This window comes from Sessilibacter corallicola, from assembly GCF_021290925.1.
In the GTDB taxonomy this organism is placed as follows: domain Bacteria; phylum Pseudomonadota; class Gammaproteobacteria; order Pseudomonadales; family Cellvibrionaceae; genus Sessilibacter; species Sessilibacter corallicola.
Genome location: NZ_JAJSLX010000001.1, coordinates 1 through 461,373 on the forward strand (window position 1 = coordinate 1; position 461,373 = coordinate 461,373).

A 461,373-nucleotide genomic window follows, 5' to 3' on the forward strand; every position below is an offset into this window, starting at 1 on the left:
TAAATCGACACTGTCATTTGCACCACCGCCTGCTACCGAATTAACATCAGCGAATTCAATGCTGGCAACCGTGACTTCATTCGCGTCTGTTTGAACAAAGCTGTCATCACCCGCCGTGCCAGTCAGCACATCGGTGTTGGTGGCGTTATTAACGTTGGCGTATTGAATACCGTTACTGGTGAAATCTGACGCAGCATTAATCGCTGCATCATCATTATTTAAATCGACGCTGTCATTCCCGCCATTACCTTCCACTGAACTCACATCGGCGAATTCAATGCTTGCAACCGTTACTTCATTCGCGTCTGTTTGAACAAAGCTGTCATCACCCGCCGTGCCAGTCAGCACATCGGTGTTGGTGGCGTTATTAACGTTGGCGTATTGAATACCGTTACTGGTGAAATCTGACGCAGCATTAATCGCTGCATCATCATTATTTAAATCGACGCTGTCATTCCCGCCATTACCTTCCACTGAACTCACATCGGCGAATTCAATGCTTGCAACCGTTACTTCATTCGCGTCTGTTTGAACAAAGCTGTCATCACCAGCCGTGCCAGTCAGCACATCGGTGTTGGTGGCGTTATTAACGTTGATGTATTGAATGCTGTTACTGGTGAAATCTGACGCAGCATTAATCGTTGCGTCGTCATTATTTAAATCGACGCTGTCATTCCCACCATTACCTTCCACCGAATTGACGCCGGAGAATAACGTTCCATTAAAGGTTACTTGGTTTGTGCCAGACTGGGAGAAACTGTCACTCGATGAAGAAGCAGTAAGAGTATCAGTGTTAGTTACTGTTTCCACATTAACAAAGGTTATATTTTCTAAATTAATACCTTCGCCATTGGCATCAAGAGAATCAGAGCTATCAGAGAGATCTACATTCAATAAAGTATTGCTTAAGCTTAGAATGTCCCCACTTAGACTTACCGAATCAGCCGAATCTCCGGTCGTGATATTAACAACATCGTTCATCTGGCTAGTAAATGAAGAAGCTACGGTAACATCCGCCGAAACATCGTCTGAACCACCGACATTTCCATCAATACCTACACCAGCGTTAATATCTATTAAATCCGCGTCAAAAACAGCATCAGCTTGAAAATCGATAACAGCCGTTGAGTCTCCTTCCAGGGTAAAGCGAATAGTATCGTTGGTATCAGCAACGCCCGAATTATCAACGCCAGTGGAACCTGTTCGAGATTGAATTCTAGAATTCCTAACCGTAATACTGGTTCGGGAATTGATGGCAATTAATCCCCCAAACCCGGCATCATCTCCGCCGCCAAAGCCACTGCCGCCGAGAGACGAAATATTATTCATGGCAACCAACATTGAATCGCCACCAATGGTTACAGAAGAGTTTTCGGAAGTGATGGTGATATCACCGCCATTACTTCCTACCTCTCCCATTGCGGCAGCGTCTAGGCCATCTGCAATAATATTCCCTTGAATATCAACCGCTCCTGACGCTACCAACGAAACACTTCCACCACGGGAGTTTATTGTCACGCCATCAGCTATAGAAATACTTCCTCCGGATGCAGATAGAGCTCGAAGAAAAATAGATAGGGATCCTATATCTGAGCCATTCGCAGAAATATTTGCGTTGATATTTATATCTCTATCGGCAGTTAGTGTGAGACTAGCATCTGACTCTGGATCAACTGTAATTGCCGCAGCCACGGTAATATCACCATTGCCAGCCGCAGTACTGTTTGTCGTAATCGAGACATTCGTTCCGCCGTCTACCGTATCCTGAATATCACTTACGCTGATAGTAGCACTGTCATTCGAGCCATTATCGCCCGAATCCCAATTACCATCACCCGGAGACAAATTTCCAGAACCAGATGTAGGATCATTTGAAATCGTAATATCAGTCGGATCAATCAACCACTCACCAGCGTTACCATTTTCAGCACTTGCCGAAACACTTCCTTGAAGCTCAACAAATTCTTTACCTGAAGTTTCTACAAAGCCACCGTCACCCGACTCTGAACCTCCTTCGGCCTTAATGTCACCATAAAATCTCGTTGTATCATCTGACCAAACAATAACTCGGCCGCCATCTCCATTTTCAATGGCACTGGCGTCAATACTTACATCACCTCCAATGTAAGTTACATCAGCATTGCGGATTTCTGGATTTTGCCCCTGAAAATCACCACCTATGAGAATTTCACCACCACCAGAGCTTCCAGACGCATCAATTTGAGCATCTCCAAACAAGCCAACAGCGTCACCTAAAATGCGAATTTCACCACCAGAGGCTTCGACTGAGCTCACATCAATGACGCCTTCAATAATGGCTCTATCACCTTCAACATGAATGGAACCGCCATCACCTGAGACCGATGCTGCATTTAATTGGCCGGAATTAATGACATCACTACCGATTCCAGTAAGCCGAATCGTTCCGCCATTGTTTTCGATAGATCCTGCCTTAATAACACCAGAATTATTAACTGCACTGGAAAATAAATCAGAAGAAACACGACCATCTAATACGACCGAACCAGCTTCAATCTGACCACTATTTAAAACGGCAGCATCAACGCCAAGTTCGTTCGTCAATACTTCTTCATTAATTTTAAGCCCGATAACACCACCTTCATCGAAGGTTAAAATAGCGTCGTTAGCTGCCGACAAATTTACTAAACCCGCACTAACTAAAGTCCCGGTGTTTTGTACACTTTCACCAAGCAGAACAATACCGTTAGAAGCATTAATAACACCGCTAGTGATTACATAACCGTCTCCGTTTGAATCCGCTTCAAATTGTAAGTCACCATTTAAAAAAGCATCTGTATTGACTGCGAGTCCACTTACAACCAAGCCACCAACATTTACCGTAGAAGAGCCAGTAAATACCACGCCTGAAGAGTTAACCAAAACAACGTAGCCATTGGCCTCAATATTTCCAGATATTGTGCTAACTTGGTTATTTAAAACATTATTAACGGCTACTGACTGAGAATTTGGCTGTACGAATACAACACTCTCATTGGAATTAACATCAAAACTTGCCCAGTCGATAACAAGTGAATTTGTATTTTGATTAATTTGAGTCGTATTAATACTTTGATCAATACTACCTTGACCACTGACAATATTCCCACCGGTTGGTCCGGCCATAGCAACAGGAACAATAGCATTCGCCAAAAAAACCCCAGCCGCAATTTTCGAGGGAAAACGTTTTCGCCAAAACCAATTATTGATACGAAAAGTAAACAAACCTTTCGTGGAATTATTGGTATTCACTTGAGTAGAAGTGTTATTTAACGAATCCATGTGAGCCATCAATATTTTCTCTGATTTTCCAATGATAAGAGTTTGTTATAAATTGAGTAACGAAACGCTCATCAACGTATAATTTTAAATAGAAACTGCGTTATAAAAACAAGCAAACAATTATTTGCGCTATTTTTAAAAGAAATAAGTAAAGTCAGCGAACACCTTAAGATTACGAGGTGAATCCAATAGCGACTCATCAGATTCACGTTGACCGATAGGCTTAGCAATACTAAGTTGTGTGCTAAACTGGTCAGCGTAATTAAACTTAATTAAGAACCCAGCCGAGGATAGGCCAACAAAGTTATTTTTATCACCATCTTCAAAAGTATTTTGAATGCCTGCCGCGGCGTCATAAAAAATTGCGGTTTGAAGGAAGTCAGTTAACCTACCGCCGCCAGGAAAGTCGAAATCAATCGAACTAGGGAGATTCCAATACCACTCAGCACCTAAATAAAAGGCAGAATCTGCAGAGAAGTCTCTAACGGTGTAACCTCTGACCCCTTGAGCGCCACCTAAAACTTGTTGTTCATAAGACGGCAAACTGAAATCAGAATATTGCCAACTGGTTTTAAGTAATAACCGGCTGGATATTTCTGTGTAGGGAATAGGCACAAATATAAATGATGTTGAATTACCTTCTAGTTTAAAATACTCACTGCCTCTACCTGATTCAATATCACTAATTAACTTACCGTACTGAAAGTTAATATCAAACGCATTCAACGCACGTATTTTTGAACTCAACCGATCACCAACTAAACCGAAGTTAAATCCCACAGCATGGTCATCTTGCAAAAATGAATCGTCCACTGCATCCAGCTCAGTTAATTTGTCGGTGATAGTGAATCGACCAAGCAAATTCTTTGAACGACTTCGAATAAACTTATGATCTAAACCTGCAGAGATAATCCTATTTGACCCCTCAATATTGAGAAATGAAAGCGCAGGATCATCTTCATCAACAACATTAAACTCAGTTTGATCAATCGCAAGCCTAGCTCTTGTCCGAACGTCAATTACAGGGAAATCATAGGACAATTGGAATAATTCGGATTCTTCAGGCTCGAAAGATTTCATGAGAGCGACATTTAAATGATCTCCGAAACCCAAAGGATTGTATAAGTCGGTAATCGCAAAAAGGCGGTTTTCACCGGTAAATGTTGAACCGTAATTGTCACTTCTCAATGCATATCGTGAACTCGCTTCTCGACGCACATCGATATGCAACGTTGTTTCTCCTACTTCTTCCCCACTAGAAAAAGAACCATAAACTTCTAAACCAGGGTAATCATTTAATAAATAAATACCCTCTTCTATTCGAGCTTGATTTACGATCTTGCCATTATCTTTAACAAAAGGACTGGCAAGCAATGCATGAGAATATCGTTTGCCCCCTTCTGTTTGAACATCCCCTTGAACACCCTCAAGAACAGCTAACTTAACAATACCGTCGTTAACATCTTGGGCTGGCACATAAACTTGAGCCAGAAATAATCCATGAGATCGATAATAACGCTGTAAGCGACGGGCAATTTCATTCAATCCAGTAATACTGATGCCTCGTCTGGATCGTTGCTGGAACAGCAAATCCACTAAACCTTCGAGATTCTTTCCTCTTAAATTACCAGGTTTAGACAGTGCTTCTATTGATGCCAGATAGCTACCTAATCCGTCCAGTTCTTCAGCAGTAAAACCGTGCTCGCCACGCTCTTCTTCCTTCATTAACTCCGTACGCCACTGCTCAACTTGTTCGCGCACATCTTCTTCCGTAATTCCCAATTCCGGAAAAACTGGCAAGGACTCGAAATCAATCGATTTAACATTAATTCGAAGTTCTTCATCCCGTTCACGAACACTGGATATATTAGTGTCGTTTTTCGGAGCGGAACTTTCTGCAGTGCGATTACGGTATTCAGCCTCTAAATCTCGGTCGTTAATTATATGTAATCGACCATCGTTAGAAGAACCAAAACTTGGGCCGAAATCAGTTTGGGCCAATGAATACTGAGGAAGGCAAACTGTAGCTGCACTCAGCAATACCGAAGAAATTTTTTTTAATTGCATGAAAAATCCTTTTCTTACACTTTTCATGATTAATTTACTAAACGTACGACTCGGAAACCGGTCAGCGAATCCACAGTCCCTTTATAATCTTTAACTGTGTCAACCGTGCACCGAGACATAGGATCCTTGATGCTTCCGCCCACAATTTTATAATCTGATCCCGATTTAACGATCTCTTGGGCATTTCCGGAATAATTCACAAGGCCGTAGTCGTTTCCGGTTCCCGTATCTACAGTAACTAAACTTTCACCTTTAACGATTCCGTTAAATCGCAAATAACAATTACGGTTAGGATCTTCAACCTCATCTCTACCACGAGCAGCGGCTTGCCACTCTTCAATAGATGGAAGTCGGTATTGAAATCCGGTAATTTGTGACAACCAGTTAATGTAGGAGGCAATTAGATCTAGGTTCAGACCAGTGACTGGCAACGCATTTTCATCAACATTACACTTACCCGTAGAATTACAGAAATAAGAAAAATCCTTATTGCTGACTTCATAACGAGAAACAGCAAGCTTCACATCGATGTCATTTGCAGAAGGAACAACCACCATTAATGGAGGACGACCGTTGGCAGAACTTGGATCTCGGCAAGGTCGGCCAGACCCAGTTCTCACATGTCCACAGTAGTCGATGACAATCTTATTTAAATCATTTGCGTAAGCAGGAAAAACAATACTTGAAGCAGTTAATATTCTATTAGCTTTAATTGGGTTTCTCTTTGCTACTTGCTGGACACAAAAAGAAGAACGGTTAACCAAAGTTTCTTCAACGGACGAAACTTCCTTTGGGTATTTGCTACGAAAAGCATTTAACGTTGACGCGGGCACACCAGCTACATCTAAGTCTTGATGGCACTCAAATTCCTTAAACAAATTTGTTCTATCGACCGTTAACTGACGCTGATATTCCCTTGCAGCAGCTTCACGCTGAATCCTCTCCTCTCGCCGTTTTATCGCGAGCAAACGCTGCTCCTCGGCTTGTTGACGAGAGAAACCTTCATTTGATATACGTTGCTCAACAATTGCTTTTTGACCAACGACCGAATCTATATTCGTGTTGGAAATCGACCAATATCGAGATTCTGCAATGTAGACCCCGGCTAGGTCGACACTTTCAGATGCTATAATTAGATCAGCATCCGATAAATCTCCAACCTTAAGTTTTTCCTCGGCTAAAGATAAAAATTTATCAGAAGCAGCGCTACGGTAACTTTCAATTAATAAAGGGTCATGATTATTAAATGCTGCGTATTCTGCAAACAGAAGCTCCGATTCTTCTTTCCAATCATCACGCAAAATACTTCTATCAAGTTCTTGCTGTGTAAATCGCCGTTCTAATTGCTGTTGAATACTTTCAAACTTTTGTTTCTCAACAGCAGCTTGTTCTCTAATTCTGGCAGATTCAACTAATTCAGCTTCTCTTTTTTGAACTTGATAATAAACTCCACCGCCAAGCAAACCAATGACTGTAGCAGCAGCAAAATAAACCAGAGGATTAGTGCGTTTTTTAAAAAACTGAGCAACAAACTCATCGACTGTTGCGGTTCTTTCTGCACGACGAATTTTTAATGCTTTTTCCAGCGCTTGCCACTGATCTCGTGTTAAGAATTTAATGCGCTGAGGTACAGGAAGATTTTTCTTGTTTGCAGGCTTTCTATCGTAGGGGTGGCGGCCTGTGAGCATCTCATAAGCGACACACGCTAGCGCGTATACATCGTCACTCGGGTCTGGAGCTTGGCGCTCAAACATCTCGTAGCTAGCGTATGCCGGGGTTAAAGCTGACAGGGTTCCAGCGTCGTAAGTATCTTGAGTTCTATTTGTCGTAGTTACTTTTGAAGTATCATCGCCATCGAACTTGTCAGAAATTGGCTTAGTCGGTTCTGACGTTGAGCCAGCGCTTTCTGCCGCTACCCTAGCAATACCAAAATCAAGTACTTTCGCAAGGCCAGAATCAGAGACAAATATATTCCCAGGTTTAAAGTCCGAGTGAATAATTCCATGAGAATGTGCGTAAATCAAAGCACTGGAAATATCTTTGATAATCCCAATTGCTTGTTCATGCTCAAGACCAGTTCCCGATGTATCTCTTAGCAACTTATCCAATGGCGCACCTTGTAAGTACTCCATAGTCATAAATACTGTTTCACCGTCACGATCGAAATCGTATACCGTAACAATATTGGGGTGAGCCAGTGTTTGAGACTTTTGGGTTTCTCGTTGTAACGAGATAAATGCATCAGGGTGCTTTTTAAAATCGTCATTTAATAATTTAACGGCTACGTAAGGATTTAAATCATTAGCTTCAATTTTACGTCGATCAACTGCTCGCCAGACGGAACCCATACCGCCTTCGCCAAGCAAGTTTTTTAATTCAAAACGATTTCTAATGACACGCGAAGATTTTCCGCCAGATGTAGAATCTTTAGGCGTTGAACCTAACGGTTTACGCTCATACGTTTTTGGTGGCTGAGCCGATTCGGAAATAATGGTTTTATTTGAATCCGGCAATACATTACTGTTTTTATTAACGACAACAGTAGCGTCTGAATTCACAAGAGACGACTGATTTTTGGCAACAAAATTAGAATTCGATCTTGAAGGAGACCGTGAGCTAACTGCTTGATTTTCGATTTTCCTAGAAGGGGCAGTTTTATTTTTTTTTATCGGAGACGATGATTTTGAACTGGTAGAATGTACAACTTCAGAAGTTAAAACAACAGTATTATCATCGTCCTCATTAGCACTAACCCTTTTTTCCAAAACTGTAGTCTGGCTTTCAGACAAACTGATTTCCTCACCCACTTTTTTATCGTTTGAGGCAGTACTATCATTTTTGAGATTGTTTTTGGTGCCTTTTAACATCCCATTTCCCAGCTATAAAAATTAATTTAAATTATGCTTCCGTTCACATCAGAACAACCGATCAACAAACAATCTGTATCAATAAATGTTGGTACAATCCAAAATTTGTTTTAACTCTAAAATAGAAAACCCTGTAGACTTCTAATTTATTATTTCTTATAGAATTATCAGTGTCCGTTTTTTATAAAAATCCCACAAAGACTAAAGATAAGTAAAGAACCACTAATAGCTGCACTTAAATCCAATAACAGTTCAGCCCATAAAACCAAAAACACCTAAAAGTGCTCTAGCATCAGGTGCTTTGAGCCAGAAGAACAGATTCAATAAGCGACAACTAAAAACAACACAGACTACTAATCCTACCACGCTAAAGTCGATATGGAAAAGTTATTACTGATGGAAACAGTGAGGATCAAAAATCAAAGAAGGGAGTAATCTAAAAACAGTCGAAAGTGGTCTGAAAGAAGCTTGGCAAGCGGAATTTTATATCAAATGGATTGTTAGAAAAGTTTTGATATCAAATAAAGCAATATAAGAGTCTTTTAGCGTAAGCTTAATTACAGTAACCATCAGTGAAACAAAACACTAAACTTAGCACTTAACAATCAATTCAAAAGCACAACCAATACAAAAGTTTACTTCTAACCCAACTAAAGCACCCCATCTCCACCTGCAGCGAGATCAGCTCCTTGACGAAGTGCAAATGCCATTTGCTCACTGGGTGCATCCGGATTGATAAATGCCGCTGCAAGTGAAACTGAGCCAGCCACAGCATGAGCGTATAGATACTTGGGAGGCAAAATCTCAGGCTCACCTTCTTTCGCCATACTACCGGTGCACCAACTGGCAGCCATTGCGGCCCAACTTGACGGGGTTTTGGATTTAGTCACCTCAGCGAGCTTTTTACACCACAAACGATTTTCTTCAGTGGGCTTTAAAGCCCAAGCTTCAGCGGCAATAAGTGCATCTATGTTAGGTTGATCAGCATCAGGCTTTTGAGCTTGGCGCGAGGCCAGGCACGACCACCACACAGCTTCACGTTTTGGCAAGGCGTGAGCAAGCAGCTTAATAGCATCATAATAAAGACCAGCTTTCTCTAGAGCTTCGACATTAGCTTTAGTAGTTGCATCGGGGACAACGATCTCCGAGGCTTCATCACTAACCTCAAATTCCGCAAGCAACGGCGCCGCTGAAATTTCGTTAACTCTAGTCCATTCTGTCATATTAAAACAACTCTAAATCAATTGAGATCGTACAAATAAATTGGATAACATGCGCTAAAAAGATGCCAAATCAAGCGCCTGCACATTTTCATAAATCAAATATCAATCTATGTAAAGCACAACTTCGAACAACACAGCTTTTTCACTAGACCGTGTTAGTAATAGTTAATTGATAAGTGTGACCCCACCTTTCAAGGTTAGGGTTCCACCACCTTTTACTGTGGTCGAAGCACTGCCGTTAGCCTCGATTTGTATTCCTTTAATCGTAATCCCCGAAGGAGTCATCTCAATACTACTCCCGCCACAAACTAATTTTATAGATGTGTTCGAGGTTATTTTGATAGCACCCTTTACTGTCGTTGTTTGGGTGCCTTTTGATACTTTGAGTTCATGATTACCCGAATCAACTTTATAGGTTTGATTACCCTTGCTAACCGTGGTGGCTTCATTACCCTCAAGTATGGTGATAGTACGATTATTTTTTACTTCCAACGATTGATCATTTTCAATCTTAGTAGATTCATCATTGTGAATAAGGATATTTCGATCTTTACCGGCTTCTAAATAAATTTCTTCTTCACCGGGCTTATCATCAAACCGCAACTCATTGAAAGCACTATCTTCATAAATAGATTTCCAACCGCTTTGTGTTGCTGTGTAATTGGGACCAACATTTGTACCATTATACAAAGCGCCCGTAACGATAGGCCTATCAACATCACCGTCAATATAAGTCACAATGACTTCTTGACCGATACGAGGGACAAAATTAGCTCCCCAATTTTTGCCTGCATAAGACTGAGCAACTCGTACCCAACACGAATTTTGAGCAGAATTCCACGGAAAAATGACTTTAACCTGAGTGTATTCATCTTTTGAGGAAGCGGCAGCCGTAGCCCTTACTTCTTTGATAGTGGCTGTCTGCGGGTGATAAATCTTAACTTTGTGAGCCGGAGCCATCGGGCGTGGCATGACCTTTTCGGGAACACAAATAAATTCATTGGTGTAACTTGAGTCTGTTTTATTGGAATCTGTAACGGTGAGATTTACAGAAACGAGGAGATATTTACCATTTTCAGATTTTAGAGCACTGTGCTCAAAACCAAACTTTCCACCCGCAGAAAAGACAGAGCAATCACTGATCCCATTTGCTGTATCGAATACCTGCTCATTTGCTTCCAGTAGCTTAGCAAGCAGATCTTTATTGTAGGACTCGTCAAATTTATGCGTAGTTTCCTTGTCCTTTTGAAACTTGTACATTCCATGATGACGCATAACAAACTTATTTACGTCGTTTAGTTGAGAATCTGTTTTATCCGTTTGCTTGTTGTCGACCGCTGGGGCGTATTCGTTATAATCCGTAAATTCAACACCGCCAATATGATATTCTGTGTTTCTACGCCAAGTAACAACGCTATTTTGCATTGGATCTGAACCACCACCACTGTAGGGAATGGTTGCTGTCTCACAGTCGTAGAACCCACTAACTTCATCCACCAAAACCAGTTCATGGCCTGACTCTGAGTGTTTAAAATAAAACGCTATACCCTCTTCAGCCAACAATCGCATAATGAAGGCATAATCGGTTTCTTCATACTGGACACAATATTCTTTTGTTAAATACTTTCCAGACAGTTTTTTACTTAATTTAACAAAAGAAGAATATTCACCGAGAACTTCTTCTATGATTTTTACGGAATCTTTCTCGTGAAACACTCGATTGTTTGACGATAATGAAGTGAACCACAAACCAGGGACTAAGGTTAAACTGTAAGCACGTAAACCTGCAGGATCGACATCTGCCTTACTAAAACCATTTACATAAGCGTGAATAATCCGGTCTTTAGAGGCACCTTCGTAGTGTATTTTGAGAGATAGAGCCTTTCCGACTAAATCTTTTTGCTCAATCTCATGATTGTCAGAAAGGATGGAAACTGAGAACTGGAATAAATCAGAGATTCGCTCATTACCAGATAAATGGGTGACGATAAAAGCATCTGCACCTAGCGGGCTTTGCGCCTGTATTAAACGGCGATCCTGATTAAGCATATTATATCCCTACACAACGAATTGTACCTTTGCAGCTTACAAACACTAATCTTAAGTTTGAACTGCACAAGGAAGACCCTAAATACTATGACAATCAAAGAATTGAAGTGAACAGTTTTTTAGGAATTTCTCCAAAATATTGAGCTTTAAAAGTAAAAGCCACCAGATACTTGACGAAATTCACAAAAATTTGGGCACTATAAATTTAAATCTTAGAAGTTAAAACAATACAGCGACAATAACCAAATAAAAGTAAAACTATATCATCCAGATTAATTATCGAACTTGTTTAACGCAAAAGCGGCAGTTTTAACTGCCGCTTTTTCTCCAACTTTACCAAAAAACTTAAAGTGGAGTTGCAGTGGTAAGGTCGTAACCAACACGCATATTGGTAGTATTTTTGTGTGTTTTATCAGCGTGAGTCAAGTCAGCTTCGATACGAGAGAAAGCAAGAGAAACGCTCTCTTGTGGAGCACCGCCAGCTGCTGCAGTGATGGAGTAAGATGAGATAATAACATCTTGCATAGTGTAGGTAGCGTATTTCTCTACAGAGCTAGCGCCAGTTTGAACCACGTGAATCTCAACAACAACACCTTCATCACCGGTTACAGACTGCTTGAATAGACCGCCAGAAGCAGCGTCTAGGTTTTTGCTTACAGTAACCTCACTGATGCTTGGGCGAGTTGCTTCACGGTTAGCCATTGCACCAGGCTCCATGTTAATGCCACGACCTACACCGAAAGAAAAATGATCAACTTCAATCCAATCTTCGTAACCTTGAGCAGTTACATTACCTTTAGGAGAGTTAGAGTTAAAGTTCATGTAAATAGCCATGATAATTCCCTTACATTACGTTAGTTAGGTCTAACAACAGTGTTAGACGATAATAATAGAAACTGGTATTTCACTTTGAGTACTGACTCACAGTGAATATCAAAGCGATCAATATCGCGTTGTCGAGTTAAATTAAAACACCAGATTACGTAAAAAAAAACCGTGATTTTTAATTTTTAAATCCACTCTGACACTATTAAATTCAGCACCCACTCAATACAAACACCAACAAACGAAAGCATGTGATCGAGCCTAAGAGAATCAAAAATAGAGATTAAGAAGAGGATTAATAGAAAGGCAAAGCTCGAGCAGACTTTTTCCAATAAATTTTAATACGAAAGTTTAAAAAGACTATTTTTTAAGCAGCGCATATAAAAGTAAGCGTATTTACAAGAATCCAAACCACGTAATTAGTTAGATTTGAAAATACTTCTAATACCAAAAGGGATAAATTGACTCTGACCCCTTTTAACCGCCCCGAAAATTAGAAAGATGACACTATTCACACTTTTTAGGCCGACCTCGGCGTAAAGGCCGCACTCTCTGATTGGTAATTCGCTCGATTTGATCTTTGAACTGGTCACCACCTAATACTTGCCCAAGCTTTATGGTTTCTGCAATAAAGTCAAATAACCGCTTATCAAAACGATACTTAAACAATGCTCGGTAATTTTCCGCTCTCTCCGGACGAGATTCACCAAGCTCAATATACAACTTATGATCCACCACCAAGTGGCTCTCCATTTCATTGATATGATAATTAAAGCTTGACCATGGGTACTCTTCAGGAGAGTGCACCAAACCTGAAAACATCGGTTTAAGTTCCACGTATTGATAGCAACTTAATAGATAAGCATGAGAATCTATAAGGCTTGACTTGTATCTACCTCCCCAGATAGTTCCAGATCTCTTGTATCTGTGATTGACATACTGAACATATCGACGCCCCAATGATTGCATCATCGATGAAATACTCGACCCCAGATTAGGCGTAGCAATGATCTGGATCATACCGGGCAGAAGGCAGTACGCGTGAACCTGAACTTCATATTGATCCGCAGCAATTTTCAAACTTTGGAGATAAAACTCATAATCCTCCTCGTCGTAAAAACACGGGAGATTATTGTGCCCAATCTGAACGATGTGTTGAGGAATTCCGGGTACGTTAAGGCGCAATGGGCGAGGCATGATACTTTTTAATAATCCATTAATTTATTCTATTTTTGACTAGAGTTAGATAAAAATTCAACCCTACCCTCAAATCAAGCAAAGAAGCATGCTGATCAAAATTCAAACACAGCTCACACAAACAATTTTATAGTTAAAACAAATAAAAAAAAATTTTTAATAGGCATTGGTACTAACTACCAAACTTATACTGTCCAGGTGAACCAGTTACAATCTAAACAAATAATGACAAGTCGATTTTAATTTTCAGATCAAGCAACAGCATGATATTAATAAATCATGATCGGTAACGTTGCAATGAGTGGTTTTCACGAACACAAAAACTTAAACGATCATTCAAAAATTAATGTTTCAAGTGCGACTAATTTGTCATTACTCTCACTACCGATAACAAACATAAGAACAGTCGGATGAAAAAACCAAATGGAATTACAAGCACTATTTCAGCAATAGTTGACGTTAAACTTAATAAAATAAAATTCACAATCGAAGTATGCTATCAACCTCTCTGATTAAAGGTACTCACAAAGCTTTACGATAATTTATAATTATCAAACTCATGTTAACAGACAGATGATTTGCCAACAGGAAGGATTACCAAACAACTTCGTTAAATGAAATCATGTTAGATTTTAATTTATTAAGAAAGTAAGTAAACCAGTCTTCTATGGATAAGATTCGATCATTATGCCAATGCCGCACCTAAAATCAGCAAAGCACAGCTGCAAATATCCCAGATTTAATTTATTCCGATCAAGAAACCGTTTTGTAAGATCATCTATTTACCTCTGTTGTTTCATTCATGTTAGTCTAGGTTCTTGATTTACTTTGGAATTCTACAACTTATGTATTGAAATTCTCTACATTTCAATAAATATTTGAAACATCTACGAAAACCGATTCCAACTTTTTCGCCGAGATGTTAAAACATTGTACTTAACATATACGCATGCTGTTTCACTGGTAAACTATAGGTCACACCGATGAAGTTAACGCTAATTGTGGTTGAAGCCCCGGAACAGTCAAACATGGCTAACCACACAAAAGTTTTCGAAAAAAATGGCACAATCGGGCGCTCAGAAAAAAGTACGTGGGTATTACCAGATACCAAAAGGGTTTTGTCCTCAAATCATTTACACATTTCCGTTGATGGCGATCAATGCACCGTCACAGACACGAGCACCAATGGCACCTCTCTCAATGAAGCCAATAATCTATTAAGCAAACAAACACCACACCCCCTTAATAATGGCGACGTTATTATTGTCGGAGAGTACAAGTTAAAAGCCGTCATTGATCAGCCTCAACAATCTGCCGCTGCACCGTCGAACGGGTCCGTGCTCGACAACTACGACAAAACAACGTTCGCAACGAGTGAATCTGCAAGCCGGTCTCAATTGGAAAAAAATGCGGAAGGGTTAGATAAGTATTTAGATTCATCTCAACCCTCTCAACCATTAAAAGACGAACAAGGCGGATGGGCGCAAGACTTTGGAGCGTCCAACTTTGGCTCTCCAGATTTAGGGGATCAAGCCAATCTTGATCCACTCGCATCGCCTTCATCGCCGCAACAAACGCCTAATTTTGGATTCGAATCTTCAAATTCTGACTCTTTGGGACTTAATGATCAAAGAAGTGGTTTCAGTCAAGATCCATCACCACAATGGAATCAAAATGACGATTGGTGGAAAGACGGATCCTCATCGGATCAATCCCCATTAATCAACGAAAGAGTCAACAAATTTAAAGTTGAAGAGGATCCATTTGCTCGCAATCAAAGCGATCAGCAAAACCAGTTATTCGCCCCAAACACAGATAATCACGCTTTTACCGCAAATACACCTCAAGACAGTCGGAGCAACCAGCAACCGGCAGACTACTGGGGCAATAACTCAAATCAAAATCCGGCACTTGCTCCGGCAGAATCAGGTTTGGGAATCGATGACGACCAACCAGGTTTTGTTCCCAAAGCAGAATCAAGCACTACTGCTAATCCAAATGAATCGTTTGGCTTTAATTCGCCGCCCAATATTAATCAAGCGCCTGAAGCAGCACCACAATTCGATATTCCCCAACAGACCGCCTCCATAGATTCAGCACCGTCTAACGCCGAACAACAATGGTATGGCTCCGAAACAAATCAAGCCTCTTCGCCACCATTCGGACAAAATAATGCGCAGGCTCCATTTGGCGCAAACGCACAACCGGAAGCACCTCAGAATTTTTACGGCAACGACAACCCTCACGTAAATTCGCATCCGCCTCAAACATCCAGTGCGCCCTATGAAAGTTACGGCCAAAATCCGCACCCTGGAAGCGGTTATGGCAACACACCTCATCCAAACGCCAGACAGCAACACCCAGGTGCACAGTTTTCACAACAAGGAATGCCAACCCATTCAACGCACTCCCAGCAGCAAGCCCCTCAAGACAGTGCCAAAGAATTGGCCAAGTTGCTAACACTAGAATGGTCAAACGTTACCCGACCTGAAGATTTACTCTCTGACAGCGCCGCAATGATCACTGAAACCATTAGACGTTTAATGGATTTATTGCGAGCCAGAAGTGCGGTAAAAAATGAGCTTCGGGTAGAACGAACCATGATTGAGACCGTCAATAACAATCCGCTCAAATTTACCACCGACACCTCAGACGCCCTCAATATTATTTTTGAGAAGCAAGGCCGGTCTTACATGTCTCCCAAAGAAACTATTGAAGACAGTTTTGACGATCTTTCTGATCATCAAATCGCGGTGTTAGCGGGAATGCAATCGGCTTACGATGCAATGTTCCGATACTTCCACCCCAGCAATTTGGAGAGAATATTTAAGAACAAAAACAACTTGTTCTCGAATAAGAACGCTATGAACTGGGAATCATTTGTTACTCACTATGAAGAACTCGCCAATGAAAAAGAGCAGACATACGCGCGTATCTTCGGAGAACATTTTGCAGTCGCCTACGAAAAACAGCTTTCTGAACTTAAAAGCGCCCGCTCATTTACCAACCAAAATAGAAATACCTGAGGTTAACTCATGCTTTTATCGCGCACATTTTTTATTGCAGTTTTAGTACTTTTCCTCTCTGGTTGCCAAACAACACGAGAAGTACTCAATTTTGATACAGAGGCAAAGCTTAAATTCAGTGTCTCGCCTGATGTTAATCCCGATCGCGACAAAAGAGCATCACCAATTGTTTTGCGGTTATTTTTACTGACAGATCGCCGTCAATTCGATCGAGAAGACTTTTTAAATCTATTTGAAAATGCCAGCAGTCGACTCGGCAGTGATTTAGTCCGAGAAATCACCTTGAAAGAATTTGCACCTAGCGAAGAACGAATCGAAAGAATCGAGCTCACCGAAGACATCAAATACATCGGTATTATCGCAGAATTCGTCAATTACGAAGATTCAGACCCAATTGATATTGTGGAAATAAAAGAGCACAACACAAACACTTACGATATTCAAATCAATCGCTTATCAATCACTCATCGATAGATATTGATTTAAATAAACAAGGGCTTAAGGATTACCCCGTCTATGTCAGTTTCCAATAAAGTAATTTGGACTGAGGGCATGTTTTTGCGTCCTCAGCATTTTCAACAACAGGATCGTTATTTTGAAAAGTTCATCCAAGGCAAAACAGGTTCAATAGAGAACTTTCCTTGGGGGTTCACCGAACTCACTTTTGAAAATGACGCACTTGCTCAAGGGAAACTCGCGATTAGCAGCATGAGCGGGCTCTTCCCGGATGGCACGCCATTTTCCGCCCCGGAAAACGACCCACTCCCACCACCAATAGAAATTCCGGATCAAATATCCGATGCTACGGTTTTTCTTTGTATTCCCCTGAAAAGAGATGGATTTCTTGAATCGGAGTGGAATGATCAAGAATCCAGTTTAGCGAGATACAAATCGCATAATTTTGATGCTCGCAACAATACGACGGAAGCTGGCGAAACTGCTCGAATTCAAGTGGGCCGATTAAAAGCCCAAGTAAAACTCAGTACCGAAGATTTAAGTGGTTATAGCGTCCTGCCTATCGCATATATTGTTGAATCCTCGCCAGAAAAACCCGTCTTATTGGAGCGGTCTTTTATTCCGCCCGTTTTATCAACGTCCGTTTCATCAAAATTAACGTCTTTCATAGAAGAAGTTAAAGGTTTGCTAAGCAAACGTGCAGAAGCGTTAAGTCACCGCTTAGCCGATAGCGGTCGATCTGGTTCAGCGGAAATTGCCGATTATTTGCTATTACAAATAATTAACCGAGTTGAACCTTTAATAGATTGCCTCAGCCATTTACCAAGACTTCATCCGTACGAGCTTTATAAAACATTAGTGCAACTTTCTGGCGAATTAGCCACGTTTACAACCTCCAGTAAACGCCCAGAAACTTTACCACAATACAAACATAATGATTTGAAAAGCTCTTTCGACAACGTCATGGCCCCGTTAAGACAGTCTCTGAGCACCGTATTGGAACAATCTGCGATTGCATTAGAACTAGTCGAAAGAAAATTTGGTATTCATGTGGCACCGTTAACAGATCGGTCCTTAATCAGCTCGGCATTTTTTGTCATTGCAGTGAAAGCCGATATGCCAGCGGAAATTTTACGGGCTCGTTTCCCCACTCAGGCCAAAATCGCCCCAGTGGAAGTCATACGAGATTTAATAGCAACTCAGCTACCTGGTATTGCTATGCGCCCATTACCTGTTGCTCCTAGACAAATCCCTTTCCACACCGGGTACACATACTTCGAGTTACAGCGCGGCACAGAAATTTGGGAATCAATGTCTAAATCCGGTGGTTTCGCAGTCCATATCGGTGCTGATTTCCCAGGCTTAACAATGGAACTTTGGGCAGTAAGGAATTAATTTATGTCTGATCAAACGGTTATCGTTCCTACACCTGGTGGTGTTCCCAATTCGCCGGGTCCAAACCCAGGCAATGCCGGGATGCATTCTGCGGAGGTGCCTTCATTTAATACAAACATTAAGGTACAAACTGCAATTAACCCTATCGTTCTTGCGGCCAGTAATCTGCTTAATGTAGTCGTAAAATTAAAAACTGAAATAAACCTTCAAGATGTGCAAGACCTGCACAGAAAACTGGGCCAAGAACTTCAGACATTCGACCAAACACTGCGCCAGAAAAATATCGACGAAGAACAAATCATTCGCGCCAGATACCTTCTGTGTACCGTTATTGATGAAACCGTTCTTAACACACCTTGGGGAAGGAACAGCCCTTGGAGCAGCCATTCTCTGCTGAGTATTTTTCACAAAGAAACCTTCGGTGGCGAACGGTGTTTTATGGTGCTTCAAAAGTTACTAGAAAACCCCGGTAGAAACCTAGACCTACTCGAATTGAATTACCTTTGTTTAAGTTTAGGGTTCGAAGGTAAATTTCGTGTTGAGCAACGCGGATTGGAACAGCTCGAGTTAATCAGAGACAACCTCTATCACACCATCGAAAAACACAAACCCGGCTTTAATGCGGATTTATCCGATAAATGGCAAGGTCTCAAAACCAAAGAAAAAAGCTTAACTCAATACATTCCTTTGTGGGTGATTTTAAGTTTTGCGTTAATGATATTGGTGTTTATTTATATCGGATTTAGAGTCTGGATATACAACGATACACAACCCATTACAGAGTTATTAAATAACGAACTCACTGTAAATGCGGTTGAAGTACAAAACAATACAAACAATTAAACCTCACACTACTTTTTAAAGAGATTGCCAAGGAAGCGCTTTATATGAATCGTTTGCGTTCTCTCGTTGTTAACCGTTGGTTCATCGGACTCATCGGAATTACAGCCCTATCACTACTCATATGGTTTGGGCTGGGCTATATCAAATTTGGTAGCGAAAATACGGTTGTCAGCCCAACCGCTAGGCTGATTATCATTGCCTTAATTGTCGTACTTTGGATAGTAATCAACCTTACAATTACCATCGTCAATTTAAAACGCAATCAAGGTCTGGTTGAAGATATGGCTGAGGAAGAAGAACCTCCAGCCAATCCCGACGAAGAGCGAGCTTCCGAAGAAATCGCTGCAATCTCTTCCCGTTTTAACTCTGCTCTAAGCACGTTAAAAAAAGCAAAGTTCAAGGGAAAGAATGGTACAAAATCGCTCTACCAGTTGCCTTGGTACATCATTATTGGTCCTCCCGGTTCCGGTAAAACAACTGCGCTCATCAATTCAGGGCTTCACTTTCCTCTAGAACAAGAATACGGAAAAGAATCCATTGGTGGGGTCGGCGGAACACGAAATTGCGACTGGTGGTTTACCAATGAAGCCGTTCTCATAGACACTGCCGGACGTTACACAACCCAAGACAGTCACCGTGTTATTGATAACACCGCGTGGAATAAATTCTTGGGTATGCTCAAACGTTACCGAAAACGCCGTCCTATCAACGGAGTTATGCTTGTTGTCAGTATGCTGGAGCTAATGTCTACCACACCAGAACAACAACGTCACCAAGCTAAAACCATCCGAACTCGAATTGAAGAACTGCAACAGAATTTAGGCATTCGTTTTCCTATTTACATGACGTTCACTAAAACGGACTTAGTTGCCGGTTTTAACGAATTTTTCAGCACACTTTCTCAAGCAGAACGCGAACAAGTGTGGGGAATGAGTTTCGATTCAGAACAAGCGCAATTTGCAAGCAAGAATTTAAGTGAATTCTCTTCTGAATACGCAAAACTTATCGAGCGCCTGAACGAAAGAGTACTTCTTAAAGTTCATCAAGAACGCAACGTGGATCGACGCAACTTAATACTTAACTTTCCACAACAAATGGAAAGTATGTCTTACGTATTAAACGACTTTTTAACTCAAGTCTTCGAACCCAACAATTACGCCACAACGCCAATGTTGCGCGGCGTTTACTTTACTAGTGCGACACAAGAAGGCTCGCCCATCGACCGAATGATGTCGTCCGTTTCGGCATCATTTAATCTTGAGCGAAAACAATCAGTTGTCCAACAAAATACCGGTAAAAGCTACTTCTTAACACGCCTACTCAATGATGTTGTTTTCCCAGAGTCTGAATTAGTTGGCGTAAACAAAAAAGTTGAAAAAGCTACTCAGTGGTTCCGTCGTGGCACCTTTGCCACAATGGCTATTGCGTTGGTGGGTTCAACGGTAACCTGGGTGGGTACAGCAACATCGAGCCGATCGGCCATGTCGGAAGTTAGAGATAACTTAGGCACCTACCGATCAGCAGCCGTTGAAAATCCTGAGCCGAAAACACCTCAACAAGCGTTAAAAGTTATCGACCCGCTTTACCAAGCGTCTCTTATTTACGACAGCGACGAACACGGTTGGCTTAATAACTTAGGTATGTACGATACCAACGTAGATAACGCAGCAGACAATCTATTCGAAGACAAACTCGCTTCAGTTTATATGCCTGCCATCGCTCGCGATCTAGAAGTCAAACTTGAGAACACCAATGCACAAGATGGAAACTTGGCAAAATACCTTGAGGTGTACCTCATGTTGTTTGATACCGAACGCCAAGATCGTGACTATATCAACGAATTCATGACCCGAATGTGGGATCAAGAATTTAAAAATGACGAAGAAACACGCGTAAATCTTGCGAGAAATCTAACACTTGCTCTCGAACAAGACACGATTATTACCGACAAATCGCTCAACGAAAGAGTTGTTTCTCGAAGCCAAAATAAATTGAGAAACATACCTCTAGCAGAACGGTTGTACTCGGTTCTTAAAGTACGCCCAGACATGAACCAATCATTTGATATCTACCGAGATATTGGCAGTGATTCCGCCAAAACATTTGGTTTGTCCGATCAAGATTCGGTGTTTTTCGTACCTAAGCTATTTACGGCCCAAGGTTACAAAGATGTTGATGTAAGCCCAAATTCCAAACTTATTAAAGAATTAAAAGAGGACCTTTGGGTATACGGAACAGAAGAAGATGACAGTAATTCTTCTGTAGATTTAGAGCGAGTTAGCCAAGATTTAGAAAGGCTTTACACCTCTGAATACACTCTTTATTGGCAGGATTATTTAAACAAATTTAAAATACAGAAGTTTTCATCCATCCGTGACGGCGTCGCAACATTGGGTAAACTCTCGGATCCGGTTTATTCACCACTATCAGCAATTGCCGATATTGCCGCTGAAAATACCGATATCGTGAAAAATGAACGCCGCAGAATTCCTTCTACTGGCAGTATTCGAATTCCCGTAAGCAATCAAGCTCGCGCGGTTGGCAATGCCGCGGCAGGTGCAATCAATGATGCCATTGAGAAACACAACCCGCCGACACCGATGGACATTCGCTTTGCTGAACTGCACAAAGTGTCATTCCCGCTCAACGACGCACCGCCTGTGGCTAAAGAGTACTTAACCTCAATTGCGGCCGTGCATCAGTTTTTTGTGGAACTCGACAGCTCGCCAAGCCCTACACAATCTTCCTTCGATTACGCCAAAGCAAGATTCCAAGGCTCGTCAAACGACGCTATTCAAACACTTTACTACCAGTCAGAACGAGCGCCAGAGCCCTACAAAACTTGGTTGAAAGACATTGCAGATAACAGCTGGAGCGTCGTCGTTGCAAACGCACATCAACACTTAAACAATGTCTGGCAGGCGCAGGTTTATAACACCTACGACCGAACCTTGAGAAACAAATACCCATTGGTTTCAAACAGTTCTCGAGAATCCTCAATGCAGGATTTCAACGAGTACTTCGGCCCCGGTGGTCATTTACAGAACTTCATCAACGATTCCGTAAAACCCTTTGTTAATACTAACAATTGGCGTCAGCGTAGCGTTAACGGCCGCTCGATTGGTTTAAGCAATGAAGCTATTCGACAATTCAGACAAGCAGAAACAATAAGAAAGGCATTTTTTGCAAGTGGCAACAATGCGTCGTTCAGTTTTAAAGTAAAAGCCGATCAGCTAGACCGTGGTGTTCGTTTATTTACTTTCGAAACCGGCAGTTTCTCTTACGAATATTCTCATGGACCGCGGGTTACCAAATCCATTGACTGGGTAGGCGGTGAAAGCTCCAGAGCTCGAATTATATTCGAAGATTTAAATCAAGAGTCCCACCAAGAAGCCTTTGAAGGCGACTGGGCTCTGTTTAAATTATTAGATGATTCTGAAATCAGTAATCGAGGCAACTCGTCAGAAAAAGTTGTCCGCTTCCTAACCTCAGGCAGAACTGCAGAATTTGTATTTACACCTGACGACAGCGTATCACCGTTGGATATTTCAATTATAAGAAAATATCGAGCGCCGTCGTCACTCTAGAAATAAAGACTGAGCCTACCGCCATCTGTTTTTAGTTGGCGGTAGGCTCATAGATAAAAACACATCAAGAACTATCAAATATAAAAGTCTGAGTATATTGCATGCAACAATCGGTCGGAATTTTTGGAAAACTGCCAGCACACGGTGATTTTATTGACCGAGGTTTGCCATCGTCTTTTATCTCCATTTGGGATGAGTGGCTACAACGATGCATTTCCTCTAGCCAATCGAGGCTTGGCAATCAGTGGTTAGATTACTACCTTGTCGCCCCTATCTGGCGATTCGTATTGACGAATGGTGTCATCGACAACAATCAATATATCGGCATTGTTATGCCCAGCGTGGACAGCGTTGGTCGTTATTTTCCCCTTACCATTGCTCACAAAATACAAGCATCGGAAAATCCGTTTATCGCTTTATCCGAACCTTCATGGTTTCAGCATGCAGAAAATACAGCCATTAATGCACTCAATCATCGAGAAAACATTGACGACATGTTTCGTCAACTCCAAGGTGTAAAGCCCAACGCTCAAAACAACACTCAGGCAAACTTTCAGAATCAACGCGGGCAGTATGCTTTTCTTTCCATCAATGCATATACCTTTACAGATTTATACTCCGAGCTTTTATTCAAATCACGACTAAATGATATGCCGGCCTTCTCCCTTTGGCATCAGAATAACCAAAATGAAAGTCATAAATATTTTGAAAGTGCCGGTTTACCAAGCCCCGACGTATATACGATGATGATTTCTGGGTCTTGGTGAGATGATTAATATTAAAAATTGCACTAAAACAATTAGTACGAAAGAGATTTAAGCAACGAAATGTTAAATCAGTGTATTTGTTATGTTCTAGGACTGATTTTTTTCTTAAACTGCATACTATCGCTACGTTGAGAGAACCAATAAATAACGCACAAGGATTGCTTTTAGATGTCACAATACAGTTTTAATTTGGAAGAACTTCTGACGCCCATTGAAGGTGAAAAGCCAGAAGGTAACGACATCCGCTTGGACTCCTCTGTCCAATCAAGCTATTACACCATCAAAGATGCTCGTAATGGCGCACGTGCATTAGAAAGAGAGCATCAATTCGATGCCGACGTCGACCTCCTATCGCCTTGGTACACGGTCGCTGAACTTGCCGAACAGATACTTAAGAACGAATCGAAAGATTTAGAAATCAGCGCATGGTTTGCAGAAGCATTGGTTCGAATTGACGGTATTCATGGCTTAAAAAACTCCATCGAACTGATCAATGGCGTCGTGGAAAACTTTTGGGAAGGACTCTACCCAGAACCCGATGAAGATGGACTGGAAACCAAGGTTGCACCTATTTCTGGATTAGGGGATGGCCCGAGAGGGACTCTATTAGCGCCCATGCGCTCCATGCCCGTAACCCAAGATTTAACCGGCGAGGAATTCACCTTTTGGCAGTACCAACAAGCTCGTGATGCCTCAAAAATTACTGACGAAAAAGAACGCCAATCCCGTTTTGAAACAATGGGATATTCCTTTGAAGACGTTGAAAATGCGATTAAAGCTTCGGGAGCCGAGTATTATATTTCTCTAGTAGACGCTTTAGAGACAACCGCAGAAACCTATAAAACGCTCAACAATACCTTAAGAACACACTGCGGTGCCGACGCTCCACCCAGCAGCCAAATCAGTAAATTACTAGAAGAGTTGGTTCGCACCACGCGCTTCTTAAGCCAAGATTTAATAGACGCCTACAATGCGCAACAAGCTGCCACAGCCGCTGTTGAAGATTCCCCAATCGAATCCAGCTCAGATGTTGCCGCTGTAAATTCTAACGCAACAGCTACGGTACAAATCAGCCAAGCACAAGTACCGGTAGGTGCAATTACAAACAGAGAAGATGCCCTAAAACAGCTTTCTCTTATTGCCGATTATTTTCGTATGTACGAACCCCACACGCCCTTGGCCGCAACGCTCGATCGCGCAGTCCAGTGGGGACGTATGACACTACCAGAATTGATTATGGAATTAATTCCAGATCAAACAGCAAAAGCTCTCTACTCACAACTAACCGGAGTAATTACCGATGGTTCTTCAACAGAAAAATATATACCTCCACCCCAGGTGACCCCTACAAGCTCAAGTAATCAAACCACTGAACCCGTTGCGGAAGCACCTGCGGCGCCGGAAACAAGCGCACCGCAAAGTCCTGAACCACAATCCTCAAACACTAATTTAGGTTGGTAGTAGAGAGCCAATTTTTTAACGAATTTTAATGGAAGGATAAAACTATGTCTGAAAGTATCCATAACAAACTCAAAAGAGTTCGTAAACCACGTGTACACATCACTTACGATGTCGAAACTAACGGTGCAGAAGTTAAAAAGGAATTGCCTTTTGTTGTCGGTGTAATGGGTGACTATTCAGGTGACAATACCGAAGCAAAGCGCCCTTTAAAAGAACGTAAATTTGTACAGATCGACCGCGACAACTTTAACGAAGCAATGGGCAAAGTTAATCCTAAGCTTGGACTTAAAGTTGAAAACACGCTCGCTGGCGACGGTTCTACTATGGGAATCGACCTAGAGTTCAATAAAATGGACGATTTCACACCTGAAGCTCTCGTTGATCAAGTAGAGCCACTGAAAAAACTTTTAGAAGCACGCAATAAACTGAAAGACCTCTTAAGCAAAGCAGACCGTTCGGAAGAATTGGAAACTGTGCTTGAAAAAATTCTACAAAATACAGACGAAATTGCTCAAATTTCCGGTCAGCTAACCCCTTCAGAAGATAAAGGAGAATAACGTGACTACAGAAACTAGTGAAAATAGTGCTCTAGAGACGGAAGAACAGTCCGTTAGTCTGTTGGATCAAGCTATTGGCGCGACCAAACAAACAGAATCCAATGAAGTTAAAGACCTAATTGCCAACCTAACGGATAAAGCGTTAGACGGCACATTAACGTGGGATAAAAATTTAACTCACACCATCAATAAAGCCGTAAGCGCAATTGACGAAGCAATGTCACGTCAATTGTCTGCAATTATGCACGATGAAAAGTTCCAAAAGTTAGAAGGTTCCTGGCGCGGACTGAACCATCTGATCATGAACAGCGAAACCGGCACCACGCTTAAAATCAGAATGTTGAACTTGTCTAAACGCGAACTTTTCCGCGACTTAGATAAAGCGGTTGAGTTTGACCAAAGCCAAACCTTTAAAAAGATCTACGAAGAAGAATTTGGTACTGCTGGTGGTGAACCTTACGGTGCAATGATTGGTGATTTTGAATTTACCAGTCACCCAGAAGACATCGAATTACTCTCAAAAATGTCTAACGTTGCAGCAGCGGGTTTCTGCCCATTCATCTCCGCTGCCGGCGCTGGCATGTTCGGTTTTGACTCGTACACTGAGCTGTCTAAGCCTCGCGATCTAGGCGGTATTTTTGATACCCAAGAATACATCAAATGGCGCAGCTTCCGTGATTCAGACGATTCACGTTTCGTAACCTTGGTAATGCCTCGTACACTTTCGCGCTTACCGTACGGCGCAAATACCAAGCCTGTCGAATCATTCAATTTTGAAGAATTTGAAACCGATGAATCAGGTTACTCAAAAGACACGGACCACGATAAGTACTGCTGGATGAATGCCGCTTATGTTATGGGTACAACCTTAACAAAAGCATTCTCAGAATATTCATGGTGTACCGCCATTCGCGGTGCTGAAGGTGGCGGTAAAGTTGAGGGCTTACCTACTCATCTATTCAAAAGCGATGACGGTGACGTTGACCAAAAATGTCCAACCGAAATCGGTATTACCGACCGTCGTGAAGCTGAGTTAAGCGCTCAGGGTTTCTTGCCATTATGTCACTATAAAAATACCGATTACTCTGTATTCTTTGGTGCGCAAACTTCTCAGAAACCAAAGCATTACGACAATCCAGATGCAACCTCCAACTCCGAAATTTCGGCTCGACTACCCTACTTGATGGCAACTTCTCGTATCGCTCATTACTTAAAAGTAATGGCGCGCGACAAAGTAGGTTCGTTTATGGAAGCGAATGACTGTGAGCGTTGGTTAAACCAATGGATTAAGCAATACACTAACTCCAACCCTGAAGCGAGTGCTGAAATGAAAGCCAAATATCCTTTGGCTGAAGCGCGAGTGGAAGTTAAGGAAATTCCTGGTCAACCAGGTTCTTACAGTGCCGTTGCTTACTTGAAGCCTTGGTTACAAATGGAAGAATTAACCACTTCTATGCGTATGGTTGCTAATATTCCAAGCCCAGGTTAATCCATACTCCCCCAATTACCACCTCTTCTGAGGTGGTAATTCCTTCCCTCCAAGCGTTCTTTATTGTCTCTCAAGCTGTTTAATTACACGCACAATTTTCCAAACAACTGATTAAAAGATAAAAACAACTTAATGGCTAATATAAGAACGGCTAAATCTCACAGCGTTAACTGCACAAGAACTACAAATTAACAAAGGGAAAGAGAGCAAAAACAGGTAAGAGTGAAAAAGGACTCAGGAACAATAAAAATAGAAGGGAATCAGCGGTATTAACCGCCGATCAATACTGTTGGAAAACCGACAACAATCTTACCGCCATGCGCCGTACTGTCGGTCATACGAGCCGCTGGCTTTCCGCAAATCATCACCGTACCACTTCCTGAGGCAACAGAATCTGGCGGTCCAACACAGACACAAGTGCTACCCACAGTTGCGGAAGGTAAGCCACCAATAATAACGGTAGGCCCCCCTGGTGTAACAATAGGACCGCCAACATGTGGAACTGGCCCAGGGTTGGTTGCGGGACATACGTGCATATCAGTAATTCGTGCAGCTGGCTTGCCCATTCTAATCTCCGTTATCTGAATGATTCACAGCGCCTAAAATTGTATTGTTACAAGACTTACTAATATAGTGCAATCATTTAATCGGGAATCGCACGATATCCGTCAACTTAGCCGCATATTAGACTGAAATTAATTACCGTCTTGGGGAAAGACTTTTCAACCAAAGCCAAACACCAGAAATCACCAAAACAGATAATAAAATAGCCGATAAATCCATAATCAGCACACCGAAACTTCCCAATATACGCCCAGAGTGAATATCCAAAATAAAACGCTCAAGGCTGATTGCTTGGCCAATATAATTTTGCTGCCAAGACGTTAGCAGTTCATTGGGGGCCGAAGCTTGCTGAATAGGCTCATACAAGTCGGGTTTTGTTTGTTGCCAAGACAATTCATTAATATCAATTAAAAAGTGGCTATTTTCCGACACTAAACACGGAAGCTTGTCACAAGCTCCCGCGCCAGAAATAGGTGTAGGAAGCTGGTATAAATCACCGATTCTCTCCACTAACTCACCTTCACTGGAAACTAACAGCATCTCATTCTGGCAAACCAGTGCGAACAAATTCTCAGCAGTCAGTGTTACTACTCCCACCAGGGCCCCGTTACATCCGGGTAATGTACTTTCATTGAAATAAATTTGTTGATCGAGCTGACCAAACCAATGATTAGAAGTGCTAAAACTGGTAATTACGGGCTTTTCGATACCGTATAAAGACAATATTGCGGAGTTTTGGATATTGATGCCATCAAGATCCAGGGAATCAGTATGATTTAATAAGATACCGGTAATAGAGAGAAGAACAACAAAAACAGCAATAGCGACCCCGAATCGTCTGTGCCATTGCCACACAAAACGACGAAGTCTAAATTGTTTTTTATTGCGAGAAGGAAGTTGAATCCGATTATTCACTAGCAAGTTGCGCAAATTCAGTGTGTTGATGACAATACAGAGCTAGTGTCGTGACCTTCTTTAAGGCTCGCACAGATAAGGTGGCGCCTGTGATTCCATCAATGTGTTTATCAAGCTGCCATTTAGATTTCTTTTGCTCCAAGCGAACATCACTGAACTGAGAGGTAAAAAACGGGTATCTCACTTCCCCACCCCGTGACTCGCGATACTCCATTATCTGTACTTGTTCGATTGCACCGGCATTAACAACCACACCAACGGTAATCGGTAGCTCTTTACCAATTTCTTCGAACATCCACGCAGTTTTTGCACCCTCTCCCCAATACCTAATTCTAAGATTAGGAAACTTACGGTGCATTATTTTTTCAATTTCCGCGCGCAGCTCTTTTCCTACCCACAGGGTTTGCCATTTTAATTCCTGGCCAGGAAAAGCCTTTTGATGGAATTCTTCCACACTCATGTAACTTCCCTTCTGTGCGGAAGCCGATGAGGAGAAAAATAATATCGTAGCAAAAATAAATACAAACGTTCTCATAGTAAATCAGGCAACTCTTTTAACGAGAAAAAGGCGCAGAGCGCCTTTTTCGATATTACCGCGTCTTCAACTTAGAAAGACCAACCTACACCGAGGTTAAATGCGTCGGCTTCATCGCCTTCACCCACGGAGTCGGTGTAATCCGCTTTAAGAACAACAGTTGGGTATAACCAATAGTTTAAACCATAATCATAGGCTTCGAAATCACGGTCAGTTCGATTACCACGATCCCACTCACTGTAGCGTACGAAGAAACCAAGCTTGCTATTGATTTTGTAAGATGGCTCGATGTACCAACCTTCGAGTGAATCTGCATCAGCATCTTCGAAATCGTCACCGTCGATGTCCCAGCCAGCCCAAAGTGCACGGAAACCGAAGCCTTCAGATTGGTAAGCAACGTGTGCGGTGGTCAAGAATGCGCCCGCGTCATCCGCTGCTGCACCTTGAGTGATTTCTTGCTGGTATTGGAATGAAGTAGCCACTTCAAGACCTGGAACACCGGTGTATTTTAGGCGACCAGTGAATGCCAAATCTTCTGCGTTTGCCTCAGCACTCTTCTGACGACCGCTGCGGATACGGAATGCGCTACCACCATCGACTGGCACTTCAAGACCACTGTGAATAGCAGCGTTATAGGTCAAGCCAGGAGCAACTTCACCAATCAACTGAATACCAGTTTCCCACCAAGTTGCAGGAAGAACTTCAGATTCAACACGGTTACGCTCAGTACCGTAGAAGGTATCTGGCTCGTGAGTTTCATTGATGATACCAACAGGAATCAAGAATTGACCAAACTGAACACTGTGGTTTTTGTGGAAATCCCACTGAATATAAGCTTGCTCTAGTTCTACTTCACCCGGCTCACCTTCACCGGTAACACCGTGTTCTAGTTCAAACTCAGAGAAGAAACGAATGTCGTCTGAGAATTGATGCGCGATGTACAACACGTAACGGTGTGCATCGATTTGATCATCACCATCTTCAAAATGGTTGAAGTGGTGCTCAGCGTAGCCACCTAATGAAGTCTTTTGAGCCCACGCGGCCAAAGAATTGTCTGCGAATGCAGCGCCACTATCTACTGCTTCTGCGGTTGCCTCAACTTTTACATCGAGTGATTCAACTTTAACAGAGGTAGTATTAAGTTGTTGTTTTAGCTTGGAAATTTCAGCTTGCTGAGCTTGAATTAGCTGCCACATTTCTTCAACGGAGGGTGCTTTATCCTGAGCGTTCGCTACAAAAGGCATTGCACCTATAACAGCGCTAAGAACAATTTTCTTCATTATGAGAGCTTCTCTAAGGTGGTTTAAACATAATTTTTAATAAGATTGATTATTATTATCCATATTTTTCTTAATTGATAAAGCTTATTGTTATATTTTTTGTTCTAAAACAAACCCGCTGAATAAAATTAATACTCATCGAGCCAAAATCATCAAATTTTGATCAAATAAGGCTCAAAAAAGAATTAATATTCCAAAATTTACGGCAATAAACGGAGTATCGAGTAGAAAGCGGAGGCAAAAATAAAACGGGCCGATTGGTTAAATCAGCCCGTCAAATTTAAGAAGAGAGATGTGTCAGAATAATTAAACAATAAGAATAAAATTTAGGATAATTTATAAATAAATTCGCCCTCTTCATCCACCTCTATTCTCACATGATCAATTGGTTCTTCCGCTGCCATTTTATCCAAACAGTTAGAAGCCAATTCTGGTAACAATGTTTTATTGAGTATGTTTTCAATATTGCGAGCACCAATATCCGATTCTTGGCAGCGCGCAACAATGTGCAGTAAAACATCTTCGTGGTAGCTGAATTGCGCACCGTAATGATTGGACACACGCTTCTTGATTTTATTGAGATTAATCTCGGCGATTTTCATGAGATTCTCATCGTCCAGAGGATAATAAGCAATCACATTGGCGCGGCCCAAGAAAGCAGGTTTGAATGACTGAAGTAAATGCGGACGAATATTATCCAGCAAAACATCAGGCTCAGGTTTTTCTTCAACCTGCTGCATGATTGCACGAATAGCGTCTTCACCCGCGTTAGAAGTCATAATAATTACGGTGTTTTTAAAGTCGATATCTCGGCCTTCACCGTCTTTTATCGTGCCTTTATCGAACAAATTATAGAAAACGTCTTGCACACCTGGGTGCGCCTTTTCCATTTCATCCAACAAAATTACCGAGTAAGGTTTTCGTCGAGCTGCTTCGGTTAGCACACCGCCTTCACCATAACCAACGTATCCTGGAGGCGAGCCAAGCAGCATGGAAACTTTATGCTCTTCTTTAAATTCCGACATATTGATGGTTGTGATATTTTGCTCACCACCAAACAATTCATCAGCCAGTGCTAATGCCGTTTCCGTTTTACCAACACCACTGGTACCGCATAACAAAAACACACCAACCGGTTTTCTAGGATCGGTCAAACCAGCTCTAGACGTGCGAACTGCCTGTGCGATTGCGTCTAAGGCGTGTGGTTGACCAATCACGCGTTGTTGTAATTTTTCTGATAACGTCTGAATGGCCTGAATTTCATCAGAAACCATTTTTCCTACTGGAATACCGGTCCAATTTGCGATCACTTCCGCAATCGCTTGTTCATCCACGCATGGGTGAACCAGCGGAGAAGCACCTTGAATCGCTTTTAACTCTATTTGTAGATCGTTGAGTGAAGCAATTAACTCGTCTACGGATTTTTCTGGGGATTTTTCTGAATCTGAGTTATCCAACTCAGCTTCCGCATTTTCGTTATTTCTCAGCGCGTCGATCTCAGCGCGAATCTCATTGGTTTTATTAATGACTTCGTTTTCTTTCGCCCGCTGTGATTCCAACTGAGACAGAGTTGCTTGATCTTGTTCTATTTCAAGACGCAACTCTTGGAGAGAATCTGTGTGTTGCTGAGTCTCAAACTGTTCTTTTTCAAGCGATGCAATTGCACGTTCAGCAGATTCAATTCGTCGTGTTGCCTGCTCGATTAACGCCGGAGTGGAAGACTGGCTCAAAGCCACGCGTGCGCACGCGGTATCGAGTAAGCTGACAGATTTATCCGGCAGTTGTCGGCCAGTAATGTAACGTTGCGACAACTTCACCGACGCGACAATCGCCTCGTTGAGAATTCTCACTTTGTGGTGATTGGCCAAAGACGTGCTGATGCCACGCATCATATCGATAGCGGTATCGATATCCGGCTCTTCGACCTTAACCACCTGGAATCGACGCGTCAGCGCAGGATCGCGCTCGAAGTATTTTTTGTATTCCGCCCAAGTTGTCGCGGCAATCGTTCTTAATTCACCACGAGCCAGTGCAGGTTTAAGCAGATTGGCTGCGTCGCCCTGCCCTTCTTTACCACCGGCACCGATCATTGTGTGGGCTTCATCAATGAATAAAATAATGGGCACAACCGATGCTTTTACTTCTTCAATGACAGACTTAAGGCGATTTTCAAACTCACCTTTCACACTCGCGCCAGCTTGCAATAAACCCAAATCCAACGTTCGAACCACCACGCCTTGCAAGGCACTAGGAACATCTTTATTGGCAATACGTAACGCAAAACCCTCAACCACCGCTGTTTTACCAACGCCAGCTTCACCGGTCAAAATCGGGTTGTTTTGACGACGACGGGTTAAGATATCGATGCACTGACGAATTTCTTCATCGCGACCTAAGACGGCATCAATTTCACCGTTTTGAGCTTTTTCAGTGAGGTTTACTGTGTATTTATCAAGCGCCGGTGCTTTTGACGCTTTCACTGCATCCAGAGCGCCAGGATCCGATACAGCTTCCGTGATGTTGGATGATTCCGTAGTCATGCCCACAACCACTCGCGCAGTTTCACGCAGTGATTCTGGAGCAATATCTTTTAGAGATGGACAACTTTGTAGGATTTGCTGACGAGAAATTTCTTCGAGGAACAGCGCCGCAAATACATGAGCCGAGGTTAGAATCGGCTGGCCAAATTCAACCGAAGCCAACATCCAGGCATTTTTACAGCAATCCACAATCGTTGGAGAAAGCGCTGCTGGACGAGAACTTCCTGATTTAAACTTACCAATCGAATTAGCCAGCTGTTTCGCAAATTGAGATTTATCGATGTCGTATTTTTCTAACAAAAGACCGACATCATTATCGCCATCATCCAACAGTTTTAGCAGCCAGTGTTCCAGCTCAACGTTGTAATGAGTTAAATTAATGCAAAGACCTGCAGCACCTTCCAATGCGTCTCGCAATGCGGGCGACATTTTGTCGACCAAAGACTTTAAGTTTACGTTTATCATTTTCACATCCTGCTTGTGCGGAATTTTACGTTAATTGTTATTGCACGAGCGGCAAACTCTCGCTCGGCGAATGGATATCTTGAGAAAGCACAACGCTTTCTCTTTCGTTGCTTGAGTAATCACTGGCTCGCAAGCGCGTATTCCAACCCAACAACGGTTCGGTACTTTCACTCAATTGTGTTTCGTAATAGGTATCTGTCGGCAAGATAATCTCAATGGCAAATTCAAACTCTGAACCACACACGAACTTCAGCATAGACTGCAATTCCATCAGGGTTTTAGAACCGGGCGCAAGGCGCTCGTAGTTTTTATTCTGATCGCCATCGATAACAACACTGAACTTGCCCTGAGTATTATAGCAACGTCGTCCCAACAAGGTATTTTGCCCGAGAATATTGTTCTGCCCTTTTGGCACTTCAGCACCGGGTAATCGCGTTAACAAATCCTCGGGTAACTCTTGCCACTGACAAACAAACTGTTTTATTTCACTGTCAAAACCAAATTGATGCTTAATAATTTTAGCAATGCCTTCGGCGGTAACCGTAGGCCGCGAAATAAATCCAGCGCAACTAATTAATGTCTCGTCAGAAAAAATCTGGCGGTACATTAATTCTTCAGTTCCTAAACCCAGTAACGACAACAAACTGTGAGTGACTACGTCTCGCTTATGTTGATGCGTGCGTTTTGAACGCTCGTAATTTACCGGTAATTGATACTTTGCCCACGATTGATAAAACAGAGAAACCGCTCGGTGCTCAATAAAATTGATAAAATCAACCAAGTCGGTATTTTTTCGTCTCAATTCCAGTAACACAGACTCAGAAAAGTACTGTGGCATTACGCCTTGGCTACCGACCAACCCCAAAATCGAGACCGTCATCTTCCAGGCTGCGCGATCGTCTTCGGTTAACTGAGGATCAATAAATTCAAGCTTTTGTATGTCGCTGGCATTAAACGATAATTTAGGATTATTTTTAAAATACACCAGCTCATCGTTATAGCGAGCCTTTAAACCCGGCGCAAGCTTGCCTTCTCCCAGGTTTTTTTCTGGACTGGTGGAAGACAATTCCAACAATCGTACCGCCTGAAAAAACTCAAATAAGTACGGTTTTTCTCGAAGCAAATCCGAAATCATAACAGCACTTTGTCTCCCGCTCTGGGCGGCCATTTTTTCAATATACCGTCTCGACCACTCATACGAACCACAACACGGGTAAAGGAGTTAATGGATACGTACAAACCACAAAAACGCTCTAACACGCTCGAAAATATAACCGGGCTGGTACCTGACAGCAGTACAGGGTCCAGCAAAAATTCAACTTCAACACCGCGCGACATCACCGTTAAACCTTGCACCTGAATAGGCGCGGTTATCGCTTTGGTGTGCACTTGCAGTACAGAATCAATCAGCTTTCTTGTGCTCGCCGAATCTTTAAAATCGTACAAACGCAGAATTTCTTTTAAAGCAGACTCAGAGTCATCGATTCCACCCAACGATAAATGATTTAAATTTAGGTGCGAAATCAAGCGCCAATAAGCGCGTTCTTTTTTGGCCGGGCGAATAGCTTGCGTTGGTGGCACCACACAAGAAATTCTTTCCACCGGAATTTCTCCGTCCACGTCCGAAAGATACGGCTGATTATTCCCTGTCGGAAGCTTACGTGGCATGTTACGGTTTGTACACGTTAACGAAATGTTAAGGGTTTGATCCTGTTGTTGTATTGGACTGAAATCCAAATCCACCAATGACAACTCAACGTCTGAGGCAATTTCATTTAAGTGATCGCCTTCGAGATTATCCGTTCGACTGGCAAACCAAAACGCATTGCCTTGCCCGCGCGTATGATTGGGCCCGTAAAAAGGCAGGTATTGAGTTTTGATGTTGTCCGAGGTGAGCCCAATAACATCATCCACGCTATAAACTTCAAAACCTTTTTTGTAGCGCGCATCCGGCACTAACGGGTATTTATATTTCTTTTGCGTCAACGCAATGGGATCGGCGGTGTGTTTAAACAAATTAACCGCCGGAGAACAATGTAAGGAAAATGAATTGGCATCGGTTTGATGCTCAAGCTCAGAATTAGTGTCGGATAAATAAATGTATATATCGAGATTATCGGAATAGCGATCGCCCAAATACTGACCGATGTCTTTTAAATCCAAAAAGCCAAACTTTTCAGGGAAACAGAAAAATTCCGTCAACAATCGATAAGCAGAGGATGAATTCGACGGAAAATCCAGTAATCGATGTTCTTCGTCAAAACCCACTTGTTGGATTAAATCGGGACCGATAAACAGTGGATTAGTATCGTCATCGCCAGTAGCAAGGACAATTTTCAGGGATTTTTGGAGAATAAGATCGTACAACGGGTACGAAAACTGCGGCAAACCTTTCAAATAAAACCGTAAATTCTGAATACCCAACTCAGAAATATTGAGTTTTTCGCTCAACGGTTTGATTTGTAATTTAAGAATGGCCGCCGCACCTGGCACCGAGTTTGAACCAGGAGCAATAAAAGGCCGGGCCATTAATTCGGCTTCAGAAATCTTGATGGGGTACAATTCTGTGTCGTAACACGTCGTGAATCGGCAGGTATTGCCGTCAAATTTTTCACTTTCTAAAATTCTACCACGCGGCACAAACGCGGCTTTATCGAGTGCTAACGACGGCTCGAAATTAACCATACACAGCGATGGAATCGGCCGTAAATAATGCGGATACAGGGTTTCTAAAACGGCGTCGGTAAGCTCTGGAAAATCATCACTGAGTTTTTGTTGCACTCGCGCATTTAAGAACGCAACGCCACTCAATAATCGCTCAACCAGCGGGTCTTCAACGGTATCTTCGTTTAGCTGCAATCGAGAAGCAGCAGCTGGGTGCTTTTTGGCAAAATCCGCAGCGGCTTGGTGCAGAAACGCTAATTCGGATTCATAATGGGTGAGTAAACTGTCAGTCATTAACCAACCTCAGCGACGTTAACGGTTTGCGTAATGGGGTTGAGCGAAGAATCAAAAACAATAATTTCAGGCGCTGGGCTTGAATGGATTTCGGCCTCAATTTGGAAACGAATATTGGGTTCTTCTGGATCGAGCTTGCCAACCGTTGATACTTTCACGGATTTAATTCGCTTTTCATACGTAAGAATGCATTGCCGAATTTGTGCGCAAAAACGTTTGCGGTTTTCAATTGACATTAAATTTACCGAAGAAATATCCGGCAACCCCAAATTCAGCAACGAGCTTTGCAAATGCTCAAATTCTTCCGGCGGCGCAAGACAGCAAAATCGAGTATTAAGTAAATTCTCCAAATCGCGGCGAACACTCTCGCGCATCTGTGTATTCATTAAATAGTGTTGATCACTGTCGTCATCGGCAATGAGGCGATCAAACAACGGAGTGAGTAATTTTTTGTCAGCCATCTTACAAAGCCTCTCGCGATCCGCCGATATTCAAGGTCGTGGTGAGTTTGAGTTCTGAAACCAAATGGTCCACCGTGTAGTGGGTTTTTAAATGGATGATACTTTGGTAATTTCCCGGCGATCTGGGATCATCCATGACCGAAACCCGCGCTTCTCGCAATGGGTATCTGGCCAACGACTCCCACGGTAAATCCTCGCGGCCGGTGGAATAACCATTGAGCCATTGCTGTAAATGTCGCTCACAGTCTTTGGCGCTTTTATAAGAACCAATTTTGTCTCTGATAATGATTTTGATGTACTGAGCAAAACGCGAGGCACACAACATTTGTTGCAATAACGAACTGATGCGAGCGTTAGCGGTGGCGGACTTTTTGGTGTAAATCTTCGGCTTTTGAATTGAAGGAATGCTGTGAAAGGAGCTGAAACCGGTATGCATGCAGTGGCACAAAGGAATTAAACCCAGCTCACTTAATTCGTGCTCTAAGGTATCGGTGATCAAGGTTGACGTTGTCATCAACGGCATATGATCACCCGAGTCGGTACGTTGGTATTGCTTTGGAAAATCAATCACCAAACCACCCGATAAACTGTCTCTCGGTGCACCGCGAATGTGCGCAAACCAACCAACGTCAATAAATTCTCGAATTAAAACAACCCCAAGCGCAAATACCGCATTGCCCCACAGGTATTTACTGCTGTCTGGGCCATCGACACATTCGTTGTAGTGAAGTTTAGCTTTGGGAAATTGATAATCTTCGTGGGGCGTGCGCATTAAAATACGCGGCAGAGCCAAGCCAATAAAGCGAGAATCTTCCATATCGCGAAGGCTTTGCCAGCGAGTGTATTCTTTCTCTAAAAACAATTCTGAAAGGCGAATATGAGCGCCAAGTTCGTCGTAGCTGTCTAAGCCAAACAGCTCAGGTTTAACACTGCAAATAAACGGACAGAACGCAGCCGCAGCCACTTGGGCAATGCCTTTTAAAGTGTTGATGTCGTCGTGGGGGTGATCTGCGGTGGGGCGGTGAGTAACGTCGTAATTGCCGAGCAAAATACCAATAGGTTCGCCACCTGCGATACCAAATTCTCGGTTATACACCAACTCGAACAGCGCCGATTGATCGAAATCTGGTGAGCGCTCAATGTCGCGGGTAACTTCACGCCAGCTGATATCCAAAAAGCGAACTTTAACTTTTTTGCTGTTCGCACTGGCTTCGGTCAAACGCTGCAAACCGTACCACGCAGCTTCTAACTTTTGGAATTTATCGCTGTGCAATACTTCATCAAGCTGTTCTGAAATTAAACGGTCTATCTGGGCAATCCACCGAGATATGCGTGTCACAACGTCGCTTTTGCACTTAGCTTCAGTAATTCGAACAATATCTGAAAAGTCGAAATAACCGTCGTAATCAGGGCTATTAAATATAGCACTGAGAAAATCGTCGTAGTCATTCGAACTGACGTGTGAATCTTGATTGAGTGAACTCAAATTTAGTAATCCTTACCGAAGAATCTATTTTGAATACTTATAAAAAGACTCGTTTCCACATTATTTTGGCATTTATAAGCTTAGACCCTAAATCAATCCAACCACTTACTAGTGCACTGAAATAACAAAAATACACACTCGAGCGTAAAATAATATTTCAAATAGCTATCTAAAAGCTGTGATCCAGAGCCTATTGACGCTAATTTAATTCCTTGAAACTTCTATATTTTTATTGATTTAATAGGCAACAAGCGCTGTTATATAAATCAAGGCAAAATTTTTGACAAACGTAAATAACGGCGACGCCTAATACCTAATATGGTAAGTTTCACAGTGTAACAATGATGTAAGCTTAACTTCTACAAAGAAACGTTAGGCTTTGAGTTTTCACACTTAATAATGATACGAATCCAAGTAGAAAGCTCTCGCTATAGGTGATAACAAAAAATGGATGGACACACAATAAGTATCAATATCAATGGCAAAACCGATGTTGGTAGAGTTCGGCAAGCTAATGAAGATGATATACGTTGGTATCGATCAACTCGCCAACCCTTTGCGTACCTTGTTATCGCCGACGGCATGGGCGGCTATCGTGGAGGCGCCATGGCAAGCCGACTCGCGGTTGCAGCCATTGGCGGAAAATTAGAGCAACTTGAAAACCCTACTTTTCTTGCCTGCACCCCACTTCAGCAAGATTTAATGCTCAAATCAACCATCATTGAAGCGCTTAACGACGCCAACCGAGATATTCTTTTAGAGAAAAAAGCCAACCCTGAACTCGACAACATGGGCACAACCGTTGTTATGGCAGTTTTCTGGAGAAACCAGTGCTTTATTGCGCATTTGGGCGATTCACGCGCCTACCTTTGGGACGACCAACATTTCATCCAGCTCACCAAGGATCACTCCCTGGTGCAAGAAATGATTGATAATGGTCAAATCACAGAAGAAGAAGCCAGAACCAGTAATATTCGCAACCAAATTACTCGCGCCCTCGGTGTTGGTCAGCACATTACTCCAACTCTCAACAGCTACTATTTAAATCAAAGCGCGTTGATTGTATTGTGCTCAGACGGTTTGACCGAATACATCGATAACAGCCAACTGGATTACGTTTTATCGACTCACCGCCCTGCTCTGGATTGTTGCTACCGCCTTGTGGCCGACGCCAATAACATGGGTGGTAAAGACAATATCAGTGTTGGCATTGTCGAATTCGCCATTAGCCTTCACCACACGCATCACCCCGACAATAAAACCGAAGAATACGGTCACGATGAAAGAGACGAAGACGACATCACCCAAAAAATAAATTAGTTCTTTTAATTCGCTGATTCTCGCTCAATTAAAATTACCGATAGATCGTCATTTAATTTTCCGCCAAATCGCTCTACGCATTTGGCGACTGATTCTGCCTTTACTTTTTTATTCGCTAAAACCGCACGCAATGTTTTTTGTTGGCAATAATTAAAAAGTCCATCCGAACCAATCAACAAATAACGTTGTAATTCTAAAGGACCAAAACCCACAGCCACACAACGGCCACTACCCAGCAATGGTCTTCTGTATTGTAACGATGTCAATTGGTAAGTGTAATTTGATGCGTAAAACCAAGCTTGAGAATCGCCAACACTTGCACCCATAACAACATTATTTTCTATCTTTCCGACTATTACGGTTGCCTCAGAAGCTAAATTACTTTGAAATAATGCTTTATCTATTTTTCTAAGAAAGGTTTCGAAATTATCAGGGCTTTTAAATTCATCAGAACTCATTACTGCTTTAAACGAATCAACAATAAATCGACTGGCAACAGAACCGTTACCCGTTCCGCCAGCGCCGTCGGACAAGCAAAACCAGATCACTTGATTTTTCTCGACAACCAATAATTCGTCATCACCTTTGCGATCTGCGGACTCCAAATAATCACTGAAAAATATCATACAATCATCAATACCTAGTTCAGTATAAATTCCTTTTTTTCATTCATTTTTTAAACGGTGTTTATATCAAGTTTAATTCTCCGATTTATTTGAGAATTATTAAGCTTCTATTTACTTACTGCTTGGCGACAGAGAATAGTTCGACCATGAATTCGAAGAAAACTCTCCATCCTTTTGAATCATAAATCAAGTTGGCGACCTAAAAACAGCGTATTTCCCCCTCACTTTTACACCCTGCTTTTACACTCTACTTTTGCACCCCTGCTTTCGCCTGATGGTTATCGATTAAAGCCAATTCACATTTACAAATGATAAGTGTTATTATTAGCAATAGCGTAAACACCTAATATAACTTGGAATCATAATGACTAACTACCTCCCCTTTGAGCGCACCTTGCTCTGTTCGATCTTGGCTCTTTCAGCCTCAAGCCAGGCCATTGCCCAAGGTCAGGAAATTGAAGAAATCGTCGTCAAAGGGGAGAAAGTTTCACGATCTTTGCAAAAAACCATCTCCAGTGTGGGTGTGTTAACGTCGGAGCAAATTCAAGAATCGTCTATTTACGATATACAAGAAGCCTTCGATCGCATTGCCAACGTCAACGGCGCACAAGGCAACGAAGGCTTTACCATTCGCGGTATCAACAGCCGTGCAGTCGGCGCTGCGGGAACCAGTGGTCTAGCAAGCTTAAACATTGATGGTGCGTTTATTTCTGCTCGCGGTATTCGCGTTGGCCAAAAAGATCTTTGGGATTTTGATCAAGTAGAAGTCTTCCGAGGGCCACAATCCACCAACCAAGGCCGAAATTCCCTTGCCGGCGCCATCATCTTAAGAAGTAGCGATCCAACCTATACACCTGAAAGCACCTACCGCCTATCTTATGGCACAGACAATACTCAAATTGTTTCTTTTGCTCACAGCAACGCGTTAATCGAAGACGAGCTTGCCTACCGAATTTCTATTGATGATCAAGAAACTGACGGTTTTATTAACAACAGAACCCTCAACGACGACGAATACGGTGGCAGCAGCAACACCACGATTCGCACAAAACTGTTATACGAGCCAAGTGCTGTTGAAGGTCTCTCCGTTTTAGCAACACTGAGTTACTCCGAGAACGAATCAGGCGATGCGTTTTCTTCATTAATTGACGAAAACGGAGCTTCGATTAGCCCATTTGACGGGGATGTCTTTGCCAACATTGAAGGCTTCGAAAATTTCGACCAAACCATCGCCGTGATTGAAATCAATTACGACATTAACGATTTTTGGTCAGTCACTTCAATCACCTCCTGGAACGAAGGTGAATACCGTCGCCAAGACGATTCCGATCGCCAAGCCGGAGCGGGCCCGGCGTTTCGATCACGTAGCGACGATATCACCACCTTCACGCAAGAAATTCGCTTTAGTTACAACACCGATTCATTGCAAGGTAACATCGGCTTTTATTATTTCGATCAAGAAGATGATCGCGATATTAATGACCTAATTGACCAAGATGTGCGTCAACAAATCCTGCAAATTATCCCTGTGAACTTCCCGCAACTTAGTCCTTTTGCCACAACCATCGCAGGGCTGTACCCAGAGCTTGTATTTGTTGATCGCGACGGAGAGGTAGAGCGTGATATTGAAAACTACGCGGTTTTCGCAAATATTAATTACGACGTAAATAATTTTGTAACCTTATTTGCAGGTTTACGATACGACACCGAAGAAGTACGTAACGCTTCCAATGAAGTTCGTACTATTGTCACGGAATTGCCAAATCCAGCATTACTGACCGCACCTTTGGATCAAGCAGTTCTTGGTGTTAATGGCTTAATCGCAAGCCTGGCCGACTTCGAAGAATTGGAAAACGAATCCGACTATTCGGCATTCCTGCCAAAAGTTGGCATTACCCTCAACTGGAGTGACGATTTAAGCACCAGCTTTACCGTACAACGTGCGTATCGCGCAGGTGGTGCCGGCACAACGATCAACAGAAATTTCGAATTTGATCCAGAATTTACCACCAACTACGATCTCGCATTGCGATCGCAATGGTTTGACCGGCGCCTAACCGTGAATGCCAATGCGTTTTACGTTGACTGGACCGATCAACAAGTTCAAATTTCCGAACCCATTTCTCAACTGGAATTTATTACCGTAAACGCGGGTGAGTCTGAACTGAAAGGTGCCGAAATTGAAATTTCTGCCATCGCCAACGATCAGTTAGATTTCTACGCTAACGTCGGTTATGTAGAAACAGAATTCACTGAATTCCCAATAGACGAGAATTTAAATAATCAGGATTTCACCAGTAATGAATTTCCAAATGCACCAACACTCACTGCATCGTCCGGTTTTGTGTACCGATTTAACGACGCTTTAAGAGTGCAAATGGACATCAACTATCAAGAAGCGAGTTTTGATAACGCCAATAATGATCTTAAAAACGATTCACGCACCATTACCAACGCCAAAGTTACCTATCACGTTACGCCTAATATCGAATTAGCAGTCGTGGCAAGAAATTTGTTTGATAAAGAATACATTATTCAAAATGACGTGCCACGTGACGACGTCGTTAATATCGGCCAACCTAGAAACCTGCTGTTCCAAATTCAAGGCAGTTTCTAAATTAAACTCTCGAAAAGGCAGAAACCGTGTTAACCGCAACCGCTTTCTCGATACTGTATTTATCGATGGTGCTTTTTTATCATTCCAATAAAAAACGCACCTCAATTCATAAGATAAAGCAAACTCAAGGCGCCGATAAATTTCTGCGCCTGCTGGCGTGGTTAACACTGATTTGCTCTACGTGCTTGTTGGTTATTGCCAATGGTGCCGAAATAGGCATCACGCTGTGGCTGGCATTGATTACACTCGCAGCAATCGTCAATATGATGGTTGCTACGTTTACCCAAAAAAACCACCTAGGTTCCGTTATTTTAATTGCACTAACGAGTTATGCCACTGCGTTGGTGATGAGTTAATTCGTGAAGAGTTAATTGGCATTGAATTAAAATGAAGATCACACTTGTCGCCATCGCCGTATTCTTAGCATTATTTATTGCCTATGGAACCTATAAAGCACCACGGCTTACTGGAATTATTTGGTGGGCACTAGTTGCCTCAGTAACCTCTACTGCTGCATTAATCATAATAACACCCGGCCCAGTGAGAGATCGTCTGTTGTGGTTTGGTTTTTTCATGCCCATTTTATGGGTACTGCTGCAAATGTGGTGCTATTGGGAAACCAAACATTGGCGAATTAATACCGTATTAATTTCATTAAGTCTTTTTAGTGGAGCCATCATAACCTTAGCCGACCCCGTGATTTAGCAAAAAACAGTTGTAACTATGAATAGAGATAGACGCGTCAGAATTTATGACCTACACGCTTGGGCCGGTATCTCTCTCGGCTTGTTCGTTTTTGTAGTTTCATTCACCGGGTGCCTTGCCCTGTTTGATCATGAACTGAAAACCTGGGAAGACCCCGCAAAACGCTTACCACTGCCAGAATCCATAGCCCCCATTCATGATCAATTCACTGACTGGGTAAACAACAAATCCAATCAGCAAGAAATTCGATTCGTTTCACTGCAATACCCGAGTCATTACGAGCCCTATTACCTCGGCAGGCTTTTTGTTAAAAATGAATCTGGTAAATCAGAAAACTATCACCAACGCTGGCGCGCAGACAACGCAGAAACCATTCCCGAACGAGGCGAAGGCTTAACAACCTGGCTGTTGGATTTTCACCGAGATTTAATGTGGCCGACCACTTTAGGTGGGCGCACAGCAGGACGCACCATTGTCGGCGTGGCGGGAATTATTTTATTACTGTCGATTATTTCCGGTGTAATCACACACCGAAAAATGCTGCAAGAGCTGTTCACGTTACGAGTAAATCGCTCAGTACGTTTAAAATGGAAAGACGCCCACAATATTTTGGGATTGTGGGGCATTCCCTTCTACACCATGATTGCGTTCACCGGAGCCTTTTTAGGGGTTGTTGCGATTTTAGTTCCGCTGACCGGCGCACTGATCGCCAAAGGCGATACAGAAAAGCTCAGAGCCGTTATCGTGCCACCGAGTATTGAAGCAGCACACGTTAAAGCACCTTCATTTTCGTTGGATGAGCTCTACCAACTTAAAGTAACCGATACAGATGCGCGACCTAAACGAGTTTCAATCGTTAATTGGAATGACCAAAACGCCATCTATTCTGTAAATTACCCCGCCGACAACAAACTGCAACGCACCCATGTGGTAGAAATAAACGGCGTCACCGGAGACATTCTGCCTACTCCAGAGCATTTACAAGCCACGGCGGTCAATAGAACACTGGGAGCCATTACTCCCCTGCATTACGGCACCTTTGGCGGAATCGCGGTCAAATTCTTGTATTTAATGCTAGGGCTCTCGCTGTGTGTGATGATCGTTTTGGGCATCATGGTATGGGTAGAAAGACGACTGAACAGCCCTGTAGGTACGAAAGAGAAAAAACATTACCTTCGCATTGGCCAACTCACCACAGGCATTGTGTTTGGCAATGTTCTCGCCAGTATTGCTATATTTTATTTTGATAAACTGTACTTTGGCAGCGAAGAAAATAGATTATTCTATACAGGAATCACCTATTTTTTAACTTGGTTGCTCACAATTGTGTACGCCTTTAGCCAGTTTAATAGCTATAAAACCACAAGAATTCTCACAATAAACCTAAGCCTTGGTTTATTTTTATTACCGGTAATAAATTATTTTTCTACCGGAAATTTATTTATCAACCAGTTATTTGATAAGCCGATCTCGGCCGATTGGGTAGATCTAACCTTTATCGTTAGTGCAATTATACTGTTCTTGCTTTACAAGAAATTACCCAACCAACGAGCAGAAGAAAAACGCAAAAGCAACAAAGAAGTCGGTACAAAACTGCAAACACAATAGCAAACTGTAACAACCGCCATTCATTAAACGCTAGAGCTATACTGCACTATCAATAATTTAATTTTAATGATTGAAGATAATCGACTGAACCAAAAAATTAATCAATTAACTAAAAGCTCTATTATTCAATAACCAAATTTTATAAGCACGCATTTGCGTAATGCATATATCGTTTGTACCGGCAAGTGTTTTACCTTTATTAACCTGAAATAAAGCAATATAGTAATTACTTAAAATCTCAGTTTTCTAAAGGATACGTTTATGTACGTCGTACTGTTAAAGTTTGCAGAGAACAAATCAAAGGCGCCAGAATTTATGGCCGAGCACAAAGAGTGGATTAAAAAAGGTATTGACGACAACCTAATTTTCTTAGTCGGTAGTTTAACCCCCAATTTGGGAGGCACTGTCTTTTTTGGCAACCTACCCCGTGAAAACGTTGAAGAATACGTTTCTAAAGATCCCTTTGTTCAGCAAAATATCGTTAAAACTGAAATCATCGAAATTGCTGTTAATAAAACAATCAAAGAACTCGAATTTCTACAATCTTAAGTTTTCGGCGCGGTTTATAATGCCATAAATTATAAACCGCAACTTTGGTGAACACATGCCAAATGCATACATTCCGTTGTTTTCCACACCACCTCCCCCGTCCGATTTTATCTACCCATACGGAGACCAACAAAGCCAGTTTGGTCAGTTGCGAATTCCAAAGGGCCCTCAAAAGCACCCTGTCATTATTAACTTTCACGGCGGCTGGTGGCGGGCAAAGCACGACTTAAATACACAATCGTACTTCTGCCAAGCATTAACCCAACAAGGCTTTGCAACCTGGAATGTAGAGTACACACGAATTGGCGAAAACCAAGCATGCTGGCCAAACACATTTCAAGACGTAGCCAACGCAGTTGATTTCCTTCGAAGCATCGAAGAAAAACACAACCTTGACCTCAACAGAGTCATAACTTTAGGTTTTTCAGCCGGAGCCTCTTTGGCGTTGTGGGCAGCGTCACGCCCGGTCATAAAACCGACTTCGCCACTCTATACAAAAAACCCTTTAGCCGTTGCGGGAGCGGTCTCGTTGGCAGGTGCTATCGATTTACAGGAATGCTCTACACGTCAGCTGAGTGATTCTGTAGTTGATCAGTTTATGGGAGGGAATTATTTTGAAAAACAGGAACGGTATCAGTTGGTCAGTCCGGCAGAATTTACGTTAGCAGCTATTCCACACCTAATAATCCACGGCAAAGAAGATACCTCTGTTCCCTATTCAATCAGTGAGTCTTTTCACCAAAAAGCCCGCGAGAACACTTCGGCGACCATAGACTTATGCCTTTTTGATAACTGCGAACATTTCGACTTAATAGATCCCGGCTCTGTATTTTGGCCACAGATCTTAAAAAAGATAACCACGTTATATCAAAAAATCGCGTAGTTATTAGTTAGCGTTTTGTAGCCTATTGCCCTGAGACACCAAACGTATTGTTTCGAAAAATACAGCAACAATAAATACCGTGCATAACGTCGCTAAAACGCCTCCGAAACCCAGATAACTAAACTCGTTTGAACATGTCCAAAACAATTGAAAAACACACAATATAGAGACAAAACTTAACGTTTTCTTCCTACCTAAAATATTCACCAAAAATGCGCCCAACGGAGCCCCAACAACAACAATCGGAGCGGCCGCCAACCAGTTCTCGAATACATCTTCATGAAAACCCACAGTAACCGATTTGATCAAAACCGAATACAACGAGGTCAATGCCATGGCAATAACCGACGTTGGTATCGCAACCCTGAGATCAGATTTAAAGACCAGTACCAAAATACAGTACAGCACCATATCAACACCAACACCGGTTATTGATACAATACCACTGCTGGCAATAAAGCCTATCAAGCCACCAATAATCAGCTCTATGCGCATTGAAAATTTCAAAATACCAGAATAGGTTGAAAACTCGTCCAGTCTAACCATGTGTAAAATGCCGAAACTTGCGCACAACACAGCAAAAATTAATTTTACCAAAAGCTCAGAAATATTAGGCTCCACCCAAAACAGACCCAATGGAATTCCTAAGCCAACACCGAGCATAACGCCGATTAACACGTTAACCGCAATTTTTTGCCGCGACACTAAAATAAAAATAGAAGCGCTGGTCATTCCCAAAGACTGAATCAACAGACTAAAATCACGGCCCAGAGATACCGGCATGTCTAGGCCAAGCACCAATACCGGAAACCCAACCGCCCCACCGCCCATCGGCGTTGAACCAGCAACATAACTGCCAAACGCCATGGTTAACGATATTTGCCAGTAATTTCCTAGCTCTTGATAATACCCGCTGTAGAGGACATAAAAAATCCAGATAACATAAAAACACAATACAAAGCCGATCCATACAGAATAATGACTACTGAGTAATCGAGACAACATTGTCGTTATGTCCAGAAATTTTAAAAGAAATTAGAAGTGATAAGCAATTGTGGCTCGAATTAAGCTATCTTCCGACAATGACATTAATGTGTCTTGCGTATCGGAAAATACCGTACCTTTAAGTTCGATATTCCATGAATTTTTAATTCTGGTATTAAATTCAAATTGAACAATTTTCTCTCGCGTGGGCTGATCAACGATTACGCCTATTAAAATATCGGAATCACCAACATCATTAAAACCAATTCGTACCGCGGTAAAAAAATCGTCTTCGAACAAATCTGCAGAAACATCCCTACGATCGCTGTACAAATATTCAGCCAACAAACCAACATCTAAATTAGAGTCAAACACCTGATAAAAGGTGTACTCTAGTCCCAATACCGAAGAAAAATAATTATCGATGTTATTTCTACTGAAACTTACTTCCGATTTAACCAATAGATTGTCACCGGTATACTGAGACTCTAGGTTAAAACGATTGGTAAGAAGATACACCGCTTGCAAACTGTCATCCGTTGAACGGGATAATAACCAAGGTTCTCGATCTAACCCTCGAAAATACGATGCGCCTATGTCCCAAAGGCCAAACGAACTGGAGTACTTAACGGCAATATCTTTCACGCCGGAAGAAGACGTGCCTTCAAATGAACTGTTACCTTTTGCAACCGGCGGCGAAAGTAAAAATCGTTGCGTTTGATCGGGAAAATCTCGCTTTCTAAAATACGGAAGCCAATAAACCGAAAACTCACCTGAAGTACCAATATAGGAGTAATTAACCGTAAATTGCCCTAATTTGTCTTTTTGGTCGAAGTCTTCAATAAGATTGACTTGGTTAAATAAATTAACAACATTACGAGATTCAGTAACACCCCAAAATTCTTTGACAAACCCGAACCTAAAAGCGGAATTTCTCCCGCTTTTAGACCAGTACAACTCTCCTACATCAAAGTAATCGCGGTACCCAGATTGTCGCCCCTTTCTTAACACTGGCTCAAAAACAAACGAAGTATCGCCTTGTTTAATTCGCAACCTGGGCTTTAAGTAATACTCAAAGCCCGATAAATCAAGTTGCTCTGAGAACTGAGCGTCGTCTGGGAAATACCGGTAATCAACGCCCAATTCACCGCCAAGTTCATACGCCTGGGACTCCGACAACACACCACACATGACTAAGACAGAGGCAAATATCGGCAATCTAAACACTAATTCAAATACCTCAATCGAGCTTTGACAAAGTCAGAATCGTTCAGACCAATATTGAACTGGTAAGGGCCGTAGATTAAATCGGTTATTTTTTTGGTTTGATGATTCGTCATACTCCACAGATGCGATCGCCAAACACCGTCGGTATTCTGATAATCTTTAAGCTCCAAAGTTTTTAATAAATCCGATTTGCGATCGTAGAAGTCAATCTTTCTAATTTGAAGAATATCTTGATCAATCCAAACGTGAAGATACGAATAACCAGAATACTTATACTTTGGTGTCCGTTTGATCAAATCACACTGAAGCTCGCCACACGCCTCCACAGACAACCATTCATGATCGTATTTATTCAGCTCCTGAGACGTAAAGTCTTCGAAAGCAAATTCAGACCCCATGAACGGACCAGATTTATTGCGTGACGAAATTCGCTTGATTCTTTCAATGGAATTAAGAAACAACCATTGGTTGTCAGGAGATAAGATTTGCGCGTGAGAAAGTAAAGCCGTGCCTAAAATATCAGAAGGTTCTCTGAACACGACCAAACTTTTATCACCGTAATCTTCATCAGCCACCTCAAACGTTTTAACATTGAGAACACGTTTAGACTCGGCACCGCTGGCGTTTTTGAGAATCATAGTGACTTCAACTTCACTGTCGTGAAAACCACGATCCGTTCGATCTGAGGCCGCAGAAATTTCATAGCCTTTAGCAAAACTGTCTTGGGCCTCAACGTCGGTTGACATCATTGCCCCAGCACCAATACCAAGCGCTGAAATCCAAATCACCGATACTTTCGAAGCAGAAGAAACTGCCGCCGACAAGGATGGAGCCGCAGCCGGTGAATCCGAACCCACACTGCTGGTTCTGTGGAACAGCTTGTGCGACAAGAACAAGATTGCCGGTAACAACAATAAATCATAAACCAAGGCAAATACGATGATTAGAATAGTCAGTAGCCCCAAATCTTCGCTCATCTTAAACGTTGATCCGGCCATGACGATTAATCCCGAAACCAAAACAACGGTACTGCCAATAATAGCTGGAGCTACATTTTCATAGGTGTAGCTTATTGCATCAACTGGATTCAATTTTAATACCCGGTTTGCGTAATTGTATTTCGATAGGAAATGCACCGTATCATCAACAACAATACCAAGAGAAATCGCAGCAACAGAAGCAATTGAGAATCCAACTTGACCAATCAATAATGCCCAAACTCCAAACCCAGCTAATATCGGTAAGAAATTCGAAACTAAACTGACCGCACCCAAATAAGTGCTTCTTAAACACACAGCTAAAATAACGCCAATAATTAGGATAGCAACCACAGTACCCTGAATCATACTGGCCACGTTTCTATCGGTAATATAAGTAAACATCACGTGGGCACTGGTCGGTTGCGAATCGCGCATGTACTCAGGAAAATTTTCGTTAATCCAGTTTTGCGTACTGTCTAAGAAAAACTTGGTTTCTTGAGTCGAGACTTTATTAAGCAGTACTGTAATACGGCTGGCCGATTTATCAATGTTTATTCGGTCATTGAGATCAAGACCATAAGGTAACGACAATTCATAGATAAGCAGGTAATCAGAGACAACGTCTTTTTCTGCTGGAACTTCATAAAAATCTTGTTGATCTTCATTAATGTTGTAATTCAGGCGCTTAATAATATCGGTGATTGAGTAAACATGATGCACTGCGTCTTGCGTCAATAAGAACTGCTTGAATTCATCCAAGTACTCTAAATATTCTGGATCTGAAACGCCCTGCGGCCCCAACGCTGGCACAGAATATTCGATAGGATACAAACCGAAATACTCGGTTGCAGAATCAGTATCTCGTCGAAATTGAATAGATTCATCAAAATATTCAACCCATTGATCATCAAATTTTATCGTCGGGATCATGTATATCAAAAAGCCACTGCCTATAATCGAGATCAAAACCACCGCTGGTGCATATCGAGTCACTATTTTTGCTGTAGACTCACTCGCTCTGGATAGAAACGAAAACTCTGGAAAAATCTTGAATCGTTTTTGAGGAATAATCGCCAAAAACGCTGGAAACAGGATTAGCGATAACACCCACGCAGAAGCAATACCCACCGCGGCCATATTGCCTAAATGCCAGTACGGAGGCGAATCTGAAAAATTTAACGACAAGAAGCCAACCACGGTTGTTAAAGAGGTTACCGTAATAGGCAATATATTCTGTCGCATTGCCAAGCGAATAGAGGCAAATCGGTCACCAGAATTTTTAAACTCTTTTTTATAAGTCAGGAAAAAGTGAATAGAATCGGCAATAGCGAGCGTAATAATCAAAATAGGAGCACTATTGGATACTGGCGTTAAATAAATACCAGAATAACCACCAACGCCCATACCGACGCCCATCGACAAATAGGCAACTACCACCGTAATAAACGTACCAATAAATGACCTGAGCACCAAAAATGATACGATAATTAAGGTCAAATACATCATGGGAACTAAATTAACAGAATCCAAATACCCAGATTCGCCAAAGGCATTATTGAGCATACCGAACCCGGTCAGATGAACCTTTAAACCCGGATAGGAAGCCTCAATATTCGCCTTAATCTCACGGGCTTTGGCCGCGGCAGTAGGAACTTCAAACACGGTTTTTCGCGGTAACTGCAACACCACATTAACCGCAGCGGCATTACCTGTTTCAGTGACAAACAAACCAGAGAGCAAAGGCTCGTTCAGAGCCACCTCTTTTATTTCGCTTATTTTACTCTCAGTTAAATTTTCCTCGTCCAGTAATAGATCTTTAACAACCAAACCATCTTCATCAGAAAATGTATGCTGAAAGTTAACAACAGAATCAACACGATTGGTATAAGGAATTGACCATGCAGATTCGGTGAGTTCTCTCAAAGCGGAGATTGTACTTTGGTTAAACACCGTACCTTCACTAGGGACCACCACAAAATAGAAATTATCATTTTTGGTGTAGGTGTTCTGAAAGTTAACAAACGTTTGTAATTCAGGATTCTCGCCGGAGAAAAAGATTCTATAATCTGGGGAAAATGTCAGGTTTTTTGCTCCTTGTGAGACCATAAACGCAACACCCACAAACAACAAAACCACAATATATTTGTACTTAATTATAAAACTCGACAGCGATTCGGAAATTTTATCGGTAAAACTTTTGATATTGGTCACGAATATCTCCTAACAATGTAATAGGGAATTACGTCGAAACAAAAAACACATTATTTACTTAAAAAATTACTGATGATCTTATCTGAAAAATCGGTTGCAAAAGATTCAGGATGAAATTGAAGCCCTTCCAAAAGGCCATTTTCATGACGTAACGCCATTATCACCTCTTGGCCCTCGTCATGGCAGACCGCAGTGACTTCAAAACAATTCGGCAATGTATTTCTGTCAACCACCAACGAGTGATACCGCATGGTCTCAAATCGATGCGGCAAACCTTTTAAAATGCCTGAGTTTGTGTGTTGAACAATGGATGTTTTGCCGTGACAGGGGTTTTCAGACTCAACAATCTTAGCTCCGTAAACATTGGCCAAACCCTGCATACCCAGACAAATACCCAACATAGGAATTAAATCGGAAAACTGCTCAATGATTTCTGAGCACGCCCCAAAGTATTCAATATTGTCAGGTGAACCTGGTCCCGGAGAAATAACAATGTGCGTTGGCTTAAACGATTCTATAAAAGAGACATCTACCTCGTTATTGCGTTTAACGACAACCTCACTCTGAGAATCCACCTCCAACACACATCGCGAAATAAGCTGAAATAAATTATAAGTAAAGGAATCAAAATTATCGATTATAAGAATTTTCATCTAATTAACCATGTATCGACGTAGAGTGGTTTTAGTAGCTTCTAACTTTCTTTGTATTTCCTCGTACTCCAATTCCAGAACAGAATCGCATACTATTCCGCCACTGGTTTGCACAAACGCTTTTTTGTCACTGATAAAAACAGATCGAATTGGAATTGCGAACTTACAATCACCACTGAAAGAAAAATATCCAACGGCTCCTCCGTAAGGGCCTCTACCGCTAACTTCCAGCGAATTCGATATTTTAATGGCTTCAATTTTAGGGGCACCAGAAAGCGTACCCGCAGGAAAACAAGCCGCCAACCCAGAAAATGCATCTTCGTGATTGGCGATCAAACCAACAATTTGAGAAGAAATATGCTGAACGTGAGAGAACTTTTTAATATCTTTTAAGTTTTTAATAAACACGCTGCCAACTCTCGCCACCTTACCCAAATCATTGCGATGCAGGTCAATCAGCATATTGTGTTCGGCATTCTCTTTGGGATTATTGATAAGTTCTCTGGCGTATTTAGTGTCTTCAAACTCTGAATTACCGCGTGTTGTGGTACCGGCAAGAGGATAGGTTTCTACCTCAACCCCACTTAATTTAAACAGTAACTCAGGAGAAGCGCCGGTAATTACATTTACGCCAAACTTAAAATAGTACATATGTGGAGAAGGATTTATTTTGCGCAGCTGTTCATAAATCAAAATGGAATCGCCATCGATTTCATAGTTTGACCGAATCCCCACTTCGCACTGAAAAATAAACCCTTTTTTGATCAGCGACTTCACGTACTCAACTTGATAAAAATACTCTTCTTTGCTTACAGAGTCTCCAACGTATTCAACCTTTAATGAGTTTTTAAAGATAATATCACCAAAGATTAGATTTTTTATTTGCTGGAATCGACTTTCGTCATAGAAAAAATAAAAAACTTCGCCAGTCACCTGATCATACACAAGCCCATCAAAATACACGCCAAACTTAAAAGCGTAGAAATTTTCATCCTGCTTGATATTAAGACTTGGTTCTAGATAATTGATAGCGTCGTAACCAACGTAACCAACCAAACCACCAACATAACGCGTATCCGATACCTTTTGTGGAATAAATTCTCTGAGCGCGTAGTAGGCGTTGTCGCATTTCAGCTCACTGGTAACGAATTCTTTGCAGTCTTCAATATGCAACGTATTAACGTCTTTAGACTTTAAAATATAACGAGGATCAAAACCAATAACACCATACCGAGATGTCAAGCTTTTATCGCCCAAAGATTCCAGTAAAAAACAGACATCAAACCGCTTTTCTATCTTTTTAAACGCTTTATAAAAATCGATATCTTCAGCAATTTTAACAAACTTAGGGCCCTTGCTCAGGGTATATGCTATGCGCTTTCTAACCGCATTAACATCGGCGTGGTACGCTTTATTTTCAACAGAACCATTGATATCTACATTCTCCATCAAGCTAAACCCCTCAAATTCAAGTTAATGACAATAGGTGCTTTTAAGCTTCGCTAAGAACTTTACCTAGATTGTTCACTATATCGGAATCGGAATAATCGGTTCGAAACCCGTTACTTTCACAAAATTCTCTGACAACTTTGTTCTGAAAATTAATTTTGGTTTTAACGTCGGAATAGGGCATACACGAAAAGGCTATCATTCTGTACGCTTCTTGAAATTCGTTAGGAAAAAGCGTAGAGCATCTTTTTTCGATGTTTTTCATTGCGATGTATTCTGGAGAACTTAAATCACAGGTTAACTCTGTAAACATGTCTCTAGACATCATGGTAACAGCATCCAGATCACGCTTTCTTGCTTTCGTAAATTGCTCAACCGCACCTTTAATACCAAATCTGTTCACCTTATCGATAAAAACAGAACAGTCTTCCAGGCCAGAATTCATACCCTGGCCCAAAAACGGCAGCATGCTGTGCCCAGCATCGCCCATTAACAGAACCTTTCCGTCATAATCGTATCGGCTACAAATAATGGAGCGCAGCGTGCTGACCTTCGACGACAAAACTTTGGTGAAGAAGCTTTCATTAAATTCCTTGAGAAATTCAAGCTTATCGAAATAGGTCACTTGAGATTGCAAATTTTTTCTCAGACTTTCAAAATCACGAGTAGATGAAATGAGCGTTCCGGTGTGGCTTCCATCCATATTAGGAAAGGAAAAAAACGAATTTCCGCCGTAGGGCCACGCGTGCATGGATTCAGAATCAAGCCCCTGTGCTTCCATACGACTGATAGGAATTTCTTTGTATGAAAAAGGCTCTACAATTTCTTCGGTTTGTACCTTACCAAATTCAACCAACAGATTTCTGACAACAGAATTAGAACCATCGGCACCAATAATAAGATCAAACTTTTTTTGATCTCCGGTATCAAAATAAACCACGTTATCGTAAAAGTCGATGTCGTGTACGCCCTTACCGAAATAAACAGAGATGTTAGCTTGGCGCTTGATTAAATTTAATAAAATCTCATTCAGCTTAGTTCTGTGTATGGCCGAAAGACACTCACCCGTACTGGAATAATCTTGCAGAAAACTCGAACCGTCTTTTTTATGAATGTAGCGGCCTTTAAGTTTTATTGCGTTACTTTCTACTACTGACTCTATACCAAGAGATTTAAACACTTTCCAGCCACGTTCCGATACCACAAGGTGGGTCGACCTTCCGTTAGACATGCCTGAGTTTGTGCTATAGCCTCTTTTTTCATACACCGAGACCCGATAACCCAAATCAGACAACAGCCTAGCAATCACACAACCCACCAAACCCGCACCGGCAACGCATATTTCAAGGTTCTTCATAACTGAATCCTAGAATGATTTGGGGGTTTAGTTATTGCCTAAACCCCCAAACGAAAATACCTAAGAAGCAACCGCTTTACGACGAGACAAACGTAATTTTTCCATTTCTGGTAAAATGACGGCCGTGGTATTGGTTTCGCTTACATAGCGAGTCAACAACACCGCGCACGGTTCAGTATCACTGGGATTATCGATAAAGTGCGGAACGTTTGGCGGTACAAAAACAAAACTTCCCGCCTCGGCCACTTCATAATTTTCAAGAGCATCGCCCCACAACAAAGCCAATCTACCCGATAAAACGTAGCCGCTGGTTTCATGTTCGTGGATATGAACCGGACCGTCTTCATCTTTGGGCGCAATCTCGTACAGCGCAAAGTGAATTTCTCTTGCGCCAACCGTATCAGGGGTAATGCCATCAATAATTTTTCCACCCGTTCCCATCACGTGAGGAACCTGGGTTTTTGTGACACCCATTTCATAGACACCGGCGTGAATAATACCGCAGTCAAGGCGCGGTAGTTGGTACATGGTTTTACCAGACGTTGGATGAGTCAAGGTAATTTCTGGCGACAACTGAGTTTCGTTTTCCATATCTTCCTCTTTATTTCATCAGACAAACTATCTACGATAAAAATGATTAACTGTTATGAAGCAGTATTTATGAAGCTACAATGCTTTCTGCATCGTTGTTTTCTACCACCTTGTGGTCGAATTTTTGATTAAGGTATTGCACTAACGGATTGAAATGAACATCGTCTTCTGTCCATTCAGGAATAATATCTTCAAGCACATGATGCTCAGACACTAAATTGCCGCGTAAAAATGTTCGAATAATTGGGTGAATACCGGTGCTGAGATGTGCACCATCGACGTCATCTTTGTGTATTCGATCTACGGCTAACGGATCAGGGCTGGCGTAGATAATATCTAGCCCAAATTCCAACGTAACAATGTGATAAAATTCAAATTCAGAAAACTCCTCTTCGACTAAATTTGTCGGTACATCAACAAAGTATTCAAACGATTCGGAGTCATTTTTTTTTGCAATTACATCGCACAAAAAACCCGTCTGCTGCCATAAGCCTGGGCTCATGTTCGAACGCTCTAAAACGAGCTTAGCGATATCTTCGGCAGATTTTTTAACAGCAAGAGAAGGCCAAGAAACACCGTGGTATTTCTTCTCTAAAAAATTCGAGAGCGACTCAATATTGTGCCTAAACCCGTGAATAAAACCCGATTGTTTTTTACGATAATCACGCTCTTGCATTAGGGTTCCAGCAAAATACATGTCGTCAACATTCTTTGATTCAAAATTATTTTTGAGCGCTGGGAAGCGATTATTCAATCTTAAATCAGGGCGCGCAGATTGCTGGAAAATACTTTTATCCAACTGAAACCCGGTACAAAGCAGAACTTTATCGAACTCCATTTCTTCAATTTCATCGTCGGCATGAACGTAGTGAAACGTCGTTTTCAGAGCATCGCCACTTTTCTCGATCTTGGTCAAATTCGCATCGAGCATCACGTTTTGCAACTTCAATTGATAGGTATCGATAAAGTTATTATTAATGGCCCTCAAATGGCCAACGAACTTGCTTTTCCACGACAGTGTAATCGGCGTTGGACTGCACACGTAAATTCGCGAAGCCGTTGAAATCAAGTTATCTGCGGTCTCAAACGCCGAATTGCCTTTACCAACAATCAGTACTTTTTTGTCGACAAAATCATTAGGATCAACCGACATTTCGGTGTAAAGCTCAGCCAATTCAATACCGGGAATATTGGGCACATAAGGCTTGCTCACACCTGTAGCCACCACCAAAACCTTACACGTAACTTCTTTTGCTCCATCCAATTCAACAGTAAATAAGCCATCTTTAGAGACAGAGGTAACCTTGCAATTAAATTCAATATTAAGCTTGTTGACCTTGGCAAAATCGGACAGATAATCAGTCATTACATCGGCTGGAGGAAAGTACTCTTTGCTGTATTCCTTGAATAATACATCGTGATCGTAATCTATGAGAGAGTTCCAATCCCAACGGAGGTTTCTTATTTTATCATCGTAGCCTGTATAGACTTTATTGGCAGATATTAAGGTTCTATGACGAGGAAAGCGCTTAAAAAACGTTCCCACACTCGGACCAGATTCAACGATACAATAGTCTCTTTTGTTTCTCTCTAGAAAATAACCAAGCTGAAGTCCGGCCGGCCCCGCACCAATAACAAGATACTCATAATATTTTTTCACGATATATTTACCTTGAAATTTTTGTTTAAGTAATTAAATGATTTAACGTCTCTTCTCGATGTTTTTTTAAGTACTTCATAAATGGTGAACCGCCTGTACCTATTTCCCCCCTCTCTCTAGATTGACTGTATTTGGATGCTGGTTTATGAATGTAATCAACGGTAATTTTTAAATGTTCACTTCTAAACTCAGCCAGCTCATAGATACAATTATTATAAGAATCGGTAATTGCCTTATCGTCAGAAGTTAATACAAGCGATCTCAGCTTGTTTTTCGATAGAAGAACACTCAGAAAATTTTGATGTTCAATAGGCATGTACGCACGTAGATGAATCAAATACGATAACAACTCATCTTCTGCGTGCTGAATACCGAGCAGTGCATCGATTAAAGGAAGAATTAAACTCTGTGCTCCACTGCCACCTGGATGAGAAATTGGCTGGTTGTTAAATTTAGCAACGCCTTCAAACCGTACTCGGTTCATACCTCGCATAAACGGCTGAATTCTATTAAAAAAGATATCTGGATCACAATTAGAGCGTACGTTGGCTAATACATTCTTGATGTCATGTAAGGTACGACTGACAACATTTAACTCCCTGACAACTTCGCTGGAATCTAAGTAGTACCCGTCTAGATTCATCAAGGTATTTGCCGCTTTTACCAGCACTTCGGCTTTCTTTTCAATATCAATATGAGTCCGAATAAACCAACTTTCGTCCAAACCACCGTAAAAACGGCAAATAATCGCTAAATTATTAATTTCGACGTCGCCATCAGAATCTAATTTTTTCCAATTATTTAAACCGTGGGAATAGTAACTTAAAACTGGTTTTCTATTTAACGTATCGGCAATTTCTGACAACGGGACAGCAATTGCCGGACAAATAGAACCTCTTGTTTCTTTCTTCCAGTTTTCATGTATGGAAGCGTGGGCAAAGACTGACAACATTAACAGCGCAAGCTCCTGCTCGCCTTTACTTATCAAGGACGACACATCTTTTACGTCTTGCTTCTTTATTACTGAATTAAATTTTTTAGCTGCCAACAAGTCAGGAAGTTCTGTAACCAGATGATTCCATTCTTTAAATTCATCAGGCAATTTCTGTATAGGTTGGACTTCTGGCAAAAAACTGTTGATTGTGAATTGAGAGACACTACTACGTAAATAGTCATTCGCAACGGTGCTTGACATGCAAAACCCTCAGTGCTGTTACGGACCGCAAGATCCTCAACTACATCGGTTTAAATTAGTCTTTATAAAATGGTACTTATGAAAGAAGGTAGTATGTTCTGAAGAGAGCGCTAATTAGAGCATATTCGATTACATTAATGCTACTAAATTAGATCAAACTGATATATTTTTTTTTCAAATATCAACCTAATATCCATATATCTCATCAATATTTAATCTGCTCTTTAAAATCAATAGAATAACGTCTCCCCAATTAAATCAATAAAATGAGACCGATTACCATGTCTGTTCACAACATCTTTCTACCTTCTTCGGAACAAAAAGTAGGCATGTTAAATAAAAGAGTGGTTAAAAATTTGGACTTTCTTACAGACTCTACCGCATCTTTTGACAACGATATTCGGCATTTCTTTTCGCACACAAACTTTTTTATTTCAGAAACAGCGCACAAAAATATTGTAGAAGCCATCGATTTAATCGAATCAGTCGTGCGAAACAAACGCTACATTCAATCGATCACCGCTTCATATCCATACCCGCCAACCAAATCAGAACTAAAAGGCATCTTAAATTGCTACGATTTTCACCTTCAAGACGATACTCCAAAACTGATAGAAATTAATACCAATGCAGGCGGCGCTCTATTAAATGTCGATTTTATTCAAAAATACGAATCCAAATATCCAAGTTACTTGAATAATTCACACACAAGCTCTTCTGAGCAAATCAAAGCAAAAATCATCGACATGTTTTTGACTGAGTGGAAGCTAACGAATAATACTAGACCGTTAAAAACGGTCGCCATTGTCGATAAAGATCCCAAAGCGCAATTTTTATATCCAGAATTTTTCCGTTTTAAGAACCTGTTATCACGTCAGGGGATTGTTTCCTATATAGTTGCGCCAGAAGAATTAACCTGTATTGGCGACAATCTGTATTACCAGTCCACAAGAATTGATATGATATATAATCGCATGACAGATTTTTTACTGGAGGAAAAATACAACGAACACATTAAGCAATCTTACGCGTCGGGCGCAGTGGCGCTATCACCAAACCCATACCTCTATACCATTTACGCTGACAAAAGAAATTTAGTGACGCTATCGGATAAATCCCGCTTATCGCAATTGGGTATTTGCGATAAATCAATCGCACGGTTAAGCCAATACATACCAAACGCAGTTCTTGTCACTCATGAGAACGAACAAAATTTGTGGAAAAATAAATCTCGTTATTTCTTCAAACCAATTCACGGATTTGGAAGTAAAGCCGCCTATAAAGGAAGCAAACTTACAAAAAAAACCTGGCAAGCCATCATTCACTCTAATTACATCGCTCAAAACTATGTAGAGCCATCCGTTAGAATTGTCCAACTGGACGACAAATTTATAAATTTAAAAGCCGACTTACGCGCCTACGTTTACGATGGCAAACTTCTGTTTTTGGCAGCACGATTATTTCGCGGCCAGACAACTAATTTTCGTACCTTTGGCGGTGGGTTTTCGGTCGTTCACCCAATATTAGATAAGAATTCCTACATATCTAACTCACTGCACAAAGGTTATATTAACTTTAATAATTCTAAGACGTAGATAATTATTTAATTTATTTTTAGGTGTTAACTATGAGTTCGTCAGCCGTGTGTCCAGACGGAAAGCCAAGATGCAAATGGAGCCTTTCTGCTCCTGATTTTATTGACTATCACGACAAGGAATGGGGATTCCCAGTTTCTGATGATCGAATTTTATTTGAGAAAATTTGTTTGGAAGGATTTCAATCTGGCTTAAGCTGGAGAACAATTTTGGCTAAAAGAGAAGATTTCAGAATAGCGTTTAAAAATTTTGAAATTGAAAAAGTAGCGCGATACAACACTCGCAGTGTTGAAAAACTTCTTACCAACGAAGGAATCGTACGTCACCGAGGAAAAATTGAAGCTACTATTAATAACGCCAAAAAAGCCATTGATTTAATCGAAGAAAAAGGCTCACTTGCCGCGTTTTTTTGGCATTACGAGCCCGACCCATCCGACGTCGACCCACCGCAAACGGTATCGGTTTCAAAAGAATCAACCGCCATTTCTAAAGAGTTAAAAAAACGCGGCTGGAAATTTGTAGGCCCAACCACCGTTTTTGCGTTTATGCAGGCCATGGGACTCATCAACGATCACGTCCACGGCTGCTGCGTTCGCGAAAAAGTGGAAGAAGCGAGAAATAAATTTAAACGACCTTAGTTTTTACTGGCAGGCAAGAGAGCTAATTTGGAGTTAGTGATTTTTTGAAAGTTAGCTCTCTTGTTTTTTATTGAAAGAAAATCCACAAACAGCGAGTAAAAATAAATTGGCATTGTAATTCGGTGAAAATCATTATTAATGGGATCTTTTTATTAACTCAAATAACGTCGTAAATTTTCAAGAAATATATTTTTATTTATCTGCAACAAGGTTTACCCTCTACTCTGAAACACATCAATAACTGCTATCGCATCAACTCGGGTTTTTAAGTTGACATACCACAATCCAAAATGAAAATTTCTTAGCCAAATTGTCGTAATACGAGTCAAACCCGCTAAATCCAACAGGGTCCACAGAGAGAATTAACATTCCGTTTTATTTATGATCCAAGTATCGCCAATGTCAAAAAAGGAAAAGATATGTTTTCAAAATTAAAAATTATTTTAGCAATCGCATTATTGTTTACCTCAAGCTTCGCCTTCTCTCAAGCAATTACTGCGACCGATAACGCAAAAGTACTTCATGTAGGAGCCTTTGGAAATCAAACTGTTCAGGGATTTCCTCCAGGTCAAATTGCAATGACTTTAGACCGAGCAGTATCCAACTCAGGGTGTTCAAGAGCTTCAGCAGCGCAAGTTAGATGGGATGGCTCAACTGTCTCAGGACAAAATGCGTTAAAAGTAGCACTAGAAGCCCAACGCAGTGGCAGGCTTATATACGTTCAAACACTGGGATGTGTGAACACATACCCGCATTTATGGTATTTGGTTATTTATTGATTTATTACAACTAAAACTTAGACCGCCAATAATTATGGCGTTAATTAAATATCATTAAGCACAAAAAAGCCCGCTATTTAAGCGGGCTTTTTAAGTCGTTGTTTTACAACGTAATTTGGTGGAGCCTAGCGGGATCGAACCGCTGACCTCAACACTGCCAGTGTTGCGCTCTCCCAGCTGAGCTAAGGCCCCAAATAAGGATGAATCGGTTGATTCAAGCGCTTCAGAGTAGAATCTCTCAAAGCGGGGCGCATTCTAACATGAGGGCTGATCTTGTCAATATTTTTTTTATGAGTAACTTATTGATTTTATTGGCTTTCTTCAATGCATCAGCAATTGTTGATGTATTGATCAGTTAACAAGGCTCAACCGAGCTGTGGTTGGTTAAATTTTGTACACACCGATTAAATCAAGGGTCTTAAAATCAAAGCTCTTAAATCAGTATTCTACTAGTTAATCGCCAAATCTATTAGTGATGAGATTTCTTTTCGCAACGCGCTTTCAATGCTTCAATTTCCGGTCCGTCGTATTCTTCGCTCAATTGAATAATAAGTCGACGTGCCATTTCAACTTGCTGCATGTCTAAATAAAATTCGATTTCTTTGATTAGCACATCGGTGGTTTGGGTTTCATCACCTATGTCTGGATTTTGGTTGATTAAATCCAGTTCGTAAATCGGCAAGTCTTCGTATTGTGCGGTTTCTTCGGGCTGTTCGTTTTCGGCTTCGCTTTCCAAAAATTCCATTAAATCCTTGTCGTCGAATTCTTTTAATGCTTCTTCATCCAACGTAATACCAAACACCTTGTTATCCTCTGTTTCTGTCTCTATTTTTGTATCGTCTAAACTTGAGTCGTACTGATAGGGTTCCAACTCTTCGGGAAGCTCTATGTCTAATTCAAAACTGGGCTCGTCATTTAACGAGGAATTGTCTTGTTCAAAAAACTTTTCGAACTCGGCGTCTTCTTCGCTGGTGCCACTGAGGGGCGTTAGCAATGAGGTATCGAGGTCGATGTCTTGCTCGTTTTCTTGCTCAGCAGTATTGAGTGAATCAGAACTTTCGAATGGAATGAGTTTATCTTCAGCCGTTGCTACCACGGCGACGGATTCTATCTTCTTACTTTTTGTATTTTTGGGACTTTGATCAACTGCTCGGTCTGATTTTGAATCTTTTGTTGGCTGATTTGATTTAGGTTCTTCATCGAGCTGGGATTTATATGTTTGAGTCTTATCATCAAGGTCATCTAATGGCTCTAAGCCAAGATCATCGATCACAGAATTTGAATTAGGCGTATCGGAATTATGATCAACCGCTGGCGCTTCTTGCTGATTGCGCCGGAACATCAAAAAAACCAAGCCAAATAAAAGAATGGCTCCGGCGGCAGTTGAGAGTATATAAACGCCTTTTAACGGCAGTGCTTGCGGACCGGTTGCCTCACCTGAAGTGACGCTATCGGCACGTTGTAATTCAGGAAAATCGGCGCCTTCCCCACCCACTACCGAAGCTTCTATGATGCTGATATTTTCCGAAGGCGCGGTTTGATTGGCGACAAAATCGATTGGCTGTCGGTCGTTTGAACGCAACCGGCTGATTTGTTGTTCTTGCAGACTCAATATTTGTTCTAATAATTGCGCAACTTTGCCATTTTCGATGGCTTCTATGCGTTGTCGATAATAATCATTTTCTCGGTTGAGGCGATCAATTTCTTCTCTCGCCATATCAATGGCCAGAGTTAACGACTGAACCTGTGTGTATAAATCAGAGTCGTCATTGGCACCGGTATTTGTTGGATCAAACTCTGAATCGATATTGGTTGTAAGCATTAATTGCCCGGATGCGGGCAAACTGGAAGCTTGATATGTCGTTCCTTCATTAATTCTGTTGCTACCGGTATTGTTAACATTAGCGCTATTAGTAATACCATTATTAGCAATACTGGCACCGTCTAGATTTAAACGTCCTTGGGAATTTAATAATGTTGGCGACGGTAATTTTATTTGCGAACCCACAATTAAAGAACCAACGTCGTTATTTTCAAATGCGTGTGGATTGTGTTTAAAAATCCATTGGCTAGCGTCGTGGGTTAAGGCACGGCTCGATTGCCCGGTTGAGCGCCCCCAATTACGGGCAATAAAACTGACGAGGTCACCGGAGCGAACAGTATAAACACGATCACCTTGATTAATTTGCGGACCGGATTGCGATGCGTTTTGTGATGATGTTCGGCTCGTAATCTGAGTTGGGTTCTCGGAATAAACTGGCAAGGCTGATGCGGATTGTTCAGGCCCAGCAGAATTAGAAACATCAGCGTCGAAATTACCCACGTATCGTACAGGCTCATCCCAATGTAAATTGGGGTTATCGGGTAGTACGGTGTAGTGTCTGACCACACTGCCGGTTGGCCACTGCAATTCTAAAGCGAATTCTAAGTATGGATCTCTGAGCGGTTTATTAGAAATCAGTTGTATGCGAACTTGGGAGTCTTTTTCAATAAAGCCAATTTGCAGAGGATAATTGGTCGCGAGTACAGAAATTCCCATTTTTTGAGCATCTTTGGCGGAGAGCCGTTTTACCGCCAATTCATCCATTTGGTATTCATTGCCCAGCAATGAAATTTCGCCCGAATACGACTCCCCTATTTTTACTGAGCTTGTCAGTGGACCCAAACCAATACTGCTGCTGGTCCCGCAATAAAATCCAAGCAATAAGGCGCAGCTGGTTTTTTTTACAAAACCCGGTTTAATGAAGCAATGTTGTGGTTTTTTAATGACCATCAATCTGCATGACTCTCTGCTAAATTAGTAAGCCCTAAAAACAGTAGCAACTGCTTTTATTAGTCAATTCATGGCAAATAAAATTAGTGGTACTCAATAGAAGATAGCAAAAACCGTACGTTTCGCTTTAAAAAAGGCTTTTTAAAATAAATTTAACGCAGATAAACAGATTAATGCATGAGAGAAATTACATTCAGAATAGAAAAAGGCGCATTAAAGAAAGAAGCGTCATTATTTTGACGATAGTACTACTAAAACACTTTCGTACAGGCAATAAAAAAGCCCTAATTAAAGGGCTTTTTTAAAACGTAACGGCAGTTTAAAAACAGATTAATTCAGAGCAGCGTATTCTTTCTCTAACTTTTTAATTTGTTTTTTACCTAATTCTCCCGCAACCACAGTCAATGCTTGTCGCAAGCGCGCACGTGACATATCTGGACCTAATAACGTCATGGAATCAAACACAGAGAAAGACGAGGTGGTTCCAGCTATCGCGATAAACAATGGTGCCAAGAAATCTTTCATTTTGATTTCCATGGCATCTGCCAACGCTTTTACTTCGTTGAAGATGTCGTCACGTTCCCAATTTCTTAGGGCTTCCAGTCGCCACAGGGCAAATTGCAGAATGCGTTTTTGCTCTTCGGCCTCGGATTTTAGCGGTTCAAAATCTGCGGTGGTCAGCGGTAATTGGCCCGAAGCTAAAAATGCTACCAGCGGCATAAAATCGCTGAGCGTGTTCATACGAGTTTGCGCGTGTGGAAGCACCTTCATTAGGTTTTCTTCGTTCAGCGCCCAATTGTGTAAACGGCCAGCTAACTGTTTTGGCGTGAAATTCTCGCGAATCCACAAACCGTTCAACCAATTTAATTTTTCGACATCAAAAATAGGGCCGCCCAATGAAACGCGGTTAATGTCGAATTCAGCCATCATTTCATGCAGGGCAAATTTTTCTCGCTCATCGGGCATAGACCAGCCCATACGTCCCAAGTAATTCAGTAGTGCTTCGGGTAAATAACCCATGCGCTGGTAATACCAAATACTGGTTGGGTTTTTACGTTTACTTAATTTTGATTTGTCAGGGTTACGCAACAGCGGCAAGTGGCAAAGCACCGGCATATCCCAACCGAAATATTCGTACAACAATTTGTGTTTTGGCGCGGAGTTAATCCACTCTTCACCACGAATCACGTGGGTGATGTTCATCAAATGGTCATCCACCACATTCGCCAAATGGTAAGTTGGCAGGCCATCGGATTTAAGAAGCACTTGTGCGTCAACTTGTCCCCAATCTAACTCAATAGTGCCTCTGAGCATGTCGTCAACCGGGCAAGGACCGGTGCCCTCAGGAACTACCATACGCACAACATAAGGCATGCCTTCGGCTTCGCGCTTGGCTGCTTCTTCGTCGGATAATTTCAGCTCGCTTGGTTTCAGAGCCGCAAAGCCACCGGCTGCACGGCGCGCTTCACGCAATGTATCTAGCTCTTCTGGCGTGCGATAACAACGGAAAGCGTGGCCTTTTTCAATCAGCTCGTCTGCGTACTTTTTGTAGATGTCTTTGCGTTCACTTTGACGGTACGGGCCGTGCGGGCCGCCGACATCTGGGCCTTCGTCCCATTCCAGTCCCAACCAACGCAAGCTGTCGAAAATCGCTTGTTCAGATTCTTTCGTTGATCGCGCCTGATCAGTGTCTTCGATTCTCAACAAAAACTGGCCATTGTGTTGGCGAGCGAAACACAGGTTAAACAAAGCGATAAACGCCGTTCCGACGTGTGGATCGCCCGTTGGCGATGGAGCAATGCGTGTACGAACAGTCATTGAGACGAAGCTTCCTTAATTGTGGAGAGAAAAAAGGGTTGGATTATAAAGCCGGATAGCGTTTGTGTTGAAGTGCTTTAAGCTGAGATCGCGACAATCTTTGCAAACAGGGGTCATTGAGGTAACTGGGGTAACTGTTGACGCAACGTACATACCACTCTTAGACAAAACCACCCTCGGCCAAAACCGTTCTCAAGTCAGCCTACTCTATGCTTTATCAATACACGATCAACGCCCTATCCATGCGCTGAACAAAACGGGCATGTTTCAAAGATGTTACAGAGTTAAAACCGAAACAAGAATAAACCATTGAACGTAAATGCGACTATAAATGCAGCAATGAGGCAACGTTCAAAATTTTTATCCGCTTTCTGTTCGGTCAATAGGTCACAAATTACCCATCAACTGTAATATTTGCACAAAATAAAACCTCTAAATGGCCAAATTGCGCGTAAAACCCAAAGGAAATAGTCTGTATTCGTTGCCTGATTTTGGTATTATGCGCGCAAATTCTAGGCCCCATAGGCTTACCCATCTTTCACTTCAGATAATCGATTCTAATGTTAAATTCCGACGCTCTCAGCCAACTTACCCAACTCAAGCAAAATATTCGCGAATCCAAAGATATTGCTGAAGGTACCGTTCGCGGCACCAAAGGCCGTTACGGTTTTGTTGTTCTCGATGACGACCGCGAAGCGTTTTTAGACCCAGACCAAATGAACCGAGTTTTTCCGGGCGACCGTGTAGAAGTTTCGGTCACTAAAAACGAAAAAGACCAATTTGAGGCCACATTAGAAAAGTTATTGTCGTCGGATTTAAAAGAATTTGTCGGTTCTTATCTTGAAAGAGGCAAAGGCCACTTTGTGGTTCCCGATGTGCCTATGCTAAGCCGCTGGATTTTCTTACCGCCTAAAGCGCGCGCTAAGGCCGGCAGTGGCGATTACATCCGCTGTAGAATCACTCGCCACCCGTTCGAAGACGGCAAATCACAGGCAAAAGTGATTGAGCTGATCGGTAAGCGCACCGACGAAAGCATTGAACGCAGCTACATCATCAATAAGTTTCAGTTGCGTGACACTTGGTCCGACAAACACAACGAACAACTCGAATCTCTGCAAGCCAATCCACAGCCACTCGACCTGCCAGAAAAAGAACGAAAAGATTTCACCGATATTCCTTTCGTGACCATCGATTCCGAATCCACAAAAGATATGGACGACGCCGTTTTCGCAAAGGCGCAAGATAACGGCTGGCAGGTATTTGTCGCGATTGCCGATCCAAGTTCAGGCGTTGGCCTAGACAGCCCGCTCGGCCGAGAGTCTCTGGCTCGCGGACAAACCATTTACTTCCCAGGCAACAGCGCGCCAATGATTCCAGATTCGTTGTCGCAAAACACCTATTCGTTGGTGGAAGGCGAAAAACGCCCTGCTCTGGTAATTGAATTAAATGTTGCCGCCGATGGCACCATTGAAAACTACGAATTCAGCGCCGCGACCATTTGTTCAAAAGCAAAACTGTCTTACGATTTTGTCAGTGAATTTTTGGACGACGCAAAACACGAACTGTCGGAAGAGATTAAGCAATCACTAACGGCGCTTAAAGGCTTTGCGGATGCACGCTTTGCTTACCGCCAAGCAAATGCCTTAGTTATGGAAGAGCGCCCAGATTACGAATACCAATTGAACGAACAAGGCAAAATTGCCAACATTCTTCGCGTTGATCGCAACAGTGCTCAGAAGGTAGTGGAAGAATCCATGTTGGCCACCAACGTTGTTGCAGGCCAATTCTTTGCCAACGAAAAACTCACCGCACTCTATTCAACCCACGCAGGTTTCCGTGAAGATCGACTGCCGCAAGTTACCAAATTATTAGCGGAAGAAATCGGCGAAGACTTAGGCGATTTGAAAGACGTTAAGGTTTATCAAAAACTGATCTCTGATCTGCAAGCCGATGCCGAAAAATCTAACTTGTTGTCTGTACTGAAACGCCAACTTCGCCCGAGCGAATTGAGCTTTGAATCCAACCCGCACTTAGGTTTGGGATTCCAGTATTACGCCAACATTACTTCCCCTATTCGTCGCTTCAACGACCTGTACAACCATTTGGTCATTAAGCAATACTTGGGCTTTGGCGATATGAAGCCAATTACAGATCAACAATTAGAAACTCTGAAAGAGCAAAACAGCGACGGCCGCTACGCCTGTCGTCAATTAGAGCAATGGTTGATTTGCCAATACATGGAACAATTTATTGGTTCTGAATACGCCGGCCAAATCTCAATGGTCACCAGCCAAGGTGTTGGTATTCGTCTAGACGACAACGGTGTGGAAGTTTTTGTTCAGTTGCGTGATCGCAAAAATAAAGAGCAAAAAGTAGAATTCAATCCTGAGCGATTAACCCTAGTTGTTGACGGTACGCCCTACGTATTTGATCAACCGGTGAAAGTAAAAATCACAGAAGTTGACCAAGACAAGCGTAACATTGCCGGTACGCTGGTAGATTAAGAGCATTAAAGTAAAACTTAAGCAGCTTGAGCAAAAAGCTGCTTAAAGGAAAACAGTTACTTGAGAAGAGTTACCTGAGAATAGTTGCTTGAGAAAAGCTACTTGAAAAAAGTTACTTAAATCGGCTTACTGACTAAAGTAAATATCGATTTAAGTAACTTTCTGTTTATCGATTCCAATAGCTCCTATACCTAAATAGTTTCTATACCTAAATAGCTCCCATATTTAAGCAGTTTCTGTACTCAAACGGCTTTCCGCTTAAGCCTCTGAAAAACATCACAAATAACGCCAGCCTTAAAAATTATTCTTTTAAAGTTCGACAAACTTCACGTTTTCGCCCAAAATGTCTTTTAAGACAAAACGCAATTTTATTTCTTTTCTAGAGACTTTTTTTAGATACTTTCTTAGCCTTAGCTTTCTTAGCCATAGTTAGCCATAGTTAGTCATAGAAAGAAGCGATAATTTAACGGTTAACGTTTTAATCATTCGTTAACCAATACAACGTTATTGTTTATTTCTCACTACTTGCCTAATCATACTGAGTTATTGCTCGATACTGCAAAATTAGTATTTTCACAATTCAAACTGTTGAAACCTCCTTAGCCTCCTCTTAATCTAACTCAATGCAATGGCACTGTTAGCATATTTTATGGCATGTTTTGCCAGTGACGAATGACAAATGACCACTTAATCTTGTGTGCGTATTAAATCATTGGAAAAAATATGACCCAGATTAATCGCTCTGCCCCCGTCATGGTTACGGGTGCGACCGGATACGTTGCTGGACATTTGGTAAAAAAACTATTGGACGCCGGATTAACCGTACATGCACCTGTACGCGATCCGGAAAATGTTCAAAAACTGAAGTACCTGAATGCTATCGCAGAGAATTCTCCTGGAGCCATTCGGTATTTCGAAGCTGATTTATTAAAACCGCACTCCTACGCGCAAGCTATGGAAGGTTGTGAATTGGTTTACCACACAGCATCGCCGTTTAAATTGAATATTCGTGATCCCCAAAAAGAGCTTATTGACCCGGCACTTTTAGGCACGCGAAATGTTTTGCAACAAGCTAATCAGATAGAGTCTGTTAAACGAATTATTGTGACAAGCAGTTGCGCTGCTATTTACGGCGACAACTGTGATTTGGCAAAAACCGCCAATGGCGTATTTACCGAAGACGATTGGAATCAATCATCGTCTATCGATCACAATCCGTATTCTTATTCGAAAACGGTTGCTGAGCGTGAAGCGTGGAAAATTGCTGATCAACAATCGCAGTGGGATTTAATCACAATAAATCCTTCACTGGTGATTGGCCCCGGCATTAATCCACACGCCACGTCGGAAAGTTACAATATTTTAAAACAGATGGGTAACGGCACCATGAAGTTTGGTGCACCAAAATTGGGCTTAGGCGCTATTGATGTTAGAGATTTAGCCGACGCACATTTTGCTGCGGGCTTTTATCCAAAAGCCAAAGGTCGTTACATTGTATCGGCCCATAACACGGATTTGTTTGCATTAACCCAAACCCTGATTGACCGCTTTGGCGATGATTATCCATTGCCGAAAAAGCCCATTCCCAAATGGCTGGCGTGGTTATTCGGGCCAATTTTCGACAAGTCCGTAACACGAAAACTGGTTGCGAGAAATGTGAATTATTCTTGGCGGGCCGACAATAAAAAAGCCCTAAAAGAACTCAATATCAGTTATCGGCCGTTAAAAGAAACCATGCGGGATTTTTTCCAACATGGAATCGACAACAACTTATTTAACGCTTAAGAAATCTTTGCAGTTATTCATACCCCTAATGCTCTGCTTGCGTTCAAGCTGAGATTTTATCGTATGTTTAAAAAGATTCTTAAATTCACGTATTCCAATTGTAGAAATTGAAAACAGAATTATAGATTTAACTATGACAAATCCAACGAGATTCCCAGTAATTAATGGCTGGAGAGTGGTGCTTACCGATTTAAATATCGATACTAACGAAGTATTAAAACACGCCAATCTTCCAACCGATGTTTTTTCACGTAAAGGCACCACCTTTAATGTCGACGAATGTTTTCGCTTTTGGGAGGCCATAGAGCGCTTATCCGGCGACCCTGAGATTTCACTCAAAATAGTAAAAAGTTTGAGCACGGAATCTTTTGATCCCGCTATTTTTTCAGCATTGTGCAGCCCCAATTTAACCACCGCGCTTAAACGCTTACAAAAATTTAAGCCGTTGATTGGGCCAATGAACATTGACCTTGAAGAAAACGAAGACGCCATAAAGTTGACGATTAATTTCGCCGACGAAAGGCTGACCGCTCCAAATTGGTTAATTGCGATTGAATTCGGCTTTTTTGTACAACTTGCGCGAATTGCCACGCGCAAAGAAATCGTTCCTGCGGAAATTAACACGCCGCATGAGCTGCCAGTACAAGAAAAATTTGTCGAGTACTTTGGCATTCAACCCAATATTGCGCCCGGCCCCATTTCAATGACATTTTCAAAGGAAGACTGCCAACGACCTTTTGTCACTGAAAACCAAGCAATGTGGGAATTCTTTGAACCTAATTTAAACAAACACTTGTCTGAGGTTACAACAGAAGACGGATTTTCTAACCGCGCACGTTCAGCCATGTTAGAAATGCTGCCCAGTGGCGAGGCAACACTGCCAATTTTGGCTAAGCGATTAAATTTAAGCCGCAGAACTCTGCAACGCAGACTTCAAAACGAAGGCACGAATTTTCAGGGTTTGCTTACAGAAGTGAGAAAAGATTTGGCAAAACATTACGTGGTGAAATCGGCACTGCCTTACAACCACATTTCGTTTTTGCTGGGCTACGAAGATCCAAACTCGTTTTTCCGAGCGTTCCATCAATGGATGGGCGTAACACCGGATTCGATGAGAATTAAAGAAAGAGTGACCAGTTAATATAGGAGCCTCTGATTTACCTCAAGATTACTCAGGCCAACGAGTTTTTTCTGATCAAGGCGTGCTTTTGAAGGTCTAACGGGTTAAATCAAAAAAGCACAACGCGGAGCAGGAAAAAACTGGCAGGCCCTGAAAGGCGCGGTCTCAAGCACACATTTGCAGCGTTGCCGTTTTTATTAAGGACTACGGCCATTAATTGCAAACGCCGCCTTGCAACTGCGCGCTTGAGATCACGCTGAGTAATATTGAGGTTAATTAGAGGCTCCTATATCACTCTTTCTTTAATATCGAGCTTTAACAACGAACGTAAATAACAAACGTTAAAACAGACAGTCGTTTTACTGCGGTCTGGCTTCACTCACTTTATCGAGCAAATACAACAGCGATTGATATTGTATTTTCGAGTAGTGAGACAAACCAATTTCGCAGGTTCGGCTGTTACTGAACCCTTGCGTGCAATTGTCTGGTAATTGTTTCGCGAGGGTTTTTAATGCGCTTTCGTTCAGCTCTGGATAAAACATGCCCTTGTCACCGGCAAAACCACAACATTCAATATCGTGTGGCTCAATCACCTCAGTAGAACAAGTTTTAGCAACCCGTCGCAGGGTTTCTGCCAATCCCATTTTTCGGCTACTGCACGTAATGTGCAAGGCAATCGGCTCTTCTACCGGAGTGATCGATAATTCACTCAAGACGAATTTATCGATAAATTCGAACAGCTCAAACACCGGCAGCTCGGTTTCGCTTTTTTCGATTTGCATTCGACAAGGACTGGTATCAAACAAGATGGGAATTTCTCCGCCTTGGCTGATCACCTTCAACGCACTTTGAAGCTCTTCGGATTTATCATTGGCAAAATCCGCAAGCCCTTTACTCGAAAACGGCATTCCACAACAGAGGTTGTCGAGATTTTCGGGAACAATCAATTGATAACCGGCTTTTTGAAGCAGCGACTGAGCAACCTCAAATTGGCTGCGCTGATCGTCGGACTTACTTTCCGGCCCCATAGTTCGGCTGGAACAGCTGGGGAAATAAACCAACGGTTTTAACCCATCGCTGCCATTACTTTGAACGGGTTTAACTTTATGCGCTTTTGTCGGCCATTCTTTGTACCACAAAGGCGCGGTCTTACCGGTGGTATTATGAATTTTTACGCCGAGTTTATCGGTTTTTTCTTCGCCTAAGAATTTGCTCGCCACTTTTGATGCAGACAAACCCAAGCCTGTAACTTTGGTAACCTGAGCAAAGTTATCAGCAGCAACTTTGGCCAGCAATTTACTGCTTTTGGAAGCATTCTCAGCGCGTATTTCACGAACGAGATCACCGGTATTGATGCCAACTGGGCATTTCTGTGCACACATACCGGTTGCCGCACAGGTATCAACACCTTGATACTGATAGGCTTCTTTGAGTGTTTTAAGTTCTGTTTCTTCGGCTTCTGTCAGGGATTGCTGGGCGGTTAATTGTTGTATGCGTCGCCACAAGCTGATGCGTTGCCGCGGTGTTAGGGTTAAATCCTTTGACGGACACACCGGCTCACAAAAACCACACTCAATGCATTTATCGACAATTTCGTTGGCCGCTGGCAGCACTTTTAAATCGCGAATATGCGCATCTGGGTCTTCGTTTAAAATAACCCCAGGGTTCAAAATATTTTTTGGATCGATAATGCGTTTTAAACGCTGCATCACCTGGAAGGCTTTTTCACCCCATTCAAGCTCAACAAACGGCGCCATATTTCGGCCGGTTCCGTGCTCGGCTTTCAACGACCCTTTCAGATCAACAGCCACTAAATTGGCCACCGCCTGCATAAATTCATCGTAACGCTGAACTTCTTCGTCGGTTTCAAACGATTGGGTAAAGACAAAATGCAAATTACCGGCTAGGGCATGACCGAAAATAATCGCCTCAGAATAGCCGTATTTATCCAACAACTGGTGCAAGGATTTAATACCTTGGCCCAATTTATCAATCGGAAAAGCAACGTCTTCAATAATTACCGATGTGCCGGTTTTTCTGACCGCACCTACAGCTGGGAAGGTTGCTTTACGAATCGCCCACAGTTTTTCATTTCGGGCGTGATCGTTGGCCAAAGGAATTTCTTGAATAGGTGAAAACTCGGCAATTAAATTCGATAACGATTCAACATTTGCAGCGAGTTTTGTGGCACACGACGCGCGCGTTTCAATCAGCAATGCTGTAGAAGCATCGGGATTATCGCAGAATGCGTCGGGTAATCCGGGCTTGCCTTTAACGGAATTCAACGCGCGTTGATCGAGTAATTCCACCGCATCAACGGGTTCTCGGCTGAGCTTTTCAACCAACTGACAAGCAACTTCGGGGGATTCAAACAAAAATAAACCGCTGGCTTTATTCGAATGTTCTACCACCGTGCGGTAGGTAACATCGGCGATAAATCCCAGGGTTCCTTCTGAGCCAACCATTAAGTGCATTAAGATGTCGATGGGATCATCAAAATCGATTAACGCATTTAACGCATAGCCCGTGGTATTTTTTAATCGGTATTTATGACGAATTAATTCAGAGAGTTCTGAATCCGATTTTACGTCATCACTCAACGCCCACAGTTCATTTAACAAACCGGCGTTTTTAGATTTAAAATCGCGCACACTTTCTGGGTTGCCGGTATCGACAATACTGCCATCGGCTAACACCATCGTCATTGCGCTGACGGTGTAATAAGTATTTTGGCTCACACCACAACACATGCCAGAGGCATTGTTAGCAACAATGCCTCCGATTTTACAGGTGTTAATGGATGCGGGATCGGGACCGATTTTTCTCTGATAATCTTTTAAGTAATGATTGGCATGAGCGCCAATCACTCCTGGCTGAAGACGAATAAATTCGCCGTCGTCGATTACTTCGTAATCTCGCCATTTATCACTCAGAATAATCAGTACCGAATCGCTGATCGCTTGGCCGGATAAGCTTGTACCAGCAGCGCGGAACGTGACGGCAACATCATACTCATGACATAAACGCACAACATCTCGAACTTGAGCGATAAAATCTAATTTTAAAACCAGTTGTGGAATTAACTGATAAAAACTAGCGTCTGTCGCAAACGCGCGTCGGCGCGTTATATCATCAATAATTTGTTCGTTTCGAAGAATACGTTTAATCTCAGAAACAAATTGCCTGCTTACCTCAGCCATCGTTTATGCACCTGCTAGGGGATCGCTCACACCAACAACATACACAGCAATCAATGCTAGTATCCCAGCACCAAGCACGTAATAACCTGTTGGAATCACAGTTTTTCTCAGTACCGCACCTTCTTGACCAATCAAACCTACTGTTGCAGAAGCCGCAACAACGTTATGAATAGCAATCATGTTACCGGCGGCAGCACCCACAGCTTGGGTAGCCACTAATAACGCAGTGGAAATACTGAGTGTTTGCGCAGCTTCGAATTGAAACTGACTGAACATCATGTTCGAAACAGTATTAGATCCGGCGATAAACGCACCGAGCGCACCAATGGTTGGGCTGATTAATGGGAACATGTCACCAAAAATACTGGCAAACAATTGCGCACTGGCAACAGGCATACTGGCGATGTCGGCAGTATTAACGCCTGAGTTAATGAAGATACGAACCATTGGAATGGTGAACAAAAGCACGAAGCCTGCACCAATCAAGGTTTTTCCAGATTCTGATGCAGCACTGGAAATAGACTTCATTGAACCTTTGAAATCGCAATGCAAGAAAGCCGCAGCTAACGCAGCAATAACCAATAAGCCGCCTGGCAAATACAATGGGCTAATACCAGAGTTAATGCCTGCCTCACCTAGAATAGAGGTCGCAGTCCAACCAAAACCAACAAGCGCCGCTTTAACTTCACTGAATACGCGAGTACATACCAATAGCACAGCAACCAGTACGTATGGAATCCAAGCAATTACAGGCGACATATTTGGGTTGTGACCTGTTCTTTCACCGGTAATGGTGATTGAACCCAACCAAGACTTAGGCCATTCGCTTTTCTCAGGAAATTCCCAGGTATTTTTTGGAATGAGGAAACCGTGCTTAGCAGCAGTTACCACGATTACCATACTGACCATACCACCAATAAGTGATGGGAATTCAGGGCCTAAGAAAATACCCGTCAACGCGTAAGGAATGGTGAACGCACAACCGGCGAAAATGGCAAAAGGAACCACTTCCAAACCTTCTTTCCAACTTTTGGCTTTACCAAAAAAGCGCGTCAACATTAATACCATTAGAACTGGCATTAAGGTGCCCACCAAGGCGTGAATCAATGCAACTTCACTGGTAATTAATTGTAGGAATTGTTCCCAAGAAGAACCTTGAGTCAAAAGTGTTGCTTCAATGGCAGCGGTGTCGAGTCCGTTAGTCACGCCAATAATAACTGGCGTGCCCACAGCACCAAATGAAACAGGTGTACTTTGAATCATCATTCCCATTAATACAGCGCCCATTGCTGGGAAACCGATAGCAACCATTAATGGTGCCGCGATCGCAGCGGGAGTACCGAAACCTGATGCACCTTCAATGAAAGTACCAAAACACCAAGCAATAATAATTGCCTGAATTCTTCGGTCAGGTGAAACAGTGGTAAAGCCCTCGCGAATAACGCTGATAGCACCGGTATGCTTAAGGGTGTTGAGTAGGAAAATAGCGCCAAAAATGATCCAGAGCACGGCAACGGTAACAATGATGCCTTGCAACGCGGATGCGAAGATTCGGTTTAATGTCATTTCCCAGATGAAGAAAGCAATTGCAGCCGTAGCAGCGAGTGCCACAGGCATTGCCTTACGTGCAGGCCATTGTAGGCCGAGGAGTAAAACTGCTGAAAGAGCTATGGGTAGTAGTGCAACTATGCCGTAGTGCCAATCCATCATTATAATTCTCCGGTTGTATCTTATTATTTATGTGTTGGATTTATCACTACACTTAACTTCACCCTGTAATCCGGGTGTTTTATCTATAGTTAAATGAGCATCAGGACAGTATCAATATGCGGATTAGTGATATATGATTAAAAAGCATTAATATTTTTTCCATTTCTTACATAATAACGCTATGAAAAACCATAAGTACGGCGCAAAAGCCGACGATATACTGCTGTTCACCCACGTTGTAGAAGCGGGTTCGTTCTCAAAAGTCGCGGAAGAAATGGAGTTGAGCAACTCCGTGGTCAGTAAGCGAATCGCACGTTTAGAACAAGCATTAAATGCACAACTACTCTACCGAAGCACCCGTAAACTTAGCCTCACCGACGCCGGCATTGTTTTGTACCAAAAATCAAGACAAGCAAAACTCGCAATTCAAGAAGCGGAAGATGCCGTTACCGGCTACGGCGATAAAATTCGCGGCAACATTAAAATAACCATGCCAGTGGTGTCTGCGCGATTTATTTTGAACGACACCATTTCAAAATTTTGCGCCAGTTATCCTGACGTTAGCGTTGAGCTATCTGCAGAAAACCGCTGTGTGGACATTATTAAAGAAGGCTTTGACCTCGCCATTCGCACTGCTCACTTGGAAGACTCAAGCTTAATCGCCCGCCGCTTAATCGATTCTCAATGGATTATTTGCGCAAGTCCTAAATACATCACCGAACACGGAACCCCTGAACACCCAGAGGATTTATCCGATCACGATTGCTTGGTGTACAAATACGAAGGCGCAGGTTTGGATCACTGGGCACTTAAACGTGGCCAAGAAGATTTACAAATTCATGTAAAAGGAACCATTACGGGCAATGAATTAGAAGCGCTTAAACAGGCGGCTTTAAATGGCTTGGGCGTGGCGTATTTACCGCGAGTATTAATTCACGAAGATTTGTTGTCGGGCAGGTTAATTTCTGTGATGGACGAACACGTTGGTAAACGTTTAGGTATTTACGCCGTTTACCCGCGAACGCGGCTTCCAGATTTAAGAATTAAATTACTGGTGGAATTTATACGTGAAGCGTTTGTATCAAAAAAGGAGTATTTCTATTGAAATACTCCAAGGCACATATCCAACCGGAAATAATTCCCAGCTAGAAATTGAACTTCGCGCTAAATTGTAGGTAGTCTGAATCAATTCCATCGATACCTTCGTCATCGATGGAGTAGTTTCCTAATTCAACACCCACACTTAATTTAGAGGTAACGTCTGTAATGTAGTTAATACCCCAGTGAGCACGTTCACGCTCTAAGATGTCAGTTTCAGCTTGACCGTAGAACACAGTGGTTCTTGCAATGTCAGTCCAGAAGTGACGGTAAGAAACCGCAAACGCATCGGTTGATTCAACATCGGTGTTACCATCGGCAGGATCAACAACAATATCGGTTGTTAAACCAGCACCAACGTAACGCCCTGGATCACCGGTAGTAAGTTGGAAACGGAAATCGTCTTTACCGCCGGTTTTAATTTTACCCGCAACATTTACTGCAAGCGCGGTATCGTTTAGTCCACCCTGATCAACGTGACGCAACAACGCACTGACAGAGAAAGTACCCCAACTGTTGCTGTAGTTGTAACGACCAACAACATCTGGATTTGCTTCGTCTGGATCAGCCTGATCACCAGTCAAACCAACGGCACTTGCTGGTGTACCAACATCACCATCACCATTTGTTTCAGGGTTTTCAATTGCAAACTGCCATGGGCCATTGGTGTAACGAACCTGTACTTGGCGAACAAACGCTTCACCAACGTGCGGGCCACCAAAATCTAATGCTTCTGGCAAAGCATGCAATGGCATAAATGTGGTCCAGGTTTGACCTGCTAACCAGTTTTTATAAGTAAGGAAAAAATGTCGTAGACGAGGGTTTGAAGAATTACTTACGACTTCGTTACCGCCGCCGCCGTATAAATCGAATTCTACAAATGCAGAAACGTCACTGTGTTCAACTTTAAAATTAAAACGCGATTCACGCACGTTAAAACCAGTACGAGAAGTTTCTCGCGGAGCACCACCCGGGAAATTCGCTACCCAGTAATCCTGATAAGCAATATCACCATCAACATGGCGAACATCGACTTTAGTATAACCTCCGAAACTTACTTTTGCTGTGCCGGTAGGAGTTTCAAGACTGACCAACTCAATAGCAGCATTAGCGGAGTTAATTGAAGCAATGGAACTTAATACAGCAGCAGGAAGAACCATGTAGGCACGTTTGGAGAAAGACATCTAATTCCCTCTTATTTTTATTTATAGTAAATAGGTGTGAAAGAAATATAGAAATATTAATTTCGCGGATAAACAAAGATTAGTATAAGAGCTTTTTCCAAAAATGACATAATCGGAAATTGAAAAAAATTAATAAAAATGAATAAAAGTACAATAAAATAGGAGGGAAAATTACGTACGTAGTTGGTTGTAGAAGATTGAAATAAAAATAATGAGCTTTATTAAGAAACTTCCAACAAAAACCAAGCTGTTTAATTTGGCTATTAATAAGTCTCTTTAAAAGGTATTTAGTTCAAAAAACTTTTATTATTATTTGTACTGTGCGCCACCCCTGCATATCACTAAAAAAATAAATCGCCTTTATCTTTTCAAACACCCGCCATTAAAACACCAAACCTTTTGCTCACAGCCAAGTCTTCTCTAGCGTTGACAGCAGTCTTGCTCTCATCCAAAAATGACTTTCCGCAAAAAGTTCATCAACGCACGCCGGTTTATTTCCAAATGAAATTTAATAAAAAACCTTTAAAAGCAAAAACCAAGCACAGGCTTGAAAACTGTTATTAACCTTTAATAGAAGCTGGCTTACCGAGTGATTCGGTTCAGTCTTTATTTTTAAAACAGCAATTAAAAATAGAAGAGCGCCGGAAATTTCCAAGGTATCTGAAACAATAACCAGCCCTCAAAAACAGGCCATTAAGTGTTACTACGGTAAAAAACTAAAAATACTTAATAAGTAAGTAATAATACTTAGCTTCGCCAAATACCACGTAAAAAATCTTGATTGGTCATTACTGGAAAGGAATTTTCGCGTTAACACGGTAGAAATGTTATCGATTTGATGCCGCGTTTATCTAACTTTTATAGAACAGGCACCCTACTTTCGATAAAAACCGTAACCTGATTTCGAAAACTAATTGTTTGACAAGACAACATAGAAATGGTTGCAAGAATTTATCAACGTAAACCAACAACCCTATAAAATTTGCTGGTGAATTAATCACCAGACATAAAAGTTTGTACACGGTAACTGGAACACAAGGTAAAACGAAAAAACTGATTCAGAGAGAAAACTAATCTAGAAAGAAAACTGGTCTAGAGAGAAAGCTGGTCTAAAGAGAAAACCAATACAGAAAAAATGGCTTTTTAGAGAGTTAAGTAATCGATAAAAAACACTAAGGAACCCGGGTAAACTGCCGGGCTCCTTAGCGAGCCAAATAGACTCTAATAGTCTCTGATCAAATTCGATCACTCACAAACAACAAGAACAATTACGCTTATGCTTTGAATCCCCACCAATACCCGGATTGAACGTATTAGTAGGATCTAATTTTCGGTAGAACTTTTGAAGCTGAGATTCCGCTTTATACAAATGCCCTACATTGTGCTCCGCTGGGTACTTCGCACCGCGGGCATCCAATATCGATAACAACTCTTTCTTTAATTGTTTTGGATCGACGCCTTTTTTCAGTACGTAATCTTGGTGGAATACGTGACAGAAGAAGTGGCCGTAATAAAGCTGTTTATCAATCTTATCCATAATTTCTGGCGGCAGTTTTTCCACCCAATCAAGATCATTGCGACGCAACGCAATATCCAGGGCGATAATTTCTCCCAACTCTTTTTCATGCATGGTTTGATAACGAACGGCAGCACCGGCCGCGGCAAAGCGATGCAAATAAGCACTGCTGGCTTCATCGGCGTTACACACAAAATAATCGCCTTCGGCAGAACCGTCTTTAAAAAATTCCGCTAAATATTTATCGGCTTCACCAATACCCTCATCACTCATTTTCAATATTAGGTGATGCTCATATTTTTGTCGGTATTGAATGATTCTGTCGGGCAAATGACCGGGGAATAAACGACTGGCAAATTGCATAGCGCGGTCGGTTAGGGAATTAGGAACGAATTTCCAATTGTTAAACACTTGGTCTAACTTACCCTTTAAAGCAAACAACTTCGGTAAACGCTGAGTACCCAAGTGCTTCACGCTCAAAAACGTATCTTTACCGTAGGTTTGGGCAATATCGAAGATATCCCGATGCAAGTATTCACCCACTTCGGGTAAATTATCGAACTGACTTAAAATATGGCGACGAAGCTGGGCCAAAGTATTGGGATCATTAGTACCAACATAATAGGTGCGCTCGCGCTTAGGCACATTGAACGTATCCAATCGCACTGCAAATACAGCGATTTTTCCGGCACAGCCACTGGCTTCGTAAAGTTTTGATTCATCGGCGTTGTAACGACTGGGCGTGTCGGCATCAACATCGCGAATTTTTTCAACGTAATCTTTTGCCGACGCAACCTTATCGGTAGGTTCAATCGTTCGACTGAAATTACCGCTTTCAAGGTTACTGATAATTTCTTCGGGTGATTCACCGAGATCAATCCCTAAATGATTGACCAACTCCAACTCGCCTTTTTCATTAACCCACGCAAACAACGATAGTTCTGTATAAGCCGGACCTCGTTTTACCAAAGCACCGCCCGAGTTATTCGCAACACCACCAACAATCGACGCACCCAAACAAGAAGAACCAATCACCGAATGCGGTGCTCTTGATGCTAATTTAAGTTGCGATTCCAATTGGTGTAACGTAGCGCCCGGAAAACTAATAATTTGTTCCGCATCGCCCATTGGAATAATGGTATCCATTGCCAATGTATTAATCACAACAACATCGCGATCGTAATCCGAACCACTGGGAGTTGAACCTTCGGTTAAACCAGTGTTGGCCGCTTGCATAATAATAATGCAGTTATGACTGACACAAACCTTTAAGGCTTCCCATAATTCACGCAACGTATTGGGAAATAAAACCGCCAACGCGTCACCTTCACCAGAGCGCCAACCTTTTCTGTAGTGGGCTTTGGATTTAGCACTAACCGCAATCTGATCAGCTTGAAGGACATTACCCAATGAAGCTAAAACTGGATGATTATTATTCATAACTTATACACAACGAACTAAGAAAGATTTAGAGCTCAAAACATGAGCTTCTTTTTATATCATGATTAAATATAAAAGAGAAAGAATAAAGATTATTATTTCTATTTATTACAAAATAGGCAGATTTTTCTTCCATATTGGCACTTTCTATTATCTAAAAAGTAGTATAGCGGAAAGACAGACCAACACATGCACCACAAAAGCGCAAAACCACATAGAATTTATTGATAATTTAGATAAGGTTAGACACCTTATTAAAAAGATAAAAAGAACAAACCAACCGGGAGAAAATAAGATAATTCAGGCAGGAATTGAGAAAGTTTGGGAAGATAAAGAGAGTTGATCTATTTAATTAGCAATCACCATTAATAAAAGCCGACAAAATAAAATTTTATCGGCTTTTATAACATTTACCGTTTAATCACGATTACCTTGCACTGTACCATCAAAATCTTCAATATCGTTTTCAAAGGTTCCGGTAAAAGAGCCATCGTCGTTAATGGTAATTTCAAACACGGTGGCTTCACCAATCACACCCCCAGATGCACCTGCTGCCATGGCATTACCGCGACTGTTGATACTTCCGATAAAACTGAACGGGCCGTCATCGCCCATACCATTGCCGAGTAACACACCACCATCATCAATGGTAAAAGTGTAATTTCCGCCAAATGCTCCGTCATCATCGATACCCATAAAAGTACCAGAATAATTGCCGCTGAATTGTTGGATTAAAGTACCCGCCAAATGCTCCTGAGCCGTCATACTTGGAATTAACATTCTGGCACCGGCGGTGGTAAACGTTGTTAATGACGTAATGGCAACTTGAACGTCACCATCTTCTGAAAATTCATTCACCGACAACGAAAAATCAATAACGATATCCGCAGCGGCATCAGTTACATTTTCGGTAATTAAAATTCCATTATCGGGATTGCCATCGTCATCCAGAGTTTGCAGTAATCTGGCAATATTAGTGACTGTAGAATCCATTTCATCTTCCGCACCTGAGACCAAATCAACCGGCGTAATAATAGAAGAACCTTCGGCAATACCAATCACAATACCACCAATAGAAAAAATAACATCGCTGCCAATTTCGTAAGTAAAGGTGCCATCGGCATCGGTCACTCCCATTTGATCACCAGAAATAAACGTTAATCCTTCAACGGCTTCATCGATAAACACACCCGTTGCGGTTTCTGGAGAACTCGAACCACCGCCGCCTCCACCGCCACAACCGGCCAATAAAAAACTTTCTGATATTAATGCAAATAACGCGCGCTTCATTTTCTTCCCCTTTCGAAATGTTGTTATTATTTGAATAAGAAAATGCTTAGTGTCTATTCAAGGTAAGACAGAATTGAAACTTCCTTAAAGGAAGCGAGAATTATAAGCACAGAAGATTTTGTATGGACAATTGTGGTGGATGTTATTAATTTATAGAAATACGAAAATAAGTTAGAAAACAGAGCTAAAAATAGCGGACCTTTTAATTTCTCTTTGCGTACTTAGATTACATATAATCCCAGATTAATGCGTATTGCTTGGCCACTACGTCAACTTCTATTTATGCTTAGTATTTTATTGAGATACTTTCTTTGTATTGCTTTCCTTGCTCAGTATCTTCACGTAACTTTCTAAGAATTCTGGTGTCATTTCTTGCTTGCTGGAAAATTCCACTTCGCGGCCATCGATTTTTAATTTCACTGGGCTTTTTGTGTTACTTGCTTTTACGTAATCACCGAAAATAGACAAGACTTTCTTTAAAGAATCTGGCAGAAGTTTTATCCAAATAGAGCTCTCATCGTCGTCAACTGCTGTGGCCGGCTGTGGCTCTTCCTTCGTAGGTAACGGGGAAGGAGAAGGAGAAGGAGAAGGAGAAGGAGAAGGATCAATCTCTGAACATTTTCTCAAAATTAAACCTTTACGACGGGCCACTCGCTCAACCCCAGGCCAAGCACCAGCATCGCATAAAATTGCACTCATTAACCGAGCATTGGCATCTAAATCATCATTATCGAATTGAATTTCTAACCGAAGCGGTGTTTCCATAGACAAACGTCTCACAAAGCATCAATAAACTATTCGCTTTATTGAACCTCAACTTGAATGATCTTTTCAAGACTGAAATGTGAGGGATAAGATAAGACGGAGGTGTAAGCAGACCGAGGAAGGATTGGACGGAAATGCTGCTGATTGTTATATCTTTATTTGCCTGTCAAACGACTGAACCAGAAAACCCAACGCATCCATCCAGTTCAGTCTTTATAAATATCATTAAAAACAATTATTTATGGTTTTCTCTTTCAAACTCTGCTTTCTTAGCTTTCTCTATTTCAATTTTACGTCGAGCATTTTCTTTGGCTTGGCGTACAATTTCTGGATTGGTTCTTCTATCGAGATCTTCGAGAGGTTTGGCTATTTTCTTAGGCATTTCATTACTCCGTATATTCTTTGAACGGCTTTGCTGACATTCTAATCTATTTTTATTGAAACGCAGAGAAGTCGTTAACAAAATACTGTTGAGAGTTAAACTCGGAAGGTAAGCTTGCCCATTTTATCAATGAGCAAACTTAATACGTTGAAATGTTGGAATACTAAAACTGTAAGAATTTAAATTTAATTAAAAAACTACACCCTAAACTTCGACACCATTCCCTGAAGTTGTCTTGAAATATTACTCACGTGATCGTTTGCACTGGCAGATTGTTTGGCCCCTTCGGAGGTTTCTTCAAAACCTGAACTGATGCTTTCTAGATCTTTGGCAATTTCGTCGGCTACGGTGGATTGTTGTTCAACGGCGCTGGCTACTTGGATATTCATTTTACTGATCATATTAATTGCGTTATGAATAAGCTCTAATGCCTGCGCGGTTTCTTGTGATTGGGCGACGGTTTTTTGCGATTTAGAGTGGCATTCTCCGATGGCTTTTACGGTATCTGCGGTGCCTGATTGTAGGCGCTGAATAATTTCTTGAATTTCGGTGGTGGACGATTGCGTTCTCTGTGCCAGTGTTCTAACTTCGTCGGCAACAACGGCAAAGCCTCTGCCCTGTTCACCTGCACGCGCTGCTTCAATTGCGGCATTTAAGGCCAGCAAGTTGGTTTGTTCAGAAATATTTTGGATGACACCAATCACTACTTCAATATCAGAACTGCTCTGCTCAAGGGTTTTTATAAATTCGACGGTGGTTTCTAGGTTGGTTGCAAGCCCGCCAATCTCCGCCAGGGTTTTACTGGTGGTCTCTTTGCCGCGTTCAACCTCGGATAAACCTTCATTGGATTGCGTTGCGGAATCTGTAGCGTGGCGAACTACGTCTTGAATACTCATGGCCATTTCGCTGACGGCTGCGGCAACGGTGGATGTTTTACTGCGTTGCTGATCAATAATTTTTGCGGTTTGCTCGGAAATTTGGCTGGCGGAGGTTGCGTTTTCTGATAAGTCTTTACTGGTTTTAACGATGTCGCCAATCAGTGATTTTAGCATTTTTGACATCTCACTCACCGACCGATAAATACCGGTAGCACGACTGGATGCATTTAAATCTTGCGATAAATCGCCCTTAGAAATGTTGCGAGTAATTGCAGCAATTTCAGCGGGTTCGCCGCCGATGGGTTTACGAATACTTTTTGCGGTAATCCACGATAAAATAACCGCGACGATCACTGACACGACCGAGAGAATCACGATCATGCTGACGGTATTTTCTGCCAATGCCTGAATTTCTGGCCCCAATGCGTCTTGATCTTTTTTAACCGACAGTTTTACATTTTCTAAATCAGCAGCGATGATTGGCCCCACTCGGTTTAAGGTGCCATTTATAAGGGCATTTCTTTCTTCTATGATTTCAGCAACATTGTCAAAGGCGGTGATGTATTGTTGATGCTGCTCTTTAAATACTCTTAAGGATTCTCGACGCAACGGATTTTGCAAATTGACATCAAGCTCTTCTACAAAAGGAGCTATTTCTGCGTTCAGTTCTTGATTGGCTCGCTCTCTATCGGCAGCGGCATTGGTGATGAGGTATTTCGAAACGTATAAACGCCCCAGTAATAAATGCTCCTGAACTTGGGCGGCGTAAAACGCTGCGCTGGCGTCATCGTCTGCGTAAGCGGAGGTGATAATACTGGTCATGCGCTCGCGCATTGCTAAACCGGAGGGATCGAGTTGATTTTGAACCAGCTCATTGCGCGCCCGAAACAGATCAACCACCTGGGTAAAGCCTTCTTTATAGACGCCTAAGTTTTGGGCGGACTTTTGTATAAGCTGCGCCCGTTCGGGCTTTTGAATCTCGACTTTAGCTTCGTCCATAAATGTTTCGACTTTTGCTAAACGCTCTTCGTACTGCGTAATCGATTCTTCGCTGCGCTCGTTTAGGAATTTCAAAACCCCCAAACGCACCATCAACATATTTGCCTGTAAGCGCCCGGTCAGGTTTGTGTCTCTGGCAAGCTCTCTGTATTCGACTAAGCCGTTGTAAACGTTGTTGACACCAAACCAAGAGGACGTTGAAATCACGATTAGTAAGACAATAATCGAGGCAAAACCAACACTGATTTGAGCGGTTAATTTGAGTTTTTGAAACATAGTGCTGCTCGCTTTGTGAGCCTATTACTTGGTGCTAATAAGCTCTAAGACTAATATTCTAGAAACTGATGATTATCCAAAAGTGTAGTTGATAAAATCCTATAAAATGGAAGTTTTTCGCTAAAGAAGTTTTTGGCAGAAGACAGTGGCAGCGCACGAGTGTTTGATTTAATACCACAAATAGCACTCGTTATTGTTTTATTAGACTGTGCTATTTTGCTCGCCTGTTTTTTATAGGTAGGTATTTTTACAGACAGTTACTTTTATGGAGAGCCACTTTTATAGAGAGATACTTTCCTGGAGAACTGATTTTCTGGACATTTATTTTTATGGAAAATTGCTGTTCTTACATAGAATAACGACAAAGTCGTAATCGCGGAACAAGGTAAGGGCTTGGGTTGTTTTAATAAAATAGTTCGGAATAATAAAAAGCTGCATATGACAGCAGCTTTTTATCGACGGGATAACTTAATTCTTAGCGAATATTCCTACTTCGAGTTTTTTATCAGTGGTTTTAACAGCGCGATACATACCCGGCGTGTTAAATTCCATGGTGAAATTACCTTGGGCATCAATCACGATAACGCCGCCGGTTCCGCCAATGGGTTTTAAAACATCTTGAATCACTTCTTCTGCTGCGGTTTTTACGCTTTTATTTTGGTATTTTACGCGAGCACAAATATCGGCAGCAACGTGATTGCGAATAAAGTATTCACCGTGGCCGGTAGCGGAGACCGCACAACTGGTATTATCGGCCCAAGTACCTGCACCAATCACAGGCGAATCACCAATGCGGTCGAAGCGCTTGGCGGTCATGCCGCCGGTTGAGGTGCCTGCGGCTAAGTTGCCATTTTTATCCAACGCAACCGCCCCCACGGTTCCGTAACGGAAATCGTCTTGTAAGTACACGCTGGCTTGTTGCTCTACGGTTTTGGCTTCGGCCAGTCGTTGGCGGGCTTTTTTCCAGGCTTCGTATCGATGCGGGGTATCAAAATAATCGGCGGGTACTAAATCAAATCCCTGCTGAATAGCAAACTCTTCGGCGCCTGCACCCGACAACATCACATGTACGGATTTATCCATCACCGCTCTGGCTAATTCAATGGGGTTTTTGATGTGAGCAACACCGGCAATGGCACCGGCATTTCGGGTGGCTCCATCCATAATTGAGGCATCAAGCGCGTGCAAGCCATCGTAGGTGTATACCGCACCCAGGCCTGCGTTAAAAATGGGAGAGTCTTCGAGAATATTAATGGCAATCGCGATGGCGTCTAAACTGGATTCACCATTTTCCAGAGCGTTATAACCGGCCTCGGTGGCTTTGGTGAGCGCGGTATTAATGGCTTCTAATTTTTCATCGGTAAGGTTTTCTTTTTTGATGGTTCCGGCACCGCCGTGAATCACAATGCCAAATTTATCTGCGGCAATGCTGTGCGCGTTGATAAAAATAAGACTGAGTAGCAAGACTGCTTTTAATTTCATTGATGATTTTCCTTCTGTACTTTGCTTATGCTCGTTATTAAGGCGCTGTTTAAAGCTAACGAGAGAAACTCAAAAATCAGCAATAATGATGCACAAAAAAACGGGCCTCAAAGAGACCCGTTTTTGTTAATCCTGCTGTTTGATTCAGTGAAGAATCAAACCGTAAAACAGAACCTTAACTTAGATGTCGTCACCGACGGTTGAAGACTCAGCCAATGGACCTTCGAAGCCAAACAACGCAGCAGAGTTGCTGTGCAGTACTGATTCGTTGTCTAGACCGAAGCTTGAGAAATCAACGTTGGTGCTGAAACCTTCGATAACAATCAAGTCATCAGTGTCGTTACCGTCAAACAACACAGAACCGCCAGCGTGTTGAATAGATAGGTAAGCGCGTGTTCCATCGTTAGAGAAGCTGAAACCTGTTGGCTCGGCACCTTGAATCGCGATAGAAAGCATACGAACACAGCCGTCGGTTTTGATGTCGCGGTCGCCGCCGTCAGGCAAACACGCCCAAACGTCACCGTCGCTGTCATCTTCAATGACGTAGGCAATGCCAGTCACGGGTTGGAAAGCGAAGTTATCAGGTGCGTTGAAGTCTTGGTCGCCTTCAACGAAACGATTAACAACAACCGTTAATTCTTCACTCGCAGCAAGCGGCGCAGAATCAACACCACACACAACTTCACCCACTTGACCAGACGAGGTACGGCCGGTGTTAGTCCAGCAGAAACGAACGGCTTCTGGGTTTTCGGCGTCAGAGTACATACGATCTAAATGCATGTCTTCTGGACGGTAGTAACCAGTTGCACCGCCAGCGTTGGCTTCAACACGAGCGTTGTCTGGATCAACTTCGAACCAAGAGGCATTACCCACTTCACAGCCTTGACCTACTTGCACTCGGCTGTCGCGACAGCTAACTTGCATGGCGTAAGTGTTACCGGCAACAAATGGAGAATCTTCTAGGTTGTTGATTTGACCCGCTGTTGTGCGAGGCGCCGATGGGATGAACTTAAAGATTGCACCACCGTCAGTGTCGCCGTTGGTCAACAATGAAGTGCCATCGTCTTCTGCAGCAATGGTTCCGTTTGCTAGGAAGAATTGCTCGTAAGAACCTGGGCGAAGTTCATCACCACCAACAACTACACCACTATCGAGAACGAATAAACCTTCCCAAGCCATGGTTGGCATTTCAGTGCGCTTAACCACTAGATCAGTCGCATCAACACCGGTAGAAACACCGTTGCTGTCGCCTTGCTCAATCGTTGCCGCTTCACCAGCGTCACCACGTTCAACAACAACCACGTTGTTGGTGGTTAATGGATCAAGAATTTCGTAAGCAGCGCCGTCGGCAGTTTCTTCGGTGGCTAAAATGGTGCCCCAAGGCGTGGTACGAATACCATCACAACGGGTCATACCACGAACGATAGTCTCAACTTCACCCGTCGCTAGATCAACGCTTTGTACGCTTGGCTTGTACTTACCAACGGTACCGTCATCAACAATACCGCGGCTTTCTTCGATACAACCAATTAAGTGCGTTGGGTTATTCAGTGGGTAAAGATCGTGTTGATCCCACCACTCTGATGCATTACGAGTTAGGAAAGTTGCGGTTAAACCACCGGCAAGATTCACGTAACCAGAAGCGTCGTCGCCGTTACCGAAACCGTTGCTTGGATCAACATCAACGCCCAATTGCGCTTCGATGTTAGCTTCACGATCAACGGTATTGGTGTTGGATTCAGTAATTGGAGTACCAAAACCAAACAGCGCTTGTGAATTCTGCTCCGCTAAATCAGTGATGCTGGCAGCGTTTGCAGTCGGTGCAGAGAAACCAGTGATATGAACGATATCGTCGGTGCGGAAGTTATCCACCAATGGGAAGGCATCATCGCGAGAGTGCTGGATAGATACCCAAGCTTCGGTGCCGTCTGCACTGAACTCAAAACCAGTAGGTTCAGCAGAGCGATCATTAAGTGACAACACACGAACACAACCGTCAGAGGTTAAACCTTGGTCGTCGCTGTCTGGCAAACACGCCCAAACGTCACCGTGTTGGTTATCTTCGATAACGTACAAAATGCCAGTACCTGGTTGGAACGCTAGGTTATCTGGAGCATTTAATTCTTCGTCACCTTCTAAGAAACGAACCAAACGCACATCGCGTTCTGCAGCCGCTGGATTGGCATCAGTACCACAAATCACTTCACCCCAGTTTTGCGCACCGCGGTTACCGGTGTTAGCGAAACAGAAACGAATTTCATCTGGGTTTTCTTCGTTAACGTAGTCTGGATCTAAATGCAGATCTTCAGGACGGTAGTAACCAGTTGCACCTAAACGGTTTGCGTCTTCGCGTGCGTTGTTGGCATCAACCGATAACCAAAGGGCATCACCAATTTCACAACCCTGGCCGAACTGAACACCACCGGTACATTGAACTTGCAGTGCGTAGTTGTCACCGGCAACCAATGGCGAATCGTCTAGAGAAGTAATTTCGGTACCGTCGTGTAGGTCGGTAGGAATAAACTTAAATAACGCACCGCCGTCGGTGTCTGCACCGAAGTTTACTTCTGTGCCGCCGTTATCTAATACAAATTCGAAGCTGCCTGGACGAAGTTCGTCACCACCAACAACAACACCGTTTTCAAGTACAAACAAACCTTCCCATGCCATGGTCGGTAACGCAGTACGCTTAACAATTAAATCCGTTGCATCGGCACCGCTGGCATCAACAATCGCCGCTGGTTGACCGGCATCACCACGATCGGCAACAGTAAGGTCGGTTGTGGTTAATGGATTTAAGATTTCGTACGCTGCACCATCGGCATTTTCTTCGGTAGCCAGTACAGTGCCCCAAGGCGTAGTACGAATACCGTCACAACGTGTCATGCCGCTTAAGATGGTTTCAACCGTGCCGTCTGCGATATTAACTCGCTGAACCGATGGGTTCATTTGACCGGTTGCTTCGTCAATGATTTCCACACGGCTTTCAATACACCAAATTTGATGCGTTGGATTTTCCAATGGGAAAAAAGAGAATTGGTCGGCGTGGTTAGCAGCGCTGCGCGTTAAAAATTCAGCCGTTAAACCAGACGCTAATTCCATGTGCTGAGCAGCAGAATGAATTGGGCTGCGCGTTGCGGTTGCTTCAGAAACTGGAGTTTCAACGTTATCAGCAACTAACTCAATTGCAGGAATATCAGCAACCAATTCCGCCAATTCAACAGAACCTGACAAAGATGGAAGCACGGTAATAGTAGAAGGGATAACACCATCAACAACACCGTCTGCCGCATCGAATGCAAAAGACGTTAATACGTCTTCACGATTAACAGAAGCGAAAGTTTCGCCCGCGCGAACCAACTCACCAATTTCAGTTGATGCGTCTGCTAATAATTCAGAATCCAAACCGGTAATTGGGTTTGCGCCTTCTGGTAAATCGGTAGCAGCAACAATATTTTGAATCGAAGACTCAATCGCAGCTTCGATATCAGCAATGGTTGCATCAGCGGTGGTTTGAGCAATAACTAATTGCGCCACTGCCGAAGTGAATGGGTTGATGTTCACTTGCTGAGTTTCGCCAGCGCCTGCAACAACTGCTACAGATTCCATATTAACTGGCAAATCATTAAATGCCATGTCCACAGAGCCTTCGTTATCGAAAACTAGGAACACAGCTTCGCCTGCATTAACCGCAGGGATGTTCAAACGGAAATCTTCGCCATCAGCAACATTGCGTTCAATCACAACCAATGGATTGGCTGCTGCTAAAGCATCCGCTCGAGAGGTTGCAGCTGCATCGGCTTCATCAGCTGCGGTAATTGCAGCTTCAATTTGATCGCGTCCGAAAACATAAACGGTACCACCTGCTACAGGGCCGTCTTGTACAAATCCTTCAACGGCAACAGCGGCGCTTACGCCATCTTCACCAACAGTGCCGTTACGGCCGTCATCACCGTCACAAGCGGCAAGTACCAATGCAGGTATTCCTACCAGCATGGTTCTTCGGACTAAGCGTGCAAGCTTGTTCCTCGCAAACATCATGTTCTCTCCTTAGGAAAGGTGTTATTGGCTAAACCGAGATTTAATCATCGACATAAATCGGGCTAATTATTTTTGAAATCTAAACAATAGAGGATAGTTTCACAGAGGAGAGTAATTTGAAGAGATGACCGAGCCGTTAATCGATTATGAAAGTTATATTAAGAAAAAATGAATATTGAAAAATAGTTACAAATGATTTGAGTGAAAAATTAAAAAAATAACTATAGGAGCCTATGATTAACCTCAAGATCACTCAGGCCAAGGAGTTTTTTTCTGATTAAGGCGTGCTTTTGAAGGTCTAACGGGTTAAATCGAAAAAGCACAACGCAGAGCAGGAAAAAACTGGCAGGCCCCGTAGGGCGTGTCTCAAGCGCACACTTGCGGCGTTGCCGTTTTTATTAAGGACTACGGCCATTAATTGCAAACGGCGCCTTGCATTTGCACGCTTGAGATCACGCTGAGTAATGTTGAGGTTAGTCATAGGCTCCTATATTCGTACAAAAATCACCCGATAAAAACACACATAAAATTTTAGGTAAAATTTAATTTTATTTTGCAGTAACAATACTTCAAAAAACAAAAAGTTTTACACTTTAAAAATCTCGCGTTAACAAAAAAATAGCCCTCAGTTGAGGGCTATTTTTCTAACGATAAATTGTTGTACTAATAACTAACACTATTAAGAACAATCCCTGTAAATACCCAGGTTGTTTTCACTTGAAACAGAATAATACCTATTAACAATAAAATTAATAAATCTGTCATTAATAAACGAATAGTCATCAAACAACGTCGATGAGCTTCATAAACCTTGCATCCATGAAGCTTTGGCAATTTAATTCGTCACTAATTTCTAATACCAACACTTTGAAACAATTCCAAATTCCGTGTCACACCGTTTGCACCCAGTCGACAGTTTTGTTCAACTCGTTCGTCACATCCGAACCAAGTATTATCGAGAAACAAACTGTCATCTTCAAAAACAAATCCAAGATCAACAAACAATTCAATGATAGCGTCTGGGGCAGTTGTCAATGAAATTGTACAAATCTCACCATCTCTATCAATTTCTGAAAGGTCGCACAGAAAGAAGACTTCATCATTGACTCTGGCCAACAAATCACCTCCCACCAAAAATTCATCAAACGGTAATTCAACCACAATGGTGGTATCAACGGATTCGGGCGCCGCAAAAGGCTCATTGGTAACGTTTAAATTATCAATGGCGATATCACCTCTAAAACCGCCGATGGCCACCGCACGAATTCGAACTCTAATTTCTCCGTCGAATTGCGATAAATTTACCCGCGCAGTTAACCAAGGATTGGTTTCATCCAATTGTTGTTGACCAGAAATAGACCAAACACTATCAATCCATTGCACACCATCAAATACATCGACATGTAAGCTACCAATATCGGACCCATACATATGGTAATCAAAAACCACGTATCGATTAGCGCCCAAAGTCAACGGCGGGGATTCTAAAATAGCAAAATCACCTGCTTGTGACGCCTCGCCGACGGTCGTTTCTAAATAATAATAAAACCGACCTGAAGACGCTTGGTCGGGACCAGTGTCTTGTGATGATGTTCGATCCCAACGAAAACGCCATTGGTTGGTATCCTCTGTCGATTGAAACCAAACCCCAGTGTCCATCTCGAAGCTGGTATACACTTGTTGAGGTAAGCCTTCTGCGAGAAAAAATCTATTCACAGCACAACCCAAACACCCCAAGAAACCATCGAATTCACCACCTGCAAGATACGCATCACTATCGCCATCAAGGTCGAAATCGATATATTCAGCCGAGGGTATTTCCGGTAAAAAGTCTGCCGGAAATGGATTGGTATTTTCGGTAAATCCAGGTACCTGCTCACCGTTGTTCGCCCAAAGAACTGGATCACCTCCGAAATTATTTAACGTCAAAATATCCACATCACCATCGACATCGTAGTCGGCAAGCTCCAACTCAGAAACGTTACCACGCGATAAATTGGGTAATTCGGCAATTTTTGTAAACGTACCAGGACTCACCACAGAATTTAAATAAACGGATGTAACAGATTCACCGCCTATTACAAAATCAACAAGTCCGTCCGCATTTAAATCAATAGCGTTGCCGGCCGTACCTGCCGGTAAGACAAAACCAATATTGGAAAATCTTGGTGTTGCCGCACCGTCGTTTACATAAAGAAAAGAGTCTCCATTCTCACTGACGATAACAACGTCTTGATGTGTGTCGTGGTTAGCATCCAAAAAGAAAACATCACGGGTCGAAACATTGGGATGTGCGAAAAGAGGAGGAAATAGACGGGTAAACTGACCCGCACCATCGTTTAATAGAATATTTGCCTGTCCCGTATTGGTAGAGCTCTCTGGGCAAGGAAATAACGTCGATCCTGAAAGGGCAAGATCTATAAATCCATCGTTGTTAACATCGGCAACATCAATATTAGTTACACAGGAATCCGTAAATTCAATAAAATCCGGTCTTAAAAAAGAAAACCAAGGTGCTTGTTTTTGATTTAAATAAACTGAAACAGAGTTTTCGAAACCGAAAAAATTTTCTGAACGAATAATGTCAACATAGCCGTCATTGTTAACATCAGCAAAGTGAGAATCAAAACTAACTTCATCACCTGAACGAATAGATTGAACAGTGAAACCCGTGCCATCGCCATTATTTATTCTGAGAAGTGCACCGCTATCGGGCCGAAAATTGAACACGTTATCGTCCAAGATATCGGGAAAGCCATCGCGATTAACATCCGCTACTTCCGTATCAACGGTACGGGAAGCATTATTGCCACCTAAAAAGAGTGACTCATCAAAACCACCAAAATTTATGACATTTTGTTCAGTATAAGAAATTTGAGCGCCAATATTGGACGACACGCCTAATAAAACCGCCAGAGCACTGAAATAAATTTTATTTCTAAAAATCATTCTATTTCCCCCATGAAGATAATAATTGCTAAACACATCAGCACGAATGAAAAAATAAGAAAAGAAAACCTTCGAGAAATAGACGGGCATAAAAAAAACAACCTCAGCGGAGGCTAAGGTTGTTTTGGTCTAAAGAAATGAAAAAACTGTTAGAAAAATAATGCTTGAAAATGTGTTAATGAACGTGTGAATCCATCGGCTTGTACCTGACACGTCAAACTACCTACGGTTTCATCACAGCCTTCCCAAGAAGCGAAAAGTCCAGGTAAAAGTTCAGCTGGTAATTCACTGACATCAATCACTAAATCAATAGTAGAATCTGGCGTCGCGGCGAGAGTGAATTCGCAACGATTATTTTCAAACAGACGACAAATTGAGATACGCTGTCCATCGACAACCGCTACTAATTCACCAATACCATCATTCACCGGAAAATCGACAATAAAATTGGTATCAATGGTTTCAGGTACAATAAGCGGTTCATTGGTCACGTTTAAATTATCAATGGCAATATCGCCTCTAAAACCACCGGCGGCCACAGCGCGAATTCTCGTTTTAATTTCTCCGCTAAATTCAGATAAATTAACGCGCGCGGTTAACCAAGGATTGGTTTCATCTAATTGTTGTTGCCCTTCAATAGACCAAACACTGTCAACCCACTGCACGCCATCAAACACATCAACGTGCAAGCTGCCGATGTCTTCGCCGTGCATGTGATAATCAAACACTAAGAAACGATTATCGCCGAACGGTAAGGTGGGAGACTCAAGTATCGCGGTATTACCGGCATCAAACGCGTTACCGTCGGTAGTTTCTAGATAATAATAATATCTACCTGACGACGCTCTATCGGGTCCGGTATTGAGTGATGAGGTACGATCCCAGCGGAAACGCCAATCGTGCGTGTCTTCAGTAGACTGAAACCAAACACCGGTCTCTAATTCAAAATTGGTGTACAACAATTGCGGGAAAGCGTCAGTTCGATAAAACTGGTTAACACTGCACCCTAAACAGCCCAGCAACATATCAAACTCGCCACCGGCAATATAAATGTCGTTGTCGCCATCAAGATCGTAATCAATAAGCTCAGCTGAGACGCCTTCGGGATAAAAATCTGCAGGGAACGGATCGGAAATTCCGGTAAATGTTGGTACCAGCGCACCGTCATTTGCCCAAACCACAGGTTCGCCAAATAAATTATTGACCGATAAAATATCGACATCGCCATCTATATCAACATCCGCCAATTCAACATCAAACACATTGCCATTGGATAAATTAACCAACTCCGGCAACTGCGTAAATGTACCTGGACTGACCGCATTGTTTAAGAATACAGAAATGCCACTTTCACCACCGATAACAAAATCGACAAAACCATCGGCATTTACATCAACGGCATTACCGGTAATACCGGCGGGCAACACCAAATCCGTAGCGACAAAATTAGGAACTTCACCACCGCCATTTAAATAAAGAACTGAATCGCCATTTTCGTTGACGACAATTAAATCGATATTTTTGTCGTGATCAGCATCCAAGAAAAATACGTCGTGGCTGGAGACACCGTCTTGTGCAATAAATGCTGGAATGGATGAATCAAACCGACCGGTTCCGTCGTTCAATAAAATATTGGCTTGGCCGGTATTAGTCACACTGGATTCGCAAGGAAACAAAGTTGATTGGGCGATACCTATATCTAAAAAGCCGTCGTTGTTTACGTCGGCAACATCAATATCGGAAACGCAACCGTCGGTAAGTTCTGCGTCTCTTGGAACGTTTAACGATAACCAAGGACTTTCGGTAAGATTTAAATATACTGAGACAGAATTTCCTTCTCCTACAAACGACGCCGACCGAATTAAGTCATCGTAGCCATCGTTATTTAAATCCGCCAAATGTACATCAAAACTGGCAACATCATCAGCAAAAATGGTTTGAGCAGTAAAGCCACTGCCGTCGCCATTATTCATCCGAATCAGTAAATTGGTCCCGTTGGTAAGGTTTAGAGAATTACCGTCGAGAATATCTGGAAAACCATCACGATTAATATCACCTACTTCCGCGTCCGAAGTGCGTGCTGCATTCCGGCCACCGAGAAATAGAGAATCGTCAAACCCTCCACTGTTAATTGTATTTAATTTTAAATAGGAAACTTGAGACTCAGTTTCTGCAGACACGCTAACCGATAATGCAAGAACACCAATGATTAATTTATTCTTATATATCACAGTCAATCCCTCGTCTATTTACCATTATTGAAAAACGGAGAAATTATATGTGACGAACAGTATTTCTTTTAAAGTATTCGATGAACGATAAGACAAATTTTACAATCTATGAACGACTATACATTTTAAAACAAATAAGAAATCATTTTGTTGTAAAAGCACCACGCGCTTACTACTTAAATAACATTAAATCCTGTCGAATTAAAAAGCGGCATGGCAACTACCCAAAAAATTGGTAATTATCACAATAAGATCTTGGTCAATTACTTTGATTTCATTAACTGGCGCACAATATTTTAAGCGCCATACACAATACAACTTTAAAGAAAGCAAAAAATAAAATAACAGAACTCAATTCAAATAATTTAACGTTCTAATTAAAAATCCACTATCAAAATAAAAACACAGAGCAATTATAAAAAACCGTTCTATAAAAAGCCGAACAAAGTCATTCGTTAACATCTACAAATGACGCAATCGACCAGTCACAATAAAAATAACCCATAAAATATAACGGATAGACATACAACGGAAAGAAATACAACAGAAAGCAATGCAGAGACGATAAGAAAAGAAACACCTTATCAATTAATAGGTGTTAAATAAAAATCCATACCGGATATAACATCACCGTTATTACCCAATGCGACAGGTATCGATAAACCTTCACCTTTAACATTATGAATGGAATAATTGGCAAGTGCTTCACCTGAAAGCGAAAGTTGATAATTGCCTGGCGGCAGTTTATCGAGCAAATAAAAACCGTCGTAGGTTGACTTTCCTGATTTGACAACCTGCCCTTTACTATCGAGCAATTGAATGTGTACGTTATTCAATGGCTTTTTCTTGCCATCAACGTAGATCCAAATGGTGCCATCCACTTCACCACTTTCGACCACTGGAACTAGAACTTCGTATACTTTTCCGGCTCTTGATAGAATATTTTTAGATTGGAAACGCGCTAGCCAGAAAGGATCTTCTAAACCTCGATCATCAATAGCAACAGACGCAATGCCGCCATCGCCAATACTGACTTGAAAACCAGAGTCGTTTTCAACTCGAACTAAACTGCCATTAATGTTCAAACCCAAAGACGGAACCGTTTTTTCACCTTTATTAAAAAGACCGTCGTTGTTAGCGTCTAAGAAGCCGCGAAATGCAACACCACCATTGTTGGTTTTGCTGTCAGAATAAGTATGCCATTTTCCAGAAAGCGGCGATCGCGCCAAGGAAAAATTAACATTGACCCCCATACTCAGTTCATCATCAGAGCCAATCAATGACAAACCAGCAGTCCAATGTTTGTGGCGATAGTTTAAATTGAATCGGTAATCGTGTTCGTTGCCCCGTTCAGTAAAACGCGTTCTAGACGTTAACGACGATGAGAATCTACTGTTCGGCTTATATCTCACCGTTAGGGAAAGGTTTTCAATAATATCTTCTTCGGCACCATCGTTATAATCAATGCTACCTGAGTAAACCAGTGAGCCCCGATTAATACGGCCCAATACATTGCCCGAATAATGTTGATTACCCAACAAATCAATATTGGCGCGATGGGTGATCGAATAACGAGGCGAAGAAAACGCCAACTGATGAGTCAACGTGCTGGTTTTAGAATCTATTTTACTGGCTTGATAAAACACACCTTGAGACAAAGTTCTTCCGCGCCAACGATTAATGACACCGTTTAATCGCAGATTAATATTCGATTCGGACTGACGATTATTGCTGGTCAATGACGTGATACTGCTATTAATACTATTTTCTGTTTCTGAGCCAATAATTTCTGAATCAATAGTTCCTGAGTTCGTTGATTGCTGTGAGCGCGCGCTTGTACCCACGGGAAGAAAATCAATTGTTCTACGAAATGAACTGTTAATGGTGTAATCGAATAATCGAGATTGCCAACTTCCAGTAAATAGGCGACCACCATCAAAATCAATGATTGAGTTTAATTCGAAATCACCAAAATTTTCACTTCGATCTATCGCCAGAGAGTAATAATCCAGGCCGTCATCCTGCAACCAATGAAACTGCGCCAGTGTTCGTTTATTGAGGGTGTTTTGAATAAAAACTTGGTATCGTTCTCTAGTTATCTCGCCATCTTCATTATCATTAAAAATTGAGATATCCGGCTGTAAATATTGAAATTGATACGACCAATGTCCAGGTTTAACCCAGTTTTCACTGGTTTTCCTGCGTATGACCCGTTCTTCCTCTTGCCCTTGGGGGCCATACAGTTTAATTCGATAATTATTGTTACCGTAATTTATCGATACATCATCAAAACGATAAAACCCATCACTACCGACCTGCTGCACATCAATCAGCTTATTGTTTTGATAAAGTTCTACATCCCAACCTTCGGGAGCGTAATCTTCGATGGTAAACTGAGAGAAAATATCAGAACTGTTTAAAGTCGTATTAGAAACCCGAATACCTCGCCCATTTTCAGAAGCGCCAGCAGAAGCAAAGCTTCCAGAAAAAATATCACCAAATTCGAGTTTTACAGGAGTTTCTGACGTTGCGTTGAACAGACGATTGAATACAACATGCCCATCCAAATCATCACCGTAATTACTGGCACTCAACATAACATTGGAAGAGAACTTTAAAAGATCACCAGCAAAGTTTAGATCAACAGAGTTTTGAGAGCTTGTTTGCCCGTCTCTGGATTTAACTGCCAGAGAGTCTGAATAACGAACATCAATAAAAGGCCAATCAAACCAAGCGTATGGCTGAAGTGTAGGTACAAGCCTAGATTGTTCTTGAGTAACGTTTGAAACACGACCCCACTTTTTTTGCCGTGCAATTGACGACTGTAAAGGTAACTCTTCCTTCGGCGTGAGCGTTACCAACAGTCGTGATTGATTATAACTGTGCTCAATGGGAAACCACTGATCGAGAATATCAAGGCGGATGTAATAATCGTCATAATGTCGTTCTACGCCTTCGGTAATTGGTAGTATTTTGCCTTTTATAACAACACGATTCGCATTACCAGTATCGAGCTTAAACGTGTAGCGTTGTTTTATAAACCAACCTTGCGCATATTGCTCTTCAAAATTAAGCTCAATGGGAAAATCCATTGCATTGAGGTATTCTTGCAATGGAACCCAAAGACCATCTTCGCCCTGATAAGCTAAAATACTGGTGTATAAAGGAATACGATTTAATTGCAGATTAATAATTACGATTTGATCATCAGGCCGCTCTACAGTCTCCAGTGACAAAGCAGAAAAACTGATACAACATAAAAGCCAACAACAAATCAGCAATCTAATCGTAAATAGACCGGCCAACCTCATCACACATTAATTGATCGACGATATTAATTGATCGAAAACAACACTTAAACATCCAACAAAGTGCTGGCTAGAACTTCTTTTTTTCCATTTTCAGATTTATAAAACTGCACCTCGATGGTTCCATCCAACGTTTCCATATCTTCTGGAATTTCTAACGGCAGCTGAGTGGTTCTTATTTTATTGGGAACATAAACCACATAATCTTTCATTTTTCCTAAAAGAAAGCTTGCTTCCGGATTAGCTCGACTTTTGTAGATAACATCAATATCGGCGTATACCGAACGCTCCCCTGTACGAGTTAATGAGAATTCGAGATTAGGTGAACTCTCAGAATTATTGTCTAAACCAGTAACGGAGACGTTCGATAACTCAAAAGTTGAGGATAAATCGCCGTTTCTGACGATTACAGGAATCGCGACGCGAAAAATAGCGTTTAGTTGAATACCAACTTCGCCATCTTTTAACGTTTCTTGTACTTGTAGCGTTTCACTGTTAGCGCTGTCTTGTGGAATACCATACATCAACAAATGCGAACGATATTCGCCAGGCTCAAGATCAGAGGGTTTTCTCAATAATAATCTTACAGTTTGTGATTCACCTGGAGCAATGGTGACTTGTCGAGGAGAATACTTAATTAGACTGCTCGCGGGAAACTGCCCTTGTTCAAATTCGGTAATTTCTTTTACGCCACCAAATTCATCCATGCCCATTTCAGTAAATTCAATACGAAATGTCGTAGTTTCATTACCTCTATTAACTAAGCTTACTGTTTTAGATCTATCACGGTCGTTGAATTCTGCCCGGGTTGGTACAACTGTCAAATCTCCAGCGGCTAAAACTTTACCAGGAACCAAAAGTAAAAATACTGTAATGTAAGAAAATAATCTAAAAAACATTGCCACAACCAGTTTTTATCGAGATGAGGAAAAACCCCAAATATTTTTATATTTGGGGCTAATAATATTTTAGTTATAAATTACCGTTATTTGGTATTGACCACTATAAACGCCTGATGCCTGACCCCCACCAACGTTTAAGGTACCACCAACTGCTAGACGGCGCTCACCTGTGCTAGTAATGGTTGTAGAGGAAATATTATTAAGTGTTGAAGAACTAGAACCTGTAGGTAAACCAACGTTGACGCCAGTAACCTGCATTGTGTCTTGACCATCTTCGGAAGTTAGCGTAAATGAATCCGTAATAGAAACAGCAAACGATGCATTAGCAAATCCAGTAACCACCCACTCGCCTCGTGTACCAGCAGCAGTGCGAATTAAATTACTTGGAGATTGTCTGTTATCAGAAGGACGAATGTTTACTGTACCAACCGTAGAGAATGGAGAAACTCGACCAAAATCCAATGCGGTCTGCTCTTCAATAGAGATGTTTTCAGATTGTACTTCGGCACTAGCACTACCGGTACCTGTAGCGGATTGTTGCGCTTGCGCCAAACCTGAGATAGCCAAAGATAGAACTGCTGCAGAAAATATCGATAGTTTTTTCATAATTAATTTCCTTATATTTAGGAGACAAATTAATAGCGTCATCAAAAATTACTATTTTTAATGTTTGAGCTATTTTTTATAGGCGATAAATATCCGTGCACAGAATATGCAATTATTTGAAACAAAAACTACAAAGAATATTCACCAAAAAGAATTACCAACCAATTAATCGATTACCTGAGAACTCAGATTACTCATCAACGGCGGCAAAAAAAGATTACACAAACTGGTTCACAAAAACCATATTTATTTTATTAAGAAAAACGCCCGCTTCAATCTTGTCATTAAAATCATTTTAAAAAGACTTAAAACCACCCAACAAGATGAAAAAACGCACAAACTTATAATTCTCACGTATTAAATCCATAAACGCTATGCAAAAAAATAATGTGAAAAAATAAAATCACTATTTAATAATTTTTTAGAAAATACGCAAACCAGTCAGAAAAGAATAATAATCAAACAAAATTCTATTTATGTTTTATCAATACATAATTTCATTTCTTTAAAATATGTTTTCCTAGGTAGAATCCAAAGCCCCTGTAATGTTTATCAGTACAATTTTAAATTTTTTAAGGCTTTTCGGTATTTATTAATAAGAAATCATTTTCAAGAATTATTTATATTGTCATGCAAAATACATGTTTTTAAGAGACAATAAATAAAATTTAAAACTAAAGAAGTTCTAGTCAGAATTTCAGAGAATCAATTTCTAACTCGTCAAGAAATTTACACAACTTTAACAAAGCTAAAAATCAATCAAATTCAATATATGATTAAACGCCTAAATCCTTAAAACAAAGATTTAAAAAATAGCAGACTAGACCAGGTAGAATTAGATTAAAGGCAAAATAAAGAGGAAAGAAAAACAACAAGAGAGACGAATAAGGCCGCAAGCACAAAAAACCCAAATAATATAAATAGAAATCCACACATCCTTGTGCGGATTGATGAATTACTCAATACCCGGCATAGATTTATAACCCGGTAATTCTTTAATACGAGACATCCAACTATTGATTGCTTTGTAAGGTGTTAAATCCACACCACCTTCCCAAGCAGTAGCAACGTATGGGAATACGGCACATTCGGCAATGGTCGGTCGATTTAAGGCTAACCACTCATTATTGGTTAAATGTCTTTCTAGCAAAGGCAAAATTCTGTCGCTGACCTCTAAGGTACGTTCTTTATTAAGCTGCATACCAAATTTATCCACTAAACGTGCAGCACAAGGACCGTTTTGAATTTCGTTTGAAGCAACCGAAAGCCACTGCACAATTTCACCTTGATGAGCGGCACTGTCTGGCCACCATTGGTTGCCACCGTATTTACGAGCTAAGTACACCAAGATAGCTTGTGAATCACGAAGTACAATATCTTCATCTTGCAGTACAGGTAATTCGCCCCAAGGGTTTAAGTCAATTACGGGAGATTTTTTGTGCTCACCTGTCATAAAATCGACTGGAATAATATCGATTTCAATTCCAGCAAGCGCACTGAATAAACGAACTTTATAACAGTTACCTGATAACTCCAGATCGTATAATTTCATCTCTATTAACTCTCTTTATTATTGATTTTCTGTGTCTGTCGACACTAGCTGATTAAATTCCAAAACGTTTCCGTCTGGATCTCGAATAAATAAGGTAATTCTTCGTGGACCAATAGGATGGATACCCTCGGTGATGACAATACCTTCAGAATCCAACCACTCTTTTAATTCATAGATATCATCAACAATAAAAGCGGGATGGGTCACACCAGGAAGTTTAACGGGTTCATCCAACAAACAATTGTGTGGATGGCGAGCGCCATTGAAAATTAAATTAATTCTTACGCCATCTCCAGACACCATTTCATTGGCTTCGTATTTATCAAAGACAAGAGTCTCCTTAAAACCTAATCGCTCATAAAACTCAACCGATCGGGCTCGATCGCTAACGCGAATTCCAACATGATCAAAACTTCGGGCAGGCTGTGGTGATTGACTACCAACCGACATAACGAATCCTCAACTTTAGTACTCATTTTTCGATCAGTATATTAATTCACACATTGGTAATAAATTGAATTTTATACATTTAATTATTTCGTTTTATAAAATAAAAGCCTATCCCAATCAGCAGTTATTTTTAGAAACAATTCCCTCACTATTTTACATTTACGCACCAATAATTACCTTTTTGGCGGATTTTGCAATTTTTCGAACTCAATTAGATCACTTAATTCATGTCTATTTGGTTAGAAATAACACCTTAGAAGGCATAAATGCCACTAATTAGTGCCAAATGCAGTTATTTCCACGGCACCACTATTAAGCTGGCCTGATTACTGCTGCTTAATAATTAACGGTTTTCACGTTTTAGTTAGTTTTTACTAAAACCACAATGAGTTTGGGGATAGTTAGCAGAATGAAGATGTTCGTTGCAGTATTAATGATTTTATTCGCTGGGGATTCGATTGCATTATCAATGGGTGACGCAATTAATATTGCTGGCCGCCAAAGAATGCTTTCTCAAAGAATTACTCAATCGTTTATCTTGACCGGGATTCAACCCGAACACGTTCATTACCAAACTCAACTCAAACGATGCATCAGTGAATTTCAAGAAAATTTAGACAAGCTTGAAACCCTAGAAGCCGCAAAATCCATACGCACCGATTTGTCAGAAGTAAAACAACTCTGGATTGAATTTAAACCCATTGCCGAAGGAGCAGTTAGCAAAGATAGCGCAGCGGTTCTTTATAAGAAAAGTGCCCCCCTGCTTTCTGCGGCACACGCTTACGTGGGTAAACTCGAAAAGCTCGCTGGCCACGCCAGTGCAGAATTGGTGAATGTATCGGGCCGTCAGCGCATGTTATCGCAGAGAATCGCGAAAAATTACCTGGCCTATTATTGGAACATCGACGATAAGAGCTTAGAAAATTTATATTCCGATCTCGCGGAATACGAGCTTATGCTGAATTATTTAAAAAGCAGCACCCTCAACACCGAGGAAATTTCTCGAAAAATACTGAAAACCGAAGGCAATTTAAAATTCGCCACCAAAGGCTTTGATGGCAATTTATCACTCGAAGGCAGACGCTTGATCTTTGTCGTAACAGGAACAACCGACATTATGCTAAGAAATATGGATGAAATTACCAAACTGTACGCGAAACTGCTCGACAGCCAACAATTAGCGGCTAATTAATAAACGCAGTGATTATAATTATAAACGTTATAGGCAAACTAATGAGTAACTCATCAGTACAAATATTCATTTACCCCTAACGTACAAGCTCAAGAATCAGTTGATTTCGTGTTTCTACAACGTTGCTTATTTTTGTACCGCGATACTGCTCTACTTCAGATTCAGTAAATTGAATGGCTTCGTTGTATTGAATTAGCTCTCTGGCGATAAAATTAAGTACATCCGCCAATTCTAAATTGGATAACGACGAATTCGACGAGCCAGGAACTTGAATAAAAAAGCGCCTACCTGGCGCAGACTGTAAAAATTCTTTTCCATAAAGCGTCATATCAGGAGCTCCGCCCGCGCTGCCTTTGCCATCGGCAGAATGACAACCTTGGCAATTTAATAGGTAGTTAATACGTGCGGAATTACTTTGCGCCAATACGCCAGTCGCCTGCATTAAAAAGATAGTCGTTGTAACCAATAGCACACCGCGCTTAACCATACGAATTAAAAAATGCCATCCGAAGATGGCGCAAGACTCTTTTGAGCAACACATTGACAAAGGACCTTAATTATTTAACGCAACACCCAAAACAACTGCTGTCGAGCAGTTATAAACATTACTTTCTGTGCCTAAACACCAATTTATGTCATTGTTAGAATGAGGTCGATACGTTGGTTTATCGTTTTCATTGCGGTTGCACAAACACCGTCCGCAACTGGTTTTACCGCAGCAATCGTTGTATGAAATAACGTAGTTTTTACCATCAACAGGATTGCGGCAGGTACCAATCCACGTGATAGGTGACATTTCTGTGCCCGGCGGGCAACTGCTGGCAGAACCACCGCAACAACTGCAAAGAAAGCCGTCGATGGCGCAGTAACGCCAATAGTCACAACTTGCGGGATTTCCCGGATCTTCTGGATTACCGGTCGATTGCACTCCCACCCCAGGGTAACCACCAGTGGCTTCACTGGCCCGAGCAACAGGCAATAACGGCACTGCTGCTGCGCCCACCAATAGTTTCGAAAAATTGGACAATAAATTTCTACGGGACGAATTCTGAGCGACTTTACGAGATGTTTTTTCCATCATTCGATCAAATAAATTCATAACACTTTTTGGCTCCTGATAACTAGGCGTAATTTTTCTGCATATATTCTTGAAGAGAAGCAACGCCAATTTCTTTTGCATTAAACAAGCTTTCGATGTGTTCGCGCGAATTAACGATACCTAAAGAGCGAATAATGCCACTTTCATCAATTAACACTGCGTAAGGTAATTTCGAGACACCGTAACTGGTACCCACTAATTCGGAATTAATAAATGGGTAGTCCGATAATTGTTTCGACTGAATAAATTGCGTTAAGGTTGAGCTGTCGTCATCGGATGCGAAAACCAAATCAACCCAATGACGCTCTGCTTTTGCTACTGACTTAACGATTGGGATTAACAAGCTACAGATTGGACAATCAGGAGCCACAAAAAATAATAACTGGCTTTTGTTGTTGTTCGGCGCGCCAACGGAGAAGGTATTATTGAGGGTGTTATTTAAGCTATTGTCGAGAGTGTTATTGCTGTTAATGTCAGAGACATCAATGACCGGAGCCTTATCACCGACACTCAATTGTTTATTGACAGACAATGCACCGGCCGGAGCAACTCGTTCATACAAAACGCCAATTTGGCGAACCAACGCAAAAACAATTAAACCTAGGATTACCACACACAACCACAACGCAATATTTGATGCGATCAATAAATTAACCATATTACACCCGTAATTTTTTTAACAATGAATAGTTACTAATCAGTAAATCGAATGAGAAATAAGAAACCACTAAAAAGCCAGAAAAAACCACGCCAACGCACCAAACCAGCAGCGGCGCTTGGGTTAATTCCTGCGGGTTAATACACAACAATAAAGCACCCGCCAGCAACAGGGAATTTCTCACCATCAGCAAATTAATAGAAACTTCTGACTTAGATTGCGTGAATGAACAGCCGCAATCGTCGAGCGTTAAATTTCGCACTTTAGCGCTGAATAATATCGCTGTGTACAGTGATAAAACCGCCAGCAGCAAAACACCCGAATATAAGACTGAGAAAAACAATGCCGTAATGATTGAAAGTACAACCACAGCACCTTCTAGCCATGGAATCATTTTACTCAGCGGCAAAGCAAAACTAACCGGTACGACACGAAAAGCTAACAACGCCTCATAAAACGACTGTGACGCTTGTATTTTGTGATAAGCAGACAACAAAAACACACTGACCAGAAAAACAAAAATAGAAACATTAACCAACAAGCTGAATGACGTCACGATGATTACCTCACTGCGTGCAACATAATAGGCATCGCGGCATCACCAACATTAATGTATTTTAAAAATTCGCCGGATGCCGAATAAATATCCATCCCCATTTCAACATTGGTTACAGTCAAGTAAGGCTGTTTGGAATTGGTCATTTCGATCGAAAAGGCGTTTTTATTCAAAGATACTGTTGATATTTTTTTCTGAGTTTTAGTATCAAATACCCAAACTTGTTCACCGCCGAATTTATGACTGCCGTTGTAGCCATTTTCATGCATGATGACGTATAAGTTATTATCGTTATCGGCTGCGGTAATTTGCCAACCGCCTGGACGCCAATTTTGTTCGGCCTCTTCATCAGAGACCAGCGACCAAGTGTCTAATAATTTAGGAACAGAACCCGATAAATCGATTCCCTGAACTCGGCCCAAATAACTGACAAAGTAAGCGGTTTGATCCATATAAACGGCTTTATCAAACAAGGGGTCGTCATCAACGCTAAAAAACGACGCTACGGTATTGCGCTCAATTTCTTTACCCGAGTCATCAATTTGAATGGCTAAGGCGCCGCCATCACTGCATAACGACATAAACCCGCGTTTACCCGCCGGATAAGCCATCGCGCAACCGGCCGTACTGATTTCATTAACAACTTTACGCTGTTCGGTATCGATAACGATCACCGATTGCGCGGGCGTAAATCCGTACACCAAAAGAAATTTATCGCCATCAATTAATTGCATCGCATTTTTATTTAATACGATTTGTGCACGATGGTTATTGGCGATAGGAATCTCACCAACAATCGCCAAGGTGCTTTTATCGTAAATTGTAACAACGTCTGTACGTTTGCCACGGGTAGATCGGTCGTAAAATGATTCAGCCACATAAAGTAACGGTTGATGTTTAGACTCAATGAACGAGGCCATCTGCGCGGCATCAATCATTCCTTTGTATTCATTGGTTTCGGCGGCAACATCCAGAACAATCACTTTACCGGTGACTAAACTCTGAAAATTAGCGTCGTGGGCAAAAATCCAAGTATCGGGGTAATCACTCGGTAATGTTTTGACACTGGGTATTGGTTCCGGCGACAGTTCTGCGCGGGCCAATGCCGTCAGTATCCACAGCCCGAAAATACAAATACAACGTACTCGTAAACTCATAAGTTTTCTCAATGTTTAAAGTGAACAGAAAAGATTTAATTACCAAGTATATTTGGCAGAAAGGCTCCACCAACGCGGGCGTCCAAAGTATTGCTCGGTAATACCAAAGACATCCACGCCCGATAAATCGAAGGCTTGCACGACGTATTCTCGGTTTGTTAGGTTTTCAACACTGGCGACCACTTGCCAACGCGAATCTGGAGATTCATAAGATAAACTGGCGTTGGTAATTGTATAGGCGTCTTGTTGTACGGTTTCGTCGCCGGTTAATGCAAAAATAACATCGTCGCGATAAACAAAATCACCTTGAAACGCAAACGATCCAAACCGGGTTGGCAATTCATAACGAATTAAACCGTTAACGTTTAAATCGGGCGATTGAATGGGTGTTTGTTTGGTGCCATCGAGCAGCTCAGCTTCAGCGTCGTTATAGGCGGCGCCGAGTAAAATATCCCAACGACTGCCTGGTGATAACTGTAATTCAGCTTCGAATCCTTGCGCCTGGGCGTCGGGACTGTTCACCGTGAAGGTATCTAAACCAATGATATTAAAGATTTGATAGTCTTTATAATCGTAATAATAAGCCGCTAAATTTAATCGACCGATGGTTCCAATATCGGTTTTAAATCCAATTTCGTACGCGTCTAATTGTTCGGGATCGTACGACAGGGTTTCATCGTCGTAATCGTTTGGCGGACTTAACGGAAAGATCGGTGCATTGTAACCACCACCTTTTACGCCGCGATTCCAACTGGCGTAGGCGAGTGATGTTGCATTCACAAACCAATCCAACTGCAAACGCCCGGAAACTTCCGTATCTTTGCGATCACTCACGTATTCGCCCAACACCGCTTGTTGAACGCGGTTGGTGTTAGCAGCAAATCCGGGTTGCGATTCCGGATTTAAAAATTCAACCGCATTAACGCTGTAGCTGAAATCTTTTTCATCTTCAATCACTCGAAGCCCGGCTACCAAATTAAATCGATCAGACAGAGGTATTTCTAGCTGTCCAAAAATAGACTGCGACGATAACTCCGAAGAATACGGGTTGAATAATCCCCCTTCGCTGCCGGCTACCGTGGTACCACCGCCACCAATAAACGGATCAGAGATAGCGCCGTTAGAATCATTGATATCTAACTCAAGAAAATACGCACCGGCGGTCCAACGAAATTTTTCTTGCTCGCCTTCAAGCCTTAATTCTTGAGAAAACTGTTCGGCATCGGTGGTCAAAAAGAAATTAAATAACGATACCGGTGAGGCGTCACTGTCTTCAATGTAGGTACGCTCTACAGAAGATGTATCGGTAATAGACACCAGCTTTAAGGAATCATTAATTTGCCAATTGGCGGTTAATGTTGCTCCTTTGGTATCTAACTGATTGAAACCCGGATCGTCGTAGTCACCCGCGTAAACATCGCCGTCATTATCAATGTAATTCAGTACTGGGTTTAACTCATTGGGGGTTAATTCTCCGGTCCGAATGGAACTGACATTTTCAAAAAAACCGGTATCGATATCTTGCTCGGCGACTCGTAAATTCAGAAGAAAATCTAAGTTATCGGAATAATTGTAGAGCAATTGTAAGCGTGCGCTTTGATCGTCACTGTTGTTAAGGTCATCACCGGTAAAGCGATTTTCAATATAACCGTCGCCTTGATTGGCGTTAAACGAAAAACGCGCTGCTAATTTATCGGTAATACCACCACCAATGGCACCTTCTAATTTGGTTTGTTCAAATCGCCCTAATGTGAATTTGCTGTAGGCATCAAATTCAAAGTCTGGCTTTACCGTCAAGAAATGAACCAAGCCGCCCGTTGCGTTGCGACCAAACAAAGTACCTTGCGGCCCGCGAAGAATTTCAACGCGTTCAACATCAAATAAACTGAAACCCGCTCCAGACATTTGGCTGATATAAACTTCGTCCACATAAATAGCCACTGGGCTTTCAACGTTGGTTGTGAAATCCGAATTGGTAACACCGCGAATGCCCACGGAATAATTCGCTTCACCATTGGGTTGAACGGTTTGTACACCCGGAGCCATTGCCGTGACCTGCTGTGCGTTATCAAATCCCAATGCTTCCAGCTGATCGCCGGTCATGGCAGTTACTGCAATCCCAACGTCTTGCACACTCTGTTCGCGCTTTTGAGCAACAACGGTAACTTCTTCCAATACTGCCGCAAAACTCAATCCAGCCTGCGTGCTACAGGCAAGACTCAGAAATAATTTCGCCTTAAGGTTCATGCCTTACTCCCAGATTGGTTGCTTTTAGATAGGTTGCGCGATCAATGCCTCGCAAAAAACCGTTGAGCAAGAGTTACGCCAATTAGGTACATATGTACCATTTACCATTTCTTGACTGCATTTAATCGGTGAGTGATTTACACTATCGGTAAAAATAATATGTTCATTTAGGTGATGATTTGAGTAACGAAAGTAACACTGCAACAACCGCTAAACCTGGTAAACGTGGCCCATATAAAAGCGGAATCGAGCGGCAAAAACAGATTTTAGAAGAAGCAACACAATTATTAATTGAAGAGGGATATCACAACTTTTCAATTCGAAAAGTAGCGAAAAGAGTGGGATTATCAGCGGGCAATATTCAGCATTATTTTCCCACCCGAGACAAGCTGGTTTCGGACATGCTGGAGTCAATTATTGCCAATTATTTTGTCGAGTTCGATCGCATAGAGGAAGGCACAAGCTCGCCGAAACAGTATTTATTTAAAATTATTCAGCATGTTGTTAATGATTTGACCAGCGAATTTACCACCGTATTTTTCCCGGAATTATGGTCACTGGCAAATCATGAACCTGAGTTTGATCAGCTCGTTGAAAATATGTATCAGCGTTACCGAGAAGTGTACAAAACCATTGCCTTACAAATAAACCCTGAACTCAGTGAAAAACAAGCTGAAAACTTTGCTTTGTTTTTATCGTCTTCCATTGAAGGCCACACCATGTTTATCGGCCACAATAAAGCTCACACACATTCCTGTGACTCAATCATTCAAATGGCTTACAACATGTCAATTACGATGATTGAAAGTGGCGATATTCCCGAGTGAACGAACACTCATAAATTGGTACAAATGTACCAATTTGGTGATAATGATCATTAATTGCACTGCAAAAGCCCAAAATAAAAACCAGTATTTAAAATAGATAATTTATTGAAAATACGTTTTTACTGAATTAAAAAAATTCGTTAATAATATTAACCGATTAAATTGGCAAAGGACTTTGTAAGCTGATCAATGAGTCAGAAATTATTTATTATTAACTCGCGTTAATTTCTGGGCGTCACGTTAACTTCTGAGTAGAAAGCTCGGATTCAAACGCAGGTTGGGTTTCGTGTTTGACAGGCAAATGAATAATAGAAGCCAGTAAACTCAAAAACATCGCAATCAGCCACACGCTCTCGTAGTTATTCAAAAACCAACCACCGGCATAAGCGCCAAAAAACGCCCCTATTTGATGGAAGAACATCGCCATACCAAACAATAAGGCTAAGTTTTCTTTGCCAAATAACTTATTAATTAGATTTGACGTAATCGGCACTGTAGCCAGCCAAACCAGACCAATAAACAAAGAAAATATCGCGATATTAAGGTTGTTTTTGGGTGACAGAATAAAAATAAGCAGTAACAAAGATCGCATGCCGTACAGAGCAATCAACAGAGATTTTGGATTGATGTGCTTCATTAACCATCCTGTTCCCAGCGTGCCGATGATATTGAAAAAACCAATAATACTGAGCGCCGTAGCTCCAGCAAAATAGGAAATATCGGTACTGTTGAGCGATTGGAAATAATGCGGAAGGTGTATGCTGATAAGAGTTACGTGAAAACCACAGATGGCAAACCCGATGTTGATCAGCATGTAAGAGAAATTATTAAAGGATTTTACCAAAACAAGAGCCGATTGCTTGTAACTGCTTTTCCTCGGTTTTTGCCCAAGCGCTCGTTTGTGATTTTCTTTAGGTTCTCCTTTAAGATCGTTCTCAGGATTTGAGGGTTTACTTTGATTTCCTGAATTTGCGCAGATCCAACCAGCCGGAAATAACAGCAGAGAGCCCAGCGCCATGGCCAAAATAATGTACTGCCAGGAAAAATACAGCAAACCCCACTTTACGGCGGGCAATAATAGGAATTGACCAATAGAGCCACCCGAGCTGACTATTGCGAAGATCATACCGGCATTTTCGGTAGGAATCTGTTTACCAACCGTCGCCAACACAATAGAAAAACTGAGCGCGCCCAGGCCAACACCCATAAATATGCCAGCCCCCATCAGAAACTGGGTTGGGCTTTTCGCGCTGTAAATAATCATCAGCCCGATAATCACCAGCGCGCTGCCGAATAGAATAATGGTTTTCTCGCCAATTTCGGCAACCAAAAATCCGAACAGAAAAGCAAACGTGCCCCACAACAGATTTTGCACGGCAATAACCATGGAAAAATCCAGGCCGGTAATATCGGTGGTACAGGTCACCGGCATCATCAGCAAACCAAACGACTGACGTACCCCCATGCTAAATAAGAGAACGAGAAAGCCAGCAACAACCACTGAATAATTAATTGAAGAATTAACTTGCATGGGAACCTCTGATTAACTCCAAATTACTCAGTGCGAGTCCTTAAAAATACTTTGCGTGCCTTACATATATAAAAGTCAGTGTGAAAAGTACAACATAAGAATCAGATCTAAAAATCAAATCCTAAAATCACTCAGAGACCTCAGCAACATCAGTATGTTTCGCATGATGGGTTCGGCGCGATAGCACGGCTTTAAAAGCATCTATAAGTGCATCGCAATCATCGATGTTGTTGTAAACATGCAAACTGATTCGCATAAAATCTCCGCGCACAGAAGCAATGATTCGAGAGGTTTCTAATTCCGCCACCAACACGTCGGGATCAAATTGACTTATCTCAATACCCAAATAGTGACAACCTCTGTCGCGATTGCCAATCAATGGAATATTGAATGCTTGCAGCTTACCAGAAAGATAATTGGTCAAGTACTGGCAATACTGTTGGATTTTTCTGACGTCCCAATCAATCAATAATTTAAGAGACTCCGCCAACATAGGCGTTAATATAAAATTACTGGACTCTCCCACATCGAAGCGTTCTGCACCTTGGCGATAGTGATCTTGATAGTGAGTCAGCTCCGCAAAGCGGTCACTGAAATTTCGATTGATCCAGTTTTCTTCTAATGGTTCACCCGAACACAGAGGATCCGAGAAATAACCAATGGCCATACTGTATGGACCCAACAAGGTTTTATAACTGCTTGCCAATAACGCATAAGGATTGAGTTGTTTTATATCGATATCAATAGCGCCCACCGATTGAGTCGCATCGATAACCAATAAAGCGTCATAGGCGTGGGCCTTTTCGGCAATGCGTTTAAGATCAAACAGACTACCATCTTGCCAGTGAATATTACCGACGGAAACGACATGGGTGTTTTCATCAATGGCATCGATAATCGCTTGGCTCCACAGCGACCCTCGGTTTTCTACCTCTACAGGACGCTTGATAACGATCAACTCGGCTTGATGACGCCGACAATATTTTTCCCAGGTGTAATAAACCGATGGAAATTCATCTTCAACCAAAATGATGTTTTTCTTGCCATGACACGGTGTGTTAGTGGCAATAATACTCAAGCCGTAAGACACCGATGGCAGAATAGCAATATTCTCAGAAGATTCCGCGTGAATCAATTGCGCAAAACGTTCGCGAATCAGTCTTCGATACGAAAAGAAATGCTCTTTTGTCAGATGCATGGGAATTCTTTTTCGTCGCATTCCCTCGATACCCGCTTGCTCGGTTACCATGGGCAACGGTGACATGTAGGCACCGTTTAAATAATGGTAATCTTCCAAATTGAAATCGGCTTTCTTACAAAAGGTTTTCAGTTGTGTAACCGTAAGCTCAGACATAATTTACGCCAACGCCTCTTCATCACGCAACACAGAAGAATCTTCTGTATCGCCAAGTATCCACTGTTCTTCTTTGGTGTACAAAATGGTATCTGGACACAATATATCGATGTGATATTGGGTATAAGGTGTTAAGCCAAGCCCTAAGTGAACCACACCTTTACGACCGCCATAAACTTCGTTCATAGCGGAATTTCCCGAGACCAATTTGTGATTGGTGTTAACGCCTAAACCAATTTCCAATAGCACGCTGTAACGCGAATCGACATACATCAATGCCTCCAACGCGCGAACAGCAGGCAATGATTTATTAGATGACGCCTTTAACGAGGTAATATGCCCATGCTTTAAACTAACAATGACGGAATCATCGTTTAACGTGGCCAAGTCTTCGTAAAGGCGTTGTTGATCAATGTGTGTGAACGAAGGCGTACCCGAATGCAAAATCGCTGTGCCTTTAAAGGTTAATTCGCCCGTCACATCCAGCGCCGATTCAATATTTTGATCAAATACGTTGACAGGCAAAACACTGATTTCACCCGAGGGAAACAATTGCTGTTGTCCCCAATCCAAAATACCAATTTGCTCATGCCAAGAGAAATGATCGTGTAAGTGCTTAAACACCGCTTTGGTTTTGGTGTTTTTATCGTAGAAAAACAAGCTTTCGGTTTTTTCACCCAAAGAAAATAATCGATCGGCAAAGGCGTCTTGGGAAACCGGATCGGTATTTTCAGCAACTTGAATAAAATGCTGTATGGAGTCAACATTGCTTGGCGTTGACGAGCACGCAAGCACACCTAATTTACGCTTTTTGCCCAACACAGCCGCAGGCGGCGACTTAAAATACACATTGGGCAACACTACAAGTATGTGAGAATTTTCGGGTACGTCTTGCTTCATTAAGTCGAAGAACTGGTCACTGGAATCGATGGCAAATACGCAGCTCGATTTGTATTTCTCACCAACGTCAACTGAGAATTCATTCTTTAAATGACTGTTTGTTATCACACAAAATATTGTGTCGCTGTTTGATTCACCAAAATTAACAATTTTGCTTGCATTAACCTTAATCATTTTAGCACCCAATTAAATTTCAATGCAGGGACAACTGACTGAACGGTGTCGTACCATTTTCTTCGATTCATTAGATTCGGAGGTTTCTATTTTGCCAAACAGTAATTCATCGTTTTCATTTTTAACGATGGTGCCGTCGCAAAAAATATCCAAGTGATATTGTGTGTGCGGCAACATACCGAGCCCTAAGTGAATTCGTCCCGAATCGCCGCCGCAAATTTCGTTCATAGCACTGTTGCCAGGCCAGGAGGTCGCCTCGGTATTAATAGAAAAACCCACTTCGTATATGTTTCTGAATCTGGAATCCACCGTAAACAAGGCACTCAGCATTTTTGCGGCCGGCAGCGATTCTTCGCTCATTGCTTGTATGTGAGTGATTTGACCGTCTTTGATGTCTAAAACCACTTCTGAGTGTTCAATCGTTGAAATCTCTTCAAAAATTCGCTGTTGGTCACTTTCTAAAAAAGAAGGTGGTCCCGACTGAACGATCACGTTGCCCTTCAAGGCAATTTTTCCATTCAGTTTAAACTTAACCGCGCTGTCTAGCTGTTCTATTTTAAGCGGCACAAGAAAACAAGCGATTTCTCCCGAAGGAAAAACCTGCTGATCTCCCCAACTCAGCTCACCCAATTGTTCGTGCCATTCAAGCTGATCATCCAGATGATCAAAGGTGCACTCTAAACCCATTTGAGGGTTTATCAGCTTAAACTCCGATGAGCTTTCGCCTTTTTGGAAAAATGCGTCTGAGAATTCAAGCTGTTGGTTGGGATCGGTTCTTTCGCCTATTCTTAGAAAATGCTCAATCCCTTCAAGAGAAGTTTTTCCAGACTTACACGCCATAATAAGCAACTTTCTTTTATTCAACAGGCGCTTATCAACAGAGTGCAATAAACAATTGGGTAAAATTGTTAAGATATGGCAGGAATCGGGTACGACATTATCTTTCAATAGCTCTTCGAACGGTGTATCGCCATCGAACGCTATAATCAGGCGATTTTTGTAACTGTTGTTCTCGCTGATAATAAAAGATTCAACATACTCTGAATTGGTCAACAAACAGAAGTTATCTGCTGCATCAGCCTTGCCGTAGGGACTTATTTTCTCGGGATATATCGTGACAGTTTTCATAGAATATAACCAAAGTTGATAATCGATGGGACAAAAAAAGGGGGGAATCTTTCATCCCCCCTTTTCTCTGCTAAAATTAACCTAACAGAGAGCCAGTGTATTGGCCGTTACGATTACGCTTTTTCATGGCGTTCTCCTAAAATTAATGGTGAGTTAAGTGAAGGCTTTCGCGCAAAAAGCAATTTCATATAACCACAATAAAAATAAATTCTCACAAATAAAATTAAATTATGTTAACCAGTTAAAAAATATGTCATCAACCATTTTCTTTAGGCGCACTAATCCACAAAAAATACGAAAAATAAAAAACAGTTATTATCGTTTTTTCAAAAGATTTAAATCCAATTAAAATTAATTGCCATTTAAACACTAACCGTATATTAGAAATTCAAATAATACAAAAACACCCACGCAAAAACCCTAAAAAATAAATATTATTAACAAGACCCTGCAAATAATTAAAAATAAATTCAGAAAAAAAGGTAATTTTAAACAACCATCTTTATAGTTAAAAAAACCAAAGAACTAACAACAAATGTCCTTCACCAACAAAAAATAGTAATACGAGAAATTAAAAACAAAAGGTTAGGCAATAAAAATTCTAAGAAGAAAAATACGTTTTTAGCGATATAAAAATAATACGTGCTACATTTATGAACTTATTAACTTGTAAACTTATTAACTTGCAAAATAGAGACTATAAAACGCGCAAAAACTGCTTTCTTGACAAGTTACTCAGCTTTTATCACCATCAAACTGATTGCATTTCAACCAAACTGCATTTAAAACGAGAGAATAAGTACAAATAATAGATACCGATTAAGTACAAATAATAAAAAGCCAATCTTCTTGAAACCCAGTCTTAAAAATTATTCCTACCGAATAAAAATACCAGCTGTAATGACGTACAGGAGCCTCTGATTAACCTCAACATTACTCAGCGTGATCTCAAGCGTGCAGTTGCAAGACGCCGTTTGCAATTAATGGCCGTAGTCCTTAATAAAAACGGCAACGCCGCAAATGTGCGCTTGAGAACACGTCCTTCGGAGCCTTCCAGTTTTTTCCTGCTCTGCGTTGTGCTTTTTCGATTTAACCCGTTAGACCTTCAAAAGCACGCCTTAATCAGAAAAAAACTCCTTGGCCTGAGTGATCTTGAGGTTAATCAGAGGCTCCTATAAATTTATTACCAACAAAAAATCATTACCATTGCTTAGTTATGCCGTAGCACAACAATTGCTCAGTTCGCACAAATACGGAGTCTGCTGTAGGTTTAACGGTTAACTCATGACATGGAAGGTATAACATGGAAGAAAAGATAAATGGAAATTAGCCTGATATTTTATATTTCGAATAAATTCAAGCGAATCAGAGGTTTCTTAAATCGGCAATAAACCTTAGAATGCCATAAATCCACTCATCTACTTGTATCTGCACAACAGGTTCATCGAGAATCGACAATAATAATATCGAATAATAACTTCCAACCGAAATCACACCTGTTTTACCGCGATTAGTTTAAAAGGAGATTAAATTGAATACCGATGTGATGCCTCAATCACGAATCAAACGTGTTGCAAAATCGAAATGGTCTTGGCTGTTTACCCTGGTTATCATTGTTGTCAGCTTATACGTTGTTATGAAAGTCAGCTCTGCCATTACTAAGCTGGAATACAGCCTGACACCACCGAAACTCCCTGCCTACCAACAAACCAGCGCCACTAAATATTTAAACGATTCTGGTTGGGGTGAGAATTCTCGCTGGTTCTATCACGCCTCTCAAGGAACCGCAACCTTGCCGATTCCTTACGATTGGCTTATTGCATTGGAAGCGCCCAAAAGCAATCCGTGGTGGATTTTTTTTGGCGGTGAAGACTTATTTATAGCAAGCGATTTACCCAAGCTCGGATTTATCAAACAAGATGAATCCACCTATAATCCCAACGCTCTCCCCATTGGCCTTGCACAAACACCGAGCATTTATTTTCCCGGTTTAAACCGAAAATCCAATGCGGTCGGTTTTACCTGTGCAGCTTGTCATACCGGACAAATCATTCACGACGATGTGCGCTACATTGTTGACGGTGGCCCAGCAACAACTGATCTGGGTTTATTGACCAAATCCCTCGGTGCCGCACTTGGCCAAACGGCGTTGTCGAGCCAGTTTTCAATATTGGATGGTCGTTTCGAAAGATTTGCCAAACGGGTTTTAGGAAGCAACTACAACGTATTGACCAGAAACCAGTTAAAAGACGATTTAACCAATACGCTTAAGCATTTAGTAACCTCGGTGGATGTTATTAATGTCACCGAAGGCTTCACCCGCTTGGATGCGCTAAATCGAATTGGTAATCAGGTGTTCGATACGGCAATGGATCGCCCTGAAAATTACGCGCCGATTGATGCACCAGTAAATTACCCGCATATTTGGACGACCTCTTGGTTTGATTGGGTGCAATACGATGGCTCCATTATGCAACCACTGGTCAGAAACGCGGGCGAAGCGCTGGGTGTAGAAGCTTTTGTGGATACTACCGGTCCCGATCAACAACGATTTGCGTCTTCTATTAATTACCATAATCTGGTCAGAATGGAAAAATGGCTGGCTGGTGACCAACCCCAAGCCAATCAAGAAATCAACGGCTTACGCGCGCCAAAATGGCCGAGTGATTTTCCAGAAATCAACACCGACGCTGCCAAAAAAGGGCAAGAGCTGTATCAAGACTTGTGTCAGGGTTGTCACTTACCGGCCATGAACACAACGGCGTTTTGGCAAGATGATTATTGGCAAAAAATTCAATACGTTGAAAATGGTGAAATCAAAGAAACCGAAGACGCCTACCTAACACTGAATATCATTCCGTTAACGCACATTGGAACCGATCCAGCCCAAGCCGAAGTATTGCCTAACCGTACCGTTGATACCACAGGATTGAATTTAAACACTGAGGTATGCACGCCTTTACCCGACGAAGACGGAACAGTTGCATTGCGCTACGTAGAAATGAAAGACAGCGCCACGGCCAACTACGGCTTGTCGCTGGGTGCGTTTGTGCAGCGAACCAACTTACAGTGGTTTGCTCAAAATTTTGTGCCGGATTCTCAAATCAGCACAATGGAAGGCGGACGCCCGAACTGTTTGCAGGTAGGATTAGGCTACAAAGCCCGACCACTAAACGGCGTATGGGCAACCGCACCGTTTTTACATAACGGTTCAATTGCGACCATTTACGACTTGCTGTCAACGCAAAGTGAGCGCCCAACATTTATTGAATTGGGCAATCAAGAATTTGACGTGGTTAATTTAGGCATTGTGCAGCCTGCGAAAGTTAACACGTTAAATAGCAAGTACAGCAACACCTATTACAAAGTCACTCCCGATTACGCCGACGGACGTTTCGTGCTCGATACACGTGAGCCAGGCAATCATAATACCGGCCACCTTTTTGACGACATAAAAGTCACCGGAAAAATTGGCCCTAAATTAAATCATGACGATAAAATGGCAATTATCGAATACTTAAAAACCTTATAAGTTGTATTAATTACACCTTGGGCTAACTGCTGGAGGATGTTATTCCTCCGGTAGTTTTCCAAACAAGCTTATTCTTCAATTAGCTTTCCATTCAAATCTAACTGCTAATTTTTTATTCAAACCTCACTGCGAACAAATCGATTTTTATATTCTCTTGGTGTTTGCTCGGTAATTTTGATAAACATTTTTCGAAATGCACTGACATCTTCGTAACCTACATCGGCGGCAACGCGCTCTATAGATTTAGTGGTGCTTTCAATTAACTCACACGCTTTTTGAATGCGTAAACGCTGAATGTACTGCGTGGGTTTTAATCCGGTTGCATTAACAAATCGCCGCAAAAAGGTTCGTTCGGTTAAATTAACGGTTTCGGCAAGTTGGCTCACTTTTATCGCTTGGTGAAAACTTTTTTGTAATTGATGCTGAACCCGAATAATTATTTCATCGCCATGATCCAAACGCGTACAAAAACTTTGATAATAACTCTGCTCACGAGAGCCGGTATCGACTAACAAAAATCGACCCAACTGCCGCATTAATTTTGAATTGGTAAATAACGCAACCAATTCCAAGCCTAAATCGACCCAACTCATTAATCCGCCAGAAGTAATAATATCGGTGTCGTTAATCAGCAATCGACTGCTGTCTACCTGAATATTCGGAAAGTTTCGAGCCAGATCATCAGCGAGCTTCCAATGGCTCGTTACTTTACGCCCGTCGAGCAATCCGGTTTCCGCCAAAATAAACGCTCCGGCACACACCGAACAAATAATCGCACCTTGCTTATGTTGCAGTTGCAGCCAATCGATTAAATCGGATTGCGGTTTAAGATAATACTGTTCGTACAAGCACGGCGGCAAAATAACCACGTGAAAGTTTTCCTGAGAATTTTCAAACGATTGTTCCAAATTTTGGCTGTCGCACGTGTAGGTTTTAAAGGTTTGTTGTAAACCGTGTTCTGAACAAAATTGATTTGCCAAATAAAACTGTTCGGCTAACCCCTGTACCGCCGAGAGCATTGCACCTGGGTAATGGACAATTCCAACGTGGATCTGAGAATTTGTCACTTTGAACCTCATTTATGCCAATTTCGCCTTTAGTATAGAAGACAAATTTTCCGAATAATAGTCGCCATCACCACGGCAACGTAATCCATTCAGAAAACTAATGAGAGAAAAACCATGTCTGAGCCATCAACCACATTAAGAGAACTTGTCGGCTTAAGTAACGAAGCAAGTTCCATCAGCACCTCGGCATTGATTATTATCGACGCACAAAATACCTACCGCGAAGGCGTGATGAAGCTCGACGGCGTGGAAGGCGCATTAAAAGAATGCCGAATATTATTGGAAAAATTTCGCGCAAGCGGCCGCCCGGTTTATCACATTCAACACGATGCAGGCGAAGGTTCACCTTATGACGTTAACGCGCCAATCGGACAAATCGCCGATGTTGTCGCGCCGATAGAAGGCGAACCTGTAATCGTGAAAAACTACCCGAGTTCATTTGTAGGAACAGAATTGGAAGCAATGCTAAAAAAAGCCGACGTTAAAAATTTAATTTTAACGGGCTTTATGTCGCACATGTGCGTGAACTCAACCGCAAGAAATGCATTTTCGCTAGGGTTTAACCCTACCGTGGTTGCTTCGGCAACGGCAACACGTGCCCTACCGTCAAAAACGACCGGTAAAATCATTCCATCGGATTTATTAAATGAAGCAGCACTGGCGGCACTCTCGGATTTACCGTCTGCCGTAGTACCGAGCGCAGCAGACGTGCCAGATTAATTTGCAATCCTAGAAAATATACTTTAAAGCAATATTTTTACGAATTTGCCCTTCCGGTAGATAAGTAGTAGGCCCAATCGTCTCGGCCGCGCTTACTGGCATCTTGCGCGGCCTTTTGATAATCGTAAGCCACGTTGATTGTATTTACACTCCAATCACTATCGTGCTTTTCTAAGATTACGTAGTTCGCGTGTGGACTGTAATTTTCCATCGCGTGAACAATGGGTTCATCATCACAATACGCCGGTAAACCAACACTGCCCGTATTCACAATAAGTTGCCCAGAAGCGAGCGAAACCGCTCTTGGAATATGCGTGTGACCGCACACAACAACTGAAGATTTCTGATTGCCCAACAACGACAAAATGTCTTTTTCAGAACGAACCACGGGCTTGCCGGTTTCAACGTTTTCTAACAAATAAATTAAATCACTGGTGGGTGTACCATGACATAAAAAAACGTCATCGGTTAACTGGTGAGTAGGCGGCAGAGCTTTCATCCACTCAAGCGGTTCGGGCCCTAAATCGTTTAGAATAAACGCTAAGGTTGGGTTTTGCTCAATATCACTCTTGGTAGCTTCGTAAATTTGACGATCTTGATTACCGCGAATTGTCACGATATTGTGCGCCATTAACAGGTCGTAAGTTACCCTCGGAGCAATCGGCCCGTAGAGAATATCACCCAAATTTACCGTTACATTCACACCGCGAGTTTTAATGTCTTTTAACACGGCATTAAGTGCGTAAACATTACTGTGAATATCGGAAATGGCGGCTATTTTCATCGTCTATTCCTAAGACATATAGAATTTGAAGTATTAATAAATAACGTTAAAATTTAATCATAAGAATAAAAATCTAACGACTGGAATTATTCAGCTTTCGAGTGGTAAGCTTTTTTCTAACAATACTGTATAGCTCAGCAAACATGACAATTACGATAATAGGTAGCAGTAAGCTACCAGGCCAGACATTATCGATGCTAATAAAAATAGCGAGTATACAAATTCCAATCAGCCCAGATTGAATCAATAACGCGAAACGATCAACGGTTGAATCAACAAAAAACCGTCGATAAAAACGATCAATAGAATATACGAACGCAAATAGAACCAATACAAGTCCGCCCCAGCGAACAATTTGGACAAATAGATGTTTAATAAAGCCCTTTGTATGCTGAGATACAAATTCACTCTTTATGAAATCAACTTCTGCATCATTGAGATCACCCAAATAATCGTAACCAACCGCACGATGACCTAATTCAGAACTCAGCTTTTCATCTCTCAGTAAAAACTTTATTAACATTGAGTTTTGATCAAGATCGATATCATGTATTAATAAGTATGGCTTATATTCTCTATGAAGCTTCTTTTCTAAAGAATCAACATCAGTAATAGGCGAATAACTCCAACCATGAAAATAAATTTCTAATGAGTAAAGGCCATCTTGGTTAAAAAACTCTTGGGTATTCGCCTTTAAATAGTCACTCACTTCGTCGGGTATAGGCGACACCAACAATCGTCTAGAACATCCCCCTGTTCGTTTGAAGCTGATTTGAAACTCAGGACTGCAAACAGAGTTTTCACACGTAAAATAGAATTCCTCAATCATTCCTTCACACGACAAGGAGTACGATTTAATACTCACGGTAGAAAACACGATCAGCGCGATGAAATAACGAAATGCAACAAAAAACATAATACCATTAACTTTTTGAATTTAGATCACATCAAATGACATATTTAGTGTTTGCAAGCAATAGAAACTCTCGGTTACCTTAATTTTTTTCTAAAACCGAAAATACAAAATCCCGAAATGCTTTAACTTTAGGACTGTTTTTCCCTTCAGAAGTTGTCACAAACCAAATCGGCGCTTGGCTGGGTGCGAGCTGATTGAGTTTAACCTCTACCAAACTGCCGTCATCCAGCTCTTGTTGAATCGCAAGTTTTGATTTTAATGCCAAACCCAAACCTTGCTTTGCGGCTTCGGTGAGTGAATCGGATTGTCTGAATAAGATTGGCCGCTGTATTGCTATCATTTGCGATTCTTTTTTTGGGTTAAGTAACTCGACTTTTATTTGCCAAGGTAACGATACCCAAGGTGCCGATAACAAATCGGGAATTGTCTTTGGCTGACCAATCTTGTTCAGTAAATTGGGCGATGCACAAATGACGCGTTCGTTATTGCAAATTTTTCGGGCAACCAGTGCGCTGTCGGAAAGTTGGCCGATGCGAATGGCGCAATCTTGTCGCTCTTCGACCAGTGGTACGTAACGATCAATGGGCTGAAATTCTAAGGTTAAACCAGAATGCGCTCCCAGAAATTCCGATAATCTTGGCATTAAATAACGATTTAACACCCAAGGCGATACGGTAACCCGCAGATGACCGCGCACCGAACACGATCCCGCGTCGATTTCGGCCTGCTTTAAATCTATCAGTATCTGTTCGATGCGCTCCAAAAACACTTCGCCTTCTGCCGTCAAAGACACGTTGCGGCTGTTTCGGTGAAAGAGCACCAAGCTCAAGGCACCTTCGAGCTTGCTGATACGATGGCTGGTGGTGGCGGTGGAAATTCCTAACTGATTAGCCGCCGACGTCAAACTGCCGGTGTGGGCCACAGCAACAAAGGATTCCAGGTCTTGTAGGTTATACATGGCGATTGTTCGAATTTTTCGAAAGCTGGTTTCAGTATTTAGTCGATTCTAATCGATGTTTTCTAAATATAATACGGTCACGACAGAGGAGATCTAAATGAAAAAGCAGTTCCATTCATTGATTTTATCATTATGTATTGCCGGCATTGCTCAGGCCGATAAGCTAGAAACCGTAGCCACCTTTGATGCATCAACGCCGCCGGGTAACTTAGCAATCGCTCCCGATGGCCGCTTATTTATGAGTGTTCATGAATTTTACGGGCCAGAATTGCGCGTAGTGGAAGTGCTTAAAGACGGCTCGACCAAACCCTACCCAACCGAAGCATGGGCGCGAGCACCCAAAGATAACGGCGTTGGCTTAAATGGCGTGCTGGGTTTGCGCGTGGATCGCCAAGGTATTTTATGGATGCTAGACGGCCAAAACAGCGAACGCGGCGGTCGAGTGGTTGGCTGGGATACGCGCTCAGAATCGCTGCATAAGGTGTTTTATCTTGCCAAACCCACCACCCGCGCGACGTCTTTTTTAAACGATTTAGCCATTGATAACAGCAACAACGCGATATACATCGCCGATACCGGCGACGGCAAAAATTCCGCACTGATTATTGTCGATATGAACACCGGAAAAACCCGTCGCGTGCTCGAAGGCTCGAAATACACCGTGCCTGAAAATATCGATATGGTGATCGATAAAAAAGTGGTGCATTTAGGAGAAAACCCCGCCCGCATCGGTGTCAATCCAATCACCGTTGACCCCACCAATACCTGGGTTTATTTCGCGCCTATGTCTGGGCAATCCATGTATCGCATTGAAACGAAATACCTGCTCGACGAATCGCTCTCCAATCAAGCCTTAGAAGCAAACGTTGAACGTTACGGATCAAAACCAATTTCTGATGGCACCACCGTCGATGCCGATGGTAATGTGTATATTACTTCGGTAACGGATCACTCTATTGGCGTTATTCGCCCCGACGGCAGCTACGATGTATTGCATCAATCGAAGAAAACACTGCCCTGGCCGGATGGCTTTGCTGTAGGCGTCGACGGTTATATTTACACAACCATTAACGAACTTTTTAGAAGCCCACCGTTAAACGGCGGGAAAAATGACGCAAAGGGTAAGTTTAAAATCGTGCGATTTAAAGGCGAAGGCCCATTAATTAACGGACGTTAAATTTTTCGAAAATCATGGTCAATAAAGTTGCTGTTGGTTTTGAACAAGACGCAACCATATGTTATGGGTTTTAGATCGATTCATTATTCGCTGTGAAATACAGAGAATAAACGACATTTTACGGATACGCATTTATGACTGAATACAATCCACCAAAAATTTGGACCTGGGAACAAGAAGACGCTGGTGTTTGGGACAAGGTAAACCGCCCAATTTCTGGCGCAACATACGACAAAGAATTACCCGTCGGCAAGCACCCGCTTCAGCTTTATTCTATGGGTACGCCCAACGGCCAAAAAGTTACTATTATGCTCGAAGAGCTGTTAGAAGCTGGCGTTAAAGAAGCCGAGTACGACGCGTTTTTAATTCGCATTGGCGACGGCGAACAATTCTCTAGCGGCTTTGTTGATATTAACCCAAACTCAAAAATTCCTGCATTGGTAGATCGCTCGTTGGAAAACCCCGTGCGCGTGTTTGAGTCTGGCGCAATTTTGCTTTACCTAGCAGAAAAATTTGGCAAGTTTTTGCCCACCGATCTTGCCGAAAAAACCGAAGTAATGAACTGGTTATTTTGGTTGCAAGGTTCGGCACCGTATTTGGGTGGCGGTTTTGGCCATTTTTATCACTACGCGCCCATTAAAATTGAATACGCGATTAATCGTTTTTCAATGGAAACCAAACGCCAATTGGATTTATTGAATAAAACCTTAGCCGAGCGCAAATACATTGGCGGTGACGAGTACACCATTGCCGATATGGCAATTTGGTCTTGGTACGGTTTGTTGGTGCGCGGTGTTATGTACGAGGCCGAAGAGTTTTTGCAAGTAAAAGACTACGAACACGTTTGCCGCTGGGCCGATGAAATTTACAACCGCCCTGCCGTACGTCGCGGTCGATTGGTCAATCGCTTTTGGGGCGACGAAGACGAGCAATTGCTTGAACGCCACGATGCCAGCGATTTTGATAACGTTAGAACCTCGGGTTAATTTTTAAAAACTACTAGTAATCTGGCCCTTTTATTGATTTTTAACGGTTAATAAAAGGGCCGGTTTATAAAGTGAGTAAAATAAGTTTGAAGTACTTTACTCTTGAAAACCGTATTCGAGAAAATCTTGCCATTTGCGTGGTTGTACTCGATCAGCCACTTCGGTTAATACCTCACCCACGGTATTGGCAAACTTTTTAATGGCTACATACCGGTTCATATCATTCTTACTTAAGCTTTTTATACCGAATTTCTCAATTGCGGCTTCTAACTTTTCATGCTTGGCATTCCAATACGCCGAATATTCTAAACGATTTTCAATTTCCCAAATTTGGGCGTCATCAAGCGTAAATACCCGAATAACTTCACTGAGTCTGTCTCCGTCCTGTTTTGATTGCACCCAAATTTGATGAAGCTCATACATGCAATTGGCAGATTTTAGGTATTTATCACTTAAGAAAATAAACACCCTTTCACCTTTACCAATGCGGTTCATAAATTTAGTGATACTGTCGCCAAATTGAAGGGTATTTTTATCACGAACAATACTAATACCGAACTTTGCCTCGGCATCGGTGCATAACTGATTGACTTTTTCTTCTCTTGTTTTACCGGCGTCAGTTTTATCATCGTTCCAGGCGTAAGAAACAAAGTATTCTTTTTGCTGAGGCTTTTCTTGGGCGTAATCAGGTTCAAATTCCGGTTCTTTCATATCAGAATTATCTGCAAACTCGTGTTGTAATTTTGTATTATCTAAAGCGCTTTCTTTTTGCGTAGCACGAATACCAATTTTCTGCTCAACACGCTCTAGCTGATTAATCAGTGATGTAAGTAATTGTTCCGCGCCTAAGCCTTGGGTTTGTATGCAAATCTCACCTTGCCAATTACCGGTTTTGGTTTGGGTGATTAAGGCACGGCTTAGGGTAGTGCGCTCCGGTACAAAAAAGCCATTATGCCAGTAATCCCCAGCCAAACCTGCGTCACGGCCAACCTCAGCCATAAAGTTTCGCAACAGTACCGAGGGTAATAAATCATAACTGAATACCGCGTTTTCAATGGGTATATCGGGTTGCCATTTTTCGGTTAAATCCTGTGGTGGCTCGTCCGGTAATAAATCCGGAGCAAGATATTCATATTTTTCCTCTAAACTCTCTTCTTGCCAATGTTTATCCAGACAAAAACAAATACTGCAAGACACCATAAAATGGATAAATAAAATCTGCTCCTGTTCAGAAAAACCCAGCTCATTCCACAACAGCATAGCCAACACATCACGATCAAACTTGCCGTGCATTTTTTCTTTTAAAATTTTATAACAGTTATCGCGATTAAATACTGCGTAAATGGCCTCAAACGCCCAGGCTTGGTCTAGAATAATTTGATTATTAAACAAACCTTGTTGATAAAATACATTGCCGCAGTTGTGCAAAAAATCTAAAAATAATTCTGGGCTAGAGATATCACCGGTATTTTCACACAGCATTACAAAATCATTGTATTGAATGGTTCGGTGCTGGCGCTGTTCGACTAGCCTTTTAGAATCGTCATCTATCCAGGTTTGCAATTGGTCAATAACCCGTTGCCGTCCCACACCAATAAACGGTTGATCAATTTGTTGATAAGCTTCGGTGAGCGCTTCATCCAATGCGGCTCTACCACGGTTATTTAAGGCGCTGTAATCGAGTGCTTTCCAGTATCTAAACTCTCCAAGCATTGCATAAACATCACTTGGCAAGGTTTGCACTTGGCCGGGTTCATCACAGTGAGTTTGCACAATAATCACTGAGCAATCGGTACCGCCAAACTGCTTAATGTAATTTAACCAATACAACAACGGATAATTACGAAAACTCATACCGCCATAAGTATGGGTCTCTGAGTCTTCCATTTCAGGCGTCCAAGCCAATAAAAAGACTGACCGGCTGCGCATAAATAACGCGTGGGTGCCGTGGTAAATATCTTGGCCGCCAAAATCCCACAAGTGAAAACGCGCGGATTCGTTATTAGGTACTGAGGTGGAAGAAATAGTAATACCGTGGGTAGAATCCGAATTTTGCTCAAATTCTAAATTGGATAATTGCCTGCAAATTTGTGTTTTACCGACACGACCATTGCCAATAATCATTAGCTTGGCTTCTTGCTGTTGGTTTTGGCTTTCGGCTAAGTCGGTTAGGTGTGCTCTTAATTTTGGAAGGCAATCCCTACCTGGCTCAGCAGACAAGGCCTCGGCAGGTATTCCTACAATTTTGCTACCGCCTAAGCACAGTGATTCCAGGTTCTCACCAAAGACTAATTCATAATCTATGGTATTAATTGGGCAATAATATGCATCGAGTTCACTAAGAAAGTACAAATTATTTAAAGGGCTCAAATCACTTACGCCAGAACCGTCGCAAAATAAAGAAGTTAAAAAATATAATCCACTTATGGGATTTAAATCAGTAACACTGGAATCTGAGCAATCAAGCCATATCAAATTGGTTAGCTTGCACAATGGACTTAGGTCACTTACTTTAGTAAAAAAACAACTAAAACTTCGCAGATGACTTAATCCACTCAACGGACTTAGATCAACTACTTGAGTCTGGCTACAATCTAATACTTCCAGTTTGTTTAAGCCTCTCAACGGACTTAAATCACTTACTTCAGTCTGACTGCAATTAAGGTCTTGCAAGTTACTTAAGCTGCTTAAAGGACTTAAATCACTTACTACAGTGCCACAACAATCAAAACTTTGCAGGTGACTTAAGCCACTCAAAGGGCTTAAATCACTTACTTGAGTATAACCGCAATCTAATACCTGTAGGTTGGTTAACTCGCTCAAAGGGCTTAGGTCACAGACATGAGTACACCTGCAGTTAAGGTGCTGCAAGTTGGCTAACTCGCGTAGAGGATTTAGTTCACTCACCTTTGTAGGCAAATAATAAGATCTACTTTCATCCAAATTCGATAAATAGAGCACTTCCAGTTCTTTAAGCTCGGCAATACTCTCCGGTATTTCCTCCAACTCGCTCAAACCCGACAAATCCAACGCTTCACCCGGCTGCCAATTTTCAATTCGTCGTTCAGCCTCGGCATAATTTTCTGCTGGAGTTTTGTTGCGCCAATCCATTCTCGTCCCTTGCACTCAGTCGATAGTGTTTGGATAACTATCGCATGTTGCTTAGGGTGTGTGAACAAACCTTCATGCAAGTTGGTGTTTTGGCGTGTGATTCATCTCTTGAGGGCGTATTTCGAGTTAAGAGGTTCAATAAGTTTATAGGTTAGCGGGCTCGAAATGATCATTTTTTAAACGGATAAAACGTAAACTGTGGCTGTGTATTTGAGTGAGTATTGCTGGGCGTTTTTCGCTAATTTAAGAAAGTTGCTTATTTTGGTTCATTGATAATTTGTGAATTTCGCACCGAATGCACAAAAATATTACAGAAAAATTCTTATTGGATTCAAAAATCAAACAGCCATTTAGAAAACAGATTTTTTATGCATTCATATTGTGCACTTTAACTTTTTATAAGCACCAACTTAAAACAATCATCAAATATCAATCATTTATTTTTGCACCATTAATTACCACAAAGGTAATAAAATCTTTTTGAATCAATAAGTTAATATAACACGCATGCATTTTGCTTTATTGAGCGCAAATTAAATACGACAAGCTTCGAGGTCCACATGGCTCAATCAAGTAGTTTCAACCTGTTCTCGTTTCAGGGGAAAATGAAGGTCCTGCATTTTAGTTGGATAGCCTTCTTCATTACCTTTGTGGTGTGGTTTAACCTGGCGCCTTTGCTGCAAGCGGTAAAAGAGTCTTTGGGTTTAAGCACTGAAGAAATTAAAACCTTGTTAATTTTGAACGTGGCCATCACCATTCCGGCGCGTGTGCTTATTGGCATGCTGACCGATAAATACGGACCGAAAATTACCTATTCAGCGTTATTAGCCGTGTGTTCCATTCCGTGTTTTATGTTCGCCTTGGCCGATAACTTTACCCAAGCGGCAATTGCCCGCTTTGCCCTGGGCTGTATTGGTGCCGGTTTTGTCATTGGTATTCGCTTGGTGTCTGAGTGGTTCCCTCACAACGAATTAGGTACGGCCGAAGGTATTTATGGTGGCTGGGGTAATTTTGGTTCTGCGGCCGCAGCGTTTACCTTACCTACACTTGCCGTTGTTTTTGGCGGTGATGACGGCTGGCGTTATGCTATGGGCATTACCGGTGTTATGAGCTTGTTGTTCTCGTTTGTGTTTTGGAAAAACGTATCAGACACACCCAAAGGATCTACCTATTTTCGCCCAAAAAACCTCGGCGCAATGGAAGTAACCTCTAAGGGTGATTTCTTCTTTTTATTAATCATGAAATTACCGATGTATTTGGCGTTAGCACTGCTGGCTTGGAAATTATCGCCAAGCGGTGTGGGCTTGGTGAGCCATTTTGCGGTGAACGCTATTTACGCGGGTTTAACGGCGCTGTATTTGTACGAATTAACCCAAGTTTGGAAAGTAAATAAAAACGTCTTTAAAGAGCCGGTGCCAGAAATTCACCGTTACAGCTTTAAACAAGTGGCGGTATTAAACGTTTTGTACTTTGCCACCTTTGGTTCTGAATTGGCGGTAGTATCTATGTTGCCGTTATTCTTCTCCGATACCTTTGAGCTTTCGCCAGTGGTTGCCGGTATGGTGGCGTCGGCGTACGCGTTTATGAATTTAATGTCGCGCCCAGGCGGTGGTTGGTTGTCGGATCGCTTTGGCCGTAAACCCACGTTATTAATTTTAACCGCAGGCTTGGCGTTGGGTTATTTATTAATGGGTAACGTTAACAGCAGTTGGCCTGTGTGGTTGGCGGTCGTTGCAGCCATGACCTGTTCTTTCTTTGTGCAGTCAGGCGAAGGTGCGGTATTTGCGGTGGTACCCTTAATTAAACGCCGCTTGACTGGACAAATCGCCGGTATGACCGGTGCTTACGGTAACGTCGGTGCGGTGGTGTACTTAACCGTTTTAACCTTTGTTGATTACAGCCAATTCTTCTACGTGATTGCAGGCACGGCGGCGTTAGGTTTTGTTGCGTTACTGTTCTTAGACGAACCGAAAGGTCAAATTGTTGAAGTCGGTGAAGACGGCAATATCACCATGATTGACGTTGCTAAATCTTAATTATTATTTGCTCTAAAAATTTCCAGCTTTTTCATGCCAAGGCACAAGGATGTGCCACTCTTAAACGCCCGAGCAATAATGGGTGTAAAACAATAATAAGCCTTCTATAATTTCAATTATTATTGAATTTAAACTAACATTCCAAAATTACTCTAGAACCAGCGCTTGCAATCCAGCCCATGCAACCAATAACCGACACCAACGATAAGCTTCAATTAAACCTCAGTTTTGCGGGTTATACGTCTCAGGGAATTAAAGACATTAATCAGGATGCGTTTTCGGCATTCACACCTTCTGAGCGAGACGTAAAACTCAAAGGCATTACCTTGTGTGTCGCCGACGGTATCAGCAGCAGCGATCGCTCCCACGAGGCCAGTAATACGGCGGTAACCAGTTTTATCAATGATTATTACAGCACGCCGCAAACCTGGTCGGTAAAGAAAAGCGCGGCGCAGGTGTTACAAGCATTAAACTCTTGGTTGTACCATCAAGGCCGTGGCGATTTTAGCCAGCAAAACAGTTTGGTTACTACGTTCAGCGCTGTGGTTTTTAAATCCACCACCGCGCATATTTTCCATATTGGCGATACCCGTATTTATCGCTGGCGCAATGATTCGTTGGAATTGTTAACCCGAGACCACACCCATAATTACCAAGGTCAAAAAAATATTTTGTACCGCGCCTTGGGTATTGATCCATTGTTAGAAGTGGATCACTCGGTAACGGATATCGAACCCGGTGATATGTTTTTACTCACCAGTGATGGCGTGCACGATTATATCGACGAAAAAAATCTGCACAGCTTTTTATCGGTAAAGCATTTATCCCTGGCTACCTGCGCAAAAAGTTTGGTGGATTACGCGCTTAATCAAGGCAGCTCGGATAATCTCACCTGCTTGATTACCAAGGTAGAAAACACGCCTAATGCCAATCTTGATGAAATTCATCGCAGCCTGACTAAACGGGTGATTCCGCCGGCCATGCGCCAAGGCAATAAAATTGATCACTATTACGTCGAAAAGGTAATTCATGCGGGCAGCCGCAGCCACGTGTATTTGGTCCGCGATTTAGAGACAAAAAAACTGTGTGTGTTAAAAGCACCGTCACAAAATTTTGCTGAAAACCTGCATTATTTGGACGGTTTTATTAACGAACAATGGATCGGTCAAACCATTGATCATAAATCTATCATGAAGATTTATCCGCACGATAAAAACAGCAATTTTCTGTACCACGTGTGCGAGTACATTCAAGGCATTTCGTTACGGGATTGGATGCGTGAAAACCCGAATCCCAGCATTGTTAAAATCAGGCCCATTATAGAATCACTGATTAAAGCGCTGCGTGTGTTGCAACGGCTTAATATCGTCCATCGTGATCTTAAGCCCGAAAACGTGTTAATTGACCACGAAAACAACGTTAAATTAATTGATTTTGGCACGGTTAAGGTCGACAGCCTAACGGAAATTGCCAATCAATTGCAGGACGAATGTCCAGCCGGTACCGCGGGTTACACGGCGCCGGAATATTTCTTTGGTGAAACCGGTTGCCATCAATCGGATATTTTTTCGCTCGGGGTGATTATTTACGAAATGCTGAGCGCAAAGCTGCCGTTCACCGATTTAAATCATCAGGGAAAAGTCACGCGTTACTATTCGGATTGGTCGTACATTTCATTAAAGACGTTTTCTCCCGACATTCCAACGTGGTTGGATTTAACGGTGCAAAAAGCCTGTCATCCAGACCCCAAGCATCGCTACTCGGCAATGTCTGAGTTATCGCGAGATTTGAATCGCCCTAACCCAACGTTTCTTGAAGATCACCGAAAAAAACCGCTGATTGAGCGCAACCCAGTATTGGTTTGGCGAAGTATCAGCATTATTTTGATGGTTATAGTGTTGGTGCAATTTTTTTGGATGTCACAAAATACGTAAGCTCTCAACTCATTACATTCGTCTTTTTAAGGCTTTGGTTCTTAAGACATGGGTTTTTAAGATATAAGCGCATTGCGAAACAGTTCTTTTAATTTTTCAATGTCTCTGACTCTAACGTAATTGGGCCGAGCAACCATTGTGATGGTTCGATGAGGGCCGGGTTCGTTAAGGTGTATGGCTTTAATTTCAGCATTGTTTTTTACCAGTTGTTCCAATGCCATTTCGGGCACCAAAGTACTGCCAATTTTACAGGCAACCATTTGGGTTAAGGTGTTTAAACTGGTGGCCGAAAATTCTTGTTCGTCTTCAACGTGCTTTAACTGACACGCCGCCAAGGCGTGATCTTTAAGACAGTGGCCATCTTTCAGCAGCATTAGTTTATCAAGCTCAAGCTCGTTACTGGTGATTTCATTAACGCCATGTGGCGATTCATCTTGATGGCTAATCCAAAAGAAATCTTCTTGCCAAAACTCAAACGAAATTAAGCCATCGATCGGAAACGGCAACGCCAATATGGCGGTATCGAGCTTGCCCATTTTCACCATATCGACAATTACGTGCGACTGCTCTTCGACGATATGCAATTTAAAGTTGGGGTATTGACGCCGAACCGCGGGTAACACTTTCGGTAATAGGTACGGGCTCACTGTGGGTATAACACCGACTTTCATGGGCGCGGACAATTCCGGCTTATAGAGCTGACCCAGTTGATACAACTCTTCAAGATCAAGCTTTATGGCTTGCGCTTTGTCGATAAAGTGTTGGCCCCGATCGGTAAGCAGCACTTGTTTGCTGTTTCTTTCGAATACCTGAAACCCCAATTGTTTTTCCATCTCATGAATGGCAATGCTCATTGCTGACTGAGAAACATGACAAATTTCTGCGGCTTTTTTAAAGTGCAGAAATTTGGCCACAGCCAAGGAATAATTAATTTGTTTTATTGAGATCATTTTTATTCTTATTGTTAAAATTAACGGGATTTAATGTAATTAAGGCAAACTGGATTTTCGTGCAGTTTATCTTAATCAAAATCTGTTGTCACAAGCACACGGACAACCAAAAATATCGCCACAGCGCCTAAAATAAGGCTGTAACGGAAGATATAAACCGCACCTATTAAACAATTAATTAAATGCAATACAAAAATCACGACAAAAAAACTAGATTTTTTGAACGATAATTTTATGCAAATAACCCATTTAATTCATTCAATACCTGCACAAATTTCGATTTTGAATAATTAAAAATTAAAAAGATTAAATTCAAATTAATTAAATGGTGTCGGTAAAAATATTCATTAGCCTAATGAGATCACAACCATAACAAGATCAATTCTAGGTGGCAAAAATGCGTATTAAAAAATCAATAACATGGTCTGCAATGGCAAGTGTTGTGGCATTGGCTTTATACGGCCAGGCTTCGGCAAATGAGGGAACCATCAGTAAACCCCAAGGCGCCATTGGCGTTGGCAAAGTGGCACACGGTCAAGCAAAACCGAATTCTTTTTGGTGGCCGGATCAAATTAATCTCTCCAGTTTGCGAGATCACGACTTACGTTCGAACCCATTCGGCGATAATTTTGATTATAAAAAAGCGTTCGCAAATTTGGATATGGATGCGCTCAAAAAAGACATCGACTCGGTTCTTACCGATTCTCAAGATTGGTGGCCCGCCGATTGGGGTAATTATGGCCCTTTATTTATTCGCATGACCTGGCACGCAGCGGGCACCTATCGAACACTGGATGGCCGAGGTGGCGCCGGTGGTGGCCAGCAACGATTCGATCCATTAAACAGCTGGCCCGATAACGGAAATTTAGACAAAGCTCGGCGCTTGTTGTGGCCGGTGAAACAAAAATACGGCGAGTCTATATCGTGGGGAGATTTAATTGTTTTGGCCGGTAACGTTGCCCTTGAAAATATGGGTTTTAAAACCTACGGATTTGCCGCCGGGCGCGCTGACGATTGGGAACCCGATACCGTCTATTGGGGGCCGGAAGTCGCTATGCTTGCCAGTGATCGTCGCGACAGTAACGGTACATTAAAAAAACCATTGGCGGCGGTTCACATGGGTTTGATTTACGTGAACCCCGAAGGCCCTGGAGGTGTTCCAGACCCGCTGGCGTCGGCGAAAAATGTACGCGAAGCTTTTGCGCGCATGGCAATGAATGACGAAGAAACCCTTGCGTTAATTGCCGGAGGTCACACATTTGGCAAAATGCATGGCGCTCATAAAGCCAAGCAATGCCTAGGCGCCGAACCCGGTGCAGCCGGAATTGAAGAACAAGGGCTCGGGTGGAAAAACCAATGCGGCAAAGGCCACTCAGAAGATACCGTCACCAGTGGTTTAGAAGGCGCATGGACACAAGCACCCACGCAATGGACATCGCTTTATTTACAAAATTTACTGAATTTTGAATGGAAACAAGCTCGCAGTCCGGCTGGTGCCATTATTTGGGTGCCAACCGATGAGTCTTTGCATTCCGTTGTTCCAGATGCGCACATAGAAGGCAAATTTAATCCGCCAGTTATGAACACGGCAGATTTGGCCCTTAAATTTGATCCTGAGTACCGAAAAATTGCCGAGCGATTTTTGGCGGATCCCGAAGAATATCGTCTCGCGTTTGCGAAAGCGTGGTTTAAGCTTACGCACCGGGATATGGGGCCGCGAGATAATTACTTGGGTAACGACTTTCCAACGGAGTCGTTAATTTGGCAGGACCCCATCCCTAAACCAAATTACGAGCTAATTAGCAAAAAAGACATTGCCAATTTAAAACAAAAAATTATGGATTCGGATTTGAATGTTTCTGAATTGGTAAAAGTTGCTTGGGCGTCGGCAGCGTCGTATCGAGATTCAGACATGCGCGGTGGCGCCAACGGTGCCCGAATTGCTTTGGCCCCCCAAAAAGATTGGCCGGTAAACAGTCCTGCTGAAACTAAAAAAGTCATTACGCAACTAAAAGCGATTCAGCGCGGGTTTAATAATTCGGTATTTCGCTCCAGCAAAATTTCTTTGGCAGACACCATTGTTTTAGCAGGTGCAGCGGCCATTGAAAAAGCTGCTAAAGAAGCGGGAGTTGAAGTGAGTGTGCCCTTTGTTCCCGGGCGAGGCGATGCAAAGCAAGAGCAAACCGACGTTAACTCATTTAACTTGTTAAAACCCCAAGCCGACGGATTTAGAAACTACTACGAAAAAGGTCACTATAAATCCCCAACGGATGCCTTAATTGATAAAGCCGATCAATTGGCGCTTACTGTACCAGAAATGACGGTATTACTGGGTGGCATGCGGGTTCTCAACACCAACGCCGATGGCAGCGCTCACGGTGTGTTAACCGACAACCCCGGACGTTTAACCAACGACTTTTTCGTGAATCTTTTGGATATGTCGACCCGATGGCACAAAGCTGGTGATGTATACAAAGGCGTAGATCGTAAAACAGGCGTCATGAAATACACGGCAACGCCGGTTGATCTGATTTTTGGTTCGTCTTCGGAATTACGCGCGGTGGCTGAAACCTACGCTTATAACAACGCTCAAGAGCGCTTTGTGAATGATTTTGTTAAGGCTTGGGTTAAAGTTATGCAATCGGATCGATTCGATTTGAAATAATCATAGGGCCTAGCGGTGGTTGTGCCACCGCTAGGCGCTTTAAGGTGTTAATTCTTGATTTAACACAGCAAGAAAAAAGTCATTTAATTCAGAGAATCCTAATTCAGTACTTTTTTCGGCACTTTTTTCTTCCTCCCCCAACAACTCGTTATGCAAACGCTTATTGTCTTCTGCCAAGGCGTTAAGCTCTGCTAACTGTTCTTCAATATACTGACTGATTTCCGGTATTTTCTCTCGATAATCGGATTCAAATCCGGCTTTTTTCTCTTCGATTAATCGGTAAATAACTGTTTTAAGCGATTGATCCGTAATGATGTTTTCAACCAATTCCTGGAACACAATAGGTGCACTGGTTTTATGAGTTAAAATCCAACGCATAGACAAAATGGGACGCAATACATAAAAGTATTTTTTAACACGAACCTGTTCGCCTTTTAAATGTTCTCTAAAATTGCCATTAGCCATACTGCGATAGTGGTGAAACAGAGCCAACGGATTAAACAGTTGTTTAGACAATTTGTTTATTTGAGCTAAAAACAGTTCATCGGATTGATAAACAATGGGGGAATTTAACCATTCAATTAACGACGGGTTCGATTTTTTAAGCAGTAATAATGCTTTCTTTAAATCCCAGCCATTGATGTCTAATAAATCATTAATGGGTAATTCGATGACATCTCGACAGGCTTCAAGATCAACGCGCAGATACCATTCTTTCGGGCGAACATAAATAAAACGCGCATCATAATCGCTGTCTGCAGAGGGAAATCCCCAGGCACGGCTGCCGGATTCACACGCGTGCAGAATTTTTACATTGTGTTCAGACTCTATGGCAGCCAACTGCCGAATAATTTCATCTCTCATAGGTATTTATCGTCCTTGTTGTGAGAAATAAATAAAATAAAAAGAATTGTGTTAACTGACCAAATACATAACAGCCCAATAACGGGCAAATTTTCCGATCCCCACCAATACTAAAAAGATAAAGAAGTTAACTCGTAGAAGCCCTGCAATTACAGTGAGTGGATCACCAATCACGGGAACCCAGGCAAACAGCAGTGAGACGTAACCCCAATTTTGAAATCTAGCCTCGGCTTTATTGAGCGTATCATCAGAGACTTTTAGGAATTTTTTGATGGCGTAAACCCCACCCCAAATTCCCAACGCATAATTGGTACAAGAACCCAGTACATTGCCCGCCGTGGCGCTGGCAAGCAGTAAGTTCTCATTCAATCCTTGAAGCATTAAAGCCGATAGGAGTACCTCGGAGCTAAACGGTAGTATCGTGGCGGCAAGAAAGGCAGCGCAAAAAAGCCCAAAATAAGAATATTCAACAAGATCAATCAAAACTCAGCCCATTAACACATCGGGTATTTATAGATCGGAATACATCAAATGCTTTAAGAATCAGTTTGATCTATCACACACTGCCGATAAAGCGTGTATGAAGTTCCAGATTTAAAACTCTTATAGACGAACTTGTCTTCGGATAAAGACTCTATTTCATAGGCATCGTATAAAGATGCTTGGGTTGTATCAAATTCCACAATTTTTCCGTTTGATTTTTTTCTTGCCCTGGCCGCTGTAAAATAAACGGGCAGTCGAACACCCCACAATCCATATTCTTCCCACACAGTCTGTTGCCCAAGATCGCGAGTTTAAATAAATTTAATCTCATAAAACCCATCTTCAAAGCGATTGACTAGCCATCGAAGATGGTTCCCGTCATCATCAAATCGCTCGCCACACCACTGCCCTAAGAGCAAATTTCTGGCTGTCTCAGTGTCTTGTTTTAGAACATTACTGTCTGTTTTTTGATCGACTTTAACAATGCTTGTACAAGCAGCCAGTGAAAAGATTATGAGAACAGCAGCACTTAATTTAATTTTCATGAGAAAGCTCACACTAAATCCATTTATCGTTAATTTATAGAATTTAAGCGCAATAAAAAACCCGCACTAGGCGGGTTTTTTAGAACAGAAACGCAATGCTTATTTGCTGTTTTCAGCAAGGAACATCCAGGTTTCTTGTACGGTATCTGGTGTTAGAGAAACAGACGTAATTTGCTGCTCCATCAACCATTTCGCAAGATCTGGGTGATCCGATGGTCCTTGACCACAAATACCCACGTACTTGCCTTGTGCGCGACAAGCGTCGATGGCCATTTTCAGCATTTTCTTAACGGCTTCGTTACGCTCATCGAACAAGTGTGCGATCAAACCAGAGTCACGATCAAGACCAAGGGTTAACTGAGTCATGTCGTTAGAACCAATGGAGAAACCGTCGAAGTATTCTAGGAATTCTTCGGCCAACAAGGCATTGGATGGCAATTCACACATCATGATCAATTTCAGACCGTCTTGACCACGAACCAAACCGTTGTCCGCAAGGATTTTCTCAACTGCTTGGGCTTCGCTTAAGGTGCGAACGAATGGAATCATTAACCATACGTTTTCTAGGCCAAGCTCGTTGCGAACTTTCTTCATTGCGCGACATTCAAGCTCGAAACAATCGCGGAAGCTTTCAGCGATGTAGCGAGAAGCGCCGCGGAAACCGATCATTGGGTTTTCTTCTTCCGGCTCGTACTGGCTGCCGCCGACCAAGTTTGCGTATTCGTTCGACTTAAAGTCAGACATACGCACAATAACTTTGTTCGGGTAGAAAGAACCGGCGATGGTGGCAACACCTTCAACGATTTTCTCAACGTAGAAGTCAACCGGAGACGCATAACCGGAGGTCATGTCAGTGATGGTTGCTTTCAAATCGTCGTCTTGTTGATCAAAGTTCAACAAGGCTTTCGGGTGAATACCGATTTGGCGGTTAATGATGAACTCTAAACGAGCGAGGCCAACGCCTTTGTTCGGCAACATGGCGAAGCTCATGGCGCGATCTGGGTTAGCGACGTTCATCATGACGTCCATTTCTAACGGTGGCATTTCGGTGGTGTCAGATTTGATCACATCAAATTCCAACAAACCTTCCCAAATGTTGCCGGTGTCACCTTCGGCACAGCTTACGGTAACGTCGGTGGCGGTGGCCAAACGCTCGGTGGCGTCTTCACAACCAACAACCGCAGGAATGCCAAGTTCACGGGCAATAATCGCCGCGTGACAGGTACGACCACCACGGTTAGTAACAATAGCTGCACAACGCTTCATGACTGGTTCCCAATCCGGGTCGGTCATGTCAGTAACCAATACGTCGCCGTCTTTGACTTGATCCATTTCATCAAGGCTTGCAACAACGTGTACTTTACCTGCGCCTATTTTATCGCCAATGGCGCGACCAGAAGCCAACAAGGTGCTGGTTTCTTTGATGCGGTAGCGCTCCATAACTTGGGTAGACATTTGGCTGCGAACGGTTTCAGGGCGCGCTTGTAAGATGTAGATCTTTTGGTCGTCGCCGTCTTTGCCCCACTCGATGTCCATCGGGCGGCCATAATGCTTTTCAATAATCATGGCTTGTTTAGCAAGCTCTAGAATATCGTCGTCATTAATGGAGAATTCTTTGCGAAGTTCTTCCGGAACCGGAATCACTTCTACAGATTTACCGGCTTCGGCTTTTTCGCCGTAAATCATTTTTGCGGCTTTCGAACCTAGGTTGCGGCGAATAACACTGCGGAAACCTTTTTCTAGGGTTGGCTTGTGAACGTAAAACTCATCTGGGTTCACTGCACCTTGAACCACCATTTCACCCAAACCGTAAGATGAGGTAATGAATACCATATCGCGGTGGCCAGATTCGGTATCGAGGGTAAACATAACGCCAGAAGCGCCAGTTTCACTGCGACACATACGCTGGATACCTGCCGATAGAGCCACTTCTTTGTGATCAAAACCTTGGTGGACACGATAAGAAATCGCGCGATCATTAAACAATGACGCAAACACTTCTTTAACAGAGTGTAAAACGTTGTCGACGCCTCGAATATTTAAGAAAGTTTCTTGCTGGCCAGCAAATGAAGCATCGGGAAGGTCTTCTGCTGTTGCTGAAGAGCGAACAGCGACTGCAACATTCTCTAGATCACCGCAAAGTTCGGTGTAGCCATCGCGAATGGCTTGCTCTAGCTCAGGTGTAAACGGAGTTTCGACAACCCACTGACGGATTTGCTTGCCAGCAGCTGCCAAGGCGTTAACATCTTCAATATCGAGTTCATCCAGAACCTTGTGAATGCGATCATCGATACCGCTTTGGCTTAAGAACGTGCGGAAAGCCGCAGCAGTGGTCGCAAAGCCGGTAGGAACTGAAACGCCTAAATCCGTGAGATTACTAATCATCTCACCGAGTGAGGCATTTTTGCCTCCGACTTTTTCAACATCGTTCATACCCAACTTTTCGAAGGGAATAATCTGATCGATCACGTTATCTCCTCGTGTATTTTTAACCTATAAGTGGTAATGATAACAATTAAATTGCTATTAACGAACTTTTTAAGACATAAGCAAGAGAATTAATCCATCATGAGCACCCGTTACGCCTTTTACATTTCAGATAGCACAGGCATTACATCCCAAACTTTAGGCAACGCACTATTGCCATTATTTAAAGAAACTAAATTTCATAAAATCCATTTACCCTACACCGACAGTGTCGCCAAGGCCGATGAAGCTGTGCGCCAAATCAACGAAGCCGCTATCAAATCTGGTGAAAAACCCCTGATATTCGATACCATTATGAATCCAGAAATCCGCGATCGCATTGCTGCATCGAACGGATTTTTAATGGACATTATCGGTACTTTTTTACCGGCTCTAGAAAAAGAGTTAGGTGCCGTATCGTCGTATCAAGTGGGCCAGAGCCATGATAACCCAACTGACGAGCGAGCGCTGATAAGAATGGACGCCGTTAATTTTGCGTTAGAAAACGACGACGGCGCCAAAACAAAGTACTATCCAGGGGCAGACGTTATTCTTATTGGTGTTTCACGAAGCGCAAAAACACCGACGTGTTTGTACATCGCTATGCAACACGGTATCTTCGCGGCTAACTATCCGTTAACAGAAGAAGATTTGGAAAAAGGCGAGCTGCCAAAATCACTGCGTGAATTCAAGGGAAAACTGTTTGGTTTGAGCATTGATCCCCCAAGACTTGCCAGCATTCGCGAACAACGACGCGCCGATTCTCGCTACGCCTCAATGAAACAATGCGAGTGGGAAGTGAAAGAAGCGCTCTTTATGTATCGCAAATTGGGTATTCCCTGGGTAGATACCACGGCGATTTCAGTCGAAGAAATTGCAACCCGCATCATCATGACCAAAAATCTGCAACGCAGAGTTTAACCGATTGATTTAAAGACCAAGAAACTCGAAATAATACGGAATTCCCTACGCCACATGGATGCGCAATTTGATTCAATCGCTTATCGTTATTGAAATTGTCAGGAGATTGGAAGCCGCCTTTCCAATTTCTGTTTTTTTGTTACTTCATGAATGGATTAATCGGCGCATTGTAAAAGCGACGACACGCAGATGCATTGACACATTTATCTTGGTTAATTAACACACGTGCTACACCTAACGAATCTCAAAAACAGTACACTTTAATAAAAAGAAAACGCGACCCGTTTAGGAAAACAAATGACTAAACATATCAATACTCCCCTGCCGTCTATCGGAATCAGTGAATCAGGAACGCCACTGATCATTATTCAGAAAAGCCAATTTGAAAGCTGGAAAAAAAATCAGAATGAAAATATTCAAAATTGGTTAACAACCAGTGGTTATGAAGGCGAAGGATTATCATTAATTCCCGGAGAAAATTTAGAGCTTTCTCAAGCCATCTTTACCACCGACACTTCCGATTATTTTTGCTGCGGCGAACTCTATAACGTATTACCTGAAGGCGAATTCAAACTTCAGGCATCTGAACACTCAGCTGAAGATGAAATAGAAACCAAGGTTGCATTTGGGTATTTAATCGGCGGTTACCAGTTCACGCAATTTAAGTCGAAACGCAAAGACTCTAAAAATATACACCTTAATATCAGCGACAACGCAGTTTACGAGCGAGTTAAAAAACTGACTCAATCGATATTTTTAACTCGCGATTTGATCAACACACCCGCTGATAGCATGATGCCGGAAAATCTAGCTGCCGTTGCCAATGGACTCGCTACCGTTTACGGCGGCGCGTGCCGTCAGGTTTGTGGCGAGGAGCTGTTGAAAGAGAATTACCCCACCATATACACCGTTGGACAGGCCAGTGTTCACGCCCCGCAATTGATCGATTTGTACTGGGGAGACATCAACAACCCGAAAATAATTATCATTGGCAAAGGCGTGTGTTTTGACAGTGGCGGCCTTGATCTAAAACCGTCCTCAGCCATGCGACTGATGAAAAAAGACATGGGTGGCGCAGCGCAAGTTCTCGGTTTAGCCAACATGATCATGGCATTCGAGTTGCCAATTCACCTACGAGTTATGATTCCGGCGGTTGAAAATGCGGTTTCCGGCAACGCTTTCAGACCGGGCGATGTGATCAAAACCCGCAAAGGCATGACCGTTGAGGTCGACAACACCGACGCAGAAGGCCGTCTTGTGCTGTGTGACGCGCTGGCAGAAGCAAACAACGACAAACCCGATCTCATCATTGATTTCGCCACCTTAACCGGTGCAGCTCGTGTAGCACTGGGAACAGAACTGCCTGCAATGTTCAGTACTTCATCTGAGGTTGCCGATGGAATTCGTCAAGCTGGTGAAGAAATTGATGACCCCGTTTGGCAGCTTCCGTTACATAAGGCGTATCGAAGCACGATAAAAAGCGACGTAGCCGATATTCTCAACTGCGCGCCGACGCCCTTTGGTGGAGCCATCACTGCGGCATTATTCCTACAAGAGTTTGTCGACGAAGACACCGATTGGGTGCATTTTGATGTAATGGCGTGGAACAATCGGAAACTTCCGGGACGACCTGTGGGTGGAGAAGCGATGGGAATTAGGGCCGTGTTAAACTACTTGGTTCGCAGATACGACACATAGTTATAATTTTTTTATCACAGCGTTGAACTTATTTATATCCGTAAATAAGTTCAACGGTATAAATAGATTCAATAACACAAATAGATTTAAGCCCATTTCTATTATTAAATTAAACCTCTCTAAACGTAATATTCTTATTCTATGAATACTACGCATAACAACTTCTGATCAATTACAAAATCTTACCCGTAATATTTCACTCGTTAAATATCGATAAATTCTTCTTAAATTACCCTCTATTTTATCTGAATCAGATCATCCAACGTGTTTATTTTTAAAGACTGCAAAAAAATTTTAAGACGAGTAGAATTTTATTTTTGTGAACAACATCTAACATCGACAACACTTCAAACAGAGATTCAGTCATTTCTGCACGTTGTTTTTAAATAAATAGTGTGAATCGAATAAACTAAACAATTAATAATTTGATGTGTTTCGGGTAGCTCAGCCAATATTTAACGTTATACCATCGCGTTATGATGTCACAGGTGACAATTGACCAACAAACCGCCAAGACAAAACCGCGATTAAATCTCTAATTGAATTTTTTTGCAGCTTATTTTAAGTGTTATAGAAATTAACTGAGATAACAGGCAATTTTTTTAACCATTAAATTGACTAAAAATTAATTTTTATTCCTTACCGGCACAATTGATTAGTGATTTTATTACAGGATCAAACATACAACAGACTTGCAAAATGAATATTACTTAGACAGTTTTAATCAACATACAAGGTAAATGTTAGAACAAAAAGGTGTTAAATCGATATTGAGAGTAAAATAATATAGAAGGGATTAAAATTAGAAAATAACGATTAACCAATCATTGAAAGGCTTATCAATTAGAGACAATAGTGACGTGACGCCTGGAAGATCAAGCGCTGAGAAAAATTAGAAGAGAAATCTGACGACAAGCTTAGGCAAGCCTATCAGTACATCTAGAATATTTGTACGTCATGTACTGATATAAATAGCCGCCATTTATATCACTGTAAAATCACAAAACCGAGTTACTTGAAGGCTGTAGGATTAGCCTAGCGTTACGGTTTGATTCAACGACATTACGCCGCTGAATCTAGGTGATAAGCAATTTTACGAGCTTGATCTTTAATTTCGAATTCATCTGCAAGGCCCGCACTGGCATCAAAATAACGTGCACCGCTCATGTGACGAAAACTGTCTTTTTTCTTTTCAAACCAGTCGCTCTCAAATATAACCTCGACTTCATTTAAAGGTTGGTAGTGACTGATTGGATGGTCATCTTCAATTTGGAACCAGTAGAGTTCGCACCCATCAACTGTGTATTCCATTCCACGATTGATTAGTCCTTCAATCAGATTTTTTAAAGCTGGGTCGCGTTTTTCGATCGCAGCATTCACAACCGTCGACTTATTTAAATCAAAAGCCAATTGACCATGATGAAATTTACGCAAGCGTACTGCAATATGTTTTAGCATCGAATTCTCTTCAAATGTTTACAATAACTTGTGCACTGCACAAAAAATAGTTCGCACACAAAAGTGAATATTTTACGTAGTTTCACAGTAGGCAGATGAAATGCTAAGAAAACATAACAGAAAACACACTGCCCTATTGCCAAACTATGCCGGCAAATAGACACCCGTAAAACCTAATAAAAGAGGATAGCGCCGTGTTGAAAGCCCGCCCAAGATTTATGATTAGAAATATGGCGATATAGTATTCAAGCGCACTGTGACTTATTATAACTAAACTAAATCAAGAATAAAGAGGCTCAACACGATTTAGTACTATCTTTACGATAAAATCTAAGTATTTTATAAAAATATATCGCTAAATGATTAAATTGCCAGCGTTTGCGACAAATAATTGTAATAAGTGATTAAATTTTTCAGCTATTTTAGAGGTTAGTTATGACTGATATGACCCATGTCAATAATCAAGGGGAAGCGCACATGGTGGATGTCAGTGCAAAATCCGACACCCAGCGCGTCGCAATTGCAAAAGCCATAGTGACAACAACACCAGAAGTTATAACACTGATCCAAGAAAATAATCATAAAAAAGGTGACGTATTAGCAGTGGCGAGAATTGCTGGCATTCAAGCAGCAAAGAAAACATCAGATTTAATCCCGTTATGTCATCCGATAATGCTTGCCTCAACACAAATAGAATTAAAAATACTTCAACAAAACTCACAAATTGAAGTAAAAGCTACGTGTAAACTAACCGGACAAACCGGTGTAGAAATGGAGGCGCTAACGGCAGCCAGCGTATCGGCATTAACCATTTACGATATGTGCAAAGCTGTTGATAAAGGAATTACTATTTCAGAAGTGAAATTGCTGGAAAAACACGGTGGAAAATCCGGAAGCTGGTATAATTCTCAAACAGATTCACAGAGCCAAGATTTATCATGATAAAAATCATTTTTTTTGCTCGTTTACGCGATGAATTAAATTGCCCAGAGTTAAACTTAGAAATAAAAGACATCAATAACAAGAAAACTATAACTGTTTATGAATTGTTAGATCATTTATTCAAGCTAAACCCACAATGGCAAGATATTTTTAATAAGCGCAAGTTTTTTACCGCGGTAAATCAAGAAATTGTTCAAAATAACCATAATCTGTCTGACGGCGACGAAATTGCTTTTTTCCCACCCGTAACCGGCGGATAACCAAAAAATTTTAAACGAGCCTTATTGTGGAAAAAACAACCAACACACAAAAACCTTCTCAAGAGGTTAATTCGAGTATTGATGTTTCGGTACAGGTGGACAATTTTGATCACGCAAGCCTCTATCAAAATTTAGCAGCGCTAAAACCCACACCTGGCGCTGTAGTCACGTTTACCGGTTTAGTTCGTGATCTTTCCAGTGTCGGCGATGTCTCGGGAATTTTTTTAGAGCATTACCCAGGCATGACCGAAAACAGTTTAATCGCCATTGGTAAGCAAGCGCAGCAACGCTGGCCAATCGATAAAATTATTATCGTGCACCGAGTTGGTAAAATTGCCAGTGACGAACAAATTGTCTTTGTAGGCACCGCAAGCAAACATCGAAAAGAAGCTTTTCTGGCGTGTGAATTTATTATGGATTATTTAAAAAATGACGCCCCTTTTTGGAAAAAAGAATTAACCGACGACGGCAGCTTTTGGGTAGAAGCAAAAGACAGTGATTCACAAGCCAAGCAACGCTGGGAAAATAAAAATTAAATAAAGCGGGCATTAAAGTAGTAGTTAATCGAAACCACATTCTTTTTCTACACAATATTCTTGTTCACACGGCACTCTTTTTAACATTTACACAACAACACCCTTTTTCACACAACGGTATTTTACGCATTAATATTCGTTGTGTTACTTATTTTAATTTTCCTAATTTTATAAACCCATTTAAATATCAAATAATAAGCGACGTTTAATAAGCAACTTTATAAAATCTTTTATCAACAATTATCAAAAATTTTATGCATTAATTGGAAACCAATTTAAAATGGTCAACATGTGACACGTTTTGAAACATTGACACATTTCGGTAACATTAAATTATCTTAATAAATACGGATTTTTAAACCGGCATTTAAGAATCTTAATTAATTCCATCAAAGCCATTCATAAAATTTTATTAAAACCCGCTTAATTACCCAGTATTTTTAGGTATATACGACAGTCGCATTGGCGGATTAACTTCCGTTATACTAGTTCTAATTTCGGAGACAAATTCTAAAATTTTCATCCTAAAGTATCATGTTGTTAACATAATCACTTTCCTATGATGGAAACGTCTCCGGACTTATTATTAATAACAAAAAATTAAAGGTGGATATTATGTGGACTAAACCTGCTTACCAAGATATGCGCATTGGCTTCGAAGTAACTATGTACTTCGCAAACCGCTAATTGCCTATTGTGACGTTGCAGTGGCATCTCCTGTAGTGTTGCCGCTGCTTCACAAATTTCTTTAGTAACGCTTACTCAAATTATCCATCGATTATACTAATAATCAAACTCTAATTCTTACGTGAACCATTAGCTATCGCTCACCAGGAGGCACGACTCCAGAAATTTCAAATTTGGTGGGTAATTTAAGATTCCAGTCTCTATCCTGCCTACCAATTTTCAATACTTCAGTGTATAAAAAGCAATTAAATTATTTTGGCGTTTACTTGAATTAGCATACAGCAATGCATAAATTGTTTTATTCTAATTTAGAAAGTATTTTCAACAATAAAAACTATAAACGGTCTGTAGTTCATGAAGATTCATGTTTTAGGCTCTGCCGCAGGCGGCGGGTTTCCACAATGGAATTGTAACTGTTCAAATTGCAAAGGTTTTCGAAACGGCACACTTAACGCGAAAGCTAGGACGCAATCTTCAATCGCCATCAGTGAAGATGGTATCGATTGGATACTGTTTAATACCTCTCCCGATATCCTAACGCAACTTGCCAACTTTAAAGCCATGCAACCAGCACGGTCGATCCGCGATACAGGCATTGGTGCCATCGTATTTATGGATTCGCAAATTGACCACACCACGGGTTTGTTAATGTTGCGCGAAGGTTGTCCACACGATTTGTGGTGCACCGATATGGTCTACCAAGACCTTACCACCGGCTTTCCAGTGTTCAACATGCTGAAACACTGGAACGGTGGTATTAACCGACACACCATTGAAATCGAAGACGGTAAAAACAGTTTCGAAATTCCTAAATTTCCTAAAATTAAGCTAACCGCAATTCCTTTATTAAGCAGTGCACCGCCCTATTCACCTCATCGTGGCAATCCGCACCCAGGCGATAATATCGGCATGTTAGTTGAGAATTTAGAAAACGGGAAAACCCTGTTTTACGCTCCGGGTTTGGGCAAAATTGAAGATCATTTAAAACCCATTATGGCCAATGCCGACTTATTATTGGTGGACGGCACCTTGTGGCAAGAAGACGAAATGATTGTTGCAGGCGTCGGTGACAAACTCGGCGTTACCATGGGCCATCTGCCACAATCTGGCGAACACGGCATGCTCGCTTATTTGGATACCCTAGAAAAACCCCGAAAAGTGTTAATTCACATCAACAACACCAATCCAATTCTCGACGAAGATTCGCCTCAAAGAAAAATCCTGACTGATCACGGCGTTGAAGTCGCCTACGACGGTATGGATATAGAACTATAAATACAGGGAATTTTATTGTGACTGAGCAAACTCCACTAACGCGAGAAGAATTCGAAAAAGCACTGAAAGCGAAAGGTCAGTTTTACCACACGCAACACCCGTATCACGTTGCCATGTACGACGGATCTTGCACCCCGGAACAAATTCGAGGATGGGTTGCCAATCGCTTTTATTACCAAGTCAGAATACCCATTAAAGACGCGAATATATTAGCCAATTGCACCGACCGAGACGTCAGACGCGAATGGATACAACGTATTTTGGATCACGATGGCCACGGTGGCGCCATCGGCGGTATTGAAGCTTGGTTGCGCTTGGGCGAAGCCGTAGGTCTTACCCGAGAAGAAGTGTTGTCCCACGAACACGTGTTACCCGGCGTTCGTTTTGCCGTCGATGCCTATGTTAATTTTGCTCGTCGCGCCAATTGGCAAGAAGCAGCGGCGTCTTCACTGACCGAACTGTTCGCGCCAACCATTCACCAGAACCGACTCGATACTTGGCCGCAACATTACCCTTGGGTAAAACCTGAAGGGTATCAGTATTTTCGCCAACGCTTGAGCGAAGCCAGACGAGACGTGGAACACGGTTTACGAATCACCTTAGACACCTTCAAGACCCGAGAGCAGCAAGACAGAATATTAGAAATCCTGCAGTTTAAACTCGATGTTCTGTGGACGATGCTCGATGCGATGACTATGGCGTACGAATTAAAAAGACCGCCCTATCACACCGTAACCGACAATCGCGTGTATCACCGAGGAATTGAATTGTGATTGATAAAGTACCTGCTCTAGAAAGCATGTTCCGCTTCCAGTGGGAAGAAGCACAGCAAGCCTATGTGCTTCTCTACCCAGAAGGTATGGTTAAACTAAATGGTCCTGCCGGTGAAATTTTATCGTTGGTAGACGGCCAAAAAAGCACAAAACAAATTATCGAAGCCTTGAACGGTAAATACCCCGATGCCGGCGGTGTCGACAACGATGTGCTTGCGTTTATGGAAGACGCCATTAACCAACATTGGATTCAATGGGTGACTCCATGAGCGGTGCGTGCCAGGGAAAACCCAACAATCCTCCCACACACGGTCAGCCATTTTGGTTGTTGGCAGAGGTAACTTACCGCTGTCCGCTGCAATGTCCTTACTGTTCAAACCCGAAAGACTTTGCAAGTTACAATAATCAGGAACTGACCACACAACAGTGGATTGATGTCTTTGAACAAGGCCGTAAATTAGGCGCCGTTCAATTAGGTTTCTCTGGTGGCGAACCGATTGTGCGCCAAGATTTAAACGAGCTTATCGGCGCTGGCAGAGAATTGGGTTATTACACCAATTTAATTACCTCTGGTGTTGGCTTAACCGAAGAAAAGATTAAGTCGTTTAAAAAATCGGGGCTCGATCATATTCAGGTCAGTTTCCAAGCCAGCGACGAAAGCGTCAACAGTCTTATTTCTGGCTCGAAAAAAGCCTTCCAACAAAAGCTCGCCATGGCAAAAGAAGTTAAAGCCAATGGCTATCCAATGGTGCTTAACTTCGTTACTCATCGCCACAACATCGATCGCATCGATAAAATCATTGAATTGTGTGTGGAGTTAAAAGCAGATTACGTTGAACTCGCCACCTGCCAATACTATGGATGGGCGGTAGACAACCTGCACCAATTATTGCCAACGCAAGAACAACTGGCGCGAGCAGAAAGAATCACCAACGAATATCGGGAAAAACTGGCGACTGAAGGCAACCCCATCAAGCTTATTTTTGTCACACCCGATTACTATGAAGAGCGCCCTAAAGCGTGCATGAACGGTTGGGGACAAATATTTTTAACCGTTACTCCAGACGGCACTGCACTGCCCTGCCACAGTGCAAGAATGCTTCCCATCGAATTTCCAAACGTGACTGAGCATTCGTTGGAATCCATTTGGAATCAATCGCAAAGCTTCAACCATTTTCGCGGCTACTCGTGGATGAAAGAACCCTGCGCATCGTGCGATGAAAAAGAAAAAGATTTTGGCGGCTGTCGTTGCCAAGCTTTTATGCTCACAGGAGACGCTAACAACACCGACCCTGTTTGCTCAAAATCAGAACATCACGATAAAATTTTAAGCGCTCGTGAACAGGCAAAGACAGATCCACAAACGCCATTTCTTTACAGAAATGAAAAAAATTCACGGCAATACGCCGATAATATTATCGCTACCAGTAACGAATCATCTAACTAATACGTCTAGTTAAAAAAGAGTAGACTGTGCGCAGCCTGCTCTTTTTATACTCTAATTACCAATACGTTATTTTCTTAACTGCCTACCCTTTTCCACTTTTTTTCCTCATTTACCGGATCCAACTTCAAAACTGACTTGGTATTATTGCTATTAGAAAATTCTAATTTCGATTAGCGATGTAACGGTACCAGTGTGTATACAATTTTTTGAAATCCAAATGGTTATTGTTATTTCAAAAGAATTGATTTATTACCACACACCAACGCTTAAAATTAAATTAGTATTTAAAGTGCACTTGTGCTTACAACCATAAAAGCAATTAAAAACCATTCTCAAAAAACAAACTATTTTTGATTTAAAAATTATGAGATGAAAGTATACTTAAGGAGCCTCTGATTAACCTCAAAATTACTCAGCGTGATCTCAAGCGTGCAGTTGCAAGGCGCCGTTTGTAATTAATGGCCTTAGTCCTTAATAAGAACGGCAACGCCGCAAATGTGCGCTTGAGATTTCGCCCTGCGGGGCCTGCCAGTTTTTTCCTGCTCTGCGTTGTGCTTTATCGATTTAACCCGTTAGACCTTCAAAAGCACGCCTTAATCAGAAAAAAACCGATTGGCCTGAGTGATCTTGAGGTTAATCAGAGGCTCCTGATTCACTACTCATTTAACATCGAAAAGTAACGGAAAAATACAAGGCAAAATAACCTGTTAGCGTTGCTGCCAGAGTGTTAATACGCATTAAACAGTTCTAATAAAAATCACATCAATAAAAAGCTTACACAAGGAGAGGTTATGATTGAAAAGTATTTAAAATTAGGTGTTCGCTTCCGATGGAATAAACCCAGAAACGTCGACGGCCCACGAGATGGAAGCATTGTTGATGGTGTCCGCAATACCTCGCCGCTCACTTATATTGGCTTGGGAGAAGTCGTCGACCCTGTTCTTATGTCAACCCACGTGAACACCCTTGGACTGCGTATGAACGTACCGGTGCAACACAAGTGGTTAGACTACACTCCAGGTAAAACTGCCAGAGTACCGATTGGTCCGTACGACGTATTCACCGGATTTATGAGCGGTTGTATCATCGCTCGCTGGTACGATCGCGGTGTTAATTACGTAGGTCATGTGGGTACGGTTGAATCAGATCCCGCCGCCAACCGATTGGTTAAACGTACTTTTGCGTTTGCTATGCCCAGAGGCACAACGGGCTTTAATCCTGCATTGGCTTGGACTTACAATGAATTAAGCCAGATCAGCCAACAATTTCAAACACCGAAAATTCCTAATATTTGTGGACTAGTAACCACGCAAGGGGATTTTTACTCAGTGGTCATGTTCAGTGACGGTGCAAATGAATGGTATTGTGGTGGAGCAAAACGAGTACCACCAATTACTCACGACACCTTAAAATTGCAGATGTTGCGTGTTGATTAATTATTTCAGAAACTCCTGATCAACACTGTTTACTCAAAAGCACTGACTGCGTTATTGATGGTTTTATCGTTCTGATTTTTCCATTATTTCGTTATCAGTGCTTTTATTTTGTTTTTGTTGTACTACCACAGCCATCAATATAATAATTAAGCCAATAATTGTTTCTTGCTGAATAGCTTCTCCGAGAACTTGGTATATTAACAACAGAGAAATAAACGGCGATAAATAAATCAAATTACTGGTTCGGGCGGTATTTTTTGTGAGTTGTAATGCTTTTAACCAAAGCACAAACGTTAACGCCATTTCCATCAAGCCAATATAACCTGCCACCAATAATCCTCGCCAATCTGGCAACTCAACTGTCTCTAACAATACACAGGCAATAATTACGACGGGCAAGCCACACATAAAATTCAGCGTCATTGTTGCTAGCGGGTGACTTTGGGTTTGACGACTTATTATCCAATAAGACGCCCAAACAATGGTACTGGCAACCGCCAACATTACCCCATTTGGGCTTTCAAAATGTAGCGCCGTTAAATCACCGCCAGTGGCAATAAAGATAACGCCGAAATAACCGACTGCACATGCCAGCCAATCCTTAACAGAAACTTTCTCTCTCAGAAAAATCGCCGACATAATCACTAACATTAACGCCCAACTGTAATTAATGCTCTGGGCCTGTTGCGCAGGTAATTTATCGTAGGCCAAAAACAGGACCGGGTAGTAAATTCCCGGATTAAGCGCCCCCATTAACCAATAACGCCACGGCGATTGCCGGTAAATTGACAATAACGGCAATTTTTGAAACCAAGCAACACTCGCTAAAAATCCACATGCAAACACCAGCGACCACAACACCAAACTCAAGGGTGTTAGGTATTGCAACCCCAACTTGAATGCCGTTGCAACCGTCGACCAACACGCAACTGCAATCAACGCGTAAATAGTGGATTTTTCCAAAGTTGTTCTCTCAGTACAGTTTTCTTTCGGCACAGTTTCCACTCGGTTAACGGCCTTGTAAATTATCGGCTCCCTATTAAAGGAAGCAACGATCCGCTATGATTTGAATGAAAGTACAAAGTTTATCACTATTCACGCCATCAACAATCCAGTAACCTGATCTAAATTCAATCAACTTTGCGCACATGTTGATTAGCCGTGATAAAGCAAACAAGGGCTAGCAATAACGAACGATGACTGAAACGATTTAATTCGCTAGTGATAATAATCTAACACCTCATGGAACATGAGGAATATGAACAATGACGGCATTGTAGCCATCACTTAAATAATATAGGAATCATTAATGAGCTTTGTTGTAATCTCTCACGTTAAATACCCAGCAGAATTAGCTGAAAAAATTCAGCAAGCAGGACAAGATTTGGTTCCTGTCATTCGTGCCCAACCTGGAATTATTTCTTTCAATTTTCACAAAGGCAACGACGAAAACTGCACCATGATGTATTGGGAATGCGAATCCGACCAAGCTTACGCCGCTTGCTTTCAAGCGCCAGAATGGTTGAGCATTATGGAAGAGAACAAAGCGTTGTTTGCGTCTGAAGGCGTAGAATTTGCTCAAAGCACTTACACAAAATTAGCGTAGCACCTTTAAATACGTGGTTTATCATTCATAGTTGAGAGGCCCAAAATGGAAAAAGTCAGTGGTATTGGCGGAATGTTTTTTCGCGCAAAAGATCCAGCGGCTCTAGCCAGTTGGTATGAGAAACATCTTGGCGTTAATCAAGTACCAACCAGTTACGATGTTGAGCCTTGGCAACAAGAACAGGGTCACACCGTTTTTGCTCCATTCGATCAATCCACAGAGTATTTTGGGCGGCAAGAACAACAATGGATGATAAACTTTCGAGTCAACGACCTATCGGCCATGATTGCCCAACTCGAAAGTGCCGGAATTAAAGTGACTGTTGATCCTGAAGATTATCCCAACGGTAAATTCGCACGAATACACGATCCCGAGGGTAATCCAATCGAACTTTGGCAACCCAAAGAGATTCCTTCCTAAATAAACCGATTCTGCGGCATTCTTTGAAAAACGTGGGCTTTGATAAGCATGTGCTTTGATAGACTGGCGTGAGTATTAATTAGCTTGATATTTGACCGGTATAAGAAACCGTATTTTCGAGCACACCCACTTCAGCGACTCTGCGAACCGCCGATATATTGATTTAAAGATGCACTTTTATAAATGAACTTTTATAAATGTACCCTTATTTAAAGGTGCTCTTATTTAAAAGTGCCTTTATTTTAAGGTATATGGATTAAGCTAAATCAAAAAATATCGGCAGGTTAACGACTGTGATAAGTCATTGGATCAACAATAAATACGCCTTAGCCATTAAACACCACTACACAACGCCATTAGAAATTGTGTTCAAGCAGTTTCGTTTAGGCGGTGCTATTTTTTTATTGGGTTTCGTTTTGATTTACACCAGTAAACAAATGCCAGAATCTGCGATTCAAGAACTCATGCTGCTGGTAGGACTTAGCGCGGTGATTATTGGATTTATCATTGCAATTATGGCGCATATTAGAATGACAATTATCAGATTAGTCAATGTATTTAAAAACTCATCTGATATCAGCCACGATAAGTAAATACCCATTCAAACAAATAATCACCACTTTAAATACCCTAATATTAGCTCGGCATTTTTTTATTGGCGTAAATATCAAATCGGCTCGACTTGCCAACAATTTGTGTTGATGGAGAAACGCCTCCTAAATATTCGGCAATTTTAGGACGCTTCACTGTCACTCGATATTTGGCTTTTTCACGACAAACTTTTATCAATGAATCAGCGTCTTCATCTTTCCCAATAATATCGTGAAAAAACTGCATCTCTTTTTTCACCGACGCCGATTTTTTTCTTTCGGGAAACATCGGATCTACATAAATAACATCAGGCAAATGTTCTTCGTCGATTTGCTCAATAAATTCTCGACTATTAGCAAAGACTAAATTCATCCTCTCGACCACTTCAATAAGATCGTGATCTCCTGAATGCATAGCGCGTTCTAAACCGTCTTTAACAAGCGAATAGGCAATAGGATTGCGTTCAACTAATGTCACTCGGCAACCCAGGCTTGCCAATACAAAACTATCGCCACCAAGACCCGCTGTGGCATCCAAAACATAAGGAAAGAACTGATTGCTCTTAAGACCAACCGCTTTCGCGATCATTTGACTTTTACCACCACCATAAAGACGACGATGATTGGCACTACCGGAAACAAAATCCACAACCACTGGATTAATTTTTTTCCTAGATAAGTCGCAAAGAGATAAACCTTTTTCGGAGTACGCGAGTAGATAGGTATTTTCTTGAAAGGATTTTTTAATTTCTTCCTGAGAAATTAAATCGCAATTTAAAAAATTAGCGAGAGATTCACTTTTAGATTGATATTCTCTTTCAAGCAACACTTTATATGCGATTGGGTAACTTACGCTCAACTTTTTCCCTTGAATTCTTTTTTTAAATAAAAAACCGTGGCTAGTGTCACACTTTTGTAATAATAGTTAGAAAGAATTTACACATCCTTTTCATTTACACCTTGTAATCTCACCATGCTTAAAAAATTTCTTAATGGCTTCGTTGCCACGGTATGCATTTGTGCGTTCACCACAACCGTTTATGGCCAAGATTCCGACATTAATTCCGGCCATCTATTTTCTATGCACGGTTCAAACACCGTTGGCGCCCGCCTCGGTCCTGCATTAGTAGAAAAGTTTTTACGCTCCAAAGGCTTGGCAGACGTTCAAACCAAAACCACCAACACTGAAAACGAATACACAGTTTCAGGCGTTAATTCTACCACTGGCCAATGGTCTCACGTTAGCATCGCCGCCCACGGTTCCAGCACCGGCTTTCGGGCGCTGCAATCCGGTGATGCCGATATCGCCATGGCTTCGCGCAGCATCAAAGGCAGCGAAGTTGAAAACCTGGTCTCTCTCGGCGACATGTTAAGCTTTAGCGCGGAACATGTCATTGCGATTGACGGCTTAGCGGTTATTGTTCATCCAAGTAATCCGGTTAATGAATTAACAAAGAAACAAATCGCTCAAATTTTTTCCGGTGAAATAAAAAACTGGAGTGAAGTTGGCGGGAATCGTCAGGCAATTAGCGTGCACGCACGCGATGATAAATCAGGCACCTGGGACACATTTAAATCTTTAGTCCTGGGGAAAGAATATTCACTGGTTGAAACAGCTCAACGCTTCGAATCCAACGATCAATTATCGAACATTGTTACGCGTAATTCGGGCGCCATTGGTTTTGTCGGTTTAGCCTCCGTTGCCTCAGCAAAAGCGATTGCGGTATCAGAGCCTGGTACTACGCCACTGCGACCCGAACAAATTGCGGTTTCTACCGAAGACTATCCGTTATCACGACGATTATTTTTGTATACCTCGGCCAAACAAAAGCCTGCGGTTGTCGATGAATTCTTGCATTTCGTTCAAGATCAGTCGGGCCAAAACGTTGTCGACACTATCGGCTTTGTATCTCAAACACCGGTTGCCTTGTCGGTTTCTGAAAGAATCGGTCCACACGAATATCAAGAACTGACTGAAAACGCACAACGTCTTTCAATTAACGTTCGATTCAGTGCGGGCAGCGCCATCTTAGACAATAAAGCCAGACACGATATTCAACGCTTGGTGAATATGATGTCTTTGCCTGAATACAGCAATCGACAAATTCTGTTGGTAGGATTCGGTGATGCAAAACAAACGGAATCGCGCTCGAAAGTTCTTTCTAAACTGCGAGCCGTAGCGGTGAAATCTCGCTTACATGAAAACGGTGTTCAAGTGGCGCCTGTTGCAGGATTTGGCGCATTTAAACCCGTCGCATCCAATAACGGTAATGGCAAACTTAAAAACCAACGCGTAGAAGTTTGGTTAATGTAACGATTTAACTTTTTGGAATATTCGCAAGGACGCGCTTTTTAAAACAACCACTTCCCTTCTTTATTTTTCCTCGTATCTTCTCCAGCCTTATCGCCAGTAAAACCGCACTTATTTTCCTCGTTCAACATTATTGTTCTGCAAAAAAAGCAAACGTAACCACCAGTAGTTTTAATTGATTTTAAACAGGAAAAGAAATCGAAACGTATTTCCGATTTCTTGGGTATTTGATTCAACAAAAAGACGCTGCCGATAACGGCATTGAAAGGAAAAACTCAATGAAAATTCAGACCAATATAGCCTGAATTTGGAGGTTTTATAGAATGGTACTTCTACAACTCTTTGGAATCGGGATTCGACGTGCCACCGTTGGCAACTTGCTGAACATCGTCGGCCATTGGAATTGAGGCAAAGTTATCGCAAGAATCGATTTGAATCTCGCCGAGTTTGTCGGGATTAACTTGCAAAAAGTAGCGGCTTCCTTTGGTAAGAATGCGATGACATGCGCTAAAAGGAATATTTACTGATAAGGTATTTTCAATCGCCTCAGAATTACCTTTGACGACTTCAAGCACAGAAAAGCGATAGGAAATGGAATCGGCAACCATATAGCCATCGGCAGAAAGCGCAGGATTCACTTGGTTGAGTGCGCGATCGACCTGAACATCCAGCACCAGCTGAAAATCATCGACATTGGACTGCTCAGAAATCACCGAGGCATTGTGCTCAACCGCTGGCGTTTCGGCTGCGGGAGCTTCAGCTACAGGCGTGTCAGTGGCTTGTTCCTTTACTGCCTCTGTTTCTTCTTGTGCCCAAGTTGGCGCAGATTGCAATGAAAAAACCAAAGCGCCGCACGCGAAAGCCTTGAAGGTACGAACGGATAAGGGGTTCGAGACACCAGCAAGGGCCGAAAACAAGGAAGTATGAATCATAAAGTCGCCAACTCTGTTCTGTAGTTTGCACGTAAAACGGATCAAATAACAATCACCACAACCACAGACTCAGCTGTGCTGCCTAGCCATCAAGCCTAGACAATAAAGGGCTGCGGTAGCTTGCACAAGAGGTTGACGTCTATATTTTGAATCAGGATCAAAAATTAACAGGGTGTGGCTCGATCTCGATTCGCCGCCAAGGCTCTCAATTCTCAGGGCCTAACCCGCCCCTAAAACATCATAATTGGTTACATAACGAAGATTGTCACAAATTACTCAATGTTTAAGCACAACTTGAAAACCACTGCGTGGATAGGGGCTAAGATTCGCCTGGGATAGATCCAACAATTGTTGATGTAACTCGATAGGAATCAGCGACATAACTGGCTAAACTAGAGTTTGTTCACGAAAGCACGTTAGAAGCCACATCATGAATTCATACCGTTCGATCAAACGCATCAACTCATCTGGCCTGGCCGCGAAAATCTTTGTTTTAGTGGTTGCTGGCGTTTTACTCGCTGGCTGTAAGAACTACCAAGTCAGTTTCAATGAGCGAGAAATTTACGCGCCCCCTCAGGTTATCACCGAATTGAGTATCGATGATTCCGCATTAAAGCAATGCATTGAGCTGTTTATTGAAACCGAGGAAATCGCAAATTACGAGGATTTGGCAACATTGACGTGCAGCTACGCAGGGGTAGCAACGTTAGATGGACTCAATCGTTTTCGCAAGCTAACCCAAATCAACTTAAGCGATAATAAGCTGATAGACCTATCTGCCTTGCAGGGATTAACTGAACTGAAACAGCTGTCGGTAAAGAATAACCAAGTTGCCGATATTCAACCGTTGTTTAACTTACCGAAACTGAATTTTCTGGATATTTCAGGAAATGATTCTGTACGTTGTGAAGATTTGAACCAGCTCAAACGAGTGACTGGGATGGAAATTGTCTTTCCTTCCCAATGTCAAAAATAAAATGGGCAACCATTAAATCTTGTGCGGCGTACCACTGCTAAACATCAAACCAATTAAGTTCCGGTGATGGTGCATCACTTTCATCGGAACAGGCGCTTCGTTAACCGCACCGGATACTTTTCGGAAGACAACATTAACCACAGTGCCGACTGGCGGTTTAACGTCGACATCCAACAAGACCGATGCACCACCGTCAGAAATATCTTTAGCGTATCCAACCATAACACCAAACGTCGGGTGAGTGATTTCAACTCGAATTGATGTGGGGCGCCTCTCAAACCGGCGGCGTTCATCCATTTATGGGCTCCTTTCGAAACTTATTTACTCTTATCAAGGCCTTTAGGGTTATCCCAAAAGGACAGTTATTTTCTTTTGTGATCAACACAAATTATTTGCTTAACCACGCACCTTTAGACAATCAGCGCCTAAAACAGGGCGAATTTAAACTACTTTAGTGTAATTCAGCGCAAAATATTGTTGTTCACTAACAATCATAGCATGAAGATTGAAAGTGTTTGTCCTAACGCGCGAATCATAACGATAAATTTTATCTCTTTAAATTGTATAAAACGAAATTTTTAGAATAAGTTTTTAATAGAAACCAACAACACAAACCACAGCAATCCCACAATTGAGCATAATCTTCATTATTTACGAACAATTGATTTCAAAAGCTAACGACTAATCATCGGCACAGAACCATCAACACACAAGCTTCAACAGACGTGTTTGAAAAGTCTGTTGATTGGCACCGAATGTTAGGATTTTGCACCGAGGGTATTTAGAGGCAGGTCACAGAAAACGGTAATGTACTGAAAGCATCAAAAAAACAGAGATAAGTACCGAGAAAAACGACCCGATATTGAAAACAGCGAGACGCTTTTAAAAAACTAATTCAGCGTGAGCCAACCAAAACCTTCGTCTTGGCAGGCATAAATGACGGTGGCAATTTTCTCTTCCCACTGCTGAAAATAATTTTGCACAATGTTCAAACTGTTATTTTGTTGACTGATATGAGCAATCACCAAATGCTGCATGGAATCAGAGTGAATTTGCTCCAAAAATTGATGCGCCTGATAATTACTTAAATGTCCCCACGGACCGGCTACTCGCTCTTTTAAGCTCGGCGGATAAGGACCTTGAGAAAGCATCACCGGATCGTGATTGGCTTCAAGAATTAAGCCGTCACAATTGCAAAAGTGTTTTTCAACATGCGTAGAAATGCTGCCTAAATCGGTAAGCACCCCCAAACGCTTTTGTTGAAACTCAACCACAAATTGCGCAGGCTCTCGGGCATCGTGCGGAACGGCCACAGGATGAAGATCAAAATTGCCAATCGAAAAGCTTCGATAACCTTCAATAAATCGAAGATCTTCAATTTTACCCAGCTTATCGGTAAGCACCGTGCCCGGCGTGGCGTAGACAGGAATTTTAAATTTGCGCGCAAACGGGCCAACCCCTTTAATGTGATCACCGTGTTCATGAGTCACGATAATCGCATCTAAGGAGTTTGCTTCGATATTGAGGCGTGAGAGACGGCTGACGGTTTCTTTGATGGTAAAACCACAATCAATCAAGATGGTTGTACCGTCTGCTTGTACAACCAAACCATTGCCTTTACTGCCGCTGCCTAGGCTTGCGTATTTCAATCGAAAAACTTAAATCAAATTGTTACGAACAAGACTTAACAACTGTTTCGCGTCTTTCGGATCAATTTTTTCCGCGTAGGCGTTACGTACTCGAACTTCAACGTTGCGATCATCGCCGCTGACTAACACGAGATAACCCGGCACGTCGTCTAATTTTTCGGTTGAAGGCACTACCGATGGCAACAATGTATTTAAATCATCGGATGCTGGTAAATGGGTAACTACCTGATCGATGGTGTATGGCGTTTGCGGTTGATCACTGCTGGATTTACCCGAGATAGCGTTGCTCACAGAGCGGATACCACGGCCAAGCCAGGTGGACTTTTTCTTTTTCGGAGTTTCGTAGTGAGCGTAGTAAATGCCTAAATCGCTCTTTCGATCCCACAGATAAAAACCGTCTTTGCCAAGCGCATGCGCAATACTTGCCCAGGCACGCAAGTAATCAATTTTCATCTTAAGCACTGGCTCGCCGCTGTCGGATTCTTCGAGCACAACTTTGTAATCGCCACCAATGGTTTGCGCCAATAAAGACGACGACGAACGCTGTAAGTTGCTGGCTAATGTCGACGATAACTCGTCAACCATCCACGCTTCGCGAGAATCTACCGAGCTGACTTTCGGCCAAATCGCTTTCGAGTCAGGCTGGCCGTTGGCGTCGGTTTGATGGTGGAGAATATGAATTTCAGCACTGTCTGGCTGAATACCGCTTTCGATGCGAATCTGGTAGCGGTCGTAGTGATCGCGGTCATCGGAAAACTGCAACCAACTGGTTTCAATAATGCCTTCGGTTGGGTCGGTGTAAGACACGCTGAGATCGCGATCGCCCAAGAACTCGCGCACTTGCGGCCAAATCTCTGACGGCGAGCTGGTGATAAACACCCACTGGCGGCCAGAGAGTTTTTGAATTTTTACGGTGTCTTCAAGAAGTGTACTCGACAGCGGAATCGGTCTTGGCGTATCGAAGGATTTACCGTAATCGTAGGTGGAATCTTCGATATCAGGAACGACGTAAATTTCTGCAAATCGCTCCTCGTTGCTATCATCGACATCGATCTGGGGAATCTCTTCCGCTTTTAAATATTCATCGCCACGGTTTTTAAAGTAGCCTTCATCGCCAAATAGAGCGCTACAACCGGTTAAAAACGAAAAGGAACCTGCAAAGAAAACGACGGATAAAGACTTATTCATGTGGGTTTAAATAAACTCGTTGAAGCACTCGTGAATCGTATCGAACTGTTTAAATTGGACAGCAATTATGAAAACAGTTCGATACATGAGTCAGAAAAAAGAGGGTTACAGCGCACCGGCGTTGGCAAGTAGCTCACGCAAAGGTTGTTGCAGGTTCTCAGACAAAGGGGTTAACGGCAGACGAATACCAAATTCGGTCTTGCCCATCGCAGCCATTGCCCATTTCACCGGAATTGGATTCGGCTCAACGAACAAACCTTCATGCAACGGCATAAGCTGGTTGTTTAACGCACGAGCTTCGTCGGCAGACTTCTGCAATGCAAGCGCACACAGCTTAGCCATTTGATCGGGTAAAACATTAGCAGTGACACTGATGTTGCCGTGACCACCCGCAAGAATCAGCTCGACGGCCGTAATGTCGTCACCCGAATAGGTTAAAAAGTCGGACGGACAATTGGCGATGATTTCTTTGGCCCGCTCAATATCACCAGTAGCTTCTTTAACACCGATAATGTTGTTAACCGTAGACAGACGAATAACAGTCTCGGCTGACATATCAACCCCGGTACGGCCCGGTACGTTGTAAAGAATTTGAGGAATATCGACGGATTTTGCGATGTGGCTGTAGTGCTGGAACAAACCTTCTTGTGTCGGCTTGTTGTAGTAAGGCGTTACTGACAAACAGGCATCGGCGCCAATGTCTTTCGCCGCGCGGCTCAGTTCAATGGCCTCAGCGGTTGAGTTAGCGCCAGTACCAGCAATCACGGGAATGCGGCCGTTGACTTGATCAACCACTTTAGCAATCACTTCGGAATGCTCAGAAACCGTAAGGGTGGCAGATTCACCCGTGGTGCCTACAGCAACAATAGAATTGGTGCCCTTCTCTATATGCCACTCAACCAATTCGTGCAGGCTCTTCCAATCAAGTTGGCCGTCTGCGGTCATGGGAGTCACTAGGGCAACTATGCTTCCTTCTATCATTACTGTCTCCAAAGCGGTCTAGAAAACGCGTAATGGTACTTATCAGCTGTCAAGGGTACAAGTTTTAACTCAAGAATTTTTACGTATGCCTTTGCTGTATTTTCCATACAGCGGCTCAGAATTTTCCGGCCGGGTTTTAAATCGTCGGTGCACCCACAAATACTGCTCGGGATACTTGCGCACCTGGGCTTCAATTAGGTCGTTCACCCGCTGAACATCGGCGTTTTCATCGTCGCTGGGAAAATTCTCTAACGGCGGCAGAATCTCCACCTGGCAGCGGCCCTGGTCGTCGCGGCGATGAAAGATCGGTACCACTGGCGCTTTGCCGAGCTTGGCGAGTCGTGGCGTTGCCGTAATCGTCGCCGCAGGAATGCCAAAAAAGGTAGCAAAGATTCCCTGTTTAATGCCGTAATCTTGATCCGGCGCGTACCAGAGGATTCGTCCTGATCGCATTACCTTAATAGCGCCACGCAAATCGTTGCGATCAATCATTTTACACTCGGGATTGTGCCTACCCCGCGCTTTGCGCTGTACGTGATCAAACACCGGATTTTTGTGCGCCCGGTACATCATGTCGATTTTAGTGAAGTAAGGGTTTACCACCGCGCTCATGGTCTCAATGGTGGTGTTGTGCATACTCAGCATCAAGGCACCGGAGTCCAAATTTTGCAAATGCTCAAGCCCGGTAACATCGCCAATGTTCTTCAATCGCCAGTGCGGCTGGAACCAACACATGCCCATTTCTAGGCCATTCATGGAGGTATGAAACAGGTTCTTACGCAGCAAACTCTCACGCTGCTCAGGTGACAGCTCTGGAAAGCACAACTCAATGTTGCGACTCGCAATCGCACAGCGGCGCTTGGCGAATTTTCTCATTAGAGTGGCCATGAGCTGGCCGATAAGACGAAGCACAGATAGCGGCAATTGCGAAAACAATTTCCAAAGACCAATGACGAACCAGGTTCGCCAGTACTTTGGGTGCCACAACGAGGTTTGTTTGGATTCCATAGACACAAAGCAGCGTGTTGATACGATTTAACGCGCGGTTAAATCAGGGTTACAACCAAGAAAAGAAGTAAACGAAAAGGCCCATCGGAATGATAAAAACATTCAAATGGGCCTTAAAACCGACATTACTCAGGTTTTGTAGTACTCAGGCTTCTAGTCCCTCTAATTAGGAGAGAAAATCTGCCTCAACCAAAGTAGAAACGTCCTGTTCGTAATCGACGGATTCAACACCAAAACCAAACAGTTTCAAGAACTCGGCGTTGTATCCTTTGTAATCGGTCAATTCAAACAAGTTGTCTTCAGTCACCTTCGGCCAAATATCTTCCACTTTGGCTTGGGTTTCAGGCGTTAACTCGCGGTCATCCATACGCAAACGATTGACATCGTCTAGGCGTGGCGTTTGAGTGTACAAACCTTCGGTGAACAAACGGTAAGCTTGTTCGATACAACCTTCGTGGGTGCCGTCTTCTTTCATCACCTTGTAAAGAGTAGAAATGTACAAAGGCATTACCGGAATTGCCGAACTCGCCTGAGTTACCAACGCTTTCAATACAGAAACGTAAGCCTTACCGTTTAAGCCAGAGAGTTGCTCAGTGATGCTGGTTGCGGCGCGATCCAAATCTTCCTTCGCACGACCAATGGTTGCTTTACCGTAGATTGGCCAAGTCAATTTTTCACCCAGGTAGGTGTAAGCTGTGGTGTGGCAACCTTCTGCAAGCACACCGGCTTCGGATAAAGCATTCATCCAAAGTTCCCAGTCTTCACCACCCATAACCTTAACGGTACCGGCGATTTCTTCTTCTGAGGCTGGATCAATGGTGATATCAGAAATTTTTAGGGTATCGGTATTTAGGTTTTTCGCCGTGTACGACTCGCCGATTGGCTTCAAAACCGAAGAGTGAACTTCGCCCGTTTCAGGATCGGTTCTGCGCGGTGCCGCAAGACTGTAGACCACCAAATCGATCTTGCCCATGTCGGCCTTGATCACATCAATGGCTTTTTGCTTGGCATCATTTGAAAACGCATCGATATTCATGCTCTTGGCGTACAAACCGGCTTCCTTCGCCTTAGCCTCAAAAGCCGCCGCGTTGTAAAAACCCGCAGAACCAGGCTTGCGCTCAGTAGGTGGTTTTTCGAAGAATAAGCCGAATGTTTTAGCGCCAGAACCAAAAGCCGCAGTGATGCGAGAAGCGAGGCCATAGCCTGTCGAAGAACCAAGCACAAGAACATTTTTAGGGCCGTTTTCAACCGCAGGCTGAGACTTAACGAAATCAATTTGCTCTTGAACGTTGGCGGCACAACCGGCCGGATGTGCATTGATACAAATGAAACCACGTACTTTTGGTTTGATGATCATAAACTAACCTTTGTTATTACCAGAAACAGCTTTCGACTTTCAGAAAACCAGTGTCTTTGTGTACTGCTCATTCTGAAATCTAACGCCTAAACCGGTCCATTATAAAGTGCGAAATCTACTACGCCACAGAAATGCGGTCATTCCCCGAAATTACAATAGCAAGGTGTTTAAAATCTTAAGGCCTCTGGGAGTAATTCTGGTGTTCATCGATGGTTCCTATATAATTCCGCCTCATTCAAAACCCTACAATTTATACAATATTTAAGTAACGCATGAGTTTTCTTCGATTTAAAACAAGCAATGACTGGGTAACAGCGGTATTAGAAGATTTCGATACCTTCCTTCAAGATCACGCCGCCGCCGAGAAAAAAGCCTCTGGCATGGCCGTTTCTATGCTGTCGCACTACCCTGATCGGGTGGAATTAGTTACCGCAATGACCGATCTTGCCATCGAAGAAATGAGCCACTTCAAAGAAGTGGTTAAACTTATTTATGAGCGCGGTTGCATTTTGGGCGATGACCAAAAAGACCCCTACATCAACGATTTCAGAAAATCCTTTCGCAAAGGTACCAACGAGTACTTTTTGGATCGTTTGCTGGTTGGCGGCATTATTGAAGCCCGTGGCTGTGAACGCTTTGCCCTGGTTGGCGAAGCCCTACCCGCTGGTAAACTCAAAGCTTTTTACGAAGCCATTGCCGCCAGCGAAGGCCGCCATCACGAGCTGTTTGTTGAGCTGGCGGAAAAATACTTTGAAAAATCCGTCGTAGACGCGCGCCTTGATCAACTGCTCGACATAGAAGCCGCCATCGTTGAACGACTCCCCATTCGCGCCGCCTTACACTAAGCCGATCTAAAAGCCTGTTACCGCCGAGGTTACAAGCTCGGCGTAACTCGCTACAATTGCGCGCTTTAGCCCCGCACATGCGGGGAACACTGCACCTATAACCTTCTTTTCTGACCTCAAGTTTCAAATAAAACCATGAATATTCGCGACTTTTTGAGTGATAACGTAAAACAAGCCATGACCAAAGCTGGCATTCCGGATAACTTTGAGCCACACCTAGCTCAACCGAAAAAAGCCGGTTTTGGCGACTACCAAGCCAACGGCGCCATGGCTGCGGCCAAGGCCATGAAAACCAACCCTCGCGAAATCGCCGGTAACATTGTTGCAAACCTAGAACTTGAAGGCATCGCTGAAAACGTAGAAATCGCAGGCCCAGGGTTTATTAACATTCACCTCAACCCACAGTGGTTGGCCGAGCAGCTCGCCAACGCCCAAGGTAACGACAAGTTTTGTGTCGAACAAACCGATCAATCGCAAACCATTGTTATCGATTATTCCGCCCCGAACCTCGCCAAAGAAATGCACGTGGGCCATTTACGTTCCACCATTATTGGTGACGCTATTGCACGCACCATGGAATTTTTGGGTCACAAAGTCGTTCGCCAAAATCACGTAGGCGATTGGGGCACTCAATTCGGTATGTTAATCGCCGAACTAGAACACCAAAAAAATGACAACGCCGAAATGGCGCTCAGCGATTTAGAAGTGTTTTATCAACAGGCGAAAAAACATTTCGACGAAGACGAAGACTTCGCCAATACCGCACGTGAATACGTCGTGAAATTGCAATCGGGCGACGAGCGCGTTTTAGGTTTGTGGGAACAATTCAGAGAAATTTCTCTCAGCCACGGCGAAGAAATTTATAAAAAACTGAACGTATCACTCACCCGCGACGACGTTATGGGTGAAAGCGCCTACAACGACGACCTTGCCAACGTTGTGCAAGATTTAATGGACAAAGGTTTTGCCGTTGAAGACCAAGGAGCAATCGTTGTCTTTTTGGATGAATTCGCCGATAAAGACGGCAAACCAAGCCCAGTAATTATTCGCAAACGCGAAGGCGCTTATCTTTACGCAACCACCGATTTAGCGTGCTTGCGTTACCGAGTCGGTAAATTAAGCGCTGATCGTTTAATGTATTTTATTGATGCGCGCCAAAGCTTGCACATGCAACAGGTGTACACCATTGGTAAAAAAGCCGGTTACATCGACGATACCGTCAGTTTTGAGCACCACGGTTTTGGCACCATGAACGGCGAAGACGGCACACCGTTTAAAACCCGAACCGGCGGCACCGTAAAACTCGCGCAATTATTGGATGAAGCCGTTACCCGCGCGCGCGAAATTATCGAAGAAAAAAATCCAGAATTATCCGACGAAGAAAAAGCAGAAATTTCTCGTAAAGTCGGTATTGGTGCCGTTAAATACGCTGACCTTTCTAAAACACGAACCACCGACTACATTTTCAGTTGGAAAAGCATGCTCGCGTTTGAAGGCAACACCGCACCGTATTTGCAATACGCCTATACCCGCATTCAAAGTATTTTCAGAAAAGCAGACATCACGCCAGAAAACTTTACCGGCAACATTGCGTTAACCGAACCACAAGAAAAAGCGCTCGCGTTAAAATTATTGCAATTATCGGAAACCCTAGATCAAGTCGCCAAAGACGCATTCCCACACGTGCTTTGTACGTATCTTTTCGAATTAACCAGCCAATTTATGAGCTTCTACGAGGCCTGCCCAATTTTAAAAGACGGTATTGAACCAGACCAACGCAACAGCCGATTAATGTTGTGTAAATCGGTTGCTCAAGCCTTGGATTTAGGTTTAGGGTTATTGGGTATTGAGGTTATGGAGAAGATGTAATCAGCTAGATTCTACGCACAACTAATCCCTCCACACAATAAAGGCCAATGAATATTCATTGGCCTTTATTTTTTCCCTCAAAAAACCTCAAGAAAACAAAATCCGACTCAAAAAGTATCTAACGCTGCCACATTTTCCAGGTACTAAATAGATATTCAAAACTGTAGATTAATTTAAGCTAATTAATAAAAAATAAATAATCCAAAGCTTTTAACAGAAACTCCTGCACTTATTTTTCTAACAAGTTAGCCAGACCAATCATCGCAGTTTTATTTCCATCAACTCCGATGTAAAAAATTTCAGTCAATCAGAGCCACTTTAATGAAATCTTTAAATACTTTGATAATAACATCATTAATTTCGTCAGCTGCATTTTCAGAATCCGTAATTATCGACAACGAATCATCAGATTTTAATATTATCTCAGGAAACTGGGCAATAAGTTCGTTTTTTCCAGGATTTGTCGGTAATAATTACCGACATGACAATAATTCAAGCGATTTTTTTGAAGCCCAGTGGCAATTGCCCATACAAGATGAAGAAAGTTATGAAGTTTTTGCACGTTGGTCCACATCCGCACAGAGAGCCACTAATGCAACTTATATTGTTAACCACTTTGAAGGAGAGACTGTTCTTCAAATAAATCAGCAGGAAAATAGTGGAGAATTTGTTTCACTAGGAATTTTTACCGCGCCCACATCGGTTACCATAAATAACCAAGATGCCGATAATATTGTTGTCGCCGATTCCATTATGATTTCCTTAGCAACCGATACCACAGATTCTGACGGAGATGGATTAACCGACGAACAAGAAAACGAAATATTTTTCTCCGATCCTAATAATCCATTCAGCCTAGATGTATCTGGCTTTTTAAATGATGGGTTATTTGATTCGGATAGTGACGGCTTCAGTAATATTGATGAATTAAGACGTGGTTTTGATCCTATTGATCCTAACTCGGTACCGCCAATATCAACCGAAAATAATACCTTTGCAGGCAACGTCACCATAGAAGGTGCTGTTTTATTAACACCACAATTAACCGAGCCATTTTTTTGTGAATTTCAAAATCGTGGCGCGATTTATTACGACGACACATTAGAAACGGCTTTAATTTGTAACGGAACAGAATGGTCAGAGTTTAGAGGCCCTATTGGCCCACAAGGTGAGCGCGGCGCAACAGGACCGATAGGTCCGCAAGGCATTCAGGGAGAGCAGGGAATACAAGGTGAAACAGGCCCAGCTGGACCACAAGGTATTCAAGGAGAACAAGGAGAAATTGGACCGGAAGGACCACAAGGCCCTGCGGGAGGATCTTCGGTGGGATTTCAGATTGTGGCTTTTGGTACCAATTCAGGAAATCGCTGTGTGAACGTACTATCATCCACAAGGCACTCTGATGGAACAAGTTTATTTCTTAGAGAAAACTCTGGTTCGTGCAGATGCCGTGAGGGCTCAATTAATCGGACTCTTGGATCTATAGTTTCTGGAACTGGCGCAGAGGGTGACGATATAAGAACTAGCCAATCAGTAATCTGTATTATTCCTCTCGATTAAATTAATTTTTTACTCATTACATGAATTTTAACCCCGTACACAGGGAACACCTTACTATATACTATTAATTGAAACTGACGCCTAACTATAGACATCAGTTTCAATCTTTACTGCATTAAGGCGAAGGACAAATTAATGGAAAGAGAGTAATACCCAAGAATCCGCAGTCTTCTGCCGACACTGTGGCTGAAACACTGGAAGTAAATAACATAACAGCTGCTATTCCGATCAGAGATTTTCTTCTAAGCATAGTTTTTCCTACCAATGACAATAGCCTAAAAATTAGCGATTGCATATTAAGAGTGAATGAAAATTTTAGGTAAAGACAATAAAATTAATAAATATTTATCATCCTATAAAAGAAAACATGCTCCTGGCAAGCGAACGCAATAGTCCCCATCAGTTTTTGGCTTTGGCTCTCTTTCTAAGGCAGATGCATTACCGACACATAAAAGTAAAAAAAGCAATGATGATACAATTAAATAATTTTTCTTCATTTTTCACACCTAAATTAGTTGACGGAAATAAATAAAATTAAATTCTATCCTCTGGCATTTTCAGAATATGTGAAAATACTTTTTCATTTCTAGCTATTAAAATTTACAGCTTAAATAAATCTGACTGAACATATATTTGAGAACAGGCACTAAAAATATCTATAGCAAGTTAAGTTAGCAGTTTAGATGGTTTTTATAACCTCAAAACTATTGAGAAATATTTTTCACACCCAACCTCACCAAGTTCATCTAAATCGAAAAACCGCCCCAAAAAAATCCATAATTCGCGGATACTGACACTTAATAAAACATGACTATCTGGATTTATTACTCTAGAGAAGGTTTTCCTACTAAAAAATAACCTTAAATTAACCCTAGACATCATCAAACCTAAATCACTTTGTCACATTCATTTCACCGCATTCAACATCAATAAAGTACGCCCAAATTAACCAAACACTACTCAGTAAAAATAACCTTAGATCCATAATAAAAAATATTAACAACAGCTCACGAAAAATTCTTTATACAATCCACTGCACACAAAACTTACCAACTTCTTTTAATGCTTGAACTTCAACTCTTCATCACAACGACCACACTCAAACAGAAGAAGCATTTCTTCACGATAAAAAACAAATCAATCAAGTTAACTTTATAATTAATCGATATAAATTTAGTTCACAAGCACAATTTAAAATAAGTAATTTAAATACTACTTTGCATTTATTATCAGTTAGACGTTAATTGATATATTTATTGTTTTTAAATGGATAAGAAAGGCCCCCGCGTGTGCGGGGAACACTCTTACTGTATATCATTGATTCTTAAAGGAAAATATAACCCTGATATTTCTACCAAGCTTTTGGCGTTAAATTCGTCTCTTAATTTAACGCCAAAAACTTGGGTAAGATGGGGAAAATCGGTGGGATTTTGCTGTTACGAGAGATTTATGTGATCAGTGTTTGGATTGAGCGGTTTTTTGTCGGATTTTTTCTCGCCCATATCTGAGCCCGCTGGCGCTACGTCGAAATCGACTTTTGAGACATCAATGACCGCGGTTACTTCTTTGGCCTGTCCCATTTGGGCGCCGGCTTCGGCAACGTCAAAATCGGGCACGGGCAACGGTGGCGTCTCTGCTTGTTGGCTGCCGTCGCCAATATCAGAACCCACATCAGCAACGTCCCAAGTGGGCAATTCCACCTGTTCGGCTTCTTCAGCTGTAACTTCACTGGCATCCATCAAATTGCCGCTCTGAGCCTTCAGGGAGATTCCCGAGGTATCTATGGCCGCAGGTTGATCCGTTTTAGCGTTCCCGGCGCTACGCGGGGCGATATTGACCCCCAACGGAGCAATGGTGAGCTTACGGGTTCTGGGCTTCTCGGATTGCCCTTCGGCGGCTTGGGCGACAACACTGGTCACGGCACCGGCTTTGGTCAATACCGTTTGGTATTTCTTGGCGGTGGCGGCGTCAACGCCCTTTTTTAACACCACGGATTTGCCCGAAAACAGGGCTCCAACCTTCTCAGGTGGAATTTTAAACAGGTGAGCGAGGTTCTTCTTTACCTGAGTCAGGGGTTTCCCGATTACTATGTCGCCGCGAAAGACGATGTCAAACTTTTGATCTGCCATATTATCTACCATTGCACAACTCATCGGGCTTTCTACCCTTGGCTTTAATTCTATTATAGATAGCTGGTCAGTAAAAACGTTGATTCCAAACGCGTATTGAATATTTTTAGACATTTTACGTGAACTGTAGAATATTTAATTACTTAAGGAACTTCTTTTTAGTCACCGGTTTAATACTTAATTGCGTCAAAACGTATAAGAACAACCCGTGCTAATAATCAATGATTCGTATTTGAGAGATTACAAAAATTCAGAGCTCGAAAAAGGCATTTGCGTTTTTCCAGATTTAGGCTTTTTCGAAAGAATTTGATAAAGACCAATAAGTAATTACAAAAATATTTTTAATATTGCAGGCTCGGCATTTTCTGCAAAGAAAGCGTATGCAGAGTTTCTTAATATTCTCTTAGTGTCTAATAAGCCTAATTTGAGTGAAATATTACGAAAATTCGGGAAAAACTGAGGGATTTTATTTATGTAAATTTATTTTAATTTTTTTAGTGAGGTGGGACTTCTAATCATTTATGTACACCTAAATTAGCGATAGCACGCGATTCTCCTAAATCATCATCTCCATTAGGTTCATAAAATGACTAAAACAACAAAAAGCACAACCCTAGCTAGTACGGAAAGCTTAGACAATCGCATACTACTGCAAACCCTTGAGCGCGAAATCTCGAAATTAGAAAAAGTAATTTCGGCCCTCGAATTCGAAGGCGGTGGTCAGTTTCAACACCGTAACAACCTACAAGAAGCACTGAAAGAGCGCTGCCAAATTTATAGTTCGCTACACAAAGACCGAGACATCTCACTGCGTCACCGTATTTAATACGCTGACTACCGGCCGCACTATTTCGATTCTTTTATTTCTAAGTGACTCTAGAAATCAAGTTTCTCTCCGACCGGCCAATTTATTCAAAACGGACTTCGAATAAATTGGCTTTTTATGATTCCTTTCACACTTTATTTATCCAGTGATCTTTATTCAGTGATCAGTTCGCTGATTTCTCTGAGCACCGACGTCGCATACTCTCCAGGACGCAAATTAAACTCTAAAATTAGATCTGCGTCACAAAATTGCCAGGTAAAGTCTTGCGGCAAACACACTAGATTTCTGCGCTCCTGAGACAAACCTTGATGCTCCAACGCATCACACCATAAGCTCAATTCATTTTTGACGGAATCTTCAAAAACCAGCGCTTGTGACGACGCTGAATTTCTACCTCGCCCCCACAAAGGCCCTGTAGGGGTTGCTGCCGCATTTTGATCTGAATAGTCTTGAGTGACATCACCGTCAATCAATTGGTTCCAATTTGCAGCCGTTACTCGTTGAGACAACACCTGATTAAACACATAAGACCGCGCCGCAGACAGAACCATACTTTTTAGGTTTCTGTTTTTTATTTTTTTGCCGTGCTCAAACCAATCATTGGCAAGATTTAAATTAGAGCCTTCACGACCAAAACGCTGTTCGCCAAAATAATTGGGCACACCGTGCGCTTTTATTTTATTGAGCACCGCCTCTAGCTGGTCTTGGTTACCCGTAGTAAATTCTAAGTTGCGAAGTGTGATTTTAAAAAAGTTGCCTGTGTGATCACCGCGCCGCAATTTTTTGGAATGATTCTTCACATCCAATACTTTCCAGGAATCACACGAAAAATCATCCCAGTTTAGCGCTGGAGATTTTGGTAAATACACACTAAACCATTGTCGGGTAATCGCCTGTCGATCTTTTAAACCCGCAACGCCTACGTCTGAACTTTTTACACCGGCAAATTCAGCAATTTTTTTCTGTAACCAGTGCGTGTTCTCGCCTTCTTTTTCAATGTACAAATAAACGTGTTCGCCGGAATTAGAAAATTCCAGATCAAAATTTTCTTGAACAATAAAATCCGCAGGCGACGATTTAAATTCGCCTCGGCAACCAGGCGTGCCGTAAACGTAGGAGAAATTTAAAGGGAAAGAATTTGAGGTATCGATAGTAGTAACCACGTTAAATAATAAATTTTGCAACTATTGATTTTGTAAAAGCACGGTGGCAAAAGCGGCAATGCCTTCTTTACGACCAGTGAAGCCTAAGCGCTCTGTGGTTGTGGCTTTTACATTAATATTGCCGGTAACGGTTTGTAAATCGGCGGCGATATTTTCGACCATACTGTCGATGTGCGGGGCCATTTTTGGCGCTTGGGCAACAATGGTCATATCGGCGTTTACGATCCACAAACCGCGCTCTAATATTTTTTCGTACACACTTCTGAGTAAATCGCGGCTGTCGGCGTTTTTGAATGCGGGATCAGTATCGGGAAAATGTTTGCCGATATCACCCAGAGCCGCGGCACCGAGTAAAGCGTCGCACAATGCGTGTAATAAAACATCGCCGTCGGAGTGCGCAACCAGTCCCTGTGTGTAAGGAATAACGACCCCACCGAGGGTGATTTCACTGCCTGGGCCAAACGCGTGCACGTCGTAACCTTGTCCGATTCTCATGATGGTTTCCTCACAATACGATTAGGTTCGCAGAACAAATTATTCCAACCGCAGAATGGCTTCGGCTAAGGCCAAATCTTCGGGTAAGGTGACTTTAATATTGTTTCTGGAGCCTGGAAATAATTTCACGGTTAAATTTGCCAATTCAATGGCCGAAGCTTCGTCGGTAACGGCTTGACCATTTTTAAGTGCGTCGGTTAATGCCGATTGCAGTGTCGAGACCCGAAACATTTGCGGCGTTTGGGCAAGCCAAACCCGATTGCGATCAATGGTGGATTCAATTGCGGCGACCGAATGCGTGTTTGTGTTTGCGCTGGCAATCTTAATGGTGTCAGACGCAGACTGGGCCATAATACCGCCGACAGCATCCGCTTCCAGCGCAGCCTTCATAGCACTGAGTTGCGCTTTGGTAACGCAGGGACGAGCTGCATCGTGCACCAACGCCCAATCGTCCGGTCCAGCTATATTTTGCAGTGCGTTTAATCCGCTGAGCACGGAATCGGCACGCTCACCGCCGCCTAAAACCGTTAATACACGGTGGTGATTCGCGACCGATAAGCTCGGCCAAAAAGGATCGTCTTGGCGCAGGGCTACAACCACTTTTTCAATCCACTCACACGCCAGAAATTTTTCAATGGTGTGTTCAAGAATGGTTTTATCGAGCAGGGTTAAATATTGTTTGGGAGTTTCTGACCCAAAACGAGAGCCTATACCGGCAGCGGGAATCACTGCCCAAAACTTGGGGGAGGAATGCATTACGGTGCTTTTTGAGTTTGGGAATCGACAACCAAATAAAAGGTTTCGCCTTTTTTGACCATCCCCATGTCTTCACGGGCAAGCTCTTCAACCGCCTGCGGTCCGCTCTGTAAATGGAGGATTTCGATTTCGAGTTGGCGATTACGAAGTCGATCGCGTTCGTTTAAGATTTCTTGTTTTTCTATTTCTCGCTCCAACCGAACCAGTTCCGCCATCGAGCCATCGCCTACCCACAAACGAAATTGCAGGGCCAGCAATAAAACAATCAGAATGGCAAACGTTAGTTTCATGGAATTTGCGTTAACAGACAGGTTGGTGGTTTTCTTTAAAGTGCCAACCCTGAAATGAAAATCTCAACGAAGTTTGATGGCTTTATCTTAGCAGAAGATTGGAGGTGCTCGATGTACGAGCGCTCATTTTTAAGCACTCATACATCGAACGAACAGCAGAATTACGCTTTGAATTCAGCGCGGCCACGGTATGGCGCGTTGTCAGAACCTAATTCAGCTTCGATGCGTAGCAAACGGTTGTACTTAGCAACGCGGTCAGAACGGCACAAAGAACCGGTCTTGATTTGGCCAGCTGCGGTGGCAACGGCTAAATCAGCGATGGTGGTGTCTTCGGTTTCGCCAGAACGGTGAGAAATCACAGCGGTGTAGCCTGCGTCTTTCGCCATTTTGATGGCATCCAACGTTTCAGACAAAGAACCGATTTGGTTGAATTTAATCAAGATAGAGTTACCGATGCTTTTGTCGATACCTTCTTTCAAGATTTTGGTGTTGGTTACGAACAAGTCATCACCGACCAATTGAACTTTGTCGCCCAATTTTTCAGTTTGGTATTTCCAGCCGTCCCAATCGGATTCGTCTTGACCATCTTCAATAGAAATAATTGGGTACTGATCGCAAAGCTCCGCTAGGAAATCAGAGAAACCTTCGGAAGAGTAAACTTTACCTTCGCCAGCTAGATCGTACTTGCCGTCTTTGTAGAATTCAGACGATGCACAATCAAGCGCAAGAGTAACGTCGGTGCCCAATGCGTAACCGGCAGCTTCTGTTGCTTCTTTGATGACTGCAAGCGCGTCTGCGTTTGAGGCAAGGTTAGGTGCAAAACCACCTTCGTCACCCACAGCGGTATTTAAACCTTTTGCAGACAATACTTTTTTCAGTGCATGGAAAATTTCAGCACCAGTTTGCAACGCTTCAGCGAAGGTTTTTGCACCAACAGGCTGAACCATAAACTCTTGGATATCAACGTTGTTGTCGGCGTGCTCACCACCGTTGATGATGTTCATCATTGGCACTGGCATGGTGTATTGACCAGAAGTACCGTTGATGTCGGCAATGTGAGCGTACAAAGGAATGCCTTTTTCAATGGCAACGGCTTTCGCAGCTGCAAGAGAAACCGCCAAAATGGCGTTAGCGCCAAAGTTGGCTTTGTTTTCTGTGCCATCCGCTTCGATCATTGCCGCGTCAATTGCGCGCTGATCAGAGGCGTCTTTACCAACCAATAATTGTTTGATGGTGGTGTTAATGTTTTCTACTGCTTTCAATACACCTTTACCGAGATAACGACTCTTGTCGCCGTCACGCAGTTCTAGGGCTTCGCGAGAACCTGTGGATGCGCCAGATGGTGCGCAAGCAGAACCAACGGCTCCAGATTCAAGTATTACATCAGCGTTAACAGTTGGGTTACCCCGTGAATCAAGCACTTCAAAAGCTTTGATATCAACAATCTTGGTCATTCGTAGACTCCAAGCATCTAATTTGAACAGAGACGTTTGTCTTATTATATTTAAATTATACCGCCGCAAGAAATGCATTCGCATTTCTGCGTACTCATGCGGTTTTTACCGAGCGCGATATTACTCGCGTAGAAATTGTACCACTTTAGTCTTAGAACACTACTCGATAATCAATTCGGGTTGTGATTTTAAGAGGTCGTCAAATGCTTTCATTTGCGCTAAAAACGGCTCCAACATGCTCAATGGCAGCGCACTTGGTCCGTCACACTTAGCGTTGCTCGGATCGGGGTGGGCTTCCAGGAATAAACCGGCAATACCTACCGCAACACCAGCACGCCCAAGTTCCGCTACTTGTTCGCGGCGCCCGCCAGAGGCAGCACCCATTGGATCGCGACACTGCAAAGCGTGGGTCACATCAAACAATAAGGGCGCACCGCCAGTAACTTGTTTCATGGTGCGGAAACCGAGCATATCTACCACGAGATTATCGTAGCCAAAACAAGAGCCGCGTTCGCACACAAGCACTTTGTCGTTGCCGCACTCGTTAAATTTCTCGGCAATGTTTTTCATTTGCGCAGGAGAAATAAACTGCGGCTTTTTAATGTTGATCACTGCATCGGTTTTTGCCATCGCTTCAACCAAATCGGTTTGGCGCGCTAAAAACGCGGGCAATTGGATCACATCGACAACATCGGCAACCGGTTGGCACTGCTCAATTTCATGAACGTCGGTAATCACAGGCACATTAAACGTGGCTTTGATTTCTTCGAAAATCTTTAAGCCTTCGTCCATACCTGGGCCACGAAAGGAGTGAATCGAAGAGCGATTCGCTTTATCGAAAGAAGCTTTAAACACGTAGGGAATACCGAGCTTATCGGTTACGGTTTTGTAGGCTTCGGCAATGGTAAGCGCAAGGTCGCGACTTTCCAGCACGTTCATTCCAGCGAACAAAACCATTGGCAAGTGGTTACCTACCGGAATATCGCTAACGTTAACGATTTTATTTTCTGTCATTGAAGTTTGCTTCTCAGCTGTAGCCTGGCTTAGTTGCCAGACTGAGTTTGATTGTGATCGATTGCCGCTTTAACAAAGCTGGTAAATAACGGATGACCATCGCGCGGAGTCGAGGTGAATTCCGGGTGGAACTGACACGCGACAAACCAAGGGTGATCTGGCAATTCAACCATTTCAACCAAGGTGTCATCGGCCGACCAACCGCCAATTTTTAAGCCCGCTTTCTGGAGCGAATCCAACAAGTTGTTGTTCACTTCGTAGCGGTGACGGTGGCGCTCAACAATCATTTCGCTGCCGTAAATATCGCGCGCTTTTGAGCCTTCTGCCAAACGGCATTCTTGAGCGCCCAAACGCATGGTGCCGCCCAAATCGGAGCTTTCATCGCGAGTTTCGCGGTTGCCGCTGGAATCGATCCATTCGGTGATCAAACCGATCACATTGTGTGCGGATTTTGGATCGAACTCAGAGCTATTGGCGTCTTCCCAACCAACAACATTGCGGGCAAATTCAATGACCGCAGACTGCATACCCAAGCAAATGCCCAAGTATGGAATGTTGTTTTCACGGGCGTACTGAACCGCGGTTAACTTACCTTCAAGACCACGCTCACCAAAACCGCCCGGTACCAAGATCGCATCGGCGCCATCGATTAATTTGATGCCCTGCTCTTCAACGTCTTCGGCGTTGATGTATTCGATATCAACTTTGGTATGGGTGTGAATGCCTGCGTGAGTCAGCGCTTCAATCAATGACTTATAAGCATCCGGCAATTCCATGTACTTACCCACCATGGCGATGGTAACGGAACGCTCCGGATTTAATTTGCCTTCAACCACACGATCCCACTCGGTCAAATCGGCTTCTGGCGCTTCCATGTCGAAGTTTTCCAGAACGATTTGGTCGAGACCGTATTCCATCAAAATGCGCGGAATCGCGTAAATGGTTTTGGCATCGGCCAATGGCACAACCGCACGCTCTTCAACGTTGGTGAACAAGGCGATCTTTTTGCGGGAATCGGCGTCGACTTCCACTTCTGAACGGCACAACAAAATGTTCGGTTGCAAACCAATAGTGCGCAGCTCTTTAACTGAGTGCTGAGTTGGCTTGGTTTTGGTTTCACCGGCAGTGGCGATGTAAGGCACTAAGGTGAGGTGCATCAATTGCGCACGCTTGGCACCCAATTCAATCTTAAGCTGACGAACGGCTTCCAAGAACGGTTGCGATTCGATGTCACCCACGGTGCCGCCGATTTCGACCAAGGCCACGTCGGCGTCTTTACCGCCTTCTAGAATACGGCGTTTGATTTCATCGGTGATGTGAGGAATGACCTGTACCGTACCGCCAAGGTAGTCGCCGCGGCGCTCTTTGCGCAATACGGTTTCATAAACTCGGCCGGTGGTGAAGTTGTTGCGGCGCGTCATTTTGGTCCGCAAGAAACGCTCGTAGTGGCCGAGGTCAAGGTCGGTCTCAGCGCCGTCTTCGGTCACAAATACTTCACCGTGTTGAAACGGGCTCATGGTGCCTGGATCAACGTTAATGTACGGGTCCAATTTTAAGATAGTAACTGTGAGGCCGCGGGCCTCTAGAATTGCCGCAAGAGAAGCTGAAGCAATACCTTTTCCCAACGATGAAACCACACCGCCGGTAACAAAAATGTAGCGAGTCATGTATTGACCTGTGAGCACTGAGTTGAATAAGAAAATGTGCGAATTTTGTGTCTAGCAGAAGGGGTAGATTTGGCCTGTGTTAACGTATCAAAATTTGAGCAAATAGAGGATAAACAGTCATTCAAAGCAACCATTAAATCGCCTATGTGAAAACCACAGTAAATACCACAAATTTTGACAACAGGCAGGAAAAACTACCCATCTCAAGATGGGACGCCAGATTACCAGAATCCCACTTTTGCCTCAAATAATAATAGCTTAGTGGCCGTCTAATAATTCGATTCGAGTCCTTATCGGCGGGTTTTGGCAATCCTCTCGATCGCGCTAGGTTTGACCATCATTATTAGACCAGGCCTGTTCCAACTGCAATTGCCAAGGGTGTTGATTGACTAACCGCAATCGAACCCCCTGATTGAGGTCGTCTGTGTGATAAGGTTTTTCGACCCAATAATCCGCCACGGCAATCAGTGCTTCATCGCTGTAAACCAGTGGAAGAATGGCTCTCAGCCACGGTTGAATGGCCGATTCTTGCAATACCTTTTTTAGCTTTTGAGAATGCCTGCGACTTACCGGTTGAGAACGCTCGCCGCCAACACGAGGCCGAACCATGATTACATCGGAATCTGCGCGCAGGTTGCCTCCGGCGTGAACCTCAAGCAGCCAATCCGGCGCCCACGGCAAAGTACAACGTTGCATTTCTGAAGACGGCTTGAGCGTTAACGCACATTGAGAAGTATTTATGGATGAAACATTTATCGACGAAGAATCTGTAGAAACAGAGCCGCCAGGCGTTGAATCGACAAAAACGTGCATGCGGCCGCGAAATTTCCCAGCGCAAAAGCCATCGCCCCAACGCACCAGGGCCTGGGAATCGTCTCGGGCATCATCGGCAATAACTTGGTTTAGGATTTCATACCACTGGGATTCATTCGGTAAGGTGACATGCAACGCCTGAAAGCCATAACGCAAACAAGCAAGTTTGTGCTCCAACCGATTGAGTGCCGCAAGAGAAACGGAAAAGCCGACTTTTTCGAGCGCGCAGTCGAGGGTTTGCCAATCTTGCTCAGCTAAGATGCGAATGTGAGTTTCTGCCGTACGACAAAACCCTGACGATTTGGCAATCTGCTGACTCGCTCGTGGCCAACGAGTTTGCAACAAAGGCAACACTTGATGACGAATAAAATTTCGGTCGAAATCTTGATTGGCATTGCTGGGATCTTCAATCCACTGCAACTGTTTATCGCGAGCGTAGCGTTCTAAATCAGCTCGCGTAATGGATAACAATGGCCGCAGCAATTCGCCACTGCCCAGCGCTCTTTTTTCCGGCATACCGGCGAGCCCCTGAGTTCCTGAGCCGCGCATTAAGCGATACAAAAACGTCTCCGCCTGATCATCCAAGTGATGCGCCATTAACAGCACCGACGATTCAGTCATCACGCTTTCAAAGGCTCGGTAGCGACCCTCGCGAGCCAATGCTTCAACGTTAGAAGCGTTAGGATCAAGGTGCAAAGCCACCGTTGTTAAAGGAACGCCCAAGTCATCACAGATGGACTGACAATGCGCTTGCCAGTCATCAGCTTGTGATTGCAAACCGTGATTAATATGAATGGCGTTGAGTGACGTGCTTAGATTGCCGTTTGCAGAGCAACTGCGAAAATATTCCCACACCGCATGCAATAACACCCGCGAATCCAAACCGCCGCTGTAGGCCAACCAAAACTGCGTATTGTCGAGACAATAGGGTTTCAGCTTTTCGTGCAGACAGTCGGTTAAATTTTCCATAGGGTGTTTGATTGGGCCATTCCCATTCTAATTCTAAGACAACGCAAGAAAACGTAAAAAACAAAAAGTAACAACAATCAGTCTAACACGAACGTCAAAATTACCACCGACCGTTATTTTAAATTCCGTAACCTCCCGCTACTATGACTGCCTTAATTGTGCGGCCCAAATCGTATCGCACTCACCCATAATTAATGAGAGAAATTATGACCATTCTTCCCTACGGCAGCTGGCCTTCTGACATCGACGCTCAACAATTGGTATCTCAAAGTTTGGGACTGGCCGAGCCGAGGTGGGATGGCGACTGTTTGTACTGGTTAGAATTTCGTCCCAATGAAAACGGCCGCAACTGCTTGGTAAAACGCGATAACAACGGCGACATCACCGATTTATTGCCCAATCCCATGAGTTCACGCACCCGAGCTAACGAATACGGCGGCGGCAGTTATTGTGTGAGTAACGGTACGGTATTTTTTGTCTTGGCCGACGATCAACGAATTTATCAGCTCGACGCCAACAACCCACAATCAGAGCCCAAGCCGGTTACTCAACCTGGCCCCTACCGCTACGCTGACTTAATCTTTAATCGCCAACGCAACGAAATTATTTGCGTGCGAGAAGACCACAGCCAACCCGGCGAAGAAGAAACCGCAGCATTGGTTGCCATTGACTGCGCCACCGGTAACACCAAAATCTTAACCTGTGGCGATGACTTTTACGCTTCTGTGCAATTATCCCAAGACCGTTCACAATTGTGCTGGTTGAGTTGGAATCACCCATCCATGCCTTGGGAAAACACCAGTGTATTTACCGCAACCATCACAGAATCCGGCGAGCTTGAAGCAATAAAAGCCGTAAAAGGCAGCGCTGCCGGTGAAAAACCGCAATCGATTTTTCAGCCGCGCTGGTCAGCAAACGGCGAATTATTGTTAGTCACCGACGAAAGCAACTGGTGGCGTTTTTACAAACTCGACAACAACAATCAGTGGCAATCGTTTGTCGCTCTTGATACCAGCACAGGAAACGCAGAATTTGCCACACCGCAATGGGTGTTCGGATTATCCACTTGGGATTTTTTAAACGAAGACCACATTATTGCCAGTTACACCATTGCCAACGAATGGTACCTAGCAACAATTACGATCAGCACAGGTGAGCTAACCAAAATACCCTGCCAGTATTCCGATATTTCTGGCGTGTCTGCTCATCAAGGTAAAGTGGCCTTTTTAGGCGCAACCTACAATCAATCCAGCGAATTGGTGGTTAGCGATTTATCCTCAACTCATGTTGTGCGCGGTTTGCCGTCAACCTTAAACAAAGATGTATTTTCAAAACCGTCGGCCATTGAATTTGGCCCTGAAAGTGAAAAAGCTCACGCTTTTTATTACCCGCCACACAACCCCAATTACCAAGGCCCCGACAACGAACAACCGCCGTTAATTGTAATGGCCCACGGCGGCCCCACCAGCGCGCGCAGCAACGCCTTTAATATTAAAATTCAATATTGGTGCAGCCGCGGTTTTGCCGTGCTCGATGTCAATTACCGTGGCAGTACCGGTTACGGTCGTGATTATCGCTTGGCCTTAAATGGTCAATGGGGAATATCCGATGTCGACGATGTTTGCCGTGGCGCCGAATATTTAGTAGAAAAAGGATTGGCCGATCCCAATAAATTAGCCATTAAAGGGGGTAGCGCTGGCGGCTACACTGTACTAGCAGCATTAACGTTTAAATCGGTTTTTAAAGCCGGCGCTAGTCACTACGGCATTGGTAATTTAGAAACCCTGGTAACCGATACTCATAAATTTGAATCGCGATATTTAGATTCGTTAATCGGGCAATACCCACAAGACAAAGCGTTGTATGAGCAACGTTCGCCAATTAATTATGTAGAACAATTGGATTGCCCGGTAATTTTCTTCCAAGGCGGCGCCGACAAAGTAGTACCCCCGAATCAAGCTGAAACCATGGTCAAGGCACTTGATGAAAAAGATATTCCCGTCGCCTACGTTTTATTCCCCGAAGAAGGCCACGGATTCCGCAAAGCGGACAATATGATTCGATCCGTTGAAGGCGAACTGTATTTTTACAGCAAAATTTTTAATTTTGATCTGCCCGAAAATATTCCAGCGGTAGAAATAAAAAATATCGGCTAACAAAAACCAACGCTAGCAATAAACAGCGCGTTAGCGAATTCGCTGTTTATTGCAAACAACTTTTCATATATGCAATTTATATATACACTTTATACATGCACTAAAACCTAAAGCAATCTTAAACCGTCTATACTTTCACGTTCACACACCCGCAAACACCTGCACCCTCTAACCTCACTTTAAATGACGTTATAAATTCTTCCGCCCTCAAACCTAAATAAAAATCTGACCATTAGCATCACAAAGTAAATTTTTAATTTTAACCTTTGCTTCTAAACCCATTAACAAAAAAATAATGCACCAAAACCAAGCGCAAGCACCAAAAAAATTAATTGATAAAAACTAATTTTAAAACTCACGAAAAATAATTTAAAAAGCTTAACAAACTTTATTGTTAAGGAGGCTCTGATTAACCCTAAAATTAAATACAAACCGAAAAACACAACAATAAATCATGAATCCCAAAGTACACTTTGAGTCATTAAAAATAACAACATGCCTTTTATCCTAAATTGTAAAAATAGTATTTCCGCAATTAAATTATTCTTTTATGTTTGAAATTTTCTCGCGCTGACTAAAAATACAAATACCTGTCAGTACCATCAGGTATTTTACTGTATTACATCATCACAACTTGACCACCAAGTTATAAATTAATACTTTCAATTTTAAAACTGGCGTTTAAAACCAAATTAATTTATCCAACACTATAAAAAAACGAACCTGAAGAAAAACACTTAGCACCCCTCACCTGTCTGTTCTTTCTTTAGGAGTGCCAACATTGGAATTAATTAATACGGCAAAAGGTATATTGTCTGAAACCAGCAATAATCCATTGCTGCAAGACTATCTTCATTTAAATACGTCAACTACAGCGTTTCTGGAAAACAAAGCCAACACAGTCATCAATGTTCAGGTGTTGGAGCAACGTATTATTGGAGAAAAATTAATACGCCGTTCTATTTTGTATGTGAAGAAAATTACTTTACCGCTGTTGTACGCAGAATGCCTCTTTGATTTAACGTCATTAAAAGACGATAAAAAAGCAGCATTGATTGAACAAAAACGAACGGTTGGTGATATTTTTGGCCGCAGGCATTTACGCAAAGTGGCATCTCACTACCAAAAACTCGAACAACACACTTACCAAAACATTTTACAGGTTTCTGGGGCGTGCTATTTAAGAACGTTTGATTTGTATTGTGAACAACAAAAAATTGCACAGCTATTAGAGGTTGTTAACGAAGAAACTCTGTTTCGTGTTTATAAACCAGACGGATCACAGGGAAGTTATGCCTAAATCAGCCTTACCCATTCCACTACGATTTAATGCCGCATCAACGGCAACAATCAGTGATGACAACCACACGTTATCGTATTCAGAGTTTAATCAGTGTATTAGTGAATATCACAATACGTTGGCTGAAATGACACTGACTGAAAGAAAACTGACTGAAACCGTACTGGTAAGCATTGAACAAAGTGTGCATTACCTAGCTTTAATGTTAGCCTGTTTTGGCCAGAAAAAAGGATTTATATTTTTCGCCAGTACCGGAAAAATTCCAGACCGGTTATCGGCGTGCGATCGAATTTGTCTCGATCAAGACAACAACATTTCTCTCGTTACCCATAAACAAATCGATACACAAGTCGATAACTCTGTGAGTCCATCGGCCGATCAATCACTCGCAATGTCAGGCAAACTGGGCTTTTTAAGCTCTGGCAGTGTGGGCGATCCCAAAGTTATTTTGCACCAGGCGCCGTCGCTGATCGCCAACAGCCAAAACGCGCGTTATTTATTACCCTTGTCTGACGAAGACAAAGTGCTCATTCCCGTGCCGATTTCGCACATGTACGGTTTCGGCGCCGCAGCGTTAACGAGCCTATGTTCTGGAGCATCGCTGCAATTAACACTTGGACTCAATCTGCTCAAATGGCGAAAAATAGAAAATACTTGTCATCCGAGCTGCGTTTTCTTCACACCGTCGTTGCTCGATGCAATCAGCGCAAAAATAAGTTATCAGCACACACTTAAATTTATCGTAACCGCAGGCGATTGCGTTAACACACGTTACCTGCGTACCTGGGCCGATAAAACACAATACTGGTTGAATTTGTACGGCAGTACAGAACTGGGGGTGATTGGTATCGCCTCGCTCTTGCACGACGATTTACTCAACGAAGCAACCGAAAAAATTGAATTTACGCCGTGCAACAACGTTCATGTTTACTGCCAAGACGAACAACTCCATATTGTTCATCCACACGCTTTTGTCGGCTATTTAAATCAATGCGTGTTGCTCAGCCCCTTTAAAACTGGCGATTTGGGTCACGTCGAAAGCAACGGACGTTTTAGTGTTAACGGCCGCGCCGATTTTTCTGTCAATCGCGAAGGACGACTACTGGCGTTTGCACAATTAGAAATGGAATTAAAAAAACACGCCAGCGTTGAAAACGTGGTTTTAGTGCCCGGCCCGAAAGACAGCAAAGGAAAAACATTAATTGCCTGTTGCGAAGGGGTTTCTGAGGAGCAATTAATCACACTCAAACAAACTTGGCGACGCCACCTTCCCGCTTATGCGGTGCCCTCAGAATTAAAAATTGTCGACCCATTACCACGGCTGGCCAATGGTAAATTGAATAGAAAAAAATTAGAGGAAGTGATTACTCATGTTTGAACAGATCAAAACATTGATGGATACCCAGTTAGACATCGATTTAAATCTCGCTGCTTTCGATGAAAATACGCCGTTATTTGAAGGCGGGCTCGCGATGGATTCCATTGTGTTTACCGAATTTATTTTACTGCTGGAAAAAGCCTTTGAATTTGAATACGACGACGATGAATTAACGGTTGAAAACTTTGAAACCCTCGCCGTCATCATTGAGCGTATCCAGAAGAAAACCCTTCAGTAGAGGAATCGGTAATGCAAAGCAAAGCGCAGGAAGAAGAATCTGTTCATCTGCCAGAAGATGAATTACATCGCCGAGGGTTCGTTACGAATTATCCCTCCAGTCGATACTGGAAAAGCAGCTTTACCCCGACGATTTCAGAAAATAATCGCCTGCATCTGTACATTCACATTCCCTACTGCATTCAGCGATGTGCGTATTGCTTTTTTAAAATCACAGAACTGGCCGACAGTGACCGAGAGCAAATGGAGCAATACGTCGACTATTTGTGTCGAGAAATTGCCATGGTCAGCCAAGCCTACAGCTGGCAACACCGTCCGGTAGACACACTGTATTTTGGCGGCGGCACACCTAGCTTGCTCAGGCCCAAGCAACTGGAAAAAATTCTCAACCAACTCAACAAGCACTTTAATTTAGCGCTGACGGAATTTGTGTTTGAAGTTGAGCCCATCACTTACACCAAATCGAAAGCGCAACAGCTGGGCGAGTTCGGAATAACTCGAATGAGTTTTGGCATTCAATCGTTTGTCGATGACATAGTGCGTAAAACCGGTCGCAAAGACACAGAAAAAATGAACATTGAGGCCATTGATCGAGCCTTAGATTCTGGCGTTACCGTCAATATTGATTTATTGAGTGGTCTTGAGGGCGAGACCATGGAAACCTGGCAACACTCCGTCGAGCGCGCTATTTCTCTCGATGTGCACGCCATTACCGTGTACAAAATGGAATTGTATAAGAACTCCAAGTATTTTTCTGCGGTGCGCAAAAACACGATTATTTTACCCAGTGACGACGAAGAAATCGCATTTATGCGCATGGCCATGGGGGCATTAAAACGCGCTAACTATCAACCTTCTACGTATTTTACCTTTACTAAAAATGGCGACTATCCCCAAGGCCATATTATCAAACGTTGGCGTGGCGAAGACACCTACGGTTTCGGTGTATCGGCATTCAGCTCTTTAGAGCAGGCGTACATTCAAAACACCTCAAACACGCAAACCTACATTGATAAAATAGAAAACGCAGAACTGCCGATTGATCGCGGAATGCATTTAAACTCTCGTGAAATTATTGCACGAGACATTGTCCTGGGAATGAAAACTTCGCAAATCGACCTCATTGCATTTCAACAAAAACACGGCATTGAATTGGCAAGCCCAAAAAATGAGATGTTGCATCTGTTGATTAAGAAAGGATTTTTAACCATCGAAAACAATGTTTTAAAACTCACTGAGCAAGGCGTAATGTACGGCGATTTCAGCGGAAAAAGTTTGGCCAGCGCTTGGTTAGAATCGGGGTATTAATATGTTAATCACCGACGACTTTGTGTTTGTACACATGCCCAAAACCGGCGGTACGTTTGTGCAAAATATGCTGCAAAAAATCTACCCAAACGCGACGACTCTTGAAACACACCTCACGTGCAGCGATATTCCCCAACAGGCGCAGGAGCTACCTGTTTTATCGATCATCCGCCATCCGATGGATCGATACGTTTCCCAATTTCATTTTGGCTGGTGGCGCATGCATCCTGAACGCTATTGCTCCCAAGCTCAGTGGAATGCCATGGGAATCGATCCGAAAAATCTGAGTTTCCGCGATTTTATTCGCATTAGCGATGCTTATTTTAAAGGTTATTTCTCTGGAGAAAAAAACGGCTTTGAAAACCATAAAACAGCATCGCCTTTGGGTTGGCACACCGAACAATTTATTCGCTTTTACTACCGCAATCCCAAACAAGTATTTTCTGATCTCGACGAAAGAAAGATTCAAACCGGTGATTACAAAGAATCCGAATTTCCCGTTACCTTTTTGCACACCGAATCACTCAATCAAGACTTGGTTGCTTACCTAACAAAAATAGGCAGAGATGAGGAAGACATTGCCTTTATTTTAGATCAGGGCAAACTGCAACCCAAAGAAGGCACAAAACGTACAGAAGAAGACGATTGGCAATCGTATTTTGATCCCGACATAACGCGATTTGTGTGCGAGCGCGAGCGCCTACTCTTCAACCGATTCCCATCCTATCAAGAAGAGTTACCAAAAAGGGTTATCAAAAATACTTAAGAAATGAGTCATAACCACGAGTAAAAAAATGCAGAAAAAAATCGCCCTAGTGACCGGTGCCAACAAAGGCATTGGCTTGGAAATTTGTCGACAATTAATTGCCAACGATATTCATGTGTTGATGGCGTGTCGCGACTTAACAAAAGGCGAAAAAGCGCAAAATAAACTCGCCTCTCAATTAACCGACGTCAAAAAGCATTCTACGCTGGTGCAATTGGATGTTACCAACGAAAGCGATGTTCAAGCGTTAGCAACCACTTGGTGCCAAGAAGGTATTGATATTTTGGTGAACAATGCAGGTATTTCTCGCGGTGTGACCAAAACGGTTATCACAGAATCGGAAGAAGACGCCCGCCTAACACTGGAGACCAATTTCTGGGGGGCCTGGAGATTGTCTCGCTTATGTTTGGCGCACATGAAAGCCACAGGTTACGGTCGCATCGTTAATATTTCCAGCGGCCACGGCACCTACGCAAAATTAGATCGCCATAATCCGGGCTATCGTTTATCGAAACTCGCACTCAACGGACTCACTAAAATGCTCGACGACGAAGTGAAAACGTTTGATAACATTCTGATCAACGCCATGACACCGGGATGGGTACGAACGCACTTAGGCGGATTAAGAGCAAACCGTAGTGTAGAGGAAGGCGCCGATACCGCTATGTGGTTATGCCTGAATGACGATCAACAAATACGCGGCGGACTCTACAAAGACAGGGAAATTTTTCCATGGTAAAACACTGGCTCAACGCGACTTTCTCCGAGCATTCGCCGTCAAATCATTCGCCATTAAATCATTCACCTTTAAACGATTGGCCGTTAAACCAAAGACCAAACGTATTTATTATTGGCGCACCGCGCAGTGGCACATCGGCATTGTATTTAAGTTTAAAACAACATCCGCAAGTGAGTTTATCCGTTCTCAAAGAACCGCATTTTTTGGCCGACGACCTTCCCGCACAACCTCATACAATCACCGACTGGCAAGATTACCAAAGCTTATTTACCGGCTCTAACACAGCCGTGCGCGGCGAAGGCTCGGTTTGGTATTTAAGCAGCGAACATGCACCGCGCAACATACACGCACTCAATCCCGAAGCCAAAATTATCGTGTTGCTGCGCCGACCCTGGCAACAAGTACAATCGCTACATTCGCTGTATTTGCGCACCGGCAACGAAGACGTTACCGATTTGGAGCAAGCCATTGAACTCGCCCCACAACGACTCAACGGCCAACACTTACCAGACCAACATTATTTTTGCCACGGCTTGCAGTATTTAAACAATACCTATTACGCGCGCATGTTAGCTCGGTATTATCGTTATTTTGCACCAGAACAAATTCGAGTACTGATTTTTGATGACTATAAGCAAGACAACCCAAAAACGATGGCGCAAGTGTGCGAGTTTTTAAATCTCTCGCCGTATTCCGATTGGGCAACAAGCCAACAAGAAGGACAAAAGCGCGTGCGTTCTACAGTTATGAAGCAATTGAAACAATTGAGTCCACAGGTGCGCCAAAAAATTCATCCAAAGTTGGTGCAAATTCATAAAACCACCGCCGTCAGCGATTATCGCCCAGCTTACCTCAACCACCTTAAATCGCTTTTTAAAGCGCAAACCCAAGAATTATCGGATTTACTTGGCCGAGACCTTTATACAACTTGGTACAAAGACTGAATGAACATCGCACATTTAAAAGCCTTTAAAGCACTAAAAAACCGCTACCGCGAATTTAACCACGAACCCATCGATCACGTCTTTCGCCGAATGATGCAAGTGAAGTCGCCAGAGCTGTCACTGGTGCAGCAGCCGTTTCAAGAAAGTTGGAGTATTAACTTTAACGCAGAAAAACAACGGCTATTAACTCAATTGCCGCAACTGTATAACCTGTTTCATATTGGCAGCACTTCGATTCGTGGCATGACCGCCAAAAATGTGATCGACATTTTACTGGTGACTGAACAATCTCCTGAAGATGCCAATTTATTGAAGCAACTGAAAACCTTGGGTTATGACAATTACGGCGTAAGCCCAATTTCTGGTAACGCTATTTGGTGTTGGCGAATCTTAAACGACGTCAGTTATGTTGTGCACTTGTGCAATACCAGCAATCCATGCATTGAGTTGCCCGTAGCGTTTTCACAATATTTAAATGTTAATACCAGCGCCCAACAAGCCTACGTGGCTGAAAAACACAAATTGCTGGCACGAAATTTAGACTTGATGTCTTACTCTGTGGGTAAATTAGGTATCTATTGTGACTTTTTTGAATTAGCAGGAGCATGGAAAAAAGCCCATTGTGGAGAACTCACTTTACCGCATTATGAAACGTGTTAAAAATTAATTCCTCCAGATTTGTTCATTTCAACTTTATGCCCATCACTGTCTTTGTGCAGAAGTTATTATCTGTTAAAAACACAAAGCACTAAAATTCTTTATTCTTTCATAAAAAAACCATCTTTGTGCTTTATATTTGCAAGCAGCTGCAACAACGTTAGCCAATAAATCAAATATGTTTCTCAAATGGGCACAATGAAAAAATTTGCACTCATTTGAGAAATTATTTTTATTACCGCAGTACAAAATCATTTCCCTTAAATTAGCATACCGTATTTTTCAGAAAAAATTGAAAATCACTCGGTGATTATTGCGCATTTATTTTGTAGCGATAGCTTGTTCTATGGGATTTTTTGAATTCAACCGTGAAAATAGTACCGACAACCTAAGAATGTACTTTGTGCAATTTGTAAAAATAGCTCAATAAAACGTTCATACAAGATTCATTATTTTTAAATTAAAACATGCGTTTTCCGCTATGCTTAACCACAATTGTCGACACAATGAAATTATTTTAGTAAATCACTTCGACTAAAGTCGAAATTATGTTAAAAATAATATGACAACACGTGGTGTTATCGGGCTGATCTTGCCTGAGCTTAGCCCCATAACACTATTGAGGATAGAAACATGCAAACCATCGTAATTGTCGGAGGAGGCGCCGGAGGCCTAGAACTCGCCAGCCAATTGGGGCGAAAACTGGGTAAAAGGAAAAAAGCAGATATTGTATTAGTCGATCGCAATTCAGCACACATTTGGAAGCCTTTATTACACGAAGTCGCAACCGGCTCACTCGATACCGGCACAGACGGCGTTGTTTATCGCGCCCACGGTGCAAAACACGGTTATCGTTTTGTATTAGGTAATTTTGAAGGTGTCGACAATACTAAAAAAACCATTCGTTTATCTGCCACCTTTGATGAAGACGGCAACCCGCTAATGCCTGTTCGTGAAATTAATTACGACGTATTAGTTATGGCTATTGGAAGTGTCAGTAACGATTTTGGAACGCCGGGCGTTAAAGATCATTGCTACTTCCTAGATTCACAGGCCCAGGCTGAACGTTTTCATAAAGCGTTGTTAAATCACTTTATGCGTATTGATCAAGACCTTGATGGGGTTTTGAATGTTGCGATTGTTGGCGCAGGTGCTACCGGTGTGGAATTATCCGCAGAGCTGCATCACGTAACCGAATTATTAAAAGATTACGGCATGCCCAACATGACGCCCAAGCAGTTGAAAATTACGTTAATTGAAGCAGGCCCACGTATCCTTCCGGCATTACCGGAGCGAATTTCTAATTCTGCGAAACGTGAATTATCAAGACTCGGCGTTGAGGTGAAAGAAAATACTCGAATTCAAGAAGCCACCACCGAAGGTTTTGTAACCTCTGAAGGCAACGTTATTAAAGCGGATTTAATGTTGTGGTCTGCCGGTGTTAAAGCGCCGAATTTTGTTGCCGATTTGGAGTTGTTTGAATTAAACCGAGCGAACCAAGTGTTGGTTAAGCCCACATTAGAAAGCACGGTTGACGAAAACATTTACGTTATTGGTGACTGCTGTGGTTTCTTGCAAGAAAACGGTAAGTGGGTACCGCCGAGAGCACAATCGGCTCACCAAATGGCGTCAACGGTTCAACGTAATATTTTATTGAAGCGCAACAACAAGGCACCTAAACCGTTTGCTTACAAAGATCACGGTTCATTGGTGACTTTAAGTCGCTACAGTACAGTGGGCAGTTTAATGGGCAATTTGACCAGCAAAAGTATGTTCGTTGAAGGTCACTTAGCACGCTTAATGTATGTGTCTTTGTATCGTATGCATCAAATTGCGATTCACGGTTTTTCCAAAGCCGCGATGGTGTATGTGGCCGAGACCATCAGTAAAGTGGTACGTCCAAAAATGAAACTGCACTGAGTTAAAAAATTCTCCGCGCTAATCATTGCACAGGGACGTGCGATTGATTTCAACCGTTGAACGCTTCGCCTTCACCGAATCTTTTCTAAAATTCTTCTTTATCTTTAACTCAAATAGCGATCAGTGAAATAACAATTAGTGAAATACCAGCCACTGTCGATTGTGGTGGGTCATTAATTCGGCGTGGATATGAAACACTTGTTGAATGTTATTTGAGTTCAACACATCACTGGGTTCACCTTGGGCAAATACAGCGCCTGCATTCATTAGTAATACCTGATCAGAATAATACAATGCCGCGTTTAAATCGTGAGTGACCAAAATAACGGTTAATCCCAACTCAGTTAACTGCTTTAAATAACGTTGAATACGCAGTTGGAATTCTAGGTCTAACGATGAACACGGTTCGTCAAGCAATAAGCACGGAGATTCACACTCACTTGCTGCAAGCAATTGAGTGTCTTTATCGGTAATTGAGCTTGTATCAACCCCCAATGTTTGCGCAAGCTGTTTAACAGCGTTGAAATTCACATTGCACAAGGCTGGAAGAATTTGCATGATCACGCGGGCCAAATGCACACGCTGTTGTTCACCGCCGCTTAATTGCGTAATCGGCAACGATAAAAACGGTTCCACTTTTGTAATAGCACAAGCCAACGCTTGAATAAATTCAAGCAATTCACTCGATAACGCACGGGTTAAAAAGCTGAACGCTAAAATTTCTGATACCGAAAAATTAAACTCAACCGAATTACTTTGCGGCAGCACCGCCATAGATTCAACCAGCGTTGAGGAATTTTGATGCCGAGCTTTTGCGACATCCAGGCCGCAAAACATCACACTGCCGCTGCATTCAATACCACCGGCCAAGCAATGCAGCAGTGTCGATTTGCCCGCACCGTTAGGTCCAACAACCGAAATAAATTCGCCCCCGGTTAAGGTTAGCTCGGGAACATTCAGTCGCACGCCCTGCGCTTGGTCGGAATTTTTTGATTGAGACGACGGTGATTTTTTTTCCGCACGACGACTGCACACGAAAAGATTCTGAACGTGAAACCCATTAATGGCAGACACTGGCTTCTCCCCTATTTCGACCGACTGTGCAGTAACACCCACAAAAACCAGGGTGCACCAATCATTGCGGTAACAATGCCCACGGGAATAATTTCTGCGGTTAATACTTGTCGAGACAGAAAATCGGCCAACACTAACATAATGGCACCCAGCAAGGCCGAACCGGGAATTAACCAGCGGTGATTAGGGCCAATTAACAACCGCACGCAATGCGGTGCCACAAGTCCAACAAAGCCAATTAATCCGGCAACAGCAACACACAAACCCACACCCAAGGCCGACAGAATAACCACTTGATACTGCAATTTTTTAATATTTACACCCAGGTAACGAGCCTGCTCCGCACCCAGCGCTAAAATATTTAAGGCATGATGCAAACGTGAAAAACCCACGACTACCAGTCCAACAATAATTACCACGGCGGTTAATAAGGACGCACTGAGCGGTTGTAGGCTGCCGAGTTGCCACAAGGTTACTTGTCTTAATTCGTTGGGCGTTAAAAAGTATTTACTCAACCCGGCACCGGCGGCGGAAAATGCCGACACCGCAATGCCCACCAATAACATGTATAAGATCATTTGTTTGGCCGAGCTGGATAATTGTTTTGCCAGAAAAAATACCAACCAAGCAATCGTCAACGCACCAATAAAAGCGCCGACAATAATCAGCAGTTGATAAAAATGCCCGACCTTAAAGGCATACACTGATAGCACAACTGTCACCACGCTTGCACCCAATAGAGCGCCTGCGGAAATACCAATTAATGCGGGATCGGCCAAGGGATTGCGAAACAAACCTTGCAAGGCCGCTCCCGAACTTGCCAAACAAGCGCCGACAAAAAGAGCCAATACAATTCGCGGCCAGCGCAGGTTCGATAAAATTAGATTGGCTTGTTCATTGGCAGGAGCAATATCAAATACCGATTGCAACCATGAATCTAAACGAAAAAAGTGCGCAAAAAACTGCACATGCTCGGACCACGAAATGGACACCGAGCCCTGAGTAACCGAAGCGGCAACCGCACACAGCAGCAACGCACCGGCAATGATAAAAAAGCGATGAGGCGTTAATAATCGAGGAGATAATAAGCCAGATGTTAATGATCCGGGTGTTAATGGTTTTTGTTGCACTCAGTCCTCAAACCTTATCTGCGGTTACCCTACAAAAAGCATAGAATACGTTAGAAATCCACGCCCTTGCGTGCGGCCACACCATCATTAAAGGCGTGCTTTACATCTTTCACCTCCGATACCGTATCAGCGAGATTGCGCAATTGAGCACCGCCGCCGCGCCCGGTAATTACCACGCTTTGGTGTTCTGGTCGGGCATTAATAGTTTCGAGCACGGTTTGCTCATCCAAATATTTAAAGCTGAGCATGTAGGTCAGCTCATCCAATACCACCAAATCGTACTCAGGATTCGATAACGCCTGTGCGGCTTTTTCCCAGGTTTTTCGCGCGGCTTGTTCGTCTTTACTTCGGTCTTGAGTGTCCCAGGTAAAACCGGTATTCATTTGATAAAAGAACACTTCAGGCAAATGATTGGCGATGAATAATTCTTCGCCGGATTTTTGCACGCCTTTAATAAATTGAATCACCGCGACTTTTTGTCCGTAACCCAACGCCCGCATCACCATACCAAACGCCGAGCTGGATTTACCCTTGCCGTTACCGGTTAACAGCACAACCACGGATTTTTCCACGTTAGCGCGCTCGATTGATTCGTGCACATTTTCCTGCTGCTTTTTCATGGCCGCTTTGTGCTTTTCGTTTTTATCGGCTTTAGTGTCTTTTGTCATGATTTAAAAATTAACCATCATTTAATAAAAAGCCCCTGATTACTGTTACCGCAATCAGAGGCTCCAAGGCTTTATCTCAACACTGTTCTAATTCGACTTAGAACTGGTAACGTCCACCTACGGTAAACGTTTGTCCGGCATTGTTAAAGCCATTCACTTCTTGGTAATCCTCATCGAAGACATTATACGCGTTCGCGTAAACATCAAAATCCGGGCTGAGCGAATAATTCACGGTTAAATCTACGGTTTCGTAATCGTCGAGATCAACACCGCCAATATCAATGGCATCGCGAACCGATCGCACCACCGCGTTAACACGCAAATTGCTCAATAGATCGTAGGCCAAGGTTAAGTTGGCAATGTTCTCTGGACGACGTAAACGTTGCCCACCGTTGGAATCTTCAGTGTCGTTGTAGGTGTAATTGAAACCGACATTCAGTGCATCAGACACCAACCAATCGAACTCAAATTCCACCCCTTGTGAATTTGAGGTACCAACTTCTTGTACGTAACCGCTGAAGCTAACCAAATCAAAGGTAATGGCATCGTCGATATCTTGGTCGAACCACGTTAACGTCACATGCCAATCGTTGGCAGAAATCCACTCAATACCAACGTCGTAGCCTTCACTGGTTTCTTCCGATAATTGCAAACCAGCAGCAGGGCCAAAGGTAGAATTATTGTTGAAAGACTGCTCGAAAATACTCGGCACACGGAAACCCGTGCCGTAGTTGGCTTTGAACTTTAACTGCCCCTGGGAAGATTGCGGGAACAGGTAACTGGTGGCTACGCGGTAGTTGTCGAAGCTGCCGAAATCGTCAGTGTCATCGTAGCGAGCACTCACATCGGCAAACCAATCGCTCAACAATTCAGTTTGATAATTCACGAACACCGCTTGTTGGTTGCGCTCGTTAGTGCTGTCGCTCTCTTCTCGCCACTCAGCGCCAACAATAATGCGCTGGGCTTCGTCCAACTGATAACTGCCCAAATATTCCACTTGGTCAATTTCGCCTTCACTGCCAAAGCTCAAGGCAGCATCGGAAAAAGAATCACGCACAACGTCGGTTTTGCTGTACGACAAGCGTTGAGTAATCACCTCGGTTTCGTAATTAACGGCAACACTGGCAATTTCGAGATCGTTTTCTGAGCGACAGTTATTGGTTGATGCAAACACGGCATTGAAACAGTTATCGAACTGGTTTTCGCCTTCGTGTTTGCGGTACAAACCGCTAACCGATACTTGCTCGGTCACATTGTATTGACCGTTAATATGGAAAGTTTCGTTTTCGTAACCGTCGTCTTCGCCAGAAAGGTCGTTTTCAGTAACGTTGAAACCATCGACATCAAAATTTGAATAGCTGGCAAAGAAATGACCTTGATCGCTGGAACCACCGACATTACCGGTAACCCGGCGCAATTCATCGCTGCCGACTTTCACATCCAGTGATCCACCCAAGGAGTCTTCGTAACGCTTACTGGTCACGCTGATCACACCACCGGCATCGCCACCGTAAATCACCCCTTGCGGGCCGCGCAAAATTTCGATGCGCTCAATACCGGCGCTGGTCACATCTTCAAATAAGGGTGAAATTTGCGGCGCGGTAGGATCGGCAATTAATACGCCGTCGATTCTCAACTGGGTGCGAAAACCCTCTTCACCACGAATACGTATGGCCGTGGTGCTGCCGTTGCCACCGGTTCGGGAAACGCCCAAACCTGGCTCAGTAATCAAAACATCCGTTAGGCTATCATGGCCGCGCGCTTGAATTTCTTGTTCGGTAATAACAGAAAAGCTTGTGCCTAAACGAAGCGCGTTATCGGGCAGGCGAGAAGAAACAATCACTTCTTCAATTTTTTTACTGCCTTCGGTCTCTGCGCTAGAAAGGTTAGCAAAGCCCAATGCAACCGCTGCCGATAATAATGTGTGAGTAAATTTACTAGTCATTTAAACCTCAATTCGAATGGATCACCGAATGAGGGAGGGGAAATAAGTACGCAAGTGATTGCCGTTGCACCGTTACCTGAATTCGCAAAGCGTTCGGCAACCGGCGACTTAATCGATGGATCATTCAAACCAACGATTAAGATCACTATCACTTATAAAGAAAGGATAGATGTGCTGATTCACTTACCGACGAAGCCCTCCGCTACATCGAATAACTCGCAAAGGCAGGTATCGGACTGTGAAAGCCAATCTACATAACACGGCTCTCAACCGTTGCGGGGGCAGTGATGGACTAAGCAAACGCTTACCATGCTTCCCTTTTAACTCGACCAATTGAATATTTTTTAATCACGAGCACCTTTGACAGTGCGCACTCTACCGAGCATTGGGTATAGGGTCAATAACAAAGCCTATTGATCAATTGATATTACTTAGGCAGAACTTGCACCATAACAAGGGGATTTAACGACAACCTTAGCTAAAAATTGTCGACACTGTCGATCAGGTCATTATTCCCTCACTATTTACTCAATCAGTTACTCAACCGAATTCACATTAATTCAGCATAATAAGAGCGCTGATCATAACCTGTTCGCGATCAATACTTTCGACGACCATCTTTTCAACAGCAGTCCTTTCGACAGTAATCTTTTCAACAACAACCCTTTTAACAACAAGAACACCAGACTAAACGCCTGGTTGGAAAAATCTCAGGATGGATGAATCTCTGGTTAAATGAATCTCTAGATGGATAGAGAATGGGACAGATTTTTTCTCACTTTGCTGAAAGCAACAAAGAACACGTTAAAAAAGGGAGAATTATTTCTCGTAAAAACACCGGTGGTTATTCTCACTCAAACAAACTTCGAAAAATTACCCGTATTGGTTTTGGTACATCCAAAAAAATTAAAACAACATCAATTTAAAATTGCGTAGCACTTCACATAAAAAGAGCAAACTCGCAATCGACATTTAAAAACTCATTAAAAAACCCACTAAAAAAGTTGACGATTTTTCTTACCGAGTAAAAAACATTCTTTGTCATCGATCAGCGTCTCAATTTTTACAGAAATAAAAAACTTTAATGAATTTTTTAATAGCGACCACCACGCAACTAAAATCACGATAAAATAAACAATGGCTATACGATCAGCACAAATTAGATCAAACACTTAAACTAACGTCGATAGCTGTTAGATCCTGTTAAATCAATCAGCAAAAATATTTTGTTTTGTTATTTTTTTTAGGAATTTCTACGTTATTATCAGCGCCAATAAATCGCAGCACACCGCGGTGTATCAATGCAAACTTAATCGACAATAGTTAACAGCACTGGTTAGTTTCTGCGGTACTCCTGTTGTTTAAAACACCCTGTTAAATGTGAATGAATCGGATTTTAAAGAACAGTGCATTTTGTAAAACAAACCACCCGATTAAAAGGTATAACATGTCGCGTATAGGAAAAATACCTAATAACGACATACAAACCTTTTTAACATCCTAAAACTAGCAAAAGAAAATTCTGACCAACAAATTAAACACGTTAATTTTGCTTAGCAAATTGTCTTTTAATCACAGTTTTCTAGATTTTTTTTATTATCAGAAGCTGCATCTTATTAGCATTTTTTATTAGGTAAAACTCAAGTACTGAGTCTAGACTCTAGGGGTCTTTTTAAAAACCAATAAATAAAAAAATTAAAGAGAAAAAACAGAAATCACTAGCAAAAACACTCAAATACGCGAACAAATTCAGTCGCATTAATTTCAACACCTGGCAGCTATCAGCAAAAAGGTATTGAAAAAGTCAATTCATTTATTTTTTAAAACGATGACTCGTTTTTTTTAATTCACACTCGTCGATGCGGGTGTAATACCGTTGTTTCGACAGCGGGTTAGGTTGCTGCACAAATAATCGGCAGCGTCCAATCATTCATTGATACAACAACGTTTAAAGGTGAGAGATGAAAAAAATTCTATGGGGATTCATACTGTGTACCGTCTGTGCACTGGCGAAAGCAAATACCGGTGTGGCGTTTGTTCACGGCACGGGCGAACAATCCGATGCATTTAATGATTACTGGACCGGAGATTTTGTTAATTCCGTACGCCAGGGTTTGCCCAATCAAAGCAATTTTGTCGTAATCAACTGTGACTTTACCCAATTTATGTGGGACGACCGTGCCGCAGGTTGCCTAGCCGGACAACTGACCAACTTCGTTAATTCGCGCAACATTACCGATCTTGTGGTTATCACCCACTCAAACGGCGGTAACGTGATCCGTTGGATCATGTCTAACCCAACCTTCGATTCACGCTACCCAAACATCATCAACCGCATGCGTTGGGCTTACGCCATTGCACCATCAAGCGGTGGTACGCCATTGGCTGAGCAAGTGATTGCCGGTAACGTATTCGAACAATCTTTAGGATTTATCTTAGGTTTTGCCAACGATGCCGTTCGTCAGCAACAACCGGATTGGATGGCGTTCTACAACTCAACGTGGTTACTCGGCACCGCTGGTCGCCCTGCTCTACCACGTCGTTTCTGGAACATTGTCGGCACCGACGTTGAAAGCTCGCCGTTTGACCCAGACAGCTATTGTGGTGGTTATACAGAAACTCTCGCGCTTGAAGTAACCCAAGAATTCTTGGATTCCTGCTCGGACGGTTTCTTAAATTGTTCTAGCCAAGAAGCCGCCGGTACCCTTTGGTTCCGCGACGTTCAAGCCACCAATGGTCGCGAGCCATTAAACCACAACCAAAGCCGTCGCCCTTGTTTTGGTCTTGACGTAATCCTACGCAACAATGTTTAAGGAGCCAGCCAACATGATTAAATTATCTCAAAAGAACTTACTGGGTTTGACGCTGGCCATTGGTTTAGCCACCAGCCACGGCTTTGCCCACGCCGAAAAAATGACATTGTTAACACCGTCGTCAAACGACATGACCAGCCAAGCGTTAACCACACTCGATGGCATTGCACTGCCGGCGATTAATAAATCCAAAGAGCGCGTTACTTTTAGCCAAGTACTCAGCGCCGATGCCACCATCAACACCGCCGTTAACCAACGCTTTGTCAAAGAGAGCCGCAATTTCCAAATGGAAATTTCCGGTGCGCAATTAAACGCGGGCGTGAACATTCCAGTGGCTTCTGAATCGGCGGTTATCCGTGTGATTCCTATGAAAAATTCGCCACAGATCGACAGCAAGCAATTAAAAATTAACACCAACGGTCGCTGGATGAATCACGACGAAGCGTTTGCAACCGCTGTTAATGAAAACCAACTGCGCGCAGCCGGTTTGGAATCACCGAAAAATACCATCGCGGTTAAAATGAAAGCCACACCAAGCGACGCCGGTATGATGATGAAGTCTGAGCAAGGCTTACAATCGAGTGATCGTTTTAACGTGATGGTTTTTGAGCCAAACAGTAACGAAGTGTTGAAAACTCGTTTGAACAAAAGCCGTGTTGTTCAAGGTGAAACCATTCGTGTTCGCACTCGCCTAACCAACGGCTCGAAAAAAATGGCAATGAATAACGTGTCGGCGTATGTCATGGCACCGAATTCAAACGTTAAAATTCCAGTGGAATTAAAAACTCGCAACAATGTTGCCATCGCAAAAATCGACACCTCTAAAATGGTGGCCAGCGCACCAGGTCTTTGGGAAGTGTACATTTCTGCTGAAGCCGAAAAAGGCCAAGCCAAAACTCTACGCTCTGCAAAAGTGGGTTTTGCGGTAGCACCTATGACAGCACGTTTAAGCGGCGATGTTGACGTTGATCTTGCCAGTGCCGATAACATGGCGTTCAGCTTTGATGTTGAAAACATCATGGCCGGTCGTTACGAAGTATCAGCGGTTATTTACGGTACCAACGCCAACGGCGATATGGTACCGGGCATTATGAGTTCTACCGCAAAATGGTTGGACGCAAACGGCACCATCACCTTAGACGTTTCTAAGGCTGACCTAAAGCAAGCCGGTTTAAGTGAGCCGCTAGAAGTTCGTCACTTAAAACTGAAAGACCAAACCCGTCTTTCTGAGTTGTGGTCGCAAGACTCTGCGTTAAAGATGTAATTTTAGCGCACAGTTAGTAAAAGCCTTCCGATCATCGGAAGGCTTTTTTATTTTCTGGTTTGCACTGTCAGTTTTTCGTTAATTTATATTATGAGCTTCTCTAAAACGTCTATCGATAAATACTGAACCATTCATCAAATACCATTCATTAAATACCATTCATTAAATACCATTGATCAAGTACCCGTAACCAAGCACAAATCACTTACCCAATAAATCTACCCGCAATGTCCCTCGCTAAAAAACCACATCCGTGTGCAAGCTAAAGCCCATATGGGGCAGTCGATTCAAATTTGGTCTGTAAAAGCCAAGTCATGGGTTTGCATTAAAATGATCGTGATTAAACGTGTCTGGTATTAAAAAGCATTAAAAAGGTCGATAATCATTAACGCTCATCTCCAGTGCTTCGGCCCAAGGCAGCCAGGGTAAAAACTCCAATACGCAAGTTAATATCGATTGATAATCCGAATTGATGTAAACGTAGGTATGAACCCCGTACCAAGCAAACATAATGTTCGACGCTTTCATGTGCGCTTCGGATTCGTACAAACAACACGTGGTTAAAGCTTCAAAGAAAAGACTTTCTAAGCGTTTTAGATTTTTTGAAGCAATGGTTTTTAATTCTCTGTCGCCGTTAAATTGCAATTCCAATTGACTTTTCAACAGAAAACAGCCGCAAAACCCTGCTTCTTGGGTGTTGCGAATATCGCGCAACAAAAAATTGCAGATACCGATTTCAACACTGGCGTTATGCATTAAATCATCGTTCAAGCGATCGAACACCTTGTTGGCGTAATGATCTAACGCGATTTTAAAAATTCCAGACTTACTCTGAAAGGTATTGTACAAACTGCCAGGATTAATATTGGCAACGTCAAACACTTCTTTAATGGAAGCCGCTTTGTAGCCTTTTCTCCAAAACAACTCCACGGCCGATTCTACTACTTCAAGATAATCAAATTTTTGCAAGGTCATAGTATAAACTTTCGCATTTAATAAAGAATACTCGTGAAAAGAATATGGCACCGCAGGCCAACCGAATTATTTCCCAATAATTTTCTTTTTTATTTTCTTTAATTTTCTACTTTCAACCTTCTATTTTTTAACTTCCCATTCCTTTGCTTTCTTTTTGCCTTCTTTTTTCCTTATTCCTTTCTTTATCTTTTTGTTAGCCAAACTTTTTTATGAACTAGTAAATACCACGAACTAGCAAACACCACGAATAACTAATACATAAAATTATTTTGTTAACGGCCAACACCAAATCAGCGATAAACAAAAAGCATCAATTAATAAGCAAGAAACAACAATCCAACAAACAACAAACTTAAGTCGTTAATTAACGCGTTAATCCTGCATTACGCTTGCGTTAGCCTTTTCAAAAAATAGAAAATAATTGGGATAATAAAAAACACCTGCAAACTACCATTTTAATTCACACAAAACCATCCACACAAAAGTTTACCAATCGCCTCACCTGAGAAAAAAGATGTAAAATCACGTTAATAATTTGATTAATTTCAATAGCCACTGCGTAAAAAATTCTCTATGATTACCACTGTTTTCGAGATCGATACATCACACCGTATTCAATCCAAAACTCATCCAATAATCGCCCAACGATTTGGATATTCTCGCGCACCCACATACGAATAAAATTCAAGATAACAGATAGCCTATCCGTTGTGACTGTTACTTTTTCACAGGCAACCGAACTTTTTTAGGCCACGTTATTAAAATTTTAAAAAAACAACCACCACCCAGTGGCGAACGATAACGATAGGTGCGCATACTTATGAGTGTATTACTGCATTCCTTTATCAACCGAGACGATCAATTTGAGGTGTCCGATCTCGACAAATTAAAGTCTAACGCCTCCCAGTTAATCGATTTAATTGATCAGCATATTTTCTGTAAACACCTCAACGGCGAATACATTTTTTGCAATCGCTCCTTCGCCAAGCTCGCCGGTATCACCGAACCTAAAGCCATCGCCGGATTAACCGACGCTGATTTGGTGTGGTCGGCGCAAACCAACGAAATCGCCCGGTTCGAGCAACAATTACTGCACTCAAAAAAATCCACCCTACGCCAACAAGAACAACAAATTCGAACCTCGGGCATGGTCACCATTCTTATCTCGCGAACCATTTTGTTGTTTAAAGGAAAACCCAAAGCCATCATCGCCAACTTTAGCGATTTGAATAATCACCTAATTCTAAAAACCAGTGGCGTTTACGATTACGATACCGCGCGCTTTCATTTGCAGTTTGTGCCCGAGTCGTTGTCCTATACGGAATTAAAAGTGTGCTACTACATTATTCAAGGATTTACCGTCACAAAAATTGCTGAAAAAACCGGGACTTCTGTACGCACTGTCAGATTTCACATTGACAACATAAAAAATAAAATGAACTGCTCGAAAAAGGAGCAAATCATTCAATTGGCCATGGAAACCGGTATTGCTTGGAAAATTTTTAGTATTTCTCCCAACTTATTTAATGGAGAAAATTCCGATGACCACTAAAAATATTTACTCGTCTTTTTCAGAGTTAATCAAGCATCTGGAATTGGTCCATCACATTGAAGGCGGTTACTATCGACAAAATTATCGTGCCGATAACACTATCAGCACCCACCGCGGTATTCGCCCGACCTCAACCAGTATTTATTATTGTTTGCCCAGTCACGATGTCTCGGTGTGGCATAAATTGGTGGACGTAGAAGAGCGTATTCATTTTCACTACGGCGACAGTGTAACGATTTACACCATCGAAAATCGTCAGGTGAAAACAACCTTGCTGGATGACCCCGACGGTGCGCCATTTATTGTCAACGCCAACACTTGGTTCGCCATGAAACCCAGCGGACAAAAAACGCCAGTGAATTTTTCCTTGATGTCGTGTATTTGCGAACCGGGATTTGATTATTCAGACTTAGTGATTGCCGACAAACAACTCTTGTCTGAGGTCGACAGCGAACACCACACATTGGTCGCCTCATTAATTAAAACCGCTAAGTTTGTTTATATTCGCTACAAAAATTACCAAGGTAAAATTGCCAACCGCCGTATTTTGCCGAAAAAACTTTGGTTCGGCGCTACTCGTTGGCACAGTGAAAAACAGTATTTATTAGACGCCTTAGATATGGACAAAAATCAACAACGCTCTTTTGCCATGAAAGATATTTTAGCCTGGAGTGATAAACCCTTAGAAAACGGCGATCTATAAAAATAGATTACGAGAAAAATCGCATTTTCTGTTTAGCGCCTTGGTGTTTTTGCAAATGATCAATGCGGTACAGCTCTAACGCGTTAGCGTAAAGCACGTCGTTTGCGTGAGCTTCGCCGAGTGCGTCAACGATAAGCGCGCAATCTTGATCGCAATACGCGGTGGGCGCGCGCGTAGACGGAAGATCAGTGCCAAAAATTAAACCCTTGGGATTGATCGAATAAAGATTAATAATGGCTGCTTTCGCGCTAAAGTCTAAGCGGCCAAAACCGGTGGCTTTTACGTAAACGCCTTGTTCGATTAAGTGCGTTATGTATTTAAAACCGGCTTCGCTCAATCCCAAATGATCAATGACGGCACAAGGTAAATCAGCAATGACGGTGGTTAATTCTGGTAGATCTTTGGAATCGATATAGAGTTCGGTGTGCCAGTTAGCGATGTCAAACACGCGATGGGCCAAGGTGGGTAAATATTCCAACACACCAGCGCCGGTGCGTTTAATGTTAAAACGAATGCCTCGCACACCGGCTTGCGCCAACGACACAATTTGCTCGTCACTCATTTGCTGATCAGCTTGAATCACCCCCACAAAACCATCACCCAGTTTTTTGAGTGTGTGTTCCATAAACGCGTAATCCGGCTGAAACGATCCCGACACCAAGGTGCCGCCCATCAAATCGTAATTCGACATGCGTTCCAGGTACTGCTCCACGGTATAGGGCTCTGGGGTGTATCCATGATTAGCCACTAATGGAAACTGGTTATCAATAATGTGAAAGTGCGCATCGTAAACCGTGGATTTCTTTTGCATGCGTGTGTACCAAAATAAACTTTGTCGTTAAATGGTGAATAGGAGCCTATAATTCATCAAACCGTAATATTTAGATTCTCTAAAAAACACATTTTTCCTTCTTAAGAATAGCACTTGAATTAAGGTTAATTGAGGCAACACCATTGAAACGTAATTCAGCTCACAATTTTGAACGTGCATCTTTTCTAATCTATAAAATAGGAAAACTTATTTGATGCAAAACGAAAAATTGGGTTAAGACACGTTAACGGTTTAAAAAATTAACCGTGTAAAAAACACAGTGAGAGAAAAATTCACAGGGATACGTTATAACGAAAAAGAAGGAATAAAGAGTACTGATCTTTTTGAGAACAAAATGGATTGATATATGGACTGATACAAAGGTTCTACGATAAAACGATTTAATACAAAACGATTTAGCACAAATCTATTTTAGACAGCATGGTAGAGGAAAATAAGCGAGAAGCTAAGAAAGGAACTAAGAGAGAAGCTAAAAGAGAAACTAGAGAAAAAGTAAAAAAACAATTAAGGAACGCCACTGTTATTAATGACGCCCCATTGATAAAAACACAGCTAAGAGCGTGGATAAAAGCCAAATATTTTTGAATTATGCTTCAACGGTTTTCGATCTTTTTGGCTTTCGCTGTTGTTTGGTTTGTTGTTTGCTGCTTTGCTCTGCCTGTTGCGGTTCTTCGCTGTGTTCCGATTGCGTCGCTTTCGGTTTTCGAATTAACGCGTAGGGAAGATAAAAAATTGGGAAAATTACCACGGAAAATAAAGTCACCATTCCAAACGCGGGACCAACACGACTGAATCCAATCTCCGGTAAAAACACACCTTCGTACAACATAATTAACCACGCTGGCCCCATAAACGCTGAGCCCGATTCAATATTGAATGGCGTGAGTAAAAACGCGGTTAATAACAGCAATAAAGGCACGCGCACTACCAAGGTTAAACCTCGGGTAATTCGCCAACCCACCAGTATCAACAAGGCCACGCCTACGGCGTAAACCGTCCAACCACTGAAATAATCCGCTTCGGTCATAATGAACCTTTTCTAATCCTTGTGTTATTCCTTTAGGAAGTTCTGATAAAACTCCGCTAAACCCACTTAACCACGCGCGTTTGCCAGTCGTCGAAGGCAACGTCGTTTTCAGACACGCATTTGCCTTTCACAGATCGCTTAAAGCGATGCACGGAGTTTTTATTGCCGCTGATTAAGTGGTGCCATTTTTCCAGTTTTCGGCCTTCGGCCAGTGTTCGATAGGCGCAACTGGTGGGCAGCCAATACATGTCTTTGACCGTTTCTGCCGAGAAGGTTTGGCACTCGGCCACTTTTTCTATGCGATTGGAATAATCGCTACACTGACAGGTTTCTAAATCCAACAGCTGGCAGGCCAAATCGGTGAAATAGAGCTCGTCGGTTTCGTCGTCGATCAGCTTGTGCAGGCAACATTTGCCGCAACCGTCACACAATTGCTCCCACTCGTCTTGGCTCATTTCGGCGAGTGTTTTCTCTTCCCAAAAACGCGGGCTTGGCTGCGGCGTGGCTGAACTCACGGTTGTTACCTATTGGCGATGTTTTTATAGTTTATTGAGCTTGCTGTTGGCTTTGTTCACTTCCTGCATGTATTCCTCTTTTTCTTGAGGCATTTGCAAGTAGTAACCGTTTTCGGTCATCGACGCTAATACCTTGTCGATATCGGCGTTGGCCAGTTCTCGCTCGGGGGTTAACACCAAGGTCATTGCGTGCACAGCTTTGCCGAACTTCTCCATTAAGGGTTCTGGCACACGGGTTAAACCGTCTTGTTTAACCACGTAAAGGTACATGTCGGAGATTTTTGAGCTTTTGTAAATATCGCAAATGGTTTTCATGTTTGTGTGCCTGCTTGCTGGTTCGTTCTTATCTGTCTGTATTTTTTACTTTTTCTATTACTTACTTTTTATTGCTTACTTTTTTATTACCACTAGGGTGGGCGCGTACGCTTAAAGATCAAAACAGTCTTTTGCGTAGGTCACCAACGGCTCAGCGATTACGTTAGCTCGCCAACCGTGTTTGAGTCGATCGCTCAATTCCAGGGTGTTTGAATACAAAATGGAACGTACCAAACGCTGCAATTCCTGTTTTTTCACCAAAATTTCAGGCGGCAAATTCAATTGTTCGGCCAGTTCATGCACGCACGAGCGCAAGGTTTTGGTCATGTCACCGGCTTGAGGTGGCAACGGTTTGGGCAGCCGCTGCGGAAAATCGACTTCGTTATCTTGCGCGTCACGAATCACATCCAACAGCGCTTTGCCGTCTTTTTTCAACACTTTGGCGTTAAGACCGCTAATGGTGGTTAGTTTGGCAAAATGCGGCGGCCGAAAACGCGCCATATCGTAAATGATTTGGTCTTTTAAGATGCGATTTCTCGGCACATTGCGCTCGCGCGCCTGGTGTTCTCGCCAAATGCACAGCGCTTTTAACACCGCCAAGCTGCGGGGGTTGAGCTTCCAGGCGAGTTTGATTTTTTTGTAATACTCTGGATCCACCGTGCCAATGGGCTGGTTTTGATCGAGCATGTCTTTGCAGTCTTCCAACACCCAATCGAGCATTTTACGCTCGGTGAGCCGATCCACCAATTTTTGATACACCACCAACAGGTGTTCAACGTCCAGCGCGGCGTAGCGCTTTTGCACGTCGGCCAGTGGTCGCAGTAACCAGTTAGAGCGCGTTGCGTCTTTGGGCAATTCGATGTCCATAAGCTCGCGCACCAAACTGGCGTAACCCAGGCTAAAGCCAAAACCGGCAAAAGCGGCGGCAATTTGGGTATCAAACACCGGGCGCGGCAAGACCTTGAAGCAACCTTGGAAGATTTCTAAATCTTCAGAGCACGCGTGCATCACCTTAACCACCTGCTCGTTGCACAGAAGCTCCGCCAACGCTTGATGCGCGCCGATGGACTGTGGGTCAATCAGGTAGGTTTTGGTGCCATCGTTGATCTGGATAAGGCCCGGTTCGGGGAAAAAGGTGTCGGTTCGGACAAATTCGGTGTCGATGGCAAGCGCAGGACACGTCGACCAATGGCGGCACAACACAGTCAGTGAGTCGGGGCATTCGACCCAGGTGTAATGAGGATTATCAATCACGAGAATAACTTATATTTTTCGGTTAACTACAAAATACAATCACGATACGGTCATTCTACTCGTGTTCGACTGCTAATAGCGTGAGCTAGTGTGCCTCCGTCAAGATACTCAAGTTCACCACCGAGCGGCACACCTTGAGCAAGCTTAGAGACTAAAATGTTGTGACTTTTGGCGATTTCAGAAATGTAGTGCGCTGTGGCCTCGCCTTCTACCGTAGAGTTTGTGGCCAACACCACTTCTTTGATGTCGCCGCCGGAGAATCGAGATTCGAGCAAATCGAGGCCCAAATCGGACGGGCCAATGCCATCAATAGGGGATAAATGACCGTGAAGGACAAAGTAAAACCCTTGATAAGCACCGGACTGCTCAAAAATAATGATGTCTGAGGGGTTTTCCACCACACACACCACAGAGCTGTCGCGGCGCGGGTTGGCGCAAATGCGACACAGCGACTGCTCGGTGAGGGTTTGGCAACAATCGCACCGACCCACGCCCTCTACTGCATCAGTTAGCGCCTGAGCGAGCTTGGTGGCGCCCTCTTTGTCGCGCTCTAACAGATGAAACGCCATGCGCTGAGCCGATTTTGGGCCAACGCCAGGCAATACTCGAAAAGCCTGCATCAGCTCATCAATCAAAGGACTGTACAATTCTTCTTCCTCTTACCTCGGCTCAGAGTGCGTGGCTCTCTGAAGAGTTATCATCAAAACGGCATTTTAAAGCCAGGCGGCATTTGGAAACCGGAGGTCAAGTTGCCCATTTTTTCTTGGTTGGCCTGCTCAACTTTGCGAACCGCGTCGTTCACTGCCGCCGCCAGTAGATCTTCGAGAATTTCTCGATCCTCAGACATCAACGCCGGATCAATAGAGACCGAGCGCACATCGTGACGGCCAGTCATTACGACTTTGATTAGGCCCGCGCCAGACTCACCTGTTACCTCAGCATTGGCAAGCTCTTCCTGCATTTTTTGCATATTTGCCTGCATTTCTTGAGCTTGTTTCATTAAATCGCCAAGACCGTTCATGAAGTTACCTTTTTGTTGTTCTGTTTTAACGTTGACTAAGAATATTGGGGTTTTCTGGCCTAAGCCAAGGGTTCAATTTTTTCAGGATCAATCACGACCGCAAACTGGTTCACCAACTGTTGCACCAAGGGATCAGACTGCACCAAGTGCACGGCTTCTTGATGACGCTCACGCTTAATGCGCGTGGCGCGAATGGCCGGGGTTTCACTGGTGACATCACCAAGGGTGACATCCACACCCACCGAATGGCCGAAGTATTCGCTCAAAATACCCGCGAATCGCTCGGGGTGGCTGTCGGAATACAGTGTTGCATTCGACTTATCCAACAGGAAGTGCAGCTGCTGCTCATCACGCCCCAGATAAACACAGTTTGAAACAGTACTCTGCAAAATGCCATTGACGTTAAGTTGCAGGTACACATCCAACCAGTTTTCTGGGCTTAGCTGATCCAGGCTTAACGCTGGAACCGAAGGTTCTGCGACTACCGCCGCTTGCGGTACTGAATCAGATACTGGCCCAGAATCAGAGATGGGAGCAGAGGTGGGAGCAGAAATCGGAGGACTCGGAGCTTGCGCCTGATTGACGTGCGAATTGCTGCCTTGGGACTGCCGCGCTTCGGCTTCCTCAGTGATGGATTCAAACAGGGATTTCTTTTTATCCTGTGGCGCTGGTGGAGCCGGTTTGTTCACCTCAGCGCGAGGCTGTGCGGGTGCGCTCTCAACCATACTGCGCCGATTGGCAGCGCCAGCTTCTGGGTAATCCGCCACTTGCGAGGCGTATTCGTCGTACTCCGAAGGAACATCATCAATCGGAGGCGCTGGTGGCCTAGCCGGTTGCTGTTGCTGTGGTGTTAACTGAGACGTTCTCGCTGGAGGCGGCTCAGGTCGATTTGCGTTCTGTGCAGCGCTAGGTTCTTGAGCTACAGGCTCTTGGGTTAAAAGTTCTTGAACGGGAGATTTAACCGTAGATTGTGGCGCGACTGGCGTTTCGGCCATCGATTGTTTAGCTACTGATGGCTGCGAAGACGCTTGTTGGGTTACTTGAGCCTGTTCCGCTTTTGGCGCTTGTTCAACTGCCGGCGCTTGCTCTACAACAGGCTTGATCGGCGAATTGATAGCAGGCTTAGCTGCGGACTCAGCACTGGCAGGTTTGGAAACCACAGGCTCGGCGGCTGTTTTTGCCACTGGTGCGGGTACGGGCGCAGATGCGGCCGATTCTTTATTGGTCTGAGTTGCAGGCGCTACCGGTGCTGCGCTCTGACTCACCGGACCACCGGAGTGGGTATTCACCGTCGTATTTGACGTTGGCAACTGGCCCTTCGGTGGCGATACCACGCCCTGAGGCTTAAAGGCCAACATACGCAAGAGCGTCATTTCAAAGCCGCTTCTTGGGTCGGGGTTTAACGGCAAATCTCGGCGGCCGTGCAAGGCAATTTGGTAAAACAACTGCACATCTTCGGAAGCTATTTTCTCAGCCAACGCAATCACTTGATCGCGATCACCCAAGCTGTTATCCAACGCTTGTGGCGCAACCTGGGCCAATGCCACTCGATGCAGCACTGAAATCACTTCGGCCAGTGCTGCCGCGTAATCGGGGGATTGTTCCGACATTTCAGCCACAGCGTTGAGCACAGCAACACTGTCGAGTTGCGATAGGGATTCGAGAATGTCGTAGACGTGGCTGCGATCAATCGTGCCGAGCATGGCACTGACTTCTTGTTCATTCACCGAGCCGTTGCCAAAGGCGATGGCTTGATCGGTCAGGCTCAAGGCGTCACGCATACTGCCATCAGCGGCGCGCGCTAATTGCCACAACGCGGTTTCTTCGGTGGGAATCGATTCTTCGGCCAGAACATTGGTTAAGTGACCAACAATGCGCTCCTGGCTCATATTCTTTAAATGAAATTGCAGGCAGCGCGACAAAATGGTGACCGGCAGTTTTTGCGGATCGGTCGTCGCCAGCAAAAACTTCACGTGCGGTGGTGGCTCTTCCAAGGTTTTTAACAGCGCGTTAAAACTGTGGCCAGAGAGCATGTGCACTTCATCGATCAAATAGACTTTATAGCGACCACGAGTCGGCGCATATTGCACGTTTTCGAGCAGTTCGCGAGTGTCTTCCACTTTGGTTCGCGACGCCGCATCGACCTCGATCAAATCCACAAATCGACCTTCGGCAATTTCGGTACAAGCCGAACATTGACCGCACGGGTTGGAACTCACCCCCACTTCACAGTTGAGGCATTTTGCCAAAATTCGCGCGATGGTAGTTTTGCCGACACCGCGAGTGCCGGTAAAGAGATACGCGTGATGAAGGCGATTGTGATCGAGTGCATTAATTAAGGCGCGCAGTACGTGCTCTTGCCCAACCATTTCATGGAAGTTACCCGGGCGCCATTTGCGAGCTAAGACTTGATAACTCATGTTTGTATTTAGGAATTCCCTAATTGTGTTTGCCTGGATTTAAAAGCTCAAAAACCGACCAACCAACGAAACTGTCCACTTTGATCAAAACCAGACCAAAGGGCTAAAAAGCCGCTTAGTGTACCACACACCGAGTTTGTAATGAGAGATTCGCGTCGGGGTGAACACCTAGGGCCTGTTCACACTAATTTAACCGCACCTGTCGCCCCTAAAACGCGTCAGTCTAGGCGTGAGGAGTGCGGTTTAGCGCGCTAAATAAGCGACGAACAACAACGAATGGCGTGTTTTAGGGGCGACCCTAGGGGCTCGGCGTATTTTTCCCGTATTTCGTGTTGCAGCTCGTTCATTTGGAACAACCAAATCACACTCACTGCGCCTAAAATACGAAAAAAATACACTCCAGCAGGTGTGATTAAATTAGTGTGAACAGGCCCTAGATATTCGAAGTATGAACGCGGCGGCCTATTACGCATTAGAAATAAAAACCCGTCCGTTAAAGAATCCACACACGGCGTGTTAATTCGTGCAGAAGTACGACCAATAAAAAATATCAAAAAATAAATAACAATCGTTCAATATGATAAGGTTGCTTGCAAAAATACCCATACAAACGATTTATCTCGAAGTTATTTATGGGAAAGGTCACTTATGGAAAAGGTTATTTAAAGGAACAGTCATTTATGGGAACGATGAAAAATTGGAACGTTAACAAGACTGTCGTCAATCAATCGGTAAACGCCGACAACGCTTATGTCATTGAAAACGTAGCCACCGACAGCCCCGCCCATAATATTGGCATTGAGCCGGGCGATTTATTAATCAGCGTTAACGGTAAAAACGACCTTAACCAAGTCGATATAGACACGACTCTGGTTCATCGCAAAGCCATTGTTTATCGCATTTTCTCGCAACGGGAGAATAATTTAGTTGATATCAACATCGACCCGATTCCATTGGGAATCAGTGTTGCTCCTAATTCAACGTTAATTGTGAATCAGTATAAATCGAGAGACTTTCCCGGTTGGGAAGGTATGCGAATCTTGTGGAATCGAGGCGATTGGCAACAACTCAAAATAGCCAGCGAACAAATTTACTCGTCGGGATTTTTCACCCGGTTAGTCCGTAATTTTTCCGCCGATCACAAGAAAAACGCGGGCATGCTATATCTCGGCGCTGCGCTTATCGAAACAAGCTCATCCCAAGAAGGCTGGCAGTTAATTTCAGAATTTTTACAGCACTACAGCCATCAATACGAAACCCTTGAAACCGCCATCGGACAATATTACGCGCTGCAATACTTACCGTCGACAAGCGATAACCAAGAAGCTTTAATCAGCACATTAAGTCAGCTTCGAAAAAATAACGGTAACGAACTGGAGCGTATTAATTCGATATTGGCCAAACACGGCATTGATGCCAGCGATGACCGCTACCCGTGGTTGGGCCAACAGTTTGTTAAAAAATACTACCTTCGCTGTCCAGCGCTTGACCATCACATTTCTTTGGCCGAGCAACTCAATGCTATGGACGACAACGCCCTTCAGCCGGTCTGTGTTATGCCAGGCTATCGAGGCAATTATCCATACAACAGCGCGCTGGGAATTTACGGCAGTATGTACCGATACTTAGGCGATAGACTGTTACCTTTGCACGTGATCGTTGACGACGCAGATACCGAAGGACAAGATTATTGGCGCTACTCTAACGAAGACGTACTCAAAAAAAATAACATTCCATTTTATGTATTAATCGACGAAGAAAGAGATATTGCTTCACGACTAGAACTGAATTTTTCTCCGGTTTTTTATTTACTGAATAAAGACGGAAACATTGTTTACGAAGGCGAACTAAACAGCGCGAGTATTTATTGGAATATTTTTAACGGTTAAAAAACAAAATGAATAAAACAATGCACATAATCTTTTATCGAGCAGTTCCATGTCTGTTGGCTTTGCTTATTTCTGCATGTTCAAGCCAGCCGACCAATAACGACTTTCAATTTCGAACCAGCAAAGAATCATTAAACGAAGCCCGAAAAAACTTTCGCCGTTCTGACAATAATTTTTTAGCGATCTTATTAGTCGATCACAACGGCAAAGTGGTTAAAGTAAAAAAACTCGGCAGCAAGTTAGATGACACGCGCAAAGATTTAAAAGTTGTCAAAGAATTGTACAACGTACAATTTGCTGCGGTACAACCGAGCGCTCAGGAATATCGGGAATTCATTTTGCCGTACACGGTGGGAATATCGAGCAGCCGCAGCGCAACAGAAACCACACTGAATGCGTATGAGCCGCAAGATCTATTGGACGAAGGGCTTCGTTGGTAAATTATCAGTCTTTAAAACCGCTGATCAATTCAGCCAAACTGGAGAGATCGTCAGCAATTATGGTTGGCTGATCTCCCCAGGGGTCCAAGATTTGTTTTTTGGTTCGATTGACCCAAACCGTATTAAAACCACTGTTCAGTGCACCCAGAACATCAAAATTATTGCTTGAGATTAACCATGTGTTTTCTGCCGTCGATTGCGTTTGCGACAAAAAATACTCGTACACTTTTGGATTGGGCTTAAACGTTTTTAAATCGTCAACACTCACCACGCCATCAAAGTATTGATCGATCTTCGCGTGGACTAATAAATTTTCTACCGATTCTTGCAAACCATTCGAAAACGCATAAACCGCAAACTGCTCTTTCGACAATCGACTTAAACCGGTAATAACATCATCAAAGGCGGGCAATACTTTGTATATAGATAAGAGCGCAGTTTTTTGTTGGTCGGTTAGCTGAGTATTAAAAAACGCGTCGCAGTAATCCAACGCCTGTTGGGTACAAATACCAAAATGCTGGTAAGATTCCATCAAGCCTTTGCGAAAACTGTATTCCAACTGTTTTTCTCGCCAAAGATTGGAAAACGCCAACGCCTGATCACCGATTAGATTTTGCAACTCAAGCAAAACCCCTTGAGTGTTAATAAGCGTACCGTAAACATCGAAAGCGAGTGTTGTTTTCATCGTAAACTCAAATAATTTGTGGTTGATGGAATCTGAGTGTATTAAAAGCTTCTGAGTGCATTAGAAACTATAAAATATTACAGGCAATTACTTTTCTGCCGTATCTAACACTAACTCGTAAGTACCATCGCGAAGCCGGGCTCGAAAGCCGCAGTAGCTTCGGCAATCACCAGTAAACTTAGCGTGTAGTGTATCTTCTTGTATTAAAAAATTAACTTCGCAATTGCCCTCTTTGGCAACGTGTTTTTCTCCATCCCAATAAGACTTAGTATTCCACCAACAGGTGTGGTAATTACCCCCAACCGAAGTAATATCAATATTGAAGCTATTATTACCCACAGGACAAAGATCAAACTGAGCCTCATCTCCCAGCCTGAACTTTTGAAAGTTCTCTTTACACTGATATTCAGCAGACGGCTCATCGGCCATAGCAGAAAATGAAACAACAACTAATAATGCAGTAAAGAAGACCTTCATTTTTCCCCCAGGTTACGTGTTATGAACGATTGCAAATTAACAATTATTATAACATGAGCGTTCAAGACAAAGCCTAGCAATGTTAATCTCTTGATTTATGGCTAATGATAGTTTTTCCACAAAAGATGCAAGACCAACAATAGCATCGATCGTAAAAGTATTTCAGCGAAGATTCACTATTCAACACAAAAAACTTAAGCAACACCTGACACATAACCATTAAAACAAATGCGTTGGGTTTTCACATAAATTATTCATTCACTAATCAAATCTACCGCCCTGATATTCAAAGTAACCTGATAATCAATGCTTTGATTTCAAAGGCTGATTTACAAAGTTTAATCACTTATTGAGCCATAAAAATCGGTTAAAAAGATAACACTTGCATCACAATCAACATCAAACTATATTTACGTAAGTACTTACGTAAATATTTAAGGAAACCTTATGTCATTCTTCGCAATCGCAGGCCAAATGGCGCTTGGCAGCCGTTTACGGCAACTTGCCGAGGTTGTTACTAACGATGCACAAAAGATTTACGACCTGTACGGCGTAGACATTGATGCCCGCTGGTTTCCAGTCCTTTTTATGTTGCTGCAAAAAGACAGTGCCAGCATCAGCGAACTGGCAGAAGACATCGGTCAAACTCACGCTTCCATAAGTCAAATCGTGAAAGAGATGACCAAACGCGGCCTGATTAAAAGTGGAAAATCCAAGCACGACGCCCGCGTTACCGTGGTTTCGCTTACACCCAAAGCCCGAAAAATGTCGGACGATTTAACAACCCAATGTAGCGACATCAACAGCGCATTAAACGATGTATTTAAGAGTATTAACTGTAATTTGTGGAATGATTTAAATGCTTTTGGCTACGAACTAAATCGCAAAAGTTTGTACGAGCGCGTAAAAACAATTCATAGCCAAAATAAACAAGCGAATATCTCGATTGTAGATTTTAACGCAGATTACCAAGATGCCTACAAAGCGCTGAATGAGGCGTGGATAACTCAGCATTTTAAATTGGAAGAAGCCGACAGAATTGCTCTAGAAAATCCATTTGAATACATAATCAATAAAGGCGGCTACATTGCTATTGCCCTATTTAACGATCAACCCATAGGAACTTGCGCCTTATTAAAAATGGACGATTCGTGTTTTGAACTCGCCAAAATGACGGTTTCCGATTCATATCGCGGTTACGGGGTTGGGCTTATGTTGGGAAACTGCGTTATTGAAAAAGCAAAAACATTAGGCGCAAAACGTATTTATTTAGAAAGTAATTCTGCATTAACACCCGCGCTTGAATTGTATCGAAAACTCGGTTTTAAACGCGTAAGTGGTTACAGCTCGCCTTATCAGCGTTGCGATGTACAAATGGAATTGTTTTTGGGTTGTGATTAACATTAAAGCAGAATATTTTCATTAACGACTGCATTCATCCACATCAAATTTTAACTGAATCGACTAACATTAGATTTTCCAGGGTAAAATCTCTGTCGGCAAAAAACAAACAATTATCGGCGATCCAATATTTTTCTCCAGGCTAATTCGCCATTCCACATTTCCAGACCAATTTCATTATCAGGCGTACCTATTGGGAAAAATGTAATGCGCTTTTAAATGCATAAAATGCACTTCCATCCTAAAGCAAACGACGCAAATCTGAGATAAACTCACCTGAAAAAACTCTAAACTCTTACTCAATTCAGGAAAAATTATCAGACAGAGGATTATTTGATATTAAAAGTAATTTATTGATGTACCTAGACCAGTATATTTTAATAAATAAACTTAGTTTAAGCTTTTACAGCGCGACCAAACATTAATAAATCCATATATATGATAAATCAGTTTTTTAAATCATTGAAAGCCAATTGTAAAATCAAAGTAGTTAATTTAGAAGCATGAAAATAATATAGTCACTTTCGGTAACGGTTAACAAACAGCATGAACTACAACATATAAAATTGCAAAATTTACACACAATGATAACGAAGTCTCATTAACAAAACCAAATGGCATTGAAATCATCTATATAAATAATTTTTTAATGATAAAATCATCGACCAATCTAGATATACAATGAGAATATTATAGAAAAAACAGCCTGACCAAAACCTTTCTATAACATCACCTAACTCCAATACATTTTAATTTAGGAAGACAATAAAAAATTAAAATTAAAGCAGATAATTAGCATAGCCCTATCAATAATTTTTATATTCAATGCAATCGTAAAACCTGAAAAAACGCGAGCAATTCCATTAAAAATGTAAAACATATAATATAAAAACTACGATCGAATCAATTAATAGTAAAACAATTCTTTAACGCTCTATAGAATTATAAAAATTAATCGTGATTAAAGAAAGTCAACGCAATCAATATTCACTGTGTTTACACATTTTATAGCACGCAACCAAACTAGATTACTGCCACTTAACTTAGGAGATCACTATGCCAAGGAAACCAGCGACACGCCTAGGTGATATGGGTTCAAACCACGGCGCATGGCACCCAAGCCCAGTGATACAAGGCAGCGGCGATGTTATGATTAATGGTATTCCCGCTGCTCGCAAGGGTGATGCACTTGCCCCTCATGTAAAACCCAAAAGTCCACCTCACCCGCGATCAATATCAAAAGGCTCTGCCACCGTATTTATCAACAATCAACCCGCGGTTCGAATGGGCGATGCTATCGGTTGTGGCGGAACTCTTATGGCCGGATCAGCCAATGTTTTTATTGGTGATCAAGGGCCTGCCGTTGAGCTTGAGTCAGAGGAAATTCCTGAAACCAACACGTTCGCCCTGCGATTTGTACTTCAAGACGCACTGGGAAATCCAGTCAAAGGAATGGACTATCGAGTGGTTCCCGAAGGCCAGTCTATCTATGAAGATTGGCACTTACCCGACGATGTATCAGGTACGGATGGTACCACAGCGGTGGTGTCAACTACTGAGGGTGAGAAGCTTGAGTATCAATTAGTGTGGCCGAAAATCAATACCGATAAAGCCGTTGCTTATGTCAATTCCAAAAAAACGTAACCTTCTAGAGCCTGTTAACTGAAAAAGAATCAAGGAACATTTGCATGGCAAGTCCAGAGGCCACTGCGGGCATTAACAACGAAACCGATAAAATCGAGCCCGTAGAAATCACGTGTAAAACCTATTGGTCGAAAGCGCAAGAGTTTTCCATCATACGTATGAGTGAGCGAGTGGGGTTTAATGAATATGACCTCGTTGATTGGTATGAGATTCGCGCAAAGCGTATTGCTGCAACTTATGCACGCTTTTACTTAGAAACCGAAGATGGTGGCGACCCCAGTAAACTCGGCCGCTACTATTGGATGGCGCTGGGAGCCTTTGCCAGTAAAACCGTGGGCTGTATTCTTGGTAGTGTAAGTGTGATACTCAATGACATCCATGGTCGCTTCAGCTCCGAAGAAGTTGCAGACGGACTGGGTAAAGGCAATCTATGGCTGTTTATGGATATCAGTGCTCCACATTGGTTTTATAACCATTACCCTGAGAATTTTTTTAATGGAATGGCCTGCGTTAACAGCAGAGACGCCAAAAACCTGGAACCACCGATTCAAACGGTGGTAGATAGCATGCCTTGGTCCGAGAAATCACTGCCTATCATCAACAATATGGCGATCTCCGGAAGTTTAAAAAAAGGATTTGAGTATGTTGTAGAAATTGAAATAGCGACAGACGATCAAGTCAAGAGGGATTTACAATTGAAGCATTTGTTAGAGATTGCCAATCACGAGCAAGGCGTTATCTTACAGCCGCTTATTTATGAACATCCCGAGTTTGCGAAATGGTCTCGATGGCAAAGAGAGCTCAAATCTAGGTCGATGGAAGCTAAAGCCTACGCAGAAGAAAGATTAAGTAATCCTTGGAACGCCCTCACCCTGAGGCGTGACCTTTACCTGTATATTGGATCCTCTTTATTAACTATGACCATCCCATCTTTCGAATTGGTGTTTTCACACGCCTGCGAAATAGACGATGGCGAATTTAAATCCATCGCCCCTGACGATATGCAGGTTGAAAACTTCCGGAGCAGGATGGATTGGATAGAAAAAGCAGCAAAACAGTTTCATCGTCTCATGGGAGAAAAGCCGGAGTATATGCACAGCGAATTACAACATATGGCAGGCTGGGTGAATGCAAGAGACAAGTGGTTACCAACCCGAGACATTAATGAATGAAATACGCATTGATACTGGCGGCGATAATCGTAGCTGCACTTATATTACTGTTTGTATTTTATAGCCAACCCAAAGCACAAGGTACGCCTTCAATGCCCATTGCCCAAGCCGTTATTGAACTGAATATGTCGCCAGAGAAATTCGCCACGGTCAACCAAGTGGACCTAAAACGCGGAGTTAATCGCCAACCGGCAGGGTTGGATTTTTACAGCGTTGAATGGCCAAGCACCCCTGGTGGACAGGTGTTTTTAGAACACGGCCCTTATAGTTTTGCCTTTCCTAATACACTTAGAGTGACCGGCACCTATGATCGAGCCAGTCCTCGTAAAGGGCTTTTTATTTTTGACATTAGCGGCGGTATGACCTCACAGAGTGATATTTATCACGACGAAGCGCGGCTACGCTTTTTAGAGTTTTTAGCCATGCTAAAGCAAAAGGGTTGGCAACGATTTATTGGTCTCGGAGACCCTCGTTTAACCGCCCATCAAGCCCTTCAATACGCCTTGTTAAAAAAACCGGGCAGAAGCATACCCACCAATGTTTTATACAGCCTACCTATCGATGCCGAGATAGACCTCAACACGTGGATGCAGATAGAAGACAATGATTGGCGGATGTACGCTGGTGACGCCATTATGAAAATAGGCTTTCGCCGAGATACAAGCCGACTGGACCTAGACAAACCTTCCGATTACTTCTTTACGTACGAAATTTATAATCGACAGCAGCTTATTATGAATCAGCTGTCATCTGAGGAGAGAAAACAAGCAGCGCAAATCTGGCCGGAACGAAAACTGGAATTGGAAGAAAAAAGACTGCAAAAAGAAGCCTTGCTCGAATTACAAGGCTACCACATCGATAAATCCTACGTTGATCCAGTATTAGAGCTAGAGTAGTTGTCATTACCAAATTATTAAACGTTATACGTTTAATGATTACCTTCTGATTAAATCAAGGACGAATTAATCAGAAACTCCTAACTAGCCCCAATCGATTATTTATTCATGACTAAAAGGCAACACCTATTAGAGTAAGAATTATTGAATGAAGTTTCCCTTAATTCTAATAACGCTATTAATGGGTTGCGTTACTTTATTATCAGTCATTTTTACCCACCCTAAAGCGCACAGTACGTCTTCAATGCCCACTGCCCAAGCCGTTATTGAACTGAATATGTCGCCGGAGAAATTCACCACAGTCAACCAAGTGGATCTAAAACATGGTATAGATCTTCAGCCAGTAGGTTTGGATTTTTACAGTGTTGATTGGCCCAGCACTGCCCGTGGGCAGGTGTTTTTAGAACACGGCCCTTACAGTTTTGCCTTTCCAAACACACTTGGTGTTACAGGTACCTATGACAGGTCCATTCCCAAAAAAGGTTTATACGTTTTTCACATTAACGGAGGTATGGCCACACAGAGTGATATTTATCACGACGAAGCACGGCTACGCTTTTTAGAGTTTTTAGCCATGTTAAAGCAAAAGGGCTGGCGAACTTTCATTAACCTTGAAGATCCGCGCCTACCAACCCATCAAGCCCTTCATTACGCGCTGCAAGGAGATAACATTTTATACAGCTTACCTATCGATGCTGAGATTGACCTAAATACATGGATGCAAATAAAAGCTAACGATTGGCGAATGTACGCCGGTGACGCCATTTTGAAAATAGGCTTTCGCCGAGATACAAGCCGACTGGACCTAGACAAACCTTCCGCGTATTTGTTTTCGTATGAAATTTATAATCGGCAGCAACTTATTATGAATCAGCTGTCATCTGAGGAGAGAAAAAACGCAGCGCAAATCTGGCCGGAACGAAAACTGGAATTGGAAGAAAAACGATTGCAAAAAGAAGCACTGCTCGAATTACAAGGCTACCACATTGATCGATCCTATATTGGCCCGGAGTTAAATCTAAAACCAAGCTTGGATTGACGGAGAAATATTATAAACCCAAAGTTAACCTGTTAACTTTCCCTCTGCGCAAAGTTCATCTCCAACAGACACTTACGAATTTTACTTTTTAAAAAAATAATTCGACCACACTCGTAAGCGCCAAACATTCTCAACATAAGCTCGCCCCTACTGCAATTGCACTGCCTATAATTAATGGCTTCTTTCGTAAAAAATTCTTAAACCTAACCAAGACAACAATGCAGACAATATGCGTTAAGCAATGTGCGGATTAAGCCATAACCATAACCATCAACATTTATCAGATAACTTACTGAGCATTATTAAACTCAGAATCGATTCAACCCTAGGAAAACTTACCTGTTATTTCTACAAAAATGCATTTCTAAAAACTGAAAAAGTAATCTCAGAGTTTACAATTAAAAAATATTTTACAACACAGATCATTAACACCTCCAAAAAATTATGTAGAATTCCCATTACAAAAACTCAACAATTAAATTCAAATCCAGACAACACACCAAATAAAAGGAAGGGAATTATGCTCGTAAAAATTAAATTAAAATTGGTTATTATTACCAGCATTTTTATTATTTTTGCAGCCGGGCAGGCCAATGCAACCTCCTGCAGAATTATGCAAAAGCATTCAAATTTTTATGAAGAAATAGGAAAAGTCGAAAACGGCACAGTAAAAATAAAATATTCCAACTTTTACGAAGAAGTTGGACGCATTAGAAACGGTTATATTGAAGTTAAACACTCAAACTTTTATGACGACGTTGGCCGAGTGAGCAGAGGCGCAATCGAGAAAAAATACTCAAACTTTTATGAAGAATTTGGCCGTGTCTATGGCGATAAAATTGAGCAAAAGCACTCTAACTTTTATGAAGAGCTCGGCAAAGCTGACGGCAACTGTACTGATGAAGAGGTCGGCGCAGGAGCAGTGTTATTAAAATTGCTTCCTTTTGACAACCTTGAACTTCCTTACTAACGTTACTCATCTATCAACGAAAGATACAGAATTAAAGATTAGATGAAAAATTAAAAGCTTAGATCCAAATATAAGGACCTAAGCTTTTATAACGATGAACAAAACTTATTTTAAACTCCCAAAAACTTAGGCTGAATAAGCTACTCTCAATTCCTCAGCAATAATCTTGCACGCTTTTTCAATAACCTCTTTGGGCTGGCAATAACTTAACCGTATGCATTGGTGTTTATGAGGCCAGCCATCGTCAATGGCGATAAAAAAGTGATGACCAGAAAGCACCAACACACCTTTTTCTTTTAAGCGTAAATACAATTCTTCACTGGGAATTGGCAAATCTTCACACCAAAGCCAAAGGAAAAATGCGCCTTCTGGCACATGCACTTTAATGGGTAAATCAGCGCACGTTTCTTTGACAATATTAAGTGCAGTATCGCAGGCTGAGCGATAAAATGGTTGAATGATATTACTGCTAATTTCAGCAATTTTATCGTTTTGGAACCATTGTTTGGTGACAGCCGGGCCCATACTACCGGCAGCGAGGTTGATTGCCGTGTTGGCTTTTGCAAAAGCGTCGATCACTTCCGGTTTTGCTACAACAATTCCAGTTCTAGCACCCGGCAAACCGAGCTTTGATAAACTCAACACCAAAATGGTGTTATCGTCGAAATTTACCGTTGCATCATTAAAAATAACGCCAGGAAACGGCAACCCGTATGCCCCATCGATAATCAATGGAATGTTTTCAGATTTTGCCAAGGCACTGAGTTTGTCGAGTTCGGCGTCTGAGATAACGTTACTGCTGGGGTTATTCGGTCTTGAAATGCACAACGCGCCAGTAACAGATGATTCATACCCAGATTTCTCATCCAATAAACGTGCGGCCAGCGCGTTAAAATCAATGTGATATTTAAAAGCGTGCTCGTCAATAACCTCTATTTTAGGCTTGCAAGATTTAAAGAAATTATCGCTTAAACCCGCGCCAGAATACCCAATGTATTCAGGCGACAGTGGCAGTGTAATATGACGATTAGGTTCGCCATCGAATTCACCGGCAAACATATTAAATAAAGTAAAAAAGGCAGCTTGACTGCCATTAGTTACGGCAACGTTGTCGGAACTGATTTTCCATCCGCACTGTCGATTTAAATACGCGGCAACAGCATCGAGGAATTCAGGATCCCCCTGCGGTGATTGATAATTGGTGCACAACTCACCCATACCATTCGGTGAAGACAACAAGCTGTCGTAAGCCTCTAGTAACTGCGATTTAATTTCCGGAATTTGAGCTGGATTACCACCGCCTAAAAACAACATATCTGGATTGGTGGTTAACGCTTTACCTAAATCGTCCATCAACGAATAGGTTCCAGATTCAGCACAAAAACGCTTCCCAAAATTTGATAACTTCATTGACCTGCATATACTCTTGCGTTTACGCAGCTGGTAAGCAGCTTGCGTATGTAATTCATATTAAAAATGTTGAAAACGGAATTTTCTGAGTTTAAAAAATCCCGCTCATTGTGTTCACGGTAAAATGCGCTTACTTAATTACACAGACTTATAAATACTCAGACTTATAATTGCACTAACTTAATAGCAGCGCTCAATAATTTTAAAATTTATTTTATACTCACAATATTTTTTGATTCCGCTGACGAAAACAATGTTGCCAATGTAATATCTAATTTGGTACCAACGGTTTGATCGCACTCGCGAATTCGATCAAATAACGTGGTAGTCCAAGCCGGTTGATTACTGGAATTAACCGGTTTTGGCAAAATGCGATAATCGTCCACAGCTCTGAGTAAATCTTCTAACGTGTAAGCATTAAGGTCGCGGATAATAACAAATCCGCCGGTTTGTGTTTCAGTAATCACGCGAGATTTTGCCAACATAATACGCAAGCGAAACCACTGTTCTGGGTATATTCCCAGGGCGATTAAGTCTTTCTCTCGTGTCACTCGACCATTTGCCTGAGCTTGATGCATGGTATTTAAAGCCAGGACCGCCGCGATACTGTCAGGATAGCCTTTGCTTTTTACTTCGGCTCTTAAATGACTGAGTGATCGAACCAATACGGCACCGCTCAACACAAGCACCCAAAGTACGTAGGTCCAAAGTAGAAATAACGGCACAATGGCAAAGGCGCCGTAAATCAATTGATAGCTGGTTTTGGCAACCAACACACCAAAAATGTCTTTTGCCAATTCAAAGCACAGAGCCGTCAGGGCTCCACCAATAAAGGCATCTTTAATGGGTACTCGACAGTTCGGCACGGCCGCATAAAACAAGGTGAAAACACCGGTACTGAGCAACCAGGGTAAATATTGCAATACAAGCGGGAAAACACCGATGGGGTCGTACTCGTCAACCATGAGTTTTTTCGACAGCAAATACGTACTCATCGCCAAACCGCCACCCATGAGTAAAGGTCCTAAACTGAGCACGGCCCAATACAACAAAAAGTTCGCGACACCGGAGCGACCACGGGTAACGCCCCAAATGGCGTTAAAGTTTTTCTCGATGGTTTTTAGAGTCAAGTAGGCAGTGACAATCAACATAGCGACACCAGGCAAGGTTAAGCCACGGGCTTTGTTGGTGAAATCGCTTAGGTATTCTTGCAACGCTTGCCCCGAGGAAGGCACAAGGTTTTCAAAGATAAAATCTTGAATTTGAGTTTCCATTCCCTGCAGAGAAGGAATAATAGAAAGCATCGCATAAACCACCGTTAACATCGGCACCAGTGAAAATAACGACACGTAGGTTAACGCTGCGGCACTGCGCTGGCAGTTTTTGGCCATAAATTGACGATAAACTTCCAGGGAAAGTTTTATAAGATATTTTGCCGCCGATTGCAGTCCCTGTTTTACATCCGCTACTTTATCGTTCACCTGATTCTATTCCTATTATTACCCATACTTAGGGCCTGTAGATTAAATGGGCTCTCGCATTCCATAAACTATGGTTTGATTTAAAACAAGCCGACTGATCGAGCTTAGGGCCTATCAACATTTATTGAAACAATTGGCGCCTCTGGATAGCACTTTTTACGATTGAGATCGATCAGTTCTAAAATTTTAGCAACCCCTACCAAAATGTTTTAAAAAATAAGGATTTCTATCCTCTACCTTAATTGTGAAAAGCAACGGTAATCGGTAAGCTTATTTTTGTACTTGAAGGATAATTTCGTGGATTATTTTTCGATCAGCATACTTATTTAACCCAGCTTTTACGCAACGCACAGACGGTTTTATCGAGTGTAAAAATTAAAAGCCAATTTATGATCACCGCAAATGGTAACCACGTTTGCTGGGGTAATCCCAAAAATTAGTACACACAGGCTCTAGCCAATTAACTGTTTTGACCACAAAATTACGCCTTTGAAAATAAACTGTTTGGGTAAGCCTGCAAATCATGAAGATCTACCATAATCCACGTTGTTCTAAATCTCGCGAAACTCTAAAACTCATTCAAGCTGCTGGTGTAGAGCCTGAAATTGTACTCTATTTGCAGGAGCCACCAAATAAAGCAGAACTTGAGTCTGTGTTGTCAAAACTTGGCATTAGCGCGCGACAACTGCTGCGCAAAGGCGAAGATGCCTATAAAGACAATAACCTTGCTGATGAAAATTTAACAGAGTCCCAACTCGTTGAATTTATGATCAAATATCCCAAGCTCATCGAACGCCCCATTGTGGTTAAAGGTGAGCAAGCGGTGTTAGGCCGCCCTCCTGAAAACGTAACAGCATTGCTGTGATTTAAGGAATGCATCGCACCTTGCTGTTAACCCATATGTGACAAGCCATGGAAAATGTAATGAAACCTTACGTATTGATTCTCTATTACAGCCGTAATGGCGCTACACAGGACATGGCAATGGAAATTGCCCAAGGTGTCGATGAAATTCATGGGGTCAGTTCAAAAATTCGCACGGTGCCGGAGATTTCTGCTAACACCGAAGCCACTGATCCCGATATCCCCAATTCTGGCGCGCTTTATTGCACTCGCGAAGAGCTCGCTAACTGCGCGGGCCTTGCCCTAGGCAGCCCTACCCGCTACGGCAACATGGCGGCGGCAATGAAGTATTTTCTGGACAACACCAGCGATCTATGGATCAATGGCGCCATGATTAACAAGCCAGCGTCTGTTTTTACCTCAACAGGCAGTATGCATGGCGGTCAGGAATCAACGTTATTAACCATGATGGTTCCACTGCTCCATCACGGCATGGTCATCGCCGGTTTACCGTACAGTGAGCAAGCACTGACTCAAACCGTATCAGGAGGAACACCCTACGGTGCCTCTCACCTGTCGAGCAATGACCAATTAACGGACGATGAAATTGTCTTGTGCCGCGCTCAAGGTCGTCGCCTTGGCTCGCTCGCATTGAAATTGATTCAGGAAGAACCGATGCTGGCTGCAAATTCAGGCTAAATAGTGCATGAGTTCTAACCTAGAAACACTGGAACAAAAATCAAACCTTTGGTATCGCGCCACCTTGGTATTTTACATGGGTTTGATTATCACCATTATCATCACCAATGTTACTCAACAATTTTCGCTGTTAAAGCTTGTTGTACAACTGGTTCCTCTTCTTATCTTTGTGCCGGGATTAATCCATAAAATCCACCACCGTACTTACAGTTGGATGTGTTTTGTTTTGCTGGTGTATTTTATGGCTTACGTCGTTGAGATCGGCTCGCCATTGATGCAATGGACCGACATTTTGGGTGTTATCACCACCGTTGGTTTATTTATCAGCGCAATGATGGCAGCCCGGTTTATTCAGCGTTGGCAGTATTATCTAAACAATCCTCACGAGCTGGCCGAACAAGCGCCACAGAAGTAACAATTTCATGTCCATCATGCACTAAGCTTGATGGACAGACTCATTTCATTGAGTATTGCAACACTTTTGATCTTTACGTCGTCAAACGATTGGTAACCCAATAATCTTTGCGCCGCGTAGACATTGACAATGTCGATACAGCAATCGATCGCATTTCTATAGAGCGACATTTCTAAGGAATAAACTATGGCTGACAAGTCACCCGGTTTTTTTAGACGAACCCTAGGTGGACTCTGGAATTTAATTACCTGGATAAGAGTTACCCTACTGAATGTATTTTTTCTCGTCATTTTAATCGCGGTGGTTGCCGCAATTTGGCCGAAAGACCCTCTGGAAGTCCCCAATAAAACCTTATTGAAAGTAGCGCCAACTGGCGTGTTGGTGGATCAATACACACACATTGATCCATTCGCCAAAGTGATTGATAGCCAAGATTCGGAACCGGCTGAAACACTGGTAAAAGACCTTATTGAAGCCATTACCTTTGCCGCTGAAGACGATCGTATTGAAGGCTTGGTGTTAGAGCTGGACTCCCTCGTTGGTGGCGGCATCAGTAAGCTTGAAGAAATCGGTGAAGCTTTAACGGTATTTAAAGAATCCGGCAAGCCGATTTACGCTCAAGGCAGCAATCTAACTCAGCAACAGTACTACTTAGCGAGCTACGCTGACGAAGTTAATTTAAACCCGCTCGGCAGTGTGTTAATCACCGGATTCAGCACCTATCGCAACTATTACAAAGACGCGATCGATAACCTCAAAATTTCCATGCACGTCTTCCGAACCGGAGACTACAAAGATGCCATGGAACCGTTTATTCGCAACAGCATGTCGGATGCCTCTCGCGAGCACAACCAACGTTGGTTGAACCAGCTTTGGTCGGTGTATACCGGGCAAATCGAACAATTGAGAGACCTACCCGAAGGCTCGATCAACGACTACATCGCCACTATGGATGCGAAACTGAAAGAGCTGAACGGCAATGCCGCAAAACTGGCATTGGATGCCGGTTTGGTGGATTCACTTATCGCCCCCAAGCAATGGCGTAGCGAGCTTGCTGACACTTACGGTGCTAACAACGACGGCAGTTATAAGTCGTTTGATTATCTCGATTATTTAAGTATTGAGCGCAGCCTAGAATTCCCAGAACCCGATACCATTGCTCTGATTGTCGCCCGAGGCACGATCAAATCTGGCTATCAACCGGCCGGGCAAATCGGCGATAAGAGCTTCTTAGAGTTACTTGATCAAGTAAAACAAGACCCTACCGTAAAAGCGTTGGTAGTCCGCATTGACAGCGGCGGCGGTGGCGTTTACGCCTCTGAAAATATCCGCCAAGGATTGATGGAAATCCGTGAAAAAGGCATTCCCATTGTGGTATCGATGGGCACCGTGGCGGCATCCGGTGGCTACTGGATTGCCACACCGGCCAATGAAATTTGGGCAACGCCAACCACAATTACAGGATCGATTGGTGTTTTCGGTGCTTTTGTTACTCTAGAAGATTCCCTCAAGCACTTGGGCATTAATACCGACGGCATCGGTACTTCTGAGTTGGCTGGTGCTATTCGTGCCGACCGTGCCCTCTCGCCTATGGCGCAATCGTTATTGCAACAGGGCATCAACCACATGTACCAACAGTTCATTGAATTGGTTGCCCAAGCTCGCGACACCACACCAGAAGCGATTGACCAAATTGCTCAAGGCCGAGTCTGGAGCGGCCAGTCAGCGTTGGAATTGGGCTTGGTGGATGAACTGGGCAATCTAGAGCAAGCAATTGCTTCCGCGGCAGAACTGGCAGAAATAGAGACATACACCGTCGAAACCATCGAGCAAGAGCTGTCTCCGTTTGAGCAGTTTGTCAGCCAGGTGAGTCAATCTCACGTTGCGGGTTTAATTCAATCGAGCTTGGAGTCACAGCAAGTTGGTTTGCCACCGGCACTGATTCAACACTACAAAGCTCTGGCCGAGCCGTTAAACTTCGCACAAAGCCTGACTGATCCGCGTGGCGTGTACGCGCTGTGTTTTGAGTGTGTTCAGCCGCAGTAATGCGGCTGATCGAGCGATATCAAACAGAGAAAATGAGTACCATCAGAGAAGCACTGGGGCCTAGCAATTACAACCTACAGATTAAGTTGTAAAAAAAGAGGCCCTACAGCTCTAAGACTTGTTTAACGAATGGAATGGTCAGCTTGCGCTGCTGGGCAAGCGAGGCGTGATCCAACCGATTGAGCGCAACAAACAAGGCGTTTAAATCGCGACTCACACGATTTACCACAAACCAAGCGGTCTCCTCATTCAGTTGTAACCCCAATTGCTCAGCGTGCAACTGTAAGGCATACACCTTTTCTTCGTCGGTTAGCGGTTTAATGTGGTAGGTCACCCCATACGCTAGGCGACTCTTTAAATCTGGCAGACACAAATCCAACAAACTGGGTGAGGTATGCGCGGCAAGAATCATTTGTTTGCCGCCATCGCGTAAGCGGTTGTAGACGTGGAAAACTACTTGCTCCCACTCGCGCTTACCGGCGATAACATCAAGATCGTCGATACAGCAAATATCGAGTTCGGAACAGAGATCAAAAAGTGATTCCGGCGCTTGTGACTGCATCTCAGCCAAAGGAATGTATCGCGCCTTCAATCCCAAAGCCGTGGCCAATTGGCAACTGGCTTTCAGCAAATGGGTAATACCAACACTGGCACTGCCCCACAAGAACACGACAGGTTCCGACATTCCTCCCTGAATGAAATCCACCAATTGCGAAACTGCTTGCAGATTCGCAGACGATTCAGCGAGGTAATAATTCGCAAAGGTCGGCTCATCCTCAAGCTTCACATCAAGAGCCAGTTGGTGGTTAGAAACGCTTAAAAAATCAGTCATATCACCAAGTCGCACACGCTCTATGCCATAGGATAAAAACTATTTTGTATCATGGTTGTTGCCCAAGCCAACGCAGCGGCAGCGGGCTTGTGCTGCCACCAAATTGATCGCCTGGAGTTCCCAACACTTGCACTCGCTCCATTTTTTTATCGAGCGCCAAAGTGTCTTCAAAAGCAGAAAGCTCGCCATTTAACACCAGGGTTAAATCAATGTCCAAACCATTGATACGAGTTACCTGAGCAGATTCGACCACAGCTAACTGACTTAAGTAATCCACCGCGCGGTAGTAGTCTAAAAATTCTTCAATTCCCGATAGGCGCACGTTAAGGCCAGAAGTCTGTGACGACGAGGTTATCGCGTAAGTTTTCGCTAAGAACTTAGCGGTGGTTGCCAAACCCTGATCTAAGGCGGTATTCAGATCAGCGGAATCGCTCTCAAAAATATCGAATTGAGCATTGTGACGGAACCACCAGCCAATCAACCAACGGCCCGAAGACGTTTGACTGAGCTTACCAATCAAGATTGCGTCCGGTGAATATCGAGCAGCTGCGGCATCAATGGCGTTTTCTTGCAAACCCCAGAGACCGTCGGCGTCCATTGACAGTTGATCTTCTAAATCTAATAACGGGGTTGTGATTGGAATAGCACGGTTATCGGCAGATTCAATAATGGCGGAATACGCTAAGGAATGTACCGAATTATCGGTATCTGACGGGGTGTTCAAGACCAATTGAACACCTTCGGGGAAACTTCGGGAAACCAACGCCACAAAAACCCGAGGACGGTTTTCAGGCCACACCGGAATGACCGCTGAGGCAAACATGCGCTCTATCGCCGATTGAGAAAAGCGCGCACTCAACAAGGTTTCGTCGTTTTCACCGGTAACGTACTGGTATTCTTGCAAATAGACATTACTATTTTTGAGAGCCCGTTGAATTTCTGGTCGCTGCAGATATTCCTCACTGCCGCTGACTCTGACAATAACGTCTTGCAATGCGAGCGCAACACCGGCATCACGAGCTTCGCCGCTGCGATTTTCAACCGCGGCAGTAGCAACAAATAAATCGTCGACGACAACAGCCTGAGCCAAGCCGCTGCACAGCATGATCACGCAGAGGGCAACACATCTAACCGGCTGTAAAAGCATTTTCATAAACTATTGAAGTCTCGCAAGTTTTTATACGATCTGTTTCTTTTTTCAACAACCACTAAAGTGCTGACCAAAAAGAAGCGGCAACACTACACTAGCGCTTCGATAAAATGAAGGTCACACCCAGCGGAATTTGTCAATTTCGTTACTAATGACAGTCATTCAAATCGATTTCTCCAGTTTTTATTGAATTTTGTACAGAAATAAGAATTCTCTCCGTTTTTTGTCACAAACTGGTAGAATGCGCGGCTTTTAGACGTCAATGCTTTTGCATTGGCTCTTTCTTTTATTCATTGAGATTACAGCTAAGCGCCATGACCGACTCTTCTAAACCATCTTTAAGCTACAAAGACGCAGGTGTTGATATCGACGCCGGCAACGCCCTGGTTGAACGAATCAAAACCGTTACTAAAAAAACCCAACGCAAAGAAGTACTGGGTGGTTTAGGCGGTTTCGGCGCTTTGTGTGAAATCCCCGAAGGTTACCAAAAGCCCGTACTTGTCTCGGGTACCGACGGCGTCGGCACCAAGCTCCGCTTGGCAATGGATTTAAACAAGCACAACACCATCGGCATTGATTTGGTGGCTATGTGTGTAAACGATCTCATCGTCGCTGGCGCTGAGCCCCTCTTCTTCTTGGATTATTACGCCACTGGCAAACTCAATGTCGACGTTGCAGCTGATGTAGTAACCGGCATTGGCGCAGGCTGTGAGCTCTCTGGTTGTGCCCTGGTGGGTGGCGAAACCGCAGAAATGCCTGGCATGTATGAAGGCGAAGATTACGATCTGGCCGGTTTCTGTGTCGGCGTGGTCGAAAAGGCCAAAATCATCGATGGCTCCAAGGTCAAAGCAGGCGATGTTTTGATTGGCTTGGAATCAAGCGGGCCGCATTCCAACGGTTATTCGTTAATTCGCAAGGTGATTGAAGTATCCAACGCGGATTTAACCCAGCCTATGGACGACGCAACTCTTGCCGATAAATTGCTCGAACCTACGCGTATTTACGTCAAACCGTTACTGGAGCTGTTCAAATCGGTTGAGGTAAACGCGCTGTCGCACATTACCGGCGGCGGTTTTTGGGAGAACATTCCAAGAATCCTTCCTGAAAACACTCAAGCGGTTATCGACGGTAATTCCTGGCAGATTCCCAGTGTTTTCCAATGGCTGCAAAACGCTGGCAACATTGAACAAACAGAAATGTACCGAACCTTCAACTGCGGTATCGGTATGATTATTGTGGTGGATAAAGCAGTGAGCGACCAAGCTCTAGAAATTCTGACCAACGCCGGCGAATCAGCCCGTGTTATCGGCGAAATTGCAACGCGCGAAGCACACGAAGACGCTGTCGTCATTAACGACTAGCCCATCCACCATTTGTAAGCTAAACATCAATAATGAATTCGACCAATCTTATGTCCGTTGTGGTTTTGATATCCGGCAGCGGCAGTAACTTGCAAGCCATCATTGATGGCATGCAAAGCGGACAACTTCCTATTCAAATCTCAGCCGTTATCAGCAACAAAGCGGATGTGAAAGGATTAGAACGTGCCGCTAATGCGTCCATTCCAACACACGTTATCAACCACAAAGAATTTTCTTCGCGAGAAGCGTTTGATCGCAAGCTGATGGCGACCATCGATCAGCACAAGCCGCAGCTGGTTGTGTTGGCTGGATTCATGAGAATTCTGACGGAAGAATTCACCAATCATTACCTAGGGCGAATGATCAACATTCACCCATCTTTGCTGCCTAAATATCAGGGATTACACACCCACCAACGGGCTATTGATGCCGGCGATAGCCACCACGGCGCCAGTGTTCACTTTGTAACCGCCGAGTTAGATGGTGGGCCAGTTATTGTTCAAGCAAAAGTGGCAATTGATGATCAAGAAACCGCGGACACATTAGCCGCAAAAGTATTGAAGTTTGAACATCAGATTTTCCCACAAACCGTGCAATGGTTTGCTGAACATCGATTAACCATGGAAGGCAATCAAGCCCTATTAGATGGGAAACCCCTAGATAAAACCGGGTTTCAATGGAATTAAGCTTGGCAAACTAGAGTCTGCGCACTTATCGGCAGACTCTAGCATTAATATATAATTCGTCGTAGAAGGTTCAGACTTGTTATAGTCGCTCAACCTTCTCGATGCCACAGCGCTCACAGCGCGATACCGTCACCAAACGCCCCTGCTTCACATCAAACTTACGTTCAGTCACTATTTTCCAGCGGTGAAAACCACTGCGACACAAGGTTTTGCCTTTGTGTTTTTCTGAGGCTTTCGGCCTTTTAAACGCAACAACGTCGCCCACAGCGCCCTCGTACTCTCGTTCACTTAAACTTCTAGCAAGTGTAAGTAATATTTACCTGAGATCCAAATAACATCGCTAAAAATGTTAACCGGTCTGCCCGAGGAATGTCGATAGAGTCCAATTTTGAACAGGTGTGATTGAACCATTCACAAAATCATTCGAAACCATTCCCCGGTTAATCCATCGAATAGACATACCAGAAAACCAACGGCTGGTTTATCATTACGGATAATCCGTCTGTTAAGGCCACCAAGCGATCACAAATCCACCCTATGTATCATCAGCATTTCGGTCTCAAAGAAGCTCCTTTTTCTATTGCGCCTAACCCACGTTATCTTTTTATGAGCCGCCGCCATAAAGAGGCGTTGGCGCATCTTATTTACGGCGTGAGTCACGGCGGTGGTTTCGTTTTGCTTACCGGTGAAGTGGGAACCGGTAAAACCACCATAAGCCGTTGTTTATTGAAACAACTGCCTAAAAGTACCGACATCGCCTACATTCTTAATCCGTACTTGGATTCGACTGAATTGCTCGCCAGTATTTGCGATGAACTGAAAGTTGATAACGTAAAAGATACCACCAGCCTGAAAGAGCTATCCGATCGCTTACACAGTTTTCTGCTGGAAAATCACGCCAAGGGTCGCAACACCGTATTAATCATCGATGAAGCTCAGCATTTAGGCTTTAAAGTGATGGAACAGATTCGGTTACTCACCAATCTAGAAACCGATGAAAAGAAACTGCTGCAAATTATTTTTATCGGCCAGCCAGAATTGAACGACATCTTGGCCAAAGATGAGCTGCGGCAATTAGCGCAACGCATTACGGCTCGCTTTCACATCGAGCCGCTGTCTGCGGCAGAAACCAAAGCGTACATTCGCCACCGCCTGATGATTGCAGGCATGAGCGCCAATCAAACCCTGTTTAATCAAGCTGCCATCAAAGTAATTTACAACCACTGCAAAGGCATTCCCAGACTCATTAACGTTGCCTGTGATCGCGCCTTGCTGGGGGCTTACACCAATAACCTGCTTAGGGTGGATAAAGACGTGGCTTACGCCGCAGTCATGGAATCGTCGGGCAAAAAAGCCATTGCGGCTCCCGGGACCAAAGCGCCACTGATGATTTCAGCTGCATTAGCGGTAATTATTGCGATCATGCTAATTTGGATTGGTGTTGGTAAATTCAAACAAGAACCACCGCCAGCCATTGTTATTGCCAATCCGCAAGAAAATGCCGGTGTTATTCAGCGTAATCATTCGTTGCCGCCACCAACTTTCGAAGTTAAACCGGATGATTTATCGCTAATTAACAGCGTAATTTCGCCAGCAGAATTAACGGCCATGGGCACCACACAAATTGATGATGCCATTAACCGACTGCAACAAGAGTTGGATATTTTTTCAGGCAATTTAAATCCTGCGTGTGATCGATTGGTTTTTTACGGAGTAGATTGCTTAAGTTCTGAATCCAACAGTTGGAGTGATTTCACCAGCTACAATCGCCCTGCTGTATTGGAATTAGAAATTAATAATCAAACACTGTATTTGTCGGTTTCTGGCGTTTCTAACAACGATTTAATCGTGCTGACCAACAATGACACAGTTCAGATTCCAAAATTCGAACTGGGCCAATATTGGACCGGTAAATTTACCGTGCTTTGGCAACCACCGGAGAGTTTTAAATCGTTAGCAAAACGAGGAGATCGTTCGTCGTTTATAACATGGATTGCAGATTCATTTGCAACCATTGATAACCAACCCGAACCGCTCACCGATGCATTATTCAATCAAGCACTCGAACAACGCGTGGCTGTATTTCAGCAAGAAGCCGGACTCGACCCAGACGGTATTGTTGGAATAAAAACTGTGTTAAAAATTAACGATTATTTAAATAACGACTTTTCGTTGAATATAAATAACTTGAACCTCAATAATGAGGTAACCAACTGATGTCTTATATACTCGACGCTCTGCAAAAATCCGAACAAGAGCGACAGCAACAGCAAGCCGTACCAACAATCAGCGCGGCCCACGACGCTCAATTTGCACAAACCAACAATAAACTTCCCACTGCCTGGTGGTTGGTTATTATTTTAAGTATTTTATTGATCGGATTAATTGGTTACTTGGTTTTTGGAAATTCAAATTCAACCAACACTGACGTCACACCTTCTGCTCAAACACATTCTATTCAAACAACATCAAATTTAGCGCCATCATCATCTGTTGGCAATGCTCCAGAACCCGCGCCGCAAAACAATCAATCTACCGATTTAAAACCTTCTATCTCTAACGAATTGCAAACAGTAAAAACTAATGAAAGCAGCGACATTGGCGAAAGCACTGAAGTAACATCATCAAATACTCTTTCACAATCAAAAATTTCAGAGCTTTATCGTACAGCAAAAGAAACCCGTACCGAGCAGACCACCAGTAACACACCGGTAAATTTAGAAACGAATAACGTTACTGAAGTTGATTTAACCAAACCGGCACCACCAGAAAATATTCCAGTAAAAAAAGAACCCCAACAACCGTTATTCCCAAGCATTTACGAGTTGCCCGATGTAATTCAATCGGAAATTCCGCCCATACAATACATCGCCCACGTGTATTCTTCGGATGTTTCAAAGGGTTTTGTGATTTTAAATAACGTCAAACTGACTCCCGGACGACGTTTACAAGGCGACTTGTATTTAGAGCAAGTCGCACAAGATCACGTAGTGATGAGCTTTAAAGGTTATTTATTCCGAGTGCCGTCAATGACCAATTGGGATGGGCGATATTAATCGAGCTTGCCGCGCATTCCCAACTACCTAAGATCTATCTTTTGGTTAGCGCTTGATTATCTTTAGCTTTAATCTAAATTTAGTTTCAATCAATCTTTGTACCAATAAACGGTATTTACTTTAGCAATAAAAGAAAAAGTATTTTAGCTTTTAACCGAGCCGCATGGGCCATTATTCTTGTGTTAGTTAATAATAAGAAGAATAAGGTAAACATTATGCGTTCGTCACATTTGCCCACTATCGAAAAACTCACTGTACGGCCGGTTTGCGTACCGTTGCAACACCCACATAAAACCGCCAGCGGAGTAATCACCGAATCACCATTGGTACTGTGTGATATAACCACGTCTGACAATGTTACCGGCCACAGCTTAATCTTCACCTACACAAAAGCCGCCTTAAAATCTACCGCAATACTCCTCAAAGAACTGGAACCTTTAATTGCTGGTAAACCCTTAGCACCTAAAACGCTGGAGTTGGAACTGAGCGAAAAATTTCGGCTGCTAGGCAAACAAGGATTGGTGGCAATGACAATAGCAGCAATAGATATGGCCTTGTGGGATGCCCTTGCCCGAACTCGACATTGTTCGTTAAGCCAATTATTAGGCGCGAGCGAAAAACCCATTAAAGCGTACGGAGGTATTGGATTTGATGGCGTTAAAGGCTGCGAAAAATCCGCTGCTTATTGGATGGAACAAGGATTTGCAGGCGTGAAAGCCAAAATTGGTTACGCAACCGCAGACGACGACCTTGCAGTAGTTCAAGCCATTCGGAATATTGTTGGTGACAAAACCGCACTGATGATCGACTACAACCAAAGCTTAACCCCAACAGAAGCAATAGAACGCCTGAAATTACTTGAAAACGAACAACTCACTTGGATAGAAGAACCCACCCGAGCGCACGACTACGTAGGCCACGCAGAAATAGCGCAAGCAATAAAAACACCCATTCAGTGCGGAGAAAATTGGTGGGGACTCACCGATTTACAACATGCACTCAACCACCAATGTTCCGATTACATTATGTTAGATGTCATGAAAATTGGCGGTGTTACTGGTTGGGTAGAATCCGCAGCATTGGCACATTCCCACCAAAAACAAGTATCAAGCCACCTGTGGCCTGAAATAAGCGCACAGCTGCTAAGCGCAACACCTACCGCTCATTGGTTAGAATACATTGATTGGTGGAATCCTATTTTATTAAATCCACTAAAAATAGAAAACGGATTTACAGTTCCCAATAATGCTATTGGGTCTGGAATAGAGTGGAATGAAGAAAGGGTTGGGGAATTTTTGGTTTGATGCCTTGGTTTCTACGCTTAAGTAATGACGATACTATTTTTCTCTGTTACTAAAAATTAATTATTGAAGAATCACCGCAAGATTATTTGAACCACCAACAAGAAACTTAAAATCGTTAAAAAATATACCATCTTCTATCTTATCAATAAAAGAATCTGTTAATCTTAAAACCTCCAAAGAATAGTTTTTTGGCAGGAATACTTGAATCATAATCAGAGAAACTTGGAAATAAACAATCTCACCACCTCCTAAGACACCTCGCATTTGTCACCTGACAGAATGAAATCATAACTTACCCCCGCATCAAGCAATTATCTATGCAATTTTTCTTATAAACAGACAATTCATGTAATTTATATTTCTTATTCCTGTTAAAGCTTGACACAAAAAACAACAAACACCCACTCTTCATCAAAACATCGATTTTCTCAAATTTTTACAATGGACATCAAAATTACTGTAAAAAAACGCTATAGACAAAGTGCATTTCCCACTACAATAAAAAATAAATAAACTTAAGTGTTAGCATAAACTTCCACAGCATTTAAATAATCTCGAAATCGCATGTCGCCTTCAACAAAAATTTATAGTAAGTTATGAGATAAATTAATCATAGAAACTGTAAACAAAAACCTTAAAAGAGATTTAACAGTGTACAAATATAAAGTCAAACAAGGTGACACTTTGTGGGGTTTAGCAAACGAATACAGCAAAATCAGCACAAACCACACAAATAGACAAGCGCAAGCAGAAATTCAAAAATTAAACCCAAGACTAACAACCCTCAAAATAGGCGCAATTATCAACCTTCCTTTTAAAAAAGATTCTGACGACATTAGATCAAAAACTCCATATGAAAAATGGAAAGACACTATTAATGGCAGCTCAACCATTTCAGAATGGCACGAATATGACCCAATCATCAAAGTTATTGTTTCCGAATTTAATTCTCGCTTGGGAAAAAAATCAAAAAACATTGAATTAACTTTACCAAGCCTCGATTGGAAATGGATCAAAGCCATAATTTGGGTGGAGAGCGGAGGACCGACAAATTCATCTTGGAAAACTCGCCCTATGCAAATAGGGAATCCAGGTGATAAAGGTCTCGGAGTCCTTCAACGACAAGAAGAAGCCAGCAATATAATTATGGACAATGACCTGCGAAAAAATTTGCACTTAATTAACACTCCTCAAGTTAACATTAAGGCAGGCACTGCATATTTACTAAACCGATTGGCACTCAGTGAATTCAAATCTGTCAAGAGTCAAACTGATAGATTAGAATATACGTATACCGTTACGCCTGGTGACAATCTTGATAAAATAGCAAAGAAAGTTGGAACTACAGTTGAAGAACTTAAAATAAGTAACCCATCGAAAATATCAAGAATCCATCCCAACGATGTATTAAAATACCACAAAGCCAGTGTTGAACGTGTAATTGTAGGATGGCGCCCAGTCTCAGCCAACACAATTGCACAAAGGTACAATGTTGGCGACCCCAACTACAGTAGAAAATTAACCTATATAATTAACGAAATTTTTTCTAAGAAATATTAAAAATGATAACCAAAAAAATTATCGCACTATACCTAGGGATCACAACTCTATGCTTGTCTAGCTACAGCACCTCAAGCATTAAACCGATAAAGCTGAACGATAGACAAGTAATTTATGACAGTTTAGAAAAACAAAATATTCTAAATAAACATCGAAAATTAGTACATATTACGCATATTTGCAACTTAAAAATTGATCATAACGATTATCCTGTCGTCAATATTATCGAGCACATTCCAGGAGCGCAGACCCCTAGAGGAGTAAACCAAATATTGGTTCTAGATTCAGAATTAAAATTGAAAAGCAAAGTAGACTATGACAGCTCAGTTTTTCCACTTTTCTGCAAGAACAATAATCTTTTTCTACATGGTTTTATTACGATTGATGGATTATTACCAGAAGGAAATGTACTCACTTTTAGTGATCAAGGAACTAAAATTTTAGTTACTAATATAGAGGCTAACACCCTTCCTTTACAAACCTATCCACAGTAAAAAAGAAAACTTTTGATTACTCACCGCTACCTTAAATGGCTTCTTGTTATTTTGGCGAGCGTTATTTTTTATCAGTAAAAAGCTCACTTAGATATATTATAGCAAGATGCTAAAAAATTAAGGGAAATGCTTGAGAAGCTCCCTTTACTTATTGACTACCAATCTCATACCTGCAAAATCAGGATTCATTCCAAATATACCAAATAAGATTAAGGGTTCAGCAATTTATAATACCCGCCCCAAAATCGACCTTTGCAGTTGTCCTCTTCGTTTGCCATTCGAGCAATGGTTTCATTAACGCCGCGTATAAACCAACTGATAGACGTTAATCGCTCCCGCCATTGTTCGATAATTTCTTCTGCTTTTTTAGTTCTGTCTTAAACACTCCGCACAGGAAGCAATCCATTTTTTGAATTAATTTATTGCCTTTATACAACTGCAACCAATATTCGATCACCGCTTGCAAACTCCAGCTTTCAGCGGACTTTTATCAATATGAAAATTACGTTGCAATGACTACTCATCACCGCGTATGCGCAAATATCTATAGTATATATAAGATAAAAATCGAGGGCGGTAGACTAATTATTGTTTGCGGTAATCGAAATTATCACCGGCTTCATGGTCATCACCGCAAAGAAATGCATGACGTACACAGCGAACCGTATAGTGGTAAAACGGCGTGTCGTCAATGGAGGCTTGTTCAGAACGATATTTAGTCACGGTTTGGGATTATTTCATACGAGAAAATCAGAGCCTATTTTATGGATGTGCTTTATATTTTCCGTAATGAACGAACACATCAGGGAAAGATGTGTTGTGACAGGACGCCCTATTGGACGGCTAAAAGATTGGGAGAGACGCAAGTTTAAATTGACAGTCACCGATTAATAAACGAATAACTGTCAGATTAGGCTGGGGTTAGTACAACTAAACCAAATTTATAGATACCCTTTAAAACTCTCCAAAGAAATATTTTTTATTTTTCTAAGCATATAATTTTTTAAAAACTCTTTTTTAATATTTAGTAAAAAATATCACTAATTATTTCAATATCGGAAAACTTTATATCATTGTCACTGATAATAAGATCAGCACGAATAGACGCTGCCCCATATTCAAACTCACACTCAATTGAAATATAGGCTGTATCTTTTTTAAAGAAAGAAAGTTCCATCTGATTATCAATTGAATAAGGGCACTTAACGAGCTTTCCTAATTTTGAATACGCGGAGAGTTTACTCTCTATCAGACTATCGGCTTGCAAATCAGTGTCAACATACAAGATAAAAGTATTGTAACTCCAATTATCAGAGATTTCTGGAATAGATTGGGCAATAAATTTTTGTACGTTTTTCCCCCGTTCTTTAATTGATAAGTAACTAGTCAGAGAGATGACTAGCACCGACCCAACTAAGAATAGAACCAGCCAAAATGTTCTCTTTCTCATCTTCCTCTAGATGCCTCATCAATTATTTGCTCACGACGCGAGCCATTTAGGTCAGGCCCCAGAATACCATTATTTGCATCTAAGGGGTCTTTGCCACCAATTTTAAGTTCAAAAATTTTCCACTTAATCCGTACACCCAACCAAATTCCTTCACCTTTAGATCCTAAACATATTACAAACTTACATGTCTCGTTGGTATCACCGACTTTAGAATGATCATCTTTCAGTGATACTTCAGCGTCTGTTGTTACCTCTGCAAAGCCATGATCATACCCTAAATCCAAATCAAGATTATCATCAACTCGAACAAACCCTTTATTTAAAAATTTAACTTTAAGTTGAAAAAACCAACCTCTATCATCGTCATTTTCTGAACGTTCATCATTTGCTTGAGCATTAAATACATTCTGAAAGAACGCTGTAGTCGCTCCATTAGCAAATTTACCTCCCGTAATTTCTGAAACGGTCCCACCAATTGCCGCAGCTGTCACAGCTTCAGCAATGCTCGTTCCGCCAACTTCAATAGCATCAATACCACTCACGTAAGGAGCAGTGAATTTAACGATACCTGCACTTACAAACCCATGTCCAAACTTACCACCTTTAAGCTCTTCAAGCACACCACCAGTTGCTGCATGAGCCGCAATATGACCAGCTCCACCAGTTTTGAAAAAGCCTTGTTTCGCAGTGAATTGCCCTCCAATTGCACGGAATGCAGCTCCACTGATGCCACCAATAAACGCACCTCTCAAGTTTCCAGAAGCAATCCCACCAGTTACAAAACCAAAGGCAAATGCATGACCAATACTTTGTGTAGCCCACGCTGCAATTCCTGGCGCAATTGCGAACAATGCTATGCTCAAGAATGGCGCGGCATCGCCAAACAACTCGTTCAGCTCACCAAATATTTTATCAAAAAAGAATCCTGTAGGATCGGTTGCGTTTAAAGGGTTGTTATGCACGTATGAGTAACGATTATAACCTTGAGTTGTATCTACACCATCAATGTTCGGGTCGGCCTGCAAGAAGCGACTAAGCCTTGGATCATAAATACGACCATTCATATGGATAATACCTACTTGGTCCACTGACTCATGCCCAGTAAAGCCTTTCGTAGTAAATTCGTTATTTATGTCCGTTGACAATAATGTCAGTTCAAGATCATCTAACCTAATGCCATCTAAAATACTTCGACGAGAACCCCATGCGTCAAAGCTTTGTTCTTGAACGATTTGCCCATTACTATCTGTAATTACATCAGTTGAACCCAGGTGATCAGTAAGGATATTTCGTGTTACTGCTCGAGCAAATTGATATTCACCATTGACATCGCGATTGTAATCTTGGGTAACTAAAACTGTACCGTTGATATATCTTCGAACCTCACGATTCCCATCTGGTTTAGTTAGAATTTCTACCGAACCGACGTAGAGAGTTGTTGTTGTCTCTCCATTTGCGTCGTCAATACGTTTATAACGACTTCTACCAGTCCCATATTCAAATTCTGTTGTGTGATCCCCTTTGATAATTCGCGTAGGTTTATCGAAACTTGAATATAAAAATTGTCGGTCAGCGGCACCATTAATAAAATGGGTTACCATATTACCGTTATTATCGTAATTAAATGTTTCTGTAGTAGAGCCATTATTGATTTCGCAGACTGCATGCGGTCCCGCACCGTTTGTGCAAGCGTTACCGTATTTATAATCACCAACACCAGTCTTGAAAGTCATATTCCCAAAGGCATCGTAGCTATAAGATTGAAGGTCTTCTCCCTCCACTTGTGATGATGACAAACGATTTAATGAATCGTAATTGAAGCTTTCAGTTAAATCCTTACTGCCGCTTTGCTCTATTCTGGATTTCAAATTAGAGAGAGCATCCCAAGTAAACTTAAGATCTTGAGTTCCAAAAACTCCTGCAACATGGGAATTAACAGTCACTAAAAACCCTGTTGCTGCATCGTAATTACGTTGAGTAGTTACCGCTCCTTGAACATATTCCGAAATATTACCACGAGAATCCATGCCATTTGCCTGATAGTACAGCTCATCATTTGCGGCGTCTCTAATTGTGTAAATATGACCATTTTTATACTCATATTGCATCGTATTTAGAGTTTCAGCTGCATCAAAACTTTGATATTTTCGACTGTATTCATCGTAAGTTGTGCGCTGAGAAAATTCTTCACCGTCAATGGTGGTAATTGTCTCAATCACGCGACCAAAATTATCATAGACATAATCCATTTGATATTTCAGATTGCCACTACTATCAAATAGCACTTCGTATTCAATTTTCCCTCGGCTATTACCTACATTAGTGTTGTTGTAGACCCATTCTGTAGTTCCATCGGGCTCTAATCGTCGAATTACACGACCTAACTGATCGTACTCCAAATCACGCTTTTGACCATTCCCATTTGTTTGTTGTGTTAATTCGTTGAATGAATTGTAAGAGTACTTCCAAACACCTTTGTCAGGATCAGTTAATTGTGTTTTATGTCCATAGCTATCAAATTCCATAGCTATAGTATGAGTTACCGATCCGGCTGTCGTTTTTGTATAACTTAAATCACCGATTGCACTGTATATGTACTCAACCTGGGTACTATTATGATCTACAACCTTTGCCAACTCACCCAAAGGATTCGTAGTTTCGGTTCTTGATTGATTTAGAGGATTGATTTCTGTTTTATCAAAACCACTGTAACTGGTTCGGATAATTCTTTCATTATTATCATAATTCGGCTGGTCTAGCTTAACGACATTACCTAATACATCATAGGTGTATGTAGTCCAATAGATTGCCGGGCTTTCTGCTTTATACGGTTCGGATTGCTGAACCATTCGTCCTAGTGTGTCGTAACTAGAAGCAACTAAACTCATTTCCCCATTAAGAAGGCGAGTAGCTTTTAATATGCTACGACCAACGATATCAAAACACTCATAACTGTAAGAATTATCTGGTTCTATTGTATTTACTTGATAAGCGGCATTAGGGCATTCAGATTCAGGATCAGAAGATGGGTCACTTCTATAGGTAACAGAATAAATACCCGACTGATTATATTGAAGATACTGCTCACCCATTGGGGAGTACTTAAATTGAGATGAAACACCTAATACATCTTTAACCTCCAGTGGCTGACCATAATCATCCCACGCGGAAACATCCTGATTAATCTGTCCATAATGGTTAACTGCTCGATCCATATAACGTCCGTGTGAACCGTAAGTACTACTTGACGTTCTATTTTCTACGACGCCATTACCATTACTGATTGAATTTATTTTGTTTCCATACTGGTCGTATTCATAAGTAGTTGTTAAAGCAAAATCAGATAATGCATTAACAGTTTCACTACATAACAATCCACTCATACCAGATACATCTGCGCAGCCAAAACCATAATAATCGAACTTTGATGTGCGGCTTACAGGACCACCCACGGAGTCAGAACGCGTGTGTTTAGCGGTAGTTTCTCTCAAACGCCCCCATTCTTTTGATTGAATTTCAGCACCATAATCGTTAAAAGTTTCGAGCGTATATGTTTCTCCATTTGCCGCTGTAGTCACCTTAGAATAGAGCTGATTACCGTAATCGTCATATACATTTATCGTGTCAACTTGTTTTAACAAATCAGTGCTCACAGTGAACAAGCTGTCAGAACTAGTAACCTTAAAACCTTTCTCAATCGACGATTGGATAAAGGGTTGATAGACTTTTCTGCCTGAAAAATCTAGCGTTTTTGTATCCCAGAAATTTTCAGCAGAACTAATCAATCGATCAGCGTATAAAGTTTCTGTTTTTAACGGTGTGCCTATGAAAGGAAAATCTTGTCGATATGTTGTTGCAGACTGAATTCCTGTTTGCAGATCTAATGTCCCAAGCCGTTTAAATCCTAAAAACCCACGACCTGCTGCTTGAATTTTTGCTTCCTCATAATGATAAGAAATTGTAGCTAATGCATTCGGATTGGTTCGGGTCGGCGAGCTACTAGAGACATTAGTAACCAACAATACGCCCATATTCATTTCTAATACAGGATATGTATTAGTGGTACCGAGCACATTAGCAAGACCAACAAAAGGATTATTTAACGCCGAATAGTAATCTTCAGAATCAAAAGTTGTTACGGTTCGGGTGTAACAATATTCTTCATACTCATCATCAAAACCTGTATCAAAACACATTTCCACTTCTCGAGTGGAAGAACCTAGGTCAACTTCTATACTTTGATAGTGATCAGTATTTGCCATACTTGCATATTCAATGGAAGTAATAGCGCCAAGACCATCAGTTATTTTATCAACAACATGGTTTGTTGTACCGCGCTGGCGATTTTTATTTATCTTCACCTCAGAAGCACTTACATCATGCCAAATTAAGTCTACTGTTCCAGATCCATTAACGTCCACAAAAGTATAACTATCATCAATATTACCTGTAGTAGTCAGTACTCCAGAAGGGCTAGTATTCCCTCTGTAACCTTCAATATCGTCAGGAGAATATACATAATCAAGATCAGTAAGGTTTGCGTCATATACAGGGACGAGTGATTCATCTATATCAAACTGATTTTCTGTGGGCTGCCAATATTTAACCTTCAAACGTCTAGCCGTATGATCATGCCAAATAAAATCCAAATAACCGTCATTATTCAAATCTACGAGTTTTGCATCGCGGTCATTTTCTCGCTCGGGATTCCCGGGAAGTGTAGAAAAGTCTACCAACTCAATAGGAGAACCAAATTTAGTACCATCACTTATTAATGCAAACCATTTCCCTCGAAGATCACTCAAAGCATTGAGATAAATTAGATCAGAATTTCCGTCACCATTAATATCAGCTGACCGAAATGAGCGATATTCATTATCATCTGTAACTTGGTCTAGAACTCTAATCTTGAAACCTGGGAATTCATTAAGATTCCCATATTCATCTTGCACAGCTACAACGTAATAGGTTGTATAATCGTGAGTTGTGTACTCGTCATCTTGAGATTGCGACTGAAAATTTCCTTCAATGTCTTGTTCAAGCTTTAGCAGAAAATCGATCCGACCATCACCATTGAAATCTGCAACTCCACCTGGAACCGGTTCCAACCTCTCATTCAGTTCTTCTTCATAGAAGGAACCAGCGCCACCACCATCATCAATTTCTACTTCTGGAAATAGTGAATCCCCATTTAGAGCAGGCAATGGTGTCGAGCTAAAACGATAATATGTAGAGGTCGATTTTTCTGAATCTGGACCTTTCACCAAAGGAAAAATAGATAAACCTACTGCAGCATCCGCTAGACCATCGGAAGTGAAATCTCCAAAAGTTACATATTCTGAACCGAACGGGAACGTTATATTTTTTTTGCGCAACTCCCATCGCCCGTTCCCTATTGGCTCAGAGAGGTATAATGACCAACGCTGACTATATTCAACCCCACTGTTATATATCATTACATCAGTACGGCCATCGGCATTGTAATCAAGTACCTCCATTTTAACAGTGTCACCATTGATTACACTGTTAGGGAAATCCACTACCCGTACAATATCATCAGGCGAAAACCCGTCTCCATTTGATAAAACATAGGAAAAAACATGAGTACTTAACCCACCGGTTAACCTTAGATATGCAAGGTCCAAATACCCATCGCCATTAATATCAATAGGACGGAAATCCAGTAAACGAGTATCCTCTAGCTCAAATAATTTTTCTCGAACAGACGACAACCCAGTCAACGGATACTGCCAGTCAAAGTTTGTAGAACCTCTGCAATTAGATTTTTCTATATCAGAACACTCTTCCAATTTAACAATTCGAGAATAATCTGTATTAATGTGATCGTATGTAAATTGGTAATTTCTCAATAGATTATTATTTGCGGAAACTTCAATATTTGTTAATCGATCAACAGTATCAAGCCTCAAACCTGCAACATAACTGCTCTTGTTATCGGGCCTAGCTTCATATTTAAAAACAATTGAAGAATGATTTACATCACTGGTTCCATAATCTATGCGTGATATTTTCTGAGTAGTCGTAGTTTTTTCGTAACTAAAATCAATTTTGTTACCTACATTATCGCTAATTCTACTTAGAGCCCACGTATAGGTCATATTTTCGATTGTATTATCGAATTTGGAATCAGCGATTTTTCCAAATTCTGAAATTGAGCCGTCTTTAGCATGCATCTCAAAATATTGAGGGTTACCAAGCACTCCGCCAATCGTAACAATTTTTGCAAACTGATCTACCTCAGTTTTATAAGTAGCACCAACAGCGCCGTATTCACTATCTGAAGTCAAGATCAACCTTTGCCCGTCCAAGCAAAACCTATCTTCCTCAGACCAAGAAATAGGCGTCGCACGTCCGTCCGTTGCCATAGTTTGACGACAGCGTGTTACAGAGGATAACCCTCCCATTGCCCAACCTTGCCCTAATAAACCATTACCACTTTGAGAAGAGTAATTTAATGTTATCTGAGGAGTTACACCTGCGCTACCCGGAGGTGCATACACGGGAATCGAATAAGTTGCGGCTCCCCCTTCACTTACGCGAAATTCACCTGCGATAGGTACTAATGCATCCGACTTCCTTAAAATATGTCCGTTAACATGATTTTCAGCAATTCCAATACTCCCCGGATTCGGCGGAGTACTTAACACGTCATATTCATCAACATTGGCAACCAAAATAGGATCTTCGGAAGAATCTGCACCACCCAGTAAGGCAATATTTCCAAGTGATGTACCTTGCTGACCAATCACCAAATCCAGTTGGCCGTCGTTGTTGTAATCGTAAATAACGGTGTTGGTGGCTAGTGAAAAGCCACTCAGGTCAATTTCGGCATCACTAAGAGTTACAGGGTCGTAATAAAACCCAGGGCCTGATTCGATGGCGTAATTTTCAGAAAGCTGAACAGCTAAGGGAACGAGCACTTCCCCATGAATGGGGATAATTGAGTCTTTTGCAACAAGTAAAATATCGTCTCGTCCATCCCCATTTCGATCACCAATATAAACGTCGTATTGTGATTGATCGAAGTCAACGGCCATAAGTGGTGCACTTGTCAAAGCAATACATGCCATTGCCATTGACTTAAACAAACGGGCTACCGAAAAGTGACGCATGAATCAGTCCTATCCTGGATTTTTAATTTGGGTACGCAGGTATGCATGAGTTAATTAAGAAATGTTAAATACATTAACTTACCACGGTCTCATACAATATTTTGCGCCAAGGATATACTGCGTTTGTATATATGCTCAAGGCGAAAATGGTTAAATTTTTTAGAAAGTTCCGCAAAATTATTATTTTTATTTTTTCAAGCAAATTTAGTTGCTTTCGATTAATTAGAATTCATTTATTTGTTAACACTAAAGTATTAACTTGATGACATACCGCTACAACGACGGCCACTCTTCTGCTCTGGAGTAAAAACTGTAAGAATCAAACAGGCGTAAATAAGCTTACTGGAGCACATCGTGGATACACCAAAACAAATAAATACGTAAAGATAAAAAAGCTACGGGAATTTGCTTAGGGAAAGCTAGGAGAGGAAACAACATTTAAGAGAAAATAACGCACAAACACCTCTGTGCGAATTTTTAAAAATTGCCTAACAACAAGAAATAATTAAACTCAGAAAAATTAATAATAAATTCACTTTTAAAATTACTGTTAACTTTTAAAATCAATTAACATCACACATTGTTTACAACCGTGATTGCACCCCCACTTTGATTCACCAAATCTTCCAGCAATTTTTTTTCACTTTCTTCAGACACTAAAATTTCAAAATTTACGCGATTTAAATACTCTACGTTCTCGATGGCTGCTTGGTATTTATCAACAAGCCTTCTCACTAAGGATTCATTCGAAAAGTCGGCGTTAATTTTTATTTTGCTTTGCGCAACAAATTCGGCTTTGGGTAAGTCTTTTAATACGGCACTCACAGAATCGCTGTAGGCGCGCTGCAAGCCGCCAGTGCCGAGTTTGATTCCGCCAAAGTAACGCACTACGGCAACCACAATTTCGCTGAATTCGCTGTGTTCTAAAACGGCAAGCATAGGACGCCCGGCGGTGCCACTGGGTTCGCCGTCGTCGCTCATAGAACGGATGGTGGTGTTCGGCGGCCCGGCAATGTAGGCCCAACATACGTGCCGTGCTTGCGGGTGGCGCGTGCGAATGTCTTTGATGAAGGCTTCTGCGGCTTCGCGGCTGGCGGCGTGATTGGCAAAAGCAATGAATTGGCTGCGTTTTATTTCTATCTCAGCGCAATGCTCGGCAGTTGGTATACAATAGGAGTTCATCTGTACCGTTAAACAAACCAAATACTGAAGATTAATCGATTTTGAGAACAGAATCAGTCACTAATATTAGCGATCGTTCATCGGCGTTGCCAGCAAGACGTTTTTGTCTTGCCCCTATGATGGAATGGTCGGACCGCCATTGCCGTTACCTGTGGCGCATCATCAGCCGTAATGCCTGGGTGTACACCGAGATGGTGGTTACCGGAGCCATCATTCACGGCGATAAAAATCGCTTTTTAGATTTCAACGATGAAGAACACCCTATCGCCTTGCAACTCGGCGGCTGCAATCCCGCCGAATTGGCAGAGTGTTCAAAAATTGCAGAGCAGTGGGGTTACGATGAGGTTAACCTGAATTGTGGCTGCCCGAGCGACCGTGTTCAAAACAACATGATTGGCGCTGTGTTGATGAAACACACCCAAACTGTGGCCGATTGCTTAAAAGCTATGCAAGATGCCACCGGTATTGCGGTCACCATAAAACACCGTATTGGTGTGGATGATCAAGACGGCTTTAACAGTCTGGTGGATTTTGTCGGCACTCTGGCAGAAACCGGCACTAAAACCTTTATTGTTCACGCCCGTAAAGCCTGGCTGCAAGGCTTAAGTCCAAAGGAAAATCGCGAAATCCCGCCGCTGGATTACGACGCGGTGTATCGCCTGAAAGCGCTGTATCCGCACTTAGAAATCATTCTAAACGGCGGATTAACAACAACGGCGCAATGCAGCGACGTTATTAAAGCGGGGGCAGACGGCGTGATGGTTGGCCGTGAAGCCTATTCAAACCCGTATGTTTTGGTTGACGTTGATAACACTTTCTACCCATCAAGCCAGTCCCCCTCAAACCAGAGCCAATCAAACCAGAGCTTACCGTCCAGAAAAGAGATTTTTGAGCAATACGTCAGCTATTGCGAACATCAGTTAACGAAAGGTGTTAAGCTGCACCACCTCAGCAAACACGTACTCGGTCTGTTCTCAGGACAGCCTGGAGGGCGCCTGTTCCGCCGTTATATGAGTGAAAACGTTCATAAGCCCAACGCCTCAATTGATACGCTCTGGCAAGCGTATGAGTGCGTTGAGAACAGTAACCGAGCAGCTACCGGATAACTGCGAGCAACGGCATTCGCGGTATAGTGACCAACCGGTTTCGAGACAAACAATTTTGTAGCAAACAAAAGCCAAGCAATTAGGATCCAATCATTATGGCTAACAAATTAGAACAACTTAAATCTTTCACTGACGTTGTCGCAGATACCGGCGATATCGAGGCCATCGCAAAGTTTAAACCTTTGGATGCCACCACCAACCCGTCATTATTGTTGAAAGCTGCCGGATTGGAGCAATACCAAGGGTTAATTGATACCACCATTGCTTGGGCACACGAAAACGCGCCGTCCGCTGAAGAAGTCGCCAACCTTGCCGCTACCAAACTAGGCGTTGCTATTGGTTGTGAAATTTTAAAAATCGTTCCAGGACGTATTTCTACCGAAGTGGACGCTCGCTTATCGTTTGATACAGCAAAAACCCTGTCAAAAGCCCGCCAGATTATCGCTCTATACGAGGCCGAAGGCATTGCAAAAGATCGCGTGCTGATCAAAATCGCGGCAACCTGGGAAGGCATTCGCGCAGCAGAAATTCTTGAGAAAGAAGGCATCAACTGTAATTTAACGCTGTTGTTCAGTTTCTGTCAGGCGGCCGCTTGCGCCGAAGCCGGTGTCTATTTGATATCGCCATTCGTGGGCCGTATTTTGGATTGGAACAAAGCCAAAAACCCAGACGGCGACTTCTCTGGCGCCAATGATCCAGGCGTGGTTTCTGTTTCTTCGATCTACAATTACTACAAAACTTACGGCTACAACACCATCGTTATGGGTGCGAGCTTCCGCAATATCGGCGAAATCGAAAACTTAGCCGGATGTGATCGCCTGACCATCAGTCCACAGTTGTTGGAAGAATTAAAACAAGACGAAGCAGCACTTGAATGCGTATTAAGCAAAGAAACAGCTTCCAGTGACATCGCTCAAGTTCGATACGACGAAGCGCAATTCCGTCTTGTACTTAACGAAGATGCTATGGCAACGGAAAAATTAGCCGAAGGCATTCGTAACTTTATTGCTGATCAAATCAAACTTGAAACCTTATTAACCGAACGCAGCACACAACCTGCCATGTAACGGTATGATTGAATTTTTAAAATCATTATTTGAAACCGACACCCCAGAACATGCGCCCGAAAACCACGAGCGCCAGTGCCGCCTTGCCAGCGCGGCGCTGCTGGTTGAGGTCGCCTCCATTGACAATCAATTTGCTGAATCCGAACGCAACGCACTCTTAAAAATTCTCACCAAGGAATTTAAATTGGTTGGTGAAGAATTAAAAGAAATTGAGCAACTTGCGATTGAAAAGCAGTCAGAAGCGTCTTCGTTACACGAATTTACGTCGTTAATTAACGATCATTTTTCGGTTGAACAAAAGATTCAATTAATTGTGAATATGTGGCGAATTGCCTACGCGGATGGTGAGCTGGACAAGTACGAAGAATATATTATTCGTCGTGTATCAGAGCTTATTTACGTCGCTCATGGGGATTTTATTCGAGCAAAACAAATTGCAAGAAGCGAATCTGGAAAGAACCATTAATCCAGTCGATTAACGCTTGAATGAATTATTTTTGTTCCAGCGAATTAATTAAATCGTGAAACTCATTGCGATTTTCTTCATTGAGGCTCATTAAAATTTTATGAGCTTCAATCACTTTTGAACGCGCACTGTCTTCATCAAGCCCTTCTTCGGTAAGCTCTTCAATATTTTCAAATTCTTTGTCGATTGACGGCACAATTTCAAAAATATCGTCAAACCCCATGCTGTCTAACAATCGATTAATGCCTTCATCTGGAGAGACAACAATAGGCAACTTGTGGAAACGATCCTGAAAAAGAATCGAAATCTTGGCCATTAAACCGAGCGTAGTACTGTCGATAGAAGAGGCATCGCGAAGATCAAATAATACCGATGAGCACTGTGATTTTCTGTACATATGATCGATAAAGTTATCAAACGAAATGCACAATGTGAGCCGCACATCGCCGACAAACTTAATAACGTTTGCTCCATCGATTTCGGCTACAAAAATTTGCCCCGATTGCATAATTAATGCTTACCTTGAGTGATGGATAACACTGAAATGTCATCCGGAATATCCATTTCTTTATGTAGACCTAACACCGTGGCCACAGATTCCATTGTCCCATTGCTTAAAGATAATAATTCTAAAAGCTTTGCTTCTTTATCAATGAGAGAACTTTCGTTCATTGTTTCAAATATACCGTCAGAAAGTACTATTAAACTGCTATCAGGCGGGAAATGGCAAGAAAAAACTTCCCAATTTGGATTTGGAAAGATTCCCACGGGTTTACCTTTACCATGCAGGAACTCTGCCTTGCCATTATTAACCAGTACTGGCAGCGGTAAATGCCCAGCCACCGAATAACGCAATTGGTGCTCATGAGTATCAATAACACCAATTAAACAGGTTAAATGGGTTTGAAAACGCCCCTGTTTGAGGCCACCGTTAATTTCTTGCAACATCCAATCAGTGCCCTGTTCGAAGGTCTCAGGGTCACTGAAAAAGCCGTTTTCGCGCACCATTCGAGTGACTTGATGCTTCAACCAAATGGTCACAAACGCCGATGACGCACCATGACCGGCAACGTCTGTTAAATAAAACGCTAAATATCGATCACCTAAATAGGCATAATCGATAAAGTCGCCACTGAGGTATAAAGAGGGGAATAAACGGTGGGTTGCGGTGTAGCCGTTTCTTAAAAACGGGCTCAGCGGCAACAAGCGCTGCTGGACGAGACGACCTGAATGTTGGTCTTTCTCGAGTGTTAAAAGGTTCTCTTTGAGTTCCAGATTAGCCTGCTCTAGCCGCTCGCGATAGCGTTTGTTCTCAAGCAGCAAATCCTGGCGCTCTAGCGTGCGATTGATGGCGTGTACCAGGACTTCCATATCGACAATAGGCTTGATAAGAAAGTCGCTGGCGCCGTGGCGCAGGGCCTCGACCGCGTCGTTCATCAGCCCCGCCCCGGATATGACGATAACGCCAATTTCAGAGTTGATCTTGTGGATCTCTTGCAGAACATTGAGACCGTCGATTCCCGGCATTCGCAAATCAGAAAGGACAACATCGGGCTTGATCTCTTGGAATAACTCCAAGCCACGGGCGCCGTCGTCGCTTTCAAAGACCTCAAAGCCGCTGTCTTCAAGGTAGGCTCTGATACTTTGTCTAACGAGCTGGTCATCATCGATGAGCAACAACTTACGTTTGCTAATGACCATGAATTCCTCACTCCAACATGTCCATTTAGAGCAAACTCAAAATAATCTGACCAGATGGGGTCTGCCGATCCGAAATACTGAGATATGCTCTAGTCAGTACTTATATAAGCACCGATTTACCCAGATCTCCAGAATTCTAGAGAGAATGACGTAGAAATTTTGTAAATTCCATCGCTAAATTATCGTCTAAAATTGCGGTTAGTTCATTAAACTGTAGCGCAAGGTCTGGTTTTATACCTTAAACGTAGGAACTGATAAAAAACCCATAAATAATCCGTAGAAAGCAAGTAATCAACTTTGATCTAGACTAGAAATATAACATCGGAATGATCTTTAGGAATAACTTATGAACAGCTCTAACGCCGCAAGAAAAGAAAAACGTAGTTTTATACGAATGGAAGTCAACACTCCTGCAAAAATTACCGTTATTGCAAACAATCAAGAAGAAACAGGCGTTTGCAAAAACTTAAGCGGCAATGGAATGCTATTAGAGTTAAATTCAGACTACCCGATTGGCTCGGAAATTGTTGTCCACGTGACCTCAGAGCTTGAAAACGGGCCGTCTCTGGACGCTTCGTGCACGGTTATGCGTGTGGAAAAAATCGAAGACAACGAGAATTACAGTGTCGGCATCGTGATCGATAAAATTTTGTAACAGCCAAAAGCAGCTCTACTCCTAAAACGCAAAAAGGCAGCCTTAAGAGCTGCCTTTTGTTCGTTCTAGCGCCTGTTAAGACTAGTCTAGCTCGATATCGTCAAAGCCATCAAAATCTTCGAAATCATCGGAACCTGCACCGAAATCGTCTTCAACTTCGCCATCTTTGACTAAAAACTCACGACGCTGCATGTAGGCGTTGCGGAAGAATACGTACTTATCGCCGGAGATAATCTCTTCCACCTCAAGCAGTTGCGCGCGGGTATTGATGGTTCGTGTAGCACTAACGCCCAATTGGGTTTCGCTGTCGTCGATGTAATTAACCGGGTCTGTAAAATAATCGACACCCAAGCCAAAACCGTCGCGAAGGTTTGATGGGCCAAGCAATGGCAACATAAGGTAAGGACCGTTACCCACCCCCCAAGTGGCGAGCGTTTGGCCAAAATCTTCACCGTCTTTTTTCGGCAAACCAATGGATTTTGCTACATCAAAAATACCGACCAAGCCAACGGTGGAGTTGACCAAGAAGCGGCCTGTACTGTTGCCCGCTTTGCCCCATTTCCACTGCAGTACACTGTTAACAATGGTGCCCACTTCGCCTAAATTACCAAAAATATTGGTCACACCGTTTTCAACACGGTTAGGTGTTACGGCTCTGTAACCTTTAGCGACCGGCTTTAAAATGAAGCGATCCAGACCATTGTTAAAACGGAATACGGCTCGATTGAAACCCTCAAATGGGTCGTAAACCTCGGCCGATGGCGAGGTGCTATCAACTGATTCGGTATCCGTTTGTGCCAACGACAGTGGCGCAGCTAAAACCAAAGCCGCAGAAAATACGATGGTTTTAATACCCATAAATAACCTTTAATTCTCAACGATGTTAAACACCCGAGGTGTCAATCAGTAACAGGGTTATAGTAAACGTTTTATCGAGGCAAGCTAAAGTAGTTTTTCTCAACCGTGTTAAATTTATCAACTCTAATCGTTTAAATGCCCTGTTACACCGCAACACATTACAAATTTACTAAAATTTCTTGCCATTGCTTTTCAAGACGCTTAGATGACACGGGTTGGCTGGTCTTTAGAGTTTGGGCAAACAACGACACTCTCAGCTCTTCAATTTGCCAACGATATTGCTGTAACAAATCATTGGCCGCACACCAAACCTTGCCTTTACTCTCTAGCAATTCTTGATAGCGCTGCCAGTGCTCATTGACTTCATTTAAAAATCGGCGATCTCGTTGTACATCCAGTGGTGCTTTCTCAAGCCGCATTTCGATGGCTTTAATGTAGCGCGGATACTGACTAAATTGCTCAAACGGCGTATCAAAGAGAAAATCTGGGTAAATCAATGTGTTTAGCTGTTGATTCACATCACTCGCCGCCCACGTGTACGCCAACGCGTTTTTATTGGATTTTAATGTCTTTCGAATACCGACAATATTTGCCAAAAGCTGATACAAAATGCCTTCTATTGCCATAGCTCTTGGCACAATATCAACGCGAGAATTTTCCAGCACCGACTCAAATTCTTCTTGGGTTCTAACCAATCCGTCTTTGAAAATCACCTGTCTAATGGTCGCAGAGATAATATCTTCCGCCGTAGCTTCCCGCCCGGCCAATGACGTCATGGTTAAACCAATGTCTTTGCCCTTCAGCAGTTCTTTACGTAAATACTTAACGGTCGATGCTTCTTTCAGCATCACCAAACGAACACAACCACGCAGGCTTAATAAATTCGCCTCGTGAGGATTGTCGTGCATTTTCAGGGAAACGGAATCACCGTCATCCACCAACGCCGGAAATGCTTCAATACTGGTGCCTTTACGTTTTAATTTTTTTGATTTCGCCAGCTCACCAAAATCCCACGTTGTTAAGCCTTTTTGTTCAACATCTTGACCGGCAGTTTGTATGGTTTGCTGAATATTTTCTCGGTATTTTTCACGCAAAGCGGTTAAATCCCGACTTTGCTCAATTAACTTACCGCGATCATCCACCACTTTAATGTTCATGCGATAATAATTATCGAGCTGAATATCACCCCACGCATCTTTTGGAATTTCAACTTGCGTCAAACGAAATAATTGCTTCGCCAGTTCTTCCGTTACTGGCTTGTTGGCAGGAATCATATTCAACAATGCGCGATCAACAAACGACGGCACCGGCACAAAGTTTTTACGCCACTGTTTGGGCAACGCTTTTACCAACGCAACGCATTTTTCTTTGAGTAATCCTGGAACAACCCATTCCACCACAAATTCAGGAATTTGATGCAACATTGCCACAGGCACGTGTACACTTACGCCATCGTCAACACTGCCCGGCTGAAAATGATAGCTGAGCTTAAATTCCATGCCCGACCAGTTGATGTGATTGGGAAATTGCGCTTCGGTAATATTGGCTGCTTCGTGAAGCATTAATTGTTCTTGGGTTAAGAACAATAATTTTGGATTCTTTTCTTCGGCTTTTTTTCGCCAGGTTTCAAAACTGGTTAGATTAACCGCGTCTTCACCGATGCGTTCATCGTAAAACTGATACAAAACTTCATCATCTACGAGAATGTCTTTTCTGCGAGACTTTGCTTCTAAATCGATAACATCGCGAATGAGTTGCGTGTTATGGCGATAAAACTCACCGGGTTTTGCTGGGTTTTTCTTGCGGTTACGATTGCCATCAACGTACCGACCTTCAACCAAAGCCGAACGTATAAAAACTTCACGTGCTTCTTTAGGATTAATTTCGGCGTAATTAACACGTTGCTTTTCTACCAGCGTTAAACCAAACAAAGTAATGCGTTCGAACGCCATCACCTGCCCGCGTTTACTGTCGTAATGCGGTTCAAAGTGGTGTTTTTTAATTAAATGCTTGGCCGCTTTTAAGGCCCATTCAGGCTCAATTTTGCCGATATTGTGCGCGTACAAACGTGCGGTTTCTAACAACTCACCCGCCACCAACCACTGAGGCCGTTTTTTGAATTGTGACGAGCCAGGGAAAATATTAAATTTACGGTTTCGGGTGCCTAAATAATCGTTGCTATCGGATTTTTGCCCGATGTAATCCAACAATCCCACCAACAACGATTCATGAACCGACTGAAAACTGGCTTCTTCGGTATTTTCTTTGAAACCCAACTGCTTACACGAAACACGCAACTGATGGTGAATGTCTCGCCATTCACGCATTCTTAAATAAGAAATAAATTCTTTTTGCAGACGTTTTCGCAATTGGTTTTGAGACAATTCCTGGCGCTGCTCTTCAACGTAATTCCACAAGGCCAAATAGGCGAGGAAATCAGAGTCTTCCTGCCAAAAGCGGCGATGTTTTTCATCGGACGCTTGCTGTTTGTCGGCAGGACGTTCACGCGGATCTTGCACTGCCAAAGCACTGGTAATAATTAAAATTTCTTTTAAAGAATTATTTTTTTCCGCCGCATAAATAATCGCGCCCAATCGAGGATCGACCGGTAAGCGTGCTATTTTTCGGCCGAGATCGGTGACACGATTGTTGGCATCTACCGCTTTCAGTTCGCGCAATAAATTGTAACCGTCGCTGATTAAACGGCGATCGGGCGGATCGATAAACGGGAAATGGTTAATATCACCCAACCGCAGTTGTAACATTTGCAAAATAACTGAGGCCAAATTTGTCCGAAGAATTTCTGCATCGGTAAATTCAGAGCGACCGTCAAAATCGGCTTCGTCGTACAGACGCACACAAATACCTTCACTGACACGACCACAACGGCCTTTACGCTGATTAGCGCTGGCTTGAGAAATGGCTTCAATGGGTAAACGTTGAATTTTAGTGCGATAGCTGTAGCGGCTGATTCGGGCAAAACCTGGGTCAATTACGTAACGAATGCCCGGCACGGTAACAGAAGTTTCAGCCACGTTGGTAGACAATACAATCCGCCGACCGCGAGTTTTATTGAATATCTTATTTTGTTCAGCCAAGCTCAGGCGTGCGTAAAGTGGCAAAACTTCTAAGTGCGGAAAATCCGCTTTTCTCAACGCCAATGCAGTTTCGCGAATCTCGCGTTCGCCACTTAAGAACACCAAGAAATCACCGCCACGAGCACTGGCACCGGCAGCGCGTTCTTGCTGTAAAAGCTCATCCACAGCACTGACAATACCCTGGTATTGATCGTCCATATCTTCATGCATGGGACGATACAAAACATCCACCGGATAGGTTCGACCAGAAACCTCAATAATCGGCGCGTCGTGAAAATGCTTAGAGAAGCGCTCTAAATCGATGGTGGCAGAGGTAATAATGACTTTTAGATCGGGGCGCTTAGGAAGAATGGACTTGAGATACCCCAGAAGAAAGTCAATGTTCAGACTGCGCTCGTGGGCTTCATCGATAATAATGGTATCGTAGCGATTTAAGTAACGATCGTTCTGAATTTCAGCAAGCAAGATGCCGTCGGTCATCAATTTGATGTACGTATGCTCATTGCTAATATCATTAAAACGAACCTGATAACCCACGCCTTCACCAAGCTCAACATTCAGCTCATCGGCAATACGAGCGGCTACTGTGCTGGCAGCAAGTCGCCTCGGTTGGGTGTGACCAATCACCCCGCGAACACCGCGCCCTAACTCCAAACAAATTTTAGGCAACTGAGTCGTTTTACCCGAACCAGTTTCACCGGCAAGCACAACAACTTGATGCTCGGAAATAGCTTTCGCGATTTCTTCTCGACGCTCTGATATGGGCAGGTTTTCAGGAAAATTGATCTCAGGCTTGTGGTTTATCTTATGCTCAAGCGCCGCTTGCGATTGACTGGTTAACGCTTCAAGCTTGGCTACCACCTTGTCGAAGGGCTTACCGCTATTGCGGCGCGATTGAATATCACTCCACAAGCGCTTTAATTTGAAGTAATCCTGACTCAGTACATCATCGAATTCAGGTTTTGACACGTCGATATCTGGCTTACTCATCAAGATTATCTTTACTATCCGCTCTAAATCTTAGAAAACCCCTCGTTTTATGGCGTTTCCTACATTAAGTCAATGACACTTCCACGGGCTATTTACGCAAAGCGCTCACCCTGGATTTTGGATGGCATTAAACAGGGTATGCTTAGCAAGGTAAAGGTCTGACAGGAACTGAGTGCGTGTGTTCTAGCGAATTATTCTGAAAATCTGTTGATGACGCCAACTGTTCACAAAACAACCAAAGAATGATTGCTAAGTGTATTAAGGAACCGTGGATTAATCACGATTGTTCAAGCCCGCCGCGCAATTAAAATATTCGGTTGAACTGCGCAGTTGAAAAACCCCTGTATGAGCATCATACAAATAACACTAGGAGGCCACTTAACACCAAGGTAAAATTACGCCTTATAATATACTGAGTCTTTCGAATCGATGCATACCACTGAATGCTAATTAATACCCTCAATCAACAGAATACGCTAGGAATCACTCGCCCATTGAGCACCCGAAAAAATCAACTAGCCCTAACGGTATTAATGATCATGCTTCCTTGGTTTATACCAATGTCATCGGTATTAGCGCTTGAAACAGGCATCAGTATTTTGGACGGTAAGAAAACCAAAAGTGAGATCAAACTTCAAAGCTTAAACGATACTGAAGATTCCCAACTGAAAAAACGTTTACTGGATGAGCTTTCCAGACAACACAAAAATAATGAGATACTTAAGCTCTACAGCAATCAAAATAAAATAGCCAGCTACGAACGTACATTAATTACTGAATTTTTACGATCACAAGGTTATTACGCGGCCAAAGTCAGTTCACAAGTTATTAAAGAAAAAATCAAACACATTATAGAACCTGGTGATGCGTTTAAAATTACCCAGGTAAACATTGAATTACCAACGTCAGTAAGCGCGTTACCCGATAAATATTTGCTGACTAAAAAAGGCGATCCGTTAATTGCTGAAAATGTGTTACTCACTAACGATAACGTCACAACTTGGATTAAAAACAACAGCTGTTTATTTAAAGTCAGTGTCCACTATAAAGCAAAAATATTCCCAGAAACCTCAACCGCAACACTGACCTATTCAAGCACACCCAGTGTAGAAACCGTTTTTGGTAATGTCAGTTTTTCTGGATTAAAAACCATCGATGAAACTTATTTAAAAGACCTTCTGCAATTCAAATCAGGCGAATGTTTTAACCAGGCAAAGCTGGATCAATCACGCTTGTCTTTATTACAAAGTAATCTGTTGTCCAGCGCGCAGATTGAGACAGGTGAACCCAGCGCCAACGGCGTAGATATTCGTATTTCCGTTGTTGAAAGAAACCATCGTACCATCTCTGCGGGCTTGGGCTTTAGAACCGATGAAGGCATTGGCGTAAGCACCGGATGGGAACATCGCAATTTTAGCGGTCACGCAGAAACACTCAATTTAGATGCTTATATTGCCCAAAATCGCCAGACATTATCGGCCAACTATTCCATTCCTCACTTTCGGGCCGACAATCAAACCTTAACGTTTTTTAGTGAAATTGAATCCGAACAAACCGATGCTTTCGATTCAGATTCTGCAAGCTTTGGTGCTGAAGTCACGCGTCAATTCGATGAGTACTTTCGCGGTGCCATTGGTTTGCAAACCGATATATTGCAAGTCACCGAAAGCAACGGTGACGAAGACGAATTCGCATTGGTGTCTCTGCCAGTCAGCGTAGAATACGACAAACGCAACGCGTCGCTTGATCCGAGAAAAGGCTGGGTCGCTGGCGCTAGCGTGCAACCGTTTATCAACGCTCTAGACAGCGACGTGTATTTTTTAAAAACAACCGTTGCTGGCAGTTATTACACAACCTTAAATCACTGGTTTTGGTCACCCACATTTGCCACCCGAGGTGCGATAGGGTCCATTTTTGGCACCACCAGAGACGAAGTTCCAGCCAACGAACGTTTTTATTCCGGCGGTGGTGGATCGGTTAGAGGCTATCCTTTTCAAACTCTCGGCCCATTAGATGGCAACGATCCCGAAGGCGGTTTGTCCTATACAGAGGTATCTTTTGAAACGCGCATCCATTGGGGTGAAACCTGGGGCGGTGTTCTATTCTTAGACGGAGGCAATGCCTACACGGGCGAATTACCAAGCATAGGAGAAGATCTTCGGTGGGGAGCGGGTTTTGGTCTACGGCTTTACACAAGCTTTGCTCCCATTCGATTTGATGTCGCCTTTCCTTTAGATCGTCGAGACAATCTGGATGATAGCTTTCAAATTTACATCAGTTTAGGTCAAGCATTTTAATGAACTGGCAAACTGTTAAAAAAACGACAATAAAAACCGGCTTTTATTTGCTGAGTGCCGTTCTGGCATTTGCCATCATTATTGCTGTAGTGATGTCGGCCTTGGTATTTACCCAAAGCGGTCGCGAATGGACATTAACAACAGGCATTGATTGGCTGAATGATTCAACGGCGCTGACAGACCAGCAAATCGCTATTGAGCTAACACAACCTTACTTTCCAGATTTTAATAATTTTCAGTTCGAAACATTAGAAATCAAAAAACACAACAAAACATGGGTAAAAATCTCTGAGTTCGAATTTCGTTGGTTGGCAAATGATTTATTTGACAAAAAACTGTTGATCGAAAATCTGCACGCATCATCCATTTACTACAACCACGCACTATCAGCAAATAACAATACAACCAAAGAAGATCAGCACACTGAAAAATCCACCACTCAATTTAATATTGAAGATTATCTAACAACAGCCACTGTAAAATCGTTGGCGATCAACGCGTTGCAAATAGATAACGCAATACCTGAGTCAACACGAACAGAACTCGAAATCAACAATTCGATTAACTATCAATTGTCATCAAGTGTAGACTTCACAATTAATCAAGCACTGGCTGTTCATTTACTGGCGGCTCCGCTATCAGACAATTTTCCCAAATTAAAAATTGATGTAAGCTCTGTCTCAATCAATAAGCACAGCATTACCGGCAATATTTTTGAAACTCCTAATGGGGTTTTGTCAAAGTTATTAAAATTACCCAAAGAGCAAGAAATCAATGCAGACCTTGAAATCAACATTGTAAAAGACCATGCAGATTATCAATTGGATATTGCTCACCTTGCCTTTCCCGTCGCTGGGGAACAGCTTGCTCTAAATGCGGATATTGTATTCACACCAACCATCGATATTGATGACAAAAGCACGTGGCGGTTATCGGTACAACAGTGCGAATTAAACCTGAGCGATACACTGCATAACTTTTCTGGAACTGTTACCTACCCGGCTTTGGATATCACAGCAGATATTAATCGCTTTCCGCTCCGGTTAATTTCTCCTTGGCTTCTGGATATACGCGACGGTGCCGTGGATGTCACCACTCATATTACGGGCACTGCAAACAACCCCAATTTCAAGGGTGCGGTTTCAGCGAATACGCACTATAAAAATGTACCCGTAGCGCTTGAATTCGATGGTTTTGGATCAACTCAAAAAATCACGATTAACACATTGGCCATCAATTCTGATGCAAGCCTTCTGGAAGTGTCGGGCGATATAAATCCAAACTCACTATCTGGTGAACTCGACTATAACGCCGAAAACATTAACACACGTTTGGTGGAACATTTTTATTCCGACCTACCAAAAGAGGTGTTCTACGAAATCACTTCGGCGTCTGGCCAGCTGTTTGGTGATTTACGTGATCCCAGCGGAACAGTAACGTTGTTCGGAAATGGCGATTATCAAAATAATATTTTCTCTACAACGGTAGACATCCGTAAAAATAACGACTTGGTGACAATCGATACCTTTTCTATTGAATTGCCAGAGGGTAAGAGTCGAGTCAATGGTGAAATAGACATCAAACAATTGAGCGGTGATATCTCAGGAGAGTTTAACGAGTTACCACTCTATCTAACGAAGCTTGCCGGAATAGAACTACCCGATGAGTTAAGCGCAATTTTCAATGGTACGTTCAACGCAAATGGCGACTTTAAGAAACCGAAAATTCAGGCCGAGGTAACCTCGGTAGGCCGCTATGAAAATATTCCGTTTAAGGTTGAAGTCATCGGAAATTCCGACATTACAGAGCATACCTTAACAAAGCTGAATGTTACCGCCTATGATCAAGTTGTACTTAATGCAAACGGCAACTACAAAGAGGAAAATTTTACCGCCGAAATTTCCGCCGATAAACTGCCAACACAACTGTTAAATGCGTTATCACTACCGGTTGAGCCAGGTAATTTTTCAGCCGAGATTGCGGCATCGGGTAATATCCGCACACCGAACCTTCACGGTCAAATTGAATATTCGACTCAATTTGACCAATACAGCCGCGATGGTGATCTTGAAAATACAGCATTCACCTTTTCAACCGAATTTAAAAATGAGCAAGATCGACTGACCTGGAACAGCAAACTTATTAAAGGCGATAGCTCACCTGGATTTATTGATCTTTCACTGCCCTTTCATGACTACATAGAACAATTATTTGACGGATCTTTTTCAGATAAAACAACGCTAGACGTTACTGTTAATGCAGATGTAGGGCTGGATATCGCATCATTGTTAATCGATGCCGACCTTCACAGATTACACGGACAGCTCACTCTAAAAACCGACATTACTGGTACCATTAAAGCACCTTCTGTTCACGGCGACGTTGCTCTCGTTAATACCCGTTATCAAAATATCTTAACGGGTACGGTAATTGACGCATTAAACTGTGAAATTAACGCACAGAATTACCGTTTTGCAATAAACGATTGTAATGCCACCGACGGCAGCAAAGGGCAATTTCAAGTCACGGGCGATCTAGAATTACCCTTAATAAATAAGAAAAAGTTTGGCCAATTAAACATTGAGTTACACACACAATCGGCCAGTATTCTCAAACGACCTGAGATTGAGAGCGAAACCACTGGCAAAATTTCAGTCACGGGAGACTTTCAAGAATTAACCGCTTCGGGCGTGCTTAATGTATCACCACTGCAAGCGGTACTAAAAAACACCGCCGATTCCAGCATTGCCCAAATTGAAGTTGAAGAAGTTTACGAAAACCAGCCTCAAGACAAACCCGGTTTAATCGACCACAGCCCGATCATTAATTTAGACCTAACAATAACAGCTGATAAGCAAGCCTATTTACGGGGGCTTGGTATAGAAGCGGAATTAGGCGGTCAAATCAAGCTCAGCGGTACCGCCTCAGCCCCCCAGTACAATGGTGAATTTAATACCATTCGCGGCCAATTTGAGGTGTTCGGGAAAGATTTCGAATTAGATAACGGCTCGGTAAGCTTTGTCAATAATGCCGTCGCGTTATCAATTACCGGTATTTATGAACAAAATGACCTGAGAATTCAAGCGGACATGATCGGCCAAAACGAAGATTTTCAGTTAGTCCTGTCGTCGGTGCCCAGCTTGCCGGAAGATGAAATTCTTTCGTACATTATTTTTGGAGAATCGGTTTCGGACATCACCCCCATTAAAGCCATACAACTGGCCTCGGCCGTACAACAACTTCGCGGTGGTAGCTCTTCGTTTGATCCTATTGCCAGTACTCGAGAGTTGCTCGGGGTAGATACGTTATCGGTTGATACAGAAAAAACTGAGAACGGAGAAAATGGTATTAACGTTGGTATTGGAAAATATATTAACGACAAGGTGTATCTCGAATTGGAGCGAACCCCCAATCCTTCGCAACCTTGGAAAGGCACCATTGAAATCGAACTGGTTCCACAAATTAACTTACAAAGCTCAACCGGTGGCACCAGTGGTATTGATAGCGCAGAGATTATTTGGAAAAAAGACTATTAACCCGAATTTACCTAAAAACAACAGACTGTTTATTGATGGTTTATTTATTGATAGTTTACTTATTAATGGTTTACTTATTAAAAGTTTTCATATGATCTAACAAGGCTTGGTCGCTCATTTTATCCGACTTGAGCAATCCATCCAGCACACCGGAATAGTCTTCTGCGTTTTTATTTTGACTTAATTTAAAATTGCCAACCATGCTTTCAACGGTGATTTCGATTCCCATCACTGCTTTTATCATTTTCTCAATGTAATCCATAGGCGCGTCGGTAATCGACCACGGAGTGGTTTGTGACTGCTGCTCGTAAAAGGCCGACATGGCTTCGATTACGTTGTATATCCAATCGTGATCACGATGGAAGGCTATTTTTCCTCGAACATGCACCACCGAATAATTCCAGGTGGGTACGGCCTTGTGAGTTTTGGTCTTTGACGGATAAAAGTTAGGGCTTATGTAGGCGTGGGGGCCGTTGAAAATCAGCAAAATGTCCTGATTATTTTCAACTTGTGTTAAAAAATCATTGTTGTGAGCAATGTGACTTAACAGTCGAATTTCACCCGACTCGTTTTCAGATAAAAGCACGGGCACGGGCAAGTGCACGGCGTTGACGTAATCGGCACTGGATGCAGCAAGCGTAGCTAACGGATAGTCTTGAATAAATTGCGCTAACACAGTCTGATCCGTGACTTTAAATTTTGCAGGAATGAGCATAAATGGCCTTAAAAACCTCTGACTAAGTTTTACGAGTATTCATCATGGTTTTCAGCCACATTACATCTTTCGGGCCGAGCTTAGCAGACTCGTGTTTGTCATCAGAATTTAACACCTCCTCGTACACTCGACAAATGGCTATTTCAGTTAAATTGCGCCAATCGTCGTTTTCTAATTCTACAATAGAACCAGCCGCCAAATTGGGATCTAACAGAGGATCGTGTTCTTCTTCCGACGTTCTTAAAGTGAACTCTAATTCTTGTAGAATTGGATTAATGACTTTAACGGTAGAAGCCTCAGAAAATTCTTTTTCGACTCGCTTCTCGGCTTTTTTTAATTCGGACTCTAACTGAATTTTGGTAATTTTCTCGCCAATGGGCCGAATGCCATGTTTACTCAGAAGACCCACCGCACCAGGAAGCAGCGCCTTTGCGGCAATGCCAGCACCAACCAGAGGATTAAAAATAGCTGCAACCCCACCGATCAACAGCATTCCGTATGTAAGCTTACGATCCAATTGATCGATATTATTGGCCAAATTTTCCAGCGAACTCTTGGACGCTTTTTTGTCTTCGACGACAATTTCTTTGGCACTATTTAGCATATAGTGTTGCAGGGAATATTCAGCTGTCTCGTTAGCAAAATGAAAAATACGACGTTTCGGAAGGTTATTAATTTCGGGCACCGAATCCGGCAGACATCGCATGGTGTGCAAGGCAAACCCGTAAGGCGATAAATGGTATGGAATAACGAAGTAATGTTTTTCGTCGTACAGCAATGGCTGTGAGGTTTCTATTTTTTCGAGGGAGGCAAAAACAGGCAAACCATCAACCTTTGAAGCAACGGTAGAAACGCCTTCGGTAATGGCCTCATACGCTTTGTCGGTGTATTTAAAAACAGCCTCAACACCTTTTTTTAAGTATTTATTCATAACACACCAGCCTAACTCTCAGTCTTGGTTAGTGGATACAAATTACCTTAGGGCCTGTTCACACTAATTTAATCACACCTGCTGGAGCGTATTTTTTTCGTATTTTAGGCGCAGTGAGTGTGATTTGGTTGTTCCAAATGAATGAGCTGCAACACGAAATACGGGAAAAATACGCCGAGCCCCTAGGGTCGCCCCTAAAACACGCCATTCGTTGTTGTTCGTCGCTTATTTAGCACTCTAAACTGCGCTCCTCCCGCCTAGGCTGACGCGTTTAGGGGGCGACAGGTGCGGTTAAATTAGTGTGAACAGGCCCTAACCACAATTCGTAGAGATTATTGTTGTGGCCATACAGGTCAAGCTCGCCCACCTGAGAAAATCCCAGCCGTCGAAGCAAACCGTTGGACGCTTGATTGTCAGGTAAAGTAACACCCATGATTCTATCACTGTGTTGCAGCTCTTTTGCAGCCTCTAAAACACCAACACAGGCTTCGTAGGTATACCCTTGGCGCCAATACTCGGGCAACAGCGCATAACCGAGGTCAGGGAATGACAATTCATCACGTTTGACCAAACCACACATACCAATCGGCTTATTTTCTGCCTTCAATACCACCGCGTTAAGACCAAAACCATGCTTTTGATAACTCAACATAGGGCCGTTAGCTAGATAATCTTCTGTACCCTTAAGGTCGCGTATTTGCCGATCTACGATAAAACGAATGAAGGAATCTTCATTTAGCTGGCGCAACATGTAATCAGCATCACTCAACTGGAAATGCCGTATTATTAATCGCTCTGTTTCAGAAACAATCATATTAAACACTCTTGCACAATGACACGGTCAGACAACGAAGTCTGTGAGACTATTGCAGGTGGAATAGGAAGTCAAAATCGTCCTATACGATAACTTGCCACTCACGTTGTTGCTCTTACACGCTGTATTGATATTTAAACGGAACGCTTACAACAATATAGGAGCCCATTGGTTTACCCGCACGGCGTTTTACTTCGCCGGAATTGAGAATTTGTTTAATAAAAATTTAATCGTATTTACAGAAAAACATACCAACAACGCAGCAGATATCACAACGATAAAATCAAAGTGAAAGAGAAAGTAATAATTAACGTCCTGGTCAAATCGGCAATTTTCTAGCATTGAATACAAACCGATAACAATTAAAACACCGACCGTGGAATGCCATCCTGACCTTTTTAAAAGTACTGCGGTTAATTCAGCAAATAATCCTGAAAACACACCTAAGATGATTAAATGTTTTGTTAACAATAATTCAATTTGCTGCGAATCGGCTTCAGCAGGTAGCGTTGGATAAACGGGAGGTCCAGGCGAAACATAAATTCCCATGACCAATCCAAGTGCAATAAATATAAGCATCAAACTGTTTTTGACCACGAACCACTCTCAAATATTTTTTAGAGAACACTCTATTGGTTGTTCTTTTACTCAACAGCGGTACTTATATTATTTAAGATTGCTCGGACTATCTTTAGCCCACCATTTTTGGATGGCTCTATCGGCGAGATTTTAGAAAAATCTGTAATTTCCTCACAAACAGCTCGAAGGTCAATTAAAGGAATATTTCTGCGTGAGGTTTCTTCAAGAATAACTTCATTGAATACAGATAACGCTGTTAATGCACGCGTACTCATGCCTGGAATTTTATTGTAAACCGTACAAACCGATAGCGTTTTATTCAATGGCAGGACGGTTTCAAGCATGGCAATGTATTTGGCTCGAAAGTCTTCCCGAGTCTGATACAACAAGTCTAAAGCTTCGCCAACAGAAGAAACCGATTTATCGAGTAAACCTATGAATCCCAGCGCGTCGTTACCACCGCAGCTTAAAAAGACGTGTGTCGCACCCATAGGAAATGACTTTAGACGTCTTGCTACATCGGTAGTTTTATCGCCGTCTACTGCTAAAAGAGTAACTTTAGCATTAGGATATAATGACGAAACTTCTACCGACAATAAATCCTTAACAGAATCACCAGATTCTACGTACTCAACGTTATCAAATACAGAATCACCCAATAATACGATATGCACAAAGCCCCCAAAATTCACACAATAATTTTTTAATAGGCGAGCTTATCGGCTGCGACGGAATTCGTAAAGGTAGGAATTACAGTTCAGTGGGCGTTATGATCGAAGGTAATAAATTTTAAATAATAGGTAATCGAATGGGTATTATTAACATGAAATTAAGCCGATTTACTTTCATCTGCTGCGGGGTCAATATCATCTAATGTAAACTCACCGGGATCATCATCAGACCCTGTTGCATCAGCCAATAACGCATCAAGGTCATCCAGAGGCGCTTCGGGTAATTCGTCTTCGATGCTTTCTCCAATACCCTCGTCCGAGGAGATATCCATACCATCGGCGGTATCACTATCGGACTCATCCACTTCCGCGACAAATTCATCGCTACTTTCAAGCTCGACATCGTCGTCGGAACCTGAATCTGCGTCTGAAGCAGAATCGTCACTGGAAACTTCATCATCGCTGCCGGAAATCAAGGCATCTAAATCGTCGCCAATATCGGCCATTGCTAAGGGTTCATCGGGATCGGATATTTCCGCCATAATTGAACTGGCGGTGGCTGCCGGTTCAGCGGTTTCAGCTTCTTTTTCGGGTTTTTTCTTATCGGATTTCTTCTTCGATTTTTCTTTTTTCTCGGGCTTTTTATCAGACTCCTCTTCCAAACCGTCATCCGATTTTGATCCTGACAATAGCTTGTAGGCGATAAAACCTAAAATAATAATGATGACGTTACCGATTCCAATAACTACATAAACCCACCAAGGCGTGCCTTTGGCTTTGGGCTCTTCTTCAGGTTTTTCTTCTTCGGGTTCACTCGGTTTTGCAGCAGGCTCTGCTTGTGTGGATTGCTCTGAAAATTTCCCTTCTGGGTAACTGAATGTTGTCGGTTTAGGTTCATATCTTGAAGATTGACCGTCAAGGTCGACCATATCAATAGAAAAAGACACTTCATAGAGTCCTTCTTCTTTCGCAGAATAATTCAAGTTCCAGGTATCATTTTTAGCAAGTGTCAATGGTGTAATAGAACTTTGGCCACTGGGATTTTTTATTCGGGCAATTACGCTGGTGTCTTTTAAAGACAACGTTTGCAAATAAGGTGTGACTTTTAATAGAAACTCATTACTGTCGCTGTTTTTCGCTTTAATTTCTGTAGCAAACGCATCACGAACCGTTATCGTGTAGCTGGATTTTCTTTGGAAACTTTTACCATCCACAGTAACAACAATTTTATATTCACCTGCGGCAGAAAAATATTCCAACTCAGACTGGTAAATACCGTCTAAAGGCAACTGCGATGATAATCGATCAACCCAGCGCTCTTCCTCATAGAATGTTTCCGTAGACACATCCAACACACGTAAAAAATTTAAATCTGTTATGGCTTTACCATCTTCTTGAAGAGCAGCGGATAATGGAACGATCTCGCTGGTGTACAAGTTGGCGGGTATGGGTTTAACCGACAAATTCAGGTTACTGACAACAGTAATTCGGCTGTCCGGTGCGATATCGGCATCAACAATCCACTCGCCTTCTAACGGACGCTTTACCGTTATCAATTCATAGTCGATGGTCGAATGCCATTTAATATCAGGATCATTGGCGGCAATTGTTGCGTCGTATCGCGATTCATCAGGGCCAATGAGTGCAGCAGGGGCAAGTTTGGTTTGTTTAAAAATTAATGCGGTAAATTCTTCCACACTGGAATCAACAGTAAAACTGTTGTTATCTGCTAAGGGTAACTGCTCACTGGGCACCGCTTGGTCAAACGCACCCAAAAACGCCTTCATCAGTTCGTCAGCGGTCTCGGCAATTGCTGCTTTCCCACCGGTAGAAATGGCTAATTTATTTAATAATGTTGTGTCGGCATTTTCTGACAGAGCAATGGTGTGAACTTTTATATTCTCGTTTTTTAAACGCGGAATCACTTCGTCGGCAATTCGTCGCCATTCATTTTGATTCAGGTCGGGGTTTTTATTGATATCAACCATACCATCGGTTAATAAAATAATGCTGGTTTGGTAGTCATCGGTTGCGTTGTTAACGCTGAATGCGGCTTTTTCGAGCGCTTCGCCAATATTGGTGTATAAACCCACGGAATTAATATCAGATGAACTCGCCTGAGCTTGCGCCGCCCACTGTCCATCAACGGTTTTATGAGGCACTAGCATATTAACGTATTGGCCAAAGGTCCAAACGCCCGCTTTACTCTCTTCCGGTAACAGCTTAACGAGTAAATCCACGGCAGGCTGGCGTAAGTTGGCAGGGTCATTTTTTTTCATGCTGCCAGAGATATCCACCACTAACCGAACATCCGCTGGAGTTTGTGCCAATGCTTTTATCGAAATTGACGCAAATAAAACAACTGCCACTAATATAGCGTAACAACCTTTACCAGTTAACCTTGTTAGCTCAAACCAATAATTTGCCATTATAGAATTCTAATAAAATGTGTTTTACTGTTTATCGGTAATATCGATTTGAACTTAAGTATAGAAAAAATGGAAAATTATTTATTTAGACAGAAGAATTTTTTATGAGTTTATTGTTATCAGTACACTAAAGCGCCAAGAGTTATCTTAAGCTCGTGTTTTTATAGGAATTTTTAGGTACGTTTTTGTGTACCCAGCTATATAATCTAACGGACATTTCTATTTTTTATTGCCTAATATAAACATCGACTGATACAACCTATCATTAATTAATCGAACACTGATTTTATATTTATTTTGAATCACAATTAGGTTGACACATAAAAATCTAACTTTTGTTTTATTTTTTATATTCCATTATTTACGTAATTTTGTGTGAAAAAATGCCTTTACATTCAATAAGAAGGTTCTAATTTTTAAAAACCTAATATAATATATCTCCCACATTTCGAAGCTTTAATAATAATAAATACGGAGATCCACCATGCATAAACCCGCACACAATTTGTATCGTTTTATCTTAACCTCACTGTTGTTTTTAACATGCTCGGGCGTGCATTCTTGGGAGTTAAAAGGCAATCACACCGTTGAGTTAATTAATTCCAGCGGCGCAGTTTTTGAATTAGGTACTCTCAATGTTTCTGATACTAGTAACAGCGATGAATACCAATTTGATTTCCACTTTAACGACTCTACGTTTGAAGTGTATTTTTTATCGATGCGTAATTTTGACTGTGTGACCGGAGAAAAAGAGGTGTTTTGCCATGTGGTTTATCCCTACGATTATCCGGCGCGGGTTTCTGAAAATAACTTAACCTGGCTAGAGCACAGCTTTTTGTTTATGCATAAATCCGCCAGTGAGTTTTCGGCAAAGCTCTGGAATGGGATAATTTATAATATGGAAATTACAGAAGAAGGAATTATCGGGCACCCTCAAGCGGTTGATTTAAACGAAATCAGTTCACCGCCGGAGCCAGGAATAGCTCCCTATGGCGACGGATCAGATACTGAGATTGGCGAACGAGCCGAAATCGATCCTAAATCGCGAGAATTTGTGCAACTGCGCATTCGATAATCTTGAAAAAACATTCATAAAAAAAGCCGCTTTATGAGCGGCTTTTTTTAACAATAGCGAACAAGGCTTAACGAAAACGTTCAAAAAGATTTATACGTTGCCGTAGCTCATCAAACGCTCGTAGCGTTTTTCAAGCAGTGTTTCAATGGGCAACTCGCACAATGAACCCACTTGTTCGATCAATCGCTCTTTAATACTGATTGCCATGCCATCCATATCACGATGCGCACCGCCGAGAGGCTCAGGAATGGTTTCATCAACAATTCCCAATTCTTCCAATACTGTCGAAGTTACACCCATCGCTTCAGCAGCCTGAGGCGCTTTATCAACGGTTTTCCAAATAATGTTGGCACAACCTTCGGGTGAAATTACAAAGTATGTGGAGTACTGCAACATATTGAGCTGATCACCCACACCGATTGCCAAAGCACCACCGGAGGAACCTTCACCAATTACGGTACAAACGATAGGGGTTTTTAAGCGTGACATCACGGCAAGGTTTTGGGCGATGGATTCTGAAATCCCGCGCTCTTCAGAATCGATACCTGGGTAAGCTCCCGGAGTATCAATAAAAGTGAGAATCGGCATTTTAAAGCGTTCAGCCATTTCCATCAGGCGCAATGCTTTGCGATAACCTTCTGGTTTAGGCATACCAAAGTTACGAGATACCTTCTCGTTAACGCTGCGACCTTTTTCTTCACCAATCACCATAACAGGACGACCGTCGAGTCGGCCGACTCCACCAATAATGGCCTGATCGTCGCCAAAATGGCGGTCACCATGAAGCTCATCCCAATCGGTAAAAATTCGCTTGATGTAGTCGCTGGTGTAAGGCCGTTGTGGATGACGGGCAACTTTCACCACTTCCCAAGAAGAGAGATCGGCGTAGATACTTTCGGTCAATTTTTGACTTTTATCGCGTAATTTAGCGATTTCTTCCGTGATATTGAGATCGTTATCTTTACCGACGAGTTGTAATTCTTCGATTTTAGCTTCCAGTTCTGCAATCGGCTGTTCAAAATCGAGATAATTTGGATTCATGTTGACCTTAACTGTTTTTAATCTTTGTATTTTCGATTAGCTAATATTTGGTTTGTTATCGAAATATTCAATCGAGAACTGTCGCTTTTCCAGCCACTTTTTAAAGGGCCGTCGATTGTAGACTTTTCTGTCAGTCTTTCAAATATTTCTGTCACTTAAGTTTGGTAAACCCAGGCTGCATTGGTAATAATTTCATCAATTGTGCACATGAAAATGGATTACTCACACGCAATGTGTGGGCGCAAACGGCATGTTCCAATTTCAGTACACGATAACACCATTGAGTAAAAATTTGTCTGAACCTGAGCCATTAGTCGTAAATTAATTCGACATTTTTCTTACCGAGCACCTGTACCAATGAATTCACCAATTCATCTTCCGGCGCAATTCGCCAATCATTGCCCAAACGTAAATTAGCCTTGGCTCCGGGACGGCGATATTCGATAAACACCGGACACTGGCCGCTGCAATAAGGTCGCAGATTTTCTTTGAGTTGATCGGCGAAATTAGCAGGTAAAGCCTCGCTTTCTAGACGAAGTTTCAATGCACTGGCTCGGTCCATACGCGCCTGTGAAAGGCTGAGCACTTTATCGGCGCGCATTTTTAAATTGCCCGAATAATCGTCGTGACTGACCTGACCTTCAATGACCAGTAATTCGTCCTTACCCAGCAATTCTTGTGATTCTTTAAATACGTCGGCAAAAATGGCGACTTCAATACGACCAGAGCGATCGTCAATGGCAACGAACGCCATATTATCACCGCGCTTGGTTTTCATGGTTCTGGTTGCCACGACAAGACCCGCAACTTTTTGCGGTTTTTTATCCGGTTGTAAATCGTTGATTCTTGCTGAAACCAGCTGTCTAACTTCGGTGGCGTACTCATCAATGGGGTGGCCGGTCAGGTATAAACCGAGTGTGTCCTTCTCGCCTTCTAAGCGTTGTTTGATCGACCAAGGCGGCGTATTTTTGTAATCGTCATACACGTTGCCACCATTGTCTTGGCTCGGCATTAAATCACCGAACAAATCCATCATACCGGAGCTTGCGTTAGCAGCATTTTGCTCAGCGGTTTGCACAGCATCGTTGAGCGCAGCAAACAAAATGGCACGATCGTGATCGATATCGATTCCCGGACCAATGGAATCCAAAGCCCCCGAACGCACCAGTGCTTCTAAGGCACGCTTGTTGACTTTTCTCGGGTCAATGCGCGAGCAAAAATCAAACAGATCCGTAAACGGGCCTTCTTGACGACCTTTGATGATGCTATCGATCGGGCCTTCGCCCAGACCTTTGATCGCCCCCAAACCGTAAATAATTTGATCGTCTTCGTTTACAGTGAATTGGAACTCACCGCTGTTTACATCCGGTGGTAAAGGTGCGCAGCCCATTTCGCGACTGGCTTCAATAAACGTAACAACTTTATCGGTTTTATCCATGTCCGATGACATGGTCGCGGCCATAAATTGGCTTGGGTAGTGCGCTTTCAACCACGCGGTTTGATAAGACACCACCGCGTAGGCGGCGGAGTGGGATTTGTTGAAACCATAACCGGCAAATTTTTCCACCAAGTCAAAGATTTTCATCGCCAACTGAGGATCAACCCCTTGGGATTTGGCGCCGTCTTCAAAGGTAGAACGCTGCTTGGCCATTTCTTCGGGCTTTTTCTTACCCATCGCCCGGCGCAACATGTCCGCACCACCCAGGGTATAACCGGCCAACTCCTGGGCGATTTGCATTACCTGTTCCTGGTAAACAATAACGCCGTAGGTCGGTTTTAAAATGGGTTCTAGCTTTTCGTGCTGATATTTGGCATCGGGATAGGCAACCTCCGCACGACCGTGCTTACGGTTTACGAAGTCATCAACCATGCCCGAATCGAGCGGCCCCGGACGGAACAGCGCCACCAGTGCGATCATGTCTTCGAGGTTATCCGGCTGTAATCGCTTGATGAGGTCTTTCATTCCCCGCGATTCCAACTGGAATACGGCGGTGGTATCGGCCGCTTTCAGCAGTTTAAACGTCTTTGTATCGTCTAATGGAATGTGATTGATATCCAATGAAGGCTCGCCATTTTTTACGCGGCGGCTATCAATCATTTTGACGGCCCAATCGATGATCGTCAGGGTACGCAAGCCTAAGAAGTCAAACTTTACGAGACCGGCAGATTCAACGTCGTTTTTATCGTACTGGGTAACCAAGCCGTTGCCGTCTTCGTCGCAGTACAGCGGCGCAAAGTCGGTCAGTTGCGTGGGAGCAATCACCACACCACCGGCGTGCTTACCGACGTTTCGGGTGATGCCTTCAAGCTTTAATGCCATGTCCCAAATTTCTTGGGCGGCTTCGTCATTTTCTAGGAATTCACGCAGCGGCTCTTCTTGATCGAAGGCTTTTTGGAGCTTCATGCCCGGATCGGGCGGAATCATTTTCGACAGTTTGTCGGCAAGACCGTAGGACTTACCCTGAACACGGGCGACGTCACGCACCACCGCTTTTGCCGCCATGGTACCGAAAGTAATGATCTGAGAAACGGCATCACGGCCGTAGTTATCCGCCACGTAAGAGATAACCTGGTCGCGATTGTCCATGCAAAAGTCGACGTCGAAGTCGGGCATGGAAACACGTTCTGGGTTCAAGAAACGTTCGAACAGTAGATCGTAAGCGAGCGGATCAAGGTCGGTAATTTTTTGCGAGTACGCCACCAGAGAACCCGCACCGGAACCACGCCCTGGCCCCACCGGAATTTCGTGATCTTTCGCCCACTGGATAAAGTCCATCACGATCAGGAAGTAACCCGGAAACCCCATTTGCATGATGATATCAAGCTCAAACTGCAAACGGTCGGTGTACACTTTAAGTTGGTTGGCGTAATCCGGCGCGTGCTTATCGGGCAGAATCTTTTCTAAGCGCTCGTACAAGCCTTCGTAGGAAATCTTTTCGAAGAAGATGTTGGTTTTTACCATCGCGTGATAAGCATCGGTATCTTCTTTGCCCTGCCATTTGATGGTCATCGCCTTTTCAGCACGGCTCTTTAAATCTTGATAAGTAATGTGCTGACTAAAGAAAGGATCTTGCTCGAAGTTGTCGGGAATGGGGTAATCGGGTAGGTAATAATTCCCAAGTTCGATGTCTAGATTACATCGCTTTGCAATTTCAATACTGTTGGCGAGCGCCTCGGGAATATCCGAAAACAGCTCGGCCATTTCTTCTGGGCTTTTGAGATACTGCTCGCTGGAATAACGTCGTTCACGCTTCGGGTCATCTAGGGTTCGGCCCTCACCAATACACACTCGCGCTTCGTGGTACTCAAAATCGTCTCGATCAACAAACCGAACATCGTTGGTGGCAACCACAGGAGCCTGTGCGCTCGACGCCAAATCCATTGCAAGATGCAAGTAGTCTTCGTCGCCTTCGCGGTTGGTTCTCTGTAGCTCCAAATAAAAGCGATCGGGAAAGTCTTTTTGCCAACCATCTAAGAGCGTGCGCGCCTGCTGGGTTTTTCCGCCCAAAAGCGCACGGCCGATGTCGCCAACCTTACCGCCCGACAACGCGATTACGTCGTCGGTAAACTCACTGATCCATTCGCGTTTAATGTAGGCAACACCGTGATACTGACCGTGCTGATAGGCCTTAGAGATCAACTGAATGATGTTTTTGTAACCGCGACGAGTCATTGCCAACAAGGTGATTAATGTTGGCGAATTTTCGCCTTGCTCAATCCAAAAGTCTGCGCCGCCAATGGGTTTTAAGCCTTCAGAGCGAGCCGCACTGTAGAACTTGATTAAGCCATAGAAGTTACAAACGTCGGTTACCGCAACAGCAGGCATACCCAATTTAGCCACGGTGCTGACCAAGGGTTTGATGCGAACGATGCTGTCTACGAGAGAAAATTCAGTGTGTAAACGAAGATGAACAAATGGTTGTGTCATGAATTTTTTTATTTCCAGCGTTTCTGCCAAGCGTCCATCACCTTGGTGGAATAACGATAACTGCCGTAGCTGCCGTTATATCGTGCCAAAGCTTCCGGCCAGCGGCCTTTTTCTCTGTCGAGGTAATGTTTGAGGATGGTTACGCCGTAGGTAATATTAGTTTCTATGTCGGTCAGGTTATCTTCCGGCCGCCCTATCTCGTTTTTCCAAAACGGCATGACTTGCATCACACCTTGAGCGCCAACTCGAGAAACGGCAAATCGGTCAAAATGGCTTTCTACTTCCATCACCGCCAAAACCAACGACGGTTGCAGATCGTGTGCGGTAGCAAGGCGATGCACTTGCCTTAGCATGGTCAAGCGCTCTTTGGGATCTTTCACAAAGCGCGATAACCGCTGGGACATATCGACCAACCAAACTTCGGCGTCGTATTTGTCTTCGAAACTGCTGGCTTGGTTGACGGTTTTCTTGAGCAACGCGGCTAATTCTGGATCGGGGTTCGCGCTAGCAACCGGTGAACACAGGGTGAAAATAACGAGACATAAGACAACAAATCCACGAACGAGTCGTGGATTTGGCATGTTAGTGTGTGCAATACCAAAAGAATTCATCATATCTGAATCTTAAGCGTTAGCACGAAATTGCAGAGTGAATTAATTAGCAATTAATGACTGCAAATGCGCTAACACTTGGTCTTTGGCAATCTCTTGTTTTTCTCCAGTTCGGCGATTTTTGTATTCCACCACACCGGATTCCAAACCTCGATCACCAACAATAATAACGTGAGGTAAACCCATCAATTCAACATCAGCGAGCATAACACCTAAACGCGCTTTTGCCTCATCCATAAACAAGGGTTCAAGACCGGCGTCGGTAAAGTCTTGGTAAAACTGCTCGCACTGCTGGGCAACGGCTTCAGACTTGTGCATGTTAATCGGAACAATCGCGACGTTAAACGGCGCCAAAGCGTCCGGCCAGATAATGCCGTTGTCGTCGTGATTTTGCTCAATAGCAGCGGCGACAACACGAGTTACGCCTAAACCGTAACAACCCATAACCATGGTGGCTTGCTTGCCATTTTCGTCGAGAACGGTGGCGTTCATCGCTTTACTGTATTTATCGCCCAACTGGAAAATATGGCCAACTTCAATGCCGCGTTTGATATCGAGCACACCGTCGCCGGCAGGACTTGGATCACCGGCAACCACATTGCGGAGGTCTTCAACTCGACCAAGTTCAATATCGCGCTCCCAGTTGGCGCCACTGAAATGATAGCCATTTTTGTTGGCACCACAGAGGAAATCTGCACTCAACGCCGCCGCTCGATCGACGATCACAGGCATCGAAAGACCTTTCGGGCCAATGGAGCCTGGGCTTGCACCAACAGCCGCTTTTACTTCTTCATCGCTGGCGAAAGTCAGTGGTTCGCTGACGATATCGAGCTTCTCGGCTTTCACATCGTTCAATTCGTGATCGCCACGCAATACCAGCGCAACCAAGGTTTCTTCTTCCGTCTCGGGATTAACGCCTTTAACGATCAGAGTTTTTAGCACTTGGCTGTTTTCAACTTCGAAAAGCTTAGCAACATCGTCAACGGTTCGAGCACCCGGTGTGGCTACTTCGGTAAACGCTTCTGTCGCGGCAGCACGCTCGCCCACAGAGATTGCTTCGGCCAGTTCGATGTTTGCAACAAATTCACCACCGGAACTAAAGGCGATGTCGTCCTCGCCACTGTCTGCTAATACGTGGAATTCGTGAGACGCGGTGCCGCCAATAGAACCGTTATCGGCAGCAACTGCGCGATAATCCAAACCAAAGCGATCGAAAATAGCGCTGTACGCTTTGTACATATCGTCGTAGCTCTGTTGCAGGCTCTCTTGCGATAAGTGGAACGAATACGCGTCTTTCATGATGAATTCACGAGAGCGCATCACGCCAAAACGCGGGCGAGTTTCATCTCTGAACTTGGTTTGAATTTGGTAGAAATTGGCCGGTAATTGTTTGTAACTTTTAACTTCGACACGAATCAGGTCGGTGATGACTTCTTCGTGGGTTGGGCCTAGGCAAAAATCGTTGGTGTGGCGATCTTTGATTCGCAACAGTTCGCCACCGTATTGTTCCCAACGACCGGATTCTTGCCAAAGCTCCGCTGGCTGCACCACAGGCATCAGCATTTCTTGAGCACCGGCTCGGTCCATTTCCTGACGAACAATCGCCTCAACTTTTCGTAAAACTCTCAAACCCAGCGGCAACCAATTGTAGAGGCCTGCGGCCATTTTACGAATTAGGCCGGCTCGTAACATCAATTTGTGGCTGATAATCACTGCATCTGCAGGAGTTTCTTTTTGTGTAGCAATCAAGAATCGGCTGGCGCGCATACTGTCAGTAAAGCCTTTGTACGTTTATTAAAATTAACAAGACGGTTGAGTCAAACAGCGTTTTTCGTCGACAAAACTTGTGTCGATTCGCTTTCAACTCAACCCGTTCATATTCTGAAGAAGGAGCGTATTCTATGTGCCCGATTCGTCTATGCCTAGGTTTTTATTAGAGCAAATATTCACCAGGTTTCATATTCACTGTGATCAGCGAAAGATTTCCGCTCACACGATTGAAAAGCCGTTCGAATTTAGTCATCACAATTGGGTCAAATGCTCTTTCTTCTCAACTTCTTGGCGCTTATTTTTTGAATGGATACCCAAAGTTAATGCGTTGCGATTGTCTTTGTCAGATCTTAAAAATAAACATTGAGCGTATACCTGTTTTATACGTTCAGTTAGGCTTTAGAAATGAAAACGCACAGAACACTCACAGAAGAACAAAGGCAACATGCGCTGAAAAAACGCTGGTCTAATCGAAGCTTCATTTGATAAGGTTTTTAATGCAACAGCCTATTTGTTGTTAACAATAAAAAGGAAACACTATGTTCACACTAGACCCAATTCTAGAAAGTGATACCGTCTTAATTGGCCACTTTTCACTAAGTTTAGTTCTTCTCAGTAAAGACTCGAACTACCCTTGGTGTATTTTAGTGCCGCAAAAACCCAATATTCGAGAGATATTCCAATTAGACCCGGAAGATCGCAGCAAGCTTTTGGAAGAATCTTGTACGTTATCAGAAACGATGGTTGCGCTTTTTCAGCCGGACAAAATGAACGTAGCGGCATTGGGCAATATGGTGCCTCAACTGCATCTTCATCACATTGCGCGATTCAAAGATGATCCCGCCTGGCCATCGCCTATTTGGGGCGCGAAAGCGGCTACTCCTTATACAGAAGAAGCTTTGGCTGAGATTGTTTCCAAACTGCGCAGCGCGCTTTCAGGTGACGACTTTGTCATCAGCGATGAAGTACCGGAGCCAAGCTCAACCTTTAGCCCAACCATTGAGACCTAATTACAAGTCAGTTTTGTCTTAATGACTGGCGGCCCCTAGTTACTGACAGGTCCGAAACACGGGACTGAAACCTAAGAGGGCCCTGGGCTATAACGCCACCATTAGATACGGACCGAGTATTTTCAGTTATTCCTTAGCAAGGAAGTACTCGGTCACAAACACACTCAGTGTTTGACCTCCGTTGAAACTTCCCCCCAAACGCAGCTGCTTACCACCCAACGGTTGATGAACAGTGAATCTTTACGCTATTTGAATCAAACAAGAGAAGACGAAACGAGGTTAAAGAAGACGTTTCCTAACGCCCTGAGGTTTTAGAGCGCTTAAATTTCAAAACACTGGGATTTCAAACGTGAAGGTTTTAATGCGCAGAAGTTTAACCGCAGCGAGGAAAACCGAACTGTCGTGAAATCTTCAACTCATACTCAACCGCACCGTTGATTCGTATGAGTTGAAAACCCCTTCTCGACAGTATCGAGCCTAGGCACCCACTTTTTGCTTAGCTTTGTTAGCAGAAAAGTTAAGCATACGTGTTAACGGCTTCATGGCTCGTTCACCCAAAGCTTGGTCAACAAAGATTTCATTGCCACCATTTTCCAGTACGTGAACAATGCTTTCGAGGGAATTCATTGCCATCCACGGACAGTTGGCACAGCTGCGACAAGTCGCACCGCTGCCGGCGGTAGGTGCAACAATAAACTCTTTGTCAGGGCACAATTGCTGCATTTTGTAGAAAATGCCTTGATCGGTAGCAACAATAAATTGCTCCTTATCCATTGTTTTCGCAGCATTGATTAACTGAGACGTGGACCCTGCAACATCGGCAAGCTCAACTACTGAGGCGGGAGATTCTGGGTGAACCAAAACGGCTGCTTCGGGATAAAGCAGTTTAAGGTCTTCAATGCCTTTTGCTTTGAATTCCTCGTGGACAATACACGCACCGTCCCACAACAACACATCTGCACCTGTTTGACGAGAGACGTAATCGCCTAGGTGCTTATCGGGCGCCCACAAGATTTTCTCACCATTGGCATCCAAATGATCGATAACATCCACAGCAATACTTGATGTAACCACCCAGTCAGCACGGGCCTTTACAGCCGCCGAGGTGTTGGCATACACCACAACAGTTCGATCTGGATGTTGGTCGCAAAATTCAGAAAACTCATCGATAGGACAACCGATATCCAAAGAACATGTGGCTTCCAAGGTTGGCATGAGTACGCGCTTATGAGGCGTCAGAATTTTAGCGGTTTCACCCATAAACTTAACACCCGCGACGATCAAGGTCTCTGCTGGGTGCTCTTTACCAAAGCGCGCCATTTCTAAAGAATCGGAAACACAACCGCCGGTTTCTTCGGCCAACGCCTGAATCAACGGGTCAGTGTAATAGTGTGCAACGAGAACGGCGTTATTGGCACTGAGTAATTGCTTAATTTGAGCGGTATAGGACGCGATTTGCTCACTGGAAAGCGTCTCATTCATATTCGTTGATAAGAAATCTTGAACGATCTTGCGAGCTGATTGGTTTTGGGTATTTTGGGTGTCTTTAGAATTCAAGCTGCTAACCTCCGGGCGCTGTAATACTCAACGCACTACTCTTTGGCCGCCATTATACGCCGAGTCTCGTCAGGCTCAACTCGCAACCACAATCTAGACGAAGCTTGATTCACAAACGATGACTTCTTTAACAGTATCTGAGCGATCAACATTACCTTGGAGTCAACCCTAGAGCACAAAAGTTCTTGTAGCGCTCCTGCTTTTAGGGACCTTGCTTTTAGGGACCTCGAGTGACACGCGGAGTAATGACTTTATAATAGCAACGTCTCAATAGCATCTTCTCAGTAGCAATTTTAGTAGCAACTGACAACAGTCTTAGAAATGTGAAATCCATACTTGATGCTCAAATCAAATACTGTATATTTATACAGCACCCTACAATACCAGTCATCAGCACGAGCACAAACCTAATTTAAGTAAGGATTACTTAGCAATGACAGACCAATTTACCGCACCTGATGGAAAGGTTCGTTGCAAATGGTGTAACGTTCCAGAATTTTTGGACTACCACGACAAAGAATGGGGCTTTCCTGTCAAAGACGATCGAGTATTGTTTGAAAAATTATGTTTAGAAAGTTTCCAAGCTGGATTGAGCTGGAGAACAATACTTAATAAACGAGAAAATTTCAGAAAAGCCTTTAAAAACTTTGAGATTGATAAAGTAGCACGCTTTAATCGTAAGCATGTCGAAAATTTACTAGAAAACGAAGGCATTATTCGGCATAGAGGAAAAATTGAAGCGGTTATTAATAATGCGAAATGCGCGCAAAAAATTATTAATGAGCATGGTTCCCTTGCTAAATTTTTTTGGAGTTTTGAACCAAGGCCAGAAAATTTACCCGAACCACTCACGGCTTCCACCTCTAAGGAATCTGAACTTCTCTCTAAAACGCTTAAAAAAAGCGGATGGAAATTTGTTGGACCAACAACGGTTTATTCTTTTATGCAAGCCATGGGCATGATTAATGATCACGCACACGACTGCGTTATCCGAGAAAAAGTTTTAAAAGCACGTAAAAAATTTAAAACGCCAAAATAAAATACAACGGGAATTAATGGATTAACTTCCAACATATTAAAATATCTTCACCGCTCGATTAACAGTTTATCCACCATACATTCAACACAGCAAATAACGAAAGAGGTTATTGCAGATTAAGATCAAGCCTCAGCGATAACCTCTTTATCTTGCACACCAACAATTGCCAACGTCACTCACGCTTGCAACTCTTAAATGAAATCGAAAAACTCAATTTAATTATAAAAAAGGGATTATCTTATAATGAGACATTAAGTAAGAGGTTGTTTTTCGAGCCGCCTTGCGGTTAAGAAGCTATAAAACAAGATGAAAGGGTTTTATTGGGTGGAAGCTGGGCCACTAGAGAACTAATGGCCCGAAGAGAAAATGTATTATAAGTTCAATAAGCAGCCCAGCAAAAATTTTATAAACTGACTACGTTTTCGGCTTGCAAGCCTTTTTCACCCTTGAGCAAATCAAACTCTACGGATTGCCCTTCATTGAGAGATTTATACCCACTACCAGAAATATTGCGATAATGAACGAACACATCCTCCCCTTTTTCAGCTCTGGTGATAAAACCATAGCCTCTTGCATTGTTGAACCATTTAACTGTACCGCGATTACGATTGGACATTACGACTACCTCGATTATTTTTATGGACTGAAGTTAAGCGCACCACTGTTGCTAATAGCGCAACTTTGAAATAGGCAATGAGATAAAAAGCCTTTCTCTATTTAAAATAATGATAAATAACTACAACAAAGCTAAACCCTTCTCTCAATATCAAAATATTGACACCTGCTTAACTCTTGTTGCAACCTTTTTTTAAAAATAAAAAAATAATTTAAAAGAACACTTTGAAATTATCAACACACCTGCCGTTTGATTTAAATCTAATAAAAAAATATTTAAATATTAAAAGAACAATAAGCAATCAAACGCGTCATTTTCAACTCAGCTTAATAGATTAATAAAATAGAATTTACTATCTCACTAACGCTATTTATTACCGAACCGGCTCGAACACAACAGAGTCAAAAACTATAAAAAAGAAACAATTTTACATTCACTTAACCGCATAAACTTTTTTTAAAAACGGAATAAAAGTACTCAAAGAACCAATAAAAACCCTTATATGCATATAGGAATCTATCAATACCAGAAGCTAAAAAACGGAAAAGTTATAATGGACACACTGCTTTATAATTTTTATTTAATTTGTGAGTTGACCACCAAAACATTTTTTACTGAGACACAGAAAAACATCTTACACAAATTCAATTTTGCTTTGCCAAACCTGAAAATCTATAACGGTTATAAATATACACAAAACCATCACAAGAAATTCAAAATAAATCACAAAGAAGAAAAATGAAGGAAGAAATACGAAAAAATAGCAGGTAAAAAAGGAAGGAAATTAAGTTACCAACAAGCCAATAATTTATTTCAGGAGAAAATACTGAGACTATTTACAGTTAATATTGGCTTGCCGGTTAAAAATATCTATTCGGAAACTGCGTAAATTCCCGGAAGATTACGGTAGAAGCTCTTGTAATCCATACCACAACCAAACACATAACGATCAGGCACATCCAAGCCTAAGTAATCTGCTTCTAAATTATTAATTCTTCTATCGTGCAATTTTCTTATTAACATTGCAGTCTTAACAGAACGGCACTCGTGACGCTTGCAATAGGAAATCAGTTCCGACAATGTCACACCTTCATCGAGAATATCATCAACAATGATTACATCACGCCCGGCGAGACTCATTTTAGGCTCAGCCAACCACTGAACATTCGCGCCGGTTGTTTTATTCGCGTATCGAGTGGCATGAATGTAATCCACTTGCATAGGAATACCTACTTTTGAAATTAGGCGCGCCGTTGTCATTAAACCGCCATTCATAACACATAAGACCAACGGAATTTTATCGGCGTAATCACGTTCAATCTGTGTTGCCATTTCCGATAAGGCTTGATCGATAGCGTCACTGGAATGAATTAAATCTGCAGTGTTAAACACTGCCTGAGCTTCTTGGGCAATATTTTCGAAATCTGTCACGAGCTTGATTCTTCTTTAAGTAATGTAAATTCAGGTGAGGAAAACTGCGGGAGACTATCGACATGCAAAGTAGAGGTAGGAAAGGCAACTTCAGCTTTGTGATTATCAATAATTTCTAATACTTTAAATAAAACATCTTGTTTAACTTCGTGGAACTTCACCCAGTCGGTGGTTTTCGTCAAGGTGTAAACAAAAAAGTCCAATGAACTGGCAGCAAATTTGTTGAAGTTAACAATAATTACTAAATTTTGGTCGATCTCAGGGTGCTGCTCCAACATGCTACGCACATCTTTGATAATTGCTGGCAGCTTATTCGCGTCTTCGTATCGAACGCCTAAAGTTTCATAGATTCGACGATTGGTCATTCGCGATGGGTTTTCAACGGATATTTGAGTAAAAACGGCATTCGGAATATACAAAGGGCGCTTATCAAAAGTACGAATACGCGTTAAACGCCAACCAACATTCTCAACCACCCCTTCGATTTCTTTATCGGGCGAGCGAATCCAATCACCGACTTGAAATGGTCGATCTAAATAAATCATCATTCCGCCAAAGAAATTTGACAGTAAATCTTTTGCCGCGAAACCAACGGCAATACCACCAATACCACCAAACGCTAAAATGCCGGAAACGCTGTAGCCTAATAATTGAAGAATAATTAACCCAGCGGAAACGATAACGGAAATTCGGAGCAATTTACTGATTGCCGAGGCCGTGGTTTCGTCCATTTTTGTTCGGCCCAAGTCTTTGCTTTTGAGGGCCTGCTCAGCGCCATTGATACCGCGCACCAGAAACCAAGACAAAAATAGAATCAAACCAAAATCTTGGATAGTGTTAATAAAGAGAACAAAATCGGATGAGCGATCAGGATAAGGAACCGTGGCCAGAGTAACGCCGTAAAACAGTATCGCCATGTTTACCGGTTTGGAAAGCGCATGAACGAAAACATCATCCCACAAATTCACCGACTGCTTGGCGTGCTCGGTGATTTTTTTAAACAGATGTCGAGAAATAAATACAGTACAAAAAGTCAGTAAGGTAATTAGAAACGTTTGTAGCATCCAATTGGAAGAAATAGCTTCCATTAGCGGTACTATATTATTTGAGTAAAATTCTCCCATAATCTTTACGCTCTACAACAAACTCTTTAAAACTCGAAAGAGGACAACCAAGAAGAAATCTCTGAACGACGCAGCTTATCTTGATCAGAAGGAACATAAGTCTCGCTTTGCAGCAATTGTAACTTTCGCGAGTGAGCCTCATCAGACGCCAAGCGATGAGGAATACCATCAATAACGTCATTCACCGCGCGTCGATTATTACAAAGAAGCAATAAATCACACCCCGCATCCAGAGCGGCTTGTGCCCGAGCCCGATAACCGCCGGGAATGTCTGCACCGTCCATATTGAGATCGTCACTGAAAATCAGTCCCGAAAATCCGTATTTATCGCGCAACAGAGTTTGCAACCAGTGTCGCGAAAATCCTACCGGATACTTATCAATACTAGTAAACGTAATGTGAGCTGGCATCACCGCCGCCAAAGCTTGTTGTTCGATGAGCGACAAAAACGGGATTAAATCGGTATGCTCAATATCAGAGAGGGATCGAGGATCAAGCGGTTTGGCAACGTGGCTATCCAGTGTGACTTGGCCGTGGCCAGGAAAGTGCTTTCCGGTCGCGCCCATACCGGTGGAGTTCATTCCTTTAATATAGGAATGCGCCAATTCGGTGGCAATCTGTGGGGAAGGCGAAAAAGAACGGTTTGAAATTGCCGGGCATCGAGAATCATCGAGATCCAGAACCGGAGCCAAACTCAGATCGATCCCGACAGAGTGGATTTCACTGGCCATCAACCATCCGAGATCATAAGCTTTAACCAATGCTAATTGAGGGTCTTCGGCATAGAGGCTTCCCAAGACAGCTAACGGTGGCAAGCGAGTAACACCATTAAGCAAACGCTGAACGCGGCCACCCTCTTGGTCTATAACTATTAATAGTTGGCTATCGATAGCTTTTATCGATTCACACAACGCTTTTGTCTGCTCTACATCCGGCGTATTGCGGGCGAACAGAATCACCCCGCCGACGGCAGGATGGCTGAGAAGTGCCTTATCTTCACATTCCAACTCAGGATTGGAGATATCAACAATTAGTGGGCCTCGGTGTGCGGGAACCTCGGTGCTCATCCAACTTAATCTCTTCGAATTACAACGCCGCCTATAGTAATGCGCGGCTGTGCAAGAATCTATCAAAAGACGAAAAAGCGGCGCACATTATAGCCTGCTGACCAAGGTGTCAACATTTTAACCAGCGTTAACAACCCGAGTGCATTGGAACGCTAATACTTCCTATTTAATGTCTGCTTTCACAAACTGGTTGTACATACAGTAATTATACTGTATAAACTAACACTGTATAAACCAACAGCGAAAAATAGACAGCACGCTAAGACTTTTATTAGCCACAAAATTGGCCGCAATTACCAACCTTAGCAACTCAGTAATTTCATTGAAGTTAATGGCTTATTACATTATCTATTAAGCACTATAAATTGGATCCAACATGATTAAGCTTACCGCTCGACAAGAACAAGTCCTTAACTTAATTAAAGAATACGTTGACGATACTGGCTACCCACCTACCCGTGCTGAAATTGCCAAATCTTTAGGATTTCGCTCAGCAAACGCCGCCGAAGAACATCTTAGAGCACTCGAACGAAAAGGCGCTATCGAAATGGTTCCCGGTGCCTCGCGCGGCATTCGACTTCCGGAAGCACAGCAAACTGGCATTCCGATTATTGGTATGGTCGCAGCCGGTTTTCCAATTTTAGCCCAAGAAAATATTGAAAATTACTGCAACATTAACGACAGCTTTTTTTCACCAGCAGCAAACTACTTTCTTCGCGTTCGAGGAATGAGTATGAAAAATGTTGGTATTCTCGATGGCGACCTACTAGCCGTTCACAAAACAACGCAAGTTCGCACCGGCCAAATTGTTGTTGCCCGAATTGAAGAAGAAGTTACGGTAAAACGCTTAAAGCGTGGCAAGAGCAAAAACATCGTTGAGCTGCTCCCTGAAAATGAAGACTTCGATGTCATCAAGGTTGATCTGAGAGAACAGCAGTTTTCTATAGAAGGCCTCAGTGTTGGCGTTATTCGTCAAGGCCAATAATTTTCTTATTTAAAATATTAGGAGATTTAAACATGCAGATATACGATCAGCTTTCTTTACTCTCCTCTAACACGACCAATTCGAGAGTAAGTCCTATACATTCGGCATTTGCTAAAAACATTCAAAAAAAGCAAAACCTAAAAAACAAAACCGCTAGCAAGCCGTCTTCTCATTGTAGAAGTCATATTACTGAATTGGTCATTTCAAAATTCTGTTCCAATCTGGAACAAATGCTCTTACCCATGTTGAGCTTCCAAACCCAGTCAAACAATAACCGCTGGGTTACTTGGGTATCCAACAACACCATCGATAAAAATTTATTGCTCGACTTCGGTGTTGAATTGGATTTTCTAAGAATGATTTATCCGAAAAACCAAACCGATTTATTCTCTTTAACATCTAAAGCGTTATCAACAGGAAACAGTCAATGCGTTGTTTCTATTTTTGACTCTATTACCGAGCAACAACGTATTGAATTAAATAAAGCTGCAGAATTAGGTCAATGTACTGGTATTTTGGTAACACTGAGAAATTAATTCAGCACACACACTTAATTAAACACATTGAACCAATTCAACTTACCAACTTAACTCAACGCACCGACTGTGTACTATACCAGTCCTAGATTTCGCTGAATTTTTAAAAATTATTTTAAAATATAAGGTTGTTTTTAATTTTTAGTTTATCAACGCAATCAACGTTAATTCTGTTTACACCATTACTTTTTTGAGTGGCTGCATTTCAAATACCTAGCCGCACATTTATTTCCTGGAACTTAACTTACAGAAAATAAATAATATCAGTCATGCAAAATAGCCGTACGCCTAACCCAATATCTCTCCTAAATGGCGACAAGCTGTAGCCATCGCTAAAGCCGATTAAATCGGGTAAACACAGCTTAGGTTGATTTGTGACCTTCTTGTGAGGACTTTAATAAGATCAATATCAATAATGAGTTAATACTGTTTTTGTTAAGAGACTCACCATGAAAACTTTGGCTGTTCTATTCGCTACGTTGTTTGCCACATACAGCTTTGCTCAACAGACGTTGAAAGACTTGAATGCAGACTTGGTAAGCCAAGATAAAGCTCCGCTGATGATCGAGCTATTCACCTCCGAAGGCTGTCATAGCTGCCCTCGCGCCGACAAATGGCTTAGGAAACTTAACAACACTGAAGGCCTTTGGACGGAATACGTTCCTATGGCATTCCATGTTGACTACTGGAACTACCTCGGCTGGCCCGATCGCTTCTCGTCAAAGTCTTACTCTCATCGTCAACGAAAGTACCAACGTGACGGCCAGGTCAATTCTGTGTACACCCCTGGCTTTGTCGTTTCTGGACAAGAATGGCGAGGTTGGTTCTCCAATCCTTCACTTCAATTTCTACAACAACGCGTAATTACACCCACTACACCAGAATCGTTAACACTTGAGGTCGAAGATGGTTATTACCGTTTAGCATTTGATGGTGATGGATCCGAAATAGGCGGTGCTAATGTGGTCTTATTAGGAATGGGAGTAAAAACCGATGTTAAACGAGGTGAAAATCGCGGCAAATTGCTAGAGCATGATTTTGTTGTCCTCGATTGGCAAAAACTAGACAACCAAACTACCCAATGGTCCGGCGTATTAAATGATGAATTTGATTCAGAAGTCAGCGCTTACGCAATTGTAGGCTGGGTCGAAAATCCAAACGTGAATGAACCTCAGAAGATTGTGGCTGGATTTTTATCCTCCCCAGGTAATTAACAAACTTTAGTTGTTCATTAGCGTTAAATAAGTTGGAGCATTAGGAAAAGCTGAATCAGTTTTTCCTATTTTTTGAACTCCTTAAACATTTAAGTGCTGTTTACAGCGTGTAAACAGCACTTATAAATGTCACCGTTTTTGCCTTCATAAAAGTTAGCTATCTAATTGCTTAAAAATACAAGCATATGTCGCAAACTGATAAAACACTGGCAATAACAAATTAAAAATATCTTAAAATTCATTTATCTATTCGATTTTGTATTTAAAAAAACATTCCGCCTGTCTAAAACCCATTTAAATTTCTTTGAATTCGAATTTATCTGAGTAATAACTCTTACAGAACGTCTAGTGTCAAATAGCTTGTAAACTACAACGATGTTAGGAAGTCTAATGAGTCGAGGTTATTTTTATGAATCCGGCTTTATAATCTCCATAATTGAACCTTGAAATTTTTCAGTTAAATATCAATTTACAATTTAATTGAATCAAAATATATTTTAAGGTGAACTGCATTTATTAACGCTAAGCTATTGAAATTATTAAAAAAGAGAAAACATTACTTTTACATTCAAATTTTCAACGAATTAATTATTCTGCGTTGTTTTATTGCGAATTCAAAATTGTCATCAAATTCATTAACAATGGATTGGCTGCGTTAAACCACTAAGTTAGCACCTGGTAGAATCTGACAGCTATACTGAAAAAGTGCTTGTTCTAGTTGACCGCAAATAGTTAATCGGTTAAGTTTTGATTTCTGTTTCATCCATCGCATTAGCCAGTCGTAGCTAGGGAGAGGTGAGTTATGAGTATTGATATTAAATCGGGGCACCAAGCCAAATCTGGAATAAACCATATTCGATTAACATCGCACAAAATCGATTTGCCAAGCGTTCCTCAAATTAAATGGGGCGCTCAAGATCCAATGGAGCGAGGCCCAGTGGTGGGTACGGTTTCTGAGCGTGAGAACAGAAACTGTATCGGCAGTCACAGCGGCAGCTACACGATCTATCGCGCACTCTCCATCGCCTCCGGTAAATTTTCACCCAGCCACCGACCTGATTTAAACAATACCGAACCCACCGACAGCATTGAACCGCAACCTTCCTGGTTTGAGCCCGATCGAATCATTTCTCTAGATCCTTGGGGTGCGAACGTAGCACGTGACTTCCACAGCTACCTGGATCAAGGCTATAACATTCAACCCACCATTGCGGTTACACAAGCTCGCTTGCAACTGCCAGAAATCCGCGAAGCGATGGCCGCGGGAAGACTGCAAGCGGATGAGAAATTCGTTACCGCAAACGGCGATGTCAAAGTTACAAAGGTCGCAATTGACCCAGTTTGGCACCTACCCAGTGTTGCCAAACGCTTTGGTTTAGAAGAGTCAGAACTTCGAAAAATTCTTTTCAAAGAAACTGGCGGCATGTTCCCTGAATTAGTGACTCGTTCCGATTTGAAAGTGTTGCTCCCGCCAATTGGAAGTACAACCGCTTACATTTTTGGCAACATAAAAGACCTATCAAACACCGACGTTGAACTGACTTGCCGCGTTCACGATGAATGCAACGGCTCGGATGTGTTTGGCTCCGACATCTGTACCTGTCGACCTTATTTAACATACGGTATAGAAGACGCTGTTCGAACGGCACAACGTGGCGGCGTTGGATTAATCGTTTATTTCCGAAAAGAAGGTAGAGCACTTGGAGAAGTGACCAAATTTTTGGTTTACAACGCACGCAAACGCCAAAAAGGCGGCGACAGTGCTGCAACCTATTTTGAGCGAACCGAATGCGTCGCTGGTGTTCAGGATGCACGATTCCAAGAATTAATGCCGGATGTTTTGCATTTATTTGGCATTAAGAAAATTCACAATCTTCACTCCATGAGTAACATGAAATACGACGCTATCGCCAACAGCGGCATTGAAGTTGTGAATCGTCTAAGCATTCCACCTGAATTAATTCCCGATGACGCACAAGTTGAAATTGAAGCTAAGAAAGCTGCTGGCTACTTTACCGATGGTGAAGTTAAATCTGGCGAAACGTTAGAAAACGTTAAAGGCCGTGACCTGGAAGAATAATTTATGGATCTAGCGCCACAGTCAATCGAAGCATTATTTCTTCCGGCAACGATACGTGAACGTGCACAGAAAATTTACGCGCGTTCGTTGTCTGGAAAAACGCATTTTAACATTCATGAAGAGAAACTCCCGCAAACCGCTGAGTTTGTTCTTGATGTGATTAAACGCAATTATCCCGATCTGAATGTTCCCTATCACTCTCGGTGGCGACATTTTGAGGTTGGCAACCAATATCAGCTAAAGGCATATCAGCAAGAAATTTCCGCCGCCGATTCGGTCACTAAAGCCAAAATCGGGTTGGATTTAATTATTCCTTCGGTTTTAGTTGACGCCGGAGCGGGTAATACCTGGGTTTATCGATCGAAAAATTCAGAGACTATTGGTCGTTCGGAAGGCTTAGCATTAGCAAGCTTGGATATGTTTTTATCGGGCGCGTTATCAGGATCCGCCGCTGGTAATTCACTACAAACAACTGCCGAAGGACTTCAATCGATATCGCTGGAAACTTTCTGCCAACACTTTCAAGTGTCAGAAAGTAATCCAATGAATGGTGTCGAAGGACGGCTCAATCTGCTTCACAATTTATCCACCACATTAACGCAGAAAGAAAAGTTTTTCCCAAATCATCGCCCGGGCGATTTAGTGGATTATCTATTAACGACACACCCTGACGGAATTACGGCAGAAAATGTGTTATCCGCAATTATTGAAAGCCTAGGAGACATCTGGCCAGGTAGACTGTCGGTTGGTGAGAAAAATCTGGGAGATACATGGACTTATGCTCAGTTTCACAATGAAACGTTTGAGTTAATCCCGTTTCATAAACTGTCCCAGTGGATTTCTTATTCAGTGATTGAAACATTAGAAATGTCGGGAATCTCTGTCAGTGGCGTCGAAAAACTTACAGGCTTAGCAGAGTATCGCAACGGCGGTCTCATGTTGGATTCCGGTCTAATTTCTCTTAGAGACAATCAGCACGTCGATCAACAATGGTCTCCGTCGAGTGAACTTATTATTGAGTGGCGAGCATTAACGGTGGTTTTACTCGATAAGCTTTCACTGTTAATCACTGAAAAATTAAATAAAACACCAGAAGAATTTCCGTTGGCGAAAGTTCTGGAGGGTGGAACTTGGGCGGCAGGGCGAGAACTCGCAAAAAAACGCAGCCCAGATATGGCACCACCCATTAACATTAAAAGCGATGGAACGGTTTTCTAGCGGTACTTTGCGATTTTAAATCGCACTGATGCATCAGCAACAGTGAATACACGCAGCAAACTAGCCCCAATCAATCACACACTATTGGGTAACAATTTTTAGTTGAACCTACTTTAGTTAATAGTCGAGAACTTGGTATGCCATTACATTTAGTCGATCATCCATTAATACAGCACAAACTCGGCTCTCTTCGATCTATTGAAACTCCGTCCGAGCAATTTCGCCGTCTAATGGGAGAAGTGAGTCTACTATTATTCATAGAATCGACGAAGAACCTGACAACCCAACAAGAAGTTGTTACCGCGCCGTTTGGCGAAACAGACGCACAAAAAATTTCGCCCAAACTTACTATTATCCCAATTATGAGAGCCGGTTTGGGAATGTTGGATTCAATCCAAAACTTTTGGCCCGATGCTTCTGTTGGCCACATTGGCATTTATCGAGATAAGTTTTTAAGTAACACCGTAGAATACTATTTTAAAATTCCTAAAACGCTGGAAAACAGTGTCGTTTACCTGCTAGACCCGGTAATTGCCACTGGTGATACTGCGATAGCAAGTGTCGATCGTTTAAAAGAAAGTGGCGCTACAGACATTCGTTTTGTGTCGATTTTAGCGTCCAGTGTTGGTACTAAAGCATTACTTGAAGCACACCCGGATGTCTCCATCTTCACAGTAAGCTGTCAAGATAATGTAACTAAAGAAGGTTATTTATCTCCAGGGATTGGCGATATAGGTGCACGTTATTACAATACGCAGTAAATGTTCAGTGCATTGGCATTAACGAGCAATATACGCACGAACTTTATTATTGCCTATTTTATAAACTATCGCTAACTGTAAGTCGAGAAAGTCGTTGATAAACCCCCATATAATTGCTGTTGCCGGAGGAAGCTGTTCCGGCAAAACTACCATGGCCAAATTGGTTCAAGATCACTTTGGCCCGGATGTTTGTTCTATTGTGTATCAAGACTCGTATTATCGCGGCTTGAAAACCATCACTAATTTCGATGTTCCAGAAGCTATTGATTTTCCATTGATGAAATCTCATTTGGCTCAACTCAAAGCTGGGCAAACCATCGAAATGCCAACTTACGACTTCACAACCCATCGAAGAAAGTTGGAAACTCAAACCTTGCCACCCAAGCCAATCATTCTTGTAGATGGCATCTTAATTCTGCACGCGTTAGAACTCAGAGAAAGCTTTGATTTCAAGGTATTTGTTGAATGCAGTGAAGAAGAACGTCGACTTCGAAGACTGAAGCGAGACACATTGGAGCGCGGTCGAACCCATGAAGACACGCTAAGACAGTTCAACGAACAAGTGGTGCCTTTACATGATCAGCTTGTGGAACCGTCAAAACAGTACGCAGACCTAGTTTGCTGTGACAGTAACAACACAACACCAATGGAACTGGCGATTGATCTACTGAGTTATTGCGAAAATTTAGTTGAGCAAAAGACTGTCAATACCAATTATCAATAGTCGATTCTTAACCTAACACCGACATACCAACAGAAAACCCACAGCCTCAATGGCGCGGGTTTTTTAATGGGCTTTTTATAAATACTTTTTAATAGGCTTTTTCAACAGTCTTAGATAAGCCTTAAACACCTAATCGGCACAAATAATTTGTTGCGACGGTGCCCTACCGAAATCGCACAAAATTAATGACATGCCCAATCACACTTGAGTCAAACTGCCTCGTTCCAACACCTCAACGGGCAATTTCACATCTTTCACTGGCTCGTCAGGGTTTTCGATTCTCCATAACAGCGTTTCAAATGCAGATACGCCAATCTGACGAATGGGAAGATTGATGGTTGTTAATGACGGTGTTACCAAATCACTCCAATCGATGGCATCAAATCCAATGACGGATACTTGGTCGGGTACAGATACACCGTGCTGAGAATACATACGCAATAAACCAATGGCGAGCGTATCATTCGCAGCAACAACACAGCTGACCTCACTTGCCAATATTTCTCGGGCATAATCTTCAGGTATATTAATTCCATACTCTAAAGATAAATCCCATGCGATCTCTGCCTGATTGCCTAATGCGTCGTACAAACCCTGTTTGCGCATTCTTGCAGCAGTCGATCGATCAGGACCGGATAAGATGCCGATTTTTTTGTGCCCTGCTTTTAGCGCAAGCTCGGCTTGCAACTGTCCGCCTAAAACAGAATCTGCATAGACGTTATCAAAGCCACTGATGGGTCGCTCGGTCATAACCACAGGACAGATCAAATTTTGCTCTTTAATAGATTCATCATTGATCGGACACCAAATTAAGCCTTCAATGGCGTATTCCAACAAACGCCCAATGCCCAAGCGCTCTTCTTCTGCGGAATTACGAGCGTCCACTAAGAATACTGAATAACCACTTTTACTGGCTGTATCGACAACCGATTGAGCCATTTCAGGAAAGAAAGGGTTACATAAATCTGGTAACACCAAACCAATAGTATGAGTTTTACCGGTACGAGTTGCCTTCGCCAAACGGTTCTCTTGATACCCCATCTCTTTCGCAAGTTTCAGAATTTTCTCTTTCATTTCTGGAGAAACTGAACCAGTACCGTTGAGCACATAGGATACTGTCGCTTTCGAGACTCCTGCACGAGTCGCGATGTCTTGTGTTGTGATCCGTTTTTTACGCATTCTGTTTGCTAACCCAATTTAGTAGGAAGTACTGAGCACGTTATGTGTATCAAATATTGATATTCATTGTACATAGCTGCTGAGTATTTCACCATTAATTGGAATATTTCGCTAGTAAATTAATGTCTAACCATTAGGTTTCGCTCAAATTTATCGAAGTAAATCTCACTATAAATAGCGAGTTTCTATAAATAACATAGGAATTCAAATAAATAATGACTTAAAACAGGATTATGCTCTCGCAAAAATTCAAATTTAAACAACGCTCTGTATAGCCCATACAGTCATTTAAAATAAAACATTTGAATAAACTTAATGAATAAAGCGAAATATATTATCGAGTCGACAATCAAATCGACAATGGATTAACTACGACACTAAAAAGCTGAATAGAAACAAAAGGACTAAAAAACAATTTAGAAGCCTCGAATTACAGAACTTTAAAACAGAAAGAATTGGCTGTAACAATTACTGTACTTTTAAGACCATTGTCACACCATTGAAATAATTTACACTTAGTCCATTAAAATATTTTTATCGAATAAAAAGTCGAATAAATACCAAGCCTAACTTTATTTCAGAGAAAACCGTTTTACTTTCACTTTCAATTCTTTCAATGCTTCAAAGTCTTCTGCGTAAACCCCTCGTTCAAATAACCGAGTGATTTCTTCAATCGCGTCTTTGTGTTGTGGAAATTTAGAGCTGGCTCGCTTGGCAAAGTCTCGACTGCCTTCGCCCGTGTGACGTTCAACACCGGAATTTTTAAATTTCTTACAGAATTTCGAAAACTCCGCCAATCCAGGCGGCAAAGGTTTTGGCCTAGTTTGCCACCAATAATAAGCCGTTATTAATCCGATAATTAATGCAACACCAAACACCATAGTCGCACCGGCATGCCAAGCACTCACTCGGCCAAAAATTTTCTCAAGTAAACCGACTTGATTATCTTTGTTGTAATTTAAAACCCAACGTTGCCAGTTGTAATCCCAAATATCGATTTGCTTACGCAATTCATTTAGCAAGCTAATGTGCGTGTATGCTTCCATTGACAGTGGATTGTTCACTGAACGGGGAAATACCGATCGAATTCCAGATTCAATTCGACTCGGTGCAACCGCAGAAGTCGGATCAACACGCACCCAACCTCGATCCCGAATCCAAACCTCCGCCCAGGCGTGGGCATCAGCCTGGCTCACTTGTAGAAAATCTTCTATTTTTTCACCGCCTTGATAACCCGTAACCACTCTTGCCGGAACGCCAGCCGCGCGCATAAAAATTACAAAGCTACTGGCGAAATGCTCGCAAAAGCCGCGCTGGCTCTGCCAGAGAAATTCGTCAACTGTGTGCTCGCCCAGTAAAGGGGGTTCTAAGGTGTAGGTAAATTCGCGGGTAATAAAGTTTAAAAAACGGCTGATTAAAGCCTCAGTACTCGATTCTTCCTGCGCCCACTGGCGTGCCGTCGCCACCGTTCTAGGATTGAAGTCATCGGGTAGTTGCAATTCAAGTTGGCGCAACCAAGGCGGTAAGTTACGCGCCATTTCGTAGGATAAATCAGATTCAACGCGATAACGGAAGCGTTGGCTGACACCGCCTTTTTTAATCCAGGTATAATTTCGAGTAATACCGGTCTCGTCGTGATTAAGCTCCGCTAAAGGTAAACTGAACAACCAAGGCTGGTGTGTGGGTTCAAGAATGATTTCGTAATCAACTGGATTTCCTACTGGCACAGCCCAAGATCGCCAATCGGCTTTTTTGCTTGTTGCGGAATCTACCCAATCAACTAACTCGCCCCCAGGGTACGAACCCCACCGATTGGGAGACCAAGTTCTGCCATCAAAATGCGACAACACCAAACCGCGCCAGTACAAATCCCTATGTGCGGGTATATCACCATCAAAACTGGCAGTGAAAGCTTTGCCTCCGTTTTTGGATAATTTAGAAAAATCCCCCGGAGACATGGAGTCACTGATGCCCGTGGTAGCGTCACTTTGTGGTAATGGCACCGCCCAAAGAGAACCCACTCTCGGAAACAATAAAAACAAAATGAGCATAACAGGAATGCTTTGAAGGACGATTTTTCCCGCCATCGGAAAAGCTTCTGCCATTTCACTCAGTTGGCGCTCTTGGTAGAGCGAGATCTGAGCGGCAACTAAAAGTGCTAAACACAATAAAGCGTACAAAAAAGCAAATACGGTTTGAGAAAATAAAAACTGTGTGGAAGTCGTAAAGAAGCCAAGAAAAATGACAACGATAACATCTCGTTTTTTGTTCATTTCCAACGCTTTTAACATTATTGATATCATCAACAATGCAACCATCGGATCCAAACCATACAAGGTGCCATATTGAAGAAAAAGGCCAACCGCCGAACCGATGGTTAATACGGTTTTAACTAAGCGATTTGGATAAGTCCAAACACCTCGATACAACTGAACTCGCCAAGTTAGAACTAAAACTAGCGCGATCGATTCCCACACAGGCAAGCGTAAACCGTGGGGAATAATCACAGCAATTAAAGCCAGCAACAGCCAGGCAAAACAATTTCTTGGGATCTGTTCAACTTTAGCCATAATCAGTTTATCAATTCTTTTTTCGTTGTGTGTCTCTTCGAGCGTGCTCTAATTCAAACTCAAATAATGCTAAAGATTTCAGTACTGTATTTAGATGGTTAACACCTTTGTCCGGCGAGATTTCGATACCCGGAATTCTCAATCCGTAATCCGCCCCACACTTTTCTGCATCGACAGCTAAGTACGTTAAGCGAGACAATCGAGCTTCTCGATCTAGCCCAACCAACAAATCCCAATCCAACCACAATCGGGTATCAACATATGCGCTGAAACTTTTGGTGAGTAAACCTTGGCCTCTAGCGTATTGTTTCCAAGCGATGTGTTTTAAAGAATCACCGGGTTGATACTCTTTCAAACTATGAAAATCTTCACCGCCGTGAACACTGTGGAGTTTGCCTTCATTTTTGTTGGTGATTGTTTGCGGCATGGGTCCGCTTACCATCGGCTTCGGGTAGGTAAGAATTTGAATATCCAAATCCACCAAACTCCAACAGCGCCATAACCCGAGAGGATGTTGGGTTTCAACCACCAAACGCGGAGGCTTGTACCAGCCGCGGTATTTTGTCGGCACAAACAGAGTAATTTTTTTTTCTTTTTCAGCTCCAAAATCTTCAACCAGTACACTGCCGTCGGGCCAACTGAACTGAATGCTTTGTCGAGAAAGTCTTCCTGGATTAAAAACCAATTGAATTTCTGAGGATTCACCGCAAAAAACTGGTGAAGCACTCACACAGCGAAGAATACCCTGATGCAGGTTTTTAAAAGTATGCAGTATGCAAACGTGGAATAACGCCAACAGAAAATAAGAAAACGCCAAGGCCAAATTATTTTCATAATTGGTACCAACCAGCCAAACCAGAGCCGTGGCAAAAATAAAACCCAACCCGGTTTTCGTCGGCAAAATAAACAGCTTCCGCTGGGTCAATTGATGTGAATTGTTGGCGGGAATATTCCGTTCTAAAATTCGATCGAACTGACTGCGAAAATACTGCCTTGGACTACGCAATAACATCAACATTGTTAAGTACACGCTCGACTAATGCATAACCGCTTTGGCCAGAATAATCAGCCGCATCTCGCACTCGGTGACCAACAACGGAGGGTAAAAGAATTTGTAAATCTTCGGGAATAATATGCCCACGCCCGTGCATAAACGCCCAGGTTCGAGCACAGCGCATTAGCGATAAAGCACCTCGAGTGGAAATACCGTAAGAAAACTCGGTGGAAGTTCTGGTATAGGTAATTAGGCGCTGAATGTAATCCAACAAGCTGGCCGACGCTTGCACCCGACCGGCTTTTTGATAAATGGCATGCAATTTTTCCGGCGTCATTAAACACCGTAATTCGCTGATTCTGGTGCGCGGATCTTCTCCTGCTAACAACGCTCTCTCGACATCGGCGTCGGGATAACCAAGGCTGATACGCATTAAAAATCGATCCAGTTGCGATTCCGGCAGCGGGAAGGTGCCATCTTGAGATTCTGGGTTTTGAGTTGCAATCACAAAAAACGGTGAAGGCAGTTTTTTAGCGTCGCCATCAATAGTGACCTGCCCTTCTTCCATTGCTTCTAACAACGCGCTCTGTGTTTTCGGCGAGGTTCTATTAATCTCATCAGCCAATAACAGCTGGGTAAAAATAGGGCCGGGATGAAAACTGAATTGAGAGTTTTGCTGATCAAAAATAGAGACACCGACGATATCGGCAGGCAAGAGATCACTGGTAAATTGAACTCGGGAATATTCCAACCCCAGTACTTTCGCTAAAGTTTGTGCCAGGGTTGTTTTGCCCATTCCCGGCTGGTCTTCAATCAACAAATGTCCGCGACTGAAAAGGCACGCCAGTGCCATCTTGATTTGATGCTCTTTACCCAGTACTACCTTACTGATTTCCGCAACCAGTGAATTCACTAACTTTTCCATAATTCCACTTCTCATTCACCAGTATTGCCGAAAAACTTTAGTCTTTATCAGGAATAAAGTTTACGAACACATTCAGGAGCAAATATTAGTCCTTGATTATGAGGAACTCTGTCTCGTTCGCCAAACTGGAACTTTGACAGTTTCCTTAATTTTAGTTGCATCCTCACATTTGCGTTGATAATCAATCTATCCGATCGCTCAATGTTCAAGAGTTGTTATAAACAGCCTGTTTAAATGACTAACACTTGTCAGTGAGTTTATAAAACCCAGATAACTTTATGAAATGTATAAAATAGATTTGAAGAGTAAGTCGCAAAATTCAATTACTAAACGGCGTTAATAATTGAATTTTGGTAAGAATGGGTAACCTAGAGGCACGCTTATGAAGCACAATTGAAAGCTAGCTGTTATCGCGCCTTGAAAAAACAAACAAAGCGCATTGATAAAGACTTACCAGCAAAGACCTACAGCGCGGCCATACCTCTTTCTAGATCAGAGATAAGATCGTTAGCGCTCTCCAAACCAACGGAGATTCTAATTAAGTTTTCGGTAATGCCAGCTTCTTTCTTTTCGTCATCGCTCAATCGACCGTGAGTGGTCGTTGCTGGATGAACAATGGTGGTTTTAGCATCACCTAGATTTGCCGTTAATGACATAATTTTTGTGGCATCGATGAATCGCCACGCCTCTTCTCGACCACCAACCACACGAAACGACAACACGCCGCCAAAGCCGCGTTGCTGTTTTTTCGCCAATTCGTGGCTCTTATGAGACGGCAAACCGGCGTAGAAAACTTGCTCAACTTTCGGAGATGCCGATTGTTTTTGCTCCTCCAACCACGAAGCCAATGCCATGGCATTGGAGCAATGGGCGTCCATACGCAAACGCAGTGTCTCAAGACCTTTAGCAAAAACCCAAGCATTGAATGCACTCATGGTTGGACCACACGTGCGAACAAAGGCTAACGCTTCATCCATATCCTCAGCATTACCGGCAATAGCGCCACCAACACATCGCCCTTGGCCGTCCAAATATTTGGTCGCCGAGTGAACAACAATGTCGGCACCCAGCTTTAACGGCTGTTGCAGTGCTGGCGTACAAAAACAGTTATCGACCACCAGTTTGGCACTAACGCTGTGGGCAATCTCGGAAAGACGGGCAATATCGACAACATCGCACAATGGGTTCGATGGTGTTTCTACAAATAATAGTTTTGTGGAATCGGTGAGGCTGTTTTGCCACAGGTCATAATCGAGTGGATTGACGAAAGTAACGGAGATTCCCATCTTCGCCATGTACTTGGTAAACAACACCGAGGTTGTACCAAAGACACTGCGTGAACAGATAACGTGATCACCTGATTTGAGCAGTGCCATGCATACCGTAAGAATGGCAGACATCCCAGACGCCGTGGCAACGGCTGCCTCAGCGCCTTCAAGTGCGGCTATTCGCTGTTCGAAAACACGCACGGTCGGGTTTGTGTAACGCGAATACACGTTGCCGGCCTCTTCGCCAGAAAAGCGCTTCGCTGCGGCCTCTGCTGACTCAAAAACATAGCTGGAGGTCGTGAAAATAGGCTCACTGTGCTCGCCTTCGTGAGTGCGCAGTTGGCCCGCACGAACGGCGATAGTATCTAGGTCCGTATTGGCAAAAAAGTCATCAAGTTCGCTTGCCATCGATTCTAATCCTTGCTTACACGTCTATCGGGTTGCGTATATGTCTACGCAAAACTGGTTGTATCGTTTTCGTTATGGATACCGACTAGCGCGTCTTCATCACTGGATTTGCGTGTTTTAGACGAAATCGCCGAGTCATTACGCGCCGCATGCAATTGATTCAAATAATCATCGTCAACGTCACCGGTAATATACTCGCCGGTGAAGACGGCGGATTCAAATGCTTTAACTTCGCGGTTACCGTCCATAGAGGCTGCAATTAAATCATCAATGTCTTGATAAATAAGCCAATCAGCACCAATTTCCTGACAAACTTCTTCATCTGTGCGACCGTGGGCGATCAACTCATTGGCACTGGGCATATCGATACCATAGACATTCGGATACTTAACCGCGGGCGATGCCGAAGCGAAATAAACCTTGGCGGCTCCGGCTTCACGTGCCATTTGGATGATTTGCTGACAGGTGGTACCGCGAACAATGGAGTCATCCACCAACAAAACATTCTTGCCTTTGAACTCTAGTTCAATGGTATTGAGTTTTTGTCGAACGGATTTTTTCCGTTGCTGTTGCCCAGGCATGATAAAGGTTCGACCGATGTAACGGTTCTTAACCAGCCCTTCTCGGAATTTCACACCCAAATTTTGGGCAACCATTTGCCCAGCAACGCGGCTGGAATCGGGAATTGGAATTACCACGTGAATATCGTGGTCGGGGCGCTCGCGGGCAATTTTTGCAGCCAAGCGTTCGCCTTGACGCAAACGCGATTTGTAAACTGAGATACCATCGATAATGGAATCTGGACGAGCAAAATAGACGTGCTCAAAAATACACGGTGTTAAACACGGGTTTTCCGCACATTGCTGAGAGAAGAATTCACCTTCTTTGGTAATGAATAGCGCTTCTCCGGGGGCTACATCGCGCAGTAATTCGTAACCATTGCTACTGAATGCACAGCTTTCAGACGCAACCATGTAGGAATCGCCTTTCTTACCTTTGCGAATACCAATCGCTAGTGGGCGAATACCATTCGGGTCACGGAAGGCAACAATGCCGTAGTTGGCAATCAGTGCCACTACCGCGTAACCACCACGAACACGTTCGTGAACGCTGCTAACAGCGGTAAAAATGTCATCAGCAGTAGGCTGAAGCTTGTTCAGCTTTTGAAGTTCGTGTGCAAAGACATTCAACAAAACTTCTGAATCTGAATCGGTATTGACGTGGCGAAGGTCAGTTTTGTAGATATGCTCATTCACTTCATGGGTGTTGGTTAAATTGCCGTTGTGGGCAAGACCAATACCGTAGGGGGAATTAACGTAAAACGGCTGCGCAAGCGCCGGACCGGAATTACCCGCTGTCGGGTAACGAACATGAGCTATGCCGTAGTTACCGACTAGACGCTGCATATGGCGAGAACGAAATACATCGCGAGCAAGACCATTGGCTTTTTGCTGGGAAATACGACCATCGTTACAGGTCATGATCCCGGCGGCGTCTTGTCCTCGATGCTGGAGCATCGTCAGGGCGTCGTAGAGTTCTAAATTAACGTTCTCTTGTCCGACAATACCAACGATTCCGCACATAAACTTACCTCTTCAATTCGCATATCGCCGCACTACTTGAAATAGTACGGCTAGTTTTGCCTCAGCCAAGGACGCTGGCATAGAGGTCTTTTATCAGATTCATTATTTCCACGTAGATTGACTCTAACTTGAGAATCTCGGGAATTAATACCGACTGCTGCCACCAGACATCTTCGCTGACAGGCAAAAATTTTGGAACAAATAACAGTGCTGCAAGTACGACAGCGATGCCCCGCAATGCGCCAAACAGCAAACCTAAAAATCGGTCCGTACCACTGAGTCCTGTGGCCTCAATGAGCTGACTGATCATAAAGTTTAACAAACCACCGACGAGCAAAGTCGATATAAATAGAATGGCAATTGCTGCTACATCACGCAACGAGGGAGTAGTTATATAATCTGTCAGTAATAAAGCCAGTTGTTCTTTAAACACAACGGCAATGATGATAGCAACGATCCAAGTAACCAAAGACAGTGCTTCTTTGACAAACCCTCTTTTCAAGCTAATTAAGCCGGAGACAACAACGACTCCAATGATAGTCCAATCAGCTTCGTTCATGGGCTTACTCTTCACCTACTCTTTGATTATTGGGCATGGCAGATTAAAGGCTGGCGATTCTAACAGAGCATCAGCAAAAATCACTAAATTCAGAAAAAGATTTCTCAGTTATCGTGTATGGCGATTCAATTAAAACCAGCTGAACCGATTAACCGACATTGTTAAATTCTCGATCTTAAATTGCATCAAGGGGTGTATCGCAGAACGAGAGAATTAACCGAGAATTGCAGATCAAGTTCCGATTTTAACTTTTCGGAAGCGTCGCGATTAATGTTGGGGCCAACGTAAACTCGGTAGACGGTTTTTGAATTATTTTTATGTTCGCGATGGAACGCTTTGTAACCATTATTTCTTAAATCGCCAGAAAACTTTTTTGCACGTTCAATCTCACTAAAACTGCCCACTTGAACTACCCACGCCTTGGGCAATCCCCGGTTATCAAACGACTCTGCGTGCGTACTCGAATCTGGCTTTTTCTGAGGAGACTCAGAGCTTGTTACTTGGTCCGCTTTTGAATCACTGACAGCCTGAAACATCTCATCGGGCTCAATCAATGGTGCGGTATTTGTCGGCTCGGTAGGGCTTTCTACGGATTTAAACTCAAAGGCGGGGGCCACAGGAACTTGTGTCTGAGTATCGACAATTTGAGGGGATTCTTTGTGCAGTAGCGTCGGTAAAAAAATGATGCCTACAGACACCAGCACACAGGCGCCAATCAATCTTTGTTTTACACCGTTATCCAATGATCACCCCAACATCTGTTTGAATTTATTCAAATTCGAATTGAGCAATAGGTGCAGTGTTAACTGCAATAAAAAATTGAATTTGATGTTTGTTATTTTAACGCGAAAACAACAATAAAAACTGAACGGATCCTACTGAACGTCTATTTGTAAATAATTTAATGCGGCTTCAACTGTAAAAAAAGAACCGAACACATATACAACAGGCTTATCAGTCAAATGAACGCACTGCTGGCGAACGGAATCCATTGCCTCAACAATCGAATCAAATTCCTGCAGTGCTGCGGTTTCGTCAAGCGATTTTACTTTACTGCTTAAAACCGAAGACGGAAGTGATCGATCGTTATCGGGTAAATTTGGTAAAAACCAATGATCAACTTTGTTAACCAAAGGCTGAATGACAGCATCAATATCTTTATCCGCCATCATTGCGCAAATTGCGTAGCATTCACGCGAATCGTGTTCATCTATGGATTGAGCCAAGGATTCAGCAGCAGCCGGGTTGTGGGCAACATCGAGCACAAACTCAATACCGTCAATCTCAACCGATTGCAGTCGACCCGTCAGTTCAATGTTAGCCAACACTCCCGAAACCTGCTTTTGGGTAGGTAAAACCGACAAAACCTTTAACGCCATCAGCGCAGCGGCAATACTGGGCAAAGGTAACCTAGGCTGTTCGCAAATGACTTCAAACTCACTGTATGACGCTCCAGGTAAGCACGACCAATGAAACCTATTATTGGCAGCGCTGTAGCGGAATTGATCATCGATACACAGTAACTCAGCACCAATGTCGTCGGCATAGGCGCGTACACTCAACGGCATATTAGCGTCAGCGATAATAGCGGGCACACCAGGTCGGAAAATACCTGCTTTTTCGCGACCAATGGATTCACGATCATTACCAAGGTATTCACAGTGATCAATATCTACAGAAGTCACAATTGCGAGATCAGTATCAATGATATTGGTTGAATCCAGCCGACCACCAAGTCCCACTTCCAACAATATAAAATCGACTTTTGCCTGCTTAAAAATCAGTAAAGCCGCCAGTGTTGAAAACTCAAAATAAGTGAGAGAATCGCCCTCCCGGGCTTGATCAATGTCTTCAAAGGCTTGGCACAACTGGTTATCAGATACTTGGTCACCATTGAGCCGAATTCGCTCGTTGTAACGGACGATGTGAGGAGAAGTGAAACTGCCAACCGTCTTACCGGATGTTATTAACAACGCTTCTAAGGTTTTAACACAAGAGCCTTTACCGTTGGTACCGGCAACGGTAATCACAGTAGAGGCAGAATGTTTAAATGCCGAAGAGCCGATTTCTAAGCGATCGGCAACGCGACTGACACGAGTTAATCCCATATCAATCGCGGTGGGATGCAGTTGCAACTGCCAATCGAGCCAGTTCTGCAACTGATCAAAACGCATGACTTAAACCTTGTACCATTGGAATAATTAGCGGATTTACGAGCGTTTATTTAAGCTGACAATGAGCCCGGTAAATTCGCCCGTATTTCTGAATCTGGAAAATTAAAATTACGACGCCTTTTCCAAACCGGTAAATTTAGCCAATAAACCAAACACTTTTTCACGCATATCGCTGCGGTGAATAATCATATCAATCGCGCCGTGCTCCAATAAGAATTCACTCTTTTGGAATCCGGCGGGTAATTTTTGACGAATGGTTTGTTCAATAATTGCAGGACCTGCAAACCCAGCTCTAGCACCTGGTTCAGCGGCATTAATATCACCTAACAGAGCCAAAGACGCCGATACACCACCGTAAACTGGATCGGTCATAATCGATATGTACGGTATGCCCGCTTGCTTTAGGCGTTCGATAACGGCACTGGTTTTCGCCATTTGCATCAAAGAAATCAAGGCTTCTTGCATTCGTGCGCCACCGGTCGCGGAGAAGCACACCAATGGTATTCCTTCAGATAACGCAAGTTGCGCTGCACGAGTAAATCTTTCGCCAACCACATAGCCCATGGAACCGCCGTGGAAAGCAAATTCAAACGCTACGGCAACCACAGGCATTTCGTTCAAAGTACCGCGCATTGCAATTAATGCTTCTTTTTCACCGGTAGACTTTTGTGCGTCAGACAAGCGGTCTTTGTATTTTTTTGTGTCTTTAAACTTCAGGCGATCTACAGGTAAAACATCGGCTGCGATCTCTTCTCGACCTTCTTGATCGAGAAAGATGTCTAAACGACGACGAGCGCCAATACGCATGTGATGATCACATTTCGGGCAAACGTCATTATTACGTTCAAGTTCTGGACGATATAAAACAGAACCACACTTTACACACTTCTTCCACAAACCTTCAGGCACTTTGCTCGCGCCACGTTTGCGGTCATTTTTAATAATGTTTGGTCTAATTTTGTCTAACCAACTCATACAATATCACTCTAGTCGATACCTAAATTTGGCACGTTTATCTTAAATTTGAAGGAAGCTACCGAAGATTCAAAGCAGCAATAGAATTACAACTCATCCAATGCTGCTCGAATCGGAGAAATAAGTTCTGCCGTTTGCTCCGCGATGACATCTGCAGGCTGATCAGCAAGGTCACCCATTTTAGAAACCAAAACGCTACCAACGACAACACCATCGGCTTTTTGACCAACGGATTTTGCTGATTCACCATCTTTAATGCCAAAGCCGACGCAAATCGGAAGACTCGTTTGTTCTCTCAAGCGACTGATGCGAGCGTTTACTTCATCGACATTCAAATGCCCCGCACCTGTAACGCCCTTGAGCGAAACGTAGTACAGAAAGCCAGAAGCCATCGAAATTACTTTTTCAGCTCTTTCATCAGAAGTTGTTGGCGCCAACAAGAAAATATTTTCCAGTTCAGCCGACTTAAGTCTCTCAATCAAATTAGGCGCTTCTTCCGGTGGTAAATCTACGGTTAAAAGACCATCAACGCCAGCATCTTTTGCAAGCGTTGCAAAGGTTTCCGCGCCCATGCGTTCTACAGGGTTGGTATACCCCATCAATACTACTGGGGTTTTTGAATCAGTTTCTCGGAAAGCGCGAACAACCTCTAAGGTATTTCTTAGGCTGGTTTTGTGTTCCAGTGCTCTCTCGTGACCGCGCTGAATCGAAGGTCCCTCTGCCATAGGGTCTGAAAAAGGGACGCCTAATTCGATAATATCTGCGCCTTTTTCAACAAGCGCATGCATGGTTTTCAGTGTTGCTTGCGGTACTGGGTCGCCATTAACAATATAGGTTACCAACGCTTTGCGGTTTGATTCTTTTAAGGTTTGTAAACACTGTGTAATACGATTCATAGGGCTTTATTCTTTCGCAATTCCATTAATGGATGGGTGTCTTTGCATAGTGTTATGGAAGTTCAGAAATTAAACGGTGATTCCATCAATTTCTGCAACCGTATGAATGTCTTTATCGCCGCGACCTGACAGGTTCACTACAATATTTTTCCCTGGGCCTAATTCTTTCGCTAACTTTTCTGCATAGGCGATGGCGTGGCTACTTTCCAGTGCAGGAATAATACCTTCAACTCGGGTTAAGTTTCTAAAAGCGGCCAGTGCTTCTTGGTCATTAATTGCGACATATTGGACTCGACCAAGATCTTTAAGCCAGCTGTGTTCCGGTCCGACACCAGGATAATCGAGGCCTGCAGAAACAGAGTGAGTTTCAATAATTTGGCCATCATCGTCTTCCATAAGGTAAGTGCGATTACCGTGAAGGACACCAGGAATACCTTCGTTTAGCGGCGCAGCATGGCGACCGGTCTCGAGACCATCACCACCGGCTTCTACGCCGTACATAGCGACTGCTTCGTCTTCTAAGAATGGATGAAATAAGCCGATTGCGTTAGAACCGCCACCAACGCACGCGACAAGAGCATCAGGTAACTTGCCGATCATCTCAAAACTTTGCTCACGCGCTTCGCGACCAATAATGCATTGGAAATCTCGGACTAACTTGGGATAAGGGTGCGGACCGGCAACCGTACCGATGATGTAGAAAGTATTATCGACATTGGTAACCCAGTCTCTCATGGCTTCGTTCATTGCGTCTTTGAGAGTTTTTGATCCCGAAGTCACAGGAATCACCTCAGCGCCCAATAATTTCATGCGATACACGTTAATGGCCTGGCGCTTAACATCTTCAGCACCCATATAAACGTAGCATTCCATTCCTAAACGAGCGGCGATTGTGGCTGTTGCAACACCGTGTTGCCCGGCGCCAGTTTCGGCAATAACGCGAGTTTTACCACTGTGTTTGGCAAGCAGTGCCTGACCGATGGTGTTATTAACTTTGTGCGCGCCGGTGTGGTTTAAGTCTTCACGCTTGAGGTAAATATTGGCACCACCGACTTTTTCACTCCAACGCTTGGCGAAGTAAAGAGGCGATGGACGACCTACGAAGTAGGCGAGATCGTGGTCAAATTCACGTTGAAATTCGGGGTCAGATTTTAGTCTCTCGTACATCTCGGTTAGATCATCGAGCGCGGAAATCAACGTTTCTGATACGAAACGACCACCGTACTGACCAAAATGGCCGGATTCATTTGGGAAGTTGTTAAAGTCAACTGACTGCTTTGAGTTATCGTTCGACATAGTTAATTCTCAATTCTTAGTATTCGGAAATTTGGCAACTGCGTGTTTTGAAAATTAACTATCGCCAAGGTGGATGTTTAACGGCATTAATAAACGCCATAACTTTTTCTGGATCTTTGTGGCCAGGAGCCAACTCAACACCGCCACTGACATCAACACCGTAGGGCTTAGTGGCAACTATAGCGCCTTCAACGTTACTTGGGTTTAGGCCACCAGCCAAAATGAGCGGTCGATCAGATTCTCTCGGAAACCGATGCCATTCAAAGCTCTGTCCTGTGCCACCGGGAACACCCGGCTTATAAGCATCAAGAATAAAACCGCTAGCATCAGGGTACTGTTCTAGCGCCGGTTCAACATCAAACCCAGGCGCCATGCGAAATGCTTTAATGAACGGTCTGGAAAACTGCCGACAGAATTCATTAGTTTCATCACCATGAAACTGCAAAACGCTCAAAGGGACTTGATCTAAAGTACTGCTAACGTCTTCATAGGAAGCGTTAACAAATAAACCTATGGTCGTTATTAAAGGCCCAACACTCAGCGCAATTTCGCGCGCTGCAGCGGGCGCAATCGAGCGCGGGCTCGGCTCGTAAAATACAAAACCCAACGCATCAGCACCACTATTTACAGCATGTTGCGCGTCGGCTTGTGTGGTAATACCACAAATTTTTACCCGAGGAATGATTTCAAAGGTCATCGAAAGATTAATTTATAGAAAATAATGATTAGGTAATGGTTAAAACTGGTTGCTTAGCTTCACATGCAGTGACGCCAGAGTAGTGAACTTGTGTAGATTTGAGATCTTATTTTCATTGATAATGATAAATGTAAATCGATGATTAGTTCCTGATCATAACAGATGCAGACACAGTTTTTCTAATGAAATGACGGCTTTAATTCAAGAATTTTCATTCTTATCGTATTTGCCGATCCAGTTATCTGGCCACACCCTAATTCCCTGCAAAACCGCCTAAAGGCACCTGAATAAACCCAGGGCCTGGGTTTCCTTTGGGGATAGCAAATTGGCTAGGGTATTCCACATCAACCAGATACAGCCCATGTGGGGGCGCAGTAACGCCACCGGCCGTTCTGTCTTTAGCATTCAGTACGTCAGTCACCCAAGACAACGGTTTTTCATGAGCACCAATCGCAGTTAGCACACCAACAATATTTCGAACCATATGATGCAAAAACGCATTCGCTTGAATTTCTAACACAATGAAATCACCTATACGTGCGATATCAATGTATTGGATCGTTCGAATGGGACTTCGAGCCTGACACTGAGAAGCTCGGAAAGAACTAAAATCATGCGTTCCAACCAAACAGTTAGCGGCCTGGCTCATTAGGGCGATATCTAGCCTACGCTTATCCCAAGTAACTTTCTTATTAAAGATACCCGGCCGTGCTGGCGTGTTTTGGATGATGTAACGATAACTGCGATTATTGGCGCTGAACCGAGCGTGAAAGTCAGTAGAGACCTCTTGTGCCCATTGAATCGCAATCTGATCAGGTAGTTTGGTGTTAGCACCCAACGTCCAAGCTCGAACCGGTCTGTCGACACAAATATCAAAATGAACCACTTGGCCAGAGGCATGGACACCAGAATCGGTCCTTCCCGCGCAAACTAAGCTGATATCACTGTCGGCGATAGAACTTAGTGCATCATGCAGCGCCTGCTGGACGGTCAAAGAATCGTGAGGCTGAATCTGAAACCCGCGAAAAGTCTGGCCATCGTACTCTAGTCCCAGACAAATTCTTCTCAGCCCTTCTGGCGTCTCCATTTCGGGCAATATTTCGCAGTTTGGGGTGTAAATCAGCTTTTTTTCCATCGATAAAACTAACTGTCGTAAAAAGAAAAAAGCCCTGCGAAAACAGGGCTTTAATAATTATTGGTATCTCAAAACCGTAAACTAGGTAGGCATTTTCGACAGCAATGCTTCTGCTTCTTCGCGCTGCTTGTCGTTTCCTTCGGACATGACTTCATCGAGAATGTCACGTGCACCGTCGGAATCACCCATATCTAGATAGGCTTTAGCCAAATCAAGTTTCGTATCCGATTCATCAGTATTGGCAAGGAAGCTCATGTCGTTATCAAGCTCAACAACATTATCCTGAGAATCATCGGTTTCGATTTCAGAAGTACTGACAGCCTGGTTGAAGAAATCTTCTGATTCAACTTCTTCGTCTTCAGCGTCTATCTCTAGACCGGCCACTTCATCAAGTGTTGGGGTGTCACCAATATTGTCGGTATGACCTACCAACGCGTCCATTTCTTTGTCGAGAGCTTCAAGGTCGAGACCTTCGTCCAACTCCTCAAGATCGAGATCGTCATCAACGCTTTCCATCTCAGAAGCAACATCGTGCTCAGCATTGAGTACAGGCAGATCTAGGTCCGAGTCATCAAGCGACAACTCTGATTCCAAACCATCTAGAGCACCGGAAGTTTCCTCAGATGTAACAGACTCAAGATCATCTAACGAAGCAACAGTTTCTTCATCACCAGAATCAAGATCAACAGAGTTGTTTGATTCTAAACTTTGCTCGTCAAAATCTAAGTCACTGTCGATATCGTCGAACATAGAGTCATTCAACTCATTCGAGGATAGATCAGCTTCATCCAGACTTAAGTCGTCTAGATCCATACTTTCGGGAGTTTGCTCTTCAGTTGCGTCAAATTCTGGTAGATCATCACCAGCACTCAAATCTGCATCTAGATCAACAACAGATTCACTTTCCGCAAGTTGTTCTGGAGATTCCAGCTCATCGCCTAAATCTAAATCCAATTCCGCATCAAGAGAAAGATCAGCTTCTTCGGAATCGACAGACTCAGTTTCCGCAGCGTCTAATGCTTCGTCCAAAGCCAACAAAGATTCATCGAAATCAAGTGAACTGTCGGAACTTAGGTCGATATCATCGAGTTCGTTATCAACAAAATTGTCACTTTCTAGTTCGTCTTCAATTGAATCGGAGGAGAGTTCAGGTTCTTCTGATGATGGTTCTTCACCAATTTCAGGTAATTCTGAATCCAGATCATTCAGTTCGGAATCTAAGCTGCTGAGTTCGTCGTCTAGGTTTAAATCGGTAAGCTCGGAGTCTTCTTCAAGATCAAGACTTAAGTCAGCATCCAAATCGGTCTCGATTTCAGAACTTAAATCCAGACTTTCTAGACCCTCGCCATCTAAACCATTGTCTTCTATGCTACCACCGTCTAATTCTAGATCAGTATCAGCGCTTAATTCGTCTTCTAATTCAGGCGATAAATCGATGTCGTCTAGGCTGGATTCGCTCAAACCGTCAGTATCGAGAAGACCATCATCCAGATCAATAACAGACTCGGTATTGCTGTCTGAGTCAGCGGTAATATCGTCTAAATCGGCAAAGTCGAAGTCGTCACTTAAAGCTGAATCATTTGAATCGGCTTCTTCACCAAGAGGCGCATCAAAACCATCCAAATCCAATGAAATTTCATCGTCCGACGCGCCTGCATCAGCCAGTGAGCCTAAATCGTCAGACAGAGAACCTAAATCATCAGAAGTTTCAGAAAGGTCTGTGTCGAAAGTATCGTCTTCTAAGCTCACTGAACTGTCTTCAGTCGGCTCATCGAAATCAAGATCTAAGTCAAAAGAAAAGTCGTCATCACTTTCGCTGTCTTCTACAACAAGGTCATCAGATGAGGAACTTTGAGCATCTTGCTCATCAAGCTCAGACGCTAATGAATCAAAGTTAAGATCATCACCGAGGTCTAAACTAAATTCTTCTTCACTATCAGTGGAGGTATCTGAGTCTAAAATTGACTGCTCACTACTCTCGCCATCTAGATTCTCGCTATCGAGATCATCGTCCAGAGCAAAACTGTCAAAATCGAGATCATCGATTGAATCCGTTGAATCATCACTAGGGAGTTCGATTTCTGAGGATTCGGTTGAATCAAACGCGTTAAGCTCGCTCAATAAGTCGTCGTTATTGCTGGATTCTTCAGACTCTCCAAGTGCTGAGAAATCAACTTCGTCGAATTGATCCATGCTGGCGCCAACACCAGCTGCCGCGCCAGCAGCAATGCCCGCCGCAACAAAAGGTGCAGCATCAGAAAACTGGCTGCGCAGTTGGTTACCACGAACAATGGCACTGTTGTCACCGGTTTCGTGTACCAGTTGGAATCGCTCATCAAACTTTTCTAGATTTCCTGATTCAGCGTAGACTTCGAGCAATTTAACTTGAGCGTCGGCGTTATCTGGGTCGGCCTGCAAAGCTCTCTTCAGCATTTCTTCCGCTTGGTCATACTTTCCGTAAGCGATGTAAATATCCGCCTCAGCGATAACTTCTTCCGGAACAATATTGGCCAGAGCTTCTTCCGCCAAATCTTCTTGCTCATGTTGCGCCTGATCAGTGTCACTCGCGGCGTCATCGTGATCTAAACGAACAGTTTGATCTTCGATTGGAGCATCCAAATCCATATCGTCGTCTGAGGGTAACGGCTCAACGTCATCTTCAAGATCGGATTGCTCAAAAGGATCAACCAGTTCTTCTTCCTCTTCTTTACGTTTGGCAGCAATTCTACGAACAACCAACAGAACAATAAGAAGAAGCGCTAACAAACCACCGGCAACGTAAGTAATGTTGTCGAAGATTATATCGACAATCCCTTTCTGAGGAGCCGGTTGGTTAACAACCACTGGATTTCGTGCAGGGGCAGGCGTTGGGGTTACTGTGGCAGGTTCGGAAGCTTCGGGCTGAGTCACTGGTGCTTGCGCTACCGGAGATTCAGAAGCTGGCGTTGCTTCTGCTTCTACTGCTGATTGAGACTCTTCACCAGCACCCTCAACATTTGTTTGCTGTTGAGCTGGTTGCTCAGTAGCGGCATCAACAGGTTGCAGCTCTTGCCCTACTTCACCATTTTGTTGAGAGGCAAGTTGAAGTGCACGCAATTCATCACTAGAAACCTCAATCAAACGCTCCATGGTTTGAATTTGCTGTTCTAGGTCGGAAATACGGCTTTTTAACTCGGTATTTTCGCGTTTAGCGGTATCGAGCTCTTCTAAGGTGATCGCTAATTCGTTTTGCAGCGCTGACGCTTGTTGCGAAGCATTGCCTCTTGCCGAGGTATTCTCTGGGCTGTTAGAAGAACCTTCACCCACTCCTAAAGAAACACGGCCCTGATTTGATGGCGCTTGCGTTCGAGTCGATGGAGTAACGCCACTGGCGCTTAAACCCGCACCGGAGGTTTCCTCTGTCCACTGAGTGTTCTGGAAAGCAACTTCGTTAATTGCCTGGGTTTCATTCAGTTGAGCAAGATCATCTTCAGTCGGAACCCTGAGTACTTGCCCACGACGAAGTAGGTTAATGTTGTTATTGATGAATGCTTCAGGGTTGAGACGCTGAATAGCAATCATTGTTTGCTGAATGCTGTAACGATCACTCGGGCGAACTGTCTGGGCAATTTCCCATAGGGTGTCGTTTGATTGAACCGGACCGAAAGTTTGCCCAGTTATTCTTGGCGATGAAGGCTGAGTTCTGGTTACCGGTCTTGCAGGTGTAGAAGGCTGATTTTGAACAGCCGCAGGTTGCGCGGGTTCGCGCACTACCGGTTGAGCAGCAGGAGCAGTTTGAGGGGCTTCTACTCGATCAGGCGATTGAGCACTGTAGACAGGAAGATCAAGCAGTAACGTGTATTCTCTTAATACACGACCACTCGGCCATTGACTTTCAACAAGGAAATTAAGAAACGGCTCACGAACTAACTCTGTAGACGTGATTTTAACGACAGGCCCGTCTGGATCATCGATACGAACATCAAAACGAAGGCTACTGAGGAAAAACCCGCGATCAATGCCAAGATTGCGAAAGTCTTCGCTTGAAGCTAAACCAACGAGGATTTCATCCTCGGTTAAGTCTCGCACTTGTAACAGGGTTATTTCAGCATCTAATGGCTGATTGAGCGTGGAGTTAACTCTTATTTCGCCCAATCCTAATGCGGACGCTTTGAAAGAGAAAATCACACTCAGTGACAGTAAACATATTCCCAGCTTACAAAGACGCATCTGACGCCCCTTTTGTTGTTTCCATAGCTCCTCGACCAACCCAAATCAGCTCTATTATCAATAGTGTCAAACTTTCGGTACTAATTTGTCGAAGCCAAACCTCAAGTGCTGTAGCAAATTCTAAAATAACCTCGAATTTGCATTCACTCACTCGCGTAAGTATTCATTATAAATAGAATTTTCGCAACGATTGGCAATTTCAACCACAGCTAAATGGGCGATTTATTGTGATTATATTGACCTGTTGCACAATTTAATCGGCCCAAGAGTTAACCAAGCACTGTATTTTCAACAGATTATCCCGACTAAACACATCATTAGGCCGACCAAGTCTAACTTGTAAAATTTAGTTAAATATGGATTTTAGCTTTCAACTAAAATGCGCAACATTCTTCTTAGTGGCTCAGCAGCACCCCAAAGTAATTGGTCACCAACTGTAAACGCATTCAAGTATTCATCGCCCAAACTTAATTTGCGCAAACGACCGACTGGCGTACTCAAGGTTCCAGTGACTTTGGTTGGCGTTAGTTCTGCCATGCTCGCTTCGCGAGTATTAGGAATAACTTTTGCCCATTCGTTAGAAGATGCAATTAACCCTTCGATGTCAGCCATAGGCACGTTTTTGTTCAACTTCAACGTCAACGCCTGGCTGTGACAGCGCATGGCTCCGATTCGCACACAGGTACCATCGATAGCGACCGGTGTCTGATTTGCTAAAATCTTGTTCGCCTCTGCCTGTGCTTTCCACTCTTCACGACTTTGGCCACCATCAACTTCTGTATCAATAAATGGCAACAAACTTCCCGCCAACGGATGACCGAATTGATCTGTCGGGAATTCAGAAGAGCGCATAGATTCGGTTATTTTGCGATCAATATCCAATATAGCACTGGAAGGATCATTAAGTAGATCTTCGACAGATGCATTCAAAGCGCCCATTTGAGAAATGAGTTCGCGCATGTTTTTAGCGCCTGCACCACTGGCAGCTTGGTAAGTCATTACACTCGCCCACTCAACCAAACCTTCACGGAACAAACCGCCCAATGCCATTAACATCAAACTGACTGTGCAGTTACCGCCGATGAAGTCTTTTACGCCATTTGCGATGCCGTCTTTGATGACATCAAGGTTAACCGGATCCAAAACAATAACGGAATCTTCCGCCATTCTCAGCGCAGAAGCCGCATCGATCCAATAACCTTTCCAACCACTCGCACGTAAATCGGGATACACACTCTTGGTGTAATCTCCGCCTTGGCACGACACAATCACGTCCATTGCGGCAAGTTCATCAATCGATTTTGCGTCTTTTAACGTAGGAATATCTTTTCCAATCTTAGGGCCAATGCCACCAACATTAGAGGTTGTAAAAAAGATAGGCTCAATATCTTGAAAATCATTTTCAGAAATCATTCGTTCAACTAAAACTGAGCCAACCATTCCTCGCCAGCCAACAAAACCAACTCGCATAACCGTGAATCTCTCATTTGATTAATTTTTGGGGGCAAAATTCTATCACTTGCGTCTAGACTCATCTATGTTTATGTGCAAGTAAACGATTTACCAAGGGTATTTAAAATTTATATCGTGACTTTTTAACCGCGTTAACGGCGCTTTCGATAAAGAATCTATCTATATCCGGTAACTCAAATAAAAGCTAACCTGTTGACTGCTGTAGATGACACTCAACACGAACTCGAAAACTTACTGATCCAGCCAAACACTATCGGCCCACTGCCAAATGCTGCCCCATTCCTCTCCTGAGACCTCACCTTCGTATCGATCCCAAAAACTCACTTCACCGCCTTGAGAAATCACAAAATAGCCGTCTTCATTGGCACAAAAGGGAATGTACTCTCTAGGAACGCCTTGATCCCATGCGCTCGCCGCTACTTCTGGCAAATACGTATGCAAACCTGGGTCACTGATCGTACAGGGTTCGAGCGTGCCGATGACTAAATCGGCTGCGGTAAATAAAAATTCACGATATTCAGCAGGCATCGTAATTAGCATTTCTTCTTGAACCGTCACCAAATCATCCATTGTCGGAACCGGTGGTGACAACAATGTCTGCTGAGCCGCATTTTTTAAGCGCTCAATAATAGAATCACCCATAGATCAACCTTATTAATTTCTTCAGTAAACAACCTAAAACGTTAAAGAGCCTATCGATTGACCAATAGGAGCCTCTTAGAAATATTCATCTCTACATTTTGCTACATACTTGATAAATATACGAATTTTGCTTGTATGATTTATCTGGAGTAAATTGCAAAGTGAAAGTTAAGTTTATGTGAGCTTTTCGCCGAACACTGTCGGAACAATAGAGTCTACAAAAGGCACAAATAGAACAAATCAGCGCTGCAAATGTAATATATTGCGCTTATTTGCCTGTATTCGCTGCAATTATTAACAACAGAACAATATAAATATTCACACTGTTAGAGACCTTAAAGTAATATCAGACCACCAGTGTTCAAAAGTTATCTTTTTAAAAAACAGCAAGATAACAAGAGCCACGAATTGCAATCTTGCAGATCGTTGTGGTAATTCGAATAAAACAGATGCGCTCAAAAAAAGGCTTTGAATTATGGATCCGAAAACTCCTGTTGCAGTAGGCGAAAACATGTCAAACGAAGAAAAACCACAACGCTTCCTAGTTATTGAAGACGAAAAAGACATTGCTGATCTGATTCAACTGCATTTGAGTTCTACAACCACGCACGTTGAAAGCGCCCAAGACGGTTTAGAAGGATTGAAAAAAGCCACCGCAGAACGATGGGATCTTATTATTCTCGACCTGCAACTGCCTTCAATGGACGGTTTAGAAATTTGCCGCCAATTAAGAAGCAACTATAACTACGTGCCGATTTTAATGCTGACCTCAAGATCAACTGAATTAGACCGAGTTTTAGGGCTTGAACTTGGTGCAGACGATTATTTAACAAAACCTTTTAGCATTCTTGAGCTAAACGCACGCATTAAAGCGCTTTTGCGACGAGTCAACATGCTCAGCGACCCCAACCACGATGCAGGCGATGTATTGGTTCGCGGAGATCTGATTCTCGATAAATCCCGACGCACCATTTCTCTTTCCAACAAACCTGTCGATCTCACCGCTAAAGAGTTTGATTTGCTCTGGTTTTTCGCATCCCACCCCGGCAAAGCATTCACACGCTTAGAGCTTCTTCAAGAAGTTTGGGGTTACGGTCACGAAGGCTACGAACACACAGTGAATTCACACATCAATCGTCTGCGTGGCAAGGTAGAAAACGATCCGGCCAACCCGCGTTTTATTCACACCATATGGGGTGTCGGTTATCGATTTGAAGTAAAAGATGCTTAAGGGCTGATGTTAAGGTTCCGCAATAACTTCCACTCGAAGATTGCGGTAAATTCAAACAATACCCGCACAGCTCACTGATTCCACAGGCACGATTGGAGGCTAAATTGATGTTTTCGAAGCTACCGTTGTATGGAAAATTAACAGCAATGCTGATTATTTTCACGCTGTTTACCACAGCAGCGGTCATTACGCTCACCCTGTGGAGTAACAGTCAGTACCACGCCGAAGTCACTCAACTACTGAATCGACAGTTGGCAAATTACATCATCGATCACCAAGAACCTCTGTTTGACGAAGATGGCAATGTGCACACCTATTCTCTTGAAAGCACCGCCATGCACACCATGATGATCAACCCATTGGTTGAGGTGTATCTCTTAAATCCACAAGGAAAAATTCTCGGTCACGCGCTCCACTCCGATGACGTCATTCTCGAAAATGTCGATCTCCAACCGGTTTTTTCTTCACTGAGGGGAAATCAGGGTGGGCCTATTTACGGTGACGACCCAAGAACTCCTGGTGAAAGATCAATATTCTCCACAGCACCGGTAACTATTGACGGAGAGTTAAAAGGCTACCTGTACGTTGTTTTATCCAGCCAATCATTCGATTCGATTGCCGAACAGCTCACCACCAGTTACATACTTAAAGTGAGCCTGGGAGCGATGGCGGCGTTAATCCTAGTCATGTTTATCAGCTTGTACATTGGCTTTAAAAGAATCACGAAACCACTCAAAAAGCTTACCGATCAAACACGAACATTCTTTGTTCAAGAAAAGCAGGCACTTACCAAAACAGGAACCACAATTCTGCCAAGAGACGAACTCTCTGCCCTAGAAGCAAGCTTTGATGTCATGCAAGATCGAATCAAAGACCAATTCCGAGAAATGCAGCAGAGCGAACATTTACGCAGAGAATTAATTTCCAATATTTCCCACGACCTAAGAACGCCTCTGGCCTCGATTCAAGGGTATATCGAAACAGTTATCCTGAAACTCGATCGCCTGAACAACGAACAAAAGAAAGATTACTTAAAAATTGCATTGCGACACAGTGAACGCTTAGGAAAACTCATCGCTGCTTTGTTTGAGCTTTCTAAGCTCGAAAGTCGCAGCATGTCGATCGACAAAACGCCGTTTTCCATCGCTGAGCTAATCCACGATATTGTCCAAGAATTCGAACTGCACGCCAGCAAAAAAGGCATACGCTTTAATTTGAATCAGCAAGTTGCCAACATGATGGTAATGGGAGATTTGAGCTTAATAGAGCGAGTTTTTCAAAACTTGATTGATAATGCTCTGAGACACACCCCAAGCGGCGGCGAGATAAATATTAATTTGTCCGAAAAAGGCCATTCGATCATGGTTTCAATACAGGATTCGGGAATTGGTATCGCCAAAGATGAATTGCCGTATATTTTTGATCGTTACTATAAGAGTTCAAACTCGGCGTCGAAACCTCAAGCAGGAACCGGTTTGGGGCTTGCCATTGTGAAGCGAATACTAGAGCTTCATAACAGCACAATTAATGTTATCTCCGAACCCAACAAAGGCGCATGTTTCACTTTCCCTTTGCCGCTAGTTTCTAATTATTAATTCATCTATGAGCTGATTGCTTCAACTTGGTTAACCAGAGGTAATCAGCTCACAATCCAACACTTGCCCTTATCCCGCCCGACTGGCTTTCAAACTTTGTTTTAAACTGTTTTCATGCAGCAGTTTATAGAACTGATCTGCAGGAATTGGCCTGCTGAAAAAATACCCCTGGTATTCATCACAACCAAAGTCACGAATTAACTCCAACTGTTCCTGCTCTTCAACGCCTTCTGCAACCACCTTCAAACCCAGCAACCGACCCATGCTCGACATCGATTCCACCAGTACTTTGTCGCTTCGATCTTCGCCAAGGTCGCGAATAAAGCTTTGATCGATTTTAAGTGTTGAAACAGGCAAACGTTTTAAGTAACTAATTGAAGAATAACCCGTTCCGAAATCATCCAACGAGAAACTGATGCCTTCTAGCGCCAGCTCTTCCATAGTTGAAATAGTTTCCTCGATATTTCCGATCACAACGCTTTCGGTAATTTCTATATCTAAGGTTCCCCTGTGTACGGGAATGTCCATTAGCGTTTTTTTAACTTCGTCGACAAAATCTGAACGTCTAAACTGGCGTGGGCTGATATTAATGCTCAGGTGCATATCGTCGTTCCACACACCCAATGCCTGCCATTTTTGCAAGCTCCGACACGCCTCTTCCAATATCCATTGGCCAACTTCAATAATCATCCCGGAGCTTTCTAACACCGAAATAAATATACCGGGGCTGACATAGCCTCGTTCAGGATGCTTCCAACGCAACAATGCCTCAGCACCTGTGAGCATTCCGGTTTGAACATCAACTTTCGCTTGATAAAACAATTCGTACTGATCAGCAGATAAAGCTTTGTGCAGCTCAGCTTCCAACACCAACTGATTTTTCGCTTGCTCAGCCATTGCCTCGTTAAAAAAGGCAATGCCATTACGGCCGCCTTCTTTTACTTGATACATCGCCGTATCAGCAAATCTCAATAATTCGTGAACTGTGACATTTCCGTCGGGGAACATGACCGCCCCCACGCTACAGGTCACCCGTAAATCCATATTATCGTGAGCGATGGGCACACCGAGTTCAGTTCGAACTTTATTAATAATTTCACTCGCTTTTTTCACGGATTCACTGAATTTCGTGTCGAGCACTGTAAGTACCAATACAAATTCATCGCCACCTAAACGTGCGACTAAATCTTCCTCCCGCACAGAGTTTTCAAGCCGATGAGCCACCTCTTTCAACACGACATCGCCCACCGGATGACCGAGTGAGTCATTAATGTATTTGAACTGGTCTAAATCAATAAATAAAACAGCGCCAAAATATTTATGTCGCGCCGCTCGATGCAATTCATTTTCCAGACGTTCAACCAATTGCAATCGATTCGGCAAACCCGTAAGTGGATCGTGGTAAGCCATGTAGGCAATGTCGGCTTCATTTTTCTTGCGATCACTGATATCGGTCGAGACAACCAAAACCACAGATTCATCGTGAAATTTCAGCGGTGTATAGTGGCTTTGCCAAAACAACTCTCTTCCTTCTACACTCAACCAAGATTCTTCGGCAACAAATACATCGCGATCTTCTTTAAAAACTACACGGTCGTGACCGAGAACTTCCAGAATATTATCCTGTGCGTCTGAGGCGATATCGACCAATCGATTAAATCGAATTTGATCAGGACTCAAACCAAACACACTCGCCCACGCGTTGTTAGCAAACACCACACGGCCTTCTGAATTTCGCGCAGAAACATACACAGGCAGACGATCAATTAACTGACGCAAATGTTCTTCACTTTTTCTGAGCGCGCCTTCGATAGAACGCTGAGAATCAAGTGCCAGCTCGACCGACTCCAATAATTCATTACCGCTTTCTACTAGCTGGGACAACTCGTCTTTTCGATCCCCTAATCTGGTGAATCGTTGGGATTTCGGCTGATAAAAATTAATGGTCTGCATTTCATTAACTAGGCGTGAAAGCGGCCTGGCCATATAAAAATACAGAAACACAAATAACAGACTGACGAGTATGAGGATTTTTACGATTTCCGCTAACAGATAACCAAATGAATCACGGTACAGTTGATCGTAAACAGAATTGAGATTAACAACAAAATTGACGTGCCCGATTAATACTTTTTGCTCATCACCACTGAACAATTCAGCACTGTATTGTTGGAAGTGTTTATCAATTAATTCGGTTAACCACAGGAATTGCTCTTTTTGTCGGTTGTATCTGCGCTGATCAGCAAGAACATTACCGCTGGCATCAATAATATTGGCAGATTGGATAAATTCGTATTTCATGATTCCCGAAACTGCCTCAGACGCAAGCTCATTGTCTGATGTTTCGATTGCTCGTGTGGCCGTCGGGGCGATTAATTCGAGAACACGCTCATTAAAATCAGTGTGCTCTTGCTGCTGCCGCAAGAAGCCCCAGTAGACATGAGACCCACTGAGCACGAGACCTAAACTTAATCCAATCAACAATCCCGCTCCGGCGAGTCGAGATGATATTCCAGTAAAAATGGCCTTTTTACTCCTATAACCGACCTTTTTTCTTACAACAACACCAAAGCAATGGGTGTTTTTTGCAGTTGCTACAGACGTTCTCCCATGTAGAGTTGAATTACATTAACAATTTTAATAATAGAGTATAGAACACAACCTCTACGCGAAAATAATAAGACTCAACATTCTAGAAACTTTTGCGCCAACAAATTAAATAAAACGCCAAGAAAAAGTTATATACGCTACAAATGCTAATATTAGCGTCAAATATTATTTAATGCGGTAATCGAAAACTCATACTATCTATTATTAAATTTTATAGATAAGACAACCCAACTTTCCTGGGGCGGAACAACTCACTTAGTTCTTTTAATAATAAAAAACAACAAAAATTATGTGTTATCGAATATAAATATTTTAATGAGCAATCGCTCTTTAACCGCCGATTACCATCGTTAAAATTAGACCGCTAAATAAAAAATTATAAGACATGAAAGCGTCAGATCGCAGAAATTATCATTGTAAAAGACAATATTTACGTTTTAACGGCAAGGGAAATAAATGAAAGGCACATCAATTCGTCCTTGAATCGATTTATAGAAAATAACAAAAAGGAAAATATTTACATCTTAAGAGGAAAGGTTGACGGCATCGATAACTTTTACACTCGGATCATTAGGGTGTTGAGGTTGATCAGCACCAAACAACTCAGCTTCGGCTTCACTGTCAGACGCAGGTGCTGCTGCATTACCTTCTGACCGATCCAAGGTGAGATTAACAAAATCAAACAGATTCAAATCCGCTAATTGCGATAAAGACACCTTCTGCAACGCACCGAAAATCGTTTCCGTTCGACCGGGGTATTGCTTATCCCATTGCTGTAACATTGATTTCACGGCTTGGCGTTGTAAGTTTTCCTGCGATCCACATAAATTACAGGGAATAATCGGAAACTGTTGATGCTCTGCCCACGCACTAATATCTTTTTCTCGGCAGTAACTTAGCGGTCGAATAATAATATTGCGTTTATCATCTGATAAAAGCTTCGGTGGCATTGCCTTTAAACGGCCGCTGTAAAACATATTTAAAAACAACGTTTCCACAATGTCGTCTTTATGGTGACCCAAGGCAATCTTGGTTGCGCCTATTTCTTCTGCAAAACCGTATAAAGTTCCGCGCCGCAATCGAGAACACAAGCCGCAGGTTGTTTTCCCTTCCGGTATCACTTCTTTAACAACGCTGTAGGTATCTCTTTCAATAATCTTGTAAGGAACGCCTATCTTGTCCAAATAAGCAGGCAGAACGTCTTCCGGAAATCCGGGCTGCTTTTGATCGAGATTGACGGCAATCAATTCAAAATCAATCGGCGCGCTTCTTTGCAATCCCATCAAAATATCAAGCATGGTATAGGAGTCTTTGCCACCGGATAGGCACACCATGACTTTGTCGCCCGCTTCAATCATATTGAAATCCGTAATCGCTTGGCCGACGAGGCGACGTAGGCGCTTTTGTAGCTTATTGAATTCAAGTCGATCTTTTCGGATATTTGGAGCAGTCATGTACGACCATTACCTATGCTTAGCTAATTTGAACACAGCGCCCAATCACCTCCAATTACACGAGGAAATTTTGATCACTGCCACGGGGCGGCTATTGTAGCGATTCATCAAAAGCTCGCAACTAATGATTGATTCACAAGCCAACAGAACTACAATGGCGGCAATTTCTTTTATTCAAACCTGAACCTTCTCATGTCCGATTCAAGCGCCTCAAACGACTACCAAGCCATCATCGACAAAGACCAATCACTGTTATGGCATCCCTACTCTTCCGCCTTGGAGCCGAGCCCGGTTTACCCCGTCGGTTATGCCAAAGGAGCGAAAATCACGCTAAAAGATGGTCGAGAGCTGATCGATGGCATGTCTTCCTGGTGGTCAGTGATTCACGGATACAATCATCCAGAATTGAACGAAGCAGCAAAGTCACAAATCGACGATTTTGCCCACGTTATGTTTGGCGGGTTCACTCACGAACCTGCGGTTAAGCTGGCAGAGAAGCTGATCAATTTCTCGCCAGAGGGCCTCACGAAAGTCTTTTTATGTGACAGCGGTTCAGTATCGGTAGAAGTAGCCATGAAAATGTCGCTGCAATACTGGCGATCACAAGGTAAACCCCAAAAACACCGCTTGCTCAGCCTTCGCAAGGGCTATCACGGCGACACGTTTGCCGCGATGTCGGTTTGTGACCCGGAAACCGGCATGCATCACATTTTTGCCAACGTCTTGAACAAACAAATATTCTCCGACTCACCTACCGTCGGTTTTGACGAAGCATTCACAGAAGATCACATCCGCGACTTTAAACAACAAATAGAAACCCATGCCCACGAACTCAGCGCGGTAATATTGGAGCCAATCGTTCAAGGCACTGGCGGAATGAACTTTTACTCGCCACAATTTTTACAAGCGGTCAGAACTCTGTGCGATCAACACGATGTATTACTTATCGCCGACGAAATCGCCACCGGTTTTGCACGAACCGGGAAAATGTTTGCCTGTGAACACGCCGATGTCACTCCCGATATTTTATGTCTGGGCAAATCACTAACCGGCGGCTACATGACGCTTGCAGCAACCTTGTGTACCGACAAAGTCGCATTCGGAATATGCTCCGGCGAGGTTCCCGTATTTATGCACGGCCCAACGTTTATGGCAAACCCATTGGCTTGTGCGGTAGCGCTTAAAAACTGTGAAATCCTCGAACGCGGTGAATGGAAGCAACAAATCCAGCACATAAATTCGATTATGAAACAGGAATTAACGCCATTTGAGACGATTGACGGCGTACGAGATGTAAGAACCTTAGGTGCCATTGGTGTTGTAGAACTGGAAGCGCCTGTAACCTTGCACGAGGTTCAAGATTGGTTTGTCAGTGAAGGAATTTGGGTAAGACCGTTTGGGCGTTTGGTTTACATAATGCCGCCTTTTGTAATCTCGCCAGAAGATTTAAGCGTTCTCTGTCAAAAGCTTGGAAAAGTGGTAGAGAAAATTTGCGCGCATCAGGCCACCGCACCTTAACCACTTAAAACACCAACTGGATGCCTACAACTTATTTGCCTCTGTTATTGAATTAATATTTACACTCAGAGGCAATTCAATTGCCGGTAATTTACTGATAATTTTCTGTCAGTAATTCGACCTCGGCTCGAATGCGACAGCCATTGTCGACCGTCAACGATCTGCACAGACTGCTTAAAAACTTAATTTCCTCTAACTCGTCAGAAAACGAGACGGAATCTTGACCCTGCCTATCGGCATCTGCGTTATCGTCACAAGGACAGTTTTGAATTGAAAGATCGAACGAAAATACCGGTACGGGATCAAGACTGACGGATAAATTTAATTCAAATTCATTACTCAGCTCAATAATAGACAGACGTTTTGCATTTTTGATCGATTGGGAATCACTGCCCGAATACACAACGCCCGCTCCAGCAACAGCCAGCACACGCGCCTCTTCACTGCGAAAGTCAACGTCTGTGACATTACTTGTCGAAGCCGGTTTAAGCACCAATAAACGAGTATCGATTAACTCACTGGCAATACGAAACGCGTTGCCTTGTTTTTCTTTCTCTAATCCGCCAGCCAACATATGCCCTAGAACATGATTGATTAACCCTTGACGAGAAAAGTCTGACGGATTCAGTTTAACGGTTAAATTCCAAGGCAGAATGCCAGTTTTGTGATCGCCAAACATCATGGGTTTGGAGCGGGGATTCGGTTTATTGGCATGATTTAACCGAAGCACATCACTGACTCCCGCGGTAAGTTCAATAATAGAAATATCGTCCTCTTGAGCATCAGCCGGGCAAAACTCCTGATAAGCACTCAAAATAGCATCCAAAGGTGAATCTGCACCTTCCACGGCATGACACAAATTATCTTCACCAAAGAATTCATCGTTGTGGCCACGAGCTTCAACAACACCGTCGGTAAAACCAATAACGCGCGTGCCTTTTGCTAAAGGCACCACTTCGGCTGATTTATCAAATTCGCCCGAAGATAAAACACCCAACGGCATATGCTGGGATTCAATTCTGCCTTCAACCGTATTGTCGCTACTGACTAATAAAACGTCGTGCATACCGCCACTCCAGATACGCATGTAATCTTGAGCCGCATTTAGCTCCAAGATCACGGCGCAACAAAACATGTTGTCCGGCAGTATGTTTAATAATTTTCGATTGGCTTCTTCGGCGATTTCGCCCACCGAAGCACACTTAGAAGACATGGCATAAAAAATATCAGTTACTGGCATACAACCGATTGCAGCGGACAAACCATGCCCCGTAAAATCGCCCAAAAATAAGTACGTTGATCCAACAGCATTGGTGGATGCAAGATACAAATCACCACTGAAAGTAGACATGGGCGAAAGATAGGTTTTTACAAAATCCAGCGAGGCCATCGCCGGATTAATCACGTTGGCAAAAACATGCTCAACAACGGAGTGCTCACGCTCGATGAGTTTTTGGTGGTAGGTTAATTCCCGATTTTTTTCGCTCATGCTGGTCGCAAGGGAATAAAATCGTCGATGAGAATTTAATCGACAAATGAGCGTTGTCTTATTTAAAGGTTTTGTCAAAAAGTCATCGCCGCCGGCGCCAAAACATTTCGCTAATGTTTCTTCATCGTCGACGGAAGTCACAAAAATTACCGGTAAATACCGGTTATCTTTTTTTATTCGCCGAGTTGTCTCTAACCCGTCCATACCCGGCATATGCACATCCATTAGTACGGCACATAAGTCGGTATGATACTCGACTAAGTTCAATGCCTCCTCACCACTTTCAGCCTCAATGCAAGTAAAGTCGGAGTCTTTCAATAGCGCTTTCAGAAACCGACGAATTGCACCTGAATCATCAACGATGAGTACCTTCAAAACCTACTCCTAGACAACTTAGGATATGTCGAATTGCTTATCAAAATGAGAAACCTTGAATATTCGTCGAATTTGATCAGAACAATTTATCAATCTAATTTCTACACCTTGACTGGAATAGAAGCGTTTCATATTGATCATCATTCCGAGAGCAGAGCTGTCGATATAACGGGTGTGCGAAAAATTGACAGTTATATTATGAATGTCTTTTTCGCGCACAGACTCATACACAGAGCGAAATTCTCCACAATTGTCAAATTCAAAGCGCTCATCCATTAACATGAGCAATTCACTGTTCGACTGATCAAATTGATATTCTATTGACATAAATATAAACCCTATTTTTATTCTTTGACACTTTCCAGAAATTTAGAACGAAGATTAATCATTCGTCCCGAGCAAATGCCTGAAAAACTAATATAAAAGTTTATTCAAGGCAAAATCGTGCAAAACGGTTTGAAGAAAAACATCAATCAATAAAATGCAAATACGAACAATTCTATACTGATAGTTTCAAACAATTTGCACCGATAAAAATCCAACTGACAAGCCGAAGAATAATTAGGGATCACAACAATATTTAAATTTCAAAAACGCTACACTGTAACAAACTAGAAAACACTAATTTATCTCTAGTTTATAGACTGCCTGCGCAGTGCTTTATCCACTAAATTCTAGCAGGTGTGAGGAGATTCCATAAAACATCGACTTATATTTATTCGATTTTTAATTTCAATTGTGCCAGCTTTGCCAAATACTAATGTAATTAGCTGAAGAGTTATGGACAACAAAAAGTAACAAAATCCTTAGTTTGAATTTTTATAAGGATCTACTCAGATCTATCTTTTGGATTTAATACAATCTGGTTAATTAGCGGGCGCACATTAAAACAACTGAGCCTCTGACTTCAACAAACTTTACACTTACATTTAATACAGCTTTGTTTATAGGCAGTTTTCTACTAGACGATAGTATGGGATTTTAAAAATTTAATTTCCTTTACAAGATTTTTAAATTCTTATAGAGATTATTATCGATTTAACCATTTAAGATTTACAAAAAATAAACCACAACAAACACTCACTGAGTGTTCTCATTAAATTCATCGAAAGGTTTTAGACGATAAACGCTAATAAAACCTCCAACTTTATTTTCATCGATAATTAAAAAAATTGGCATCAAATATCACAAAATGTGATATTCCAAATCAGACAGGGTAATCGCCAAACGAATATATAGAAACCACTCGCAAATGAAGAGCTAATAGCAGCTTTAATAGATACAAAAAGAAATACAACGCGAATAAAAAGTTATAAAAAAATAATCATGCAGCAAGCGGGTTTATATGAAATTTATTCAGTTTCATATCTAAAATTCAAGACAACTTGTAATTCAAAGAAGAAATAAAAGTCAGAAAATGAATCAAATGGAAGAAGTAGAGAAAGCAGAGTGTGGAAAGTAGATCAACAAATTGAGAAATTTTTGACACGTTTAAATTAAACGTTTGTAGAAAGAAGCCAATCCCTTGGCTTCTTTTCATTAAAAACCCTGTAATTTTTACAGTGTATTTAATGCCTCAACGACGGCTTCGCCCATTTCGGAACAAGACACAATCGTACAACCTTCAGACTGAATGTCTCTGGTACGCAAGCCTTTATCCAGCACAATATTTACGGCTTGAGTAATTTTCTGTGCAGATTCTGGTGCGTTCAACGAATACTGTAGCATCATGGCCGCAGACATAATTGTCGCCAGTGGGTTTGCCACATTTTGGCCAGCGATGTCTGGCGCAGAACCGTGGCAAGGCTCATAAAAACCTGCACTTTTTTCGTTCAACGACGCCGATGGCAACATGCCGATAGAACCTGTCACCATGGAAGCTTCGTCAGAAAGAATATCTCCGAATAAATTTCCGGTAACAATGACATCGAATTGTTTAGGGTTAATCACCAATTGCATGGCCGCGTTATCAACGTACATGTGGCTTAATTCGACATCAGGATAATCCTTAGCAACTTCTTCCATGATTTCACGCCATAAAACGGTGACATCAAGTACATTGGCTTTGTCGATAGAACAAACGCGTTTATCACGCTTTTGCGCAGCCTGGAAAGCAACATGGCCAATACGACGAATTTCGGATTCGCTGTAGACATCGGTATTAAAACCTTCTCGCTCGCCTTGATCGTTCGTGCGAATTCCACGCGGTTGACCAAAATAAATTCCGCCGGTCAACTCACGAATAATCAGGATATCAAGCCCAGAAACTAATTCAGGCTTTAATGGCGCAGCGTCAACCAACTGTGGAAACGCAGTTGCAGGTCGAAAGTTGGCAAATAACCCTAAGTCAGAACGGATATCCAAAAGGCCTTGCTCTGGGCGCAAATGGCGCTCAGTTTTACCGTCCCACTGTGGCCCACCTAACGCGCCAAATAAAATACCGTCAGATTGATGTGCTTTTACTTTGGTTTCTTCTGGGTATGGATGACCGTGCTGATCGTAAGCGCGTCCGCCGAGCATGCCGTAATCAAATTCCAAACCTAAATTATCTTTTTCGTTGACGGCTTTTAATACTTTTTCGGCTTGAGCAACGATCTCAATTCCGATGCCGTCACCCTCAATAAGCAATACTTTTTTGGTCATTTTTCTTCTCTCAAAAAATAGATTGTCTCAATTCATTACACGGATTTGATCATGTCAAATACCCACGGCGTACTGACTTTCGCCTTTTCTTCGTAGGTTTTAATCGCTTCGGCTTGTTGCAGAGTTAAGCCGATATCGTCCAAACCATTTAATAAGCAGTGCTTTCTGAATTCGTCGATTTCAAAGCTAAACGCTTCGCCCGATGGAGTTGTAACGGTCTGTTCGGATAAATCTACCGTTATTGAATAACCTTCGGATTCGTACATTTCTTTAAACAACTGATCGACGATTTCATCCGATAAAATCAGCGGAAGCAAACCATTTTTAAACGAGTTGTTATAAAAAATATCCGCAAAACTCGGCGCAATCACGCATCGAAAACCGTAGTCATCCAAGGCCCAAGGTGCGTGCTCACGACTGGAACCACAGCCAAAGTTTTCCCGCGCCAATAAAATCTGTGCGCCTTGATAACGCTCAAAATTTAACGGAAATTCGGTATTAATCGGTCGACCGCTACAGTCTTGATCAGGCAATCCTTCGTCGAGGTAACGCAACTCATCAAACAGATTTTTACCGAATCCGGAACGCTTGATGGACTTTAAAAAGTTTTTCGGGATGATCATGTCAGTATCAACATTGGCACGATCCATTGGCGCTGCAAGGCCATTGACTGTTGTAAAGCTTTTCATTGAATGTGCTCCTTAAAGTTCGCGAACGTCGGTAAAATGACCAGCAATCGCCGCAGCCGCAGCCATAGCTGGGCTTACCAAGTGCGTTCTGCCACCGTAACCCTGACGGCCTTCAAAATTTCGGTTTGAAGTTGATGCGCAGTGTTCACCATTACCGAGTTTGTCGGCATTCATTGCCAAACACATGGAACAGCCCGGCTCACGCCATTCGAATCCAGCTTCGGTCAAAATAGTGTGTAAACCTTCTTTTTCAGCCTGCGCTTTTACCTGACCCGAACCCGGAACAACCATCGCCTGCTTTACGCTAGCCGATACTTTACGGCCTTTAGCAACATTTGCTGCTTCGCGAATGTCTTCGATACGCGAATTTGTGCACGAACCGATAAATACTCGATCAACATGAATATCGGTAATATTTTGTCCGCCTTTAAGGCCCATGTAATCGAGAGCGCGTTCAATACCAGTGCGCTTTACAGGATCGCTTTCATCTTCTGGAGAAGGCACCGCGCTGTTAACTGGCAACACCATTTCTGGAGAGGTGCCCCAGCTCACCTGCGGCTGAATTGCGCCTCCATCGATAACAACAACCTTATCGAATTCCGCGTCATCATCACTGACTAAGGTTCGCCAATAGGTTTCGGCTTGATCCCAATGTTCCTGCTTTGGCGCGAAATCGCGACCGCGCACGTAATCGATGGTTTTATCGTCAACAGCCACCATTCCAGCACGAGCACCCGCTTCGATCGCCATGTTACACACGGTCATTCGACCTTCCATAGACATGTCGCGGAAAACCTGACCGCCAAATTCCATCGCGAAACCGGTTCCACCTGCGGTGCCGATTTCACCGATAATGGCAAGCACAACGTCTTTTGCCGTCACGCCTTGACCCAACTCACCGTCAACGCGTATCAACAAGTTTTTCATTTTCTTGGCAACCAAACACTGTGTTGCCATAACGTGCTCGACTTCACTGGTGCCAATACCGTGAGCTAGTGCCCCTAAAGCGCCGTTGGTGGCGGTATGTGAGTCACCACACACAATGGTCATTCCCGGTAAACAAGCACCGCTTTCAGGCCCAATAACGTGAACAATACCCTGCCGGGAATCATTAATTTTGTACTCAACGACACCAAATTCGTCGCAGTTGTCGTCCAGAGTTTGAACTTGAATACGAGAAACAGAATCTTCAATGCCGCTCACGCCCTGAGCTCGCTCAGACTGAGTGGTAGGCACGTTATGATCTGGGGTCGCGAGAATACTGTCGGCGCGCCACAACTCTCGTCCCGCAAGACGCAGACCTTCGAAGGCCTGGGGTGAAGTCACTTCATGTACGATGTGACGATCGATATAAATGAGGGCTGAGCCGTCATCTCGGTTTTGAACCAAGTGCGCATCCCACAATTTGTCATAGAGGGTTTTTCCGGCCATGAGGATCTCCAAATCAGGCTATATATTTTGTTATGAAAGTATTGTAAAAAGACTGTACACATAAAACAAATTCATATATTTCATATTTTGCATTCCAAATAGGAATGCACGTAACCCACTTATATTATGGATACACAACTTCTCAAAGCGTTTGTCACAGTAGCAAGTACGGGCTCGTTTTCAGACGCAGCGCAAACGCTCCATATTACCCAACCCGCGGTCAGCAAGCGGATTACAGCGTTAGAACAGCAAATCAACTGCCTGTTATTTGATCGAGCCAATCGCACTATCAGCTTAACCGAAGCCGGTAGGGCCTTATTACCCCGAGCCCATTCAATTCTCAAACAACTCGACGAAGCCCAGCGAGTTCTGTCAGACCTAAAAGGCACCGTCGCAGGAGAATTGAAGTTAACAACCAGCCATCACATAGGGCTGCACCATCTTCCCAAGTATTTAAAACGATTCACCGATAAATACCCCGAGGTCAGATTAAGCCTCAACTTTCAAGATTCAGAAATTGCTTTAAATCAGGTATTACAGGGAGAAACCGAACTTGCCGTTATCACTCTGGCACAAAACACTCACCCCAAATTGACCGAAACCTTGGTGTGGGAAGATCCGTTGCAATTTGTGGTGGCGCCTAATCACCCACTAGCGCAAGAAGACTCACTGTCTTTGATTAATCTAAGCCAATACCCAGCGATACTGCCTGAATTAAATACCTACACAACCTCACTGGTCAGTGAATTATTCAATCAGCACCAACTGCCCTTAGAATTGAGAATGGCCACCAATTATCTAGAAACAATAAAAATGATGGTAACCATCGGTTTGGGTTGGAGTTTGTTACCCGAAACACTGCTAACTGATTCAGAACTAAAAACGTTGTCTGTTAATTCAGTGCATGTTCACAGACGCTTAGGTCTTATTCACCACAAAGACAGAAGCTTGAGCAATGCAAGCCAGGCATTTCTGAAACTGTTTTCAGATAAAAATGTGTAGGAATCTATTTTTTGCAACCGAACAAACGAATATTGTTAGTTGCTACCCCAATACTAAAAACTACACTATTCTGAGTATTAATATTTGCTTGTGTTGAAAAGATCAACGACAGTCTGCCACTGATTAATATTCAAATAATAAATAATTAGGCGTTTAAAGAATTAAATCCAAAGATCCGATACCACATTCACTTCAACAAACGTGAATAATTCTAAAAAGTGACAACTGCATCAATTTATAGTTACAAATGCAACTAACATAGATCACAATTTAATTTCGATAAAAGTTTAAATTATTTTAACAACATACTGACAATAGGAATCACGAATGAAAAAGCAATTGCTCATATCCGCATTAGGGCTTGCTGCACTCTCACCAGTACTTCACGCTGATACGCTAGGCATTTACGCGGGCGTCGGCTCGTGGAATCCAGAGTACAGCGGTGATATTGGCCGCAGTGGTTTGGATATCGAAGACCTCGGTTTCGATGATGACGATTACTCATTTGCCTATATCGCACTTGAGCATCCGATTCCAATTTTACCCAACATAAAATTGCAACGTACCGAGATGGACACCGACGAAGTTGCCACACTGACTGAAACGTTCGAATTTGACGACATCACGTTCGACGTAAACGAAACCGTAGCAACTGAGTTAGACCTAACCCACACCGATGCAATTTTTTACTACGAAGTGTTAGACAACGTTGTGTCACTGGATTTGGGCCTGAACATTCGCACATTCGATGGCGAAGCGACCGTTGCCGGCGAAACAACGGGTGTAGAAAGCATTGATATTGATGCCAGTGTGCCAATGGGTTACGCAAAAATACAATTCGATCTCCCGTTTACTGGTTTTTACGTGGGTGCCGATGCGAATTACGTGACTTTTGAGGGAAGCACTTTAAGTGATTTTACTGTGAAAGGCGGCTATGCCTATGAAAGTGTTATCGACTTAGGTGTTGAAGTGGGTTACCGATCTATCAATTTAGAACTCGACGATTTGGATGACTTTGACACAGACATCACTATCGATGGTATATACGCAGCGCTTACGTTCCATTTTTAATAGCGTTTAATTTATAAAGCTCTGGTCTGTACTGCCGGAGCTTTATAAGCGGTTAATTCATCCCTTGCACAGCCTCTGACTTTGAGAATCACGTAAGCATCAAAGTTGGGTGAATTATTGTTTGAAAACACCAAAAAATCTTTTAGTTGTAATTCATCAATATCGTAACAAAACTCATCCAATGTTTGAGAAAGCTTTCTAACCAATGAAGTAGACAACACAGCCTTTTTAAAGCCAGGCTCTAACCCTTGCAGCGCTTTTTTATAAGCTCCGCCGCGAGCGGCTAATACATCTGACAATTCGTCTTTGTGATTAGCGAATAAGTAGCCAAATACCTGAGATTGAAATCGGTGATCACCAGAATGAGCCACACGTCCTAAATCGATTGAATTTAATCCTTTTGATTCAACCGAACTGATAACTTCTTTAAAATTATCCGAACCCGATTTAGACAACTCAACAGTCACAGGGTCATCGCCATTCGCGCTCGATTTAACTTGCCAAAATGGTTGAGCTGAAACCATAAAAGAACAAAGAAGGCACGTTACCGCAATATTACCCGTGATAAATTTTAACATTGATAAATCTCAAACGTTTACGTATCAATTAAAACTCAGAAACCCAGTAGCACGTAATCTGCCTCAAAAACATATATGTCTAACCGGGAAACAAAATACTCAGACAAAGCATTTTATACCATAAATTTATTAGGATCACAGGGTTACTTTCACAGTTTTACACCCAGTAATTTCAACACTAACTGCCATCTAAACAACGTTATTTACGGTTATTTTATTTCGATCCATTAAAACCATTTCTAACGGTTTATCTCAATACATTGAGGTGAAAAATTATTAAAAAATAAGCCTTCGAAATTGAACTTAATAGAGTTAATAGTATTTTTTAAATTACTAAATACATCATAAACACACCCTATTTTATACACTCTTAAAATTCAGCCATGCAATCAACCGAAAGAAATAACGAATTCTGTTTTTGATTTTTCCGCTAATGCTCATTCAACATTAAAAACTGCCGATATACGCCTTAATCATTCCACCAACCACCTCATCAGCTGCTCCGTTAATACGTATAATCGAGGCTATCAGTCACACTTCGTCACAATACTCCACTCACCCTTTACCCCTAAATTGGCTACAATTGTCCGGTATAATTGATCTTCCCTGGATATAATTTAACCAATGAATCCACTTACTAACAACTCTGCAGATTCTGACATTGTCTTAGTCGAAGACGACTTAGAACTCTCACAACTGACTCAAGAATATCTCAGTAAAAATGGTTTCAACGTGATTGTTATTCACGATGGATTAGAGGCCAGTCGAAGAATCCCAGAAATTAACCCGGCACTGGTCATTCTAGACATTATGCTTCCTAATCTTACCGGGATGGAGGTGTGTAAATTGGTCCGAGAGCAATATCGTGGTTTTATCCTGATGCTCACAGCTTTAGACGAAGATATGGACCAAATGCTAGGGCTGGAACTCGGAGCGGATGACTACATCATTAAACCAGTACAACCCAGGTTACTGCTGTCGCGAATTAAAGCGGTACTGCGAAGGTCGAGAAATTCGTCATCCAACGAGGTCAACAACCCTATTCTCCCCAAAGACAGAAACCAAATCATCATTGGTCATCTGAGCGTACAAACCAATTCTCGAAAAGTCTGCTGGAAACAACAAGAAATTACACTAACAACAGGCGAGTACGATTTGTTGACACTGCTGGCCCATCGCCCCGACGAAATCATTCACAGAGACTTGCTCGCACGCGACCTTAGAGGTGTCGAGTACGACGGATTGGATCGAACCATCGATCGAAAAGTATCGCGCTTGCGTAAAAAACTAGAAAACTTTACCGGTAAAAATCCCATTAAAACCGTCAGAGCCAAAGGTTATCTATTGTCATCTTGTGAACTGAAAGACTAAACACTATGTTCAAATCGCTGATTAAATTACTGCTTCTAGTTGTAGTTCCTATTACGTGGTTATTTTTTTTCGAATCGCTTAACCCAATTGTATATGCCGCTAAAAGAGCGTTGACGAATTACCATGTAAGCGTACACAGAGGTACTTTTGAGCTTATCGAAGAAGAATTAAAAGGTAAACCAGAAAAACAATGGCAAGAAACCATTGAAACATTAGCACCAGAGTTTGGTTATGAAGTTTCGCTGGTTGATCATAACGCTCTAGAAGATCAGTGGCAGTTAAACCGAACGCTAAATGCAGACGAAACCATTTTCCGAGACGATGACGATATTGAAACACTGATAAAGCGGGTTGAAAATACAGACCATTACATTGTCTTATTAATTGATGACTCAAATGAAGCGCAAAATGCCAGGCAATCAAAGGGAACCGTTGTCCTACTTAATCGATATTTACAACGTCACTCTCAACAAGAACTCAACGTAACCCTGGCCGAATTGAGTCAGTTTTTCGAATTTCCGGCTCAGTTTACTGAGAAAGAAAATGTCACATTAACACCCTTAAACGAAAAACAATTGGCCGAACACGGTTATTTTTGGTCCGGTGAAAACCAAGTTATTTTTTTCATTCCCCACCACCCCACCGGGGGCTACATTACCATTGGTCCAACACCCAACAATGGTAACGTCCTTATTATTTACTTCAGCACACTTGTTGTTTGTGTATTAATAACTCTCGCATTAGCCTTATCGCTATGGCTCTACCCTCTGTGGCGAGATCTAAAACATTTGGATAAAACCTCAAAAAATTTCGGCCAAGGCCAACTCGATGCTCGATCAACCATAAAAAATTCATCCATAGCATCTCGATTGAGCCACTCTTTTAATCTTATGGCAGACGATATTCAAAATCTAATTCAATCGAACAGAGAATTAACAAACTCCGTCGCTCATGATCTAAGAACACCGTTGGCCAGACTTAGATTTGCTGTAGAAATGTTAAATGATGAAAATAACCAAGAAAACAAGCAAAGATACCAACACATTGTTAACAAAAGCATCGACAATTTAGATTACCTGATCAATCAACTTTTAACTCACTCTCGTTACAGTCGTTCCAGCGATGCAAAGAATTTTAAACTGACCCATTTGTGCCAAATCATCGATGAAGAAGTAGAACTGTTTCAAGACTCGAATACGAAACACAAATTGTCCACCACTGTTGATCCGTACTTTAAAACAAATAAAGTCTGGATAGATTCAAGGGCATTAACTCGGGCACTTCAAAACCTGTTATCAAACGCCAACAAATACGCAGAATCTTCGATCTCTATAACTGCGTGTTTATCTAACGATATGATTGAATTATCCATAGAAGACGACGGCCCCGGCATACCAGAAGAAAGCTGGGAGAGTTTATTAAAACCATTTACTCAAATAAATAATAACGAACGAGATGTTCGTCAAGGTCACGGGTTAGGTTTGGCAATTGTCAACCAAATATCCATTTGGCACATGGGAGAGACAAGAATAAACCGCTCAAGTTTAGGTGGAGCGTCAATAACGATTCGTTGGCCCCTAAAAAATCATTCATCCTAAAGATTTATTCATGTTACATTAAGATATTACTGCTCTACGAAAGAAAACAGCAAGAAAGAATACAGTAAGAAAACAGTATTTTTTATTGTCTCAATTTGTCTCAAAGGCACTCAGTTTGTCTTTAAAAGACCCACTCTGGATACAGACTCAGTCAACTTAAAAAAATATGATTACCTCATTAACCAATTACAGAGGTACATATGAAAAACATTCAAGCAAGCGCATTATTAATCTCTTCATTAATTTTATTACCTGCATTTAATGCAACTGCGTCAGATAAATCTATTGGTGGTCAATTAGGCGGAACCGGTGTTGGTGTTCAGTACACGCAAAAAACAAACTGGAGCTTCATCGATAACGATCAACTGCAATTCAAAGTTTCAATCAACGGTATATCAACCGACGATACCGAATCTTTTGAATTAAACGGAGCCGATTACGATACTGACCTTAATTTAACGGTCATATCCGCTGGAGTAAATTGGTATCCTTTTTCTCAAGGTTTCACCCGCAACTTGTATTTCTCTTCCGGTCTAGCCTATTTAGACTCAGAATTGGATGGCACCAGTGAATCCAATCAGAATTTTAGAGTGGGTAACACTCAAATTTCTGCTGGTGACGACTTCTCCCTAACAGTAGATGCAGAGCAACAAATCATTGCACCTTACTTCGGATTCGGCTGGGGAAACAGACTCAGTGATAGACGCGGATTTTACTTTCAAGCGGAAGCAAACTTTATTGTAAATACAGAAGATCCTGATTTTCGTTTGCAAGCGAGAGACCCAAACAATTTATTGCAAGCGAATGATCTTACTATAGAAACGAGAGAATTTGAGGATGATGTCGATGATATATATTCGACGTTGACGTTAACCGTGGGATATCAATTTTAAGCGTTTTTTCTCAACAAGGCAGTTAGCATTTGTATTCTAACTGCCTTATCGGAGATAGACGAAGCTTTTAAATTACAATTGCTCTATAGAAAATCCACGAGCTTTGAGCTGATTTAAAACACCTTCTTTTCCGTTCAAATGCAACGTACCCACAAGCACAAATTCCTTTTCTGTATTGTTGGTTAGCTCAGCCAATATCGACATCCAGTTGTTATTTCTATTCACGACAATGGTGTCATACAGATCGGGAAATTCTTTTCTTAATTTCACGATAGAAGAATTAGTTGTGAACTTCTCGATATCGCCTTCTCGCCAACTTGTCTTTAGAACATTAACAAATTTAGGCAATTCATCGAGATCGCGAAGCGTATAATTAACCATTAAATTGGGTTCAATGTCCCCCATAGATTCTAAAAACGACAATTGCTGATCGGTTGTTTCTAAACTAAGAATTTGCTTATTATCTTTCGCCGCCAATTTATTGAAATATTCTTCAACGCCAAACGCAGGAGACATTCCCAAACGTTGATACTCTATAACAGTAATAACCAAACTCACGCCCCAAGGCTCAAATTTGGAAAAGTTGTTAATGGGAATCCCTCTGGAAGTTAAATAATCGCTGAGCTTTTTGTAGGTATTATCGTCTAAGACACTGTTTAGCGTTCTGCCATCGCTGTAAGTCATAGCAGCAATGGATTTTTGCTGAAACGCCAGTGAACTGGCTTCGTTGATATCGGTTTCAAACACAAGCACATCAGAATCGGCGTAAGCTTCAGCGTATTCAGAAGGCAACGGATGATCATTTGGGCTCAGCAAATGAACCGTGCCCCCTACATAAAAATACTTGCCATCTTTCGTTACTTTCCAAACTGAAGATTCAGCAATAGAACCATTCGAAATAAATAAACAGGAAAATAATAATACACACCACGACCAAACTCGAATTCTCATCTACGTTTCCTTAATACCGTTAAATACAACACATCTAAACGTGCCAAAAACACGAATTATAGATCATCATTATACTGGCAAATATTATTAACGATACATATGTATTTTCAATGAGGTTGGAGGGTTTTCCGCACTGGTATTAAGAGCCGATTTAATACTAAAGTTTATTTCTTTTCTTTATCTCTCGATTGAAAAGCCAGAATATCTACATCGAGTTCGTTACATAGAAGATATGGAAGCATCTATTCTCAACAGCTTCACCCAAACACATAAAAGAAAGACAAAGCCGATTTACTGTGTGCAACACCGACTATGTAAATATAGGTGATCAATCCACCAACAAATCCGATTAGCTTTTTCGACAAGCTGTTGTCTCGGCGCATAACCAATACACCGAAACCAATGAATATAAACAAAGCAATTATTTTAGCCAGCAACCACAGATGAATGGTGGGCCATAACTTCCAACTGAACATGAGTATCAAGCCAAAGATCAATAAACTGCTATCAATAATGTGTGGAGTAATTTTTAAAATACGGGTCTGTAAAAGCTCACTCTTACGCAATGAAAGTACACCGCGAGACAAGAATAAGATCCCTACTAAATAAGCGCAAAGTACATGAATTATTTTCACCCAATCCATACCTTCTCCAATACAGTTTATTGTCTACCATATTATCGTTAGAGATTTTCAACAATCTTCTGCTCAACCGATAATTTAAATTAGAAAAACCACCCTGTTTTAAAAGATACACCGACCACAACAAATAAAATCGAAAATAAGGTAACCGGTATGATATGCCATGCCATATCAAGCAGAGATTCATCATTCAACGTAGGGATAACCCGAAATCTAGCATCCAAGGCAAAGCCAACGGTCAATAACAACAGAGATAATTTTAATAATATAACTCTGGATATTGGGTTCGATGCATCAAACCATAGACCAAAATTTGGTACGAGATTGTGAGCAAGCCAAAAACCCGTTAACACTTGCACAATCAAGGCTGGCATACCAATTTTTTCGTAGACGGATTCAAATTCTATGAGTTGTTGTGCGGATTTATTAATAAGAACTTTAGGCAAAATAACGACTGAGAGAACAATGTGTCCTCCAGTCCAAATAGTTGCAGCCAAAATATGTAACAATAACGCTGTACCGTACACTGTATTACTCGCCTTTGCTCAGTTAATTCCAGTCTCTGAGAAAAAGCATCAGAGATCTAAATGATAAACTGATACTAATAACTGTAGATTTACTGACGCTGACATACATCAAGCAAATCAGCTCCGTAACACGAATACACCGTTAAATAGGCATAAAAAAACCGAGCCATAAAGCTCGGTTTTTTTATTCGCCATTAATATTGTCAGCTATTTTTCGGAAGGAATAACCGGAATATTATGCTCGACACCACCATTTTGGCCGCGATCTCGTAACAAATGATCAATAATGGTTAAAGCCAGCATCGCCTCTGCGATGGGTGTAGCACGAATACCAACACAAGGATCGTGTCTTCCTTTCGTCACAACTTCTACTTCGTTTCCGTGCACATCCACACTCTTTCCAGGAATGTGTAAGCTCGATGTTGGTTTTAGAGCCAAATGGGCGATGATATCTTGGCCGGTAGATAAACCGCCAAGCACACCACCGGCATTGTTGGATAAAAATCCATCGGGCGTAATTTCATCGCGATGTTCAGTACCAAGTTGTTCGACGCTGTCAAAACCTGCGCCAATTTCAACACCTTTGACAGCATTAATCCCCATCATAGCGTGAGCAATATCGGCATCTAGTCGATCAAAAATAGGTTCACCCAAACCCGGTTTTACCCCTTTGGCCACGACGGTAATTTTCGCGCCCACGGAATTGCCTTTTAACTCCTTCATAAATTGCTCCATTTCAGCAATTTTACTGGCGTCAGGGCAGAAAAAGGGATTGTTGTCGATTTCATTCCAATCGACCGAGTCGATTTTTATCGGTCCTAGTTGACTTAAGTATCCCTGAATTTCAACACCATGAAATACTTTTAAATATTTTTTAGCAATGGCCCCGGCAGCCACTCGCATAGCAGTTTCACGCGCAGAAGAGCGACCACCGCCCCGATAATCACGAACACCGTACTTATGCATGTAGGTGTAATCTGCGTGAGCGGGTCGGAATAAATCCTTAATATTTGAATAATCTTTTGAGCGTTGATCGGTATTTTCAATCAATAGACCGATTGGCGTTCCGGTGGTTTTTCCCTCAAACACGCCAGACAATATCTTTACTTGATCCGCTTCTTTACGTTGGGTAGTAAACTTTGATTGTCCGGGTTTGCGGCGATCCAAGTCAATTTGTAAGTCCGACTCGGATATTTCCAATCCTGGAGGGCAGCCATCAACAATCGCGCCCAACGCTAAACCGTGACTTTCACCAAACGTGGTTACCGTAAACAATTTCCCAAAAGTGTTGCCTGACATAATTTTTCTCGTAATTCTTTTCGGTATTGACTGAGTTATATTTTTAAACGTTGCAATTAAATGTTCGTACGTTGTTGAACGATAATTTATACGTTATTGATACACCTATTTTAAATAAACACTAAAAATGTTGCGCAAGAGTTTTGGCATCAATAACAAAAACACCATGACCACCGTTCTCAAATTCAATCCAAGTTAGGTTTAAATCTGGAAAAGCCTCGTCTAAAGCCCACCAACTATTACCGACTTCGCAAAACAATAACCCATCTTCGGTTAGGTGTTTTTTTGCTTCGGTCAATAAACGTCGCGTAAAGTCTAAACCATCTTCGCCTGAGGCAAGCGCAATTTCAGGTTCATGATGATATTCCTTTGGCATTGAATCCAAATCTTCTTTATCGACGTAAGGAGGGTTAGTAATAATTAAGTCATAGCGCTGATCATCAAGGGCAGAAAATAAATCCGATTCAACCGCTCTCACTCGATCATCCACTTGGTGATAATCGATGTTTTGCCACGCTGTATCAACCGCGTGCGCTGAAATATCACTGAGATCAACGGTTGATTCTGGAAACGCCAATGCCGTAGCAATACCAATGCAACCGCTTCCAGTGCACAAGTCTAAGATGCGCTCGGGATTTTTGGTGAGCCAAGGCGAAAATTGTTTTTCGATTAATTCTGCAAAAGGAGATCGAGGCACCAAGACGTGCTCATTGACCAAAAATGGAAGTTCAGCGAACCAAGCTCTGCCAACAAGATAAGGCGCGGGCTTTCGTTCGTGGATGCGGCGCAAATAAAGATTCAGTACTTGATCTCGCTCACTTTGAGTTAATCGAGCATCAATAATGGAGTCCAACAGAGACCAGGGTAATTGCAGCACTTCCAACAATAAGAAAATAGCTTCGTCCCAAGCATTGTCGGTTCCGTGCCCAAAGTATATGTCTGATTGAGCCATTTGGGTCGCGCCGAAACGAATGACATCGCGCGCGCTAATTAATTGCTCACTGGCCTCTTGCCAGACATCTTCTGATTTGGCGGTCACTCAAACAACCCTCGGATAGAAAAGCGGCTATTTTAACGGTATTTCGATACAAAACCAGCGCTGTAAGCGGACAGAGGCTAACCGAGAGGCTATGAACACGATGATAGTTTCAATTAATCAGTGAGCTGATCGCCCATTTTTTGAGAAGCTGACTTTGAAAAATGGGCTGTCGGCTTTACCAGAGCATAATCATGACGTAGGGTATGCAACCTTTTTAAGCAGCTTGGTAGTGTCATCGCCGAGTGAAACCATAGTAGCCTAGCTTGTAATAGGTTAACTTTTAGTCGGTTAGCTTTTGAATAAGTTAATCCTTCTATAATGAATGCATTAAAAACTTGAATTTTTAGTCAAATCCGCGACTCGTCATTGACTGAGTGTCGACGGACTTATTTACCGAGATTCCGATATGAAAGAGCATTTTGCTGAAATTATTTCCTCCATTGGTGAAGATTTGAACCGCCCTGGACTGCAAGATACCCCCGAGCGCGCAGCAAAAGCGTTCAAGTATCTGACCCGTGGCTACAATCAAACCCTGGAAGAAGTGATCAATGGCGCCCTATTTCCATCGGATTCCAATGAGATGGTTGTCGTACAAAACATTGAATTGTATTCGATGTGCGAACATCACTTACTGCCATTTATTGGTCGCGCACATGTTGCCTACATACCCACAGGCAAGGTGCTTGGCTTGTCTAAGGTCGCTCGCATTGTGGATATGTTTGCCAGACGTCTGCAAATTCAGGAACAATTGACCACTCAAATCGCAAGAACCGTTCAAGAAGTGACTGATGCTCGCGGTGTTGGCGTAATTATCGAAGCCAAACACATGTGCATGATGATGCGAGGTGTCGAAAAACAGAATTCCGTCATGAAGACTTCTTCAATGCTGGGCTCTTTCCGAGAAAGCCAAGCGACAAGATCAGAATTCTTAGCGCTCGTCGCTAATAGCTAAACTTCCAGCTGGCCACAAAAAAAGCCGCTTAATAGCGGCTTTTTTATTGATTCTTTCTTATTCGGTGTTATCGCACCGATATTACCCAAGCGGCGACCGCATTTTTCTTTCCGGGAATCAAATTCCCCACACCGTGTACTTCAATACGATTTGCGGCAATTCCGGCACTTTGTAGCTGTTGATACAGACTTTCAGCAATGCCTGTGGAATTATCGATATTTTGCGATAAGCGATCATTACGATGATCACTCACAACCAACGCAATATTGGTGCTTGGAGAAGATTTCAAAAACTGCGCTAAAACCGCACCAAAGCCCTCCGTTAAAATAAATTCACCCTCAACCAGATTGATCGGCAACGGGAGATAACGCTTGCCTTTTATGATGGATTCAACGGTTTTAACAGTTGGGGTTTGATCGATAACGCGGGAAGAATCGATTTTTACAAGATCAATCAACAAATAGCTGCGCTGATTACCCCGAGTCACACCGTAAATCGTTGCCAGCGTTACCTCTTGCTCCTGAATAACTTGGAACACGGCGAGATCTTGAAATTGATCTAAGCCATAGAGTCGACGCTCTTCAAAATGCTCATTCGCCCAACTCGCGCTACTGCCACAGGTATGTCCCTGACAGACAAACAGTGGCGTTGCATCAAAGCGCTGAAGCTGCGCGTAGTAACTTTGCATAACCTCAGAAAGATCGTGGGCTCTAGGCAATTCGTAGACAATTCTAGAAACTTCACCTTGAACTAACTGTTCATTCTCCGCCCGCCAACGACTGTTGATGTTGCGCATAGGCCCGAGCGCGACTACATAGTCACCATTGTTGTTAGATTCATCAACCAGATTGGACCCTGGAAACGGCACTAGCTCCAAAGCGTTGACTGGCAAGGTGCCACACAAAGCACAAAAAAAGGTTAAGACAGCCGCCCAATTTTTAAAACCGTGACCAAAAAAGACTTTGCTTTTATACATTATTACTTTCTAACTCACTGAAATCCCTTCAAAAATAACTGCCTAGTACAGTGACGTTCTATTTCAACAGCAATCAATAGCACGTGAGTATGATTCATAAAAAGCTCGTTTTCTTATACCTTCAATACCTTCTGTTAACGTCTGTCAGTCATCTACATTAATAACTTATTTGTTAAAGAGGGTAATTTTCAGATGCTTTTTACGTTATCTCCCGGCTTACGTTACGCCCCAGTTGAGTCACTCAGGGAATCTACTGTTAAAGTATTTCCTAGGCAGTTCAGCAAAAGGATGAGAATTGAATTTATCTCGCAAACACGACTTAAGCGAACTTCTGGAATTAGTCTAACAAATTAACATTCGACTCAAACATACTTTTGACAAAAGTTGCCGAGTTTCGGTTGTAAATTATGGTTAACCCTAACGTTTTTCCGTGTTTCTTGCTTTTACGCTAAACGTTCGTGCCGTGCTGCAATTGCGGTTATAAATCGATTTTTCCGAAGTTAAAACCTAAAATTTTTTAACGATATTTTCCACGTCATTGCCATAGATGCATATTCATGCCAATTGGCGCGAATTTACTCATTTATTCCTGAAGTAACGGATTAAGAATTGCAGCTATGTTTTCCGCTTCACCTTCCATATGAAGATGATGGCCGCCTTCTAGTAGACTCACACTGATGTGCGGAAAATGCGCCAACTCCTCGTACATGTCACTGATATGTTTACGCAAACCGTCATCGGCAAGGATCAGATGAGTTTTTGCCTCAACTTTATGGACAAACGCGTGCCATTGATTGCGGGTCAGTTTTACCGCCGAAGGTAACTGCAATTTGGGATCAGCGCGCCAGATATAACCACCGGCATGAGAAATAACACCTCGTTCTGCGAGGGATTCCGATGATTCACGAGTAATAGGAAATACCGAGTTCATCCGTGCTTTCACTGCGTGTTCCCAGTCGGGATAGACAGTCGCTTGCTTACGATTGGGATTGAGCAACTGTGACACACACTGAGCAAGCTGTTTTGGCGCATCTTCTTCAACACTCGGATCTGGCCAAATACCATCAATTAAACCGAGATGATCAATACGTTTTGGCAGGGTTCCCGCCGCCAGAGTTGAAATCATTGCGCCACGAGAATGTCCCAAAAGAGAGAAGGTCTCCCAGTTGAGTAGATCAGCGACAGCGAAAACCTCAGCCACATCTTCCCAAATATTGTAGGGAGCCAAGTGTTGACGGTGGCCGCTTAAACCATGGCCGGCCATATCCAACGCTACGATGTGTACATCCAATAATGGCGCCAATTGGTTAAAACTGGCACAGTTGTCCAGCCATCCGTGTAGGGCGATTATCTTACGACTTTTACCTTGCCCCCATACTCGCGCTTGTAGTTTCAAGTAACCTAAATCAAATTCCTGCTCGGTGTAATGCAACAAAGTTATACCTCACCCCTTCAAAAAGATCATTATCATTCACACAAGCAATAACGACAACGAGAAATATCACTTCAAAGACAATCCGTGAATCACGCCAATATAGACAAATATCCACAGTGAATTGACACTTTCGGTCAAACTCATTACATATCGACGCATAAACTGTCAGTGAATTTAGAAATTGCGATTTCTTTATAATTTCAATCACTTATCACTATTGAAATCTCAATTCCAACGTCTTTATATAGCACCTCGTAAAATTTTATAAGCTCCAAACTAAAGAATGAACCACTGACATCTACCACACCACAATCTATAAATGTGTCGAGTGTAACCTTAGTTAAAAACTTTCAGCGTATGATCACCAACAGTATGCGATTAATAAAAAGAGAAGAATGTCATAGAAATCATCTACAGCAGTTAAAAATCACTTCTGCCATGTGTAAACAAGCATCCTTATAAAATGGGTAAATAACCAATACACAAATAATTAATAATGATTAAAAATTAAATTTGTGATGAAAAACAAATGATCGACTATCTGTGTAACAAATACTTCAAAAGGTGACGTAAATTTCATATTCATTCGAAATCACCTCGTGTAAGATAATCCTGCTATAATCATTAGCCAATCTAACAACATTAATAACACAATAATTTTTTGTTGATATTTAACGCTATATTACAGATAGATATGAACAGCTTTCATATAAGAATTATTATTGCGTATCATTAATTGAATGCCCGTCAATCAAATCCATGAAAAAAACAGCATGTAAAATTTATGCATTTGTCGACCCAAGCATCAACCATTCAGGCAATCCTTGCTACGTAACGCGCGAATCGAGTTTTGCATTTCCTTCTATTACCAGCTGTAGTATCAGCACCGAAAAAATATCTCAATCTTCGCAAGGCTATTCACTAGAGTGCAAACAAAACGATACTGCTATCCAATGTTGCGGACACGGCATGCTGAGCGCGGCCTATTGTATTAAAAATCAAATTTTTACTTCAGAGAACTCAACCGATACAGCAAATGCAACAAACAGTAATCGTAAAAACTTACAGCTTTACTTATCTATGTCTAACTGTGTTAGCAATGTCACACTAGACGAAGAAATTATTTGGTTAGAATTCGGAGAAATTGTTTGTGATTTTCAAGACCCGCCAATTTGGTTAAAGCAATTAGATCTGCCAAACCAACCACTCAGGTACGCTCAAACAGCCGCTGACAATGGCTATTGTGTTGTGCAATTTGACGACAATATTGATCTAAAACGGTTAAACGCTCCAAAAGAAACTATTGGTCAATTTACTCAACGTGCGATTATTTATACATCACAATCCAGTAGCGACAAAAATACAGTTTTTTTCCGATATTTTGCACCTCAGTACGGAAATCCAGAAGACACCGCGACGGGGTCCGCCATTAGAATTCTCGCGAACTTTTGGAAAATTAAACATCAAAGAGTCACTTTAAAACAACTATCCCCCAATGGGGGGCTACTATTTGCAGAAAGAAAAAATAAAACCATTCGTGTGGGTGGAATTTGTCGATGGGACGGCAACTATTATGAAGAATAAACCATCATTACTTTTGGATTTCCAGCGCTGCCGAAAATACAGCGTCAATATTTGCGAGCCATTAGCCATTGAAGATTACAGTTTACAGGCTGAGGTTTTTACCAGCCCAACCAAATGGCATATTGCTCATACGTCTTGGTTTTTTGAAACTTTTTTAATCAAACCTAACGTTAAAAATTACAAATCACCCAACGAGCAATACTCCGTTTTATTTAACTCATATTACAATGCCGTCGGCCCTCAGTTCCCAAGAAACAGGCGCGGACTTATTACTCGACCTACAGTGGCAGAAGTTTTAGAGTACCGAGCCTATGTTGACGAACACATGCTTGAATTACTTTCCAACGAACTGACGGCGGAACAAGAATATTTAATCCGCCTAGGCATTGCACACGAGCAACAACATCAAGAATTATTTTTTACTGACCTAAAATACAGTTTATCTTTCAACCCACTGTTTCCAACATATCAAGAGCTGCCTCAAAAATTACAGCAACAACTTTTTTCAAAACACACCGCTCAACCATTGACGTGGACAAGCTTCGACGGTGGAATCACTGAAATCGGTGCTGACAATGAATCGTTTAACTTCGACAATGAAGGCCCAAGGCACAAACAATGGTTGGAACCATTTTCACTGGCCAACCGTTTGGTTACTAACGGCGAATACATGGAATTTATTGCCGACGGCGGTTATCGACGCCCTGAACTATGGTTATCGGACGGCTGGGCCTTAATACAAAAAGAGCAATGGCAAAAGCCGTTGTATTGGAATGATGTTGACAACGTTCTTCACCACTACACATTACACGGCAACCAACCGATAAACCCAGACGCACCCGTTTGTCATTTAAGTGGTTATGAAGCCGATGCGTTTGCCAGTTGGTGTGGCGCGCGGTTACCAACAGAAGCAGAATGGGAAAATGCCGCGCAAAGCGAATCTGTTATTACTGAAAAATCGCCAGTACTCACACCCAAACCTCTACAAGAAAACAACAGCACAACAATAACTCAGTTGTATCAGGAATGCTGGCAATGGACTTCCAGTTCATACAGTCCCTACCCTGGCTACCAAGCAGCCCAAGGCGCCGTCGGTGAATACAACGGCAAATTTATGGCCAACCAACTTGTTTTAAGAGGCAGCTCCTGCGTTACCAGCGAAAACCACGCCCGCGCCAGTTACCGAAACTTTTTCTACCCTCCCGATCGTTGGCAATTTACGGGTGTTCGGTTAGCAAAATCACAATAATCAATCAGGCTTTATCATCATGAACGCAAGCGTAGAGAATCAAATTCATTTTCATGAGTTACACCCTCAGTCAAAAACACACCCTAAAGAGGTGCTTGAGGGTTTAAAAAGTGTGAGAAAAAACCTAAATCCAAAATTTTTCTACGACACAAAAGGCAGTGAATTATTCGAAGTTATCACTAACTTAGAAGAATACTACCCAACACGTACAGAAAGAAAAATTTTTGAAACCTACTCACAAGACATTGCCGAGGTTTGTGGTATTGACTCCATTATCATCGAGCCCGGCAGCGGCAGTTGTGAAAAAATTCAGCTGTTAATTCCTAATTTAAAACCGAAGGCGTACATCCCAATCGATATCGCCGGTGATTTTTTATTGGATTCTGTCAACAAACTGGCTGAAAATTTTCCTGAACTTCCTATACACGCGGTCCAAGCAGACTTCAATCAATTAGATAACCTGCCCAATGAATTGCCAAATGGATCAAAACTCGTTTTTTATCCGGGATCAACTATCGGCAATATGGAGCCAGAAAAAGCGTTAGAGTTTTTAATCAAATTGTCAGAATGGATCGGAAACGATGGCGGTATTCTGTTAGGCGTAGATTTGCACAAGCCCACGCATCAATTAAATGCGGCTTACAATGACCAACAAGGTGTTACCGAAGCCTTTAATTTGAACGCTCTAGATCATCTCAATGACATTTTCGAAGCTAACTTCGATAAAGAGAATTTCTCTCACAAAGCCTTCTACAATGAACAGCTCTACCGCATCGAGATGCACCTTGTCAGTGATTGTGAGCAATGCGTGGAATTTGAGGGCGAGAAAATTCAGTTTGATGAAGGCGAAAGTATTCACACAGAAAATTCGTATAAATACACGAGAAAACAACTGAGCAGTTTGGCAGCAGATGCAGGTTTAACGCTTAAAGAAACTTGGCTGGACGAGAATGAACTGTTCAGCGTGAATTTATTGGTTAGAGCTTAATCAACAGTTTTCTAACCTTTTTAAATTCGGTACTTTTAAGAAACCCGGCTCCTCAATAACTCAACTCTTAAAAAAAGAAACCTCTGATAATCTCAGAGGTTTCTGCGTTAACAACTGACTGTGTTATGACTAACAATCAATATTCTGATCGTTTAGGTTTAATCGGCGCCAACAACAAGAAGAAGATCCAAGCAAACCAAGACACAAAGAAAGTCAGTAAAATCCAAGCAATTTTTTCCGCCATAGTCACTTTGCCAGAAAATAAAATAAACAAAATTGGAATCCAATAAAAAAAGGCAATCACAAAAAAGATGGGTAAGGCCACGATGGCCGTAATTGTCGCTATTATTGCTTCCATATCTGCTTATTTTCTCTGTAGTAACGTAACGATAAATTTAAAATGGTAGTTTTCAGTAACTGAGTTATTTAATGATCTTTCGAATTCCCACGGCGTCGCGCAACTCTTTCATTAAATCGGTTGCGTAAGATCGAGCCTTCTCTGCACCTTCAAGCAACGCTTGCTCTATCACCACAGGATTTCCCATTAACTCTTCGTATTTTTCGCGCGCAGGTGCAATTTCTGCATCCACTAAGGCGCACAGTTCTTTCTTCGCATCACCCCAACCAATGCCGTCTTGGAATTTAGCACGCATTTCTTCTACTTGCTCAGGTGTTGCAAATGCTTGCCACACTTGAAATACCGTTGAGGTATCGGGATCTTTAGCTTCGCCTGGTTCGAGTAAATTTGTTTTAATCTTATTAATGTGCTTTTGCAGTTTTTTTGTCGGTAAAAATAAAGGAATGGTATTACCGTAACTCTTACTCATTTTGCGACCATCCAACCCCTGCAATACAGCAACATTGTCGTCGACAACCGCTTCGGGTAAGACAAATTTATTGCTGTAATGATGGTTGAATCGACCCGCAATATCTCTTGCCATTTCAATATGTTGAATCTGGTCTCGACCAACAGGCACTTTATTGGCGTTGAATAATAAAATATCTGCCGCCATTAAAATCGGGTAACTGTATAAACCCATATTCACGCCGAAATCAGGATCTTCACCGGCTTCGGTATTTTCATCAACGGCAGCTTTATAAGCGTGAGCACGGTTCATCAAACCTTTTGCAGTTAAGCAGGTTAACAACCAACACAACTCTGGAATTTCTGGAACATCCGATTGACGATAAAACACCACTTTTTCTGGATCTAAGCCACAAGCTAACCAAGTTGCTGCAATTTCTTTCGTAGATTGATGAACCATCTCTGGGTCACCGCACTTAATCAACGCGTGAAAATCCGCAAGGAAATAAAATGATAAATTGCTGTCGTCTTTGCTGGCTTCAATCGCAGGTCGAATAGCACCGACGTAGTTACCCAAATGAGGGGTGCCAGTTGTTGTAATGCCCGTTAATACTCTTTGTTTGCTCATGATAATTTACTAGCTCGTCTGTCAATCGCACGAAACGACCCAATGATCGTTATATTCAAAGCACTATAATAACGGGTTTAGTCCTTAGATGGCATTACCCGTGAAAAGGGTTTACATAAAAAAGCTTTACGCAAAAACGGGGTTACACAAAAAAGGTTTCACGCAATAAGGTTTCAATCATCGGTTATTTCTGAAGGTATTGATTCAACGACGCCTCGTACTTGGGTTTCAAGGCTTGCCAAGTCAGTGAAGAACAGTCCCTCGTCCTGAATTCTTCCGCCCCCTTCAATGAACAACCGGCGCCATCGTGTTTAGGTACAAACCAAGAAACAAGCTTGTTTACCGCGTTTCTGGCGGTTTTTTCAACATCACCGGCGTTTACTGTATAGAGATACTGAGAATCAAACCATTCAGGATAAGCCAAGTCTTGTGGTGCAAGAGGAAGACAGCCTTGAGAGACCGCTTCAATCATTGATAATCCTTGAAAGTCATGGCTGGCGGTCGATAAAACCACATCACAGTGCTGAATAAGCGCTTGGTAATCTTGATAACTGTCGACGAAACCCCAAGTTTCAAGTGCATTGTTCTGTTGAAGAATGGCTTTAATATCGGAGAACGCATCTGGCACACGTCTAAATTGCTGACCAGCAATGTGAAATTTAAAACATCGGCCCAACCATTTTTCTTCGGCTAAAATTCGAACAATCTCTAGGAGTAAGCTAGGGCCTTTGTCCCATTCCCAGCGGTGATTCCACAACACATGCACCGTGTGCGTCGAATTTGATCGAAACTTATTGATCACTCGCTGGCAATGATTCAAATCATCATTAATAACTTCATCGACGGGAACCGGAATAACAGAACTTTTACTAGACAGCTGATCGACTAAACCACGGGGAATTCCGTCGGGAAGTTTTTTAAGTAAAGCCTCGGTACCGGCTAAAAAAGTCTTTTGATTGAACAGCGAATTGAATATCAGTTTATCGGCGGCCAATGCGCTGTACAAACTCGTTAACTGAATCTCTACCTTGCCTTGAAGCTTGTCGTTATCAGGGTAAGCAAATTGATTTTCATGGAAATACAAAATTGTTGGCACCGACGCCAGGTTTGGACGAAAACCTCTTAACGCCGTCAAATCAACCATTGAGGTGGCCAACAACAGGTCATAGTGATTATCCAGGTTCGGAAATTCACCCATTCCCCACGTCAAACTGTTGCCGCGTGTTCGCCAAGAAAAGTAGCGAGCTGGCAGCGCCTCCAGGGTCCAATGATATTCGGTGAGTTGTGCCATTAATTCTCTGCACCAACGTTCATGGCTTTGCCCATGATAGGCAGAGAGCAGCAAAATGCGCTTTTGATTGTTAGCTGGCTGTGTCACTGGAATGCTCAGGTTACTTGTTTAAAGCGCTATAGTAACGAAATCAACGCGACTTGTTCGCATGAAGAGCTGGGTTTGTATGAAGAGCTGGGCCCAAATAAAGAAGTGAGTCTGATTGAAGAACAGGATTGGTATTGAAAATTAGATTTGCTAGAAAAACTCGGGGAAGAAAGGATCAAGACAATAAAGAAAGCAGCGAATGCCTTTCTTTCAAGACTTCGCGCAAAACATGCCGTGAAGTCTTGAAGAGAAACAACGCCAATTATGTATAGCAGTTGCTCGATTGGTTTAAGATAACGGCACTCAAACCCTTCTGTAACAGCAATTGCACAGCAACTTTACTTCTGCATCCTGCGTCATCCGTTACCACGTAGGTGTAACCAGGATCGAGGGAATCCAACGAATCTCTCAATTTAGCCAGTGCGATATTGCGGCTTCCTTGGACTCGATAATGACGATGTTCAATGGGTAAACGAACATCCAATAACTGAACTTGTGGACCGAATTCGTCGATTTGATCTTTTTCGATGTATTTGAATAACGGTTTTTGTAGCAATTCGACGAAATCCTGCTTGGATAAACGCATAACCGCGCCGCTGGTTGTCATGGCAACGGTTGCATTGCGGGTCGTATCACCGACTAGGGACTCTTCACCGAAATAATCACCTATCGTTAAATCGATGGCATCCATACTGTTTTGCGGGAATATTCGAGCACTTCCGCGCGAGACTACGTAAAAATAATCACCTTCGTCGTCTGATTCAAAAATGACATCACCAGCGGTGAGATCAATTTCTTCAAAACGCGAGAAAAGTTGCTGAATATTGCCCGGAGAGACCGACGAAAACAACGGAGAATCGAGCAATTTGCTCATCCAATCACTGGATTCGCTATCGAGCACCGCCGGTTGTGGGTAAGCATAAGCGTCAAGGTAATTGATTTGCGCTGTGACAAAGTCGTCATCATCGCTGCCTTGAGCCTCAACCGGTATATCTTCTTTCGATTGCGATGCCGCCATCACTAAATCCAGCTCTTTTCGATCAACGAGCAAGATTTTGACGTCTTCGATAGCAACGGCAGATTCCTTACTTGGGTTCAGCTCATTCAACGCATAATCGGACTTTTCAGCTCCGGTGTTGATTTCGCGGCTTTCAAAATTAGCATCAACTAACTTTACTCGCCCCTCAAGTAAGAAATAAAGTTTTGGCAACTCCTTGCCGCGTTTAAATACAATTTTTCCCTTTGCGTAGCTTTCAACTTCAGCCTGTTCGCAAATATGGCTCAAGTATTCTGGAGCCAAGGATGAGAAAGGGTGAAATCTAGTCAACTGTTTTGGCACAACCGCCATAAGGGGAACTCCTCCAATCGTAGCTTTCACGTATTACTGCATTGTAGTCAAGCTGTTAGAAATAAAGTTGATACGCTCCAAGATGGTTTCGTGAGGCCAGTCATGTTTTCGCAAATTTCTGACTCAACATTCAAATGAATCCTGGATTTACCAAAACATAATCAGTAACAGCCCACCTAAAATCATGCGATAAATCACAAACGGCAACATGCCAATTCGCTCAATAAAGGCGAGAAAATAATGAATACATAAATAAGCACTAATACCCGACAACACGGTACCAATAGCCAAATCAATCCAGGCGATGCTGCCTGTCTCAATTAATTCGTAAGTTTTAAACAACGCCCCCAAAACAATGATGGGAATTGACATGAAAAAAGAAAATCGCGCCGCGTCAACACGGGTAAAACCCAAAAATAAAGCCGCAGTAATCGTAATGCCCGATCTCGACGTGCCAGGTATAAGTGCCATTGCCTGAGCAATACCAATGATTAACGCAGTAATAATTCCTATCTGATAAATATTTTTAGAAAGTTTTTGTTTTCGATCAGCAAACCAAAGTGCAACCCCAAACACTAACGTGGTTATAGCAATCACAAACCCTGAACGAAAATTTGCTTCTATATAGTCATTAAATAAAAGTCCGGCTAAACCCGCTGGAATCGTGGCGACAATAATCATCCACGCCAAATGGCTGTCTTGATTAGCACCTTGTGCACCAAACTGTGAAAACCAAGCGACAATCATTTTGCCGACATCTTTTCGAAAATAAGCCAGCACAGCGATTAATGAGCCAAAATGAACCGCAACATCAAACGCCAACCCCTGATCGGGCCAGCCCAATACTTCTTTGGGCAAAATTAAGTGCGCTGAACTCGAAATAGGCAAAAATTCAGTAATGCCCTGGATCAGCGCTAGTAAGATAATTTGAATAATATCCATTCGTTAAGTCATCCTTGTGGTAAGCAGACGGCGATAAACTTGAGCATGTGTCAAATTATCTGTATTAAAAATTAACGAGATTGAATAATAAGATTAGAAGCATCTTATCAATAAAATTAGAAGGGAATTTAAAAATACTTGTAAAGTTTGCTAAATCTACACTAGGTTCTCAGTCCGAATTCGGACACGCTTTTCCCACGCGACGTCATCACGTAAATACACCGGTTGGGCATTTTCAACGGACATCACATTACCGTTCAAGAACTCACGTTTAGCCAACCCGAGAATATCTTCCGCAGTGACCGATAAATCAGACATTTCTGGAGAAGAAAATTCAGCGAGCTGTTCAATCTTCCAAGCAGAGCCCACAAAACACGCCGTTTTTAATTGCAACTGGGATGCCGGTTCTTTCGCAGCTTCAATACCAATCACAGATTCTGCGTTGTGAAGTACGGTTGTGCCATTAACAACATTAAAACAGCCCAAATACACTTCCGACATTCTAGCGTCGAATCCAGCAACGACCGTTGAACCTTCCGGTAATAAGAGGTTTCTCTGCGCGCTGTACGCCAAACCTTCCAACGTAGAAATTGGAATCACAGGAATTTCTGCGCCATAGGCCAACCCCTGAACCACACTCATGCAAATTCTTAGGCCCGTAAAAGAACCTGGACCGCGACCAAAGGCAATGGCGTCCAAATCTTTGAGCGTAAAACCCGCCTGATCCAGCACCGTTTGTACTAATGGCAGGAACATTTTGGCGTGTTGACGAGGTTCGTGGCGAATTTGAATGTAGTCTTGATGGCCGTCAGTCAATGCCACACTGCAGGTTTCAGCGGAAGATTCTAGGGCAAGTATTTTCAAAGGAGTGTCTTGTATGAATAGCGATTGGAAATAGATTTTTTACAGTAGAGAAAAGTTTATCAAATTTACCAACAAAAAAACGCCCCAAAGGGGCGTTTTTTAAAAGAGTTGTAAGCGCTGCAAACTTATTTGAATACAGCGAATACGCGCTCTTTGATTTCGTCAACACTGCCAACACCAGGAACTCTGGTGAAAACAGCCGCAGGAGCATCGCCCTGAGATTCTAGGTTGCTGTAGAAGTCAACCAATGGCTCGGTTTGCTCGTGGTATACCGCAAGACGCTTACGAACGGTTTCTTCGGTATCGTCTTCACGTTGAATTAACGGCTCACCAGTTTCGTCGTCCAAGCCTTCTTGCTTAGGCGGATTGTGGATAACGTGATACACACGACCAGAAGATTCGTGAACACGACGACCGCTCAAGCGAGCAACAATTTCTTCGTCTTCAACGTGAATTTCCATGACGTGGTCGATGACAACACCCGCTTCCAAAAGCGCTTCTGCTTGTGGAATAGTGCGAGGGAAACCGTCGAACAAAAAGCCTTTTGCACAATCGTCTTCTGCAATTCGCTCTTTTACCAAACCGATAATAATTTCATCAGAAACCAGACCACCAGATGCCATAATATCTTTAACCTGAAGGCCTAATGGGGTTTCGTTCTTCACTGCTGCACGCAACATGTCACCAGTAGAAATTTGAGGGATGGAATACTCATCCATAATAAGCTTAGCTTGAGTACCTTTACCCGCACCTGGTGCACCGAGAAGAATGATCCGCATACACGTAGCTCCTATAGTTTTTTAACTTTATAAAATTAATAACTGTTCAAATCGATTCGATTGCGAATATTTTCTATTTAGCTATCGCTTTTGGCGGCTACCTTACACGGGCGTAGGGTTTATCTCAAGTTAGCAGTTAGTCTACATTTTGGCAGAAAAGGTAACCTGAAAGTTGGAAGTTTGGAGAAAATAGCCACAGTTTTTGCGCTTTTAGAAGAACTTTCTTCATTCTGTAACCGGATACTTTTAGTCATATTGGCACACTATTCCAACAATTGTCGCCCGTAATTTGTTGCAATGAACACGAATAACGGTGAAACACACGTGACTATGAGTCGTGAAAAACGACCATCTTTATAGAATTTCTTTCGCCTTCACTTCTTCCCAAGCTTGATCAATATCGTCACTTTCAGCGCTGTGGAAACTGCCGCCTAAATCTTCAAGGTGGGACTCTACCCCTTGGATACGCCTTTCAAACTTACGATTGCTGTCGCGCAAACAATTTTCTGCATCGAACTTTAAGAAGCGCGCGCAGTTCACGGTCATAAACATCAAGTCGCCCAACTCTTCGTAGACTTTGCTTTCGTTGTGCTCACTTGGGTTGTTGGTTTGATCGGCCAAAGCCTGTTTGAGTTCGTTCAGCTCTTCATCGAGCTTATCAACCACGCCTTCAAGATCCCGCCAATCCCAACCGGCTTTTGCAACGCGCTTTTGTAATTTCTGCGCGCGACTGAGTGCCGGTAAACCCACGGGAACGTCGGCAATAACACTTTTGTGGCCTTTCTCTTCTCGCTCTTGGCTTTTTATATTTTCCCAACTCGCTTTGATTGCGTCTTCGTCTTTTGCTTGAAGATCAGTTCTGTTTTCTCCGTATAAGTTACCGTCAGGAAACACATGCGGGTGGCGACGCACGAGTTTGGTAACAATATTGTCGACAACCGAATCAAAACTGAACAAATTGCGCTCTTTGCCAAGCTGACTGTAGAAAATCACTTGAAACAACAAATCGCCTAACTCCTCGGCGAGGTGATCTAAATCGCCGCGCTCAATCGCGTCTGCGACTTCGTAGGCTTCCTCAATAGTGGAAGCTGTAATCGTATGAAAATCTTGTTGCAAATCCCAAGGACAGCCGGATTCAGGATCGCGCAATCGCGCCATAAGATTCTGAAGATCTTCAATGGTATGCATAGATAAATTACCTTTCGGTTTGGCAATGATGAGTCTAATTTTGTGTGGAGGATAACGTAAATTCCCGCAAATCAGTGACTTTTTAAACAAAAAAAGGGAGCTTCTGCTCCCTTATCTCAAACGACTATTCTCAAATCGACTATGTTCAAAATGTAATGGCCAAGATGTAACGGCCAAATTGCTCAAACCAGTCGTAATCAATGCGTACTTTCCATTCGCTGCTTTCGCCGTGCTGAGGCTACGTTTGGCAACTGATTCAATTTCGCCAGAATGCGGCTCAGCTCTTCGAAACTGCGGATATCAATGGTGAACAGCATATCAACCGTGTTCAGACTCTTATCAGACAAGGTTTGTAGCGCACTGACGTTGATTTTCTGATTATCAAGTAAGGTAGTGATGTCACGAAGCAAGCCGTGACGATCGAAAGCTTCGACGATAATATCCACGGAATAAACCTGCTGTGGTGCCTCACCCCAATCAACTTTGATGATTCGCTCGGGTTCGTCTTCGGACAGATGCAAGATGTTTTGGCAATCTTGACGGTGAACCGCAACCCCTTTGTTTTTCGTGATGTAACCAACAATGGCATCACCAGGAACTGGATGACAGCAATTAGCGATGTTCGTCAGCAAATTACCAACACCGTCAATGTACAAATCTGCCCCTACATCTGAAGAGGCTCGCGATGTCAGCGAGAACGACGGCTCATCGGGCTCTTGAGTACCGAGCAATTTTTGCGCAGCATTTAATACCTGATGAACGCCCAAATCACTGGCTCCAACCGCTGCGTAAAGATCATCCAGGGAATTAAGCCCCGTAACCTGCGCCAGTCGATCAAAATCGAGCTCTTGAATCGCCATTCTTCGAAACTCACGATCGAGCATAACGCGACCGTCGGCAATATTTTGATCGCGCGCCTGCATTTTGAACCACTGCTGGACTCGTGCTCGGGCTCTGGAGGTACGCAGATACCCTAAATCCGACGACAACCAGTCTCGACTCGGCGCTTCGCGCTTACCTTTGAGGATTTCAACCTGATCGGAGGTTTGCAATTGGTGATTCAAAGGAACAATGCGGCTGTTTACCTTTGCGCCTCGGCAGCAATGGCCGATATCGGTGTGAATCTGGTAAGCGAAATCCAACGGGGTAGCGCCCTGGGGCAAATCGACGATATGACCTTCAGGGGTGAAAACGTAGATACGATCTTGTTCAATGCCATGGCTGAGGTGATCTTCCAGAGGATTGCCACCGCCGACTTCTTCGTGCCACTCAAGGACTTGGCGCAACCAGGAAATTTTGGCTTCGTAGCTGTCGGCCTCATTGTCGTCATCCGTGCCTTTATAGCGCCAGTGAGCACACACGCCAAATTCGGCTTCTTCGTGCATGGCTTGCGTTCGAATTTGAACTTCCAGCACTTTCTGTTTTGGACCAATAACTGCGGTATGAAGTGAGCGATAACCGTTTTCTTTAGGAGAAGCGATGTAATCATCGAACTCATTGGGAATGTTTCGCCACAGAGAATGAACGATGCCTAATGCCGCGTAGCAATCGCGAACCGTTGGCACCAGTATTCTCACCGCACGAATGTCGTACACCTGAGAAAAACCGATGGCTTTGCGCTGCATTTTTCGCCAAATGCTGTAGATATGCTTAGCGCGCCCCATAATGGAGCCATGAATATTCGCTTTATCCAGCTCGGTCTCTAGCGTTTCAATAACATTGTCGATAAAGCCCTGACGATCCAAGCGGCGTTCATCGAGCAATTTCGCAATGCGTTTGTATTCTTCACTGTGGAGGTAGCGAAATGCCAAATCCTCCAGTTCCCATTTAATGTGCCCAATGCCTAAACGGTGGGCTAACGGGGCATAGACTTCGGAGACTTCGCGAGCAACCTTGGTACGCTTTTCTTGTGGCGCAGATTTCAGCGCCCGAATCATGATGGTTCGTTCTGCCAACTTGATTAACGCAACACGAACGTCATCAACGATAGCAATCAGCATTTTTCGGACTTTTTCGGTTTGCTCTTGGGATTCGCGACCAAACACTTCTTCGTTGGTGTCATTACGCATGCTGGTAATGATCGCCATCCCTGTGACTCCGCGAATCAGCTTAGAAACCTCTTCGCCGAAGTTATCTTCTATTTGATCGAGTTGGAGCTTTTTCTCACGAACGGCTCGGTAGCACAAAGCGGCCACCAAAGAGGAGCAATCAAGCTTCAAATCGGCCAAAATTTCGACCATTTCTAAGCCCGACTTAAAACTGCTGTGATGCCATGGGTGGTTCTCAGGACCTTCCATATCGGCGGTCTGTGAAAGCTCAATCGCCTTAACGAGGTTGCCACAACCTTCGTCACTGAGGCCAGCTGTGGCGGCAATTTGTTCAACCCATGTATTAATGTCTACCTCCCCGCCTGCATCGAGAGGTATATCTTCGCGAACTTTAACCATGTGTAGCCTTTATAATATTCTGTCGTCGGACTGCTCGTCCTGCTGAATTTTCCTTTTCTTTATCAAGCCAATTAGGCGCGAACTCATTTCCACAGATCGACAACAGGCCAATCTCAAATTCAGTCGGTACACTGATTAGTTATTTGGCAATGGCCTTTTGAGCAGTCATTGCTGGAATAAAAGTTTGATACTCGTTATGGATAAATTGTTTACAAATCTAGGCCGCGATTAGCCCTTTACTAATAACCTTTACTAATAACCTTTACTGCTAAACTTTTACTACTAAATAGATCGCCCCATTTTTGGGCTTAATTAATAAGCTCATTCAAGGCACGTTGCTGCTATTTTTTGCGCACAAAACTTGCTACTGCCTCACTGTGGTGCGTATAGGCAAACATGTCGATTAGCCCCAAACTGTCTAGCTGATAACCAAACTGTTGAAGTGCCTTGGCATCCCTTATTAAGGTTGCTGGATTACACGACACGTAGACCAAAGATTCAGGTTGGAGTTTCTCTATCAGCGCCATTGTATTTTTCGCGCCAGCACGAGGAGGATCCAATAAAACGCCCTGAAACTGCCCTTTTAGCCAGGTAGGTGACTCCGCAGCGTGCAAATCTGCGGCCACAAAAGACGCATTATCTGTACCAGATCTTTGTGCATTGACCTCGGCTTTAGCCACCATTTCTTCGTGCAGCTCAACCCCAACGACACTGCCCACTTTCTGCGCCAGAGCAATCGAAAAATTACCAATGCCGCAGAATAAATCGAGTACGTTGGCAGTATCTGGATTTTTCATGCCCGCACACAGTAACTCCACGGCCTGCGAAACCATTGCTTCATTCATGCCCTGATTGGCCTGAATAAAATCACTGGGGCTGAACAGCAGTTCTAACCCTAAATTCGGCATTTTCACGGTGTATTCGGGAGAAATTTGCGAGCTTTGATACAACGACATCTGACTTCGGTTTTTTAGCCAAACATCTGTTTCAAACCCCAATGACTCTAGCCCTTCAGTCAAAACCTGAAGGTCCTGATCATTAATGGATTTCGAATACGACAAAATCAGCGCTAAGCGACTGTTGTCATCCGTGATGTCAATTTGATCGATGCGAGACAGGACTGATTGAGACTCAGCCCATTGCTTAATCACCTGGAAAGCGTCATCGATGCGTTGATTCAAAACCGAGCAGGTTTGAATACCGACAATGTTTTTGCTGGATTTCTCACGAAAGCCGATGACGCGTTGCTTGTTTTTATCGAACCAAACAGAAAACTTCGCGCGGTTTCTATAGCGAGAGGACTGATCCGTCAGCGGATCAAGCGTGACCCTAGGTTCAATACCTGCGTGCTTTTTTAAGCTTTGCAGTAGGTTGTCTTGCTTAAATTGAAGCTGATGTTGCCGATCGAGGTGCTGCCAATCGCAACCGCCACACTCTTCGTAGTGACGACAAAATGGTTCGCGACGGTACGAAGCAGGAGAAATAACAGACACGGTTTCACCGGTCAAGTGACCCTTTTCTTTTCCTGTAAAACGCACCAAACAGCGCTCACCCGGTAATGCACCGTCAACAAACACAGTTTGTCGTTGATGATGAGCAATACCTCTCCCCTCACTGGACATACCGTCAATCGTCAATTCTGCCTTCTTTGGAAGCGAAGGCCGAGAGGTACGCGAAGGGGTAAATAGCTTAACCAAAAAAACAACTCCTAACGTTTATGCTCTGATCAAGTAATACGTGCATGAACAAAGTGCTAGCACAGCATTACTCACATTTATAGCAATCTATTTAATACTGAATGTTTAAAACTGAAATAGGTGCATTATAGAGATCGAACGATTAGAAATTTAGAATTGATTAATGAAAATGGCGAGAATCATGACAATATGAATTTAATTTTTATTATTAATAGGAATCCATTGAGGCCAGTGTATGAAGTACGCAAAGGTATTAACATCCGACCTTAGTAACACAGCTAAAATACTGCACTGCTAAGCGGGTTATTGTAACAAATATTCCAGCGACCTTTAGAACTTTTTAGCTTTCAAAAACTATTAATCGCCATAAATTAATATATAAGTGTGTTAAACAATCGTTAAAAAGAAAGGAGAAAATCCGTGGTAGAAGCCCGTACGAGCAAGACTTCTACATCACGACAATCGAAACTAATAACTCAGCACCTTAAAAACCGGAAACTACGTCATTAACTTTTTGAAGAGAATATTGAACAGTTGGTTAATTAAATACACCAGACGATAAGTACCGATCACCGCGATCACAAATAATAGCGACAATTACCGCATTTTCTACTTCTTGACTTAAACGCAATGCTCCCGCAACCGCGCCACCAGAAGACACACCACAAAAAATACCCTCTTGCTCAGCCAAAGCGCGCATCGTATTTTCTGCTTCTTGTTGCCCCATATTGATAATCGAATCAACACGAGTCTCGTCAAAAATAGACGGTAAATATTCTTTGGGCCAACGTCGAATTCCGGGAATGGACGCGCCGTCTTCAGGTTGAAGACCAATAATTTGAATGTCTTTGGATTTCTGTTTTAGAAATCGCGATGTTCCCATGATTGTGCCCGTGGTACCCATTGAACTGACAAAATGAGTAATTTTGCCGTGAGTCTGCTCCCAAATTTCTGGGCCAGTGCCTTCGAAATGGGCTTCCGGGTTATCCAAATTAGCGAACTGATCGAGAACGATACCTTTACCTTGGGCCTGCATTTCCAAGGCGAGATCACGCGCGCCTTCCATACCTTGTTCTTTTGTCACAAGAATAAGCTCGGCACCATAAGCAGTCATTGCGGCTTTACGTTCATCGGTTGCGTTATCCGGCATAATTAAAGTCATGCGAATGCCTTTAATCGCTGCTGCCATCGCCAAGGCAATACCGGTATTGCCGCTGGTTGCCTCAACAAGCGTATCGCCCGGTTTAATATCACCGCGCGCCAGTGCTCGGTTAATCATTGAAAGCGCTGGACGATCTTTTACGGAGCCGGCCGGGTTGTTACCTTCTAATTTCACCAATAGGGTATTGGTTGTGTTGCCCGGCAAACGCTGCAACCTGACTAGTGGTGTATTTCCCACATAAGCTTCTATCGTTGGAAATTCCATATTTTACCTTTACCAATTCTCGCCGTCGGTAGAAAAGACGACACTGTACACGGCTCTCAATGGGAGTTGAAGTAAACGAGCCTCTGATTCAGCGCTATATTACTTGAAACCACGGACAAGAACCGGAATTAATCAAGCGTGTAAATAATAGGTGACTTGTCAATTTTGACAGATAATTTAAAAATCTGCTCACTAAATAGCACACATAAATTTCAACATAGGTTTACAATGAGTGTTATTCCTACTTAACAACTTCTACTGTTTAGAATATGTACTTTAGGCAAGTTCAGCATCTGCTGCGTAAACTCACGCTCATCCCAATATTTATTACGGCTCTCGTCTTAGGCATCGCACTTGCGACGTTCTATTATTTTGAAACCAATAAGACCTCGCGTGAGCAGCTAAAAAATTTAGCGTCCATCGCTGCAGAATTAAGTAGCCCCTATTTAGACAACAACCTTCAACAGTCCTTACAGCGTTCGCTGTCGGCTATTATTCAACACGAACAAGTTCGAAGCGTGCGGCTGCTGAATACCGAACGAAATATTGTGGCGCATCTTGGTCCGCGATATATCAGGAAATACCCTGTCGATAATTGGCTCAACAATACCGTTGAGTTCTCCATGATTGAATCAGACACTCTGAGAATTGCCCACCCTGTGTTTTCTCAAAACCAGGGCGAAATTATTGGTTGGATCGACATTGCTTTCGACACCAATCAAAGCAAGTATCTTTACATTGAAATGATCTTGGCAATTTTGGCCATTTGCTTTATTTCTCCTGCAATTATTGCCTTGTTTTTGCAAGACCGAGTCGGTCGATTAAAACCTGAATTACAAGAAATCGAACAGAGCGTGCATTCGATAATTCAAGGCGATTACAGCCACAGAATCGACGCAAACCCAGACAGTTCATTGGCACCAATGATCGAAGACATCAATGCCATCGCGGATTCTGTCACAAACGCTCAAGCGGATTTAAAACAAAATATTGAGCACTCTTTAGCAGAGCTGCAAGAGACGATGGAAACGATCGAAATTCAAAATATTGAATTAGACATCGCCCGCAAAAAAGCATTGGAAGCCAGCGAAGTTAAATCAGAATTTTTGGCCAATGCCAGCCATGAATTTAGAACACCGTTGAACGGAATTATAGGGTTCACGCAGTTACTGCTCAAAGGCGATACCTCGGAAATACAGCAAGAGTATTTGAGAACCATTGAATCGTCGGCGCAAGGCTTGCTCACCATCATCAATGATATTTTAGACATATCTCACATTGAAGCAGGCACGGTAAAACTCGACTTTATTCCCATGCAGCTGGATTCGGTAATTGAAGAAACCTTGCAAATTCTGGCGCCGACAGCATTCGACAACCTGCGTGAGCTTCATTATCAAATCGACCCTAAATTACCGAAAGATGTGGTCAGCGACCCGCTGCGCATCAAGCAAATTCTCACCAATTTACTCAATGGTGCCATTGAGTTTTCAAGCCAGAAAGATATTTCTGTTTGCATTTCAACAGATCAAGAAACCAATGTTAAAAACCTGGCGACCAACACACAAAATTACTTGTTTGAAATCACTGGTTTCGACAGTGCATTAAATCTGGATACAGAAACCGCACTGCGAGCGTTTGCCAATTTAGACTCAGGCTCAAGCCGAAACACCGCAGAAAATGGTTTAGGGTTAGCTATTTCGAAAGGGCTAATTAAAGCCTTGGGTGGAACCATGGGCTATCGAGAAAATACCAGCAACCCGTCGCTGTGGTTCTCGATTCCATTGACCGAAGGCCAATCCAAAAATACCGACACCAAAAAAGCGCTATCTGGTATTTCTATTTTGGCGTGCAGTGAAAATCCATCAATGCTGGCACAGTTAAAGAGTCATTTGAGTGCCTGGAAAGTCAACGTTACTGAATCTAAGAATTTAGATTCTATTCTCAATCGACTACAAAAGCTAAAAGACCAAAATAGAGTCCAGCAATTATTAATCATTGATGTTCCCGTAGAAGAGAACAATCACACGGCAACCAGCTTTCTCGATCAGATAACTTATCAAGTTAATAATGACTTCCGCTGCAAAACTATTTTAATCACCACTCCAGCAAAACAGCGCGAATTAACCGAAGCTCAAGTCAATCGTGCAGTAACCTATTGTAATAAACCCGTGGTTCACGAACGATTGTACAAAACGATTTGTAATCACTTAAATATCACCAAACATATCACCAGCAAAGCACCGGTATCTGAATTTTTATTATCGGGAAGAAAACTAAAAATTTTAGCTGTGGATGACAACCCAGCTAATTTGATGCTCGTTCGTGAATTTTTGAGTAATTTAGGAATTGACGTTACTACAGCAAATACCGGCCAAGACGCAATCAAAGCGTGCGAAAACAAACGATTCGACATGATATTTATGGATATTCAAATGCCAGATATCGACGGAATTGCAGCCACTAAAGTTATCAGAGAAAACCAACCTGCGGGTCTGCGCACTCCCATTGTTGCGCTTACTGCCCACGCCGTGAATGATCGTAAATCGGAATTATTGCTGGCTGGCCTCGATGATTATCTAAGTAAACCCATTACCCAAGAACAGCTTTCACATGTGATTCAACGCTGGTGCCAAGGAGTACAAAAGTCCACCGCTGCTAACAAGGTCGCGCAACAATCTCAGGAATTACTGAATCCAAAAGCTGACGATGACATTATTCCGGTTGAAGTCACCACCATTGCAAGCTCAACAATCAATCATAATGATCAAGCGCTGGATGAGATCAATCTAGAAAGTCCGACAAAACCAAGCAATGCTGCACCCGCAATTTCAGAGCAGAAAATCGCGAAGCCCGTCGATATTCAACAATGCATTCAGTTAAGTAACAAAAATGTTCGTCTTGCCAAAGAAATGCTGACGCTGTTGTTAACGTCTTTGCCAGACAGCCTAAAAACCATTAAAAAGTCTGTTGATAATAACGATATGGAAAAACTGGAAGACGTGGTCCACAAGCTGCGCGGAGGCTCCAGTTATACCGGTGTTCCCAAACTTGCAAAAGCATCTACCGAGTTAGATAAATTGTTATTTAAAAAGGAATACCATCGTATTTCACCAAGTTTAGCGAGTACCACAGAAGCTATTGAAGAACTCATAAGTTGGCACAACGAGTACGATCTAGACGGCTTATTTTTTGACTAGAGCCCACAAACAGCGTTAGGAATCTCAGATTAAAATCGTATTATTCAGAGATTCCTTTCATTTTGTTCATTTCAGTTTCGCTTGTTTTATCTCCGCCCATTTTAGTCTCAATCATTTTTTTAATCATTTGCGCGTACAGCACTCGACTATTGAGTGGTTTACCATTGAGCAAAAAATCAATCATGCGACGGGTAATAATCTTAGCGGATTTTAAAGCGTCTCTGTTGTCGTAATTTCCTTCTGCGATGGCCAACAAATGCGAGCCCGGAAACAATGGATTTACTTTCGATGAAGTGGGCGCTCTGGCAACATCCATCGTACTATCTATAGTACTATCCATAGCATTCATGTGAGCTTGCTCTTCGATGAAACCAACATTCGTCAAAAAGTAATAGTGATTAGCGCTACTAATTGCTTTCCCGGTACTCGAACAAACACTGAGATTTAACCCGTAGCCAAGCTCTCTCAACAATAAAAACTCAAACTTACGAAGGATTTTTTCTTGTTCTTTCTGATCGGTATTGGTTTTTAAAAATTCCAAGCATTCCATATAAACACTGAAAAGCTCGATATAAGCATCGCCAGAGCCGATTAGCTTTAAGAGCAGCTCATTCAAATAATAACCGCAGTAAACGTTTAAACTTGGAAAATTCTGAAACGATTGCGTGATTTCAATATGGGATAGACTTTTTAAATCCGTCCGCCCGGTCCAAGTGATCTGTACCGGTTGAAAGGGACGAAATAGAGACAATTTATTTTTACTGCCACGAACACGTTTAGCAACAGCAGAAACACGTCCGTGGTTGGCGCAGAAAAAATCAACTAATAAACTGGTTTCTCGGTAATTGCGAGAATGAAGAACATAGGCAGGTTGAAGATTCTGACTGGGATTCACGAAGGCAAACCCAAGCGCTATTCTAAGTCGTTATAGCCCAAACTGCGCAGGGCTCGTTCGTCATCAGACCAACCGGATTTAATTTTAACCCACAGATTCAACATAACTTTGGAATCAAACAAGCTTTCTAAATCCATTCGAGCTTGCTGACCAATTTGTTTTATCTTTTCACCTTTCTCGCCGATCAAGATTCGCTTTTGGCCATTACGTTCAACCAAAATTAAAGCACTGATTGTCAGTAGTGCACCCTCGTAGGAAAACTCTTCAATCTCAACCGTCATTTGGTAAGGTAATTCATCACCAAGTTGACGCGTAATTTTTTCTCTGACAATTTCCGCCGCAATAAATCGGCTGCTGCGATCGGTTATTTGATCTTCGGGAAACAAGAATTGCCCCTCGGGCATGTATTGGGCAACGAGAGATTCTAAACGCTCAAGATTGTTATTGCGTAACGCAGAAATTGGTACAACGTGATCAGGATTTAATTCTTGCGTTAAAAATTCCAAGTGAGGAAGTAGCGCGTCTTTGCTCTCAAGCTGATCAATCTTATTAACCGCAATAATAACTGGGCTAGAAGAGTTTTTCAGTTGTTTAACAACCCACTCGTCTTCCGCAGTCCAAGCAAGGCGATCCACCACAAACACGATCAAATCGACATCTTTAAACGCGGTGGTAGCGGCTTTATTCATGTAGCGATTAATCGCTTTATTTTGACCGAGATGAATTCCTGGCGTATCGACAAAAATCATTTGGGTATTATTTTCAGTTTTAATACCCAAAAAGTTGTGCCGAGTGGTTTGCGGTTTACGCGAGGTAATACTGAGCTTCTGGCCGATTAAATGGTTCAACAACGTTGATTTGCCAACATTGGGGCGCCCGACAATTGCAACGTAACCACATTGAGTTGATTCAACCATTTTTCTCTGCCTTTATTGCATTCAACGCGAGCTGAGCCGCCTTTTTCTCAGCTTGTTTCTTATTTTTTGCCGATGCCGTAAACGGCTGGCTAAACCCTTGGATCTCACAACTGACGGTAATGACCTGATTATGCGCCTCTCCTTCCAGGGTTTCTATGCCGTATTTTGGCAGAGGAGCGCCACACGCCTGCAAGTATTCTTGTAGCTGGGTTTTAGGGTCTTTTCCAGTTTGTGCCAACTCTAAACTGTCGAGCCGGCTGCCGAACCAATTTAGAACCACCTTTCGGCTGGTTTCAAATCCAGACTCTAAATAGATACCGGCAATAATTGACTCTACCGCATCGGCGAGAATCGAATCCCGACGAAAGCCACCGCTTTTCAATTCACCTTCGCCCATAATCAAGCAATCACCCAATTCGAACTCGCGGGCAATTTGGGCCAGCGTTTCACCTTTAACAAGGGAGGAGCGAATTCGGGTCAGTTCGCCTTCTGTGGCGTTGGTGAATTTTTCATACAAGCGCTCACCAATGAACATTCCAAGTAAAGAATCACCTAGAAATTCTAACCGTTCATTGTTGTTGGCACCGAAGCTTCGATGAGTCAGCGCCTGTTGTAAAATAGAGGAATTTTGAAATGTATAACCTAAACGTTTTTGCAAACGTTCGAGAAGAATCGGATTATTTACCAATGGGATCACAGCATTTATCGGGGAATTTGCTATCAAGCTGGTTATTGAACGTCAGTAAAACATCAACGTTAAAAAACATGGGAATTCGTTTTTCGTAATTGATGTTAATAATGACGCGACCATCTTGACGTTTAACTTCTATATTGTCGTTGGGTATGTCACGAATGTTATTAATACGCAGGGTATTACTCAAATTTGAGCGAAGCTCAGAAACACTTTTTGATTCAATGCCTTCTGGCGTTATCGCAAGCTCTTGAAGCTTAGAACGCAAGGTTTGGTTATCGATGTAACTCGGAACAATCTTAAACGCTTGAGAGGCTACCAACCCGACAATAACGATAACAACTAACCAGCTCGACATGCCCATCCCCAACTGAGATTTTAAACTGGGATACTTCGCACGCTTGTGAATATTTAAACTCATTTACCAACACTCCCAAAGTTCAACCTTGGTGAATCTTCAAACCGGATCGTTGTTTGTGTACTGCACATTTACCGACACGCTGTAAGAATAATTTTTCAAACAGCGCAATTCAATGACGGATTACTCAATTGCACCCGTACGGCTAAATGACGGCACACTGAATAGAGAATCCCAATGCATCCAGATCGCCACCGCCTTACCGACAATGTTTTCTTCGGGCACTTGTCCCCACGCACGGCTATCGCTGCTGTTATCTCGGTTGTCACCCATCATAAAATAATGGCCTTCATCGACAACCCAGCTACCGTCGGTAGAACGTATTGGTCTGTTGGCGCGCACTAGCTTACGCATTGGGTGTTCATAACCACTCAAGCTTTCTGTCATTACGGCGTAATCGCCAAACTGGTTAGAAACAGATTCTACAAACTGCTGGGGCTGTTTTTCGCCATTAATGTATAAAACATTATTTCTCAAGACGATTTTATCGCCTGGCAAGCCGATGACACGCTTAATAAAATACTCTTTCTTTCCTGGCGGGAAAAATACCATCACATCGCCGCGCTCAGGCTCATTGATATCGATGATTTTGTTTCTGAAAACAGGAAGGCGAATACCGTAGGTGTATTTATTGACCAAAATAAAATCACCCACTTCTAGGGTAGGCACCATAGATTCCGACGGTATTTGGAAAGGCTCGTACAGAAAAGACCGGAGCACAAAGACTACGGCGAGCACGGGGAAAAACGATTTCGAGTATTCGACTAACAAAGGCTCCCGAGACGCCACACCCATAGCCGACTGGTACGCTGCATTTTTCTCAAGCGCCTGTTCATCTGATGTATCGAACTGCGAATTTACCGTAGCAATGGCCGTTTTTCGTTTTGCTGATAAAAATGCGATATCAAATAGCCAGATCAATCCAGATCCAACGACAAGAATCATCAAGATGAGGGGAAAATTAATAGAATCCATGGTTTTTAATTACTGCCCAGTATTTAGGTCACAACAAACTAAGATCAATCTATCAGGAATCAACTTTCAATACGGCTAAGAAAGCATCCTGCGGTATTTCAACACGTCCTACCTGCTTCATACGCTTTTTACCTGCTTTCTGTTTTTCAAGCAGCTTTTTCTTACGTGTAACGTCACCGCCATAACATTTGGCCGTCACATTCTTTCTCAATGCTTTGACCGTGGTTCGCGCAACAACTTGACCACCAATCGCCGCTTGAATAGCAACATCAAACATCTGCCGAGGAATAAGCTCTTTCATTTTCTCAGCCAGAGCACGACCCTTGTACTGAGCGTTATCACGGTGAACAATAATTGCCAACGCGTCGACACGCTCTGAGTTGATTAGTACGTCCAATCGCACCAAATTGGCGGCTTCAAAACGGCTGAACGAGTAGTCCAAAGACGCAAATCCGCGGCTAACGGATTTCAATCGGTCGAAGAAATCCATCACCACTTCATTCATAGGCAGATCGTATTTCACCGACACCTGGCTACCCATGTATTGAAGATCAGTTTGAATACCGCGTTTTTCAACGCACAAGGTAATTACCGCGCCTAAATGCTCGTTCGGTACCAAAATGCTGGCTTCGCAGATTGGCTCTCGCATTTCTTCAATGTAACTGTTGTCTGGGAGCTTTGACGGGTTATCGACGTAAACGGTTTCTCCGTCATTTTTAACAACTTCGTAAACCACCGTTGGTGCTGTGGTAATGAGATCGAGATCGTATTCACGCTCTAACCGTTCTTGAATGATTTCCATGTGCAACATGCCGAGGAAACCACAACGGAAACCAAAACCCAGGGCATCGGAACTCTCAGGTTCGAAGAACAAGGAGGCGTCATTCAAGGTAAGTTTGGACAGTGCGTCTCGGAAAGACTCGTAATCGTCGGATGAAACCGGGAACATTCCGGCATAAACCTGAGGCTTAATTTTTTGGAAACCAGGCAGAGATTCAACGTCAGCGGACTGGTTGTGGGTTAACGTATCACCCACGGGTGCACCGTGAATATCTTTAATACCTGCTACGACAAAACCTACTTCACCGGCACGGAGGAATTTTTTCTCAACGCGCTTAGGAGTGAATATACCCACGCTGTCTACCACGTGAGCCTTGCCAATAGACTTGGCAATAATCTTATCTTTGACCGACAAAGTCCCTTGGGTTACGCGCACCAAAGACACCACACCAAGATAATTATCGAACCAAGAATCAATGATCAATGCTTGTAAGGGTGCATCGTGCTCACCTTCTGGCGGTGGCACTTTGGCAACTAACAATTCGAGCACATCTTCAATGCCCATGCCCGATTTTGCACTGCAAGGGACCGCTTCGGTTGCATCAATACCGATGATATTTTCAATTTCTTCGGCAACGCGTTCGGGTTCTGCTTGAGGCAAATCCATTTTGTTTAGAACTGGCAGAACTTCAAGGCCTTGCTCTACGGCGGTATAACAGTTGGCAACAGATTGAGCTTCCACACCTTGAGCAGCATCGACAACCAGTAAGGCACCTTCACAGGCGGCTAACGAGCGAGAAACTTCATAGGTAAAATCGACATGCCCTGGCGTATCAATGAAATTTAACTGATACGTTTTGCCATCTTTTGCTGTGTAATCAAGGGTTACGCTTTGAGCCTTAATGGTGATACCGCGCTCACGCTCGATATCCATTGAGTCAAGAACTTGCTGTTCCATCTCACGTTCAGATAAGCCACCGCAGATTTGGATAAAACGGTCTGCAATGGTGGATTTCCCATGATCGATATGAGCAATAATCGAAAAATTACGTATGTGGCTTAGATCTGTCACTATGTTTTTAAATACCGCTTAAACTGGGGAACATGACGTGTTTTTAATCCAACAACCGGTTAAAAACACACCGCTTAGACGCCTACACTATTAGATATAGCGCCTTTAAATTAGCGCGCAAGTCTACAGCATTTAGTACAACGGAGCTACGAGGAATGACAGTTCTCCAGAGCCCGAACACGTCATGGCGTCTGGAGAACGGTACACATTAGGAAAAACGACGAAGGAATTGAATAATTTCTAGGGTGTAGCGATCGTTCTAAAAACTGGCGTCCCATTTCGAACGAATCGAATAGGTAACAAGCTATCTGAAGGTAGATTATCTTCCACATCTTGGAAGTTATTCAGGTTACTGATCGCCTTGAAACCGATTTGAGTAATAACATCGCCTTCTTGGATTCCAGCTTCTGCTGCTGGCCCATTCGGGCTGACTGAGCGAACCACCACGCCTTCGTTAATATCGAACTGATTGGCTAATTCACGGGTCAGGTTATCAACCACCATACCCAACTTACTGTTATCGGAAGAACCGCCAAAGCTGTCATCGCCAGCGAAGGCAACGCCACTGTCTAAAGCGGTAACCGTTACGTCCAGTAATTTCTTACGACCTTCACGGATAACTTGCATTTCTACCGTATCACCCGGCGTGGTAATACCAACCGCGTGAGGCAAATCGCCGGATTCAATGATTTTTTGGCCGTTAAAACGGGTAATAATATCGCCGTTTTGAACACCTGCTGTCTGAGCCGGGCTGCCAGGTTCTACTCGCGCGACAAGTGCACCCTCAGGCTTTTTCAAACCAAAAGAGTCAGCTAACGACTTATCGACTTCTTGAATCATGACACCAAGCCATCCACGATCAACACGACCTTTTGACTTAAGTTGATCAACCACATTCAAAGCAACACTGGCAGGGATAGCGAACGACAAGCCGATTGAACCGCCTGAACGGGTGTAGATTTGGGAGTTAATACCGACAACTTCACCCTTAAGATTAAACAAAGGCCCGCCCGAGTTACCCGGATTAATCGCGACGTCAGTCTGGATGAATGGAACGTAATTACCATTTTCTTCCGATGGAATACTGCGACCAATGGCACTGACAATTCCGGCACTCGCTGAGAAATCGAGACCAAAAGGAGAACCAATCGCCAATACCCAATCGCCCACTCTCAGCTCTTTAGGTTCGGCAAAATTAAGATACGGCAGCTTTTTGGCATCGACTTTTAACAGTGCGAGATCTGATCGCGGATCGGTACCAATCAATTCGGCGATGAATTCACGGCGATCCTGCAAGCGAACCACAATTTCGTCAGCGTCTTCGATAACGTGATTGTTAGTAAGCAGGTAGCCATCGCTAGAAACTAAGAAACCTGAGCCGATAGAGCGATGTTCGCGCTCGGGCACACTGCGAGGATCAAAGAAGTGTCGGAAAATTTCTGGCAACTGCTGCCGGTCTGGAACGATCGATTGAGAAGAACGTTTTGATCGCGACACTGTATTTATTTTTACCACTGCGGGGCTTGTGTCTTCTACGATATCAGCAAAGTTTGGAAGTCTTTGCGAATGACTTGAGGTAGAAAAAACCAACACTATAAAAGCGATAGCAACAATTGGCCAACGCATCCATTTTCCTCCTAAAAATTTTTCAGACAGCTAATGTTCCAGTGATTACATCCCTAAAGATAGACCGCAACCACCCACACTTCTGAAAACACTAAAATAACTCGGTATTTAACATGAATTAGCAAAAGCTTGCCATGATTCCCTCTCAGGTTTTCACTGAAAGGCAGTATCTATTTGGTTAACTATGTTATTGAAAGTTCAACTATTAATGATTTATTCGTAAATAGAAATCGAAAAGTGACAGGATCATTTAAGATAAGAAGATAGAGACAAATTAATGATGGTAGCAACGATGAATGCACCGTGAATATTAGCGATACATCCCAATAAGAGCACGCAAGAGCTTTGCCTTTTAAAGAAGAGAATTCGAACAACTAATCCAAGTACAGTGCGAAACACCACTATTGAATACGCTGTTTTCAGCGTTATTTAGCGCCTTCGGCCCAATAGACTACGTCTTCGTCGGCCTCAACTAATACCGGCTCCAGAGACTGGCTTTTACCGTATACATTCAACACCTTACGGGTAAATAGAGCACCAGCTACCAAACCAACCGCTCCAGTCAACACAGTATAAGCCTCCGCCAAAGCAAGAGAATGACCGACAAATATGCCAACCATTAAAAATACGAGTGGCAATAAATACAACGCGAGCGAGGTTTTCAGCAACACATCTTCGCCAATAGCAATGGTTACTGTATCGTCGATTTGATACTTGGAATGATCGCGCCCGTTCAAATCCACACGAATAAACCCAGGCTCTTGACCCCATTTAGAAAGTAACGACTGGCCACAGCCTTTCTCGGCTGAACACGTCGAACAAGCAGACTTACGAATCGTCTGAACCCACAAATGGTCTTCTTCAACGGAAACAACACGGCCACTTTCTTTAATCACAAATCACCTGACGTAATATTCAACAATAGATTAGGCTAACACTCACACCAAAAAGATTTCCAACCACGACACCTAACAGCAGCTTACAGTTGGATAGTTACTATACGCTATCTGCGAGCAAGAGGAATCACAGCCGAGGCTACTTTCTGAGCCGTGGTTTTAGGAACCTCACCAACAATCGAGACTTGATAAGGCTCGCCGGCAATCACAATCTTATCGAGATAAACTAAAGTGCCGCCGCGGCGCGCTTCACCTTCAAGGGTTTTTCTGCCCAGCACTCGGCTCACAAACACTGAAAAACGACTCATACCATCGCTAAAAGCGAGCATTTCAGCAGAATCCGTCACTTTCGCAGAAATCAACTGGAAACCACTGGGCACCCAACCCAGTCGCCAATGCGCTAAATCCGCAGTCTGCACACAACCGCCGAGCAACAAAACTTCGTCGCGCTTGGGCTCAATAAGCTCATCAACGACTTCAGCTGTGTTAGTAACCGGTTGGAAATCGATAAATTGGAACCGCTCAAGCATACGGTTGCCCGAAATGGTCGCCATCATTAAGGGCATTGCCGTTTCGGTATCGAGAGCAAGACGGTAACCGTAGCGAAACTCATCGCGAGGTAATGCATTGACTATGTATACCGAACGGTCTGCGACACGATCCTCCCCCACTAATTTCAGGAGGTAATGACTGTCGAGAGAATCATCCGTGCGCGGCAACAGGGTTTGCTGTGAAAGGTCCTCGCGAGCGCACAAGCTGGCGTCGGATCGTTGAACAATAGCATTTGCTGAACCAGTCAGATGTTTGAACCGGTTAGCTTCAACGTCGTTAATAACCTGATGAGTTATTCGAATGGGGTCCAAATTACCTGAGTGCTCATGGGTAAAAATTCCGTTGTAGCTCAACTGAGTCAACGCTTGCCCCATTTGTTGAAACAGACTCAAGGCAGCCTCGTCTGATGACGCAGTATTGATCTCCGCTTCAGCAGTAACCGCAACCGACCAACTCAGTAATATTCCCCAACCTATTTTAGGTAAATATTGATTTAACCCTTTCAACCCTTCGCCTCAACCAATCAGGTGATTAATACAATAAAAGTGACTGCATCATTTTGATAACAAATACTTGATTTCGCTAATCAACAAGCACAAAAAAAGGCTTCAATCGAAGCCCTTTAACGTTACAACAGTTGGATACACTTCAACAATAAAACAAAATTCTATTCTTCGATTTGAGCAGGCTTCGATGTTTCAAGCTCAACACGAGGTACACGCTCAAAAGGAATGTTACCTTCAGCAACAACACCGGTATTTGCGTGTTCAGCCATTAATTGCTGTAAAAACTCTTCAACCGCAGGATTAGCTACTTCAGACTCAGTGCGAGGGATAAAAATCACTGGCTGAGCATTGCGACGTTGCGATTCGTACTGCTGGCTATCGGTACTAACGGTGCGAGCATTCAAACCGTTGGTGCCGTAACCAATAGGTAGATTAGCCGTATCTGCCGCAGGCGCTTCAACTGCTGGCGCTACAGTATTGTTCGCAAGGTTCTCTTGAACAAGTTCGTCTTGTTGGTAGTTATCAACCACAAACACAGCAACAACAGCAACTGAGGCCGCGATAGCCGCTTTACCAAAATTACTGATGATGGCACCGAAACGCGACGGCTTAGCGTCATTAGCAGCAGTTTCAATTGCAGGCTCTTCTGCAATCATTTCAGAAATGCCTTTACTCAAGTCAATGCCTTGATAACTGCTGGTTTCAGAGTGCATGATCTGACTCGCTAATTGATAGCGACTCCAGGTGTCTCGCACTTCTTGGCTTTCGCCATTTTGCAACAGGCGGCGCAGTTCAAGCTCGGAAGCTTCGCCATCCATAAGAGCGGATAAAGATTGTTTCAAAGACTCATCAAACTGTGATTTATCGTTGGACTGTGCCATATAAACGAACTCGGATCTTGTAGTTGTCTGACATTTTATTGTCGGAAATTCAGCTCAATCTCGCTCACTCCACATAATAAATGCGGTACTTCCGATAGGCGAACCATTAATCTAAGCTGAACGCTTCTGTTGTTAATGGACTCACACTCTACGAATTGGTTCACAAAGATTGTCAGTTTTTTGCAATTTTCTTCCTTAATTGACCAACGGACGAATTGCTTTATCAATTGCTTCACGAGCGCGGAAGATACGCGAGCGAACAGTACCGACAGGACACTCCATAACTTCGGCAATGTCCTCGTAACTCAGACCTTCCATTTCTCGTAAAGTTAGTGCGGTTCTCAAATCTTCTGGCAATCCAGCAATGGTATCGTTCACCACCTTGTGCAACTGATCTCTCATCATGGCGCCTTCGGGAGATTCAATATCTCGAAGCGGCTCACTGCCATCGTAGAAATCGGCTTCATCTACATCGATATCCGACGCAGGCGGCCTTCTACCGCGAGAAACCAAGTGGTTTTTTGCTGTATTGATCGCTATTCGATACAGCCAGGTATAAAAAGCACTGTCACCGCGAAAGTTTCCCAGCGCGCGATAAGCTTTTATAAAAGCTTCCTGAACAACATCGTACACTTCAGCGTTGTCTTTGATATATCGACCAACAATGGCGATTATTTTGTGTTGGTATTTTAAAACCAACATATCAAAAGCACGCTTATCACCTTTCTGTACTCGCTCAACCAATTGTTGATCGGAATTAGGCGTGGCTTGGCCCGTCATTCATCACTCCAAAATTGCCTGTTTAGGCAAGCTCTTACTTAATAGGGCTCATGCTCCTAATACTACGCCTACAATATAAGGGCAAAATCTCCAACTCAAAGTCAACTCAGTGTATAAATTAGCAAAAATTTGAAGATTCGGCCTATTTGGAATTTTTTAACCGAGTCTCAAGCAGCTAGAATTCGACACATTTAACATAGTACATGACTGTGAGTATAAATATTATTCGATACAAACTGTAGCAATTCGCTGACTAATTCGGCACGTATATCAACAAAAGTATGATAGATAATTATTTTTAGCCACATACGAATTGCACCTTAGGACTAGAAATACTCGATTAAGTTCTTTATCTTGATCTAAGATTTACTGTCTGAAAATACTTCTACCCTTCAATAACCCATTGACCTGTTTAATATCTTTATACTTTTTCCGACTGCAGTAATAAAATCGTCACACACCAAGACCTCCCGAGTTCAAGCTAACTATGACCAAAAATATTTTTCACGATGTGCTGATCATTGGCTCCGGCGCAGCAGGATTAACCACCGCGCTGCATATACCCGAAAACTACTCCGTGGCAGTAATCAGCAAAGGCGAACTCAGTGAAGGCTCAACACAGTGGGCACAAGGTGGAATTGCCGCTGTGCTAGATAATGAAGATACCGTCGACAAACACGTCAGTGACACCCTGATTGCTGGCGGTGGTCTGTGTCACGAATCAGCTGTACGTTTTACCGTTGAAAACAGCAAAGAAGCCATCGAATGGTTGATTGAGCAAGGCGTAGAGTTCACCAAAGATTCCTCCAATGACAACTACCACCTAACAAAAGAAGGTGGTCACACTCACCGAAGAATTATCCACAGCGCCGACGCTACCGGGCGCGCTGTGCACGGTACACTGATCGACGCGGTAAAAAAGAAACCCAATATCGAGTTCTTTACCAATCAAATCGCCATTGATCTGGTCACACAAGCCGACGCAGACTCTCCCAAATATCGCTGCACAGGGGCTTATATCTACAACCGAAACACTGACGCGGTGACTCTGTTCCAAGCAAAGGTCGTCATCTTGGCAACCGGAGGCAGCAGTAAAGTTTACCTGTATACCAGTAACCCCGACGGCAGCAGCGGCGACGGCATTGCAATGGCCTGGCGCGCCGGATGCAGAATTGCCAACATGGAATTCAATCAATTCCATCCAACCTGTTTGTACCACCCCAACGCTAAGACGTTTTTGTTAACGGAAGCTTTGCGTGGCGAAGGTGCGCACTTGATTTTGCCCAATGGCGATCGATTTATGGATCGCTTCCATAAACTCAAAGAGCTGGCACCAAGAGACGTGGTCGCTCGCGCCATCGACCACGAAATGAAGCGCCTGGGTTGTGATTGTGTCTTTTTGGATATTTCCCATAAATCCGAAGATTTTATCGCCAGCCACTTCCCAACCGTGAAAGCCGAGTGCTTAAAATACGGCATTGATATCACCAAGCAGCCAATTCCTGTAGTTCCGGCGGCTCACTATACCTGCGGCGGCGTGGTAGTCGACAAGCATGGGCGGACGGATTTGCTCAATTTGTACGCCATTGGTGAAGCCTCATTCACTGGCTTACACGGCGCCAACCGCATGGCCAGCAACTCATTATTGGAATGCATCGTTTACGGGCGATCAGCGGCTCAAGACATCATTGAACAAATTTCGAACATCAGCAAACCTGAATATCAACCAGAATGGGATGAAAGCCGAGTCACCGATTCTGATGAAGATGTTGTCATCTCGCACAACTGGGACGAGCTTCGTCGCTTTATGTGGGATTACGTAGGCATTGTTCGAACAGGAAAACGCCTAGAAAGAGCGTTGCATCGAATTAAGTTGTTGCAGCGAGAAATCAGCGACTACTATTCAAACTACAAAGTCAGCAACGATTTGATTGAGCTTAGAAATTTATCGTTAGTAGCACAGCTTATTATACGATCGGCCATGGCAAGAAAAGAGAGCCGAGGTTTGCACTACTCATTGGATTACCCAAACCTTAAACCATTTGCCAGAGACACAGTGTTGGTTCCGATTAACTTTGCCGGCCAAGACGTGATTGTAGGCAGAAGTGAAACTTAAAAACCTTGTTTTTATTTGTACCCATAAAAAAAGCCCCTAAAGTTAGGGGCTTTTTCATTAATAAAGTAGATAAACTATTTATTAATTAGAAGGTGATCAAACCGTTTGAAGAACCTGGAAGCTCATCGGTATCAGCAACTTCTTTAAGATCTGCACGACGACCTTTAACGAAGAACGCATCGATAGTACCTTCACCGTTAGTTAGGGTGTAAACAATACGACCGTTTTCAGAAAGAGCGATGTCTACTGGGAAGTTATCTTCAGTAGTAGCAGCAATGTCGTTGATTAGGCTTAAATCACCACGACGGTTAGTGCGATAGATAGAAAGAGTGTTAGTGATGGTGTTAGTTACGTAAGCAACACGACCGCCTTTGTTGAACACAACCCAACATGCAGCACGACCAGAGTTTACAACACCACCAGTAAGAACAGTCAAAGAACCGTCTTCGTTAACGTCGTAGGAAGAAACACCAGCGCCTAGACCGATGTCTGGACCGCCACCAACAGTAGCTTCAGAAACTACCAAGTGACCGAAACGGTCGAAGTCGAAACCGAAAGGAACAGGAAGAGCAGATTCAGTAGCAACCAACTCACCTGGACGACCGTCTTCAAGTACTGGGTAAGTTACGATCAAATCAGTTAGCTTCTCAGTAACAACAAGGAACTTGCCGTCTGGAGTGAAACTGATTTGCGCAGGAGCAGTACCAGTACCACTTAGTGGAGCGCTAGAGTTTGGAAGAGCTAACAACTTACCGTTACGACGAACTTTGTAACCAGCAATGTTATCAGAACCTTGGTTTACAACGTAAAGAAGGTCACCGTATTGAGCCAAGCTGATTGGCTGAGAACCTTGAGCGTCAACAGTTTGGATCAACTTAACAGACTTCTCACCAATTTTGAAAACAGAAAGGCTGTCACTACCAGTGTTAATCGCGTAAATGAAATCGCCGTTTTCGCTAACGATCAAACCGTCTTGGTTAGAAATCATTGGAGCACCGGTACCAGCACCACCAGTAGCAACTGAATCTAATTTAACAATTCCTTTTCCAGGAATGTGGGTGAAAACTAATAGCTCGTTACCTTCCGCAGCGTTAGACAAAGTCGCGATACGTGGTAGGTAATAAGCATTTGCAGCAGATACAGAAAGCACTGAGACCAGCAACATAGCTGCTGATAGCAATACATTAATTGACTTTTTCATAAGAGTTCCATGAAGAATGATTAATGGTTAAGAAAAAATACGTACTTTTGAAAATGATCTAAAAACTTAAATCAATTATTTAATTATTAGGAATTATATGGTCTTACTCACAACCGCACGCACAATATAACACAGCGTTTTTTTCAAAAATTATTTCTACAGCGTGAAAAAAAATGGTTTGTACGTTTTTTTATAATTCTATTTAGTAACCTATAAAAAATTACCTTTACCCAACCGTTTTTCTCCAAACACAATTCAGTTAAAAAAATCAATATGAATAATTCAGGTATTTGAGATTAAACCCTCATAAATCCAACAAAACCGGATAACCTTTGATCTTAATTTTCAATGGTTATTAGAAAAACTGATAGATACCCTCAATATTGACATATAACTGAAAAACTTTTGATCAAAATACACCCAAAAGCTTTACATTAAACAGCCGACTGTAAATGATCGCCAGAAAGCAAAACAATGAATTTCGTTATAACTGCGTTATTATTCTCACGAAATAATAACAACAATAAGCTGGAAACAACGCTATTTTGAGTGCCTCTAAATTATTAAAAATAATTTATCGAATAATAAAGATTAAAAATTGCCAGTCAGAAACGAAAAAAGCCCGCTTATTTCATTTAAAAGTAAGCGAGCAGAGATAAAAAGCGACAATAGTTATAAACTATTTATCTAGCATAAAATTGTTATTAACAAGCTATCGGCGATACAAAGACCTTCCATAAATTGGCCTTAAGTTTTGTGTATTTAACATCACCACCGAACAATTTAATAACATCACCGTTGGTTTTAGCGTGCAAAGTTAACTCGTTAGTTGTGAACTCACCTCCGCCACACAAGGCCAACGGCAGCATTAATTGATCCGCCAAATATTCCGATGCTTGAGCACCACTTTCCATAAGTTCACTACAACGCCGATATAATTTTTCTGCAACTTGTTCGGCAGACAATTTATGTTCGCCCAACTGCATTAGAACATTGGAATATCCTTGATTAGCAATTGTCGCAATTAATACGTTGCCCTGACCAAGAGTGTTAATTCGCTTATCTTCAGTATTAAGGTCAATGTTTTTTGCTAAATGTCGAAATTTTTCAATTTCGCGAAAATTAATCGACTTAGGAATATTACTGGAGACTGCCTGTAACTTAATATTAATGTCTTTGTCATCGTTCTTTTCGAAAACACAGGCTTTGTTTTTTTCCACATCCGAGCGTGGGTACACCGTAGCAGTCCATCGTCCACCCCCAGCCGGAGAAAAGCCGTAGCGATCTAATTCCACATCGGCATTTATTCCCAACTGTTTACAAAACACCAAAAAACTCTCGGTGATAAAATCCAACGCGGGTGCCTTTGGATTGTGAGTGCCGCCTTCAAACACAATTTCAGAAACTTGATTGGTCTTAAGAACCAAAGGCAACAACACCGTTTGAAAAACTAAACACGTACTACCTGCTGTACTGATTTTAAAACAATAGCGACCGGGCTGAACTTTTCCTGGGTAGAAAGAAATCTCATTGCTGCCTAAAAAGTCTCCTTCTACATAAGCGCCACAGATTTCTTTCGCCGCACGAACGCAGGTTAAATGTTGTCGCAGCAACCCGGGTTTCGAACGTTTTTTTCTGATATTGATCAACCGAATAGGTCGCTGCAAACAAACGGCAAGAGTTAATGAGGATCGTAAAATTTGACCACCACCTTCACCAACACTCCCGTCGATAACCAACAATGGATGCGCAACTTCCTGTAAACTATTCATAGCGTTCTATTTCTTCTAATTAAGAGGAGCCTTAAAAATTAATCAGAGACTCCTTATTATTCCTACTTGCTTTTCTTTTACGTACTCAGCCTTTTTCGTACTCAACCTTTCACACACACAACTTGTTTTAATGTGTAAACCACTTCCACCAAATCAGACTGAGCCGCCATGACTTTTTCAATGGGTTTATAAGCCGACGGAGTTTCGTCAATTACATCAGCGTCTTTCCGGCATTCAACGCCATCAGTTGCTTTTAAATGCTCTTCCATCGAAACCAGTTTCTTCGCTTTGGTTCGTGACATCACGCGGCCAGCACCGTGGCTGCAACTGCAAAAACTCTCTTGCGCACCTAATCCACGAACAATGAAAGATTTCGCTCCCATGCTGCCTGGGATAATTCCCATCTCACCTTTACGGGCTCGAACCGCACCTTTGCGCGTAACCAGCACGTCTTTTCCGTAGTGATGTTCGCGCGAAACGTAGTTGTGATGACAATTCACGGCCTCTAATTGCGCGTTAAACTCCATTCCTAGTGAGCTTTTCAATGCCGCAATCGCACGCATCATCATGACTTCACGATTAACACGGGCAAAATTTTGCGCCCAATCAACCGCTTCAATATAGTCATTAAAATGGTCGCTCCCTTCAGGCAAATACGAAAGGTCTGAATCGGGCAACTGAATCTGCCAGCGCTCCATATCTTTTTTAGCAACGTCAATAAAGTGAGTACCGATTCGATTTCCCACACCTCTGGAACCGGAATGCAACATAATCCAAACGTCTTGGTTTTCATCCAGACACACTTCCACAAAATGGTTGCCCGTTCCCAGCGTTCCCAGATGCTTCACATTATTGGTATTTTTCAGCACCTGGTGTTTTTCCTGCAAAACATCAAAGCGTTCGGACAAACCCGACCACGCAGCCGCAACATCATCGGGAATGTCACACCAGGCCCCCTTATCACGTCGGCCGCGTCTCATTGAACGGCCGTGGGGTATTGCCGCTTCCATTGCAAAGCGAACAGCGCTTAAATTATCGGGTAACTGCTTGGCGGTTAGGCTGGTTTTAACCGCCATCATGCCACAGCCGATGTCTACACCAACGGCCGCGGGAATTACCGCACCCAATGTCGGCACGACACTGCCAATAGTGGCTCCTTTCCCCAAATGGACATCTGGCATTGCCGCTACCCATTTGTGAATAAACGGCAAACGAGAAATATTTTTCAGCTGAGCCCGCGCCTTGTCTTCGAACGGAACCCCTTTTGTCCATGTTTTAATTGGCACGCCGCCATCTTGCATCACTTCATAATTAGCCATTTCTAATTCCTTATCGATTCGGCTTTGCTGTCATTCTATGTTTGAGTAACCCCAAGCGGGCCCCCCTATACAGTCACCGGTAAATAGCGATAAACGGACCAACAAAGAAAACAATGCTTAAAAACACCTAACCCACTGTTTTGATTAAATTATTTCAAAGAAGAGGAAATTATCATCATTCTGACAGACATCATTAAATATCTTTTTCGATATAACAATATCCAATAGAATATCAAGCTATTGAGTTCAATCGATACGAGCATTGAAATGAAAAGCGTTGTCTTTAGCCTTTTGGGCACCAATTTAGATTACAAAGGTAAGGGAGCAGACCGCTGGAACCGCTGGCGCCCTAACATAGCAATCTGCCAGCAGGAAACCATGATTGTGGATCGCCTAGAACTGATCTTCGACAATCACTCGCAAAAGCTCGCCGACCAAGCAACTCAAGACATCAACGCTATTTCGCCGGAAACCGACGTTGTTCATCACCGTTTAAACTTTGTTAATCCTTGGGACTTTGAAGGCGTTTTTTCCGGCCTTATGGATTTCGCCCGTAGTTATGAATTTAATACTCAAGATGAAGAATATTTAATTCACATCACCACGGGTACTCACGTTGCGCAAATTTGCTGGTATTTGTTGACAGAAGCCCATTATTTTCCCGCAAAATTACTGCAGTCATCGCCGAGCAAAGAAAGGAACGATACGATCGGCAATTATCAGATTATCGATTTAGATTTATCGAAATACGATCAAATCGCCGCTCGCTTCCAACGCGAACACACCGAAGGCGCAGCGTTCCTAAAAAGTGGCATTCATACGAATAACACTGAATTCAATAACATGATTGAACAACTCGAAAAGGTGTCTCTTCGTTCGAGTGAACCCATTTTACTCACTGGCGCAACGGGTGCGGGTAAATCTCAATTGGCAGAGCGAATTTTTGAACTGAGAAAATTACGCTCGAAATTAAAAGGCGAATTGGTCACCGTTAACTGCGCGACTCTCGCTGGTGAAAACGCTATGTCGACACTGTTCGGCCACAAAAAAGGATCGTTTACCGGTGCGACCAGTGACCGAGCGGGATTATTAAAACAAGCCAACAATGGATTACTATTTCTCGATGAAATTGGCGAACTGGGGTTAGACGAACAAGCCATGCTATTAAGAGCCATCGAAAAAAAGTCTTTTCTTCCCTTCGGCTCCGACAAAGAAATAGAAAGCAATTTTCAGCTCATTGCGGGAACCAACAAAAACCTAATTAACGCCTCAAAAAACGGCGAGTTTAGAGAAGATTTGCTAGCACGTATCGATTTATGGAGTTATCACCTACCGTCATTAAAAGACAGAATTGAAGATTTAGAACCCAACATTGAGTTTGAATTAGAAAAATTCAGCCAAAAATCAGGTTCATTAGTGTCTTTTAACAAAAGCGCAAAATCGACCTACTTAACATTCAGCAAAAGCCCACAAGCAACCTGGAACGCAAACTTTCGCGACCTAAATGCAAGCATTACTCGCATGGCAACTCTGGCAGATGGCGCGCGAATTACCGAAGACATTGTTCAAGAAGAAATAATTCGCCTCAAACATAAATGGCAACCTTACAAAACAACAACACAACAAGGCATTAATCTATTAGACTACATTGATCAAAATCGACTGGCGCAACTCGATCTGTTGGATCAATTGCAATTGCAAAGCGTCATTAAAGTTTGCCAAGAAAGCGACTCTATGGCGGATGCCGGTAGAAAACTGTTTAACGTCAGCAGAACGCAGAAAAGCTCAACCAACGATTCTCACCGAATCCGGCAATTATTATCCAAGTACGAACTGAATTTTCGCGACTTAAAACAATGACGGTTTGATCACAATGAAAAGCATTTTACTAAAAGTGTATTAACTGCATTGTCCAGTAACAATTAATGCTTTCAGTTGTTTGAATACAGGAATTCCCAACTGCTTTTTCGCCAAAATAAAATTTGCACGTCGAGAAAATAAGTTTCGTGACCGGTTATTAAAAACAAGTTTTAAAAATGAATTGCCGACAAATTGCGCCTTATAAAGGACCAAAGTTTCGATCTCATCGCCGCGTTTTATTCGCCACCCGGTTGAAGGTGAGAACAATAACACCCCGTTATAACGTTTACGATCTTGAAAATAACCATAAATACTGACACCAATGCTTAGTATTGCTAACGTCAGAATTACCGGCCAGGTGAAATTTGAAAGAAGTAAAACGCTGAGGAACAACAGTTGCACAATGGCATACTGCCAACTCATAAACGCTGGCAGCGCCAATGACACATTAATCGTCCGGCTGAAGACCGGTGTGTGAACGGATGATCTTAACAATTTTTAGAGTTCCTGGTTCTTGCGGATCTACTTTGTCGATAAACCAAGAAAACATGTCTTGATCTTCGCATTCAAGTAAAGCCCAAAACAACTCTTTGTCGCTTTGCTCAAGGGTGTCGTAGACATTATCGATAAATGGCAATAAAACCAAGTCAAGCTCTAACATACCTCGGCGTGCTGCCCAATAAAGTCGATTTTTCTCCATCACAACGTCTCGTTACTTATCTAAATTTTACTTAAGTCAGAGATTATACTGATTTATCACCGCTAAGGTTCAATTTATTACTTATCCATTGATGATCGATCATAAAAAATGTTGAAATACGCCCCGATCTAGCCAGACAGGCTAGCAGGAGAATTCAAGAAAATGACCACCTACAAACTTTGGCTAGAGTATCTAAAGCGTTGCGGCGCGAACCTTGAGAACAATTTAGTTACTTCCTACCCAAATTCAGACAACAAAGACATCAGCACTCGCTTATATGCACTGACTCATCTATCAGTCATTGCTATTCGAGGAGAGCAAGCGCAAAAGTTTCTCCAGGGGCAAGTCACCTGCGATGTAACGGCGATAACCGAGAACTCCGCTCAATTTGGCGCCCACTGCAATCCGAAAGGACGTGTCATATTTAACTTCCTAGCAGCAGGCAGACAGAACGACTATTTGCTGCGTTGCGACAACAGCATTCAGGCCATTGCCCAGAAATCACTGGGAAAATACATGGTTTTCTCGAAAGCGGATTTTGTTGAAGATGAGTGTGAATACGTTTGTATCGGGCTTAAAGGGCCGAAATCGCAAGAAATCATCGAATCTGTGTTCAAAAACAGCCCGAATATTGATCTGGAGTCAAAGTTTAACGGAGACACCGTGATCATTAAATTGTCGGACGACCAGTTTGAGCTTTGGATTAAATCCGACCAAGCCGACAGCTACTGGGAAACATTGAGCGAAACTTGCCACGTTGAGCCCACCGAGTGCTGGCAGGTGGAAGAAATTCGCCAAGGTAGAGCAACTGTCACCGAGGAAATCAGCGAAGAATTCACACCTCAGGTGATCAATCTAACCAACTTAGGCGCGGTCAGCTTCACCAAAGGCTGTTACACCGGGCAAGAAGTCGTCGCAAGAATGCAGTATCTGGGCAAACAAAAAAAGCACACCTACCGTGCCGTTACTGATATCGAAGCTTTCGCTAAAGTTGGTGACAACCTCTACACCGACGGCACCGAGCAAGCCATCGGTAAAGTGGTAAACGTTGCTTCAACCCGAGACTTCACCAAAGAATTGTTGATCTGCGTCACTGATACTGCTTTTGATACCAATTCGGTCTACTTGGACCCACAAAAAATCACCAAATTGACTTTAGCCTCCCTCCCCTATGCTATAACTAATGAACACAAAGGAGAGCAATAGCGATCTGACCTCTGGCATTGCTCGTTCGCTTTCTTCTGCATTAGCCGATTAATGAGCCGCGCACCGGCGCATTAATCTCTGGGTGGCAGCATATTTTGGGGAGTGGTCGATGAACGATATTTTTGATCAAGTCAAACACGATATTATTAGTGCGATAAAAAACGACGAACTGGTACTCCCCACCCTCCCCGAAGTCGCAATCAAGGTCAGAGACATCGCCATGGATCCAGATGCAACGCTGGATCAACTGATGTCTGTTATTGGTACCGACCCCTCTCTTTCCGCTCGAATCATCAAAGTCGCAAACAGCCCCCTGATTCGAGCAAGCCAGAAAATTGATGATTTAAAAACCGCGCTCATGCGCCTGGGCATGGCTTACACCTGCAACATTGCAACCGGCCTGGCGATGGAGCAAATGTTCCAAGCAACCTCCGATCTCATCGATAAAAGACTGCGCGAAACGTGGAACCGGGCGGCAGAAGTCGCGGGGATTTGCCATGTACTGTGTCGATATCGAACCAAGTTGTTGCCCGATCAAGCCACATTAGCCGGATTAGTCCACCAAATTGGAGTACTGCCAATCCTGACTTACGCGGAAGACCACGGAAAACTGTTGAATAACTCCCTGACTCTCGATTCTGTGATCGAAAAACTGGCTCCCGCCATTGGCAACCGCATCCTTCAAACCTGGGATTTCCCGCCAGAAATCCAGAAAGTACCGTCGCAACATCTGGACTTCTCGCGAGAAGTCGAACAGGCCGACTACGCAGATTTAGTCACCGTCTCTTTGTTACAAAGCTACATGGGCACACAGCACCCATTTGGGAAAATCAATTACCACAAAGTAAAAGCGTTTATTCGTTTAGGCTTAGACCCAGATATGCAGGAAACGGAAATGGAAGACTTGAGCGAGGAAATGGAAGCCGCTAAAGAAATGCTTCTGTAGCGGCACTGAAAACCCAACAGCAATAGAATTACTCTGGTAAGGACCAATCAATCTCAGTTTTCGAATGAGCCTTCAGATAGCGATTCACTTCACTAAAATGGCCGCAGCCTAAAAATCCACGGTGAGCCGATAAGGGCGATGGATGCGGAGAACTCAGCACCAAGTGCCGATCACGGTCGATGATTCGCCCTTTCTTCTGCGCGTACGATCCCCACAGCAAAAACACCAACTGCTCTCGATGCTCATTGAGTGCCGCCACCACTTGGTCGGTGAATTGTTCCCAGCCTTTGTTTTGGTGCGAACCCGCCATCCCCGCCTGAACACTGAGGGTAGCATTTAAGAGCAACACGCCTTGGTTGGCCCAATGCTGTAAGCAGCCGTGTGGCGCTGGAGCGATGCCGAGATCACGAGCGATCTCTTTGTAGATGTTGACCAACGAGGGCGGAACCTTGACTCCGTGCGGTACAGAAAAGCTCAAGCCATGAGCTTGGTCGGGACCGTGATAAGGGTCTTGCCCCAAGATAACCACTTTAACGTTTTCAAAATCGGTGCTGTTAAATGCATTAAACATTAACTTTCCGGGAGGATAGATCGTTTTCCCCGATTGCTTTTCTTGAACAAGAAACTGTTTGAGAGATTTCATGTAATCTTGATCAAACTCACTTTGGAGATAGGTCAACCAAGACTCTGGTAACTGAATGGCTGGAGAGGCTGAATCCACGTTGAAAAGTACCTTCTAACTATGACTTATGTCTCGAAACACTTATATTAACATTTCAAGAATTCTTCCGCTAAACCTTGCAGTCTTCACTGCTGAATATTGAATTTAAATTTCAAATAGGAAGACTAATAAAAGCGAATCAAAAATTACAGTCACAGCAATCAACGACATTAAAAATCAATGAAGCTTAATGAAGACAAACAACAGAAAATACAAAATGGAAAACAGCAACGATTCAATAATACAGGAATGTTAAATCTATCAGGCTAGTATGCTAACAGTCAGTTTATCGATTAATCTTGAAGAGGAAAAACCCTAAGAAATAAAAATAATGTTTTTATTCTAATTATAATTATTTTTCGTTTTTGAGTGTGTATCTAAAAATTAACTAGCGCGAGCTAATGAATCGCGACGACCACGCGCATTCACTTCCATCCAACAATTTGGTAATTCTTCACCGGATACAAAAACTAAGTCGGTTTTTAACAAATGAACCGGTTTAGCATTTCGGTAACCGCGTAATTGTTTTACTCGGATATGCTTGGAACAAGGATCAGTTAACTCAGACAAACTGCATGCTTCTACCAACGAGCCGGACACCTTAATCTTCAACAACATCTTTAAGCCTCCTAAGCCTAAATAGTTCATAGTAAACGTAATAGAAGCTATCAATTGCAGAACGCATAGCGATAGCTCGGGTGTCTAACTACGCACCTCTAATCAACTAGTCCTTGAAGTATTATTTTCCTGGAATATATCTTGAACCTGGTTATGCAAACTAACACTAACCGTTTTTGAGAGTTGGTTCGGTCAAAAACATTCAAATACGACAATAGCACCTAAGTACTAAAAGAACACTACCATGAAACCTGAGGTTGACACATACATACGTTTGACGCTGGTCAAGAAAACTTAGTTGATATTATTAGAATTTTCCAACTGAGCGATCATTATTTTGACTGCTTCATGCATTTTTAACGAATACCAGCGAGACTTACTTTATATACCTTTTTACCAACAAAAAAAAGAGAAAATTACGCCTAAAGTCGTATATTTAAATAATAAGGGATCAAATTGATATTCTATTATTTAAGTTAGCTCTGATATGTCCTAAAAAATCCTACTTCGCTAACACAGGTTTAAAACACAAACAACAGATTCACCTGCAACTTAATAATTTAAAAAATAAATATAAAAATTATTAAGCTTGCTTTAAAGAGATTGGAAAACATATCCCCACGAAATTCATAACAATCTATTTTGCACTGCAAAATAAAATCGTAATTTCCGCAATGCACAATAAAAAATACAACCGATTAAATCAGCAGGTATGCAACACACAGGAGCAACACCTTAAACGGTTATCGCTATCCAAAGTAGTTGGCTGCTAAATTAACAGACACAAAAAAAGCCGGAAATAAAATTCCGGCTTTTTCGAAAGTGGTGATTTTTATGATCAGAACAATTAAAAAAATCAACAACGATTCATCAGTGATAGCACACTTTAATTTTGCGGACGCATCGCAGGGAATAAAATAACGTCACGAATCGAAGGTGAATCGGTAAATAACATCACCAGACGATCGATACCAATACCTTCACCCGCAGTTGGCGGCATACCGTATTCTAATGCGCGAACATAATCACCGTCGTAATGCATTGCTTCATCATCACCGGCGTCTTTTTCTGCAACCTGAGCCATGAAACGTTCCGCCTGATCTTCAGCATCATTTAATTCTGAGAAGCCATTGGCAATTTCGCGACCACCGACAAAGAATTCAAATCGGTCGGTAACAAATGCATCATCGTCATTACGACGAGCAAGCGGAGAAACTTCTGCTGGGTATTGGGTGATAAACGTTGGCTCGTCTAAGCGGTGCTCAACGGTCTTTTCGAAAATTTCAATTTGCAGTTTGCCGAGACCCCAAGAATCTTTGGTTGGAATTGACAACTGTTCACACACAACCAGTGCCGCTTCAACGCTGGAAATATTTTCCGCAGTTAAATCGGGGTTAAAATGCAAAATAGAATCAAAGACACTGATACGGTGGAAAGGCTTTTCTAGATCATAGGTTTTTTCAGAAATAACTTCGCCTTCGCTGTTTTTCTCGGTGCTTTTAAGTTGTGTTGTGCCGAGAACCGCTTGCGCCATTTTACGCAATAAATCTTCGGTTAAATCCATTAAGTCATTGTAATCCGCGTACGCTTGGTAAAACTCAAGCATGGTAAATTCAGGATTGTGACGAGTCGACAAACCTTCGTTGCGGAAGTTACGGTTAATTTCGAATACTCGCTCGAAACCACCCACCACCAAACGCTTCAAATAAAGCTCTGGTGAAATACGCATGAACATTTCCAAATCCAGCGCGTTGTGATGGGTAATAAATGGACGCGCTGATGCACCACCAGGAATGGATTGCAACATTGGCGTTTCAACTTCCAAGTATTCTTTTTCAGTCAGGTAGTTGCGAATAAAATTAATAATTTGCGAACGCTTGGTGAATAGCTCACGCACTTCTGGATTTGAAATTAAATCCACATAGCGTTGACGGTAACGAGTTTCTTGGTCTGCCAAGCCGTGAAATTTATCGGGTAACGGACGCAACGATTTCGTCAGCAATTGGTACTCTTCTAAATTTACGTATAAATCGCCTTTGCCGGATTTATGCAACGCGCCGCGAACACCAATGATGTCGCCCAAATCAATCGATTTAGCAAACGGACGCGCTTCTTTAGTAATGTATAACTGAATCGTCGCCGTGCCATCTTGCAATACCATGAAGGCACCGCGCGAACGAATCACACGACCGGCAACAGAAACAACGTTGTTGTCCGCTTCTAATTGCTCCTTACTCAATTCACCAAACTTGGTTTGAAGATCCAGAGCTTTATTTTCTGGGCGAAAATCGTTGGGAAATGCTACATCAGCGGTTTCGCGAATACTCTTGAGTTTAGCGCGCCGCTCTGCAACCAATTTGTTTTCATCTTGTGCTACGGTGTTGTTTTGGCTATCGCTCATAAAAAATCCAAGTATGCTTTTTGAGTGGAGTTTAGAATTGTGAGATTGTATTTAGGTAAAGCGGGAAACTTACAGTCCCGCTTTTAAGCTTGCTTCAATAAATTGATCAAGATCGCCGTCGAGAACAGCTTGGCAATTACTGCTTTGAACACTGGTACGCAAATCTTTAATGCGCTGATCATCCAAAACATAAGAGCGAATTTGGCTGCCCCAACCGATGTCCGACTTGCTGTCTTCCATCGCTTGTTTTTCCGCGTTGCGTTTCAACATTTCTTGCTCGTACATACGAGCGCGAAGCATTTTCCAAGCTTTGTCGCGGTTTTGATGTTGTGAACGCTCACTCTGACACGACACCACAATACCAGACGGCATGTGAGTTAAGCGAACCGCAGAGTCGGTTTTGTTAACGTGCTGACCACCGGCACCGGAGGCACGGTAAGTATCTTCACGAATATCGGCTTTATTGATTTCGATTTCGATATTATCGTCGATTTCAGGGGAGACAAACACCGAACTGAATGATGTGTGGCGGCGGTTGCCAGAATCGAACGGGCTTTTGCGAACCAAGCGATGAACGCCAGTTTCAGTGCGCAACCAACCAAACGCGTATTCGCCTTCAAAACGAATAGTCGCACTTTTGATACCTGCGACTTCACCGGCAGAGCATTCTTCCAGCGTAGTTTTAAAGCCGTGGGCCTCGCCCCAACGCAGATACATGCGTAGAATCATTTCAGCCCAATCTTGCGCTTCGGTGCCACCGGAGCCTGACTGAATATCTAAAAACGCGTTGTTTTCGTCCATTTCGCCAGAGAACATGCGGCGGAATTCGAGGGTTTCGAGCTGAGAGGTTAAACCGTCGATTTCGGCTTGAACATCGACTAACAGGTCTTCATCGTCTTCTTCGACGGCCATCGCGAGCAATTCGCTGCCATCTTCGACGCCTTGATCGAGTTTATCGATGGTATCTACCACCGCTTCAAGGGAGGAGCGTTCACGCCCTAACGCTTGCGCGCGGTCCTGATCGTTCCAGACATCAGGTTCGGCTAAAAGGAGCTCAACTTCGGTGAGACGATCTTTCTTCTCAGCGTAGTCAAAGATACCCCCGAAGAGTATCCGTACGGCTTTGCAGATCTTTCAATGCGTTTTGGTAAGGTGCAATTTCCATAGTGTTGTTCGTCAATCTACTCGTTTTTAACGCGACGGCGAAAGCTTAGCGACGCGCCCAGATTAGAAAAGGCGCGAATTGTAACCTAGGGCGTGCACTTTGAAAACGCAAAACTCCACCGCTAAACGCTAAGGATTCAATTTTGGCGAGTATCGCTGCCGAGTCATCGTTTTCTGGGTTTAGCTCTCGCTGTAGGCGCCACAGAGTAAGGGTCTTCTGGCCAGTGGTGTTTGGGATAACGACCTTTCATCTCTTTGCGCACCTCCTGATAAGAACCCTTCCAGAACCCGGCCAGATCTTGAGTAATTTGCAGCGGCCTGCGCGCCGGCGACAGCAAATGTATGCTCAAAGGAATTTTACCGTTGGCCAATCTGGGCGATTGATCCAAACCGAACATTTCTTGCAGCTTTACCGCTAACACCGGCGGATTGGCGGTGTAGTCGATCGCAATTTTAGAACCAGAAGGCACCGGTATTTTCTCAGGCAGCCATTCATCGAGCTGCTGCTTTTGTTGCCAATCGATCAAGCTTGATAATTGCGATACCAACGGCAAGTTTTTGAGTTGCGATAAATTCGAAACTTCTGACACATAAGGCTCCAACCATAAATCTAACGAGTTAAGTAATCCTTGGATGGATAGATCGGGCCAAGCGCCATTGTCATCGATGGATTTTATTAACTCAACTCGCGCTCGCCATTGAACAACAGAATCATCCCAGGTAAATCGCCCAAAAGCCGACTCACCTTTGTGTTTAATCCAATCCATTAAGGATTGTGTTTTTTGCTCGTTAGTAACGTTATCAACCGATGTTTGTTTCAGCGTAATGTCACCCACCCTGAAAATATTTACGGCAACAAATCGGCCGTCGGATTCATCCCAACGAATCTGCGTTTCGCGCTTCACAAGATAAGACAAGGCATCATCCAATAAAGCCGCAGACAAAGGCACGGCGGAATAAATTCTGTCTCTGGATTGATTCTTCTGTCCGCCCACATCAGCAACAATTAACCATGGCGAAGTAATTAAAGGATCAGCGTCATTTAACATTGCCCCGCGACCATTCGCCAGTTTATAACTATCACCCCGAACTTGCTTCGCAATTCGGTCTGGAAACGCCTGCGCTAATAAAAAGCTTACAAGAGACAAATCATGTTCAGAATTTACCGACAATGACTCTTTTAAAGAGTTAATATCAAAAGAAAAATCCAAACCATCAACATTAACTGGTTTTATTAATGTTAACAGTTGCTTCGATACCGCCTTAATTTGAGAAAAAGCTCTGCCAATATTTTTCCCGGAGCGATTATTTAACAATTCTACAACAGGCAATAAATTAACATCGGCGTTGTTTTTATTTTTATAATCTTGAAGTATTGCAGCAAGATCACACGCTAATGTTTCAACACTTAACGCTTTCGCAACCAACAACATTTTCGCAATACGCGGCGACACAGGAAGCACCGCCATTTGCTCTCCCAAATTCGTCAGTTGATTATTGCAAAAGCCACCCAAATCATTGAGCAATGTATAACTCGCCCCCAATAAATGTTTTGGGGGTGAGTCCAGCCAGAATAATTCATGAATATCGTCAATACCCCAGGATTTAATTTGTAACAATAAATCCGTTAAGTCAGACGATAATATCTCGGGCGTATCAAAATCCGGTAATTGGTAATCTTTCTCTTCGCTCCACATTCTAAAACACACACCGGGCCCTAAACGCCCAGCTCGGCCCGCGCGTTGTGTTGCTGTCGCTTTAGAAACCGACTGAGTCACTAAACGAGTTGTCGTGGTTCTGGCATCAAATTCTGGAAGTCGTACAAACCCTGAATCAACCACGGCGGTAATTCCTGGAATCGTAACACTGGTTTGTGCAATAGACGTGGCTAAAATCACGCGACGAATGTTGGAATGATCGGAAGTTGACTTCGGCTTAACAATGGCGCTCTGAGCTTCCAATGACAAACCACCGTGTAACGACAGCACTTCTACACTGTTGGGGCCAAAATAATGTTGAATACCATTTTCGTTTAGATGATCTTGTGCTTTGTTAATTTCGCCAACGCCCGGCAAAAACACCAACACATCGCCTTGGGTTTTTGTTAATCCATTAACCGCAAAAGAATACACCGATTTAATTATGTCAGCGCTGTGGTAATTTTTATCGGAATAAATAAGATCCACAGGAAAAGATTTTCCTGGACTTTCAACAACCGGAATTTCTCGCGCTAAGTGTTCTGATAGAGCCCGCGACAAACCGTGAGAATCCAGTGTTGCAGACATAACAATCACTTTTAAAGGCTTGTCTCGCAAATCCGAAAATAATGTTTTCGAATTAATCGTTAATGCCAACGCAAGATCGCTGTTTAAACTGCGCTCATGAAATTCATCGAAAATGACCAAGCTGATCTCTTCCAAACTGGGATCAGCTTGAAGCATACGAAGAAAAACCCCTTCGGTAACCACCTCAATTTTCGTCGCCGCACCTACCTGGGTTTGTAAGCGCACCCGAAAACCCACGGTTTCACCCACTGGCTCTTCAAGAATTTCCGCCATTCGTGATGCCGCCGTGCGCGCTGCAATTCTGCGTGGTTCAATAACGATAATTTTTCCCGACTCGCTAAAACCATCGAGCAATGCCAACGGCACTAACGTGGTTTTACCGGCGCCAGGCGGTGCGATTAGCAGTAATTCATCGTTTTGGTTGATGGATTCTTGAATTGACGGTAAAAGATCAGAGATTGGGAACGTGGGCAGCATGAATAATTACGACAATTAAAAGTAGAGATTCTAACGTATTTATTCAGCAGATAAGAGTGGCAAGGAATAAGAACAAAAAGGGTCAATATTAAGAAGTGAGGGTCTGTTTACTGAACTGGAAAAGAGCAAACAGACCCTAAAAATAAGAATCTACAGATTCATTACTCAGGCTTTTTAAACTTCAAGGTAAAACGGTCACTGTAGCCTTCGAACTTTTTATTGCGAGTATCAATTTCAAGTGCGTCGGTATCGTTGTAGTGAAGATCGCTGTAATCGACAAATTCAAAACCAGCATCTTGGATTTCTTTGATCATTAATACCGGATCAACACGTCGCCATACTGGACGGCTGTAGGGTTGCATGTGACGGCGAGTGTGGTCGAGTACCGCATACACACCGCCTGGCTTTAATGCATCGAATACTTTTTTGTTGAGTTCGGCGCGCGCTTCCGGCGTAAAGTTGTGCATATTTCGGAAGGTGACAACCATGTCGACGCCGGTTTTGTCGAACTCTAGGTTTTCAACATTGAACACACCGCCGATATCGGTTTTTTTGAGTTCGGCGTCTTCAGAAAGAACTTCAATTTCATCTAAGTCCCATTCTTTTTTGTGTCTTTTAACTCGATCCGTGGCGATAGCAACGTAGAGCTGGCCTTCTTCTTTTAGAGTATTACCCAATACTTTGGTGTACCAACCGTGACCTGGGAATAACTCGATAACCGACATGTCTGGCGTTAGGCCAAAGAAGGTTAAGGTTTCAAGCGGTTTACGTTCTTCGTCTCGTTTTTTATCGTCGTCGCTACGAATAGAGCTTTCCAAAGCAGCCTGGATTGCTTTCTCGGCTTTTGTTTCTGCCATCGCACCTTGAGAGAGTGCTAAGGTCATGCATGCGGCCGCTGGAATCAGCGCTAGTTTTTTCCAATGAGCTTTAGTGGATTTCAACATTCTATGCTTCCTTTAATCCAGTTGAACTGTGTTTGTCTTTTACTCTATCGATGTCTGGGGATTTACTTACGCTAAATTACGGGCTCGCGTCAAAAAGACATTATTTATCGATGTTTTGTGTATTGCCTTTATCGTCTAAAAAGACGAAAAAATAAAGCCATGCTTCAGTACTGATTATGCTTAAGCTGAACTAGCACCAGGCCATTAGGAGTTTGTTAGCACTTGCTTACAAAACCTAATCACACAAGAGGTCGATTTGAGCGTAAAGCCATAACGCATTAATCCCCAGTCGAGATCTTAGCTATGGCTTTTATTTCATAGAAAAGTTTCAATTAAATGCGGCAGTATCGATTAATTTGTGAATTTATGACGCGGGTTTATTGATGGTAATTGAGTACACTAATCGAGAGCCAACCAAACAGATCGCCATTACACCAAGTTATTTAAAATTAGGGCAACTACAACCACTTGTGGCACGGTGATTAGTGGTAAGAACAACGCAATTTTCCAAGAGCTCATGGTATCTTTGATGACCATCACTTCGGTGTAATCTGTGGCCACACCGGTCATCAAGAACGCAAAACCGTTGCCGGGCGCCGACGTACGGTTCATGATATCTGCGGCAATGGGCGCAGATCCTTCGGAACACACTTCAATAACCGTGGCGACAACTAAGGTAACCATCAAGCCCAGAGCAGTTGGCCCTAACCATTGCTGGAAAGTTTCTGGGTCGACAAAAGCGCGAATTAAAGACGCGAGCACAACACCAAAGAGCAACCAGCGAAGCACAATACGAGAGCCACTGATGGACTCGCGCCAAACGGTTTCAAGCAGTTTGCGATTCCATTGTATTGACTGAAACGCCTCTTTGGCTTGGGTTTTAATTGGAACATCACTGACCGGAGGCAAAGGGACCGGGTTAGCTGGTAACTTGCCTTTGGCAACAAGCTTTTCAAAAATCCATCCGGTGGTAATCGCCAGCACCATCGACAATACGATAAATGCTAACGTCCACTGCCAACCGATTAATGCAAATAGAATTAATGTAAGAGAGAAAGAATTCCAAGGACTGGCAACCAAAAATGCCATCGTTTGACCCAAGCTGGCGCCTTTTTGATAGAGCTTCATGCCCACCATCAAAATACCGTGACTGCACAAATCCATCAGCACACCAGCTAAGGTTGCGCGAACCAGCCCCTGAGTACTGCCACCTCGCCCCAAAACGGCCATCACCAACGATTGCGGAATTTGGCTTAAAACACCAACAAAAACAAAGGCCAGCACTAAACTGAACCACATGGTATTCAGCAATTCAAAAACGCTGTGTGCCAGGGTATGTACTTGGTCGAGGCCAAAATCCAATTGCAGTAAATGCAGAGCGTAGGCAACCAAACACGCAGTAACACTTCCCCAAAGAAGCCAATCAATGCTCTGTTTGGGTTGGCAACAGCTGGAGTGATTCTCAGTAGAAGATTTAGAGGGCGCAGGTTTGGAACAACACGATGCTACCGCAGGAGCAACAGGCTCTTCGATTGATAGAGATGCATCTTGTTTGGCCTGACAACAACTTTTTGGGGGCTCCATCGATACATCAGTCTCTTTGGAGTCTTCACACCTAGAACTAGCCAACGCACTTACCTCTACTATTTGGTTAAGTCGCAATTTCACAAGATTCAGGAACGGTTCTCAAGTGAATATTCCCCTTTATCACCCGTTAAATCAATTGTTGGCGGAAAAAATTAGACGCAATCGCTCTTTTCGAGGTGAATAATATTGGCAGTCGATGAACGACTATTACGAGAGAAAACCACAGGGTAAATCGGTAAGTATTGCGTTAGAAAGGGATATTAACTGGCAAGAAAAAGCCCCAATTAAGGGGGCTTTTTTGGTTTTCTGAGTTTACGTGAGAACTGATTATCTACAGCATGACTGTTTTCTACAATCAATTCACCGTGAAACAGTGGCCTACTTAATTTCAGAAAGTAGACTTGGAGTCACAACAAGCTTTCTAACACCGTGAGCGTGGTCTTCTTTAAAGACGTTAGATTCACACCATTTTGCCAAGCTATTGATGTCCAATTTTGCACAGTGAGGACGTACGCTCCAAGTTACTTGGTAAGGTGAACATTGTTGCTCAGAGTATTTAGGGCCAGTAGTGGAACCTAAGTATTCAACTGGAGAACCGGTAGTGATTGGCAAAGACGCAGGCTGATGGTAATCACCCTCAGAACCTTTATCGTAGTTGAATTCGCCAAATTGCATAGCCGACTTATCGTTAACCAATGTGAAAACCTGAGCTTCAACACGCAATTCAGGGTTTAAACACTTATCGGAAACACAAGCGCCAAGACCTACGCCTGGAGAAACATCACACGAGCTGTGAACCCAATGAATTTCTACGGTATCACCTGGTTTTAAGCCATTACACACATCGCCTTTAGGGGCTTTCAATTCAGCAGAGGTCAACTGATTGCTGATTGAACATTGGTAACCGCGTTTATCACCAGCACCACTCAAAATTGAAAAGTCTTTTGCTTTATGTTCAGCGTTATTGTGAAAATGGATATTACACAAATTCATTTCTGAGCTTGGACGAGCAATTTGGAAATTAACTGAGTTAGTTCCAGTTAAAACATCAATGTCACGTGGCGATTGTGGGCCGTAGCCTTCGCACACAGGACCGGTGTGTTTAACAGAAGAAGAGTTTTCAGCAGCCATTGCCGCCCCAGTTGCTGCCAATAATGCGCCCACTAAACAGGTTTTAAGAGTCGCTTTATGTATCACACTACCACCTCTATTTATTATTTAATAAAAAAACAATTCTGCTTTAGCGCTAATAATTAGAAACTAAAATTAAATGAATCAATTTGAGCGGTCACAAAAACTTACGATGACTCACTTCAAGCTACACAATGCTTATTCGAATTTTAAGCGCGCAATATTAGCATTTATTTCATTACAAAATATACGCAGAAAATAACGTAAAGAACGTTGTTTTGTTGGAATTCGGTTAACAGAACGCAACCTAAAAGGCGGACGAAAAAATCAATAAAAACTAAATACAAAAATATTATTATAGAAAAAATATATATAACATTTAGACATAGATTATCTTTTTAGAAATATATCATAACGCACTGATATGTTATGATATATCATATCTAAAATTAAACAGGACACCCAATAAATCTATTCCGTTTTTTCCAGCCAGGTGTATTCCATTTTTTCTGCGGTTTTTAGGGCAATTTCTTTTCCACAGAGCTGGGCAACAATTTCTAAAGACATATCAATACCCGCAGAAATGCCAGCCGAAACGAAAACATCACCACGATCAATCCAACGAACATTGGAGTGCACATCTAATGCAGGAAACCTTTTTCGCAAGTCTTCAATGTCTTCATGATGAGTCGTGACGGGACCATCGACAATCACGCCGGAATTGGCCAGCAGAAAAACGCCGGTACAAACAGAAGCAACCGTATTGGCTTGTCGAGCTTTCTCTGCAATCCAGTGATTTAATTTTTCATTCGACATACTCGGTTCGTGCACGCCACCGGGCACGAGCAAAATATCAATCGATCGGGAATCATCGAGAAAATAACGCGGCGAAACCATAAAACCGTTACGTGCAGACACCAACGATTCTTCACCCACTAAGAAGACATCAAACTTTGGATTTTCTTGAACACGATTCGACGTTGAGAACACTTCAAACGGCCCAGCAAAATCCATCACTTCTACGTCTGGATACACCAAAATTCCTACAGACAACATAAAACACCCTACTTTTATTGATCTAATGTGGTTTTAAGCAAACCAAAATTAAAACATGAGAGTTAAAGAACATTGAATACAGGAATTACAATACCGCACAAACTTTGTAATTACAGCTCTTGACTCAGAACTTTACAATAACAATCAATCAAAATTAATGTTAAAAAATACCATAGAAAGAAACACAAAAAAGCTGCGCGTTAGCACAGCTTTCATCGCGCTCATCTTAAATACAATCAGCAGCCTAAATCTATTTGTGCAATCGCATCATTAACCGGTGTGCAATTTCCCGAAGGAACACTCGATGGCACAAAACGCTCTAAATTTGGATCATAAAGTGCGGTTTCTAAAAATGCGGTTAAATCATCGATTTCTTGTTCCGATAACCCCAAAGGAACCACACGTGAATCCAACACACCCTCAGGCAGTAATTTTTGCGATAATCCGGTATTTTTAAATGCTACCAAATCACGCACAGAATCAAACGACGCACCATGACCAAACACATTGGTATCAGCGAGGTTATACAATTGCGGAATTTTAAATTTATAATCGTCTGAAGATTCACCGGTAAAACCACCACGACCTTTGGCAGCATTTTCCGGAACGTTTCCAGTTACAGCAGAATTATTGGGATCAAAATCGGCGAAACCAATAGCAAAGAAAATTTCATCTTCGGTAGCACCAACGTCAGAACTGAAAGCCGCACCACGATGACAATCACTGCAACCAGATTCAAAAAATAAATTAGCGCCACGTAATTCTTCTGCGCTCATAGCATTTTGATCACCGCGCAACCAAAGCTGAAACGGAGATTGGTTTGCAATAATGGTCCGCTCAAACGCGGCTATCGCTTTAGCTGCGTCTTCTAATACATCGTCACTTCCGTCGGGAAATGCGGCATTAAAAAGTGCTTGATAATCGGCATTCGTTTGCAAGATAGAATCATCGGTAACACTCAATCGATGTACGCCCAAACCTGCCACCGCTTGAATTTCTACACCGGCTAATTGACGACTGTTATGTGCTTTAGGTGTTCCGGGTGTTGATAAAACATTGTCATCCAAACCAATGTTAACGAAACCCCCTTCCATGTTGCCAAACTGACCGTTCCACAACATAACTTCTTGGAAAGCAACATTAAGCACCGCTGGAGAAGTCACAGGTTGTACATCAGGCACCAGAGTCGGGTCGGACGATAACGCATCGAACCCACTCACCAAGACCCGAGTCTCACCAGCAATTCCAAAGCCTTCACCACCTTCGGCAATACCTTGAACAACTCCCGCTTTAAAACCTGCCGCGGCGTGATGGCAAGAAGCGCACGACCAAGTACCGGTTCGACCGGAATTAACACCAGCGGTTGCTAACGCGGTTTCGTGATAAAGCATCTGACCTAACTCTACTTTAGCGGCGGTAATGGGATTATTAGGATCTTGAGGTATATTGTCGAAATCATCAGAATCGGGCAGCATGAACGCTTCAATTCCAACACCATTACTGGCTGCCTCTAGATTAACTGTCAGTCGGGCGGATAACTTTTCTTCAGCAGTGGAACCGCCACTACCTCCACAACCAGACAAGACAAACAAAGAAGCAACTAACGCAGAAATCGAAATGCGATTTATCATGGTTTTTTCCTTAAGACGGCAATCAACGTTTTTTAAATTATTAGAGAAAGGTTTGTTTTATTATCGTTTCAATGATTAGCATTCGTTGCACTAAGGGAAGTTAATCAACAAAAACCGAAACACAACCTTTCTTAAATCTAGATTGCAGACACACGCTTTAAAAAGAACGCTTCAGAATATTATCGATAAAATTACATTTTTAAGGTCATTAAAAATGTGAAAAGAATTAAGGAGCCTTTGATTAATAATAGAAGTTGGAAAGAAACTCATTCACGCTAATTTAAAGCAACAAAAATTAGTGCAGCCTAGAAAAGCCAGCCATTACAGATGCAAAAGGAAAAGGAAAAAGAAAAAGAAAAGAAAAGAAAAGAAAAAAGCGATGAAATGTGGGAAAGTGGGAATTGACCAATTGAAACACACTTAATCAGTAGAATCGGGGAAAAAATAGATTCGCTGAAAATCGCTACCTTGTTTAGTTTTAATTTCGGAGTCTTCACGCAAGAGCATCATGGTTCGTTTAATATCAGCGTCGGAGCAGCCTTTGGTCGATAGAAATTCAATTAATTCGCCAGAACTCACCTCTGTTTTAGATTTAACATACAGAACCGCTTCGTCAATTGGCATACCAGAAAACATTGGATTATTAGAAGCAGCGTTACGGGCATTGTTATTATCAGATACAGTTTTTTCGCTCTGATTTTCGCAATCAGAGGCAAACGTACTTTCGTTGTTAATAGCTTCGTTGTTAGTAGTTCCGCTGTGAATAGCTTCGTTGTTAAATACTTGGCCCAACTGGCTAAAAAATTCTGATGAAATACCATCGATTTCTAAATCGACTGGAACAGCACCGATAGTACCTTTGATTCGAATTGCCATAATCAAGCCTCTTAAGTAGGTACAGAGTTCAAACGTTGGATAGCAGTGTCGCTATCATAAAGGCAAATCGAAAATCAGGCCACTGGCCAATACTTAATGGTGATGTGAATGATGGTCATGCGAAGACGAATCAGAATGAGAACCGTGATCATGATCCCCTGAGTACATCAACGTCCAAACACCGAAGACAATAATGGTAAGTGCGAAAAAAACTCTCAGGTGTTTGTTATTCAATAATTTCTGGAATTTATCGGCGAGCATGCCCGTCGCAAACAACGCCGGTAAAGTACCAAGACCAAAGCCGAACATTGCCAAACTGGAATTTACCATGTCGGCTTGAGCAACGCTTAACGCTAAGGCACTGTAGACCAGCCCACAGGGCAACCAACCCCATACAGCGCCATAAATTAGTGACTTGGGAAAACTGGTAACTGGCAGTAAATTTTTTGTGTATGGGACGAAAAATTTCCACAATTTTTGCCCCACACGTTCTAGATACACAAGGCCTCGCCACCAATTGGCGAGATAAAATCCCATGGCAATCAACAATAAACCGGCGATAAATCTTAATCCCGATAAATAATGCTGAGCAAAATTTGGGGAAAGTACCATGGCAAATTGTTGCGTAAAAAAAGTCAGTATCACGGCAAGTAATACGTAACTCAGAATTCGGCCGAGGTTGTAACCCAATAAGATTTTTATTCGTAACCAGGGTTTTGCTGGGGGTAAAGCAAAACTTAATGCACTGCAGATACCACCGCACATTGCGATGCAATGACCGCTGCCAAAAAAACCGAGAGCAACCGTCGTGGAAAGTAACGCTATATCAAGAAAACTCATGAAATGGTGAGAATTTACTTCTGAGGTTTATCGGAGTCTTTACCCGGTGAGGAATCGTTTGTTTTTTTCTGCTCATCGAAAAGAATTCTATGAGCTTCGGTATTGAGGTCGTCATACTGGCCATTGTTGATTGCCCAAAACAACACCTTAATGGCAATAAATACAAAAATAAGAGCAATCGGGACTAATATATACAGTATTTCCACACCTAACCTCACCCAGTCATAAATAATGACAAACGACTACGCCTTATTAATGCCAGCCTTTCAATCTAACTTTCGACGCAATTCTACGTTGTTTTGACCTGCCCAGATATTCGACACAGGTATTGCTTTGTAACTCTGGCTTTAGGCTGCAGTTAATTCAGACCTCGATAAACGCAGTGCGTTTATCACGACGATTAACGAGCTCAAGCTCATTCCAATGGCTGCCGCCCACGGCGGAATGTACCCTAAAGCTGCAAGTGGTAAAGCAAGGCCATTATACGCTAAAGCCCACGTTAGATTCTGCTTAACGGTTTTTCTAAGACGCTTGGCAAAGACAATGGCTTTATACAGTATCGTTAAATCGGCATTTAGCAATATACAATCAGCTCTTGTTTGAGCCAAATCAGTTGCTTGAGACATAGCCACGGAAACATCCGCTCCCGACAATACTGGCACGTCATTGATACCGTCCCCAACCATCATGACAACTTTTTGTTTATCCTGATGTTTTTGGATAATGTCTAGTTTCTCATCGGGCAAACAACCCGCTCGATACTCATTAATTCCCAGCGCTTGGGCCATTTTTTCGACGGTATCCGAGGCATCGCCACTGATGAGTTCAACACCCATTTTACGCTCGCGAAACAGCTCAACAGACTCTTTTGCCGATTCTCGCAGTTTGTCATCAAGTTTAACCCAGGCGACAGGTTCTGACTCACAGCTGAGCAACAACCACTGACCCGAAGAAGGCGCCGGTAGCACTTTGTCTGTTTCAGAGGCAAACTCCGCTTTTCCGAATCGATATTGTCGGGTGTCGATCGTGCCGCTCACCCCACTGCCGATGGTATTCTTAACATCTCTGGCTGTTTTATTCCCTTGCCACTGCTGAAAAGCCGCTGCAATTGGATGGCTCGACCCCATCTCCAAGGCAGCAATAATGGCGAGCCCTTCTTCTTCGGGCAAACTGTTAAGAGATTTGTATTCGACGACTTGAGGTTTGCCAACCGTTAGGGTTCCGGTTTTATCGAAAGCAACCTGATCAACTTTGGCAAGTGCTGCTAAACAATCACTGTTTAACACCAGCAACCCTGCACCTCTCAACCGAGATAACGCCGCTGCGTGCGCCGCTGGAGTGGCAAGTGATAATGCACAAGGGCAAGTTACCACCAGCACGGATAAGACAATCCACAAGGCTTCGCTGGGTTCGTGCCACAGCCAAAAACCGCCGATTAATACAGAAAACAGGAGTACCGCGCCGACAAAATAAGAGGCCAATTTATCAGCCAATGCGATTTGATACGGTTTGTTAAGCGAGGCAGATTCCACTAGACGTTCAATGGCCGATAATCGAGTTTGCTGGCCAATTGCTGTCACTTTGATCTTAACCGTGGACTCCATATTAACGCTGCCAGCAACCACGGAATCGCGAACAGATTTTTTAACCGGTGACGATTCACCCGTTAATAAGGACTCGTCGATTAAGGTTTCACCGTCTTCGATCACGCCGTCACAGGGAACGGATTCTCCGGTGCCAACCGCAACAATATCGCCAATTTTCAGGCTTTTTTGCGCGACTGTGGTTTGCGATTCACCGTTGGTACCTTTACGCACAAGCGTTGCTGTCAACGGTAACAGCTGGGCAAATTTTGAATTTCCAAGGCTGTTGTTATGCCTAGCCCTCATCTCTAAATATCGCCCGAGCAATAAAAAGAATGTGAACATGGAAACGGAATCAAAATACACTTCACCGCTGGCCGACAGCGTGGCCCAAATGCTTGCGGTGTAGGCAAAACCAATGGCGATAGATACAGGTACATCCATCACCAAATGTTTTTGGCGCAACGCTCTAATGGCAGCGTTAAAAAAAGGACGGGCGCTGAACAGTACAACCGGTGTTGCAATGATTAAACTGACCCAACGCCAATAGATCATCCACTGTTCACTGGCACCGGTATAAAGTGCCACTGCAACCATACCGACTTGCATCATGCCAAATCCGGCAACACCCAAACGCATTAACGATAAACGGTCTTCTTTTTGACGTTTTTCCTGGGCTTGATCTTCATTAGCGGGCGTTAATTTATAGCCAATATCAAAAACTGCCGACAATATTTCGCTCATGCGAATCTTGTCTTTATGCCAACGAATACTCAATCGCTCAGTGGCGGCGTTAACACTCACTCGCTCAATGCCATCGAGAGTTTGCAGTCTGTGTTCAATTAACCAAACACAGGCCGCACAGGTAATTCCCTCAACAAGCAATTGGGCTTGAACCAAGTTCTCGGACTCACCATCGGCTGGGAAAACAAACTCTTTTTGTAATTCGGGAAGGTCGTAAGCTTCGAAATTCAATTTTTGAATTTCGGTATCAGGCTTGAGATTCAGCTCCGATCGGAACTGATAGAAACTCGCCAAACCGCTGCCGTGAATTGCTTGAGCAACTGCTTGGCAGCCGGGGCAACAAAAAGATCGCGCTTGCTCGTCTAGCGTGGCGGTATATTCATTAGGATCTGCAACAGGTAAGCCGCAGTGATAACAAGGCTGCGATTGGGCTTGATTCATTAGGGAACAAGTTGAATGTCTGTTTGAGATGTAAAGTTGATTTCACCTTTTAACAACCAGTGCTCAAGGTTTGAAGATTCACTCGACTGATCTTCAATAATATTTCCGTGTTCGTCCAATTCGAATTGTTCACTGGTTGGAAGTAAGCGCATATACCATCTGTGTTGTAAGGGCTTTTCTAAATCGGCACGATAACGATTGAATGCAATTTCTTTCAGCTCGATAACCTGATCCAAATCTTCGCTGACTGGGTGATCCATAAATAGAAACAATGACTCAGGTAAAGACTCGCCCACCTTTTTTTCAACATCAATATAAACTTCGCCCGTTAACATATCGAATCGAACATCGGCACTAATACCCAGCTCTAAAGCAAGCTCAAGTTGTTGAAAGCTTTGATTAATCAAACGACCTTTTTTGTAGTAGTCGTCGGTAATAACATCGTCGCCATATTTAAAAGCTGTTGTTACTAGGATACTTGATAAAACAACCGCAGCGAATAAAGGAAACAAGACAAACCAAGCCCACCCTTCTCGGTACCAGGGTTTAGATACATCGTGCTGATCAGTCACCATTAATTCTCCACAAGTTATTTTTACAGCCTAGAACCCATTGGTTTGCAATACTAATGAAAGTTACATTCAATTGTAAGTGAAAGTAAATTCAGCCATAAATTCGGGTATAAATTGACCCGCAACTATACACATGCTGATATTTTAAACAAGATTTTTCACAAACCCAGAGGATGGCTTTTGGCTACGATTTAAAGCGTTGAATTATAAATTATTTTTATCGCTTAAGCGTATTCTAAAAATGTCTATGCTTAGACAGAAAAGCGCACCAATAAACTTGGTGCGCAAAAATAACGTGGAGACAAAAACTATTGTGAGATTGGACCGATAAACGAGGTTTTTTGCTTGGCCGAAATTGAGTCATTATCGCGAGACGTTACGGTTACGAAGATCTCGCTCTTTTCTTCATGCAAACTCTCTCTTGGCGCTGACACTCGAATAGGCACGGTAAATATTTCGCCTTCTTCAAGGAATACAGGCTTGTGTTTTAGTGTAAAGCCGTCTTCGCCTTCAACAGAAATATCGTAGTAATGATCCGCGCGATCCATATTATTGATTTTCACGGTGTAGACATTCACGATTTCATCGCCAACCACACGGTACATACGCGCGCCTCTGTCGCGAACAATATCAACGGATATTGGATCTCTGTCTGAAATCGCGAAAATAAATACTGAGAACATGGCCACTACGGCAAAGCTGTAACCAAAAAGTCGTGGGCGGAAGAAATTAGTACGTCCTGTTTCAACTTCGTCTTGTGAGGTAAAGCGAATCAATCCGTGAGGGTAATTCATTTTATCCATCACAGAATTACACGCATCGACACACAAACCGCAGTTAATACACTCGTACTGAAGCCCTTCGCGAATATCGATATCAACTGGACAAACCTGAACACACCAAGAACAATCGACACAATCGCCTTTACCAGCAGCTTTGTAATCTTCGTTGGGTTTACGTGGACCACGAGACTCACCGCGCTTGGTATCGTATTGAACGGCTAGCGTGTCTTTGTCGTACATAACCGATTGGAAACGAGCATAGGGGCACATAAATTTACACACCTGTTCTCTCATCCAACCCGCGTTTAAGTAGGTCATACCAGCGAAGAATAACGTCCAAAACGCCGCTGCGGGAGGAATATCCCAAAATACATAACCAGATTCAGCCACCTTAGGAATAAACCCTAAAATCAGTTCTCGCACCGGCATAAAGTAGCCGATAAAAGTAATGCCTGTGATTAAAGAAATAATGATCCAGAGGCTGTGCTTACTGCTCTTACGAAGGACTTTTTCGGTGTTCCAGTCTTGCTTATCTAATTTAATGCGTTTGTTTCTCTCGCCCTCTGTGACCCGCTCGGCCCACATAAACAACAGAGTCCAAACCGTTTGCGGGCAAGTAAAACCACACCAGACACGACCCACTAAAACGGTGACGGTGAAAAGAGTAAACGCGGAAATAATTAACAACCAGGCGAGTAACATTCCGTCTTGAGGCCAAAATGTTGCCCATAGAATGTGGAATTTTCTTTCAGGTAGATCGAATAACATTGCCGGTCGACCGTCAATCGTCAACCACGGCATGATTAAAAAACCCAGTATTAAGGGAATACCTGTATATTTGCGAATATTCTGGTAAAAGCCAGAAATTTTTCGAACATAAATCTTATTCGCGGCCTGATAAAGCTCTGTATATTCTTTATCATCTTCTTTTGGGTCAACTTGCTTGACTGGAATCTTATCTAACACAGTGCACCTGACTAAATACGGTTATATAAATTTTATTTCTTCTCTGAAGCGCTCGTTACAGTGCTTCAAACAACCCCGTCATTCAATCGACTTTTATGTTTTTTATATATCGAAAAATTAAATAAACAACTGAGAATCTCTTAAATTTCGTTTTATTCTAAAGTAAAAATTAAAAACATTTTTGCATTAGCTCAAATACTTTTGATTTTTATCCTAAAAATAACGGACAAAAAAATAGGCTGCCTTTTTTCAAAGTGCAGCCTATTTTATTAATGCGATCTAATTAATAAACAATGATTAATTAAAATCTTGTGACAAGCTATAAACATAGGCTGTTAACAAATGAATCTTATCTTCACGCAACTTATCGCCCTGAGCTGGCATAACACCTTGTCTACCGTCACGAATAGACTGTCGAATGCCCGCAGGAGAACCATCGTATAACCAGATGTCATCAATCAAATTAGGCGCACCTGTTAAGTGTAAACCTTTACCTTCGGCACCATGACAAACAGCACAGTTCTGCAAGAATAACGGTTTTCCTAACTCAGCTTTCGCTGCGTCGTGCTCTTGGCCAGACAAACCAACAACATACTCTGCAACTTGACCAATTTTCTCTTCACCTAAAATTGCTCCCCATGCAGGCATGGCCGCTACACGTCCGTTAGTGATTGTCGCTTTAATGGCATCTGGTGTTCCGCCGTACAACCAATCGTCATCGATCAAGCTTGGGAAGCCGAAGTTACCGCCAGCATCTGCACCGTGACAAACTGCGCAGTTGTTTGCAAACAAACGAGTGCCCATTTTGTTAGCTCTTGGATCTTGAGCTAACTCTTCAATCGACATGTTGTTGTAAACACCATAGCTTTCTTCGTAAGTCTCAAGTGCTTTTTCTTGCTCGGCTTCCAATTGGTTAACTGAAGTCCAACCCAAGGTTCCTTTCCAAGTACCTAGACCTGGGTAAAGAATTAAATAGAAAACAGCAAAAACAAATGTCGCGATAAACATTTGGAACCACCACTTTGGCAGTGGGTTGTCATATTCTTCGATACCATCGTAAACATGACCCGTGGTTCGGTTTTCAGGATCTTGGTCATCTCTTTTTGCAACTTTACGGTTCGCAAGTAATACCCACAAAACTAGGGCTAGGTTGGTCACCGTTAAGATGATGATCCATAAACTCCAGAAAGTACTCATGATTTTTCTTGCCTCTCTTCTCCAGATACAGCCTCAGGCTTGTTCACAGAAATGCTGTTTGCTTTCTGTGTATTGTTTTCATCTTCAAAAACAGAATTGGCTGCGTCTTCGAATTTCTTTTTACGGCTTGGAGAGAATGCCCACCAACAAACACCAGCAAATGCAATCATCACCAATATCGTGGACAAACTTCTGAGCGTATTAATATCCATAGACTTTTAACTCAATGAACGCAAATTAGCGTTTTTGTTTGAGTAGTACACCTAGCTTCTGAAGGTAAGCTACCAGTGCATCGATTTCAGAAACGCCTTCTACCGCTTCTTTTGCACCTGCTATGTCTTCATCAGTATAAGGAACACCAACGGCACGTAATGCTTTCATTTTTGCTGCGGTGTATTTTCCGTCTAGGTAGTTATCAAACAACCAAGGGAATGCTGGCATGTTCGACTCTGGAACTACGTTACGAGGGTTATAAAGATGCGCTTTATGCCAGTCATCAGAGTAACGCTCACCCACTCGTGCTAGGTCAGGACCAGTTCGTTTTGAACCCCACAAAAATGGGTGTTCGTAAACTGATTCACCAGCAACAGAATAGTGACCGTAACGTTCAACTTCTGCACGTAATGGACGAACCATTTGTGTGTGACAAACGTGACAACCTTCACGGATGTATATGTCTCGGCCTTCAAGCTCAACCGCTGACCAAGGCTCTAAACCTTCAACTGGCTCAGTGGTTTCTTTCAAAAAGAATTGAGGAACAATCTCTACTAAGCCACCGAAGCTAATCGCAACGACAGTTAGCACGACCATTAAGAATATATTCTTCTCGACTATATCATGGTTTTTCATCGGTAAATCTCTCCCACTTAAGCCGTTTGAGTTTCGGCTGATAAGCCGTCTTCGTTTTTAGCCGGCTCTTTCTCTTCAGCAGAAAGAGTTCTGAACATGTTATAGGTCATCAATAACATACCCAGTAAGAACATGGCGCCACCGATTACACGGACAAAGTAACCTGGGTAACTGGCTTCAACTGATTCAACAAAGTTGTAAGTTAATGTGCCGTCGGCGTTGAATGCGCGCCACATCAAACCTTGAGTGATACCGTTAACCCACATAGATGCGATGTATAGAACCGTACCGACTGTCGCTAACCAGAAGTGAGAGTTAACTAATTTTACGCTCCACATTTCTTTTTGGTTTGTAAGCACTGGTAACAAGTGGTAAACCGCACCGATTGAAATCATGGCAACCCAACCGAGCGCACCAGAGTGAACGTGACCAATAGTCCAGTCAGTATCATGGGATAACGCATTTACGGTTTTGATCGACATCATCGGACCTTCAAAGGTCGACATGCCGTAGAAAGACAGTGAAACCACCAAGAAACGAAGCGTTGGATCGGTACGCAATTTATGCCATGCGCCAGACAGCGTCATAATACCGTTGATCATCCCACCCCAAGAAGGTGCTAGAAGAATCAAAGACATCACCATACCCAAACTCTGCGCCCAATCTGGCAATGCTGAGTAGTGTAAGTGGTGAGCACCGGCCCAAATGTAGAGAGAAATCAATGCCCAGAAGTGAACAATGGACAATTGATAAGAGTAAACAGGACGACCCGCTTGTTTAGGAACGAAGTAATACATCATTCCAAGGAAACCAGCAGTTAGGAAGAAGCCTACTGCGTTATGGCCGTACCACCATTGAACCATTGCATCCATTGCACCCGCGTAAGCTGAGTAGGATTTGGTTAAGCTGACAGGAACGAACGCACTGTTAACAATATGGAGGATTGCGATGGTGATAATGAAAGCACCATAGAACCAGTTTGCTACATAAATGTGCGAGGTTTTACGTTTTGCAAGAGTACCAAAGAAGACAATTGCGTAAGACACCCATACCAGAGCAATGAGAATGTCGATCGGCCATTCAAGCTCGGCGTATTCTTTTGAGCTTGTTAAACCCATTGGCAAGGTAATTGCTGCTAAAACAATAACTAGCTGCCAACCCCAGAAGGTAAAAGGAACAAGGAAGCCGCCAAACAACGGCGTCTGACAGGTGCGCTGTACCACGTAGTAAGAAGTTGCAAACAGTGCACATCCACCAAATGCAAAAATTACTGCGTTCGTATGCAGTGGTCGTAAACGACCGAAATGGGAATAAGGCTGAACTAAATCGTTCAATTCTGGCCAAACAAGTTGAGAGGCGATCAGTACGCCGACAGCCATACCAACTACACCCCAAATCACGGTCATGACGGCAAACTGACGAACGACTTTCATATCATAGGCCGGTTGTTCACCAGCTATGGCTTGACTACTCATAGTGACGTCCTAGCAATTAATAATAATATTTTGGAATTCTAGATAACCATAAAACCCAAACCCTAAAGTAAAAATGTAATTTTCTATGGGTATAATTTGTATATAAGCTCAAACAAAATCCGACTTATATTAGGCTTGTGACCCACATCTCGCTTGATTATAGTCAAGGCTTCAAAGATTACCTTTTTTAATTAGGGAATCGGACTGTTGGTAAAAATATTGAGTTTTACGTGCAAGAAAATCGCACAAATTTAGCGGTAAATTTCACTGCGGTGAAAAACGTTGTAACAGTCGCTAATCATGCTGACGGCCAACAAACTTCCCAAGAAAATTTCTTCTCTCGTATTATCGGCTCATCAGTTTTTATAATTCTTCGCAAAAATAAACACTGCAAATAATGAGGCTATTAAAGTAACACGTACCTAATAGCCCAATTAAAAACCACCTTATGTTTATAGTTTACGCTTGGTGGGAAAGCCTATTTTTATAGGCTTTTTCTTCCTTTTCCTGCTGCAATACGCATACGTAGCGCATTGAGTTTAATAAAGCCTTCGGCGTCTTTCTGATTGTAAGCACCGGCATCATCTTCAAATGTTGCAATTTTTTCGTCGAATAAACTATTCGACGAACGTCTGCCTACAACTTCAACAGAACCTTTGTAAAGCTTAACGCGAACATCGCCGTTTACGTAAACTTGCGATTCGTCAATGGCGGTTTGTAACATTTTTCTCTCAGGGCTCCACCAGTAGCCGTTATAAATAATCTCGGCGTATTTAGGCATGAGGCTATCTTTGAGATGCGCAACTTCACGATCAAGCGTAATAGATTCAATGGCACGGTGCGCTTTCAGCATAATTGTGCCTCCCGGTGTTTCATAACAACCGCGAGACTTCATTCCTACGTATCGGTTCTCGACAATATCTAATCGACCAATACCGTTTGCACCACCAATCTTATTAAGCTTTTCAAGCACAGTTGCTGGAGACAAACGCTCGCCATCGATAGCAACGATGTCGCCATTTTCATAAGTTAATTCAAGATAAGTAGGAGAGTCTGGTGCTTCTTGAGGAGAAACTGACCAACGCCACATGTCGCTTTCAGCTTCCGCCCACGGATCTTCCAAAATGCCACCTTCATAAGAAATATGAAGTAAGTTGGCGTCCATCGAATACGGAGATTTTTTCTTACTGCTTGAGAAATCCACTGGAATATTGTGGTCTTCGCAATAAGCCATCAATTTTTCGCGGGAATTTAGATCCCACTCTCGCCAAGGGGCGATTACTTTAACACCTGGCTTTAACGCGTAGGCGCCCAATTCAAATCGGACTTGATCGTTACCTTTACCTGTCGCACCGTGAGCTACTGCATCTGCACCCGTCTCATTCGCAATTTCAATCATGCGCTTGGTGATTAAAGGACGAGCAATCGAAGTCCCTAGTAAGTATTCGCCTTCGTAAACGGTGTTTGCACGAAACATAGGGAAAACGAAGTCGCGAACAAACTCTTCGCGCAGATCGTCGATGTAGATCTCTTTGATACCCAATGCCTGAGCTTTGGCACGGGCAGGTTCTACCTCTTCGCCTTGGCCAATGTCCGCTGTGAAAGTAACAACTTCACAGTCATAAGTTTCTTGTAACCACTTAGCAATTACGGAAGTATCTAAACCACCTGAGTATGCTAAAACCACTTTTTTCACGTTAGACATGGGCGCTCCTGAGACGTAACGATTAGAACCCGATATTTTAGGCGGCGCGCATTGTAGCGATTATTCCGATAAATTCCCAGTATTTATGATGATATAAGCTCGATAAAGGCTGAAAAGTTAACTCTTAATTCGCTCTGTGCGAATTTATATTCAACGACTATATTCGATTTATTTAAAATACCGGTGCATTATATCGCCGACGATCTAAAGCAATAGGTTTGAAATCAAATTTCAAGTATCTATTCAATCATGTTTGAACAACAGATTTAAATAAAATATTTTCATCGCAAATCATCCATGCAACAAAAATCTATTCGTCAAAATATTCTCAACAATCGACCACGTAAAGCCAGAGCAAACCCTGAAGGTTTAATCAAATTCATCGAGATCTCTAAAGCGGCGAAAGTACCCAAAACAACAATACGTTGTGCCGCGGTGCTCCGTTACGCCAAACAAAATTAGATTAAATACTGCAATTTTTAAATGCGCATTTAGTTTGAATTTGCCTATCTTAAATGATGATAATTTTACGCAATGATAGTTTTTGCTGAGATTGTTTCGTTATAGATTTGAGACAGTAATGTGATTCGGGTTTTGAACGCTGATATCTTAATTATTTCTGAAACTAACGATATCGAACAAAACGACAAGAGAATTAATCTGCCACGAAAAATTCGCTTTAAAAAACGTATTAATGTTTTAAAAACTAGTTGCCCTCGCCTTCTTGAGAATCATTTTTGTTTTCAACACTCGTTTCTTCGGGTGCAATGATTTCAGGCAACGGATCTTTACTTAAACGAACGGTAACACGTCGATTTTTCGCTCGCCCTTGTGACGTTCTATTGGACGCAATGGGGTATCGTTCCCCGTGCCAACGCACCAATATTTGTTCGTCACTTACACCGCCATCGACCAATATTTTTTTTACAGATTCTGCTCTTTGCTTGGAAATATCTAAATTTTCCGCCCGAGTACCAATACTGTCTGTGTGGCCATCAATATAAAAAGACTGCACACCCGTTGGTGCAGTGACAAAAGTTAAAATATCTTCCAACTTCTGCAATTGCTTTGCTTCTAAACGATCTTCTCCGTCTGGGTATTGAAGTGAAATACGTTCAACTTGAGAGAAGTTAACAGGCAATAATTGCGCGAGACATTCGACGTATTGATCATACGCCCCACGAAAATTCACGTTCGAAACGCCGACGGTGATTCGCTGCTGTCCGGCAAACCATGAGCGCCGCATAAATTCAACTTGACGGCCGTTATATAACTCATGCATCAGTTGATACGTCAGAGAATCATCGAGAGAAATCGGGCTTTTTCCTCCTTTAACATCTACGTAACCCAAGCGCCGAATCTCTCCTCCCGGTTTCCAAAAAGGAGGGACCGTAGTCAACGCTGCCTTGCCCTCTTTCATCCTAGGCGTTTCACTGAGAAGCAAAAATGTAGGGCTTTCACCAGCGTAATGGTAAAAACTGGCTCTACCAAAGTCAGGAATGGCTTGCTCCATTTGGCACTCATAAATTGAGGTGCTTACCAACCATTCGGTGCGCTCAAGCCGACTTTGATAGGTAACGGCGTTCAAAGGAATACTGACCAACAACAGTAAACCGGCAAGTGTCCACGAACACACGCAGGAACAGTAGGAGGCCAATTGAGAACGAAGTAATCCCATGTCGATCAACGTCATACAAGAACATCATTGAAGTATTGACGTTATCGGCCGATTCACAAATGGCTGTAGCAGCCTTGGCCGAACACCAAAGACCAAGCTAAAACGCGCTGTGAGTAGGCATCACTCGAATTTAGAGCTATCCAAATGAGGATTAGCCGTCAAATCACTGGCTTTCGTGTTAAAATAAGCAAGTTTTAACAGGTAAAAGTACAATAAATCCCATGATTGATAAGATAACCATTACCCGTCCTGATGATTGGCACATTCATTTGCGAGATGGAGAAGCCCTCAAGCAAACCACTTCTGATGCGGCAAAAACCTTCGCAAGAGCCATAGTTATGCCCAACTTAGTGCCTCCGGTCACTAACGCTGAACAAGCTATGTCTTACAAGCAAAGAATCGCCGATTGTATTCCTGCGGGGCATAACTTCGAACCCCTCATGGTGTTGTACCTTACCGATCAAACCACCGCACAAGATATTATTGACGCCAAAAAACACGGGGTTGTTGCCTGTAAGCTCTATCCAGCTGGCGCAACAACGAACTCCGCATCCGGTGTTACTAACATCGATAACATTCGCGCTGTACTCGACGAAATGCAAAAACAAGGCGTTCTGTTGCTAGTGCACGGTGAAGTCACCGACGCCGAGATTGATATTTTCGATCGAGAGAAAATATTCATTGATCGCATCTTATCGAAAGTGACAAACGATTTTCCTCAATTGAAAATCGTTCTGGAACACATCACAACAAAAGACGCAGTAGAATTTGTAACACAAGCAGATGACCATGTTGCTGCCACTATTACTGCCCATCACTTGTTATTTAACCGCAACCACCTTTTGGTCGGTGGAATCAAACCTCACTACTACTGCTTGCCAGTATTAAAAAGAAATATCCACCAAACTGCGTTATTAGAAGCTGCCACCAGCGGAAACAAAAAGTTCTTCTTGGGAACAGACTCTGCTCCGCACACACAATCTGCAAAAGAAAACTCGTGCGGTTGCGCCGGCTGTTACACCGCCTATCACGCACTTGAGCTCTACGCAGAAGCGTTTGATTCGGTATCGGCATTGGATAAACTCGAAGCATTCTCAAGCTTTTTTGGCCCAGATTTCTACGGATTGCCACGCAACACTGGAACCATCACACTCAAGAAAGAAAGCTGGACAATTCCAGATAAGCTACCCTTAACACGTGATACATCCGTTATTCCATTAAAGGCTGGTGAAAGCATACAATGGCGAATGAGTGCCGATTGATTCAATCCGCACAGATAACACCAAACCCTCTCAATTGATAATTACTCTGGCTTTACAGTTAAGGACATTCTGTGACTGAGTCACAAGCAGTAGAAAACAGCAACAAACTTACACTTAAAAACCGGTTTCGAGGATTTTTGCCCGTCGTGGTCGATGTTGAAACCGGCGGCTTTAACTCTGCTAAAGATGCACTTCTCGAAATTGCAGCGGTCCCGATTCGAATGGACGAAGAAACCGGACTTTTAGCACCTGGAGAAACTGCACAGTTCTATATTGAGCCATTCGATGGTGCCAATATCGAACAGTCAGCGCTGGATTTTACCGGTATCGATTTAGACGATCCGAATCGATTATCAGAACCAGAATCCATGGCTATTCCAGAGTTGTTTAAAGTGGTGCGCAAAGCCGTTAAGGAAAGTGAATGCACGCGGGCAGTTATTGTCGGTCACAACGCTCATTTTGATTTGGGCTTTGTCAACGCTGCTGCAGACCGAAACGATATAAAACGCAATCCGTTTCATCCGTTTTCATGTTTTGATACCGCAACCTTAGCAGGTCTCGCTTTCGGTCAAACCGTGTTGGCGAAAGCTTGCCAAACAGCGGGTATTGATTTCTGTAATCGCTCTGCACATTCAGCAGCCTACGATGCCGAAAAAACGGCGGAGTTGTTCTGTATAATTGTTAACCGTTGGCAGGAATTGGGTGGCTGGCCACTTGCAGAAACCGATTCTGAGGAAGAAGAATAGAAGAAAAAATACAATAAAGAAGAAAGAGAGAAACACAAAAAACCCGGCGAATGCCGGGTTTTTTATGAGCAATGCAAAAACTAATTTACAGTTTGCTGCTGTGCTCAGATAGGTAAGAAGCAACACCTTCTGGGCTGTCTTTCATACCTGCATCACCTTCTTTCCAACCAGCAGGACATACTTCACCGTGCTCTTGGTGGAACGCAAGTGCGTCAACCATACGTAGCATTTCGTCAACGTTACGGCCTAGTGGCAAATCGTTAACTACTTGGTGACGAACAGTACCTTCTTCGTCGATTAGGAAAGAACCACGGAAAGCAACGCCACCTTCAGATTCAACGTCGTATGCTTTACAGATAGCGTGATCGATGTCAGCAACCAAAGTGTACTCAACTTCGCCGATACCGCCGTTTTCTACTGGGGTGTTACGCCATGCGTTGTGAGTCCAGTGACTGTCGATAGAAACACCAATTACTTCAACGCCACGCTTTTGGAACTCAGCCATGCGGCTGTTGTGAGCAAGAAGCTCAGAAGGACAAACGAAAGTAAAGTCTAGTGGGTAGAAGAAAACAACTGCTTTTTTACCCTTGATAGTTGCAGAAAGGCTGAAATCATCAACAATTTCGCCAGTACCTAATACAGCTGCTGCAGTGAAATCTGGAGCGGGTTTGCCTACTAAGACGCCCATGAGAAATCTCCCTTGGTCAAATTCTTGCGTGAATGAAAATACATAACAGAGCATGCTAAACAGCATCACTCTTTAATTCTGGCTCTCTAAAGTTAAGCCTGAGCCACAGCTGACCAGAAGATTTTAATAACATCTGAGTCAACTAATAGCAGGTGACTATCATACACCTCAGACGCAGTCAGTCCTATAGATTTTTTATATAGTAATTATAGCCTGAAACTTGAAAAAATAGCTTTATAAATCAATGGCTTACAAAATAAAACCGGAAAAAACTGAATATTATCACAAATATAAAAAATTATTTACACGCCACATATGTCAAATAAGTGAATCTACGTTAATAAAAATCATTTTTATTAATTATTGACAATAATTCTCGTTTAACTACAATATTCATTATCAACTTGGGCAAGGCATAAAATTGCTAAATTTCAAGTAAAGCATGCCATTAACACCCAAAAAGCATTAAAGAAATACTGAATTATCAAAAACACTGAATCATCAAGGTTGAAAGAGTACCCGCGAGATAGGTAGAGAATCAGGTAATGTATATTTGTATTTGTAAAGGAATAACAGACTCTCAAATACGTGAAGCAGTATGCTCTGGAGCTTCAAGTTTACGTAGCGTTCGCCAACAGCTTGGCGCAATGACTCAATGTGGTAAGTGTGCCGCTCAAACTCGTCAGCTAGTTAACGAGACCATTTCAGAAATCAGCAACGCTGATGCCGGTGCAAATTACTACAGCGTCGCTTGAATACTTTAAATAAGTCGCCCGAACCCTTTGAATAAAGGGTCATCTAAAATAAGGGGTCATCTGAAAAGTCTCTTAAGTAAAACGTCACCTCGCAACACACTGACTGATCCTACAGATTTCTCCAGCCTCCATAATGTCTTCGCGAGGCTCTAATTCTCTCCAACAATACCCCTCACAATCTGAATAAAAATTGCACAGCCAATCATTTTTCCCAGTCTCCAATTACAAATAATCCACAAGTAATCACGAATGCAAAAGTCACCATTCACCGTAAAAGTTGAACGCCATCAAAACTCATACACAGTTATAAGCAAAAAACTCAAATAACAATCGTCGCCCATAATATTTTGTTTATTAAGAAGATTCGCCATAGAGCTCGACCAAAATACAAAGACTGACTAACGTAAATTAAATCACTGGAAATCTAAATCGTTCTTACTCAAAAAAGAGACAGCTCATTTGTCATTATGAGTTTATGAATCTCTTGCTAGACCATAAATTTTTTAGGCCTATATAAAGTCAGGTAAAATTGTGACTATCACTTCGATAGAGCAACATTTGAAAACGACTTTTTAATAACTTTTATTAACATAAAATATTTTTTATATCCTACAAATTACACTTCGATTAGAAAAAATTCCCTCTGATTCTGCCCCGCACAACCGGCCATTAATCTAAAAACCTGAGCAGAAACAAATAATTAACGGCTAATCACGCTACCAACATTCAATTAAAATAAACACGTAAAAGAGATTGAGAAAAATTATAATTTAGATTTATTTTCCAATAGAAATCAATAACTTAGGTTGACACTCAGATTTTTTGAGACCAAACTACACGACATTAATCAAAAACATCGGAAATAATCACTCCGAATAAAGCCGTGTGAGGAGAGTTAAAATGAAAGGTGATCCCAAGGTAATCGAGTATTTGAACAAAGCGCTCTACAACGAGCTAATTGCGATCAATCAATACTTCTTGCACTCTAGAATGTACAAAGACTGGGGCTTAAAAGCCTTAGCTAAAAAAGAATACGAAGAATCCATCGACGAAATGCAACACGCCGATAAAATCATTGATCGTATTCTTTTCCTGGAAGGCATCCCTAACCTTCAAGATCTAGGCAAGTTGATGATTGGTGAAAATACTCAAGAAATGCTTGAGTGCGATCTGAAATTGGAATTGATTGCTATTCCTGATCTCAGAGAAGCTATTGCTTACTGTGAATCAGTGAAAGACTACGTATCTCGCGATTTATTCAATGAAATTTTAGAAGATGAAGAAGAACACGTTGATTGGTTAGAAACTCAACTTGAGTTGATCAACAAAGTCGGAATTCAAAATTACCTGCAATCAGCAATGGAAGGTGAAAATTCCTAACGTTTGGACCTTTCAATAAAAAAGCCGCTTATGCGGCTTTTTTTATTGTCTACAAAATAATACAGGTTATTTCTAGCAGAGAATTATTCCCCTGACTTAGTCACATGAACATCCATTTGCGGAAATGGAATTTCGATTCCCAGCTCATCAAATCTCACTTTAACCGCTTCGGTTAAATCGAAATACACACCCCAATAATCGGAAGCCTTAACCCAAGGGCGTAACACAAAGTTAACAGAAGAATCAGCCAACTCAGAAACCGCAATCATCGTTTCTTTGTCTGTTAAAATTCTAGAATCGGCAGCGACAAGCTCTGCAAGTACTTCCTTGACTTGCTTAATATCGGAGCCATAACCTACACCCACGACCAAATCCACACGACGTTCATCTTGGGTAGAAAAGTTCGTGATATTGCCACCGGTAATATTGGAGTTAGGAACGATGATGGTTTTATTATCAGGCGTTAATAATATTGTCGCAAAAATTCCAATTTCAGAAATAGTACCCATTGCTCCGCCAGCTTCAACAAAGTCACCGGTTTTGCAAGGCTTAAACAAGATGATCATCACCCCTGCTGCGAAATTTGATAAGGAACCTTGCAGAGCAAGACCAACGGCCAAACCAGCCGCACCGAGCACAGCAATTAAAGATGCGGTTTGAATACCGACTTGACTCAACGCCGCAATAATTACGAATGCGAGAATCAAATAATAAATAATATTGGTAATAAAGTTATTGAGGGTCACATCCACTGACTTTTTAGCCATTGAACCTTCAATAAACTTGGAAATTGTTTTTGCCAACCATTTACCGACAAAAAAGATGACAAGAGCCAGAATGATTTTAATTCCATACGCAGAAATTAAAACAGGAATCTGAGCTATGTATTGTTCAACATTCATAGTGAATATACCCCAATGGAGTTTGAAAAAATCCACGCAATTACGCAGAAAGGTTAACTTGATAGTTATTAATAGATAAATAAGATACTGAAAGTAACGCCTAAGAACATGCTACCTAATAGCGTCGAATCTAATTGGCATTAGGCAATACAAGTAAATCAATAAAAACTGAGAACACAGCGAATTAAGAATACCATCTATCAGACAAAATAGTATGGCTACAGCAATAATTTTTAATTGAACGACCTTTTAAAAGGTCGTTCAATATTACCGGACAATATTATTTTTCAGCGCGAGTTTTAACAGTCGCTTTAACCACCGCAACAACACGTCGGTTAGTTGCACGATTTTCTGCGGTGTTATTAGAAACAACTGGCTTTTCTTCTCCGTAACCAACAGAAGATACGCGATTGCCACTGACTCTGAACTCTTGAATTAATACGTCAGCTACAGCTTTAGCACGGCGCTCAGATAATTGTTGATTGTAAGCAGCTGCACCACGGTCATCGGTATGCCCTTCGATCACTACGTTTGTGCCCGCGTATTCGCGCATAAACTTAGCAACGGATTCAATTTCTGGGTACGCCGATTGTGGCACTTCAGCAGAATTATTTGCGAATCGAACATTCAACTGAACTTCTTTATCTTCGGTTAATTCAATGTAGCAACCGCGAGAATCAACCTTTGCGTTCAACGCTGAGTCTGGGCAAGAATCTTTATAATCCGCGACGCCATCTTTATCGCTATCTAAAGGACAGCCGTTGGAATCTACACGAACACCATTAGGTGTATTTGGGCACTGATCACGACTGTCGATCACACCATCGTTGTCAGCGTCAGCTGGACCTGCGACAACAGCTGGTTCAACAGGCTTAGATTTTTTTACTGGCGCAGAACTCTCGGTAGCACCGAGCAAAAACGAAAGGCCAAGTGTAAACGCAACATCGAAAGTACTTTCTTCAATTCCGTGGATCAAACGAAGATCAGGACGCAAAGACGCGACTTTAGATAGCTGATATTTAGCACCGCCACCAAAATTGAAAATTGTGTCGTTGTCATCAACACTAAAACGCGTTGCCTCGTAATCGATATCACCGATACCACCGGCTAGATAAGGCTGCCATTTACCCGAACGGCTGAAATGATACAAACCGTCTAAGCGGTACTGCTCAACGTCAATGTCACCGATAAGTGAATTGTCAGATTCGCTATCAGCATTTAAGTATACTAATTCAACCGCCCACGGATTATCGAACTGATAACCTAAAGCCAAAGAAAAGAGCGTGTCGTCGTCAATGTTTGAGTCACTGTCAAAAAAGTAGTACCCAACCCCAGGGGTTACTGTAAATCCAGGTTCATAATCGTCTGCAAATGCAGTAACCGCAGCGGCAGACATTGTTGAGGCTAAAGTAGCCGTCATAATATTTTTTACAATATTTTTCATTCTCAAGAATCACTCCTGACCAAGTGTGTAATATTTAAACTTATTATCTGAATATAGTGGTACCGCACCCAATTAATTCATGCCTACTTCGACATTTTTGCGTAACTCAGCGGATCAGATTGAATCTAAATACTAATTTATCAAAGTTAATTTAATAAAACTGACCTTAGATCAAAGATAAAAAGTAATTTAATTCTCTGCTATTTGGCGCTTGATGTCACTGTTGCCAGTCGATAAATGTGTAAAACCGAGTAAAACAGTAAATAATTGAACACAGATTAGAAAACGCAATTTAAGCATTACACTAGAAATTGCAAATTTATTTAGGAATAAAAAAAAGTTTTAATAGTGTAGTAATCTCTGATTAATCGTCCAATAGTGTGTCATCTTGATAAGCAGGTAATACCACAATAAAACAACTGCCTTTACCAAATTCACTTTCAACACGCACGCTACCACCGTGCTTACGGGCAACAATTTCGACAAAGTGCAATCCTAAACCAGCACCACTAACATTTGTTTGTCCAGCTACACGTTTAAAACGCTGGAAAATATTAGGTAGATCTTCAGGTTTAATTCCATGTCCCTGGTCCTTAACCTTGATAACCAAGTTAGAACCCTCGACCTCAGCAAAAACTTGAACAAGAGTATCACTTGAACTGTATTTGATCGCATTAGTCAGCAAATTAATGAGCAGTCGTTCTAATAATTCACCATCACCTTCCACCCACATATCGTCCATCGTTCGAGAAATATCGATTTTAATTTTCTTTTGCGATGCCGGATGGCGAACCATTAATAATGCGTTATCAATCACAGAGTGAATATCGCACAGATCAAATTTCGATTGGCCTGCAATTTCAGCGCGAGCCAACTGCAAGAAACTTTCAGCAAAGGATAAATTTTTTCGAGCATAAGCTTCGATATCAGACAACATCGAATGGACTTCGCTTTTTTCAACGACGTCATCTCGATTAAGTTTGGTATTTCGATACTGCTCAATAAGTGCCAAAATTGAAACAACGGGTGAACGCAAATCGTGAGATAAAAAGTGCAACGCTTCCGTACGAGCACGTTCACTTTCTTTTACCATCGTGATATCGGTAAAACTGAATAACAATGTATCGGTGTATTTTGATTGCCAATTGAGTGCGACTAACTGACAAAGATACTCTTTCTCCGTGTTTGCCAGTTTCGCTTCAACAGATATATCTGTCTGCTCAAGAATGGCTGTTTGAATTAAATGCAGCCAATTACCGTCAATTTGAAAGTCATTGAGGAACTCCAATAAGTGAAGGGGTTTATCTTCTACCAAATCAAAGCTGGAGCGAGCGGTATCGTTTATTAAAATAGCTTCACCAAAAATATTGGTAACAACAATGGCCCCACGAATATTTTCCAAACACTGACGAGTAAACTTACGATTAATTTCTGCTTCTTGGGTGGCTTTACGAAGACTTTGTATCGTCGCTGTTACCAATTCCGCCGGTTTTTTCTCAGGCTTTTCAACGACGTTGGCATTCAAATCAATAGCACTGCGCCAAAGCTGCGAGTACTTAGTATCCATATCGGAAGATTCATCCCAAGAGATGCTGACTCGATTAAAGTTATCCGAGCTAACCACATCGATCGGCTTCATATGATTAAACGACTTACTACCATCAGAACTGCCGTCTGAAATTTGCCATTGACTTAAACCAACAATTTTCGCAACAAAGGTTAATCGCTCCGCTAGTTTGGTATCGATTTGTTGGTTGCTGGATTCTGCTTCCTGCTGGGCTCTGTATAACTCACGGCGCAAAAATCGAATCGCCTGCTCCAACCGTCGCCAACTCCAAATTGGATAGAACAGCAATAACGGAATAATTACCGCTAAGGGAGCAAACCATAACCGCGCGTAGAGTATAAAAATTGCCGATAACAAGGTGATGGATAATACGTATACCGAGGTTAGGATAAAATATTGTCTGGGTGTTGCGTAGGCACCGCTGAGAATTAACACAAAAACAATAATGCAAGAAAAAATCCAGTGTAAGTGCACATCTACTGGAATAATCGTCGTTTTATGTAGTAATGACTTATAAATATTTGCATTGAATTCAACGCCGTCCATGGTTCCAAACGGCGTCGCTATCAAATCCCCCATTCCCTGCGCTGTCGCACCTATAAGCACTACTTTATCTGATAAGGTTCGAAGCGGAATACGGTCATGAATAACATCTGTATAAGACACCGATTCAACTTGCGGTGGCGGCCCCGCTAACGGAATTAAGTTGAAGTAATCGCGACTGATAGCGAATGAAGAATTGGTGATGGATTCATTCGGACGCAACCCTGGAATTTCATAGTCCTCGTCGGGATAAACAAGGTTCAGCAGAGAAAGCATTAAATGCGGCCAATAAGCTTCTCCCAATCCTTCTTTTAAAAATACAGCACGACAGACACCATCAACATCATATTCGACATGAACATGACCAAGGGCGGCGGCGGAACTGGCTAAAATGGGAGTTGGTAATACTTCGAGAATTTGCCCGCCCTGGTAGGTCTGCTCCATGTGAACGGATAAAACAACAGAACCAAAATTCGCAATGGCCTCAGAGAATATCTGATCGCTTTGCGGATCATAACGATCTGGATCAGGGAAAATAATATCAAACGCAACCGCTTGAGCGTCGGCCTCTCTTAATTTATCCAGCAACTGTGCGTGCACTCGGCGCGACCAGGGCCAGCGACCAATTTCCAATAGGCTTCGCTCATCAATGGCAACAATCAATAAATCTTTTGGCGGCTCGGAGGGAAAACGGGTAAGAACGGCATCATAAAAAGCTTGGTCAACCGAATAGCCCCATCTAGAAATGGAGATAGTTATCGCAAGCAATGCCATGACGAGCGCAAGAATAAAGCGCTCGACAAAAACCGAGGAAATGGCATTAAAGGGCAACAAAGAGCACCCAGAAAACCGACCATGTTAATAAGGCTTTTTTCGGTAAGCGATCAACTTTAATTTCTCGAGTCTGAGAGAATTCACTGTCGACGCCTTCCAGAGCAATAGCTTGAACTCGGTAATACAGACCCTTTTCGAACGACGGATCCCAAGGCAACACCAAGCTTGTCTCAGTTGTAGTGAATTCTTGGTAAATCACATCGAAATTATCGGAATTAGATACTTGTACAAAATAGCTGTCTGCCGCTTCGACCATCTGCCAATCAATTTCAACATCCAAATCGGGTTTCGATAATTTCGGCTTGGCAATCACCGCCGGAGAATCGAGCGGTTGCTCAATACAGATTCTTTTATAAGCCACTAAACCCTGAACACCATCGGCATCGACGCCACGCACGGCAAAGCGTACGCAATCGTCGTTAAAGTCGGTTACATCTAAAGAAAATTCAGCGCTCGATAAAAAATAGCTGTTGATTAACTCAGCCTGCTCATTGTCTTTCAACGAATCCAATCGATATTGCTCAGCTCCGTCGACGGGCTGCCACGTTAATTCGATCGGTCCTGGTTGAATCTCCTTCACAGCCGCGGCAAATTCCGGCGCTGACAATAACGGTTTAGGTTGCTCAGGTGGCAAACCTTCAGCGGTTTTTACTGAAAAGCCCTCTTCGACATCAACCGTAGATTGTTGAGCATCAACACCCACGGTGCCTTCTAGCACCTCGGTAATGGAAACTCCGGAGTTTTCATTTTTACCGGCAGTTAGGCGATATTCAGTACCGCGAACCGCTGCAATTGCCGACGGCGTTCGAATTTGGAAACGACTTTTTGGTCTGCGCTCAGGCACTCGGGCGTTAACAGCCCCGGTATTCAAATGAAGCTGGGAGGTAAATGCCTGGTCTTGTTGAGTAGTAGAAATGGAATCGAGAAGTAATTCGGAATTAGGCTCCATTTGAATCAGAGCACCGTCTTCGAAAATAAGCGTAGCGAAGCTTTCTTCACCAGTTACCACAGTTGTTCCGATGGCTAATTTCTGTTGGAAGGTCGGTATCTCGCTGGAAGCGGGGTCTTGGTAAAATACGGTAACATCGCCTTTGTAGTAACTGAGCGTCACCGGGCGCGGGACTTCTTTTAGCCAGCTAATGGGAAATCGGATGATTAACCCCGGCGGCAACTGCCTTGGATACTCTACCGAATTGTACTCACCGAGCTTTAACCAACAATCGCGCCGAACAGTATACTGATTACAGAGATTCCACAAATTATCTCCGGGGCGCACACTGTATAGCCAATCGCTCTCGGAGTGAGCCGGGCGGGCCACTAAATTAAGCAGTAACAAAAAGAAAACCAAATATAAACGCACAAACGCCCCCAGGCAGGTCAGGAATATTTTCTTACGGATACTCTATGATAGAGGCAATAAAATAGTTCTAGAGCCCCAACTAACTGTTGGCACCGTATATAAACAACATATTAAAGAAATTTAGGCTGAATAGATAACAAAACAAGCACGGCAATCTACGACCGTAGAATTGCTCAGCCCCCAATACAAAGTCATAGTGTTTCTAACTGATCAGGAATCGTCCTTTGAATTAATTATAAATTCGGAAATTATTATATCAATTTTGAGTGTTAAATTTGTTCGATCCAATTTTGGCTAAACGAAATTTACATTTTAGTCACACAAATAAAATATTGTCGGAAGTGTCTTAATAGTAAGAAAAATTAAACTTATTAGGAAAAATAACGCTTGGAGAGGATAAATAAGGGGGAAGTTGTTACGCCTAATACCCATCAATAGTGAATAGGCACTAACACAAGGTTAATGACGAAATAATTTTTATTTACAAAAGCTCTAACTCGTTGACTCGTTGTCAGCAATTATTTTGTCTAATCAGTCAAAATAATAAGACAAAATAATTGCCTAACTAACTACTCAATTCTTAGTCTTCAACTTTTTCGAGACGGTAGCCGTGCTGATATACAGTTTTTATACAATAACCACACGTTGGCTCAATTTTGAGATTTCGTCTCATACGGCTGATGTGCATGTCTACGGTACGAGTATTTAATTCAGCGTCTACACCCCATACCTCTTTCAACAAGAATTCGCGGGAAAGTAACTTTCCTTGATTACGAATAACACAAATTGCCAATTGGTAATCTTTTCTCGTCATCTTCACTTCTTCACCATTAACCAGAACATTTTTATTGCTGGTATCAATGGTGACGTGTGCGAGTCGAATAAGTTGATCATCACCGCGGCTTAAACCCGCGCGACGGCCAATTGCTGCTACTCGAGCCAACATCTCTGCTTGGCGAGGAGGTTTAATCACGTAATCATCCGCTCCGGCTTTTAAAGCTTCCACAACATCTTCTTCACTGTCTCTTTGTGTTGAAAAAATCACAGGTAAGCTGTCGTTGTGGTTTTCTCGAATCCAGCGCAGCGCATCCAATCCGGTCGAATCGGGAAGTTGCCAATCTAGAATTGCAATATCAAGAGGTTGCTTTTGCATTAGTTGGATAAAATTGCTAACGCTTTCAGCATGAAAAACGTCGTACCCATCGTCAGTTAGCCATTGCGTCAATAACTGAGCTTGGGCGATATCATCTTCTAACAAGCCGATTTTCAAATCACGCCTCCCAGGTGTACTGGAGATATCTATCATAATAACTACTCAAAATACTTTAAAGAAAATCCGATTCCGTATAAAAACAATTCTTCTTATAGCCAGACGTTACAGGCTGGAAAAATCAGGATAAATTTTCGAGTTCCAACCGTTTTAATACTTCGAACTAAGAGAAACAAGAGAACAACCATCAATTTTTTGCTAATTTCCCAATTAAAATTTTTTAAAATCTCAATTGGTAAAGTAAGAAATTCAGCAATTTTTGCTTTGATTCATAGCAAGATAAAAAATCAAGCAATTTATCTTTATGGTTGTTAAACAAATCAGCCAATAACTAATAAATACTAAATACTAAATAGAATTTAGTCGCCTAATTTCCATTTTTTCACACACAGCGGCTTAACATTAAATTAACGCTTTTTAGTGAATTAATCTCAACAGAATTAAGCCAGATACTAACGAAACCCAGCGCGACTATTCACCTGTGACAATTTCTACGTCTAAGGTCGAATATCGCTATTTTCCATTCACGAGGTTACTTAGCCTACTGAGGACGCTCTATTTACTATCACCCACAATTCATTATTAATTTATAAAAATTTAGAACTAAGTTTGTCACTAATTATCAAACTGCCGCGAGATTAGCTTTTCATATATTTCGAAAGCACTGGATTATTGCTCGACGGAGAACACTAATTATTGTTGCGTATCGTTATTTGTATGAACAGAAACAATAAATAGCGGAAAAATCATATATTAGTCACCACTTATATATCAGTGAACCTTAATTAATCACTGAAGTGGTTAAGACTCGTGGCAACAACCAAGTCGTACCTTTTCACTTATGTATACGACTTAACACTCCAAATAATTCACTGACGAATAATATTGAAATAGATTTTTCTTACATTAACTCCAATGTTTTTGTCTCGCTGGGCCAAACTAGTACTTTAGTGCCAAAAGGATTGTTTATATCCACCTTAACTTTCTTTTTTGGGATAATAATTAATTTAGGGGCATAGGCATGACGAAAACATCGTTTTACTGCCATGAACCTCACACAGTCATTAAATTCTTCTTGGACTTCAGACAAACCATCGCATCGAATACACACAACCACTCACTCATACTTTGAAACAGAACAAACACGCTTTTGGCATTTCCGCTATAAACAGAGACTCTTTCATCATCACTGATTCAATTATGAACACTCTGCCTAAATTTTGAGAGCGTGTTCCTGTTAACCGGTAAAATGAGTATTACAAATGGGATTTATCGGTATTGTGACTATTATTGAGAGTTCACTCCAGTCATCAAAATTTGATTTTACGATCGTTTACTTTTTAAACAAATCAAATTGTTTGATCTAACTTTCAATGTTTTAAAATTATTATTTGATAACAATTCTTATTAACTTTATCATCCAACTGTAATAAACAAACATTCTTAAAGCACCCCGCGTATTTTTATACCTAAATAAAGGAAACGAATGCAGACACGGTGTTGTACTGAGGAAACATATGAAAAATCAGATATTGGGTATTTCACTGGCAATAATGGGCACAACAGCGACCTCGGCCCAGGCCATTACTGAAAGAGATGTTGCTAATTCTTATGCAGACCTCGCACACGTTATCTATACCGACGCACTCTGGGCGGCACAACAGCTAAAATCCTCAATTACCAACCTCTTAGAAAACCCATCTGAAAAAACATTGGCAGATGCAAAAAACGCTTGGGTAATTTCTCGCATTCCTTACCAACAATCTGAAGCCTTTCGATTTTCTCACCCTGTAGTTGACGAAAAAGATTTACAATTAAATTCATGGCCATTAGATGAAGGGTTCATCGATTACGTCGACGATGACTACCAAGGCGAGCTAGGCAATACAGGGGCGACAGCCAATATTATTGCTGCTGACTCCCTAAAACTCGGGGCTAAAAATTACGATTTATCTAAACTCACGCCTTCTCTGCTATCAGAATTAAATGAATTTGGAGGTTCAGAGGCAAACGTGGCCACCGGTTACCATGCCATTGAGTTTTTATTGTGGGGGCAAGATCTTAACGGCACTGAATCGGGTGCTGGCAATCGCCCGTTCACAGATTTCGCAACCGGTGAACAGTGTACTAACGGCAATTGTGATCGCAGAAGAGATTATCTTGTCGCTGCAACAGACCTGTTAATTTCAGACGTCAGCTATATTGTTGACCAGTGGCAACCAGATACAAGCGATAATTACCGAGCCGAACTACTGGCGTTGGACGAAAAAGAAATTCTCACTCGTATGCTATTTGCAATGGGTTCACTGGCATTTGGCGAATTAGCGGGTGAGCGAATGAAAGTTGCGTTAGAGGCCAATTCCCCCGAAGACGAAAACGATTGCTTTAGCGACAACACCCACAACGGTTACTTCGACAACGCCAAAAGCATTGCCAATGTCTATACCGGTGAATACCGCAAGCTCGATGGCACCTTGTTCTCGACCTATTCTCTGGCAGAGCTTATTGATCAAAAGAATCCTCAGCTCGCTCAGCAAATGCAGCATCAATTGTCTGAAACGCAAAAGGCATTTCAAACCATGGTCGATGCAGCAGAAAACTCTGAGTCACCGATGAAGTTTGACCAAATGATTGCTGAGGGTAACGATAAAGGCGCGCAGTTAATCAATACCGCTATTGAATCATTAGCTAAAGAAACCGAGTTAATTGAACAAATCGCGCAATCACTGGATATTAACAACTTAAACCCGTCTCTTGCACAAGAGTAATTAGCGGTTTATCCAGCACAGCCTTACTTTTCTAAATTCACAAACATCGAACGAAAAGTAAGGCTCATTGATTAACTCACGTTTAAAATTCGCTCACCTCTACTCACGCTCTCGAACACTTCAACGCTACCCTAGACTGGCTGCACGTTATTTTTAGCGATTCTCACGCAATAAACGCAATGAACCAACATTCAGTAAACACGCCACCAAGATGTTGTTAACATACGGCCTTAATCACCTTAAATAGACTGTAACCTGTTTTTTTGAGTTACCCTCAAACTCTGAGTATTTTCGCATCGTATAATGCTACTCATAATTCAGTACTGACCAACGCCACTGTGATCAATTTCCCGCAACGTGGTTTTTATTGCGATTTTCTGAAAGTAGATTCAATGCATTTTGGTCAGCCACCTAAAATTAGAGTTTCACTGACTGATGAAACCCAGCCACACAATGATATCGAGCAAGATAAAGATGATTATGCAACGTTACCGATGTATTCCCGTCAAGATAATTACGTTGGCCGCAGCAACCGCGTTACTTTCAAGCTGCCAAAATCCGCAATCGGAAAACTCAAGTCAGAAACAATTCCCTGTTGTGGAAGAACACAACATTATTACTGTGCCCGCGCAGCTCGGGGGTAATAATTCCGTCGAAAACACCACCACCAATGCTTTCTCACTACCTTCATCGGCAATGCCACTGAGTAAGCGCTTGGATTTCAGTGTAGGAAACAGTTTTTTTCGAAATGCCTGGGTGACGGCACCGGCTTCCACCACCGCGAGAGACGGACTCGGTCCATTCTTTAACACCAATGCTTGCCAAAGCTGCCACATTAAAGATGGCCGCGGACATTTGCCTGCCAGTCCAAACGATAACAACGTTTCTATGTTGGTAAGACTGAGCGTTGGCGCCAGTGACGATCCAAGGTTTTCTGTTAAAAATCACCCCACCTACGGCGAACAACTGCAAGACGCAGCGATTCCAGGAATGGAACCTGAGGCGCTTTTGCACTTTGAATACGAAACCCACGTCGAATATTTATCCGACGGCACGGCCATCGAGTTGAGAAAGCCGATTCCGATCATCAAAACCACCGTTTACGAGCCTTTAGATGATCGCTTAGAAACCTCCGTGCGCTTAGCTCCTCCCATGATTGGTTTGGGTTACTTACAAGCGCTAACCAACGAACAAATACTTGCCAATGCCGACCCTGAAGATAAAGACAAAAATGGCATCAGCGGTAAGGCCAACCAAGTTTGGGACAAAGACCAGCAAGCATCTACGTTGGGTCGGTTCGGTTGGAAAGCTGGCCAGCCGAATTTAAAACAACAAAATGCCTCGGCGTTCTCTGGTGATATGGGACTTACTTCTAATCTTGTCACTCACGACGACTGCACCGCTGCACAAACCCATTGCAACAACGCAGTAAATGGCGGTTCACCCGAAGTCAGCGACAATATTCTCAATAAAGTTACCTTTTACACCGCCAACCTTGCCGTGCCTAAACGCAGAAATTCTCAAGCGAGCGACGTTATAAATGGCAACAAGCATTTCCAACAGATCGGCTGTGCCGAATGTCATCAGCCGAAATGGGAAGTCGGTGAAGTCACCGACATGCCTTGGTTATCCAACCAAACCATATTCCCTTTTACAGATTTACTGCTGCACGATATGGGTGAAGGTTTGGCGGATCATCGAACGGAGTTTTTAGCCAATGGTCGAGAATGGCGGACACCGCCGCTTTGGGGAATTGGCTTAACTGAAAACGTAAACTCAGAATTTGGCTTTCTACACGATGGCCGCGCCAGAACATTAACCGAAGCAATTTTATGGCATGGCGGTGAAGCACAATTCAGCAAACAACAATTTACAACAATGAGCGAACAACAGCGGTCTGAATTGATTGCGTTCTTAAAAAGCCTATAAATCGTGATTGGCTTTATACAAATGAATTTTTAGACTGATCTTGGTGGTACAAACTTGATGAAAAAAGTATTTTCAGGTTGTTTAGTGTTATTAACAATGAGTGCCTGTAGTCCAACTGATTCCGTTAACCCTGAACAACAACTGCTTCAAGAGGTGAGCGAAAACTTTGTCGAAAAGTACTACTCCGAACTCAACACTCGCACTCAAACTATGGCGGGCTACGATTTCAATTGCTCCGAAGGTTTAACAAGTATCGATCGTACCGAACTGCAAACACAGTGGCGCAACGCAATGGTCGCCTGGCAAGGTGCTAAAATCACTCGCTTTGGGCCACTGACTGAGCAACGCCTCGATTGGGAATTTCAATTTTGGCCAGATAAGAAAAACCTCGCTGCCTCAAAAATTAAACCCTTGCTAAAAGACAGTACAACCAAAGAGTCACTGCAAAAAGCAAGCGTAGTTACGCACGGTTTAAGTGCTATGGAATATCTTTTATTTGATACAACACACATAAAAGAAGATCGCCGAGTTAATCATTGTCAGCTAATAAAAACTGTGTCTGAAAATATCGCAGACAATGCCGCAAAGTTAGAAAAACAGTGGTTGCTGTTTAAACCTGAATTTACCGGCAACGGTCAAGCGCCGGATACTTGGAATGCGGATGAATATATTGGCAGTGTTATCGATAGCGTCTTAGTCACGCTCGAAGAAATAGCCAACAGAAAGATCAACGCTCCGGCGGGTTTAGAGCAAGGTAAAATCAACCCCTACTTTTTAGAATCTTGGCGAAGTCAGCACTCATTGGAAAACATCCAAGCAAATTTACAGGCGATTCAAAACTTATTGCTCGACAGCGGACTCAAACCGTATTTGGCCGACAAAGGATTGGAGAGCTTAATGGCTCCGGGGATAACGGCATTAGAAAAAGCTCTGGAAGTATCAAACAATTTAAACAAACCTTTGTTTGATTCTCTTGATTCTCAAACGGAGCAGTTAAAGGAGCTATCCCAACAAATTAATCTCGTGAAAGCCGATATCCGCGACAAATGGGTTCCTGCGTTGAAACTTCCCATTGGTTTTAACGACAACGACGGGGATTAATTTCAGCAAACAAAGCGCACGCTGTGAATGCGCTTTGTTTTGATTTTGTTATTTAAATAAATATGAATTAGTTATTTCTAAAATACTTTGTTTATGAAAAGAACGTTCTGCACGTTATGGTTTTTAATCGGCACTATTCTATTAACGCCATTGGCCACAACAAAAGCTAAGGCAGAAACCGCCAGAGTTGCGGTTGCAGCGAATTTCACTACTGCCGCAAAAAACCTAGTGCAAGCGTTCGAAAACACTACCGATCACAAAATTAAATTAAGCTTTGGCTCCACCGGAAAAATCTACGCTCAAATTTCACACGGAGCCCCGTTTGATGCATTTCTTTCCGCAGATTCGGCGCGTCCTGCACAATTAATTCAGCAAGGCTTGGCTGAACCTTCAACTCAATTTACCTACGCCAAAGGCAGGCTTGCCCTGTACAGTCGTGTTCTGCCTATCACTGACGTTGATATCTCTGAGTTACTTCAGGGTTCAGACATAGAAAAAATCGCCATCGCCAATCCTAAAACCGCACCTTACGGTGTAGCTACAATTGAAGTATTAAATGCTTACCAAGTGCACGATGCCTTAAAAAACAAAATCGTCATGGGAGACAGCATTTCACAGACGTTTCAATTTACCTATTCAAAAAATGTGAGTGTGGGCTTTGTATCGGCGTCGCAGCTGATCGGTCGAACACAAGGTTACTCACAATTATTACCGGTAAACACTTACCAACCCATTCACCAAGACGCAGTTTTACTGACGCGAAGTCAGAACAATCCCGCTGCGCTAGCATTCCTAGAATTTTTAAAATCAGACACAGCCAAACACCTTATAAGAAGATTTGGCTACACTATTGATTAATTATTGACTCGACTCACGTGTGGGCAGTAAAAAAACTATCACATTAAGTACATATTTTAGACATTAAACCTTAATAAAAGTGTAATGCTATTCCATCTGTGATTTAATGCGCGGCCATTGAAATCGCAAAAAATTTTAGCTTTTTTTGCTCTACCCACACTTCACTTTCTAGGTTTCTTTGTATGAAATTCAGACGTGGAATTGCCGCTCTAGCAATGATCGGTGCTACCTTTTCCTCCACATACACACACGCTAGCGAACGATTACTCAACGACGTTTTAAATAGCCCAGAATGGTTCAGTATTACTGGCGAATCGCGTATTCGATTCGAACATTTAGACGAGCAATATCGTGCGGGACTCGAAGGCAGCGACCAAGGTTTATACCTTCGCACCAACCTGCTTGCCGAAGCCAAGTTTGATAACTTTTCCCTGGTTGGAGAACTGCTCGATTCACGACAACTGTTTGATATTGCCGATGAAGGCTCACCTCTGAGCACGAGTACCGTCAACCCTCTCGATGTGTTGCAAGCCTACGTCGAGGTTCCAACCGATAACTTCCTTCCAGGTAAAGGCTCAGTGAAAGTTGGCCGCTTTACCATGAATATCGGTAGCCGTCGTTTTGTCTCTCGCAACGGCACAAGAAACACCATCAACAGCTACGCCGGTATCGATTGGCAGTGGAAAGATTCCAGCAACAATACTTGGCGCGCGTTCTACACCTCACCGGTACAACGACGAGTCGATGGCGATCCATTAGACAACGAAGCTAAAACCGACCAAATTCAGGAAGAAGTGGATTTTTGGGGATTGTATTTTTCACCCAACAGCGGCCGCTTAAACTCAGAATGGTACGTTTTCGGTTTGGATGAAGACGACGATGTAAACCAGCCAACCGCAAACCGAGAGCTGTACACCGTCGGCGGTAGAATTTGGAAAAAGCCGGCCCCTAATCAATGGGACTACCAAATAGAATCAGCCTACCAATGGGGCGATTCGAACGCTTCACGCTCTTCCGATGTCGAGTTGGATAATTCCGCGTACTTTATTCACACCGAAATCGGCTACAGCTTTGACCATCCAAAATCGCCGCAATTGATTTTTCAATACGATTACGTGAGCGGTGATAAAGACGCTGACGACAACGACACCGAAAGCTTTGATACGCTCTTTGGCTCACGTCGTTTCGACTTCGGACCTACTGCTACCTTCGGCCCATTTGTGCGAAATAACCTAAGCACTCCGGGCGTACGTTTTAAATGGAAGCCATCAGACAATACCCGCGCGCACATTTTATTGCGCGGCTTTTGGTTAGCCAGTGACGAAGACGGATTGCGAGCGGCAGGAATCAGCAACGCAGAAGGTGAATCTGAAAACTACATCGGTACACAGCTAGCGGTGCGCTGGCGCTGGAATGCGATTCCAAACCGTTTGAAGTTTGACGTTTCCGCCGCCTATCTTGATGCGGGCGACTTATTAGAAAATGCTGGTCAAAACGACGCAACGTTTGTTTACACCGCCGCGACGTTCGTATTCTAGAAAGACAATTTCTTTATTTTCGACAAGAAAATAAAGATCAGGATACACCGCTATGACCTCGGCCCTATGGTCGAGGTTTTTTATGCCCGCCAACCACGGTTTATACCTTTCGCACTTGGTGCATGTGCTTGGTTCATATGATTGTCCCAAAACGTATTTTTTACCAACATTCTTTTTTGCCGTTCTTCCGATAAGGTTTTAACAGCAAAATAACGCATCTCACCGTAATTATTGCTCACCAAAAATTGATTGGTTTCGGCATTAAACACGACACCAGCGCATTCCTTAAAAGGAACCGCCCGAAGAAACGCTCGGTTTTTGTAATTCCAAAACGTCAGTGTATCGCCTTTTGGACAAGTTACAGCAACAGTCCCAGACGTCGAATCCAAAGCAACACTGGCCGTGTAGTGATTCATCGCTAACAATTCCAAATCTGGGGCCAGTATCGATTTCATGTTCAAAGTATCATGAATGTTATGAACAGCAACCAGAGGCACTAAATCGTCAGAACCGCCTTGGTACTGCAATCCGGTAAAAACAGTATCATCCGCAGCAACATCGAGATGGCGAATACTCAACAACGAATTATCCAACCGTTGCTGTTCGATAATCTCGCCAGTTTGGGTATTCATGTAAGACAGGTTCGAATCTAACCTCGATAAATTCAGTATTTTCGAGCCAGATTCCGGGTGAGTTTTTAATCCACCGTTAGCGATAGCAATGGTGTTTTTATCGGACAACCATTGCAGCTGATGAGGGCCAATGCCTCCTGAAGAGTAGCGCGCAACTACCGTGTAGGAATCCGTCTCGCGAACACTGATTATCCCTTTACCATTTTTATAGTCATTTTCTGTTGTGAAAAGATACTTTCCATCTTGAGAAAAAATACCGTGACCGTAAAAGTGATAACCATTGCCCGAGTGAATATCAAAGACTTTTTGTCCTTTTTGATAATCGATGACATAGGCTTCATTACCGGGGCTTCTCGCAAAGGCAATCAATTCCGATCGAATCGGGTGTGTCATTAAATGATGACCACGATTGTTCAGTGGTACTCGAAACCTCAACAACCCTTCTTCATCAACCCCGGCCAAATAGTGTTTGCCACTGGCATCAGACGCAGCGCTGAAATACATCGTTGTAGGAAGGCGATCTTCATTCTTTAAAACAGCAGCACCACCGCCAATAAAACCTGCAACACCTAATGTGCCTGCAGCTTGAAGAAATCGTCGTCGATTTAAGTTCTTTGCATCCATATCTGTGGGTCTAACCATTTATTTTTCGAGAAGCATCGCGCATCGAAGGTGCGACACTGACATTGGTATTTGACGAGGTTTGTGTATCTAATCCAACACTCAGTTTTTTGACGCCAACTCCTGAAAACCAACTGTTTGCCATTCGATCCCAAACAGCCAAAACGGAACCGAAGTTTTTATCAAAATGGCGAGGATCAGTGGAATGGTGAATTTGATGTTGCACCGGACTGATAAACCAGCGCTCAAATCGGCCATACGATAAAGCAACCGGCGAATGTCGTAAGTTTGCACCTAAGACATTAAATAAAAAGACAAACACATTCACCCCAAGCACCGTAAAACCCGATAATTTTCCAGCAAACAAATACAAAAACACACCAACAACACCGCTAAAAACCGTTAAAGATCGAAAATAGTAAAGTGCCATTTCCACCGGGTGCATTCGATACAACGTAATGGGAGTAAGTTGTTCCGCGCTGTGATGCACTTTATGGCATTGCCAAAGCACTGGAATTTTATGCATCAACCAGTGCAGTAAAAATCGGCTAAAGTCGCCAACGATAAAAAACACCAGCGTGAAAACACCGACAACTATCGGCGTCGGTAAATCCATCTGTGGAGCAGTGCCAAACACACCCAATAACCACTGATGAACGAACACCGCGCCGCTGGCATAACTAAATGCGTAAGGAATAATAAAAACAGCGCGAATAACACTGTTTGTGAACAACCAGAAGCCATCTAATGCGCTGGAACGTGTTAACCACAAGTTAGAAGAAATCAGAGGCTTAACAGCAAGGCGGATATTTCGACCGTTGGTAACGTACAAAAATATCAACGCGATAAGAATGCTTGAAAGCGAATACAGCCAATAAATTCGGCTGCTGGGATTAAACAGAAGTTCAAAAGGCTGCGACAAGCCAGAGATTATCGCTTCGAGCATCCACATTTACGTTATCCGATATCTATCACAACACAGGGCACAACCGGATTTATCCGCTGGTTGCTAGATTACAAAACTGGGGAAAAGACGATAACAAAAGAAGAAAGGATTTAAAGTTAATCTCAGCGTGAAACTGAGACTAACTGACAATAAGGCTTCTTATTCAGAACCTTCCGCAGCAGGAGCAGCCGCTTCAACCATTGGTTTTAGCTCGCCATTCTGATGCATTTCAGTGATGATGTCACAACCACCAACTAACTCGCCGTTCACCCACAATTGTGGAAATGTTGGCCAATTTGCATAAGTAGGAAGATTGGTGCGAATCTCTGGGTTGCTCAAAATATCAACGTAGGCAAAACGTTGACCGCATTCCATTAACGCTTGAGAAGCGCGCATTGAAAAACCACACTGTGGCGCGCTTGGGGAACCCTTCATGTACAAAATGATTGGGTTTTCTTCGATCTGAGACTTAATGGTCTCTATAATATCCACGGTCACTACTCCTCTCTAGAGGTAAATATGGCTCGTTACTGTACTGACACAGAACTGAAACAAACATTCTACAATTCGTATAGATAACAGGCCAATGGTGAAATTCAGTTTAGCTTATTATAAATATCAATAAGCCAGAATAAAATCCGACAATTTTACTCAGAATTGCAGTTTATCGGAAACGATTTTGCGAAGCAAAAGAATCACTGGCCTAACCTGTTAACGAATTTCTTACGAATTTGGTTCACCCCAACCACCGCCGCCGGGCGTTTCGATTCGAACACGATCGCCAGCTTTCACTTGCAGGCTTACTTTTGGCGCTAATAATTCACCATTGAGCCGGTTGCAACCGACCTTGCCCGCACTGCCACCATTGAGCCCCCAGGGTTGGTGTTGTCTGCGTTCAGTCAGCAGAGTTACCTGGGTATCCGACAAAAATTCAAACTCCCGAACAATGCCATCACCACCGTAAAACAGCCCTTCTCCGCCAGAATGTTTACGAATCGAATATTCGGTAATCTGAATAGGAAAATGACTCTCTAGGCTCTCGATAGGCGTGTTAAGTGTATTGGTCATGTGAGTTTGCACACAACTCAAACCGCTGCCATTGACGCTCGCCCCCATGCCTCCGCCAATGGTTTCGTAGTAATCCCAAGGGTGTTGCGAATCGTGTGAACCCATGGCGATATTATTCATCGAACCGTGACTGGCACTGGCCGCAAGGGTGACATCGGCCTGGGATAACGCCCCCAAAACCGCATCTACCACACGGGTGGAAGTCTCAACGTTACCGGCAGCCACCGCCGCGGGGTAATTTGCGTTCAACAAGCAGCCATCGGGCGCAATGATATCGATAACACTAAATGCGCCCGCGCAGGCAGGCGTATAATCCGGCAACAAACAGCGAAACGCATAGAACACACCAGCCGCCGTGACCGATAACGGACAATTCACATTGCCGGCAACCTGGGCGCTGGTTCCGGTAAAATCGGCAACGATGCCGTGTTTCGAGACCCGCAATTTACAGCGAATGGTAATTGGATCAGAGGTAATACCATCTCCGTCCATGACATCGGAAAACTCATACTCTCCCGGCGTAATTCGGCTCAATTCTGCTTGCGCCAATCGGCGACCGTAGGCATTTAGATCGTTTAGCTGAGCCAGATAACTTTCAACACCCGTTCTTGTCACCAACTCCGTCAACCGTGTTACGCCAGATTTGTTAGCGCCAACTTGAGCGAGATAATCACCTTTCGCTTCAAAACTGTGAGCCAGCTTTTCTAATAAAGACTCGTCTAGAACCGACTGATCAATAATCTTGGTGGGAGAAATAACGATTCCCTCTTCCTCTAAAGACGAGGAAATCGGCATGGAACCGGGTGAATCTGAACCGATATTCACGTGGTGTGCTCGGTTGGCGACAAAACCAATCAACGCGCCGTCATAAAACACAGGGGCAATGAGAGTAACGTCGGGTAAGTGAGTGCCGCCTAAAAAGGGATCATTGACGATAACCATGTCGCCGTCGTGCCAATCGAAGCGCTCAATAATGCCCGACATGGCATAAGCCATACTGCCTAAATGCACCGGAATATGCGCGGCCTGGGCGCATAGGTTGCCTTTGCTGTCGAAGATTGCGCAGGAGTAATCAAGGCGATCTTTAATGTTGGGTGAAAATGCCGCACGTTTGAGAACCGCCCCCATTTCGTCACATACGGCGGAAATTCGGCTGGAAAAAATCGCTAGGTCGATACTGCTCACACACGTTCCTCAGTGTCATACAACGAAAATAATTCGGCATTAGCCTTGTGCCCCTTTTATAACGGCAGACCTAAAGGCACTCAAGTGCCTGGCTGCAAATTTCACATGAAGTTTATACACGTGACATTTAAGACAACAACGCAGAAGAGCCGCCCCAATCAGAGACAGTTTTCTGGATTCTTCTAGGCGAGAACGGACTAAGACATCTCAAAATCAATGCCATTTGCGTGTTATACCATCGTCATGCTTTGCCATGAACGATGAATGAGATACCATCGCTCCTTTTTCGCGAATTCTCGTGCAAAAAACTGGGTTATTGGTCAACTACTGAGGATCAATACGATTAATTGGAGCCAACCTTACTGAGGTTTAAAACGCCATGGATCAAAGCGCATTAATGAATACCTACGGCCCAAGAGCAGTCAAGCTAGTAAAAGGCGACGGCTGCTACCTTTGGGACGATCAAGGTAAACGCTATTTAGACGCGCTCAGTGGCATAGCCGTTTGTGGATTAGGACATAATCACTCGGACGTCACTGCAGCGATTACTGAACAAGCAAATACTTTGCTTCACACATCAAATTTATTCGGTATTGAATCTCAGGAACGGCTTGGCCAACGTTTGCGCGAAATTTCTGGAATGGACAAAGTGTTCTTTTCCAACTCAGGTGCGGAAGCGAATGAAGCGGCCATCAAAATCGCCCGAAAATACGGCCACTCCAAAGGTATTGATGACCCAACCATCATAACGATGTCGGGAAGCTTTCACGGCCGCACAATGGCGACCTTGACGGCAACGGGCAACACCAAAGTAAAACAAGGCTTTGCGCCCTACTTGTCGGGATTTGTGCACGCCCCGTACAACGATGTTGAAGCGGTCGAAAAGCTGGTGGCGAGCAATGCAAATGTGGTGGCCATCCTGGTCGAACCAATCCAAGGCGAAGGCGGTATTAATATTCCCGCCAACGATTATCTCAGCCGCCTTAGAACATTGTGCGACCAAAATGGCCTATTGTTAATTCTAGACGAAATTCAGACAGGCAACGGCCGAACTGGAAAATACTTTGCGTATCAGTGGGACAATTTTCTACCCGATGTCGTCACTACCGCGAAAGGCTTAGGCAATGGCTTGCCAATTGGCGCTTGCCTAGCACGAGCCGAAGCCGCAGAAGTTCTACAACCGGGCAACCACGGATCAACCTTTGGCGGCAACCCATTCTGTACTCAAGTTGCCGATACCATTGTGAAATCCCTGACCGAAAACGGCCTTCTCGACAACGTCATTGCGTTGGGCAACCACTTTAAAACACGATTGGAAGACGCATTTCGCAACTCTGACAAAGTCAAAGAAATACGCGTAAAAGGACTGCTCGTTGGAATCGAACTTTCAGGTGCTTCTGCCGAAGTCGTTCCAAAGGCCCTTGAAAAAGGCTTAATTGTTAATGCAACCGCAGGAAATGTTGTTCGTTTGCTGCCGCCGTTAGTTATGAGCCAAGAGCAAGCTGATTTCACCATTGATACGTTGATTGAAATCATCAACGCGATGTAAGCACGATCAGTATTTAATAAAGAACAAAAGGATTCACAATACTTAGACACACATTTCTACCTAATTGTCAGGACATTCGACCAGTCTACCTCTTTGGTTGAAACCTCTTTCACCGGGCGAACTGCCCGGTGTCATCCGCTTCAGTCGACACTGCCTACCCGTGCAGTCATTGTGAAGCCTGCGTCAGGTGGAAAAAAGCCTAAGTTACTGTCCTTACTAGGCAACACCTGGGAATTAACTATGAAACACTTCCTAACCCTACTCGATCTGACCAGCGATGAATTAAATGCAATCCTTGATCGAGCGATTGAACTTAAAAACGAGTTAAAGCAACAAGGCCACAACAAAAAATCCATGGACGGCAAAGTTCTGGGCATGATTTTTGAAAAATCATCCACACGTACACGCGTCTCTTTTGAAGCTGGAACCGCTCAACTGGGCGGTCACGCAATTTTTCTATCGCCAAACGACACCCAAATGGGTCGCGGCGAACCCGTAGAAGATACCGCGCGCGTGATCTCCAGCATGGTCGACATTATTATGATTCGAACTTTCAACCATCTAATGTTGGAAGCCTTCGCGAAAAACTCCAGCGTGCCCGTTATCAACGCATTGACCGACGATTTCCACCCGTGTCAGTTGCTAGCCGACATGCAAACCTTTAGAGAGCATCGCGGCGACATTCAAGGCAAAACCGTCACCTGGGTGGGCGATGGCAATAACATGTGTCAGTCTTACATCAATGCCGCCAAACAATGGGACTTCAAGCTCAAGATAGCCTGCCCCGAAGGTTACGAACCCACTCGATCCCTGCTCGTTGACAACAGTGATCGGGTCGAAATCTACACCGATCCGGTAGAAGCCGTGTCTGGCTCATCGCTTGTGGTTACCGACACTTGGGCATCCATGGGCCAAGAGAGCGAAAAACGCGAACGTCAAAAAACCTTCGCCAACTACATGGTGACCGAAGAACTGATGGTTCAAGCCGAACCCGATGCGCTATTCATGCATTGTTTGCCTGCTTATCGCGGTTACGAAATCAGCGAAACCATGCTCGATGCGAAAAGCTCGGTGGTTTGGGACGAAGCAGAAAACCGTCTCCACGCTCAAAAAGCGTTGATGGAATTCTTACTCGCCCAGCAATAGTTTAGGAAAGCACCAGAAACCAAAGGAAAACGTTGTATGAGTTGCTTGAAACTGAATAACTTGGCGTGTGGCTACCCTCAGCACGGCACAAAAAACTCCGAGTTACTGGTTGTTAATCAACTCAATTTAACGTTAAACGACGGCGAAATTGCCTGCCTGCTCGGCCCCAGTGGCTGTGGTAAAACCACCGTGCTCAGAGCGATTGCGGGATTTCACGGACTCAATGCGGGAGAAATCTGGCTCTCAGACCATAAACTTGCTGATGTAAATTCAGCCGTTCCACCCGAGCGCCGCAGAATCGGCATGGTTTTTCAGGACTATGCCCTATTCCCGCATTTATCCGTAAAAGACAATGTCACCTTTGGTTTGCACAAACTGAGCAAATCTGAGCAAAACAGCATTTGCCACGAAATGCTGTCGCTGGTGAAACTTGAACATTTAGGGGATCGATTTCCTCACGAGCTTTCCGGCGGCCAACAACAGCGAGTAGCGCTTGCCAGAGCCCTTGCCGCCAAGCCATCGCTGTTACTGCTCGACGAACCCTTCTCCAATCTCGATGTCGATTTGCGCAGAACTCTCGCCTTAGAAGTTCGCAATATTTTAAAACAGCAAAACATCACCGCGATTATGGTCACCCACGACCAAGAAGAAGCCTTCGCCTTTGCCGATGTCATCGGTGTGATGAACGACGGTAAACTTCACCAGTGGGATACGCCCTACAATTTGTATCATCAACCCAACAGCCGATTTGTCGCCAGCTTTATTGGCCAAGGCGTGTTTCTGTCCGGTCGAATCAACAAGCAACACATTGAGACCGAGCTGGGCCATGTTGCGTGTGATGTATCCAACAGCGTTTCTGAAAATCCAGTTTCTGAAAATACAGAAACACATGTCGATGTTTTGGTACGCCCAGACGACATCATTCACGACCAAAGCAGTACCGTCACCGGAGAAGTGTGCGGAAAAATCTTTGCCGGCACCTCAACGCTGTACACCTTAAAACTGCCTTCCGGCACAGAATTACTCGCCAATTTTCCAAGCCATCTTGATTATTCCCTCGGCCAAGAAATTCCTTTGTCGGCAAACTTTCAGCACCTGATCAGCTACGCAAAAGAAACCGCCTAAATCTCTGCGCGCCATATCACGGTTTCAAAGCGCGCTTCCCCCGACTGAAGTTGCTCTCGCCAAAAACACTGCCGCCACGCTTGTCATTCATTACACATCTTATTTATCCATTTACGTACAATTACACCAATGCGATTGTTAATGATAATCACTATCATTATTATATTGGATAATTCTAAACTGAAACTTGCGACACCTTTCTGGAGGCACCCGAATTGCGCCGTCTTCTGCTCCTGCCCTACACCAGCTGTTTTATTTCCCTCACCGCACTCTTTCCTATATCAGCAACCGCTGATTCTAACGCCTCCACTAAAACACCGATTGAAGAAGTCGAAGTGATTGGCGTAAAACAGCGTTTAGAGCAAGCCGGTGCACTTCTCGATACCATTCAAAAAACCGAAGTGATCGGCGCCGATTCGATAGAAGCAAAACACGCGGCCAACTTAAGTGAGGCAATCGCTGAATCGCCCGGAGTTAGAGTCGCCAACGAGTGCTCCATTTGCGGCGTTAAGCGCATTATGCTCAACGGCCTAAAAGGCGAACACACCACTATTTTGACCGACGGCCTGCCCGTTCATACGCTTATTTCCGGTTACTACGCCGTCGACGCCGTTGCCACAACCGGGGTTGAACGCATCGAAGTGGCCCGTGGCGCCGGTGCCTCACTGACAACACCAGAAGCAATGGGCGGCACCGTCAATATCGTGACCAAAGAAGAATTTGAAAACTCCGGTGCGGTGGATGTTTCCGCCGGTGAAAACGGTTTTCGACAAATTGGTTTGTTGGCAACAGCCATCAGTGACGATCAAAAATCGCGAGTGACCTTAATTGGCCAGTTCGACACACGCGATCAATTCGACGGCGATAACAACGGGGTGAGTGAAAACCCTTTCCAAGAAAACCGCAGCTTTACCGTTAGACTCAGCCACGATCTAAGTTATCGAGACAATATCGTTGTACGCTACAGCAACGTCTACTCAGAATTATTTGGCGGCCCGGTTTTAGGCAAGAACGTGGGCAGTATCGGCCAAGCATTAGCCAGTTTCGCCAATGGCACCTCCCAGCAATTGTTCGTCAATAACGACGTCAACGAGCAGTTTATCGGACAACCCTACGAAACCGCCGAATGGGTTGAGACTCGCCGCGAAGAATTTTCCGTGCAGTGGTTACGAGAACTGAACGACTCATGGAATTTGCGATTGTCCGCCAGTTATTCCGAGCACGAACAAGATTCCTTCTACGAAGGTTTTGATTATTTCGGCGACGACGAACTGCAATTTTACGACGCGCGCCTAAATTACCTTGCCAGCGCGACGCATCAGTTTACGTTCGGTATCGACAGCAAAACAGACACACTGGAATCATCATCCATTGCCGGACAAGCGAGTCCAGATTACGTCGCCGACAGTTTCGACTACCAAACCCAAGGTTTGTATTTTCAAGACACCTGGACGCCAACAGATGCCATCGAATTGGCTTTCGCCATTCGTTTAGACAAAGTTGAGGCTGACTTTACCGATCCCGCACAACCAGGCACTGAAATTGACGAAACCATTGTCAGCCCACGCTTGGACGGCAGAATCTTTCACAATGAAAAATGGACCAGCCGACTTTCTGCCGGTAGAGGTTATCGTGCGCCTTTATCATTTTTCGAAACCGATCACGGTATTCTCGACGGCGACGCGGGTTTTGCCATCGATGTCGACAAACTGGAACGCTCCATTGCCGGCTCTTACGCATTGTCTTACGAGGGCGAAAAATTCGTTTCTACCGTATCACTTGCTTGGACCGAAGTTGAAAACCTGGCAGGTTTGAGTGAAACCGACAACGGCATTCCACTGCTAACGCAAATTGACGACAAGGGCGCCGTCACTTCCGCCGACATTGCGCTCAGTTATCCTCTGGCGGATAACTTCACGATTAATTTCATCATTGAAAGCTACAACTACGATGACAACTTCAAAGAAAGCTACACGATTGCTCCTATTGAAGAGCGCATAAACTTTGGCTTTGATTACGACTTTAGCGGTTGGGACTTGGTTGTTAACGCCAGCTGGGTTGGCAGTAGAGATCTCACCGATTACGGCTACGAAGGCACCGATGTTGCCGGCAGCGGCATCAACAAACCCACCAATGCCCCAAGCTATTGGACAATGGATTTTCGGATCGCAAAAAGTTTGAGTTCGAGCCTTAACTTTTACGCAGGCGCCAATAATTTGTTCGATTACAACCAAGCCGCAGATGAGTCATCACCGTTATTTTTTGATTCCGAAGGCAGTTACGACGTAACGTATATTTACGGGCCACTGCGAGGTCGCGAGCTGTACGCGGGGTTAAAATGGTCGTTTTAACTCAAGCTCAGTGGCGTTTGGCAATTAAACCCGTACTCACGGTTCTGGCGGCACTCTTACTAACTGTGTTCTCAACCATTGCCGCCAGTCAAACGCCTTTATTGGGGTATACGTTGAGAGATTTAAACTCGGCTAAAAACAGCGTTGATCTCAAACAGTTTGAAGGAACACCCGTGATGTTTGTGTTTTTCGAACCCGATTGCCCTTGGTGTTTTAAACAAGTGAAAGCCACCAATCAGGTCTGGCCAGATTGCCCAGAATCATTTCAACCCATTGCCGTCGGTGTTCACGGCAATCGCTCACAGTTGAAAAAAGAAGCCCATCGGCTACGAGCCCAATTCCCTACTCTGCAAGCCAGCCCAGAACTGATCAACGATATCGGCGAAATACCCGGCACACCGTTGATCATTTTCAGCGACAACAGCGGAAATTACACAGCGCATTATCGCGGCTTTCACAATCGAGAACGCTTAGTTCAGTTGCTCTCAGATGAGGGCATCGCCTGCACTGAAGAATAAACACATGGGGCTTTTTTGCGCGCGCTGTGCATTCAAAATGTTTTATAATGCACAGGCGTTTATTTGAATGACAGGGTCTGTAAATGTGAGCTTGATCTTGGAAATTATAATTTTAAGACTCAGAATTCAGCCGCTGTAATAAGATACTTTTAATAGTGTAAAAAAATATAAAATTGCCAAATATCGTCGAAAAAGAATATGCCCAAACCACTCATGGCGAATCTAGTTAGTGTTTACCAACATAACACCTTATCCACAGGTTAATCACATAAAATCACCAACCAACCCAACTTGCAGAAACCCCAAAACCGCATTATCTTGTATAAGAGCGTACGCAAGAACCCAATATATTGGGTTTCCCCATAACCCCAGTAGGGTTACACAACCTGGCGCGAAAATCGCTAGTTCTACGCTAAACATTTAAAACACGTCAAGAAATTTACAGCAATCATTCGCAACCGAGCAAATTCTTGGCGCACTATGAACCAATCGCCAAATTAATGTATGCCTGAGAACAATAGACTTTAATCACCACTGGGTATTAAGAGTTAAAGACATTGGTTCATAACTGACCTGTCTGGTATGAAAACAGGTCGCCAAACAACAAAGCTATTTGCGCGATCATAGAATTGCCGATCGGATGAGATGAGCAGCAGTAACACAACGCACAACCATAAAACTCCAAGCACTCGGTTGCCTCAGTGGCATCGTCCGAGCGCTGTTGATCAGTCGTGTTCACGCTTCTATCAAATAGGTCTAGCCAAGCAGGTCTAGCGCAACTTTACACAGCATTACTAAACGTTCGATTTCACTCTAAACATTGAGTGATTGGTACTTATTGATTAACACATAAACACAGTCCACGGAGACATGCATGCAAACCGAGACGCAAGTCGGCACCGAAAGCTCAGCACCAACTACCGGAGCAGTCACTTCTCGCGAAAGTCATATTTCAGCAACCGCCCCAGGCCAAATGCGCGTTATTAAGCGCAATGGCACTGTCGTTCCATTCGACGACAGCAAAATATCTGTGGCCATGACCAAAGCGTTTCTCGCAGTAGAAGGTGGCACCGCAGCAGCTTCTTCTCGAATTCGCGAGACAGTCAATTCGTTGACGTCACAAATCTCGGCAACCTTTAACCGACGCATGCCCTCCGGTGGCACCATCCACATTGAAGACATTCAAGATCAGGTGGAATTAGTCTTGATGCGCTCCGGTGAACACAAAGTCGCGCGCGACTACGTTCTCTACCGTGAAGAGCACGCCCGCATTCGCGCCGCCAAATCCACCACAACCACCGAGCCGCAACCGGATTCGGAATACGGCACCATTATGGTGTTGATGCCCGATGGCAGCCAACAAGCGTTGAACATGGTGCGCGTACGCACACTAATAGAAGAAGCGTGTGAAGGTCTTGCCGAAGTTGATCCCGAAGAAATTCTTCAAGGTGCCATGCGCAACCTCTACAGCGGCGTATCGTTGGATGACGTAAATACCTCTTTGGTGATTACCGCGCGCACCTTGGTTGAGAACGAACCCAACTACACCTACGTAACGTCTCGACTATTGCTCGACAAACTGCGCGCAGAAGCGCTGTCGTTCTTGAACGTAACCGAGCAAGCCACTCACCACGAAATGGCTGAGCTGTACCCGCAAGCTCTTGCTGCCTACATCAACAAAGGCGTAGAGCTCGAATTACTCGATCCGAAACTACTCGAATTCGACTTGGAAAAGTTGGGTAACGCACTGGATCACAACCGTGACGACCAATTTACTTATCTCGGTTTGCAAACTCTGTACGATCGCTACTTCATTCACTGCGATGGCGTTCGCTTCGAGTTGCCGCAAGTATTCTTTATGCGCGTTGCGATGGGTCTTGCCATCGAAGAAGACGACATTAACGCGCGCGCCATTGAGTTCTATAAGCTAATCAGCTCATTTGATTACATGAGTTCAACACCAACTTTGTTTAACTCAGGCACCTTGCGCCCGCAGTTATCCTCTTGTTACCTAACCACCGTACCGGATGATCTGCACGGTATTTACGGCGCCATTCGCGACAACGCCATGCTTTCTAAATTTGCCGGTGGCCTGGGCAATGACTGGACGCCAGTTCGTTCATTGGGTGCATACATCAAAGGCACCAACGGTAAATCGCAAGGCGTTGTACCGTTCCTAAAAGTGGCCAACGATACCGCCGTTGCTGTCAACCAAGGCGGCAAGCGTAAAGGCGCCGTGTGTGCTTACCTAGAAACCTGGCACCTAGACGTTGAAGAATTCCTAGAGCTGCGCAAAAACACTGGTGACGACCGCCGTCGTACCCACGACATGAACACCGCCAACTGGGTACCAGATTTGTTCATGAAGCGCGTGTTCGAAGACAAAGAATGGACCTTGTTCTCACCGCACGATGTGCCTGATTTGCACGACCTTTACGGCGAAGCGTTCGAAGCTCGATACAATGAGTACGAAGCCAAAGCACAAACCGGTGAAATCAAACTGGCGAAAACCGTTCGCGCATTGGATTTATGGCGCAAAATGCTCGGTATGTTGTTTGAAACAGGCCACCCTTGGATCACCTTTAAAGACCCTTGTAACCTGCGCAGCCCGCAGCAGCACGTTGGCGTCGTTCACTCGTCCAACTTGTGTACTGAAATCACCCTAAACACCACCGCCGATGACGAAATTGCAGTGTGTAACCTGGGCTCAGTTAACCTTGCTCAACACATCGTTGATGGCAAGCTCGATACCGACAAGCTAAAAGCCACCATCAAAACTGCGGTTCGCATGCTCGACAACGTGATCGACATTAACTACTACTCTGTCGATACCGCGAAAAACAGTAACGCCAAACACCGCCCGGTAGGTATGGGTGTGATGGGCTTCCAAGACGCGCTTTACAAAATGCGTTTGTCTTACGCCTCTGACGAAGCGGTTCAGTTTGCCGACAACAGCATGGAAGCCATCAGCTACTACGCCATTGAAGCCTCCAGCAAATTGGCGGAAGAACGCGGCGCTTACTCAACCTTTGACGGATCTTTATGGAGCCAAGGTATTTTACCGATTGATTCCATCCAAAAATTAATCAAAGCGCGTGGCGAAAAATTCATTGAAGTTGACACCAGCTCAACGCTCGATTGGGACAGCTTACGCGAGACCGTTAAAACCAAAGGGATGCGTAACTCCAACGTCATGGCTATTGCACCGACGGCAACCATTGCCAACATCACTGGCGTGTCGCAATCCATTGAGCCGACCTATCAAAACTTGTACGTGAAATCGAACCTTTCCGGTGAATTCACCGTGGTTAACCCTTACCTCGTTCGCGACCTAAAAGAACGCGACCTGTGGGATACCGTGATGGTAAACGACCTGAAATACTACGAAGGTTCCGTACAGGCCATTGACCGCGTACCAGAAGATTTAAAAGCGTTGTATCGCAATGCCTTTGAAGTAGAGCCGCGTTGGTTAGTGGATTCCGCCAGCCGTCGCCAAAAGTGGATTGACCAAGCCCAAAGCTTGAACCTATACATTTCTGGTGCGAGCGGTAAAAAACTCGACATCACTTATCGTATGGCTTGGTTCCGTGGCTTAAAAACCACCTACTACTTGCGCGCACTCGCTGCAACCACCACAGAAAAATCCACCGTTAATACCGGCAACCTAAACGCGGTATCTTCCGGCGGATCAGAAACACCAAGTGCCGCAGCACCAGCACAAGAAGCCGCCGAGCCACAAGCTGCCGAAGTACCCAAAGCGTGCTCATTGGATGATCCAGATTGCGAAGCTTGCCAATAAATAATTATTGAATAGTAGAAAATAAAAAAACCGGCCTAGTGCCGGTTTTTTTAATATTTGTATTAACTTTTTTAAGAATAATTATTAATGTCGTCAAAATTATTTCGAATACTAATCAAATGAACACTAACTAAAAATCTCTATTTTTTCACCATATTGTATATCTCCACAGAAAGAGCAAATTAAAAGCGACCATTAATATCCTACAATACCTATGTAAATACACTAATAGAGCGTAAAATTAACAATTTCTGGCAATTGTGTTTTCGTGAAAATAAACGTCATCGGAATAGAATTCAGAAATAGCATTATCGTCTAATTCTCTGAAACGCTGGCGGAAAAGATTATTCAAAATTGCTAGTATTACCCTGCAAAGATAAGAAACCGTTAGATTTTAAGCCCTAATCAATAAACTAAACAAAAGGTTGTTACAGAGTTTTGTAACCACACTGAAGGACCGTTTCGTAGAAGCCCGACATAACTTGGTTTACTACCTCTTTTCAAACCCTCAACTTCATTTCTCATATCAAACCTATCATACAAAGAAGCTTGTTCAAGAACACGACTTCTTGTTTTACCCTCATAAATGAGGCTAAAATAGGAAATGTCCCTGATAGCAAAGATTAGACTTTCTAACTAATCTAAATTTCCAAGCCAAGGAATCACCGAATGCGCAAAACCCACGAGCTGCCCTCCGTTAGCTATGCTGATGAACAAAATAGTTACCTCACTTCTATGGGACTGTCTCTTGAGGATATAACCCAATCGATTGTTGATGGATTATCTCATTTCAAGAGAACTACAAAACTACATCCAGTTACTCATGCAGGTAGCGTTGCCTGGGGAGAAATAAATGCAACACTTAGAGCTTTACTTATTGGTAAAGACATTGGCTGGGGACATAAGCATCAAGATGGGTTAACGATTACTCATAATAGTGATCTTGGGATTTCAATAATTGCAACTAGCGGGGATAGATATACGGGTAATAAAAATAATATAGATCCCAGTACAAAAAATAAGAAAGGTCCTAAAGCACGAGATATTGTTATAAGTAATAGTAACTTAGATTTATTCGAAGACAATGAATCCAATAATATCTGTGAAACAATCGATAACATTAACGCAATTGATCAGACCGAGACTTGGGTTCTTCTATATCATTTTGATAAAAAACAACAAGAAGTTAGATTTGAACTATCCTTGCCAAAGAATATTTCGCCAATCCACGGAGAAGAAGGAAAACTTAGAATTAATCGCTGGAGAAAAAGAATTATTTTCAATTCTATAAGCTTTGATCGAAGCATAGACAGTCGTATAGGGAAACTAAACGGGTCCACAGAAGAAATTTCGTTCGAAATTTCGAAGAAATAGTAGTATGAGCATGGCAAGACAATTTAATCCTTCTAGATTGCGATTAGCACGTATGCGCAGGCAATTTACCTTAAAACATCTCTCCGAATTAGTTGGATTATCTACAAGAATGGTTTCTGGATATGAAAAAGACAACTGTAAAAATGTACCACCAGAAGATACTGTATTAAAATTTTCAAGCGCACTTAACTATCCGGCTGATTTTTTTCTATCTGACAATGACGTTGAGATAGTTAATTCAGATACCGTATCTTTCCGATCTCTGAAGGCAATGAAAGCTTCTCAGCAACATGCTGCAGTTGGTGCAGGAAGCTTGGGATTGATTTTGGATGGTTATTTTGACAGTAAATTTAATTTGCCTCACGTCAATTTACCGGATTTAAGGGGGTGTGAGCCTGAAGCGGCTGCAGACGAATTAAGAGAGTTATGGGACTTAGGTAGTTTATGCATCAATAATATGATTCATTTACTAGAAAAGCACGGAATCAGAGTATTCTCACTCGCTGAAAATACTCAGGCTGTCGATGCTTTTTCATTTTGGAAAAATGGAAAGCCATATATTTTTCTTAACACACAAAAGTCCGGTGAACGTAGCCGAATGGATGCTGCACACGAATTAGGGCATTTATTATTGCATAAACACGGTTCACCTCAAGGGAAGGCAGTAGAAATGGAAGCTGATTCATTTGCGGCTTTCTTCTTAATGCCAAGACGGACGGTACTTGCCTGCTCGTCTAAATACTTAAATATCGAAGACGTATTAGATTTACGGCCAAATTGGAAAACATCAGCAATGGCCGTAATTATGCAGCTAAGAACAGTAGGAGCTATCACTGAATGGCATCATAGGAACTTAATAATCGAAGCTAGTAAATTAGGTTTGAGAAAAACTGAGATAAATGGAATCGATAGAGAGAAGACATTACTACTGGAGATGTACCTCAAGTCATTAGAAAATGATGGGATTAATATAAAGGATATTGCTAACAAGCTTTCTCTCCCATTAGAGGAAATAACTAATTTAATTTTCAGATTTGGGGTTGTAAGCACTGGAAAGGCAAAACCTCAATCTAGCCCACCTAGAGCACCAAAACTACAGCTAGTGAAATAGCTGTAGCAATTGATCATGGTGTTAAGATTTCGTATTGTGAATACTTGGAATAGCTTTATATAAACACTTCCTGTATAAACAATGCATATTAAATGCAACCATACACTTCTGTATCATGCTAAGAACTTTTGGGGTTAATCAAAAGTTCGTTCACAACAATGAAATCGGCCTAACCTTAAACTGCTCTTTCGGTTCTTTGTAGTCAACCAACCAATCTCTGAATATTTTTATTGCATACTCGTTTTCTCGATCGGAATTGTAAACCAGATAATAAGCGCCCTCTATTTGATGCTCCAGCTCACTCACTAAAACCAATTCACCCGCGGCCAGTTCTTTCATAACCAAATATTTAGGCACAACAGATACACCTAAACCATGTTTCACAGCTTCGAGCAATAAGGTGAAATGTTCAAATTGGCCACCCGAAAGCTGTGAAATTTCTTTTTCTGTTTTACCTGCGGCTTTTAACCAAGAACTGGTGGAAGAAATTGGATGATTGTGATGTAAAAAGGGTAACGCCAAAATCCCTTCCAGTGTTTTAAAGCGCGGTCGATTGCCCATTAATTGCGGCGTCGCAATAGCAACCAGATTATCGTAGCGAATAAATTCGGAGGTACAGCCTTCCCAATGGCCATTGCCAAATAAAATTGCACAGTCGCATTTACGCACATTTTTTTCAACGGATAAAAAATCTGTGTGTAAATCCACTTTAATTTCTGGATGTATCGAATTAAATTCGCCGAGCTTAGGCACCAACCAACGCATAGCCAATGTGGGTTCAGTGACAACTTTAAAATCGACGTTGCCATCAATAGCACCATCAACTGAGGCTTTATCGGTTATTTTTACCAAATGATTCAACAGCGCTTTAATATCTTGGGCGTATTGCCCACCCACCGGAGTTAAACTCAACTGCCCTTCCTGACGATAAAAAAGCTGCCGACCCAGTTGCTGCTCCAAACTCTTAATTTGCTTGCTCACCGCGCTTTGAGTCATATGGAGCGATTGTGCAGCGTAGGTCATATTTAAATGCTGAGCAACGGCATCAAAACATTGTAACGTCATAATTTTAGGAAGGTTTCTGCGCATTCATGCACCTTGAACACTATGCCAAACATTCATGGCAATGAAAATTTAATGCCAAACAGTTTATTAAACCGATTCAATATCAAAGACTGTTTGTATTTACCCAGCTTGCACCAAAGCCCTTTAGGAACAGGATTTACCATCAACGGCTATATTTGCACCAACAAAAAACACAAACAGTCCTTCAGGTAACATCCCGGTGCGCCATTCCTAAATGGAATACCTCATTGACCATTGAGAAGTTCAGATTAATCAAATTACTCAATAGTATTGATTGCGTAAACACAGATTTTCAATTCGCGATCACCTATTACAGTCATAAAACCATTTTAGCGTAGGTCACCAGAAGGGGTTAATCACTAATGTTTAAGCGCAATAAGTTAACAACCGCCGTTTATTTAACAACACTTTCTATTCCGACCATCAGCATTGCTGAAACTGCACTCGAAGAAATTACGGTAACCGCAACTCGACGAGCGACCAGTGTTCAAGATGTTCCCTATAATATATCGGCTTACGGCGGTTCTGAATTATCCGCAGCCGGTATTAACGATTTTTCAAAAATTGCGCGAAATATTCCTGGCCTTACGCTTTCAGACGCAGGCAGAAGTAAAAACGGAATTAATAATGGTATTGTGATTCGCGGCTTAAACATTACCGGTTCACAGCAAGAAGAATTTCCTTCTTTAACTGACCCCGTTGTCTCAGTTTACTTGGGCGAAACGCCGTTATTTGCCAACTTTGAGTTGCGCGACCTCGATCGAGTGGAAGTTTTACGTGGACCGCAAGCAACGCTTTACGGTTCTGGTTCTTTAGGTGGTACCTTAAAATATTTACCGGCGGAGCCCGATTTTGATGAACTGTACGGAAACATCAAATCAAAACTCTCCGTCACTGACGAGTCCGATGATTTTAACACCGATTTTGAAGCAACCATTAATATTCCCTTATCAGACAAACTTGCTTTTCGAGCAACGATCGCTGATTTAAGTAACGCGGGTTATATTGATTCTGATTTTATCGAAGTGCTCGATGACAACGCGCAACCCACAGGTGAATTGAATCCGCAAGAAGACATTAACGACGAAGACGTACAGATGTTTCGGGGCTCACTCAAATACGTGCCAACCGAATCGACTGATATTTTATTAACTTACAATTTTCAAAAAGACGACATTGCAGGTTCATCAGCAACCGCTACCGGCTTAGACGGCTATGAGTCTGGAACCAAAGTACTCGAAGAGTTTGAACGAGACATTTCTTTAGGCTCACTGTCAATTAAACAAGACTTAGGCTTTGCAGAACTGACATCCGCAACGTCTATAACGGACAACAAATCAGAAGGCGTACAAGATCAAAGCTACAACTACGGTTATTCCAGCTTCTGGAGCTTTTACGCTGGGGTTCCAAGAGAAGTTGTCACTGGCTTAAAAAATTATGACAGTAAAAGCACCACACAAGAGTTTCGTTTAGCGTCGACATCGGAAAGCGATCTAACTTGGCTGGTGGGTTTGTACTACAACGATGTTGAATTTGAAGCAGAAGCCTTCGACATTATTGCAGGTATCGATGAGTTTTTCGGTATTACCAATCCACAATCGTTGGATTTAGCCTACAGCAATTTACTGGATACCGAGTTTGAAGACCAAGCCATTTTTGGTGAGTTAACTTATTATATTAATGATTTGTGGCAAGTTACCTTCGGTGCGCGTTATTTTGAGCAGGAATTTTCCGCAAGCCAACAAATTACTTTACCCACCTGCGGCATATTCTGTGGTGAAGGCCCAACGGGATTATCGCAAGCCTCAGGCACTCAAGATTTCTCCGATACACTCTTTAAATTTAATACCTCATACGATGTATCTGATTCAACCAAATTATACGTCACCGTAGCCGAAGGCTTCCGTCACGGTGGTGCCAATGGCGTGCCCGTCGATGATCTAAGCACTGCACAAGTTGAAGGTGGGGTATTCAGCGAACACCCAGATTACCTATTTTTTGATCCCGATAAATCGGTGAATTACGAGTTTGGGGTTAAAGGATATTTAAGCGATTCTATTCGATATTCGACCGCGTTGTTTTACATCGATTGGGAAGACCCCATATTATTGGTTCAAACACCCAACGGTGGCTTCCCAGTAAACTACAACGCCGAGACGGCCGTGAGTACCGGCATCGAGTTAGAAACCAATATACAGCTGTCAAACTCGCTAGAGTTAAATCTAGGGTACACCTACACCAAAGCAGAATTAACCGACGATTTTGCGATTCCAACCGTTGCTGGCGGCGTGCAATCTTTTGACGCTGGAGGCCAAGACGGCGATCGACTTCCGGGCATTCCAAAACAGTCCGTGACCGCTTCTATTAAT

Annotated in this window: 360 protein-coding genes, 1 tRNA gene, 1 pseudogene and 1 riboswitch (1 of these 363 only partly in view); of the genes and pseudogenes, 138 read left to right on the forward strand and 224 right to left on the reverse strand. The window is 42.8% G+C overall.

Translation table 11 applies throughout. The annotated features are described in order from the left end of the window. From LU361_RS00005 to LU361_RS20265, 8 genes and pseudogenes are all read right to left on the reverse strand, one after another. Positions 1-3,300 (reverse strand): beta strand repeat-containing protein (locus LU361_RS00005; RefSeq protein WP_233086259.1); only part of this gene is annotated, 3,300 nt, incomplete at its 3' end. 135 nt (positions 3,301-3,435) lie between these two features. Beyond that, the gene (locus LU361_RS00010; protein ID WP_233086260.1) at positions 3,436-5,367 is read right to left on the reverse strand and encodes a ShlB/FhaC/HecB family hemolysin secretion/activation protein; all 1,932 of its coding nucleotides are present in this window, start codon (positions 5,365-5,367) and stop codon (positions 3,436-3,438) included. Positions 5,368-5,396: 29 nt separating this feature from the next. Then, complete coding sequence (locus tag LU361_RS00015; protein ID WP_233086261.1) at positions 5,397-7,925, reverse strand: protein kinase domain-containing protein; 2,529 nt, start codon at positions 7,923-7,925, stop codon at positions 5,397-5,399. 959 nt (positions 7,926-8,884) lie between these two features. Then, positions 8,885-9,457 (reverse strand): DUF6931 family protein, encoded by a 573-nt coding sequence (locus tag LU361_RS00020; protein ID WP_233086262.1) that lies wholly within the window; start codon positions 9,455-9,457, stop codon positions 8,885-8,887. A gap of 165 nt (positions 9,458-9,622) precedes the next feature. Beyond that, positions 9,623-11,506 (reverse strand): type VI secretion system Vgr family protein, encoded by a 1,884-nt coding sequence (locus tag LU361_RS00025; RefSeq protein ID WP_233086263.1) that lies wholly within the window; start codon positions 11,504-11,506, stop codon positions 9,623-9,625. 345 nt (positions 11,507-11,851) lie between these two features. Continuing rightward, positions 11,852-12,340 (reverse strand): Hcp family type VI secretion system effector, encoded by a 489-nt coding sequence (locus LU361_RS00030; RefSeq protein ID WP_233086264.1) that lies wholly within the window; start codon positions 12,338-12,340, stop codon positions 11,852-11,854. 498 nt (positions 12,341-12,838) lie between these two features. Next, the gene (locus tag LU361_RS20260; protein WP_233088210.1) at positions 12,839-13,168 is read right to left on the reverse strand and encodes a hypothetical protein; all 330 of its coding nucleotides are present in this window, start codon (positions 13,166-13,168) and stop codon (positions 12,839-12,841) included. 6 nt (positions 13,169-13,174) lie between these two features. Continuing rightward, a pseudogene (locus LU361_RS20265) lies at positions 13,175-13,528 on the reverse strand (transposase); the annotation flags it as partial. Between the two features lie 983 nt (positions 13,529-14,511). On the opposite strand from LU361_RS20265, the gene tagH reads away from it, so the two are divergent. The 9 genes from tagH to tssC (LU361_RS00085) all read left to right on the forward strand — a co-directional run bounded on the left by tagH (position 14,512) and on the right by tssC (LU361_RS00085) (position 27,109). After that, the gene (gene tagH, locus LU361_RS00045) at positions 14,512-16,554 is read left to right on the forward strand and encodes a type VI secretion system-associated FHA domain protein TagH (RefSeq protein WP_233086265.1); all 2,043 of its coding nucleotides are present in this window, start codon (positions 14,512-14,514) and stop codon (positions 16,552-16,554) included. A gap of 9 nt (positions 16,555-16,563) precedes the next feature. After that, positions 16,564-17,028 carry a type VI secretion system lipoprotein TssJ gene (gene tssJ / locus LU361_RS00050; protein ID WP_233086266.1) on the forward strand — a complete coding sequence of 155 codons (465 nt, stop codon included), beginning with the start codon at positions 16,564-16,566 and terminating at the stop codon, positions 17,026-17,028. Positions 17,029-17,070: 42 nt separating this feature from the next. After that, a complete protein-coding gene (tssK, locus tag LU361_RS00055) occupies positions 17,071-18,405 on the forward strand; it encodes a type VI secretion system baseplate subunit TssK (RefSeq protein WP_233086267.1) in 1,335 nt (444 codons plus the stop codon). 3 nt (positions 18,406-18,408) lie between these two features. Beyond that, positions 18,409-19,248 (forward strand): type IVB secretion system protein IcmH/DotU, encoded by an 840-nt coding sequence (gene icmH / locus LU361_RS00060; RefSeq protein WP_233086268.1) that lies wholly within the window; start codon positions 18,409-18,411, stop codon positions 19,246-19,248. Positions 19,249-19,292: 44 nt separating this feature from the next. After that, complete coding sequence (gene tssM / locus LU361_RS00065; protein ID WP_233086269.1) at positions 19,293-22,835, forward strand: type VI secretion system membrane subunit TssM; 3,543 nt, start codon at positions 19,293-19,295, stop codon at positions 22,833-22,835. 101 nt (positions 22,836-22,936) lie between these two features. Next, positions 22,937-23,602, forward strand: coding sequence for a type VI secretion system-associated protein TagF (gene tagF, locus LU361_RS00070; RefSeq protein ID WP_233086270.1), 666 nt, complete (start codon positions 22,937-22,939; stop codon positions 23,600-23,602). Positions 23,603-23,770: 168 nt separating this feature from the next. Next, the gene (tssA, locus tag LU361_RS00075; protein WP_233086271.1) at positions 23,771-25,063 is read left to right on the forward strand and encodes a type VI secretion system protein TssA; all 1,293 of its coding nucleotides are present in this window, start codon (positions 23,771-23,773) and stop codon (positions 25,061-25,063) included. A gap of 44 nt (positions 25,064-25,107) precedes the next feature. Continuing rightward, entirely contained in the window at positions 25,108-25,620 is a 513-nt protein-coding gene (tssB, locus tag LU361_RS00080) for a type VI secretion system contractile sheath small subunit (RefSeq protein WP_233086272.1), read from the forward strand. 1 nt (position 25,621) lies between these two features. Continuing rightward, entirely contained in the window at positions 25,622-27,109 is a 1,488-nt protein-coding gene (gene tssC, locus LU361_RS00085) for a type VI secretion system contractile sheath large subunit (protein ID WP_233086273.1), read from the forward strand. 269 nt (positions 27,110-27,378) lie between these two features. Here tssC (LU361_RS00085) and LU361_RS00090 read toward each other — a convergent pair whose 3' ends face one another. From LU361_RS00090 to tssC (LU361_RS00130), 9 genes are all read right to left on the reverse strand, one after another. Next, positions 27,379-27,675, reverse strand: coding sequence for a PAAR domain-containing protein (locus LU361_RS00090; RefSeq protein ID WP_233086274.1), 297 nt, complete (start codon positions 27,673-27,675; stop codon positions 27,379-27,381). A 133-nt stretch (positions 27,676-27,808) separates the two neighbouring features. Next, positions 27,809-28,588, reverse strand: coding sequence for a PepSY domain-containing protein (locus LU361_RS00095; protein WP_233086275.1), 780 nt, complete (start codon positions 28,586-28,588; stop codon positions 27,809-27,811). Then, complete coding sequence (locus LU361_RS00100) at positions 28,581-29,048, reverse strand: FMN-binding protein (protein ID WP_233086276.1); 468 nt, start codon at positions 29,046-29,048, stop codon at positions 28,581-28,583. Before LU361_RS00100 ends, LU361_RS00095 begins: the two co-directional genes overlap by 8 nt. Positions 29,049-29,194: 146 nt before the next feature. After that, positions 29,195-30,403, reverse strand: a complete 1,209-nt coding sequence (locus tag LU361_RS00105; protein ID WP_233086277.1) for a porin — start codon at positions 30,401-30,403, stop codon at positions 29,195-29,197. A 326-nt stretch (positions 30,404-30,729) separates the two neighbouring features. Beyond that, positions 30,730-33,408, reverse strand: a complete 2,679-nt coding sequence (gene tssH, locus LU361_RS00110; protein WP_233086278.1) for a type VI secretion system ATPase TssH — start codon at positions 33,406-33,408, stop codon at positions 30,730-30,732. Between the two features lie 37 nt (positions 33,409-33,445). Beyond that, on the reverse strand, positions 33,446-34,543 hold the full coding sequence (gene tssG, locus LU361_RS00115) for a type VI secretion system baseplate subunit TssG (protein WP_233086279.1): 1,098 nt from the start codon (positions 34,541-34,543) through the stop codon (positions 33,446-33,448). Continuing rightward, complete coding sequence (gene tssF / locus LU361_RS00120; RefSeq protein ID WP_233086280.1) at positions 34,540-36,366, reverse strand: type VI secretion system baseplate subunit TssF; 1,827 nt, start codon at positions 36,364-36,366, stop codon at positions 34,540-34,542. The genes tssG and tssF overlap by 4 nt, the downstream gene beginning before the upstream one ends. Beyond that, positions 36,366-36,827 carry a type VI secretion system baseplate subunit TssE gene (gene tssE, locus LU361_RS00125; RefSeq protein WP_233086281.1) on the reverse strand — a complete coding sequence of 154 codons (462 nt, stop codon included), beginning with the start codon at positions 36,825-36,827 and terminating at the stop codon, positions 36,366-36,368. Before tssE ends, tssF begins: the two co-directional genes overlap by 1 nt. 1 nt (position 36,828) lies before the next feature. After that, on the reverse strand, positions 36,829-38,313 hold the full coding sequence (tssC, locus tag LU361_RS00130; RefSeq protein WP_233086282.1) for a type VI secretion system contractile sheath large subunit: 1,485 nt from the start codon (positions 38,311-38,313) through the stop codon (positions 36,829-36,831). A gap of 447 nt (positions 38,314-38,760) precedes the next feature. Between tssC (LU361_RS00130) and LU361_RS00135 the strand changes: the two genes are divergently transcribed. Then, on the forward strand, positions 38,761-39,633 hold the full coding sequence (locus LU361_RS00135; RefSeq protein ID WP_233086283.1) for a Stp1/IreP family PP2C-type Ser/Thr phosphatase: 873 nt from the start codon (positions 38,761-38,763) through the stop codon (positions 39,631-39,633). Between the two features lie 5 nt (positions 39,634-39,638). On the opposite strand, the gene LU361_RS00140 is transcribed toward LU361_RS00135, so the two are convergent. Further along, the gene (locus LU361_RS00140; protein ID WP_233086284.1) at positions 39,639-40,259 is read right to left on the reverse strand and encodes a PP2C family protein-serine/threonine phosphatase; all 621 of its coding nucleotides are present in this window, start codon (positions 40,257-40,259) and stop codon (positions 39,639-39,641) included. Between the two features lie 364 nt (positions 40,260-40,623). On the opposite strand from LU361_RS00140, the gene LU361_RS00145 reads away from it, so the two are divergent. The 6 genes from LU361_RS00145 (at position 40,624) to LU361_RS00170 (ending at position 46,621) form a co-directional block, all read left to right on the forward strand. Next, the gene (locus LU361_RS00145; protein WP_233086285.1) at positions 40,624-42,876 is read left to right on the forward strand and encodes a TonB-dependent receptor; all 2,253 of its coding nucleotides are present in this window, start codon (positions 40,624-40,626) and stop codon (positions 42,874-42,876) included. Between the two features lie 26 nt (positions 42,877-42,902). Then, on the forward strand, positions 42,903-43,232 hold the full coding sequence (locus LU361_RS00150) for a DUF3325 family protein (protein WP_233086286.1): 330 nt from the start codon (positions 42,903-42,905) through the stop codon (positions 43,230-43,232). Between the two features lie 31 nt (positions 43,233-43,263). Then, a complete protein-coding gene (locus LU361_RS00155; protein WP_233086287.1) occupies positions 43,264-43,581 on the forward strand; it encodes a hypothetical protein in 318 nt (105 codons plus the stop codon). An 18-nt stretch (positions 43,582-43,599) separates the two neighbouring features. Beyond that, entirely contained in the window at positions 43,600-45,189 is a 1,590-nt protein-coding gene (locus LU361_RS00160; protein ID WP_233086288.1) for a PepSY-associated TM helix domain-containing protein, read from the forward strand. Positions 45,190-45,450: 261 nt separating this feature from the next. Next, positions 45,451-45,738, forward strand: coding sequence for a YciI family protein (locus LU361_RS00165; protein WP_233086289.1), 288 nt, complete (start codon positions 45,451-45,453; stop codon positions 45,736-45,738). A gap of 55 nt (positions 45,739-45,793) precedes the next feature. Continuing rightward, the gene (locus tag LU361_RS00170; protein ID WP_233086290.1) at positions 45,794-46,621 is read left to right on the forward strand and encodes an alpha/beta hydrolase family protein; all 828 of its coding nucleotides are present in this window, start codon (positions 45,794-45,796) and stop codon (positions 46,619-46,621) included. Positions 46,622-46,624: 3 nt separating this feature from the next. Here LU361_RS00170 and LU361_RS00175 read toward each other — a convergent pair whose 3' ends face one another. From LU361_RS00175 to LU361_RS00215, 9 genes are all read right to left on the reverse strand, one after another. Further along, positions 46,625-47,626 (reverse strand): sulfite exporter TauE/SafE family protein, encoded by a 1,002-nt coding sequence (locus tag LU361_RS00175; RefSeq protein WP_233086291.1) that lies wholly within the window; start codon positions 47,624-47,626, stop codon positions 46,625-46,627. Positions 47,627-47,656: 30 nt separating this feature from the next. After that, positions 47,657-48,832: a hypothetical protein gene (locus LU361_RS00180; protein WP_233086292.1), complete on the reverse strand. Its 1,176-nt coding sequence runs from the start codon at positions 48,830-48,832 to the stop codon at positions 47,657-47,659. After that, positions 48,832-52,023 carry an outer membrane lipoprotein-sorting protein gene (locus tag LU361_RS00185; protein WP_233086293.1) on the reverse strand — a complete coding sequence of 1,064 codons (3,192 nt, stop codon included), beginning with the start codon at positions 52,021-52,023 and terminating at the stop codon, positions 48,832-48,834. The genes LU361_RS00180 and LU361_RS00185 overlap by 1 nt, the downstream gene beginning before the upstream one ends. Before the next feature lie 50 nt (positions 52,024-52,073). Beyond that, positions 52,074-52,676: an anthranilate synthase component II gene (locus LU361_RS00190; protein WP_233086294.1), complete on the reverse strand. Its 603-nt coding sequence runs from the start codon at positions 52,674-52,676 to the stop codon at positions 52,074-52,076. Next, entirely contained in the window at positions 52,677-54,125 is a 1,449-nt protein-coding gene (locus LU361_RS00195; protein WP_233088175.1) for an anthranilate synthase component I family protein, read from the reverse strand. It lies immediately after the preceding gene. A gap of 43 nt (positions 54,126-54,168) precedes the next feature. Beyond that, complete coding sequence (locus LU361_RS00200) at positions 54,169-55,482, reverse strand: FAD-dependent oxidoreductase (RefSeq protein WP_233086295.1); 1,314 nt, start codon at positions 55,480-55,482, stop codon at positions 54,169-54,171. Positions 55,483-55,542: 60 nt separating this feature from the next. Next, a complete protein-coding gene (locus LU361_RS00205; protein WP_233086296.1) occupies positions 55,543-56,073 on the reverse strand; it encodes a cupin domain-containing protein in 531 nt (176 codons plus the stop codon). Positions 56,074-56,140: 67 nt separating this feature from the next. Then, the gene (locus tag LU361_RS00210; protein WP_233086297.1) at positions 56,141-57,733 is read right to left on the reverse strand and encodes an NAD(P)-binding domain-containing protein; all 1,593 of its coding nucleotides are present in this window, start codon (positions 57,731-57,733) and stop codon (positions 56,141-56,143) included. Between the two features lie 25 nt (positions 57,734-57,758). Next, positions 57,759-58,928, reverse strand: a complete 1,170-nt coding sequence (locus LU361_RS00215) for an indoleamine 2,3-dioxygenase (RefSeq protein ID WP_233086298.1) — start codon at positions 58,926-58,928, stop codon at positions 57,759-57,761. Between the two features lie 281 nt (positions 58,929-59,209). On the opposite strand from LU361_RS00215, the gene LU361_RS00220 reads away from it, so the two are divergent. The 3 genes from LU361_RS00220 to LU361_RS00230 all read left to right on the forward strand — a co-directional run bounded on the left by LU361_RS00220 (position 59,210) and on the right by LU361_RS00230 (position 61,940). After that, the gene (locus tag LU361_RS00220; protein ID WP_233086299.1) at positions 59,210-60,523 is read left to right on the forward strand and encodes a hypothetical protein; all 1,314 of its coding nucleotides are present in this window, start codon (positions 59,210-59,212) and stop codon (positions 60,521-60,523) included. 32 nt (positions 60,524-60,555) lie between these two features. After that, positions 60,556-61,161: a DNA-3-methyladenine glycosylase I gene (locus LU361_RS00225; protein WP_233086300.1), complete on the forward strand. Its 606-nt coding sequence runs from the start codon at positions 60,556-60,558 to the stop codon at positions 61,159-61,161. A gap of 419 nt (positions 61,162-61,580) precedes the next feature. After that, on the forward strand, positions 61,581-61,940 hold the full coding sequence (locus LU361_RS00230) for a hypothetical protein (RefSeq protein WP_233086301.1): 360 nt from the start codon (positions 61,581-61,583) through the stop codon (positions 61,938-61,940). Between the two features lie 116 nt (positions 61,941-62,056). Here LU361_RS00230 and LU361_RS00235 read toward each other — a convergent pair. The 3 genes from LU361_RS00235 to gltX all read right to left on the reverse strand — a co-directional run bounded on the left by LU361_RS00235 (position 62,057) and on the right by gltX (position 66,531). Beyond that, positions 62,057-62,132: transfer RNA gene (locus LU361_RS00235), tRNA-Ala, on the reverse strand. 277 nt (positions 62,133-62,409) lie between these two features. Further along, positions 62,410-64,713, reverse strand: a complete 2,304-nt coding sequence (locus LU361_RS00240) for a FimV/HubP-related protein (protein ID WP_233086302.1) — start codon at positions 64,711-64,713, stop codon at positions 62,410-62,412. A gap of 330 nt (positions 64,714-65,043) precedes the next feature. Further along, a complete protein-coding gene (gene gltX / locus LU361_RS00245) occupies positions 65,044-66,531 on the reverse strand; it encodes a glutamate--tRNA ligase (RefSeq protein WP_233086303.1) in 1,488 nt (495 codons plus the stop codon). A 560-nt stretch (positions 66,532-67,091) separates the two neighbouring features. On the opposite strand from gltX, the gene LU361_RS00250 reads away from it, so the two are divergent. The 3 genes from LU361_RS00250 (at position 67,092) to LU361_RS00260 (ending at position 71,961) form a co-directional block, all read left to right on the forward strand. Then, positions 67,092-69,035 carry a VacB/RNase II family 3'-5' exoribonuclease gene (locus LU361_RS00250; protein ID WP_233086304.1) on the forward strand — a complete coding sequence of 648 codons (1,944 nt, stop codon included), beginning with the start codon at positions 67,092-67,094 and terminating at the stop codon, positions 69,033-69,035. 723 nt (positions 69,036-69,758) lie between these two features. Beyond that, positions 69,759-70,820 carry an NAD-dependent epimerase/dehydratase family protein gene (locus tag LU361_RS00255; RefSeq protein WP_233086305.1) on the forward strand — a complete coding sequence of 354 codons (1,062 nt, stop codon included), beginning with the start codon at positions 69,759-69,761 and terminating at the stop codon, positions 70,818-70,820. Between the two features lie 133 nt (positions 70,821-70,953). Further along, positions 70,954-71,961: an AraC family transcriptional regulator gene (locus tag LU361_RS00260; RefSeq protein WP_233086306.1), complete on the forward strand. Its 1,008-nt coding sequence runs from the start codon at positions 70,954-70,956 to the stop codon at positions 71,959-71,961. Positions 71,962-72,299: 338 nt separating this feature from the next. Here the strand turns inward: LU361_RS00260 and LU361_RS00265 are convergent, their stop codons facing one another. Continuing rightward, positions 72,300-75,140 carry an FAD-binding and (Fe-S)-binding domain-containing protein gene (locus LU361_RS00265; RefSeq protein ID WP_233086307.1) on the reverse strand — a complete coding sequence of 947 codons (2,841 nt, stop codon included), beginning with the start codon at positions 75,138-75,140 and terminating at the stop codon, positions 72,300-72,302. 3 nt (positions 75,141-75,143) lie between these two features. Continuing rightward, positions 75,144-76,850, reverse strand: a complete 1,707-nt coding sequence (locus tag LU361_RS00270; RefSeq protein ID WP_233086308.1) for an L-lactate permease — start codon at positions 76,848-76,850, stop codon at positions 75,144-75,146. 181 nt (positions 76,851-77,031) lie between these two features. Between LU361_RS00270 and LU361_RS00275 the strand changes: the two genes are divergently transcribed. Next, positions 77,032-77,955 (forward strand): LysR family transcriptional regulator, encoded by a 924-nt coding sequence (locus tag LU361_RS00275; RefSeq protein ID WP_233086309.1) that lies wholly within the window; start codon positions 77,032-77,034, stop codon positions 77,953-77,955. 40 nt (positions 77,956-77,995) lie between these two features. Here the strand turns inward: LU361_RS00275 and LU361_RS00280 are convergent, their stop codons facing one another. Together LU361_RS00280 and dld are read right to left on the reverse strand one after the other, a co-directional pair. Beyond that, complete coding sequence (locus LU361_RS00280) at positions 77,996-79,132, reverse strand: DcaP family trimeric outer membrane transporter (protein ID WP_233086310.1); 1,137 nt, start codon at positions 79,130-79,132, stop codon at positions 77,996-77,998. Between the two features lie 1,249 nt (positions 79,133-80,381). Next, entirely contained in the window at positions 80,382-82,088 is a 1,707-nt protein-coding gene (dld, locus tag LU361_RS00285) for a D-lactate dehydrogenase (protein ID WP_233086311.1), read from the reverse strand. A 61-nt stretch (positions 82,089-82,149) separates the two neighbouring features. On the opposite strand from dld, the gene LU361_RS00290 reads away from it, so the two are divergent. Next, positions 82,150-82,431 carry a hypothetical protein gene (locus LU361_RS00290; RefSeq protein ID WP_233086312.1) on the forward strand — a complete coding sequence of 94 codons (282 nt, stop codon included), beginning with the start codon at positions 82,150-82,152 and terminating at the stop codon, positions 82,429-82,431. A gap of 74 nt (positions 82,432-82,505) precedes the next feature. Here the strand turns inward: LU361_RS00290 and LU361_RS00295 are convergent, their stop codons facing one another. From LU361_RS00295 to LU361_RS00360, 14 genes are all read right to left on the reverse strand, one after another. Continuing rightward, the gene (locus LU361_RS00295; RefSeq protein WP_233086313.1) at positions 82,506-83,378 is read right to left on the reverse strand and encodes a hypothetical protein; all 873 of its coding nucleotides are present in this window, start codon (positions 83,376-83,378) and stop codon (positions 82,506-82,508) included. Positions 83,379-83,672: 294 nt separating this feature from the next. Beyond that, positions 83,673-84,143 (reverse strand): hypothetical protein, encoded by a 471-nt coding sequence (locus tag LU361_RS00300; RefSeq protein ID WP_233086314.1) that lies wholly within the window; start codon positions 84,141-84,143, stop codon positions 83,673-83,675. A gap of 235 nt (positions 84,144-84,378) precedes the next feature. Beyond that, entirely contained in the window at positions 84,379-84,525 is a 147-nt protein-coding gene (locus tag LU361_RS00305) for a hypothetical protein (protein ID WP_233086315.1), read from the reverse strand. Positions 84,526-84,722: 197 nt separating this feature from the next. Continuing rightward, a complete protein-coding gene (locus tag LU361_RS00310) occupies positions 84,723-86,678 on the reverse strand; it encodes a methyl-accepting chemotaxis protein (protein ID WP_233086316.1) in 1,956 nt (651 codons plus the stop codon). 468 nt (positions 86,679-87,146) lie between these two features. After that, positions 87,147-88,160, reverse strand: coding sequence for an isoaspartyl peptidase/L-asparaginase family protein (locus tag LU361_RS00315; protein WP_233086317.1), 1,014 nt, complete (start codon positions 88,158-88,160; stop codon positions 87,147-87,149). Between the two features lie 180 nt (positions 88,161-88,340). After that, positions 88,341-92,201 (reverse strand): alkaline phosphatase PhoX, encoded by a 3,861-nt coding sequence (locus LU361_RS00320; RefSeq protein ID WP_233086318.1) that lies wholly within the window; start codon positions 92,199-92,201, stop codon positions 88,341-88,343. 298 nt (positions 92,202-92,499) lie between these two features. Then, positions 92,500-92,682 carry a hypothetical protein gene (locus LU361_RS00325; protein WP_233086319.1) on the reverse strand — a complete coding sequence of 61 codons (183 nt, stop codon included), beginning with the start codon at positions 92,680-92,682 and terminating at the stop codon, positions 92,500-92,502. Between the two features lie 365 nt (positions 92,683-93,047). Beyond that, positions 93,048-95,150 carry an FG-GAP-like repeat-containing protein gene (locus tag LU361_RS00330; protein ID WP_233086320.1) on the reverse strand — a complete coding sequence of 701 codons (2,103 nt, stop codon included), beginning with the start codon at positions 95,148-95,150 and terminating at the stop codon, positions 93,048-93,050. 149 nt (positions 95,151-95,299) lie between these two features. Continuing rightward, on the reverse strand, positions 95,300-97,381 hold the full coding sequence (locus tag LU361_RS00335) for an FG-GAP-like repeat-containing protein (RefSeq protein ID WP_233086321.1): 2,082 nt from the start codon (positions 97,379-97,381) through the stop codon (positions 95,300-95,302). A 584-nt stretch (positions 97,382-97,965) separates the two neighbouring features. Beyond that, positions 97,966-100,617: a carboxypeptidase-like regulatory domain-containing protein gene (locus LU361_RS00340; protein ID WP_233086322.1), complete on the reverse strand. Its 2,652-nt coding sequence runs from the start codon at positions 100,615-100,617 to the stop codon at positions 97,966-97,968. A 119-nt stretch (positions 100,618-100,736) separates the two neighbouring features. After that, on the reverse strand, positions 100,737-101,588 hold the full coding sequence (locus LU361_RS00345; protein ID WP_233086323.1) for a fimbrial biogenesis chaperone: 852 nt from the start codon (positions 101,586-101,588) through the stop codon (positions 100,737-100,739). Positions 101,589-101,657: 69 nt separating this feature from the next. Continuing rightward, a complete protein-coding gene (locus LU361_RS00350) occupies positions 101,658-102,197 on the reverse strand; it encodes a DUF4402 domain-containing protein (RefSeq protein WP_233086324.1) in 540 nt (179 codons plus the stop codon). 955 nt (positions 102,198-103,152) lie between these two features. Beyond that, positions 103,153-103,749 (reverse strand): glutathione S-transferase family protein, encoded by a 597-nt coding sequence (locus LU361_RS00355; protein WP_233086325.1) that lies wholly within the window; start codon positions 103,747-103,749, stop codon positions 103,153-103,155. Positions 103,750-103,767: 18 nt separating this feature from the next. Continuing rightward, positions 103,768-104,199, reverse strand: coding sequence for a VOC family protein (locus LU361_RS00360; protein WP_233086326.1), 432 nt, complete (start codon positions 104,197-104,199; stop codon positions 103,768-103,770). Between the two features lie 409 nt (positions 104,200-104,608). Between LU361_RS00360 and LU361_RS00365 the strand changes: the two genes are divergently transcribed. Then, entirely contained in the window at positions 104,609-105,391 is a 783-nt protein-coding gene (locus tag LU361_RS00365) for a type IV pili methyl-accepting chemotaxis transducer N-terminal domain-containing protein (RefSeq protein WP_233086327.1), read from the forward strand. Between the two features lie 76 nt (positions 105,392-105,467). Here the strand turns inward: LU361_RS00365 and LU361_RS00370 are convergent, their stop codons facing one another. The 6 genes from LU361_RS00370 to LU361_RS00395 are packed head-to-tail and all read right to left on the reverse strand — an operon-like array spanning position 105,468 to position 111,108. After that, positions 105,468-105,932, reverse strand: a complete 465-nt coding sequence (locus LU361_RS00370; RefSeq protein ID WP_233086328.1) for a c-type cytochrome — start codon at positions 105,930-105,932, stop codon at positions 105,468-105,470. Positions 105,933-105,944: 12 nt separating this feature from the next. Continuing rightward, complete coding sequence (locus LU361_RS00375) at positions 105,945-106,490, reverse strand: methylamine dehydrogenase light chain (protein ID WP_233086329.1); 546 nt, start codon at positions 106,488-106,490, stop codon at positions 105,945-105,947. Positions 106,491-106,512: 22 nt separating this feature from the next. Continuing rightward, positions 106,513-107,148, reverse strand: a complete 636-nt coding sequence (locus LU361_RS00380; RefSeq protein ID WP_233086330.1) for a redoxin family protein — start codon at positions 107,146-107,148, stop codon at positions 106,513-106,515. Position 107,149: 1 nt separating this feature from the next. Next, on the reverse strand, positions 107,150-107,704 hold the full coding sequence (locus LU361_RS00385) for a MauE/DoxX family redox-associated membrane protein (RefSeq protein WP_233086331.1): 555 nt from the start codon (positions 107,702-107,704) through the stop codon (positions 107,150-107,152). Between the two features lie 5 nt (positions 107,705-107,709). Next, entirely contained in the window at positions 107,710-108,861 is a 1,152-nt protein-coding gene (locus LU361_RS00390) for an amine dehydrogenase large subunit (protein WP_233086332.1), read from the reverse strand. A 39-nt stretch (positions 108,862-108,900) separates the two neighbouring features. Then, the gene (locus LU361_RS00395; protein ID WP_233086333.1) at positions 108,901-111,108 is read right to left on the reverse strand and encodes a TonB-dependent receptor; all 2,208 of its coding nucleotides are present in this window, start codon (positions 111,106-111,108) and stop codon (positions 108,901-108,903) included. A gap of 179 nt (positions 111,109-111,287) precedes the next feature. On the opposite strand from LU361_RS00395, the gene LU361_RS00400 reads away from it, so the two are divergent. Then, positions 111,288-111,935: a TetR/AcrR family transcriptional regulator gene (locus tag LU361_RS00400; protein ID WP_233086334.1), complete on the forward strand. Its 648-nt coding sequence runs from the start codon at positions 111,288-111,290 to the stop codon at positions 111,933-111,935. A gap of 235 nt (positions 111,936-112,170) precedes the next feature. Here the strand turns inward: LU361_RS00400 and LU361_RS00405 are convergent, their stop codons facing one another. The 4 genes from LU361_RS00405 to LU361_RS00420 all read right to left on the reverse strand — a co-directional run bounded on the left by LU361_RS00405 (position 112,171) and on the right by LU361_RS00420 (position 117,022). Further along, the gene (locus tag LU361_RS00405; protein ID WP_233086335.1) at positions 112,171-113,466 is read right to left on the reverse strand and encodes an MFS transporter; all 1,296 of its coding nucleotides are present in this window, start codon (positions 113,464-113,466) and stop codon (positions 112,171-112,173) included. 127 nt (positions 113,467-113,593) lie between these two features. Further along, positions 113,594-114,820 carry an aminotransferase class V-fold PLP-dependent enzyme gene (locus tag LU361_RS00410; protein ID WP_233086336.1) on the reverse strand — a complete coding sequence of 409 codons (1,227 nt, stop codon included), beginning with the start codon at positions 114,818-114,820 and terminating at the stop codon, positions 113,594-113,596. A 3-nt stretch (positions 114,821-114,823) separates the two neighbouring features. Next, a complete protein-coding gene (locus tag LU361_RS00415) occupies positions 114,824-115,894 on the reverse strand; it encodes a CgnE/CgnB domain-containing protein (protein ID WP_233086337.1) in 1,071 nt (356 codons plus the stop codon). A gap of 12 nt (positions 115,895-115,906) precedes the next feature. Next, positions 115,907-117,022 carry a CgnE/CgnB domain-containing protein gene (locus LU361_RS00420; protein ID WP_233086338.1) on the reverse strand — a complete coding sequence of 372 codons (1,116 nt, stop codon included), beginning with the start codon at positions 117,020-117,022 and terminating at the stop codon, positions 115,907-115,909. A 1,531-nt stretch (positions 117,023-118,553) separates the two neighbouring features. Between LU361_RS00420 and LU361_RS00425 the strand changes: the two genes are divergently transcribed. Next, positions 118,554-120,554, forward strand: a complete 2,001-nt coding sequence (locus LU361_RS00425) for a c-type cytochrome (protein ID WP_233086339.1) — start codon at positions 118,554-118,556, stop codon at positions 120,552-120,554. A gap of 116 nt (positions 120,555-120,670) precedes the next feature. Here LU361_RS00425 and LU361_RS00430 read toward each other — a convergent pair whose 3' ends face one another. Next, the gene (locus tag LU361_RS00430; RefSeq protein WP_233086340.1) at positions 120,671-121,621 is read right to left on the reverse strand and encodes a GlxA family transcriptional regulator; all 951 of its coding nucleotides are present in this window, start codon (positions 121,619-121,621) and stop codon (positions 120,671-120,673) included. A gap of 114 nt (positions 121,622-121,735) precedes the next feature. On the opposite strand from LU361_RS00430, the gene LU361_RS00435 reads away from it, so the two are divergent. Continuing rightward, complete coding sequence (locus LU361_RS00435; RefSeq protein ID WP_233086341.1) at positions 121,736-122,341, forward strand: cysteine hydrolase family protein; 606 nt, start codon at positions 121,736-121,738, stop codon at positions 122,339-122,341. 37 nt (positions 122,342-122,378) lie between these two features. Here LU361_RS00435 and LU361_RS00440 read toward each other — a convergent pair whose 3' ends face one another. From LU361_RS00440 to LU361_RS00450, 3 genes are all read right to left on the reverse strand, one after another. Beyond that, positions 122,379-123,125 carry a metallophosphoesterase family protein gene (locus tag LU361_RS00440; RefSeq protein WP_233086342.1) on the reverse strand — a complete coding sequence of 249 codons (747 nt, stop codon included), beginning with the start codon at positions 123,123-123,125 and terminating at the stop codon, positions 122,379-122,381. A 73-nt stretch (positions 123,126-123,198) separates the two neighbouring features. Further along, entirely contained in the window at positions 123,199-123,855 is a 657-nt protein-coding gene (locus LU361_RS00445; RefSeq protein WP_233086343.1) for a hypothetical protein, read from the reverse strand. A 265-nt stretch (positions 123,856-124,120) separates the two neighbouring features. Then, the gene (locus LU361_RS00450; protein ID WP_233086344.1) at positions 124,121-124,999 is read right to left on the reverse strand and encodes a LysR family transcriptional regulator; all 879 of its coding nucleotides are present in this window, start codon (positions 124,997-124,999) and stop codon (positions 124,121-124,123) included. Between the two features lie 97 nt (positions 125,000-125,096). Between LU361_RS00450 and LU361_RS00455 the strand changes: the two genes are divergently transcribed. Both LU361_RS00455 and yghU read left to right on the forward strand, forming a co-directional pair. Beyond that, on the forward strand, positions 125,097-126,176 hold the full coding sequence (locus LU361_RS00455) for an SMP-30/gluconolactonase/LRE family protein (protein WP_233086345.1): 1,080 nt from the start codon (positions 125,097-125,099) through the stop codon (positions 126,174-126,176). 134 nt (positions 126,177-126,310) lie between these two features. Continuing rightward, the gene (gene yghU / locus LU361_RS00460; RefSeq protein ID WP_233086346.1) at positions 126,311-127,162 is read left to right on the forward strand and encodes a glutathione-dependent disulfide-bond oxidoreductase; all 852 of its coding nucleotides are present in this window, start codon (positions 126,311-126,313) and stop codon (positions 127,160-127,162) included. Positions 127,163-127,258: 96 nt separating this feature from the next. Here yghU and LU361_RS00465 read toward each other — a convergent pair whose 3' ends face one another. Continuing rightward, positions 127,259-130,273: a leucine-rich repeat domain-containing protein gene (locus LU361_RS00465; protein ID WP_233086347.1), complete on the reverse strand. Its 3,015-nt coding sequence runs from the start codon at positions 130,271-130,273 to the stop codon at positions 127,259-127,261. Positions 130,274-130,833: 560 nt separating this feature from the next. Here LU361_RS00465 and LU361_RS00470 point away from each other — a divergent pair. Both LU361_RS00470 and LU361_RS00475 read left to right on the forward strand, forming a co-directional pair. Beyond that, on the forward strand, positions 130,834-132,309 hold the full coding sequence (locus tag LU361_RS00470) for a NarK family nitrate/nitrite MFS transporter (RefSeq protein WP_233086348.1): 1,476 nt from the start codon (positions 130,834-130,836) through the stop codon (positions 132,307-132,309). 179 nt (positions 132,310-132,488) lie between these two features. Continuing rightward, the gene (locus LU361_RS00475; RefSeq protein WP_233086349.1) at positions 132,489-134,243 is read left to right on the forward strand and encodes a bifunctional protein-serine/threonine kinase/phosphatase; all 1,755 of its coding nucleotides are present in this window, start codon (positions 132,489-132,491) and stop codon (positions 134,241-134,243) included. Between the two features lie 56 nt (positions 134,244-134,299). On the opposite strand, the gene LU361_RS00480 is transcribed toward LU361_RS00475, so the two are convergent. Next, the gene (locus LU361_RS00480) at positions 134,300-135,193 is read right to left on the reverse strand and encodes a hydrogen peroxide-inducible genes activator (protein WP_233086350.1); all 894 of its coding nucleotides are present in this window, start codon (positions 135,191-135,193) and stop codon (positions 134,300-134,302) included. Between the two features lie 397 nt (positions 135,194-135,590). Between LU361_RS00480 and katG the strand changes: the two genes are divergently transcribed. After that, positions 135,591-137,858: a catalase/peroxidase HPI gene (katG, locus tag LU361_RS00485; RefSeq protein WP_434064648.1), complete on the forward strand. Its 2,268-nt coding sequence runs from the start codon at positions 135,591-135,593 to the stop codon at positions 137,856-137,858. Positions 137,859-137,897: 39 nt separating this feature from the next. On the opposite strand, the gene LU361_RS00490 is transcribed toward katG, so the two are convergent. The 5 genes from LU361_RS00490 to ppsA all read right to left on the reverse strand — a co-directional run bounded on the left by LU361_RS00490 (position 137,898) and on the right by ppsA (position 142,219). Further along, positions 137,898-138,722 (reverse strand): nucleotidyltransferase domain-containing protein, encoded by an 825-nt coding sequence (locus tag LU361_RS00490; protein WP_233086351.1) that lies wholly within the window; start codon positions 138,720-138,722, stop codon positions 137,898-137,900. A 51-nt stretch (positions 138,723-138,773) separates the two neighbouring features. Further along, positions 138,774-139,205 carry a YqaA family protein gene (locus tag LU361_RS00495; RefSeq protein ID WP_233086352.1) on the reverse strand — a complete coding sequence of 144 codons (432 nt, stop codon included), beginning with the start codon at positions 139,203-139,205 and terminating at the stop codon, positions 138,774-138,776. A gap of 53 nt (positions 139,206-139,258) precedes the next feature. Further along, positions 139,259-139,405 (reverse strand): hypothetical protein, encoded by a 147-nt coding sequence (locus LU361_RS00500; RefSeq protein ID WP_233086353.1) that lies wholly within the window; start codon positions 139,403-139,405, stop codon positions 139,259-139,261. Positions 139,406-139,516: 111 nt separating this feature from the next. Beyond that, positions 139,517-139,750, reverse strand: a complete 234-nt coding sequence (locus LU361_RS00505) for a hypothetical protein (RefSeq protein ID WP_233086354.1) — start codon at positions 139,748-139,750, stop codon at positions 139,517-139,519. Positions 139,751-139,849: 99 nt separating this feature from the next. Further along, positions 139,850-142,219, reverse strand: a complete 2,370-nt coding sequence (gene ppsA / locus LU361_RS00510) for a phosphoenolpyruvate synthase (protein ID WP_233086355.1) — start codon at positions 142,217-142,219, stop codon at positions 139,850-139,852. 99 nt (positions 142,220-142,318) lie between these two features. On the opposite strand from ppsA, the gene LU361_RS00515 reads away from it, so the two are divergent. Both LU361_RS00515 and LU361_RS00520 read left to right on the forward strand, forming a co-directional pair. Then, complete coding sequence (locus tag LU361_RS00515; RefSeq protein WP_233086356.1) at positions 142,319-143,137, forward strand: pyruvate, water dikinase regulatory protein; 819 nt, start codon at positions 142,319-142,321, stop codon at positions 143,135-143,137. 297 nt (positions 143,138-143,434) lie between these two features. Further along, positions 143,435-144,835 (forward strand): leucyl aminopeptidase family protein, encoded by a 1,401-nt coding sequence (locus LU361_RS00520; protein WP_233086357.1) that lies wholly within the window; start codon positions 143,435-143,437, stop codon positions 144,833-144,835. A gap of 1,062 nt (positions 144,836-145,897) precedes the next feature. On the opposite strand, the gene LU361_RS00525 is transcribed toward LU361_RS00520, so the two are convergent. Continuing rightward, a complete protein-coding gene (locus tag LU361_RS00525) occupies positions 145,898-146,293 on the reverse strand; it encodes a hypothetical protein (protein ID WP_233086358.1) in 396 nt (131 codons plus the stop codon). Positions 146,294-146,728: 435 nt separating this feature from the next. Between LU361_RS00525 and moaC the strand changes: the two genes are divergently transcribed. The 9 genes from moaC (at position 146,729) to LU361_RS00570 (ending at position 153,649) form a co-directional block, all read left to right on the forward strand. Continuing rightward, complete coding sequence (gene moaC, locus LU361_RS00530; protein WP_233086359.1) at positions 146,729-147,235, forward strand: cyclic pyranopterin monophosphate synthase MoaC; 507 nt, start codon at positions 146,729-146,731, stop codon at positions 147,233-147,235. Continuing rightward, positions 147,232-147,495 carry a molybdopterin converting factor subunit 1 gene (gene moaD, locus LU361_RS00535; protein WP_233086360.1) on the forward strand — a complete coding sequence of 88 codons (264 nt, stop codon included), beginning with the start codon at positions 147,232-147,234 and terminating at the stop codon, positions 147,493-147,495. Before moaC ends, moaD begins: the two co-directional genes overlap by 4 nt. A 26-nt stretch (positions 147,496-147,521) precedes the next feature. Then, complete coding sequence (locus tag LU361_RS00540) at positions 147,522-148,031, forward strand: molybdenum cofactor biosynthesis protein MoaE (protein ID WP_233086361.1); 510 nt, start codon at positions 147,522-147,524, stop codon at positions 148,029-148,031. A gap of 615 nt (positions 148,032-148,646) precedes the next feature. Beyond that, positions 148,647-148,718 carry a pyrroloquinoline quinone precursor peptide PqqA gene (gene pqqA / locus LU361_RS00545; RefSeq protein ID WP_075173578.1) on the forward strand — a complete coding sequence of 24 codons (72 nt, stop codon included), beginning with the start codon at positions 148,647-148,649 and terminating at the stop codon, positions 148,716-148,718. Between the two features lie 354 nt (positions 148,719-149,072). Further along, on the forward strand, positions 149,073-149,993 hold the full coding sequence (gene pqqB / locus LU361_RS00550; protein ID WP_233086362.1) for a pyrroloquinoline quinone biosynthesis protein PqqB: 921 nt from the start codon (positions 149,073-149,075) through the stop codon (positions 149,991-149,993). A gap of 17 nt (positions 149,994-150,010) precedes the next feature. Further along, a complete protein-coding gene (pqqC, locus tag LU361_RS00555; RefSeq protein ID WP_233086363.1) occupies positions 150,011-150,766 on the forward strand; it encodes a pyrroloquinoline-quinone synthase PqqC in 756 nt (251 codons plus the stop codon). Continuing rightward, positions 150,763-151,035, forward strand: coding sequence for a pyrroloquinoline quinone biosynthesis peptide chaperone PqqD (pqqD, locus tag LU361_RS00560; protein ID WP_233086364.1), 273 nt, complete (start codon positions 150,763-150,765; stop codon positions 151,033-151,035). Before pqqC ends, pqqD begins: the two co-directional genes overlap by 4 nt. Further along, entirely contained in the window at positions 151,032-152,213 is a 1,182-nt protein-coding gene (gene pqqE, locus LU361_RS00565) for a pyrroloquinoline quinone biosynthesis protein PqqE (protein WP_233086365.1), read from the forward strand. The genes pqqD and pqqE overlap by 4 nt, the downstream gene beginning before the upstream one ends. A gap of 791 nt (positions 152,214-153,004) precedes the next feature. Continuing rightward, complete coding sequence (locus LU361_RS00570) at positions 153,005-153,649, forward strand: hypothetical protein (protein ID WP_233086366.1); 645 nt, start codon at positions 153,005-153,007, stop codon at positions 153,647-153,649. Positions 153,650-153,712: 63 nt separating this feature from the next. Here LU361_RS00570 and LU361_RS00575 read toward each other — a convergent pair whose 3' ends face one another. Next, entirely contained in the window at positions 153,713-154,612 is a 900-nt protein-coding gene (locus LU361_RS00575) for a DMT family transporter (protein ID WP_233086367.1), read from the reverse strand. A 346-nt stretch (positions 154,613-154,958) separates the two neighbouring features. Here LU361_RS00575 and LU361_RS00580 point away from each other — a divergent pair, with 346 nt between their 5' ends. The 3 genes from LU361_RS00580 to LU361_RS00590 all read left to right on the forward strand — a co-directional run bounded on the left by LU361_RS00580 (position 154,959) and on the right by LU361_RS00590 (position 156,268). Further along, on the forward strand, positions 154,959-155,255 hold the full coding sequence (locus tag LU361_RS00580) for a putative quinol monooxygenase (protein WP_233086368.1): 297 nt from the start codon (positions 154,959-154,961) through the stop codon (positions 155,253-155,255). A gap of 45 nt (positions 155,256-155,300) precedes the next feature. Then, positions 155,301-155,675, forward strand: coding sequence for a VOC family protein (locus LU361_RS00585; protein ID WP_233086369.1), 375 nt, complete (start codon positions 155,301-155,303; stop codon positions 155,673-155,675). Positions 155,676-155,968: 293 nt separating this feature from the next. Further along, a complete protein-coding gene (locus LU361_RS00590) occupies positions 155,969-156,268 on the forward strand; it encodes a hypothetical protein (protein ID WP_233086370.1) in 300 nt (99 codons plus the stop codon). A gap of 43 nt (positions 156,269-156,311) precedes the next feature. On the opposite strand, the gene LU361_RS00595 is transcribed toward LU361_RS00590, so the two are convergent. Then, positions 156,312-157,124: a class I SAM-dependent methyltransferase gene (locus LU361_RS00595; RefSeq protein ID WP_233086371.1), complete on the reverse strand. Its 813-nt coding sequence runs from the start codon at positions 157,122-157,124 to the stop codon at positions 156,312-156,314. 114 nt (positions 157,125-157,238) lie between these two features. On the opposite strand from LU361_RS00595, the gene LU361_RS00600 reads away from it, so the two are divergent. Next, entirely contained in the window at positions 157,239-158,579 is a 1,341-nt protein-coding gene (locus LU361_RS00600; RefSeq protein ID WP_233086372.1) for a substrate-binding domain-containing protein, read from the forward strand. A 329-nt stretch (positions 158,580-158,908) separates the two neighbouring features. Here LU361_RS00600 and LU361_RS00605 read toward each other — a convergent pair whose 3' ends face one another. Next, positions 158,909-159,508, reverse strand: a complete 600-nt coding sequence (locus LU361_RS00605) for a hypothetical protein (protein ID WP_233086373.1) — start codon at positions 159,506-159,508, stop codon at positions 158,909-158,911. A gap of 430 nt (positions 159,509-159,938) precedes the next feature. Here LU361_RS00605 and LU361_RS00610 point away from each other — a divergent pair, with 430 nt between their 5' ends. Then, positions 159,939-160,484: a leucine-rich repeat domain-containing protein gene (locus tag LU361_RS00610; protein WP_233086374.1), complete on the forward strand. Its 546-nt coding sequence runs from the start codon at positions 159,939-159,941 to the stop codon at positions 160,482-160,484. Positions 160,485-160,496: 12 nt separating this feature from the next. Here the strand turns inward: LU361_RS00610 and LU361_RS00615 are convergent, their stop codons facing one another. The 6 genes from LU361_RS00615 to fabV all read right to left on the reverse strand — a co-directional run bounded on the left by LU361_RS00615 (position 160,497) and on the right by fabV (position 166,667). Next, on the reverse strand, positions 160,497-160,781 hold the full coding sequence (locus LU361_RS00615) for a PilZ domain-containing protein (protein WP_233086375.1): 285 nt from the start codon (positions 160,779-160,781) through the stop codon (positions 160,497-160,499). A gap of 593 nt (positions 160,782-161,374) precedes the next feature. Continuing rightward, entirely contained in the window at positions 161,375-162,133 is a 759-nt protein-coding gene (locus LU361_RS00620) for an MBL fold metallo-hydrolase (RefSeq protein ID WP_233086376.1), read from the reverse strand. Positions 162,134-162,142: 9 nt separating this feature from the next. Then, entirely contained in the window at positions 162,143-163,321 is a 1,179-nt protein-coding gene (locus LU361_RS00625) for an NlpB/DapX family lipoprotein (RefSeq protein WP_233086377.1), read from the reverse strand. A gap of 105 nt (positions 163,322-163,426) precedes the next feature. Beyond that, on the reverse strand, positions 163,427-164,302 hold the full coding sequence (gene dapA, locus LU361_RS00630; RefSeq protein WP_233086378.1) for a 4-hydroxy-tetrahydrodipicolinate synthase: 876 nt from the start codon (positions 164,300-164,302) through the stop codon (positions 163,427-163,429). A 69-nt stretch (positions 164,303-164,371) separates the two neighbouring features. Continuing rightward, positions 164,372-165,310, reverse strand: coding sequence for an LpxL/LpxP family Kdo(2)-lipid IV(A) lauroyl/palmitoleoyl acyltransferase (gene lpxL / locus LU361_RS00635; protein WP_233086379.1), 939 nt, complete (start codon positions 165,308-165,310; stop codon positions 164,372-164,374). Positions 165,311-165,476: 166 nt separating this feature from the next. Further along, complete coding sequence (fabV, locus tag LU361_RS00640) at positions 165,477-166,667, reverse strand: enoyl-ACP reductase FabV (protein ID WP_233086380.1); 1,191 nt, start codon at positions 166,665-166,667, stop codon at positions 165,477-165,479. A 272-nt stretch (positions 166,668-166,939) separates the two neighbouring features. Between fabV and LU361_RS00645 the strand changes: the two genes are divergently transcribed. The 3 genes from LU361_RS00645 to LU361_RS20075 all read left to right on the forward strand — a co-directional run bounded on the left by LU361_RS00645 (position 166,940) and on the right by LU361_RS20075 (position 170,941). Further along, a complete protein-coding gene (locus tag LU361_RS00645; protein ID WP_233086381.1) occupies positions 166,940-167,512 on the forward strand; it encodes a MiaE family protein in 573 nt (190 codons plus the stop codon). 135 nt (positions 167,513-167,647) lie between these two features. Then, positions 167,648-169,381, forward strand: a complete 1,734-nt coding sequence (gene argS, locus LU361_RS00650; protein ID WP_233086382.1) for an arginine--tRNA ligase — start codon at positions 167,648-167,650, stop codon at positions 169,379-169,381. Positions 169,382-169,702: 321 nt separating this feature from the next. Further along, complete coding sequence (locus LU361_RS20075; RefSeq protein ID WP_286206418.1) at positions 169,703-170,941, forward strand: golvesin C-terminal-like domain-containing protein; 1,239 nt, start codon at positions 169,703-169,705, stop codon at positions 170,939-170,941. Between the two features lie 1,436 nt (positions 170,942-172,377). Here the strand turns inward: LU361_RS20075 and LU361_RS00665 are convergent. Then, positions 172,378-173,070, reverse strand: a complete 693-nt coding sequence (locus LU361_RS00665; RefSeq protein ID WP_233086383.1) for a hypothetical protein — start codon at positions 173,068-173,070, stop codon at positions 172,378-172,380. Positions 173,071-173,656: 586 nt separating this feature from the next. On the opposite strand from LU361_RS00665, the gene LU361_RS00670 reads away from it, so the two are divergent. Further along, the gene (locus tag LU361_RS00670; RefSeq protein WP_233086384.1) at positions 173,657-173,896 is read left to right on the forward strand and encodes a hypothetical protein; all 240 of its coding nucleotides are present in this window, start codon (positions 173,657-173,659) and stop codon (positions 173,894-173,896) included. A 152-nt stretch (positions 173,897-174,048) separates the two neighbouring features. On the opposite strand, the gene truD is transcribed toward LU361_RS00670, so the two are convergent. The 8 genes from truD to tilS all read right to left on the reverse strand — a co-directional run bounded on the left by truD (position 174,049) and on the right by tilS (position 182,517). After that, positions 174,049-175,080: a tRNA pseudouridine(13) synthase TruD gene (truD, locus tag LU361_RS00675; protein WP_233086385.1), complete on the reverse strand. Its 1,032-nt coding sequence runs from the start codon at positions 175,078-175,080 to the stop codon at positions 174,049-174,051. Further along, a complete protein-coding gene (gene ispF, locus LU361_RS00680) occupies positions 175,081-175,554 on the reverse strand; it encodes a 2-C-methyl-D-erythritol 2,4-cyclodiphosphate synthase (RefSeq protein ID WP_250647544.1) in 474 nt (157 codons plus the stop codon). It lies immediately after the preceding gene. Positions 175,555-175,593: 39 nt separating this feature from the next. After that, the gene (ispD, locus tag LU361_RS00685) at positions 175,594-176,310 is read right to left on the reverse strand and encodes a 2-C-methyl-D-erythritol 4-phosphate cytidylyltransferase (RefSeq protein ID WP_233086386.1); all 717 of its coding nucleotides are present in this window, start codon (positions 176,308-176,310) and stop codon (positions 175,594-175,596) included. Continuing rightward, positions 176,310-176,600, reverse strand: coding sequence for an FtsB family cell division protein (locus tag LU361_RS00690; RefSeq protein WP_233086387.1), 291 nt, complete (start codon positions 176,598-176,600; stop codon positions 176,310-176,312). Before LU361_RS00690 ends, ispD begins: the two co-directional genes overlap by 1 nt. Positions 176,601-176,761: 161 nt before the next feature. Beyond that, positions 176,762-178,054, reverse strand: a complete 1,293-nt coding sequence (eno, locus tag LU361_RS00695; RefSeq protein ID WP_233086388.1) for a phosphopyruvate hydratase — start codon at positions 178,052-178,054, stop codon at positions 176,762-176,764. A gap of 159 nt (positions 178,055-178,213) precedes the next feature. Then, positions 178,214-179,068, reverse strand: a complete 855-nt coding sequence (gene kdsA, locus LU361_RS00700; RefSeq protein WP_233086389.1) for a 3-deoxy-8-phosphooctulonate synthase — start codon at positions 179,066-179,068, stop codon at positions 178,214-178,216. Between the two features lie 29 nt (positions 179,069-179,097). Then, positions 179,098-180,735 (reverse strand): CTP synthase, encoded by a 1,638-nt coding sequence (gene pyrG, locus LU361_RS00705; protein ID WP_233086390.1) that lies wholly within the window; start codon positions 180,733-180,735, stop codon positions 179,098-179,100. A gap of 324 nt (positions 180,736-181,059) precedes the next feature. Beyond that, positions 181,060-182,517 (reverse strand): tRNA lysidine(34) synthetase TilS, encoded by a 1,458-nt coding sequence (tilS, locus tag LU361_RS00710; protein WP_233086391.1) that lies wholly within the window; start codon positions 182,515-182,517, stop codon positions 181,060-181,062. Between the two features lie 206 nt (positions 182,518-182,723). On the opposite strand from tilS, the gene LU361_RS00715 reads away from it, so the two are divergent. The 10 genes from LU361_RS00715 to LU361_RS00760 all read left to right on the forward strand — a co-directional run bounded on the left by LU361_RS00715 (position 182,724) and on the right by LU361_RS00760 (position 193,922). Continuing rightward, positions 182,724-184,673, forward strand: coding sequence for an alpha/beta hydrolase family protein (locus LU361_RS00715; protein ID WP_233086392.1), 1,950 nt, complete (start codon positions 182,724-182,726; stop codon positions 184,671-184,673). A gap of 781 nt (positions 184,674-185,454) precedes the next feature. Then, positions 185,455-185,973, forward strand: coding sequence for a hypothetical protein (locus LU361_RS00720; RefSeq protein WP_233086393.1), 519 nt, complete (start codon positions 185,455-185,457; stop codon positions 185,971-185,973). Beyond that, on the forward strand, positions 185,966-187,351 hold the full coding sequence (locus LU361_RS00725; RefSeq protein WP_233086394.1) for an AMP-binding protein: 1,386 nt from the start codon (positions 185,966-185,968) through the stop codon (positions 187,349-187,351). The genes LU361_RS00720 and LU361_RS00725 overlap by 8 nt, the downstream gene beginning before the upstream one ends. Then, the gene (locus LU361_RS00730) at positions 187,344-187,589 is read left to right on the forward strand and encodes an acyl carrier protein (protein WP_233086395.1); all 246 of its coding nucleotides are present in this window, start codon (positions 187,344-187,346) and stop codon (positions 187,587-187,589) included. Before LU361_RS00725 ends, LU361_RS00730 begins: the two co-directional genes overlap by 8 nt. Before the next feature lie 11 nt (positions 187,590-187,600). Then, entirely contained in the window at positions 187,601-188,896 is a 1,296-nt protein-coding gene (locus LU361_RS00735) for a coproporphyrinogen-III oxidase family protein (protein WP_233086396.1), read from the forward strand. 1 nt (position 188,897) lies between these two features. Continuing rightward, on the forward strand, positions 188,898-189,662 hold the full coding sequence (locus tag LU361_RS00740) for a sulfotransferase family 2 domain-containing protein (RefSeq protein WP_233086397.1): 765 nt from the start codon (positions 188,898-188,900) through the stop codon (positions 189,660-189,662). A 28-nt stretch (positions 189,663-189,690) separates the two neighbouring features. After that, positions 189,691-190,401, forward strand: coding sequence for an SDR family NAD(P)-dependent oxidoreductase (locus LU361_RS00745; protein WP_233086398.1), 711 nt, complete (start codon positions 189,691-189,693; stop codon positions 190,399-190,401). Further along, positions 190,395-191,345, forward strand: a complete 951-nt coding sequence (locus tag LU361_RS00750) for a sulfotransferase family protein (protein WP_233086399.1) — start codon at positions 190,395-190,397, stop codon at positions 191,343-191,345. Before LU361_RS00745 ends, LU361_RS00750 begins: the two co-directional genes overlap by 7 nt. Beyond that, entirely contained in the window at positions 191,346-192,005 is a 660-nt protein-coding gene (locus LU361_RS00755) for a GrpB family protein (RefSeq protein WP_233086400.1), read from the forward strand. It abuts the gene before it with no gap. Positions 192,006-192,635: 630 nt separating this feature from the next. After that, positions 192,636-193,922: an NAD(P)/FAD-dependent oxidoreductase gene (locus LU361_RS00760; RefSeq protein WP_233086401.1), complete on the forward strand. Its 1,287-nt coding sequence runs from the start codon at positions 192,636-192,638 to the stop codon at positions 193,920-193,922. Positions 193,923-194,057: 135 nt separating this feature from the next. On the opposite strand, the gene LU361_RS00765 is transcribed toward LU361_RS00760, so the two are convergent. The 4 genes from LU361_RS00765 to LU361_RS00780 all read right to left on the reverse strand — a co-directional run bounded on the left by LU361_RS00765 (position 194,058) and on the right by LU361_RS00780 (position 198,739). Continuing rightward, positions 194,058-194,996, reverse strand: a complete 939-nt coding sequence (locus LU361_RS00765) for an ABC transporter ATP-binding protein (protein WP_233086402.1) — start codon at positions 194,994-194,996, stop codon at positions 194,058-194,060. Between the two features lie 11 nt (positions 194,997-195,007). Next, positions 195,008-196,126 (reverse strand): FecCD family ABC transporter permease, encoded by a 1,119-nt coding sequence (locus LU361_RS00770; protein ID WP_233086403.1) that lies wholly within the window; start codon positions 196,124-196,126, stop codon positions 195,008-195,010. Positions 196,127-196,176: 50 nt separating this feature from the next. Further along, positions 196,177-196,794, reverse strand: coding sequence for a cob(I)yrinic acid a,c-diamide adenosyltransferase (cobO, locus tag LU361_RS00775; protein ID WP_233086404.1), 618 nt, complete (start codon positions 196,792-196,794; stop codon positions 196,177-196,179). Between the two features lie 97 nt (positions 196,795-196,891). After that, positions 196,892-198,739, reverse strand: a complete 1,848-nt coding sequence (locus tag LU361_RS00780; protein WP_233086405.1) for a TonB-dependent receptor plug domain-containing protein — start codon at positions 198,737-198,739, stop codon at positions 196,892-196,894. A gap of 206 nt (positions 198,740-198,945) precedes the next feature. After that, a riboswitch (cobalamin riboswitch) is annotated at positions 198,946-199,116 on the reverse strand. 381 nt (positions 199,117-199,497) lie between these two features. On the opposite strand from LU361_RS00780, the gene LU361_RS00785 reads away from it, so the two are divergent. The 3 genes from LU361_RS00785 (at position 199,498) to LU361_RS00795 (ending at position 202,816) form a co-directional block, all read left to right on the forward strand. Then, positions 199,498-199,665 (forward strand): hypothetical protein, encoded by a 168-nt coding sequence (locus LU361_RS00785; protein WP_233086406.1) that lies wholly within the window; start codon positions 199,498-199,500, stop codon positions 199,663-199,665. A gap of 1,035 nt (positions 199,666-200,700) precedes the next feature. Then, positions 200,701-201,552, forward strand: a complete 852-nt coding sequence (locus tag LU361_RS00790) for a lipase family protein (protein WP_233086407.1) — start codon at positions 200,701-200,703, stop codon at positions 201,550-201,552. A gap of 13 nt (positions 201,553-201,565) precedes the next feature. After that, the gene (locus LU361_RS00795; RefSeq protein ID WP_233086408.1) at positions 201,566-202,816 is read left to right on the forward strand and encodes a DUF4785 domain-containing protein; all 1,251 of its coding nucleotides are present in this window, start codon (positions 201,566-201,568) and stop codon (positions 202,814-202,816) included. A gap of 366 nt (positions 202,817-203,182) precedes the next feature. Here the strand turns inward: LU361_RS00795 and LU361_RS00800 are convergent, their stop codons facing one another. Continuing rightward, complete coding sequence (locus tag LU361_RS00800; protein WP_233086409.1) at positions 203,183-203,791, reverse strand: TetR/AcrR family transcriptional regulator; 609 nt, start codon at positions 203,789-203,791, stop codon at positions 203,183-203,185. Positions 203,792-204,611: 820 nt separating this feature from the next. Here LU361_RS00800 and LU361_RS00805 point away from each other — a divergent pair. Continuing rightward, positions 204,612-205,343 carry a LuxR C-terminal-related transcriptional regulator gene (locus LU361_RS00805; RefSeq protein WP_233086410.1) on the forward strand — a complete coding sequence of 244 codons (732 nt, stop codon included), beginning with the start codon at positions 204,612-204,614 and terminating at the stop codon, positions 205,341-205,343. After that, complete coding sequence (locus LU361_RS00810) at positions 205,333-206,046, forward strand: cupin domain-containing protein (protein WP_233086411.1); 714 nt, start codon at positions 205,333-205,335, stop codon at positions 206,044-206,046. The genes LU361_RS00805 and LU361_RS00810 overlap by 11 nt, the downstream gene beginning before the upstream one ends. 7 nt (positions 206,047-206,053) lie before the next feature. Here the strand turns inward: LU361_RS00810 and LU361_RS00815 are convergent, their stop codons facing one another. The 8 genes from LU361_RS00815 to dnaX all read right to left on the reverse strand — a co-directional run bounded on the left by LU361_RS00815 (position 206,054) and on the right by dnaX (position 213,430). After that, complete coding sequence (locus LU361_RS00815) at positions 206,054-206,857, reverse strand: amidohydrolase family protein (RefSeq protein ID WP_233086412.1); 804 nt, start codon at positions 206,855-206,857, stop codon at positions 206,054-206,056. Positions 206,858-207,464: 607 nt separating this feature from the next. After that, on the reverse strand, positions 207,465-207,905 hold the full coding sequence (locus LU361_RS00820; RefSeq protein WP_233086413.1) for a hypothetical protein: 441 nt from the start codon (positions 207,903-207,905) through the stop codon (positions 207,465-207,467). A gap of 56 nt (positions 207,906-207,961) precedes the next feature. Next, on the reverse strand, positions 207,962-208,420 hold the full coding sequence (locus LU361_RS00825; protein WP_233086414.1) for a YcgN family cysteine cluster protein: 459 nt from the start codon (positions 208,418-208,420) through the stop codon (positions 207,962-207,964). A gap of 24 nt (positions 208,421-208,444) precedes the next feature. Beyond that, positions 208,445-208,735 (reverse strand): YcgL domain-containing protein, encoded by a 291-nt coding sequence (locus tag LU361_RS00830; protein WP_233086415.1) that lies wholly within the window; start codon positions 208,733-208,735, stop codon positions 208,445-208,447. A gap of 111 nt (positions 208,736-208,846) precedes the next feature. Continuing rightward, positions 208,847-209,989, reverse strand: coding sequence for a ribonuclease D (rnd, locus tag LU361_RS00835; RefSeq protein ID WP_233086416.1), 1,143 nt, complete (start codon positions 209,987-209,989; stop codon positions 208,847-208,849). Between the two features lie 50 nt (positions 209,990-210,039). Further along, positions 210,040-210,636, reverse strand: coding sequence for a recombination mediator RecR (gene recR / locus LU361_RS00840; protein ID WP_233086417.1), 597 nt, complete (start codon positions 210,634-210,636; stop codon positions 210,040-210,042). Positions 210,637-210,689: 53 nt separating this feature from the next. Next, entirely contained in the window at positions 210,690-211,010 is a 321-nt protein-coding gene (locus LU361_RS00845) for a YbaB/EbfC family nucleoid-associated protein (RefSeq protein ID WP_233086418.1), read from the reverse strand. 59 nt (positions 211,011-211,069) lie between these two features. After that, the gene (gene dnaX, locus LU361_RS00850) at positions 211,070-213,430 is read right to left on the reverse strand and encodes a DNA polymerase III subunit gamma/tau (RefSeq protein ID WP_233086419.1); all 2,361 of its coding nucleotides are present in this window, start codon (positions 213,428-213,430) and stop codon (positions 211,070-211,072) included. A gap of 632 nt (positions 213,431-214,062) precedes the next feature. Here dnaX and LU361_RS00855 point away from each other — a divergent pair. Next, entirely contained in the window at positions 214,063-215,319 is a 1,257-nt protein-coding gene (locus LU361_RS00855; protein ID WP_233086420.1) for a PDZ domain-containing protein, read from the forward strand. A 20-nt stretch (positions 215,320-215,339) separates the two neighbouring features. Continuing rightward, positions 215,340-215,759 carry a hypothetical protein gene (locus LU361_RS00860; RefSeq protein WP_233086421.1) on the forward strand — a complete coding sequence of 140 codons (420 nt, stop codon included), beginning with the start codon at positions 215,340-215,342 and terminating at the stop codon, positions 215,757-215,759. Positions 215,760-215,763: 4 nt separating this feature from the next. Here LU361_RS00860 and LU361_RS00865 read toward each other — a convergent pair whose 3' ends face one another. After that, on the reverse strand, positions 215,764-216,444 hold the full coding sequence (locus LU361_RS00865; RefSeq protein ID WP_233086422.1) for a haloacid dehalogenase type II: 681 nt from the start codon (positions 216,442-216,444) through the stop codon (positions 215,764-215,766). An 87-nt stretch (positions 216,445-216,531) separates the two neighbouring features. Beyond that, on the reverse strand, positions 216,532-216,921 hold the full coding sequence (locus LU361_RS00870; RefSeq protein WP_233086423.1) for a hypothetical protein: 390 nt from the start codon (positions 216,919-216,921) through the stop codon (positions 216,532-216,534). A 447-nt stretch (positions 216,922-217,368) separates the two neighbouring features. Here LU361_RS00870 and LU361_RS00875 point away from each other — a divergent pair, with 447 nt between their 5' ends. The 6 genes from LU361_RS00875 (at position 217,369) to LU361_RS00900 (ending at position 224,043) form a co-directional block, all read left to right on the forward strand. After that, complete coding sequence (locus LU361_RS00875; RefSeq protein ID WP_233086424.1) at positions 217,369-218,322, forward strand: bifunctional helix-turn-helix transcriptional regulator/GNAT family N-acetyltransferase; 954 nt, start codon at positions 217,369-217,371, stop codon at positions 218,320-218,322. Positions 218,323-219,378: 1,056 nt separating this feature from the next. Next, positions 219,379-219,966: a type VI secretion system PAAR protein gene (locus LU361_RS00880; protein WP_233086425.1), complete on the forward strand. Its 588-nt coding sequence runs from the start codon at positions 219,379-219,381 to the stop codon at positions 219,964-219,966. Between the two features lie 44 nt (positions 219,967-220,010). After that, positions 220,011-221,138, forward strand: coding sequence for a DUF2515 family protein (locus tag LU361_RS00885; RefSeq protein ID WP_233086426.1), 1,128 nt, complete (start codon positions 220,011-220,013; stop codon positions 221,136-221,138). Further along, positions 221,135-222,034 carry a hypothetical protein gene (locus LU361_RS00890; RefSeq protein WP_233086427.1) on the forward strand — a complete coding sequence of 300 codons (900 nt, stop codon included), beginning with the start codon at positions 221,135-221,137 and terminating at the stop codon, positions 222,032-222,034. The genes LU361_RS00885 and LU361_RS00890 overlap by 4 nt, the downstream gene beginning before the upstream one ends. Positions 222,035-222,182: 148 nt before the next feature. Then, positions 222,183-223,073: a hypothetical protein gene (locus tag LU361_RS00895; protein WP_233086428.1), complete on the forward strand. Its 891-nt coding sequence runs from the start codon at positions 222,183-222,185 to the stop codon at positions 223,071-223,073. A gap of 241 nt (positions 223,074-223,314) precedes the next feature. Further along, positions 223,315-224,043 (forward strand): hypothetical protein, encoded by a 729-nt coding sequence (locus tag LU361_RS00900; protein ID WP_233086429.1) that lies wholly within the window; start codon positions 223,315-223,317, stop codon positions 224,041-224,043. A 126-nt stretch (positions 224,044-224,169) separates the two neighbouring features. On the opposite strand, the gene LU361_RS00905 is transcribed toward LU361_RS00900, so the two are convergent. Then, on the reverse strand, positions 224,170-225,453 hold the full coding sequence (locus tag LU361_RS00905) for a valine--pyruvate transaminase (RefSeq protein WP_233086430.1): 1,284 nt from the start codon (positions 225,451-225,453) through the stop codon (positions 224,170-224,172). A gap of 209 nt (positions 225,454-225,662) precedes the next feature. Further along, positions 225,663-226,934 carry a YihY family inner membrane protein gene (locus LU361_RS00910; RefSeq protein ID WP_233086431.1) on the reverse strand — a complete coding sequence of 424 codons (1,272 nt, stop codon included), beginning with the start codon at positions 226,932-226,934 and terminating at the stop codon, positions 225,663-225,665. A gap of 523 nt (positions 226,935-227,457) precedes the next feature. Here LU361_RS00910 and arsC point away from each other — a divergent pair. The 4 genes from arsC (at position 227,458) to sppA (ending at position 230,937) form a co-directional block, all read left to right on the forward strand. Next, on the forward strand, positions 227,458-227,799 hold the full coding sequence (gene arsC / locus LU361_RS00915) for an arsenate reductase (glutaredoxin) (RefSeq protein WP_233086432.1): 342 nt from the start codon (positions 227,458-227,460) through the stop codon (positions 227,797-227,799). A 59-nt stretch (positions 227,800-227,858) separates the two neighbouring features. Then, a complete protein-coding gene (wrbA, locus tag LU361_RS00920) occupies positions 227,859-228,476 on the forward strand; it encodes an NAD(P)H:quinone oxidoreductase (RefSeq protein ID WP_233086433.1) in 618 nt (205 codons plus the stop codon). Positions 228,477-228,483: 7 nt separating this feature from the next. Beyond that, the gene (locus LU361_RS00925) at positions 228,484-228,891 is read left to right on the forward strand and encodes a DUF2069 domain-containing protein (RefSeq protein ID WP_233086434.1); all 408 of its coding nucleotides are present in this window, start codon (positions 228,484-228,486) and stop codon (positions 228,889-228,891) included. Between the two features lie 186 nt (positions 228,892-229,077). Continuing rightward, positions 229,078-230,937 carry a signal peptide peptidase SppA gene (gene sppA / locus LU361_RS00930; protein ID WP_233086435.1) on the forward strand — a complete coding sequence of 620 codons (1,860 nt, stop codon included), beginning with the start codon at positions 229,078-229,080 and terminating at the stop codon, positions 230,935-230,937. A 103-nt stretch (positions 230,938-231,040) separates the two neighbouring features. On the opposite strand, the gene hda is transcribed toward sppA, so the two are convergent. Further along, on the reverse strand, positions 231,041-231,769 hold the full coding sequence (gene hda / locus LU361_RS00935) for a DnaA regulatory inactivator Hda (RefSeq protein WP_233086436.1): 729 nt from the start codon (positions 231,767-231,769) through the stop codon (positions 231,041-231,043). Between the two features lie 49 nt (positions 231,770-231,818). Further along, positions 231,819-232,922 (reverse strand): DUF2066 domain-containing protein, encoded by a 1,104-nt coding sequence (locus LU361_RS00940; RefSeq protein WP_233086437.1) that lies wholly within the window; start codon positions 232,920-232,922, stop codon positions 231,819-231,821. A 311-nt stretch (positions 232,923-233,233) separates the two neighbouring features. On the opposite strand from LU361_RS00940, the gene purM reads away from it, so the two are divergent. Both purM and purN read left to right on the forward strand, forming a co-directional pair. Further along, entirely contained in the window at positions 233,234-234,280 is a 1,047-nt protein-coding gene (gene purM, locus LU361_RS00945; protein ID WP_233086438.1) for a phosphoribosylformylglycinamidine cyclo-ligase, read from the forward strand. A 32-nt stretch (positions 234,281-234,312) separates the two neighbouring features. Continuing rightward, positions 234,313-234,966 carry a phosphoribosylglycinamide formyltransferase gene (purN, locus tag LU361_RS00950; protein ID WP_233086439.1) on the forward strand — a complete coding sequence of 218 codons (654 nt, stop codon included), beginning with the start codon at positions 234,313-234,315 and terminating at the stop codon, positions 234,964-234,966. 79 nt (positions 234,967-235,045) lie between these two features. On the opposite strand, the gene LU361_RS00955 is transcribed toward purN, so the two are convergent. Beyond that, positions 235,046-235,231, reverse strand: coding sequence for a hypothetical protein (locus tag LU361_RS00955; RefSeq protein ID WP_233086440.1), 186 nt, complete (start codon positions 235,229-235,231; stop codon positions 235,046-235,048). 341 nt (positions 235,232-235,572) lie between these two features. On the opposite strand from LU361_RS00955, the gene LU361_RS00960 reads away from it, so the two are divergent. The 3 genes from LU361_RS00960 to LU361_RS00970 all read left to right on the forward strand — a co-directional run bounded on the left by LU361_RS00960 (position 235,573) and on the right by LU361_RS00970 (position 239,326). After that, positions 235,573-237,183 carry an ExeA family protein gene (locus LU361_RS00960; protein ID WP_233086441.1) on the forward strand — a complete coding sequence of 537 codons (1,611 nt, stop codon included), beginning with the start codon at positions 235,573-235,575 and terminating at the stop codon, positions 237,181-237,183. Continuing rightward, on the forward strand, positions 237,183-238,022 hold the full coding sequence (locus LU361_RS00965; RefSeq protein WP_233086442.1) for a general secretion pathway protein GspB: 840 nt from the start codon (positions 237,183-237,185) through the stop codon (positions 238,020-238,022). The genes LU361_RS00960 and LU361_RS00965 overlap by 1 nt, the downstream gene beginning before the upstream one ends. A gap of 215 nt (positions 238,023-238,237) precedes the next feature. Then, complete coding sequence (locus LU361_RS00970; RefSeq protein WP_233086443.1) at positions 238,238-239,326, forward strand: enolase C-terminal domain-like protein; 1,089 nt, start codon at positions 238,238-238,240, stop codon at positions 239,324-239,326. Between the two features lie 60 nt (positions 239,327-239,386). Here LU361_RS00970 and LU361_RS00975 read toward each other — a convergent pair whose 3' ends face one another. Continuing rightward, the gene (locus LU361_RS00975; protein ID WP_233086444.1) at positions 239,387-239,590 is read right to left on the reverse strand and encodes a hypothetical protein; all 204 of its coding nucleotides are present in this window, start codon (positions 239,588-239,590) and stop codon (positions 239,387-239,389) included. 387 nt (positions 239,591-239,977) lie between these two features. Here LU361_RS00975 and LU361_RS20270 point away from each other — a divergent pair, with 387 nt between their 5' ends. Together LU361_RS20270 and LU361_RS00985 are read left to right on the forward strand one after the other, a co-directional pair. Beyond that, positions 239,978-240,886: a LysM peptidoglycan-binding domain-containing protein gene (locus LU361_RS20270; protein WP_233086445.1), complete on the forward strand. Its 909-nt coding sequence runs from the start codon at positions 239,978-239,980 to the stop codon at positions 240,884-240,886. A gap of 2 nt (positions 240,887-240,888) precedes the next feature. After that, complete coding sequence (locus tag LU361_RS00985; protein ID WP_233086446.1) at positions 240,889-241,380, forward strand: hypothetical protein; 492 nt, start codon at positions 240,889-240,891, stop codon at positions 241,378-241,380. Positions 241,381-241,965: 585 nt separating this feature from the next. On the opposite strand, the gene LU361_RS00990 is transcribed toward LU361_RS00985, so the two are convergent. The 4 genes from LU361_RS00990 to LU361_RS01005 form a co-directional block, all read right to left on the reverse strand. Continuing rightward, a complete protein-coding gene (locus LU361_RS00990; RefSeq protein WP_233086447.1) occupies positions 241,966-242,103 on the reverse strand; it encodes a hypothetical protein in 138 nt (45 codons plus the stop codon). Between the two features lie 301 nt (positions 242,104-242,404). Then, positions 242,405-242,830 (reverse strand): hypothetical protein, encoded by a 426-nt coding sequence (locus tag LU361_RS00995; RefSeq protein WP_233086448.1) that lies wholly within the window; start codon positions 242,828-242,830, stop codon positions 242,405-242,407. Beyond that, on the reverse strand, positions 242,827-249,963 hold the full coding sequence (locus LU361_RS01000; RefSeq protein ID WP_233086449.1) for an RHS repeat-associated core domain-containing protein: 7,137 nt from the start codon (positions 249,961-249,963) through the stop codon (positions 242,827-242,829). The genes LU361_RS00995 and LU361_RS01000 overlap by 4 nt, the downstream gene beginning before the upstream one ends. A gap of 573 nt (positions 249,964-250,536) precedes the next feature. After that, positions 250,537-251,145, reverse strand: a complete 609-nt coding sequence (locus LU361_RS01005; protein WP_233086450.1) for a YigZ family protein — start codon at positions 251,143-251,145, stop codon at positions 250,537-250,539. Between the two features lie 41 nt (positions 251,146-251,186). Between LU361_RS01005 and dusA the strand changes: the two genes are divergently transcribed. From dusA to LU361_RS01020, 3 genes are all read left to right on the forward strand, one after another. Then, positions 251,187-252,251, forward strand: a complete 1,065-nt coding sequence (gene dusA / locus LU361_RS01010) for a tRNA dihydrouridine(20/20a) synthase DusA (RefSeq protein ID WP_286206419.1) — start codon at positions 251,187-251,189, stop codon at positions 252,249-252,251. Positions 252,252-252,346: 95 nt separating this feature from the next. Further along, complete coding sequence (gene tal / locus LU361_RS01015) at positions 252,347-253,318, forward strand: transaldolase (RefSeq protein ID WP_233086451.1); 972 nt, start codon at positions 252,347-252,349, stop codon at positions 253,316-253,318. A 4-nt stretch (positions 253,319-253,322) separates the two neighbouring features. Next, positions 253,323-253,784 (forward strand): tellurite resistance TerB family protein, encoded by a 462-nt coding sequence (locus LU361_RS01020; RefSeq protein ID WP_233086452.1) that lies wholly within the window; start codon positions 253,323-253,325, stop codon positions 253,782-253,784. A 25-nt stretch (positions 253,785-253,809) separates the two neighbouring features. Here LU361_RS01020 and LU361_RS01025 read toward each other — a convergent pair whose 3' ends face one another. Then, positions 253,810-254,292, reverse strand: coding sequence for an STAS domain-containing protein (locus tag LU361_RS01025; protein WP_233086453.1), 483 nt, complete (start codon positions 254,290-254,292; stop codon positions 253,810-253,812). 2 nt (positions 254,293-254,294) lie between these two features. Further along, complete coding sequence (locus LU361_RS01030; RefSeq protein ID WP_233086454.1) at positions 254,295-255,485, reverse strand: response regulator; 1,191 nt, start codon at positions 255,483-255,485, stop codon at positions 254,295-254,297. A gap of 346 nt (positions 255,486-255,831) precedes the next feature. On the opposite strand from LU361_RS01030, the gene LU361_RS01035 reads away from it, so the two are divergent. Then, the gene (locus tag LU361_RS01035) at positions 255,832-256,140 is read left to right on the forward strand and encodes a PilZ domain-containing protein (RefSeq protein ID WP_233086455.1); all 309 of its coding nucleotides are present in this window, start codon (positions 255,832-255,834) and stop codon (positions 256,138-256,140) included. Positions 256,141-256,221: 81 nt separating this feature from the next. On the opposite strand, the gene LU361_RS01040 is transcribed toward LU361_RS01035, so the two are convergent. Together LU361_RS01040 and hrpA are read right to left on the reverse strand one after the other, a co-directional pair. Beyond that, complete coding sequence (locus tag LU361_RS01040; RefSeq protein WP_233086456.1) at positions 256,222-256,998, reverse strand: MlaA family lipoprotein; 777 nt, start codon at positions 256,996-256,998, stop codon at positions 256,222-256,224. 158 nt (positions 256,999-257,156) lie between these two features. Beyond that, complete coding sequence (gene hrpA / locus LU361_RS01045; protein ID WP_233086457.1) at positions 257,157-261,086, reverse strand: ATP-dependent RNA helicase HrpA; 3,930 nt, start codon at positions 261,084-261,086, stop codon at positions 257,157-257,159. Positions 261,087-261,529: 443 nt separating this feature from the next. Here hrpA and LU361_RS01050 point away from each other — a divergent pair, with 443 nt between their 5' ends. Continuing rightward, on the forward strand, positions 261,530-263,383 hold the full coding sequence (locus tag LU361_RS01050; RefSeq protein ID WP_233086458.1) for an autotransporter assembly complex protein TamA: 1,854 nt from the start codon (positions 261,530-261,532) through the stop codon (positions 263,381-263,383). Beyond that, positions 263,383-266,919, forward strand: coding sequence for a translocation/assembly module TamB domain-containing protein (locus tag LU361_RS01055; RefSeq protein ID WP_233086459.1), 3,537 nt, complete (start codon positions 263,383-263,385; stop codon positions 266,917-266,919). Before LU361_RS01050 ends, LU361_RS01055 begins: the two co-directional genes overlap by 1 nt. Positions 266,920-266,989: 70 nt before the next feature. Here the strand turns inward: LU361_RS01055 and LU361_RS01060 are convergent, their stop codons facing one another. From LU361_RS01060 to LU361_RS01085, 6 genes are all read right to left on the reverse strand, one after another. Then, positions 266,990-267,634 carry an FMN-binding negative transcriptional regulator gene (locus LU361_RS01060; protein ID WP_233086460.1) on the reverse strand — a complete coding sequence of 215 codons (645 nt, stop codon included), beginning with the start codon at positions 267,632-267,634 and terminating at the stop codon, positions 266,990-266,992. A 22-nt stretch (positions 267,635-267,656) separates the two neighbouring features. After that, positions 267,657-268,565 (reverse strand): hypothetical protein, encoded by a 909-nt coding sequence (locus LU361_RS01065; RefSeq protein WP_233086461.1) that lies wholly within the window; start codon positions 268,563-268,565, stop codon positions 267,657-267,659. A gap of 271 nt (positions 268,566-268,836) precedes the next feature. Next, complete coding sequence (locus tag LU361_RS01070) at positions 268,837-269,379, reverse strand: GNAT family N-acetyltransferase (protein ID WP_233086462.1); 543 nt, start codon at positions 269,377-269,379, stop codon at positions 268,837-268,839. A 189-nt stretch (positions 269,380-269,568) separates the two neighbouring features. Next, the gene (locus LU361_RS01075; protein ID WP_233086463.1) at positions 269,569-269,976 is read right to left on the reverse strand and encodes a hypothetical protein; all 408 of its coding nucleotides are present in this window, start codon (positions 269,974-269,976) and stop codon (positions 269,569-269,571) included. 47 nt (positions 269,977-270,023) lie between these two features. After that, positions 270,024-270,632, reverse strand: coding sequence for an SGNH/GDSL hydrolase family protein (locus tag LU361_RS01080; RefSeq protein ID WP_233086464.1), 609 nt, complete (start codon positions 270,630-270,632; stop codon positions 270,024-270,026). Between the two features lie 155 nt (positions 270,633-270,787). Further along, on the reverse strand, positions 270,788-273,058 hold the full coding sequence (locus LU361_RS01085) for a vWA domain-containing protein (RefSeq protein WP_233086465.1): 2,271 nt from the start codon (positions 273,056-273,058) through the stop codon (positions 270,788-270,790). 484 nt (positions 273,059-273,542) lie between these two features. On the opposite strand from LU361_RS01085, the gene LU361_RS01090 reads away from it, so the two are divergent. Beyond that, a complete protein-coding gene (locus LU361_RS01090) occupies positions 273,543-274,133 on the forward strand; it encodes a hypothetical protein (protein ID WP_233086466.1) in 591 nt (196 codons plus the stop codon). A 90-nt stretch (positions 274,134-274,223) separates the two neighbouring features. On the opposite strand, the gene accA is transcribed toward LU361_RS01090, so the two are convergent. From accA to LU361_RS01110, 4 genes are all read right to left on the reverse strand, one after another. Next, positions 274,224-275,174 (reverse strand): acetyl-CoA carboxylase carboxyl transferase subunit alpha, encoded by a 951-nt coding sequence (gene accA / locus LU361_RS01095; protein WP_233086467.1) that lies wholly within the window; start codon positions 275,172-275,174, stop codon positions 274,224-274,226. Between the two features lie 310 nt (positions 275,175-275,484). Next, positions 275,485-279,102 carry a DNA polymerase III subunit alpha gene (dnaE, locus tag LU361_RS01100; RefSeq protein ID WP_233086468.1) on the reverse strand — a complete coding sequence of 1,206 codons (3,618 nt, stop codon included), beginning with the start codon at positions 279,100-279,102 and terminating at the stop codon, positions 275,485-275,487. An 8-nt stretch (positions 279,103-279,110) separates the two neighbouring features. Next, positions 279,111-279,713, reverse strand: a complete 603-nt coding sequence (locus tag LU361_RS01105; RefSeq protein WP_434064655.1) for a lytic transglycosylase domain-containing protein — start codon at positions 279,711-279,713, stop codon at positions 279,111-279,113. Positions 279,714-279,755: 42 nt separating this feature from the next. Continuing rightward, the gene (locus LU361_RS01110) at positions 279,756-281,480 is read right to left on the reverse strand and encodes a proline--tRNA ligase (protein ID WP_233086470.1); all 1,725 of its coding nucleotides are present in this window, start codon (positions 281,478-281,480) and stop codon (positions 279,756-279,758) included. Positions 281,481-282,022: 542 nt separating this feature from the next. Between LU361_RS01110 and LU361_RS01115 the strand changes: the two genes are divergently transcribed. Next, positions 282,023-282,493 (forward strand): HIT domain-containing protein, encoded by a 471-nt coding sequence (locus tag LU361_RS01115; RefSeq protein ID WP_233086471.1) that lies wholly within the window; start codon positions 282,023-282,025, stop codon positions 282,491-282,493. 477 nt (positions 282,494-282,970) lie between these two features. On the opposite strand, the gene nadA is transcribed toward LU361_RS01115, so the two are convergent. Further along, on the reverse strand, positions 282,971-283,975 hold the full coding sequence (nadA, locus tag LU361_RS01120) for a quinolinate synthase NadA (protein ID WP_233088179.1): 1,005 nt from the start codon (positions 283,973-283,975) through the stop codon (positions 282,971-282,973). Between the two features lie 508 nt (positions 283,976-284,483). On the opposite strand from nadA, the gene LU361_RS01125 reads away from it, so the two are divergent. Further along, positions 284,484-285,089, forward strand: coding sequence for a DNA-3-methyladenine glycosylase I (locus LU361_RS01125; protein WP_233086472.1), 606 nt, complete (start codon positions 284,484-284,486; stop codon positions 285,087-285,089). Between the two features lie 403 nt (positions 285,090-285,492). Here LU361_RS01125 and LU361_RS01130 read toward each other — a convergent pair whose 3' ends face one another. The 4 genes from LU361_RS01130 to nagZ all read right to left on the reverse strand — a co-directional run bounded on the left by LU361_RS01130 (position 285,493) and on the right by nagZ (position 289,327). Then, positions 285,493-285,705: a cold-shock protein gene (locus tag LU361_RS01130; RefSeq protein WP_233086473.1), complete on the reverse strand. Its 213-nt coding sequence runs from the start codon at positions 285,703-285,705 to the stop codon at positions 285,493-285,495. An 870-nt stretch (positions 285,706-286,575) separates the two neighbouring features. Further along, positions 286,576-287,136, reverse strand: a complete 561-nt coding sequence (locus tag LU361_RS01135; RefSeq protein WP_233086474.1) for a hypoxanthine-guanine phosphoribosyltransferase — start codon at positions 287,134-287,136, stop codon at positions 286,576-286,578. Then, positions 287,133-288,224, reverse strand: coding sequence for a mechanosensitive ion channel family protein (locus LU361_RS01140; protein WP_233086475.1), 1,092 nt, complete (start codon positions 288,222-288,224; stop codon positions 287,133-287,135). Before LU361_RS01140 ends, LU361_RS01135 begins: the two co-directional genes overlap by 4 nt. Before the next feature lie 62 nt (positions 288,225-288,286). Further along, a complete protein-coding gene (gene nagZ / locus LU361_RS01145; RefSeq protein WP_233086476.1) occupies positions 288,287-289,327 on the reverse strand; it encodes a beta-N-acetylhexosaminidase in 1,041 nt (346 codons plus the stop codon). 376 nt (positions 289,328-289,703) lie between these two features. On the opposite strand from nagZ, the gene lexA reads away from it, so the two are divergent. The 7 genes from lexA (at position 289,704) to udk (ending at position 296,845) form a co-directional block, all read left to right on the forward strand. Then, positions 289,704-290,312, forward strand: a complete 609-nt coding sequence (gene lexA, locus LU361_RS01150; RefSeq protein ID WP_233086477.1) for a transcriptional repressor LexA — start codon at positions 289,704-289,706, stop codon at positions 290,310-290,312. Between the two features lie 32 nt (positions 290,313-290,344). After that, complete coding sequence (locus tag LU361_RS01155; protein WP_233086478.1) at positions 290,345-290,848, forward strand: SulA-like leucine-rich domain-containing protein; 504 nt, start codon at positions 290,345-290,347, stop codon at positions 290,846-290,848. A 449-nt stretch (positions 290,849-291,297) separates the two neighbouring features. Beyond that, a complete protein-coding gene (locus LU361_RS01160; protein ID WP_233086479.1) occupies positions 291,298-292,062 on the forward strand; it encodes a DUF1223 domain-containing protein in 765 nt (254 codons plus the stop codon). Between the two features lie 802 nt (positions 292,063-292,864). After that, positions 292,865-294,142: a GTP cyclohydrolase II gene (locus LU361_RS01165; RefSeq protein ID WP_233086480.1), complete on the forward strand. Its 1,278-nt coding sequence runs from the start codon at positions 292,865-292,867 to the stop codon at positions 294,140-294,142. A gap of 3 nt (positions 294,143-294,145) precedes the next feature. Next, the gene (locus tag LU361_RS01170; protein WP_233086481.1) at positions 294,146-295,360 is read left to right on the forward strand and encodes a DUF1688 family protein; all 1,215 of its coding nucleotides are present in this window, start codon (positions 294,146-294,148) and stop codon (positions 295,358-295,360) included. A 137-nt stretch (positions 295,361-295,497) separates the two neighbouring features. Then, positions 295,498-296,121 carry a uracil phosphoribosyltransferase gene (gene upp, locus LU361_RS01175; RefSeq protein WP_233086482.1) on the forward strand — a complete coding sequence of 208 codons (624 nt, stop codon included), beginning with the start codon at positions 295,498-295,500 and terminating at the stop codon, positions 296,119-296,121. Positions 296,122-296,215: 94 nt separating this feature from the next. Continuing rightward, a complete protein-coding gene (gene udk, locus LU361_RS01180; RefSeq protein ID WP_286206421.1) occupies positions 296,216-296,845 on the forward strand; it encodes a uridine kinase in 630 nt (209 codons plus the stop codon). Between the two features lie 198 nt (positions 296,846-297,043). Here the strand turns inward: udk and LU361_RS01185 are convergent, their stop codons facing one another. From LU361_RS01185 to LU361_RS01265, 17 genes are all read right to left on the reverse strand, one after another. Further along, entirely contained in the window at positions 297,044-298,024 is a 981-nt protein-coding gene (locus LU361_RS01185; RefSeq protein ID WP_233086484.1) for a LacI family DNA-binding transcriptional regulator, read from the reverse strand. Positions 298,025-298,596: 572 nt separating this feature from the next. After that, positions 298,597-300,594: a transglutaminase TgpA family protein gene (locus tag LU361_RS01190; protein ID WP_233086485.1), complete on the reverse strand. Its 1,998-nt coding sequence runs from the start codon at positions 300,592-300,594 to the stop codon at positions 298,597-298,599. Positions 300,595-300,604: 10 nt separating this feature from the next. Next, positions 300,605-301,612 carry a DUF58 domain-containing protein gene (locus LU361_RS01195; protein WP_233086486.1) on the reverse strand — a complete coding sequence of 336 codons (1,008 nt, stop codon included), beginning with the start codon at positions 301,610-301,612 and terminating at the stop codon, positions 300,605-300,607. Continuing rightward, entirely contained in the window at positions 301,593-302,513 is a 921-nt protein-coding gene (locus tag LU361_RS01200; RefSeq protein ID WP_233086487.1) for an AAA family ATPase, read from the reverse strand. The genes LU361_RS01195 and LU361_RS01200 overlap by 20 nt, the downstream gene beginning before the upstream one ends. A gap of 464 nt (positions 302,514-302,977) precedes the next feature. Next, the gene (locus LU361_RS01205; protein ID WP_233086488.1) at positions 302,978-304,189 is read right to left on the reverse strand and encodes an O-succinylhomoserine sulfhydrylase; all 1,212 of its coding nucleotides are present in this window, start codon (positions 304,187-304,189) and stop codon (positions 302,978-302,980) included. Positions 304,190-304,233: 44 nt separating this feature from the next. After that, positions 304,234-305,772 (reverse strand): amidophosphoribosyltransferase, encoded by a 1,539-nt coding sequence (purF, locus tag LU361_RS01210; RefSeq protein ID WP_233086489.1) that lies wholly within the window; start codon positions 305,770-305,772, stop codon positions 304,234-304,236. A 61-nt stretch (positions 305,773-305,833) separates the two neighbouring features. Further along, complete coding sequence (locus LU361_RS01215; RefSeq protein WP_233086490.1) at positions 305,834-306,331, reverse strand: CvpA family protein; 498 nt, start codon at positions 306,329-306,331, stop codon at positions 305,834-305,836. 185 nt (positions 306,332-306,516) lie between these two features. After that, positions 306,517-307,074, reverse strand: a complete 558-nt coding sequence (locus LU361_RS01220) for an SPOR domain-containing protein (protein WP_233086491.1) — start codon at positions 307,072-307,074, stop codon at positions 306,517-306,519. 132 nt (positions 307,075-307,206) lie between these two features. Beyond that, positions 307,207-308,505 (reverse strand): bifunctional tetrahydrofolate synthase/dihydrofolate synthase, encoded by a 1,299-nt coding sequence (folC, locus tag LU361_RS01225; RefSeq protein WP_233086492.1) that lies wholly within the window; start codon positions 308,503-308,505, stop codon positions 307,207-307,209. A gap of 108 nt (positions 308,506-308,613) precedes the next feature. Continuing rightward, positions 308,614-309,480, reverse strand: a complete 867-nt coding sequence (accD, locus tag LU361_RS01230; protein WP_233086493.1) for an acetyl-CoA carboxylase, carboxyltransferase subunit beta — start codon at positions 309,478-309,480, stop codon at positions 308,614-308,616. Between the two features lie 86 nt (positions 309,481-309,566). After that, a complete protein-coding gene (gene trpA, locus LU361_RS01235) occupies positions 309,567-310,376 on the reverse strand; it encodes a tryptophan synthase subunit alpha (RefSeq protein WP_233086494.1) in 810 nt (269 codons plus the stop codon). Between the two features lie 69 nt (positions 310,377-310,445). After that, positions 310,446-311,672: a tryptophan synthase subunit beta gene (gene trpB / locus LU361_RS01240; protein ID WP_233086495.1), complete on the reverse strand. Its 1,227-nt coding sequence runs from the start codon at positions 311,670-311,672 to the stop codon at positions 310,446-310,448. Positions 311,673-311,730: 58 nt separating this feature from the next. Beyond that, entirely contained in the window at positions 311,731-312,369 is a 639-nt protein-coding gene (locus LU361_RS01245; protein ID WP_233086496.1) for a phosphoribosylanthranilate isomerase, read from the reverse strand. Positions 312,370-312,622: 253 nt separating this feature from the next. Beyond that, positions 312,623-313,504 (reverse strand): tRNA pseudouridine(38-40) synthase TruA, encoded by an 882-nt coding sequence (gene truA, locus LU361_RS01250; protein ID WP_233086497.1) that lies wholly within the window; start codon positions 313,502-313,504, stop codon positions 312,623-312,625. 81 nt (positions 313,505-313,585) lie between these two features. Next, complete coding sequence (locus LU361_RS01255) at positions 313,586-317,713, reverse strand: FimV/HubP family polar landmark protein (protein ID WP_233086498.1); 4,128 nt, start codon at positions 317,711-317,713, stop codon at positions 313,586-313,588. 363 nt (positions 317,714-318,076) lie between these two features. Next, the gene (gene asd / locus LU361_RS01260) at positions 318,077-319,183 is read right to left on the reverse strand and encodes an aspartate-semialdehyde dehydrogenase (RefSeq protein ID WP_233086499.1); all 1,107 of its coding nucleotides are present in this window, start codon (positions 319,181-319,183) and stop codon (positions 318,077-318,079) included. A gap of 234 nt (positions 319,184-319,417) precedes the next feature. Continuing rightward, positions 319,418-319,828: an SMI1/KNR4 family protein gene (locus LU361_RS01265; RefSeq protein WP_233086500.1), complete on the reverse strand. Its 411-nt coding sequence runs from the start codon at positions 319,826-319,828 to the stop codon at positions 319,418-319,420. Positions 319,829-320,303: 475 nt separating this feature from the next. On the opposite strand from LU361_RS01265, the gene LU361_RS01270 reads away from it, so the two are divergent. Both LU361_RS01270 and LU361_RS01275 read left to right on the forward strand, forming a co-directional pair. Beyond that, complete coding sequence (locus tag LU361_RS01270; RefSeq protein ID WP_233086501.1) at positions 320,304-321,059, forward strand: response regulator transcription factor; 756 nt, start codon at positions 320,304-320,306, stop codon at positions 321,057-321,059. 107 nt (positions 321,060-321,166) lie between these two features. Next, the gene (locus LU361_RS01275) at positions 321,167-322,654 is read left to right on the forward strand and encodes an ATP-binding protein (RefSeq protein WP_233086502.1); all 1,488 of its coding nucleotides are present in this window, start codon (positions 321,167-321,169) and stop codon (positions 322,652-322,654) included. 69 nt (positions 322,655-322,723) lie between these two features. Here LU361_RS01275 and LU361_RS01280 read toward each other — a convergent pair whose 3' ends face one another. Continuing rightward, on the reverse strand, positions 322,724-325,138 hold the full coding sequence (locus tag LU361_RS01280) for a putative bifunctional diguanylate cyclase/phosphodiesterase (RefSeq protein ID WP_233086503.1): 2,415 nt from the start codon (positions 325,136-325,138) through the stop codon (positions 322,724-322,726). A gap of 650 nt (positions 325,139-325,788) precedes the next feature. Beyond that, entirely contained in the window at positions 325,789-326,718 is a 930-nt protein-coding gene (gene ttcA / locus LU361_RS01285; RefSeq protein WP_233086504.1) for a tRNA 2-thiocytidine(32) synthetase TtcA, read from the reverse strand. A gap of 192 nt (positions 326,719-326,910) precedes the next feature. On the opposite strand from ttcA, the gene bioA reads away from it, so the two are divergent. Then, positions 326,911-328,236: an adenosylmethionine--8-amino-7-oxononanoate transaminase gene (gene bioA / locus LU361_RS01290; protein ID WP_233086505.1), complete on the forward strand. Its 1,326-nt coding sequence runs from the start codon at positions 326,911-326,913 to the stop codon at positions 328,234-328,236. Between the two features lie 91 nt (positions 328,237-328,327). On the opposite strand, the gene LU361_RS01295 is transcribed toward bioA, so the two are convergent. The 5 genes from LU361_RS01295 to leuC form a co-directional block, all read right to left on the reverse strand. Continuing rightward, positions 328,328-330,100 carry a fused response regulator/phosphatase gene (locus LU361_RS01295; RefSeq protein ID WP_233086506.1) on the reverse strand — a complete coding sequence of 591 codons (1,773 nt, stop codon included), beginning with the start codon at positions 330,098-330,100 and terminating at the stop codon, positions 328,328-328,330. 18 nt (positions 330,101-330,118) lie between these two features. After that, complete coding sequence (locus tag LU361_RS01300) at positions 330,119-330,427, reverse strand: STAS domain-containing protein (protein WP_233086507.1); 309 nt, start codon at positions 330,425-330,427, stop codon at positions 330,119-330,121. Between the two features lie 1,230 nt (positions 330,428-331,657). Then, on the reverse strand, positions 331,658-332,743 hold the full coding sequence (gene leuB / locus LU361_RS01305; protein WP_233086508.1) for a 3-isopropylmalate dehydrogenase: 1,086 nt from the start codon (positions 332,741-332,743) through the stop codon (positions 331,658-331,660). A 35-nt stretch (positions 332,744-332,778) separates the two neighbouring features. Next, the gene (gene leuD / locus LU361_RS01310; protein ID WP_233086509.1) at positions 332,779-333,432 is read right to left on the reverse strand and encodes a 3-isopropylmalate dehydratase small subunit; all 654 of its coding nucleotides are present in this window, start codon (positions 333,430-333,432) and stop codon (positions 332,779-332,781) included. 12 nt (positions 333,433-333,444) lie between these two features. Beyond that, complete coding sequence (gene leuC, locus LU361_RS01315; RefSeq protein ID WP_233086510.1) at positions 333,445-334,863, reverse strand: 3-isopropylmalate dehydratase large subunit; 1,419 nt, start codon at positions 334,861-334,863, stop codon at positions 333,445-333,447. A 126-nt stretch (positions 334,864-334,989) separates the two neighbouring features. Between leuC and LU361_RS01320 the strand changes: the two genes are divergently transcribed. Together LU361_RS01320 and LU361_RS01325 are read left to right on the forward strand one after the other, a co-directional pair. Beyond that, positions 334,990-335,865, forward strand: coding sequence for a LysR family transcriptional regulator (locus tag LU361_RS01320; protein WP_233086511.1), 876 nt, complete (start codon positions 334,990-334,992; stop codon positions 335,863-335,865). A gap of 327 nt (positions 335,866-336,192) precedes the next feature. Continuing rightward, positions 336,193-336,936: a TIGR04219 family outer membrane beta-barrel protein gene (locus tag LU361_RS01325; RefSeq protein ID WP_233086512.1), complete on the forward strand. Its 744-nt coding sequence runs from the start codon at positions 336,193-336,195 to the stop codon at positions 336,934-336,936. Positions 336,937-336,947: 11 nt separating this feature from the next. Here the strand turns inward: LU361_RS01325 and LU361_RS01330 are convergent, their stop codons facing one another. Beyond that, positions 336,948-337,514 carry a hypothetical protein gene (locus tag LU361_RS01330; RefSeq protein ID WP_233086513.1) on the reverse strand — a complete coding sequence of 189 codons (567 nt, stop codon included), beginning with the start codon at positions 337,512-337,514 and terminating at the stop codon, positions 336,948-336,950. Positions 337,515-338,138: 624 nt separating this feature from the next. On the opposite strand from LU361_RS01330, the gene LU361_RS01335 reads away from it, so the two are divergent. The 3 genes from LU361_RS01335 (at position 338,139) to LU361_RS01345 (ending at position 341,376) form a co-directional block, all read left to right on the forward strand. After that, positions 338,139-338,885 (forward strand): response regulator, encoded by a 747-nt coding sequence (locus LU361_RS01335; protein WP_233086514.1) that lies wholly within the window; start codon positions 338,139-338,141, stop codon positions 338,883-338,885. 110 nt (positions 338,886-338,995) lie between these two features. Next, on the forward strand, positions 338,996-340,483 hold the full coding sequence (locus LU361_RS01340; RefSeq protein WP_233086515.1) for an ATP-binding protein: 1,488 nt from the start codon (positions 338,996-338,998) through the stop codon (positions 340,481-340,483). Positions 340,484-340,683: 200 nt separating this feature from the next. Further along, positions 340,684-341,376: a hypothetical protein gene (locus tag LU361_RS01345; protein WP_233086516.1), complete on the forward strand. Its 693-nt coding sequence runs from the start codon at positions 340,684-340,686 to the stop codon at positions 341,374-341,376. A gap of 72 nt (positions 341,377-341,448) precedes the next feature. Here LU361_RS01345 and LU361_RS01350 read toward each other — a convergent pair whose 3' ends face one another. From LU361_RS01350 to prmB, 5 genes are all read right to left on the reverse strand, one after another. Beyond that, positions 341,449-342,327: a TraB/GumN family protein gene (locus LU361_RS01350; RefSeq protein ID WP_233086517.1), complete on the reverse strand. Its 879-nt coding sequence runs from the start codon at positions 342,325-342,327 to the stop codon at positions 341,449-341,451. 257 nt (positions 342,328-342,584) lie between these two features. Next, positions 342,585-342,971, reverse strand: coding sequence for a SirB2 family protein (locus LU361_RS01355; protein ID WP_233086518.1), 387 nt, complete (start codon positions 342,969-342,971; stop codon positions 342,585-342,587). An 80-nt stretch (positions 342,972-343,051) separates the two neighbouring features. Continuing rightward, complete coding sequence (locus tag LU361_RS01360) at positions 343,052-343,495, reverse strand: CopD family protein (protein WP_233086519.1); 444 nt, start codon at positions 343,493-343,495, stop codon at positions 343,052-343,054. A 207-nt stretch (positions 343,496-343,702) separates the two neighbouring features. Then, on the reverse strand, positions 343,703-344,794 hold the full coding sequence (gene aroC / locus LU361_RS01365) for a chorismate synthase (protein ID WP_233086520.1): 1,092 nt from the start codon (positions 344,792-344,794) through the stop codon (positions 343,703-343,705). 121 nt (positions 344,795-344,915) lie between these two features. Further along, positions 344,916-345,833: a 50S ribosomal protein L3 N(5)-glutamine methyltransferase gene (gene prmB, locus LU361_RS01370; RefSeq protein ID WP_233086521.1), complete on the reverse strand. Its 918-nt coding sequence runs from the start codon at positions 345,831-345,833 to the stop codon at positions 344,916-344,918. A gap of 406 nt (positions 345,834-346,239) precedes the next feature. Here prmB and folE point away from each other — a divergent pair, with 406 nt between their 5' ends. Further along, positions 346,240-346,785, forward strand: a complete 546-nt coding sequence (gene folE / locus LU361_RS01375) for a GTP cyclohydrolase I FolE (protein WP_233086522.1) — start codon at positions 346,240-346,242, stop codon at positions 346,783-346,785. A gap of 67 nt (positions 346,786-346,852) precedes the next feature. Here the strand turns inward: folE and LU361_RS01380 are convergent, their stop codons facing one another. Together LU361_RS01380 and LU361_RS01385 are read right to left on the reverse strand one after the other, a co-directional pair. Further along, the gene (locus tag LU361_RS01380) at positions 346,853-347,761 is read right to left on the reverse strand and encodes a DUF4892 domain-containing protein (protein ID WP_233086523.1); all 909 of its coding nucleotides are present in this window, start codon (positions 347,759-347,761) and stop codon (positions 346,853-346,855) included. Positions 347,762-348,344: 583 nt separating this feature from the next. Continuing rightward, complete coding sequence (locus LU361_RS01385; RefSeq protein ID WP_233086524.1) at positions 348,345-349,196, reverse strand: alpha/beta hydrolase; 852 nt, start codon at positions 349,194-349,196, stop codon at positions 348,345-348,347. A 759-nt stretch (positions 349,197-349,955) separates the two neighbouring features. Between LU361_RS01385 and LU361_RS01390 the strand changes: the two genes are divergently transcribed. Genes LU361_RS01390 through egtD form a run of 3 tightly spaced genes read left to right on the forward strand, consistent with a single transcriptional unit; the run spans position 349,956 to position 353,017 of the window. Continuing rightward, positions 349,956-350,780: a PhzF family phenazine biosynthesis protein gene (locus LU361_RS01390; RefSeq protein WP_233086525.1), complete on the forward strand. Its 825-nt coding sequence runs from the start codon at positions 349,956-349,958 to the stop codon at positions 350,778-350,780. Further along, positions 350,770-352,029: an ergothioneine biosynthesis protein EgtB gene (gene egtB / locus LU361_RS01395; RefSeq protein WP_233086526.1), complete on the forward strand. Its 1,260-nt coding sequence runs from the start codon at positions 350,770-350,772 to the stop codon at positions 352,027-352,029. Before LU361_RS01390 ends, egtB begins: the two co-directional genes overlap by 11 nt. 19 nt (positions 352,030-352,048) lie before the next feature. Further along, positions 352,049-353,017: an L-histidine N(alpha)-methyltransferase gene (gene egtD / locus LU361_RS01400; protein ID WP_233086527.1), complete on the forward strand. Its 969-nt coding sequence runs from the start codon at positions 352,049-352,051 to the stop codon at positions 353,015-353,017. Positions 353,018-353,153: 136 nt separating this feature from the next. Here the strand turns inward: egtD and LU361_RS01405 are convergent, their stop codons facing one another. From LU361_RS01405 to cysM, 11 genes are all read right to left on the reverse strand, one after another. Next, positions 353,154-353,375 (reverse strand): hypothetical protein, encoded by a 222-nt coding sequence (locus LU361_RS01405; RefSeq protein WP_233086528.1) that lies wholly within the window; start codon positions 353,373-353,375, stop codon positions 353,154-353,156. Positions 353,376-353,439: 64 nt separating this feature from the next. Continuing rightward, positions 353,440-354,450, reverse strand: a complete 1,011-nt coding sequence (locus LU361_RS01410; RefSeq protein WP_233086529.1) for a tryptophan--tRNA ligase — start codon at positions 354,448-354,450, stop codon at positions 353,440-353,442. Between the two features lie 184 nt (positions 354,451-354,634). Beyond that, positions 354,635-355,828 carry a tRNA-queuosine alpha-mannosyltransferase domain-containing protein gene (locus LU361_RS01415; protein ID WP_233086530.1) on the reverse strand — a complete coding sequence of 398 codons (1,194 nt, stop codon included), beginning with the start codon at positions 355,826-355,828 and terminating at the stop codon, positions 354,635-354,637. A 262-nt stretch (positions 355,829-356,090) separates the two neighbouring features. Continuing rightward, complete coding sequence (locus LU361_RS01420; protein ID WP_233086531.1) at positions 356,091-357,176, reverse strand: cyclic nucleotide-binding domain-containing protein; 1,086 nt, start codon at positions 357,174-357,176, stop codon at positions 356,091-356,093. Between the two features lie 147 nt (positions 357,177-357,323). Continuing rightward, on the reverse strand, positions 357,324-358,118 hold the full coding sequence (locus LU361_RS01425) for an undecaprenyl-diphosphate phosphatase (protein WP_233086532.1): 795 nt from the start codon (positions 358,116-358,118) through the stop codon (positions 357,324-357,326). A 156-nt stretch (positions 358,119-358,274) separates the two neighbouring features. Next, on the reverse strand, positions 358,275-358,982 hold the full coding sequence (tsaB, locus tag LU361_RS01430) for a tRNA (adenosine(37)-N6)-threonylcarbamoyltransferase complex dimerization subunit type 1 TsaB (protein ID WP_233086533.1): 708 nt from the start codon (positions 358,980-358,982) through the stop codon (positions 358,275-358,277). A 125-nt stretch (positions 358,983-359,107) separates the two neighbouring features. After that, entirely contained in the window at positions 359,108-359,761 is a 654-nt protein-coding gene (gene adk / locus LU361_RS01435; protein WP_233086534.1) for an adenylate kinase, read from the reverse strand. 354 nt (positions 359,762-360,115) lie between these two features. Further along, a complete protein-coding gene (gene mazG / locus LU361_RS01440) occupies positions 360,116-360,949 on the reverse strand; it encodes a nucleoside triphosphate pyrophosphohydrolase (protein WP_233086535.1) in 834 nt (277 codons plus the stop codon). Positions 360,950-361,146: 197 nt separating this feature from the next. After that, positions 361,147-363,396 carry a GTP diphosphokinase gene (gene relA, locus LU361_RS01445; protein WP_233086536.1) on the reverse strand — a complete coding sequence of 750 codons (2,250 nt, stop codon included), beginning with the start codon at positions 363,394-363,396 and terminating at the stop codon, positions 361,147-361,149. Positions 363,397-363,737: 341 nt separating this feature from the next. Next, on the reverse strand, positions 363,738-365,093 hold the full coding sequence (gene rlmD / locus LU361_RS01450; protein ID WP_233086537.1) for a 23S rRNA (uracil(1939)-C(5))-methyltransferase RlmD: 1,356 nt from the start codon (positions 365,091-365,093) through the stop codon (positions 363,738-363,740). A gap of 538 nt (positions 365,094-365,631) precedes the next feature. Then, a complete protein-coding gene (cysM, locus tag LU361_RS01455; RefSeq protein WP_233086538.1) occupies positions 365,632-366,519 on the reverse strand; it encodes a cysteine synthase CysM in 888 nt (295 codons plus the stop codon). Between the two features lie 269 nt (positions 366,520-366,788). Between cysM and LU361_RS01460 the strand changes: the two genes are divergently transcribed. Further along, positions 366,789-369,716, forward strand: coding sequence for a response regulator (locus LU361_RS01460; protein ID WP_233086539.1), 2,928 nt, complete (start codon positions 366,789-366,791; stop codon positions 369,714-369,716). Between the two features lie 40 nt (positions 369,717-369,756). Here the strand turns inward: LU361_RS01460 and recO are convergent, their stop codons facing one another. From recO to rpoE, 11 genes are all read right to left on the reverse strand, one after another. Continuing rightward, the gene (gene recO, locus LU361_RS01465; protein ID WP_233086540.1) at positions 369,757-370,611 is read right to left on the reverse strand and encodes a DNA repair protein RecO; all 855 of its coding nucleotides are present in this window, start codon (positions 370,609-370,611) and stop codon (positions 369,757-369,759) included. Between the two features lie 17 nt (positions 370,612-370,628). After that, a complete protein-coding gene (gene era, locus LU361_RS01470; protein WP_233086541.1) occupies positions 370,629-371,528 on the reverse strand; it encodes a GTPase Era in 900 nt (299 codons plus the stop codon). Beyond that, positions 371,521-372,225 (reverse strand): ribonuclease III, encoded by a 705-nt coding sequence (rnc, locus tag LU361_RS01475; RefSeq protein WP_434064649.1) that lies wholly within the window; start codon positions 372,223-372,225, stop codon positions 371,521-371,523. Before rnc ends, era begins: the two co-directional genes overlap by 8 nt. Further along, the gene (locus tag LU361_RS01480) at positions 372,206-372,640 is read right to left on the reverse strand and encodes a DUF4845 domain-containing protein (RefSeq protein ID WP_233086542.1); all 435 of its coding nucleotides are present in this window, start codon (positions 372,638-372,640) and stop codon (positions 372,206-372,208) included. Before LU361_RS01480 ends, rnc begins: the two co-directional genes overlap by 20 nt. Before the next feature lie 120 nt (positions 372,641-372,760). Continuing rightward, positions 372,761-373,612 (reverse strand): signal peptidase I, encoded by an 852-nt coding sequence (gene lepB, locus LU361_RS01485; protein WP_233086543.1) that lies wholly within the window; start codon positions 373,610-373,612, stop codon positions 372,761-372,763. Between the two features lie 52 nt (positions 373,613-373,664). Continuing rightward, a complete protein-coding gene (lepA, locus tag LU361_RS01490; RefSeq protein WP_233086544.1) occupies positions 373,665-375,464 on the reverse strand; it encodes a translation elongation factor 4 in 1,800 nt (599 codons plus the stop codon). Positions 375,465-375,704: 240 nt separating this feature from the next. Next, positions 375,705-377,090, reverse strand: a complete 1,386-nt coding sequence (locus tag LU361_RS01495) for a DegQ family serine endoprotease (protein WP_233086545.1) — start codon at positions 377,088-377,090, stop codon at positions 375,705-375,707. Positions 377,091-377,515: 425 nt separating this feature from the next. Further along, positions 377,516-377,986, reverse strand: a complete 471-nt coding sequence (locus LU361_RS01500; protein WP_233086546.1) for a SoxR reducing system RseC family protein — start codon at positions 377,984-377,986, stop codon at positions 377,516-377,518. 107 nt (positions 377,987-378,093) lie between these two features. Next, a complete protein-coding gene (locus tag LU361_RS01505) occupies positions 378,094-379,044 on the reverse strand; it encodes a MucB/RseB C-terminal domain-containing protein (protein WP_233086547.1) in 951 nt (316 codons plus the stop codon). A 161-nt stretch (positions 379,045-379,205) separates the two neighbouring features. Beyond that, positions 379,206-379,925 carry a sigma-E factor negative regulatory protein gene (locus LU361_RS01510; RefSeq protein WP_233086548.1) on the reverse strand — a complete coding sequence of 240 codons (720 nt, stop codon included), beginning with the start codon at positions 379,923-379,925 and terminating at the stop codon, positions 379,206-379,208. A 195-nt stretch (positions 379,926-380,120) separates the two neighbouring features. Next, entirely contained in the window at positions 380,121-380,705 is a 585-nt protein-coding gene (gene rpoE, locus LU361_RS01515) for an RNA polymerase sigma factor RpoE (RefSeq protein WP_233086549.1), read from the reverse strand. Between the two features lie 487 nt (positions 380,706-381,192). On the opposite strand from rpoE, the gene nadB reads away from it, so the two are divergent. Then, positions 381,193-382,821, forward strand: a complete 1,629-nt coding sequence (nadB, locus tag LU361_RS01520; RefSeq protein WP_233086550.1) for an L-aspartate oxidase — start codon at positions 381,193-381,195, stop codon at positions 382,819-382,821. 85 nt (positions 382,822-382,906) lie between these two features. On the opposite strand, the gene LU361_RS01525 is transcribed toward nadB, so the two are convergent. The 3 genes from LU361_RS01525 to LU361_RS01535 all read right to left on the reverse strand — a co-directional run bounded on the left by LU361_RS01525 (position 382,907) and on the right by LU361_RS01535 (position 387,113). After that, positions 382,907-384,022, reverse strand: a complete 1,116-nt coding sequence (locus LU361_RS01525; protein ID WP_233086551.1) for a lactonase family protein — start codon at positions 384,020-384,022, stop codon at positions 382,907-382,909. Between the two features lie 704 nt (positions 384,023-384,726). Then, complete coding sequence (gene rtcA / locus LU361_RS01530; RefSeq protein WP_233086552.1) at positions 384,727-385,794, reverse strand: RNA 3'-terminal phosphate cyclase; 1,068 nt, start codon at positions 385,792-385,794, stop codon at positions 384,727-384,729. A 101-nt stretch (positions 385,795-385,895) separates the two neighbouring features. Then, positions 385,896-387,113, reverse strand: a complete 1,218-nt coding sequence (locus LU361_RS01535) for an RtcB family protein (RefSeq protein ID WP_233086553.1) — start codon at positions 387,111-387,113, stop codon at positions 385,896-385,898. A 267-nt stretch (positions 387,114-387,380) separates the two neighbouring features. Between LU361_RS01535 and rtcR the strand changes: the two genes are divergently transcribed. Beyond that, positions 387,381-388,973: an RNA repair transcriptional activator RtcR gene (gene rtcR, locus LU361_RS01540; RefSeq protein ID WP_233086554.1), complete on the forward strand. Its 1,593-nt coding sequence runs from the start codon at positions 387,381-387,383 to the stop codon at positions 388,971-388,973. Positions 388,974-389,012: 39 nt separating this feature from the next. Here rtcR and LU361_RS01545 read toward each other — a convergent pair whose 3' ends face one another. After that, positions 389,013-389,396, reverse strand: coding sequence for a hypothetical protein (locus LU361_RS01545; RefSeq protein WP_233086555.1), 384 nt, complete (start codon positions 389,394-389,396; stop codon positions 389,013-389,015). Between the two features lie 25 nt (positions 389,397-389,421). After that, entirely contained in the window at positions 389,422-389,673 is a 252-nt protein-coding gene (locus LU361_RS01550; RefSeq protein ID WP_233086556.1) for an FAD assembly factor SdhE, read from the reverse strand. 162 nt (positions 389,674-389,835) lie between these two features. Between LU361_RS01550 and ygfZ the strand changes: the two genes are divergently transcribed. Continuing rightward, positions 389,836-390,879 (forward strand): CAF17-like 4Fe-4S cluster assembly/insertion protein YgfZ, encoded by a 1,044-nt coding sequence (ygfZ, locus tag LU361_RS01555; protein WP_233086557.1) that lies wholly within the window; start codon positions 389,836-389,838, stop codon positions 390,877-390,879. 109 nt (positions 390,880-390,988) lie between these two features. Continuing rightward, positions 390,989-391,825, forward strand: coding sequence for an HDOD domain-containing protein (locus tag LU361_RS01560; RefSeq protein WP_233088181.1), 837 nt, complete (start codon positions 390,989-390,991; stop codon positions 391,823-391,825). Between the two features lie 28 nt (positions 391,826-391,853). Here LU361_RS01560 and ung read toward each other — a convergent pair whose 3' ends face one another. The 22 genes from ung to LU361_RS01670 all read right to left on the reverse strand — a co-directional run bounded on the left by ung (position 391,854) and on the right by LU361_RS01670 (position 419,563). Beyond that, on the reverse strand, positions 391,854-392,546 hold the full coding sequence (gene ung, locus LU361_RS01565) for a uracil-DNA glycosylase (protein ID WP_350337988.1): 693 nt from the start codon (positions 392,544-392,546) through the stop codon (positions 391,854-391,856). Positions 392,547-392,930: 384 nt separating this feature from the next. Further along, on the reverse strand, positions 392,931-393,164 hold the full coding sequence (locus LU361_RS01570; protein ID WP_233086558.1) for a hypothetical protein: 234 nt from the start codon (positions 393,162-393,164) through the stop codon (positions 392,931-392,933). A gap of 886 nt (positions 393,165-394,050) precedes the next feature. Further along, on the reverse strand, positions 394,051-395,565 hold the full coding sequence (gene lysS, locus LU361_RS01575; protein WP_233086559.1) for a lysine--tRNA ligase: 1,515 nt from the start codon (positions 395,563-395,565) through the stop codon (positions 394,051-394,053). Between the two features lie 69 nt (positions 395,566-395,634). Beyond that, a protein-coding gene (prfB, locus tag LU361_RS01580) for a peptide chain release factor 2 (protein ID WP_233086560.1) occupies positions 395,635-396,730 on the reverse strand; the annotation gives its coding sequence in 2 pieces (ribosomal slippage) (positions 395,635-396,657 and positions 396,659-396,730; 1,095 coding nt in all). 163 nt (positions 396,731-396,893) lie between these two features. Further along, positions 396,894-399,491, reverse strand: coding sequence for an ATP-dependent helicase HrpB (gene hrpB, locus LU361_RS01585; RefSeq protein ID WP_233086561.1), 2,598 nt, complete (start codon positions 399,489-399,491; stop codon positions 396,894-396,896). A 161-nt stretch (positions 399,492-399,652) separates the two neighbouring features. Beyond that, positions 399,653-400,435, reverse strand: coding sequence for a class I SAM-dependent methyltransferase (locus LU361_RS01590; protein WP_233086562.1), 783 nt, complete (start codon positions 400,433-400,435; stop codon positions 399,653-399,655). A 429-nt stretch (positions 400,436-400,864) separates the two neighbouring features. Beyond that, positions 400,865-402,064, reverse strand: a complete 1,200-nt coding sequence (locus LU361_RS01595) for a permease (protein WP_233086563.1) — start codon at positions 402,062-402,064, stop codon at positions 400,865-400,867. Positions 402,065-402,400: 336 nt separating this feature from the next. Next, a complete protein-coding gene (locus tag LU361_RS01600; protein ID WP_233086564.1) occupies positions 402,401-403,219 on the reverse strand; it encodes a delta-class carbonic anhydrase in 819 nt (272 codons plus the stop codon). 405 nt (positions 403,220-403,624) lie between these two features. Next, positions 403,625-404,209 carry a DJ-1/PfpI family protein gene (locus LU361_RS01605; protein ID WP_233086565.1) on the reverse strand — a complete coding sequence of 195 codons (585 nt, stop codon included), beginning with the start codon at positions 404,207-404,209 and terminating at the stop codon, positions 403,625-403,627. A gap of 236 nt (positions 404,210-404,445) precedes the next feature. Next, positions 404,446-405,840, reverse strand: coding sequence for a cytochrome-c peroxidase (locus tag LU361_RS01610; protein ID WP_233086566.1), 1,395 nt, complete (start codon positions 405,838-405,840; stop codon positions 404,446-404,448). A gap of 420 nt (positions 405,841-406,260) precedes the next feature. Further along, entirely contained in the window at positions 406,261-406,716 is a 456-nt protein-coding gene (locus tag LU361_RS01615; RefSeq protein ID WP_233086567.1) for a hypothetical protein, read from the reverse strand. Between the two features lie 93 nt (positions 406,717-406,809). Further along, positions 406,810-407,556, reverse strand: coding sequence for a sulfite exporter TauE/SafE family protein (locus LU361_RS01620; protein ID WP_233086568.1), 747 nt, complete (start codon positions 407,554-407,556; stop codon positions 406,810-406,812). A 14-nt stretch (positions 407,557-407,570) separates the two neighbouring features. After that, positions 407,571-407,762, reverse strand: a complete 192-nt coding sequence (ccoS, locus tag LU361_RS01625) for a cbb3-type cytochrome oxidase assembly protein CcoS (protein ID WP_233086569.1) — start codon at positions 407,760-407,762, stop codon at positions 407,571-407,573. 141 nt (positions 407,763-407,903) lie between these two features. Further along, a complete protein-coding gene (locus LU361_RS01630) occupies positions 407,904-410,324 on the reverse strand; it encodes a heavy metal translocating P-type ATPase (RefSeq protein ID WP_233086570.1) in 2,421 nt (806 codons plus the stop codon). Further along, entirely contained in the window at positions 410,324-410,899 is a 576-nt protein-coding gene (locus LU361_RS01635; RefSeq protein ID WP_233086571.1) for a FixH family protein, read from the reverse strand. Before LU361_RS01635 ends, LU361_RS01630 begins: the two co-directional genes overlap by 1 nt. A 305-nt stretch (positions 410,900-411,204) precedes the next feature. Then, complete coding sequence (gene ccoG / locus LU361_RS01640; RefSeq protein ID WP_434064650.1) at positions 411,205-412,644, reverse strand: cytochrome c oxidase accessory protein CcoG; 1,440 nt, start codon at positions 412,642-412,644, stop codon at positions 411,205-411,207. Positions 412,645-412,941: 297 nt separating this feature from the next. Continuing rightward, entirely contained in the window at positions 412,942-413,841 is a 900-nt protein-coding gene (gene ccoP, locus LU361_RS01645; RefSeq protein ID WP_233086572.1) for a cytochrome-c oxidase, cbb3-type subunit III, read from the reverse strand. Continuing rightward, positions 413,838-414,053, reverse strand: coding sequence for a cbb3-type cytochrome oxidase subunit 3 (locus LU361_RS01650; RefSeq protein ID WP_233086573.1), 216 nt, complete (start codon positions 414,051-414,053; stop codon positions 413,838-413,840). The genes ccoP and LU361_RS01650 overlap by 4 nt, the downstream gene beginning before the upstream one ends. A gap of 25 nt (positions 414,054-414,078) precedes the next feature. Then, positions 414,079-414,690, reverse strand: coding sequence for a cytochrome-c oxidase, cbb3-type subunit II (gene ccoO, locus LU361_RS01655; protein WP_233086574.1), 612 nt, complete (start codon positions 414,688-414,690; stop codon positions 414,079-414,081). 17 nt (positions 414,691-414,707) lie between these two features. Then, positions 414,708-416,165: a cytochrome-c oxidase, cbb3-type subunit I gene (gene ccoN, locus LU361_RS01660; protein ID WP_233086575.1), complete on the reverse strand. Its 1,458-nt coding sequence runs from the start codon at positions 416,163-416,165 to the stop codon at positions 414,708-414,710. Positions 416,166-416,649: 484 nt separating this feature from the next. Then, entirely contained in the window at positions 416,650-417,870 is a 1,221-nt protein-coding gene (locus LU361_RS01665) for an argininosuccinate synthase (RefSeq protein WP_233086576.1), read from the reverse strand. A gap of 706 nt (positions 417,871-418,576) precedes the next feature. Beyond that, positions 418,577-419,563, reverse strand: a complete 987-nt coding sequence (locus tag LU361_RS01670; RefSeq protein ID WP_233086577.1) for a flagellar protein MotY — start codon at positions 419,561-419,563, stop codon at positions 418,577-418,579. A gap of 206 nt (positions 419,564-419,769) precedes the next feature. Here LU361_RS01670 and pyrC point away from each other — a divergent pair, with 206 nt between their 5' ends. Continuing rightward, positions 419,770-420,810, forward strand: a complete 1,041-nt coding sequence (gene pyrC / locus LU361_RS01675; protein WP_233086578.1) for a dihydroorotase — start codon at positions 419,770-419,772, stop codon at positions 420,808-420,810. Positions 420,811-420,881: 71 nt separating this feature from the next. Beyond that, the gene (gene rnt / locus LU361_RS01680; protein ID WP_233086579.1) at positions 420,882-421,556 is read left to right on the forward strand and encodes a ribonuclease T; all 675 of its coding nucleotides are present in this window, start codon (positions 420,882-420,884) and stop codon (positions 421,554-421,556) included. 85 nt (positions 421,557-421,641) lie between these two features. Here the strand turns inward: rnt and LU361_RS01685 are convergent, their stop codons facing one another. Continuing rightward, the gene (locus LU361_RS01685; RefSeq protein WP_233086580.1) at positions 421,642-422,244 is read right to left on the reverse strand and encodes a peroxiredoxin; all 603 of its coding nucleotides are present in this window, start codon (positions 422,242-422,244) and stop codon (positions 421,642-421,644) included. Between the two features lie 545 nt (positions 422,245-422,789). On the opposite strand from LU361_RS01685, the gene LU361_RS01690 reads away from it, so the two are divergent. Further along, positions 422,790-422,999 (forward strand): bacterioferritin-associated ferredoxin, encoded by a 210-nt coding sequence (locus LU361_RS01690; protein WP_233086581.1) that lies wholly within the window; start codon positions 422,790-422,792, stop codon positions 422,997-422,999. A 900-nt stretch (positions 423,000-423,899) separates the two neighbouring features. After that, positions 423,900-424,379, forward strand: coding sequence for a bacterioferritin (bfr, locus tag LU361_RS01695; RefSeq protein ID WP_233086582.1), 480 nt, complete (start codon positions 423,900-423,902; stop codon positions 424,377-424,379). Between the two features lie 83 nt (positions 424,380-424,462). Here the strand turns inward: bfr and LU361_RS01700 are convergent, their stop codons facing one another. The 5 genes from LU361_RS01700 to LU361_RS01720 all read right to left on the reverse strand — a co-directional run bounded on the left by LU361_RS01700 (position 424,463) and on the right by LU361_RS01720 (position 432,299). Beyond that, entirely contained in the window at positions 424,463-425,281 is an 819-nt protein-coding gene (locus LU361_RS01700; protein ID WP_233086583.1) for a mechanosensitive ion channel family protein, read from the reverse strand. A gap of 280 nt (positions 425,282-425,561) precedes the next feature. Next, complete coding sequence (locus LU361_RS01705) at positions 425,562-426,725, reverse strand: OmpA family protein (RefSeq protein ID WP_233086584.1); 1,164 nt, start codon at positions 426,723-426,725, stop codon at positions 425,562-425,564. 364 nt (positions 426,726-427,089) lie between these two features. After that, positions 427,090-429,669: a CHASE2 domain-containing protein gene (locus LU361_RS01710; RefSeq protein ID WP_233086585.1), complete on the reverse strand. Its 2,580-nt coding sequence runs from the start codon at positions 429,667-429,669 to the stop codon at positions 427,090-427,092. Then, entirely contained in the window at positions 429,656-431,029 is a 1,374-nt protein-coding gene (locus LU361_RS01715; protein ID WP_233086586.1) for a FecR domain-containing protein, read from the reverse strand. Before LU361_RS01715 ends, LU361_RS01710 begins: the two co-directional genes overlap by 14 nt. 580 nt (positions 431,030-431,609) lie before the next feature. Then, the gene (locus LU361_RS01720) at positions 431,610-432,299 is read right to left on the reverse strand and encodes a response regulator transcription factor (protein WP_233086587.1); all 690 of its coding nucleotides are present in this window, start codon (positions 432,297-432,299) and stop codon (positions 431,610-431,612) included. Positions 432,300-433,816: 1,517 nt separating this feature from the next. On the opposite strand from LU361_RS01720, the gene LU361_RS01725 reads away from it, so the two are divergent. The 5 genes from LU361_RS01725 (at position 433,817) to LU361_RS01745 (ending at position 440,493) form a co-directional block, all read left to right on the forward strand. Further along, the gene (locus tag LU361_RS01725; RefSeq protein WP_233086588.1) at positions 433,817-435,067 is read left to right on the forward strand and encodes an imelysin family protein; all 1,251 of its coding nucleotides are present in this window, start codon (positions 433,817-433,819) and stop codon (positions 435,065-435,067) included. 480 nt (positions 435,068-435,547) lie between these two features. After that, on the forward strand, positions 435,548-436,996 hold the full coding sequence (locus tag LU361_RS01730; RefSeq protein ID WP_233086589.1) for a di-heme oxidoreductase family protein: 1,449 nt from the start codon (positions 435,548-435,550) through the stop codon (positions 436,994-436,996). Between the two features lie 57 nt (positions 436,997-437,053). Further along, positions 437,054-438,097 carry an imelysin family protein gene (locus LU361_RS01735; RefSeq protein WP_233086590.1) on the forward strand — a complete coding sequence of 348 codons (1,044 nt, stop codon included), beginning with the start codon at positions 437,054-437,056 and terminating at the stop codon, positions 438,095-438,097. Positions 438,098-438,190: 93 nt separating this feature from the next. Further along, positions 438,191-438,955, forward strand: a complete 765-nt coding sequence (modA, locus tag LU361_RS01740; RefSeq protein WP_233086591.1) for a molybdate ABC transporter substrate-binding protein — start codon at positions 438,191-438,193, stop codon at positions 438,953-438,955. A gap of 182 nt (positions 438,956-439,137) precedes the next feature. Next, a complete protein-coding gene (locus LU361_RS01745) occupies positions 439,138-440,493 on the forward strand; it encodes an alginate export family protein (protein WP_233086592.1) in 1,356 nt (451 codons plus the stop codon). Positions 440,494-440,573: 80 nt separating this feature from the next. Here the strand turns inward: LU361_RS01745 and LU361_RS01750 are convergent, their stop codons facing one another. The 4 genes from LU361_RS01750 to LU361_RS01765 all read right to left on the reverse strand — a co-directional run bounded on the left by LU361_RS01750 (position 440,574) and on the right by LU361_RS01765 (position 444,945). Next, the gene (locus LU361_RS01750) at positions 440,574-441,767 is read right to left on the reverse strand and encodes a DUF1513 domain-containing protein (protein WP_233086593.1); all 1,194 of its coding nucleotides are present in this window, start codon (positions 441,765-441,767) and stop codon (positions 440,574-440,576) included. After that, positions 441,760-442,698: a sterol desaturase family protein gene (locus LU361_RS01755; RefSeq protein WP_233086594.1), complete on the reverse strand. Its 939-nt coding sequence runs from the start codon at positions 442,696-442,698 to the stop codon at positions 441,760-441,762. Before LU361_RS01755 ends, LU361_RS01750 begins: the two co-directional genes overlap by 8 nt. A gap of 153 nt (positions 442,699-442,851) precedes the next feature. Then, on the reverse strand, positions 442,852-443,184 hold the full coding sequence (grxD, locus tag LU361_RS01760) for a Grx4 family monothiol glutaredoxin (protein ID WP_350337989.1): 333 nt from the start codon (positions 443,182-443,184) through the stop codon (positions 442,852-442,854). 231 nt (positions 443,185-443,415) lie between these two features. Next, positions 443,416-444,945, reverse strand: a complete 1,530-nt coding sequence (locus tag LU361_RS01765; protein WP_233086595.1) for a hydantoinase B/oxoprolinase family protein — start codon at positions 444,943-444,945, stop codon at positions 443,416-443,418. 379 nt (positions 444,946-445,324) lie between these two features. Here LU361_RS01765 and LU361_RS01770 point away from each other — a divergent pair, with 379 nt between their 5' ends. The 8 genes from LU361_RS01770 (at position 445,325) to LU361_RS01805 (ending at position 457,918) form a co-directional block, all read left to right on the forward strand. Continuing rightward, complete coding sequence (locus LU361_RS01770) at positions 445,325-446,494, forward strand: aspartate aminotransferase family protein (protein WP_233086596.1); 1,170 nt, start codon at positions 445,325-445,327, stop codon at positions 446,492-446,494. A gap of 240 nt (positions 446,495-446,734) precedes the next feature. Next, positions 446,735-447,640 (forward strand): ornithine carbamoyltransferase, encoded by a 906-nt coding sequence (gene argF / locus LU361_RS01775; RefSeq protein WP_233086597.1) that lies wholly within the window; start codon positions 446,735-446,737, stop codon positions 447,638-447,640. A 36-nt stretch (positions 447,641-447,676) separates the two neighbouring features. Continuing rightward, on the forward strand, positions 447,677-448,765 hold the full coding sequence (locus LU361_RS01780) for an ABC transporter ATP-binding protein (protein WP_233086598.1): 1,089 nt from the start codon (positions 447,677-447,679) through the stop codon (positions 448,763-448,765). Between the two features lie 215 nt (positions 448,766-448,980). Beyond that, positions 448,981-451,116 (forward strand): TonB-dependent receptor plug domain-containing protein, encoded by a 2,136-nt coding sequence (locus tag LU361_RS01785; RefSeq protein ID WP_233086599.1) that lies wholly within the window; start codon positions 448,981-448,983, stop codon positions 451,114-451,116. Next, the gene (locus LU361_RS01790; protein WP_233086600.1) at positions 451,104-451,634 is read left to right on the forward strand and encodes a thioredoxin family protein; all 531 of its coding nucleotides are present in this window, start codon (positions 451,104-451,106) and stop codon (positions 451,632-451,634) included. Before LU361_RS01785 ends, LU361_RS01790 begins: the two co-directional genes overlap by 13 nt. An 874-nt stretch (positions 451,635-452,508) precedes the next feature. Further along, positions 452,509-455,433 carry a ribonucleoside-diphosphate reductase subunit alpha gene (locus tag LU361_RS01795; RefSeq protein ID WP_233086601.1) on the forward strand — a complete coding sequence of 975 codons (2,925 nt, stop codon included), beginning with the start codon at positions 452,509-452,511 and terminating at the stop codon, positions 455,431-455,433. A gap of 669 nt (positions 455,434-456,102) precedes the next feature. Next, complete coding sequence (locus LU361_RS01800; RefSeq protein WP_233086602.1) at positions 456,103-456,807, forward strand: hypothetical protein; 705 nt, start codon at positions 456,103-456,105, stop codon at positions 456,805-456,807. A gap of 4 nt (positions 456,808-456,811) precedes the next feature. Next, a complete protein-coding gene (locus LU361_RS01805) occupies positions 456,812-457,918 on the forward strand; it encodes a helix-turn-helix domain-containing protein (RefSeq protein WP_233086603.1) in 1,107 nt (368 codons plus the stop codon). Between the two features lie 150 nt (positions 457,919-458,068). Here the strand turns inward: LU361_RS01805 and LU361_RS01810 are convergent, their stop codons facing one another. Then, complete coding sequence (locus LU361_RS01810) at positions 458,069-459,007, reverse strand: LysR substrate-binding domain-containing protein (protein WP_233086604.1); 939 nt, start codon at positions 459,005-459,007, stop codon at positions 458,069-458,071. A gap of 359 nt (positions 459,008-459,366) precedes the next feature. Between LU361_RS01810 and LU361_RS01815 the strand changes: the two genes are divergently transcribed. Continuing rightward, positions 459,367-461,373: the 5' portion of a TonB-dependent receptor gene (locus tag LU361_RS01815; protein WP_233086605.1), read on the forward strand. The gene runs 348 nt beyond the window's last position; the window shows 2,007 of its 2,355 coding nt (coding positions 1-2,007); its start codon is at positions 459,367-459,369; the stop codon falls past the right edge of the window.

What these genes read in the sequence shown, in the direction of transcription:
- LU361_RS00010 (WP_233086260.1), bottom strand. Translation starts at nt 5,367, where the DNA reads ATGCAATTAAAAAAAATTTCTTCGGTATTGCTGAGTGCAGCTACAGTT.
- LU361_RS00020 (WP_233086262.1), bottom strand. Translation starts at nt 9,457, where the DNA reads ATGACAGAATGGACTAGAGTTAACGAAATTTCAGCGGCGCCGTTGCTT.
- LU361_RS00025 (WP_233086263.1), bottom strand. Translation starts at nt 11,506, where the DNA reads ATGCTTAATCAGGATCGCCGTTTAATACAGGCGCAAAGCCCGCTAGGT.
- LU361_RS00030 (WP_233086264.1), bottom strand. Translation starts at nt 12,340, where the DNA reads ATGGCTATTTACATGAACTTTAACTCTAACTCTCCTAAAGGTAATGTA.
- tagH (WP_233086265.1), top strand. Translation starts at nt 14,512, where the DNA reads ATGAAGTTAACGCTAATTGTGGTTGAAGCCCCGGAACAGTCAAACATG.
- tssJ (WP_233086266.1), top strand. Translation starts at nt 16,564, where the DNA reads ATGCTTTTATCGCGCACATTTTTTATTGCAGTTTTAGTACTTTTCCTC.
- tssK (WP_233086267.1), top strand. Translation starts at nt 17,071, where the DNA reads ATGTCAGTTTCCAATAAAGTAATTTGGACTGAGGGCATGTTTTTGCGT.
- icmH (WP_233086268.1), top strand. Translation starts at nt 18,409, where the DNA reads ATGTCTGATCAAACGGTTATCGTTCCTACACCTGGTGGTGTTCCCAAT.
- tssM (WP_233086269.1), top strand. Translation starts at nt 19,293, where the DNA reads ATGAATCGTTTGCGTTCTCTCGTTGTTAACCGTTGGTTCATCGGACTC.
- tagF (WP_233086270.1), top strand. Translation starts at nt 22,937, where the DNA reads ATGCAACAATCGGTCGGAATTTTTGGAAAACTGCCAGCACACGGTGAT.
- tssA (WP_233086271.1), top strand. Translation starts at nt 23,771, where the DNA reads ATGTCACAATACAGTTTTAATTTGGAAGAACTTCTGACGCCCATTGAA.
- tssB (WP_233086272.1), top strand. Translation starts at nt 25,108, where the DNA reads ATGTCTGAAAGTATCCATAACAAACTCAAAAGAGTTCGTAAACCACGT.
- LU361_RS00090 (WP_233086274.1), bottom strand. Translation starts at nt 27,675, where the DNA reads ATGGGCAAGCCAGCTGCACGAATTACTGATATGCACGTATGTCCCGCA.
- LU361_RS00100 (WP_233086276.1), bottom strand. Translation starts at nt 29,048, where the DNA reads ATGAGTGTGGAAGAATTCCATCAAAAGGCTTTTCCTGGCCAGGAATTA.
- LU361_RS00105 (WP_233086277.1), bottom strand. Translation starts at nt 30,403, where the DNA reads ATGAAGAAAATTGTTCTTAGCGCTGTTATAGGTGCAATGCCTTTTGTA.
- tssH (WP_233086278.1), bottom strand. Translation starts at nt 33,408, where the DNA reads ATGATAAACGTAAACTTAAAGTCTTTGGTCGACAAAATGTCGCCCGCA.
- tssG (WP_233086279.1), bottom strand. Translation starts at nt 34,543, where the DNA reads ATGATTTCGGATTTGCTTCGAGAAAAACCGTACTTATTTGAGTTTTTT.
- tssF (WP_233086280.1), bottom strand. Translation starts at nt 36,366, where the DNA reads ATGACTGACAGTTTACTCACCCATTATGAATCCGAATTAGCGTTTCTG.
- tssE (WP_233086281.1), bottom strand. Translation starts at nt 36,827, where the DNA reads ATGGCTGACAAAAAATTACTCACTCCGTTGTTTGATCGCCTCATTGCC.
- LU361_RS00135 (WP_233086283.1), top strand. Translation starts at nt 38,761, where the DNA reads ATGGATGGACACACAATAAGTATCAATATCAATGGCAAAACCGATGTT.
- LU361_RS00140 (WP_233086284.1), bottom strand. Translation starts at nt 40,259, where the DNA reads ATGATATTTTTCAGTGATTATTTGGAGTCCGCAGATCGCAAAGGTGAT.
- LU361_RS00145 (WP_233086285.1), top strand. Translation starts at nt 40,624, where the DNA reads ATGACTAACTACCTCCCCTTTGAGCGCACCTTGCTCTGTTCGATCTTG.
- LU361_RS00155 (WP_233086287.1), top strand. Translation starts at nt 43,264, where the DNA reads ATGAAGATCACACTTGTCGCCATCGCCGTATTCTTAGCATTATTTATT.
- LU361_RS00160 (WP_233086288.1), top strand. Translation starts at nt 43,600, where the DNA reads ATGAATAGAGATAGACGCGTCAGAATTTATGACCTACACGCTTGGGCC.
- LU361_RS00165 (WP_233086289.1), top strand. Translation starts at nt 45,451, where the DNA reads ATGTACGTCGTACTGTTAAAGTTTGCAGAGAACAAATCAAAGGCGCCA.
- LU361_RS00170 (WP_233086290.1), top strand. Translation starts at nt 45,794, where the DNA reads ATGCCAAATGCATACATTCCGTTGTTTTCCACACCACCTCCCCCGTCC.
- LU361_RS00175 (WP_233086291.1), bottom strand. Translation starts at nt 47,626, where the DNA reads ATGTTGTCTCGATTACTCAGTAGTCATTATTCTGTATGGATCGGCTTT.
- LU361_RS00190 (WP_233086294.1), bottom strand. Translation starts at nt 52,676, where the DNA reads ATGAAAATTCTTATAATCGATAATTTTGATTCCTTTACTTATAATTTA.
- LU361_RS00195 (WP_233088175.1), bottom strand. Translation starts at nt 54,125, where the DNA reads ATGGAGAATGTAGATATCAATGGTTCTGTTGAAAATAAAGCGTACCAC.
- LU361_RS00200 (WP_233086295.1), bottom strand. Translation starts at nt 55,482, where the DNA reads ATGAAGAACCTTGAAATATGCGTTGCCGGTGCGGGTTTGGTGGGTTGT.
- LU361_RS00205 (WP_233086296.1), bottom strand. Translation starts at nt 56,073, where the DNA reads ATGGAAAACGAAACTCAGTTGTCGCCAGAAATTACCTTGACTCATCCA.
- LU361_RS00215 (WP_233086298.1), bottom strand. Translation starts at nt 58,928, where the DNA reads ATGTCAAGCACCGTTGCGAATGACTATTTACGTAGTAGTGTCTCTCAA.
- LU361_RS00220 (WP_233086299.1), top strand. Translation starts at nt 59,210, where the DNA reads ATGTCTGTTCACAACATCTTTCTACCTTCTTCGGAACAAAAAGTAGGC.
- LU361_RS00225 (WP_233086300.1), top strand. Translation starts at nt 60,556, where the DNA reads ATGAGTTCGTCAGCCGTGTGTCCAGACGGAAAGCCAAGATGCAAATGG.
- LU361_RS00230 (WP_233086301.1), top strand. Translation starts at nt 61,581, where the DNA reads ATGTTTTCAAAATTAAAAATTATTTTAGCAATCGCATTATTGTTTACC.
- LU361_RS00240 (WP_233086302.1), bottom strand. Translation starts at nt 64,713, where the DNA reads ATGGTCATTAAAAAACCACAACATTGCTTCATTAAACCGGGTTTTGTA.
- gltX (WP_233086303.1), bottom strand. Translation starts at nt 66,531, where the DNA reads ATGACTGTTCGTACACGCATTGCTCCATCGCCAACGGGCGATCCACAC.
- LU361_RS00250 (WP_233086304.1), top strand. Translation starts at nt 67,092, where the DNA reads ATGTTAAATTCCGACGCTCTCAGCCAACTTACCCAACTCAAGCAAAAT.
- LU361_RS00255 (WP_233086305.1), top strand. Translation starts at nt 69,759, where the DNA reads ATGACCCAGATTAATCGCTCTGCCCCCGTCATGGTTACGGGTGCGACC.
- LU361_RS00260 (WP_233086306.1), top strand. Translation starts at nt 70,954, where the DNA reads ATGACAAATCCAACGAGATTCCCAGTAATTAATGGCTGGAGAGTGGTG.
- LU361_RS00265 (WP_233086307.1), bottom strand. Translation starts at nt 75,140, where the DNA reads ATGGCTGAGGTAAGCAGGCAATTTGTTTCTGAGATTAAACGTATTCTT.
- LU361_RS00270 (WP_233086308.1), bottom strand. Translation starts at nt 76,850, where the DNA reads ATGATGGATTGGCACTACGGCATAGTTGCACTACTACCCATAGCTCTT.
- LU361_RS00275 (WP_233086309.1), top strand. Translation starts at nt 77,032, where the DNA reads ATGAAAAACCATAAGTACGGCGCAAAAGCCGACGATATACTGCTGTTC.
- LU361_RS00280 (WP_233086310.1), bottom strand. Translation starts at nt 79,132, where the DNA reads ATGTCTTTCTCCAAACGTGCCTACATGGTTCTTCCTGCTGCTGTATTA.
- dld (WP_233086311.1), bottom strand. Translation starts at nt 82,088, where the DNA reads ATGAATAATAATCATCCAGTTTTAGCTTCATTGGGTAATGTCCTTCAA.
- LU361_RS00290 (WP_233086312.1), top strand. Translation starts at nt 82,150, where the DNA reads ATGATTAAATATAAAAGAGAAAGAATAAAGATTATTATTTCTATTTAT.
- LU361_RS00295 (WP_233086313.1), bottom strand. Translation starts at nt 83,378, where the DNA reads ATGAAGCGCGCGTTATTTGCATTAATATCAGAAAGTTTTTTATTGGCC.
- LU361_RS00300 (WP_233086314.1), bottom strand. Translation starts at nt 84,143, where the DNA reads ATGGAAACACCGCTTCGGTTAGAAATTCAATTCGATAATGATGATTTA.
- LU361_RS00305 (WP_233086315.1), bottom strand. Translation starts at nt 84,525, where the DNA reads ATGCCTAAGAAAATAGCCAAACCTCTCGAAGATCTCGATAGAAGAACC.
- LU361_RS00310 (WP_233086316.1), bottom strand. Translation starts at nt 86,678, where the DNA reads ATGTTTCAAAAACTCAAATTAACCGCTCAAATCAGTGTTGGTTTTGCC.
- LU361_RS00315 (WP_233086317.1), bottom strand. Translation starts at nt 88,160, where the DNA reads ATGAAATTAAAAGCAGTCTTGCTACTCAGTCTTATTTTTATCAACGCG.
- LU361_RS00320 (WP_233086318.1), bottom strand. Translation starts at nt 92,201, where the DNA reads ATGATGTTTGCGAGGAACAAGCTTGCACGCTTAGTCCGAAGAACCATG.
- LU361_RS00325 (WP_233086319.1), bottom strand. Translation starts at nt 92,682, where the DNA reads ATGACTAACCTCAACATTACTCAGCGTGATCTCAAGCGTGCAAATGCA.
- LU361_RS00330 (WP_233086320.1), bottom strand. Translation starts at nt 95,150, where the DNA reads ATGATTTTTAGAAATAAAATTTATTTCAGTGCTCTGGCGGTTTTATTA.
- LU361_RS00345 (WP_233086323.1), bottom strand. Translation starts at nt 101,588, where the DNA reads ATGTTTTTTAGATTATTTTCTTACATTACAGTATTTTTACTTTTGGTT.
- LU361_RS00350 (WP_233086324.1), bottom strand. Translation starts at nt 102,197, where the DNA reads ATGAAAAAACTATCGATATTTTCTGCAGCAGTTCTATCTTTGGCTATC.
- LU361_RS00355 (WP_233086325.1), bottom strand. Translation starts at nt 103,749, where the DNA reads ATGAAATTATACGATCTGGAGTTATCAGGTAACTGTTATAAAGTTCGT.
- LU361_RS00360 (WP_233086326.1), bottom strand. Translation starts at nt 104,199, where the DNA reads ATGTCGGTTGGTAGTCAATCACCACAGCCTGCCCGAAGTTTTGATCAT.
- LU361_RS00365 (WP_233086327.1), top strand. Translation starts at nt 104,609, where the DNA reads ATGAAGATGTTCGTTGCAGTATTAATGATTTTATTCGCTGGGGATTCG.
- LU361_RS00370 (WP_233086328.1), bottom strand. Translation starts at nt 105,932, where the DNA reads ATGTGTTGCTCAAAAGAGTCTTGCGCCATCTTCGGATGGCATTTTTTA.
- LU361_RS00375 (WP_233086329.1), bottom strand. Translation starts at nt 106,490, where the DNA reads ATGAATTTATTTGATCGAATGATGGAAAAAACATCTCGTAAAGTCGCT.
- LU361_RS00380 (WP_233086330.1), bottom strand. Translation starts at nt 107,148, where the DNA reads ATGGTTAATTTATTGATCGCATCAAATATTGCGTTGTGGTTGTGTGTG.
- LU361_RS00390 (WP_233086332.1), bottom strand. Translation starts at nt 108,861, where the DNA reads ATGAGTTTACGAGTACGTTGTATTTGTATTTTCGGGCTGTGGATACTG.
- LU361_RS00395 (WP_233086333.1), bottom strand. Translation starts at nt 111,108, where the DNA reads ATGAACCTTAAGGCGAAATTATTTCTGAGTCTTGCCTGTAGCACGCAG.
- LU361_RS00405 (WP_233086335.1), bottom strand. Translation starts at nt 113,466, where the DNA reads ATGCAAGTTAATTCTTCAATTAATTATTCAGTGGTTGTTGCTGGCTTT.
- LU361_RS00410 (WP_233086336.1), bottom strand. Translation starts at nt 114,820, where the DNA reads ATGTCTGAGCTTACGGTTACACAACTGAAAACCTTTTGTAAGAAAGCC.
- LU361_RS00415 (WP_233086337.1), bottom strand. Translation starts at nt 115,894, where the DNA reads ATGATTAAGGTTAATGCAAGCAAAATTGTTAATTTTGGTGAATCAAAC.
- LU361_RS00420 (WP_233086338.1), bottom strand. Translation starts at nt 117,022, where the DNA reads ATGAAAACTGTCACGATATATCCCGAGAAAATAAGTCCCTACGGCAAG.
- LU361_RS00435 (WP_233086341.1), top strand. Translation starts at nt 121,736, where the DNA reads ATGTCTGAGCCATCAACCACATTAAGAGAACTTGTCGGCTTAAGTAAC.
- LU361_RS00440 (WP_233086342.1), bottom strand. Translation starts at nt 123,125, where the DNA reads ATGAAAATAGCCGCCATTTCCGATATTCACAGTAATGTTTACGCACTT.
- LU361_RS00450 (WP_233086344.1), bottom strand. Translation starts at nt 124,999, where the DNA reads ATGTATAACCTACAAGACCTGGAATCCTTTGTTGCTGTGGCCCACACC.
- LU361_RS00455 (WP_233086345.1), top strand. Translation starts at nt 125,097, where the DNA reads ATGAAAAAGCAGTTCCATTCATTGATTTTATCATTATGTATTGCCGGC.
- yghU (WP_233086346.1), top strand. Translation starts at nt 126,311, where the DNA reads ATGACTGAATACAATCCACCAAAAATTTGGACCTGGGAACAAGAAGAC.
- LU361_RS00465 (WP_233086347.1), bottom strand. Translation starts at nt 130,273, where the DNA reads ATGGATTGGCGCAACAAAACTCCAGCAGAAAATTATGCCGAGGCTGAA.
- LU361_RS00470 (WP_233086348.1), top strand. Translation starts at nt 130,834, where the DNA reads ATGGCTCAATCAAGTAGTTTCAACCTGTTCTCGTTTCAGGGGAAAATG.
- LU361_RS00475 (WP_233086349.1), top strand. Translation starts at nt 132,489, where the DNA reads ATGCAACCAATAACCGACACCAACGATAAGCTTCAATTAAACCTCAGT.
- LU361_RS00480 (WP_233086350.1), bottom strand. Translation starts at nt 135,193, where the DNA reads ATGATCTCAATAAAACAAATTAATTATTCCTTGGCTGTGGCCAAATTT.
- katG (WP_434064648.1), top strand. Translation starts at nt 135,591, where the DNA reads ATGCGTATTAAAAAATCAATAACATGGTCTGCAATGGCAAGTGTTGTG.
- LU361_RS00490 (WP_233086351.1), bottom strand. Translation starts at nt 138,722, where the DNA reads ATGAGAGATGAAATTATTCGGCAGTTGGCTGCCATAGAGTCTGAACAC.
- LU361_RS00505 (WP_233086354.1), bottom strand. Translation starts at nt 139,750, where the DNA reads ATGAAAATTAAATTAAGTGCTGCTGTTCTCATAATCTTTTCACTGGCT.
- LU361_RS00515 (WP_233086356.1), top strand. Translation starts at nt 142,319, where the DNA reads ATGAGCACCCGTTACGCCTTTTACATTTCAGATAGCACAGGCATTACA.
- LU361_RS00520 (WP_233086357.1), top strand. Translation starts at nt 143,435, where the DNA reads ATGACTAAACATATCAATACTCCCCTGCCGTCTATCGGAATCAGTGAA.
- LU361_RS00525 (WP_233086358.1), bottom strand. Translation starts at nt 146,293, where the DNA reads ATGCTAAAACATATTGCAGTACGCTTGCGTAAATTTCATCATGGTCAA.
- moaC (WP_233086359.1), top strand. Translation starts at nt 146,729, where the DNA reads ATGACTGATATGACCCATGTCAATAATCAAGGGGAAGCGCACATGGTG.
- moaD (WP_233086360.1), top strand. Translation starts at nt 147,232, where the DNA reads ATGATAAAAATCATTTTTTTTGCTCGTTTACGCGATGAATTAAATTGC.
- pqqB (WP_233086362.1), top strand. Translation starts at nt 149,073, where the DNA reads ATGAAGATTCATGTTTTAGGCTCTGCCGCAGGCGGCGGGTTTCCACAA.
- pqqE (WP_233086365.1), top strand. Translation starts at nt 151,032, where the DNA reads ATGAGCGGTGCGTGCCAGGGAAAACCCAACAATCCTCCCACACACGGT.
- LU361_RS00570 (WP_233086366.1), top strand. Translation starts at nt 153,005, where the DNA reads ATGATTGAAAAGTATTTAAAATTAGGTGTTCGCTTCCGATGGAATAAA.
- LU361_RS00580 (WP_233086368.1), top strand. Translation starts at nt 154,959, where the DNA reads ATGAGCTTTGTTGTAATCTCTCACGTTAAATACCCAGCAGAATTAGCT.
- LU361_RS00585 (WP_233086369.1), top strand. Translation starts at nt 155,301, where the DNA reads ATGGAAAAAGTCAGTGGTATTGGCGGAATGTTTTTTCGCGCAAAAGAT.
- LU361_RS00600 (WP_233086372.1), top strand. Translation starts at nt 157,239, where the DNA reads ATGCTTAAAAAATTTCTTAATGGCTTCGTTGCCACGGTATGCATTTGT.
- LU361_RS00605 (WP_233086373.1), bottom strand. Translation starts at nt 159,508, where the DNA reads ATGATTCATACTTCCTTGTTTTCGGCCCTTGCTGGTGTCTCGAACCCC.
- LU361_RS00610 (WP_233086374.1), top strand. Translation starts at nt 159,939, where the DNA reads ATGAATTCATACCGTTCGATCAAACGCATCAACTCATCTGGCCTGGCC.
- LU361_RS00615 (WP_233086375.1), bottom strand. Translation starts at nt 160,781, where the DNA reads ATGGATGAACGCCGCCGGTTTGAGAGGCGCCCCACATCAATTCGAGTT.
- LU361_RS00625 (WP_233086377.1), bottom strand. Translation starts at nt 163,321, where the DNA reads ATGAATAAGTCTTTATCCGTCGTTTTCTTTGCAGGTTCCTTTTCGTTT.
- dapA (WP_233086378.1), bottom strand. Translation starts at nt 164,302, where the DNA reads ATGATAGAAGGAAGCATAGTTGCCCTAGTGACTCCCATGACCGCAGAC.
- lpxL (WP_233086379.1), bottom strand. Translation starts at nt 165,310, where the DNA reads ATGGAATCCAAACAAACCTCGTTGTGGCACCCAAAGTACTGGCGAACC.
- fabV (WP_233086380.1), bottom strand. Translation starts at nt 166,667, where the DNA reads ATGATCATCAAACCAAAAGTACGTGGTTTCATTTGTATCAATGCACAT.
- LU361_RS00645 (WP_233086381.1), top strand. Translation starts at nt 166,940, where the DNA reads ATGAGTTTTCTTCGATTTAAAACAAGCAATGACTGGGTAACAGCGGTA.
- argS (WP_233086382.1), top strand. Translation starts at nt 167,648, where the DNA reads ATGAATATTCGCGACTTTTTGAGTGATAACGTAAAACAAGCCATGACC.
- LU361_RS20075 (WP_286206418.1), top strand. Translation starts at nt 169,703, where the DNA reads ATGAAATCTTTAAATACTTTGATAATAACATCATTAATTTCGTCAGCT.
- LU361_RS00665 (WP_233086383.1), bottom strand. Translation starts at nt 173,070, where the DNA reads ATGGCAGATCAAAAGTTTGACATCGTCTTTCGCGGCGACATAGTAATC.
- LU361_RS00670 (WP_233086384.1), top strand. Translation starts at nt 173,657, where the DNA reads ATGACTAAAACAACAAAAAGCACAACCCTAGCTAGTACGGAAAGCTTA.
- ispF (WP_250647544.1), bottom strand. Translation starts at nt 175,554, where the DNA reads ATGAGAATCGGACAAGGTTACGACGTGCACGCGTTTGGCCCAGGCAGT.
- ispD (WP_233086386.1), bottom strand. Translation starts at nt 176,310, where the DNA reads ATGCATTCCTCCCCCAAGTTTTGGGCAGTGATTCCCGCTGCCGGTATA.
- LU361_RS00690 (WP_233086387.1), bottom strand. Translation starts at nt 176,600, where the DNA reads ATGAAACTAACGTTTGCCATTCTGATTGTTTTATTGCTGGCCCTGCAA.
- eno (WP_233086388.1), bottom strand. Translation starts at nt 178,054, where the DNA reads ATGACCAAGATTGTTGATATCAAAGCTTTTGAAGTGCTTGATTCACGG.
- kdsA (WP_233086389.1), bottom strand. Translation starts at nt 179,068, where the DNA reads ATGACAGAAAATAAAATCGTTAACGTTAGCGATATTCCGGTAGGTAAC.
- pyrG (WP_233086390.1), bottom strand. Translation starts at nt 180,735, where the DNA reads ATGACTCGCTACATTTTTGTTACCGGCGGTGTGGTTTCATCGTTGGGA.
- tilS (WP_233086391.1), bottom strand. Translation starts at nt 182,517, where the DNA reads ATGGAAAATTTAACCGACTGTCTGCACGAAAAGCTGAAACCCTATTGT.
- LU361_RS00715 (WP_233086392.1), top strand. Translation starts at nt 182,724, where the DNA reads ATGACCATTCTTCCCTACGGCAGCTGGCCTTCTGACATCGACGCTCAA.
- LU361_RS00725 (WP_233086394.1), top strand. Translation starts at nt 185,966, where the DNA reads ATGCCTAAATCAGCCTTACCCATTCCACTACGATTTAATGCCGCATCA.
- LU361_RS00730 (WP_233086395.1), top strand. Translation starts at nt 187,344, where the DNA reads ATGTTTGAACAGATCAAAACATTGATGGATACCCAGTTAGACATCGAT.
- LU361_RS00735 (WP_233086396.1), top strand. Translation starts at nt 187,601, where the DNA reads ATGCAAAGCAAAGCGCAGGAAGAAGAATCTGTTCATCTGCCAGAAGAT.
- LU361_RS00740 (WP_233086397.1), top strand. Translation starts at nt 188,898, where the DNA reads ATGTTAATCACCGACGACTTTGTGTTTGTACACATGCCCAAAACCGGC.
- LU361_RS00745 (WP_233086398.1), top strand. Translation starts at nt 189,691, where the DNA reads ATGCAGAAAAAAATCGCCCTAGTGACCGGTGCCAACAAAGGCATTGGC.
- LU361_RS00750 (WP_233086399.1), top strand. Translation starts at nt 190,395, where the DNA reads ATGGTAAAACACTGGCTCAACGCGACTTTCTCCGAGCATTCGCCGTCA.
- LU361_RS00755 (WP_233086400.1), top strand. Translation starts at nt 191,346, where the DNA reads ATGAACATCGCACATTTAAAAGCCTTTAAAGCACTAAAAAACCGCTAC.
- LU361_RS00760 (WP_233086401.1), top strand. Translation starts at nt 192,636, where the DNA reads ATGCAAACCATCGTAATTGTCGGAGGAGGCGCCGGAGGCCTAGAACTC.
- cobO (WP_233086404.1), bottom strand. Translation starts at nt 196,794, where the DNA reads ATGACAAAAGACACTAAAGCCGATAAAAACGAAAAGCACAAAGCGGCC.
- LU361_RS00780 (WP_233086405.1), bottom strand. Translation starts at nt 198,739, where the DNA reads ATGACTAGTAAATTTACTCACACATTATTATCGGCAGCGGTTGCATTG.
- LU361_RS00785 (WP_233086406.1), top strand. Translation starts at nt 199,498, where the DNA reads ATGGGACAGATTTTTTCTCACTTTGCTGAAAGCAACAAAGAACACGTT.
- LU361_RS00790 (WP_233086407.1), top strand. Translation starts at nt 200,701, where the DNA reads ATGAAAAAAATTCTATGGGGATTCATACTGTGTACCGTCTGTGCACTG.
- LU361_RS00795 (WP_233086408.1), top strand. Translation starts at nt 201,566, where the DNA reads ATGATTAAATTATCTCAAAAGAACTTACTGGGTTTGACGCTGGCCATT.
- LU361_RS00800 (WP_233086409.1), bottom strand. Translation starts at nt 203,791, where the DNA reads ATGACCTTGCAAAAATTTGATTATCTTGAAGTAGTAGAATCGGCCGTG.
- LU361_RS00805 (WP_233086410.1), top strand. Translation starts at nt 204,612, where the DNA reads ATGAGTGTATTACTGCATTCCTTTATCAACCGAGACGATCAATTTGAG.
- LU361_RS00810 (WP_233086411.1), top strand. Translation starts at nt 205,333, where the DNA reads ATGACCACTAAAAATATTTACTCGTCTTTTTCAGAGTTAATCAAGCAT.
- LU361_RS00815 (WP_233086412.1), bottom strand. Translation starts at nt 206,857, where the DNA reads ATGCAAAAGAAATCCACGGTTTACGATGCGCACTTTCACATTATTGAT.
- LU361_RS00820 (WP_233086413.1), bottom strand. Translation starts at nt 207,905, where the DNA reads ATGACCGAAGCGGATTATTTCAGTGGTTGGACGGTTTACGCCGTAGGC.
- LU361_RS00830 (WP_233086415.1), bottom strand. Translation starts at nt 208,735, where the DNA reads ATGAAAACCATTTGCGATATTTACAAAAGCTCAAAAATCTCCGACATG.
- LU361_RS00845 (WP_233086418.1), bottom strand. Translation starts at nt 211,010, where the DNA reads ATGAACGGTCTTGGCGATTTAATGAAACAAGCTCAAGAAATGCAGGCA.
- dnaX (WP_233086419.1), bottom strand. Translation starts at nt 213,430, where the DNA reads ATGAGTTATCAAGTCTTAGCTCGCAAATGGCGCCCGGGTAACTTCCAT.
- LU361_RS00855 (WP_233086420.1), top strand. Translation starts at nt 214,063, where the DNA reads ATGGGAAAGGTCACTTATGGAAAAGGTTATTTAAAGGAACAGTCATTT.
- LU361_RS00860 (WP_233086421.1), top strand. Translation starts at nt 215,340, where the DNA reads ATGCACATAATCTTTTATCGAGCAGTTCCATGTCTGTTGGCTTTGCTT.
- LU361_RS00865 (WP_233086422.1), bottom strand. Translation starts at nt 216,444, where the DNA reads ATGAAAACAACACTCGCTTTCGATGTTTACGGTACGCTTATTAACACT.
- LU361_RS00870 (WP_233086423.1), bottom strand. Translation starts at nt 216,921, where the DNA reads ATGAAGGTCTTCTTTACTGCATTATTAGTTGTTGTTTCATTTTCTGCT.
- LU361_RS00875 (WP_233086424.1), top strand. Translation starts at nt 217,369, where the DNA reads ATGTCATTCTTCGCAATCGCAGGCCAAATGGCGCTTGGCAGCCGTTTA.
- LU361_RS00880 (WP_233086425.1), top strand. Translation starts at nt 219,379, where the DNA reads ATGCCAAGGAAACCAGCGACACGCCTAGGTGATATGGGTTCAAACCAC.
- LU361_RS00885 (WP_233086426.1), top strand. Translation starts at nt 220,011, where the DNA reads ATGGCAAGTCCAGAGGCCACTGCGGGCATTAACAACGAAACCGATAAA.
- LU361_RS00890 (WP_233086427.1), top strand. Translation starts at nt 221,135, where the DNA reads ATGAAATACGCATTGATACTGGCGGCGATAATCGTAGCTGCACTTATA.
- LU361_RS00895 (WP_233086428.1), top strand. Translation starts at nt 222,183, where the DNA reads ATGAAGTTTCCCTTAATTCTAATAACGCTATTAATGGGTTGCGTTACT.
- LU361_RS00900 (WP_233086429.1), top strand. Translation starts at nt 223,315, where the DNA reads ATGTGCGGATTAAGCCATAACCATAACCATCAACATTTATCAGATAAC.
- LU361_RS00905 (WP_233086430.1), bottom strand. Translation starts at nt 225,453, where the DNA reads ATGAAGTTATCAAATTTTGGGAAGCGTTTTTGTGCTGAATCTGGAACC.
- arsC (WP_233086432.1), top strand. Translation starts at nt 227,458, where the DNA reads ATGAAGATCTACCATAATCCACGTTGTTCTAAATCTCGCGAAACTCTA.
- wrbA (WP_233086433.1), top strand. Translation starts at nt 227,859, where the DNA reads ATGAAACCTTACGTATTGATTCTCTATTACAGCCGTAATGGCGCTACA.
- LU361_RS00925 (WP_233086434.1), top strand. Translation starts at nt 228,484, where the DNA reads ATGAGTTCTAACCTAGAAACACTGGAACAAAAATCAAACCTTTGGTAT.
- sppA (WP_233086435.1), top strand. Translation starts at nt 229,078, where the DNA reads ATGGCTGACAAGTCACCCGGTTTTTTTAGACGAACCCTAGGTGGACTC.
- hda (WP_233086436.1), bottom strand. Translation starts at nt 231,769, where the DNA reads ATGACTGATTTTTTAAGCGTTTCTAACCACCAACTGGCTCTTGATGTG.
- LU361_RS00940 (WP_233086437.1), bottom strand. Translation starts at nt 232,922, where the DNA reads ATGAAAATGCTTTTACAGCCGGTTAGATGTGTTGCCCTCTGCGTGATC.
- purM (WP_233086438.1), top strand. Translation starts at nt 233,234, where the DNA reads ATGACCGACTCTTCTAAACCATCTTTAAGCTACAAAGACGCAGGTGTT.
- purN (WP_233086439.1), top strand. Translation starts at nt 234,313, where the DNA reads ATGAATTCGACCAATCTTATGTCCGTTGTGGTTTTGATATCCGGCAGC.
- LU361_RS00960 (WP_233086441.1), top strand. Translation starts at nt 235,573, where the DNA reads ATGAGCCGCCGCCATAAAGAGGCGTTGGCGCATCTTATTTACGGCGTG.
- LU361_RS00965 (WP_233086442.1), top strand. Translation starts at nt 237,183, where the DNA reads ATGTCTTATATACTCGACGCTCTGCAAAAATCCGAACAAGAGCGACAG.
- LU361_RS00970 (WP_233086443.1), top strand. Translation starts at nt 238,238, where the DNA reads ATGCGTTCGTCACATTTGCCCACTATCGAAAAACTCACTGTACGGCCG.
- LU361_RS00975 (WP_233086444.1), bottom strand. Translation starts at nt 239,590, where the DNA reads ATGCGAGGTGTCTTAGGAGGTGGTGAGATTGTTTATTTCCAAGTTTCT.
- LU361_RS00985 (WP_233086446.1), top strand. Translation starts at nt 240,889, where the DNA reads ATGATAACCAAAAAAATTATCGCACTATACCTAGGGATCACAACTCTA.
- LU361_RS00995 (WP_233086448.1), bottom strand. Translation starts at nt 242,830, where the DNA reads ATGAGAAAGAGAACATTTTGGCTGGTTCTATTCTTAGTTGGGTCGGTG.
- LU361_RS01000 (WP_233086449.1), bottom strand. Translation starts at nt 249,963, where the DNA reads ATGCGTCACTTTTCGGTAGCCCGTTTGTTTAAGTCAATGGCAATGGCA.
- LU361_RS01005 (WP_233086450.1), bottom strand. Translation starts at nt 251,145, where the DNA reads ATGAACTCCTATTGTATACCAACTGCCGAGCATTGCGCTGAGATAGAA.
- tal (WP_233086451.1), top strand. Translation starts at nt 252,347, where the DNA reads ATGGCTAACAAATTAGAACAACTTAAATCTTTCACTGACGTTGTCGCA.
- LU361_RS01020 (WP_233086452.1), top strand. Translation starts at nt 253,323, where the DNA reads ATGATTGAATTTTTAAAATCATTATTTGAAACCGACACCCCAGAACAT.
- LU361_RS01025 (WP_233086453.1), bottom strand. Translation starts at nt 254,292, where the DNA reads ATGCAATCGGGGCAAATTTTTGTAGCCGAAATCGATGGAGCAAACGTT.
- LU361_RS01030 (WP_233086454.1), bottom strand. Translation starts at nt 255,485, where the DNA reads ATGGTCATTAGCAAACGTAAGTTGTTGCTCATCGATGATGACCAGCTC.
- LU361_RS01035 (WP_233086455.1), top strand. Translation starts at nt 255,832, where the DNA reads ATGAACAGCTCTAACGCCGCAAGAAAAGAAAAACGTAGTTTTATACGA.
- LU361_RS01040 (WP_233086456.1), bottom strand. Translation starts at nt 256,998, where the DNA reads ATGGGTATTAAAACCATCGTATTTTCTGCGGCTTTGGTTTTAGCTGCG.
- hrpA (WP_233086457.1), bottom strand. Translation starts at nt 261,086, where the DNA reads ATGAGTAAGCCAGATATCGACGTGTCAAAACCTGAATTCGATGATGTA.
- LU361_RS01050 (WP_233086458.1), top strand. Translation starts at nt 261,530, where the DNA reads ATGCTAATTAATACCCTCAATCAACAGAATACGCTAGGAATCACTCGC.
- LU361_RS01055 (WP_233086459.1), top strand. Translation starts at nt 263,383, where the DNA reads ATGAACTGGCAAACTGTTAAAAAAACGACAATAAAAACCGGCTTTTAT.
- LU361_RS01060 (WP_233086460.1), bottom strand. Translation starts at nt 267,634, where the DNA reads ATGCTCATTCCTGCAAAATTTAAAGTCACGGATCAGACTGTGTTAGCG.
- LU361_RS01065 (WP_233086461.1), bottom strand. Translation starts at nt 268,565, where the DNA reads ATGAATAAATACTTAAAAAAAGGTGTTGAGGCTGTTTTTAAATACACC.
- LU361_RS01070 (WP_233086462.1), bottom strand. Translation starts at nt 269,379, where the DNA reads ATGATTGTTTCTGAAACAGAGCGATTAATAATACGGCATTTCCAGTTG.
- LU361_RS01085 (WP_233086465.1), bottom strand. Translation starts at nt 273,058, where the DNA reads ATGGCAAATTATTGGTTTGAGCTAACAAGGTTAACTGGTAAAGGTTGT.
- LU361_RS01090 (WP_233086466.1), top strand. Translation starts at nt 273,543, where the DNA reads ATGCATAAACCCGCACACAATTTGTATCGTTTTATCTTAACCTCACTG.
- accA (WP_233086467.1), bottom strand. Translation starts at nt 275,174, where the DNA reads ATGAATCCAAATTATCTCGATTTTGAACAGCCGATTGCAGAACTGGAA.
- dnaE (WP_233086468.1), bottom strand. Translation starts at nt 279,102, where the DNA reads ATGACACAACCATTTGTTCATCTTCGTTTACACACTGAATTTTCTCTC.
- LU361_RS01105 (WP_434064655.1), bottom strand. Translation starts at nt 279,713, where the DNA reads ATGAATTCTTTTGGTATTGCACACACTAACATGCCAAATCCACGACTC.
- LU361_RS01110 (WP_233086470.1), bottom strand. Translation starts at nt 281,480, where the DNA reads ATGCGCGCCAGCCGATTCTTGATTGCTACACAAAAAGAAACTCCTGCA.
- LU361_RS01115 (WP_233086471.1), top strand. Translation starts at nt 282,023, where the DNA reads ATGTTCACACTAGACCCAATTCTAGAAAGTGATACCGTCTTAATTGGC.
- nadA (WP_233088179.1), bottom strand. Translation starts at nt 283,975, where the DNA reads ATGAATGAGACGCTTTCCAGTGAGCAAATCGCGTCCTATACCGCTCAA.
- LU361_RS01125 (WP_233086472.1), top strand. Translation starts at nt 284,484, where the DNA reads ATGACAGACCAATTTACCGCACCTGATGGAAAGGTTCGTTGCAAATGG.
- LU361_RS01130 (WP_233086473.1), bottom strand. Translation starts at nt 285,705, where the DNA reads ATGTCCAATCGTAATCGCGGTACAGTTAAATGGTTCAACAATGCAAGA.
- LU361_RS01140 (WP_233086475.1), bottom strand. Translation starts at nt 288,224, where the DNA reads ATGGAAGCTATTTCTTCCAATTGGATGCTACAAACGTTTCTAATTACC.
- nagZ (WP_233086476.1), bottom strand. Translation starts at nt 289,327, where the DNA reads ATGAGCACCGAGGTTCCCGCACACCGAGGCCCACTAATTGTTGATATC.
- lexA (WP_233086477.1), top strand. Translation starts at nt 289,704, where the DNA reads ATGATTAAGCTTACCGCTCGACAAGAACAAGTCCTTAACTTAATTAAA.
- LU361_RS01155 (WP_233086478.1), top strand. Translation starts at nt 290,345, where the DNA reads ATGCAGATATACGATCAGCTTTCTTTACTCTCCTCTAACACGACCAAT.
- LU361_RS01160 (WP_233086479.1), top strand. Translation starts at nt 291,298, where the DNA reads ATGAAAACTTTGGCTGTTCTATTCGCTACGTTGTTTGCCACATACAGC.
- LU361_RS01165 (WP_233086480.1), top strand. Translation starts at nt 292,865, where the DNA reads ATGAGTATTGATATTAAATCGGGGCACCAAGCCAAATCTGGAATAAAC.
- LU361_RS01170 (WP_233086481.1), top strand. Translation starts at nt 294,146, where the DNA reads ATGGATCTAGCGCCACAGTCAATCGAAGCATTATTTCTTCCGGCAACG.
- upp (WP_233086482.1), top strand. Translation starts at nt 295,498, where the DNA reads ATGCCATTACATTTAGTCGATCATCCATTAATACAGCACAAACTCGGC.
- LU361_RS01185 (WP_233086484.1), bottom strand. Translation starts at nt 298,024, where the DNA reads ATGCGTAAAAAACGGATCACAACACAAGACATCGCGACTCGTGCAGGA.
- LU361_RS01190 (WP_233086485.1), bottom strand. Translation starts at nt 300,594, where the DNA reads ATGGCTAAAGTTGAACAGATCCCAAGAAATTGTTTTGCCTGGCTGTTG.
- LU361_RS01195 (WP_233086486.1), bottom strand. Translation starts at nt 301,612, where the DNA reads ATGTTGATGTTATTGCGTAGTCCAAGGCAGTATTTTCGCAGTCAGTTC.
- LU361_RS01200 (WP_233086487.1), bottom strand. Translation starts at nt 302,513, where the DNA reads ATGGAAAAGTTAGTGAATTCACTGGTTGCGGAAATCAGTAAGGTAGTA.
- LU361_RS01205 (WP_233086488.1), bottom strand. Translation starts at nt 304,189, where the DNA reads ATGGCAAGCGAACTTGATGACTTTTTTGCCAATACGGACCTAGATACT.
- purF (WP_233086489.1), bottom strand. Translation starts at nt 305,772, where the DNA reads ATGTGCGGAATCGTTGGTATTGTCGGACAAGAGAACGTTAATTTAGAA.
- LU361_RS01215 (WP_233086490.1), bottom strand. Translation starts at nt 306,331, where the DNA reads ATGAACGAAGCTGATTGGACTATCATTGGAGTCGTTGTTGTCTCCGGC.
- folC (WP_233086492.1), bottom strand. Translation starts at nt 308,505, where the DNA reads ATGCGTTTTGATCAGTTGCAGAACTGGCTCGATTGGCAGTTGCAACTG.
- accD (WP_233086493.1), bottom strand. Translation starts at nt 309,480, where the DNA reads ATGAGTTGGTTAGACAAAATTAGACCAAACATTATTAAAAATGACCGC.
- trpA (WP_233086494.1), bottom strand. Translation starts at nt 310,376, where the DNA reads ATGAATCGTATTACACAGTGTTTACAAACCTTAAAAGAATCAAACCGC.
- trpB (WP_233086495.1), bottom strand. Translation starts at nt 311,672, where the DNA reads ATGTCGAACGATAACTCAAAGCAGTCAGTTGACTTTAACAACTTCCCA.
- LU361_RS01245 (WP_233086496.1), bottom strand. Translation starts at nt 312,369, where the DNA reads ATGACCTTTGAAATCATTCCTCGGGTAAAAATTTGTGGTATTACCACA.
- truA (WP_233086497.1), bottom strand. Translation starts at nt 313,504, where the DNA reads ATGGAAAAAAAGCTGATTTACACCCCAAACTGCGAAATATTGCCCGAA.
- LU361_RS01255 (WP_233086498.1), bottom strand. Translation starts at nt 317,713, where the DNA reads ATGCGTCTTTGTAAGCTGGGAATATGTTTACTGTCACTGAGTGTGATT.
- asd (WP_233086499.1), bottom strand. Translation starts at nt 319,183, where the DNA reads ATGCGAGTTGGTTTTGTTGGCTGGCGAGGAATGGTTGGCTCAGTTTTA.
- LU361_RS01265 (WP_233086500.1), bottom strand. Translation starts at nt 319,828, where the DNA reads ATGGGTGATTCTATTATTGAGCGCTTAAAAAATGCGGCTCAGCAGACA.
- LU361_RS01270 (WP_233086501.1), top strand. Translation starts at nt 320,304, where the DNA reads ATGGATCCGAAAACTCCTGTTGCAGTAGGCGAAAACATGTCAAACGAA.
- LU361_RS01275 (WP_233086502.1), top strand. Translation starts at nt 321,167, where the DNA reads ATGTTTTCGAAGCTACCGTTGTATGGAAAATTAACAGCAATGCTGATT.
- ttcA (WP_233086504.1), bottom strand. Translation starts at nt 326,718, where the DNA reads ATGACTGCTCCAAATATCCGAAAAGATCGACTTGAATTCAATAAGCTA.
- bioA (WP_233086505.1), top strand. Translation starts at nt 326,911, where the DNA reads ATGTCCGATTCAAGCGCCTCAAACGACTACCAAGCCATCATCGACAAA.
- LU361_RS01300 (WP_233086507.1), bottom strand. Translation starts at nt 330,427, where the DNA reads ATGTCAATAGAATATCAATTTGATCAGTCGAACAGTGAATTGCTCATG.
- leuB (WP_233086508.1), bottom strand. Translation starts at nt 332,743, where the DNA reads ATGACCAAAAAAGTATTGCTTATTGAGGGTGACGGCATCGGAATTGAG.
- leuD (WP_233086509.1), bottom strand. Translation starts at nt 333,432, where the DNA reads ATGAAAAGCTTTACAACAGTCAATGGCCTTGCAGCGCCAATGGATCGT.
- leuC (WP_233086510.1), bottom strand. Translation starts at nt 334,863, where the DNA reads ATGGCCGGAAAAACCCTCTATGACAAATTGTGGGATGCGCACTTGGTT.
- LU361_RS01320 (WP_233086511.1), top strand. Translation starts at nt 334,990, where the DNA reads ATGGATACACAACTTCTCAAAGCGTTTGTCACAGTAGCAAGTACGGGC.
- LU361_RS01325 (WP_233086512.1), top strand. Translation starts at nt 336,193, where the DNA reads ATGAAAAAGCAATTGCTCATATCCGCATTAGGGCTTGCTGCACTCTCA.
- LU361_RS01330 (WP_233086513.1), bottom strand. Translation starts at nt 337,514, where the DNA reads ATGTTAAAATTTATCACGGGTAATATTGCGGTAACGTGCCTTCTTTGT.
- LU361_RS01335 (WP_233086514.1), top strand. Translation starts at nt 338,139, where the DNA reads ATGAATCCACTTACTAACAACTCTGCAGATTCTGACATTGTCTTAGTC.
- LU361_RS01345 (WP_233086516.1), top strand. Translation starts at nt 340,684, where the DNA reads ATGAAAAACATTCAAGCAAGCGCATTATTAATCTCTTCATTAATTTTA.
- LU361_RS01350 (WP_233086517.1), bottom strand. Translation starts at nt 342,327, where the DNA reads ATGAGAATTCGAGTTTGGTCGTGGTGTGTATTATTATTTTCCTGTTTA.
- LU361_RS01355 (WP_233086518.1), bottom strand. Translation starts at nt 342,971, where the DNA reads ATGGATTGGGTGAAAATAATTCATGTACTTTGCGCTTATTTAGTAGGG.
- aroC (WP_233086520.1), bottom strand. Translation starts at nt 344,794, where the DNA reads ATGTCAGGCAACACTTTTGGGAAATTGTTTACGGTAACCACGTTTGGT.
- folE (WP_233086522.1), top strand. Translation starts at nt 346,240, where the DNA reads ATGAAAGAGCATTTTGCTGAAATTATTTCCTCCATTGGTGAAGATTTG.
- LU361_RS01380 (WP_233086523.1), bottom strand. Translation starts at nt 347,761, where the DNA reads ATGTATAAAAGCAAAGTCTTTTTTGGTCACGGTTTTAAAAATTGGGCG.
- LU361_RS01390 (WP_233086525.1), top strand. Translation starts at nt 349,956, where the DNA reads ATGAAAAAAACAGCATGTAAAATTTATGCATTTGTCGACCCAAGCATC.
- egtB (WP_233086526.1), top strand. Translation starts at nt 350,770, where the DNA reads ATGAAGAATAAACCATCATTACTTTTGGATTTCCAGCGCTGCCGAAAA.
- egtD (WP_233086527.1), top strand. Translation starts at nt 352,049, where the DNA reads ATGAACGCAAGCGTAGAGAATCAAATTCATTTTCATGAGTTACACCCT.
- LU361_RS01405 (WP_233086528.1), bottom strand. Translation starts at nt 353,375, where the DNA reads ATGGAAGCAATAATAGCGACAATTACGGCCATCGTGGCCTTACCCATC.
- LU361_RS01410 (WP_233086529.1), bottom strand. Translation starts at nt 354,450, where the DNA reads ATGAGCAAACAAAGAGTATTAACGGGCATTACAACAACTGGCACCCCT.
- LU361_RS01420 (WP_233086531.1), bottom strand. Translation starts at nt 357,176, where the DNA reads ATGGCGGTTGTGCCAAAACAGTTGACTAGATTTCACCCTTTCTCATCC.
- LU361_RS01425 (WP_233086532.1), bottom strand. Translation starts at nt 358,118, where the DNA reads ATGGATATTATTCAAATTATCTTACTAGCGCTGATCCAGGGCATTACT.
- adk (WP_233086534.1), bottom strand. Translation starts at nt 359,761, where the DNA reads ATGCGGATCATTCTTCTCGGTGCACCAGGTGCGGGTAAAGGTACTCAA.
- mazG (WP_233086535.1), bottom strand. Translation starts at nt 360,949, where the DNA reads ATGCATACCATTGAAGATCTTCAGAATCTTATGGCGCGATTGCGCGAT.
- relA (WP_233086536.1), bottom strand. Translation starts at nt 363,396, where the DNA reads ATGGTTAAAGTTCGCGAAGATATACCTCTCGATGCAGGCGGGGAGGTA.
- cysM (WP_233086538.1), bottom strand. Translation starts at nt 366,519, where the DNA reads ATGGAATTTCCAACGATAGAAGCTTATGTGGGAAATACACCACTAGTC.
- LU361_RS01460 (WP_233086539.1), top strand. Translation starts at nt 366,789, where the DNA reads ATGTACTTTAGGCAAGTTCAGCATCTGCTGCGTAAACTCACGCTCATC.
- era (WP_233086541.1), bottom strand. Translation starts at nt 371,528, where the DNA reads ATGGTTGAATCAACTCAATGTGGTTACGTTGCAATTGTCGGGCGCCCC.
- LU361_RS01480 (WP_233086542.1), bottom strand. Translation starts at nt 372,640, where the DNA reads ATGAGTTTAAATATTCACAAGCGTGCGAAGTATCCCAGTTTAAAATCT.
- lepB (WP_233086543.1), bottom strand. Translation starts at nt 373,612, where the DNA reads ATGGATTCTATTAATTTTCCCCTCATCTTGATGATTCTTGTCGTTGGA.
- LU361_RS01495 (WP_233086545.1), bottom strand. Translation starts at nt 377,090, where the DNA reads ATGCGTTGGCCAATTGTTGCTATCGCTTTTATAGTGTTGGTTTTTTCT.
- LU361_RS01510 (WP_233086548.1), bottom strand. Translation starts at nt 379,925, where the DNA reads ATGGCACAGTCCAACGATAAATCACAGTTTGATGAGTCTTTGAAACAA.
- rpoE (WP_233086549.1), bottom strand. Translation starts at nt 380,705, where the DNA reads ATGACGGGCCAAGCCACGCCTAATTCCGATCAACAATTGGTTGAGCGA.
- nadB (WP_233086550.1), top strand. Translation starts at nt 381,193, where the DNA reads ATGACCAAAAATATTTTTCACGATGTGCTGATCATTGGCTCCGGCGCA.
- LU361_RS01525 (WP_233086551.1), bottom strand. Translation starts at nt 384,022, where the DNA reads ATGAAAAAGTCAATTAATGTATTGCTATCAGCAGCTATGTTGCTGGTC.
- rtcA (WP_233086552.1), bottom strand. Translation starts at nt 385,794, where the DNA reads ATGAATAGTTTACAGGAAGTTGCGCATCCATTGTTGGTTATCGACGGG.
- LU361_RS01535 (WP_233086553.1), bottom strand. Translation starts at nt 387,113, where the DNA reads ATGGCTAATTATGAAGTGATGCAAGATGGCGGCGTGCCAATTAAAACA.
- rtcR (WP_233086554.1), top strand. Translation starts at nt 387,381, where the DNA reads ATGAAAAGCGTTGTCTTTAGCCTTTTGGGCACCAATTTAGATTACAAA.
- LU361_RS01545 (WP_233086555.1), bottom strand. Translation starts at nt 389,396, where the DNA reads ATGAGTTGGCAGTATGCCATTGTGCAACTGTTGTTCCTCAGCGTTTTA.
- LU361_RS01550 (WP_233086556.1), bottom strand. Translation starts at nt 389,673, where the DNA reads ATGGAGAAAAATCGACTTTATTGGGCAGCACGCCGAGGTATGTTAGAG.
- ygfZ (WP_233086557.1), top strand. Translation starts at nt 389,836, where the DNA reads ATGACCACCTACAAACTTTGGCTAGAGTATCTAAAGCGTTGCGGCGCG.
- LU361_RS01560 (WP_233088181.1), top strand. Translation starts at nt 390,989, where the DNA reads ATGAACGATATTTTTGATCAAGTCAAACACGATATTATTAGTGCGATA.
- LU361_RS01570 (WP_233086558.1), bottom strand. Translation starts at nt 393,164, where the DNA reads ATGTTGTTGAAGATTAAGGTGTCCGGCTCGTTGGTAGAAGCATGCAGT.
- lysS (WP_233086559.1), bottom strand. Translation starts at nt 395,565, where the DNA reads ATGAGCGATAGCCAAAACAACACCGTAGCACAAGATGAAAACAAATTG.
- hrpB (WP_233086561.1), bottom strand. Translation starts at nt 399,491, where the DNA reads ATGCTGCCCACGTTCCCAATCTCTGATCTTTTACCGTCAATTCAAGAA.
- LU361_RS01590 (WP_233086562.1), bottom strand. Translation starts at nt 400,435, where the DNA reads ATGTTGAAATCCACTAAAGCTCATTGGAAAAAACTAGCGCTGATTCCA.
- LU361_RS01605 (WP_233086565.1), bottom strand. Translation starts at nt 404,209, where the DNA reads ATGTTGTCTGTAGGAATTTTGGTGTATCCAGACGTAGAAGTGATGGAT.
- LU361_RS01610 (WP_233086566.1), bottom strand. Translation starts at nt 405,840, where the DNA reads ATGATAAATCGCATTTCGATTTCTGCGTTAGTTGCTTCTTTGTTTGTC.
- LU361_RS01615 (WP_233086567.1), bottom strand. Translation starts at nt 406,716, where the DNA reads ATGGCAATTCGAATCAAAGGTACTATCGGTGCTGTTCCAGTCGATTTA.
- LU361_RS01620 (WP_233086568.1), bottom strand. Translation starts at nt 407,556, where the DNA reads ATGAGTTTTCTTGATATAGCGTTACTTTCCACGACGGTTGCTCTCGGT.
- LU361_RS01630 (WP_233086570.1), bottom strand. Translation starts at nt 410,324, where the DNA reads ATGAATCAAGCCCAATCGCAGCCTTGTTATCACTGCGGCTTACCTGTT.
- LU361_RS01635 (WP_233086571.1), bottom strand. Translation starts at nt 410,899, where the DNA reads ATGGTGACTGATCAGCACGATGTATCTAAACCCTGGTACCGAGAAGGG.
- ccoP (WP_233086572.1), bottom strand. Translation starts at nt 413,841, where the DNA reads ATGAGTACTTTCTGGAGTTTATGGATCATCATCTTAACGGTGACCAAC.
- LU361_RS01650 (WP_233086573.1), bottom strand. Translation starts at nt 414,053, where the DNA reads ATGGATATTAATACGCTCAGAAGTTTGTCCACGATATTGGTGATGATT.
- ccoO (WP_233086574.1), bottom strand. Translation starts at nt 414,690, where the DNA reads ATGAAAAACCATGATATAGTCGAGAAGAATATATTCTTAATGGTCGTG.
- ccoN (WP_233086575.1), bottom strand. Translation starts at nt 416,165, where the DNA reads ATGAGTAGTCAAGCCATAGCTGGTGAACAACCGGCCTATGATATGAAA.
- LU361_RS01665 (WP_233086576.1), bottom strand. Translation starts at nt 417,870, where the DNA reads ATGTCTAACGTGAAAAAAGTGGTTTTAGCATACTCAGGTGGTTTAGAT.
- LU361_RS01670 (WP_233086577.1), bottom strand. Translation starts at nt 419,563, where the DNA reads ATGACGTTGATCGACATGGGATTACTTCGTTCTCAATTGGCCTCCTAC.
- pyrC (WP_233086578.1), top strand. Translation starts at nt 419,770, where the DNA reads ATGATTGATAAGATAACCATTACCCGTCCTGATGATTGGCACATTCAT.
- LU361_RS01685 (WP_233086580.1), bottom strand. Translation starts at nt 422,244, where the DNA reads ATGGGCGTCTTAGTAGGCAAACCCGCTCCAGATTTCACTGCAGCAGCT.
- LU361_RS01690 (WP_233086581.1), top strand. Translation starts at nt 422,790, where the DNA reads ATGTATATTTGTATTTGTAAAGGAATAACAGACTCTCAAATACGTGAA.
- bfr (WP_233086582.1), top strand. Translation starts at nt 423,900, where the DNA reads ATGAAAGGTGATCCCAAGGTAATCGAGTATTTGAACAAAGCGCTCTAC.
- LU361_RS01700 (WP_233086583.1), bottom strand. Translation starts at nt 425,281, where the DNA reads ATGAATGTTGAACAATACATAGCTCAGATTCCTGTTTTAATTTCTGCG.
- LU361_RS01705 (WP_233086584.1), bottom strand. Translation starts at nt 426,725, where the DNA reads ATGAAAAATATTGTAAAAAATATTATGACGGCTACTTTAGCCTCAACA.
- LU361_RS01725 (WP_233086588.1), top strand. Translation starts at nt 433,817, where the DNA reads ATGAAAAATCAGATATTGGGTATTTCACTGGCAATAATGGGCACAACA.
- LU361_RS01730 (WP_233086589.1), top strand. Translation starts at nt 435,548, where the DNA reads ATGCAACGTTACCGATGTATTCCCGTCAAGATAATTACGTTGGCCGCA.
- LU361_RS01735 (WP_233086590.1), top strand. Translation starts at nt 437,054, where the DNA reads ATGAAAAAAGTATTTTCAGGTTGTTTAGTGTTATTAACAATGAGTGCC.
- modA (WP_233086591.1), top strand. Translation starts at nt 438,191, where the DNA reads ATGAAAAGAACGTTCTGCACGTTATGGTTTTTAATCGGCACTATTCTA.
- LU361_RS01745 (WP_233086592.1), top strand. Translation starts at nt 439,138, where the DNA reads ATGAAATTCAGACGTGGAATTGCCGCTCTAGCAATGATCGGTGCTACC.
- LU361_RS01750 (WP_233086593.1), bottom strand. Translation starts at nt 441,767, where the DNA reads ATGGTTAGACCCACAGATATGGATGCAAAGAACTTAAATCGACGACGA.
- LU361_RS01755 (WP_233086594.1), bottom strand. Translation starts at nt 442,698, where the DNA reads ATGTGGATGCTCGAAGCGATAATCTCTGGCTTGTCGCAGCCTTTTGAA.
- LU361_RS01770 (WP_233086596.1), top strand. Translation starts at nt 445,325, where the DNA reads ATGGATCAAAGCGCATTAATGAATACCTACGGCCCAAGAGCAGTCAAG.
- argF (WP_233086597.1), top strand. Translation starts at nt 446,735, where the DNA reads ATGAAACACTTCCTAACCCTACTCGATCTGACCAGCGATGAATTAAAT.
- LU361_RS01780 (WP_233086598.1), top strand. Translation starts at nt 447,677, where the DNA reads ATGAGTTGCTTGAAACTGAATAACTTGGCGTGTGGCTACCCTCAGCAC.
- LU361_RS01790 (WP_233086600.1), top strand. Translation starts at nt 451,104, where the DNA reads ATGGTCGTTTTAACTCAAGCTCAGTGGCGTTTGGCAATTAAACCCGTA.
- LU361_RS01795 (WP_233086601.1), top strand. Translation starts at nt 452,509, where the DNA reads ATGCAAACCGAGACGCAAGTCGGCACCGAAAGCTCAGCACCAACTACC.
- LU361_RS01800 (WP_233086602.1), top strand. Translation starts at nt 456,103, where the DNA reads ATGCGCAAAACCCACGAGCTGCCCTCCGTTAGCTATGCTGATGAACAA.
- LU361_RS01805 (WP_233086603.1), top strand. Translation starts at nt 456,812, where the DNA reads ATGAGCATGGCAAGACAATTTAATCCTTCTAGATTGCGATTAGCACGT.
- LU361_RS01810 (WP_233086604.1), bottom strand. Translation starts at nt 459,007, where the DNA reads ATGCGCAGAAACCTTCCTAAAATTATGACGTTACAATGTTTTGATGCC.